Source organism: Cronobacter muytjensii ATCC 51329, from assembly GCF_001277195.1.
Taxonomy (GTDB): domain Bacteria; phylum Pseudomonadota; class Gammaproteobacteria; order Enterobacterales; family Enterobacteriaceae; genus Cronobacter; species Cronobacter muytjensii.
In genome coordinates this window covers 508,808-970,180 of record NZ_CP012268.1, presented here as the reverse complement: position 1 = coordinate 970,180, position 461,373 = coordinate 508,808, and the positions used below count along the sequence as shown (strand labels likewise).

The window sequence follows — 461,373 nt, the reverse complement described above, 5'->3', positions numbered from 1 at the left end:
CTTCAACCTTGAAGTGCCGGCAGACGACCACGAGCGTATCGAAAAAGTGCAGGAATATGTGGCAAGTCACGTCAGCGCGGAGTGGATCGACTCACTGACCGCCACTTCCGAGCGCAGCCGTCGTCTCTCCCCGCCGGCGTTCCGCTACCAGCTGACCGAGCTTGCGCGCAAAGCAGGCAAACGCGTCGTGTTGCCGGAAGGCGACGAGCCGCGTACCGTCAAAGCGGCAGCAATCTGCGCCGAGCGCGGCATCGCGACCTGCGTACTGCTGGGCAACCCGGATGAGATTGCACGCGTTGCGGCAGCCCAGGGCGTAGAGCTGGGCGCAGGCATTGAAATCGTCGACCCGGAAGTGGTGCGTGAGAGCTACGTAGCGCGTCTGGTTGAGCTGCGTAAAAACAAAGGCATGACCGAAGCGGTCGCCCGCGAGCAGCTGGAAGACAACGTGGTGCTCGGCACGCTGATGCTGGAGCAGGACGAAGTCGACGGTCTGGTTTCCGGCGCGGTTCACACCACCGCCAACACCATTCGTCCGCCGCTGCAAATCATCAAAACCGCGCCGAACAGCTCGCTGGTGTCCTCCGTGTTCTTCATGCTGCTGCCTGAACAGGTTTACGTTTACGGCGACTGCGCGATCAACCCGGATCCGACCGCTGAACAGCTGGCCGAAATCGCGATTCAGTCCGCCGATTCCGCAGCCGCTTTCGGTATTGAGCCGCGCGTAGCGATGCTCTCCTACTCCACCGGCAACTCCGGTGCGGGCAGCGACGTGGAAAAAGTGCGTGAAGCGACCAAACTGGCGCAGGAAAAACGCCCGGATCTGGTGATCGACGGCCCGCTGCAGTACGACGCTGCGGTCATGGCTGACGTCGCGAAATCCAAAGCGCCGAACTCCCCGGTTGCTGGCCGCGCCACCGTGTTCATCTTCCCGGATCTGAACACCGGCAACACCACGTACAAAGCGGTACAGCGCTCTGCCGACCTGATCTCCATCGGGCCGATGCTGCAGGGTATGCGCAAACCGGTTAACGACCTGTCCCGTGGCGCGCTGGTTGACGATATCGTCTACACCATCGCCCTGACCGCGATTCAGGCGACCCAGCAGTAATTCACCGCTGATAAGCAAAAGGCCGCGCGATGCGGCCTTTTTTATGGTTTAAACGCCCCGCTTCTTAGCGCTCCAGCGAAAACCAGCGCCGCCACACAAAGCGAATCACGTAATACCCCACCGTGCCGAGCAGTAAAAACCAGATGCAGAAAATAATGGTATAAAGCTGGTTAAGATCCACCAGATGAAATCTCGTCATCAGGCTCTGGGCCAGGGTCAGCGTAAGTCTCGGGGCCGGCAGCAGCAGGCAGGAGAGAAACGCCAGCAGCAGGATGCCGCCAGCGGTGATTAGCGTTTCAAGAGGATGCTTCATGAGAGGCTTTCGGTCTGTTCAAAAGCGCATTGTCGGGGAATTTCTTGCGCTATGCAAACCGCGGCTCAGCAATGGTTTACTGGCGTCCCGCCCTGTTTGCGCCAGGTGCCCGGCGACATCTGAAACTTACGGGTAAAAAGCCGGGTAAAGGTTTGCTGCGAGTCGAAACCGTATTTCATGGAAATATCCAGTACGCGGTCGTTGGTGGCACGCAAGTCCTGCGCCGCCAGCCGCAGCTTTTTCTCGCGAATATAGCGCCCGATACTCTCCCCTTTATGGTGATGGAACAGCCGTTGCAGATGCCATTTGGAATAGCCCGCGTGACGCGCGATATCGTCTATGCGCAATGGCTTGTGAAGGTTGTCATCAATCCAGTCAGTCAGCGTTTCAATAACCTGAGCGGGAAGTTCCATAGAATCCCTCCAGTCGTGGTGATAGCAATGATATTTCAGGCGTTCGCCTGCCCTGAAGCCCGGTTCGCGTAAGCGCCCCGCTCATTTTCCCGGCGCAAGAGACCGGCATGCGGCGCAGTGAAAAACTGGCCGGCGAAACTTGATAATGAGTGAGTAAACACTCATTATAGGAATGCGCGTTGATTCGTCAACCCCGTTTTTGCCGTGTGATCCGGGGCCTTGCAGCGGATCGGCGAGTCGTGATTCAATCTGCCCTTTTGACAGGAGAGAAAAGCCCGTGGCGCGTCCCCGCAGTGAAGATAAAAAAATGGCGATTCTGGAAGCCGCCACCGACGCTATCGCCGAGGCCGGCCTTGGCGCGTCCACCGCGCTAATAGCCCGCAAGGCAGGCGTGGCTGAAGGCACACTGTTTCGCTATTTCGCCTCGAAGGACGAACTGTACAACGCGCTCTATGTGCACCTGAAACAGGACTTCTGTCGTTCGATGATAGGCAAGCTGGATATCAATGGCGATCACAAAGAAAACACCCGTCACGTCTGGAACAGCTTTATCGACTGGGGCCTGACCAGGCCTGCGGCCAATCTGGCGGTGCGCAAGCTGGAAGTCAGCAGCCGCATTACCGAGGAGAGCGAAAAACGCGTGACGGATATCTACCCGGAGCTGCACGAACTCTGCGAGAAGTGTATTTCGCCGGTATTTCGCTCACCAGAGTTCCGCGCCTTCGGCGATGAGATCTTCTTCGCGCTGGCGCAGACGACGATGGATTTCGCCACACGCGAACCGGCGCGTTCCGCTGAATTTAAAGCTGTAGGGTTTGATACATTATGGCGGGCGCTTTGCGACAGCGGCTGCTGCGCCTGAAAAGCTGAATGAACCAGGCCGCCCCGCGCACGTGACTGAACGTCGCGGGGCTACGCCGTTAGCTGAGCGTGGTGTTTTTCTCTTCCTGCTCTCTCTCTTTGCTGCTCTCCTGGCCTGCGTTACGGCTCAGCCACAGCGACAGCGCTTTTAACGTATCCGGAGTGAACTCATCGCAGCGCGCGGTGATCTCCTCAGGCTCCATCCAGCACACTTCGCTGATTTCGCTCTCCTGTAGCGCGAATGGACCGTGAGAGACGCAGCTGAACAGCCCGCCCCAGACGCGGCAGTGTTCATCCTCGAAATAAAACTGGCCGTGCTCGGCGAAAGGTACGCCCGCGATGCCAAGCTCCTCTTCCGCCTCGCGACGCGCGCTCTCCAGCAGCGCTTCGCCCGCCTGCACCACGCCGCCTGCGGTGGCGTCGAGCATACCCGGCATAAAGTCTTTGATATCGGTACGGCGCTGCACCAGAATTTTGCCCATGCCATCATGCACCACGATGTAGGTCGCGCGATGACGCAGGCGCTCGGCGCGCATCTGCGCCCGACTGGACTGCGCAATCACTTCATTGTCTTCGCTGACAATGTCCACCCACTCCATGCCTGCCAAATGATTTTGCTCCACCATCAGGAAACCTTCTTCAATAAGCGCTCTTACGGCGCGTTCTGGTTGTTCGGTAAATTAAGGGGAAATCGTTGTCTGTGCAATAACCTGCGAGGTCTCGAGGGTTATTACGCTCAGCGTGTCGCCGCCAAGGAACCCATAGCTCGCCGGATAGCCGCCTTTTGGCATGCTGACGGAGCCGGGATTAAAGTGAATGTGCTCGCCTTTGCGCGCCGCGACGGGAATATGCGTATGACCATAGACCAGCACGTCGCCTGCGGCCAGCGGCGGTAGATTTTCCGGGCTGTAAAGATGACCGTGCGTCAAAAAGAGCCGCTGTTTCGCCAGCAAGACCTGCTGCCAGGGGGCGGTTATTGGGAATTCCAGCAGCATCTGATCGACTTCGCTGTCGCAGTTGCCGCGCACCGCGATAATGCGGTCAGCCACCGTATTGAGCCGTTTCGCCACTTCGCCAGGGTTATAGCCCTCTGGCAGCGGGTTGCGCGGCCCGTGATTTAAGAAATCACCCAGCAAAACCAGCCAGCGGGCGTCGCTGTCCGCAAAGCGCGCCAGCAGAAGCTCTGTGGCGGGCAGCGAGCCGTGAATATCCGAAGCGAACATCAGCTTCATTACTCACCTTCCGAATGAAAATTGTGGTGCACGCATGATAACGGATCGCGCAAGGCTTATCAGCCCGAACGCCTGGCAGAAAGTGCGATATAACGCTGCACCGAGGCGCGCTGCCACTGGAACGTCGCATACTCCGCCAGCGTCTCCGGCACCGGGTCGCCATGCATCACCAGGCGGTTAATCATAAGAGCCAGATCGGTATCCGCAAGCGACCATTCACCAAACAGATTTTGCTGTCCGTGCGTCAGCAGCGCCTGCGCGCAGTCGATAAGCTTATCCGCCGCCGCCTGACCATCAGCGCTCAGCGGCGCATAGCGAGCCCCGCCGAAAATCACATCGGTCGGACGTTCGGCCCTGAGCGCGCCCAGATCGCTTCGCAGCCACGCCTGCACCTGGCGGGCGCGGGCGCGTTTTTCGATGTCATGCGGATAGAGCCGCTCCCAGACCGGCGGCGCGAAACGCTCTTCCAGATACTCCGTAATCGCTGAGGATTCGCTTAGCACGACATCGTCAATCACCAGCACCGGTACCCGGCGCGTTAAGGCGAACCCCTGCCAGTCTGCCTGATGGTGTTCGCCGCGTGATAAATCACGGGTTTGCAACTGAAACTGTAACCCTTTTTCCTGCAACGCCACCCAGACGGACATGACGTAAGGGCTAAAAAACTGGGCATCTGACCAAAGCGTAATAGCGGGCTGGGACATCGTCATTCTCATCTCTGATGGAGGATAGCTAAAACTATACCGAAATCCCTTTTCTGTCATGCTGCCGAAAATCGGGGCTCGCCGCATTCTGCAGCAAACCGCCTATACTTTGAGCACGCCGACCCCCTCATAAAGGACGCTGTCATGCTGGATCTCTACTACGCCCCGACGCCTAACGGCCATAAAGTCACGCTGTTTCTTGAAGAGGCCGGACTGGAGTATCGCCTCCACCGCGTTGACATCAGCAAGGGCGAGCAGTTTAAGCCAGAGTTTCTCGCCATCTCCCCGAACAATAAAATCCCGGCCATTATTGACCATGCCCCCGTCGACGGGGGCGCGCCGCTGAGCCTGTTTGAGTCGGGCGCGATTCTGCTCTACCTCGCGGAAAAGAGCGGCAAGCTCCTGAGCGGCGAACTGCGCGAGCGTCAGATTACATTGCAGTGGCTCTTCTGGCAGGTTGCCGGTTTCGGGCCGATGCTCGGCCAGAATCATCACTTCAACCACTTTGCGCCGCAGGCGGTGCCGTACGCTATTGAGCGCTATCAGGTGGAAACCCAGCGCCTCTACGGCGTACTCAATAAGCGTCTGGAAAAATGTCCGTGGCTGGGTGGCGAGCGCTACAGCATCGCGGATATCGCCACCTATCCCTGGGTGGTCTCCCATGAGCGCCAGCGTATCGATCTTGATAACTTCCCGGCGGTCAGTAACTGGTATGAGCGCATCAAAAACCGTCCGGCGACCGAACGCGCTTATCAGCTTGCCAGCACGCTCTGAGCTGATGCGCTGCTACCCTGCGCGTGGGAAATAAGCGCTTCTCTTTACAGGAAAAATAAAGTAAGGATGCGCCCAGCGTCCCGGGCGTTCGCCGCCGGGTCGCCTATGCTGAAGGAGAAACCGACAAACTTCACGCGCTGCGCTTGCCGGTTCGGTAGTCATCCCCTTAAGCTGGCGGCGCTCAACGCACGCAGGAGGCACTTATGCAAATACTGGTAACCGGCGGCACCGGTCTGATTGGCCGCACGTTAACGTCGCGCCTGCTGGCGCTGGGCCATCATGTCACGGTCGTCACCCGCAATCCGGACCACGCCCGCGCGCGCCTCGACGCTGGCGTGGTGCTTGCACCGGGGCTGGATATCTTCAGCAACCTTGACGCTTTCGACGCGGTCATCAACCTGGCGGGCGAGCCCATCGCCGACAAACGCTGGACGGCAACGCAGAAAGAGCGTCTGTGCCAGAGCCGCTGGCAGATAACCCAACAGCTGGTGGCGCTGATGGCGGCGGGCAGTAAACCGCCCGCGGTGTTTCTTTCCGGCTCCGCCGTGGGTTATTACGGCGATCTCGGCGAGGTGGTGGTGAACGAAGATGAGCCGCCGCACAGCGAATTTACCCATAAACTGTGCGCCCGCTGGGAGCAGATAGCCGAAGGCGCGCAAAGCGAGCGCACGCGCGTGTGCCTGCTGCGTACCGGCGCGGTGCTGGCGCCCGATGGCGGCATGATGGGCAAACTGCTGCCGCTGTTTCGCTTCGGGCTGGGCGGGCCTGTAGGCAATGGCCGCCAGTATCTCGCCTGGATCCATATTGACGACATGGTGAATGCCATTATCTGGCTGCTGGATAACGACCTGCGCGGGCCGTTTAATATGGTGTCGCCCTACCCGGCGCGCAACGAGCGTTTCGCCCACACGCTGGGCCACGCGCTGCGGCGTCCGGCTTTTATGCGCGCGCCCGCGACCGCCGTGCGTCTGCTGATGGGCGAATCCGCCGTGCTGGTGCTGGGAGGCCAGCGCGCGCTACCCAAACGCCTTGAAGAATCTGGCTTCGGCTTTCGCTGGTTCGATTTAGAAGAGGCGTTAAAGGACATCGTCAGCCGGGCGCGTTAAGCGCCTTTTGCGGGCAGGCAGGCTGCCCGCAGAATGTTTCCTCACGCCGCGCCACTCCCCACTGGCATTTCCCTTTCTGGTCACGTTATAATCAATATCACGAATATCATTTATATCACGAGGGCGCTATGGTTTCCCGTACACGCCACGCCAGGCTAAAAGAGTACCCGCCGGAGGTCAGCGTCGAGTTTGTCGATGTCGGGCATCTGGTGACATCCCTTCAGGAATCACCCGCGCCGTGGGGGCGCATTCAGCTTTCCGATATTCCGGGCGAAGACGCCGGGCGCTATCTGATGCTGAAATTGCCGGACGAGGTTGACGAAGAGACGCTGGATAATGATATCCGGCTGGCTATCGTCAGCGCCGTCACGGCGGTGTCGCAGATGAAGCGCGCCGGTCAGGGCGCGGCTGAGATAGCGCCGCTACAGGCCCGTAACCGCGAGCGGCTCGACGCATTGCGACAGACCGTGCTTGAAGAAGGCCGCTGGCTCTCCGCAGGCGAAGTCAGCATGGCCGCGGGCGCCGCGCTGAAGAACCCGAGCGCGACGGCGAACCGCTGGAAGCAGGCGGGCAAAGTTTTCGCCCTGCCAGTAAACGGCAAGGACCGCTACCCCGCCTGGGCGTTTGATGAAGGCGGCCAGCCGCTGCCGTCGCTAAAACCTATTCTGGCGCGGTTTCGTGAGAAGACGCCCTGGGCCATCGCGCTCTGGTTCCACTCGCCCAACGCCTGGCTTGGAGGCGACAAGCCCAAAGACCGGCTGAAGATCGATCCGCAGGCGGTGCTGGACGCCGCCGACGTGGAGGCGCAGGGGCCGGTGCATGGTTGATATCACGGAAGAACGCCTGCCTGCGCCGCCTGCCGATATGCAGGTGCCGCGCGTCACGGTATGGCCCGCAGGGAAGCGGATAATTCGCGTCCACAGTGACCAGTTCGCGGGCGATGCCTTTAACCCTGGCATTGGCAATGCGCGCTTCAGCCCGCTGCGACGCGCCGACGGCAGCGCTATTCCCACGCTCTATGGCGGCGTGGGGGCGGAGGTCGCGATTATGGAGTCGCTGTTTCACGACGTGCCGACGGGCTCGCTTGGCGTCAGCTTCGATCTCCGCAAGGCTGCGGGGCTCTGCATCAGCACGTTAACGCCGCGCGGCACGCTGTCGCTGGTAAGCCTTACCCCGACGCTTCTGCGCCGCTGGGGCGTTACCCAGGCGGCGCTCACTGCCAGTTCGCCGCTGCGCTACCCGCAGACCCGCCAGTGGGCTGCCGCTATCTATAACGCGAATCCGCATCTGCATGGCATCAGCTGGCCGTCGCGCCAGCACGGCGGCAAAGCGCTGATGCTGTTTGGCGATCGCCTCTCCGCTGTGCCGCTCACACTCAATGAGAGCTTGCCGCTGCTGGAGGGCGCTCTGATTGAGATTTACCGGCTGGCGGATGAGATGGGGCTGGTGTTAACAGAGGCGTGAGCGTAAACCGGCCTCCCTGCCGGTGTGTGAAGGACTGTCGCGGTTACTTCAGCGATCCTTTCAGAAACTGTTGCAGGCGCGGGCTTTGCGGATTGTTGAAGAGCGCGTCCGGCGGCCCTTCTTCTTCGATTTTGCCCTGATGCAGGAAAATCACGTGTGACGAGACGTGACGGGCAAATTCCATTTCGTGCGTCACCACCACCATCGTTTTGCCCTCTTCCGCGAGCTTTTGCATGATACGCAGCACTTCGCCCACCAGCTCCGGGTCGAGCGCGGAGGTTGGCTCGTCAAACAGCAGCACATCCGGCTCCATCGCCAGCGCGCGGGCAATGGAAACACGCTGCTGCTGGCCGCCGGAGAGATGCACCGGATATTTCCCCTGCGCGCGCTCATCGATGCCGACTTTGGCGAGGTATTTCACCGCCCGTTCACGCGCATCCTGTTTGCTTAAGCCCAGCACCTGAACCGGCGCTTCCATGACGTTTTCCAGGACCGTCATATGGCTCCACAGGTTGAAATGCTGGAACACCATCGTCAGGCGCGTGCGCAACAGGCGCAGCTGGTTTTTATCCGCCACCTTGAGCTGGCCGTCTTTGTCGCGCACCAGCGTGATGTTCTGGTTATTCACCACGATAGTGCCTTCGCTCGGCTTTTCCAGAAAGTTAATGCAGCGCAGGAAAGTGCTTTTACCGGAGCCGGAGGAGCCGATAATGCTAATCACATCCCCGGCGTTCGCCTTCAGCGAGACGCCCTTGAGCACTTCATGTTCGCCGTAGCGCTTGTGCAGATCGGTAACGTTTAATTTATTTTCAGACATGCGTAGCCACTCAGTGCGTTGAAGCCGGTTTCAGGTGCCGTAGCCAGCGTTTTTCCGCCTTGCGGAACAGGCTTATGAGCACGTAAGAGATAATCAGGTAGAGCACCGCCGCGATGCCGAACGCCGTAAACGGCTGATAGGTGGCGGAGTTGATGTCGCGGGCGATTTTCAGCAGATCGGGCACGGTGGCGGTAAACGCCAGCGCCGTGGAGTGCAGCATCAGGATCACTTCGTTGCTGTACGCGGGCAGCGCGATACGCAGCGCCGACGGCAGAATGATGCAGCGATACATTTTAAAGCGCGAAAAGCCGTACGCGCGCGCCGCCTCAATCTCGCCATGCGGCACCGCGCGAATGGCGCCCGCGAAAATCTCGGTGGTGTAGGCGCAGGTGTTGAGCGTCAGCGCCAGCACGGTGCAGTTCAGCCCGCTGCGGAAAAACTCATTCAGCAGTTGTGTGCCTTTCACCACTTCCAGCGTGTACATGCCGGAATAAAACACCAGCAGCTGCACGTAAAGCGGCGTGCCGCGAAACACGTACGTAAAGAGCCAGATGGGGAACCAGACCACTTTATTTTCCGACACGCGGCCAATCGCCAGGAACAGCGCCAGCACGCCGCCCATCACCACCGAGGCGATAAGCAGCCAGAGCGTAATCGCCACGCCCGTAAAGCGATAGCCGTCGGTCCAGAGCAGGGATTTCCAGTACTCCTGAATAATCTCAATCACAGGTCAGCCCTCTTCACACCGACGGAATAGCGGCGCTCAAGCAGCAACAGAACGCCGTTAGAGAGCGTGGTAAACACCAGATAAATCAGCCCGCAGACGATCGCGAAGTAAAACGGCTGCCAGGTGCTTTTGCCGGCAAGCTGCGTCGCCTTGACAACATCTTCCAGCCCAAGCAGCGACACCAGCGCGGTGGCTTTTAAAATCACCTGCCAGTTATTGCCGATGCCCGGCAACGCGAAGCGCATCATTGACGGGAACAGAATACGGCGGAAGGTTTGCGCGCCGGTAAAGCCAAACGCGGTCGCCGCCTCGATATGGCCTCGCGGCACGGCGAGAAACGCCCCACGGAAGGTTTCAGTAAAATAAGCGCCATAGATAAAACCGAGCGTGATAATGCCTGCGACCATCGGGTCGATATCAAACTGGCTGAACCCCAGCGCGTCGGTCACGCTGTTGAGCGCGATCTGCAGGCCGTAGAAAATCAGCAGCATCAGCACCAGATCGGGCACGCCTCGAATCAGCGTGGTGTACGCTTCGAAAATCAGCGCCAGCGGACGGTTGCGTGAGAGCTTGGCCCCTGCGCCGACCAGACCAATCGCCACCGAGAGGACAACAGCGCTGAGCGCCAGCTCAAGGGTGACGAGCGCCCCCTGGAGTATTACCTGTGAAAACCCATACAGCATGGTGCCTTATCCTGTACTCAGCGTGCGCACGACCGACCGGCGCCCCGCAGGGCGCCGCGCTGACCCGTGCGGGTTAGCCGCCGTAAACGTTGAAATCAAAATACTTTTTGGCGAGTTTTTCGTAGGTGCCGTCGGCGCGCATCTCTGCAAACGCCTTGTTCAGCGCCAGGCGCAACTCGTTATCATCTTTGCGGATGCCCATGCCGGTGCCGACGCCAAAGAGTTTTTCATCTTTAACCGACGGGCCGCCAAACTGGTAACCCTTGCCCACCGGCTGTTTCAGGAAGCCTTCGCTGGCGGCCACTTCATCCTGAAACGCGGCGTCGATGCGCCCGGCGGTCAGGTCAGAGTAAATATTGTCCTGTCCCTGGTAGGAGACAATCTCGACGCCCTTCGGCGCCCAGTGGACGTTGCCGTACGTTTCCTGCGTCGTACCCTGCAACACGCCTACGCGTTTGCCTTTTAACGCCTCAAGCGTCGGCTGAATAGCCGAGCCTTTAGCGACCACCAGGCGGGAGTCGGCAGCGTAAAGTTTGTCGGTGAACGCTATCTCCTGCTGGCGCTTTTCGGTAATCGACAGCGAGGACATGATCGCATCGATTTTCTTCGCTTTGAGAGACGGGATCAGCGCGTCGAGCGGCTGTTCAACGAAGGAACATTGCGTCTGGATACGTTTGCACAGCTCTTTGGCCAGATCGATATCAAAACCGACCAGTTCGCCCTGCGCGTTTTTCGATTCAAAGGGCGCGTAGGTCGGATCGGTGCCGATACGTAAATGCTGCGGAATTGCTGCGAAAGCGCCAGAAATGCTGGAGAGAGCCAGCCCCAGAGAAAATGCTAACAGCCGTTTTTTCATAACTATCCTCATCAGACGCGCATAATAAAGTGTCAGGCGGAAAAACTGCACTTATCGTGCCATTACTGCCGCCTCGTAATCAAAACTTTATGCGTGCTGAGATAGATTTATTTTCATTATTCGTGCGTAGAAATGCGCCTTTGCCCTTTTATGGTGCATAAGTTGCACCATTTTGCGTCACGTCCGCTGACCGCGCACCACAATGGCCGCCAGCGGACGAACGCCTGACGGGCAATCAGTCGCCGTAAACGTTAAAGTCGAAATACTTCTTCGCCATCTTGTCGTAAGTGCCGTCTTTGCGGATCTCGTTGAAGGCTTTATCAAACGCGGCTTTCAGCTCGGCGTCATCTTTGCGCAGGCCCACGCCCGTGCCGTCGCCAAAATAATTTTTATCTTTAACTGACGGCCCCGCGAACGCGTACTCTTTGCCGGCAGGCTGTTTCAGAAACCCTTCACTTGCGGCCACTTCATCCTGCAAGGCGGCGTCAAGACGGCCCGCCGCCAGATCGGAGTAGATCAGATCCTGGTTCTGGTACGCCACCACATCCACGCCCTTCGCACGCCACTTCTCATTAGCGTAGGCTTCCTGCGTGGAGCCTTGCAGCACGCCCACATGTTTGCCTTTCAGCGAGTCGATGGTCGGCTGAATGGTCGCGCCTTTGGCGGCGATCAGGCGGGAATCCGCCGCGTAGAGTTTCTCGGAAAACGCAATTTCTTTCTGGCGCTTATCGGTGATAGAGAGCGAAGAGATAATCGCGTCGATTTTTTTCGCTTTCAGCGATGGGATCAGCGAGTCGAAATCGCTGCCGACCCAGGTGCATTTCACCTGCATGCGTTTACACATCTCGTTGCCGAGATCGATATCAAACCCGACAAACTCGCCTTTAGCGTCTTTTGAGGAGAACGGCGCGTAGGTGGCGTCAGTGCCAATGCGAACGGTCTGGGGAAGCGCGGCGAATACGCTGGCGCTGGTGGAAAGGCCAAGCAGCAAGGAGAACGCGAGCACCTTCTTCTTCATACATTACCCTCAAGTTTTCTGATTTTATTATCTGTTGCGTTGTGTGTTGCAATCAGGCTTTGCACTTCCCATGCCAGTTTTAGGCGCTGCCGGAACCGGCATGAATTGTTAAAAAATGGTTGCAATCAGGTTGTGTGAATGAAAGATAGCACTCCGCGCAGCAGACGCTGAGCGTGAAATCGTAAAAGGCGGGATTAAATGTCGAGGATATGATCGCGCTTGCAGAATTGCCCCATAATGAGGCGCAGCGCTCCGCTTTGCCTCATCGTGGCGCGCGTTACGCGCCAGGCCAGCGGGTAAAGAGATCGGCGGGCAGCGTGATATCAAGCTGATCGAGCGCGCGATTGACCGTCTGGTTAATCACCTCATCCAGCGTCTGCGGGCGATGATAAAACGCGGGCATCGGCGGCATGATCACAGCACCCAGTTCCGCCGCCTGGGTCATCAGGCGTAAGTGACCGAGATGCAGCGGCGTTTCGCGCACGCACAGCACCAGCCTGCGGCGCTCTTTCAGCACAACATCCGCCGCGCGCGTCAGCAGGCCGTCGGTGTAGCTGTTCACAATGCCAGAAAGCGTTTTGATGGAGCACGGCAGGATAATCATCCCGTCGGTTTTGAACGAGCCGGAAGAGACGCTGGCGGCGATATCGCGCGCGTCGTGGTTCACATCGGCCAGCGCCTGGACATCGCGTACGGTCATGTCCGTCTCCAGCGCCAGCGTCTGACGCGCGGCCTGGCTCATGATGAGGTGGGTTTCCACCTCCGGCACCGTCTGCAGCGTTTGCAACAGCCGAATGCCATAAATCGCGCCGCTGGCGCCGGAAATGCCGACAATGATTTTTTTCATGGAGTTATCTGGACAAGAAGCACTGAGCGAGACTTTGCCGCAAGACGCGGCGAGATGCAAACGGGGATTTCGCCCCTCCCGCTACGGAAGGGGCGACGGCACGCGGGAAGAGTTAGCCTTCGTTGTGCATCTCTAAATTTTCGACTTCGTTCTGACGCATCACCGCTTTGGCGTCGTCGTTACGCAGGGATTCGAGATATTCCAGATACTGGTGGTCGACATCTTTAGTCACGTAAACGCCGTTAAAGACCGAGCACTCGAACTGTTGAATATCCGGGTTTTCCGCGCGCACCGCTTCGATGAGATCGTCGAGATCCTGGAAAATTAAACCGTCGGCGCCGATTATCTGGCGGATCTCATCCACTTCGCGCCCGTGAGCGATAAGCTCGTTGGCGCTCGGCATATCGATGCCGTAGACGTTCGGGAAGCGAATTTCCGGCGCGGCGGAGGCCAGATACACCTTCTTCGCACCTGCTTCGCGAGCCATCTCGATAATCTGCTCGGACGTGGTGCCGCGCACGATAGAGTCATCCACCAGCAGCACGTTTTTATCGCGGAACTCAGCGCGGTTGGCGTTAAGCTTGCGGCGCACCGACTTACGGCGCAGGTGCTGGCCTGGCATGATAAAGGTACGGCCGACGTAGCGGTTCTTCACAAAGCCCTGACGGTAGGGTTTGTTAAGAATACGCGCGATTTCCAGCGCGATATCGCAGGAGGTTTCCGGAATCGGGATCACTACATCGATATCCAGATCTTCCCATTCGCGCGCGATTTTCTCGCCGAGCTTTTTGCCCATCTCAACGCGGGCGCTGTAGACAGAAATCTTGTCGATAAAGGAATCCGGGCGCGCGAAGTAGACATATTCGAACAGACACGGGTTGCTGACCGGGTTATCCGCGCACTGGCGGGTAAACAGCTGGCCTTTCTCGCTGATGTAAACCGCTTCGCCCGGCGCCACGTCGCGCAGGAATTCAAAGCCCAAAGTATCGAGCGCCACGCTCTCGGACGCCACCATGTACTCGGCGCGGCCGTTGCCGGCGTCACGTTTGCCAAGCACCAGCGGGCGGATACCGTTAGGGTCGCGAAACGCCACCATACCGTGACCGATAATCATCGCCACACAGGCGTAGGCACCACGGATCAGGCGATTCATCGCCGCGATGGCCGCGAAAATGTTGTCCGCTTCCAGCGGGTAGTGGCGGAAGTTATCGAGCTCGCTCGCGAAGATGTTGAGCAGGATTTCAGAATCTGAGGTGGTATTGATATGACGGCGCTTCTCTTCAAAGAGCATTTTGCGCAGTTCATGGGCGTTCGTCAGGTTGCCGTTGTGGGCAAGCGTAATGCCGTAGGGCGAGTTAACATAGAACGGCTGGGCTTCAGAGGCGCTGGAGCTGCCCGCTGTCGGGTAGCGCACATGACCAATTCCCATGTTGCCCTGCAAACGCTGCATGTGGCGGGCTTCGAACACATCATTCACCAGGCCGTTCGCTTTACGCAGACGGAAGCAATTATTCGCATCGATGGTGATGATGCCTGCGGCATCCTGCCCGCGGTGCTGAAGCACCGTTAACGCGTCATAAATCGACTGGTTTACCGGCATAACACCGGCGATCCCGACAATACCGCACATGTTGTCTTTTCCTCAATTCAAAGACCGCCCCCGGCACGATTACCGGGGCAGGAAACTTGACGAGCTTTGCAGATAGTCAAAGAACCATCTGATGATGAAACTGAACTGCGGGATAAGCTGCGACTTTTGCCAGTCCTCGCTTTTGGACAGGCCCGTGAAGGTATCAAGAAAGAACAGAATGGCGGCGACAATCAGCACACCTCGCAAGGCGCCGAAACAGATCCCCAACACCCTGTCTGTACCCGACAGGCCGGTTTTCTCCACCAGCGCGCCAATCACATAGTTGACTATCGCACCGACGATAAGCGTCGCGATAAACAGCACCGCGATAGCAATCCCATTACGTACCAGTTCATCTTCAAAGCCGGTGAACCAGACTGCCAGGTAAGTGTAGTAATGACTGGCGACAAAGAAAGCGCAGCCCCAGGTGACAAGCGACAGCGCCTCTCTCACGAACCCGCGGATCAGGCTGACCAGGCACGAGAAACCCACTACTGCAATGATGGCGTAATCTATCCAGACCATGAATGTGTCCCACGATAAAACGCCCTGACATCCGGTTCGGGGCGCATTCTAACAGAAAAAGAAAACGTTTGCGTAGGGATTTCCTTTCCACGCGTTAATAAAAAATGGCGTTGAAAAAATCTTCAACGCCATCCGTCCGTTATGCCTGCAACCAGCCAAATTGCGCCGGTTGCGGGCCGTCTCTGGCGCGATGCGGTTTCTGGCGGCGCCTGTCAGTCAGGCGCCGGACCGCTTAATTCACGCTGTAATTCATTATCACGCCGTTCAACCCTGACAGGCTGTTCAGCTCGCCAAGCGACGATTTAAGCTTATCTTTCGAGGCTTCCGGCCCCACCAGAATACGGGTGATTTTCCCCTGTACCGGCGTGGAGGGCGACGTATACGCCCGGTAGCCCGCCGAGCGCAGCTTCCCGACGATCTCATTGACTTTGTCGGCGTTTTTCAGCGCGCCGAGCTGTACTACATACGCTTTGCCCGCAGGCGGCGTTTGCGGTTTTTCCGGCGGCGTGGGTTTCGCAGGCGCAGGCGCTTCGGCCTCGCTCACCATCGCCAGCTGCTCGTCGGTTTTATCGCGCTGCGGTTTGTTCTGCGGCTTGTCCGTAGCGCGCGTTCTGGCAGGCTCCGTTGTTTTCGGCTTCGCAGGCGTCACCGGCACTTCATCAAGCTCCGCGCCGGTATCGGCAGGCAGCCGCGTGGTGTCTATCGATGACGTCGCCGCGTTACCCGCCCTCACCTCTTCCGCCGCGCCTTCCGGCGGCTGAGACGGCAGCGCCTGCGTCGCGGCAGGCAGCATATCCGGCTCGTCGCGATCGCCAGGCTTCGGCACCAGCGGGATCGCGGCGAACTCATCCTGATAATGTTTTTTCTGGCCGTCCAGCAGCCCTGGCAGCACGATAACCCCCAGCGCCACCAGCACAATCGTGCCGACTAATCGGTTCTGAAACTTACTCGCCACCTCGTCTCCCCGCGTCCATCTCTTCCATTACCTGCGCGACGGTATGAAACGACCCGCACACCAGTACCGTATCGGCAGGCTGCGCGTCGGCCAGCGCCGCATGCCAGGCCTGCGCCACGCTGGTAAAGACCGCGCTTGCCTGCAGATGCTCCGCAAGCTCTTCAGCGCGGGCGCCGCGCGGCCCGTCCAGAGGGGCACAATACCAGCTATCCACGACCCTCTCCAGACAGGCGAGCGTGCCGGCGATATCTTTATCGTGCAACATGCCGATGACGCCCAGCACGCGCCCGGCCGACGGCGACTGCGCCAGCCGCTGCGCCAGATACCCTGCCGCGTGCGGGTTATGCGCAACATCGAGAATCACGCGCGGGGCGTTGCTCACTATCTGGAAACGCCCGGGCAGCGTGGCGCGGGCGATACCGTCGCGGATCGCCTGCTCGCTCACCTCAAGGCCGCTCGCGCGCAGCGCGGCAAGCGCCGTGGCGGCGTTAGGCTGCGGCACCTGGGGCAGCGGAAGGTCATTCAGTTCGCCGTGCTCGTCGCTAAAGCTCCAGCCAGTGCCGGTGACCGTATAGCGCCAGGCGTCGTTAACGCGCAGCAGCCGCGCGCCTTTCTCCTGCGCGACCTGCGCGATGGTCTGCGGCATATCGGTCTCGCCCACCACCGCCGGTTTACCCTGACGGAAGATCCCGGCTTTCTCACGCCCGATGCTTTCGCGATCTGGCCCCAGCCAGTCGGTGTGATCGAGCGCGATGCTGGTAACAACCGCCACATCGCAGTCCACCAGGTTGGTGGCGTCGAGGCGCCCGCCGAGGCCCACTTCAAGAATAACGACATCCAGTTGCGCCTGCTTAAACAGCCACAGCGCGGAAAGCGTGCCGTATTCGAAATAGGTCAGCGACGTCTCGCCGCGCGCGGCCTCGATCTCTGCGAACGCGGCGGTGTGCTGGCTTTCGGCAAGCTCCTCGCCCTGCACGCGCACGCGTTCGGTGTAGCGCACGAGGTGCGGCGAGCTATAGACGCCCACGCGGTAGCCTGCGGCAATCAGCACCGCTTCGAGCGTCCGGCACGTGGTGCCTTTACCGTTGGTGCCTGCGACGGTAAACACAAAGGGCGCGGGCTTCACGACGTCCAGCGCCGCCGCCACGCGCGATACGCGCAGAAGGCCCATGTCGATGGTCTTGCCGTGCAGGTTTTCCAGATAAGAAAGCCACGTGGCCAGAGGCGACGTGGCTTGGGGAAGATGTTGCTTTTCCATGATACCCGTATCCTGGTTACGGTTCATAAACAAGAAGGGCAGCGCCTGGTGGCCCTGCCCTTCATGACTATCAGGCCTCTTGATCCTGTTCCGGGACCGGCGGCACGACGACCGCTTCACGCGGCGCGTCCGGGCTCGGAGCCGGGAGGTTCATCAGCTTCGCCAGAATGCTGGCGAGCTTGAGACGCAGCTCCGGACGACGCACGATCATATCGATAGCGCCTTTTTCAATCAGGAATTCGCTGCGCTGGAAGCCAGCCGGCAGTTTTTCACGCACGGTCTGCTCGATAACGCGCGGGCCGGCGAAGCCGATCAGCGCTTTCGGCTCAGCGATGTTGAGATCGCCAAGCATAGCGAAGCTTGCAGAAACGCCGCCCATGGTCGGGTCGGTCAGCACGGAGATGTACGGCAGACCGCGCTCCTGCATTTTCGCCAGCGCCGCAGAGGTTTTCGCCATCTGCATCAGCGACATCAGCGCTTCCTGCATACGCGCGCCGCCGGAGGCGGAGAAGCAGATCAACGGACAGTTGTCTTCAAGCGCCTGCTCGACCGCACGTACGAAGCGCGCGCCGACCACGGAGCCCATAGAGCCGCCCATAAAGGCGAATTCAAACGCCGCCGCAACGACCGGCATCCCGTGCAGAGTGCCTTTCATCACTACCAGCGCGTCTTTTTCGCCGGTTTCTTTCTGGGCGCTCGCCAGACGATCCTTGTACTTTTTGGAATCTCTGAACTTCAGCACATCTTTCGGCTCAAGCTCACTGCCCAGTTCCACCAGCGAGCCTTCGTCTAACAGGCTGTGCAGACGGTCGCGGGCCGCCATACGCATGTGGTGATCGCACTTCGGGCAAACCTCAAGGTTACGCTCCAGTTCGGCGCGGTAGAGTACCTGTCCGCAGCTGTCGCACTTGGTCCACACCCCTTCCGGGATGTTCGCTCGGCGAGTGGGAGTAATATTGCTTTTATTGAGAATTCGTTCAATCCAGCTCATTGATAACCTTTCTGCCTGAACCTGGTCGATGCCAGTTTTTCTGTGGGGGCGCATAATGCCATTATTGCCTTCCACAGACCATAAATGGTGCTCATTAAACCATAACGGCCCGCGACTTTGGATAAAAAAGTGGTCGAACCGCCAGAGGGCTTATTTTGCCTGGCGCGCCGCGGCGCGTTTGTGACGCACCACTTCAAAAATGCCCGGCAATACTGAGACGATAATAATCAAAACGATAAACAGCTTCAGATTGTCCTGAATGAACGGCATCGCCCCGAAGAAGTAGCCCGCGTAGGTAAACAGCAGGACCCACAACAGCGCGCCAATGACGTTAAACAGAGCAAAATGGCGGTAAGACATATGCCCCATCCCGGCGACGAACGGCGCGAAGGTGCGCACTATCGGCACGAAACGGGCGAGAATAATCGTTTTGCCGCCGTGGCGTTCATAAAACGCATGCGTTTTATCAAGATAGCTCTGCCGGAAGATTTTGGAATCCGGATTGCTGAAAAGTTTTGCGCCAAACAGCCGCCCGATGGTGTAGTTCACCGCATCGCCAAGGATAGCGGCAATGACCATCAGCGTGACCATCAGGTGCACGTTAAGATCGTTAGACGGCAGCGCGGAGAGCGCACCGGCCACGAACAACAGCGAATCGCCCGGCAAAAACGGCGTCACCACCAGACCCGTTTCGCAAAACAGGATCAGGAACAGAATCGCGTAAACCCAGATGCCGTACTGTGCCACCAGCTCCGCCAGATGCACGTCAATATGTAAAATAAAATCAATCAGAAAGCGAATAATGTCCATACAGGTTCATCTTCCCCGACTGCATTCAGTCAGCTAAAAAAAGTGGGCCCATCGGCGGCTTCGGGAGGTCAAACTGCGCCGGATAATCCACCGACACCAGATAAAGCCCTTCCGCTTTCGCCGTCGCTGCCGCAAGCGTTCTGTCCTTAGCCGCCAGCAGTTCTGCCATCCAGCTCTCCGGCTGGTTACCGCAGCCAATTTCCATCAGGCTGCCAACGATATTGCGCACCATATGGTGTACAAACGCGTTTGCCTTGATATCCACCACAATATAAGCCCCGAAGCGCTCAACGTTGATGTGCATCAGGTTGCGCCACGGGGTGCGGGACTGGCACTGCACCGCGCGAAACGAGGTAAAGTCGTTTTCGCCGATCAGGCACTGCGCCGCCCGGTGCATTCGCTGTGCGTCCAGCGGCAGGTGGTAATGTGTGACCCCCTGCGAGAGCACCGCCGGCCGCAGACGATGATTATAGATAACGTAGCGGTAACGGCGGGCCGTGGCGCTGAACCGGGCATGGAATTCCGCGGGCACATCTTTGACCCAGCGCACCGCGATGTCACCAGGTAAATTCGCATTTACGCCGAGCGTCCATGCCGCGTCCTTGCGGATGGCCGTGGTTTCGAAATGCACGACCTGGCCGGTAGCGTGCACGCCTGCGTCGGTACGACCGGCGCAGAAAACGTTAATCGGCTCATTAGCGACCTGCGAGAGCGCCTTTTCAAGCTTCTCCTGGACGCTGCGTACTTCCTGCTGACGCTGCCAGCCATAATATTTGCTGCCGTCATACTCAATGCCGAGCGCGATTTTGACTGTCGGCTTTTCCAGACTCTCCGACATCAGTAGAGATACTCCTGCAGCAGCTTCTCAGCGGTTTTCACCGCCATCAGCGCGCCGCCGAAGCGCACGTTGTCGGCGACCGACCAGAACTGGATTTGCTCCGGCATGCCGTAGTCGTTACGCACGCAGCCAATGGAAAGATGCACGCTGCCGGAGGCATCGCCCACCTGCGTCGGATAATCGTTCTCTTCGGACAGCGCGATATCCGGATCGCGCTCCAGCGCGTCACGCGCCTCTTCCGCTGCAAGCGGGCGCAGCGCTTCGAAATTCACCATCTGCGCATGGCCGTAGAAAACTGGCGCCTGCACGCTGGTGACCGAAATCATCAGGCCTTCATCCTGGAGGATTTTGCGCGCTTCATCTACCAGACGACGGTCCTGACGCACGCTGCCTTCACGGTCCGGGAGCAATGGCAGCATGTTGAACGCTAACTGACGGCCAAAATGGTCGTCTTCATCAACCGGCATGCCGTTCAGCAGGCGCGCGCTCTGCCCTGCCAGCGCATCTACCGCCGTTTTGCCTTGTGCGGACACGGACAATAAATTTGTCACCTGAATGCGAGACAAGCCGCCAGCTTCCATCAGCGGGCGCAGCGCCGTCAGCAGCTGGCTGGTGAGACTGTCAGCCACCGCCACGACATTGCGGTTGCGGTAATCGGCAAGCACATACGGGTTTACATCCGGCACCACCAGCGGCACGTCCGGCTCCAGTGCGAACAGACCGCTGGAGTCGATAACCAGACAGCCGGCGTTGGTGGCGTCGTCTGTGTAGCGCGCGCTGGCCTCCTGGCCTGCGACGAAAAAGGCGAGCTGCGCCTGCGTCCAGTCAAACGCATCGGCATCCTGCACCTGCACGCTTTTGCCCGCGAAACGCAGCGTTTCGCCCGCGCTTTCGCTGCGCGCCAGCGCATAAAGTTCACCCACCGGGAACTGACGCTCGGCGAGTTGCTCAAGCAGGGCTTCTCCCACGGCGCCCGTCGCGCCCAGTATGGCGATATTCCAGCCTTCAGACATGGTGGTATTTACTCCAGAAAATAAAAATGCATCCCCCGCCCGGCGGGCGGGGAATAAGAGAACCTGTGATTAACGGATCGGATGATGGGTCGCGTTAAAACCCAGCTTTTGCAGCAGCTCGGCGGCGGCGGCGTCATCGCACTGCACGTACAGTGACGACCATTCGCGGCGCTCCTGATAATTTTTGCGCAGCTTGTCGAACTCACCCGGCACGCCCGCCACGCGTCGGAGCGGGGCGTCATCGCGGCGCACATCATACACCAGATGCACCAGCCGTTTCAGCGTGGCCTGATCGAGCGGCCCCTGAAACGTTACGCGGCCAAATTCTGGCGGCGGCAATAGCGTGGAGAGCGCGACCTGTTGCGGCTGGCCGAGGAACTGGCTGTAGGCTTCAAATACCTGCGTGGTGCCGCGCGCTTTGCCTTCCAGCGTATAGCCCGCGATGTGCGCGGTGCCGATATCCACGCGTTTTAACAGTTCCGTGTTGAGTTCCGGCTCTGGCTCCCAGACGTCCAGCACCACGCTCAGCGCCTGGCCCGCTTCAAGACGCGCCAGCAGCGCGGCGTTATCCACGACCGGGCCGCGGCAGGCGTTTATCAGAATAGCGCCGGGCTTGAGCCGCGCGATCAGCGCCTCGTCGGCAAGGTGCAGGGTTTTGTACGGGCCGTCTTTAAACAGCGGCGTGTGGAACGTCAGGATATCCGCCTCGCGCACCAGTTCATCCAGCGAGCGGAAATCGCCGCCCTCGCCACGATCGGCGCGCGGCGGATCGCACAGCAGCGTGCGCACGCCCAGCGCCTCAAGGCGAGCCTGTAACCGGGAGCCGACGTTGCCCACGCCGACGATCCCGACGGTGCGGTCAGTGAGCGCAAAACCGTCGCGCTCGGCAAGCATCAGCAGCGCGGAGAACACATACTCCACCACGGCGATGGCGTTGCAGCCAGGGGCGGCGGAGAACGCGACGCCCGCCGCGCGTAAATCGTCTTCATTAACGTGGTCGGTGCCCGCCGTAGCGGTGCCGACAAACCTGACGTTTTTGCCTTCCAGCAGCGCGCGATTGACCGGCGTGACCGAGCGCACCATCAGCGCGTCGGCATCGTCCAGTTCCGCCTGCGGGATCGGGCGGCCCGGCACGGCTTTCACCTCGCCCAGACGGCTGAACAGCTCGCGTGCGTAAGGCATATTTTCATCAACGAGGATTTTCACGTTTCTCTACCTGTTTATGTGCGGGAGATAGCCGTTAAGTGTGCCATAATCTCGCCGCCAGGCATACTTAACAGCGTGGTTAGTTTCGCGGCACCGTCCGGTCAGGTTAAGGATTATTGATGATGCAACCCATTCATGGCGCCACGCCCCGCCCGGCGGGCGAGCCTCCCACCTCGCCCCACTCTGCGGGCGAGCAGCCGCTTTCCACCCAGCAGCGTACCGTGCTGGAGCGGCTTATTACCCGGCTGGTGGCGCTAACCCAGCAGCAAAGCGCCGAAGTCTGGGCCGGCATGAAGCACGATCTGGGCTTAAAAAGTGACGCGCCGCTGCTCTCGCGCCATTTCCCTGCCGCTGAGCAGAATCTCAATCAGCGGCTTGGCCAGGCGCAGCAGACCCACACTCAGCGTCAGGTGCTCTCGCAACTGACCGAGCTGTTAAGCGTGGGCAATAACCGCCAGGCGGTGAGCGACTATATTCGCCAGCAGTTCGGCCATACCGCGCTGAACCAGCTCTCCGGCGAGCAGTTAAAAAGCGTGCTGACGCTGCTGCAAAACGCGCAGCTCAATATTCCGCAGCCGCAGCAGCGCCCGGCCACCGACCGCCCGCTGCTGCCTGCGGAGCATAATACGCTTAACCAGCAGGTGACGAAGCTTGCCGCCGCGACCGGCGAATCGCCAAAGCTTATCTGGCAGTCAATGCTGGAACTCTCCGGCGTGAAAACCGGTGAGCTTATTCCGGCGAAGCATTTCGCGGCGCTCTCCACCTGGCTTGCCGCGCGCCAGACCCTTGCCGATCAACCCGCGCCGACGCTGCATACCATTCAGGCCGCGTTGCGCCAGCCGCTCGAATCGCGCGAATGGCAGGAGCTCAGCGACTACGCGCAGCAGCGCTTCCAGGCGACGCCACAAACGGTGCTGACCACAGCCCAGGTGCAGGATCTGCTGAATCAGGTGTTCGTGCGCCGTGCGGAGCGCTCGCCGGAAACGCTGGAAGTGCGTCATATCCAGCCGATTTACAGCCCGCTGATCGCGTTTTTCACCCAGCCGGTGAAGACCATTTCCGCCCGCCCCGGCCTTGCGATGTTTCTTCTGGTGCTGGTTATCCTTCTGCTCTGGCTGGTTATCTGACAGACAGCAAAAAGGCGTCTTTCGACGCCTTTTCTTTTAACTCCCCGACACGTATCAGAAGCTTAACGACACGCCCGCAAACACGCTGCGGTTGCTGTCGCGTCCATCGCTGGTCTCCTGCTCGCCCGTGAGGTTGAGATTCAGCGCCGGGTTAACCTGCCAGCCCAGCGATACCGCGCTGGTCAGCGTTTTCGCAGGCGCCGTCACGCCGCTTAGCGGTACCGGCTGGTTCACGCCGGTAAAGCTCGCCTGATAATGCCCTTCGTCCTGGCTTAACGCGCGTTGCAGATGCGTCTGGAAACTCAGGTTGAGGCTGCCGCGCGCTTTCAGGTCGATATCATAACTCGCCCGCAGCCCTGCGCCCGCCTGCCAGCGCGTGGTGGTCTGGTTGTCGGCGCGCAGGCCAAAGCCGGAGCCGCTCTTCTCGGTGAAGGCGTCCTGCTTCAGCGTGATGTATTGCGTGTCGATAAACGGCGTCACCTGCAAGCCCTCCCTGCTGAAGCGATAGCCGGTTTCGCTGCCAAGCGACATCCAGCTGCCGCTCTGGCGGCTGCTGACGCGCTCGGTGCTACTGCCAAGCCACAGCATGCGATGCTGGCGACCGTCGTAGTAGCCGGAAGCCAGACGACCGGTCAGGTAGTAACTGCCGAAGATTTTACCGCCGTACAGCGCGGCTTCGCTCAGGGTGCCGGTATTACGCTCGCCGCCGCTGCTCAGGGCGCTGAACGTTTCGGTGCGCGACAGCGAAGTGCCGATGAACGTATGTTCGTCGATAAACCGATCCTGACCCGTCACCCACCCTTTCATTGAGTAGCTCACCGGCGAAAAGCCGGTGCGGCCAAGGCTGCCGTTCCACGAGAGCGTATCGCTCCAGCTTCGACTTTGCGGCGCGTCCAGCAGAGCGTCGATGCGCTTCGCGCTGCTACGCTGGTTAACGTTGATCGCCTGCCAGGTGAGCGCCGCTGTCGCCGCCGGCAACTGACCGGAGAGGCTTTCCAGCGCCGCGCGAGCGGACTCGTTATTCGAGACGCGTTGCAGAGTGCCCGCCGCCGAGGCAAACGAACTCGCCCGCACCGTCACACCGCTCGCCACTTGTTTATCGAGCTGCGTGAACGCCTGCTCCAGACGCGCAGCGCCGGAGAGCGTGGCCGCCGAGGTGGTGGCGACTTTGGTCTGCGTCACCTGCAATCGTTTAATATTGAGCCACACCTGTTTGGTGCTGTAGCCCAGCGAGCCTGTCAGGAACACGCCTGCCGACTGCGTAAAACGGCTGAACTTACCGGATACCGCGCCTGCGTTAACGACTGGCTGGCGCGTCTGCGTCACGTAGCCTGCCGGCACGCCCAGCAGATGCAGGTTGCCCGCAAGCGTCGCCCGCCCGGTCACATCCAGCGTCGAGCCGAGCATAAACGCCAGAGTGCCGGTGGTGCGCTGCGTGTAGGCGCGCATGAACCGCGTTTTGCCGTCGCGCAGCAGTACATAGCCGCTGTTATCGACGTTCCCTTTCACGGTGCGCACATCAAGCGTTCCCGCGCGACCGATGGTAACGGCGGAGGCGAGGCTCTTCGCCGACGACAGACTGCCGCCCAGCACCTGCGTGGTGCCGGTGTAGCTGGCGTCCTGGGTCAGTACCAGCTTGCCGGTGCCGCTTTTGATAAGCCCGCCGCTGCCGCTGATGGCATTGCTCCAGGTGGAGGTGTAGCTGTTAAACGCGACGCTTACGGTGCCCCAGTTAAACTTCGCCGGGCCGTTGATCGCCTTCCCGGCGTTCAGCATGCCGTAGCCGAAAACGGCGTCCACGCCTGGCGCGCCGATGTCAGTCGCAGTCCCAAGCACCGTCTGGCGTACCAGGTCATTGGTGAAATAAGGGTATTTCTGCCAGACCATCGCCGCCACGCCGGAAACCTGCGGCGCGGCGAACGATGTGCCGCTGACCATACGCAGAACGGCTTTGCCGGTGCTGTCGGTGCTCTGGATATAGACGCTGCCTGGTGCCGCCAGACAGTTATTTTTCATAACGCCGCAGCGGTTGGCATAGCTTGCGATATAACCCGGGTTAAAGGTATCCGTCGCCGTGACAACCAGCCAGCCTTTATCCAGCCCCGCTTTGGGCGCAAGCGACGGCAGTTTCGCCACGCCCACCGGGTTCGCTGCGCCGTTGTTGCCGCTCGCAAAAACGATAAGCCCGTTGTAAGACGAGACATACGGCTTCCAGGCGTTCACGTAATAGTTCGTGGTCGCGGTGCTGGCCGGGTTCCAGTCCGCAATGCCCCAGGAGTTATTGATAATTTTCGCGCCCGCACGCGCCAGATCGTAGTTAATCTGACCGAAGTTAAGGCTCTGGCGGGTATTGGCGACGTCAGGAATGATACGCGCGCTGATAAGCGTCGCGCCCGGCGCGGTGCCGCCGCTAAACAGGCTGGTGGCGCGCCCGGCAAGCGTCTGGGCGACCATCGTGCCGTGGCCGCGTACATCGCCAACGCTCAGGTTGTTCGTTTTCGGATCGACATAGTTCAGCGACCCCTTAACCGCCCCCTGCAACGCCGGATGCGTCGTAAGAATGCCGGTATCCGCTACGCCGACTTTCACGCCCGCGCCGTTGACGCCGGCCGCACGCGCGGTCGCCGCGCTGGTAATAAACAGCGGACGGTTCCAGTTGGTGCGCGTCACGACATTTGTCGCCGCAACAGAGGGCGCATCCGTGAATGACTCATCCGCATCCGGTTTTTCGCTGGCGAAAGCGGCGCCTGAGCATGACAAAATAACGAGTGGGATCACTCTCCCTTTGGTTAATAAAATCCCTTTACCCAGAGATGACTCGATGGGCATGGTTGGTTTCCCCGGCTGGCAACGCCTTGTGAAAGGCAAAAAACGTTTCCCTGAATTCCGCAAACGGGTTTCGGATTTCTTTTCTGCGGCGTCCTTCATTCTTATCTTTTTGAAAAGATTAGGAATGGCAGTATCAGATTTGAATTTCCGGTACGAATGACTGTCTCAATAAAGACGTCGTCGCCCGGATATATTCTGATATATCGGCAAAAATGGACTTAACTTTAACCAAATGGATAGTAAAGATGGTTTTATAAAATAAATCATATTTTTCAGTAGGTTGTTTTTAAGGTAAATTTATTTTTATTGACTTAAGTGAAATTAAATAACTTAAGAAATGGTTTAAGCATTGCTAAAATAACGTTTGCGGAAACAGCGCGGCATACCGCACCAATACAAGAATTTATTTATAAACAATAAATTAGGTTTAAAAGAAACGCGCGCGAATTGAAATGCGGCAGGGAGAATATCTTCTTACGAGGTGCAAATAAGGAAGCAGAGAAACGAAGGTGGGATAATAAACATAAAAAAAGGAGCCTTGCGGCTCCATTTCTTTTAAAGAGACGTTATGCCTGATATTTACGCATAACCAGCGTGGCGTTAGTACCGCCAAAACCGAAGCTGTTAGACATCACAGTCGTCAGCTCACGCTCGACAGGCGCGGTGATGATATTCATACCGTTCGCCTGCTCGTCCAGCTCTTCAATATTGATGCTCGGCGCGATAAAGCCGTGTTCCAGCATCAGCAGCGAGTAGATAGCTTCCTGCACGCCTGCCGCGCCCAGCGAGTGGCCAGTCATCGCTTTAGTTGCGGAGATAGCCGGCGTGTTGTCGCCGAACACTTCACGGATAGCGCCAAGCTCTTTCACGTCGCCCACCGGGGTGGAAGTGCCGTGGGAGTTCAGGTAATCAATGGGAGTATCCACGCCGTGCATCGCCATCTTCATGCAGCGCACCGCGCCTTCGCCAGACGGTGCGACCATGTCAGCGCCATCGGAGGTTGCACCGTAGCCGACGATTTCCGCATAGATGTGCGCGCCGCGCGCCAGCGCGTGCTCAAGCTCTTCCACCACAACCATACCGCCGCCGCCTGCGATAACGAAGCCGTCGCGGCTCGCGTCATAGGTACGGGAGGCTTTTTCTGGCGTCTCGTTATATTTGGTGGAGAGCGCGCCCATCGCATCGAACTCACACGCCATTTCCCAGCCCAGCTCTTCGCCGCCGCCCGCAAACACGATGTCCTGTTTGCCAAGCTGGATCTGCTCAACCGCGTTGCCGATGCAGTGCGCGGAAGTGGCGCAGGCGGAGCTGATGGAGTAGTTAACGCCGTGGATTTTAAACGGGGTGGCAAGGCATGCGGAAACCGCAGACGCCATCGCTTTGGTGACGACGTACGGGCCGACCGCTTTCAGGCCGCGCGGGCTGCGCATCGCGTCAGCGCCAAAAACCTGTGCTTTGGACGAACCGCCGGAGCCGGCAACAATACCGACGCGCGGGTTGTTCTGATACACCTCGTCGCTCAGGCCGGCATCTTTAATCGCTTCCTGCATGGAGAGGTAAGCATAAACAGAGGCATCGTTCATGAAACGCACCACTTTACGGTCGATAAGACCGGTGGTGTCCAGCTTCACGTTGCCCCAGACGTGGCTACGCATACCCGCGTCGAGAAATTCTTGAGAGAAAGTGATCCCCGAGCGTCCTTCACGCAGGGATGCCAGGACTTCCTGCTGGTTATTACCGATGCTGGAAACGATGCCCAGGCCAGTAATTACTGCACGTTTCATTCAATACCTCTTCGAGTACGCTAAGTAAGTGTCGTGTCGCAAGATAGCGTACAGTTGTACGCCGAACAAGTCCGATCAGCCAGATTGGCAAGAAATTTGCGATGTCCGACCGGGCTCGCTAAGATCGTGCGACTGCCTGTCATTCGAGCAATTTACGTGAAACCTATCGCCATACAGCCTGCCAGCCTGACGTTTAATAATGAGGGTACACCTGTTTCCCGAGATTTTGATGACGTTTATTTTTCCAATGACGACGGTCTGGAAGAGACCCGCTATGTCTTTCTGAACGGCAATCAGCTCCCGGAACGTTTTATGACACACCCGCGTGACAGCTTTATTGTCGCCGAGAGCGGCTTTGGCACCGGACTCAATTTCCTGACGCTCTGGCAGGCGTTTGCGGCGTTTCGCGCGGCGCATCCGGACGCTGCGCTACAGCGCCTGCATTTCATCAGTTTTGAGAAATTTCCGCTGACGCTCGCCGATTTACAAAGCGCGCACGCTCACTGGCCGGAGCTCGCCCCGTGGGCGGAGCCGCTACAGGCCCAGTGGCCGCTGGCGCTGCCGGGCTGTCAGCGGCTGGTGCTGGATGGCGGACGCGTCACGCTTGATTTATGGCTTGGCGATATTAACGAACTGGTCGATACGCTCGATGACTCCCATAACCGTCAGGTGGACGCCTGGTTCCTGGATGGCTTCGCGCCGTCGAAAAACCCGGATATGTGGACGCCCGGCCTGTTTGCCGCGATGGCGCGCCTTGCCCGTCCCGGCGGTACGCTCGCCACTTTTACCTCAGCGGGTTTTGTGCGCCGCGGGCTGATTGAAGCCGGTTTTCAGGTAGTGAAGCGCAAAGGGTTCGGGCGCAAGCGGGAAATGCTGGTTGGCACGCTTAGTCATGATGCCGCGCCCCCTGCCCGCGCGCCCTGGTATGCGCGCCGCCCGGCGAGCGGGGATAAAGACGCGGCGATTGTCGGCGGCGGTATCGCAAGCGCCCTGCTGGCCCTCGCGTTGCAGACGCGCGGCTGGCAGGTGACGCTCTACTGTCAGGACGACGCGCCCGCAAAGGGGGCCTCCGGCAACCGCCAGGGCGCGCTCTATCCTTTATTAAGCCATCACGACGCCGCGCTGGCCGTCTTTTTCCCGGCGGCGTTTACCTTTGCGCGCAGGCTGTACGACGCGTTGCCGGTGGATTTTGATAAAGACTGGTGCGGCGTGACGCAACTGGGCTGGGATGAAAAGAGCCAGACGAAAATCAGCCAGATGCTCGAACCCGGCCTGCCAGAAGCGCTGGCGCGCGCCGTTGACCGCGACGAAGTCGCCGCGCGCTGCGGCGTGGAGACCGGCTGCGGCGGCATTGAATACCCGCAGGGCGGCTGGCTCTGCCCGGCGCAGCTCACCGCCGGCGTGCTGGCGCTCGCGCAGGCGCGCGGCCTGCGGGTGCATTACGGGCATACGGTCAGCGCGCTACGCCAGGACAACGGCGGCTGGCAGCTCACTTTCGCCCACGGCGCGCAGGCGCGTCACGCCACGCTCGCGCTGGCAAGCGGTCATCAGCTCAGCGCGTTTTCGCAAACCGAAAAATTGCCGGTCTACTCCGTCGGCGGCCAGGTGAGCCATATCCCGACCACGCCGGGCCTCGGCGCGCTGCGCCAGGTATTGTGCTACGACGGCTACCTGACGCCGCAAAACCCGGCTTACGGCATGCATTGCATCGGCGCGAGTTATCACCGCGGCGTGAGCGAGATGCGCTATCAGGAGGAAGACCAGCAGCACAACCGCCAGCGGCTTCTCGACTGCCTGCCGCAGGCGCAGTGGGCGCATGAAGTGGACGTGAGCGCAGGTGATGCGCGTTGCGCAGTGCGCTGCGCCACACGCGACCACCTGCCAATGGTCGGCAACGCGCCCGACTATGCCGCCACGCTCAGCGTATACGCCGACCTCTCCCGGCACGCTGACGCGCCAGACGCCGTCCCCCTCGCCCCGGCACTGGAAAATCTGTTTGTGCTTGGCGCGCTCGGCTCGCGTGGGCTGTGCAGCGCGCCGCTGGCGGCGGAAATTTTAGCCTCGCAAATGAGCGGCGAACCGCTGCCGCTGGATGGCGCGACGCTTGCGGCGCTCAACCCTAACCGGCTGTGGATACGTAAACTGCTGAAAGGCCGCGCCGCTGGCTAAACGCGCTGCGTACGCTTATGGCTGCGCTCCGCCATTCGGTGGAAACAGGGCGTGAAACCGCCGAAGCGCTCTGCGCGTAGCGAACAGCAGTCAGCCGCGCTAATCAAGACTACAGCCAGCACAGAGCAGCAGCGCGACATTGAGCAGATAAGTCTGGCGATTGCGGAGCTTGTAAAGTGGCGCAGAGCAACGCGTCGATGACGCAGACGGGGCCGGTGGATGTGATGTCGGAACAGGTCACCCGGCTGAACGCGGGTGTTTCACCCGCAGGCGCAGGCGCCATAAGTTTACAGCCTGCGCGCCGTCACGACGCGCAGGCCATCAGGCTCAGTTGAGCTTCGCCTGCTGGAACAGATTGTCCCACATTCCCAGCACCAGCGCCTGATCGCGCGGCGAGAGTTCGCCCGCGTGGATGGCGGTTTCCAGGCTGTTTGTTACCTTCGTATACACGGCCTGCGGCGAGTGATCGTCGCCGTGCTCCAGCGCCGCGACGGCAAGGGTCAGGTGTCCGCGCAGATAGCCGCTGGCGAACAGTTCGTCATCGCTCGCGTGCTCTACCATCTCATCAATCAGCGCCAGAATACGTGCTTCAAATTCGGCAATCATCGTTTTTCCTCTGTTAATAACATGGCGATTAGCACAAGTCTTCCGGCCATGGGAACTGTTGCGCCGCAAGCGGCGGCGTCTGGTAATAATCCTGTAACGCGGCGATAAAGCGCGCCGGACGCTCGGGAATACCGTCTTTCAGATACTGCATTACCTGCGCATGCACACGGCGCTGAAACGCGATGCGATCCGGGTCGACGTCGCCGTTGAGGTTGTCGCAGCTGACGTTAAACGGAAAGCCCGCCGCCACGCAGAACAGCCACTCCAGCGCCTGGGGTTTGACTTCCACATCCTCGAACTTGCTCTGCGTCTGTGCATCGCGGCCGTCCGGGCAGTACCAATAGCCAAAGTCCACCAACTCGCGCCGCGCTTTACCAGCGATGCACCAGTGCGAAATCTCGTGCAGGGCGCTGGCGTAAAAGCCGTGGGCGAAGACCACGCGGTGGTACGGCGCCTCGTCATCGGCAGGAAGATAGATCGGTTCGTCATCGCCTTTAATCAGACGGGTATTAAAATCGCCGGCGAAGCAGCCGTCGAAAAGCGTTATTAATTCCTGATAGTGGTGTTCACGCATTACGCCATCCCCAGCCAGCGGAGGATCTCCTGACCGTGGCTGTCAAATAACAATTTGGCGCTCATGACCGCCGAGACGATAACAATCATCGGGCGGATCAGGCGCTGTCCTTTACTTAATACCAGGCGCGAGCCCAGGCGCGCGCCGAGAAACTGCCCGGCCAGCATTACGAAACCGGTGCCCCAGATAACCTTGCCGCCGATGATAAACAGCAGCAGCCCGCCGACGTTGGAGGTGGCGTTGAGCACCTTGGCGTGGGCGGTGGATTTGGCAAGGTTAAAGCCCGCGAGCGTGACGAACGCCAGCGCGTAAAACGAGCCCGCGCCGGGGCCGAAAAAGCCGTCATAAAAGCCGACGCAGCCGCCTGCCACCAGCGCAAACGGCAGGCCGTAGAGCCTGCGCTGGCGATCCTCTTCGCCAAGACGCGGCATCAGCAGGAAATAGAGCCCGATGGCGATCACCAGCACCGGCAGGATCTGGCGCAGAATATCGGACTGCACATGCTGCACCAGCAGCGCGCCGCTGGTGGAGCCGATAAACGTCATCAGGATATTGAGTTTCTGGTCGCGAAGGCTGACCACGCCGCGACGGATAAAATAGAGCGAGGCGGAGAGCGAACCGCCGCATGCCTGGAGTTTATTGGTCGCCAGCGCCTGGGCGGGCGACATGCCTGCCGCCAGTAGCGCCGGCACCGTTAAAAGCCCGCCGCCGCCCGCCAGGGCGTCGATAAACCCCGCGAGCATCGCGACAAAAAAGAGCGCTGTCAGCAACAGCGGCGAAACCATAAACCAGTCCATCACGGCCATCCTTAGTTGTTAAAGCGCGTGTTCGTCCAGCAACGCCTGACATGACGGCGGCGGTGGCGGCGGCGTTTTCTTCTCTGCCTTGCCGCTGCCCGGCGCCGCAGGTTTAAACCAGCTTTGCAGCTCTTCGCCGCAACCGTCGCCCGGCGGCGGCGGCTCCTGCTCCACGCACTCCAGGCTGTCCGGCGGACAGCGCAGGCGCACATGCATATGGGCGCGATGCTGGAACCACGGGCGCACTTTACGCAGCCAGTCGCGATCCGGCCCGGCGTCCAGGCAGAGCTGCTGCTTGATAGCCGGGTTCACGAAAATACGCGTGACCTGATCATCGAGCGCGGCAAGCTTAATCAACCCGCCAATTTCCGGCTTCCAGAGCGACGGCACGACCGATTTCCCGTCGCGCGACACTAAATCGAGCGCCTGCGGGCGACGCAGTTGCGCCGCGCTCCAGCGCTGTTTCGGCAGTTGCAGGAAGATATCGACATCAAGGCCCGTCTGATGGCTGGCATGACCGCCGTTAAAACGACCGCCCGCCGGCATGCCCATATCGCCTATCAGCACCGTGCCGAGTTGCAACTCGTTCACCTGGTTACTGAGACGCTCAATAAAGCGCACCAGATCCGGGTGGCCAAAGTAGCGGCGCTGGTCAGTGCGCATTATCTGGTAATGCTCCGACTCCATCGGCAGCGGCTGGGCGCCGATGATGCAGCCATTGGAAAATGTGCCGATCGACTGAGCCGCGCCCGGGATCGGCTGGGTGATTTTCTGCCACGGCGTGGCGGCGCTTGCCGCGCTGCAAGCGAGCAGCGCCAGCAAGGCTAAGCAGAGTTTTTTCATGAGATTACCAGCGAGGAAGCGTAGTGGTAACGTCCGCGTTCTGACCGCGGTGGCGCAGCAGATGATCCATCAGCACGATCGCCAGCATCGCTTCGGCGATCGGCACCGCGCGGATGCCGACGCACGGATCGTGGCGGCCACGGGTGATCATCTCGACTTCATCGCCCGCACGGTTAACGGTACGCCCCGGCACCGTGATGCTGGAGGTCGGCTTCAGCGCGATATTGGCGACGATCTGCTGGCCGCTGCTGATGCCGCCGAGAATACCGCCCGCATGGTTGCTCTGAAATCCGTCTTTAGTGATTTCGTCGCGGTTTTCGCTGCCTTTGAGCGCGATAACGCCAAAACCTTCACCGATCTCAACGCCTTTGACGGCATTAATGCTCATCAGCGCATGGGCGATATCGGCATCCAGCCTGTCGAACACCGGTTCGCCGAGGCCCGGCGGCACATTATCGGCGACAACCGTTACTTTCGCGCCAATGGAGTCGCCCTCTTTTTTCAGCGCGCGCATCAGCTCGTCGAGCGCGTCATGTTTGTCCACGTCCGGCGAGAAGAACGGGTTCTGCTCCACCTGCGCCCAGTCTTTGATTTCCAGTGGAATATCGCCCATCTGGGTCAGGCAGGCGCGGATGACGATACCGAATTTCTGCGCCAGGTATTTTTTGGCGATCGCGCCTGCGGCGACGCGCATGGCGGTTTCGCGGGCGGAAGAGCGTCCGCCGCCGCGATAGTCGCGAACGCCATATTTCTGCTCGTAGGTGTAATCGGCGTGTCCCGGACGAAACACATCTTTAATAGCGCCGTAATCCTGGGAGCGTTGATCGGTGTTTTCAATCAGCAGGCCGATGCTGGTGCCGGTGGTCACGCCCTCAAATACGCCGGAGAGAATTTTCACCTGGTCCGGCTCGCGGCGCTGCGTGGTGTAACGGGAGGTGCCTGGGCGGCGGCGGTCAAGATCGTGCTGGAGGTCGGCTTCGCTTAACGCGATGCCCGGCGGTACGCCGTCAATAATGCAGCCGAGCGCCAGACCATGGGACTCGCCGAAAGTGGTGACGCGAAAGAGTTGTCCAAGAGTGTTGCCTGCCATCACGGCTCCGTTATCGTGTCGTTGTGGTGTTTTGCGTTATTCAGCGGGCCTGCGCCCGCCTGTTTTAATCTTTGTAGATGCTGAAGTGTTCGCGTGCGCTGATGAGCTGCGCTTTGGTCAGCATAAAGACGCCGTCGCCGCCGTTGTCGAATTCAAGCCAGGTGAACGGCACGTCCGGGTACTGCTCCATCAGATGTACCATGCTGTTACCGACTTCACAAATCAGAATACCGTTGTCGGTCAGGTAGTCCGGCGAGCAGGCGAGAATGCGGCGCGCGAGCTTCAGCCCGTCGCTGCCAGCCGCAAGGCCGAGTTCCGGCTCGTGGCGATATTCGTTCGGCAGGTCGGACATATCCTCTTCATCCACATACGGCGGATTGGTGACGATAATGTCGTACTGCACTTTCGGCAGATCACGGAAGAGATCCGAGCGGATCGGCGTGACGTGATGGATAAGCCCGTGCTCTTCGATATTGTGCTCGGTAACGGCCAGCGCGTCGCCGGAGATATCTACCGCGTCGACTTCCGCATTCGGGAAGGCGTACGCGCAGGCAATGGCGATACAGCCGCTGCCGGTACACATATCAAGGATATGCTGCGGTTCGTGGTCGATAAGCCCTGCGAAACGGTTATTGATAAGCTCGCCGATGGGCGAGCGCGGCACCAGCACGCGTTCGTCGACGTAAAATTCGTGACCGCAGAACCAGGCTTTATTGGTGAGATACGCCACCGGAATACGCTCGTTGACGCGGCGGATCACCCGTTCGACGATACGATGACGCTCGCTGGAGGTCAGACGCGCGGTGCGCATATCTTCCGGAATATCCAGCGGCAGGTAGAGCGACGGCAGTACCAGTTGCACCGCTTCATCCCAGGGGTTGTCCGTGCCGTGACCATACCAGATGCCCGCCGCGCTGAAACGGCTCACCGCCCAACGCAACATATCCTGAATGGTATGCAGTTCACTGACTGCCTCATCGACGAAAATTTTATCCACACTGCCCTCCGCATGACGCTCCGCGTTAAATTCGGCGGCTAGTTTGCCATGAAGGCGGCGATAAATCAGCAACCGGCGCGTCATCCCTGAAAAATGGCTTTTGTTTGGCGACGCGCCAATCTCGGGTAAACTGCCTGCGCAACGATAAAGAAGAGAAGAAGATGAAAAAGAAGCCATCGCTGAGTGAGGAAGAAAAGTCGCTGTTTCGCGCGCTGATGAGCGGAACGCGCGAGCTGAAACAGGACACCATCGTCCATCGCCCGGCGCGTAAAAAGCTGAGCGAGGTGCCGCCTAAGCGCCTGTTGCAGGAGCAGGTGGACGCCAGCCACTACTTTTCCGATGAGTTCCAGCCGCTTCTGAACAGCGACGGACCGATGCGCTACGTCCGCCCCGGCGTGGATCATTTCGAGCTGAAAAAACTGCGCCGCGGCGACTATTCGCCCGAGCTGTTTCTCGATCTCCACGGCTTAACCCAGATGCAGGCCAAGCAGGAACTGGGGGCGCTCATCGCCGCCTGTCGCCGCGAGCATGTCTTCTGCGCCTGCGTGATGCACGGCCACGGTAAACATATTCTGAAACAGCAGACGCCGCTGTGGCTGGCGCAGCATCCACATGTGATGGCCTTCCATCAGGCGCCGAAAGAGTATGGCGGCGACGCCGCGCTGCTGGTGCTGATTGAAGTTGAAGAGTGGCAGCCGCCCCAGTTGCCTTAAGCGCTGGCGCATTGCTCGCGTAAAAATGAAGACCGCAGAAACAGAAAGAGCCGCATTAGCGGCTCTTTTTCTTCTTACGGCTCTGTGGCAGGCGTTAAATCGCTTTCGCCATTTTGAGATTGCAGGGGCTCATCTGCCAGTTAAAAACGCCCTTGTCGTTATCGCCTTCAACCGTCACGCAGGCGATAGCGGAGGTCGAAAACATCGGCGGCGTTTCGCCAGGGCAAAGCTCCGCGACCAGATAACCGACCAGCGGCAGGTGAGAGATAACCATTACCGCGCGAACGCCGTCACGGGCCAGAACGTGGAGGTAGTCGCTCACCAGGCCGACATCCCCGCAAGGCGTAAGCTCCGGCAGGACTTCGGTTTTGACAGGCAGGCTCATGGCCTCTTTCACGACGTCCAGTGTCTGTTCGGCTCGCAGGAATGGGCTCACCAGAACACGTTCGATATCCACCTTTTGACCTTTTAACCAGGTCGCCATTTGACGGGATTCATCACAACCGCACGCGGTCAGAGGACGAACCGAATCACTGGCGGCATCGAGTGCTGCGTCGCCGTGACGCATGATAAAAACTTGCATATTGCACCGCTTTTGTTGACCAGAAGCGCCAGCGCAACCCCGAAAAAGCAACGCGCTTTTTACGGGTATCGACTGGCGGTCGGGCATTGTGCCTGATCCATACTTCGAATGAAACGCTGTTTTTTACCCTATTGACGTAAGTATAGTCAATCACTGTTTACAAATTAGCCAGCGCTACGTTTTCGAAGCCAGGAACTACGCTTTATCAGACCACGATGTCGGCCTGCGGGTTCCCCTCAGGCCAGAAAGTTTGCGCGGTCTGCGCCATGCGCAACAGCCTGTCGCACGGGGTAAAACGGTCGCCATAACGGGTGGAGAGACGGGTAAGCGTCGCTACCACCTGCGCTGCGCCGAGCGTGTCCATATAACGGAACGGGCCGCCCAGAAACGGCGGGAAACCGATGCCGAAAACGGCGCCGATATCGCCGTCACGCGCTGAGCGCACCACACCTTCATCCAGACACCGCACCGCCTCGTTCAGCATCATCATGACGCACCGCTCGGCAATCTCATCGCCGCTCAGTTTACCGCCCGGTTTAACGCCAATAAGCCCGTAAACCGCAGGGTCAACCTGTTTTTTGCTTTTACGCCCTTTTGCCGGATAAAGATAGAAACCGCGGCCATTTTTTCTGCCTTTGCGATCGTCGTTCAACATTGCTGCAACGGCTTCACCAGGCGCGCTGAAACGTGGCCCGTAAGCGCGCTCCAGCACTGGCATAATTTTGGTGCCGACATCAATCCCTACTTCATCCAGCAGTTGGATCGGGCCGACCGGAAAACCTTTCTTCACCAGCGCGTCGTCGATTTTCTCAATGCTCTCCCCTTCCATCAGGCAGCGCATCGCCTCATTTATGTAAGGCGCCAGGATGCGGTTGACGTAAAACCCGGCGCAGTCAGCCACCACGATCGGCGTTTTGCCCTGCTTTTTCGCAAGCTGCACGGTCGTGGCAATGGTTTCCGGGCTGGTGCCGGCATGGGGAATCACTTCCACCAGCGGCATTTTGTCGACCGGGCTGAAATAATGCAGACCGATGATTTGTGCCGGGCGGGCGGCCCCGGCCGCGATATCGCCGATTGGCAGCGACGAGGTATTAGAAGCGAAAATCGTGTGCGGCGCGGTGTTCGCCTCGATCTCCGCCACCATGTTCTGCTTCAGGGTTAACTCTTCGAAAACGGCTTCCACGACGATATCGCGCTGGTGGAACCCGCGATAATCGGTTCCGCCGGAGATCAGCGCCATCTGAGCGTCGCGCTCGCCGGCGCGCAGGTGACGGCGGCGCACTTTTTTCTCCAGCAGATCCCTGCTGTATTTCAGCGCGTGATTAATGCCCTTTTCGCTGATGTCTTTAATACGCACCGGCAAACGGGCTTTGGTAGCGGTCACATACGCAATCCCGCCGCCCATCAGCCCGCCGCCCAGCACGCCGACCGAATGCAGCGCGCGCGGCGCCACGCCGCTGCCGGTCTCTTTTTTAAGCTCAGTGGTGGCGAAAAAGAGGCCGCGCAGCGCCGCTGATTCCGGCGTCATCGCCAGTTCGCCAAAGGCGCGGGCTTCGGCCTGATAGCCGCTGGCGCTCCCCTGTTCAAGCCCGGTGCGCACCACATCGATAATGCGCTGCGCCGCCGGGTAGTTGCCCTGGGTTTTCTGATGCGTTTTCTGGCTGACCATACGAAACAGCAGCGCACGGCCAAGCGGGCCTGCGAGCACACGCTCGCGTACCGGCAAACGACGCGGCGCAGGGCGACTCTTTTTCGCCAGCGCCGCGGCGGCCTCCAGCAAAATGGTCTGCGGCACCACATCATCCACCAGCCCGGCTTTCTGCGCCTGACGCGGACGCAACTGTTTGCCCACGAGGATCATCTCAAGCGCGGCGCTGACGCCCACAAGGCGCGGCAGCCGCTGCGTGCCGCCGGAGCCCGGCAGCAGCCCTAACTGCACTTCCGGTAGCCCAAGCAGGGTTTTCGGGTCGTCGGTACAAATGCGGCTGTGGCAGGCGAGCGCCAGCTCAAGCCCGCCGCCGAGGCATGCGCCGTGAATAGCCGCGACCACATGCACCGGCAGCGCGCGGATCTCCGCCATGATCTGCTGGCCCTGACTCGCCAGCGCCTCGGCCTCCTGCGCGCTTTGGCAGTCGGCTATCATGTTGATATCCGCGCCCGCGATAAAGTTATCGGGCTTGGCGGAAATAAACACCACGCCCGCAAGATCGCGGTTTTCACGTAGCTGTTTTACGATGGCGCGCACGTCGCGGGCGAATGCCGCCTTGAGCGTGTTCATTTTTTCGCCCGGCACATCGATAGTGACTACCGCCACGTTGTCCGGGCGGATCTGTAAAGTAAATGCGGATGTCGATTCCATTATTCGGCCTCCAGTACCATTGCCGCGCCGAGTCCGCCTGCCGCGCAGGCGGTCACCAGCCCGAAACCGCCGCCGCGGCGACGCAGTTCATTGAGCGTCTGGGTTATCATCCGCGCGCCGGTGGCGGCGAACGGGTGCCCGTAAGCGATAGAGCCGCCGAGCACGTTAAATTTGCTGTCATCCACCTCGCCGGTCGCCTGGCTGCGGCCCAGCACTTCACGCGCGAAGCGGTCGCTTGCCAGCAGTTTGAGGTTGGTGAGCGTCTGCGAGGCGAACGCTTCATGCATGTCGAACAGCGTCAGATCGGCCATTGAAAGCCCGGCACGCTCCAGCGCCAGCGGCGTCGACCAGGCCGGGCCCAGCAGCATATCCTGCCAGACGTCAATGGCGGTAAAGGCGTAACTGCGCAGGTAGCCGAGCGGCGTAAGACCCAGCTCGCGGGCGCGAGATTCGGTCATCAGAATCACCGCCGCCGCGCCGTCAGTGAGTGGCGTGCTGTTGGCGGCCGTCACGGTGCCGTGCTTACGGTCAAACGCCGGGCGCAATTTAGCGTAATCGGCAAGCGACGACGTTTTACGGATATTGTTATCTTCACTGAGCGGCTCGCGGTACGGCGGCGTGTACGCCGTCATGACTTCATCACGCAGCTTGCCTTCGGCCCACGCCTGCGCCGCCAGCTGGTGTGAGCGGTGCGCCAGCGCGTCCTGCTGTTCGCGCGTGATGCCGTGCGTTTTCGCCATCTGCTCCGCGGTGTCGCCCATGCGCAGCCCGGTGGAGTATTCCGCTACAGCAGGCGGCACCGGCAGCAGGTCGCGCAGCCGCAGGCGCGAAAAGAGCTTCAGGCGCTGCCCGGCGGTGCGGGCTTTATTGGCATCCACCAGCGTGCGCGCGAGTTTTTTGCTCACGCCGATGGGCAACACGGAAGAGGAGTCGGCGCCGCCGGCGATCCCGGCGCGAATGGTGCCCGCCATCATGCTTTCGGCAACATTCGCCACCGCCTGGAAGCTGGTGGCGCAGGCGCGGCTGACGCTGTAGGCGTCGGTGCGCACGCTCATGCCAGTGCCAAGCACGATTTCACGCGCGATGTTAGGCGCCTCCGGCATTTGTACCACCTGGCCGAACACCAGTTGTTCAATGACTTCAGGCGGAATTTCGCTGCGGGCCAGCAGTTCGCCGACCACCATTTTACCGAGATCGACCGCCGGAACGCCGTGGTACGCCGTCGCCTGACGGGCGAAAGGGGTGCGCAACCCACTGACAATGGCAATACGATCCCCCTGCCGGGTGACCAGCGGTAGTGCCTGACTCATAACTTTCCCCTGTAAAAGGCTAACTATGTATTAAGTGGTCTGACCTGATAACAGTTTTAACCAGAATTTTACATTCAGCCAATCACATAAAGGAAAAAGTGCGAAGCAAAACACGAATTACGTAACAAGAAATACGCCCCGGCGGCACCGGGGCGTGAGAGGCGGGATTAACGCAGACTTAACTGGAAAATAACGGTTTCTGCCTGGCAGGCGAAAACAAAATCGATATCAAGGCGTACGCCGTCGGCCTCTTGCGTAAAACGCGGGTTGATTTGGCACGGTTCGGACTCGACTTCACGCGCTCTGGCCGTTAATGCCGCGAGGGTTTCTTCGGCCTCGGCGCGGCTCGTAAAGACGCGGCTATAGGACGCGACGCAGTAGGTATTATCAATAATGGTGCCGACATCAATACAGCAGCAAACCGGGGTTTCATCAGCACTGCATTTGGACATAGTGATTTCCTCTGTATTTCCTGAAAAGGGATACGCCTATTTTACGCCCGCCCCGCCCCCCTCTCTACCTGTTCTTCCGGATTGCGTCCATAAGTGACCGAAATCACACTTAAAAATGATCTAACGCAATAATCACCAGATTTACGAATACTCTCATCGCAGAATTTTGCTAAACGGATCGCGTTTCTAAGATCACAATTGAAAAAACTTATAAACATACTTGCAACATATCTGCTGGTCGGACCTATACTCTCGCCACTGGTCTGATTTCCCTGCCGTACCTCAGACCCTACACTTCGCGCTCCTGTTACGTCACGTAACATTATTTAAATAAAAATAAATGGATGAGGTTATGGTCATGAGCCAGAAAACCCTGTTTACCAAATCTGCTTTGGCAGTCGCAGTGGCAATCGTCTCTTCTCAGGCCTGGTCTGCAGGTTTCCAGTTAAACGAATTCTCTTCCTCTGGTCTGGGCCGCGCCTACTCCGGGGAAGGCGCTATTGCGGATGACGCGGGCAACGTCAGCCGTAACCCGGCGCTGATTACCATGTTTGACCGTCCGACCTTCTCCGGCGGGGCGATTTTCGTCGACCCGGATGTGAATGTGTCTGGCCGCTCCCTTACTGGCCGCAGCCTGGACGCGGATAACATCGCGCCGACCGCCTGGGTGCCGAACCTGCACTTTGTGGCGCCGATTAACGAGCAGTTTGGCTGGGGCGCATCCGTAACCTCCAACTACGGCCTCGCGACCGAATATAACGACAGTTATGCGGCAGGCTCTGTGGGCGGTAAAACTGACCTCGAAACGCTGAACCTGAACCTGAGCGGCGCGTATCGTCTCGATAATCACTGGAGCTTCGGCCTGGGCTTCGACGCCGTCTATGCGCGCGCGAAAATCGAACGTAACGCGGGCGATCTTGGTCAACTGGTTGCCGGGCAACTGAGTCAGTCACCAGGCTTTACCAGCCCAGGCCCACAAGGTGACGCGCTGCGCCAGATTGCGGGTTACGCTAACTCACTGAGCAGCGACACTCAGATTGCGCACCTGAAAGGCGACGAATGGGGCTTTGGCTGGAACGCGGGTATCCTGTATGAACTGGACAAAGATAACCGCTACTCACTGACCTACCGCTCTGAAGTAAAAATCGACTTTGACGGCGACTATAAAAGCAGTCTGAATCCGGCATTTAACGCCTTCCTGGCAAGCCAGCAGCTCCCGCTTGGCACAGGCGGCCGCACCACGGGCGGCTCTCTGACCCTGAATCTGCCTGAAATGTGGGAAATCTCCGGTTATAACCGCGTTGCGCCGCAGTGGGCCGTGCACTATAGCCTGACCTACACCAGCTGGAGCCAGTTCCAGGAGCTGAAAGCCACCAACAGCAACGGCGACACCCTGTTCAAGAAAGAAGAGAAGTTTAAAGACGCGTACCGCATCGCGCTCGGCACCACCTATTATATGGACGACAACTGGACCTTCCGTACCGGTATCGCCTTTGATGACAGCCCGGTGCCCGCGCAGCAACGCTCCATCTCTATTCCGGACCAGGACCGTCTCTGGCTGAGCGCCGGTACGACCTACGCCTTCAATGAAGACGCCTCTGTGGATGCCGGTGTGTCTTATATGCACGGTCAGCACGTGGAATTCACCGAAGGCCCGTACACTTTCAAATCTGAAGGTAAAGCCTGGCTGTACGGTGTGAACTTCAACTATAAGTTCTGATAACCCTGTATATTGAAAAGGCGGGCTGCGGCTCGCCTTTTTTATTGCCGGTTTTAATGCCGCGATAAATAAAGAAGGCGAGCCTGAATGCCCGCCTTCTTTATTTATTTGCCTTCAGGATTAACGCATCCGGCTATTTATTCCGAATCGATATCTTTCAGGTCACCCTCGATCGCCTGCGCGTTGGGGTTTTCATTCGGCTTGAGCTTGCCGCCATTGGCGATGAAATCGTGGCGCTGGAAATACGCCTCACGCACCATGATGTAAGGATCGGACGACTGGCGTAGCAGCCCGTCGGAATCCAGCAGTTGCGCACGGGTTTCCACACCTTCCACCGCCCATTTGCCGAGCGACAGCGGCCAGGTCAGCCAGGACAGCACCGGATAAGTGGTATCTGCCATATCGCCGACATCTTCACGCAGCGTGAAGCTGCCGTAGAACGGCAGTTGCAGATACGGGCCGTAACCCACGCCGTAACTGCCAAGCGTGCTGCCGAAACGGTGCGGCTCTTCGCGCTGCAATTTCGGGTTCGCCATCCCGGCCACATCGATAAAACCGCCCATCCCCAGCAGGGTATTCAGGAAGAAACGGGTGAAATGCACCATCCCCTGGTAGGGGTCGCCCTGCAGGAATTTATTGAGCATGGAGGCGGGTTCTTCAAGGTTGCTGGTGAAATTGCCCAGCCCGTTGCGCGCCGGTTGCGGCACATAGTCGCGCCAGGCGACAGCCACCGGGCGCAGCACATAAGGGTCCACGACTTCAAAGTTGAAGGTATACATGGTGCGGTTGAACCCTTCGAAGGGGTCGGAGCGCCCTTGCTGCGGGTCTGACGAGCTGGCGCAGCCCACCAGAAGCGTGGCCGCCAGCGCAAGCCCGGTAAGGCGAAAGTTCATAGCAGTCTCCCTGTAAATGATAACTAACCCGCTCCTGATGGCGAAGGCGCAACTAGGACGTCCACCGGCGAAGCCGGGTTGAGCGAGGTGAAGCGGCGCTCTCCTGTCCAGTCTCCGGGCTGCACAGCGGCGTTGCCGTCCCGGGAAATATGTACCTTCACGATGCCTTGCGACACCTGCCCAAGCCCCCGTTCCGGCAGCATGGCGTCAGCGTCATCCAGAGTTATTGTCAGCGGAAAATGGCCCAGCGGCAATTTTTTTACCACCACCGGCACGTTTGATACGCCATCCGTCACGCTGATAAAGAGTATCCCTTTATTCGGCAAGGCTTTTTTTGTTGCGGGTGAGAGCGTGATTTTAACAGCCAGTTTCGCGTTGTCCATGCCGCTGTCCACCCGCGCCTGCTGAATGCCGCGCGCGACTGCCGCCCGACGCGGATCGCCCGTTGGCAGTTGTAAAAGCAGCGCCTGCCAGTACGCGATTGCCTCCGGATAGCGCTGCTGGCGAAATGCGCTTAAGGCCAGCAGCTCAGACGCGCGCAGATTGCCGGGCGCCTGCGCCGCAACCTCTTTGAGCATCTGCTCGCCCGTCGCGTTATCCTCCGGCTGCGTCGAGCGCACCAGCACTTCAGCATAGTCGAGCCGCGCCTTTATGCTTTGCGAATCGAGCTGCCAGGCGCGTTTAAACGCGTCTGTCGCCGTATCGGCGTTATTCAGCACCATGCCGATACGCCCGAGCATCGCCCAGCCCGCGCGGTTGTGCGGCTCGTCCTGTAAACGCGTACGCAGCCCAAGCCCGAGGCGCGTCAGTTCGTCAACGCTCAGCGGCGCGGCGTGCGGGTCCATCACACGCGCCACCAGCGCGGGCGTCTCACGCGTCGCGGCCTGCCACTCGCCGACCGCCTTCAGGCTGTTGGTAGCGAGGAAAAGCCCGACGCTGACCGCGGCTACCAGCAGCGCGCCCGTCAGCAGCGTGCCGCGGCCGACGGCGGCGGGCGCCTGCGCGGGCCGCGCCGGGATATCCGCCAGCAGGCTGCGCTGCAGCTCAAGCGCCAGCGCCTGACGCGCTTCGGGCGGTTCGTCGTCAAGTTCGCGCAGACGTGAATGGTAAAGCGTCTGGTTGAGCGCGTCGCGGTCGGCAGCGCGCTGGTCGCGCCACGGCCAGAACACCAGCGCCGCGACGCTCAGCAGCAGGACGACGATGAGCAAGATTATCGCGGTCACGGACGTTTTCCTCTTTCATCGAGCAACGCGCGCAGCCGCTGCCGTTCGTCGTCATCAAGCGGCGCCGGTTCGCGCTGTTTACGTCGCGCACGGCTGATAATGACGCCCACTCCGCCTGCCGCAAACAGCGCGGGCAGCAGCCAGAGAATCAGCGTGCCAGGCGTCACGGGCGGCTCATAGGTGACGAAATTGCCGTAGCGCGCCACCATATACGCCACAATCTGCTCGCGGCTCTGCCCCTGCTGCATGAGCTCATAGACCTTCTGACGCATATCGGCGGCAATCATCGAGCCGGAATCGGCGATGCTGTTATTCTGGCATTTCGGGCAGCGCAGCTCGCTTATCAGCTCGCGGAACTGCTGCTCCTGCGCCTCGCTCTGAAAAGGATAAACGTCGCTGGCCGCCAGCGCCTGACACGCCAGCAGCAGGCCGGCAAGCAGAGTCAAAAAGGGTTTCACGATCCGCCCTCCCGGTTCAGCGCGTCCCACCGCGGCGCTATCTCCTCGCGCCAGACCTTATCGTTCAGTTCTCCCGCGTGGCGATAGCGGATAACGCCGCGCGCATCAATAACAAACGTCTCCGGCGCGCCATAAACGCCGAGATCCAGCCCCAGCATGCCGCTGCCGTCAAACAGGCTCAGCGCGTAAGGATTGCCAAGGTGATTGAGCCACGCCACGGCTTTAGCGCGATCGTCTTTATAATTGAGCCCCACCACCCGCACGCCACCGGCGGCGAGCCCGTTGAGAAACTGATGTTCAGCGCGGCAGGTCGGGCACCAGGTCGCCCAGACATTCAGCAGCAGCGGCTTGCCGTTTAAGAGCGCCGCGCGATCGTAGGTGACGTTCGGATCGTCCAGCGCCGCGAGCCGGAAGGCGGGCAGCGGTTTGCCGATCAGCGCAGACTCCAGCTGCGACGGGTCATCGCCTGCGGCGTTGCGCGTCAGTTGCCAGAACAGCGCCGCCGCCAGCAGCAGAAACAGCGCCAGCGGGATCAGTAACAGACGGCGTTTCATGCGGCCTCCTGCCATTTTTTCAGGCGATAGCGCGGGTCGAGCATACACAGCAGCCCGCCAAGCGCCATCAGCAGCCCGCCGTACCAGATCCAGCGGACAAACGGTTTGTAATAGAGCCGTACCGCCCAGCTGCCGTCGCCGAGGGGTTCACCGAGCGCCGCGTAGAGATCGCGCGTCAGCCCGCCGTCAATGGCGGCTTCGGTCATTACCATCCGGTTGCTGTTATAGGCGCGCTTTTCGGCACGTAGCGTCGTCTCGGGTTTGCCGTCGCGCAGCACATCGATAATGCCCACTGTGCCGCGCCAGTTCGGCCCCTGCGTCTCACGCACCTCACGGAATATAAACCGGTAGTGATGGATATCGACGCGCTCGCCCGCCGTCATGCGCACGTCGCGCTCCACGCTGTAGTTCTGGCTGAAGGCGATGCCGATAGCAGTGACCGCCAGCCCCACATGCCCGAGCGTCATACCCCAGTGGCTACGGCCAAGTTTCAGCACTCCGCGCCAGAGGCTATGCCGGTGCGTGGCGCGCTCGTGCAGCTCCATCAGCGTTAATACCAGCACCCAGGCCGCCATCATTACCCCGGCCACCGCCATCCCTTTGACGCTGTCCTGTAACAGCCACGGCAGCAGCAGCGAGGCCGCCAGCGTCACCGCCAGCGCCGCCAGCAGGCGACGGCGAAGTTTCTGCGGCTCGTCGCGACGCCAGCGCACCAGCGGCCCGACGCCGAGCAGCAGCGCGAACGGCGCCATCAGCGCGCTAAAAAGCAGGTTAAAAAACGGCGCGCCGACGGAGACCGACCCCAGCCCAAGCGCTTTATGCACCAGCGGCAGCAGCGGCAGCAGCGTGCCGAGCAGCACTACCAGCATGGCGGTAATCAACAGGATATTGTTGCCGAGCAGGAAGCTTTCGCGTGACCAGAGCGCATTGCCGATCCGCGCCCGGACGCTGCCGCCTTTAATGGCATAAAGCAGCAGCGAACCGCCGATGACGACAACCAGCAGCGCCAGAATAAACATGCCGCGCGCCGGGTCGGAGGCGAACGCGTGTACCGACACCAGCACGCCGGATCGCACCAGAAACGTGCCGAGCAGACAGAGCGAAAACGCGGTAATGGCAAGCAGCACGGTCCAGGCGCGGAAGCTGCCGCGCTTTTCGGTCACCGCCAGCGAATGCATCAGCGCAGTGCCCGCAAGCCACGGCATCAGCGACGCGTTTTCGACAGGGTCCCAGAACCACCAGCCGCCCCAGCCCAGCTCGTAATAGGCCCAGGCGGAGCCGAGCACAATACCGACAGTCAGAAACGCCCATGCCGCCTGCGTCCAGGGCCGCGACCAGCGCGCCCAGGCGGTATCGAGCCGCCCACTGAGCAGCGATGCCACAGCAAAGGCAAACGCGACCGAAAACCCGACATATCCCATATAAAGCAGCGGCGGATGGAAAATCAGCCCGATATCCTGGAGCAGCGGGTTAAGATCGCGCCCTTCAATCGGGTAATCCGGCAGCGTGCGGGCAAACGGATTTGAGGTCAGCAGAATAAACAGCAGAAAACCGACGTTAATACCGCCCATCACCGAGAGCACGCGCGCAATCGCCTCCTGCGGCATGTTGCGGCTAAAGAGCGCCACTGCAAACGTCCAGCCGCCCATCAGCAGTACCCACAGCAGCAAAGAGCCCTCATGCGCGCCCCAGGTCGCGGCCACGCGATACCAGACCGGCAGCTCGCTGTTGGAATTACTCGCCACATAGAGCACCGTGAAATCATTGACCACAAAGGCGTGAACCAGGATGAGAAACGCGCCGAGCAGGCAGGCAAAAAGCGCGCAGGCGAGCGGTCGGGCCAGCGCCATCAGCCGCGGCGCCTGACGTATCGCGCCCCACTGCGGCCAGAGCGTGAGCAGCAACGCCAGCCCCGCGGCGAGACAGAGCAGAAAGTTACCGATTTCCGGCATCATGGGCGAGTATCCTTATACGCCTGCGGCGAACGCGAGTGATTCGTCTCCATCGCCGCTTTCACCTCCGGCGGCGTGTAGTTTTCGTCGTGCTTCGCCAGCACTTCGCGGGCGTGAATGCGCCGGTCGTCGCCAAGCACGCCCTGCGCCACCACCCCCTGCCCCTCACGGAACAGATCGGGCAGAATGCCGTCGTAATCGACATCCACCACGCCGCGCGCGTCATAGAGCCGGAAGCTCACCTTCAGGCTGTGGCTGTCGCGCTTCACGCTGCCTGGCATCACCATACCGCCGACGCGCAGCCGCTGCCCCGGCTCGGGCTTCGCCTGCGTTTCACCTTTGCCGTAGAGGATTTCGCCCGGCGTGTAGAAGAGATCGATATTGGCGCGCAGCGCGTAGAGCACCAGCGCGAGCGTCAGTCCCAGGCCCGCCAGTACGGCGAGCGCCAGCCAGAGCCGGGTTTTACGGCGCGGCGTCATGGCGGCGTCTCCATATCCGCCTGCGCGTGCTGGCGTCTGCGCTCACGCGCCTCCCGTTTTGCTATCTCCCGGCGCAGCGCGCGGCGCGCAAGGAGGGTATGCGCCACCAGCAGCGCCAGCGGCAAAATGGTCATCGCCACCGCCAGCCAGACGTAAAAGGCGTAGCCGCCCATCAGAAAAAATGCGGTTAACGCGGCGGACATGAGGGGCTCCCGGAGCGATTCAACACGGCGGCGACCCACGGACGGCGGCGCTCCTGGAACAGCACCAGATTGCCGAGACGCATCAGCGTGAGAGTAATAAAGAGGCACAGAAAACCGGCGATATTCCAGCGCAGCGGCGCGCGCATGCTCGGGTCGATGCTCTGCTGCATATTGGTGGAGCCCTGATGCAGCGTGTTCCACCACTCCACCGAATAGTGAATGATGGGCAGGTTTACCACCCCCACCAGCACCAGCACGCCTGCGGCGCGTCCCGCCAGACGGCGATCATCGAACGCGTGCCAGAGCGCGATCGCGCCTGCGTACAGAAACAGCAACACCAGTTCGGAGGTGAGCCGCGCGTCCCAAATCCACCAGGTGCCCCACATCGGTTTGCCCCAGGCCGAGCCGGTGACCAGCGCGATAAAGGTATAGACCGCGCCCACGGGCGCCATCGCCATCACGGCAAGATCGGCGGCTTTATGCTGCCACACCAACCCGATAAACGCCGCCACCGCCATCGACGCGTAAATGCCCATCGACCCCATCGCCGCCGGCACATGCAGATACATGATGCGGTAGCTGTCGCCCTGCTGATAATCAGGCGGCGCGAAGACAAATCCCCAGACGCAGCCGGTCGCAAGCGTCACGGCGCTCAGCCACGCGAAGCCGGGCGTCAGCCGTCGGCAAAGCCCGTAGAGCCGTTCAGGCCGGGTCCAGGGATGTAAGAATTTCCACATGTTGTCGCTCACATAAACGTTAACGCCCGCGCAGGCGGGCTTACTGAGTCGATATTCGTAGCGCCGCCGCGGTCGCGAACGGCGTCAGCGTGACGCTTCCCGTCAAAAACGCGCCGGACAGCGCGAAAAACCCGCCCACCGGCAGCCGCATCACGGCGGCGTCCACCGCGGCGGTAGAGAAAATCAGCAGCGGCACCGCCAGCGGCAGAATAATCAGGCTCAGTAGCATCCCGCCGCGGCGCAGCCCGACCGTCAGCGCCGCGCCGAGCGCGCCGAGTAAGCTTAGCGTCGGCGTGCCAAGAAGCAGCGTCAGCATCAGCGTCAGCGCCGCATGGCCGTTGAGCCCGAGCAGCAGCGCCGCCAGCGGCGACAGCGCCACCAGCGGCAGCCCGGTAACCACCCAGTGCGCGGTCACTTTCGCGAGAACCACCTGCGGCAGCGGTATCGGCAGCAGCATCAGTTGCTCAAGCGCGCCGTCGCGCCAGTCGTCGCGAAACAGCCGGTCCATCGCCATCAGCGCGGCGAGCAGCGCGGCCACCCACACCACGCCCGGCGCAATGCGCGCAAGCAGTTGCGGCTCAGGGCCGATGCCGAGCGCGAACAGCACAATCACGACCAGAAAAAACCACAGCGGGTTAAGCAGTTCGGCGACGTGACGCGCGGCCAGGCGCAGCTCGCGCCGGATAATACGCCCCATCATGCCGCGCGCTCCGCCGTCAGGCTCAGCGTGCGCAGCGGGCAATGTAACGCGCGCAGCGGCTGATGGGTGGTGAGGATTATCGCGCCGCCGCGCGCGGCGTGTTGTTCAAGACAGCGCGTAAAGGCTTCAACCCCTGCGACATCAAGCGCCGTCAGCGGTTCATCAAGCACCCAGAGCGTCGCGTCGCTAAGCCACAAACGCGCCAGCGCGACCCGGCGCTGCTGGCCTGCGGAGAGCTGCCCGACCGGCAAATCCTCATACCCGCCAAGCCCGATGGCCGCCAGCGCCTGCCAGCGCGCGTCGCGCGGCGCGGCGGGGTGATAAAACGCGAGATTTTCATCGGCGGTCAGCGCCGCGTTGATGCCCGGCAGGTGGCCGAGCCACAGGAGATCGCGGTGAAAGGCCTTGCGATTGTGTGCAAGCGGCTCACCGCGCCAGTACACCTCGCCCTGCTCAGGACGCGCCAGCCCTGTCAGCAGCCGCAGAAGCGACGTCTTCCCCGCTCCGTTCGCCCCGACAAGGTGCACCACCTCGCCTGACGGCACGCGAAACGACAGCGCGCGAAACAGCAGGCGCTCGTCACGCAGGCAGGCAAGATTGCGGGCTTCTAACATGGGCAGCTCCTTTCAGGCGAGTCGGGAATAGTAACACAGGGGGATGACGCGGCCACCTTACGCGCCGCGCAGGCGGCGAAACCCTGTGCAATAGCGCGCGAATTCGTCACCATGCAGGCCGAATTGTCTGTTTTTGCGGATAACCGCCGCCGACGCGCTACGCTTAACGCAGCCCCCCCTATATCTGACAGGAGCCCCATATGGACAAGATTGGCGAGGAAAAGATCGACGCCTCGGATGAACTGGAAGTCGAGAGCGAAGAGAAAAAAAGTGGTAAAGAGATAGAAGTGGATGAAGAAGCCCTGCCGTCGCGCGCGATGGCCATTCATGAGCATATCCGTCAGGATGGCGAAAAAGAGATGGAGCGCGACGCGATGGCACTGTTCTGGTCGGCTATCGCCGCCGGGCTGTCGATGGGCGCCTCGCTGCTCGCGAAAGGGATTTTCCATGTGCATCTGGAAGGCATTCCGGGCGGCTTTTTGCTGGAAAACCTCGGCTATACCTTCGGCTTTATTATCGTCATCATGGCGCGCCAGCAGCTCTTTACCGAAAACACCGTGACCGCGGTCTTACCGGTGATGCATAACCCTACCGCCACTAACGTGATGCTGCTGTTGCGGCTCTGGGGCGTGGTGCTGCTCGGCAACATCGTTGGTACCGGCCTTGCGGCGCTGGCGTTTGAGTTTATGCCTATTTTTGATGAAGCCACGCGTGACGCTTTTGTGAAAATCGGCATGGAAGTGATGCACAACACGCCGGGCGAGATGTTCGCCAACGCGATTATCTCCGGGTGGATCATCGCGACAATGGTCTGGATGTTCCCTTCCGCGGGCGCGGCCAAAATCGTGGTGATTATCCTGATGACCTGGCTTATCGCGCTTGGCAACACCACGCATATCGTGGTCGGCACCGTCGAAATTCTCTATCTGGTGTTTAACGGCACGATCCACTGGAGTGAATTTTTCTGGCCGTTCGCCCTCCCGACGCTTGCGGGCAATATCATCGGCGGGACGTTTATCTTCGCGCTGCTGAGCCACGCGCAGATCCGTAACGATATGGCTGCGCAGAAAAAGGAACAGGCCACCGCGCAGGCGAAAAGCGAGAAAGTGATTGCGCAAAAAGAGGAAGAAGCACGACGCGCCGCGCGCTAAGTATGGCGAGGAATTGAACAAACAGGCGGTTAAGCCCTTAACGGCGGTGTAAAAATCGGTATACTGACGCCGCCTCGTCCCCTTAGTTAAATGGATATAACGAGCCCCTCCTAAGGGCTAGTTGCAGGTTCGATTCCTGCAGGGGACGCCATTTCTTAGTTCGCCCGCCGTTGAAACCGTTCGCAAAACTCATTAAAACCCAGTCTATAAACCGTTCCAGCGTTCGCGCTTGTTCACGTCAGTTCTTTGCAACCCTCATTTTTTCCTGGGTAAATTTTGGGTAATGATTTTTGCCCATCGAATTTACCCAATGGGATTTTACTTACGGCGTACCATTTATCAGACAGACGCCGCCAGACCAGCGAAAACCGCTACCGCCTCGGCGGGAAAATGAATGGTTGATACCTGTCAGTGCGCGGAAAACGGTGCGATGGATTCGTTACCGGTCTGGCGTTCCGTACTTCAAAAAGCCTCCGGGCGCAGTCTGCCAGCTTCAGGAGCAGGAGGTTTGAACTGAACGCGAGCGTGCGCCGGAGATGCGTTCTGTGGCCTCACGGCGTTGTGCTGACAACTTTTATTTCAGAAAGTGGTCATGATCAACAGCAATGATGAAGCCATCAGGTAGCGCTATGCTGAAGATTCATTGTTAACTGAAACGAAAGACGTTAAAGGAGCCGCACAGCAAGATGTTTGAAGATAACCAGAAAAAGCTCTATATCATCGTTAACCGCAACATGGATGCTTCTGTGTTAATGAATGCGACAGGGCATCTGGCAGCCGGAATAATGCAAAAAGCCCAGGAGGGTATATTTCATGATTACCCTAATGACGCGACTGGCCTGAAGGCATATCTTAGCCACTACCCGGTTGTCATTCTGCAGGCTAAAAACAGTAATCAACTCAACTCAGCGATCCTCAAATGTAGGGATGCGGGTCTGGTATATAACTTTTTTACTTCAACCATGCTCGGGCAGTCGACGGAACAGCAAATTGAAGCAACCAAAAACGCTGCGCCGGAAGCGCTCGAATTTATTGCCATCGCCATCTTCGGTGATACTGAAGTTATGCAGCCGATCACCAAAAAATTTTCGGTTTACAAATAAATTAAATACTGTATTGAAGCCCTCGCAGAAGGGCTTCTTTCATACAGAACTGCCGTTGATCTGCACAGCGCATTCTTAATGTTTAAGCATGGGATACGTAAAAAATAACAGATGCACGCAGTTCAGGCCAAAATGAAATAACGTTGCAACCCATAACCTGCCGCTCCACATCCATGCCAGGCCATAAATAATACCGGACAGGCATGCAAAATAAATTAAAAGAGGCCCACCCGCGTAGTGCATAAGACCAAAGGCGACAGCGGTGATCAGCAATGCTGCAAAGGGGTGAAGAAACCGGGTTAAACGCTGTTGCAAATAGCCTCTGAAAAACGCTTCCTCCGCTAAAGAAACAAAAAAAAGGTTTGCGAGAGCAAACTGAGTAAACCAGCCAGGTGCATGCAGTTCGACTTTCAGCCCACCCAGAATAACGGCCAGCATCAGTAAAGCCGGAATAGCCATAATCAGACCACACCACGCCAGCGCGCCGACTTTTACAACAGGCTGTGTGACGAACAGCGTTGAAATACCGATCAAAAGAACAAACGGTACTAATGCCTTATCGAAGTTAAAATACATACTGAATGGCACGCTTTGAGGCCCCACCGTGACCGCGTTCAGCATTTTCGGGTTATTGAAGCCGGGAATCAGGTGCAAAATCAGGGCGATCGCAATCAGTACACAAAATCCCTCAAGCCAGTACGCATATCTGGTACTCCTGTTACGAAACCGCTCAATGAATAGTCCCGCAGCGACAAGAGCCCCGATAAGTATTAACGCCGGTATCTGGAGATGTTGCGCTTCCCAGCCCATAAAGGCCGTAATGACAAGAAAAAAATAAGCCAGATATCTGTTTACGGAAAGTGCCGCAAGCGAGGCTGCAAGGAGATACCACATAAATATCCTTAATTACAGGTATGCAATTCAGTTAAAAGATGCGGGGTTAAGTCCCTCCTCCCCGGGCCGTTATCGCGCGGCGCGTATAACACATGGATACGGCTTGCATCCGTCTCACAGCGCTGCTTAAAGATCCCGCCCGGGAGGTTTAACCCCACGTAGGATTTTACCTAAGCTAAATTAGCCATTCAAATTGTAAGTGTTTAATTCTATGCGATTATTTCGCCGGGTATTATTTGTTGCTTAATCGGTTTGAGGCCAGCGCCCTTTCTGTCATTTCTGCATGCCGCTTTATGCCAGGCGCGGAGTGATATTAATCAATAACAGACTTATCCGGCTTGAGAGGACGTTTAGCCAGTTTTCGTTGCAGTATTATGATCATTACCGGATATCCAGATGCGGTTAATGCGCTTATTAACAGCAGTCGGTTTACGTTTTCCGTCGTTACCCCCTGTTCAGGTAGTAATAAAGAAGACAAAAAGAATGCGAGAGTGGTTATCAGGTACATTATTGCGGTTTGCAATGAAGTAAAACTGGCCCGTTGCTCATCCTCTGGATAATGAATAGCCACCGACGAAGCGGAAACAAGCCGGCTATATGAGGCACCAAGAAATAACGTGATAAGTCGGTTTTGCCATTCTGTCGAAACACGCCTGCCAGCCGTACATTAACGATGGACGATTAATTGAGATTCAATCAGAACACCCGGCAGCCCCGTTGCAGTTGTTCGCCGTTTATTCAGACAGACGTTACTTGCTCGCCAAAACAAGGGCGCTTATTGATTTCATGCATCTGAGGTTGAGCAATCTCTCCTTAGCAACCTGAGGCAGCAAGGTAGCCCTGGCGCGCTGAGCAGGCGCAACGCATCTCAGCTTCGCTGAGAACGTCAGCGATTCGCGGGACGCGTCCCTTAAAGCTCTGCATTGTTCGCCCGCAACTCGCGCCCCCTGCCCTTCACTTAACCTTACTTACAGTGTGGTTAAACTTTTTTACAAATCCACGGCTACGCTTAAGGCGGCTTTAGTTCTACCCAATCCTTTTGTAACGATTATTGCTTCATCCCGGCAGAGTATCGCCGGGTTTTTTTATGCCTGCGCCACCGCGACCGGATAATGTTGACGAACAAAAATCAGCCCTCTTTTTTGTAAGGTCGTTTGTAAGAATCCGCATTGCCTCCTACACTTTTTTTACGTCACGAATTTTCAAAGACGGCCGGGCGCCCCACCTCTGGCGCGCTTTTCGCATAACTTAATAACAAGAAACATGATTTATGGATTGGAAAATAGTAGATACGTTAGCAAGCCCCGACACAGGCACCACATTCACGCTCGTAGAGACCCCTTACGGGCTGCGTTACATCCTCTGGTTTAAAGGCGATTATTTCCTGCGGCGAGGCGAGATCCTCTCAACATGTAACGAGGGTTTACGGGTAGATGGCCGACTGCGGGCGATCTCCATTATCCACGCCGCGCCTTACAGTGGGCGGCTTTGGCAAAACCTGGCCGAGAAAAAAAACTGCCCCGGTAACGCTGGCGAAACCACCGGAGCATGCCCTGGCGGCAAACGCTGTCTGTTTAAGCTCTGCCCTTATGGATTAAGAGAATATCCGCAAGAGAGTTATTATATGGAAAAAAATAACTACCCCCAAAGCGGTGGGTTTGAGCGGTTACAGGCAGGCGACTGTGGGCCCGGTTACCAGCGTTAGGGGCGCAGGCAGGCCGATATCGTCAGTAAAGTAAACGCCGCGCCGGGCAAGCCCGTCGTCAGGCAAACAGGCCGCTATCCACTTTCAACCACCAAAAAGCCCACCCGGAAGCGGTGGGCTTTTCAGTTTACTTATGCATGAGCCGTTACAGGCGCGACTTGATTTTTTGTACCATCATGGCGGTCGAAATGCCGTAGCGATCATGCAGCGTCGGCAGCGCGCCAGCCAGAAGAAACTCATCGGGCAGGCCAACAGTATCGAGCTGAGCGCGCACGCCGCGACGCATCAGTAATGCGGCGACCGCCTCGCCAAGCCCGCCGACGGCGCTATGGTTTTCCGCCGTGATCACCAGCCGTCCAGGCTTTGACGCCTGCGCGACAATCGTCTCTTCATCGAGCGGTTTGATGGTCGGCACATGGAGCACCGCGACGCCGATATTGTCCTTGCGCAGCTGCGCCGCAGCCTCCAGCGCGCGCATGGTCATGATGCCGGAGGAGATAATCAACACCTCGTTGCCCTCCTCCAGCAGCTTCGCCTTGCCCACCTCAAACTGGTAATCATATTTATCCAGCACCACCGGCACTTTGCCGCGCAGCAGGCGCATATAGACTGGCCCCTGATGGTCAGCGATGGCGGTTACCGCCTGCGCGGTATCCAGCGCGTCGCAGGGGTCGATAATAGTCATGCCCGGGATGCCGCGCATAATCGCGAGATCTTCCGTCGCCTGGTGGCTCGGGCCATAGCCGGTCGTCAAACCCGGTAGCGCCGCGCAGATTTTCACATTCAGATTCTCTTCAGCAATGACCTGATGGATAAAATCATAGGCGCGCCGGGTAGCGAAGACGGCGTAAGTGGTCACAAACGGCGTAAAGCCCTCTTTCGCCATCCCGCCCGCCGCCCCCATCAGCAACTGCTCCGCCATACCCATCTGGAAAAAGCGTTGCGGAAACGCGTTAGCGAAAATATGCAGATCGGTGTATTTCGCCAGATCGGCGGTCATACCGACAATTTTCGGGCGCTGCTGCGCCAGGTCGACAAGCGCATGGCCGAACGGCGCGGCACGCGTCTCCTGGCCCTCGTCAGCGATGGAGGCGATCATGGCGGACGTCGTCAGACGCGGTTTGGATGTCAACGTATTGCTCATGGCATATTCCTCAGGGTTGGCTGGCGTCTAACACGGCGAGCGCTTTCTGCCATTCATCGGCATCCACGCGGATAAAATGGTTTTTGTCGCGCGCTTCAAGGAACGGCACACCTTTGCCCATCAGGGTGTCGCACAGGATAACGCGCGGCCGATCGCCCGGATGCTGCGTGGCGTTGTCAAACGCGGCGATGACCGCCGCCAGATCGTTGCCGTTCACCCGCTGCACATACCAGCCGAATGATGCCCACTTATCCTGCAACGGCTCGAAGCCGAGAATTTTCAACGAATTACCGTCCGCCTGCTGACGGTTGATATCCACGAGATTAATCAGGTTGCCGAGCCCATGGTGGGCTGCCGACATCGCGGCTTCCCAGGTGGAACCCTCGTCCAGCTCGCCATCAGACATTGAGTTAATGACCCATGCCGGGTTGTTTTTCTGCCGCAGGCCGAGCGCCATCCCAACGGCGATACTGAGCCCCTGCCCGAGCGACCCACCGGAGATCTCCATACCTGGCGTATAGGTCGCCATACCGGACATCGGCAGGCGGCTCTCATCCGCACCGTAGGCTTCAAGCTCCTCCTGAGGAATAATTCCCGCCTCGATCAGCGCCGCGTAATATGCGATAGCATAATGCCCGTGCGAGAGCAGAAAACGGTCACGCCCTTCCCACTCCGGCTCCTGCGGGCGAAACGACATGGTATGCGCGAAGGCGACCGCCAGCACATCGGCATAACCCAGCGCCTGGCCGATATAACCCTGGCCCTGAACTTCGCCCATTTGCAGGGCGTAGCGGCGAATGCGCCACGCCGCCTGGGCCACTTTTTGTAATTCTGTCTGTGACATCGTAAGGCTCCGCGCTTAATGAATTAACATGCCGCCGTTCACGTCGAGCGTGATGCCGGTGCAGTAAGAAGAGAGATCGCAGCCGAGGAACAGCGCGGCGCGGGCGATATCCTGCGCGTCGCCGAGGCGGTTAAGCGGAATACCCGAGAGGATATTCTGGCGCATCTCGTCGGTAAGCTTGCCGGCGGTGATATCGGTCTGGATGAGGCCCGGCGTGATGGCGTTGACGCGCACATTATCCGGCCCCAGTTCACGCGCCATGGCACGTGAGAGCCCCAGCACGCCGGCTTTAGCGGCGCTGTAGTGCGGGCCGCCGAAAATCCCGCCGCCGCGCTGGGCGGAAACGGACGAAATACAGACGATGCTGCCGCTTTTTTGCCGACGCATGGTGGGGATCACCGCCTGAGACATTAATAATGTGCCGCGCAGGCTGACATCCAATACCGCGTCATAATTCTCGCGTTTAATATCCATCAGCCTGAGCGGCTGGGTAATACCCGCGTTATTCACCAGCACGTCCACGCGGCCATATTTCCCAAGGATCTGCTCAATGGCGGCATTGACCTGTAATTCGTCCGCCACGTCGGCGGCAAGGCCCAGATGCCGTTCGCCAAGCGAAGCGGCCGCATTCTGACTACGGGTAATATCGAGATCGATAATCACCACCGTGGCGCCCTGGTCGGCAAATAATTTTGCCGTGGCAAAACCCAGACCACGTGGGGAGGCCGCGCCGGTAATGACGGCGACTTTATCTGTTAACAGCATGTGTGACTCCTGGTTTTCTATGTCCGAGCCGGAATAAGACGTCGGGATTAATTAACGGGGTTCATCAAGCAGCGCGATAACTACTAATCCCACCGCCGCGCAGGCGCCGAAATAAGTAAATACCGCATTGAAATTGCCGGTTGTGTCGAGCAGAAATCCGGCCACCATCGGGGAAACAAAACCACCCAGATTTCCGCCGGTATTGATTATCGAGGCGGCAATGGGGTAGGTTTTGGCGTCCGCCACAGCCATACCGTAAGCGGTAAAGGCAGGCCAGCCAATATTCAGACAGAGCCCAACCATAAATAAGCCAACACAGACCGCAGTGGTGCTCTGCGCAATATTAAGCATCACCAGCATCATTAACAGGGTCGCGATCGCAGTAAACATCATGGTCGGTTTACGGCGGCGGCCTAATAGCTTATCGGAAATATAACCACCGCCGATGGCGCCAATAAATCCACCGATGCAGGGCATACTGGCCACCAGCCCCATGCTTAAAAAGTTAAAACCTTTCTCTTTAACCAGGTAGAGCGGGACCCAGGTTAATAAACCATATAACACACTGACCATCATAAAATAGGCCAGGCAGTCGCCGAGAATATTACGCGAGGTAAACAGGCCTTTTACCGTTTTTATCGGCTCGCATGGCCGTACGCGGATAATTTTATCCAGCAGCGCGAATTTAGGATGTAAATCGATATTCTCGCGCGCCGTGTTATTTTCCTGACGGTCAGATTCGATAAATTCGCGCTCGTTTTGCGAGACAAAGCGGCTCTCCCCCGGTGATGAGCGCACCAGCAGATACCAGGCGATAGCGATAACAATCCCCGGGATCGCGAAGGAATAAAACACCCAGCGCCAGCCCCAGGTCACGGCAATCCACACGGCGAGCGGGGGTACGATAATTGGCGCGAACATGGTGGCGGCGATATAGACTCCGGTGGCGGTCGCTTTTTCTTTTGCCGGGAACCATTTATTAATGGTAGAAGCGAGCCCCACCGGGCACGGCCCCTCCGCCACGCCAAGCCCGAGGCGAATAATCTTCAGGCCAAACACTGAACTGGCGGTGCCCATCAGCCAGGTAAAAAACGAAAAGCCGAATACCGACAGCGCCACCATCCCCCGAATACCGCGTTTCGCAATAAAAAAACCGGCGGGGATTTGCGTCAGGGCATAGCCAAGAAAAAACATGCTGGCAATCGCGCCGGCTTCGAAATTATTAATATGGAATTCATCAATAATAAAAGGCAGCACCGCGCCAATATTGGTGCGATCCGCATAATTAATGGCATAGACAACGAATATTAACGCCAGTACGACGAAGCGATAATTTGTCGACTTCCTCTTTACGTAACTTGCAGATTGTATTTGGCTCATATTTCGTCTCGTAATCGGTTAAACGGACATGTCGGCTTCTGTTTTTATTCTGTCTGGGGACTATAGCGGACACCAAAACAATGAGAATGCAATTCTCCTCAATAGCTGTTGAGAAAAATTTGCTTTGTGATATACCTGTCGAAATCCGCCGAGTGAAAATTTAAAAGGCGGGAAAAAAGGCTGCGCGGGATCACACTTTTGTTTTTTTGCGTCGCATGACGTTTTAACAGGAGGCCCTATGGCACCGGAAAGCAAAAAAATATTACCCGTCCCGTCGCTCAGGAATATCCAGACATTTCTTGAGGTGGCAAACGCAGGCAGCATCAGCCAGGCAGCGGCGTTGCTGAACGTCACGCCGTCGGCGGTAAGCCACCAGCTCACCAGTCTTGAGCAATTTATCGGTAAGAAACTACTGATTCGCAACGGCAACGGCATTGTGCTCACGGCGGTGGGCAAAACCTATTATCAGGAGATCTCTGGCGCGATTAATACGATTGGCCGCGCGACAGATCTGGCGATTAACGATATTCACCACGATATTCTCCGGCTGCACTCATCACCGAGCCTTGGACTGCTGTGGCTGATGCGTCGCCTGAATAAATTCAACGCTGCCCATCCTGAGATTCACCTTAATCTCACCTGCTCTTATGAAAATCTTCAGTTCACGCGTGACAATATTGATATCGATATTCGTCACGGCTATCCCGACTGGCCGACGTTGCAGGTCCATTCGGTAAAAAATGAAAAAATGGTGGCGCTGGCGACGCCGGAATATCTGTCGCGCCACCCGGTGAGCACACCGGACGATCTGCTCAACCATACGTTAATCCACTCCTCCAGCACGCTGATTAACTGGAACGCGTGGTTCTCGTGGTTCAACATTCCCGCCAGAGAGAAGAACTATATGTTCAGCTTTGATCGCTCTTATATGAGCTTCGAGGCGGCGCGCATGGGCATCGGGGTGATTCTTGAGAGCAACCTGCTGGCAAAGCACTACCTTAACGAAGGGATTCTGGTACCGGTATTCGGCGAAGCGTGGGCGCTGCCGCTTAGCGCGCACCATATCGTGCTGCCGCATGCCAGCCAGCGTAAGCAGAAAGTGAGCCTGTTTCTCGACTGGTTCAGCCGCGAACTGCAACAGGAAGGGTTCGCGCTCTGAGCGCAGCAAAAACGGTCTCTCCCGCAGCGGGAGAGTCGCAAAGGTTAACTAAACACCATACCGCTGTCGATGAGCAGCGAAACATCGCCGTGTATTCATCACCAGGGAGCTGGTTACGCCTTGCAGACAAGTAACAACTTTATCCGTACGTTCCTGTTGGCAGAAAAAGTCGCAACCGTTTTAAGTACTCCCGGAGAACCTTCTTCCAGGCAGCGTGACGCTACATAGCCCGGCCTGTTTTCATCGACCATAAAACTAGTTGCGTATTAATCGTCCCCTATAAAGGCCAGGAAATGATAAAATTGTCTTCTGACGGATTAGATGAAGGGATTGATACATGCGCAAGAAAAAAATCAAAGTCGGTGAGGGAACGTGTAAACTCACTTTGATGACAAGCCGTTTTGTTGACTCGCATATTTTACCGCGGGCATTGACATTCATAGGTAAGAAAGGGGAAAAAGCGTTACAAGTCCAGAAGGATGCACCTGTATTAAAAAGGTTTCAGGGCTGGTACGATAATATGCTTTGTACCAGTAAGGGTGAGGAAATACTTTCGCAAATCGATAATTAAGCAATTAAATTGCTTCGTAAGAATTACCTCGTCTGGAGCGGCTGGCCTACGATCGCTGATGGTATTCCATGTGATCCGTCACAACTTAGTGGTGATCCGGGTAAAACGCAAGTCCGAACTATAGAGGGTGTTAACTTTCTTCCTTTAAAGGTGTTCTTCATGAGTATTTTATGGCGTGCAGCGGCTTCAACCAGGGAAGATATGCAAGAAATTATGTTATCAGATAATTTATTAGAAAAATTGCGTCTGGCAACATTAAAGCAAGATCCACTGGCGAAGGTTGATTTTCCTGTTTTCATTTACCAACATAATACTCGCGGTCACCTTCACAACCTTACTCCCATAATGGAAAGTATGGTATTTGACTTTCCGCCTCCTTATGAAAACAGAGAATACCAGTTCTGTAGAATCTATATGGATGGTTTAGTCGCCTATATAGCGTTAGATGCAGATGAAGCGCTTATAAAAAATATGGGCCCTTTGATTTTAGACTCTCATGATACATTGCTTCTGATAGCGATACCTTTCGACGAATCACGCTCACTACGTAATTTGAAAGCGCTGTTATCAAGCGTAAAACGTCAGAACAGGTAATGGGAGTTAATTATGCAGAAAAATCTTCAGCAATTAAAAAACAAACTCAGCGAGGGGCTTAACCTCTACCTTAAACAAGGTTACATAGACCCTTATTATATCAACTGTGACTGTATTGATGAAGGCGCAGAAGAGGCCGCTCATTACCTGAGTGAGCTTGATGCGATCGATGAAGCGTCCTCTGCATTTTTCAGGAAGAAAATAGTGGAATCGGCCTTTATGCAAAATGGATTATTCAAAGCGCATTGCCTGGGCGATCTGCTTTTATCGGATAAACACAGAGCCTGGGCGGTGGACTATTTAATTAAAAATCATCACAATTTACTGTCAGAGCCCCTGAAAGCGGCAATGTTCTATTTCTTCTGCGCTAAAAACGATCCTTGCGATCATGATGTTGTTCCTGCGCAGTTAATCACAGGGTTGAAAAATCGTTACCAAAAGATTATGGAAGAGAACCCGGCATCTCGTTATAAGGGTTTGTCTGCATATGAGCTCTTAACCGATGGTGAGCTGTCTGCATTAACTGAAGAATATAATGCTTTCTGTAAAGCTTACCCTTAATAGACATTATTGAAAAAAGAGATTAATAACGAGTATAGACTCACCTCATCTACATTCAACGCTTCCCCAACAACGCCCCAACAGAAAATTCATTTTTCTCACGCAATTTAATCATATGCATACAGAATATAACATTCTCGTCCTTTTTAAGAACAGTGCCCGGTTTATTTATTACGTTCAGAAGATATGATGTCCCGCCGTTATATAACCACGTAATAATGATAGTGCATACAAGGAAGATAAAAATGTTGAGAAAAAATGCGGCTGAGTTTTTCGGCACATTCTGGCTGGTATTCGGTGGCTGCGGGAGCGCTGTACTGGCCGCCGCTTTCCCTGAACTGGGCATTGGTTTTACAGGGGTTTCGCTTGCGTTTGGTCTGACCGTCGTGACGATGGCTTATGCCGTAGGGCATATTTCCGGCGGGCATTTTAACCCTGCCGTCACGCTGGGCTTATGGGCCGGTGGACGCATTACCTTTAAGGACGTCATTCCTTACATCGTTTCGCAGGTGATCGGCGGTATTGCCGCGGCAGGCGTGCTCTATGTCATCGCGAGCGGCAAAGCAGGCTTTGACGCTGTCGCCAGCGGTTTCGCCGCAAACGGCTACGGCGACCACTCACCGGATGGTTACAGCCTTACGGCAGCCATCCTGACTGAACTGGTGCTGACGGCCTTCTTCCTGCTGATTATCCACGGTGCCACTGATAAAAACGCGCCGGCGATATTTGCGCCGCTGGCGATTGGTCTGGCCCTGACGCTGATTCATCTGATCAGCATTCCCGTCACTAATACGTCGGTAAACCCCGCGAGAAGCACGGCAGTCGCTATTTTCCAGGGCGGCTGGGCTTTAGAGCAATTGTGGGTGTTCTGGATAGTCCCGATGGTGGGTGGCGTAGTGGGCGGTCTTATTTATCGTTATCTGTTGCAGAGTAAAGACTGATTCATATTCTCTGCTGCGGGTATGTCCGCGTTAGCGACCAGCCCCGAAGAAACACTACACGTTTTTATTTTAAAGCCCCGAAAGGGGCTTTTATTGTTGGGGTTTTCTTCTGTGCGAATTCATGGCAGCGAAAAGTTCACTTCAACAATACGCTCGCGTTCCTGGTGCGGATTATCCAGGCTGTAATACACCACATATTTTCTGCCGCTTTCGAAATGATAACCCAACGTCGGCAGGCATTTGCCAGTCTGCGGGTAAATGGCAGGCGCTTGTACGATTTTATGAAAATTTCCACCCCCTGCGGCGTTATCCGCAATCTGGATGGACGACAGGCGATCCCCGGCCGCCACGCGGTAAGTTATGCATGGCGTGTGGCGGGTCAGGGTCACCTGCCCCACCTGCACATCCGGTAACCGATCGCCGCAGCCAGCGCAGCCGGACAAAAACACCATCGCACACCCCAGAAAACCCTTTTTCATTTTTGCCTCTTCCGATAACGATGCTCAAATACTGGCATACCCGCGCCATAAAAAAACCCACCGCATTAACGGTGGGTTTTCGGACATGCCGAAAAAGGTAGATGATAAGGATTAACTAAATACCATGCCGCCGTCGATAAGCAGCGACTGGCCGGTCATGTAGTCGGAATCGGGGCCGGCCAGGAACGAGACGCACGCGGCGACATCTTCCGGCTCGGAGAGGCGGCCCAGCGTAATGCGTTTGGCGAATTCCTCCGTGCCGTAACCGAGCGGTTTGCCTGCAGCTTCGGAGATCTGGCGATCGATTTCCGCCCACATCGGCGTTTTCACAATGCCGGGGCAGAAGCCGTTGACGGTGATGCCGAGCGGGGCTAAATCGCGCGCGGCGGTCTGGGTCAGGCCGCGCACCGCGAATTTACTGGAGCTGTAGACCGCAAGTTCCGGGTTGCCGACGTGGCCCGCCTGCGAACAGGCGTTGATGATTTTCCCGCCGTGACCTTCCGCTTTGAAAGCCTCAATGGCCGCCTGCATACCCCAGATAACGCCTTTAACATTGATGTTATAGACCTTGTCGATAACCTCTTCGGTTATCGTCTCAATCGGCGTGGACGGCGCAATGCCCGCGTTGTTGACGATAACGTCAAAGCCGCCGAGCGCCTTACGGGTCTGTTCCACCGCCGCGAAAACCTGATCGCGTCGGGAGACATCCACCGTCACCGCTACCGCGCTGCCGCCCTGCTCGTTGATTTCCTGCGCCACGGCATTGGCGGTTTCGGCGTTGTAATCGGCAATCGCGACCGCAAAACCATCTTTCACCAGGCGCAGCGCGATGGCTTTGCCTATGCCCTGCCCTGCGCCAGTCACCAGTGCAACTTTTTTCATAATCCGTTCCTTTTGGTAAGTCAGAGAATCTGGCTGAGATGGAGCTGTCCCATCAGCAGCGGGTTATCGCTGTAGTCGACCGGAACGGCGACCACCGCCGGCCCGTCGACATCCATCGCGGCGCGCAGCGTCGGCTCCAGCGCCTCGGCGCTTTCCACCGCGAACCCGGCGGCGCCGAAAGCCTCTGCATAGGCTTTGAAATCCACTGGCCCGAAGTTAACGCCGGAGAGCCGCTGATATTTTTTCTCTTCCTGGATAGCCACCATGTTGTAGGCGTTGTCCACCCAGATGATGTGCAGCACGTTGGCTTTGAGACGCACGGCGGTTTCAAGCTCCATGCTCGATTGCAGGAACCCGCCGTCGCCGGACACCGACACCACTTTACGGCCCGGCTCCACCAGCCAGGCGCCGATGGCCCAGGGCAGCGCCACGCCCATCGTCTGCTGACCGTTGGAGATCATCACCTGACGCGCGCGGAAGCTGTAGAGATAGCGCGCAATCCAGATATGGAAACTGCCCATATCGACCGTCAGCGTCACGTCGCTGTTGATGATGTCCTGCATGACGCGCACGATCCGCAGCGGATGCAGCGCGAACTGGTTAAGCTGCGCCCCCCGGCGCGCCAGCAGCTCGCGCTGGTTCTGGCGATCGATGAGAATTTCTGACGCCCGGTCGCTCAATACCAGCGGCTGCGCGATGCGCCCGGCAAGTTTTTCCAGCGTGCCGGCGATATCGCCCACCAGTTCGATTTCCGGCGAATAGTGGCTCTCTTCATAGGCAGGCAGCACATCGATATGCACCAGCGTCGCCTTGCCGCTGTTCCACATCGCGGGCTCATATTCCACCGGGCTGTAGCCGATACAGATAATAAGATCCGCCAGATGCAGCAGCCGGTCGCCCGCCTGGTTATTAAACAGCCCGACGCGGCCCGCAAAGCGGGTGAAGTGCTCCTGATTCACCGCGCCCGCCGCCTGGTAGGTGCTGGTGACGGGAATATGGCTTTTCTCCAGCAGACGGTGCAGCGCGCGGCTGTTCTCCGGCTGGCTCGCCATCAACCCCAGCAGGATCACCGGGTTTTTGGCGTTACGAATAAGCCCGGCGACATGGTCTATCGCCGCGTCCGGCGCCGGGCCGAACTGCGGCGCTTTGCCCGCGGGCAGAATGTTGCCTGTCGCAGGCAAGTCGACGATATCCTGCGGCAGGCTGACAAAAGCGCTGCCCGGACGGCCATGCTCCGCCACGCGAAAAGCGTTGGAAACCACTTCCGCGATGGCGTCGGAGGAGGAAACTTCGACCGCGTATTTGGTTACCGGGCTGAACATTGCCACGGTATCCATGCTCTGATGCACCTGGCGCGCTTTATCGGCGCGGCGCACGGCCCCGCCGAGCGCGACCACCGGGTCGCCTTCACTGTTGGCGGTCGCCATGCCGGTAATGAGATTACTGCATCCTGGCCCCGAGGTGACCAGCGCCACGCCCGCTTTGCCCGTGATGCGCCCGACGGCAGCGGCCATAAACGCCGCATTGGCCTCGTGGCGCACCGGGATAATCTGGATAGTGGAATCCAGCAGGGAGTCGAAGACCTTATCGATTTTCGCGCCGGGAATGCCGAAGACCTGTTTTACGCCCTGGGCTTCAAGCTGGCCGACCACCATGTCGGCGCCGTGCGCCCACTGGCGCACCCGGTTTTCGTTGTCCATGATTTTTCCCCTTTCAGACTGTTAGTTTTCAACCGAACGGATGGCGGCATCGAGATTGTCGGGATGCAGATTGGCGTTAAGAAACGCCGGGTCTGACGGCAGGTCGATCATCAGCTTGTGGATCTCGCCAAAGGTGAGCACGCCGTGCTCAAGCTGGTAATCGAGCAGATGCCCGCCGCCCTGGCGGTCGTCCGTAATGAAGTGTTCGTGGTAACCCGCAACGTTGATGCCCTGCATATGCTGCGGCGTGCGAAAGCCCACCAGCACGCCGTCGCGACCGTCGAAGCGGAACACTGGCTGGTCATCGAGCACATCGGTCATGGCGCGATACGGCGGCGTCTGGCGCGGCACAGTACGGGTGTGAGCATGGCGGAAATGCCCATCGATGCGCAGCGCGCAGAAGACGTTGTCGGACGGCACCTGCCGGTCAATGACGTCATGAATTTGCTGGCGGCTCATCGGCCGGTCGAAACGCTGGCGATAGTGCGGCTTAAACCATGTCATGACGGCGAACGGCGTTTTCTGATCGGGCTGCGCCTCGCGGGCGCTGCCGTCGGCGCGCAGCTGATGCACTTCATGGCTGAAGGCGATCAGTTCGCCGTCGAGTTCGTTAAAGGTGCCGAGGCCAAAATCGCCTTTAGTCAGAAGATCCGCGATGGTGGTGTTTCCTTCATAAACGCCGCTCAGTAAGGCGCTCATCATGGATGTTTGATATATCACACATTCTGTATCTTTATCCCGCAGCGCCCGCACGGTTTCCAGCAAGATTTCCTCGCAAGAACAATCGGTTGCATGGCTCATTGCACTAATCCTCACTCATATTCCGTAAGAAAGATTAATCAAATGTTGACCCGATTCAGCGTGCGGTTCCAATATAGAAAGCATCCCGGTTTGAGACGTTTTTGATATGGAACTTCGTTATTTGCGTTATTTCGTGGCGGTAGCCCAGACGCGGCACTTTACGCGGGCCGCTGAATTACTGGGGATTTCCCAGCCACCGCTCAGCCAGCAGATCCAGCGACTCGAACGTGAAGTGGGCACGCCGCTGCTGCGTCGCCTGACGCGCGGCGTGGAGCTGACCGAAGCGGGGGAAGCCTTTTATCAGGACGCCTGTCAAATTCTGGCGCTAAGCGATGCGGCGCTGGAGAAAACGCGCGGCATCGCCCGCGGCGTTAATGGCTCGCTCTCCGTCGGCATCAGTAGCTCCAATGCCTTTCACTCGCGCGTGTTCTCGCTGCTGCGCGAGTTTCAGCAGCGCTATCCGGCTATTACGCTGCTGCAACAGGAGGCCAATATGGCCGCGCTGATGCATGACTTACAGGAGGGATTGCTGGATGCCGCGTTTGTCCGCCTGCCCTGCGAGAGCAGCAAAGCGTTTAACCTGCGCCTCATTGACGAAGAACCGATGGTGGCGGCGTTGCACCAAAACCATCCGCTGAGCGCGCGTGATGAGCTGGCGCTCAGTGAACTGGCCGGCACGCCGCTGGTGCTGTTTCCGCGCGAAGTGGCGCCGGGGCTGTATGAACTGGTATTTAACGCCTGCCTGCGCGCAGGCCTCGCGCCCGCCGACAGCCAGCAGGCATCGCAGCTCTCGTCGTCGCTTAGTATGGTCGCGGCAGGTTTCGGCTTTGCGCTGGTGCCGGTGTCGATGCAGTGCATCGCGCATCCGCAAGTGACGTTTCACCGCCTGAGCGACCAGACGCTGAAAACCGATATCGCGCTGGCGTGGCGTAAATTTGAACGTTCGCCCTCGGTACGTCGTCTGGTTGAGATGTTTTAGCGCGCCAGAATTGCCTGAATTCCCGCGAAAAAGAGGAAGCCTGCGCCCACGCTGTTTATAGTTACCCGATAAGCGATACCGCAGGGATGAGAAAAATGATTGTTAACAGCATGGTCTACCGCCGCGATAAGGCGCCGGAAGTGATTAACCTCGAAGATATCAGCGAGGCTATCGAAGATCCTGACGCGTTTATCTGGCTTGGGCTGTGGCAGCCCGACGCGCCGTTCATGCACATTATTCAGCAGGAGTTCGGGCTGCACGAACTCGCCATCGAAGACGCCCTCACCGCGCATCAGCGCCCGAAAATCGAGCAGTACGGCGAGTCATTATTTATGGTGGTGAAAACCGCCTGGATGAACCCGCAAGAGCAGATTGAATTTGGTGAAACGCACCTGTTTATCGGTAAAAATTTCCTGATAACGGTACGTCACGGCGCCTCAGAAAGTTACGCGCCCATTCGCGCCCGAGCCGAAGAAAAGCCGGAAATGCTGGCGCTCGGGCCGGGTTATGCGCTCTACTGCCTGCTCGATTTTATCGTCGATAACTATCTGGAAATCACCTCTTCGCTCACCAGCCGCATCGGCGAGATGGAAAACACGATGTTCCGCACCGAGTTTGATAAGCAGGCGGTGCAACAGGTCTATACGCTGCGCCGCCAGTTGCTGGCTATCCGCAACGCCGCGCTGCCGGTGGATGAAATTTGCAACCAGCTCATCCGCCTGCATGAGGATATTGTGCCGAAGGCGCTGCGCCCGTACCTGCGCGACGTGCAGGATCACGCTCACCATGTGGTGATGGACGCCGAAGATATGCGCGAGATGCTCACCAGCGCCATGCACGTTAATCTTGCGCTGGTGACAGTGCAGCAGAACGAAGTGGTGAAAAAGCTCGCGGGATGGGGGGCAATTCTGGTGGTGCCGACGGTGATTTTCAGTATGTACGGCATGAACTTCGAAAATATGCCGGAGATCCGCTCGGCGTTCGGCTATCCCGCGACGATAGGCGGCACCCTCGCGGTCTGTTATCTGCTCTACTGGAAACTTAAGCGCTCGGGCTGGTTGTAAGATTGACCCGGTCGCCCCGCGTGGTCGGCTGGGAGATAACCAGAAACTCCACCTCGTGCTGCGCGTCGTTGCGCGCCTGATGCGGCGCCAGCGGCGCAATCTCTATCGCTTCGCCAGGTAAAAGCGTTATGCGTTCGCCGTTCAGCTCCATCGTGAGTTCCCCGCGCAGCACGAAAAAACACTGTCGCGACTGCTCGTGATAGTGCCGCTGCTCGGCGCGCCCGCCGGGCATACGCTCGTGGATCACGCTAAGTCCCGGGCTTTTCACCAGATGCCAGCCGTCACAGTCGCCGCCCCACAGATAATGTTCCGCATTCGCCTTGCTGATTTTCATACGCGCTCCCGTTGTGATGAACCCTAAGCTTCCCGGTAAACGGCACGGCGGGCAACCACCTGGAATCTGGAATTAGTTACCGTCATTTATTTATTTTTAATTGTTTTTTAAGGAAAATTTCACCCTGAAAAAAATTCTTCCCGGGCTTTGGCGCGTCGCTTGTCACGCCTGAGAGAAAGGTTTACATTAGCGCCCGCTGGCGTGATTTACGCCACACGACTCCTGAGGAGCGGCAGCCAGAACGGGGAATAGTCCCAAAGTGCTCAGGCTGCGGCTTCATCTCTCTATACTGTGACCTTGCGTATTGATTCAGGCGTGCTTTCAGGCATGCGGAGCGATGTAACGTGAAATATTTCTTTATGGGCGTATCGGTGATTTTACTGTTGTGGGCCGGCACGTTTGCCCTGATGATTTAGTAAAACACCTGAGTAAAAAAACAGGAGCCAGCGGCTCCTGTTTTTTATTCGGCGTCCTGCGCCGTGGCGTGTTTTGTACCCGCCGGCAACAGTCCATCCGCCCTGAACATCGCTTTAATACCGCGAACCGCCTGGCGGATGCGATCGCGGTTTTCAATCAGGGCAAAACGCACATGGGTGTCGCCGTAGTCGCCGAACCCGATGCCTGGCGACACGCAGACTTTCGCGTCCTGCAGCAGCTTTTTCGCAAATTCCAGCGAGCCCATCGCGGCATACGGCTGCGGGATCTTCGCCCAGACATACATCGAGGCCTTGGGGCACTCCACCATCCATCCCGCCTCGTGCAACCCTTTTACCAGCACATCACGACGGCGTTTGTACTGCTCTGCGATATCGCGCACGCACTGCTGATCCCCTTCCAGCGCGGCGATCGCCGCCACCTGTAACGGCGTGAACGTGCCGTAGTCGTGGTAGCTTTTGATCCGCGCCAGCGCGCTGACCAGCTCCTGATTACCCACCATAAAACCGATGCGCCAGCCCGCCATATTGTAACTTTTGGAGAGCGTGAAGAACTCCACCGCCACGTCGCGCGCGCCCGGCACCTGCATGATCGACGGCGCTTTCCAGCCGTCGTAGACGATATCGGCGTAGGCGAGATCGTGTACCACCAGCACGTCATAACGCTTCGCCAGCGCCACGACTTTCTCAAAAAACTCAAGCTCCACACACTGCGACGTCGGGTTAGACGGGAAACCGAGGATCATCATTTTCGGCTTCGGGTAGCTTTCGCGGATAGCGCGCTCCAGTTCATTGAAGAAATCGACGCCCTCAACCAGCGGCACTGAGCGCACCTGCGCGCCTGCAATGACCGCGCCGTAAATGTGAATCGGGTAACTCGGGTTTGGCACCAGCACCGTGTCGCCGTGATCGAGCGTGGCGAGCATCAGGTGCGCCAGCCCTTCTTTGGAGCCAATGGTGACGATGGCTTCAGTTTCCGGGTCGATATCCACCTCGTAGCGCTCCTGATACCAGCGCGAAATGGCGCGGCGCAGACGCGGAATGCCGCGGGAGGTGGAGTAGCCGTGCGTGTCCGGGCGCTGGGCCACGGTGCAGAGTTTTTCAACGATATGCGGCGGCGTCGGGCCGTCGGGGTTGCCCATACTGAAGTCGATAATATCTTCGCCGCGCCGACGCGCAGCCATCTTCAGTTCAGCAGTGATATTGAAAACGTAAGGGGGAAGACGTTCGATACGCGAAAAACGGCGTTTGGGACTGAAATCAGCCATAGGTTCCTCGAAGTGACGTAAGCGCCCGGACCGTCCGAGCGACGCTGCCGCTGTTGCGGCTCTAAGAACATAGCCTGGAAAATTTTCTGCTGTCGAGGGGCCAGGTGAAAAAAAGTGTACGGAATAAAAAACGGGAACTTTCATTTGAAAGACAACCCTGTTTTATTTGATGAAGCATGGTTATATTAACTTTGATGCAACAAAACAATAACCCCTGTTCCCGACAGCTGGAGTAAGCGAAATGACCCTGCAAATTACCGATATTCCCGCCGCTATCCGTGAAATGAAGCAGCAGTTGCGCCAGGCGCTGCCGAACTATCAGGCTGTGTTCGCTGAGCTTGAAGCGGATATTCAGCGCCAAATTGCAACCATCCAGAGCGAAACCGCGCGCGGCGAAAACCCGGTGCCGCAGATCCAGGCCGACGATATCCTGAATGGCCGCGTCAGCGAGGCACAAAAATTGCGCATCCGGGAGCGCGGCTGCTGCGTGATTAAAGGCGTATTCCCGGAATCGCAGGCGCGCGCCTGGAACCAGGAAGTGGGCGATTACCTGGAGCGCAACGATTTCGTTGAAAAACTCAAAAATGCGGCAGAAGACAACTATTTCGGCACGCTTGCCGACAGTAAGCCGCAAATTTACGGCATTTACTGGTCGAAGCCGCAGGTAGAGGCGCGCCAGGATGCGCGTATGAAAGCCGCCCAGGTGTTTCTTAACAATCTCTGGCAAACCGAAAGCCACGGCAAACAGCACTTCGACCCGGACCGCGTGGTGACCTACGCTGACCGCACTCGCCGTCGCCCGCCGCGCTCGTCGTCACTCGGGCTGTCGCCCCACGTCGATGGCGGCTCGGTGGAGCGCTGGCTTGATGAAAACTTCCGTCACGTCTACCGTCACGTGTTCAGCGGCGAGTGGCAGCGCTACAACCCCTTTGACGCCGAAGGGCGCGTCGAGGCGCGCGAAATTCCCTCGCCCGCCGTCTGCTCCATGTTCCGCACGTTTCAGGGCTGGACCGCGCTTTCCGAACAGCGCAAACACGGCGGCACGCTGACGCTGCTGCCGGTCGCCAATGCGATGGCCTATATTCTGCTGCGCGCCCTGCAGGATGATGTGCCGGAAGATTCGCTGTGCGACGCAAAGCCAGGCCGCGCGCTCTCCATTAACGAACGCTGGCATCCCCTTTTACTGACTGGGATTTCCTCAATTCCGGACATGGCCCCGGGCGACACCGTCTTCTGGCACTGCGATGTTATCCATGCGGTAGAAAATGAACATCAGGGCGAGTTCGACAGCAATGTAATGTATATCGCTGCCGCTCCGTGGTGTGAGAAGAACGACGCCTATCTGAAGCGCCAGTGGCCCGCGTTTGTGGAGGGCCGCTCCCCGCCAGACTTCGCCCCGGATGACTTTGAGGTGGATTTCAGCGGTCGCGCCACCGAGGCTGCGCTGACGCCTGCCGGGCGCGAACAACTAAAAGGCGCGTAACCGGCAAATCCTGGCGGCTGGTCAAGGGCCGCCAGGTTTTCTATCATGTTCTCTTTCCTGCCAGACATCCGGATTTTCCTTGCACGAGATTTTCGACATGCTGCTGGCGGTCTTCGACCGCGCGGCGCTAATGCTGATTTGCCTCTTTTTCCTGATTCGCCTGCGTCTGTTCCGGGAGCTGCTGCACAAAAGCGCGCACACGCCCAAAGAGCTGCTGGCGGTGACCGCGATCTTTTCACTGTTCGCGCTGTTCAGCACCTGGTCCGGCGTGCCGGTAGAGGGATCGCTGGTCAACGTACGCATTATCGCCGTGATGTCCGGCGGTATTCTCTTCGGCCCGTGGGTGGGGCTTATCACGGGGGTTATCGCCGGGCTGCACCGCTACCTGATTGATATTGGCGGCATTACCGCGATCCCTTGTTTTATCACCAGCATCGTCGCCGGCGGGCTGTCGGGCCTCATCAGCCGTCGCGTGCCGAAAGCGCAGCACTGGCGGGCCGGGATCATCGGCGGGATGCTGTGTGAAACGCTGACCATGATTCTGGTCGTCGTCTGGGCGCCGACCACGACGCTGGGGCTGGATATCGTATCGAAAATCGGCGTGCCGATGATTTTAGGCACCGTTTCTATCGGGCTTATCGTGCTGCTGGTGCGCAGCGTCGAGGGGGAAAAAGAGGCCAGCGCCGCGCGTCAGGCCAAGCTGGCGCTGGATATCGCCAACAAGACGCTGCCGCTGTTTCGCCATGTAAACAGCGAGTCGCTGCGCCAGGTGTGCGACATTATCCGCCGGGATATCAATGCCGACGCGGTCGCCATTACCAACACCGAGAGCGTGCAGGCCTATGTCGGCGTGGGCGAGCATAACTATCAGGACAATAACGACGCTCTGAGCCCGACCACCCAGCAGGCGATCCACTACGGCAAGATAATCATCAAAAACAACGACGAGGCGCACCGCACGCCGGAGATCCATTCGATGCTCGTGATCCCCCTGTGGGAGAAAGGCGTCGTCACCGGAACGCTGAAAATCTACTACTGCCACGCGCACCAGATAACATCGTCATTGCAGGAGATGGCCATTGGCCTGTCGCAGATTATCTCTACCCAGCTTGAAGTGTCGCGCGCCGAGCAGCTGCGCGAGATGGCGAACAAAGCCGAGCTGCGCGCCCTGCAGAGCAAAATCAACCCGCACTTCCTGTTTAACGCGCTGAATGCGATTTCCTCTTCCATTCGCCTTAATCCGGACACCGCTCGCCAGCTGATTTTTAATCTCTCGCGCTATCTGCGCTACAACATTGAACTGAAAGATGACGAGCAGATCGATATCAAGAAAGAGCTGTATCAGATTAAAGATTACATCGCGATTGAACAGGCGCGTTTCGGCGACAAGCTGACGGTGATTTATGATATTGACGAAGAGGTGAACTGCCGCGTCGCCAGCCTGCTTATCCAGCCGCTGGTGGAGAACGCCATCGTGCACGGTATTCAGCCGTGCCGCGGCAAAGGTGTGGTGACGATAAGTATCGCCCAGAGCGGCAGCCGGGTGCGGATAGCGGTGCGTGACACCGGCCACGGCATCGACCCGCAGATTGTCGATCAGCTGGATACTAACGACATGCCGGTTAATAAAATCGGGCTTATCAACGTCCATCACCGCGTGAAGCTGCTGTATGGCGAAGGGTTGCATATTCGTCGCCTTGAGCCCGGCACGGAGATAGCCTTTTACGTGCCTAACCAGCCGCCGCGCCCCAACGCCGCCGTACTGTTGTAGAGAGAAATTACGATGAAAGTCATTATCGTTGAGGATGAAATCCTCGCGCAGCAGGAGCTGAGCTGGCTGATTAAAACCCACAGCCAGATGGAGGTGGTCGCCACCTTTGAAGACGGACTGGATGTGCTGAAATATCTCCAGCAGCACGATGTGGACGCCATTTTTCTGGATATCAATATTCCGTCACTGGACGGCGTGCTACTGGCGCAGAACATCAGTAAATTCGCCCGTAAACCGTTTATCGTGTTTATCACCGCCTGGAAAGAACATGCGGTGGAGGCGTTTGAACTGGAAGCCTTTGACTATATTCTGAAACCGTATCAGGAATCGCGCATTATCGGCATGCTGCAAAAGCTGGAGGCCGCCTTTGCGCAGCAGAGCGCGCCGCATGCTGCCGCGCCGGCGGGTCGCGAAAACGCGACGATTAATCTCATCAAGGATGAGCGGATTATCGTGACCGATATCAACGATATCTATTATGCCGAAGCGCACGAGAAGATGACGTTTGTCTACACGCGCAAAGAAGCGTATGTGATGCCGATGAATATCACCGAGTTTTGCAGCCGTCTGCCGGAGGCGCATTTCTTTCGCTGCCACCGCTCGTACTGCGTTAACCTGAATAAAATTCGCGAAATCGAGCCGTGGTTTAATAACACCTACATTTTGCGCCTGCGCGATCTCGATTTTCAGGTGCCGGTGAGCCGCAGCCGGGTCAAAGAATTCCGCCAGCTGATGCGGTTGTGAGAGATAACAAAAAGGCGCCTTGCGGCGCCTTTTTCGTCAGAGGATCTGCCCCAGCGTCTGGCGCAGATGCGCGCCGGCGCCCAGCAGCCCTGGCTGGTCGTGAACGATAAGATAAACCGGGATATCCTGAACGTAAGCTTTAAAGCGGCCTTTGTCTTCAAACCCGCCGCGAAAACCGCTGGCCGTGAAGAAATCCAGGAAGCGCGGCACGATGCCGCCTGCGATATAGACGCCGCCAAAGGTGCCGAGCGTCAGCGCGAGGTTGCCGCCAAAGCGCCCCATGATGACGCAGAAGAGCGACAGCGCGCGACGGCAGTCGGTGCAGCTGTCATCAAGCGCGCGTTCGGTGATGTCTTTCGGGCGCAGGTTGTCCGGCAGACGGCCGTCGGCTTTGACAATCGCGCGGTAGAGATTCACAAGCCCCGGGCCGGAAAGCACGCGCTCGGCGGAGACATGGCCGACTTCAGCGCGCAACTGCTCAAGGATAATCGCTTCTTCTTCGCTGTTGGGCGCGAAATCGACGTGGCCCCCCTCGCCCGGCAGGCTCACCCAGCGCTTATCAACGTGCACGAGATGCGCGACGCCAAGGCCGGTTCCTGCGCCGTAGACGGCGATCGGTTTATTCGGCTGCGCCTCGCCGCCGCCGAACTGGATGAGGTGTTCGGTTTTGAGCATCGGGATAGCCATCGAAACGGCGGTAAAATCGTTAATAATTTCCAGATGATCGAAGCCGAGGTTCTTTTTCATTTCGGCGATAGAAAACGCCCAGACGTGGTTGGTCATCGCCACCCAGTCGCCGGTGATCGGGCAGGCAATGGCGATACAGCCATCCGTGACCGTGGCGTTATGTTCATCCAGATACACCCGCACCACCGCCTCCAGGCTCGGATAATCAAGGCCGGAATAGGTTTTGGCCTTGAGTATCTCGCCGCTGTCGACGTCGCACAGCGCTAAGCGTGCGTTGGTGCCGCCCACGTCTCCCACCAAAGCATATTTGGTCATTCTGTTGCTGCTCCGCTTAATTCAAAATAATCTCGGCACACTCTAAATTCCCGGCGCCAGAACAACAATGACCATAGCATAAGTGCCCCGGGTTTAGAGACTTACATCACAGATTACCTTGCACGTTTCAGCATCTTCTGTACCCGAAGGCGGTTATTCCTCCTTCGCGCCGTTACGCGCCTCCAGCGCCCGGCTGACCGCGCCGAGCAGCGGCGGCACATCGTCGCGCGGCAGCATGACCTCAATCAGCGACAACCTTTCGGGCCGCGCGAGACGCGCGAGCACGTCCCGCAGTTGCGCGGTGTCGCTCACCCGCCAGCTTTGCGCCTGGCTGTCGGCGTGCAGCGCGTGCGGCAGTTGCGTCCACTGCCACGGGGCGATGTCGTTATAGCGCTGCGTCGCGCCGTGAATGGCGCGCTCTACCGTATAGCCGTCGTTATTGAGCACGATAACGACCGGCGCCTGACCATCGCGCAGCATCGATCCGAGTTCCTGAATCGACAGCTGCGCCGCGCCGTCGCCCGTAATAAGCACCACGCGGCGGTTTGGGCAGGCGGTCTGCGCGCCGAACGCGGCGGGTAAGGCGTAGCCTATCGAACCCCAGAGTGGCTGTACCAGGAAATCACACCCGGCAGGCAGACGCAGCGCGGCGGCGCCGAACGCCGCGGTTCCCTGATCGACCACGAGGATATCGCCAGGTTGCAGAAACGCCTCAATCAGCGGCCAGAAGTTATTCTGATTGAGCATGCCGGAGACCGGCGGCGTGGCGGCAGATGGCCTGGCCTGCGGAAGCGGCAGGCGCGCGCTGCGGCGTTTTGCAATGTCATGCAGAATAGCGACCGCCTGGTCCATCGCGATACCGCTGAACCAGCGATCGCCGACTCTCGTCGCCCAGGGCTGTACGTCGATAGTCTGATCGCGCGTCAGACGCTGGGTAAAACCGGCGGTAATGGTGTCGGAAAACTGCACGCCAACGCAGATAACCAAATCAGCGTCTTCAATCGCCCGGCAGACCGCCGGAGAGCTTGCCGCGCCGCTGTAGGTGCCGGTAAAGCCGGGTTTGGTTTCATCCAGCACGCCCTTGCCCATCAGCAGCGAACTGTGCGGCATCGGCGTGTCATCCAGCCACTGGTGTAGCGCCTTTTGCACACCAAAGCGCTGCGCCAGAAAATCCGCCAACAGCGCCACGCGGTCGCTTCTCGCGAACCGCGCCTGCGCCGCCTCGCGAAACGCGGCGAGCTGGGCGTCGTCGGCCTGCGGCCGGGGCACAGTGAGAGCGTTTACAGGCGGGGTGGCAGGGGCGCTTGCCACATCGGTCGGTAAGACGAGATAACCCGGGCGGCGGGTGCGCAACATTTCCGCGATAACGCGGTCGATTTCGCAACAGGCGTTGGCGGGCGTGAGCCAGCCCTGGGCGGCGGTCACCTCTTTTGCGATACGCATAAAGTGGTGAAAATCGCCGTCGCCGAGCGTGTGATGCAACACTTCGCCTTTACGCTGCGCCGACTGACAGGGCGCGCCAACCACATGGAGCACTGGCACCGCTTCGGCGTAACTGCCCGCGATGGCGTTGATCGCGCTGAGCTCGCCGACGCCGTAGGTGGTAAGCAGCGCACCGATGCCGTTACAGCGCGCGTAGCCATCGGCAGCATAGGCGCCGTTAAGTTCATTGGCGCAGCCCACCCAGGTGATATGCGGGTGGGCGATAACGTTATCGAGAAACAGCAGATTATAGTCGCCTGGCACGCCAAACAGGTGTTTAACGCCACACCCGGCGAGACGATCCAACAGATAGTCGGCAATACAGTATTGGTCTGGCATTTTCGCCATCCTTTTCAGGGAGCCTGTAGTGAGTATTAGGGAAGTGTGATCGCTGTCCAGGATGCGGCAGCAAAAAACGGTGGCAAAGAAGATTTACGCACGCCGGGCGTGTAGGCTGTCTGCTTTCACAATTTGTGTAACCGTATACACTGGCGATATCGCTTTCTGGCCCGACCCGATATCTCAAAGTGCAACAACCACGTACAGAGGTGAATAAGCATGGTTTATCAGGCAGATACTGCGCGCTACACCACGATGGAATATCGCCGCTGCGGACGCAGCGGCCTGAAGCTCCCGGCCATTTCGCTGGGCCTGTGGCATAACTTTGGCGACGCGACGCTGGTGGATACCAGCCGTCAGCTGCTGCGCCGGTCATTCGATCTCGGCATTACCCATTTCGATCTCGCCAATAACTACGGGCCGCCGCCAGGCTCGGCTGAAAGCCATTTTGGCCGCATCCTGAAAGAAGATTTTCTGCCGTATCGTGACGAGTTGATTATCTCGACTAAAGCGGGCTACACCATGTGGGACGGCCCTTACGGCGACTGGGGCTCGCGCAAGTACCTGATTTCGAGCCTCGACCAGAGCCTGAAACGTATGGGCCTTGAGTATGTCGATATTTTCTATCACCACCGCCCAGACCCGGACACGCCGCTTGAAGAGACTATGCGCGCGCTGGACCATATTGTGCGTCAGGGCAAAGCGCTGTACGTCGGTATTTCCAACTACCCGGCGGACCGCGCGCGCGAGGCGATTGACCTGCTGGCAGAACTCGGCACGCCGTGCGTTATCCACCAACCCAAATATTCGATGTTCGAGCGCTGGGTAGAAGACGGCCTGCTGGATCTTCTTCAGGAGAAAGGCGTGGGCAGCATCGCGTTTTCGCCGCTGGCAGGCGGGCAGCTGACCGACCGCTATCTGAACGGCATTCCGGCCGATTCCCGCGCCGCCAGCGGCAGCCGCTTCCTGAATCCGGATCAAATAACCGATGCGAAACTTGAAAAGGTTCGCAGGCTCAACGACCTGGCGGTACAGCGCGGGCAGAAGCTGTCGCAGATGGCGCTCGCCTGGGTGCTGCGCGATGAGAAGGTGACATCGGTGCTCATCGGCGCCAGCAAAACCAGCCAGATTGACGACGCGGTGGGCATGCTGGCGAAACGGGAATTTTCAGCAGAAGAACGTCAGGCGATCGAGGCGATTCTGTCATAGTGCATGAGGTCAGGCTGCTTTAGCAAAAAGTGCGGTCATACCTGTTTTCAGAGTCGGAGCGATGCTGCAGGGATTTACAGGTCCGTAATATTACTGCAACAGGCCACCAACGGCCCCGATCGTGAAGGAGATAAGTATGTTCAGGTCACTGATTCTTGCAGCAGCGTTACTCGTGGGTACCGCCCCGCTTGTCGCCAGCGCTGGCGAAATCACCCTGTTGCCATCCATCAAATTACAAATTGGCGATCGCGACAATTACGGTAACTACTGGGACGGCGGCCGCTGGCGCGACCGCGATTACTGGCACAACCATTACCAGTGGCGCGGCGACCGCTGGTGGCGTCATGACAATGGCCGCCATCGCGGCTGGGATAAGCATCGCGGCTGGGATAATCGCCGGGCGTATGAGCGCGGCTATCGCGAAGGCTGGCGAGATCGCGATGACCGTCGCGGCTGGGGTAAACATGGTCGCGGCCACGGCCACGGTCATCACCACTGATAATGTTCTGAGCGAACAAAAAAGGCAGGCTTCGCGCCTGCCTTTTTTACGTCGGTTATAATCCGAGCGCGGTGCCTACCAGCAGCCAGATGTTGAGTGCCACTACCAGCGCCACAATCGCCCATCCGGTTCGCTTGACCCACGGCGTGTTGACCAGTTCGCCCATCAGATTTTTATCGCTGGTAAAGAACAGTAGCGGCACCAGCGCCAGCGCGATACCAAAGCTCAGCAGCACCTGACTCATCACCAGAATGCGCGTAGGATCGAGGCCCATCAGGATGACGATAAACGACGGCGCCATCGTGACCGAGCGTCGCACCCAGAGCGGAATGCTGAAGCGCACGAATCCCTGCATCACCACCTGCCCCGCCAGCGTGCCGACGACCGTCGAGGAGAGTCCCGCCGCAACCAGACTCAAACCGAAAATTGTCGCCGCCGCATGGCTTAACAGCGGTTCGAGCGTCAGGTAAGCCTGATCGAGTTCGGCCACTTTGGTGTGTCCGCTGAAGTGAAACGCCGCCGCCGCCGTCGCCATCATGGCCAGATTGACAAAGCCCGCAATGGTCATGGCGATCGCCACATCCCATTTGGTCGCGGAGTAGCGCTCTTTGCGCGAGCCGTCATGCAGGTTTTGCGTCAGCGACGAGTGGAGATAGATAACATGCGGCATGATGGTAGCGCCGAGTACGCCCGCGGCCAGGAACACGGCTTCCGAGGTCGGCAGGCTTGGGATCAGCATTCCTTTGCCAAGCGCCGCGAGCTTAGGCTGCGAGAAGAAAAGCTCCACGATATATGCCGCCGCCACAAACAGCAGCAGCCCGCCGATCACTTTTTCGAGCGGCTTTTGTCCATGCTTTTGCAGCATCAGGATCAGGAATGTGGCGATGCCGGTCAGCACCGCGCCCTGCAACAGCGACACGCCGAGGATAAGCTTAAACCCTATCGCCGCACCGATAAATTCCGCGAGATCGGTCGCCATAGCGATGATCTCCGCCTGCACCCAGTAAAACCAGACAACCGGACGCGGATAGTGATCGCGGATCTGCTCCGCGAGGTTTTTACCGGTCGCGATCCCAAGCTTGGCGGAGAGCACCTGAATCAACATTGCCATCAGGTTGGCCCATACCACCACCCACAGTAGCTGGTAGCCGAAACTGGCTCCGGCCTGAATATTCGTAGCGAAGTTACCCGGATCGATGTAGCCAATGGCAGCGATGAAAGCAGGCCCCATGAGTGCCAGCCTTAACTTCCGCGCTGTACGGCCACGACGTTGCTCAACGCGACTGTGATTCATGTCTGCCCCTGAAATATAGCCTTTGCTATGTTTCATGCTACCAAAATGAGAATGATTATCAAGTTCATTAGGCTGGATAATCTCTGATGGTTCTGATAGCTGAAATCAATGAAAGGCGGGTTAAGGTCGAGGTACGCGAGCAAAACACACTAAAATGCGCCCACGTGTGTTAAAAGTGTAGCAGCAAAAGATAACCTTTCACTGCTTTACGCAACATAACATTTTTGTATGTTCGATCACTCTTTTAGCGTTTCGTCACATGACGTAACTATAGTGTGTTGCAGATCTCGTTTTCTAAATGGTTGTTGCATAGAATGTGCACGGAAATTAAACCTGCCTCATATTTGGAGCAAATATGTCCCGCGTTCTTCATTTCGTTTTGGCGCTCGCCGTTGTAGCGCTGCTTGCTTTGCTGGTAAGTCACGACCGCAAAAAAATTCGTCTGCCTTATATTGGCCTGCTGCTGGTTATTGAAGTGCTGCTGGCCTGGTTCTTCCTTAATTCCAATATCGGTCTGGGCTTTGTTAAAGGCTTTGCCGATATGTTTGAAAAACTGCTCGGCTTTGCTAATGAAGGGACAAACTTCGTCTTTGGCAAAATGAATGATGAAGGCCTGGCATTTTTCTTCCTGAAAGTGCTTTGCCCTATCGTCTTTATCTCTGCGTTAATCGGTATTCTGCAGCACATTCGCGTACTGCCGATTGTTATCCGGGCTATCGGTACGGTTCTCTCGAAAGTGAACGGTATGGGTAAACTGGAATCCTTCAACGCGGTAAGCTCGCTGATTCTGGGACAGTCAGAAAACTTTATCGCCTATAAGGATATTCTCGGCAAAATGTCGCGTAACCGCATGTACACCATGGCCGCGACAGCGATGTCTACCGTGTCCATGTCGATTGTCGGCGCGTACATGACCATGCTGAAACCGCAGTACGTGGTAGCCGCGCTGATCCTGAACATGTTCAGCACCTTTATCGTCCTCTCCATCATCAACCCATATCGCGTTGAAAATGAAGAAGATTTGCAGATGTCTAACCTGCACGAAGGGCAAAGCTTCTTCGAAATGCTGGGCGAGTACATTCTGGCAGGCTTCAAAGTGGCGATTATCGTGGCCGCGATGCTGATTGGCTTTATCGCGCTGATTTCCGGTCTGAACGCACTGTTCGCCGCCGTACTTGGCATCTCCTTCCAGGGCATTCTGGGTTACATCTTCTACCCGGTGGCCTGGGTGATGGGCGTGCCGGCAAACGAAGCGTTGCAGGTGGGCAGTATTATGGCGACCAAACTGGTGTCCAACGAATTCGTGGCGATGATGGATCTGCAGAAACTGGCAGGCACTATCTCTCCGCGCGCGGAAGGCATCCTGTCTGTGTTCCTGGTTTCCTTTGCTAACTTCTCATCTATCGGCATTATTGCTGGCGCTATCAAAGGCCTGAATGAAGAACAGGGCAACGTGGTATCCCGCTTCGGCCTGAAGCTGGTCTATGGCTCAACGCTTGTGAGCGTGCTCTCAGCCTCTATTGCCGCACTCGTGCTGTAATCGCCACCATCATCATGCGAAAACCGGAGCCAGGCTCCGGTTTTTTTATGCCTTGCGCTCCAGCGGTTCTGGCCTTCCCGGCAGGTAGCCCTGGATATACTCCACGCCCAGCGAAAACAGCAGATCCCGCTGCGCCGGGGTTTCGACAAATTCCGCCACGACGGTCAGCGAGCGGGCCTTCGCCAGATCGCAAATGGATTTCACCACCAGCGCGTCAAAGGGATTACTCACCACATTACGCACAAAGCAGCCATCGATTTTGATGATATCGGCCTGTAAATTTTTAAGCCGCTCAAAATTGGCATAGCCGGTGCCGAAATCGTCAATCGCGATGCAAAACCCGCGCTCCTGCAGCAGCGCGATATTTTGTATGGTGTTTTCCGAGCCGGAGAGCGCCTGCTCTTCCGTCACCTCCAGAATAACCGCGCTGACTGGCACCCCATAACGTTCAAACAGTGCGATAGCCTGCTGCGCGATCCCCTGCTGTTGCAGCGTCAGCGGCATCAGGTTGACAGAGAAGCGCGCGCCGGGGCGCGTCTGTGGGTGCGCGTGAAGGTAACGGAGAAGTTTTTCCAGTACCTGCATATCAAAGCGCGCGCTGAGGTTAAAGCGGGCGATTAACGGAATGAATTTATCGGGTAAGATGAGCTCACCGTCGCAATTCAGACGCGCCAGGATCTCGGCATAGCCCTCTCCCTGCGCGTTGCGTATCGGCTGCGCGAACAGCGTGACGCCGCCGCCGGCCAGCGCGCGCTTCACCTTTTGCAGCATCAGCACCGGCTCGCTGGTTTGCCCGGAAATCCCTTCGCCGCGGCTCTCCAGCGCCACTACAGGCTCACTGAGGCTGGCAAACTCCGCCAGATAGCTCAGTTGCCCGATAGTACGGTAAAGTTCCTCCGGGGCCTGATGCAGCGGCGCCCAGGCAGCGCTGTAGTCGAGCTCAAGCTGCGCGCCGTTCCACTGAATACGTTTGCTGTTAAGCAGATCCACCATGTGCCGCAGCCGGTCCTGCGGCTCCGGGCCGGTCAGATAGATCAGTAAATCGCTCTCCGGTAGCTGGAAAATCTTCTCGCCAGGGTTCAGCCAGGGCTGAAGCTGCGCCGTCACCTCTTTTTTGCACTGAATGCGCATCATCAGGCCGTAGTGGCGGCTGAGAAATTCAAGGTTCGCGACCCGCAGGCAGCATAACGCCCCGGCTGACGCGTTTTGCAGGTGCCGCTCCAGCGCGCGCAGGTTTGGCAGCCGGGTGAGCGGATCGGTAAAAGCGAGCATGCGGTACTGGCGTTTCATCCACTCATTCTTGTTAAAAATGACCGTCATGAAGCGCATGGAAACCGTAAAGGAAATAAAAATAGAGAGCATGAACGCCAGCAGAAAACCGGTTTTATCCGGGGGCAAAAAACTGTGATTGCTGGCGAGCAACAATAATAACGACACTGACCATAGCAATGTAATGAGGACCGGTCCGATAAGGAAAATCCCAGCGGTAAATAAAACGAAAATTACCGGGAGCGTGTAGACCGAAATTAAGAATAACTTAAACGGCAGGGTGAATAAGGTCAGCAGCACGATAACCGTCGCGAACCAGCACATCACCAGCAGTTTCTTTTCAGGCGCCATGAGCGGAATAACGCAGCGGCGCCATAAGGCGCGGGCGAACGCCGGGCTTAACGCCATACGAAGCGGATAATAAAAGATATCAACGAAAATCGCCGAGGCCGCCATAAGCCCCTGCACCGTGACGATGCTGTAAAAAGAGGAGCTTTCGCCAAAATAAGACGCGATAGCTTCTGGATAATCAAGGTAATAGCCTGAAAAAATCATCAGCAGCTTAATCAGGCACGGCACGATGAGGCCGACCAGAAACAAGCGCAACCCGGTGCCTTTGCGGGCGACCGCAAAACGCCAGCGCGGCCCCTGCAACGCGCGGCCTATGCCGCAGACCAGAATTAACGGCCCGAGAAAACTAAATACAAACGCCAGCAGCTGGAGACTATTTAATGGAAAAAACCAGCCGTAGAAAAGTAATAAAGAGATCGCCTGCGGGATAAGCGCGTAGCGGCCGAAAAGATAAATCATCGCCAGCATCAGGCTGAGCGGTAAATACGTTAAATAGATGCCTTCGCCATCGACGATGGCTTTCGGCGATAACCCTCGCGCTAGCGGCAACAACAGGACGCACAGCAATAACGCGATGCCTGACTTACGCAAACCGTGGCGATAATTCATAAGGAGCTTCTTACAGGCATGGCGGCGTTTCTACAGGCTTTTATCATAAAAACCTTTCGCCAGGCTGGCAAGGAAATGCCCGGGCATGGCAAATAAAGCAGAGGATGCTGATAGCGCGGCGGCAATCAATTTCCCGGCAACCGGAAAGCAAAAACCCCCGCCATAAGGCGAGGGTTTTAATTTTGGTGGAGCTAAGCGGGATCGAACCGCTGACCTCTTGCATGCCATGCAAGCGCTCTCCCAGCTGAGCTATAGCCCCACGAGATTCTGGTGTTACTGACCAAACCTGATGGGATAAAGGTTTGGTGGAGCTAAGCGGGATCGAACCGCTGACCTCTTGCATGCCATGCAAGCGCTCTCCCAGCTGAGCTATAGCCCCGTCGGAACACCTTGTCGTGTTGACGGGCGGGATAATAAGAATTCCACCGGACAGTGTCAACGCCAAATTCATTTTCGCCTTTCAAGTGCCGAAAAAGCCAGCAAAAAGGCTCTCAAAGATCTGTTCTCCCAATACGCTAGTTATTCTCGTCACAGTTTCCCGTAATATGATCTCGTAAGATGAACCCCTAACAGGCTTACATTTTGAAAAGGATTAGCCATGGTCAAGGACCGGATGACCCCGGACGAACTGGCGCATTACACCGGCTATAGTCGTCAGACGATCAATAAATGGGTACGTAAAGAAGGCTGGCACACCTCACCGAAACCCGGCGTACAGGGCGGCAAAGCGCGTGTCATTCATGTTGACGAGCAGGTGTTGACGTTTATCCGCAGCGCTCGTCGCGCCTCAGAAAATGCGGCGAGTTATACGGCGACCGTTGAAGCGCCGCTGGAGAATCTGCTGCTGAACTCCCTGCGAGAAATGAGCCAGTCTGAGCAGAAACAACTGACCTCACTCCTGCTGCGCGAAGGCATTGCCGGCATGTTGCAGCGTCTGGATATTCGCCATACGGATTAAGCCATGAATCGATTTACACGCTGGATGACGGCAGGCGAACTGGGCGAACTGAGCGGCTATACCGCACAGACCATTAGCGGCTGGGCGCGCAAATATGGCTGGAAGCGCATTCCGCTTAAAGGTCGTAAAGGCGGCGCCTTGTTAATTCTTATTACGCAGCAGGTGTATGACTATTTTCTCGCCACCGATAAACTGCGCTATTCAGCGCATCTCTATAGCCGCGTCGAAGAGAGCGAGACCCCTTACGTGACATGGGATAACGAAATGATGGCCCAGTTTATCCGTACGCTGGAGATGATGTCGCCGCAAGAGCAGGCGCGCTTAAGCGAACTGATTAATCAGGAAGGCAAGACCGGGCTGGTGAAACGGCTGGGACTTAACGACGAGAAGTAAAAGCCGGCTTGCGCCGGCTTTTTTTATTACTGCTGATTTTCGCGCTCGGCGATAAAGGCCAGCGCTTTGTTGATACGTTCCACACTTCGGGATTTACCGATCGCATGGACGGTCACGTCCAGGCCCGGCGACTGCCCTGCCCCAGTGACCGCGACGCGCAGCGGCATACCCACTTTCCCCATGCCCACTTCCAGCTCATCGGCGGTCGCCTGAATGGCGTGATGCACGTTTTCGGCGGTCCAGTCGGTCAGAGCGGCAAGCTTATCGCGCACCACTTCCAGCGGCTGACGCGCCACCGGGCGCAGATGTTTTTTCGCCGCGTCGGCATCAAACTCGCTGAAGTCTTCATAGAAATAGCGGCAGGTCTGCGCCATCTCTTTAAGCGTTTTGCAGCGCTCGCCCAGCAGTTTCACCAAATCCGCCAGCTGCGGGCCGTTGCGGGTGTCGATATTTTCCTGCTCGATATGCCACTGCAGGTGCGTGGCCACATATTCCGGCGCCAGCGTATTGATGTAGTGATGGTTTAGCCACTGCAGTTTATCGGTATTGAACGCGCTCGCCGACTTGCTGACCGCTCCCAGGGAGAAGAGTTTGATCATTTCTTCACGGGTGAAGATCTCCTGATCGCCATGGGACCAGCCCAGACGCACCAGATAGTTCAGCAGCGCCTCCGGCAGATAGCCGTCATCGCGATACTGCATTACGCTGACCGCGCCGTGACGTTTGGAGAGTTTTTTACCGTCATCGCCGTTGATCATAGAAACGTGCGCATACAGCGGCACCGGCGCGCCCAGCGCTTTCAGAATGTTGATCTGACGCGGCGTGTTGTTGATATGGTCTTCGCCGCGAATGACGTGCGTAATTTCCATATCCCAGTCGTCGACCACCACACAGAAGTTGTAGGTCGGAGAACCATCAGTACGGCGAATGATCAGATCGTCAAGCTCAAGGTTGCTGAACTCAATCGGGCCGCGGATCTGATCGTCAAATACCACAGAACCGTCCTGCGGGTTGGCAAAACGCACCACGCAAGGCTCATCGTCCGCGTGATGTTCATGACTGTGGCGGCAACGGCCGTCGTAGCGCGGCTTCTCGCCCTTCGCCATCTGCTCTTCGCGCAGCGCTTCAAGACGCTCTTTTGAGCAGTAACATTTATAGGCGGTACCCGCCGCCAGCATTTCATCAATAACCGCGTTATAGCGATCGAAACGTTTGGTCTGGAAATACGGACCCTCATCCCACTCCAGGCTCAGCCAGTTCATTCCATCCATAATGGCTTCAATAGCTTCCGGCGTGGAGCGCTCAAGATCGGTATCTTCAATACGCAACACGAATTCGCCGCCCTCATGGCGGGCGAAAAGCCAGGAATAAAGCGCGGTACGGGCGCCGCCGACATGCAGATAGCCTGTCGGGCTGGGCGCGAAGCGGGTTTTGATTTTCATTGATTGGCCTTAGTGTTTAACAATGCCATTAAGCGGCACATGCCAGGAAGTAACAAAGAGGGCAATATTCTACCACCGTGGGCTGATTCCTCAATCTTGATACCTTCCGTCCCCGCTATTCAGGCGTTATCTGTTGAGAAATCATACCTTAACGAGCATAAAACCAGCGCACTGTCTAATTTTACGACGAACAAACAAAAACTTTGGAAAAGGCGTTGACTCATTTTCAACTCTCCCTATAATGCGACTCCACACAGCGGGGGTGATTAGCTCAGCTGGGAGAGCACCTCCCTTACAAGGAGGGGGTCGGCGGTTCGATCCCGTCATCACCCACCACTCTAAACAAGTGGTTCCCGCAGTGTAGACAAGAAATGAAAAGTGGGTGATTAGCTCAGCTGGGAGAGCACCTCCCTTACAAGGAGGGGGTCGGCGGTTCGATCCCGTCATCACCCACCACTTTCTCGCCAGCGAATTTCTTGTCATGCAGTAAAAGAAGTACCGAAGTGGGTGATTAGCTCAGCTGGGAGAGCACCTCCCTTACAAGGAGGGGGTCGGCGGTTCGATCCCGTCATCACCCACCACTTCGGGTCGTTAGCTCAGTTGGTAGAGCAGTTGACTTTTAATCAATTGGTCGCAGGTTCGAATCCTGCACGACCCACCAATGTAAAAAGGCGCCCTAAAGGCGCCTTTTTGCTTTCTGTACGTCAGGAAGATTCGCACCTGCAGCAGGTTCGGGTCGAGCCATTGATGGCGAGACACCGGAGCCGCGTGCGGCGACGGCCCGAAGGGCGAGCGAAGCGAGTCATCCTGCACGACCCACCAGTGTAAAAAGGCGCCCTAAAGGCGCCTTTTTGCTTTCTGCGTTTTACGTTATTCCACTTTTCGTCTTTCATCGTATCGCCCTCACCTGTTACCGCTTTTCATATCGCAATTTCTTCTGCGCGCTCTCAGTTTTCCCGTCGCGCTGCCGATACCTTTTGCGGACCTATAACAAAGGAGGACATGATGTCGACTACCATTACCGCTTCCACCCCGTCTGTCCAGACAAGCAGCAGCAGTGCGTCAAGCGGCAACGATCTGGCTTCACAGATTGCTCGCCTGACACAGCAAATCAATAAGCTCACGACCAAGCTTAAAGATCTTGCCGCCAGCGAGGGCAGTGCGGAAGAAAAGCAAAAACAGCAGCAACTTATTCAAAATCAGATCAAAATGCTTCAGGCGCAGCTGGCACAGTTACAGCGCGAGCAGGCTGAAAAAGCGCAACAAAAGCAAGAAAGCAAACAGGTGGAATCCGTAAAACAGGCTTCCGGCAACCACCAGATTGATATTTACGTATAAGAAATGTCTCGCCTGCCCCGACGGGGCCAGGTGACCTGGCAGGAAGAGAAAAACCACGGCGCGAGTTTTCGCGCCGTTTTTTTACGGTTTTTTTAGCGGCTGAACGAGATGTGCCAGCCCTTCGGTTTTGATTAAAAGCGTCACCGCCATCAGTTCGCCCAGCTTACCGGCAGGAAATTCATCTTTGCGGGCAAACCACAGCAGATACTCTTCCGGCAAATCGATAAGCCGGCGGCCTTTGTATTTGCCAAACGGCATGTCCGTGTTGGCGATAGCGACGAGCTGCTCTTTTTCCATTTTATTCACCCAGCAGGCGCAGCATTTCCGCCTCGTCGATGACCTCAATGCCCAGCTCCTGCGCCTTCGCAAGCTTGGAGCCTGCCGCTTCACCGGCGATAAGCAGATCGGTTTTCTTCGACACGCTGCCGCTTACCTTCGCGCCAAGCGCGGCGAGACGCGCTTTGGCGTCATCGCGCGACATCTGGCTCAGCGTTCCGGTCAGCACCACCGTTTTACCGGCGAAAGGACTGTCTATCTCTTCGGCTTTCACCACCTGCGGCGCAGGCCAGTGAATGCCTACCTCTTCCGTAAGATCGCGAATAACCGCGCGGTTGCTCTCTTCTTCAAAAAAGTTAAAGACGTGTGTCGCCACCACGATGCCGACATCCGGCACTTTCTGCAGATCGTCAATCGTAGCGTTGATCAGCGCCTCCAGCGTGCCGAAATGCGCGGCAAGCCCGGCAGCGGTCGCCTCGCCGACTTCACGAATCCCGAGCGCGTAGAGGAAGCGCGCAAAGGTCGTCTCTTTGGCTTTCTCCAGCGCATTTACCAGATTTTGCGCTGATTTCGGTCCCATACGTTCGAGCCCGGTCAATTTACCGGCGGTCAGGCGGAACAGATCGGCAGGCGTATGCACATACTCTTTTTCCACCAACTGATCGATGATTTTATCGCCCATGCCGTCGACATCCATCGCGCGGCGCGAGACAAAATGCTTGAGCGCCTCTTTACGCTGCGCGCCGCAGATAAGCCCGCCGGTACAGCGCGTCACCGCCTCGCCCTCGACGCGCTCGACATCCGAACCACATACCGGGCACTGCGCCGGGAACACCACAGGCCGCGTCTCATCCGGGCGTTCAGAAAGCACGACGTTGACTACTTGCGGAATAACGTCGCCCGCACGGCGAATAACCACTTTATCGCCAATACGCAGCCCGAGGCGCGCGATCTCATCGGCGTTATGCAGCGTCGCGTTGCTGACCAGCACGCCCGCCACCTGGACCGGCTCCAGGCGAGCAACCGGTGTAATCGCGCCGGTGCGCCCGACCTGGAACTCCACCTCGCGCACCGTCGTCATCTGCTCCTGCGCCGGGAACTTAAACGCCACAGCCCAGCGTGGCGCGCGCGCCACGAAGCCCAGCTGTTCCTGCAATTCCAGCGAGTCGACTTTGATAACGACGCCGTCGATATCGAACCCGAGCGTCGGCCTGTCTGCCTCGACCTGATGGTAAAATGCCAGCACCTCTTCCGGCGTTTCCACCAGACGAATGCGGTCGCTCACCGGCAGGCCCCAGGCTTTAAATTGCTGGAGACGACCCATGTGGCTGCGCGGCAGCTCGCCGCCTTCCAGAAGCCCAACGCCGTAGCAGAAAAAAGTCAGCGGACGCTTTGCAGTAACGCGCGGATCAAGCTGACGCAGCGAGCCCGCCGCCGCATTGCGCGGATTCGCGAACACTTTCCCGCCAGTACGTCTGGCCTCTTCGTTAATTTTTTCAAAGCCCGCCTGCGGCAGAAACACTTCGCCGCGCACTTCCAGACGTGCCGGAATATTGTCGCCGCGAAGCTTCAGCGGGATGGCGCGAATGGTGCGCACGTTAAGCGTGATATCTTCCCCGGTCGTGCCGTCGCCACGGGTGGCGGCGCGTACCAGCAAACCGTTTTCATACAGCAGGCTGACCGCCAGACCGTCCAGCTTCAGTTCGCAACAGTAGACCAGCGCATCGGTGCTTTTCAGCCTGTCCTGGACGCGCTTGTTGAACGCCAGAAAACTCGCCTCGTCAAAAACGTTATCCAGCGAGAGCATCGGCACCTCATGGCGCACCTGGCTGAATTCCGTCAGCGGCGCGGCGCCGACGCGTTGCGTCGGGGAATCCGGCGTCACCAGTTCCGGGTGCGCCTCTTCCAGCGCGCGCAGTTCGCGCATCAGGCGGTCATACTCCGCGTCCGGCACTTCCGGCGCATCCATAACGTGGTAGAGAAATTCATGATGGCGAAGCGTGGTTCGCAGTTGAGTCAGTTTTTCTTCGATTGAGTCCATAACGCACCATCAATGATAAAAAACCCCCGACAGGCGGGGGTTAGGGAGAGGAATTTTTGCGGCGGGCGGTTAGCCGTTCGCCTCTTTCACATCGCGAATTCTGTCCTGATATTCACGCAGCTTTTGTGGCGTCATCATACGACGCTGGTCGTCCAGCACCACGCCGCCGACTTCATCGGCGATATGCTGCGCCGACTGAAGCATCAGCTTGAAATTCTGCAGCTCGTCGCCAAACCCCGGCACCTGCATGAAGATGGTGATACCAGGCGTTGTGAAATCAGTCATGATTTCCGGGTCAAACGAACCGGGTTTTACCATATTCGCAAGACTGAACAACACAGGGCCACTGCCGTCCGGGCTCAGGTGGCGATGGAAAATATTCATATCGCCGAACTTAAAGCCTGCCTGCTGAATACTGTTGAACAGCACGTCGCCGTTAAGCTGGCTACCCGCATGGGCCGCGACGTTCATAATAATCACAGTTTCTTTCGGCTGCGGTTTTTCCGGCGCGCTTACTTGCGCAGGCTCAGAAACCGGCTCTGGCTGCGGCGCAGGCTCAGCGATCGGCTGCGGCGCAGGCTGATGCATGGCGGGTTGCGCCGGTGCAGGTTGCTGCGGCGCGGTCTGGCGCACCGGCTGCGGCTGTTGCGGCTGATGTACCGGCGTCTCAGGCGCTTCGCCGTACGGGGCCACAGGCTCCTGCTCCACAGGCTCGCGAACAGGCTGACGCGTCTGCGACGGTGCGTAAGGCGGCTGATAGTTATGCTGAGGCTGACGGGCAGGCGCGCTTTCCGGCGCCGGCGCGCTGCGACGCACGCGAACTTCGCCCACGCCTTCGTCATCCAGCTCATCGACGTCGTCTTCGTCTTCATCCTCATCGCGCTTCGACTTCATGCGCTTCATCGGACGATCGCGGAACATAGAAGAACGTTCCTTACGGCTGGTCCATAAACCATGCACCAGTAAGGCGATTATGGCGATCGCGCCAACAATGATTAATATCAGACGCAAATCCTGCATCATTATATTCTCTGTTGTTCTAACACCTTGCCATGACGGCAAACATTTACTCACTAAGAGTATTTGCCCATTACGGCAAGTGCAAGTGCGCGCTCAGTTTTCCGGGCAGAAAGATGAAAGAAATCGTGCTTTTTGCTGTTTTTTCGACCATTTCTCGGGTGGCGCAATTTTCCCTCTCGGTTAAGATAACCTGGCCCCGGTCCGGGCGGGTCTACAAGGAGCTTTGCAGGAATATGGTTTCGAACACAGGCGCGGGTTCGCGCAGCGGTCTGTACTACCTTTCTCAGGGATTCAAACTGATAAGCCAGCCGGGTATCCGGCGCTTCGTGATCCTCCCTCTGTTGGTCAATTTTCTGTTGATGGGCGGCGCATTCTGGTGGCTCTTTACCCGTCTGGATAACTGGATCCCGCAACTGATGACCCATGTGCCGGACTGGCTGCAATGGCTCAACTACCTGCTCTGGCCGCTGGCGGTCATCTCTGTCGTGCTTATCTTCGGCTACTTTTTCTCCACGCTCGCCAACTGGATTGCCGCGCCGTTCAACGGCCTGCTGGCGGAGCAGTTAGAAGCGCGCCTGACCGGCGCGACGCCGCCAGATACGGGCATTTTCGGCATCATGAAAGACGTGCCCCGCATCATGAAACGTGAATGGCAAAAGCTCGCCTGGTATCTGCCGCGCGCGCTGGTGCTGTTGTTGCTCTACTTTATTCCCGGCATCGGGCAGACCGTTGCGCCAGTGCTATGGTTCCTGTTCAGCGCCTGGATGCTCTCCATACAATATTGCGACTATCCGTTCGACAACCATAAAGTGCCGTTTAAAACCATGCGCGCGGCGCTGCGCGAACATAAAGGGTTGAACATGCAGTTCGGCGCGCTGGTGAGTCTCTTTACCCTTGTGCCGGTGCTGAATCTGGCGATTATGCCAGTCGCGGTCTGCGGCGCGACGGCCATGTGGGTTGACTGCTATCGCGGCAAACACGCCAGCTGGCGCTAGTCTTGGTGGCATATACTGATGCTTATTCCATACTCATAAGCATTATTTCGCACAGGCATAACGATATACGAAATCCTTACTTCCTCAGAGGCGGTGAGCGGGTATGCTGGTGCGGTTCCCAAATTTCATACAGTTAAGGACGGGCTATGAGCAAGATTTTTGAAGACAACTCGTTGACTATTGGCCATACGCCGCTGGTTCGACTGAACCGTATCGGTAACGGACGCATTCTGGCAAAGGTAGAGTCACGTAACCCAAGCTTCAGCGTTAAGTGCCGTATCGGTGCCAATATGATTTGGGATGCAGAAAAGCGCGGCGTTCTGAAGCCGGGCGTGGAGCTGGTCGAGCCGACCAGCGGCAACACCGGTATCGCGCTGGCCTATGTGGCCGCTGCGCGCGGCTATAAGCTGACGCTGACCATGCCTGAAACCATGAGCGTTGAGCGTCGCAAACTGCTGAAAGCGCTGGGCGCCAATCTGGTGCTGACCGAAGGCGCGAAAGGCATGAAAGGCGCGATTCAGAAAGCCGAAGAAATTGTGGCCAGCGACCCGTCTAAGTATCTGTTGCTCCAGCAGTTCAGCAACCCGGCGAACCCGGAAATTCATGAAAAGACCACCGGCCCGGAAATCTGGGAAGATACCGACGGTCAGGTTGATGTTTTCATCGCGGGCGTTGGTACCGGTGGTACGCTGACCGGCGTGAGCCGTTACATCAAGAACACCAAAGGGAAAACCGATCTTATTACGGTTGCGGTCGAGCCTACCGACTCTCCGGTGATCGCGCAGGCGATCGCAGGTCAGGAGCTGAAGCCTGGCCCGCACAAAATTCAGGGTATTGGCGCGGGCTTTATCCCGGGCAACCTCGATCTTAAGCTGGTTGATAAAGTTATCGGCATCACCAATGAAGAGGCGATCTCTACTGCGCGCCGCCTGATGGAAGAAGAAGGTATTCTGGCGGGTATCTCTTCCGGCGCAGCCGTCGCCGCGGCACTGAAGCTTCAGGAAGATGAAACCTTTACCAATAAGAACATTGTGGTTATCCTGCCTTCTTCGGGTGAGCGTTATTTAAGCACCGCGCTGTTCGCCGATCTGTTCACTGAGAAAGAATTGCAACAGTGATGCCAGATTGTTAAATATGCGCAAAAAAGCACCCAAAGGGGTGCTTTTTTGTGGCATGCATCAAACTTTTGCCTTGTTTGGCATTGCCTGGATTGGTTGGGTCTGGTATTTAACCAGCAATTATTTCGATGCGTGAAATTAATCCTGAGGCGAATTGATGTGTGCTGAATCGATTTAACGATTTGGTCATGATACTTCGTTCGCGTCATAATGATTAATGACGAGCGAAACGCGAGCCGCATGGAACAATGATGCCATGCGCTTTTCGTGATTCTGGCATCCGTGCTGCGTTCCGTTACGCCGACGCTAACTATACAGGCTAAAGTCTCGCCGCCAGGCTAGACTTTAGTTCCACAACACTAAACCTATAAGTTGGGGAAATACAATGTTCCAGCAAGAAGTTACTATTACCGCTCCGAACGGTCTGCATACCCGCCCTGCTGCTCAGTTTGTGAAAGAAGCGAAAGGCTTCACTTCCGAGATCACTGTGACTTCCAACGGCAAAAGCGCCAGCGCAAAAAGCCTGTTCAAACTGCAGACTCTGGGCCTGACTCAGGGCACCGTTGTGACCATCTCCGCAGAAGGCGAAGATGAGCAGAAAGCAGTAGAACATCTGGTAAAACTGATGGCTGAACTCGAGTAAGTTCCGGGTTCTTATTAAAATCAGTCACAAGTAAGGTAGGGTTATGATTTCAGGCATTTTAGCGTCTCCGGGTATCGCTTTCGGCAAAGCACTGTTGCTGAAAGAAGATGAGATTGTCATCGACCGGAAAAAAATTTCTGCCGATAAGGTTGATCAGGAAGTTGAACGTTTCCTGAGTGGTCGCGCCAAAGCCTCCGCTCAGCTCGAAGCTATCAAGATCAAAGCCGGCGAAACTTTCGGTGAAGAAAAGGAAGCTATCTTCGAAGGCCACATCATGTTGCTGGAAGATGAAGAGCTGGAGCAGGAAATCATAGCCCTGATTAAAGATAAGCACATCACTGCCGACGCGGCAGCGCATGAAGTTATCGAAGGTCAGGCGACCGCCCTGGAAGAGCTCGACGACGAATACCTGAAAGAGCGCGCTGCTGACGTGCGCGACATCGGTAAACGTCTGCTGCGCAACATTCTGGGCCTGGCCATTATCGACCTGAGCTCCATTCAGGATGAAGTCATTCTGGTAGCAGCCGATCTCACCCCGTCGGAAACCGCACAGCTGAACCTGAAAAAGGTGCTGGGCTTTATCACCGATCTGGGCGGCCGCACCTCCCACACCTCTATCATGGCGCGCTCTCTTGAGCTGCCAGCGATTGTGGGCACCGGCAGCGTCACCACGCAGGTGAAAAACGACGACTATCTGATTCTCGATGCGGTTAATAACAAAGTTTACGTTAACCCGACCAACGAAGAGATCGAATCCCTGCGCGCGATTCAGACCCAGGTCGCTGAAGAAAAAGCGGAACTGGCGAAGCTCAAAGATCTGCCGGCTATCACGCTTGACGGCCATCAGGTTGAAGTCTGCGCGAACATCGGCACCGTGCGCGATGTCGCGGGTGCAGAGCGTAACGGCGCTGAAGGCGTAGGCCTCTATCGTACCGAATTCCTGTTCATGGATCGCGACTCCCTGCCGACCGAAGAAGAGCAATTCCAGGCGTATAAAGCCGTGGCTGAAGCGTGTGGCTCGCAGGCGGTTATCGTACGTACCATGGACATCGGCGGCGACAAAGAGCTGCCGTACATGAACTTCCCGAAAGAAGAAAACCCGTTCCTCGGCTGGCGCGCGATTCGTATCGCCATGGATCGTAAAGAGATCCTGCGCGATCAGCTGCGTGCTATCCTGCGCGCCTCCGCGTTCGGCAAGCTGCGTATCATGTTCCCGATGATTATCTCGGTTGAAGAAGTACGCGCGCTGAAAAAAGAGATCGAGGCTTTCAAACAAGAACTGCGTGACGAAGGCAAAGCTTTCGACGAATCGATTGAAATCGGCGTGATGGTGGAAACGCCGGCGGCCGCGACTATCGCGCGTCACCTCGCCAAAGAAGTTGATTTCTTTAGTATTGGTACCAACGATCTGACGCAGTACACCCTGGCGGTTGACCGCGGTAATGATATGATATCGCATCTTTACCAGCCGATGTCACCGTCTGTCCTGAACCTGATCAAGCAAGTTATTGATGCATCTCATGCTGAAGGTAAGTGGACTGGCATGTGTGGTGAGCTTGCTGGCGACGAACGTGCTACACTTCTGTTGCTGGGGATGGGTCTGGATGAATTCAGTATGAGTGCCATTTCTATCCCGCGCATTAAGAAGATTATCCGTAACACGAACTTCGAAGATGCGAAGGTTTTAGCAGAGCAGGCTCTTGCTCAACCGACAACGGACGAGTTAATGACGCTGGTTAACAAGTTCATTGAAGAAAAAACAATCTGCTAATCCACGAGATGCGGCCCAAATTACTGCTTAGGAGAGAAGGCTAATGGGGTTATTTAGTAAACTGTTCGGTGATAAAGGCAATAGCGACACCGGAACCATTGAGATCGTTGCTCCACTGTCTGGTGAAATCGTTAATATCGAAGACGTGCCGGATGTAGTGTTCGCAGAGAAAATCGTTGGTGATGGCATCGCTATCAAACCGACCGGTAACAAAATGGTTGCGCCGGTTGATGGCACCATCGGTAAAATTTTCGAAACTAACCACGCTTTCTCTATCGAATCGGACAGCGGCATCGAACTGTTCGTCCACTTCGGTATTGATACCGTTGAGCTGAAAGGCGAAGGCTTCAAACGCATCGCTGAAGAAGGCCAGCGCGTGAAGAAAGGCGACCCGGTTATCGAATTCGATCTGCCGCTGCTGGAAGAAAAAGCAAAATCCACGCTGACGCCGGTTGTCATTTCCAATATGGACGAAATCAAAGAGCTGACCAAGCTTTCTGGTAGCGTGACCGTCGGTGAAACGCCGGTTATCCGTATCAAGAAATAAGACTGACTCGTGTACAAAAATGGCGCCTTACGGCGCCATTTTTTTATCTGAACCTGAAATACCGGACACACACCATGCGCCGCTGGCGTTCACTCTGTCTCTTCTTCGCACTTCTGCTGCCTACCGCGCCGCTCTACGCGGGCTCACCCGGCCCATACGTGCTGGCGTTTATCGATATTTCCGCCTCGCCGCTCAACGACGGGCAAGCCCTCACCGCCGCTCTTCGCAACGCGCCCACCGTGCCTGGACGTGAACCGTGTTTTTTATGCGATGAAAGCGATCAGGTAGAAATGCTTTATCTTTATCGCCTGCCGCCCGGGCTGTCGGTCGACACGCTACGTCTTGCCGTTAACGGCGATAAAACCGCACGTAATCGGATGCAGCAAAAGCTCGCGACGTTTGAAGATAAAGACGGCTATAAGATTGATGGCTTGCTTATCTATGAGCACAAGCCTGGCAACGTCAGCCTCTATGCGATGCCCGCTACACCCGGTAAAGCGCTGCACAAGGTGAGTAAACCGGTTAAGCGTTACCTGTCGCCGTCGAGCCTGGATAAATTGATGGAAGATGCGGCGGCTGAAATCCCCCGCGACATCTGAACGGCGGGCGAACGCCCGCCGCTCGCGTGCTAAATCCCCGCGCCCTGGCTGTAGATCTCTTCGCTAAACACGCCCGTTGAGAGATAGCGGTCGCCCCTGTCGCAGATAATCGCCACCACCACCGCGCCCGGATTCGCCTGCGCCACGCGCAGCGCGCCACAGACCGCCCCACCGGAGCTCACGCCGCAGAAAATGCCTTCTTTACGCGCAAGTTCCCGCATCGTGTTTTCCGCATCGCGATGGTGAATATCAAGCACCTCGTCCACCAGCGACGCGTCAAAAATTCCCGGCAGATATGCCGCGGGCCAGCGACGGATGCCCGGAATGCTGCTGCCCTCTTCCGGCTGTAGTCCGACCACGGTTACCGGTTTTTCCTGCTCGCGTAAAAAGCGGCTGACGCCGGTAATGGTGCCCGTCGTTCCCATGCTGGAGACGAAATGGGTAATGCGCCCGTCGGTCTGACGCCAGATCTCCGGCCCCGTCGTGGTGTAGTGCGCCCACGGGTTATCGGGGTTATTAAACTGGTCGAGGATAATGCCCTCGCCGCGCTGCGCCATCTGTGCGGCCAGATCGCGCGCGCCTTCCATACCCTGCTCGCGGCTCACCAGCACGAGCTTCGCGCCGTAAGCCTGCATCGCCGCCTTGCGCTCCATGCTCATGTTATCCGGCATCAGGAGCGTCATCTTATAGCCCTTCACGGCGGCGATCATCGCCAGCGCGATACCGGTATTGCCGCTGGTGGCTTCAATCAGCGTATCGCCAGGCTTAATCTCGCCGCGCGCCTCGGCCCGGGAGATCATCGCCAGCGCCGCTCTGTCTTTGACCGAGCCTGCCGGGTTATTACCTTCGAGTTTGACCCAGATTTCGCTGCCGTTATCCGGCCCCAGGCGCTGGAGTTTGACCAGCGGCGTATTGCCGATGGTATGTTCGAGTGTAGTCACGATATTTACTCAATAAAAAAGCCGGGTACGCTTCGCTTACCCGGCCTGAAAGACGCAGTGATGATGACAGGCCCGGCAGGCATCGCGCCACCGGGCGATAAACTACGCAATAAGCTATCAGGCGGACTTCGCCAGAGCAATATCTCCGCGCGTCTCGATGCGCTCGTTGCCGTGGTAAATGCGCGCATGCTGAAGGCCAACGAACAGCCGCTCGCCGCGGTGCGGCACGTAATCTTCGCGTAGCACCACCGTCAGCGGCTCGTCATACCAGCCCTGCGGCTGCACCACGAGCTGCATATAGTGGCCTTTCGGGCTCACTTCCAGCACGTGTACCGGCAGCGGCGAATCAAGGCTGGTGCGACGGCTCACGTCCACTTCCCACGGGCGCAGGAACAGATCAACCGGCCCCTGGTACGCAGGCGTAAAGCCGAGTGGCCAGCGATGCGCGCCGACGTGGAACTGCCCGCCGCGTACGGTGCCCTTGAGGCGGTTTACTTCGCCTAAAAACTCCAGCACGAAGCGGGTCGCCGGTTCGCGCCATACCTGTTCCGGCGCGTCGGCCTGTTCGATATCGCCCTGACTCATCACCACCACGCGGTCGGCCACTTCCATCGCCTCTTCCTGGTCGTGCGTGACAAAAACGCTGGTGAATTTCAGCTCTTCATGCAGCTGACGCAGCCAGCGACGAAGCTCTTTACGCACCTGGGCGTCAAGCGCGCCGAACGGCTCATCCAGCAGCAGAATTTGCGGCTCCACCGCCAGCGCGCGGGCCAGCGCCACGCGCTGTTTCTGCCCGCCGGAAAGCTGCGCCGGGTAGCGGTCGGCGAGATGCGCCAGTTGCACCATCTCCAGCAGCTTCGTCACTTTTTGTTTAATCGCCGCCGCGTTCGGACGTTCGCGCTTCGGCAGCACGGTCAGGCCAAACGCGATATTGTCGAACACCGTCATATGGCGGAAAAGCGCGTAATGCTGGAACACAAAGCCCACTTTTCGCTCGCGGGCGTGCAGGCGGCTTACATCGGTGCCGTGAAAGCGGATGTGGCCGCTGGTCTGGTGTTCGAGCCCGGCGATAATGCGCAGCAGCGTGGTTTTTCCGGAGCCGGATGGGCCCAGCAGCGCCACCATCTGGCCGGAAGGGATATCCAGAGAGATATCATTCAGCACCTGGGTGCGACCAAAAGATTTCTTAATATTGGCAATCTCAATGCTCATGATTTCCCTCCTGTTGCACGCGTTTTTCCTGATTATTCAGGCGCCATTGCAACGCACTCTTTAAAAACAGGGTCAGAATCGCCATCAGCGTCAGCAGCGCGGCGGCGGTAAACGCGCCGACGGTGTTGTAGTCCTGCTCCAGCAGCTCAATCTGCAACGGCAGCGAAAGCGTCTCGCCGCGAATCGAGCCGGAAACCACCGACACCGCGCCAAACTCGCCGATAGCGCGGGCGTTGGTCAGCACCACGCCATACAGCAGCGCCCAGCGAATATTCGGCAGCGTCACGCGACGGAACATCTGCCAGCCGGATGCGCCAAGCAGAATCGCCGCCTCGTCCTCATGGCTGCCCTGGCTAAGCATTACTGGCACCAGTTCACGCACCACGAACGGACAGGTTACAAATACCGTCACCAGCACCATGCCCGGCCAGGCGAACATAATCTGCAGATCGTTCGCGTCCAGCCAGCCGCCAAGGGGACCGTTCGAGCCGTAAAACAGCAGATACACCAGCCCCGCCACCACTGGCGACACGGCGAAAGGAATATCCAGCAGCGTCAGCAGCAGCTGACGGCCAGGAAAATCAAAGCGCGTTACCAGCCAGGCAAGCAGCGTGCCGAACACCAGGTTCACCGGAACGGTGATCAGCGCAATCAGCACCGTCAGCCAGATAGCGTGCAGCATGTCGGGGTTGGCGATATTTTCCAGCACCGGCATCAGACCATCGGAAAAGGCTTTGGCGAAGATGTAAACCATCGGCACCACGAGAATAAACGCCGACAGCAGCATCCCGATGGCGATAAGCGCCCATTTGCCCCAGTTTATGCGCGCGCCAGGGCGCGCCTGCGTCATCATCGTCATCAGTGTCCCACCACCCGGCGTCCAAAACGGCTTTGCAGCGTGTTAATGGCAAACAGCAGCAGCAGCGACGCGGCCAGAATCACGGAGGCTATCGCGCTCGCGGCCGGGTAATCGAACTCCTGCAAACGAACAAAAATCATCAGCGAGGCCACTTCGGTTTTCCAGGCAATATTGCCCGCGATAAAAATCACCGCGCCGAACTCGCCGAGGCTGCGGGTAAACGACAGCGCCACGCCCGCCATCAGCGCTGGCGACAGCTCCGGCAGCACCACTTTGCGAAAACTTTGCAGACGCGTGGCCCCTAACGTTTCCGCCGCTTCCTCATATTCCGGGCCAAGCTCTTCAAGCACCGGCTGTACGGTACGGACCACAAAAGGAATGCTGGTAAATGCCATCGCCACCGCGATGCCAAGCCAGGTGTAAGTCACTTTGATATCAAACTTCGCCAGCCACTCGCCGTAAAACCCGTTCACTGAGAACAGCGAGGCGAGCGTGAGGCCCGCAACAGCGGTCGGCAGCGCGAAGGGTAAATCCATCAGCGCGTCCAGCAGCGTACGGCCCGGAAAGCGGTAGCGGGTTAAAATCCAGGCCATCAGCAGGCCGAACGCGCCGTTAAACAGCGAGGCGACCGCCGCCGACAGCAGCGTCACTTTGTATGCCGCCACCACCTGCGGGTTGGAAATTACCTCCCAGTACTGCGCCCAGCTCATCTGGGAAAGCTGCATCACCAGCGCGCTCAGCGGCAGCAGCAGGATCAGGCAAACAAACAGCAAACTCGTGCCGAGGCTCAGGGTAAATCCCGGCAGTACGCGTTTAGAGACTGCAAACATCACTTACGCCCCGCCGCCACCAGCTTGTCGAACTCACCGCCGCTGGCAAAATGGGTTTTCATCACGTCCGGCCATTTGCCGAAGGCGTCTTCCACGCGGAACAGTTCAGTCTGCGGAAACTTATCTTTCAGCGAATCCATAACTTTCGGGTTATTCACGCGGTAATAGTAGCTGGTGATGATCTGCTGCGCCTGCGGGCTGTAGAGCCAGTTCAGGTAAGCGTTGGCCGCTTTTTCCGTGCCGTTAGCCTTCACGTTTTTGTCCACCCACGCCACCGGAAACTCCGCCAGGATGTTCACCTTCGGCACCACAACTTCATACCCTTCTTTGGCGTACTGATTACGGATGTTATTCACTTCCGACTCAAAACTAATCAGCACATCGCCGAGGCCGCGCTCGACAAAGGTCGTGGTCGCGCCGCGACCGCCGGTGTCGAACACTTCAACGTTTTTCAGGAACTGAGTCATAAACTGCTGGGTTTTGGCTTTATCGCCGCCGTCAGCTTTATCCGCCGCGCCCCAGGCCGCCAGATAGGTATAACGCGCGTTGCCGGAAGTTTTCGGGTTCGGGAAAATCAGCTTCACGTCCGGGCGCACCAGATCATTCCAGTCGTGAATGTTTTTCGGGTTCCCTTTACGCACCAGGAACGCCATCGTGGAGTAAAACGGAGAGCTATTGTTCGGCAGACGCGCCTGCCAGTCAGCCGCGATAAGCTTACCTTTGTCATGCAGGATCTGAACGTCGGTCACCTGGTTATAAGTTACAACGTCTGCTTTTAAGCCCTGCAAAATCGCGAGCGCCTGCTTTGAGGAGCCCGCGTGAGACTGTTTGATCGTCAGCGTATCGCCGGGGTTATCCTTCGCCCACTGCTGTTCGAACGGCGGGTTCAGGGCAGCGAACAGCTCGCGCGAAACATCATAAGAGCTGTTAAGCAGTTCAGTCGCCTGCGCGGACCCCGCTATCAGCAGAGAAACCGCCAGCGCGCCCCATGCTTTTTTCACTGATTTCACGGCCATTTTGCACCTTATAAATGTGATAACGATCGAGCCATCAGTGTATTTATACAGGTGAGAAAGCTATACCGCTTTTATATACCGTTTAGTGATTTGCAAGCGCAAAAGGATATAAGACGAGAGGCGTGACAACGCGGCCCGCAAGGCCGCGCGCGTAGGGGATCAGAGGTTTAACAGGCGGGTCAGCGACGGCGCGAAATAGTAGCCGCCCGTCACCGGGCGCGTGAAGCGCAGCATCGCGTCACGCTTGCCATCGGCGTCGCCAAACATGCTCAGCAGTTGCTGTTCGATGTTATAGAGGCGCGCGCAGTAGGCGCAGAAGTACAGGCCGTGCACGCCGCTCGCGGTGCCGTAAGGCAGGCTCTGGCGCACAATCTTCAGCCCTTTGCCGTCTTCTTTGAGATCAACGCGCGAGAGATGCGACGTCACCGGGCGCGCATCGCCGTCAATCTCTTCGTTGGCGACTTTCGTGCGGCCCATCATCATCTCCTGGTCCGGCACGCTCAGGCGATTAAGCTGTTTCAGGTTGTGCTCCCAGCGCTGCACGAAAACGTAGCTGCCGCCGGCGTCGATACCGTCCTGAATCACCGCCACGTCGCGACGTTTTTCTTCGCCCGCCGGGTTCTCAGTGCCGTCCACGAAGCCACTCAGATCGCGGTCTTCCACCCAGCGAAAACCGTGGGTCTCTTCCTCGATTTTCAGCGCGTCGCCGAAGGCTTCCAGCGCCGCCTGGGCCACAGAGAAGTTAACGTCGTGACGCAGCGACAGAATATGGATCAGCACATCGCGCTGCGTGGCGGGCGCGAGCCCTTTGCCGAGCGGCGCAAAATCTTTCAGTTCCGCCGCGCTGTCATCATGGCTGAGCGCGCGCCAGAGCGTGTGGCCGAACGCCACCACCACACCGAGATTCGCCTCGGGAAACTGCGCCTGAAAGGTCGCTACTTTATCGGCGAAAATTTTGCTCGCCGCGCGCAGCGCCTCGCGCTGGCTTTCATCAACGCTCGCTTCCAGCCAGATAGCCGCGCGACAATGCTCCGGCAGAATGCCGCTTTGAACCACAGACATCACTCCTCCTGATAAACCGCTGCCAACAGGTGGCAAAACCGGGCGTATTGTACCCGATTTATCGGCTCAGGCGTTGCGTTTACGCAAGGCTCAGCGGTGCCAGATTATCTTTTTCAGCGTCCAGCCTTTGAGCGTGTCATCCGGCGGCAACAGCTCCTGCGGGCCGCGCCAGTCGCCGCTAAAGACGTAGCTGATGTGTTCGCTGCCGGGCGCCTTACACTCCACCGCCGCGTCATCCGGCGCGCTGGCCTTCTGACACGCGCCCTGGGCCTGTTTAAAGAGATCGCCAAACGGGGTGCCGATAGCCACACCGCTATCGGTGGGAATCGCCTTATCCAGCACGTCGATGCGGCTCACCTGGCCGTTTTCGCCGTCAATGACCAGCGCCAGCTGGTTCTCTTTCATCGCTTCGAAATAGCGCACAATGGTGCCGCCATTCGCGCGCATCCCGCTGCGCAGGCGGTAATCGTCGCCCAGCGCCTCGTGAATCGCATCTTCCTGAAGCGGCGTAGCGGCGGTGATATCGCCGACGCCTTTGTCCGTCACTTCCAGCGACGAGCCCCACCAGTCAAACCAGTGCCACGGGGCTGCCGCCGACCAGTTCACGCTGGAGAGCGTCGAGCACCCGCCAAGCAATAGCGAGGTTCCACACAGCAGCAGAGGCAATTTCTTCATTACGGTTCCTTAATCAGTCGACAATGTCTCGTTGGAGCGCAAAGACGGCAAAAAGTGCCATTCAGGGCGTCGGCGTTTCAAAACAGGCGCGCAGGCGACGATGCGAAGCCAGCAGCCACAGCGCCCAGGCGTCCAGCGCCAGCAAGGCCAGCGCAATGCCGCCCGGCGCGTCGCGCCACAGCAGGAGCGCCTGCGAGATCAGCATCAGCGCCTGCGTCAGCATCAATACATAACGGGCGTAGCGCCACAGGCGCGGATAATCGTGCCGCCGTCCGCTTAATAAAAACGTCAGCATCGCGGGCATTCCCGCTGCGAGGCCCATCCAGAAGCTTTGGCGGTCGGGGTAAAACAGCGCCAGCAGCGCCTCGCCCTGCCCGCGCGACGCGCCCGCCAGCACGAACAGCGCCCAGGTGCGCGCCTGCAGTAACAGCACGGCCCAGAACAGCGCCGGGAGCTTCAGCCAGCCCCGGTTATCATAATCAGAAGGTAAAAACATGTATAAATCCTGGACTACGCCCGCATCGGATCCAGAATTATGTCACTGTATAACAAGACGAAGAAAGGTCTTCGTCGTGCACAACCCAAGGAGATGGAAATGAAAAAACAGCTTATCGCTCTGTGTATCGCCGCGTCCGCGCTGTCCGCTATGCCCGTCATGGCGCAGGAAGGCGGCTTCTCAGGCCCGGATAACAGCGCCAGCGCTAATGCCGCCAAAGGCGGTTTTCAGGGGCCGGACGCCGCCAGCACGACCGTTAACGACGCGAAAAATCTGCGCGACGACGCGTGGGTGGTGCTGGAAGGCAATATTGTTCGCAAACTCGGCAAAGAGCTGTATGAGTTCCGCGACGCCAGCGGCAGCGTGAATGTCGATATCGACGATCACGTCTGGAACGGCGCCACCGTCACGCCGAAAGATAAAGTGCGCCTTGAAGGCGAAGTGGATAAAGACTGGAATTCCGTCGAAATCGACGTGAAGAAAATCACCAAAGGCTGACGCCTGGCTCACCCGGCTTTGGCCGGGTGACACGCTGTTTAGTATTCCTGATCCTCGATGAGCCGTTTGCCAAGGCTAATCACATCCTGATGTTCATAGCCAAGCCGCTCGTACATGCCGAGCACGACGTCATTCTCCTCGCGGATCTGGATATTGATTTTCGGGCAACCGCGTGCGATGAGCTTCTTCTCCAGCCGGTTAAGCAGCGCATTCGCAATGCCGCGCCCGCGAAATTCCGGGTGAACGCCCAGGTAATACGCCGAACCGCGATGGCCGTCATAGCCGCCCATGACGGAGCCGACGATTTCGCCGCTTACTTCCGCCACCAGGAAGAGATCCGGGTCATGGTTGAGTTTACGTTCGATATCCATTTCAGGATCGTTCCACGAACGCAGCAGATCGCAACGCTCCCACAGGGTGATGACTTCTTCAAAGTCGGCCTGACGAAAAACGCGTATCTCCATGGTATTCCCCGTGTTTTAAGGCGTAAAAAACGAGATTATGGCGCTATCGGCTTCAATAGCCAATATCTCCGGCAAAAGTTCGTTGAAAATGGCATACTGATGAATCATCACGCCCTGAAATGAATCGTAAAACTTTTGTTGCAACAGGGTGTCGTTCCACGCCATTACGCCAGGTTATAACACTCCAGGACAGTAAAATCAGAAGTCAGGACGCATGAGCACTTTCAAACCCCTAAAAAAACTCACCTCGCGCCGTCAGTTACTGCGCACCGGCCTTGCCGCGCTGGCACTCACGGGTCTTAATCAGGCGCTGGCGAAGGAAGAAAGCCCGGCGCTGAAAACCCGCAACAGCCACAGTAAGCCGAAGGCGAAAAAAGCGGGCGCGCGTCGTCTCGTGATGCTCGATCCGGGCCACGGCGGCATCGACACCGGTGCTATTGGCCACAACGGCTCGAAAGAAAAGCATGTGGTGCTCGCCATCGCGAAAAACGTACGCGCCATCCTGCGTAAAAACGGTATCGATGCCAAACTGACCCGCAGCAACGACACTTTTATTCCGCTCTACGATCGCGTCGAAATCGCGCATCAGCACGGCGCGGATCTTTTTATGTCGATTCACGCCGACGGCTTTACCAGCCCCAGCGCCGCCGGTGCGTCGGTCTTCGCGCTCTCGAATCGCGGCGCCAGTAGCGCCATGGCGAAGTACCTCTCCGAGCGCGAAAACGCCGCCGATGACGTGGCGGGCAGCAAAGTGAAGAATAAAGATCACTATCTGCAACAGGTGCTGTTCGACCTGGTGCAGACCGACACTATTAAAAACAGCCTGACGCTCGGCTCGCATATTTTGCGCCAGATAAAACCGGTGCACCGCCTGCACAGCCGCAACACCGAGCAGGCGGCGTTCGTGGTGCTGAAATCGCCGTCGATCCCGTCCGTGCTGGTGGAAACCTCCTTTATCACCAACCCGCAGGAAGAGAAACTGCTCGGCACCGCGGCCTTTCGCCAGAAGATAGCGACGGCCATCGCCAACGGGGTGATAAGCTATTTCAACTGGTTTGATAACCATAAAGCCCACTCGAAACGAGGCTAACGATGGCACCGGATATTCAGCGCGTAAAAGCGTTTTTACTCGATTTACAGGACCGCATCTGCCAGCAACTGGCCGCCGTTGACGGCGACAGCTTCGTTGAGGACGCCTGGCAGCGTGAAGGCGGCGGCGGCGGACGCAGCCGTGTCCTGCGCGACGGCGCGGTGTTTGAACAGGCGGGCGTTAACTTCTCTCACGTGCATGGCGACGCGATGCCTGCCTCCGCCACGGCGCATCGCCCGGAGCTTGCAGGCCGCAGCTTTGAAGCGATGGGCGTCTCGCTGGTCGTGCATCCACGCAACCCCTATGTGCCGACAAGCCACGCCAACGTGCGCTTTTTTATCGCCGAAAAACCGGGCGCCGATCCGGTCTGGTGGTTTGGCGGCGGCTTTGACCTGACGCCGTTTTACGGCTTCGAAGAGGACGCCACCCACTGGCACCGCACCGCACGAGATCTCTGCGCGCCGTTCGGCGACGACGTCTATCCGCGCTATAAAAAGTGGTGCGACGATTACTTCTACCTGAAGCATCGCCAGGAGGCGCGCGGCATAGGCGGGCTGTTTTTTGACGATCTCAACACGCCCGATTTCGACACCTGCTTCGCGTTTATGCAGGCGGTAGGCGACGGCTATCTCAATGCCTATTTGCCCATCGTTGAGCGTCGTAAAGCCCTGCCCTGGGGCGAGCGCGAGCGCGAATTCCAGCTCTACCGCCGCGGGCGCTATGTGGAATTCAACCTGGTGTGGGATCGCGGCACGCTGTTCGGGCTGCAAACCGGCGGGCGTACCGAGTCGATTCTGATGTCGATGCCGCCGCTGGTGCGCTGGGAATATGGCTACCAGCCAGAGGAGAACAGCCCGGAAGCGGCCCTCTACAGCCATTTCCTGCCGGTACGCGACTGGGTGTAACGCACGGGCGTCCGCCTTGCGCGGACGCCGCTTTTACCCGGCGAAACGGCCGTTCGCCACCTCATCCGGCGTGACCACGCCGCCGTCCAGCACCCAGCCGCTAATCAGCGAGGCTGGCGTGACGTCAAACGCCGGGTTATAGACCCGCGCGTTTTCCGGCGCCCACTGCACCGCGCCGAAACTGCCCGCCACGCCGGTCACTTCCGCCGCCGCGCGCTGCTCAATCGGAATGGCCGCACCGTTCGGGCAGGCCGGGTCGAGCGTGGTTTGCGGGGCCGCCACGTAAAACGGCACGTTATGATATTTCGCCAGCACGGCGAGCGAATAGGTGCCGATTTTGTTCGCCACATCGCCGTTCGCCGCAATTCTGTCCGCGCCGACCCAGACAGCGTCCACCTGCCCCTGGGCCATTAGGCTGGCGGCCATCGAATCGGTAATCAGCTGATACGGTACGCCGAGCTCGCCAAGCTCCCAGGCGGTTAAGCGCCCGCCCTGCAACAGGGGCCGGGTTTCATCCACCCAGACATTTGCCACTTTGCCCTCTTCATGCGCGCGCGCAATCACGCCGAGCGCCGTACCGACGCCCGCCGTCGCCAGCCCGCCGGTATTACAGTGGGTCAGCAGGCGACTGCCGGGCGTCACCCGCGCGCTTCCGGCCCGCGCGATACGTTCGCACAGCTCGCGATCTTCCTGCACCAGCCGTAACGCCTCCGCGCCGAGCGCCGCCGCAAAATCCGCCTGCGCGAGCGCCTGTTTCATGCGGTCGAGATTATTCATCAGGTTTACCGCCGTGGGCCGCGCCGCGCGCAGCACGTCCAGCGCCTGGCCGAGCGCATCGCGCGTCATGCCCTTTTCCGCCAGCAGCGCCAGCAGCAGGCTTGCCGACAGGCCAATCAGCGGCGCGCCGCGCACCCTTAAGGCGTGAATATGACCGACCAGCGCGTCGACAGTATCGGCGGGCAGCCAGTTTTTCTGCTGCGGCAGCGCCTGCTGGTCGAGGATCCAGAGCTTGTTATCCACCACCCGCAGGCTGGTCGTCTGAAGTGTCTGCATGCGTTAAATCCTTGTTGCGTTATTGTGTTCTATTGTGTCAGGATGAAATCCAGATGTATAGACGTCTGTACGGCTTTATAACCAGATTGAATGAGGATATCAGCAATGTCGCAATACCGAACCTTTACGGCCAGCGATGCGGTGGCTTATGCGCAACAATTTGGCGGCCTCAGCGCGCCCGACGAACTGGTGAGCGCGCAGGAGGTCGGCGACGGCAATCTCAATCTGGTGTTTAAAATCTTTGATAATCAGGGCGTCAGCCGGGTTATCGTCAAACAGGCGCTGCCCTATGTGCGCTGCGTGGGCGAATCCTGGCCGCTGACGCCCGACCGCGCGCGCCTTGAGGCCCAGACGCTGGTGGCGCACTATCAGCACTGCCCGCAACATACCGTCAAAATTCACCACTACGATCCGGCGCTTGCCGTGATGGTGATGGAGGATCTCTCCGATCATCGCATCTGGCGCGGCGAGCTTATCAACGGCGCGCACTATCCGCAGGCGGCGCAGCAGCTTGGCGAATATCTGGCGCAGACGCTGTTCCATACCAGCGATTTTTACCTGCATCCGCATGAGAAAAAGGCTCAGGTGGCGCGCTTTATCAACCCGGCCATGTGCGAAATCACCGAAGATCTCTTCTTCAACGATCCGTATCAGATTCACGAGCGCAATAACTACCCGGCGGCGATTGAGGCTGACGCCGCTGCGCTGCGCGATGACGCGGCGCTGAAAACCGCCGTGGCGGCGCTCAAGCACCGCTTTTTCTCCCACGCCGAGGCGCTGCTGCACGGCGATATTCACAGCGGTTCGATTTTTGTCGCCGACGGTAGCCTGAAGGCGATTGACGCAGAGTTCGGCTATGTTGGCCCGGTGGGCTTCGATGTCGGTACGGCCATCGGCAACCTGCTGCTGAACTACTGCGGCGCGCCTGGCCATCTCGGCATCCGCGAAGCCGCTGACGCACGCGAGCAGCGTCTTACCGATATCGCCACGCTATGGCACACCTTCGCCGAACGTTTCCAGACGCTGGCGCGCGAGAAAACCCGCGACGCGGCGCTGGCACAGCCCGGTTACGCCAGCGAGTTTTTGAAGAAAGTCTGGGCCGACGCCATCGGTTTTGCTGGGACGGAGTTGATTCGCCGAAGCGTCGGGCTGTCCCACGTGGCGGATATCGACACCATTCGTGATGAAGAGATGAAGCATTCGTGCCTGCGCCACGCGATTGGGCTCGGCAAAGCGCTGATCCTGCTGGCCCCGCGTATTGAGAGCGCTGACGAGCTCATTGCCCGCGTGCGACAGTACGGTTAACGCATTGCCAGTGGTGGGTGCGCTTCGCTTACCCACCCTACGAAACGTTTCCTCTGCCTGCACGGTAGGTGCGCTTCGCTTGCCCACCCTACGAAAATAACACCGTCCCCCCAACCTTCAGCGCCGACGCGGATGCGAGGGGGAAATTGCGGCTGCCCTTTGGCCGCGAGCCGGGATTGTTAAGGGGGCGGCGGCGAGCCCCCTTAACACGTTCGCGTGAGGGAAGGCGACAGCGTCAGCGCGCGCCCTGGCGAACGTAACCGTTCAGCGCGCTTACCTGTTCGCCCCTCACGCAAGCCGTCTCCCGGCGGGGAGAGAGAGACCGGGCGCGGATGCCTGGCTTGCCGATGGCGGGTGCGGCTTCGCTTACCCGCCCTACGAAACTAAAACCGTCATCTCCCCGACCTTCAGCGCCGAACGCGGATGCGAGGGGGTTATTGCGGCTGCCCTTTGGCCGCGAGCCGGGATGGTTAAGGGGGCGGCGGCGAGCCCCCTTAACACGTTCGCGTGAGGGAAGACGACAGCGTCAGCGCGCGTCCTGGCGAACGTAACCGTTCAGCGCGCTTACCTGTTCGCCCCTCACGCAAGCCGTCTCCCGGCAGAGAGAGGCCGGGCGCGGATGCCTGGCTTGCCGATGGCGGGCAAAACGTTTCCCCTGCCGGTACGGTGGATGCCCTGCGCTTTACCCACCCTGGATGTTTCATCAGGCTGTAAGGCAGGTAAGCGAAGCCGCACCCGCCATCCCACCCCTACCCCAGATACTCAATGACCGACAATCCGGCGTTGTAATCGGTGCTGTAAATTATCCCCTGCGCATCCACGAACACATCGCACGACTGGATAACCCGCGGACGACCGGGGCGCGTATCCATCATCTTCGCAGGCGCGGCAGGCACCAGCGCGCCGGTCTCAACCGGACGATACGGGTTCGAAATGTCATAAGCCCTTACGCCCGCGTTCTGGTACGTCGCGAATATCAGCGTCGAACTCACAAAACTGCCGGGGCGGTTCTCATGAAGGTTATGCGGGCCGAAATGCGCGCCTTTCGCCACGTAGTCCGTTTCATCCGGCTGCGGGAATGTCGAGATGCTCACCGGGTTAGACGGCTCGCGAATGTCAAACAGCCAGATAAGCTTCTCGCCATCTTCCTGGTTATCCAGCACCGCTTCATCAAGCACCACCAGCAGGGAGCGCTCCGGCAGCGGCAGCGCAGTATGCGTGCCGCCGCCAAACGGCGGGCTCCAGTTGCGGTGCGCGATAAGCTTTGGTTCGCGGCGGTCTTTCACATCCAGAATCGTCAGCCCGCCGTCACGCCAGCTGCCATACGCCGTATCGCCCGCGATAATCGCATGGTGCAACGCATAGCGTTTGCCTTCCGGCCACGTGGGCTGCTCGCCCGCCGCCTCGTTCATGCCGGGCAACCACCAGCGCCCCGCCACTTCAGGGTTGCGCGGGTCGGCAAGATCGATGGTCAGGAAAATGTAATCGCTAAAGCCGTCGATAAGCGCTGAAACATACGCCCAGCGGCCGCCCACATACCAGATGCGGTGAATGCCAATGCCGTCGAGCGGCAGAAAACCGATTTCGCGCGGCTTATCGGGCGTTGCGATATCAAACACCCTAAGCCCCGCGCTCCAGCCTTTGTCCGCCACATCGCGCACCGTCTCGCCCACTGCGCGAGTGTAGTAAACCTTTTCATCGGCGAAGCGCGCGTCGGCGAACAGGTCGCGGGCGTTGATGACCAGCAGCAGATCGTCATGCGCCTGCAAATGGACATTCCAGGTGCCGGGCGGCGCGGGCACAAAACCCGCCGCTTTCGGACGCGTCGGGTCGCGTACATCCACGACAGAAAAGCCCTGCGACACCATATGGCCAATGTACGCAAAGCCGCGATGCACCATTAGCTGTACGCCGTCCGGACGACCGCCCTGATCGCTGTGACCAATCAGCCGCATATTGCGGCTGTAATCCGGGCGCGGTAAATCAGCCGCCATTATTTCTGCTTCGCTTCAAGCGTCGCAAACCACGGCGCGATAAAATCTTCCGTCTGGCCCCAGCCCGGAATAATTTTGCCAAGCGCCGCCACGTTGACTGGCCCGGTCTGGCTTGCCAGCACGGCCTGCGGAATGGCCGCCGCTTTAAAGTCATAGGTGGCAGGCGTCGGCTCGCCCGCGAGCTTATTGGCGATAAGCCGCACGTTGGTCGCGCCAATCAGTTTCGGATCCACCGCCACGCTCACCTTCCACGGGCTGCCTGCCTCGCGCATCAGTTGTAAATCCTGGTTGGAGATATCGATGCTGTAGAGTTTTATCTCGGTGCGGCCATTCTCTTTCAGCGCCTTGTACGCGCCCTGGCTGAAGGCGTCCCAGGTGCCCCAGATGGCGTCAATCTTGCCTTTCGGGTATTTCGCCAGCACCGCGCCCACTTTATTGGCGGTGTCGCCCTGCACGTCGGAGGAGACCGCGCCGATAGACTCCAGCTCTTTAATGCCGGGGTTCTGCTTAAGGATCTCCTGGAACGCCGCCTGACGACGCTCCATCGGCGGGAAGCCTGCCACCCACAGCTTGATGATGTTCGCCTTGCCGTTGAAATCTTTTACCAGCTGGCCTGCGGAAAGCTGCGTGAGCGACGCGTCATCCTGCTGGGTTACCGTCACGCCCGGGATCTCGCCCTTCACGGCGGTATCGAAGACCGAGACTTTGATCCCGGCCTCAACGATGCGTTTTACCAGCGCCGTGGAATACGGATCGCGGCCCTGGGAGAGAATAATGCCGTCATATTTCTGGCTGATGGCCTGGTTAACGAAATCCTGGAATTTCGCGTCGTCGCCGTTGCTTAAAAACGTGCTGACCTTAAAGCCGAGCTTTTTGCCTTCCTGGATTGCGCCCGCCACAAACTGCGTGGTGTTATCGTCCGAGCCGAGGTTGCGGATAACGGCGATGCGCACCGGCCCGTTGTGGTTCGCGATGGCGTCCGGCACCGGCGCAGGCGTAGCGGCCTGGCCCGGCAGCGCGCAGAGTAAGCCCAGCGTCAGTAAAGAGAGCGTCAGTTTTTTCATTTTGTTATTTCCCTGTCTGTGATTAACGTCGCTGGATATAGGTGATGGCAAGCGCCCCAGCGAGCACCAGCCCTTTAATAATGTCCATCGCGTAGTACGGCACCGAGAGCATCACCAGCCCGTTGGAGAGCACGCCGAGGATAACTGCCCCTACCAGCGTGCCGAGCGCGTTCGGCTTGCCGGAGCCCGCCAGCGAAAAGCCGATCCAGGCCGCCGCGACGGCGTCCATCAGGTAGCCGCTGCCCGCATTCACCTGCGACGAGCCGATGCGCGAGGCAAGCAGAATGCCGCCGAGGCCCGCCAGCAGCGAGGCAATCACATACGCCGCCACCTTATAACGCGTGATGCGAATACCGGAGAGGCGCGCCGCCTCCGGGTTGCCGCCGATGGCGTACATACGCCGCCCGTGGGTGGTGAGCGACAGCGCGAGCTGCGCCACTACCGTCACCACCAGCATCACAATGACAATAACCGGCACCTGGCCCAGCAGGCTAAACGCATCAGGGATCACGCCCTCCGCCATCTCGCCGCTCGGCAGCACCATGTTTTGCGTAATCGACCCGCCGTAGCTGTAGGTCATCGCCACGCCCTGGATGACAAACAGGCTGGCGAGCGTGGCGAGCATATCCGGGATTTTCAGCACCACGATAAGAAACGCGTTAAACAGCCCGACCAGCGTACAGAGAAGCAGCGTGACAATAATCGCCCCGGTCGTACCGAAGCCGTGCCAGACAAACAGCGAAATCACCAGCGCGTTGGCGAGCGACGCCGTCGAGCCCACGGAGAGATCGAACCCGCCGATAGTCAGCGACACCGATACGCCAATGGCTATCACCGTGACGATAGCGATAGAGCGCAGAATATTGATGATGTTGAACGGATCGAGAAAGTTGTCCGACGCGACGCCAAACAGCGCGACCAGCGCCACGACGGTCAGCAACATCCCCCATTTATAGAAAAACTCAAACAGCTGGTGGCGCGCCGACGGCGTGCTCTTCAGGGTTGCGGCCTTGCTCACGCGGGGGTTCCTCCGGTGGAATAGAGTAATAAAGTTTCTTCGCTGGCCTCGCGGCCATCCAGCTCCGCGACGATACGCCCGTCCCACAGCACGCAGATGCGGTCGCACAGGCCCACCAGCTCGGCGAATTCGCCGGAGGCGTAAATAATGCCTTTGCCCTCGCGAGCGAGGCCGTCAATGAGGTTGAACAGATCGGTTTTGGCTTTCACGTCCACGCCTTTGGTCGGCTCATCGAAAATCAGCACGTTGTTATCGCCGCGTAACCATTTGCCGATGGCGACCTTTTGCTGATTGCCGCCGGAGAGCCTTCGAAGCGTCTGCCCCGGCCCGCTGGCGCGAATGCCCAGACGCTGAATCACCTCCTGCGCCCAGCGCCATGCGTCGCGCCGTCCAAACAGCCCCCAGCGGGTAAAACTGCCGTCGGCGCTGGCGGCGAGATTCATGGCTATCGGCTCATCGATGAAAATGCCCTCTTTGCGCCGCTCTTCCGGCACCAGCGCCACGCCACGCGCTACGGAATCGGCAGGATGGGTGGGCCGCCACGGACGGCCCGCCAGCTCCCCCTGGCGCAGCATGCTTTTGCTCGCGCCAAACAGCGCCTTGCAGAGCTCGGTTTTACCGGCCCCCGCCAGCCCGGCGATGCCGAGAATTTCGCCGCGCTTAAGCCGCAGCGAGATATCCTGCAGCAGCGTCTCGTCATGCAGCCCCTCCACTGCCAGTAACACCGCGTCGCCAGGCGTCGGGCGGCGCGGCGGATAGAGCGTTTCCAGCGCGTGGCCCAGCATTTTCTCTACGATCTGCTCGCCGGAGAGCGCCGCCATCGGCCCGCTCTCAATGAGCCTGCCATCGCGCAGTACCGTCAGGGTGTCGCAGATGGCTTTCAGCTCATGGATGCGGTGCGAGATAAACACCACGCCCATGCCCTGCGCCTGCAGGCGTCGCACAACCGCGAACAGACGCTCGCTCTCGTGCTGGTCGAGCGGCGCGGTGGGTTCGTCGAGAATCAGATAACGGCAGTGGTGAGAGAGCGCCCGCGCCAGCAGCACATGCTGTTTTTCGGCAAGCGTGCAGCTGTCGATACGGCGGTTGACGTCCATCACGACATCGAGCTGCGCCAGCGCCGCGCGGGCGCGGCGGCGGGTTTCGCCCCAGCGGTAGCGCAGGCCGCCTTCGCGCAGTCTGTCGAGCATAATGTTTTCCGCGATGCTCAGCCCCGGCACCAGCGCCGCGTCCACCTCCTGCTGCACCAGATGAATGCCGAGCGCTTTGGCATCACGCGGCGAGCGAAGGCTGACAAGCTCGCCGTCGAGCAGGATCTGGCCCTGGTAGTGATCCCAGGCGCCGGAGAGCACCGCCATCAGCGTCGATTTCCCGGCGCCGTTCGCGCCGGTCAGCGCATGCACGGAGCCCGCGCGCAGGGTGAAATCCACCTGCGTCAGCGCCGGAAAGCCGCTGAAGGCCAGGGATATCGCGCGCATTTCAAGGCGCTGGTTCAGGGACATAGCGGAACGTCTCCACAGGAATGAATAATCATTAAACGCAATCATTCACGCGGATATATTCGCTGGCAATGAATGAATCGGCATAAGATAAAGCAAAAAATTATTAGCCGTCCAGATGTCTGGACGTAACATTAATATTTTTCAGGTTGCCGTTGCGCTGACGGCCAACATGAAAAAATTGCATGCGTCGCCGCGCCGACAATCAGACGTCCGGACGGCTTTCTGTGGCAGGATGAGAAAAAACACAAGAAGGACAACACTCATGAGCGATACGCCTATCCGCGTGGTTCCAGGACCTGCAAATTACTACTCCCATCCGGGCGCGCTCGCGCGTCTGGGCGAACTTTACACCCCGGCGCAGCTCTCCCGCGCGGTGTGGGTCTACGGCGAGCGGGCCATCGCCGCCGCGCGGCCTTTCCTGCCGGAGGTCTTCGATGCGCCCGGCGCGGTGCGCATTCTGTTCCGCGGGCATTGCAGCGAGCGCGACGTCAGCACGCTGGCGGCACAGGCAGGCGACGATCGCGCCGTGGTGATTGGCGTGGGCGGCGGCGCGCTGCTTGATACCGCCAAGGCGCTGGCGCGCCGTCTCGGCCTGCCGGTGGTCGCCATTCCGACTATCGCCGCCACCTGCGCGGCCTGGACGCCGCTCTCCGTCTGGTATAACGACGCCGGGCAGGCGTTGCATTTTGAGATCTTCGACGACGCCAACCATCTGGTGCTGGTGGAGCCGGAAATACTCCTGCGCGCGCCGGCGGAATACCTGCTGGCGGGCATCGGCGATACGCTCGCCAAATGGTATGAGGCGGTCGTGCTGGCCCCGCAGCCGCAGACGCTGCCGCTCACCGTGCGGCTCGGACTCAACGCCGCGCTCGCCATACGCGACGTTTTGCTTACGCAGAGCGAAGCGGCGCTGGCCGACCAGCAGCGCGGCGCGCTGACGCAGGATTTTCGCGACGTTATCGACGCCATTATCGCGGGCGGCGGTATGGTCGGCGGCCTGGGCGAGCGTTATACGCGCGTCGCGGCGGCGCACGCGGTGCATAACGGCCTGACGGTGCTGCCGCAGACCGAAAAATTTCTGCATGGCACCAAAGTGGCTTACGGCATCCTGGTACAGAGCGCCCTGCTCGGCCAGGACGACGTGCTGGGGGAGCTGGTGAACGCTTACCAGCGCTTTAACCTGCCCACCACGCTTGCTGAACTGGACGTGGATATTCATAACGCCGACGAGCTCGACCGGGTTATCGCCCATACGCTGCGCCCGGTGGAATCCATTCATTATCTGCCGGTGACGTTGACGCCAGCTACCCTGCGCGCGGCATTTGAAAAGGTAGAAACCTTCGCCCGCTAAGCAAAACGCACAGGGTGCGATGCCACTTTTTACGAAATGGCTGTAGGCTTACCTCTCTCTGACGCGGCGATAACAACACTTCCACGCCGCGTTTTTTACATTCGGGATGGTTTATGGCTTCTGTACACTCTGACGGCGATGCGTCTCTGCTGGCGCACCGCTCGTTCGTCGCGTTCTGGCTGGCGCGCACCTGCTCCGGCTTCGGTTTCCAGATGTTGTCTATCGTGGTGGGCTGGCAGATTTACGCCCTCACCCACAGCGCGTTTTACTTAGGGCTGATAGGCCTGGTGCAGTTTCTTCCTTCGGTCACGCTGGCGCTCTGGGCCGGGCATATCGCCGACCAGCGCGACCGCCGCCGGGTGGTGCTTATCGGACAACTGGTGGAGTGGCTCGCTATCGGCGCGCTGGCCGCCGCGACCGTCGCGCATCTCGCCGACGTGAAAATTATTCTCGGGCTGATCTTTATTATCTCTGTCGCCAAAGTGATGGAGGCGCCGTCGCTGCAGTCGATGCTGCCAGCGCTGGTGCCGCCCGCGCTGCTGGCCCGCGCGACGGCAGCAAGCGCCGTATCAAGCCAGGCGGCGATGATCATGGGCCCGGCGCTCGGCGGCCTGCTGTATGTTTTCGGCGCGCAGGTGGTGTACGCGCTCACCGCCGTGCTGTACCTGATTTCGGTGGTGATGGTCAGCCGCCTGCGCTACGAGCAGGCGCCGCCGGCGCGCCAGCCCGCGAGCCTTGCTACGCTGTTTGCGGGTGTGAAGTTTATCCGCGAGCGCCCGGACGTGCTGGGCGTGATTTCGCTCGATCTCTTCGCGGTGCTGCTGGGCGGGGCCACCGCGCTGCTGCCGATTTACGCGCACGATATTCTGCACACCGGGCCGTGGGGGCTGGGGCTGCTGCGCGCCGCGCCCGCCGTGGGCGCGCTGCTGGTCGGGTTCTGGTTAAGCCGCCGGTCGCTTGAGAAAAACGTCGGGATGATTATGTTTCTCTCGGTGGCAGGGTTTGGCGTGGCGACGCTGGTGTTCGCGCTTTCCAGCAACCTCTGGCTGTCGCTTATCGCGCTCTTCGCGACAGGCGGGTTTGATATGGTGAGTATGGTTATCCGCGGCGCGCTGGTGCAGCTCGACACCCCCAACGAGATGCTGGGTCGTGTGAACGCCGTGAACTCGATTTTTATCAATACCTCGAATCAGCTCGGCGAATTTGAGTCTGGCATGCTGGCGGCGCTGCTCGGCACCGTGCCTGCGGCGGCCATCGGCGGCATCGGCACGCTGGTGGTGGTCGGGCTCTGGATGCGCCTGTTTCCGTCGCTGCGTAAACGTCAGCGGCTCGAAGAGCCAAAAACGCAGACTGCCTGAATACGCAACGCCTTCCGCCCGGAAGGCGTTTTTGCGAGACGTCACGAGAAACCTTTCGCTGCCGCTTTTCTCCCACCCGTTCCCCGTTTAGCGTGCTGCCCATAAGCAAATCATTTTCAGATAAAAGCTTATAGTCTTATAATTTACTTATATCATGGAAACGGATAAAGTGAGGGAACTGAATGGACATCAGATGGACGAAGCGGGCGTACAAGCAACTGAGCGCTGTACCGGAAGGCGACAGGCTCATGCTCTGTAAAAAGGTCTCCGCGCTCGCCGCCGAAGACGCCAGGCTGGATATCGTAAAGCTGGCGGGGCTGAAGCCACGCTACCGGCTGCGGGTGGGGAATTATCGGGTTATTTACGAGCGTGTGGCGGGCGTTCCGGTTATCTGCCTGATTCTGGAAGTCAAACGCAGAACTACAACCACTTACCTTAATTAACGGGGGTATCGATATGCTCAATGCACAAATTATTCATGATAAACAGGGCAAACCCGAGTATGCGGTCATCCCCTATGAACTTTACCTCTCAATGCTGGCACAACTGGAAGATGACGAGGCGCTGGCGTCATTGCCGTATGAATCCGATAGCGACGACGACGTCACACTGCCGCATGAGGTGGTGGGTATTAGCGTTGAGCAGAACGTGAGTTTACAGGCCGCCTGGCGAATCTGGCGGGGCCTCTCTCAACAGGACGTGGCGGAAAAACTCGGCATCAGTCAGTCGGCGGTTTCACAACTCGAATCGCCTGATTCACGTCCGCAAAAGCGCACCCGCGAAAAGCTGGCGGCGCTCTATGGCTGTCAGCCGGAACAGCTTTTGCCGTACCGCTGACAGGCGATTAACAGCACTTCGCGCCGCCTTTCGCGCCGTAACGAGCGTCCTGGCGTTCACGGAAAAACGCTTCGTAAGTCATCGGCGTCTGGTCCGGGTGGTTGACGCGCATGTGTTCAACGTAATTGTCGTAATCCGGCACGCCGATCATCATTTTCGCGGCCTGGCCGAGGTATTTCCCGGCTTTAGCAAGGGTATCGAACATTTTTCGTCCTTATTCGCTGTCACGGCGGGTGCCGCTGCGCTGACCCGCCCTACCTTTTATGTTTGCTTTGGAGGGAGGGTAAGCGAAGCGCACCCCACCTCTTTCGCCACGTCGAAGGCGCACCCGCCTCTTTAACCCGGCGGGTGCCCTTTCCCACTTAATGCGCGCTTTTCGCCTGCGTCACTATCTGCTCCGCGTCGGCGGGCATCGGCTCGTAAGGCGTCTCACTGGCGGTCGGTGTATCGTGCTTCAGCGCCGCCAGCGCGGTTTTAATGGAAAACAGCGCAATCACTACCACCACAACCATAAAGAAAATGGTCAGGCCCGCGTCGAGACGGTTATTAAACACCAGCTGGCTTAGCTGCGCCTCGGTGTACTGCGCCGGGATAGTGCCGCTGTCCAGAATCGCCTGGAATTTATTGGCGATAGCGAGGAAGCCTACTTTGTTATCCGGGCTGAACGCTTTTTGCCAGCCCGCGGTTAATGTGCAAACCAGTAACCACGCGGTCGGCACCAGCGCCACCCACGCATAACGCTGGCGTTTCATCTTAAACAACACCACCGCGCAGAGCATCAGCGCCATGCCCGCCAGCATCTGGTTAGCGATACCGAACAGCGGCCACAGCGTATTGATGCCGCCGAGCGGATCCACCACGCCCTGATGCAGGAAATACCCCCACGCCAGTACGCACAGCGCCGTCGCCAGCAGGTTCGCGGGCAGCGAATCGGTGCGCTTCAGGCCGGGCGAGATAACGCCCAGCAAATCCTGAAGCATAAAGCGCGCGGCACGGGTTCCGGCGTCAACCGCCGTCAGGATAAACAGCGCTTCGAACAGGATAGCGAAGTGATACCAGAACGACACATCCATCAGGCCGCCAAGCGCGCCGTGAAGAATATACGCCATCCCCACCGCCAGGGTCGGCGCGCCGCCCGCGCGCGAGATAATCGTCTGCTCGCCCACTTCGTTCGCTATCTGGTTGAGCGTCTCCGGCGTTATCTGGAAGCCCCAACCACTCACCACCTGCGCGGCGGAAGCGACCACATCCGCCGTGCCGGCAGGGGCCAGGACCGCCATCGGGCTGTTCATCGCGAAGTAAACGCCGGGGTCAATCACGCACGCTGAGACCAGCGCCATGATCGCCACGAACGACTCCATGAGCATCCCGCCGTAGCCGATAAAGCAGGCCTGGTTTTCATTCGCGAGCATTTTCGGCGTGGTGCCGGAAGCAATCAGCGCGTGGAAGCCCGATACCGCGCCGCACGCGATGGTGATAAAGAGGAACGGGAATAGGTCGCCGGTCCAGACCGGGCCGGTGCCGTCGATAAACCGGGTCATCGCGGGCATGGTCAGCGTCGGGCGCATAATCAGAATGCCAATCGCGAGGCCCACGATGGTGCCGATTTTCAGGAAGGTAGAGAGGTAGTCACGCGGCGCCAGCAGCAGCCAGACCGGCAGCACCGCCGCCACAAAGCCGTAGCCCACCAGCATCCAGGTCAGCTGCACGCCCGTGAAGTCAAACCACGGCGCCCAGGTTTCGCTTTCCGCCACCCAGCCGCCGGAAATAATCGCAAACACCAGCATCACCAGGCCAATCACCGAGACCTCGCCGATGCGCCCTGGCCGCAGATAACGGATATAGATGCCCATGAAAATGGCGAGCGGAATGGTAAAGGCAACGGTGTAGGTGCCCCACGGGCTGTGGGTCAGCGCTTTCACAACGATCATCGCCAGCACCGCCAGGATGATGATCATTATCATAAAGCAGGCGACAAGCGCGATGACGCCCGCGGTATTGCCCATCTCCTCTTTCACCAGCTCGCCGAGCGAGCGTCCGTCGCGACGGGTGGAGACAAACAGCACCATAAAATCCTGCACCGCGCCGGCCAGCACCACACCCGCGAGGATCCAGATCATGCCAGGCAGATATCCCATCTGCGCCGCCAGCACTGGCCCTACCAGCGGCCCGGCGCCCGCGATCGCCGCGAAATGGTGACCGAACAGCACTTTTTTATCGGTAGGTACGTAGTCGAGCCCGTCGTTATGGCGCACCGCCGGCGTCATGCGCGTCGGGTCGACGGCGAGCACCTTTTTCGCGATAAACAGGCCATAAAACCGGTAAGCGATGAGATAAATACAGACGGCGGCGACAACGATCCACAACGCGTTGATCTGTTCGCCGCGGTTAAGGGCGATGTAGCCCAGCGCGAAAGCGCCCATCACGGAGAGCACCGCCCAGATAAGGTATTTCCCTGAGTTCGTCATAATTGTTATCCATTCAGTGAAACGATGAGTGAAACAGAGGTGTTACATTTTGTTTCTATATCACTAAAAAGAATTTAACAACGCAAGGCACAGAGAAACGTACGCCAGTGGTCAGGATTTACGTCAGTCTGTTAGCGGGATCACGGGATAATGATGCACGGGGTGTAACGCAGCGGTGGCGGTTAAGCGGAGCACCCGCCTTATAAAACCCGCATAACCGTAGGGCGGGTAAGCGAAGCCGCACCCGCCATCGGCAAGCCAGGCATCAGCCCCCGGTCTCTCTCCGCCGGGAGACGGCGTGCGTGAGGGGCGAACGGGTAAGCGCGGTGAACGGTTACGTTCGCCAGGGCGCACGCTGACTCTGTCGCCTTCCCTCACGCGAACGTGTTAAGGGGGCTCGCCGCCGCCCCCTTAACAATCCCGGCTCGCGGCCAAAGGGCAGCCGCAATAACCCCCACGCATCCGCGTTCGGCGCTGAAGGTTGGGGGGAAGGTGTTATTTTCGTAGGGTGGGTGCGCTTACGCTTACCCACTCCACAACTACAGCATCGACTGAACCACAATGACCGCTATCCCAGAATTGCCGTGCTCAGGCGGCTGGTGCAGCAGCGTCGTCCTTGTTCGTCATAGATGACAATTTCCCAGCACTGGCTTTGTCGCCCCAGATGCAGCGGCTGGCAGACGCCGCGTACCTGACCTTGCGATACCGCGCGGTGATGCGACGCGCTGATTTCGGTGCCCACCACGCACTGCCCGTCGCGCGTGGTCAGGTAACCCGCCATCGAGCCGAGCGTTTCGGCGAGCGCCGCTGAGGCCCCGCCGTGTAAAAGCCCGAATGGCTGATGGGTGCGGGCATCCACCGGCATGGTCGCCTCCAGTAAATCGTCGCCGATGCGGGTATAGACAATGCCGAGATGCTCCACCAGCGTGCCGACGCTGGTCGCATTAAGCGCTTCAAGCGTCATGTGACGTTTCCAGATCATCTATGCCCCCAGGGTGGAACCGCCATCAATAACGATATCCTGCAGCGTAATATGGCTGGCGAGATCGGACGCCAGGAACAAAATCGTGTTCGCCACTTCCTGCGGCTGGGCAATTTTCCCAAGCGGAATACCGAGCTTAAACTGCTCCGCGAACCCGCGAATGCGTTGCTGTTCGGCATCGTCGCTTTTCCACAGGGTGCGTTGCATGTCCGTGTCGGTGGAACCCGGCGATACCAGATTACAGCGCACGCCGCAGGCCGCCAGCTCAAGCCCCACGGTCAACGCCAGGCTCTTTAGCGCCGCCTTTGACGCGCCATAAGCTGACATTCCGATGCGTGGCGTGTGCGCGGCGTCCGAGGCGACCGTCACCACCGCCCCGCTCCGCTGCGCACGGAATGTTGCCATCGTCTGCTGGAAAAAGTTAAACGCGCCGCCGACGTTAACCGCGAATGTCTGCTGCCAGTCGTCCAGCGCAAGCGCGTCCGTGGCACCCATGCGCAGAATGCCCGCCGCGTTCACCAGCACATCGAGACGCGTGTTGTCACGCAGCCGACGCTGACAAACCTTTGCCACCGCGGCGGCGTCCGCCACGTCGAGCGTCTCGCAGGCGAACGGATAGTCGGCATGCGGGAACGCGAGGTCGAAGCCGGTCACCGTCGCGCCCGCCTGCGCAAACGCCAGCGCAGTGGCGTAACCGATGCCCTTGCCCGCCCCGGTCACCCAGACTGTCTGGCCGCTGAAATCAAGCGTCATGCCTGCGGCTCCCGTGAAAGCAGCGTCCACCAGGCGTCGATGGTCGGGTTTTTCGCCAGCATAACAAAGTCGATATCGCCATGCGCTTTGCGCCAGCGCGCGGCGAGCGCCATCATGCGCACAGAATCGAGCCCGTAGTCGATGAGGTTCTCGTCATCTTCCGGCTCGTCGGATTCATCCAGCAGCGGCAACACCAGCGCGCGCAGCGCCGCTTTGCTGCCCGGCACGTCAGGCCCGGCGGCAGGCAGCAGATCGGCGGTCATCACCACGCGACCGGCGCGGCCCGCGACATAATTCAGCGCCATCAGATGTTCTTCACGGCTGAAGTCCGCCAGCGCGTCGGCCACCATAAACGGCTTAATGTCACGCATAAACGCGTCGGTTGCGGTAATCATGCAGCCAATATGCGCGTAAACGCCGCAAATAATTAGCTGGTCGCGCCCCGTCTCTTTCAGCGCCTGCTCCAGCGGCGAGCGGTGAAACGCGCTGTAGCGCCATTTCACCAGCACCGTGTCGTCGGCGTCCGGCGCAAGCGCCGCCGCCACGTTTTGTTTGTCAGGGTGATGATTAAGACCCGGCCCCCACATGTCGTTTAACAGCGCGCGGTCGGCGTCGCTCTGGTTATTCGGCTGCGCGGTGTAGTACACCGGGATACCCTGCGCTTTACAGAACTGGCGCAGCGCCGCGATATTCGCCACCACCTGCTCGATCATCGGGCAGTTCTCGCCCCAGAAATTAAGGAAATACTCCTGCATATCATGGATCAGCAGCGCCGCGCGCTGCGGCTCAAAGGCCCAGTTGACCTTATTTTGCGGGAGATCCGCCGCGGTCGGCAGCGCATAGGCGTTCAGTTTAGGGATAGCCATTTTCTTTCCTTACTCAGTTGCAGACTGGCGCGCCGCCAGCCAGAGACGCAGTTGTTTTTTATCTACTTTGCCGACCGGTGTGAGCGGCAGTTCATCGACGCACTCCACGCGATCCGGCAGTTTGAAATCGGCGACGCCCAGCTCACGCAGATAACGACGGATCTCCACCGCTTTGACCGGGCGCTGCGTGACGATATACGCGCAGCTTTTCTCGCCCATCAGGCTGTCTTCCATCGAGACCAGGCCCGCGTGAATGATAGCCTCGTGACCGAGCAGCAGGTTTTCGATCTCTTCAGCGGCGATCTTCTCGCCGCCACGGTTGATTTGATCTTTCTCGCGGCCCTGAACGGTGATGTAGCCGTGTTCGTCAATCGCTATCAGATCGCCGGAGCTGTAAAAACCGTCCGCGTCAAAGGCGCTGGCGTTGTGCTCCGGGCTGTTGTAGTAGCCGCGGAAGGTGTACGGGCCACGCGTCATCAGGCGCCCCACCTGGCCGCGCGGCAGCGGATTGCCGTTTTCATCGGCCACCCAGACTTCGTCGTCCGGGCTCATCGGACGGCCCTGGGTTGTGAAAATACGCGCGTCCGGATCGGACAGACGGGTGTAGTTCACAAGCCCCTCGGCCATGCCGAACACCTGCTGAAGCTGGCAGCCGATCTCCGCCGGAATGCGCGCCGCGAGCGTGTCGGACAACCGCGCGCCGCCGACCTGCAGCAGCTTCAGCGAGGCCAGCTGGCGGTTATCGCCCCACTCGTTAATCGCCTGCAGCCAGAGGCTGACGGCGGGCGGCACCAGCGCGGTGACGTTGATCTGATGCTGTTCAATCAGCGGGAAGCAGAGCGTCGCGCTCGGATCGCGCGCCAGCACCACGCAGCCTTCGGTGAAAAACACGCCAAGCGCGCCGGGCGAGCTTAACGGGTAGTTATGCGCCGCGGGCAGCGCGCAGAGATAGCGCGTTTCACGGCTGAAGGCACAGATCTCTGCGCTACGGCGGATGCTGTAGTAGTAATCGTTATGGGTGCGCGGGATAAGCTTCGGCGTGCCGGTGCTGCCGCCGGAGAGCTGAAAAAACGCCACTTCATCGGCGGCGGAAGGCGCGGGTGAGAAACCGGCCTGCGGCTCTGCGATAAGCGGCTCCAGAGTATCACCGCGCAGCAGCGTCATGCGAAGCGATGGGGTTTTCGCGGCCAGCGCCTGCGCGTAAGCGTTATCTGCAAACAGCGCGTGCTCGCGGTCGGCAATCAGCAACGCAGGCGCAATCTGGCGTGCGTAGGCGTCAAGCTCGGTGCGCTGGTGGCTGAAGAGCGCATTGACCGGCGCGACGCCGATTTTCAGCAGCGCGAAGAAGACGATGTAAAACTCCGCCACGTTACCAAGCTGCACCAGCGCGGTGTCGCCGGTTTTCAGACCGCGACGCGACAGCGCGCCCGCAAGCCGCGTGGCGGCCGCGTCCAGATCGCGGTAGCTGAAGCGGCGCTCGCCGTCGATAACCGCGATGGCGGCGCTCTGCGCGTGGCGGCTGACGATATCGGTCAGCGGCAGATCGAGCCAGTAGCCTTTGGCGCGGTAGCGCGCGGCGAAATCATCCGGCCAGCGGGTGTAAGGGATAGTCATGCGCAGAACCTCAGTGAAGACCTAAAACGTGAAGCATGGTGGAAAGTTTGGTGCCGGTTTCGCGCCATTCAGAGAGCGGATCGGAGGCAGGCACAATTCCGGCGCCCGCGAACAGACGTACCTGATTGCCGCGCAGCCGCGCGCAGCGGATGGTCACTACCCACTCGCCATTGCCTTCGGCGTCGCACCAGCCGACGATGCCGCCGAAGAGTTCGCGTTCGAACGGCTCCAGCTCGGCGATATACGCTTTCGCCGCCTCGTGCGGGAAGCCGCTTAATGCGGGCGTCGGGTGCAGCAGGCAGGCAAGCGACAGCGCGTTATCGTCCGCAAAGCGCGTCTCGCCCTCGACCGGCGTGGCGAGATGCCACAGCGTCGGCGTTGTAATGAGCTCCGGCGCGCCCGGCATCGCCAGATGCTGGCTGCGCGGCGCCAGCACGTCGCGCATCGCCTGAGTCACCAGTTCATGCTCATGCCGGTCTTTGGCGGAGCACAGCAGCGTCTGCCCGGCTGCTTTATCCTGCGCCGCATCAGCGTGGCGACGCGCGGAGCCGGCGAGCGGCAACGAGCTGAACGTATTGCCATCTTTGCGCAGCAGCAGTTCGGGGCTTGCGCCAAGCAGCGTGCCGCCATCGGGCAGCGGAACGTGGAAGTTAAAGCTCGCCGGGTTTTGCGCCACCAGACGCGCCAGCAGCGCCAGGCTGTCCGGCGTCTCTTCGGTAGTGATATCGATAAGCCGGGAGAGCACGATTTTGCGTACCGCCGGCGTGTCGGTCAGCGCAGCGGCGCGCGCCACCATCGCCATAAAGGCGTCCTGTTCCGGTATCGCCTCGCGGCTTTTCACGCGCGGCGCGGCAGCGGCGCGCTCAGGCAGCGTATAACCTGCGGGCGTAAAATCGCTGCGGCTTTCGGGGATAAACAGCGCGGAGGGCTGGCGCGTGTCGAACGGGATAGCGCCAACCACTATCGGGCGCGCGATGCCGCTGCGGCGGGCGCGGTCAAAGGCGTCGCGCAGCGCGGTCTGAAACGCGCCGTGGCGCGCTTCGCCATCGGCTGCCGGCGTGTCCAGCCGCGCGAAACAGCCGCGGGTGGTAAAACTGTGATAAGGCGACATGAAGAAAAAGCTGTCAGATGAAAGGGATGCGGTTGCCTTGCGGCTCTCCTCGACCAGTGACGTGTCCATGCGCTCCTCCTGTACCAAAAAAGAGAACTGATAATTGTTATCATTTGTATTTGGTGGCGTAACCTAAGGCGAAATGGCGGGCATGTCAACCGCAGAGGCAAATTCACGGCGTCGTCACCGCTTGCATCCTGTCGGCAAATCGTGAAAATGAGAAGCATTATTAACTCTTCTGACAGGATACGTTGCCGTGACGTTCATTTCCGCCCTGCGCTCCACGCTCGCCGCCAGCCTGCTGGTTTTAGGAATTTCCTCAGTTTCACAGGCGGCAGACTGGCCGCGCCAGATAACCGACAGCCGCGGCGTGCAGACGCTCGAAAAAGCGCCGCAGCGCATCGTCTCCACCAGCGTCACCCTGACCGGCTCGCTGCTGGCGATTGACGCGCCGGTCGTGGCGAGTGGCGCCACCTCGCCGGGCAACCGCGTCGCTGACGATCAGGGTTTCCTGCGCCAGTGGGGCGAGGTGGCGAAAGCGCGTCACGTCGGGAGGCTGTACATCGGCGAGCCGAACGCCGAAGCCGTGGCCGCGCAGATGCCGGATCTCATTCTGGTCAGCGCCACCGGCGGCGATTCCGCGCTGGCGCTGTACGAGCAATTGTCCGCCATCGCGCCGACGCTGGTGATTAATTACGACGACAAAAGCTGGCAGCAACTCCTGACCCAGCTCGGTGAAATCACCGGTCACGAGAAACAGGCGGCCGCGCGCATCGCGCAGTTTGATAAGCAGCTCGCGCAGGCGAAAACGCACATGGCGCTGCCGCCGCAGCCGGTAAGCGCGCTGGTTTATAACCCGGCGGCGCACGGCGCGAATCTCTGGACCGCCGACTCCGCGCAGGGGAAACTGCTCGGCCAGCTCGGCTTTACGCTCGCGCCGCCGCCCGCCACGCATGGCCTGACCAGCATGGGCAAACGCCACGATATTATTCAGCTCGGCGGAGAAACGCTGGCCGGGGGGCTTAACGGCGAGACGCTGCTGCTGTTCGCTGGCGATGAAAAAGACGCCGCCGCGCTGATGCGCGATCCGCTGCTGGCCCACCTTCCTGCGGTGCAACATAAACGGGTATACGCGCTTGGCACCGAAACGTTCCGTCTCGATTATTACAGCGCCAGCCTGCTGCTCAAGAGGCTGGAAATTCTGTTTAAAGCGTAAAAAAGGGGCCGCCGGGCCCCTTTTTATTATGCCTGCGCCGGTTGCGGCGGCGTCTGGCGCAGACGTCGCAGCTCGCCGAAGAGCATCGTCAGGACGATAGCAATCACCGCGAGCCCCAGGCCCCCCGCGCTCGCGGCACTGACTGGCGAGAGCAGCGCGCCAACGCTGCCCAGCAGCGCCGCGCCGATGGCGTCGCCCGTGACGTTTTGCGCCGTCCACAGCCCGTTAATACGCCCGAGCATGTGATCCGGCGTCTGGGTCTGGATAAGCTGGTACTGGATCAGCGAGCTGATGCCGCTCAGGTAGCCGAACAGCGTCAGGCAGAAGAACGCCAGCGGCCACCAGGGCATCAGGCTGAACACGCCGACCGCCGCCAGCGCCAGCACCGAGGCGATAAGCATCGTGCGGCCGGGGTGCGGCGAATGCGCAAGCCCGCCGCTGGTAAGCGCGCCCAGCGCCGCGCCGAGCGGTACAGCAGCGTAAAGCACGCCGATTTCGCCGCTCGCCATCTGCCAGTGGTTCGCAAGCGCGGGATAAAGCACGCGCACCGCGCTCGCCATCGTCAACAGCGCGCCAGTAAGCGCGACGCCGCCGACAATCGGGCTTGCAATAAGAAAACGCAGGCCGTCCGCCAGCGCGCGCAACGGGTGCTGGCGCTGCATCTGCGGCGCGGGCAGCGCCGGGAGCGTAAGCAGCGGCAGCAGTGTAAGAAATGTGCCGAGCGCGGCCAGCGCATAGTTCCACGCCACCCCGCCCCAGGCGAGCAGCATCCCGCCGAGCAGCGGCGAAATCACCGACCCGAGCCGCACTGTGAGCATCGTGATGGCCCCCGCCTGCATCAGGTTTTCACGTCCGACGATGGCGGGCGTCGCCGCCAGCAACGCCGTCACGCCGATAGCCCCAAAAAAGCCGTCCCACACCCCGAGCAGATAGATGGCAGTGACCGAGGGCGCGGGCAGCATGGCGTTTACCCACAACCCGATAAACCCGACCCCGCAGGTGGAGCGCGCCAGCAGAATGAGTTTTTTACGCTCGTGGCGGTCGGCCAGCACGCCGCCGGTCATCAGTCCGATAAACATCGCCGCCCCCGTGAGCGTCACTGCGAGACCAACCTGAAACGTCGAGCCGGTGAGCGTCTGGATCTGTACCGGTACCGCCACGCCGAGCAGGCCGAGACCGAGAATGGAGATAAAACGCGCCAGAAAAACGGCGCGATAAGCAGGATGCGTTTTCAATAACGAGAGATTAAGCAGCAGCGAATGTCGGTTCATTACAGGGCCTTAACGCGAATTTTCCTTACCGGATAACGGGGCGCTCATGCTAACATAGCCAGATAAGAGTGATAATAACTATCATTATCGGTTTCAGGATGTGCGTTATGTCGGCCTCGCGCTTTTCCACCAGGATAGCTGTCCTGTTGTGTCTCTTTTTGCTGCTGCTGATGATGGTCGCCCTCAGTCTTCTGGCGGGCGCCAAATCCCTGCCCTTCTCTCTCGTGATGAACGCGCTCACCGGCCCCTGCCGCGACGCGGACTGCACCATCGTGCTTGACGCGCGTCTGCCGCGCACCCTCGCGGGCCTGGTCGCCGGGCTGTCGCTCGGGCTCGCTGGCGCGCTGATGCAAACCCTGACCCGCAATCCGCTGGCTGACCCCGGCCTGCTCGGCGTGAATTCCGGCGCCAGTTTCGCCATTGTTCTCGGCGCGGCGTTGTGGGGGGTGAGCGATCCGCTGGAGATCCTGATGCTGGCGCTGTGCGGCGCGCTGCTGGCGACGCTGGTGGTGGCCTTTACCGGCAGCGCAGGCGGCGGCCAGCTAAGCCCGGTACGCCTGACGCTTGCGGGCGTGGCGCTGGCGGCGGTGCTGGAAGGGCTGTCAAACGGCATTGCGCTGTTAAACCCGGTCGTTTATGACCAGCTACGCTTCTGGCAGGCGGGCTCGCTCGATATCCGTACGCTGGTCACCCTGAAGGCCATCGCACCGGTTGTTGTGCTGGGGGCGATTATCGCGCTGCTGCTAAGCCGCGGCCTCAACAGCCTGAGCATGGGCAGCGACACCGCCACGGCGCTCGGCAGCCGGGTGGCGCGCACGCAGGTACTCGGGCTTATCGCCATTACGCTGCTGTGCGCCAGCGCCACCGCCGTGGTCGGCCCCATCGCCTTTATCGGTCTGATGATGCCGCATCTGGCGCGCTGGCTGGTGGGCGCGGATCACCGCTGGTCGCTGCCGGTGACGCTGCTCGCCACCCCCTCGCTACTGCTGCTGGCGGATATTATTGGCCGCCTGATTGTGCCGGGCGAACTGCGGGTGTCGGTGATGAGCGCGTTTATCGGCGCGCCGGCGCTGATTTATCTGGTGCGCCAGCGGCGCGGCGGAGTGTCGCTATGAGACCCGTTTCGCCCCGCTTATGGCTGTGTTGTCTGCTCGCGCTGAGCCTGTGCGCCGGGCTTGGCGTCTGGGCGCTGACGCAGGGCGCGGTGACGCTTACCGCTTCGCAGGTCGTCGGGGCGCTGACCGGCCATGCGCCGCGCAACGTCTCGCTTATTGTGACCGAATGGCGCCTGCCGCGCGTGACAATGGCGCTGCTGCTGGGCGCGGCGCTCGGCGTGAGCGGCGCGATTTTTCAGTCGCTGATGCGCAACCCCTTAGGCAGCCCCGACGTGATGGGCTTCAATACCGGCGCCTGGAGCGGCGTGCTGGTGGCGATGGTGCTGGCGGGCCAGCATCAGACGGCCATCGCGTTTTCCGCCGTCGCGGGCGGCATGGCAACCGCGTTTATCGTCTGGCTGCTCGCCTGGCGTAACGGCATTGATACCTTCCGCCTGATTATTATCGGCATCGGCGTGCGCGCGATGCTGGTGGCGTTTAATACCTGGCTTTTGTTGCAGGCGTCGCTTGAGACGGCGCTCTCGGCGGGCCTGTGGAACGCCGGTTCTCTGAATGGCATCACCTGGGGAAAAACCGTCCCCGCCGCCCCGCTGCTGCTGCTCACGCTGTTCGCGAGCGCGCTGCTGGTGCGCCGGATGCGGCTTTTAGAGATGGGTGATGACAGCGCCTGCGCGCTCGGGGTGTCGGTGGAGCGCTCGCGCCTGCTGCTGATGCTGACCGGCGTGATACTGACGGCAGGCGCGACGGCGATGGCCGGGCCGATCTCATTTATCGCGCTGGTGGCGCCGCATATCGCCCGCCGCGTCAGCGGCACCGCGCGTTTCGGACTCACCCAGGCGGCGCTGTGCGGCGCGCTGCTGCTGCTGGGCGCCGATCTCTGCGCGCAGTATCTGTTTAAACCGTACCAGTTGCCGGTGGGAACCGTCACCGTCTGTCTGGGCGGGATTTACCTCATCGCCTTGTTGATACAGGAGTCACGCAAGAGATGACCACGACGTCGCGCTTAACCGGTGAAGCGCTCACCCTCGGATATGGCGATTTCCGCGTGGCGGAAGGGCTGAACGTGGCCATTCCCGACGGAAAATTCACCGCGATTATTGGCCCGAACGGCTGCGGCAAATCAACGCTGCTGCGTACGCTGAGCCGTCTGATGAAGCCTGTCGCCGGGCAGGTGCGCCTTGACGGCGACGCTATCCAGCGTTTCGCCACCAAAGAGGTGGCAAGACGTATCGGCCTGCTGTCGCAGAACGCCAGCGCGCCGGGGGATATCACCGTTCAGGAGCTGGTGGCGCGCGGTCGCTATCCGCATCAGCCGCTGTTTACCCGCTGGCGCGAAGAGGACGAGCGCGCGGTGCAACGCGCAATGGCCGCAACCGGCGTAACCGCGCTTGCCGACCAGAGCGTCGATACGCTCTCCGGCGGGCAGCGCCAGCGCGCGTGGATTGCGATGGTGCTGGCGCAGGAGACATCGATTCTGCTGCTAGACGAGCCGACCACCTGGCTTGATATCAGCCATCAGATAGAGTTGCTGGAGCTGCTGAGCGCGCTGAACCGCGAGCAAGGGTATACGCTTGCCGCAGTGCTGCATGACCTGAACCAGGCGTGCCGTTACGCAAACCACCTGATTGCGCTGCGGGACGGAAAAATCGTGGCGGAAGGCGCGCCGAAGGAGATAGTGACGCCAACGCTTATCGAAGCGATTTACGGGCTGCGCTGCATGATTATTGACGATCCGGTGGCCGGAACGCCGCTGGTGGTGCCGCTCGGGCGGCGGTGAGGCGGGGATAGTGGGTGTGCCCAGGTAAACGGTGGGCGCGACGCTTACCTACCCCCACAAAAACCGTCGCGCCTTGTCGCTCCAGAGCGGGTAAGCGAAACGCCACCCGCCCTTCATCACCCGCGCAAACGGCTAAACGGTGGGCGCGCGGCGCTTACCCACCCTGCCAAACTCCTGATGCCTCGTCGTTACAACGGGTTGGTTTGCGCCTCGACCACCGCGAGCGCGACCATATTCACGATACGGCGCACGGAGGCGATAGGCGTTAACACATGCACCGGCTTCGCCACGCCCATCAACACCGGCCCGACGGTCACGCCTTCTGAGCTGGAAACGCGCAGCAGGTTGTAACTGATACGCGCCGCTTCGACGTTCGGCATAATCAGGATATTCGCGGATCCTTTCAGCGGGCTGTCCGGCATACGGTCGTTACGAATGCTCTCCACCAGCGCGGCGTCGCCATGCATCTCGCCGTCTATCATCAGCTCCGGCGCGCGCTCGCGCACAAGCTGTAGCGTCTCGCGCATTTTGCTGGCGGCGGGCGAATCCGATGAACCAAAGTTCGAGTGCGACAGCAGCGCCACTTTCGGCTCGATCCCGAAACGACGCACGGTTTCCGCCGCCATCACGGTGATTTCGGCAAGCTGTTCAGGCGTCGGATCATCGTTGACATAGGTGTCGGCAATAAAGGTGTTGCCGCTCGGCAGCAGCAGCGCATTCATCGCGCCAGCGGCCTTCACGCCGTCACGGTAGCCGAAAATCTGCTGAACCACGCTGAAATGCTCATGATAATCACCGATTGTGCCGCAGATCATCGCATCCACTTCACCGCGATGCACCATGATGGCCCCGATCACCGTACTGTTGCCGATGACCGCGCGCTGGGCCTGCTCCTGCGTAACGCCGCGACGCTTCATGATGGCGTAGTACTCATTCCAGTACTCCTTGTAGCGCGGGTCCGATTCGTTATTCACAATCTCGAAATCTTTTCCGGCTTCCATTTGCAGACCAAGTTTTTTCAGGCGCATTTCAATAACGCCTGGTCGGCCAATCAGCACCGGCTTCGCGAGACCCAGCGTGATCAGCTCCTGGGTGGCGTGCAGCACACGCGGCTCTTCGCCTTCGGTCAGCACCACGCGTTTCGGATCCTTACGCGCCTGGTTAAAGACCGGCTTCATAAACAGGTTGGTTTTGTAGACAAATTCCGTGAGTTTGTCTTTATACGCGTCGAAATCCGTAATCGGGCGGGTGGCCACGCCGGATTCCATCGCGGCTTTTGCCACTGCCGGCGCGATGGTGACGATAAGACGCGGGTCGAACGGTTTTGGAATGATGTAATCCGGGCCGAACGACAGCTCCTGGTCCTCATACGCCGAGGCGACCACCTCGCTCTGCTCGGCATGCGCCAGCTCGGCGATGGCGTGTACTGCCGCGAGCTTCATCTCTTCGTTAATGGCAGTCGCGCCCACGTCCAGCGCGCCGCGGAAGATGAACGGGAAGCAGAGCACGTTGTTGACCTGGTTCGGGAAATCCGAGCGGCCGGTACAGATGATCGCGTCCGGGCGCACTTCTTTGGCGAGCGGCGGCATAATTTCCGGCTCCGGATTGGCGAGCGCCAGAATCAGCGGCGACGCGGCCATCTGTTTGACCATCTCCTGCGTCAGCACTTTCGGGCCCGAGCAGCCGAGGAAAATATCCGCCCCTTCGATAACCTCGCCAAGCGTGCGCTTGCCATTGTCATCAATGGCATAGGCGGCTTTGGTTTCCGCCATATTCTCTTCGCGCCCTTTGTAGATAACGCCTTTCGAGTCGCACACCACAATGTTGTGCTTCTGCATGCCGAGCGCCACCAGCAGGTTCATACAGGCGATGGCGGACGCGCCCGCGCCGGAGACCACCAGCCGCACGTCAGAGATATTTTTCTGCACCACGCGCAGGCCGTTTAACACCGCGGCGGTACAGATAATGGCGGTGCCGTGCTGATCGTCATGGAACACCGGAATATTCATGCGCTCGCGCAGTTTCTGCTCGATGTAAAAGCATTCCGGCGCTTTGATATCTTCAAGGTTAATGCCGCCGAACGTTGGCTCCAGCGCCGCCACCACGTCGATCACTTTATCCGGATCGTGCTCGTCGATTTCGATATCAAACACATCGATACCCGCGAATTTCTTAAACAGCACGCCCTTGCCTTCCATCACCGGCTTACCGGCCAGCGCGCCGATATTGCCAAGCCCCAGCACCGCGGTGCCGTTGGAGATCACCGCCACCAGGTTGCCGCGCGCGGTGTATTTATGGGCAGCCAGCGGGTCGGCGGCGATTTCAAGACACGGCGCGGCGACGCCCGGCGAATAAGCGAGCGCCAGATCGCGCTGGGTCGCCAGCGGTTTGGTCGGGGAAACCTGAATTTTGCCTGGAACCGGAAACTCGTGAAAATCGAGGGCGCTTTGTTTTAGTTGTTCATCCATTGTGCTGATCCTTTTTCTTTGTGCAGGGTACGAAGCGGCAGGTCGCACGCTCGTTTAACCAGGCCGACAGTATCGCCCTTAACAGGCGGGCAAACTTTGAAGACCGTTAAACTCTGCGTCATGCAACCCCTTGATGTTATCAATTTATAGCAGCGATGTTGCCGGTTCGGGAAAGCATTGCTATGTGCGTCTGCTATGCTTTTTTGTTATGTCCCTGATGAGATCCCGGCGGGCGACACTGACAGCGCCCCATAAAATCTTTGCTTTTCAAGGAGTAGCAAAATGAACCAACTCGAAGGCATTAAGCAGTTCACCACCGTAGTCGCCGACAGCGGCGATATTGAATCGATTCGTAGCTATCAGCCGGAAGACGCCACCACGAACCCCTCGCTGTTGCTGAAGGCCGCAAGCCTTGAGCACTACCAGCATCTGTTCGCCGACGCGCTGGAATACGGCAAAAAGCGCGGCAGCACTCAGAAAGAGAAAGTGGCGGAAGCCAGCGACAAACTGGCGGTCAATGTGGGTGCGGAAATTCTGAAAAGCATTCCGGGACGCGTCTCCACCGAAGTTGACGCCCGTCTCTCTTTCGATAAAGAAAAAAGCATCGCCAAAGCCCGCCGTCTGGTGGAGCTCTATCAGGACCAGGGCATCGATAAATCGCGCATTCTGATTAAGCTCGCCTCCACCTGGGAAGGCATCCGCGCGGCGGAAGAACTGGAAAAAGAAGGCATCCACTGCAACCTGACGCTCCTCTTCTCCTTTGCCCAGGCGCGCGCCTGCGCCGAAGCGGGCGTTTATCTCATCTCCCCGTTCGTCGGGCGTATCTACGACTGGTACAACACCCGCAAACCGATGGACCCGTATGTGGTGGATGAAGACCCGGGCGTGAAGTCGGTGCGTAACATTTACGACTACTACAAACAGCACAACTACCAGACCATCGTGATGGGCGCGAGCTTCCGCCGTACCGAGCAGATCCTGGCGCTCGCGGGCTGCGACCGTCTGACCATCTCCCCGAACCTGCTGAAAGAGCTTCAGGAGAGCGACGCGCCGGTCGCCCGCAAGCTGATCCCGGCGTCGCAGGGCTTCAACCGCCCGGCACCGATGACCGAAGCCGAATTCCGCTGGGAGCATAACCAGGACGCGATGGCGGTCGAGAAACTGGCGGAAGGCATTCGCCAGTTCGCCGTCGACCAGCGTTCACTTGAAGATCTGCTTGCCGCCAAACTTTAACTTTTGTCATGGAGAGAAACATGTCTCGTCAGCTTTTAGCCAACGCCATCCGCGCGCTCAGCATGGACGCGGTACAGAAAGCCAAATCCGGCCACCCCGGCGCCCCGATGGGCATGGCGGATATCGCCGAAGTGCTGTGGAACGATTTCCTCAAGCACAACCCGACTAACCCGACCTGGTATGACCGCGACCGCTTTATTCTTTCTAACGGCCACGCCTCGATGCTGCTCTACAGCCTGCTGCACCTCTCGGGCTACGACCTGCCGATGGAAGAGCTGAAAAACTTCCGCCAGTTGCACTCCAAAACGCCGGGGCATCCGGAAATCGGCTATACGCCGGGCGTGGAAACCACGACCGGGCCGCTAGGCCAGGGGCTGGCGAATGCGGTCGGCCTTGCCATCGCCGAGAAAACCCTGGCGGCGCAGTTTAACCGTCCGGGACATGAGATTGTCGACCACAACACCTATGTCTTTATGGGCGATGGCTGTCTGATGGAAGGCATTTCCCATGAAGTATGCTCGCTCGCGGGTACGCTGGGGCTGGGTAAGCTTATCGGGTTCTACGATCACAACGGCATCTCCATTGATGGCGAAACCGAAGGATGGTTTACCGACGACACCGCCAAACGCTTCGAAGCCTACCACTGGCACGTGGTGCATGAAATCGACGGCCACGATCCAGAAGCCATCAAGCGCGCCATCGAAGAGGCGAAGCAGGTCGCCGATAAACCATCGCTGATTATCTGTCGCACCGTTATCGGTTTCGGCTCGCCGAACAAAGCGGGCAAAGAGGAGTCGCACGGCGCGGCGCTCGGCGAAGAAGAAGTGGCGCTGACCCGCAAACAGCTCGGCTGGAACTATCCGCCGTTTGAAATTCCGGATGAGGTTTACAAAGGCTGGGATGCGAAAGAAAAAGGCCGCCAGGTTGAAGCAAGCTGGAACGAGAAGTTCGCGGCTTATCAGCAAGCCCACCCGGAGCTGGCGGCAGAGTTTAACCGCCGTATGGGCGGTGAAATGCCGGAAAACTGGCAGCAGGTGACGCAGGAGTACATCGAAAAACTCCAGGCAGAACCGGCGAAAATCGCCTCCCGTAAGGCATCCCAGAACGCGCTGAACGTCTATGGCCCGGTACTGCCGGAGTTGCTCGGCGGCTCGGCGGATCTGGCACCCAGCAACCTGACTATCTGGTCGGGCTCCACCTCGCTGAAAGAAGATCCGGCGGGCAACTACATTCACTACGGCGTGCGTGAGTTCGGCATGACGGCGATTGCGAACGGTATCGCCCACCACGGCGGGTTTGTGCCGTACACCGCGACCTTCCTGATGTTCGTCGAATACGCCCGCAACGCGGCGCGTATGGCGGCGCTAATGAAGGCGCGCCAGATTATGGTTTACACCCATGACTCTATCGGCCTCGGCGAAGACGGCCCGACCCACCAGGCGGTGGAACAGCTCGCAAGCCTGCGCCTGACGCCGAATTTCAGCACCTGGCGTCCGTGTGACCAGGTGGAAACCGCAGTGGCATGGAAAGCCGCTATTGAGCGCCATAACGGCCCGACGGCGCTGATCCTCTCCCGTCAGAACCTGGCGCAGATTGAACGCTCGCCGCAGCAACTGAAAGATGTGGCGCGCGGCGGCTACATTCTGAAAGACGCGGGCGGCAAACCGGATCTGATCCTGATTGCCACCGGGTCGGAAGTAGAGATTGCCGTACAGGCAGCCGAAAAACTGCGCGGCGACGGCGTGGCGGTGCGTGTGGTGTCGCTGCCGTCAACCGATGTGTTTGACGCGCAGGATGAAGCCTACCGTGAATCGGTGCTGCCGTCTGACGTCAGCGCGCGCGTGGCGGTGGAAGCGGGCATCGCCGACTACTGGTACAAATATGTTGGCCTGAAAGGCGCTATCGTCGGCATGACCGGTTATGGCGAATCCGCGCCTGCGGAGAAACTCTTCCCGTACTTCGGTTTTACCGTCGAAAACGTGGTGGAAAAAGCCCGCAAAGTGCTTGGCAAATAAACCAACCTTAACGGGCTGACGCCGATCGTTTAAGCGTACCTGAACGAGCCTGCCAGTAAGAAACCAGCCAGAGTCAGATCCCTGATTCTGGCTTTTTTATGTCTGAACACAATATGGATTTCGTTAACCGTTCAGCTTTAAATCACATAAAGCTTAAGTGAGCGGCATTACGGCAGATGCCAGGGGTGATTCTTTACAGGCCGCTTTCAGCAGCAGACTTCGCGCGAGTGATGGCTCCGGCGTTAAATATTGGATGCTCATAGTTATCGGTGACATCACGGACTCGGTATATCTTCCAGATGTCTGACTCCCGACGAACAAAAACTTCCAGCTCTACTTTTTTCCCGCCCTCCCTGCCAATCCATACTGGCATTACCTCGCCCCCATTAACGGTCTGGCGGCACCGACAGTTAGCGCCGATACCCATGATGGATCATAGTCCTGTGCATAAGCGTAGTAATGCAGGCCGTAATCTTTTGCGTTTAGCGTTCTCTCCAGCCGTATGCCGCCAGCAGCTATAGCCTCCCTTGTAAAGGTCGCACATTCGTTATGTGAATGACCGAGCGCGCGGGACCGGAGATGCGAAATAGCAACGTCTTTATTCCAGTTCATTCTTAGTTCTTTTAAGCATGAAAATAGAATTATTGCGTTAACCATAAATATTTTGTGGGATAAAAAAGCGGAAATTATCCCACGTAAAATTATTATTTCCGGATTCGGCCCGGCAAAACTCGCCTGCAAGCAAACAGGATCGAACGGGTGCCACTCGTCCCTCGGCGCAGGGCTTTAAATTAGCCTTAACGGGCTGGCTTTTTTATTTCCGGCGCGGTGTTATTTCAGTACTTTCAGCGTCTCGGCGCTTTTGTTTATCACAATATCTTCCGTTTTCTCATCCCATTTCGCCTCAGCGACAATAACCTGCCCCGGATGCTGCGGATCGCGCGCCACCAGCGTTTTGCCCTCGGCATCTTCCTGCACGTTGAGATTCATCGAAAACGAAGGGATGGCCTCCACCCACTGCTGTTGCTGCACGTCATAGAGATAGGTCGCCCGCCAGGCGCTGCTCCACCACTGCGGATAAATAAGCACGCGGTCGCGCCCGCTGTCGTCAAGGTTTGAGAGCGCCTCCACGCCGCCGCCGATGCACGAAGCAATGGACGCTGGTTTCACCGTCGGATCGCTGTTCCAGAGCTGGCACTCGCAGTCGCCGCTCTCATCGCACACGCCGTTGGTTTTCGGATCGTGCGCCGTCAGCCAGGCGTAGCTTTTCGCCGTGCCGTTAAAGCGCCCGCCCGCCAGACGGTAATCGCGCGTTTTCTGCCGGTTCGCTTCGGTTATCCAGTCGGTTTCTTCGCTGATGCGCCAGCCGGCGGCCTGCTTCGTTAAGGTGAGCTGTGCCGGGTAATTGCGCGGCGTCTGCGGCTCCAGCCCCGCCTGCTTAACAAACGTGGCCTGCACGGCGAGCGGCTGCCCGTCCTGTTCGGTTAGCGTAATGTTGCTGACGACAGTCTGAGTGTAGTGCGGATGTTTTTGCAGGAAAGCGATATTTTCCCCAATGACCGCCTTCGGCGTGAGCGCTTTGCCGTACCAGCGGATCTGTTCGCCATAAAGCGACGCGCCGGCCTCGGCGGAGGGGTGATTTTTAAAGTCGTTCCAGCGGGCTATCAGCGCGCTGACGTCACGTTCGTCCTGCGACGACATCGCGGCGCTGGCGGAGAGCGTCAGCCCTGCCAGCGCAAGCGTGAATACCGCGCGCAGCCCCTGTGTGAATGCCATAAATTCCCTGCCGTGTTATTTGGTTATGATAAGCCACAGGAATATACGCAAAAACGCAGGCGGCCAGAAGCGGGATTATTGGGTTACCCAGAGCGTCGGCCAGGCGTCGGGCCCGTGCCAGCCGTCGCAGCTCGGCTCTTCGGCGTAACGCACCAGGCGAAACCGCTGGCCGTCAAAGCGCCAGCGCGTCGCCACGCCGCAGTCACCAAGGCCGCGCCCTTTGGAAAGCGTGGTGAGTTCTTTGGTTTTTTCGTCAAAGCTGGCGTTCATCAGCTCCAGCTCCTGCTCTTTATCGGCAGGCAGAAACGGCAGACGCAGACGCACCATGCGCGAGGCGAACGGCTTCTGGCGCGAGACCAGCCAGGCGAGATCGACCGTGTTATACGCGCCTGCTTCGCAGCTGATTATCATCAGCGCGGTGTCGTCGGTAAGCGCGGAGATGCGCACTTCGCGGCGCATCGGGTCGAGCGAGCACTGGCTGTTGGTCATGCGCCAGGTGCCGTAATCAAGAAGCGCGTTGAGTTCATCATGGGAGAGCGGCGTTGGCGTCGGGTTGGTTATCTTAATGCCTTTTATCGCGGGCGCGGGCGGCACGCTGAGCGGCGGATTGCTGCCTTTTTTAATCCAGGCGGTTTCGCTGCCGACGCGCTTTTGCTGGGCATCGATAAACAGCAGCGCGGCTTTCAGCCCGTCAAGCGACAGGCGGCCCGGCCCGTCTTTGAGCGTGATAACCGATGACTCTTTGATCTGATCGAGGAAATCGATGATGGTTGCCGGGTCGTCGGACAGCAGACGACGCGGGGCGTCACGCCATTTGTGCCCGGCGGGAATGAGCGTTTTGCCATCCAGCAGCAGGCGCGGCGCGAGCGGCGGCGCTTTACTGACGGCGGCTTCCGGCCTGCCCGCCTCGATACGCAGCGTGGCGTCGGTTTTCGCGCCCGCGCTGCGTGAGACCGTCATCACGAGATCCTGATGGTCGCCCACGTTGCGGGCAGAGCAGAAGTTCTGGTTATTGCAGGTCACCTGCCAGTCACTGAAGATCTTCTGCGCCGGCGCGGCCCACAGCGGCGAGGCGAACAGCAGATAACAGCTAAGCAGTGACAGCAGACGAAAAAGCATGGACGGCGCGTATCCCGGGCGTTAACAGCGGTGAGAAGAAACGCGCCTATCTTCGTTGCCCTTCACGGGCGGCTCAATCGGATTTATCGGATAGATTTATCTGAAATACCACTTCTGATTATTCAGCTAAATCAATCCATTATTCCGCGCAGCTGGAGATGCTGAAGCAGCAGCACGGTTTTCGCGTCGCGAATAACGCCCTGCTTCACCTGCTCAAGCGCCGCCTGAAACGGCATCTCCAGCACCTCAATCTCTTCATCTTCCACGCCGCCGCCCGCATTCGCCCGCGCGGCGTCGTCATACTCGGCGATAAAAAGATGAATGAGCTCGGTAACGCCGCCAGGCGAGGTATAAAGCTCAAACACTTTTTCCGCCGTGCCGACGCGATAGCCGGTCTCTTCGATCGCCTCTTTGCGAATGCAGACTTCCGGCTCATCGTCGTCCAGCAGTCCGGCGCAGGCTTCAATCAGCATGCCGTCCGGGTTGCCGTTCACCCAGGTCGCGACGCGAAACTGGCGAATCAGCACGACGCTCTTTTTCTCGCGGTTGTACAGCAGCACAGCCGCGCCGTTGCCGCGATCGTAGACTTCCCGCTTGTGGCGGACAACGTCGCCATTTTTACGCGTCAGATCGTAGGTGATGTTGCGCAGGACAAAATAGTTTTCCGAGAGAATTTTATCTTTAATCAGTTCGACATTTAACGACATAGCGACTCCATAAACGCCTGGTGTTGGGTGAATAGTACGACCCGAAACGCCGTTTGTCGCCCCCGACGGCGGCGAGCATGCAGGAACAGACGCGCAATGGACGATATTCCGCGGATTGCGCGCGGGCTGCAGGCGATACGCTTGTACAAAGCGCGGCTGCGCCGTGCGCATGGCGAAAAAGCCGACGCGCAGGCTATGGTTTATGCAGGCGCAGGCACTAACAATAACGAGACCGGAGTGAGCATGTCGCAACCTGACCCCTGGCACGTATTGATCGTTGACGATCACCCATTGATGCGCCGCGGTATTCGCCAGCTTCTTGAGACCGACGCGCAGTTTCGGGTGGTGGGCGAAGCGAGCAACGGCGTCGAGGCTGTCGCGCTGGCGAACCAGTTAACGCCGGACGTCATCCTGCTGGATCTCAATATGCGTGGCCTGAGCGGCCTTGATACGCTCAGGCTGCTGCGCCGCGACAGCGTGAGCGCGCGGATTATCGTGCTGACGGTCTCAGACGCGCGCAGCGACGTGTATGCGGTGATGGACGCGGGCGCTGATGGCTATCTGTTAAAAGACAGCGAGCCGGAAATATTGCTTGCGGCGATGCGCGACGGCGCGGCGGGCGGCGGCGTGTTCAGCGCGCAGGTGCAGACGTATCTGAACCAGCGCCTGCCGGGCGAAAAGCCCACCGCGCCGTTCGCGCAGCTGACCGAGCGGGAGCTTGACGTATTACAGGAAGTGGCGCGCGGTCTGTCGAATAAACAGATAGCATCTGTCCTGCACATTTCTGAAGAGACAGTAAAAGTGCATATTCGCAATATACTGCGCAAACTTAACGTGCGCTCGCGCGTCGCGGCGACGGTTCTGTTTTTCGAATCCCGTGACGCGTAAGGTCTGCCGGGCGCGGTTTTGGCGAGATAATTTACATTATCTCCTTTTTTTCTCCACGTTTGCCCCGTCGCCTGGGGCTACAGTGATTGCGGCTACCAATAATAACGACGCGAAGCATTTAAGAGGTCCTGACTCGCATGGCGAATTTTTTTATCGATCGCCCGATTTTTGCGTGGGTGCTGGCGATTCTCATCTGCCTGACCGGCACGATGGCGATTTTTTCACTGCCCGTTGAGCAATATCCCGAACTCGCGCCGCCTAATGTGCGCATAACCGCAAACTACCCTGGCGCCTCGGCCCAGACGCTGGAAAACACCGTCACTCAGGTTATCGAACAGAACATGACCGGCCTCGATAACCTGATGTATATGACCTCGCAGAGCAGCGCTACCGGCCAGGCGTCGGTCACGCTGAACTTTAAAGCCGGCACCGATCCGGATGAAGCGGTGCAGCAGGTGCAAAACCAGCTGCAATCCGCGCTGCGTAAACTGCCGCAGGCCGTACAGACGCAGGGCGTGACGGTACGCAAAACCGGCGACACCAATATCCTGACCATCGCGTTCGTCTCCACCGACGGTAGCATGGATAAACAGGACATCGCCGACTACGTAGCAAGTAACATTCAGGAGCCGCTAAGCCGCATCAATGGCGTGGGGGATATCGACGCCTACGGCTCGCAGTACGCGATGCGTATCTGGCTCAATCCCGACCGACTCACCAGCTATCAGCTCACCACCGCCGACGTGGTGGCGGCTATCAAATCCCAGAACAGCCAGATAGCGGTCGGCCAGCTTGGCGGCACGCCGTCGGTGGATGACCAGGCGCTGAACGCCACCATTAATGCGCAGTCGCTATTGCAGACGCCGGAACAGTTTCGCGCTATTACGCTTCGCGTGAATCAGGACGGCTCGACGGTAACGCTTGGCGATGTCGCGACCGTCGAGATGGGCGCAGAAAAGTATGACAATCTGAGCCGCTATAACGGCAAGACGGCCTCGGGGCTCGGCGTAAAGCTCGCCTCCGGCGCCAACGAGATGGCGACCGCGCAGCTGGTGCTTAACCGGCTTGATGAGCTGTCGCACTATTTCCCGCACGGACTGGAATATAAGGTGGCGTATGAAACCACCTCGTTTGTGAAAGCCTCGATTACCGACGTCGTCAAAACCCTGCTCGAAGCGATCGCGCTGGTGTTTCTGGTGATGTATCTCTTTTTGCAGAACTTCCGCGCGACGCTTATCCCGACTATCGCGGTACCGGTCGTGCTGCTCGGCACGTTCGCGGTGCTTTACAGCTTCGGTTACAGCATTAACACGCTCACGATGTTCGCGATGGTGCTGGCGATAGGCCTGCTGGTGGATGACGCCATCGTGGTGGTGGAGAACGTCGAGCGCATCATGAGCGAAGAAGGGCTCTCGCCGCGCGCCGCCACGCGTAAATCGATGGGACAGATCCAGGGCGCGCTGGTGGGGATCGCGATGGTGCTGTCAGCGGTGTTTATCCCGATGGCGTTTTTCGGCGGCACCACCGGCGCGATTTACCGCCAGTTCTCTGTCACGATTGTTTCATCGATGGTGCTGTCAGTGCTGGTGGCGATGATCCTCACCCCTGCCCTGTGCGCCACGCTGCTTAAGCCGCTTAAAAAAGGCGAGCATCACGGTACACGCGGTTTTTTCGGCTGGTTTAACCGCACCTTCGAGCGCAGCGCGCTGCGCTATGAATCAGCCGTCGGAAAAATAGTGCATCGCAGTCTGCGCTGGATTTTGGTCTATGCGCTGCTGCTGGGCGGTATGGTGTTTCTGTTTCTGCGCCTGCCGACGTCATTTCTGCCGCAGGAAGACCGCGGTATGTTTATTACCTCCGTACAACTGCCGCCCGGCGCGACCCAGCAACAGACGCTGAAAGTGGTGCAAAAGGTGGAGCGTTATTTCTTCGAGAAAGAAAAAGCCAATGTCGCCTCGGTGTTCGCAACGGTCGGCTCCGGCCCCGGAGGCAATGGTCAGAACGTGGCGCGGATGTTTGTGCGCCTGAAACCGTGGGAGGATCGCGACGCAGACCGCGGCAGCGCGGACGCGATTATCGAGCGCGCCACTCGCGCCTTCCGCCACATTAACGAGGCGCGCGTGTTCGCCAGCAGCCCACCCGCCATTAGCGGCCTCGGCAGCTCCGCCGGTTTTGATATGGAATTGCAGGATCACGCCGGGCTCGGACATGACGCGCTGATGCAGGCGCGCGACCGTCTGCTTGATATGGCGAGCAAAGACCCGGCGCTGACCCGCGTGCGCCACAACGGCCTTGATGACAGCCCGCAGTTGCAGATTGATATCGACCAGCGCAAGGCCCAGGCGCTCGGCGTTTCTGTCGATGATATTAACGACACGCTGCAAACCGCATGGGGCTCAAGCTATGTGAATGACTTTATGGATCGCGGCCGCGTGAAAAAGGTTTATGTGCAGGCTTCCGCGAAATACCGGATGCTGCCGGAGGATATTAATCGCTGGTATGTGCGCAATCAGGCAGGCGAAATGGTGCCGTTCTCCGCCTTCGCCACCTCGCGCTGGGAGACCGGTTCGCCACGCCTTGAGCGCTACAACGGCTATTCGGCGCTGGAGATTGTCGGCGAGGCGGCGCCGGGCGTCAGTACCGGCACCGCGATGGACGTGATGGAAAAACTGGTGAGCCAGCTGCCGACAGGCTTTGGCCTTGAGTGGACCGCGATGTCGTATCAGGAACGGCTCTCCGGCTCGCAGGCGCCTGCGCTCTACGCGCTGTCGCTGCTGGTGGTGTTCCTGTGTCTCGCGGCGCTGTATGAGAGCTGGACGGTACCGTTCTCGGTAATGCTGGTGGTGCCGCTTGGTGTAATCGGGGCGCTGCTCGCGACCTGGCTGCGCGGGCTGGAGAACGACGTCTATTTCCAGGTGGGGTTGCTCACCGTCATCGGGCTGTCGGCCAAGAACGCGATACTGATTGTTGAATTCGCTAATGAGATGAACAGCAAAGGCCACGAGCTGGTTGCCGCCACGCTCGACGCGTGCCGCCAGCGTCTGCGTCCGATTCTGATGACCTCGCTCGCGTTTATCTTTGGCGTCCTGCCGATGGCGACCAGTAGCGGCGCGGGCTCCGCCAGCCAACACGCGGTGGGCACCGGCGTCATGGGCGGTATGATCTCGGCGACGCTGCTGGCGATTTTCTTCGTGCCGTTGTTCTTTGTATTGATCCGCAGACGATTTCCGCTGCGACCGGCGCCTGAAGAGTGAGAGTCATAAAGAAAAAGGCGACCTGTGAAGGCCGCCTTTTGATTGTTTTAGTGAGTGAAATCACTGCTGTGTGTCTATAAAAGCGATGTGCTCTTGCTTATTGCTGGATTTATTTACGAAGCATCGCTTCAATAAAGTCTTTCCAGTTCCCCAGTTCATGTTCAATCATAACGACCTCTCTTTATTATTGTTTGCATGATACAAAAATAACGGCCCGGAGTGAAGATACTTTAACCAATCGAATTGATAAGCTCCCTTCATGTATTTGTTATCGGCACTGAGTTCAATATGACGAGGATAAGTTGTCGGTAATGTGACGCCTGGCAATATTCGATAAATTTTTATAACAAGAGGAATAACTAAGCATGCTTATTATGACCCGGCAAGATATTGAAAATCCCGACTGGCAGGCACTCGCTACGCTCATTGAGCGCGCGGGACTTGGCGCACGCGCAGCACGGGATATCGAGCGTTGTTACACCCATAGTACGTTTTGCTGGTACGGGTTTTACGACGGAAAACTGGTGGCGACGGCGCATGCGATTAGCGATTTGACCTGGTCGAGTTATGTCGCGGATATTGTTGTCGATCCCGATTATCAGGGACGGGGTTTTGGCAATCAGTTAATGGACCACATTCTCGAAACACTTTTACCTTTTGGTAAAGTTTTTATCTACGCAGTTTTAGATAAAGTCGCTTTTTATAAAAAATATCAATTCCGGGAATTGACCAGCGGAATGGTCTGCGCCAGTGATGAAAAATTATTCAAAATGTATCAACAGGGTTATATACGTTAAGCATAATTGTGAATGATAGGTTATATTAGCAGGCTACTGTTTCTCCTGTTATCTATTCTAATAATTTGTTTAAGCCACCGGATTTCAGACAAAAGGATTCAAATATGGTCGTGATGTACGGCATAAAAAACTGCGACACCATCAAAAAAGCGCGCCGCTGGTTAGAAAGCCAGCAGATAGCGTATCAGTTTCACGACTACCGCGCCGACGGCCTTGATGCACAACTGCTGCATAAATTCATCGCAGAGCTGGGATGGGAGGCGCTGCTGAACACACGCGGCACCACCTGGCGTAAGCTCGACGAAGCGCGTCGCGCGGCAATCACTGACGCTGACCGCGCAGCGGCGCTGATGCTGGAAATGCCGGCCATCATTAAACGACCATTGCTCTGCGCGCCGGGTAAGCCTATGCTGCTTGGTTTTAGCGAATCCACTTACCAGCACTATTTTAACGAGGTCTAGTGTTATGTCTTGCCCGGTTATTGAGCTGACGCAGCAGCTTATTCGTCGCCCTTCTCTTAGCCCCGATGATGCGGGCTGCCAGGCGCTGTTGATTGAGCGGCTACGCGCGGCAGGGTTCACGGTAGAGCCGATGAATATTGGCGACACGCAGAACTTCTGGGCATGGCGCGGCAATGGCGAAACGCTGGCGTTCGCGGGGCATACCGATGTGGTGCCCGCAGGCGATGCCGAGCGCTGGATCAACCCGCCATTTGAACCGACCATCCGCGACGGCATGCTGTTTGGCCGCGGCGCGGCGGACATGAAAGGCTCACTGGCGGCAATGGTCGTGGCGGCGGAACGCTTTGTCGCGCAACATCCGCACCATCGCGGACGCCTGGCGTTTCTTATCACCTCTGATGAAGAGGCCAGCGCCGTGAACGGCACCGTCAAAGTCGTGGAAGCGCTGATGGCGCGCGGCGAACGCCTTGATTACTGCCTGGTGGGCGAGCCGTCCAGCAGCGAAGTGGTGGGCGACGTGGTGAAAAACGGCCGTCGCGGCTCGCTGACGTGCAATCTGACCGTGCATGGCGTGCAGGGGCACGTGGCGTATCCGCATCTCGCGGATAATCCGGTGCACCGCGCCGCGCCGATGCTCAACGAGCTGGTAGCTATCGAATGGGATCGCGGCAACGAGTTTTTCCCGCCGACCAGCATGCAGATAGCCAATATTCAGGCGGGCACCGGCAGTAACAACGTGATCCCAGGCGATCTCCACGTGCAGTTTAACTTCCGCTTTAGCACCGAGCTGACGGATGAAATGATCAAACAGCGCGTCGTGGCGCTGCTGGACAAATACCAGTTGCGCTACACGCTGGACTGGTGGCTCTCCGGCCAGCCGTTTTTAACCGCGCGCGGCAAACTGGTGGATGCGGTCGTCAACGCCGTTCACCACTATAATGAAATTAAACCGCAGCTGCTGACGACCGGCGGCACGTCCGACGGGCGCTTTATCGCGCGCATGGGCGCGCAGGTGGTCGAGCTGGGTCCGGTCAACGCGACGATTCACAAAATCAACGAATGCGTGAAAGCGTCCGACCTGCAGCTGCTGGCCCGTATGTATCAACGCATTATGGAGCAGCTCGTCGCCTGATGAGCGCTCTGCAGACGAGGATAACGTCATGGAATGGCTTGGAAAATATTGGTGGGTGCTGGTGCTGGTGTTTCTGCTCGGCGTCCTGCTGAACGTAATTAAAGATTTAAAACGGGTGGATCATAAGAAATTTATGGCTAACCGCCCGGAACTGCCGCCCCACCGCGATTTTAACGATAAGTGGGACGACGAAGACGACTGGCCGAAGAAGAAGTAAGCGCCTGCTTACTTTCCTCTTCTCCTCCGTCAGGCGCGACGCCTGACGGAGCGCCGGTCGCGTTCTCCCGCCCTACATCATCTGGATAACATCGTCATCGCCCGGTTTCCCGCCGCTTAACGCCTCATCGAAATAGTGCTTTGGCACGGTATAACGCAGGTGATCGAGCGCCAGCTGCATGCTGCGGTTATCGATCGCATGGCCCAGATCCTCAACGATATCCAGCGTCACGTCGCCGCCCGCGCGCAGCAGCGCATCCGCCGCCGCCTGAGCGTAACGGGCGTCGATCACCTCATCATCTTCGCCGTGGATCAGGTGTACGGTAGTGGCAGTGGTGGCGGCCACAGGCAGCTCGGCAAATCGCCCGTTAAAGGCGATAACGCGCGAGGCAAGGCCCGGCTCGGCTTTCACGCCTTCCAGCACCATAATCGCGCCCTGCGAAAACCCGATCAGCGCCGTGGCCGCCGGGCTGACGCCGCTTTCGCGCTGCCACTGGCGTACGGTGTCGATAAACGTGGGCATGATGTCATCCACACGCTGCTGGCGGTTCGCCTCTGTCAACCCCTGCACGGAAAACCACTCGCGGCCAGGCGCCGGGCCGCTCGGCGCTGGCCCGCCAACACTCACCACCAGCGCATCCGGAAACAGCGGCGCGAAATAGCTGCCTATCTCGCCCATCGCCACCGGGTTATCCCCGACGCCGTGGAACAGCAGCAGCAGTTGTCTGGCAGGCAGTTCAGGGCTCTGAACCACAAAATGATCATGTCTCATGGCACTCTCCTTCATGGGTTACAGCCAGTTTACGCCGGCCTGAACGGATGACCATCGCAATCTATTGATGGACTTAGTGGAAAAATTGCCATTGCAATATTTGCGCGTTAAGCGCTGCGGCGCGCGCGTCGTCCAGCGACTGCAACGCCAGAGCCGTTTCTTGCCGCTGCGCCGCCAGTAGCGCTTTGCGCCCCGTAAGGCCGAGCTGGCGGCACAGCGCGTCCACCGGCATTTGCAGCTCAAGCCGCCCGCGCAGCGCCTGTAACGCCTGCGGGCTTGCCTCCAGCAGCCGGTACAGCGGGCCGAGGGAGGTTTCCAGCGGCCGATGGGCGAAGGCGAACCCCGCAAGCGCTAACCAGTCATCCTCATTAAGGGTAGCCTGGTGCGCGGGTGTCAGCGGCAGCGGCTCATCCATCCAGCGCTGGAGCGCGTCTGCGTCACGTGTGAGGCGCTGATGTTCGGCGCGGGCGAGCCTGACGCCTGCGTCTGTCAGCGGCAGCAGCGCCATTGCGTTATAACAGCCGCTGCTGGCCTCGCGATGGCTGCCCATGCGCACCAGCATAAAACCGCAGCGCTGCCAGAAGCGCCACAGCGCGGGCGTGTACCCGAAGCTGACAGAAAGATAATCCGCGCGGCCTGCGGCCTGTTCACGCGCCTGCGCGATGAGCCGCTGCCCGATGCCTTCGCGCTGACGGCCTGGGTGAACCGCCACGCGGCTGATGCGCTGTCCACGCAGGGTGGCGGCGAGCGGGTCGCCGCCGTGCGCCGCGAGCGACTGCGCCACCAGGTTGCCGCGCGGACGGCGGTAACCGGCCCACACCGCCTGGCTCAGCGCCGCGTCAAGCCCGCCTTCGTCCACCAGCCACAGCGCGCCGACCGTGTCGGCGCCCGCGCCCGCCGCAAGAAACGACTGGCCAGGCGCATCCATCATACGGCGCAAATCAAGTGGCGATGTACGGTAGTGCGCGCCCGCGAGCAGCCGGTAAAGCGCCGCCGCGCGCCCGGGCGCAGCCTCCCAGTCGGCTTGCTGAACGCGATAAAAGCTGACCGGCCCGGCGGGCGTCACGGAGAAATCATCATCCTCAAACAGCAGCGCTTCGCCCACCAGCCGTTCCAGCGGATCGTCCTGCGCCCAGCGCACCGGCGCGTTCAGGCTGCGGTAACGCAGGCCGTTAAGACCGGCGCAGAATTTCAGCAAAAAGCCGCGCCCGGTGCCTTCGTAACCCTGAACAGTGCTGGTCATAAGCGTTGCGGGAAAGGCGCGAATGAGCCTTTGCAACAGCGGCCCGGGCAACGCGGCGGCTTCGTCAATCACCAGCCAGTCGGCGGGCGCGAGCGTAGCCGCTTCCTGCGCCGCCAGCAGCGCGTCCGGAGCCATAAACTGGAATTTCTCGCCCGCGTGGGCGGCTATCACATCCGCTGACGCCCGGGTGGGCGCGGTGACGAGCGCCCTGCCCGGCAGCGCGCGAATAAACATACCGGCCAGCGCAGATTTTCCGCGCCCGCGCGCGGCGGTAATCACCGTCACGCCGTCACGCGTGGCTAACAGTTCTTCCAGCAGCTGCGCCTGCTCCTGCTGCGGTTCGCCGCTGGCGGGACGCCATAACGGGCGCGCGCCCGGCGCAGTGATTGCTAACGGCTGTTCCTGCCGCCAGCAGACCACGTCCGGGTCGCGCGCGAAAAGACGCTGGAGATGATGAATAAAATGGGGGGTAGCGATGGGTTCCCGGCTGTCGCTCCAGCGACAGGCGTCGTTATCCACGCGCATAGACCAGGCCTGCCACGGCGGCGTCAGCAACACCAGCCAACTGCCCGCTTTTAGCGTGCCTGCAAGCGCGGCGAAGGCAGCGGCGTCAAAACCGCTGCGGGCGTCGAATACCGCATGCAGATATTCTCGCCCCAGTAAGGTGTTGATGGCGCCCGGCGCGCCGTTGAGCGCCATTTCCGGCGCGCTCCCCACCCAGAGCCAGTCGCCCGGCAGGCTGCCCGCCAGCAGCTGTGCCTGCTGCGAGCTCCACGCCTCATCGCCGCTTAACACCAGCAGGCGGCGAATACCCGCCGCATCCATCTGCGCCGTCAGCGTGGCGATACTCTCTTTCACAAAAACCGCCTCGCGTTACAGCGCGTTACCGAAGGTGTTGCACTGGGCAGGGTCGCCGCTGTCAAAACCGCGTTTAAACCAGCTATAGCGCTGATCGGACGTGCCGTGCGTGAAGCTGTCCGGCACCACGTGGCCCTGGCTCTGTTGCTGAAGACGATCGTCGCCGATGGCCTGGGCAGCGTTGAGCGCCTCCTGCAGGTCGCCGGTGTCCAGCACGCCCTCTTTCTGCATGGCGTTGCCCCAGACCCCAGCGAAGCAATCTGCCTGCAATTCCAGACGCACCGACAGGCGGTTCACTTCGGTCTGCGACGCGTTTTGCTGAAGCTGGCGCACTTTTGGCTCAATGCCGAGCAGTTTCTGAACGTGATGCCCTACTTCATGGGCGATGACGTAGCCCTGGGCGAAATCGCCATCCGCGCCGAGTTTCTCTTTCATTTCGTCATAGAATGAGAGATCGATATAGACCGTGCTGTCGGCCGGGCAGTAGAACGGCCCCATGACCGACTGGCCGGTGCCACACCCGGTGCGGGTCGCGCCGCGATACATCACCAGTTTCGGATCCTGATAGGTGCGGCCCATTTTCTGAAACTGCTGAGCCCAGGTCTCTTCGGTGGTGGCGAGAATGACCGAGGTGAATTTCGCCGCCTCGTCCTCGTTCGGGCTGATGGATCGCGACGCCTGCTGGCTCACCGGCGCGCCGCCGGAGATAAGCCCGGTGAGATCGACGCCGTAATAACTGGCGACCACCACAATGACCAACAACACCAGCCCGCCTTTACCGGCTGGCAGCCGCAAGCCGCGTCCGCCCGTCATTGGCGAACTGCTGTTTCGTCTGTCTTCTACGTTGTCGCTTTCGCGACGTCCTTGCCAACGCATACTCTGACCTCATCATTATCAATCGCTATGATATTGATCGTAGGTGGTTCAGGCGCGCTTTACCATAAGAAAACCGGGAAGGCGCAGGGTATGAGAGCCACACCCTGCGAAAGAGACAAGCAAAACGGGGATCAGTCGAGATTTACGCCAAGACGGCGCGCGACTTCTTCATAAGCTTCGATAAGGCCGCCGAGGCTCTGGCGGAAACGGTCTTTGTCCATTTTATCCATGGTCTGCTTGTCCCACAGACGGGCGCCGTCCGGCGAGAATTCATCGCCCAGCGTCACTTCGCCTTTAAACAGACCGAACTCCAGCTTAAAGTCGACCAGGATGAGACCCGCGTCGTCAAAGAGTTTTTTCAGCACGTCGTTGGCTTTGTAGGTCAGTTCTTTCATACGCGCGAGGTTTTCCTGGCTTACCCAGCCAAAGGTGTCGCAGTAGGATTCGTTAACCATCGGATCGTGCATGGCGTCGTTTTTCAGGAACAGATCGAACAGCGGCGGGTTGAGTTCAATGCCCTCTTCAATACCGAGACGTTTCACCAGCGAGCCTGCGGCGCGGTTGCGGATAACGCACTCCACCGGCACCATGTCGAGCTTTTTCACCAGCGCTTCGGTATCGGAAAGCAGCTGTTCCATTTGCGTCGGAATGCCCGCTTCGGCCAGTTTGCTCATGATGAAATAGTTAAACTTGTTGTTCACCATTCCCTTGCGGTCAAACTGCTCAATGCGGGCGCCGTCGCCTGCTGATGTATCATTGCGGAATTCGAGTACCAACAGATCCGGATTTTCGGTGCTGTAGACGGTTTTCGCTTTGCCACGATACAACTCAGCTTGCTTTTGCATCTTTATTACTCCAGGTATGGTGACCGCTCGCGCGGCCTGATGATTTATCACAAAATTTGTCAGTTTCCGGCGACGCACACGTTTGCGTCAACATCAGAAAAAAAGGCCGGAGCGATCCGGCCTTGGGTATTACTTGCTGAATGCGGCCTGGAAGGCGGCGACCAGCGCGTCGTTTTGCGACTGGGTCAGCGTATGGCCTTTCGGGTCGATAAACTGCAGGCTGGTGCGGTTGTCTAAATCGCCGACCTGGAGTTTGTAATCGCCGTTGGAGAGACCAGGATCGCGTGCGCCCAGCGCCTGCCAGTCACTGTCAGACAGCGCTTTGTAGGTCACGGCGACGCTGCCGGTAGAGCGCGTGGAGTCGGTCACTTTCATACCGACTTTTGCGAGCGTATCCGGCAGGCGGTTCCATACGGCGTTAAACGGCGCGCGAACCACCAGCACCGGCAGGCCGACATCGTCGGCGCCGCTGGTCACGTCGATTTGCGACGCGGAGCGGTTATCGGCAGCGTTCTGACGCGCGGCATCGTTTTTATCCAGCCCGGACGCAATGGCGTTGAGCATTTCAGCGCTGTAGCGTTGCAGCGACGCGGTATCGGCGACCGGTTTGCCATCCTGCTCCAGATTCACCAGCTTCACGACCAGCGCCTGCTGATAACCCTGCGGCTTCACGCTGACCTGATAACGACCGCGATACTGCTGGTCTTCATCGGCGCGGTTCCACTGTACCCAGTCGGTGCTAAGCGTTTGGGAGGCGTCGTCGCGTTTCTCGATAGTGTAATTCAGCGACTGCACGACGCTCACGACCTGTGGCCAGAGCGAACCGTTGCGACCGCTTTCCAGCAGCAGCGTGGCGGTATCGCCAGTAAACTGAGTGCGCGCGCCGCTCACCAGCGCCAGCGGCTGCGTCGGCGGGCGAATATCCAGCTGTTTGCCAACCGGGCCGTTGGTACGGGTGGCCGGAATGTTGTAGTCGCCGTTCTGCACCGGCAGGATCATCCCGGCAGGTGCATGCAGTTCTGCCAGCGGAGCCGCGTCCAGATAGGACTCGTCGCCGCTCACCTGACGCTTGTAGCGCGAATCGGAACTACAGGCGGCGAGCAGCATCACCAGTGATACGGTTGCTACTTTCGCCACACGCGACTTCTGTACTGAGTAAGCCATCAAATCTCCCTAAACTTTACAGCAGGCCGGCATGCTTAAGCGCGGAACCAACGGCGTCACGCCCTATATCGGTGATCGGCGTCATTGGCAGGCGCAGCGTATCGGTCGCCACAAGTCCCAACTCCTTACAGGCCCATTTCACCGGGATCGGATTGGGTTCGACAAATAATTTATGGTGCAAAGGCATCAGACGACGGTTGATGATGCGCGCATCGTCAAACTTCCCTTCTGCCGCGAGACGGCACATATCGGCCATGTCGCGCGCCGCAACGTTGGTAGTGACCGAAATCACCCCGTGACCGCCAAGCTGCATGAAATCCATCGCCGTGGCGTCATCGCCGCTTAACAGCGCGAAATCATCAGCGACCAGCTCTTTGATCAGGTGAACGCGACTTAAGTTCCCGGTCGCCTCTTTGATACCGACAATATTTTTAATCTTCGCCAGACGGCCAACGGTCTCCGGCAGCATATCGCAACCGGTACGGGACGGCACATTATAGAGGATCTGCGGCAGGTCGGTATGCTCCGCGATAGCTTTAAAATGCTGGAACAGCCCTTCCTGAGTCGGACGGTTGTAATACGGCGTCACGGTCAGGCAGCCTGCGATGCCGCTATCGTTAAAGCGCTGGGTGAGGCTGATGGCCTCGGAAGTGGCGTTCGCGCCCGTGCCTGCGATAACCGGAATACGCCCATCAGCGAGCTCCAGCGTCATCATCACCACATCAGCGTGTTCGTCATGGCTCAGCGTGGCGGATTCTCCGGTAGTCCCTACCGATACAATCGCCGACGTTCCGTTAGCGACATGGTAATCAATCAGTTTTTTCAGGCTCGACCGGCAGACATTACCTTTTTCATCCATCGGCGTGATAAGCGCGACAATACTTCCCGTGAACATTGGCCATCCTCAGTGCAAACTTGTGGCTCAATGGTACGTTTGGTGCCGTAATAAAAGCAAGCGGCCCGGGCGTGCTATGCGGTTGTATGGCGGATTTTTTTATGGTTTCCTAAGGATTAATTCACCGTTTCAACAGGAAGCACAGGTTTGACATCCTCATCCCCCCATTATCTGGTTATTACCGCGCTGGGAGCCGACCGCTCGGGTATCGTTAACACTATCACCCGCCATGTCAGCAGTTGCGGCTGCAATATCGAAGATAGCCGTCTGGCGATGCTGGGGGAGGAGTTCACATTCATCATGCTGCTGTCCGGCAGCTGGAACGCCATTACCCTGATTGAATCCACGCTGCCGCTCAAGGGCGCTGAGCTGGATTTGCTGATTGTGATGAAACGCACCACAGCCCGTCCGCGCCAGGCGATGCCGGCGTCCGTCTGGGTACAGGTGGAGGTTGAAGACTCGCCGCATCTGATTGAGCGCTTCACTGAACTGTTCCACTCTCACGACATGAATATCGCCGAGCTTATCTCGCGCACGCAGCCCGCGCAGGAAAATAAATCCGCGCAGCTCTATATTCAAATAACGGCGCACAGTCCGGCTTCTCAGGATGCGACGATTATCGAACAGCCCTTCCGTCAACTCTGTACAGACCTGGGCGCACAAGGCACTATTAGCGTGGTGAATTATCCACAGCAAGATGAACAGGATGGAGTGTAGTGATGAATCCACTGAAAGCCGGTGATATCGCACCGAAATTTAGCTTGCCCGATCAGGACGGTGAACAAGTAAATTTAACCGACTTCCAGGGACAGCGTATTCTGGTTTATTTCTATCCCAAAGCCATGACGCCGGGCTGCACCGTCCAGGCGTGTGGGCTGCGCGATAACATGGATGACCTGAAAAAAGCGGGCGTTGAAGTGCTGGGCATCAGCACCGATAAACCCGAAAAGCTCTCGCGTTTCGCTGAAAAAGAGCTGCTTAACTTCACGCTGCTCTCGGATGAAGATCATCAGGTGAGCGACCAGTTTGGCGTCTGGGGCGAAAAAACCTTTATGGGGAAAACCTACGACGGCATTCATCGCATCAGTTTTCTTATCGACGCCGAGGGCAAAGTCGAACATGTGTTCAACGACTTCAAAACCAGCAACCACCACGATGTTGTGCTGGCCTGGCTGAAAGAGAACGCCTGAGCGATTAATCACGTTCGCAGACTTCAGACCGGGTAAGCACAAGTTGTAAGCCGGGTAAGCGCAGCGCCACCCGGCATTTTACCCCTGTCGCGCTGTTACTCTTCCACTGCTGGCGATGTCTCAGGCCAGGCGTGTACCACCGCTTTAACGAGCGTCGCAAGCGGGATCGCGAAGAAAACGCCCCAGAATCCCCACAGCCCGCCGAAAATCACCACTGACAGAATAATCACCAGCGGATGCAGATTTACCGCTTCGGAAAACAGCACCGGCACCAGCACATTCCCGTCGAGCCCCTGAATAATCAGATAGACCGCAAAACAGCTCCAGAACTCCGTTCCCATGCCGAACTGAAACAGCGCCACGCACACCACCGGAATGGTCGCCACAAAGGCGCCGATATACGGGATCAGTACCGAAATGCCCACCAGCACCGCCAGCAACAGCGAATAGTTAAGCCCGAAAATCAAAAACCCAATCCAGGTCGCGACGCCGACCACAATCATTTCCAGCACTTTGCCGCGAATATAGTTAGTTATCTGCTGGTTCATCTCAACCCACACCTGGCCTGCGAGACCACGGTTGCGCGGCAGCACGCGGCGCACCGCGTTCAGCAGTTGCTCTTTGTCTTTCACGAGGAAAAACACCATCAGCGGCACCAGGATCAAATAGATGGCAAGCGTCAGCAGCCCTACCAGCGACGCGAGCGAATATTTCACGACGGAATCGCCCAGCGTGATGATACGGGTGCGCATGTTTTCGGCGATGGCGTCGATAATGCCGGCATCCATCAGCGCGGGAAAACGCTTCGGCAACGTCGCCGCGAAATCAGAAAGCTTGTTAAGCATGCCGGGAATATCACGGATCAGGTAAATCCCCTGCTGCCAGGCCACCGGCACGACCACAAACGCCATCACCAGTACAATGCCGATAAACAGCACCAGCACCAGCGTCGCGGCGAGCCCGCGCGAGCAGCCGATGCGCTGTAACCGCGAAGTGGGCCACTCCAGCAGATAGGCGAGTACGATGGCGACCAGCAACGGCGCCAGCAAACCGTGCAGGAAAAAGAGAATACAAAAACTGGCGACCAGAATCGCCAGCAGCGCTATCGCCTCGGGGTCGCTGAAGCGACGGCGATACCACTGCGCAAACATTTCAAGCATAAAATACCTTCCCTGACGGGTGACGACGGAGGCGCGAGGGCGAATTGTATCGAAATGTCACAAAAAAGACCGTGATTTTTACGCCCCCTGCAAGACAACCTGTCGGTGGATGCATATGATTTCCCGACGTATTGGTAAAATGGACTTCCGATCCGGGCGCACGTAATGAACAAAGCGGTGCCGGGCGGGTCAAAAAAGACTCTATACAGACGGGAAAGAGGCTATGTTCAGGCAGTTGAAAACGACACTGGTTGCGACGCTTATCGGCGTCACGCTGGCAGGCCAGCTTGCGCCCGCCTTTGCAGCCGACCCGGCGGACGGTTTGCCGGATATGGGCACCTCTGCAGGCAGCACGCTCTCTATCGGTCAGGAACTCCAGATGGGCGACTATTACGTGCGGCAGCTGCGCGGCAGCGCGCCCCTGATTAACGACCCGCTGCTGGTGCAATATATCAACGGGCTGGGCATGCGTCTGGTCTCGCACGCCGATTCGGTAAAAACCCCTTTCCACTTCTATCTCATCAATAATGACGAGATTAACGCCTTCGCCTTTTTCGGCGGCAATGTCGTGCTGCACTCGGCGCTGTTCCGCTACGCCGACAACGAAAGCCAGCTCGCCTCAGTCATGGCGCACGAAATCTCCCACGTGACCCAGCGCCATCTGGCGCGCGCGATGGAAGATCAGAAGCGCAGCGCCCCGCTCACCTGGGTGGGCGCGCTCGGCTCGATTCTGCTGGCGATGGCAAGCCCGCAGGCGGGAATGGCGGCGCTGACCGGCACGCTCGCCGGAACTCAACAGGGCGTTATCAGCTTTACCCAGCAGAATGAACAGGAAGCCGACCGCATCGGCATTCAGGTACTGCAACGCTCCGGTTTTGATCCGCAGGCGATGCCGACATTTCTTGAAAAACTGCTGGACCAGGCGCGCTACTCCACGCGTCCGCCGGAAATCCTGCTCACCCACCCGCTGCCGGAAAGCCGTTTATCGGATGCGCGTAACCGCGCGAACCAGATGCGCCCGGTTGTGTCGCAATCATCTGAAGCGTTTTATATGGCGAAAGTGCGCGCGCTCGGCATGTATAACTCGGGACGTAATCAGCTCACCAGCGATATTCTGGATTCGCTCGCCAAAGGCAATCAGCGCGAACAGCATGCCGCGCAGTATGGTCGGGCGTTGCAGGCCATGCAGGATAAACGCTTCGCCGAGGCGCGCCAGCAGTTGGAGCCGCTGTTGCGGGCGCAGCCGGGCAACGCCTGGTACCTTGACCTCGCCACCGATATTTCGCTGGGCGAGCACAAAGCGCAGGAGGCGATCAACCGTCTGAAAAGCGCGCCGGAGCTGAAAACCAATCCGGTGTTGCAGCTCAACCTTGCCAACGCGTATCTGGAGGGGGGCCAGCCGGCGCAGGCAGTGACCATCCTCAACCGTTATACCTTCAGCTGGCCTGACGACACTAACGGCTGGGATCTGCTCGCCCAGGCGCAGGCGGCGCTTGGCAACCGCGATCAGGAGCTGGCGGCGCGCGCCGAAGTGATGGCGCTTTTGGGCAAGCTGGATCAGGCCATTACGCTGCTCAGCAGCGCCAGCTCGCAGGTCAAGCTCGGCAGCCTGCAACAGGCGCGCTATGACGCGCGTATTGATCAGATCCGCCAGTTGCAGCAACGCTTCCGCCCTTACGAAAAAATGTAACAGGAGAAACCATGTCCCGGGACGTGACGATTTACCATAACCCGCGTTGCTCAAAAAGCCGCGAAACGCTGAACCTGCTCACCGAACGCGGTATCGAGCCTGAAGTCGTGCTCTATCTGGAGACGCCGCCGGACGCGGCAACGATCAAAATGCTGTTGCAGCAATTGGGGTTCAGCCATCCGCGCGAGCTGATGCGCACCAAAGACGATCTCTACAAAACACTCAATCTGGGCGACGGGTCGCTTCGCGAAGAAGCGCTGATTCAGGCGATGGTCGACAATCCGAAGCTGATCGAGCGTCCGATCGTGGTCAGCCACGGCAAAGCCCGCCTGGGCCGTCCGCCGGAGCAGGTCTTAGACATCCTTCCATAAAAAAACGCCGCGGGTTGCTCCTGCGGCGTTTTTTCTGAAGCGGCGATTACAGCCCGAGCGTATCTTTTACAAACGGGATCGTTAGCTTGCGCTGCGCGCTTATCGACGCGCGATCGAGCTGATCGAGCGTCAGGAACAGCGTGCGCATTTCGCGATCGAGGCGTTTTAACAGAAAGCGCCCCACATCTTCCGGCAGCTCAAACCCGCGTAACCGCGCGCGCAGCTGCAACGCCTGGAGTTTATCGTCGTCGGAGAGCGGCTGCAGCCGGTAGATTTGTCCCCAGTCGAGACGCGAGGCGAGATCGGGCAGCCTGAGGTTCAGCTGACGCGGCGGCCGGTCGCCGGTTATCAGCAGCCGGGTATTGCCCGACTCCAGAATGCGGTTGTAGAGGTTAAAAATCGCCATTTCCCAGAGCTCATCGCCTGCAATGCACTCAATATTATCGATGCATACCAGCGAAAGTTGCTCCATGCCTTCCAGCACTTCCGGCACAAACCAGGTGCGTTTATCCAGCGGTACGTAGCCGACCGCGTCTCCGCGTTGCGACAGCTCGGCGCAGGCGGCATGCAGCAGATGGCTGCGCCCGCCCCCCTCCCGGGACCAGAAATAGATGTAGCCGCTGCGGTCGTGACGCAGCATCGTCTGTAGTGCGGCTAATAAAGAGGGGTTGTCGCCCGGCCAGAAGCTGGCAAACGTTTCGTCATCGGGCAGCCAGAGCGGCAAGGAGAGCTGTGCCGGTGTGTTCAGAAGGACCTCTTCAAGGACTTACGAAAAAACGCATTGAGTCTATCACACAATCGCTTCGCTGTTGAACCGGGCGGACACCGCCGCCCGGCAGGAGGATCAGTGGGCAGATTTTTCTTGCTCATCCGCGTCCAGCACGGTTTCTTCCGGGCGCAACACGCTGATAAGTTTGAAAATAAGGCTTAACGCCACGCCGACGATCGTTGCCAGCGCCATGCCTTTTAGCTCGGCTGCGCCGATGTGCACTTTCGCGCCGCTGACGCCGATTATCAGGATAACCGAGGTCAGGATCAGGTTTTGCGCTTTGCTGTAATCCACTTTGGATTCAATCAGCACGCGGATACCTGAAGCGCCAATGACGCCGTAAAGCAGCAGCGACACGCCGCCCATGACCGGTACCGGGATAATCTGGATCGCCGCCGCCAGCTTGCCGACGCAGGAGAGCAGGATCGCGATAATCGCCGCGCCGCCGATAACCCAGGTGCTGTAAACGCGGGTGATCGCCATAACGCCGATGTTTTCGCCGTAGGTGGTGTTCGGCGTGGAGCCGAAGAAACCGGAGATGATGGTCGAAAAACCGTTGGCGAACATGGAACGGTGCAGGCCTGGATCGCGGATCAGATCTTTTTTCACGATATTCGCCGTCACCACCAGGTGGCCGACGTGCTCGGCAATCACTACCAGCGCCGCGGGCAGAATGGTAAAGATGGCGAACCACTCAAAACGCGGCGTGTAGAACGTCGGCAGCGCGAACCAGTGGGCGTTGGCGATAGCCGTGGTGTCCACGACGCCCATCGCAAATGACAGCGCATAGCCCGCCAGTACGCCGATAAGAATCGGGATAATCGCCAGAAAACCGCGAAACAGTACCGACCCGAACACCGTGACCGCGAGCGTCACCAGCGAGATGGTAATCGTCGTGCCGTCCGCCTTCTGCCCATCGGCTGGCAGCAGACCCGCCATGTTGGCCGCAACACCCGCGAGCTCAAGCCCGATGACCGCGACGATAGCGCCCATCGCGGCGGGCGGAAACATCACGTCCAGCCAGCCGGTGCCGGCTTTTTTCACAATCAGCGCCACGACGCAAAACAGCGCGCCGCAGACGATAAACCCGCCGAGCGCCATCTCATAGCCGAGCGGCAGCAGCAACAATACCGGGGAGATAAACGCAAAACTTGAGCCCAGATAAGCCGGGATTTTGCCTTTACAGATAAAGAGATAGAGCAGCGTTCCGATGCCGTTAAACAGCAGCACGGTGGCCGGATTGATATGAAACAGGATGGGCACCAGCACGGTTGCGCCAAACATGGCGAACAGGTGCTGCAAACTAAGCGGGATAGTCTGTAAGAGCGGCGGTCGTTCACTTACCCCGATAGCACGGCGCGTCATAGCGTTTTCCTCAAGAGTGATGATGTGTGATGTTTAAGTGTGGAACCAAAAAAAAGCCGACTATAAAGTCGGCTTAATGTTTATTTCGTACCAAATATCTTGTCGCCCGCATCGCCGAGGCCCGGGATGATGTACCCGTGCTCGTTGAGCCCCTTATCAATAGACGCGGTGTAAAGCTCGATATCGGGATGCGCGTTTTCCAGCGCTTTGATGCCTTCCGGCGCAGCGACCAGCACCAGAACTTTAATGCTCGTGCAGCCCGCTTTTTTCAGCAGGTCGATGGTGGCGATCATGGAGCCGCCCGTTGCCAGCATCGGGTCGACAACCAGCGCCATACGCTCGTCGATATTGGAAACCAGCTTCTGGAAATAGGGCACCGGCTCCAGCGTTTCTTCATCGCGGTAAACGCCGACAACACTGATGCGCGCGCTCGGCACATTTTCCAGCACGCCTTCCATCATGCCAAGACCGGCGCGCAGGATAGGCACTACGGTAATTTTCTTGCCTTTAATCTGCTCGATTTCCACCGGGCCGTTCCAGCCTTCGATGGTCACTTTTTCCGTCAGCAGATCGGCCGTGGCTTCATAGGTCAGCAGGCTGCCGACTTCGGAGGCGAGTTCACGAAAACGCTTGGTGCTGATGTCATGCTCACGCATCAGGCCCAGCTTGTGTTTAACCAGCGGGTGTTTCACTTCGACGATCTTCATTCTCTTTCTCCCCAGCGAGGTGGCAGCCACAAAAAAAATCGCCGGATTATACCGCTTTTTGCCTGTCGCGCCATATGTAATGGCCTTGATCGCGATCAACCGAACAGAAGACCGTCATCGGGCGACCGTCTGTTTTTCACCGCAACAAGCGCTCGCAAACGTTTGCCTGGACTGTTAGAATTGCCGCGATTTCTCTACTACCACCAACCGCAACCGCGTGGGGACTTTAGCAGTGACCGACAAAACCTCTCTCAGCTATAAAGATGCCGGTGTTGATATTGATGCTGGTAACGCTCTGGTCGACCGCATCAAAGGCGTCGTGAAAAAAACCCGTCGTCCGGAAGTGATGGGCGGCCTGGGCGGCTTCGGCGCCCTCTGCGCACTGCCGCAGAAATACCGCGAGCCGGTGCTGGTCTCCGGTACCGACGGCGTCGGCACCAAGCTGCGTCTGGCGATGGATCTGAAGCGTCACGACACGATCGGCATCGACCTGGTGGCCATGTGCGTCAACGATCTGGTCGTACAGGGCGCGGAGCCGCTGTTCTTTCTCGACTACTACGCGACCGGCAAACTGGACGTTGATACCGCGTCAAGCGTGATCAGCGGGATTGCGGAAGGCTGTTTACAGTCCGGCTGCGCGCTGGTTGGCGGTGAAACGGCGGAAATGCCGGGCATGTATCACGGCGAGGATTACGACGTGGCCGGTTTCTGCGTCGGCGTGGTGGAAAAATCAGAGATTATCGACGGCACGAAAGTCGCTGACGGCGATGTGCTGGTGGCGCTGGCGTCCAGCGGCCCGCACTCCAACGGCTACTCGCTGGTGCGTAAAATTCTGGAAGTGAGCGGCGCAGACCCGCAGGCCACCGAGCTTGACGGCAAACCGCTCGCCGATCACCTGCTGGCGCCGACCCGCATCTATGTGAAGCCGGTGCTGGAACTGATTGAAAAAGTTGATGTTCACGCTATCGCCCACCTGACCGGCGGCGGTTTCTGGGAAAACATTCCGCGCGTGCTGCCGGACAACACCCAGGCCGTGATTGATGAAGCCTCGTGGCAGTGGCCTGCCGTCTTCAACTGGCTGCAACAGGCCGGCAACGTCAGCCGTCATGAAATGTACCGCACCTTCAACTGTGGCGTCGGCATGGTCATCGCCCTGCCTGCCGCTGAAGCCGACAACGCCGTGGAGCTGCTTAACAGCCTTGGCGAAACCGCGTGGAAAATCGGCGCTATCAAAGCATCGGATTCCCAGGAACGCGTGGTTATTGCGTAATGAAGCGCATCGTAGTGCTGATTTCCGGCAGCGGCAGTAACCTGCAGGCCATCATCGATGCCTGCGCGCAGAAGAAAATCAATGGCGTCATCAGCGCCGTCTTCAGCAATAAGGCCGACGCGTTCGGCCTTGAGCGCGCGCGCGAGGCGAATATTCCCGCCCATGCGTTAAGCGCGGGCGCGTTCGCCAGCCGCGACGCCTTTGACCGCGAGCTGATGCAGGAGATAGATGCTTACGCGCCGGATCTGGTCGTGCTGGCGGGCTATATGCGCATTCTTAGCCCGGCGTTCGTGGCGCACTATGAAGGACGGCTGCTGAATATCCACCCTTCCCTGCTGCCAAAATATCCGGGGCTGCATACGCACCGCCAGGCGCTGGCCAACGGCGACGACGAACACGGCACGTCGGTGCACTTTGTGACGGACGAGCTGGACGGCGGCCCGGTGATTTTGCAGGCTCGCGTTCCGGTATTCGCGGGCGACACGGAAGAAGACATTACCGCACGCGTTCAGGCGCAGGAGCATGCCATCTATCCGCTGGTCGTCAGCTGGTTTGTCGATGGCCGCCTCGCGATGCGCGAGGGTCGCGCCTGGCTGGACGGACAGCCGCTCCCGCCGCAGGGTTACGCTTCTGATGACTAAAGGGCCGCATGGCCCTTTATTTTTTTCTGTCCTGTGCCGCTAAAGCGTAAAACCAGGCCAGAATCTGTCCGGCAACCTCCCGGTTTTACAGGCTTTTTTACGACATTCTCGAAAGCTCGCGGATAACTGTCATACTTTTCTGGCACAGTTGGACAGAGCATGACAAAGCTCGCCATAATAACCCCGAGACGGATTTGCCACGTCCCGAGTTAATCAACCGGAGTGTGAGTAGTAATGGGTCAGGATAAGCTTTATATCGAAAAAGAACTGAGCTGGTTATCGTTCAACGAACGCGTCTTGCAGGAGGCGGCGGATAAAACCAATCCGCTGATCGAGCGCATGCGCTTTCTGGGCATCTACTCCAATAACCTTGATGAATTTTATAAGGTCCGGTTCGCCGAGCTTAAGCGGCGCATTATCATCAGCGAAGAACAGGGTTCGAACTCTCATTCGCGGCATCTGCTGGGCAAGATACAGTCGCGGGTGCTGAAGGCGGATCAGGAGTTCGACGGCCTGTACAACGATCTTCTGCTGGAGATGGCGCGCAACCAGATCTTCCTTATCAACGAGCGCCAGCTCTCTGAAAATCAGCAGGTGTGGCTGCGCCACTACTTTAAACATTACCTGCGCCAGCACGTCACCCCGACGCTGATAAATCGTGATACCGATCTGGTGCAGTTCCTGAAAGACGATTACACCTATCTGGCAGTCGAGATCATCCGCGGCGAATCGATTCGTTATGCGCTGCTGGAGATCCCGGCCGATAAAGTGCCGCGCTTCGTCAACCTGCCGCCGGAAACCCCGCGCCGCCGCAAGCCGATGATTCTGCTGGATAACATTCTGCGCTTCTGCCTTGATGATATTTTTAAAGGCTTTTTCGATTACGACGCGCTGAACGCCTACTCGATGAAGATGACGCGCGACGCGGAATACGACCTTGTGCACGAAATGGAATCGAGCCTGCTAGAGTTGATGTCCTCCAGCCTCAAACAGCGCCTTACCGCCGAGCCCGTGCGCTTTGTCTATCAGCGCGATATGCCGGATGCGATGGTCCAGATGCTGCGCGAAAAGCTCTCGATTTCGCGCTACGACTCCATCGTGCCGGGCGGTCGTTACCATAATTTCAAAGATTTCATCAGCTTTCCGAATGTTGGCAAAGCGAATTTAATCAACAAACCGCTGCCGCGCCTGCGCCATATCTGGTTTGATAAATTCCGCAACGGCTTTGACGCTATCCGTGAACGCGATGTGCTGCTCTACTACCCGTATCACACGTTCGAACATGTGCTGGAGTTGCTGCGTCAGGCGTCGTTCGACCCGAGCGTGCTGGCGATTAAAATTAACATCTACCGCGTGGCGAAAGACTCGCGCATCATCGATTCGATGATCCATGCCGCTCACAACGGCAAAAAAGTCACCGTAGTGGTGGAGTTACAGGCGCGCTTTGATGAAGAAGCGAACATCCACTGGGCGAAGCGCCTGACCGAAGCTGGCGTGCATGTGATTTTCTCCGCGCCCGGCCTTAAGATCCACGCCAAGCTGTTTCTTATCTCGCGCAAAGAAGGTGACGATGTGGTGCGCTACGCGCATATTGGCACCGGTAACTTTAACGAGAAAACCGCGCGGCTTTACACCGATTACTCGCTGCTGACTGCCGATGCGCGCATCACCAACGAAGTGCGCCGGGTGTTTAACTTTATCGAAAACCCTTACCGGCCGGTGAGCTTCGACTATCTGCTGGTGTCGCCGCAAAACTCGCGTCGTCTGATGTATGAGATGATCGACCAGGAGATCGCCAACGCACAGCAGGGGCTGCCGTCGGGGATCACGCTTAAGCTCAATAACCTCGTCGATAAAGGTCTGGTGGACCGGCTCTATGCGGCTTCCGGCTCCGGCGTGCAGGTCAATCTGCTGATCCGCGGCATGTGCTCGCTTATCCCGCAACTTGAGGGGATCAGTGAAAATATCCAGGTCATCAGCATCGTCGATCGCTATCTTGAACATGACAGGGTCTATATTTTCGAAAACGGCGGCGATAAACGGGTTTATCTGTCGTCTGCCGACTGGATGACGCGTAATATCGACTACCGCATTGAAGTTGCCGCGCCGTTGCTGGATCCGCGCCTTAAACAGCGCATTCTGGATATTATTGATATCCTGTTCAGTGATACGGTTAAGGCCCGTTATGTGGATAAAGAACTGAGCAATCGCTATGTGCCGCGTGGCAATCGCCGTAAAGTTCGCGCACAATTGGCGATTTACGATTACATCAAATCTCTTGAACAGCCTGAATAATCTATGCCGATAACTTCTGATGCTCCACGACCGGAGGAATTTGCTGCGGTCGATCTCGGCTCTAACAGCTTCCATATGGTGATAGCCCGTGTGGTGGATGGCGCCATGCAAATCATTGGCCGCCTGAAACAGCGCGTCCATCTGGCCGATGGGCTGGATGAAAATAATATGCTGAGTGAAGAGGCCATGGAGCGCGGCCTCGCTTGCCTCTCCCTGTTCGCCGAGCGCCTGCAGGGCTTTTCCGCAGCCAACGTTTGCATCGTTGGCACGCATACGCTGCGCCAGGCGTCTAACTCCACGGATTTCCTGCGTCGCGCGGAAAAGGTCATCCCCTACCCGATTGAAATTATCTCCGGCAATGAAGAAGCGCGCCTGATTTTTATGGGCGTGGAACACACTCAGCCGGAGCGCGGGCGCAAGCTGGTGATCGATATCGGCGGCGGCTCGACGGAACTTGTAATTGGCGAAGATTTCGAGCCGCAACTGGTGGAAAGCCGCCGTATGGGCTGCGTCAGCTTCGGGCAGCATTTCTTCCCGAATGGCGAAATCACGCCGGATAATTTCCGTCGCGCGCGTCTCGCCGCGGTGCAAAAGCTCGAAAGCCTCGCCTGGCAATATCGCCTGAAGGGCTGGACCGTGGCGCTTGGCGCCTCGGGCACGATCAAAGCCGCCCATGAAGTGCTGGTTGAGATGGGCGAAAAGGACGGCTTTATCACGCCGGATCGCCTGGATATGCTGCGCGACGAAGTGCTGAAATTCGGCCAGTTCTCCGCGCTGACCCTGCCGGGGCTGTCAGACGAGCGCAAAGCGGTGTTCGTGCCAGGGCTCGCGATTCTCTGCGGCGTCTTTGACGCGCTGGCTATTCGCGAGCTGCGGCTCTCCGACGGCGCGCTGCGCGAAGGCGTGCTGTATGAGATGGAAGGCCGTTTCCGTCATCAGGATATTCGCATTCGCACCGCGCAGAGCCTCGCCAATCAGTACCATATCGACAGAGAACAGGCGCACCGGGTGCTGGACACTACCATGCTGATGTATCAGCAGTGGGAACAGCAGAATGCGAAGCTCGCCAACCCGTCGCTGGCGGCGTTGCTGAAGTGGGCGGCGATGCTGCATGAGGTCGGGCTTGGCATCAACCACAGCGGCCTGCACCGCCACTCAGCGTATATTCTTCAGCACAGCGATCTACCGGGCTTTAACCAGGAACAGCAGATGATGATGGCCACGCTGGTGCGCTATCATCGCAAGGCGATTAAACTCGACGAGCTGCCGCGCTTTACGCTGTACAAGAAAAAACAGTTTCTGCCGCTTATCCAGCTGCTGCGCCTCGGCGTGCTGCTGAATAATCAGCGTCAGGCGACCACTACGCCGCCGACGCTGGTGCTGCATACCGACGAGAACCACTGGACGCTGCGCTTCCCGCACGACTGGTTCAGCCAGAATGCGCTGGTACTGCTGGATCTCGAACGCGAACAGCAGTACTGGGAAGGCGTCACGGGCTGGAAGCTGAATATCGAAGAAGAAGCGAGCCCGGAAGTGGCCGCCTGAAACGCAAAACGGTGAGCCAGGCTCACCGTTTTTCTTTACTCAACCGGCCTGTTGCGTCGTCGTGTCGGTTTTCTCAGCCACCAGCGATTCCAGCGGCTGCGGCTTGCCAATCACATACCCCTGCAGATAGTCGATGCCGAGCGAACAGGCGACGTTCTTGATCTCTTCGCTTTCGACATATTCCGCCACCACCTGCATATTTTTCATGCGCGCCAGACGGCACATCGATTCGACAATCTGATAATCCAGACTGCTGATGACGATATTGCGAATAAAGCTGCCGTCGATTTTGAGGATATCGGCGTTAATGCTTTTCAGGCGCGCATAGCTGGCGTAGCCGGTGCCGAAATCGTCAATGGCAATGCGACACCCCATGGCGCGCAGGCGCGAGAGGGTTATCTGGGTCTGCTCCACATTGGTAAACGACTGGCTTTCAGTGATTTCGAAAATCAGTTGCCAGGGCTCGACATGGTAACGCTCCAGCAGCCGCTGCACTTCGCCGGGAAACGGCACGCGGCAGACAGTGGCGGGTGTCAGGTTGATGGAGAACCGGCTGGCGGGCAGCGCGTCACGGGCGGCGTCCATAAATTTCAGCGTGCTTTCCAGCACCATCAGGTCGATACGCGACGACAGGCCAAATTCGTGCGCCACCGGCAGAAAAATTTCCGGCGCGATAAGCTCACCGTCCTCGCCGCGCATACGCAGCAGGATTTCGTAATAGCTGTCGCCGCGCATGCCTTCGATACGCTGCGCCATCAGCCGGAAGTGATGGTTATCCAACGCCTGCTGCAGACGGTTCAGCATATCCACTTTGAGCTTCACGCCTTTCTGAACATGGTTCGCGCCGCGACACTGCAAGCTTTCAGGCTGGTTAGTGGCGAGCGACAGATCCGCCATCGTGCTCATTTCGCCCAGCAGCAGATGCAGATGCGTGACCGGCGATCGCACAAAACTGTAGCTGATGCCGACCTGCGGCTGTAACGGCATGCCATCCCACATAAAGCGGAACTGGCGCACGCGTTTATCCAGCGCGTCGATGCGCTCCAGATAAGATTCTGTGTGAATGCGCAGCACTAAATCGTGCCCGGAGAGCTGATATGCCAGCTCGTCCGGCAGCAGACTCTGACGCAGCCACGCCGCCAGTTGCTGCTTATAAAGAATGCGCAACATCACGCCGTAGTTACGCCCGAGCAGCTCAAGCTCCGGAATACGCATAAAACAGAGCACCGACCACGGCGCTTTGCCAAGATCGCGATTCAGCGCCCGCAAATTCGGCATATGGCTGAGAGGGTCGATAAGCGCCAGGCGTCTGCCGCGCAAATGCATCGCCCGCTGGCGAGTGGCGGTGAGCGCCATAAAGACGATCACCAGCGAAAACACCCCATAGCTGGACGTGTTAATCACCATCTGGGTTTCGTAGCCAGGCACCGAGGGAAAATAGAGATAGTAGTAGTGGCACAGTAGCGCCAGTACTGGCGTCCAGGCCGTGGTAATAAAGAAATACCCGAAGCGCATCGCGCCCCACAGCATCACTGGCAGTAACAGCGAGAGCGTATAGGTGGTGCTGAACAGCGAGCTGCTGTCGCCCGTCGGCTGCATCAGGCAGCCGAGCAGAAACAGAATAATGGCCGTCCAGACCACCACCTCCGTTTTGCTGACCTTTTTATCGCGCTGCGCCCGCGCCTGGGAGAGAAAGCTTTTCAGATAGCGAGGATGACGCAGCACGCGAATAACGAGGTAAAAAAAAGGCGTGCCCGTCAGGCACCCGACCAGTACCGCCTGATAGCTGATAAGCGTCAGTACGGTAAACGGGTTATCGCCAGTGAGCGAGGTAGGCCGTTCATACAGGCCGAGAAAAGCGGCTATCTGATAAAAGAGAATAAAGACGGTGGCGTTGAAAAACACCAGCCAGAACATGCGCTGCGCGCCGCTTCGCGTGTGCCACCAGGAGACCGCATGATGACCGGGCGCGAAAATGCGGTAACCCGCCCAACTAAGCGCCGTCGCCACGAAAAAATTCACCAGCGTCACGCTTAAATCCAGCAGGCCCACGTTGCGGTGATAATAGACGAGGACGCCCAACACAATACCGGGCAGCGCGCTGCGCCCATACATCATCACTAAGGCGCTGAATAACGACAGCGGCAAGTAATAAAGCACGACGAGGCCGCCATCAATATGCGCATAGGTATTTCCGGCGCGGGCAAGGGGTAATAACAGCAGCGGTAAAACCAGCGGCAGCGCCCACCATTTGTCTTTATTTTTCTTGAGTGTTTCAACCAATAACATAGATGCTCGATACCAGGCCCCACATTCCCGGGCAAGAATTTCAGGCAGGCATCCGACCTGGCTGTTGAAGACCGCGGCAGACCTGGGCCGGACGCGGCGCGGTTAGCCAATTTTAGTCAGAGGAAACCGCTTTCAATTGATATACATCAAGTGACGCGGTCGTACCAGATGAGACCGCGCACTTAAGGAAAAAGACTTATATCGCTTTATTAATCAAATTGTTAAATCTATTAATAAAAAGTATGTTTTGCGGTTCTGTACGCAATTTTACATGATGAATAATTGACCTCTTCGCCTCGCTATGCCTTAATATTTACGTCGCCCGCAGATGACGGGTAAATTTAAAGGGTAAAGGCGTGTCACAGGCCACCAGCATACGAAGACGGCATCGATTCAACAGTCGAATGACCCGCATTGTACTGCTTATCAGTTTTCTTTTCTTCTTTGGTCGCTTTATCTACTCCGCCGTCGGCGCGTGGTATCACCACCAGGATAAAGTCCAGGCCCAGCAAATCAGCATGACTCTCGACTCCTCTTCGCAGCAACAGCCGCGCTAGTGTCTTAAAGCCCCCTTGCGATGCCATAAAAACGCCCGCAATCCACGAGTTACGGGCGTTTTTGTTAGATAACCGCCATTCACTGTCTGGTCTGTGCGCGCTGAAGGTATTCAATTGTGCCTGCCTGAACAGAGAACATGGCATTGCACTAACGGTTTCTGGCAATACCGCCCCAGAGAAAAACCGGGCCAGAAGATAAAAGAAAACCCTCTGTAAAACAGAGGGTTTGGCTATTTACTGGACAATAATCAGAGGATTACCGCTCTGCTTATTCCCACTCAATTATAAACAAACCAATTAATTTTTTATAAAACATACAGTTAAAAAATGACGAAATCGAAAAGCCATGGGAAGTACCATGTAGCGTAAAAATGTTAAAGGAGTTGGATTATCTTTATCATCCAAAATGGCCAACTCATCCGTGTTACTATAATGAACAACCTCTACCAGCAACTCCATCGCATAAGACGAATCAGCCTGGAAAAGCTCTGCCATCGCCTCATAATCACCACGGTCTTTCAACAATCGAACCCTAGTTCGAAGATACCCTCCAGCCGCAAGAAAGAACAGCCTACTCAGGCCACTACAAATCCGTCCGCTTCTGGCCGGTACTGCTTGTTACAACTGACAGAAATCGGCCAGAAGTAGCTATTCGCCCAGCTTCTATAAGCATCATGGTCAGCGAGTATGATCGTTAGGTCTACTTTTAATGGCAACTCTCATTACTTTGAAATCTTTTCTAAAAGAATATAATCTGTCAGTTGGGAAACACTATCAGATTTGTTCCAAATACCTATAAAAATCAAGAGAAGCTAAGGATCAACTGCAATGTCGCTAATGAGGATTAACCATGTACGAAATGAGATTACAAAACTTGAAGCAGTTATTAGTAATCTAACAAAAAACTACCACGTCAACTTTAAGGAATACGATTCACAGCTTCAAGGTGTTGAAGGATTTTTTAATGAAAAAATGAAAGAGGCACAAAACTCTCAAAACTGGGACACATTATATGATATCAACACAAAAAAAAGCATATATACCCAGCCTCTCAAGCACCTAGAATCACTAGCAAAATTCCAAAACGAATTGATGCTGGTAAAACATACTGCACTGATTGAAAATATGATAGTTAAGATTTTTTGGTGCTTGACCTGCCTGTTAAAAAAAGAAGAGTACAAAAATAAATATTTCATTGAGATTAATAATTTCTCTGATAGCTTTGAAGCAGCCAGTAAGATTTCAGAATTAACAGACGGAACGATAAATCTAAAAAAAACAAAATTCTGGTACTTGTATGAAACACTAAAAACAATAAGAAACAGTATTGCCCATGGAGATCCACTTTTTGAGATGAGCTACAGAAGAGCCATGAAATTCAACGCTGAAATAGACATTATTTATCTTTCGTCCGAGAAGAACAGATGCGAGCATACTAAAGATATATACCCAAGCTTATTACACCCGACTAAAGAAAAAAAATCAATTTGGTTTTGCTGCCTAAAAAGTGACCTAAGCGGTTTAAATAAACTAAACAGTAGATGCTTGATTTTTGTAGAGGAAGTGAGAAATATCTATCTGGAATATGGGGCCCAAAATGGATTTTCAACACATCAACTTTATGGTTGCCGACCATAGATTTTTATTTTACCGAATTTAAAATGGATGGAACTAATATTAGTATACTAATAAAGGAGGCTAGTTCAGGATGGAAAATAACCATCCTGAACTATTGTTACGCTATATTTCGAGCTTAGGTAGATTATTAATAATTTTTTGCGTTTCAAGACTGACAGTTATGATCCGCAAGAACAGCTCTAACGGGTATCGAGGGTTGTCCATTGTTTCAATTGCCCAATCATTAGCATCATTAACAATCCCGCTGTCCTTGTGTTTCGAAACGCTTTGGCGCTCCATAACCCACTCAAGAGCAGGTTTACCATTCACAATGTAGTCATAGGCTTCAACGGGAATGTTTTTTATGCGAATCTTATTATTATAGATAACAGTGCTTTTTTCATCCTTTTTTGCAAATTTCATTTTTTCAACATAAAAATCATCTTTACCTAATTGAGAGTAAAGTAAAGAACCAGTATCAATAGTCGCCTTATATGGCTCAACTGTTTCGTAATTTAAATGTAGTTTAGCCAAGTCACGTCCTGCTTTAGATAAAATCCAAAAATCTTTAGCTGTCTTTACACATGGAATCCGCGGTAATTCCTTGCTCAGATTGGCTGCATATCTAGACCTGTAATCGTCAGAGTGAAGCAATCCGTATATATAATAGAAAATATCTTCCTTACCGATATTACTTACTGAATAGAATGAGTTAAATTTATCCAAACTTAGATCGCTGATGGCATCCTTCCGGACCATTTTACCTTCTGAAAGCTCATAGATATACAATGGAAAACACTGGACATCACCTAATAAGTGGAAGTCAGGAATAACATTGGTTATTAGCAAACAAAAACCTTTTTTTGGATTTACATTTACTGAGATTACCGTGTTTTCAGCATTTGGAAATGGAAATATTTGTGGCATTTGATAAACCATTTCATTCAATCGTCTATTGAAATACATCCAAGACTTAATAAATGGTCTATACATACATTTATATACTGATGATGTTTCAAATTCTAATTTTTTTTCTTTTTTAAGGTCATTTTTCAGCGCTCGACTCCAACTGATTTTGGTTGGATTATTGTCAACCAAGTCTCCGACATTACTTACATTATTTACCCCCCCTCTCTCCGACAGCTTAGCTAATTCAATATTGTAAAAATGGATCATGCCTGAAATATTATTTTCCAGCTTAATCTTGGAGTATTGATAAACCCAAGCATCTCTTGCTGTAACAACTCCATTCGAATAATTATAAAAAACACTTAATTCTTCTTTGTCTTTTTTATTACCTATCGCCATAAAATCATTAAAACTATTGTCGCGCTGATTCAGCCAGTCGTTATGATCATCCGGTGTAATTGACCGCCAGCCATGTATTTTTTCAATACCATCGATACTTGCGAACTCAGAAATCTTCTGCAGTTTTTCCTCACGATTCAGGTAGTCACCAATATCATGAAAATAAATCTGACCATATTTTTCCGAAGCTGGGTTCTTCACCAAAATAGCAATTACAATAGGAGCACGACTTCCACTACCAAAAATTTTACCACCCTCCTGTCGTGATTTTTCTCCAGTGGTTCTCTGATCTCCCCTTAAATGGAAAAAATACAGACTGCTGAACTCGTCGACCAAACACTTACGCATCCCGTCTGCGGAGTTAGAATCTATATAAGCCCCATTTGTCACAAAACCGATAACACCGTGCTCTCCGATACGGTCACTTGCCCAGCGAATAGCACGAATATAAGAGTCATATAAGTTTTTTTGCAGTATTGCGGCCGAATGCGCTGCATATGTATCGGATATCCTTCTATCTAAATAAGGGTAACTAATATTCTGATTATTATCATTCTCCGATTTCTGCCCTGCTGAATAAGGTGGATTCCCGATGATAACTCGAATATCTAAAGCCTTTTGCCGCTTACGGCGCTCACTGTTATCAACCAGCACCTCACTGACCAGATCATCCTTTTCATACATTTCAAATGTATCAGTAAGGCAAATGCCTTCAAACGGCGTGTAATCCGCTTCTTCCGTAATGCCGTGATACACCGCTTCAATATTAATCGCAGCAATATAATAGGCTAACAGAACAATTTCGTTGGCATGGATTTCATTTTTAAACTTGTAAGCTAGTTTATCTGAAGGAATAAGACCACTTTGCAGAAGGCGGGTAATGAACGTACCGGTTCCGGTGAACGGATCAAGAATATGGACACCTTTGTCTGACAGTGTTTGACCGAACTCCTTTTTCAGCACGTCATTTACACTATGAATAATAAAATCGACCACCTCGACAGGAGTATAGACAATCCCCAGACGCTCTGTCATTCGCGGGAATGCGTTCCTGAAAAACTTATCGTACAACTGCACGATAATTTGCTGTTTACCTTCTGCTGTTGTGATGCCGTCGGCACGCATTTTGACAGATTCATAGAAGCTGTTCAGTGTACTGGCTTCTTTTTCGAGATGATGCTCCTGTAACGTATTCAAAACGTTTTGCATCGCCATACTCATCGGGTTATGGTCTGTAAAATTATAATCCGCAAACAGCGCGTCAAAGACAGGCTTAGTAATGAGATGCTGTGCCAGCATTTCAATTATTTCATGGTCAGAAATACTGTTATTCAGATCATCACGCAGTTCATCTGCAAATGCCCTGAATGCCGTTATTTCAGCCGTATTGGCAGGATTTTCCAAAATACCGTGAATACGGTCGATATGAGTACGAGCAATTTTGGCAATATCGTTCGCCCAGTCTTCCCAGTGATGCCGGTTACCGCATTTTTTAACGATTTTCGCGTACAGAGCACGCTCAATTTCACCGACAGAAAACTCAATATCAAATTGTTCAGGAGTGGGACTCACGGCAGAACCAATACCACTGCTTTTACGTGCCTTTCCTGCTAACTCGGATTTTTTTGTCTGCCGTTTGGTTCTCTTCACCACTTTATCGGCAACCGCGATAACTTCCATTCTTCCGGTGTCTTTCCCGTTAAACTCTAGCTTGTTAATCATGGCATCAAAGCGGTCATCATGCGCCCTGAGAGCATTAAGAACTTGCCAGACAACTCGGTATGCCTGATTATTGTTCAAGGCATTTTCTGGCTCTTCACCGGCGGGGATCACAACAGGAAGAATGACGTAGCCCAGCTCTTTACCTTCGGCACGACGCATGACACGCCCTACAGACTGCACCACATCTACCTGAGAACTTCTCGGCGTTAAAAACAACACCGCATCAAGTGAAGGCACATCCACACCTTCCGATAGGCAACGCACGTTGGACAATATCCGGCAAACATTATCCTCAGTTTCAGCTTTCAGCCATTCGATTTTTGATTTTTTCTCTGTGGCATTCATGCTGCCGTCAACATGCTTAACCTGACACTGAAGCATTAACGACGGATCAATTTCCTTATCAGGTGAAGTTTCCCTGATGTGTTCAATTTCAGATTTCTGATATTCGGCTACTACCGCCCCGAACATATCCGTGATAAGTTTGGAGCTGACTTTGTGTGTCTTTCCGCGAAAGTCTTTTTCTATAACCTGACAAAACGCAACCGCCCGTTTCATCGCATCAGAATGCACACCGTCCGTACCCGCTAATCCCTGCTTTGCCAGTGCTTTCCAGCAACCGACAATTTTTGCTGCATCGTCCACTTTGAGTTGATTGTTTTCATCCCTAAGAAGAGACTGAATACGGCGGCTGATATGGCTTTCTTCAACAGCAAGTACAATGACTTTGTAGTCACACAAAATACCAAGCTGCACGGCTTTTGAGAACGTAATGACATACAAGTCCTCACCGTAGAGGTTCTTGTCGTCCATCGAACATAAGGTGACCCCTTCAGTCTCTTTCGCGTCCTCCCCAAAAATACGTGGGGTTGCCGTCATATACAGCCTTTTTTTACCGGCTACATAGGCATTATCGTGAATACGGACAAAGGCAGATTCATCATCACCGTCAAAGGTTGCACCTGTTGTACGGTGGGCTTCATCACAAATGATGAAATCAAACTCAGGGAAGCCTAGTTTTTGCGCCTGATGGATGACCTCAACAGAGTGATAGGTTGAGAACACCACATTCATGTAAGGCGGTTTTTCGCTGCCGAAAATATCCGGCTGATTAAAGGCTTTTACAAGGCTGTTCGCATTCGTAGTTGCCGGATATTTCAGGTCACTGATGCCGACGACAACATTGTCATCATGGTTTTTCTTACCGACATCACTATCAGAGCAGACCGCAAAACAGCGCAGATCAATGAGCGTATCCTGTGTCCATTCATCTAGGGTCTGACTCAGCAATGCCAGACTCGGCACAAGGAACAGGACAGTTTTACCCCGTCCGGCGACGGCTTCAGCGATACGTAGAGAAGTGAACGTTTTTCCTGTGCCGCAGGCCATGATAAGTTTTCCGCGATCGGCGGTAGTAAGCCCTCTTTTAACAGCTTCCAGCGCGGGTGTCTGGTGAGGACGGAGCTGTTTTTTCGCTTTCATCACCGGTTGGTATGCCGGATCAAAATCAAACTGTGACCAGTCTAGAGCGCTTTGTTCAAGGTCAGTCAGGCTTAATGCGGTAACAGGAACAGCCTTGTCCCGCAGCATATCTTTCGCTTCTTCCGTCCAGTTGTCCGTAGAAGCAACGATATAACGGAGCGTAAAGTACGTTTTATCAGAAGCAGCCAGAAAGCTATCAATGTCTTTTTTAGCGATTTTAGTTTGGTTATAATTTTTACACTGAATGGCATGAAATTCACCGGTTTTAGTTACTGCCACCAAATCAATACCGGCATCTTTCTTCGTCTTAATGCCCACAGCATCACCGTACTGGGCAATCCATCCTGCATAACTCAGCACTTCACTGTACAGCTCGGCATATTTAGGTTCGTGAAGGAAATACTGAACACAAAGGTTTTCAAAGGAGGTACCTTTGTCACGCTGTATCGGTGAGGCGTGTTCAATTTTCGTGAGTAATTCAGATAACGCATTCATTATTCATATCCTTGTCATGCTTTATTTAACTGGTTTGATCAGGTAAAGACAGTCATTTTTTATTGGGGTACAATCCGCCGATGACTTGCACACATGGCTTACCATCACAAGTACTGTAATTAGAGAAGCGAAGCATACCGAGCAGATTTAGACGTTGGTGTCTAAGGGGAAGGAGAAAAAAACAAGCCGTACCAAGAGGTTGCTCATGTTACGACGACACTGCTCAGAGCCCCGTTTCAGCAGTTCGACGTACAGAAGATTTAAATCTCTAGTAACACGGGTATCGAAAGCGTTCTCGCTTATCTGACGAACAGCGGTAACACCTACCAGCGTAAGAAAGAAGCCGAAGCGAACTGAAAACTTTTTAAATACGCAAGCGACATTCTGACCGCTGGTAAGGTATTCAGCTGCGAAGTCTTTGCAGTAAGTGGCGAGGATGTATCTTGCCTTACCCTCGTCTGTTACCGGGTTGGACTTGAGTACAGCCAGCATTTGCGTCACCTCGCCTTGGCCCGCTTCACAAGCCAAAATGTAGATATTGATGGTCGAAGAACACCAACCAGTTTGAATCTGTTTGATGCCTCGCAAAGCATGCATTTGATAGTAGTTATCTCGTTGCCAAAAGCTTCAAGAAAAACATAATAAAAATTAGCAAGATCAAACGGTTGATCAACGATCTCTGTGATGTCTTGTTCAATTTCTACGCCGTTCATTTGCGTAAAGCTCTCCATAAGCGTGCAGCCGCCTTGCTGCTATGCTTCTGCAGTGAAGTCATGTTTTGCCCTGCGTTATCTTGGAAATTTTTGGGAGCAAGTTTAACAGATTAGACCCAGGCGCTATAGCAGATTCAGGCTCCTACTCAGCGTTTCACAAAGCACTGTTGTCTATTCATGGCGAGAATTGTAACTTCGAGAAAAGACTTCGAAAAGATTTTCTAACTTTCATGACACTTGAGGGGCGGCTGTATCATGACATATGAGGTAGTAGTAGATTGATAATTTCCTTCGTTGTTACTGAAAATCTTGCAACGCCACAAGATTGCTCCAGAAATTATCGTCTGTATCAAATATGACAGCAAGAATACGAGCCTCATCATCCGTAAGACGACGCAAACCGCATATGATATCCCCAACATCCTGCAGAGAAACCCTCATAGCTTCCGCCAGTTCATCATTAGACATGTTCAGCGGTTTCAAAAATTCTTCTGTCAGAATTTCTCCCACTGTCACAGGCCCGGCGGTATCTGCTTTTGTGTAGTATGCAAGAATCTCTGAACGCCCCTGCTCATACGTAAGCTCACCTGAAATAATACGTGCCTTAATGGACTCGTACAGTGGCGTACCACTGGGGTCCATTCCTTCAAGTCTCAGGGAAGCCTCTGCTCTGCGGAAGCCCTCATTGCGTAACCGTGTATAGGGAGTCCTGGACATGTTTTTCCTTTGAATTGCAGGAGTAAAGTTCGCACAGTGAAAGCGTCAGCTCACGCTACCTCGTTAACTGACGCACGTGATTCAAGATTTATTATTACCCGATAAGCTATCACCGGCAAAATCATCATGTTCGCGGTTATCCCGACGAGTAGCTGTTTGTTTACGTATCTGAGTCGCCAACTCCCCTCCAATAGTTTGTTGGGCACGAGAAGAACTGCTACTTCGCTTCATTCTCTGGTACTCAGCAGCTCCGTTAGCCATGCTGCTTCCCATATGGCTTGCCATGCGGCCAGCACGCGAGAATGAAGCAAACCCCTGACTTCCTCCGCTGGCGCTACCTGAACTGCTCCCTGCAGACGAACCACTGTAACCGCCTGAGGTTTGGCCTCCAGAAGTATCTACAGAACCGGTATCTTCCCCGCCGCCAAATCCTCCACCGGAACCGCCTCCGCCGCCTGAACCAGATTCTTCGGCCATGGCAGCTTGCGCAGACTCGAATGCTGCCTTTAATGCTGAGGCTCCGCCGCTGACTTGAGCTGATGCCCCCATTGCCATTGCTCCAGCACCGCTGATGGCAGTAGCGGCTGCGCCGGTAATCATACCCGCCCCAAATCCACCAATCCCTTGTAAAGAAGCCCCTCCTACAACACCTGATAACAACAGTGGTAGCTTATTAGTTAATACTAACAGGATAATTGACGCCAGAAGCAAAACTATAAGACTATTAAGATCAGGAACATCATCTTTAATAAGAGAAAAATATTGATCTATAAATGATTGTCCAATCCCAATAATTAATGTCATCGTGAATAATTGAATGCCAATCGATAAAACAGTTCGTAAGTAATTAATTGCTATATCAGAGGTCCATTTCGAACCACCAAACCCAAGCAATATAACTCCTGCATAACATAACACCCATGCAGAAACCAACATGATTAGCATATTTATCGCTATAAGGGACATCACTACCAAAACGATTATCGCGACTGTTATCATAATGGTGGATATCATTGGCGACCAAATTGATGCGGCTGAACTGACCTTTGTTAATATCGCAAACGCCATATCAACTATGCCTGAGGGAGAAATACCAGTACTTATTCCTAAAGCGTTTGCTGCAAGTTGTCTCATTGAATTAATTATGGATTGCGATATGGATGGACCGTTGATTAAAAGATAATAAAAAAAACCAATGACCGCAAAAAAGCGAACTATTTCAGCAAGTACGCCTGTCAACCCTTCCCCTTGCATCGCCATCATACCAAATGTCCAAACCATACTTATTAATACCAGCCCCCAGAAGAGCCAATTTGCATAGTCAGCAATTACTGCTGTCCATGTACTGGCTACTTGTTGAAACTTATCTAATAAAGTATCAAGTAGCCCGCTACTATCTAATTGACCAGCATAGGCATTTATAGAAAAGAAAAGTATGATACCTAAAAAGGTGAGTTTACTTACTATTTTCATGATTACCATTCTCGTTTAGGGCTTGGTTTATTATTACTCCGTAGAGCACATTTATCGTATTTATGTTCATCAAATTTATTATCTGGCATCGATAAACAATCTTTATCATTTTTATCGCAAGAACATATGGCCAATAAACTGATCAGAATAAATACAATCAAAAGATTATCTTTCATTCTGCGTTTCCTCACCAAATTCGCTTCGGGCTTGGTGTATTCTCTCCAGCTAACGCTTTTTCATCAGCGGCTATCTGTTGTGATTCTTTATCTGCCTGAGCCTGTGCCAGTGTTGCTGCAGCGTTTTGCTGGGCTACCAGAAGTGAGCGGATTTGCAGTAACTGATTTGTCTGTGCACTGGCAAGCTGGTTTGCCGCCTGAATAGCTTCCATTTGCCCTTGTGCGCCGCTTGCCTGAGTTTGTAATTCGGCAAGATTATCAGCATCGCTCTGCAGGGTGTTCTGCTGCTCGTCAATTACCTTAAATACTGCGTCATTGGCCTTTTTACGCGCCCCTGAGCTATTCTGTTCAGCTTCACGCAGTGCACTAATTTCAGACGCGGTACATTCAACATTGCTGTTAAAGCAAGGCGATGTCCTGTAGTAGTTAACATCCTGATAGCGTTTCAGGTACGCATCGAGACTCCCGGCCTGATTCTTGTAGTAATTAAGGGTATCCTGCACCTGCAACAATTTATTAATTGTTGAATTTGCCTGGTCCCAGATATAGGCCGCAGGAGCTACGGTGTTCTGCAGCATGTTTTCATACTGCTGCAGCTGCGTCTGGTACTGCTGGATTTGTTTAGTCACAGCCTGAACGTTGTTAACTGCACTGATTGTGGTCTGAACCACATTAGTGCCATCAATAACGGGAATTCCGGCCTTCACCGGTAATGCCATGACGGACGCCACGAAAGGAACTATTAAAGCTTTTTTAGCGGCTAAAATCCCTCTTTGTGATGAAACCACTCGGAACTTTAAATTCATTTGCTCACCTCTTTTTCAACAGATTAGTAATATTTAACACTCTGTCTGTTAACAGACGCAGGTATATAGGAAACCACACATTATTTATCCAAGATTTTATCCATAATGTTCCTTAGTTCTTGCCGAGTTGATTCTATTTTCACAAGCAAGGTTCTTATCAGTGTGGGTGAAAAATCAACGGTTCGAGGATCATTTGCGAGCCATAATTTAAGTAATCCGCCAAGTCTTCCAAGATCAGCATTTACTCGGCTAAGTTCATTAACCTGTTTTATATCTACGATAGAATCAACCTGATAACCCATTGCAACTCTACGAACAAAACAGGCAACACTTAATCCAGATGCTTCTGCATTTTCTTGGATGAGAATTTTTTCTTCAGGTAAACAATAAACTTTTATTGGCGTACTATTTTTTCTAGTCTGAGTAACTTTCATATAGCTCTCCATACAGGCGGTAGCCTGGCAGCCTCGCAGAGCAGGACGCCCTTGAGCCGCGATGCGGCGAATAGGGAGTGGTAAAGTTGGAACACCGTAGCGGTGGGCCTACTTTACATGTCCTGCCCTGCAGTTGCCGTTGTATATCTGTGCACGACAATGTGTATTTCAGTGTACAGGATGTGTTTTCTTAGCGTATTAATATAGGATTACTCGAGTAAATTTCTGCAGCAAATGTGTTTTTTGCAAGGAAACTATATTTCTCCCTTTTGAAAAATGACCTTTAGCAGTTATAAATAGGCGTCCACCAACTGTATTTATGTTTCGATATATTGTAAGAAGTCTTTTATTTTCTCATGCACTTTTTTACTTACCTTGTCAGAGCATGTGCATTGCAGATTTTAGCGGCTAAAATCTGCCTCCCTATGCCTAAAGCTAGGGGCGTACCTCATATGTCATAAAATCTACCTCAAGTTTCAATATACCAAACGTGTAAGTAATCTCTTCTTCTGGCGTACAACCATCGGCCTTTGGCCGATTCTAGATTTGAAAGCGCCTGCTCAGGCAGGTGATTTCAAAGACTGTAGATCCTGAACGATCCTGTAAATACTGCTGAATAGTAAAAAATCGGGCCGCTGTAGCACGCTACCGGGCCGCTATAACACGCTACCGGGCCGCTATAACACGCTATCGGGCCGTTGTGACACGTTTTATCCTAGAACCGTTCAAATCAATTCCAATTTCCAGCAATTGCACGGAATCTTCTTTCAATCTCCGACGATAGTTACGTAAAGTCATATTACTCGTTCCTTCACCGCACACTGCTAATATCAACGTATCCATATACCACCCTCCTAAAGGATTATTCCTATGGGTTAAGACATGACGAGCGACTGCCTGGCTAATACCATGTTGTAGCCGAGCTATGGGGCCAGGATGATAATAAAATGGCAAATCTTTTTTGAGTAACATCGCTAATGCAACACCCAGACGGACACGCCATAAACGGCGTTCTCCCCCAGTCAAAGGATCTGGACGCGTCATAGGTGATGGCACTACATGATCGATCAGTCCCCCTATTATACAGTCGCCGCTTTTCTCCAGCTCTGGCGTTATAATTTCAACTGTTGCGACGCGCAGATCTAAAAGCAATTTCTGTATACGACCATAACTGTATTGTGCATCGGATAGCGTTCGGCGTACTTTCGCTGGATCTACTAATAATTCGATTCCACCATCAGAAATTTCACGACGTTGCTCGGCAACATATAATATTGTCTCTACGATATCGGCATGACGCTGTCCGAGCCGTCCGGTAACACGACAACGTCCGAAACTTGTCTCCATCCATTGTCCCTTCACCTCCTTAGGACGCTGGCTTGGCTGGTACAGAATTACTCGGGCTTGCCAAGCTGTACTTGTGGGTGCCACTTTATTACCAGTTGTCATTGTCAGCGCCACTCCAGGTAGATGTTCTTTCTTTAGTAAGCTTTTTATTATTCTTCGAGCTGAGCGCCGTTATTTTTAATACTCCTCCCTCATGTCTCTGTAACCAACGATCTGGCGCACATTCTCCATAATTTGCTTTATTTATTCCAAATCTAACAAATTGACTTCGAACATCATCAGAAATACCATACGTCTTCGCTTCTAAGGCGGTCATGCCCGCCAGATAAGATTGCCACCGTATATTATCAACCAGGACGCTACTACCCCTGCTTGCCTGCTGTATATTACCAACTCCCATCGTGGCAGAGCCTTTGTTTGAATGGTGTAGAAATATAATCGAACACCCAGTATCAGCAGCAATACCTTCTAGCTTTCCAATGACTTTGGACATTGCTCCGCTATTATTTTCATCTTCCTGGTGGAAACGGCGAAGAGTATCCAAAATTATTAACCTTCTACTTTTTGAAATCTCATTAATCAAGTTGCTCCAACCTGGCGAGAAAATATTTGGACACTTCCCTACTAAAGGTTCGACAAGTAGCTTATCAGCTACAATCTGCTGCTGACGTGCTGTTAGATATTTTCCCAAAGCATATAGACGATGGTGAACGATGGTTTCAGAGTCCTCCACAGGTAAATATGCCACCAACCCAGTCGGATATTCACCAAAGTTTAAAAGATCTACACCACAAGTAATCTGCACAGCCAATTGTAATGCCAGCATTGACTTTCCAACGCCTCCCGGAGAAACAATCGCTCCGATAGTACCAATAGCCAAATTAGGCAAGACGTAATCAATTGGTTGCGGCTTAGCTTCAAATGCTTCCATTATGTTCAATGACATTGCTGTTACCTACCTAAAACAATACCGGGTCTGGCCGCTTTAAACATTGCTGATTTACGATCCGCAATCCACTGTTCTACTTCGGATAACTGCCATGCAACATTTCGGCTAGTAAGTGCTATACGGCGAGGAAACTCGCCTCGCTGTTCAAGGTTATAAATAGTGCGGGCTGACAATGGGATCATTTCCAGAAGTGTTTTTCTGTTAATGAGCGTGCTATGTGCCTTTGTTTGCATTTGCCTTCCTCCTGTTTCCAATCAGGCCTATACAATGCCAAGCATTACCACTTGCTAAAACCTATTCATTGGCTAAAATGGTTGACATGAAAATTACTATCTGGGAAGGCTGTGACCTCACGGTTGCAGCTGCAATTAAATTATTTGTAGAGCGTAGTTCTCCGTACTCCATATTTTCACGGAGGTATCCAATACTGCGTCTCATACAGGAAGTTATTGATCCAGCAGTAGCTGCTTATGTAAATTCCCTGCCACCAAGTCATAAAAACTACATTTCTGGAGCAAATTTAGAATTTAGTGAACTACTTAAAAAAGCGGGTTTAAAAGTCGTAGCACAGGCACAAAGACTTCTTTTACGTAATTTCGTCATAACTTTAGATCGTCAAACCTCTCTTGATAAATGCTTTATTGCTACGATTGAATCACTTATTGAGTTAGTCAGTGAATGTGCTTCCAAGCGCCCAAAAAAGTCTTCACCTGCAAAAGGGGTAACTATAAATTCACAGCGTAAGCTCGGTTTTTGCGAGTTCTGCGGTAACCACACTGAATTTTCTGGCTTGCTCAGTGAGATCAATGAATATTATGCTAGCGATAATGAATTCCCTGATCATGGGAAACTTGTTCTTAGTGATCGATATTGTTCTGACCATCGGCCCAGACTGACCAATGGTCTATGGAATCCAAAGTATAGGCAAGGGAAGCGTTCTTTCGAACAGTTTAATACAGAACTAATAAGACTGAGGCGGCAATGCGCGAAACCAAGAACAGCTAACGCGAACTCAGGGGATAAATTAATTGATGCCTATTTTTATGAGTGGATGCTGCGTCAAAAAATAACCCCCGCAGATTTAGGTGAACTTAGAAATATTGCGAGAAGAATGGTTGACTCTAAAATCTCTGACGCTAAGAAAAAAATAATTCTATTAATATATCAGGGATTTAATCAATCAGAGGTTTCACAGATTTTAACAAAAAAATACCACTACCCTATAACTCGTCAAGCTGTGTCTAAAGCGTTAGCATCAGTAAGAAAAGAATTTTATATTAATAATAACTTCTAGCAGAATTGAACAAACCAACCGAAAAATTTAATCACATATATACGATTATCATTTTGTGAGTATTACTCTTTGGAGGCCCCCCAAAAAACCAGATAATTCATTCTGAATATATGGCAACAAAGGATAGTTTAAACCATGGTCTGTTCACTGTTAAACTTCTCCAGATAGACTTCCATTTCGCGAGTCCACCTAGGGGTAGGTACCGAGGTGACCATTAGCCACGGAAACCACCATACAAGCATGAAGAGTAACATAAGCGGTGCGATCATTTCGGCCGAAGAATGAGAAGCTATATACATAATGAATAATATTAATAGAACTGTGTTTGCAATCTGACCTGCCTGAAAAAGACGCCAGCGAAAACTATGCCATTTACTGTTGAACACAATCCGTCCATCCCGTTCTTCGAGCCAGTTACGCCACGGCTTGAGGTAACCAGCCCGCAACCCATAACGATCACACATTATTACAGCCAAATCCTGCAGCCGATAATTATACAAGCCTGTGAGCCGATAAAGGCTGCGCTGACGAAGCTCACGCTTTGCCAGACGGACCGCATTTTTATTCAAATATGGCTGTGTCAGCATTTGCTCTAGCCGGCGCTTCCTAAGATTGAGTAATCCACGAAATACACTTCCAGATTCAGCATTAATTACTCTGTGACGAACTACACCGAGTGCAATATAGATACACAGCAATAGCCAGCCGGTCTTAGGGTATTGATTCATCCATTGTATAATTACAGACAACTCAGGCACTCTTATTTTTCCTTTTTATGCAATCCAGATAAAACCAGTAAAGATTCAGTAAATTTTAGCGGCTAAAATTGCTCTCCTAGCGTAGATAAAAGAAGCATACCCACTTAACTTACTGATTTTTAACTACTTAATAGTCCATTCATCAATCATATTCGCCCAATCTTGTAGCATCTCAGCCCTCTGCTCACGATATTCAGCCTTGTTATAAACAGCTCGTACCCCTTTTTGTTCATGGGCAAGGCTCTTCTCAATCCAGTCAGTATTGTACCCGGCCTCATGTAGCAAGGTGCTGGCTGTACGCCGTAAGTCATGGGGACCAAACTTAGGCAACAACTCCCCTTCTTTCTGAGCCAGGCGATACGTCAGTGTCAAAACCCGGTTTAAAGTAGCGCTACTCATTGGCGCATCGGAATCGTACCGCGAAGGAAGGATAAAATCAGAGCTACCGGCAAAGGTTTTGAGAGCAATCATAATATCCATTGCCTGTCTGGAAAGAAAAACCAAATGTGGATTACGTCGTTTCATCCTCTCCTTTGGTATCGTCCATAATGCCTCACTAAAATTGATCTCGTTCCAGGTTGCGTTAGTAAGCTCACTTTTACGTACCATAGTTAACAGCAAAAGTTTAACTGCTGCTCTGATTGATGGCGTCGTTCCTACCCGTTCCATGTACCGATACATCAGACCAATTTCAACTGGCGTCAATGCCCTGTCACGCGGCTCAAATTTCGCTATGCTTGCAGGCCGTACCAGATCAGCGGGATTCTCAACCTTCTGACCGCGCTCAATAGCCCAGCGATAGACTTGCAATACAATCTCTCTGGCGTGTACAGCTGTCGCCGGTGCCCCTCTCTCGACAATGTTATCGGTTAATGCGCGTAAGTCTTCATGTGTAATCTCACTAAGTTTCTGCTGGGCAAATTTTGACTTCAACTCCCTTTGATATACCGAACGCCGCATATCACGCGTCGATTCAGCCATTAGATAGCCGCGTAACCATTTCTCAGCCCATGCGCCAAAAGTCTCCGCATCTTTGATACGCGCTTTATCTCTAGCTTTTTCCCTCGCTGGCGATCTTCCACCGGCAACCATTTTTTTAGCTTCATTGAGCCGTTCACGCGCTTCTGCAAGCGTGATCCCTCCCACACCATAGCGGCCAAAAGTAACGGTCTCCTGTCTTCCGTTTATTGAGTAGTTATAACGAAATGAAATAGTTCCAGCCGGAGTGACCGCAACATACAGACCATCACGGTCATTAACTTTATAGAGTTTCTCCTTCGGCTTAAGGTGACGCAGCCTAGTGTCAGTCAACATGGTTTATTGTTTTCCTTTATCAAAAAATACCATGTTGTAAAAAATTCAGAAACGTCATTTAACTATCTGTTTTTAATCGATTTATAAAAAACAAATACCATAACTCAACCGAAATTTATCACATGGTACTTTTTCAAACCTGAATTCAAAACAAGAGAGTACCATCAAAAATTCCATTGAAAAAACCGTGCTTCCCGTTGCTAACAGGTGCCAGAAAGTGCCAGACATAAAAACAAAAAAGCCCGCAGTTACGCGGGCTTAGAGGTACTTTACTGCTTTTACGTGCAGGCTGTTGCCAGACGCGAAATCATTCCCACTCAATCGTTGCAGGCGGCTTACCGCTGATGTCATACACCACGCGGGAAATGCCGTTCACTTCGTTGATGATGCGGTTAGAGACGCGTCCCAGAAAATCGTACGGCAGATGCGCCCAGTGGGCGGTCATGAAGTCGATAGTTTCTACGGCGCGCAGAGAGACGACCCAGTCATATTTACGGCCATCGCCCATCACGCCGACGGAGCGCACCGGCAGGAACACGGCGAACGCCTGGCTTACTTTGTCGTAGAGATCGGCGCGACGCAGTTCTTCGATAAAGATAGCGTCAGCGCGACGCAGCAGGTCGCAATACTCTTTCTTCACTTCGCCCAGCACGCGAACGCCGAGACCCGGCCCAGGGAACGGATGACGGTACAGCATGTCGTACGGCAGGCCCAGTTCCAGACCAATCTTGCGCACTTCGTCTTTAAACAGCTCTTTGAGCGGTTCGACGAGGCCCATTTTCATCTCTTTCGGCAGGCCGCCTACATTGTGGTGCGATTTGATGACATGCGCTTTGCCGGTGGCGGACGCCGCAGATTCAATCACATCCGGATAGATAGTGCCCTGCGCCAGCCATTTTACGTCTTCGAGCTTCAGCGCTTCTTCATCGAACACTTCCACGAACACGCGCCCAATCGTTTTACGCTTGGCTTCCGGCTCGTCGATGCCCGCCAGCGCGTCAAGGAAGCGCGCTTCCGCCGGAACATGGACGATATTAAGACCGAAATGGTCGCCGAACATATCCATCACCTGCTCGGCTTCGTTCAGGCGCAGCAGGCCGTTATCCACGAAAACACAGGTTAAACGGTCGCCAATCGCGCGATGCAGCAGCATCGCGGTGACGGAAGAATCCACGCCGCCGGAAAGACCGAGGATCACGCGATCATTGCCCACCTGCTGACGAATGCGCTCAACGGCATCGTCGATGATTTTCGCGGGCGTCCACAGCGCCTCACACTGGCAGATGTCGCGCACAAAGCGCTCCAGCATACGCAGGCCCTGACGGGTATGGGTCACTTCCGGGTGGAACTGCACGCCGTAAAAGCGTTTTTCTTCGTTCGCCATAATCGCGAACGGGCAGGTTTCGGTGCTGGCGACGGTGACGAAATCAGACGGAATGGCGGTCACTTTATCGCCGTGGCTCATCCAGACATCCAGCAGCGGATTGCCGTCGGCGCTCAGCGCATCTTCAATGCCGCGCACCAGCGCGCTGTCGGTTTTCACTTCTACCTGCGCATAGCCGAATTCACGCTCGTTAGAGCCTTCAACGTGGCCGCCGAGCTGCATCGCCATAGTCTGCATGCCGTAGCAGACGCCCAGCACAGGCACACCGGCATTAAAGACATATTCCGGCGCGCGCGGGCTGTTTTCTTCGGTGGTGCTTTCCGGGCCGCCAGAGAGAATAATCCCGTTAGGGTTAAAGCCGCGGATCTGCTCTTCTGTCACGTCCCAGGCCCACAGTTCGCAGTAAACGCCCAGCTCGCGCACGCGGCGGGCCACCAGTTGGGTGTACTGAGAACCGAAGTCGAGGATAAGGATACGATGCTTATGAATGTTGTCCGTCATTGACGCTTTTTCCAGAAAGTAGCTGACAAAAAGTAAACGCCCGACGCGAACGCCGGGCGAGGAAAATTAAGAACCCATACGGTAGTTCGGAGACTCTTTGGTAATGGTCACATCGTGAACGTGGCTTTCCTGAATGCCCGCGCCGCTGATACGCACAAATTCCGCTTTGGTGCGCAGCTCGTCAATCGTGGCGCAACCGGTCAGTCCCATGCAGGAGCGCAGGCCGCCCATCTGCTGGTGAATAATCTCTTTAAGACGGCCTTTATACGCCACACGGCCTTCGATGCCTTCCGGCACCAGCTTGTCTGCGGCGTTATCGGTCTGGAAGTAGCGGTCGGAAGAGCCTTTGGACATCGCGCCAAGCGAGCCCATACCGCGATAGGATTTATAAGCGCGGCCCTGATAGAGTTCGATTTCACCCGGGGATTCATCGGTGCCTGCCAGCATAGAGCCCACCATCACGACGCTTGCGCCTGCCGCGATCGCTTTGGCGATATCGCCGGAGAAACGGATGCCGCCATCGGCGATAACCGGAATGCCGGTGCCTTCCAGCGCTTCAACCGCGTCTGCCACCGCAGTGATCTGCGGTACGCCGACGCCGGTGACGATACGAGTGGTGCAGATGGAGCCTGGGCCGATGCCCACTTTTACCGCGCTGACGCCGGCGTCCGCCAGGGCTTTCGCGCCAGCGGCGGTGGCGACGTTGCCGCCGATGATTTGCAGATCCGGGTATTTGGCGCGGGTTTCACGAATGCGCTGCAGCACGCCTTCGGAATGGCCATGAGAGGAGTCAATCAGCAGCACGTCAACGCCTGCGGCAACCAGCGCGTCGACGCGCTCTTCGTTACCGGCGCCCGCGCCCACCGCAGCGCCTACGCGCAGACGGCCCTGCTCGTCTTTACAGGCGTTCGGCTTACGTTCGGCTTTCTGAAAATCTTTTACGGTGATCATGCCGCGCAGATGGAAGCTGTCGTCCACGACCAGCGCTTTCTCAACGCGTTTTTCGTGCATCTTCGCCAGCACGACATCGCGGGACTCGCCTTCGCGCACCGTCACCAGACGCGCTTTAGGTGTCATGTAGACGCTGACCGGCTGGTTCAGATCGGTCACAAAACGCACGTCACGCCCGGTGATAATGCCCACCAGTTCGTTATCTTCGGTCACTACCGGGTAGCCGGCGAAACCGTTGCGTTCGGTCAGCTCTTTCACTTCGCGAAGCGTCGTGGTCGGCAGCACGGTTTGCGGGTCGGTCACCACACCGGACTCATGTTTTTTCACGCGCTTGACTTCTTCCGCCTGGCGCTCGATGGACATGTTTTTGTGGATAAAGCCGATGCCGCCTTCCTGCGCCAGGGCAATCGCCAGACGCGCTTCCGTTACGGTGTCCATCGCCGCTGAAAGCATCGGGATGTTCAGGCGGATAGTTTTGGTCAGCTGCGTGCTGAGATCCGCAGTATTCGGCAGAACGGTAGAGTGAGCGGGAACGAGGAGGACGTCGTCAAACGTCAGTGCTTCTTTAGCGATACGTAGCATGGGCAATATCTCAACCTGGGGTGAATGAGAACAGATAAAATATTGCCGCGGCATTATACAGAGCGTAACCGATTGCTTCTACATTTTTTTGCGAAAAATGGTTGCGATACTCAGCGCGCGGGTTACTATCGATTGAATAACCCGCTGATTTAAAATTTGATCCAGCTCACATGCCGCTTACTCAGACCCCCTCAATTTTTACCGTCAGTCGCCTTAACCAGAGCGTTCGTCTGCTGCTTGAGCAGGAGATGGGCCAGGTCTGGATCAGCGGCGAAATCTCTAATTTCAGCCAGCCCGCGTCCGGGCACTGGTACTTCACGCTTAAAGACGACACCGCCCAGGTGCGTTGCGCGATGTTTCGCAACAGCAACCGCCGCGTCACCTTCCGGCCCCAGCACGGTCAACAGGTGCTGGTGCGCGCGAATATCACGCTCTACGAGCCGCGCGGCGATTATCAAATCATCGTTGAAAGCATGCAGCCCGCAGGTGAAGGTCTGTTGCAACAGCGCTATGAACAGCTCAAGCAGCAGCTCGCCGCCGAAGGGTTGTTCGATCCGGCGCTGAAAAAACCGCTGCCCTCTCCGGCGCGCCAGGTCGGGGTTATCACCTCGAAAACCGGCGCGGCGCTGCATGATGTGCTAAACGTGCTGCGCCGCCGCGATCCGTCGCTGCCGGTCATTATCTACCCCACCGCCGTGCAGGGCGACGATGCGCCCGCGCAGATTGTGCGCGCCATTGAGCTTGCCAACCGCCGCGACGAGTGCGATGTGTTAATTGTCGGGCGCGGCGGTGGCTCGCTGGAAGATTTATGGAGTTTTAACGACGAGCGCGTGGCGCGCGCGATTTTTGCAAGCCGCATTCCGGTGGTGAGCGCGGTCGGGCATGAAACCGACGTCACTATCGCCGACTTCGTCGCGGATTTGCGCGCGCCGACGCCGTCTGCCGCTGCGGAAATCGTCAGCCGCAATCAGCTTGAGCTGCTGCGTCAGGTGCAGGGGCTGCAACAGCGCCTTGAAATGGCGATGGATTATTCGCTGGCCAACCGCCAGCAGCGCTTTACGCGCCTGCATCACCGGCTGGAGCAACAGCATCCGCAACTGCGTCTCGCCCGTCAGCAGACTCTGCTGATGCGCCTGCGCCAGAGAATGGACAATGCGCTCGACAGCCGGTTGCGTCAGGCGACACAACGTCAGAGTCGTCTGACGCAACGCCTTAACCAGCAGCAGCCGTTGCCGCGTCTGCACCGCGCCTCGGCTCGTATTCAGCAACTGGAGTATCGGCTCGCCCAGACGGTCTCAGCGCGCCTCAGCCACACGCGGGAGCGCTTTGGCAACGCCATCACGCACCTGGAGGCCGTCAGCCCGCTGGCGACGCTGGCGCGCGGCTACAGCGTCACCACGGCTGGCGATGGCAACGTGCTGAAAGCGACGAAACAGGTGCAGCCCGGCGATACCCTGACCACGCGGCTGGCGGACGGCTGGGTGGAAAGCGAGGTGCGCCAGATTACGCCCGCCAAAAAAACGCGCAAAAAGAAAACCGGATAAGCCTCAGGGGCAATCAGCGGGTCACGAACTATACTGCAAGTGTTGGTTTTTTCAACGGCACTTGCCGAGTAAGGAGACCCCATGAACGATTCACGTTATCCGACCGTTATTCCCCCCTACCTTCTGCGCCGTATTATCGATAACGGCTCAGCGCCCCAGCAGCAGAAAGCGCGCCAGACCCTCACCCATGTCCAGACGCTGATGGCGCATCAGCATGCGAAGCCCGCCGCGCCGCACGTCTCCGCTAAGGGCGAGCTGGAGCGCGATATCTACGATGCTCAGAACCGTGAAGAGCTGCCCGGGAAGCCAGTACGCCGCGAGGGCGAACCGTCGGCAGGCGATGTGGCGGTAGATGAAGCTTACGACTATCTGGGCGTTACCCACGATTTCTTCTGGAAAGCGTATAAGCGCGATTCGCTGGACAATAAAGGGCTTATCCTCAGCGGCACGGTGCACTATGGGCGCGAATACCAGAACGCCTTCTGGAACGGCCAGCAGATGGTGTTCGGCGATGGAGACGGTGAAATCTTCAACCGCTTTACCATCGCTATTGACGTCGTGGCGCACGAGCTGAGTCACGGCGTGACGGAAACTGAAGCCGGGCTTATCTACTTCGAGCAGGCGGGCGCGCTCAATGAATCGCTTTCCGATGTCTTCGGCGCGCTTGTGAAGCAATACCATCGGCAGCAGACGGCGGATCAGGCGGACTGGATAATCGGCGAAGGGTTGCTGGCGGAAGGCATTAATGGCACCGGCCTGCGTTCGATGTCAGCGCCTGGCACAGCGTACGATGACCCGCTACTGGGTAAAGATCCGCAGCCCGGTCATATGGATGACTTCGTTAAAACCCGCGAGGATAACGGCGGCGTGCATATCAACTCCGGCATTCCCAACCGCGCGTTTTACCTGGCGGCGACGGCGATTGGCGGCTATGCGTGGGAAAAAGCGGGTTATGCCTGGTACGACACCGTGTGTGACCGCTCACTTTCGCAGAATGCCGATTTCGCGAGTTTCGCGAAACTGACGATTGAGCATGGCCGTAAACGCTCCGGCGACAGCGTGGCGCAGGCTATCGAACAGGCGTGGAAAACCACAGGAGTATTGTAATGGACTTGCCAGATCTGACGGATGACGCCGTCGTAGAGCTGGCGCGTGAAGGCGGCGTGGCGTATATGCCACGCCTTGCCGGTCAGCGGCGCATCGCCGTCGCCGAGCTGAACGCCGAACAGCGCCAGCGGCTTATTGATATTCTGCACCAGGCGCTGCCGCAGGCGTTTGCGCCAGGGCAGCCCGATTCGCCGGGGCGCGGCGATCAGCGCTATTTCCGCATCCAGATCCTCTGGACGCAGCATAACCAGGCCGGTTATGCCGATATCGTACTTCTGGTGCCGGAAAACGCCGCGCCGGAAGGGCTGCGCGAGCTCTGGAAGCGTGGCGAGGGCTGTATCTGCGATTAGTGCGCCTGAAGCGTGAACTCGACGCGTTTTTTCGAAATCAGCCCGTGGCCGTTACGGCAGAAATAGTCTACCGCGCCGCACGCTTTCAGCACTTCCAGCGGCTGCTGGCAGTCGGGACAGCGCGCTTCAACCTGATAATCCTGATGGCAGGTGGAGCAATGCGCGCCGCGCTCGCTCGGCTCTAGCGGGTTTTGACAGTTCGGACAACGTAATTCCACGCGATACCTCCTTAAAAACACAGCGGGAGTCATAATGACTCCCGCTCCGGTTATTTACTTTTCTTGATGTGCTTAATCAGGCGTTTACGCTTACGCAGCTGGTTTGGCGTCAGCGTGTTTCGCTTGTTGGCAAACGGGTTCGCCCCTTCCTTGAACTGAATGCGAATCGGCGTGCCCATCACGTCCAGCGATTTGCGGAAGTAGTTCATCAGATAACGCTTGTAGGAATCCGGCAGGTCTTTTACCTGAGTACCATGGATAACCACAATTGGCGGGTTATAACCGCCCGCGTGCGCATATTTCAGCTTCACGCGGCGACCGCGCACCATTGGCGGCTGATGATCTTCTTCCGCCATTTTCATGATTCGGGTCAGCAGCGCGGTGCTGACGCGGCGCGTGGAGCTGTCATACGCTTCGCGTACCGATTCAAACAGGTTGCCGACGCCGCTGCCGTGCAGAGCAGAGATAAAGTGAACGCGGGCGAAATCGATAAAGCCGAGGCGGTAATCCAGCGTCTCTTTGACTTCGTCCTTCACTTCCTGGCTCAGGCCATCCCACTTGTTGACAACAATCACCAGCGAGCGACCGCTGTTGAGAATAAAGCCCAGCAGCGAGAGGTCCTGATCGGAAATCCCTTCACGCGCGTCAATCACCAACAGCACCACGTTGGCGTCTTCAATCGCCTGGAGCGTTTTGATGACCGAGAATTTCTCTACCACGTCAGTGATTTTGCCGCGTTTACGCACACCCGCCGTATCGATAAGCACGAACTCGCGCCCGTCGCGTTCCATCGGAATGTAGATGCTGTCACGCGTAGTGCCAGGCATGTCGAAAACCACAACACGGTCTTCGCCGAGAATGCGGTTGGTAAGCGTTGACTTACCTACGTTCGGACGCCCGACGATAGCCAGTTTGATCGGCAGATCCTGCGGGTTGAAGTCGTCCTCTTCTTCTTCCACAACTTCGCCATTTTGCTCGGCCTCAAATTGCGCCCAGTATTCGGCTTCTTCGTCCACTTCTTCCGGCGGATCGACATCGTCCATCCACGGCACCAGTACATGTTCCAGCAGCGAGGTGACGCCACGGCCATGAGACGCCGCAATCGGGTGAATTTCACCGAGACCGAGCGAGTAGAAATCCGCGACCGCCTGATCCGGGTCGAGACCGTCGGTCTTGTTGGCGACCAGGAACGTCGGTTTCTGGCGGCTGCGCAGATGCTGGGCGATAGCCTCATCCGCCGGCATCAGACCTGAGCGGGCATCAACCATGAAAAGCACCACGTCGGCTTCTTCAATCGCCAGCAGCGACTGTTCCGCCATGCGGGTTTCCACCCCTTCTTCCGAACCATCGATACCGCCGGTATCGATGCAGATAAATTCACGTCCTTCCACTTCGGCACGACCATATTTGCGGTCACGCGTCAGCCCCGGGAAATCCGCTACCAGCGCATCCCGGGTGCGGGTTAAACGGTTGAACAACGTGGATTTTCCGACGTTAGGGCGCCCGACCAGCGCGACCACAGGTATCATTCTTAAAGCCTCATTACTGATAAATCATTGTTAAACCCGCATCAAAGCGCGGGCTTCAGAAAACAGGAAACGGCCCCTGCAGTGATCAGGAGCCGTTTTAGCTGTGCTACGCCTGTCTGTTAACGCGAAATCGCGTAGAGCGTGCCGTCTTTAGCCTGGATAAGGATCTTGTTATCCGCTACGACAGGCTCGGTCTGGAAGCCGGAGCTGTCCACTTTTTGCTGTGCCACGAAGCGGCCATTATCGGTATCCATCCAGTGCAGGTAGCCTTCGCTGTCGCCCACCACCAGCGATCCATTATAGAGCACCGGCGTGGTGAGGTTACGGTGCAGCAGCTGCGTCTGGGTCCAGAGCGTGACGCCGCCTTCCACATTCAGCGCCAGCACGTTATCGCTCTGGTCTACCAGGTAGATACGTCCGCCGTCAACGATGAAATCATTCACCGAGCCCAGCTCGCGTTTCCACATAATCTGACCGGAGCGCAGATCCAGCGCGGTCAGGTTACCGTTATACGCCAGCGCGTAAACCACGCCGTTAACGATAACCGGCGTCGTATCGACGTCGCTCAGACGATCGATTTCGGTTGCGCCCGTCGCCTGCGAAATGCGCTGCTGCCAGATCATCTGGCCGCGCTGCATCAGCACTGCGCTGACGCGGCCGTTATCGCCGCCGACAATCGCGGCGCCAAAGGCGGACGCCGGTGCGGATTCACCACGCAACGAGAGTGACGGCATATCCAGATTCACGGTCCATTTGATAGCGCCGTCGCTTTCGTTCAGCGCCTGCAACATGCCGTTGCTGGTATGAATCAGCACCATGCCGTCACTGACGACCGGGCGGGAGAGCGCTTCGCCCGCCACTTTGGTCTGCCAGGCGACAGAGCCGTCAGAGGTATTGAGCGCATAAACCTGCGCCTTTTCGCTGCCGACATACACATGCGCGCCAACGGCGGTCACACCGCCGGAGAGCAGCGCCGGACGGTTACGGGAGAAAAAGCCGGTTTTATCTGAGAGATCGACGCTCCAGATTTCTTTGCCATCCTGCGAATTCACTGCTTTTACGGTGCCACGACGGTCCGCCGCGTAGACGTTGCCATCAAGAAACGCCGGGTGCAGGTTAGAGTAAAAATCGCCAATCCCGCTCCCTACGGAGGTGTCCCAGGCGACTTCCGGTGCAAACTGGTTTTCAACGGTCGGCAGCGGCGACATTTTCACCACATCTTCTTCACCGCTAAACAGTGAGCAACCGCTTAACAGCGTGACGGAAAGCATCGCTGGCAGAACTAATTTACGCAATTGCATCGGGTCCCTCTCAGATGGACAAGTTATTAATTTTCATCTGCATCATATCGCCAAGCGCCGGGGAATTTTTATCATTCGCTCCTTTGCTCCAGGCATCACGCGCGCCCTGTTTATCGCCTTTACTCAGCAGCGCGTCGCCGCGCAAATCGGCTACCATCGCCGACCAGTTTTCGCCTTTCACGCTATCCAGGGTTTTCAGCGCGGCATCTGCCTGTTTCTGCTGGATCTGAATGCGCGCTAAGCGCAGGTTCATCAGCGAGCGCAGATTCTCGTCCTTCGCGTTCTCAATGCCCTGCTGCAACTGCTGCGCGGCTTTGTTGAGATCGTTTTTATCGACATAGCGCTGCGCCAGTTCTAGCGAGGCCAGCGCGCCGTAGCTGTTTTTGTTCTGGGCGACGAACTGCTCCGCCGCGCTCAGGGTTTTCGGATCGTCCGCGCGGACGTCAGTCATGACATTCTGATAGTGCAGCGACGCTTCGCGAGCGGTATCGACCTGCGAGCCGTTCCAGAAACGCCAGCCAACCAGCGCGCCAATCCCTAATACCACACCCACCGCCAGCGCTTTGCCATTTTCGGCAAAAAAACGCTTTACCGCGTCGAGCTGCTCGTTTTCGTTCTCGTAAATTTCCACGCAGTCCTTCTCCTTAACGATATGTCGCCGGGAAATCAGCCCAGCAGCGTCTGCAGATGCGCGGCCAGTTCGCTTTGCGCGAGCGCCTGTTGCTCACCTGAACGCAAATCTTTCACCACAACCTGACGATTGGCGACTTCGTCCTCGCCCAGAACCAGCGCGATGCGCGCGCCCCATTTGTCTGCGCGGGCGAACTGCTTCTTAAAGTTGCCACCGCCGTAGTTGGTCATCAGCTTGCAGCCCGGCAGCGCGTCACGAACCCGCTCGGCCAGCTGCATTGCTGCCGACTGCGCGCCGTTACCGGACGCAATCAGGTATATATCGACAACAGGATCCGCCGTAAATTCCGGATTTACCGCCTGAACCAGTAAAACGAGGCGTTCAAGGCCCATCGCGAAACCCACTGCCGGGGTCGCGCGGCCGCCTAACTGCTCGACCAGGCCGTCGTAACGGCCGCCCGCACAGACGGTGCCCTGCGAGCCGAGGCTCGTGGTGACCCACTCAAAGACGGTGCGGTTGTAATAGTCGAGGCCGCGTACGAGGCGCTGGTTGACGGTGTAAGTGATACCCGCGTCGTCGAGGAAAGCGCACAGGCCGGCGAAGTGCTCACGGGACGCTTCATCGAGATAATCGCCGAGCATCGGCGCGTCGTTTAACAGCGCCTGCACGTCCGGATTTTTGGAATCCAGCACGCGCAGCGGGTTTGAATACATGCGGCGTTTGCAGTCTTCATCGAGTTTATCGATGTGCTTCTCAAGAAACGCGATTAACGCATCGCGGTAATTCGCACGCGCTTCCAGCGAGCCGATAGAGTTCAGCTCCAGCGAAACGTGTTCGGCGATACCCAGCGTGCGCCACCAGCGCGCGGTCAGCATAATCAGTTCCGCGTCGATATCCGGGCCCTGCAGGCCAAACACTTCGGCGCCGAGCTGATGGAACTGGCGGTAGCGTCCTTTCTGTGGACGCTCATGACGGAACATCGGGCCGATGTACCACAAGCGTTGTTCCTGATTGTACAGCAGACCATGTTCGATGCCGGCGCGCACGCAGCCCGCGGTGCCTTCGGGGCGCAGAGTCAGGCTGTCGCCGTTGCGGTCCTCAAAGGTATACATCTCTTTTTCAACCACGTCGGTCACTTCACCAATAGCGCGTTTGAACAACGGGGTCTGCTCTACAATCGGCAAACGGATTTCGCTGTAACCGTAGCTGCCGAGCACCTGCTTGAGTGTGCCTTCAATGCGCTGCCAGATGGCGGTATCGCCCGGCAGGTAATCGTTCATGCCGCGGATGGCTTGAATGTTTTTTGCCACGTTTATTCTCTTTTTCTATACAAAAAATGAACCCGAAACAGACCGCTCCGGTGTGGCTGGGGCGGTTTGCGGGTTCAATCATACACGGGAAGCACGCCGCTTCCCACGTTTGCGTTATTTTTCCAGCTGCTGCACGCTGATGCGGCGGTTCTCATCCAGCATCGATGCCTTGGCGCGAATGCGGGCTTCCAGCTGTGCGATCATATCGTCGTTATCCAGACGATCTTTGCGCACGCCTTCTTCGTAAAAGCCGCTTTTCTTGTTGCCGCCAGTGACGCCAAGTGTTGATACCAGCGCTTCGCCAGGGCCATTCACCACGCAGCCGATAATCGAAACATCCATCGGCGTAATGATATCTTCCAGACGCTGCTCCAGCGCATTCACCGTACCTATAACGTCGAACTCCTGACGGGAACAGGTCGGGCAGGCGATGAAGTTAATGCCGCGGGAGCGAATACGCAGTGATTTCAGAATATCGAAACCGACTTTGATCTCCTCGACAGGATCGGCCGCGAGCGAAATACGCAGCGTGTCGCCGATCCCTTCGGAAAGCAGTAGCCCAAGGCCGATCGCGGATTTTACCGCGCCCGCGCGAGCGCCGCCCGCTTCGGTGATCCCGAGATGCAGCGGCTGATCGATCTGCTTCGCCAGCAGACGATAGGACTCTACCGCCAGGAATACGTCAGAGGCTTTCACGCTCACTTTAAATTGATCGAAGTTGAGGCGATCTAAATGATCGACGTGACGCATGGCGGATTCCAGCAACGCCTGCGGCGTCGGCTCGCCATATTTTTCCTGGAGATCTTTTTCAAGGGATCCGGCGTTAACGCCGATGCGGATCGGAATGTTTTTATCGCGCGCGCAGTCTACTACCGAGCGAATACGCTCTTCGTTACCGATATTGCCGGGATTAATGCGCAGGCAGTCGACGCCATATTCGGCGACTTTCAACGCGATGCGGTAGTCGAAGTGAATATCCGCGACCAGCGGAACGTTGACCTGCTGCTTGATGAGACGAAACGCCTCAGCGGCATCCATCGTCGGCACCGAGACGCGAACGATATCCGCGCCCACGCGCTCCAGTGCTTTAATTTGATTGACCGTCGCCTCGACATCCGTCGTGCGCGTATTGGTCATCGACTGTACGGCGATGGGCGCGCCATCGCCGATGGGGACGTTACCGACGAATATCCGTTTAGATTTTCTACGCTGAATGGGCGCTTCATTATGCATGACAAATCTCCCTCATTGCCCGTCTGTTACTGCGTTACTGATTGTTCGGCATTGAGGGTCAGACGTGCAACCTGGTTAGTTCTGATAAAACGGCTCAAATCCACCGGTTTGCCCTGGTACTGAATCTGCACTGCCGACGGCGCGCCGATTTTGAGACGGTACGGCGCCTCACCGGTCAGATTCAGATTAGTATCTTTACGTTGCAGACCGCTGAACAATTTCTTACCGGTCGCGTCTGTCACTTCAAGCCAGCAATCGGCGGTGAAATTCATCACCAGCGCGTTGGCGTCTGCGGCAGGTGCGGTAGAGGCCTGGCCGACAGGCAGCTGGCTTTGCGCGGCGTTTTGCTGCGCGGCGGTGTCGGTGGTCGCCTGACTCGGCGGTACCACGACCGGCTGCTGGCTTGCCGTATTCGGCGAAGGCATCGGCGTCGGCTGCGGGCTCGCAGAAGCGGTATTCTGAGTATCACCGGCTGGCAGATCCGCTGGCGGCGTCGCCTGATCCTGCGACGCGTCAGCGGTGGTATCGGTATTCAACGGAACGGACTGCGGGCTATTGGCCGCGTTCTGGCTCAGCTCTGCGCTGGACTGGTCAGCCATCGTGCTGATCTCTTCCTGCTGCGCTTTGTGGTTTTGCCACCACCAGGCGCCCGTCAGGCCGACCACAACAAAAAGCACAAGCCAGGTAAAGCTCATCAGCCAGCCGTCGCGTTTTTTACGGCTTTTGCCGAGCGCGTAGGTTTGCATCGGCGCGACCTGCGCGGTTCTCACCGGCGCCTGTTTGGCAAGCATCGGCAGCAGTTCTTCTTCCGGAACGTGCACCAGGCGCGCGTAGGAGCGGATATAGCCGCGCAGGAACGTGGAGGCCAGGTCCGCAGGCGCGTTGTCCTCTTCAATGTCACGGACAGTCGAAACCTTCAGGCATAAACGTTCCGCCACAACCTGTTGGCTGAGTCCCAGTTGTTCACGGGCAAGGCGCAGACGCTCACCCGTGGTGTGTGGTGCATTTTCTTCGTGAGTGGCTTCAGTATTCATTAGCTACAACTGCTGGTACTGTTTTCATTGAGGAACCTGGCACCGGCAGGAATAAGACAACGTTTCGCTGTCCTGTCTGCCCATACCGCGAAATCATTCTCATCGGACACACGCACTGCGCGTCATCCGTTACCCGTTCCCGTATTTTAACGCCTCAGACGGCGCGCTGCCGCAGGCGATAATCAGAAACGTTAGTTAACCATAGCCAGCTTTTTATCCGGTGTCTGTTAAGTCGCGCCAGATAAGCCAGAAAGCCCCAGCTAACATGTTGTTGCGACGCTACATACTGCCTTAAAGCGCAGAGAAACGCACCGTAATTATTCACCACGGGCGCTTCTTTACGCAGCAATCGCTGCGCCTGCGCCAGAACTGGTCACGCGATAGCCTGCCCGCGTGACCTTACAGGCTTTGTATTGCCTGTCAGACTGCTTTGACAGCGATAGGTTCACCCTGCATGCGCTTGCGCAGGGTGCGTTTGGTACGGTCGATAACATCGCCCGCCAGCTGCCCGCAGGCCGCGTCGATATCATCGCCGCGCGTTTTACGCACGATAGTCGTAAAGCCGTAGCTCATCAGCACCTTAGAGAAGCGATCGATACGGCTGTTGGAGCTGCGGCCATACGGCGCGCCCGGGAACGGGTTCCACGGGATCAGGTTGATTTTGCACGGCGTATCTTTCAGCAGTTCAGCCAGCTGATGCGCGTGTTCGGTACCGTCGTTCACGTGATCCAGCATCACATACTCGATGGTCACGCGGCCCTGGTTGGCGTTAGATTTTCCAATATAACGACGTACGGCGGCGAGGAACGTTTCGATGTTGTACTTCTTGTTGATAGGTACGATTTCATCGCGGATTTCATCGTTCGGAGCGTGCAGCGAAATAGCCAGCGCCACGTCTATCATATCGCCAAGTTTGTCTAACGCAGGCACCACGCCCGAGGTGGAGAGCGTCACGCGGCGTTTGGAAAGTCCAAAGCCAAAATCGTCGAGCATGATTTCCATCGCCGGCACCACGTTGGTGAGGTTCAGCAGCGGTTCGCCCATCCCCATCATCACCACGTTGGTGATAGGACGCTGGCCAGTCACTTTGGCCGCGCCGATAATTTTCGCCGCGCGCCACACCTGACCGATAATTTCCGACACGCGCAGGTTGCGGTTAAAGCCCTGCTGCGCAGTCGAGCAGAATTTGCACTCCAGCGCGCAGCCCACCTGCGAAGAAACGCACAGCGTGGCGCGATCGTCTTCAGGGATATAGACCGTCTCAACGCGCTGATCGCCGACCGCAATCGCCCATTTGATGGTGCCATCGGAAGAGCGCTGCTCTTCGACCACTTCCGGCGCCCGGATTTCCGCCACTTCCTTGAGCTTTCCGCGCAGCACTTTGTTGATGTCGGTCATCTCATCGAAATCATCGCTGCAATAGTGATACATCCATTTCATCACCTGATCGGCGCGAAACGGCTTTTCACCCAGAGTTTTGAAGAACTCGCGCATTTCCTGGCGGTTCAGATCGAGGAGGTTAATTTTTTCAGATTTAATAGCAGGCGCTGCTGAGTCAGTCTCAGGCGTGACAATGTGTTCAGACATATTCGATCCTGGCCTCGTTGTTACACGTTACGGCCTCTGGAGGGTTGATAAAAAAAGACGCCCCGGTAAGAGCAGGCTCATCCGGGGCGCAGCATTGTACAAATTCTATGGCAGTGACGCCACGGCTTAAAGCGACATCATGAAAATAAAATGTAAATGTCGCTTTGCCGTTTCGCTACATTAGCGAGTGCGCGGGCAGATTTCGCCTTCGCCGAAGAAATAAGCGATTTCGCGGTTAGCGGACTCAACGGAATCGGAACCGTGGGTGCCGTTTTCGGTAAAGCTGTCCGCGTAATCAGCGCGCAGGGTGCCTGCCAGCGCGTTAGCCGGGTTAGTCGCGCCCAGCAGATCGCGATGACGCTGTACCGCGTTTTCGCTTTCCAGAACGGAAACCACGATAGGGCCAGAGGTCATGAATTCCACCAGGCCGTCGAAGAACGGTTTGCCTTCGTGCTCAGCGTAGAAGCCACGCGCCTGCTCAACGGACAGGTGCAGCATTTTGGTGCCGATGATTTTGAAGCCAGCGGATTCAAAACGCGCGAAAATGCTGCCGATAACGTTTTTAGCGACTGCGTTCGGCTTGATGATGGAAAAAGTGCGCTCAATTGCCATGATTACCTCTGTAAGTTGTTCTGTTTGCCCGACAGGCCAGTTTAGAATTGGCGCCGATTATAATGAGCAACGTTATCCTTGCCTACAGTTAGGGGTAACATTTTTTTAAAATAATATTACCTTCGGCAACACTTAATGTCGAAAGCGCAGTTTTTACCCCTCTTCGGTTATTCCACGCGGAACTGCGCGGCGGCAATCTGTCCGGCCTCATCCATCAGCAACACCTGATAGTCGCCGCTCCCGGTAAATGTCAGCGTCACGCTGTCGCCCTCTTTTTCCAGCGGTTCGCCGTTCAAAAACCACCAGTGACGCCCGCCGCCGCCCTGACTGCGTAGCGGTAAGGAGAGCGAGGCTTGCCCTGGCAGTCGCTTCAGAACGGCGCCTTCGCGCACGCCGGTCAGCAGCAGCGGCGCCAAATCCTGCTGATGTACAGGCGGACACTGCGCGGAGACCGGCGGCAGGCGCGCGGCCCGCCGTTCGCCCGGCGGCAGCCACGGTTCAAGCGGCAGCGGCCAGAGCAGCAGCCGGCTTTCAGCGACGTGTGGACAATCCGCCGCCACCCGCTCGCCTTTCTCGTTCAGCCACAGCGGGAACTGAATGCCGCGGCTGCCCTCCTGCCCGTCGGCAAGCAGCGTCGGTGGCTCGCTGTTATCCAGCAGCCACGTCGATAACCGGCGGCGACAGTTAGTGTCGCCTGGGGGCAGATGCTGCCCGCCCGGCCAGCAGATAGTTCCTGAAGACACCGATGCCGGGCGCGGATCGACCGGCTCCCGGGCCTGCTGCACCGCCGAGGCGGCGCCCGCCTGCAGCAAATTATTGACCTGGTTAAGCACCGGTACGGCGCTGGCAAAGCCGAACTGCCCGGCGACAGGCGTCGCATCCGGGCGTCCCGTCCAGACGCCAATCAGGTAGCGCGACGTGACGCCCACCGCCCAGGCGTCGCGGTAGCCGTAGCTGGTGCCGGTTTTCCAGGCAAGCGGCACCACCTGCGGCAGCGAGCCGTCCGGCAGCGGTTGCGCCTCGTTAGCAAGAATACGGCGGATAATCCATGCAGCGCCCGGCGACATTAGCGGTCGCTCCAGCAGCGGATCCCCCTTCACCACGCGCAGGCGCGCCGCCTGACCGTGACGGGCGAATGCGCTGTACGCCGCCACAATTTCATCAAGACGAGCACCCGCGCCGCCCAGAATGACCGCCAGGCTCGGCTGCGCCGTCGGCGGGAAGCGCAGCGCCAGCCCGACGTTACGCAACCGGGCCGTAAAGCGCTTCGGCCCGTAGGCTTCCAGCACCTGCACCGCCGGCAGATTAAGCGATCGCACCAGCGCCTCGCTCATGCTGACCGGGCCGTTAAAGCCGCTGTCAAAGTTGCCGGGACGATAGTCGCCGAAACGGCGCGGCACATCCTGCAACAGCGACGCTGGATGGATCAGCCCTTCATCGAGCGCGAGCCCGTAAACGAACGGCTTTAACACCGAGCCCGGCGAGCGGATGGCCGTCACCATATCGACATGCCCGAAGCGCGCGTCGTCGTTGATATCCGCCGAGCCGACCCAGCCGCGTACTTCCATTGTGGTGTGGTCGACCACGAGAATGGCAAGTGAGGTACGGGCCGGGAGACGGCCCTTCCAGTTGAGCGCGAGATCTTCCAGCTGGCGCTGTAGCCCTGCGTCGAGCGTGGTGGTGATTTTGGTTTCACGCCGCTGGGTGACAAGGCGGCGTGAGAGCAATGGCGCAAGCTGCGGCATCTGTCGTGGCGCAAGCCACACGGGCTCCTCCAGCGACTCCCGCACCTGTTTCTCGCTCCAGACGCCTTGCGTCGCCATACGGCGCAGGACTTTATCGCGTGCCGCCTGGGCGCGATCCGGCCAGCGGTCCGGACGCAGACGGCTCGGCGCCTGCGGCAGCACCGCCAGCAGCGCGGCGTCGGAATAGCTCAGCCGCGAAGGCGGCTTGCCGAGATAGACCCAGCTCGCGGCACCGATGCCCTGCAGCGTGCCGCCAAACGGCGCGCGATTCAGATACAGCGTGAGAATGTCCGCTTTCGAGAGATGCCATTCAAGCTGCATCGCCCGCCACACCTGGCGCAGCTTGCCGCCGAAGGTGCGCGGATGCGGATCCAGGAGGCGCGCAACCTGCATCGTCAGCGTGCTGCCGCCGGAGACGACCGAGCCGGAGCGGAGATCCTGCCAGGCCGCGCGGGCGATGGCGAGCGGGTTGATGCCGGGGTGACGCCAGAACCAGCGGTCTTCATAGTTCAGCAGCGCCTCAAGATAGCGCGGCGACACATCCTCAATGGTGACGGGGTAGCGCCAGATACCGTTTTTATCGGCGAAGCGCCACAGCGGCGTACCGTCCTGCGCCACCACCACGCGTGCGGGCTGCACCTCATACAGCGGCAGCGGCCAGAGTTTATCGGCAAGCCACAGCGCGGCGCACAATAAAAGCGGCGCCGCCGCCAGAATCATCCAGCGGCGGCGCCTTTTCAACAGGCTTTTAATCACAGCTCACCTGTCAGGGGTAGATAGTCAGCGCAGGGATAGTCGCACCAGTCGCGCGCCATTGCGGCACGTACATCGACTCCACCTGTGGTGCCGGCACTTTATAAGTGCCCGGCGTGACCGCGCGCGCCATATAAACCAGCGTGGCGTTCATGCCCTCATTCACAGGCAGTGCGGCGACGAAGCGATCATCGCGGAACTCCATATGTTGAATATCCATCTGCTGCATGCGGCTGATAAGTTCACCCGCCTCGCCACTGGCGCTGCTCAGGCTGGCGCTGGCGTTAGCGAGGTTCTGGTTTTCCAGTTCAAGCCCGGCAGGCAGCAGATCAACTACCAGCGCGTCAGGCACCGTTTTTTCCGCCCAGACGTTCAGCCACACCATCACCAGTTCACCGCTCTTCAGGCTCGATAGCGACACCGACTCGCCCTTGCTGTTGAGGTAATGGCGCTCAATATGCAGTACGTTGCCGGCAGGCTGTGGCGCGGCGTCCGGATACCCCTGGCTGTCGAGACGCAACCAGAGCGGAGTCTGGGCCGTGTTGGTCACCTGCAATGCACTGAGCTTGTCGGCGTCCAGCGCCACGCTCTGCGCTTTGTCTCCGCTCATGAACTGTCCGGCAAGCGTGGTTTGCGCCTGCCAGTCGCCCGGCTGGTTCACCAGGTTGCGGCCCGCCAGGAACAGCGCGTTGCTTTCCTGCGTAGAGAGCCAGCGCTCGCCGTACGCCTCATCAGAGAGCGCAGACAGCAGCGTGCTCTGCTGGTCGGGCTGCAGGTTATATTCCTGCAGCAGGCTCAGCTTCAGCGCGTCGTCACGCAGGTCGCTGCCGTAGTCGCCAAGCCAGCCGAGGTTGCGTGGACGCTCGGTTTTCACACCCAGATCCAGCGCGGCTTTGCTGCGCGGCGCATCGCCCATCAGTTTCAGGGCGACGCCAAGCTGCAGCAGCGGCAGACCGCCGCCCGCTTGTGCGCGATGCTCCCAGGCGTCACGCAACGCGCCGAGCGGCGCTTTCTGCTGACGCGCCAGCACCAGTCCGGCATAAGCCTGCACCGCAAAGCGCGAAGCCGCGTTATTTTCGCTGTAGCGCAGCGCGATGGTGCCCGGATCCTGCAGGTAACGCAGCAGGCGCGCATTGGCTTTATTCAGCGCATCTGCAGGTACGCTGTACCCCTGCTCGCCCGCGCGCACAAGGAAATCGGTCACGTAGGCGGTCGCCCAGAACTCTTCCGGACTTTCTTTATCCCACAAACCGAAGCCGCCCTCCTCGCGCTGCATCTCCAGCAGGCGGGCGATGCCGATATCCACCGCCGCGCGGCGCTGCTCGTCGGTATCGCCTTTGATACCGAGCGCTTTCAACTGCGCGGCGCTGGTATAAAGCGACGGGAACAGACCGCTGGTAGTCTGCTCAAGGCAGCCGTAAGGATAGGCGCGCAACTCTTCAATATAACGCGCGATATTGAGCGGCGGGCGACCGCTTAACAGCAACCGCCCCTCAAGCGTCGAGGCGTTCAGCCCTTGCAGGTGCGAAGCCGGAACGGTCCAGATTTCACCCGGGCGCAGCATCGCTCCGCTGTTAATAGTTTGCGCCGGATACGCCGGACGTACGCCGATTTTCCATTCCCGCTTGAGCGGCGCGAAACGCTCGCCCGGCAGCGACAGGCCCGTGATCTGCGCCTCTATCGCCCCGTCGCCGAAGCCTTCACTGGCAGCGACCGGTACAAACAGGGTTGTGCGCCCGCCCGCTTTCAGGCTCACCTGCTGAGAAGTCTGCGCGTCAAGACGCACCAGCCCGCTGGCGCTGAAGTTGACGTTAAGCTGCTGCGGCTGCTCCGTCAGGTTGGTGACGTCCAGCGCCAGGCGCGAGATGTCGCCGCCCGCGAGGAAGCGCGGCGTGCTCATCTCAGCGATCACCGGCGCGGCCACAATCACTTTGCTTTCACCGCTGCCGAAGCGATCGTCGCTCCAGGCCTGCGCCATGACGCGCAGTTCGCCATTAAAGTCGCCAACCGGCAGCGTAATTGTGCCTTCGCCCTGCGCGTTTAACTGCACCGGCACCGCCTGTTCGGCGATGATGGTGACATGGTTAACCGGCGGTTTACCGCCACGGTTCAGCTCATCGCCGTCGCCGCCGAAGCGCAGCGCCGCCAGACGTCCCTGGCCTTCAATCACCTGGCCGTAGATATCATAAATATCCGCGCCATAGCGTTTCTTGCCAAAGAAGCCGCGCCACGGGTCTGGCGTGACGTAATCGGTAATGTTCAGTACGCCGCTGTCTACTGCCGAGACCAGTACGTTGATCTGCTTCGGCAGCTCGCCGTTTTTCACGCTGGCTTTCACTTTCACCGACAGCGTGCTGTCCGGGCGCATTTTGGCAGGCGTGTCCAGCGTCAGGTTCAGGCGGCGGTTTTCATCGCCCATCGGCAGATGCAGCAGGCCGACCGCGCGTTTTTGCGTCGCGGAACGGGATTTGTCGCCGGGGCGCACGACCAGCGTGCTGAGGTAAAGATCGTGACGCTTCCAGACTTTATCGACCGGAATGTCCAGATCAAGCCCTTTCTCCGGCACGTCTATCTCCTGCCACCACAGCGGGCCTTCAGAGGATTCCACCATCGCATAGCCTTTGCCTGCGGCTGGCGCGGCAATGTGCAGCTTGATGGTGTCGCCCGGCTGGTAGAACGGTTTGTCGATTTTCAGCGTGACGCGATCCGGTCGCGGCGCGCTGGCGCCATCGCTGTTGTCCTGCCAGCTGTAACCGGCCCAGAAGCGCATGCTGCTGACCAGTTCGTCAGGCGATACCACTTCAAGGCGATAAGAGCCCCACTCCACCGGGAAAGACACTTTGCCGGTTTCGCCCGCCGCCAGATCGATAGTCTGCTCGGCTTCCACCAGATCTTTTTGATCGAACTGCGACAGCCAGCCTTCAGAATCTGACCAATTCCAGTAGTAGTCGCGGCGCTCGCGCACCAGACGCACTTTCAGCCCTTTCACGGCGATTTTTTCGCCCTGCGCGTTGGCATAGACGATATCGAAACCGGCGCTGCCGTTTTCATCGACCATCGGCTGGTTAACGGTGTCGTCGGTACGGTAGTCATAAACCGCTTTTTCGCCAAACTGCGGACGAATGCCCACCAGCGCGTCGGCGGGCCAGATGGCCTGTTCGGCGCGGCGAGTCACCGGGCGACCGCCCGATTCCAGCAGGCTCGCCTGCACAATAAAGCGCAGCGGAGAACGCGCGTCCTGCCACTGACTTTCGGTGGAGACCTGCGCCACACCGGCGTCATCAAGATTTAGCTGGACTTCATCCAGGCTGCGGGAGAGGTTCTCCTCCGCAATGTTGCCGAACTGGAAACCCGGCAGCTGCGGCACCGCGTCACGTAGCGGACGCAGATAGAGTTGCCCCTGCACGCTGTTGCCTGCCGCAGGCGCACCGTAGAGGTAGTGTCCTTCAATGCCGATATTTACGGTATCGGCAGGCGCCAGCGGCGCTTTCTGCACATTAAGATTGAGCGCCATGCGCTCCGGCATGAAGTCTTCAACCTGGAACAGCCAGTTGCGGTTCTGGTTGTCGCCCGTGTTGGCGCGAATGACCCACTGACCGGTCGCGGCCCGATCGTCCAGCGTCCAGGTGAGCTGATAAAGCCCGTTGTTCGGCTCGACTACCTGCGTGCGCGCCACCTGGCCGTCCGGGCGAACCACTTCGAATTTCACCGGCTGCGCCGAAAGCGGTTTGCCGTCGCTGTCGCGCAGCAGACCGTTAACGATCACCGTTTCGCCAGGGCGATAGAGATCGCGTGGGCCAAACATAAAGAACTGTTTGCTGAAGCCGCGCTCGCCGCCGGTATCGAACTCCGCCAGATCGAGCGCAGGGAGGTTGAGATCGAGCATCGTCGTCTGCTCGCCCATCCGGGCCAGCACCAGCGCCGCCTCTTTCGGGTTGTCGAGACGCGCGTGGCCGGTATTGTCGCTGGTTGCCTCCGCCAGCGTCTGCCCTTTGTCGTTTAAGAGACGCACCTCCACACCGCTTTGCGCCGCGCCGTTCTCCAGGCTCTGGGTGAAAATATCCATGCGATCATGATAGCGGTGCAGCGAAAGACCGACGTCGCTCAGCGTAAAGAGCGTCGCGGCGTTACTGTAATTGTAATGCCCCGCCTGATTCATCACCGCCAGATAGACGCCCGGCTGTTGCAGCGGCTTGATATCGCTTAACGGCAGCAGCAGTTTTTCGCGCGTGTTGCGCGCCGGGTTGAGGTCAAACCGCCCGGTATAGACCAGATCCGCCATTTTCAGCAGCTGGTCAGATTCCCAGTTGCTGAGCGAATTACGGTACTCCCACTGGCTGACCATCGCCGCCAGAGATTCCGGCTTCACCCGATAAAAGTTAACGTCAACGCTTGAGATATTGAGCGCCATGACCGGCAGCCCCTGCACGACTTTGGTCGGCAGCAGCGAGCCGCGGCTGGCGAAACCGACGCTCGGCGCGATATCGCGCGTGGTCAGGGTTTTCTCATAAGCCATGCCGAACGACGCTTTATTGAGCGCCAGCAGTTCGCGATCGACGCTCAGCACCAGTTCGCGGTTAGGCTCAAGGTGGCGCAGACGCAGCTCTTTTAAATTCGGGGCAAGCTCCCAGGCGCCGTCCACCTTGCCATCTTTTTTATCGACAAGATGCACCACGCGGCCAAAATCCTGGTTGGGATCGAGCGGCACGGAGAAGGTCAGCACCAGCGTGCTGGCGCCGTCGAGCTGGATCTCGGAAGCATCCTGGAGTTTGAGAGGCTTACCGGCGCTTTGCTGCGCCAGTTTTTGCAGGTCGGCTGCCTGGGGCTTAGCCGCAGGCGCGGCGCTGCTTTGGGCAGCCGGCGAGGATGCATCGGCGGAAGCACTTTCCTTGTCGTCGCACCCGCCGAGAGTGAAAGACGCCAGTAACGCTGTCGCGATGACAGCCAGACGCAGTGATTTCATAGTTTTCCCTGGCCATCGCGGCCGTCGGTTCCGGTAACGGCGGCTATTATGCTTAAAAGTGATGACAACAAAAACCACCAAAAATGAATAGCGGACGATGCTTTGCAAATTCTCTGCAACGGCCTGCAAAACGCTGTTCGCTCCCGTCCTTCTCTTCAGCTGTTACCGCGATCACAACGCGTAACGTTACATGTTACCTTTTGAGTTATTTGTTTTTAAAACAATCAGATAACTGGATTACCCACGCGGCGGATTGCTACCTTTGAGCGGTGCCTCTGCGCAACAGGTGATGTAGCCAGACGCGTTTAGCCAGACGATAAAAAAGAGAGAGCTAAATGAAATACGCCGTGAACGCCTTACAAAATTTTGGAAAGTCCCTTTACGGACCCGTATTGATATTACCGATAGTCGGCCTGTTTATCGCGTTCGGCAACGTGCTGGGCAACGGCAGTCTTGCAGAGTATCTGCCTTTTCTCGGTCATCCGGCGCTGCAGCAGACCGGGCAGCTTATCGCCAAATCGGCGGTATCGGTGCTGGCGAACCTGGCGCTGGTATTCGCGGTCGGCATTCCCATTGGCCTTGCGTCACGTGACAAAGGCTATGCGGCGCTGACAGGCCTTGTGACTTTTATTGTTTTTATCAACGCCATGAGCGTGACGCTACAGATCCAGGGCGAACTCGCGCCCGCCGACCAGATGCGCGCGGCCGGGCAAAGTATGGTGCTTGGCGTACAGGTGCTGGAGATGGGCGTGTTCGCGGGCATTCTTACCGGCGCGCTCTCCGGCTGGCTCTATAACCGCTACTCCGGCGTGCAGTTTTCCGGCGCGATGGCGATTTACTCCGGCCACTGTTTTGTCGCCATCATTATGCTGCCGGTGTCAATGGTGCTGGGCGTGGTGATGAGCGAACTGTGGCCCTTCGCCCAGCACGGCATCAGCACGATGGCGCTGGCTATTAAAGGCGCGGGCCCGTTTGGCGTGGCGGTGTATGGCTTCCTTGAACGCATCCTGGTGCCAACCGGCCTGCATCATCTGGTCTACACGCCGTTCCTTTATACCGAGCTTGGCGGCACGCAGGAGGTGTGCGGCACGGTCTATCAGGGCGCGCGCAACATTTATTTTGCCGAAATGGCCTGTCCTTCCGTCACGCAGCTAAGTTCGACGGTTGTGTGGGACGCGCGCGGCATCAGCAAAATGTTCGGTCTGCCCGCCGCCGCGCTCGCGATGTATATGACGGCGAAGCCGGAGCGTAAAGCCGCCGCCAAAGCCATTCTCATCCCGGCGGCGCTGACGTCGCTGCTGGTCGGCGTCACCGAGCCTATCGAATTTTCATTCCTGTTTATCGCGCCGCTGCTGTTTGTGGTGCACGCGGTGCTGACCGGGATCGGCATGATGCTCTTTTATCTGCTCGACGTTCACGCCATCGGCGCTAACGGCATTATCGATTTCATTCTCTACAACCTGCCGCTTGGCACGGAAAAATCGAACTGGCCGATGTACCTGCTGGTGGGGCTCATCATGGCGGCGCTCTATTTCACGGTGTTCCGCTTCCTGATCCTGCGTTTCAACATGAAAACACCCGGGCGCGAAGAGGAGAACGAAGAGACGCGGCTCTACAGCAAGCAGGAGTACCTGGCGAAAGGCGCTAATGACGGCCTCAGCGAAGCGATTATCGAAGGTCTGGGCGGCCGGACCAATATCGAAGTGGTGGATAACTGTTATACGCGGCTGCGCGTCACGGTGCGCGACGTCGCCGCTATCGATGAACCCCGACTAAAAGCCACGGGCGCGAAAGGGGTGATTAAACAAGGTAATAACGTTCAGGTGGTCTACGGGCTACATGTGAAAAAGATGCGTGAAGCAGTCGAAATGTTTCTCTGACAGGAGCTGATGATGTTGAAACCTCCCTTTATTTTATCTATCGCCGGTGGCGGCAGTACTTACACGCCAGGCATCGTGAAAAGCCTGATGGTGCGCTTAAGCGATTTCCCACTGGCCGAGATCCGTCTTTACGATATCGACAGCGCGCGCCAGGAGACGATCGCGCCGGTCGTGGAGAAAGTGATCCGCGATCACAGCGAGACCATCAAATTCACCACCACCAGCGACCCGGAAGTGGCGTTCAGCGGCGCACATTTTGTCTTCGCCCAGATGCGCGTTGGCCAGTACAAAATGCGCGAACAAGATGAAAAAATTCCGTTGCGCCACGGCGTGGTGGGCCAGGAGACCTGCGGCCCCGGCGGTCTGGCGTATGGCCTGCGCACCATTTTGCCAATGGTAGAGCTTATCGATATGGTGGAGCGTTACGCCGATGCGAAAGCCTGGATTGTGAACTATTCCAACCCGGCGGCGATTGTGGCCGAAGGCGTTCGTCGCCTGCGTCCGACCGCGCGCGTGCTTAATATCTGCGATATGCCGGTGGCGGCGATGCGGAATATGGGCGCGATCCTCGGCGTGGACCGCCATAAGCTGGAAGTGGATTACTTCGGGCTGAACCACTTCGGCTGGTTTACCCGCGTGCTGGTGGATGGCGAGGATCAACTTCCCGCGCTGCGCCGTCATATCGCTAAGTTCGGCCTGCTGACGGAAGACGCGGCGCAAACAGACCCGCAACATTCCGATCCATCCTGGGTGAAAACCTGGCGCAACATCAAGCCGATTATGGATCACTTCCCGGATTACCTGCCGAACCCCTATTTACAGTATTACCTGATGCCAAACGATATCGTTGAGCATCAGGATCCGAACTACACGCGCGCTAACGAAGTGATGGACGGGCGCGAGAAAAAACTGTTCGCGGCGGCGGAAGAGTACAAACGTACCGGCATTCTCCCGGATGCGTTCCATGTGGGCGTACACGGCGCGTTTATTGTGGATGTCGCCTGCTCGCTGGCGTTCGATTTACGCCAGCGGCATCTGGTGATTGTCGAGAATAAAGGCGCTATCGCCAATCTGCCTTATGACGCGATGGTCGAAGTGCCCGCTTACATTACCGCCGCAGGCCCGGAGCCGGTGCGTATGGGCGCGGTGCCGCTCTTTCACCAGACGCTGCTCATGCAGCAGCTCGCCTCCGAGCAGCTGCTGGTCGAGGCGACGCTTGAGGGAAGTTACGAAAAAGCGCTGCAGGCGTTTACACTTAACCGTACGGTACCCACGATGCAGCACGCCAAAGCGATCCTCGATGATATGATCGAAGCGAACCGCGACTACTGGCCGGCGCTGCAAAAAGCCTGGGTGAACGGAGAAGCGGCGTTATAACCGGAGCTCGCTCGCGGCATCAATAATGATGGCTTGTGGTGAGGTGAAAAAGCGCTGACAATCCGTTTCTCAGCGATGACACGGAGAACGCCATGTCCACATCCTTTTTTGTCGCGAGCCACTGGCTTGCAGAGCATATCGACGACCCGGAAATTCAGATCCTCGACGCCCGCATGGCCCCTGCCGGACAGGAACATCTGCGCGATATGGCGCAAGAGTACCGGGCGGGCCATTTGCCCGGCGCGCTTTTTTTTGATATCGAAGCGCTGTCCGATCACGCCACTCCCCTGCCTCATATGATGCCGCGCCCGGAAACTTTCGCGGTCGCCATGCGCGAGCTCGGCGTCAGCGATGACAAGCACCTGATTGTGTACGACGAAGGCAACCTCTTCTCTGCGCCGCGCGCCTGGTGGATGCTGCGCGCGTTCGGCGTGCAGAACGTCTCGATTCTGGCAGGCGGCCTCGCCGAATGGCAGCGCGACGGTTTTCCCTTACAGGAAGGCGCGGTCGAGGCGCAGGAAGGCGAATTCGAGGCGAAACTGGATGAGCGGCAGATTAAACGTCTGACCGACGTGCTGCTGGCGAGCCATGAGAATACCGCGCAGATTGTCGATGCCCGCCCGGCGGCGCGCTTTAACGCCGAAGCCGATGAACCACGTCCAGGCCTCAGACGCGGCCATATGCCCGGCGCGCTGAACGTGCCGTGGACCGATCTGGTGGTCAAAGGCCAGCTCAAAACCACTGACGAACTGCTTGGCATTTTTGCGCGTCAGGGGGTGAGTCTGCATCGCCCGATTATCACCAGCTGCGGCTCAGGCGTAACGGCGGCAGTCGTCACGCTCGCCCTCGCCACGCTTGGCGCAAGTGATGTGACGCTCTATGACGGCTCCTGGAGCGAATGGGGAGGCCGTCAGGATCTGCCTGTCGAGCCCGCGTAAGCGATGGACAGCCGCCTCGCGCCGCTGTTAACCCGCGGAGAATCGCTGACCCGCGCCGAATACCGCGTGCTCTCCCACCTGACGGCGCATCCGCTGCGGGTGGGGAATATCACGGTGCGCGAACTGGCGCAGGAGACGTTTGTTTCTACCGCCACTATTATGCGGCTGTGCCATAAGCTGGGTTTCAGCGGCTACAGCGAACTCATCTGGCACTGTAAGCAATTGCTTACTGACACGCCCCATATCGCCATCGAACCCGACGCTGAACCCGAGGCGCTGCCCGCGCTGTTTGAACGCTTTATCGATAACTATCAGCAGAGCTTTCGCTGGGTAACGCCCGAGAAAATCGCGGCCTTCAGCCAGCTGCTACGCCAAAAAGAGCGGTTCTTTCTCTACGGTGCCGGGTTTTCTTATCTTTTCGCCGAGTACCTGACCAAAAAATTACAGGTGCTGGGCAAAACGGCGTTTATCTCCGGCCCCGGCGACAGCCGTAATATTTTTCTCAGCAACGCGGCGCGCTATGAAGTGTTTATCGCGGTCTCGCGTAGCGGCGAAACGGAACAGGTGCTCGATAAAGCGCGTATTGCGCGTAATGTCGGCATGGAAGTGGTGGCGTTTACCCGCGCATCGGCCAACCCACTGGCGGCGCTGTCCGGGCTGCATTTCCCGCTTTATGACGAGGCCATCCATTACGCCGCCGAGGCTGCCGGGATCACCTCATTTGAATCTAATCTGGTCATGCTTATCGATCTGCTGCTGTTGCAGGCGCTGGAATAAAAAAACCACCTCTGGAGGTGGCTCAGGGCCGACCGTAAAGCGCGCGGCCCACGACCGCGCGCTTTACGCCTCAGAAACGCGACAGCGCGTCGCGTGCATGGATGGCGTTAAGATTACGCGCCAGCAGCTCCGCCAGCATTTCCGCGGAATATGCCGTGCGGCTCTCGCCTTCGCGAAGCCCGCCGATAAACACGAACGCCAGCTTGCGCTTGCCGCGCTTCACCCGGGTATAGTTTTTCCAGCGGCCGCCGACGGCGCGCGGCGGTTCAAACCCTTCGCGGTAAATCAGCGTTACGGTGGTGGTGTCGTTGGCGGTTTGCACTGAGAAATCGTCAATCGCGCTGAGTGGGATGCCGGCGGTGAACTGACGGCAGTGCAGCGCATCCGGCGTCATGGTCAGGAACGGCATCTCACGCTTCTGCCACTGCTGCCAGAGCACGAAGCAGGTCAGCAAGCCCAGTAAGCCTGTTCCCAGCGCGATAGCGGCGATTTTTCCGTCTTCAAAGCCCTGAATAGCAAACGGATTAACGATTTGCAGCATGGCGAACGTCGCGACAAACAGAACTACCGCCAGAATACCGCCGACGAAAAACACTTTTTTGCCAGAATAGAGGGTGACGGCCTCGCCGGACTGTTGAACCACCTCTTCCAGCTCGCGGCGGAACTCTTCGCGATGCACCGCGACTTTCCCGGCCAGCTCGCCAGTCATCTGGCTGGAGAGCGCTTCAGGCTGTGCGAACCACAGACGCAGATTTTCCCACGGATCCTGCGGCGCCGGTCGTGTGGCGTGGCTAATCAGCGTGTCGTCAATAGCGCAGCCGAGCGCCTCAATACGCGAACGTGACGGCGGATGGCTGTCAGTCGGGTGCGCGGCTTTGTGCTCCAGGTAACGCTGCGGATCGCCAAAACCGTCTTCACGCAGGCGAGTCAGCAGCGCGGCCACCAGATCGTCAAAGCCCGGTTTGCCGTTGAAGAAATCCTCCAGCGTATTGTTCAGCGGCTCGCTGACGGCGGAAATACGCACCAGCGATGAAGCCAGCGCCTGCGGCGAGCTGGCGCGCGCGCCCATTTCGTCAGCGGCGTGCTCGCGAATGCGGCTCCAGTGGCTCACCGTTTCATGCAACTGCTCAATAAAATAGACGCCCATATAGAGCGACGGATAGAGCACCACATGATCGATAAACGGCGCGTTTTGCTGGTTTTGCGCCATCGTGTGAATACTGTTGGTGATACCTGCGTAAAGCGGCGCGAAGCGCAGGCTGTATTGGGTATCCTGACCCGCGAAGTGACCAAGCTCATGACCGATAACCGCGCTGGTTTCGTCTTTATCGAGCATAGCCGCCCAGGTGAGCGGGAAGTACAGCGTCTGCCCGGTCAACAGCGGGCCATCTTCGAGTTGCACGTCGTTTGCGGTGACGTAAAAGCCTTCCAGCATCCCGACGACGATGTTATCCGGCATTATCGCCCCGGTTTTCTGTGACAGCGACGCCACCAGACTCCAGAGCGCGGGTGCCTGCTCGCGCGTCAGGTTATGGCCCACGACGTGGTTCGGCTCCGGCTCGAACAGCGCAAAGCAGCGGCGGATGCTGCCGAGGCTTTTATAAAGCACCCACAGGATACCGAACAGCACCAGCAGCGCCAGGAACATTACTTTGATGCCGCCCGCGTTCATTTTGAAGTGTGTGGCGAACCAGAGCGTCTCGTACCCGACAACCGCGAACAGCGCCAGACCGCAGCAGACGATCTGCGTCACCATCAGCCACGGCAGCAGCTTGCGGCACTTATCAAACGCCTGCACCAGCGCGTCCTGCGACTGTTTCGCTATCGTCACGCTACGACGACACAGCGCGATGGCGCCAGCGTTAAGCACGATACAGAGCAGCGCAAGGCCGATGGCGAATGACGCCAGCCCGCTCTGGGTGCGCGCCAGCATAATCTGCCCGGCATATTCGTTTTGCATGCTCCGTTCGCTTTCAATCACTTCAGCCGCCGGAACACGGTAGTTTTTCCCGTCGCTCTCAAATTCAATGATCGCTTTCGGATCCTCTTTCATCGCGTCGCTCGCCACCTGAATCAGGTGGGTTGAGCTGTCAATGCTCTCGTTGATATCGCTAACCCGCCAGTGCTGCCAGACGGCATAGCAGGCCACCAGCAGCGGCACCAGAAAAAGATAAGCGAGATGCTTCCTGTTCATCGTTACGTCGTTTCCTTGTTCATCCATAGACTGCGGGGGCGTTCCCACGCGGTGAAACGCGCCTGTTCACCGACAGGCGCCTTAACCACAGCCCTCTGACGGGGCCGGTGGGTTATTGCATCGTATGGAGTTCCGCCTGGGCGGCGGGCGCATGGAAGTACAATTCCACCAGCTCCATCAGTTGTTCTTGCGAAACCGGTTTATTGTCGGCATCACGCAGTTTGCCGCTCACATCCAGCAGCATCTGGCGCGCTTTTTTATCCACATGGCGATACGCCCGAAAGCGCGAGCCAGCCAGCGGCGGAGGCTGGTAGCCTTCTTTGTATTCAAGTTCTATCAGCATATCGTTCTTCGTGAGGAAGAACTGATAGCCGGTCAGCGCGGAAAGCGGCACCGGCTCGGTAAGCTCGCTGAAAATCAGGCTTTGCGGCGTCAGGATCATGATGGGCTCCTTGCTGGCGCGCCAGTAACGCAGCACGCTGCGAACGCCAAGCCAGCAGAAATAGACGAACACCAGCGTGAGGATAAGCCCGGTAAACTCACGCTTGCCGGGCGGGTAATCCCACTCGCGATCGCTGTGGAAGGCGATAAGCAGCGACAGAAACGTGACGATGGTCAGCACGCCGCCGCGCGAAATCCGGCTGCGGCTGTAGATGGCTTTTTCGTCTGAAGCGGCCTGCACCACAGTATTGAGCTCTTCGCGCCAGACATTGCGCTGTTCGGCGACTTCGCCTGCGAGGTGTGCGGTAAGCGCGCGCGCCAGCCCGTCGACATCAGCAAACAGCGTCTGCAGGTGCGCGTAACTTTGCATGGTGACCGGACGTGAAGCCTGGATCGCCGACAGCTCGACGGAGCAGCCCAACGCCTCAATACGCGAACGGCACGACGGGTGAGAGTCATAAGGGTGCGAAATCTCTTGTTCGAGATAATCGCGCGGGTCCGGCAGCGGATGGCCGCAGAGGTGCGCGAGCAGCGAGGTCACGACGTTATCAGTCTGGACTTTCGCCTGGTAAACCTCGTTCAGATACGCCTCCACCGGGCCGCTCAGCGCCACAATACGCAGCAGCGCCGATGAGAGCGCCTGCGGCGAACTGGCCTGCGCGCCTGCTTCATCGGCCGCGTGTTCGCGGCGCTGGCGCCACATCATCACCATACCGTGGAACTGTTCGAGGAAATAGTGCGCGCTGTACAGCGCGGTGCGTAATTCAACCACCCCCACGTAGGGCTTTTTGCCTTCTTTAGGATCCAATACATCAAGGCTGCGACTGAAACCATCATAGAGCGGCAAAAAGCGCTGGCTGAATTCGGTGTCTTTACCCGAGAAGTGCCCCAGCTCGTGGCCAACGACCGCCGTCATCTCCTCCGGGCTCAGCAGCGCGGCCCAGGTGAGCGGGAAGTACAGCGTCTGCCCGGTGACCGTTTCGCCGGTATTCAGCAGCAGCGGGCTGGCGGTGACGTAGAAGTTATCGGTGAGCCCCACCACGATATTCTCCGGCACGACAGCGCCGGGGCCGCGTGCCAGCGCATCCACCGCCTGCCAGAGCGCAGGCGCTTCGCGGCGACTCACGCGATGGCCCATCACCGGCTTCGGCACCGGGCGGAACAGCGCGAAGCATTTCGCAGTGGCCATCAATATGTGCCAGAACACCCAGAGCACAACGGCTGCGATAATCAGAAGATAGAGGCCAATCATAACGGGGCTGATTTTCGGCTTAAAGGTAACCGCAGCCCAGACGATTTCGTAAAAAAGAATACTGAACTGATAAACCGCACCAACCAACAGCTGCGCGGCCATAATAAAAGGCAGTAGCAGACGGCACAGCCAGAACGCCCTCAATAACGCGCTTTGGGAACGCTGCCCCTGCATGACGCAAAAGCGGCACAACCCTACCGCGCCAGCGTTAATCAGCAGGCTGATGAGCGTAAACAGCATGCCGCCGCGCGCCAGAAACTTTTCAATATCCGCCGCGCTAATCCAGTCACGGTTCTCTTTGAGATATTGCTGCGCCAGCTCGCGCGCTTGCGTGGCAGGCATTTCCGTCGCCTGCCTGTCATGGCGGTACATGAGCGTCGCCTGCGGCGATTGGTTCGCGGTCGCGACGATATGCGACTCATAGTCCGCGCGATCCACGACGGTACTGACGCGCCAGTTCTGCCAGACGGCATAGAAAAACAGAATAAGCGGTATTAAAAAGAGGTAGGTCACGCTCTTTTTATTCATGGTTTGGCCCCGGGTCGATAAAACAGGAACGGCGCCCGCCCACATTCAGGCAGCGTAACAGCAAAGAAACGTAACGGGGGCGCAGAAGGCGGCAAGCTTAGCAAAGCGCGTGCGCAGGCGGGCCTACCAGATTTTGACTTGCTACAGAAAACAACGGGTTAACGAGGAAGTAAAACGCGGCGTTGGGCGCCGCGTGGGAAGGCATAACGTTAAATAATGCGGTTTTGTTTAAAGTCGCGCAGGAAGCTGCCCCAGCGGCGCTCATAGAACGGCGTCAGGTGCGCCATCATAAAGTGGCTGATGCCCTTGTCGCCTTCCACGACCTGACAGAGATCGACAGGTTCATCGCCCGGCAGCGTATCGGTCGCCACACTGCCGGCAGCGTTGATGACGGCCTCAATATCGCCGTCAGCCTCAATGCCAATAAGAAAGTTTGCTGGCTGATCGGCCTGCTCTTTCAGCAAGCACAGCCAGGCGCGCCTGACCGTTTTCATCTCTTTAAACAGCAGCGTCAGCGATTCAATCATCTGCGCGGGCGGTTCAGCCACTTCGGACAGCAGCAGCGAGGCGCCGCCTTCCAGCACTTCCTGCTGGCTGAGCGCCGAGCCTTCCGGGCTTAGCAGATGGCGAATCTCATTTGGCGTGAACTCTTTGCCGGTCGGCAGTTTGGCGTTAAGGAATAGCGTTTCGCCGAGCGTCATTTCAAACAGCGTGCGCACCGGCATCGCCACGAAGGCCTGTTCGCCTTCCACCGCCTGCTCAAGGGCCGCAGGAGAGCTGAAAAAAGGAATCACCGAGGTGCCGTCATCTTTTTCCCAGTGCTGGAGATCCACCGCGCTTTCGGCGACGACCGCTTCGCCATCTGCCGCCTCGCCCGGCACCCACACCGTAGAGTCCAGCAGCGTGCGGAAAAAGGCCGGACGGAACGCCGGCTCCGCGGCCGCTTTTTCAAGCAGGATTTCGAGTTCGTTTTTTTCTGCGTTGTTATCGTTTTTCGTTTCGGACATAGCTTTTTTATTTGTCAGTAATGGGTGAGAGAAATCCCCTCACCCCGGCCCTCTCCCCTGAGGGAGAAGATAAAACCCTCGGCGTAACGTTGGCGTTGGTCAGGCGGGTAAGCACAGCGCCCCCGCCACACGCGTCTTAACCCACCGCCATCAACGCCGCTAATGTTATTTGCCGGTCAACAGGTTCGCCAGGGTGCGCACGCCGATGCCGGTCGCGCCCGCCGCCCACTGCTCGACCGCCGCTTTGCGGTAGGTCGCGGAGCAGTCGATATGCAGCCAGCCCTGCTGATAGTTTTCCACAAAGTGCGACAGGAAACCCGCCGCGGTGCTGGCGCCCGCCGGGTATGCGCCGCCCGCGGTGTTATTCAGCTCGGCAAAGTTAGACGGCAACTGGTTACGGTGGAACTCCGCCAGCGGCAGACGCCAGAAGGCTTCGTTTTCCGCCTGCGCGCTTTGCAGCAGACGGTTCGCGAGCGCGTCGTCAAAGCTGAACAGCGCGTGGTAATCGTTGCCAAGCGCGGTTTTGGCCGCGCCGGTCAGCGTCGCGGCGTCGATAATCAGCTCCGGCTTGTGGGCGCTGGCGTCAATCAGCCCGTCCGCCAGCACCAGGCGGCCTTCGGCGTCGGTGTTCATCACCTCGACGGTTTTGCCGTTGCGGTAACGAATGATATCGCCCAGACGGAAAGCGTTGCCGCTAATCATGTTATCCGCGCAGCAAAGAATGAGCTTCACGCGCTTGTTCAGGCCGCGGGTAATGGCGAAGGCCAGCGAGCCGGTTACCAGCGCCGCGCCGCCCATGTCGGATTTCATCGAATCCATAAACGCGGTCTGTTTGATGCTGTAGCCGCCGGAGTCGAACGTAATGCCTTTTCCGACGAGGCAGGCATAGACCGGCGCGTTCGCGTCGCCCGTCGGGTTGAAATCGAGCGCCAGCAGCACCGGCGGGCGTTCTGAGCCGCGACCGACGGTGTGCAGTCCCAGATAGTTCTGCTCGCGCAGATCTTCACCTTTAGTGATGCGATAACTTACGCGCTCGCCGCCCACATCCGCCAGCAGATCCACCGCGCGCTGCGCGAGGTGCTCCGGGCCCATCTCTTCCGCCGGGGCGTTAATCACATCGCGCACCCAGTCGATGACTTTCAGGCGGCTGTTAAGCTCTTTCTGCTGGGCGTCGTCGAGCGGCGCCCAGGTGACGGTGCGTTTGCCTTTGGGGCCGCGATAGCCCATCCAGAATGCCCAGCTTTTTTCGACATCCCAGCCTTCGCCCGCAAGCTCAACGTGTTTAAGCCCTTGCCCGTCGATTTTGCGCCCGGCGCGCTGGATGAGATGTAAATCGTCTTTGCCCGTCAGGTGCAGAGCGATACCGTCTTGCGTAAAACTGTACAGGGCTTTTTCACCCCAGCGAGCGTCGGCAGGCTCGTGGGAAAGCGTAATCTTCATGGCTTCGGTCATGTTATTTTCCTTATATCGCCTTATGCGCAACGAAAACGGGCCGCCTTCTGGCAGCCCGTTGCGTTATTCTGCTTCGTCTAACCAGACCAGCAGTATAGCCTCTAAAACCTTTTCGTTAGAGGCCTGTGGATCGTCATCGAAATCCTCGAGATCGCAGATCCACTGGTGCATATCGGTAAAGCGCACGGTTTTCGGGTCTACGTCCGGGCGGCTGTCATACAGCGCCTCGCCGATTTCGCGGCTGTCGGTCCATTTCAGTCCCATATTAATGCTCCCTGGCGTGGTTGATGGTGTAACGCGGCATCTCCACCACCAGATCTTCGTCAGTGACGCGCGCCTGACAGCTCAGACGGCTTTCCGGCTCAAGCCCCCAGGCTTTATCCAGCATATCGTCTTCATCTTCGGTGCTTTCCGGCAGCGAATCGAAGCCTTCACGCACGATGCAGTGACAGGTCGTGCAGGCGCACGATTTTTCACAGGCGTGTTCAATTTCAATGCCGTTGCGCAGCGCAACGTCAAGAATAGTTTCACCGCTTTGCGCTTCCAGTACTGCGCCATCAGGGCAAAGATCCTGATGAGGCAAAAAAACAATCTTAGGCATATTAAACCTCGTCGACGGAGTGGCCTTTCAGCGCCTGACGGATGGACTCATCCATGCGGCGAGCGGCGAACTCCTGGGTCTGTTTATCTGTATTTTTTATCGCATCTTCAATGGCGCGGGCGTCGTCGCCGTCGGCGGCGGCGCGCAGTTGCGTCATCGCGTCGTCAATAGCGGCGCGCTCGGTCGCGCTAAGCAGCGCGCCGTCGCTCCTGAGCGCGCCTTCAAGGCTTTCCAGCACGCGGGCGGCCTCCACTTTCTGCTCGGCCAGCATGCGCGCTTTCACGTCATGCTCGGCAAAGCTCATGGAATCCTGAATCATGCTCGCGATTTCGCCATCGGTCAGACCGTAGGACGGTTTTACCTGGATGGAGGCTTCCACGCCGGTGGATTTCTCCATAGCGGTGACGCTCAGCAGGCCGTCGGCATCCACCTGAAAGGTAACGCGAATATGCGCGCCACCCGCCGGCATCGCCGGAATGCCGCGCAGCGTAAAGCGCGCAAGCGATCGGCAATCCTGCACCAGTTCGCGCTCGCCCTGCATCACGTGAATTGCCATTGCGGTCTGGCCATCTTTGAAGGTGGTGAATTCCTGCGCGCGAGCCACCGGAATAGTGGTGTTGCGCGGGATCACTTTCTCCACCAGGCCGCCCATGGTTTCAAGGCCAAGCGAGAGCGGAATGACATCCAGTAGCAGCATTTCGCTGTCCGGCTTGTTGCCGACCAGAATATCGGCCTGGATCGCGGCGCCGATGGCGACCACGCGGTCCGGGTCGATGGAGGTGAGCGGCGTACGGCCAAAGAATTCGCCAACGCGCTCGCGTACCAGCGGCACGCGGGTCGAGCCGCCGACCATGACCACTTCCAGCACGTCATTCGGCTCAACGCCCGCGTCTTTTAACGCGCGACGACAAGAAAGCAGCGTACGTTTGACGAGCGGCGCGATGAGTTCATTAAACTGTTCGCGGGTCACGCTGCCCTGCCAGCCCGCCACGTTGACCTGCGCGATATCGGCGTCGCTGAGCGCAATTTTAGCCTGGGTTGCGGCGTCAAGCAGCTGGCGCTGAATGCGGTTGTCGCTGCGATCGGCAATACCTGCCTGCTCGCGAATATAGTCCGCCAGCAGATGGTCGAAGTCGTCGCCGCCGAGCGCGGAGTCGCCCCCGGTTGCCAGCACTTCAAATACGCCGCGGCTTAAGCGCAGCACGGAGATATCAAAGGTACCGCCGCCCAAATCGTACACGGCGATAACGCCTTCCTGACCGGAATCAAGGCCGTAGGCGATCGCCGCTGCGGTCGGCTCGTTCAGCAGGCGCAGCACGTGCAGCCCGGCGAGACGCGCCGCGTCTTTGGTGCCCTGACGCTGCGCGTCGTCAAAGTAGGCGGGAACGGTGATCACCACGCCGTCGAGATCGCCCGCCAGCGCTTCGCGCGCGCGTTCAGCGAGCGTTTTAAGAATGTCGGCGGAGACGCGCACCGGGTTGAGCAGTCCTGCCGGGGTGTCGATCATCGGCAGGCCGTTTTCGCTCGCGTGCAGCTGATACGGCAGGTGCGGATAGCGCGACTGAATGTCGGCGAGAGATCGGCCCATCAGGCGCTTTACGGAGCTGATGGTATTGACCGGATCGGCGGCGGCTTGCGCACGCGCGTCCCAGCCCACGGTGTAACCCTGCTGCTGATAATGAACCACGGACGGCAGCAGATGGCGACCCTGATGATCCGCCAGCGTTTCGGTTTGCCCACTGCGAACCGTCGCCACCAGCGAGTTGGTGGTGCCGAGATCGATGCCCGCCGCCAGCCTGCGCTGGTGCGGCGCGCTACTCATGCCGGGCTCACTGATTTGTAATAAGGCCATGTTGAGCTTCCAGAATTAAAAATCGAGCAACTTTTCTTCGAGTTGTTCTGACTGGCTTAAAAGCTTATCGAGAAAACGCAGCTTGCGTACCGTGTCGGCCGCCTGCGCCCATGCTTCGCCGTCCAGCTCCGTCACCATTTGCTGATGGCGATCGTTATACATTGCTTTGACGTTACGGACGAACGCCTCCAGGCGGTCGCTGTCTTTAGCCTGCTCAATCTCGTCCAGCGCTTCGCGCAGCTCCAGTTGTTCCATCAGAAACGCGGCGTCGCGCACGGTGTGCTGTTCATTCGCCAGATCGAAACCGTGCAACGAGAGCAGATATTCGGCGCGCGTTAGCGGGTGGCGCAGCGTTTGCCATGCCTGGTTGATGGTCGCGGATTGGGAGAGCGCCGCCAGTTGTTCGGCCTGAGGGTGGCTTGCGAATTTATCGGGATGATACTTACGTTGCAGATCCTGGTAACGCGTCGCCAGTTGGGCACTGTCCAGCGCATAACGGGCCTGCAGCCCAAAGAGGGTGAAGTAATCCATAACAGTCTCGGGGGTCAGTCAACGTGATAAAGCGAATACCCCGCCTGCGGCTGGCGCAGACGGGGAGAGGCGGGAAAGATTATCAGACGTTAAAGCTTTCGCCGCAGCCGCACTCATCTTTTACGTTCGGGTTAGTGAACTTAAACCCTTCGTTCAGGCCTTCTTTGACGAAGTCCAGCTGAGTGCCATCAAGGAATTGCAGGCTTTTACCATCGACCACCACCTTCACGCCCTTGTCTTCGAACACCGTGTCTTCTGGCTGCGGTGCGTCAACAAATTCCAGCACATAGGCCATGCCGGAACAGCCGGACGTGCGAACGCCAAGACGCAGGCCAAAACCTTTACCCCGGTTGGCCAGGAAAGCGTTGACGCGCGCGGCGGCGGTGTCGCTAAGGGTAATCGACATACTACAACCTCAACTCATCAATGATTATTTTGCTTCACGTTTGCTTTTATAGTCCGCAATGGCGGCTTTGATGGCGTCTTCCGCCAGGATAGAGCAGTGAATTTTCACCGGCGGCAGTTCGAGTTCGTCTGCGATATCGGTATTTTTAATCGCCTGCGCTTCATCCAGGGATTTGCCTTTCACCCACTCGGTGACCAGCGAGCTGGACGCAATTGCGGAGCCGCAGCCGTAGGTTTTAAAACGTGCGTCTTCAATGATACCTTCATTGTTGACTTTGATCTGCAACTTCATCACGTCGCCGCAGGCCGGCGCGCCGACCATGCCGCTGCCGACGTTGTCGTCGTTGTTGTCAAAAGAGCCGACGTTGCGCGGGTTTTCGTAATGATCGATGACTTTTTCGCTGTATGCCATGTGTTATTTCTCCTGAATCCGATACCGATTAATGATGAGCCCATTCGATGGTGGTTAAATCCACGCCCTGCTTAAACATCTCCCACAGCGGAGAGAGGTCGCGCAGACGGCCGATGGATTTGCGTACCAGTTCGATGGTGTAGTCGATCTCTTCTTCAGTCGTGAAACGGCCCAGAGAGAAACGGATAGAGCTGTGCGCCAGCTCGTCATTCATACCCAGCGCGCGCAGTACGTAAGACGGCTCAAGGCTCGCTGACGTACAGGCGGAACCCGAAGAAACAGCCAGGTCTTTCAGCGCCATGATCAGCGACTCGCCTTCGACGTAGTTGAAGCTCACGTTCAGGATGGTCGGAACGCCCTGCTCCAGGTCGCCGTTCAGGTAAACTTCTTCGATATCTTTGATGCCGTTCCACAGGCGGTTGCGCAGGCCGCGCAGGCGCTCCATCTCGGTCGCCATCTCTTCTTTAGCGATACGATAGGCTTCGCCCATGCCGACAATCTGGTGAACAGGCAGGGTGCCGGAACGCATGCCGCGCTCGTGACCGCCGCCGTGCATCTGCGCTTCAATGCGAATACGCGGTTTACGACGCACGTAGAGCGCGCCGATGCCTTTCGGACCATAGATTTTGTGGCCGGTGAAGGACATCAGATCCACTTTCAACTGGGACAGATCGATAGGCAGCTTGCCCACGCTCTGGGTGGCGTCAACGTGGTAGATGATGCCACGCGCGCGGCACATTTCGCCGATGGTAGCGATATCCTGCACCACGCCGATTTCGTTGTTCACGTGCATGATGGAGACCAGAATGGTGTCGTCACGCATCGCGGCTTCGAGTGCTTTAAGATCGATAATGCCGTTGCTCTGCGGGGCGAGGTAGGTCACCTCAAAGCCTTCGCGCTCCAGCTGACGGCAGGTATCCAGAACCGCTTTATGCTCGGTTTTGCAGGTGATGATGTGCTTGCCTTTTTTCTGATAGAAATTGGCCGCACCTTTGATAGCCAGGTTGTCGGATTCGGTCGCGCCAGAGGTAAAGACGATTTCACGCGGGTCCGCGCCGATAAGATCGGCGACCTGGTTACGGGCGATATCTACCGCCTCTTCCGCCTGCCAGCCAAAGCGGTGGGAGCGGGAGGCCGGGTTACCGAAGGTTCCGTCCATCGTTAAAAACTGCATCATTTTCTCGGCGACGCGCGGGTCCACCGGCGTGGTCGCGGAGTAATCGAGGTAAATCGGTAATTTCATTGCTCTTAAGCTCCGTACATCTCAAAGCGGTGAATCAGGCAGCCGGCTGGATGTACGCCGCAGTCTACAGGATGCCGAAGCATCCTGGCCTGATTCGGGAAAAGCGTATTATTTTTTTATGCGCGCAGTTTAACGTCGATAGCGTCCTGAGCGCGGGTCGGGCGATGTGCTTCATTGTGCTGACGGTCAGAAACGTCCAGCACTTCCTGGTTGTTCACCAGTTCACCTAAGGTGATGTTGTTCAGAAAACCGGTCAGGCGATCGCTTAAATCGCGCCACAGCGCGTGGGTCAGGCATTTATCGCCGCCCTGGCAGCCGCCTTTGCCCTGACAACGCGTCGCGTCGACAGACTCATCAACGGCGCTAATCACTGCACCAACCGCAATCTGACCCGCGTCTTTACCCAGCAGATAACCGCCGCCCGGGCCGCGTACGCTGGCCACCAGGCCATTTTTACGCAGACGAGAGAACAACTGCTCCAGATAAGAAAGGGAGATACCCTGACGTTCAGAAATATCTGCCAACGGCACCGGACCTGCTTCGGAGTTGAGCGCAACGTCCAGCATTGCGGTCACGGCATAGCGCCCTTTAGATGTCAGTCTCATGTCTTACTTAACCTCAAGCTCGCCCCTCGACGCGGGGGTTTTTATGAAAATGGGGGTATTGCATAGCAGGCGCAAGTCTGACATTCCCGAGTAATTTGGTCAACTATTTACCCGAGTATTTTACTCAAGTATTAGGCTCGTCTTTACGGGGGCTCTCTATCGACGCCAGCATACCGCGCAGAATGTTAAGTTCCTGACTTTCCGGGCGTGCGCGGGTAAACAGGCGGCGTAATTTGTTCATCACCTGGCCGGGATGATTCGGGCGGATAAAGCCGGTGCTGAGCAAAACTTGCTCAAGATGGCCGTAGAAACGCTCCAGATCGTCCACCAGGGGATATGGCGTTTCTTCTTCATGATGCGCTGCGGTGTCGGACTCCTGCGTAGCAAGCCAGGCCATGCGCACTTCATAAGCGATGACCTGTACCGCCATCGCGAGATTCAGCGAGCTGTACTCCGGGTTCGCGGCAATGGCGACGTGATAGTGGCACTTTTGCAACTCGTCGTTGGTCAGCCCCACACGCTCGCGGCCAAACACAATGGCCACCGGCGCGTGCGCGCCTTCGGCGACGCTCTTCAGACCGCATTCGCGTGGGTCAAGCATCGGCCAGGGCAGCGTGCGCGAACGCGCGCTGGTGCCGACCACCAGGCTACAGCCCGCCAGCGCTTCATCAAGCGTATCGACGATGTGAGCATTGCCGATCACATCGCTGGCGCCGGCGGCGAGCGCGATAGCCTGCGAATCCGGTTTCACCAGCGGGTTCACCAGCCACAGGTTAGTGAGGCCCATGGTTTTCATGGCGCGGGCGACAGAGCCCATGTTGCCGGTGTGAGAGGTTTCTACCAGCACGATACGAATGTTTTGCAGCATAGCGACTCAGTATGAATAAAGAATATCGGGACATCCTAACATAAACCTGAGACATATTCCGAACCCTCTGCTATACTCCGCGCCGTTTTCCCGTTCTTTAACATCCAGTGAGAGAAACCTGATGCATCCGATGCTCAACATCGCCGTGCGTGCTGCGCGCAAGGCCGGAAATTTTATCGCCAAAAACTACGAAACCCCGGACGCCGTTGAGACCAGCCAGAAAGGCAGCAACGATTTTGTGACTAACGTGGATAAAGGCGCAGAGCGCATTATTATCGACACCATTCGTCAGTCCTACCCGCAACACACCATCATCACCGAAGAAAGCGGTGAACACGCCGGCACCGAGCAAGATATTCAATGGGTTATCGATCCGCTGGATGGCACCACCAACTTCGTTAAACGTCTCCCGCACTTCGCGGTTTCTATCGCTGTACGTATCAAAGGCCGTGCGGAAGTCGCCGTGGTTTACGATCCGATGCGTAACGAACTCTTCACCGCCGTTCGCGGCCAGGGCGCACAGCTGAACGGCTACCGCCTGCGCGGCAGCACCGCTCGCGATCTGGACGGCACCATTCTGGCGACCGGCTTCCCGTTTAAAGCCAAACAGCACGCCACGCCGTACATGAACATTGTGACCAAACTGTTTACCCAGTGCGCCGATTTCCGCCGTACCGGCTCTGCCGCGCTCGATTTGGCCTACGTGGCCGCGGGCCGCGTGGACGGTTACTTTGAAATTGGCCTGAAACCGTGGGATTTCGCCGCAGGCGAGCTGCTGGTGCGTGAAGCCGGCGGCCTGGTGTGCGATTTCGTGGGCGGTCACAATTACATGATGACCGGCAACATCGTCGCCGGTAACCCGCGCGTCGTGAAAGCGATGCTCGGCAACATGCGTGATGAGCTGAGCGAAGCGCTGAAGCGTTAATCCGCTCTTAAGTACGAGAAAGGCAGGCCGCGAAAGCGCTCTGCCTTTTTTATTGTTTATTTGGGATGGCGGATGGATTTGATTGGTGGGATGGCGGGTGCGCTTTGCTTACCCGCCCTACTCCTGATACCTGCCCGCAAAACAGGTAGGGTGGGTAAGCGCAGCGCGCTCACCAGCGCCCAAAAGCCTCGCCCCCACCTTTAAAACGGCCGTAACCCCTGCGCGACGGGCGCGGCGCTTAGCCACATCACCAGCGCTGCGACGACCAACACCACGCCGCCTGCGAGCGCGAGCGTCGCCCCGCCGGTCCGGCGCCACAGCGGCGGTGTTTTCTGCCCGCCCAGTCGGGCGGCCAGGCGGCGGAAGCTGTGCACAAACAGCGCGATCGCCGAGATAGTCAGCGATGTTCCTGTCGCCATGGCCAGCGCAGACGCCACGCCCCAGCCAAACACGCCGATCACCTTGCTGAACAGCAGCACCATCAGCGCGCCGGAGCACGGCCGCATCCCCATTGAAAGTACGACCATCAACCGCGCGCGCCAGTCATCGCCGCGCTCAAGCTGGGCCGGCGTCGGCAGATGCTGATGCCCGCAGCCGCAGGTCGCGCTGTGCGTATGGTGCGGCGTAAACGCGGTAAACACGGGCCGACGCAGCAGCCCACGCAGCGTTTTGCCCGCCCGCCAGCAGAGTAGCAACCCCAGCGCGCCCACCAGCAGATAACTGCCTTTTTCGAGCCAGTAACCGCTCAGATGCAGTTGCCTTGCTGGCAGCGCCAGCAACGACAGCACCACCGTCACCAGCGCAATCGCCACCAGCCCCTGCAACAGCGACGAAGCGAAGGTCAGTTGCAGGCTCGTTTTCAGGCGCGACGGGTGCGTGGCAAGCCAGGTGGCGATCACGACTTTGCCATGACCCGGCCCGAGCGCGTGCAGCACGCCATAGACAAAGCTGAACAGCAGCAGCGAGCCCCCGGCGCGCGTCGGGTTTTGCGCCACCTGCTGTAGCAGCGCGCTCATCTCGCGGTTTATCTCGCGCTGCCAGACGGTGCTTTTCATGAGCACCTGCGGCCACTCCAGCCACAGCCAGAGGCCACCGACCAGCGCCAGCACCACAAACAGCGCCAGCGGCCAGAAGTGTGTCCAGCGGCGTGCGGCAAGCGGGGTTGAAATTACTGACATTGCAACGTCACCTGTTGAGCGAATTGTTTCCCTAAATCCATATCTTCCGGCGGCGCGTCGGCTTTATCGAGCGACAACGCGAAGTTCTGCACCGATTCATCCGGCTGCGGCGTTTTCACCGCCACTTTGCAGCGCTCGCGCAGCCCCTGCCCCAGCGTCACGTCGCCCGGCGCATCGTAACTCATCGCTACATAATACGTCGGGTCGAAGGTCGCGAACGTATAGCGCTCCCCTTCCACGTTTTGCGCATGGGCGAGCGGCAGCGTAAAGGTCAGCACCGCCTGATGCCCTTCGCGCGCCAGCGCATACGCCTGCGGCGTGGCGGCGAACTTCACCTTCTGCCCGTTATGCCAGAACTCGGTGAAATAGTGCTGCCCGATAACATTCGCCATCACTTCCGCCGCCAGTTTTTTCCATACCGGCGATCCGGGCGCGGCGTCCCCGGCGTCATACAGTAGATCTGCTGAAGTGATTTCATCCATTTTCCAGCGCATTTTAAGCGCAGTTATCTGCCCCGCTTCGCTGACAATCTCGGTTTTCAACGAGATAAAGCTGTGCGGATGCGCCGCGACCTGTCGCGCGGGAACCAGCGTTACTAAAGCCGCAGCCACCATTACCGGGTAAAGACGTGCGCTCATTATCTTCCTCTGGCGAAAAATTCTGTGAGCCAGCCAGAATTCCGCGATCAAACTGCGCACCCTGAACGGCATTCAACGATCCTTTAGCTATTCTTAGCATTAACCTCACTCACTGGACAAAACGGATGATGACTCTGCTCTGCCCTCCACCATCTGTGCTTTCCAGTCCGCAGCGCCGCTGCCAGGTACTTTTAATGCTCTATCTGCCGGGCCAGACCATCACGCCGGAAAGCGTAGGTCGCCTTAATGGCGTCGACGGCGCCATCGCCCGACAGGACATTGCCGAAACCGGCGACGAGATCCAGCGATATCACCGGTTGAGTATTATCACCCAGCAGGACGGCAGCTACCGGATTGAAGGCACGGCGTTAGACCGCCGCCTCTGCCTGCTGCACTGGCTGCGCCGGGCGCTGCGCCTGTGCCCGCAGTTTATCCAGCAGCATTTCACACCTGCGCTGAAAAGCGAACTGCGCCAGCACGGCATTGCGACGGCGCTGTATGACGATACGAATTTACACGCGCTGGTCAACCTCTGCGCGCGGCGACTAAACCGCCAGTTCGAAGCGCGCGACGTGCAGTTCCTGCGCCTCTACCTGCAATATTGCCTGATTCAGCACCATTACGGCCAGACGCCGGAGTTCAGCGAGCCGCAGCAGCTCTGGATGCGCGCCCGCGCGGAGTTTCTGGCGGCTCAGGAGATCGTGCGTCACTGGCAGCGCCGCGTCGCCCAGTCGCCGCACGTCAATGAACACTGTTTCCTGGCGCTGCTGTTTATGATGCTGCGCACGCCCGACCCGCTGCGCGACGCGCATCCGGAAGATCATCGCCTGCGCCACGCGGTCGGTTCGCTCATCGCGCGCTTTCGCGAACTCTCCGGCATGGCGTTCAGCGATGAACAGGGGCTTGCGGATCAGCTCTATATCCACCTGTGTCAGGCGCTCGATCGCAGCCTGTTTGGCATTGGCATCGACAACAGTCTGCCGGAAGAGATTAACCGCCTTTATCCCCGGCTGATGCGTACCACCCGCAAAGCGTTTGACCGCTTTGAAGAGGAGTATCGGGTGACGTTCTCCGATGAAGAAGTGGGGCTGGTGGCGGTGATTTTCGGCGCGTGGCTGATGCAGGAGACGGATCTGCATGAAAAACAGGTGCTGCTGCTGACCGGCAACGACGCGACGCTTGAGGCGGAAATCGAGCAGCAGCTACGGGAACTGACCCTGCTGCCGCTTAATATTAAGCATCTGACGCTGCATACCTTTCAGCAGGAAGGCGCGCCGAAAGAGGTGGCGCTGATTGTGACGCCTTACACCACCTCGCTGCCGCTCTTCTCGCCGCCGCTTATTCACGCCACGCTGCCGCTTGGCGAACATCAGCAGCAGCGGATACGGGAGATTCTGGAGGCCTAAGCGCGGGCCGCCACTTTCGGGCGCAGGAAGAGCGCGGGTAGCGCGACCAGCGCCATCACCCAGAAAACACCGCCCGCCAGGTGCTGGTAGAGGAACCCTGCGAAGACGGTCATCACCGCGATGCCGCCGCCCATCGCCACAGCGGAGTAGACCGACTGCAGCCGGATCACTTCCGAGCCCTCGCGCGCGGCGATATAACGCATCGCCGCCAGGTGGCAGATGGAGAAGCTGCCGCAGTGCAGGATCTGCGCCACGATGAGCCACGGCAGCGCGGTCGTCCAGCCCATCAGGCCCCAGCGGATAATCCCCAGCACGCCGGAGAGCAGCAGCAGTTCGCGCGCGCCAAAGCGGCCAAAAAGTTTTTTACTCAGTGCGAAGATGACAATTTCCGCCACCACGCCGAGTGACCACAGATACCCCACCACTGACGCGGAATAGCCCTGCCCCTGCCAGTAAATCGCGCTAAAGCCATAATAGGCGGCATGCGCGCCCTGCAACAGGCTGACGCAGGCGAGAAAGCGCCAGTTTTCGCTTATCAGCTTGCGCCAGACCGGCCAGCCCGCCGCCTCATTGTGGCGCGCTTCACCCTGCGGCATTACGGAAGGCTTCAGCAGCATCCCGATAAGCATGGACGCCACGCCAAGCGACAGCAGCGCCAGAATCGCCCGGTAGTCATAGGCGCTGACCAGTTTACCAGTGAGCGCTGAGCCAATCACAAACGCGAGCGAGCCCCACAGCCGCACGCGGCCGTAATCCATCGTTATCTGACGCTGCCAGGTGGCGGCCAGCGCGTCGGTGAGCGGCACCAGCGGCGAGAAAAAGAGGTTAAAGCCAACCAGGATGACAAACAGCCAGGCAGTCTGATGCCCGAACCAGAAGCCGAGCGCGAACACCAGCGTCAGCGTCGCCAGCAGGCGCAGCGCGAAGACTAAGCGGGAGGGATCTTTCACACGCGGAGCCAGCAGCAGGCTGCCGAGAAAGCGCGCAATGAGGCCCGAGCCTAGCAGCAGGCCGATGGTTTCCGGCGCGACGCCGACGCCCGCGAGCCAGACGCTCCAGAAGGGCAGAAAAATACCGTAGCTAAAGAAGTAGGTGAAATAGCTGAGCGCCAGCCAGCGCGTGGAATGCAAAACCATGATTCCCTCCCGTTTTGGAGGCGTTAGTCTGGCGGGAAAGGCAGGGGGTTGCAAGTGATGCATAACAAAGCCATAACATTACGCATCGGGTGATAAATCAGGCCGCCGCAGCGGCCTGGCGTGCGTTAAACGCCTGCTTCAGCAAACACCGCTTTGGCGGTAAACATGGCGTTGAGCGCCGCCGGGAAACCGGCATACAGCGACATCTGGATAATCACTTCGATTAGCTCCTCGCGCGTGCAGCCGACGTTCAGCGCCGCATGCAGATGCACCGCCAGTTGTGGTTGCGCATGGCCGAGCGCGGTGAGCGCGGCGACGGTCGCAAGCTCCCGGCTTTTCAGCGACAGCCCAGGCCTGCTGTAGATATCCCCGAAGCCGAACTCGATAACGTAGCGCCCAAGATCGGGGGCGATATCGGCCAGCGCTTTAATAACATTCTGCCCTGCCGCGCCGTCGATTTCCGCAAGTCGCGCAAGCCCTGTGTCATAACGTGATGAAGTCATACCGTTCTCCTTTTGTGTGATACGGATAACGGTAAAGCTTCGAGTTAACTCCAGGTCAAGCGCTGTTTTTTAACAGCGTCTGGTCGTAATACGCCATTTTCTCTTTCAGGCGCGCCAGATGATCGGCCTGCTGCGCCAGCCGCGCCTCCAGCCGCAGGGCGTGTTCCGCCAGGAGTTCTCGCCGCTCAGCGGCGGTCGTCTCTCCCTGCGCGCGCAGCCGCGCGTAACGCTGGATAGCCGCAAGCGGCATATCGGTTTCCTTGAGGCGTGTGATAAACGCCGCCCAGTCGAGATCGCCACGGCGATAGTCGCGATGCCCGCTGGCGTTGCGCGCCGGTATCAGCAGCCCGAGCTTTTCGTAATAGCGCAGCGTATGAACGCCAAGCCCGGTCAGCGTCGAGAATTCCTGTATGCGCATGGCGGTATCCTGTGTGATGAGCCCATAAAAAAAGGCCGCGCGAGGCGGCCTTTATGCGGCAGTGAACGCTTACGCGTAAACCGGGAAGCGTGCGCAGATATCCAGCACTTTACCTTTAACGCGCTCAATCACCGCGTCGTCATGGATGTTATCCAGAATGTCGCACATCCAGCCTGCCAGCTCTTTGACTTCCGCTTCTTTAAAGCCGCGGCGGGTCACAGACGGCGAACCGATACGGATACCGGAAGTGACGAACGGGCTCTTCGGATCGTTCGGCACGCTGTTTTTGTTCACAGTAATGTTGGCGCGGCCGAGGGCTGCGTCAGCGTCTTTACCGGTCAGGTTTTTATCCACCAGATCCAGCAGGAACAGGTGGTTTTCAGTACCGCCGGACACCACTTTGTAGCCACGATTCAGGAACACTTCCACCATCGCTTTGGCGTTTTTCGCAACCTGCTGCTGGTAGGTTTTGAACTCCGGCTCCATCGCCTCTTTCAGCGCGACCGCTTTCGCCGCGATAACGTGCATCAGCGGGCCCCCCTGCGCGCTCGGGAATACGGCAGAGTTCAGTTTTTTGTACAGCTCTTCGCTGCCGCCTTTGGCAAGGATCAGACCGCCGCGCGGGCCCGCCAGGGTTTTATGGGTCGTCGTGGTAACCACATGCGCGTGCGGAACCGGGTTCGGATAAACGCCAGCGGCAATCAGACCCGCCACGTGGGCCATGTCAACGAACAGGTATGCGCCGATGCTGTCAGCGATTTCACGCATTTTTGCCCAGTCAACGATGCCGGAGTACGCAGAGAAGCCGCCGATGATCATCTTCGGTTTATGGGTCTGCGCCTGCTTCGCCATATCTTCGTAGTCAATTTTACCGGTTTCATCGATACCGTAAGGGATGATGTTGTAGAGCTTACCGGAGAAGTTGACCGGGGAGCCGTGCGTCAGGTGGCCGCCCTGCGCCAGGTTCATCCCCAGCACGGTATCACCCGGTTGCAGCAGCGCGGTGTAAACCGCAAAGTTCGCCTGAGAACCAGAGTGCGGCTGGACGTTGGCGTAATCCGCGCCAAACAGTGCTTTCGCGCGGTCGATAGCCAGCTGTTCGACGATATCCACATATTCGCAACCGCCGTAGTAGCGCTTGCCCGGATAGCCTTCGGCATATTTGTTGGTCAGCTGAGAGCCCTGAGCCTGCATGACGCGCGGGCTGGTGTAGTTTTCGGAGGCGATCAGTTCGATGTGCTCTTCCTGACGTACTTTCTCCTGCTCCATAGCCTGCCACAGTTCGGCATCATAATCGGCAATGTTCATTTCACGCTTTAACATCCGCATCTCCTGACTCAGCTGACAATAAAAAGGTACTGCAAGTAAGGTGCCCTTTTGGGCGACGGGCAACAGTGTAAACCGATTGGCAACGTGAAGATAGGTCTTGACACAGCTTTTTACGCAAACGTTTGGCATGGCGTGGCGCAAGGGTTTGAACGATTAAGCACAAGGGCGGTACGCACGATATATTTTCATCATCAACCTGTCCTTTTTTCATCCAGTGTGAGCCGCGTCGAAGGCACGGCTAAAACCCTTTGCAACGTGCAGTTATTTTTCATAAGATGCATTTAAAATACACTTTATAAAAATCTGGAAGGAAGCAACCATGCTGGATAGTCAAACCATCGCCGTCGTGAAATCCACCATTCCGCTGCTGGCGCAGACCGGCCCGAAACTGACCGCGCATTTTTATGACCGCATGTTCACCCATAACCCGGAGCTGAAAGAGATTTTCAATATGAGCAACCAGCGCAACGGCGATCAGCGTGAAGCGCTGTTTAACGCCATTTGCGCCTATGCGACCAATATTGAAAACCTCGCCGCCCTGCTGCCTGCGGTGGAGAAAATCGCCCAAAAGCACACCAGCTTTCATATTAAACCCGAGCAGTACAACATCGTCGGCGAGCATCTGCTGGCGACGCTTGATGAGATGTTCAGCCCGGGCCAGGAAGTGCTGGACGCGTGGGGCAAAGCGTATGGCGTGTTAGCGGGCGTGTTTATCAACCGCGAAGCGGAGATTTACCAGAGCAACGCGCAGAAAACCGGCGGCTGGGAAGGCACCCGCCCGTTCCGTATTGTCAGCAAAACGCCGCAGAGCGCGATTGTGACGAGCTTTGAGCTGGAGCCGGTTGATGGCGGCCCGGTGGCCGATTATCTGCCAGGTCAATACACTGCCGTGTGGATCAAACCTGCAGGGTTCGCGCATCAGGAAATTCGTCAATATTCGCTTACCCGCAAGCCGAACGGCAAAAGCTATCGCATCGCGGTGAAACGCGAAGGCGAAGGCCAGGTGTCGAACTGGCTGCACCAGCATGCGCAGCCGGGCGACGTGATTGCGCTTGCCGCGCCCGCCGGCGATTTCTTTATGCAGGTCGACCCGCAAACGCCGGTGACGCTAATCTCCGCTGGCGTCGGTCAGACGCCGCTGCTGGCGATGCTGGATACGCTTGCCAGTGCGCAGCATCCGGCGCAGGTGAACTGGTATCACGCGGCGGAAAGCGGCGATGTGCATGCGTTTACCGATGAAGTGGCGCAACGAGGAGCCGCGCTCCCCCGCTTTACCAGTCACGTCTGGTATCGTGTGCCGAGCGACGCCGATCGCAGCGCGGGCCGTTATAACAGCGAAGGGTTGATGGCGCTGCACGATCGTAAAGCAGACGTGACCGCGCCCGGCATGCAGTTTTACGTCTGCGGCCCGGTGAAATTTATGCAGTTCGCCGCTGAACAGCTGGTGAGCCTCGGCGTGAATAAAGAGAATATCCATTACGAATGTTTCGGCCCGCATAAGGTGCTGTAAGCGGCAGGTGGAGTGGTGATGGCGGGTAGGCTTGCGACCGCGGGTAGATTTATCAAAGCGGGTGCGCTTTGCTTACCCGCCTGCGCCCCCTGCAAGGGGTTCGCTTTTAGAGTGGCTAAGCGCCCCCTCTTTATCACTCAACCGGCACAAAAAAAGCAGGTCATCGCGACCTGCTTTTTGTTTATCACGCGCAACCCAGCGGTTAAATCGCGGCGTCGTCTTCTTCACCGGTACGGATACGCACCACGCGCGCCACGTCGAAAACGAAAATCTTACCGTCGCCGATTTTACCGGTCTGGGCGGTGCGGATAATCGTATCCACGCAGGTATCGACGATATCGTCGGTCACCACGATTTCAATTTTCACTTTCGGCAGGAAATCCACCATATATTCCGCGCCGCGATAGAGCTCAGTATGGCCTTTCTGACGACCAAACCCCTTGACCTCAGTCACCGTCATCCCGGTGATCCCGACTTCCGCCAGCGCTTCACGCACATCATCGAGTTTGAAGGGTTTAATAATCGCATCAATCTTTTTCATGGTGGATCCTTAATTCCTGCCAGCGCCTGCACGGCGATTCAATTCGCGTAATCGGTTGCTCAAATTACCATACCTTGCGGCGGTTTGGGCATCAAAAACTACTCTTTAAAATCATTCGCCTCAAGCTCATGACGGGCCAGCAGCTTATAGAATTCGGTGCGGTTGCGCCCCGCCATACGCGCGGCGTGGGTGACGTTGCCTTTGGTGATTTGCAGCAGCTTGCGCAGATAGTTGAGTTCAAACTGATTGCGCGCCTCGACGAACGTCGGCAGCACCGTGTTTTCGCCTTCCAGCGCCTGCTCAACCAGCGCGTCGCTGATAACCGGCGCGGAGGTCAGCGCCACGCACTGCTCAATCACGTTGACCAGCTGGCGTACATTGCCCGGCCAGCTTGCCGTCATCAGGCGCTTCATCGCGTCGGTGGAGAAACTGCGCACAAACGGTTTATGCCGGTCCGCCGCCTGACGCAGCAGGTGTGTCGCCAGTAGCGGAATATCCTCCGCGCGCTCCTGCAACGCCGGAATTTTCAGGTTCACGACGTTAAGACGATAAAAGAGATCTTCGCGGAATTCGCCGCGCGCCATCGCCTTCGGCAGGTCGCGGTGGGTGGCGGAGATAATCCGCACGTTGATATCGATATCGCGGTTACTGCCGAGCGGGCGTACCTTGCGCTCCTGAAGAACGCGCAGCAGCTTCACCTGCAACGGCACGGGCATATCGCCAATCTCATCAAGAAACAGCGTACCGCCCTCCGCCGCCTGGAACAGCCCTTCACGGCTGCTTACCGCGCCGGTGAAGGCGCCGCGTGCATGGCCGAACAGCTCTGATTCCAGCAGTTGTTCCGGCAGCGCGCCGCAGTTGATGGCGATAAACGCATTTTTGGCGCGCGGGCTGGCGTTATGGATAGCCTGCGCCAGGATCTCCTTGCCGGTGCCGCTCTGGCCGTTGATAAGCACGCTGACATCCGACTGCGCCACCATGTGCGCCTGCTCCAGCAGACGCAGCATCGCCGGGCTGCGGGTAACGATGCTCTCGCGCCACTTCTCGTCGCCCGCGGGCGCAGCGTGCGCCAGCGCGTCGTCGATGGCTTTATAGAGAGCGTCTTTATCCACCGGCTTGGTGAGGAAACTGAATACGCCCTGCTGGGTCGCGGCCACCGCATCGGGGATGGAGCCGTGAGCGGTGAGAATGATCACCGGCATTCCCGGCTGGAGCTTTTGGATCTCGGCGAAAAGCTGCATGCCGTCCATTTCATCCATACGCAGATCGCTGATGACCAGATCGATTTTCTCGCGCCCTAAAATACGCAGCCCCTCATGGCCGCTCTCAGCGGTCTCGACCGTAAATCCTTCACTGGTCAGGCGCAGCCCCAACAGTTTCAGCAAGCCCGGATCGTCATCGACCAGTAACAGGCGCGCGGGTTTATGCTGTGTCATGGCCTGGTCTCCTCCTGCGCGGGCGCGGTATCTTTTCCGGTCGGTGCCGCATTTTCTTTTTCGGTGCCGTCCGGGTTGTGGCTGCTGTCCTGAATATAGCCGCCTGCGCTTTTGCGCGTGGAGAGCTGGCGTTCAATATCCGTCAGGTTTTCAAGCTTACGGGTCGTGAGTTCAAGCTGGCTGCGCAGGTGGCGCTGCTGCTCGCGCAGGGCGTCAAGTTCGCTGTCGGCGCTTTGCTGAAGCTTGCTGTAGCGCCCGCGCTCTTCCGACAACGCCAGCTGCGCCGCCTGGCCGTCGCGCCAAGCTTCATACAGCGGACGCACATGCGCCGGAATTTCGCCGGCGGTAGCGCTAAGCGTGGTGAGATAATTGCGACGCTCGGCGGGTGTAATACGCGCATTCGCCAGTAAAATGCCGCGCCGGAAGGCGTGCTGCCAGGTTTCATCGGGGAAGCGGCGCGCCTGGGCGCGCGCCTCGGCGGGCGCCAGCCGCTCGGCGCAGTCCATGCCGCGCAGCCAGAACAGCGGGTTGCTTTCGACACTCTGACCAGAGAGCTGCCAGATACCTGAACAGTCGGTGAACAGGAAATCCGCCAGCTGCTGTTCCGGCAGTTTGGGGTCGCGGTGTTGTTTGATGTTACTGGAGACCGGGCTCTGTACGCAGCCTGCTAACAGGCAGGGCAACAGCGCCGAGCATGCCAGCCTGCGAAGAGAGAAAGAGGTTGTGCCGCGCGCGCGCAGGCTGCGCCATGCGCTTACCAGACGTGAATTCATTTTTTTAGTCGTTCCGGGTCAAAGAGCGGTAATTCAATGCGAAAACAGACGTCGGTCGTTTCATCCTCGACCAGCCGCAGTTCGCCGTGCATACGTCGGATGCAATCCTGAGCAATACTTAAGCCCAGGCCGCTGCCTTTCACCGCCCCTTTACGTTGATGGCTTCCCTGATAAAAGGGCTCGAAAATCATTTCCCGCTCCGCCTCAGGAATGGGCGTACCGGTATTCGCCACCTCAATACATAGCGTATTGCCCTGACGGCGGCTTCGCAGATAAATGGTACCGGATTCGCGCCCGTAGTGCACCGCATTGGAATAGAGATTATCCAGCACGCTCATCAGTAGCATCGGCTCCGCCAGACAGTCAGCGTCAGCGAGCGACACCTCGGTATGCATCATTTTAGCCCGCGCCGGGAGACTGTGTGAGGCCATTACGATATCCACCAGCGGTTTGAGCTCGACCTTCTCCAGCTCTACCGCCCCGCCCGCGAGTTTACGGTTGTAATCAAGAAGTTGCTCTATGAGCGTTTGCAGATTGCGGCTGCTGGTATCAAGAATTTCCACCACTTCGCGCTGCTCCGCGGTGAGCGGCCCGACGACCTCATCGGCCAGCAGTTCAGTGCCCTCGCGCATGCTGGCGAGCGGTGTTTTTAATTCATGAGAGATATGGCGCAGAAACTGGTGCCGCTGGGACTCCAGCCACGCGAGGCGTTCGCTTAACCAGATAATCCGCTGCCCCACCGAGCGCAGCTCGCGCGGGCCTTTGAACATTATCGTGGCGCCAGGCGATTTGCCCTCCCCCAGCCGGTTGATCATCCGTTCAATGCCCTTCACCGGGCCGATAATCATGCGGGTAAAGAGCAGTACCAGCGCGAGGCTCGCCAGAAACAGCGCCAGCGCCTGCCAGCCAAAAAGCTGACCGCGCGCGGCGATTTCCTGCTGGAGCTGCTGGCCGCGGGCGTAAATCACGGCGCGGGTGGCCTGCACCAGCCGGGTGTTGGTATCGGCAAAGGCTTCAAGGCCCGCCGCGGCGTCCGGCTTCGGGCCGCTGTTCTGGCATTGCAACTGCGCCAGCTCCACCAGGCTCTGGCGCAGGGCTTTATAGAGGCGGGCGTCCGGCAACACGCTTGCCTGCGCTTCCAGCATTCGGGAGTAGCGCTGGCGCTGACTTTCATACACTTTCGCGAGCGTGAGATCGTCCAGCACGCAGTACTGGCGATAGCTGCGCTCCATTTCGAGCGCGATATTGGTCATCGCCTCGCTGCGCCGGGCGTCCATCTGGGTGAGCGTGTTGGTTTGCGCCGCCTGGGCGCTTAACGTGTTAAGGCTCTGCCACGCCTGCCAGGCGAGAAACAGCAGCGGCACCATCACCAGTAAAAAGGCCATCATGACCAGTTGGCGAAGCGAGCGGGGAAAAGCGGGCCAGCGTTTCACAGCGTTATCCCGGAGTGGTTACAAAAGTCCGATGCTAACCGAGAGCCGCGCTTGTGCAAAGCCAAACGCAAAAAACAACAAAGGCAGGGGGTTAACCCTGCCTTTGTGATGGAATCAGGCGGTGCCTTACTCAACGTGTCGCCCGGGTTCTGAAATAGCAGCGCTATGATCAGCAGTTGGACGGCAGGCACCTTTGAGTGCGTCATTCGAGGTTTATGTAGCGCTCGCTATGGGGCTGACATAAGAAGGTGAATGAGCCACTGAGTGATATTATGCAGTAACCGTGCCAGCTTTACCACATAAATCATAAGTCAATGTAATATAACAACTTTAAATATATGAAGCGCGTCATAAATTTGCGCTATTTTTCGCCTGAGTGTCGCTAAAAACCAACACTTACCGGGAAGATTTTTAGCCCCCATAAAAATCAAAGAGTTAAATGTCGCAAACTGGCGACACCCCTGTTCTGCGGCTGTCGCAATTTACCGACACCTGTCGGAATCAAACGCTGTTGCCGGAGAGCCCAAAGAAAAAGGCCTCTTGCGAGGCCTTGGTAAAGGTTAACCGAGCTGCTTGCGCGCGTTGCGGAAAATACGCATCCACGGGCTGTCCTCGCCCCAGTTCGCCGGGTGCCAGGAGTTCGCCACGGTGCGGAATACGCGTTCCGGGTGCGGCATCATGATAGTGACGCGCCCGCTTTCGGTCGTAACGGCAGTAATACCATTCGGCGAGCCGTTCGGGTTGGCCGGGTAGGTTTCCGTCACCGCGCCGAAATTGTCAATGTAGCGCAGCGCCACCAGACCTTTGCTCTCCAGCGCCGCCAGATGCGCGGCGTCGCGTACTTCCACGCGGCCTTCGCCGTGAGAAACCGCAATCGGCATATGGGAGCCGGTCATGCCGTCCAGCAGCAGCGACGGACTGGCGGTCACTTCCACCAGGCTAAAGCGCGCCTCAAAGCGGTCAGACTGGTTACGCACGAAGCGCGGCCACAGCTCGCTGCCGGGAATAAGCTCACGCAGGTTAGACATCATCTGGCAACCGTTACAGACGCCGAGCGCCAGCGTCTGCGGACGGTGGAAGAACTCGGTGAACTCGTCGCGCACGCGGTCGTTAAAGAGAATGGATTTCGCCCAGCCCTCGCCCGCGCCCAGCACGTCGCCGTAAGAGAAGCCGCCGCACGCCACCAGCGTATGGAAATCGCCGAGGCCGCGACGACCGGCGAGCAGATCGCTCATATGCACGTCGATGGCTTCGAAGCCCGCACGGTGAAATGCCGCCGCCATCTCCACGTGGGAGTTCACGCCCTGCTCGCGCAGCACCGCCACTTTCGGGCGCGCGCCGGTCGCGATAAACGGCGCCGCGATATCTTCTTTAATGTCGAAAGTCAGTTTGACGTTCAGGCCCGGATCGCTGTCATTGGCTTTCGCCTGATGCTCCTGATCGGCGCACTCCGGGTTATCGCGCAGGCGCTGCATCTGCCAGGTGGTTTCCGCCCACCACATGCGAAGCTGGGTGCGGCTTTCGCTGTACACCAGGTTATCACCCGCAGTCAGGGTGAAACGATCCCCCGCCACCGCCTTGCCGAGGTAGTGCGTACACTCGCCCAGACCGTGATCTTTCAGCACGCGCTCTACCTGCTCGCGCTCGGCGGCGGCAATCTGGATAACCGCGCCGAGCTCTTCGTTAAAGAGGGCTGCCAGCGCGTCGTCGCCCAGCGCCGCGATATCCGCTTCAATGCCGCAGTGGCCCGCGAACGCCATCTCAGCGAGCGTCACCAGCAGGCCGCCGTCGGAGCGGTCGTGGTAGGCCAGCAGTTTACGCTGCGCCACCAGCGCCTGAATGGCGTCATAGAAGCATTTCAGCTGACCGGCGTCGCGCACGTCGGCTGGCGTATCGCCAAGCTGACGATAAACCTGCGCGAGCGCCGTCGCGCCCAGCGCGTGGTGGCCGTTGCCAAGATCGATAAACAGCAGCGCGTTATCTTCGGTGGTCAGTTCCGGCGTCACGGTGCGGCGCACGTCTTCCACGCGGGCGAACGCCGAGATGACCAGCGACAGCGGCGAGGTCATCTCGCGCTGCTCGCCATTCTGCTGCCAGCGGGTTTTCATCGACATCGAATCTTTGCCGACCGGAATGGTCAGGCCCAGCTGCGGACAAAGCTCTTCGCCGACCGCTTTCACCGCCTCGTAGAGACCGGCGTCTTCGCCCGGGTGCCCTGCCGCCGCCATCCAGTTAGCGGAAAGTTTCAGGCGTTTGATATCACCGATCTGCGTCGCCGCGATGTTAGTGAGCGCTTCACCCACCGCCAGGCGAGCGGAGGCGGCGAAGTCCAGCAGCGCCACCGGCGCACGTTCGCCCATTGCCATCGCTTCACCGTAGTAGCTGTCGAGGCTTGCGGTGGTCACCGCGCAGTTGGCCACCGGCACCTGCCACGGGCCGACCATCTGATCGCGCGCCACCATGCCGGTCACGGTGCGATCGCCAATCGTCACAAGGAAGGTTTTTTCGGCAACGGTCGGCAGGTGCAATACACGTTTAACCGCGTCGGCAAGCGTAATGCCGGTGCGGTCAAACGGCTGACCCGCCGCCTGCAGGCGGGTGACATCGCGCGTCATTTTCGGCGTTTTGCCGAGCAGTACGTCGAGCGGCATATCCACCGGCTGGTTGTCGAAGTGGCTGTCGTTGAGCGTCAGATGCAGCTCTTCGGTCGCCTCGCCAATGACGGCGTAAGGCGCGCGCTCGCGGCGGCAAAGTTCGTCGAACAGCGCCAGTTGCTCCGGAGCCACAGCCAGGACGTAACGCTCCTGGGACTCGTTACACCAGACTTCCAGCGGGCTCATGCCCGGCTCGTCGCTTAAAATATCGCGCAGTTCAAAGCGCCCGCCGCGGCCGCCGTCACTCACCAGCTCCGGCATGGCGTTAGAAAGACCGCCCGCGCCGACGTCATGAATAAAGAGGATCGGGTTGGCCTCGCCCAGCTGCCAGCAGCGGTCGATGACCTCCTGACAGCGGCGCTCCATTTCCGGGTTATCGCGCTGTACCGAGGCGAAATCGAGATCGGCGTCGGACTGGCCGGACGCCATAGAGGACGCCGCGCCGCCGCCGAGGCCGATATTCATTGCCGGGCCGCCAAGCACAATCAGCTTAGCCCCTGGCGGAATGTCACCTTTCTGCACGTGGTCGGCGCGGATGTTGCCGATGCCGCCCGCGAGCATAATCGGCTTGTGATAGCCGCGCAGCTCTTCGCCGTTGTGGCTCGCCACTTTCTCTTCATAAGTACGGAAATAGCCGTTCAGCGCCGGGCGGCCAAATTCGTTGTTGAACGCCGCGCCGCCAAGCGGGCCGTCGGTCATAATGTCGAGCGCGGTGACGATGCGATCCGGCTTGCCGAAATCCTCTTCCCACGGCTGTTCAAAGCCCGGGATACGCAGGTTCGAGACGGAAAAACCCACCAGGCCCGCTTTCGGCTTCGCGCCGCGCCCCGTCGCGCCTTCGTCGCGGATTTCGCCGCCGGAGCCCGTCGCGGCGCCCGGCCACGGCGAAATGGCGGTGGGGTGGTTATGCGTTTCCACTTTCATCAGGATGTGCGCCGGCTCCTGATGGAAGGCGTAGCGGCCCGCCTCATGGTCGGCGTAGAAACGCCCCACCGAGGAGCCTTCCATGACCGCCGCATTGTCTTTATAGGCGGAGAGCACGAAGTTCGGCGTCTTCTCGAACGTGTTTTTGATCATCTTAAACAGCGATTTCGGCTGTTTTTCGCCGTCGATAACCCAGTCGGCGTTGAAAATTTTGTGGCGGCAGTGTTCGGAGTTGGCCTGCGCGAACATATAGAGCTCGATGTCATTCGGGTTGCGCCCCAGGCGGGTGAACGCGTCGTGCAGGTAGTCGATTTCATCTTCCGCCAGCGCCAGCCCCAGACGTACGTTGGCGTCGGCCAGCGCATGACGGCCCTGTCCCAGCAGATCCACGCTCTGCACCGGCGCGGGCTCATGATGCGAAAACAGTTGCGCCGCCTCTTCCAGCGCGCCGAAGACGCTCTCCATCATGCGGTCGTGCAGCACCGCCGCTATCTGCTGCCAGGCGTCATCGCCCGCCGTCGCGTCGGCGTCAATGTAGTACGCCACGCCGCGCTCCAGGCGTTTAATCTGACTGAGCCCGCAGTTGTGGGCGATATCTGTCGCTTTAGAGGACCAGGGAGAGATGGTGCCGGGACGCGGCGTGACCAGCAGCAGGCGTCCGGACGGAGCATGGCCCGCAAGGCTCGGCCCATATTTCAGCAGGCGCTCAAGGCGCGCGTGCTCTTCGGCATTCAGCGGTGCGGCGAGGTCAGCAAAATGAACATACTCGGCATAAATGGTTTTCACCGGGAGGTGAGCGTCTTTGAAACGAGCCAGCAGTTTGTTAATACGAAATGCCGACAGAGCGGGCGAACCACGCAGAATTTCCATCATCAAGTCTCTCGTCTTCGAAGCGCCGGAGGGCACCTCAGTGGGCGCAAGGGGGAAAACGGGCGTCATTATAGAGAATCCGGCGCGCTGACGAAACCGTTTGCGTAGAAATAAAATCCCACCGTCGCGTTAACGTTTGGTGTGACCAATTCCTCTAATTAGTTGCCAAGTGTCGCTTTGTTGCGCAAAATGCCGCTCCATGCCATTCAAACGAAACGGTTTATTAACGATTGTTCGCTGAGCCTCACGGCAACGCAGAGAATTAACTAATTGAAAAAATTAAAGCTTAATTATCTGCTCATCGGCGTCGTTACCCTGCTGCTGGCAGTGGCCTTATGGCCGGCCATTCCCTGGTCCGGCAAAGCCGATAACCGTATCGCCGCTATTCAGGCGCGGGGGGTTTTGCGCGTCAGCACTATCGCCACGCCGCTGACCATGTATCGCGTCAATGAGACGATCTCCGGGCTCGATTATGAGCTCAGCCAGGCGTTTGCCGACTATCTGGGCGTCAAGCTCGAAGTCACCGTGCGCCAGAATATCAACCAGCTGTTTGATGACCTCGACAATAACACGGCCGATCTGCTCGCCGCAGGCCTGGTCTATAACGAAGAGCGCAGCCAGCACTATCAGGCTGGCCCCATTTATTACTCGGTGTCGCAGCAGATGGTTTACCGCGTCGGCAGCCTGCGCCCGCGCAGCCTCGCCAGTATCAAAGACGATCAGCTAACCATCGCGCCCGGTCATGTCGCGCTAAGCGAGCTGCAACACCTGAAGGAGACTCGCTACCCGGATTTAAGCTGGCGGGTCGATCCTAAGCTCAGCAGTAACGAGCTGATGTTGCAGGTGGCGCAGGGGCAACTGGATTACACCATTGCCGACTCGGTGGCTATCGGCCTGTTTCAGCGCGTCCACCCGCAACTGGCGGTGGCGCTGGATCTGAGCGACGAACAGCCGGTGACCTGGTTTAGCCGCCGCAGCGGCGATAACTCGCTTTCCGCCGCCCTGCTCGACTTTTTTAACCAGATTAACGAAGACGGTACGCTGGCGCGCCTTGAAGAAAAATACCTCGGCCACGGCAATGATTTCGATTATGTCGATACCCGCAGCTTCCTGCGCGCCGTCGATAATGTGCTGCCGGAGCTCCAGCCGCTGTTTGAAAAATACGCCACTGACATCGACTGGCGCTTGCTGGCGGCGATTTCGTATCAGGAATCCCACTGGGACAGCCAGGCCACCTCGCCGACCGGCGTGCGCGGGCTGATGATGCTGACCCGCAATACGGCGCAAAGCCTGGGCCTGACCGACAGGCTCGACGCCGAACAGAGCATCAGCGGCGGCGCGCGTTATCTGAAAGATATGATGAGCAAAGTACCGGAAAGCGTGCCGGAAGAGGAGCGGATCTGGTTTGCGCTGGCGGCGTACAATATGGGCTACGCGCATATGCTGGACGCCCGCGTGTTAACGGCGAAGCAGAAAGGCAACCCGGACAGCTGGGCGGATGTGAAGCAGCGGCTGCCGCTCCTGAGCCAGCGGCCTTATTACAGCAAACTGACCTATGGCTACGCGCGCGGCCATGAAGCTTACGCGTATGTGGAAAATATCCGGAAATACCAGATAAGCCTGGTGGGGTATTTGCTGGAGAAAGAAAAACAGGCGGTGGCCTCGGCTCAGCCTAAGCTTGTGCAGCGCTACCCGACGGGCATCACGCCGCAGGGTCTGTTCCCGTCGCCCTTTTCGTCGCTTCCTTTAGGGCCTTTTTCTCAAGCCGGCGCTGTCGGAAAAACGCACTCAGCATCGCCGAACACTCTGGCGCCATTATCCCCTCGATAACCTGCACCTGATGGTTCATGCCGGGGTGGCCTGTGATATCCATCAGCGAGCCGACCGCGCCGGTTTTGGCGTCGCGCGCGCCGAACACCAGCGTGCCGATGCGCCCGTGCACCATCGCGCCTGCGCACATCACGCAGGGTTCAAGCGTGACATAGAGCGTGGTTTCCAGCAGGCGATAGTTTTGCAGCACCAGCCCGCCCTGGCGCAGCGCCATGATCTCCGCATGGGCAGTGGGATCGTGACGGCCAATCGGACGGTTCCAGCCTTCGCCTATCACCTGATTATTGTGCACCAGCACCGCCCCTACCGGCACCTCGCCCTCATCCCAGGCGCGCTGCGCCAGCGTCAGCGCGTGGCGCATCCAGTATTCATGGGTGAGTTCAGTCTGTGACACGGTGTTCTCCGGGAGTATAAGGCGGGCGGCATTATACACACCGTTTATGGGTTGCGAAACGCGCGCCTTATTCGAGCTGTTGAAGCTGCCCCTGGGGCGTCACGCGCCAGCGGTGCTGGCAGAAGTAAAGCAGCGGGTTGTCCTGCTTGCTGTCGCTGTAGCCGCTGTAGAGGCGCAGCGGCGTGCCTATCTGTCGCTCCAGTTGCGCCACTTTTTCATGGCCGAGGCAGCGCAGGGTCAACACCCAGCCGCCGAAGCGGCGTTCCATCTGGCTTGCGATGACGTTTACGCGCGGCAACCACGGGGTGTCGTAATAGACCTGCTCCACCAGCGACTGCGGAGAGCCAGTGATAAGCCAGACATCGGCGTCGGTGCTGGTGAGATAGCCGGTCAGGCGCTCATGCACGACCGGAAACGCGGTCACATGCTGGCGAAACCAGCCGGAGAAATCGTTTTCGAGCGCTTTAAGACGCGCCTCGCTATGGCCAAATGTGCAGCCCCAGAGCAGCAGGCTCATCGGCCAGCGGGCAGCGCGCCCTTTAATTAACAGCCCGCCGACCACGACGGGCAGCAGAGGAATAACCAGCAGCAGGTTGAGCGGCTGACGCCGCAGCAGATAGCGCATAAAGGTGCCGAACATATCCTGTTGATGCAGCGTGCCATCCAGATCAAAAAACACTACCCGACGCTCGTTATTGGCCAAACCTTACTCCTCTGGATCGTTAAAGCCCAGGAACCACGTAAACAGAAAACCGGCGATCACCGCTACCAGATAGCCTAACAGATAGAGCATCACTTTTCCGGTCACGATGGTTAACGCCAGCGGCAAACCGGAGATGCCGAAAGTGATAACCGTCGCCACTTTAAAGTAGCTGATAATCGCGCCGCCTGCCGCCCCGCCGAGGCAGGCACCGATAAACGGTTTGCCAAGCGGCAGCGTCACGCCGAAGATAAGCGGCTCGCCGATGCCGAGCAGCCCGACCGGCAGCGCGCCTTTAATGACCTTTTTCAGCCGCGCGTTGCGGGTTTTCATCAGTACCGCGAGCGACGCGCCAATCTGGCCGACGCCCGCCATCGCGAGGATAGGAAACAGCGCGTTATAACCGTGCGCCTGCACCAGTTCGACATGAATGGGCACCAGCCCCTGATGCAACCCCGTCAGCACCAGCGGTAAGAACGTGCCCGCCAGCACCGCGCCCACCAGCAGCCCGCCTTTATCGATAGCGAGCGACGCGCCGTGGGCGATGCCCTCTGAGATTAAGCCACCCAGCGGTTGCAGCGCCACGATGGCGATGGCGCCGGTAATGAGCGTCGTCAGCAGCGGGTTAAGGATAAGCTCCACGGAAACCGGCAGCAGGCGGCGCAGCGTTTTCTCAAGCCAGCACATCAGCATCACCACCAGCAGCACGGCGATCACGCCGCCACGGCCGGGCTGCAGCGGCTCGCCGAAGAGCGTGATTTGCGCGAGCTGCGGGCTGGAGAGAATGCCCGCCATCACGCCGCCCATCGCCACCGAGCCGCCAAATACCCGCGCGGCGTTAACGCCCACGAGGATATTCATGATCGCGAACACGGCGCTGCCGAAAATGCCGAGCAGGCCAAGCAAATTGGGATAACTGGTGGCGAAATTACCGACGATATCCGGGCGCTTAAGGATATTGATAATGCCGGTAATCAGCCCGGAGGCGATAAAGGCCGGAATAAGCGGAATAAACACATTGGCGAGCTGGCGCAGCGCATCGCTCATCGGGGCTTTATAGCGGGCTTTCGCCTGCGCTTTGACGCGCGCGGCGTCGTCAGGCGTGGGTTCAGCCGGTGAGCCGCCCTGCATCTGCGCGCGCATCGCATCGACGATCTGGCCTGCGCGTCCTGGGCCTGCGATCAGCTGATGCTGTTCGCCCTGCTTCACATAGCCGCTGATGCCGGGCAGCGCTTTCAGCGCCGGGAGATCCAGCAGGCTTTCGTCACGCAACTCTACGCGCACCCGCGTCATGCAGTTTTCCAGCCGCAGGATATTGCCTTCGCCGCCCATGCCCTTGAGGATTTGTGTGGCGAGTGTCACCGATTTTTCCATACGCTCTGCCCTCTTACGGCTGCAACGCCGCTCTTAAAAAACCGTGATGCGCGGCAAGGCGCGCGTGGGCGGCATCCGCATCCAGCCCGGTCAGCACCATTAAAATGGCGGGTTTCACTTCATAATCCGTTTGCGAAAGCACCGCTTCGGCCTCGTCGCGCGTCACGCCGGTCGCCTCCATCACCATGCGGCAGGCGCGGTCCACCAGTTTGACGTTAGTTGCTTTCATATCCACCATCAGGTTCTGGTACACCTTGCCGCATTTAACCATCGCGCCGGTGGAGATCATGTTGAGCACCAGCTTTTGCGCCGTGCCCGATTTCAGCCGGGTGGAGCCGGTGAGCGCCTCCGGGCCGACCACCGGCGAAATGGCGATGTCCGCCGCCTCGGCGATGGGCGAGCCAGGGTTACAGGAGATGGCCGCCGTCGCGCAGCCCAGCGCCCGGGCGTACTTCAGGCCGCCGATGACATAGGGCGTGCGTCCGGATGCCGCGAGACCGACCACCATATCGCGCGGCTCAAGCCCGATGGCTTTAAGAGCGTCTTCGCCGAGCTGCGCGTTATCTTCCGCGCCCTCAACGGCTTTCAGCAACGCGCCGGGGCCGCCCGCGATAAGCCCTACCACCATGCCGTGCGGCACGCCAAAGGTCGGCGGGCATTCCGAGGCGTCCAGCACGCCGAGGCGTCCGCTGGTGCCCGCCCCCATATAGATGAGCCTGCCGCCGCGTTGCAGCGCTTGCGCGGCCGCCTCTACCGCTTTCGCTACTTCCGGCAGCGTTTCGCGCACCGCGAGCGGCACGCGCTTGTCTTCTTCGTTAAAACGCATCAGCATCTCAAGCGTGGGGAGCGCGTCGAGATCCAGCGTGTCAGGATTACGGGTTTCGGAGACCAGCGAGCCAAGATCCATATTGCACCTCTGAATTTTTAATTCATAATGATGGCGCTATAATGGAATATAAAATTCAAAGTGGCGAGCAAATTTCCCGGCATTCAAAAGCCGATCACACTTAATCGAGCCGGAGACGTTGATGAATACCTTGATCCTTATCCGCCAGCGATACCCGACGCTGGCGCAAAGCGACCGAAAGCTTGCCGATTTTCTGCTGCAGTTTCCTGATTACGCCCGCCATCTCAGCTCACAGCAATTGGCGACGGAAGCCGGCGTGAGCCAGTCGAGCGTAGTGAAGTTTTCCCAGAAGCTCGGTTATAAAGGGTTTCCGGCACTCAAGCTCGCCATCAGCGAAGCGCTGGCCAGCCAGAGCAACATCCACTCCATTGCGGTGCATAACGAGATCCTGGGCGACGATCCGCTGCGACTGGTGGGAGAGAAGCTCATCAAAGAAAATCTCGCAGCGATGCACGCGTCGCTGGATATCAACCCGGAAGAAAAACTGCTGGCGAGCGTCGGGTTGCTGCGTAACGCGCGCCGCATCGTGCTGACCGGCATCGGCGCCTCGGGGCTGGTGGCGAAAAACTTCTCCTGGAAGCTAATGAAAATTGGCCTCAATGCGGTGGCCGAGCAGGATATGCACGCGCTGCTGGCGACTGTGCAGGCGCTGGAGCCGGAAGATTTACTGGTCGCGCTCTCTTACTCCGGCGAACGCCGCGAGATCAATCTGGCCGCCGACGAGGCGCTGCGCGTGGGCGCGCGGATCCTTGCGATCACCGGTTTTACGCCGAACGCGCTACAGCAGCGCGCCACGCAGTGTCTCTACACCATCGCTGAAGAGCAGGCGACGCGCAGCGCGGCGATCTCGTCCACGTCTGCCCAGATGATGCTGGCGGATCTGCTGTTTATGGCGCTGGTGCAGCAGGATCTGGAGAAAGCGCCGGAGCGCATTCGCCACAGCGAGGCGCTGGTAAAAAAACTGGTCTGAACAACGAATGGGCGTATAATGCCCGCCCTGTTTGTGTTGTTTCTGAGATTTTCCTGATGGCGCTGCTTATCACTAAAAAATGTATCAACTGTGACATGTGCGAGCCGGAGTGCCCGAACGAGGCTATCTCAATGGGAGACAACATCTATCAGATCGATACCGGCCGCTGCACCGAATGCGTGGGGCACTACGAGACGCCGACCTGCCAGAAAGTGTGCCCGATCCCAAACACGATTATTAAGGATCCGGCGCATGTCGAAAATGAAGAGCAGCTTTGGGATAAGTTCGTGCTGCTCCACCATGCTGATAAAATCTAACTTTCGATAATCACCGTCGCGCAGGCGTAGTGCCGCTCGTCAGCGAGCGTCACGTGCACCGCCGTCACGCCCATACGCGCCGCCAGCCGCTCTGCCTCATCCCACAGCCGCAGCTTCGGTTTACCCAGCTCGTCGTTAAACACTTCAAACTGATTAAACGCCAGTCCGTTGCGGATGCCGGTGCCGAAGGCTTTCGCCGCCGCTTCTTTAACCGCGAAGCGCTTTGCCAGAAAACGTACCGGCTGCTGGTGCGTCTGGTATTGCGCCCACTCACTGGCGCTCAAAACCCGCTTTGCCAGCCGGTCGCCGGAGCGGGAGATGACCGCCTCGATGCGGTCAATCTCCACGATATCAGTGCCAAGGCCCAGAATCGCCATTAGCGACGCGCTTCCAGCATCAGGCGTTTCATCTCGGATACGGCTTCTTTCAGGCCGCTCATCACAGCGCGCCCGATAATCGCGTGGCCGATATTGAGTTCATGCATCTCCGGCAGCGCGGCGATCGCCTGCACGTTATGGTAAGTAAGCCCGTGCCCGGCGTTCACCTTCAGCCCTTTGCCGGCGGCGTAAGTCGCGGCCTTCGCGATGCGCGCCAGTTCGCGGGCGCGGGTGGCGTCATCTTCAGCATCAGCGTAGCAGCCGGTATGGATTTCAATGTACGGCGCGCCGACGGCGACGGCGGCGTCAATCTGCGCGTGGTCGGCGTCGATAAACAGCGACACCAGAATGCCCGCGTCCGCCAGGCGCTGGCAGGCGTCGCGCATTTTATCGAGCTGGCCTGCAACATCGAGCCCGCCTTCGGTCGTCACTTCCTGACGCTTTTCCGGCACCAGGCAGCAGAAATGCGGCTTTGTCTCGCAGGCAATGGTCAGCATCTCATCAGTGACGGCCATTTCAAGATTCATACGGGTGTGGAGTGTCTGGCGCAGAATACGCACGTCGCGGTCAGTGATATGACGGCGGTCTTCACGCAGGTGAACCGTGATGCCGTCAGCGCCAGCCTGCTCGGCGATAAAAGCCGCCTGTACCGGGTCCGGATAAGCGGTGCCGCGAGCGTTACGCAGCGTGGCGATGTGGTCGATGTTGACCCCTAACAGCAATTCAGCCATGACAATCCTCGTAAATCGACAAAAAGTACAGGCAGTTTACACCTGGTCGGGAAAGGCTGGCTATGGCTGCGCGGTCAGGCGGTTTCGTCTTGCGGCGGAAGCGGACGTTTTTTCGGCACAAACTGGCGAAACAGCTCACGGCTTTTTAACGGTTTGCCGCCGAGATAAGGTTTAAGCGCCATACGGGTGAAACGCTTGGCGGCGCGCAGGGTATCGGCGTCAGGGAAGTCGCGAGTGGCGAGCGCTTTCAGCTGGCGGCCGGTAAAAGAGGTGTTGTCGATAACCAGGCTTGCGATAAAGCCCTTTTCTTCGCGATAGCGATAGGTCATCGCGTCATCCACTTCGTCGCCGGTGCCCGCGCAGTGAAGGAAATCGACGCCGTAACCGAGGTGTCCAAGAAGCGCGAGTTCAAAGCGTCGCAGCGCAGGCTCCGGCGAGCCGGTTGCGCCCGCCAGCGCCTGAATGCAGTGCAGATAATCGAAGAAAAGCTCGGAGAAGCGGGTTTCTGGCTCCAGCACGCGCGCGACCAGTTCGTTGACATACAGGCCGCTGTATAGCGTGATGCCGGAAAGGGGAAGCGCAAGCGAGACGGCCTCAGCGCTGGTGAGGTTTTTCACCTCGCCGCGCCCGCTCCAGCGCACCAGCAATGGCGTAAACGGCTGAAGCGCGCCTTTAAGATTCGAGCGTTTGCGGCGCGCGCCCTTGGCGACGACGCGCACGCGGCCGGACTCTTCGCTGAACAGATCGATAATCAGGCTGGTTTCGCTCCACGGACGCGCGTGGAGCACAAAGGCGCGCTGCCAGCCTTCCATCAGGGTGCCTTAGAGATCGTCTACATAACCGAGACTGCGCAGCGCGCGCTCGTCATCGGCCCAGCCCGATTTCACTTTGACCCACAGCTCAAGATGCACCGGCGCCTCAAACATGTCCTGCATGTCTTTACGCGCTTCGATGCCGATGGTTTTGATTTTGGCGCCTTTGTTGCCAATCACCATTTTCTTCTGCCCCTCGCGCTCAACGAGGATCAGACCGTTAATGTCGTAACCGCCGCGCTCGTTAGTGATGAAACGCTCGATTTCCACCGTTACGGAGTACGGCAGTTCAGCCCCCAGGAAACGCATCAGTTTTTCACGGATGATTTCAGACGCCATAAAGCGCTGGGAACGATCGGTAATGTAATCTTCCGGGAAGTGATGTGTCGCCTCTGGCAGATGCTTGCGCACAATCGCTGCGATAGTATCAACATTCATGCCGGTTTCGGCAGAGATCGGCACGATATCGAGAAAGTTCATCTGGCTGCCCAGGAACTGCAGGTGCGGAAGCAGATCCGCTTTTTCCTGTACGTTATCCACCTTATTGATAGCCAGGATAACCGGCGCTTTGCCTTCGCGCAGTTTGTTCAGCACCATTTCGTCGTCCGGCGTCCAGCGGGTGCCTTCGACCACGAAAATCACCAGCTCCACGTCGCCGATAGAGCTGCTGGCCGCTTTGTTCATCAGACGGTTGATGGCGCGTTTTTCTTCCATATGCAGGCCGGGGGTATCGACGTAAATCGCCTGATATTCACCCTCAGTATGAATGCCCACGATACGGTGGCGCGTGGTTTGCGCCTTACGAGAAGTAATAGAAATTTTCTGCCCGAGCAGTTTATTCAGCAGCGTGGATTTCCCGACGTTCGGGCGACCCACGATGGCGATAAATCCGCAGTAAGTTTTGGCTTCGCTCATTCCAGCTCCAGTTTTTTCAGCGCCTGCTCAGCGGCTGCCTGCTCCGCTTTACGGCGGCTGGAACCCGTGCCGACCACCGGTTCACTCAGGCCACTTACCTGGCAATGGATAGTAAATTCCTGATCGTGAGCTTCCCCACGCACCTGCACCACCAGGTAAGACGGCAGCGGCAGATGGCGCCCCTGCAGATACTCCTGCAGACGCGTTTTCGGATCTTTTTGTTTATCGCCCGGACTAATTTCATCCAGACGGGTTTGATACCAGGTGAGAATTAAGCGCTCGACAGTCTGAATATCGCTGTCAAGGAACACGCCGCCAATTAAGGCCTCAACGGTATCGGCAAGAATCGATTCGCGACGAAAGCCGCCGCTTTTCAACTCGCCCGGCCCGAGGCGCAGGCACTCGCCGAGCTCAAATTCACGGGCGATTTCCGCAAGCGTGTTGCCGCGTACCAGCGTCGCGCGCATACGGCTCATGTCGCCTTCGTCCACGCGTGGAAAACGGTGATACAGGGCGTTCGCAATCACGAAACTTAAAATGGAGTCACCCAGAAACTCCAGACGCTCATTATGTTTGCTGCTGGCACTGCGATGCGTTAATGCCTGCTGCAACAGCTCCTGATGATGAAAAGTGTAGCCCAGCTTTCGCTGAAGCCGATTAATTACGATGGGGTTCATGCGATACCAATTAATGAATGCGTCAAAAATTCAGCACACGGAACAGGGCTGAAGGGGTTCAAAGCTGTTTCGTGTGCCGTGGCTCCCTTACGGGAGCCAGCCGGAAATCGTCGGGGGAATATTCTATACACAACGACAGGGGATGTCGTTAGTTCCAACAGATTTAATTCGTTAATGAATGCCGCCGATTCGATTCAGGCGCACGCCTGTCGGCCATTCACCTTCCTGCTTCTCGAAGCTCATCCAGATAGCGGTCGCTTTACCGACCAGATTCGCTTCCGGGACGAAGCCCCAGTAGCGGCTGTCGGCGCTGTTATCGCGGTTGTCGCCCATCATGAAGTAGTGGCCCGGCGGAACGATCCAGGTGCCGGTCTGCTGGCCCTGCTGACGGTAGTAAATGCCTACCTGATCCTGCGCGACCGGCACGGTCAGAATGCGGTGCGTGACATCGCCTAAGGTTTCCTTACGCTCGGTCAGGCGAATGCCGCCCTCTTTGCTTTCGTTTTTCGGCACCTGGAAAAAGCCGCTGCTCGCCTCGCCGCGGTTTCGACGGCCAAAGGTCTGCACGAAATCGCTCGGTTCCACGTTCGAATAGGTGATCGGCAGCGCACTGGCGCAGGCCTGGCCAGAGCTGCAGCCCGGCTGAACGGTCACTTCTTTCGCGACCGGATCGTAACTGACTTTATCGCCCGGCAGACCAACGACACGCTTGATGTAGTCCAGACGCGGATCGTCTGGGTATTTAAACACGGCGATATCGCCGCGCTTCGGATGCCCGGTTTCGATAAGCGTTTTCTGGTAAATCGGATCTTTAATTCCGTAGGCGAATTTCTCCACCAGAATAAAATCGCCGATAAGCAGCGTCGGCATCATCGAACCTGAGGGGATCTGGAAGGGTTCGTAGATAAACGAACGCACCACCAGCACCACGGCCAGTACCGGGAATACCGATGCGCCGGTTTCCAGCCAGCCCGGTTTCGGGCCCGCTTTTTTCGACGCGACCGTCTCCTGCGCATCGGCGGCGGCAAGCGCCGCACGCTCGCGGCGCTTCGGCGCGAAGATAAATTTATCCACGCACCACAAGATGCCCGTCACCAGCGTTGCGATGACCAGGATCAGGGCAAACATATTCGCCATGCCAACTCCTTAGGTTATTTACCGTCTTTCCCAACGTGCAGAATGGCGAGGAACGCTTCTTGCGGCAGTTCGACGTTACCGACCTGCTTCATGCGTTTTTTACCCTCTTTCTGTTTCTGCAACAGCTTTTTCTTACGGCTGACGTCGCCGCCATAGCATTTTGCCAGCACGTTTTTACGCAGCTGTTTCACTGTGGAGCGGGCAATAATGTGGTTGCCGATAGCCGCCTGAATGGCGATATCGAACTGCTGGCGCGGGATCAGATCTTTCATCTTCTCCACCAGCTCGCGACCGCGGTACGGCGCGTTATCGTTGTGGGTGATCAGCGCCAGCGCATCGACGCGTTCGCCGTTGATCAGCACATCGACACGAACCATGTTAGAGGCCTGGAAGCGCTTGAAGTTGTAATCCAGCGACGCGTAGCCGCGCGAGGTCGACTTCAGGCGATCGAAGAAGTCGAGCACCACTTCCGCCATCGGAATTTCATAAGTCAGCGCGACCTGGTTGCCGTGATAGACCATGTTGGTCTGCACGCCGCGTTTTTCCACGCACAGCGTGATCACGTTGCCCAGATATTCCTGCGGCAGCAGCATGTGGCACTCGGCGATAGGCTCGCGCAGCTCCTGAATATTGTTCAGCGGCGGCAGCTTGGACGGGCTGTCGACATACACCACCTCATCATTGGTCATCTGCACTTCATAGACTACGGTCGGCGCCGTGGTGATGAGGTCAAGGTCGTATTCGCGCTCCAGACGCTCCTGGATGATTTCCATGTGCAGCAGGCCGAGGAAGCCGCAGCGGAAGCCGAAGCCCAGCGCCGTTGAGCTTTCCGGCTCATAGAACAGGGAGGCATCATTGAGACTCAGTTTGCCGAGCGCGTCGCGGAAGGACTCGTAATCGTCAGAGCTGACCGGGAAGAGGCCCGCATAAACCTGCGGCTTCACTTTCTTAAAGCCTGGCAGCGCTTTGTCTGCCGGGTTACGCGCGAGTGTCAGGGTATCGCCCACCGGCGCGCCGAGAATGTCTTTAATGGCGCAGACCAGCCAGCCCACCTCGCCGCATTTGAGCTCGGTACGGTCGATTTGCTTCGGCGTGAAAATCCCGAGACGGTCAGCATTGTAGGTCTGGCCGGTGCTCATGACTTTTACTTTATCGCCCTTGCGCAGGGTGCCGTTTTTCACACGGATAAGTGAGACCACCCCCAGGTAATTATCAAACCAGGAGTCGATGATCAGCGCCTGCAGCGGGGCGTCAGGATCGCCTTCCGGCGCCGGAATGTCGCGCACCAGGCGCTCCAGTACATCCTGCACGCCGACGCCGGTTTTCGCCGAGCAACGCACCGCATCGGTGGCGTCGATGCCGACGATGTCTTCGATCTCTTCCGCCACGCGCTCAGGGTCGGCGGCGGGCAGGTCGATTTTGTTCAGTACCGGCACCACTTCGAGATCCATTTCGATCGCCGTGTAACAGTTCGCAAGGGTCTGCGCTTCTACGCCCTGCCCTGCGTCCACCACCAGCAGCGCGCCTTCGCACGCGGCAAGGGAGCGGGAAACTTCATAGGAGAAGTCGACGTGGCCAGGAGTGTCGATAAAGTTAAGCTGGTAGGTTTCGCCGTCGGAGGCTTTATAGTCCAGCGTTACGCTCTGGGCTTTAATGGTAATGCCGCGCTCGCGCTCCAGATCCATGGAGTCCAGCACCTGCGCTTCCATTTCGCGATCGGAAAGGCCGCCGCAAATCTGGATAATACGGTCAGACAGCGTCGATTTGCCGTGGTCGATGTGTGCGATGATCGAAAAGTTGCGTATGTTCTTCATATAGCGAGATTTTTATGCCTTATAAATCCTGAGAGGCTCGGCGCAACGCGCGGTACTGAGCATGATGTCTCTGGCTGTCTTATGCCTGAAACGCTGCATTCTACACTACAACCAGAAAGCGGGGAAACTGCGTCTCAGGTAAGCATAGACGGCGAATGAAAATCACAAAGAAAGGAAGCGTAAAACCACGCAGCCGGTGATTACCGGCTGTCTGAAGAAGGAGAAGTTTCGACACGTAGCGCATCCGGCGGCAGGCCGACGCTGAGAATAACCGGCTGCCAGCTTTCGCGTGCCGCAAACCTGGGCGACAGGCCGCGCGCCAGCAGAAAACCGCCCACACCGCCAAGCGCCGCGCCGCACAGCGCGGCGATGTCGGAGCCAAACAGCGCCTGGAACAAGCCAGCCATGATAAACAGCCCTACCAGCGGCGACATATACACCAGCATGGCGGAACCCAGCAGGCTGCCTTCTGCGATGCCCAATTCCACTTTCTGCCCGGCCACCAGCGGCTGTTCGCTCGGCACGTTAATAAAATGCGTGTTCTGCGGCCCAAGTTTATTAAGCACGCGTGTGCCACAGCCCGCACGTGACGCGCAACTGCTGCAAGAGGCTTTTACGTCACAGCTGAGTACGGCTTCGCCGTTTTGCCACGACACGACCGTGGCCCACTCTTTAATCATTGAGATGCCCTGAATTTAATGCTGCTCGCGATCCGCTTCGCGGTCGGGGGCGGCAATTCGCCGACTACCGTTATCTCGGCGTTATCGCGAACTTCGGTACTGACGGTGCGCCGACCGGTGCGCAGCATCTGTTCGCTACTGTTGGCGCTGGCGCGACTCACGTTAATGGAGAAGCTAAACAGCCCGTCGGAGTAAAGCCGCGATTCGACCGGCGAGTCGATGCCCGGCAACGGTCGGCGACTGCTGGAAATTTCGGTAAAGCCCTGCGGCAACCACGAGGCTGACCAGCCAAACTGCGCGTTATCGCCAGCCGGTACGGACAACAGCGGCGGCAGCGACGCTTTCGCGAGGTTCTGCATCATCGTGCCGGGCTTGTCGTTAACCGTAAACGAGACCACGCGGAACTGCTCCAGCGTTTCGCCATCGCGGTCCAGCAGATCAACGCGCATCGGCAGGCGGGTGTCGCTGTCGAGCCAGGCGATATAACCGTAACGGGTACCGTCGCGCGCCACCACGCGAATTACTTCGCAGAGGCGATCGGCGATGCGGGTACGCCCGACAGAGATAAAGTCGTAGTAAGGCGCAAGGCGGCGGAAATCGGTGTAAACCAGCGACGGCAGCGAATCGACGATGTAATCACCGTTCAGCGTAAATGGCTCAAGACCCGGCTCGAAGTAGCTGATTTCGGTGCCGCGCTGCACAACTTCACGACGCGGGCCGTCCAGCTGCAATAACTGTGCGAGGGGTTTATTGTCGAGCCTGGCATGGCGATAGCGCAACGACTCCACACCCTGCTTGTTAATGCTGACAAATGAGAGCTCATAATTGAGTGACTGGCTCGCCAGGTTCATCTGCTGCAACAACGCCTCGGACGAGGCATCCGCCGAGGCGTTGAAGGAAACGAACAGGCTGCCCGCCATAAGAGAGACGGCGCACCAAAGTTGCTTCATTACTGCGATTGAGTTCCTAAAGTCTGGTTACCAGGCACTTGTACGGCGGCCTGCTGCGTCTGGGACTGCTCCAGTTGAAGCTGTTCAGCATGCAGGCGGCGCTGCAGTTCGTAATCCTGCAACATCGCGTTGATGCGGCGGCGCTGTTCCTGGACCTGCGGCTGACCGCCGGTCGCGTTGGCGTCAGCCGTCGGCACGCCGAGGCTAACCGGGCTGGCTTTACCCATCATCGGCAGCGTGTTGAAAACCGGTGTTTCCGGCTGTGCGGCCGCGTCCGGCTGACCGTTATAATGCTGAACGCCGACGATTACCGCCAGCGACACGCACGCGGCCATACCGACTTGCGTCAGCTGGCTCGCCCAGGGACGAACTTTATGCCAGAACGGCATTTTCTCCCACTGTTGCGGCGCGGGCTGCGATTCAGGAATGAGCGGCGCGGCCTGACGGGCGGGTTCGTTTTCGATAGCCGCCATAACGCGCGCGGAGATATCGAAATGAAGCGTTTCGCCGGTATCACCGCGCAGGGTATCACGAATGAGGTGATAGCTTTCCCAGGTTTGCTGGAGCGCTTTATCGTTTTCGACCGCGCTCAGCAATTCACTGTCCAGTGCTTCCCCATCCATTAAAGCGGAAAGTTTTTCTTTCTGCATGCTTAATACCTTTTCCAGTATCCCGCTATCGTCAACGCCTGATAAGCGGTTGAACTTTATTATCAATGGCTTCCCGCGCACGGAAAATGCGGGAGCGAACCGTACCGACCGGGCAATCCATAATAGCCGCTATCTCTTCATAGCTCAGGCCATCCAGCTCCCGCAACGTAATTGCCATGCGTAAATCTTCCGGGAGTGACTCAATGGTACGGAATACGATCTGTCTCAGTTCCTCAGACAACATTAAGTTCTCTGGGTTCGAAATTTCTTTCAGCGCGCCGCCGCTTTCGAAGTTTTCCGCCTCGTTGGCGTCAACATCGCTGGAAGGCGGGCGACGGCCCTGAGCGACTAAATAGTTTTTTGCCGTATTAACGGCGATACGGTAGAGCCAGGTATAAAACGCGCTGTCGCCGCGAAAAGAATCAAACGCGCGCCAGGCTTTAACAAAAGATTCCTGAACAACATCAGAGACGTCGCCTGAGGGGACATAGCGGGATACCAGGTTCGCAACCTTATGCTGGTAACGAATGACCAGTAGATTAAAGGCTTTCTGATCTCCCTTCTGGACCCGTTCGACAAGGACCTGATCCGTTAACTGCTCGCTCATCCGAGGTAATGTCTCCCCAAACCTGAATTTCCACGCGTAATCGAAATGCCACCCGAACTCTGCATTGTGAGCAAGCAGAAGGTTAGAGCGCCGTTTATCCGGAAAGTTCCGTTACGCCTTTGTTTTTGTGCAGCAATTGCGAACGCCAGTTCTACTCATTATATGTTCACAACCTGAATGACGACCTGCGAGGACGGTATTTTGTTGCACAGGCCGCTTGCAGGGTAACGCAACCCCACCATTTTTTCATCTTTAAATCTCTGGGATGCGCGGCGTTACGCAGCGTTTCCGTGGTGCACTGAGAAGATAAAGCGGAATTCCCTTCTTGTGTTTAGTCATTACAACGACGATTAAAAAAATCGTGTTTGAATTCGCATTCTGGTGCTATGCTGGCCGAACCTTGTTTAGTAAATTAAACACCCGCGATGAAAACGACAACTGAACTTCACTGTGATGTGCTTATTGTAGGGAGCGGTGCCGCAGGTCTTTCTCTGGCGCTGCGTCTGGCGGAACACAGCCAGGTGATGGTATTGAGTAAAGGCCCGCTGAGCGAAGGCTCGACCTTTTATGCGCAGGGCGGCATCGCCGCGGTTTTCGACGAAACCGACAGCATCGCCTCGCATGTTGAAGACACGCTTATCGCGGGTGCCGGGATCTGCGATCGCGACGCCGTCGAGTTTGTCGCGGGTAACGCGCGCCACTGCGTACAATGGCTTATTGACCAGGGCGTGCTGTTTGACACCGAAGTGCAGTCTAACGGCGAAGAGAGCTACCATCTCACCCGCGAAGGCGGCCATAGCCATCGGCGTATACTTCATGCCGCGGACGCGACAGGCAAAGCCGTTGCCACCACGCTGATGGATAAAGCGCTGAGCCACCCAAACATCCGTATTCTTGAGCGTCACAACGCTGTCGATTTAATTATCTCTGACAAAATCGGCCTGCCGGGCACCCGTCGCGTGGTGGGCGCGTGGGTCTGGAACCGTAATAAAGAAGCCGTGGAAACCTGCCGCGCGAAAGCCGTGGTACTGGCGACTGGCGGCGCATCGAAGGTGTATCAGTACACCACTAACCCGGATATCGCCTCGGGTGACGGCATTGCAATGGCCTGGCGCGCCGGGTGTCGCGTCGCCAATCTCGAATTTAATCAGTTCCACCCGACGGCCCTGTTCCATCCGCAGGCGCGAAATTTTCTTCTGACCGAAGCGCTGCGCGGCGAAGGCGCGTATTTAAAGCGCCCCGACGGCAGCCGCTTTATGCCGGAGTTTGATGAGCGCGCCGAGCTTGCACCGCGCGATATCGTGGCGCGCGCTATCGACCATGAAATGAAACGCCTCGGCGCCGACTGCATGTATCTGGACATCAGCCATAAGCCGGAGGCATTCGTCCGTCAGCATTTTCCGACTATTTATGAAAAGCTGCTGGGCCTGGGTATCGATCTCACCAAAGAGCCGGTGCCAATTGTGCCCGCCGCGCACTATACCTGCGGCGGCGTTATGGTTGACGAGCACGGGCGCACCGATGTGGACGGGCTCTACGCCATTGGCGAGGTGACCTATACCGGGCTGCATGGCGCGAACCGCATGGCCTCGAATTCGCTGCTGGAGTGTCTGGTTTACGGCTGGTCGGCGGCGGAAGATATCCGGCTGCGCCTGCCCTACGCGCGCGATGTGAAAACGCTGCCTGACTGGGACGAAAGCCGGGTCGAACACCCGGACGAACTGGTGGTGTTGCAGCATAACTGGCACGAGCTGCGGCTCTTTATGTGGGATTACGTAGGTATCGTGCGCACTACCAAGCGGCTGGAACGGGCGTTACGACGCATCACGATGTTGCAACAGGAGATTGAAGAGTATTACGCCAACTTCCGCGTCTCCAATAATCTGCTGGAGCTGCGCAATCTGGTGCAGGTGGCGGAGCTTATCGTGCGCTGCGCCATGATGCGTAAAGAGAGCCGGGGGTTGCATTACACCCTTGATTATCCGCAAGCGCTGCCGGAGTCCGGCCCTTCCGTGCTCTCGCCGCTGGTTCACATAAACAGATAGAAGGCTTCGGTCAGCGCGCAGTAGGCCTGTGAATAGTGCTGATCCGGCCCACGGATCAGCACATCGTCACGAAAGCATTCACCGGGCGCGGGCGAAAACGCCAGCAGTACCCGGTGCGGCAATTTTCCTTCGTTCTCCGCGACATCCGTGCGTAAACGCAAATGCCACCCCTGCTCGCCTGCCTGATGGCTGAACGCTTCGCCGCTGCTTTCCGGTAACACTACGCAGAAAAACCCTTCTTCGGTAATAAGCTGCGCCGCGCAGGCGAGCAGCGCGCCATGATCAAGCGTCGTGGTGTAGCGCGCCTGTTCACGGGCGGGGGTCGAACAGGCGACGCCTTTGTCATAATACGGCGGATTGCTGACAATAAGGTCGTACCGCTGCGTCTGCTGCTGCGTCCAGACCTGAATATCCGCGCAGTGCACCACAATACGCGCCGCCCACGGCGAGGCATCGGCGTTTTCGCGCGCCTGCCCGGCAGCCTGCGGGTCAAGTTCGACCGCGTCCAGCGTTACCGCATGGGGCGCGCGCTGCGCCAGCATCAGCGTCAGTAAACCGCTGCCCGCGCCGATATCCAGCACCCGTTGCGCTTTTGCCACCGGCGCCCACGCGCCCAGCAGAATGCCGTCGGTGCCGACTTTCATGGCGCAGCGATCGTGCGCGACAAAAAATTGTTTGAAGGTAAAGCCGTTGCGGCGTAACGGGGTTTTTGGCTGAGACATCATGAGGACCTGGTAACAAAACCGCTGTAGCATAGGCGAAAGCGCCGCCGGGGAAAAGGAGAAGCCGGGAAAGGGATGAACATTGGGCGCTGAACGTCTATAATCTGCGCCCCACACTGAGGTAGAAAATGACTGTAACCACTTTTTCCGAACTTGAACTTGATGAAAGCCTGCTGGACGCGCTCCAGGATAAAGGCTTCACCCGCCCGACCGCTATCCAGGCGGCCGCCATTCCGCCTGCGCTCGACGGGCGTGATGTGCTCGGTTCTGCGCCGACAGGCACCGGTAAAACGGCAGCTTATCTGTTGCCGGCGTTGCAGCATCTGCTCGACTTTCCTCGCAAAAAATCGGGGCCGCCACGTATTCTCATCCTGACGCCGACCCGCGAACTTGCGATGCAGGTCGCCGAGCAGGCGCGTGAACTGGCAAAACACACGCATCTGGATATCGCCACGATTACCGGCGGTGTGGCTTATATGAACCACGCGGAAGTCTTCAGCGAAAACCAGGATATCGTGGTCGCGACCACCGGCCGTCTGCTGCAGTACATCAAAGAAGAAAACTTTGACTGCCGCGCCGTGGAAACGCTGATCCTCGACGAAGCCGACCGCATGCTGGATATGGGTTTTGCGCAGGACATCGAGCATATCGCCGGCGAAACCCGCTGGCGCAAACAGACCATGCTGTTCTCCGCCACGCTGGAAGGCGATGCGATTAAAGATTTTGCCGAACGCCTGCTGGAAGAACCGGTGGAGGTATCCGCCACGCCGTCCACCCGCGAGCGTAAAAAAATCCACCAGTGGTATTACCGCGCCGATAACATCGAACATAAAACCGCGCTGCTGGTGCATCTGCTTAAACAGCCGGACGCCACCCGCTCCATCGTCTTTGTGCGTAAGCGCGACCGCGTGCATGAACTGGCGAACTGGCTGCGCGAAGCGGGCATCAACAACTGCTACCTTGAAGGCGAAATGGTGCAGGTCAAGCGCAACGAAGCGATCAAACGTCTGACTGACGGCCGCGTTAATGTGTTGATTGCCACCGACGTCGCCGCGCGCGGTATTGATATTCCGGATGTGAGCCACGTCTTTAACTTCGATATGCCGCGCACCGCCGATACCTATCTGCACCGCATTGGCCGTACCGCCCGCGCCGGGCGTAAAGGTACCGCGATTTCGCTGGTCGAAGCGCACGATCACCTGCTGCTGGGCAAAGTGGGCCGTTACCTGAACGAGCCGTTGAAAGCCCGCGTCATTGACGAGCTGCGCCCGACCACGCGCGCGCCGAGTGAAAAACTCACCGGCAAGCCATCCAAAAAAGCGCTCGCCAAACGCGAAGAGAAGAAGAAAGAGAAAGAAAAAGAGAAGCCGCGCGTGAAAAAACGTCACCGCGATACAAAAAACATCGGCAAGCGCCGCAAGCCGAGTGGCAACGCGGCACCGTCTTCCGACAACGCCGAGTCATAAAAAAACCGCCAGCAGATGCTGGCGGTTTTTTGTCTGGGCCGACGGCGCGCCGCCGGTTGCCCTGTGCCTGAGATTACAGGCTTTCGGTAAAGGTACGGGCGATAACGTCGCGCTGCTGTTCAGGCGTCAGCGAGTTAAAACGGACCGCATAGCCGGAAACACGAATGGTGAGCTGCGGATATTTTTCCGGATGCTTAACGGCATCTTCCAGCGTTTCACGACGCAGCACGTTAACGTTCAGGTGCTGACCGCCTTCCACACGCACTTCCGGTTTAATTTCCATCGGAATTTCACGGTATTCAAACTGGCCGAGCTGGCTCACCGGCACGATGTCGTCTTCATTAAAACCCGCTTTGGCGCATACGCAGCGCGCTTCGCCTTTTTCATTATCGAGCAGCCAGAAAGAATTCAGCAGTTCGTCATTGGCAGCTTTAGTAATCTGGATACCGGTGATCATATTTTGCCTCCCTGTGGGCTTGTTTGATGCGTTCAGCCAGCGGGTGATTCATCAAGCGGCTGGCTAATTGGTAAAACCATTGTTGTCTTATTGTTTTATATACCACCAAAGGGCGTTGATTCTTTGATTTAAATCAAAATAAACCACTCACCAAGTAAGGGTATAGCACAAAGGAATTGTTTTACATCAACTTACGTGCCCCGCCGCACCAGGGAAATTTTGTAAATCCACGTGCGGCACCGCGCGGTTTTGTTCTTCGGAAATAAGGCGTTAAGCTTAGGGAACAGAAAATCGCAGGAGAGCGAGATGACAGATAAACTCACCTGGCACGACGTGCTGGCCGATGAAAAAGAAAAGCCGTACTTCCAGAAGATCCTGACCACCGTCGCCGCCGAGCGCGACGCGGGCGTCACTATTTATCCGCCGCAGAAGGATGTGTTTAACGCCTTCCGCTTTACCGAGCTTGGCGATGTAAAAGTGGTGATCCTCGGACAAGACCCCTATCACGGGCCAGGCCAGGCGCACGGTCTCGCGTTTTCGGTGCGCCCGGGCGTCGCGCCACCGCCCTCGCTGGTCAATATGTATAAAGAGCTGGAGCAGTCGATTCCGGGCTTTACCCGGCCTGGCCACGGCTATCTGGAGAGCTGGGCGCGCCAGGGCGTCATGCTGCTGAACACCGTTTTGACCGTGCAGGCTGGCAAAGCGCACTCGCACGCGAATCTCGGCTGGGAGACGTTTACCGATAAAGTCATTTCGCTGATTAACGAGCATCGTGAAGGCGTGGTGTTTCTGCTGTGGGGCTCTCACGCGCAGAAAAAAGGCGCGATTATCGACCGCGACCGACACCATGTGTTGCAGGCGCCGCACCCGTCGCCGCTGTCAGCGCACCGCGGTTTTTTCGGCTGCGGCCATTTCGTAAAAACCAACCAGTATCTGGAAAGCCGCGGCGAAGCGCCCATCGACTGGACGCCGGTCGTGCCGGAAAACGCCCAATAAAAAACCTCCCGCAGGAGGTTTCGCCATTCATCACGCCAGCCTCACGCTGGCGTTTTTTATTGCGCTTTATTCTGACGCCACCACTCGGCGAGCAGAACGCCGGTCGCCACGGAGACGTTCAGGCTTTCCACATTGCCTGTGCCGTCGATAGACAGGCTTAGATCCGCGTTCGCAAGCGTCGCTTCAGAAATCCCTTCGCGCTCCTGGCCCAGCACCAGCACCATTTTCTTCGGCAGCGTCGCTTTAAAGAGCGGCGTACCTTTATGGCTGGAGGTGGTCACGATGGCGTAACCGGCCGCGCGGAACTGCGCCAGCGCGTCGCCAAAGCTGTCGCCGGTAATCGGCTCAACGTGCTCCGCGCCGCCTTCGGCGGTACGTACCGCCGCACCAGATTCCAGCAGCGAGGCATCCTGCACCACCACGCCTTTCACGCCGAAGTGCGCGCAGCTGCGCACGATGGCGCCGAGGTTATGCGGGTTGCCCACGTCTTCCAGCGCCAGCACGCAATCTTCTTCGCCGGCTTTACTCAGCCACTGCTCAACGCTCGCGCCGTTGCGTTTTTTGATAAGGAAGCAAACGCCGCCGTGATGCTCAGTGCCGGAGGCTTTGGTCAGCTCCGCGTCGTCCACGACGTGATACGCTTTGCGGTTGGCCGCCATCCAGCGCAGCGCTTCTTTAAAGCGCGGGGTCACGCTCTGGATAAACCAGGCGCGAACAATAGACTCCGGGCGGCTCTGGAACAGCGCCTGACAGGCGTTTTCGCCATAGACGCGGGTCTCTTCGGCGCGCTGACGGCGCAGCACTTCCGGGTCGATAAAGCTTTTACCGCTGATGCCGCCGTGATCCGGCTTCGCAGGCGCTTCGGCACCCGGCGCGCGGGATACGGTGCGCCACGGCGAGGCGTCACGGTCGCGATCGCGGTCACGGCTGCGTTCACGGTCGGCCGGTCGGTCATTACGCGCAGCACGACGACCGCCTTCCGGTTTACCGGCACCAGCGGGACGACCGCCGCCTTTACCAGTTCGTGGGTTTGAGCTGCGTTTGTCCGTATTATCATCACTGCGGACATACATCACTTTGACCTTGCCGCTCTTGCCTTTAAATTCGTCGTTGTCGTTCATGCTTTTCTCCACCTGCGCTGCGCGAAGCGCGCAGATTACCCGATGTATCCGCGCTTAGCCATTCTTTCGCGCAAAAGCTAATAACTATTGTACTCATTGGATAAAACGGTTTGAGCTACGAAACATTGTTGCAGATACTATGTAACATTATCGAAACATAGCCGACGTTTGCGCGTCGGTTTCTGTCACCTGCAACCCAGAGGTTAGCTATGAATACCGTTTGTGCCGCCTGCCAGACTGTCAATCGCGTGGATGAAGAGCGTATTGAAGACGGCGCGAAGTGCGGCCGCTGTGGCCACGCGCTGTTTGACGGCGATGTGATTAATGCCACCAGCGAAACGCTGGATCAGCTGCTTAAAGATGACCTGCCGGTCGTTATCGATTTCTGGGCCCCGTGGTGCGGCCCGTGCCGTAGCTTTGCGCCGATCTTCGAAGATGTCGCCGAAGAGCGCAGCGGCAAAATCCGCTTTGTGAAAGTGAACACCGAAGCGGAGCCGGAACTGAGCGCGCGTTTTCGCATTCGCAGCATTCCGACCATTATGATGTTCAAAAAAGGTCAGATGGTGGACATGCTCAACGGCGCCGTGCCGAAAGCGCCATTCGACAGCTGGCTTAATGAGGCCGTCAACGAGACCGTGTAACCCCTGCGGGGCGCATCTTGTGCCCCGTCTCTCCCTCTGCGACAATGGCATTTTTGTCGACGCTAATGACTGAAAACGCCGTTCTTCGCCTGCGCGCTCTGCGCCTCGCGCGCGCCACCCGCCCTTTTCTCGCCCGCGGCAATCGCATAAAGCGCTGCCAGCGTTGCCTGTTGCCCTTACGCCACTGCCTGTGCGACACGCTGCAACCGCAGCCGGCCCGCAGCCGTTTCTGTCTGGTGATGTTTGACACCGAGCCTATGAAGCCCAGCAATACCGGCAGGCTTATCGCCGATATTCTTCCGGATACCCAGGCGTTTCAATGGTCGCGCACCGATCCGCCCGCAGCGCTTCTTGAGCTGGTCACCAATCCCGATTATCAGCCGATGGTGGTGTTCCCGGCTTCTTATGCCGATCCGGGCCGTGAAGTGCTGAGCGCCCCGCCGCGCACCGGCAAACCACCACTGTTTATTATGCTCGACGGCACCTGGACCGAAGCACGCAAAATGTTTCGCAAAAGCCCCTACCTTGACGCGCTGCCGTTGATCTCCGTGGATTTAACGCGGGTATCCGCGTATCAACTACGCGAGGCGCACGCCGATGGCCAGTACTGCACAGCCGAAGTGGCGATAGCGCTGCTGGATGGCGCGGGCGACGCCGCTGCGGCGAAGGGGCTGAGCGATCATTTCGCGCTATTTCGCGAACGCTATCTCGCCGGTAAACCTCATCATCAGGGCAGCATCACAGCAACGCAGACAGAAAGCGTTTAAAATCATCTGTTCACTTCGATGCCGGAGGAAATGATGAGCCAACGTGGCCTGGAAGCGCTGTTACGCCCCAAATCTATCGCCGTGGTCGGCGCCTCGATGAAACCCGACCGAGCCGGTTTTCTGATGATGCGTAATCTGCTGGCGGGCGGTTTCAGCGGGCCGATTCTGCCAGTGACGCCTGCCTGGAAGGCGGTCTGCGGCGTGCTGGCCTGGCCGGATATCGCAAGCCTGCCGTTTACGCCCGATCTGGCCGTGCTCTGCACCCATGCAAAGCGCAACCTGGCGCTGCTGGAGGCGCTCGGCGAAAAGGGCTGCAAAACCTGCCTGGTGCTCTCATCGCCGCCGGAACAACATGCCGGGCTGCTGGCCTGCGCGGCGCGCTTTCAGATGCGGCTGCTCGGCCCGAACAGCTTAGGCCTGCTGGCGCCGTGGCAGGGTCTTAACGCAAGCTTTTCACCCGTGCCTATCCGTAAAGGCAAGCTCGCGTTTATTTCGCAATCCGCCGCCGTCTCCAATACCATTCTCGACTGGGCGCAGCAGCGCCAGCTCGGTTTTTCGTGGTTTATCGCGCTTGGCGACAGCCTGGATATCGACGTCGACGAACTGCTGGATTATCTGGCGCGTGACAGCAAAACCAGCGCCATTCTCCTCTACCTTGAACACCTGAGCGACGCCCGGCGCTTTGTCTCCGCCGCGCGCAGCGCCTCGCGCAACAAGCCCATTCTGGTGATTAAGAGCGGCCGCAGTCCGAGCGCGCGCCGTCTGCTGAATACCCACGCCGGGCTCGACGCCGCCTGGGACGCGGCTATCCAGCGCGCCGGTCTGCTGCGCGTGCAGGACACGCACGAACTCTTCTCGGCCGTGGAAACGCTAAGCCATATGCGCCCGTTGCGCGGCGAGCGGCTGATGATTGTCAGTAACGGCGCAGCGCCTGCCGCGCTGGCGCTGGATGAACTCTGGTTACGCCAGGGCAAACTCGCCGCTCTGGACGACGCCCTGCTGGCCCGCCTGCAACAGGCGCTGCCGGAGGGCATTCAGGCCGATAACCCGCTCGATCTGCGCGACGACGCGACGCCCGCCCGTTATCTGAAAGCCATCGAAGCGCTGCTGGAGAGTCACGATTTCGACGCGCTGATGGTGATCCACTCCCCCAGCGCCGCCGCGCCCGGCAGCGAAAGCGCCCGCGCGTTAATCGAGCTTTTCAACCGTCACCCGCGCGGAAAATATGTCACGCTCATCACTAACTGGGGTGGCGAGTTTTCGTCTCAGGAGGCGCGACATCTCTTTAGCGAGGCCGGCATTCCGACCTATCGCACGCCGGAAGGCGCGGTCACCGCGTTTATGCATATGGTCGAGTACCGCCGTAACCAGAAACAGCTGCGTGAAACCCCGGCGCTGCCGGCGACGCTGACGGTGGATACTGCCCAGGCGCACCGGCTGTTGCAGCAGGCATGTTCCGAGGGCGTAACGCAACTCGATACCCATGAAGTGCGCCCGATCCTTGAAGCCTACGGCCTGCAAACGCTGCCGACCTGGATTGCCGGCGACAGCGCGGAGGCGGTGCATATCGCCGGGCAGATCGGTTATCCGGTGGCGCTGAAGCTGCGCTCGCCAGATATTGCGCATAAATCCGAGGTGCAGGGGGTGATGCTCTACCTGCGCACTGCCCATGAGGTCCAGCGCGCGGCGGACGCGATGCTGGATCGGGTGAAAATGGCATGGCCGCAGGCGCGTATTCACGGCCTGCTGGTGCAGAGTATGGCGAACCGCGCTGGCGCCCAGGAATTGCGGGTGGTAGTGGAGCATGACCCGGTCTTCGGCCCGCTGATTATGCTGGGCGAAGGCGGCGTGGAGTGGCGCCCCGAAGAGCAAGCCGCGGTGGCGCTGCCGCCGCTGAATATGAATCTGGCGCGCTATCTGGTGATTCAGGCGATCAAGAGCGGCAAAATCCGCGGACGCAGCGCGCTGCGCCCGCTGGATATTCCGGGCTTAAGCCAGCTACTGGTGCGGGTTTCCAATCTGGTGGTGGATTGCCCGGAGATTGCGCGGCTGGATATTCATCCGCTGCTGGCCGCAGGCGGCGATTTCACCGCGCTCGACGTCACCCTGCAACTGGCGCCCTTTAGCGGAGACGCGGACGCGCGCCTGGCGGTGCGCCCCTATCCTCACCATCTGGAAGAGTGGGTGGCGCTGAAAAACGGCGAGCGCTGTCTGTTCCGCCCGATCCTTCCTGAAGATGAGCCGCAGCTGCAACGCTTTATCTCGCAGGTGACGAAAGAGGATCTTTATTACCGTTACTTTAGCGAGATCAATGAATTTACCCATGATGATTTAGCCAATATGACCCAGATCGACTACGATCGAGAAATGGCCTTTGTGGCGGTCCGTCAGCAGGCGGACGGCGAGGAGATCATCGGCGTGACTCGCGCGATTTCCGATCCGGATAATATCGATGCGGAGTTCGCAGTGCTGGTGCGCTCCGATTTAAAAGGGCTCGGGCTGGGGCGTCGGCTGCTGGAAAAACTGATCGCCTATACCCGCGATCACGGGCTTTCGCGACTCAACGGCATTACGATGCCGCATAATCAGGGGATGGTGGCGCTGGCCCGCAAGCTTGGGTTTAGCGTCGATATTCAGCTGGATGAAGGCATCGTCGGGCTGAGTCTGGCGCTGACAAAACCCGCGGGTTCATGAGTAAGGTACTGGAAATGTTGACCACATTTTTGGACAGTAATGGTATTATCGTCCGCTTCCGTCGTCTGCATTGCACAGAAGACCATCTACTTCAGAGAAGATATGCACTGTGATGTTGTCAAAATTTAAACGCAACAAACATCAACAACACCTTGCCCAACTACCGAAGCTTTCTCAGTCAGTTGATGATGTCGCGTTCTATTTCTCCCCTGCCGATTTCCGCAAAACACTGCTGGAAAAGATAGCCACGGCGACCACGCGTATCTGCATTATCGCGCTCTACCTTGAGCAGGACGATGGCGGTAAAGGCGTGATGTCGGCGCTGTATGAAGCCAAACGCCAGCGCCCTGAGCTGGACATCAGCGTGCTGGTGGACTGGCATCGCGCGCAGCGTGGACGTATCGGCGTTGAGGCCTCGAACACCAATGCCGACTGGTACTGCCGCATGGCGCAGGAAAACCCAGGCGTCAGCGTGCCGGTTTACGGCGTGCCGGTAAATACCCGTGAAGCGCTGGGCGTGCTGCATTACAAAGGCTTTATTATCGATGACAGCGTGTTTTACAGCGGCGCCAGCCTGAACGACGTTTATCTGCACCAGCACGATAAATACCGCTATGACCGCTACCACTTTATCCGTAACGCAAAGCTTGCCGACGTGATGCATGACTGGGTGCGCCACCAGCTGGTAAACGGCCACGCGGTGAACCGCCTGGATAATCCGGATCGCCCGAAAAGCCCGGAAATCAAAAACGATATTCGCCAGTTCCGTCAGACGCTCCGCGACGCCGCTTACCACTTCCAGGGCGATGCCGATAACGAACAGCTTGCCGTCACGCCGCTGGTGGGCCTCGGCAAATCGAGCCCGTTGAATAAAGCGATATTTCATCTGATGCCCTGCGCCGAAGAGAAGCTGGTCATCTGCACGCCGTACTTTAATCTGCCTGCGGTGCTGGTACGCAATATCATTGCGCTGCTGCGCGACGGCAAGAAAGTAGAAATTATCGTCGGCGATAAAACCGCGAACGACTTTTACATCCCCGAAGATCAGCCGTTTAAGATAATTGGCGCGCTGCCGTATCTTTATGAGATTAACCTGCGCCGCTTCTTAAGCCGCCTGCAATATTACGTTAATACCGATCAGCTGGTGGTGCGCCTGTGGAAAGATGGCGATAACAGTTACCACCTGAAAGGCATGTGGGTGGATAACGAGTGGATGCTGCTGACCGGCAACAACCTGAACCCGCGCGCCTGGCGTCTCGATCTGGAAAACGCGATCCTTATCCACGATCCGAAGCAAGAGCTGGCCGCGAAGCGCGACCACGAGCTGGAGACCATCCGCACGCACACGACGGTGGTAAAACACTATCGCGATCTGCAAAGCATTGCCGATTATCCGGTGAAAGTGCGCAAGCTTATCCGTCGCCTGCGCCGTATCCGTATCGATCGCCTTATTAGCCGTATTCTCTGACGTTTGTCGCTTAACGAAGCCCTGCCATGCAGGGCTTTTTTATGGAGAACGCTATGCGCGCCCTGCTATTCCCCCTCCTGTTAATGCTGTGCGGCTGTAGCCATATGGCGCAGGACAGCTGGTCCGGTCAGGACAAAGCTCAGCATTTTTTAGGTTCAGCGCTGCTTTCAGCCGCGGGTAATGAGTATGCGCAGCGCCAGGGCTATTCGCCGGACAGAGCCGCTGCGTTCGGGCTGATGTTTTCTGTCTCGCTCGGCGTGGGTAAAGAAGGGTGGGACAGCCGCCCGGCAGGGAGCGGCTGGAGCTGGAAAGATCTGGCGTGGGATGTGGCGGGCGCGAGCGCGGGATACGCCGTCTGGCAGATGGCGGCACATTAAAGCCGCATGCCTTTTCCTTTCCGATGGAGCTTCAGCGACACCATGAACGCAACGGCGCCCATTGCCGAGACGTACCAGAAAAAGGCGGTCTCAGAACCGAGAGCTTTAAGCGACAGCGCCACATATTCCGCCGAGCCGCCAAACAGTGCGTTGGCGACAGCGTAAGAGAGCCCGACGCCGAGCGCACGAACCTGCGCCGGGAACATTTCTGCCTTAACGATGCCGCTGATGGACGTATAAAAACTCACGATCAGCAGCGCCAGCATTACCAGTCCAAACGCGGCCAGTGGCGAACTGACATTTTGCAGCGCCATCAGAATCGGTACGGTGCAGAGCGTGGCAAGCGCGCTGAAGCAGAGCATCGAGCTGCGCCGGCCAATGCGGTCAGAAAGCGCGCCAAAGAGCGGCTGTAACAGCATGAACGCAAAAAGCGCGCCGGTCATCACCATACTCGCCGTGTTTGCATGCATTCCCGCCGTATTGACGAGATACTTCTGCATATAAGTGGTAAACGTGTAGAAACTCAGCGAGCCCGCAGCGGTAAACCCGAGCACCATGATAAAAGCCCGACGGTTGCGCCAGAGCCCTTTCATCGAGCCCGCTTCTTTCAGCGCGCGCGTTTCCTGCTGTGAGGTTTCATCCAGCGAGCGGCGCAGCCACAGCGCCACAATCGCCAGCACCGCACCAAGCGCGAACGGAATACGCCAGCCCCAGGCGCGCAGATCGGCATCCGGCAGGATCTGTTGCAGTACCACGACAACCAGCAGCGCCATTAACTGCCCGCCAATCAGTGTGACGTACTGAAAAGACGCGTAGAACCCTTTGCGCCCTTCGATAGCCACTTCACTCATATAGGTCGCACTGGTGCCATACTCCCCGCCGACCGACAATCCCTGGAACAAACGCGCCAGTAACAGCAGCAGCGGCGCCCAGGTGCCGATTACCGCATAGCCTGGCAGACAGGCAATCACCAGCGAGCCAAAGCACATCATACAGACCGAGATCAGCATTGAGGTTTTACGGCCATGCTTATCGGCGATATAGCCAAATAACCAGCCGCCGATGGGCCGCATCAGAAACCCTGCCGCGAAGATGCCCGCAGTTTGCAGCAACTGCGTTGTGCTGTTGTCCGAGGGAAAGAAAATATGCGCAAAATAGAGTGAACAGAAGGAATAGACATAGAAATCGAACCACTCCACCAGATTCCCTGATGAGGCGCCGACAATTGCCCAGACCCGACGCCGGGTATCGCTGGAGGTCAAAGACGGCTTGTCCGTCCGGGCCGTGGTTTCAGTCATGTCTTTCTCCTTGTTCTGCCCCAGCGCACGAAGGGAGCCAGGGCAAGCTGCGGGCATTAAAGAATTATAATGTTAATCGCATGTTAACAAAATTTAGATAAGGGAGCGGCGATTTTGTGGCGCTTACCCCCATTTTTCCTGATGCGCCTTTTTGCGCCGCAGGTAATCTTCATCTGCCCGAATGCGATCCCACCAGCCTTTAAAAACGGTCGCCGCGGCCGCTTTTACCGGATCATTGCCACGAGGGTTGAGATTGCGGTCTTCATCGTACTTTTTACCCCCTTTGTAGTTGGCGTAGCGCCGGGCGCGGGTGTAACCCATCTGAATAAATTTGCGTGCCATATCCATCCCGACAAAATCGTCTTTCTCCCGGTAGGCTTCAAACAGCTCATAGATTTTCTCTGCCGAGACTCTGGCGCTCTCCTCATCTTTGTAACGCCAGTAGGGAAGGATTTCACTTTTATAGGGTTCAACCAGCAGCACACCCTGTTCGCCGCGCCCGACCTGGTAACGTTCAGGGTGCGCGCGAAAGTCGATACTGGCGAAGTCCTGTTCGTAATCAAACGATTTGGTGGTCACGTAAACCTCCTTCTTTTGCGACTCGTATAACCATAGCAGGCTTCAGAGAACTCCCGCTTTTCGCGGACCGCCGGGAAGTGGACTACCCTTCAACAGGTTACCTTTCGAGCGCAGCTCAGGCTTATGCGCACACTCACCTGACGCGAGGCACGATAATGACCAAAAAGACGAGCGACTTTTTTGTAGAACGACTCAAAGCGTGGGGCGTCATCCGCATTTATGGCTATCCGGGCGACGGGATTAACGGCGTGCTTGGCGCTTTGCAGCGCGCCGATAAAGCTGGCGATGGTATCGAATTTATCCAGGTACGCCATGAAGAAATGGCGGCATTCATGGCCTGCGCCCATGCAAAGTTCACCGGCGAGCCGGGTGTCTGCCTGTCTACCGGCGGACCGGGCGCCACACATTTACTGACCGGCCTGTATGACGCGCGCATGGATCATATGCCGGTCATTGCCATCGCAGGCCAGGCGGAAGTGACGGCGCGCGGCGCGACCTATCAGCAGGAGCTGAATCTCGATCGCGTGTTCAGCGACGTAGCAAGCTTCGTTCAGGAGGCCGCAACCCCTGCACAGTTGCGCCACCTGGTGGATCGCGGTGTGCGGATCGCCAAAGCGAATAATGGCGTGACGGTGCTGATCCTGCCAAAAGATGTGCAGGATGAGCCGTGGCAGGAGCCGGAGCACGCGCACGGCTTTACGCATTCCGGGCCAGGCTATCAGCGTCCGCATATTATTCCTCATCAGTACGATCTCCAGCGCGCCGCAGATATTCTTAACGACGGCAAAAAAGTCGCGATCCTGATTGGCGCCGGGGCGCGTGAAGCGGCCGTGGAGGTGGTTCAGGCGGCGAATCTGCTCGGCGCAGGGGTAGCCAAAGCCCTGCTCGGCAAGGATGTGCTGCCGGATGACGCGCCCTTCGTGACCGGGTGTATTGGACTGCTCGGCACCGAGCCGTCGTGGGATCTGATGCAGGGCTGCGATACGCTTCTGATGATAGGCACTGGGTTCCCGTGGGCGGAATTTCTGCCGAAAGAAGGCCAGGCGCGGGCGGTGCAAATCGATGTCGATGCCTCAATGCTTGGCCTGCGTTACCCCACGGAAGTCAATCTGCACGGTGACGCCGCCAGTACGTTACAGGCGCTACTGCCGCTGCTGAAGCGCAAAGAAGACCGCAGCTGGCAGGAGAAGATCGCCGTCTCGGTACAGGCGTGGTGGGAGAAAATGGAAGAACGCGCAATGGCAAAAGCGAGCCCGGTCAATCCACAGCGTGTGGTGTGGGAAATGTCGCCGCTGCTGCCGGATAACGCGATTGTGTCGTCAGACTCCGGCTCCTGCGCTAACTGGTTCGCGCGGGATTTTCGCATTAAACAAGGGCAGAGGGCGTCCCTTTCCGGCGGCCTCGCCTGTATGGGCGCCGCCGTGCCGTATGCCATCGCCGCGAAATTCGCTTTCCCGGAAAAACCCGTCGTGGCGCTGGTTGGCGATGGCGCGATGCAGATGAATAACATGGCGGAGCTGATCACTATCCAGAAATACTGGCAGCGCTGGTCCGATCCCCGTTTGATTGTCTGCGTGTTCAATAATCAGGATCTGAACCAGGTGACGTGGGAGCAGCGTATCATGGAAGGCAACCCGCGCTTCGCCGCAACGCAGGATGTTCCGGACGTGCCTTACGCAAAGTTTGCGCAGTCGCTCGGGCTGAAAGGCATTTATGTCGATGATCCGGAGCAGTTACAGGCCGCATGGCAGGAAGCGCTGACCGCTGACCGTCCGGTCGTGCTGGAAGTGAAAACCGACCCGGAAGTGGCGCCGCTACCGCCGCACATCAGTTTCGCTCAGGCTAAAGGATTTATGTCATCCATGGCGAAAGGCGACCGCGGTACCGGTAAAGTACTCGCCGATACGGCGCACCAGGTACTGAGTACCGTCCTGCCGGGTAAAAAATCGTAACGGGATGGCTCCTCAGGCGGCTGGGGAGCCTTTTATGTTTACTTGCTCGGCAATGTTTGTAGCCTTCGTTGCTGCCAGTGCACGATCCTATGCAACAAGAACAAACGAAGCCCTTCAACAGTAATAACCCACGCCAGAGAGCGAGCAGTGGCTTTCCGGCGCCATATAGCCATTAAGCAGGAAAAGCGCGCCGCAGACGCTAAGTGAGGCTCCGGTAAAAATGAGGCTCTTCGTCGAGCCGCTGGCGGCAAGCGTTAACGTACATTCAGCGGGCCCGCGGCGCTGAGCGGCTCGTTGGTTAGTGCTTCAACGCGGATTTCAAAGACGGTGGCCAGTGCGCTTGAGGTTCCAGCGATGGCGGCTCGCCTTTCTCGCTGCGTTGAAGGGGGCGCACGCTAACCGAAACGAGTTCTGCCAGTTGTTCCTGCGACCAGGCGCGAGCGAGCCGAAGCGCGCGAACAACTGCATGTCTTTGGGCTTTGATATGAGACTGTAATGGACAGTATTACGCCCTGAGTGCTCTGCCCGCCACGACATAACCCCGACAGCGTGGCGACAGATGGCTGACGCGGCATTCAGGGCTAAATAACCACAGGCCGTTGTAGTGAGGGGGGCAGCTTTACTGATTATGAGGTGACCGGGGAGATGCGGCATGGTCCGGCTGTGCGTGACGCACGAAATGGGGTTTGCGCGAACGGTTGCCGACCGGGTTATCTTTATGGATCGCGGTGAGATTGTGGAAGCGGCGCCGCCACAGGAGTTCTTTTCCAGCCCGCGTTCAGAACGTACCCGTGCGTTTCTCTCTCAGGTTATTCACTGAGATAACCCTTTCACTGATTCACCCCGCTCGTCTGAGCGGGGTTTTTTAATAATCAGCTAAGTACGAAAAGCAGGGCGCGGCAGCATGAAAGAAAGCGCCGGTGAGGGAAGTGATGCGGAGTGCTGGCGGGAGAAAACAAAAAAGCCCCATGCTTTCGCATGAGGCTTTTCCGTTTGTTTGATGCCTGGCAGTTCCCTACTCTCGCATGGGGAGGCCCCACACTACCATCGGCGCTACGGCGTTTCACTTCTGAGTTCGGCATGGGGTCAGGTGGGACCACCGCGCTACAGCCGCCAGGCAAATTCTGTCCGTCCACCGCGTACCGCCATGAACGTTTATCCGTCACAAGCTGAATATCTCTCTCAACACGCCAGACTTCTTTGGCGTTGTAAGGTTAAGCCTCACGGTTCATTAGTACCGGTTAGCTCAACGCATCGCTGCGCTTACACACCCGGCCTATCAACGTCGTCGTCTTCAACGTTCCTTCAGGAGACTTAAAGTCTCAGGGAGAACTCATCTCGGGGCAAGTTTCGTGCTTAGATGCTTTCAGCACTTATCTCTTCCGCATTTAGCTACCGGGCAGTGCCATTGGCATGACAACCCGAACACCAGTGATGCGTCCACTCCGGTCCTCTCGTACTGGGAGCAGCCCCCCTCAATTCTCCAGCGCCCACGGCAGATAGGGACCGAACTGTCTCACGACGTTCTAAACCCAGCTCGCGTACCACTTTAAATGGCGAACAGCCATACCCTTGGGACCTACTTCAGCCCCAGGATGTGATGAGCCGACATCGAGGTGCCAAACACCGCCGTCGATATGAACTCTTGGGCGGTATCAGCCTGTTATCCCCGGAGTACCTTTTATCCGTTGAGCGATGGCCCTTCCATACAGAACCACCGGATCACTATGACCTGCTTTCGCACCTGCTCGAGCCGTCACTCTCGCAGTCAAGCCAGCTTATGCCATTGCACTAACCTCCTGATGTCCGACCAGGATTAGCTGACCTTCGTGCTCCTCCGTTACACTTTGGGAGGAGACCGCCCCAGTCAAACTACCCACCAGACACTGTCCCCACGCCAGATTATGGCGCCAGGTTAGAACATCAAACATTAAAGGGTGGTATTTCAAGGTTGGCTCCACGCAGACTGGCGTCCACGCTTCAAAGCCTCCCACCTATCCTACACATCAAGGCTCAATGTTCAGTGTCAAGCTGTAGTAAAGGTTCACGGGGTCTTTCCGTCTTGCCGCGGGTACACTGCATCTTCACAGCGAGTTCAATTTCACTGAGTCTCGGGTGGAGACAGCCTGGCCATCATTACGCCATTCGTGCAGGTCGGAACTTACCCGACAAGGAATTTCGCTACCTTAGGACCGTTATAGTTACGGCCGCCGTTTACCGGGGCTTCGATCAGGAGCTTCTCTTGCGATAACCCCATCAATTAACCTTCCGGCACCGGGCAGGCGTCACACCGTATACGTCCACTTTCGTGTTTGCACAGTGCTGTGTTTTTAATAAACAGTTGCAGCCAGCTGGTATCTTCGACTGACTTCAGCTCCGCCCGCAGGGGCTTCACCTACATGTCAGCGTGCCTTCTCCCGAAGTTACGGCACCATTTTGCCTAGTTCCTTCACCCGAGTTCTCTCAAGCGCCTTGGTATTCTCTACCTGACCACCTGTGTCGGTTTGGGGTACGATTTCGTGTTACCTGATGCTTAGAGGCTTTTCCTGGAAGCAGGGCATTTATTGCTTCAGCACCGTAGTGCCTCGTCATCACGCCTCAGTGTTAAAGACAACCGGATTTGCCTGGTCATCACACCTACACGCTTAAACCGGGACAACCGTCGCCCGGCCAACATAGCCTTCTCCGTCCCCCCTTCGCAGTAACACCAAGTACAGGAATATTAACCTGTTTCCCATCGACTACGCCTTTCGGCCTCGCCTTAGGGGTCGACTCACCCTGCCCCGATTAACGTTGGACAGGAACCCTTGGTCTTCCGGCGAGCGGGCTTTTCACCCGCTTTATCGTTACTTATGTCAGCATTCGCACTTCTGATACCTCCAGCATGCCTCACAGCACACCTTCGCAGGCTTACAGAACGCTCCCCTACCCAACAACACATAAGTGTCGCTGCCGCAGCTTCGGTGCATGGTTTAGCCCCGTTACATCTTCCGCGCAGGCCGACTCGACCAGTGAGCTATTACGCTTTCTTTAAATGATGGCTGCTTCTAAGCCAACATCCTGGCTGTCTGGGCCTTCCCACATCGTTTCCCACTTAACCATGACTTTGGGACCTTAGCTGGCGGTCTGGGTTGTTTCCCTCTTCACGACGGACGTTAGCACCCGCCGTGTGTCTCCCGTGATAACATTCTTCGGTATTCGCAGTTTGCATCGGGTTGGTAAGCCGGGATGGCCCCCTAGCCGAAACAGTGCTCTACCCCCGAAGATGAGTTCACGAGGCGCTACCTAAATAGCTTTCGGGGAGAACCAGCTATCTCCCGGTTTGATTGGCCTTTCACCCCCAGCCACAGGTCATCCGCTAATTTTTCAACATTAGTCGGTTCGGTCCTCCAGTTAGTGTTACCCAACCTTCAACCTGCCCATGGCTAGATCACCGGGTTTCGGGTCTATACCCTGCAACTTAACGCCCGGTTAAGACTCGGTTTCCCTTCGGCTCCCCTATACGGTTAACCTTGCTACAGAATATAAGTCGCTGACCCATTATACAAAAGGTACGCAGTCACCCTCTTACGAAGGCTCCCACTGCTTGTACGTACACGGTTTCAGGTTCTGTTTCACTCCCCTCGCCGGGGTTCTTTTCGCCTTTCCCTCACGGTACTGGTTCACTATCGGTCAGTCAGGAGTATTTAGCCTTGGAGGATGGTCCCCCCATCTTCAGACAGGATATCACGTGTCCCGCCCTACTCATCGAGCTCACAACCTGTGTGCCTTCGTGTACGGGGCTGTCACCCTGTATCGCCGGCCTTTCCAGACCGTTCCACTGACACACAAGCTGATTCAGGCTCTGGGCTGTTCCCCGTTCGCTCGCCGCTACTGGGGGAATCTCGGTTGATTTCTTTTCCTCGGGGTACTTAGATGTTTCAGTTCCCCCGGTTCGCCTCACAGCACTATGTATTCATGCTGAGATAGTGTGACGAGTCACACTGGGTTTCCCCATTCGGACATCGCCGGTTATAACGGTTCATATCACCTTACCGGCGCTTTTCGCAGATTAGCACGTCCTTCATCGCCTCTGACTGCCAGGGCATCCACCGTGTACGCTTGTTCGCTTAACCTCACAACCCGAAGAAGTCTTCGCGCTGCGAGTTTGAGAGACTCTGACACACCGCGCATTCCCTGTTTACGGAAGAATGCAGCAGCATGTCTGTTTCAATTTTCAGCTTGTTCCGGATTGTTAAAGAGCAAATATCTCAAACGTGACTTAACAGTCAGTTTTGAGATATTAATCGGTAACGCCTTTCACTCATTACCAGCAGGTGGCGTCCCTTAGGGGATTCGAACCCCTGTTACCGCCGTGAAAGGGCGGTGTCCTGGGCCTCTAGACGAAAGGGACTTCGCTTTCGCAGACAACCCTGCTTCTTTACTTTCTATCAGACAATCTGTGTGAGCACGCGAGGTTGTATCTTGCAGGTAAGGAGGTGATCCAACCGCAGGTTCCCCTACGGTTACCTTGTTACGACTTCACCCCAGTCATGAATCACAAAGTGGTAAGCGCCCTCCCGAAGGTTAAGCTACCTACTTCTTTTGCAACCCACTCCCATGGTGTGACGGGCGGTGTGTACAAGGCCCGGGAACGTATTCACCGTGGCATTCTGATCCACGATTACTAGCGATTCCGACTTCATGGAGTCGAGTTGCAGACTCCAATCCGGACTACGACGCACTTTATGAGGTCCGCTTGCTCTCGCGAGGTCGCTTCTCTTTGTATGCGCCATTGTAGCACGTGTGTAGCCCTGGTCGTAAGGGCCATGATGACTTGACGTCATCCCCACCTTCCTCCGGTTTATCACCGGCAGTCTCCTTTGAGTTCCCACCATGATGTGCTGGCAACAAAGGATAAGGGTTGCGCTCGTTGCGGGACTTAACCCAACATTTCACAACACGAGCTGACGACAGCCATGCAGCACCTGTCTCAGAGTTCCCGAAGGCACTCCCGCATCTCTGCAGGATTCTCTGGATGTCAAGACCAGGTAAGGTTCTTCGCGTTGCATCGAATTAAACCACATGCTCCACCGCTTGTGCGGGCCCCCGTCAATTCATTTGAGTTTTAACCTTGCGGCCGTACTCCCCAGGCGGTCGACTTAACGCGTTAGCTCCGGAAGCCACGCCTCAAGGGCACAACCTCCAAGTCGACATCGTTTACGGCGTGGACTACCAGGGTATCTAATCCTGTTTGCTCCCCACGCTTTCGCACCTGAGCGTCAGTCTTCGTCCAGGGGGCCGCCTTCGCCACCGGTATTCCTCCAGATCTCTACGCATTTCACCGCTACACCTGGAATTCTACCCCCCTCTACGAGACTCAAGCCTGCCAGTTTCGGATGCAGTTCCCAGGTTGAGCCCGGGGATTTCACATCCGACTTGACAGACCGCCTGCGTGCGCTTTACGCCCAGTAATTCCGATTAACGCTTGCACCCTCCGTATTACCGCGGCTGCTGGCACGGAGTTAGCCGGTGCTTCTTCTGCGAGTAACGTCAATGGCCAAGGTTATTAACCTTAACCCCTTCCTCCTCGCTGAAAGTACTTTACAACCCGAAGGCCTTCTTCATACACGCGGCATGGCTGCATCAGGCTTGCGCCCATTGTGCAATATTCCCCACTGCTGCCTCCCGTAGGAGTCTGGACCGTGTCTCAGTTCCAGTGTGGCTGGTCATCCTCTCAGACCAGCTAGGGATCGTCGCCTAGGTGAGCCGTTACCCCACCTACTAGCTAATCCCATCTGGGCACATCTGATGGCATGAGGCCCGAAGGTCCCCCACTTTGGTCTTGCGACGTTATGCGGTATTAGCTACCGTTTCCAGTAGTTATCCCCCTCCATCAGGCAGTTTCCCAGACATTACTCACCCGTCCGCCACTCGTCAGCAAAGCAGCAAGCTGCTTCCTGTTACCGTTCGACTTGCATGTGTTAGGCCTGCCGCCAGCGTTCAATCTGAGCCATGATCAAACTCTTCAATTAAAGTTTGATGCTCAAAGAATTAAACTGTTAGTTCGTAATGAATTAACTGTTGTTCACTTGAGACTTGATATTCGTTTATCGTCCGAAGACGTTAAGATATCAGTGCCCCGAGTGCCCACACAGATTGTCTGATAAATTGTTAAAGAGCGGTGCGACGCGGCCTTCAGCCTGCTGTCGCGAGGTGGCGTATATTACGCTTTCCTCTTTCAGAGTCAAGCGTTTATTTTCGCTTTCGTCTGCCTGACGGGCCGGCTCGCTTGCCGTTGTGCCGTGTCAGTGGAGGCGCATTATAGGGAGTAATCAGAATCTGACAAGAGGTAATTTGAAAAAAGTTTCTGACCGTTCACTTTCCAGGCAATGCGTATAAAGAACGACCATAATCGCCTGGTTTATGAACAAAAACGAGCCCCGCAGGGCCCGTTTTTTAGTTTTTGCGACTTACTGCACAGCAACGATACGGTTATCACGCACCAGCAGCTCGATAGTTTTACCGGGCACCAGCTCTCCGGAGAGGATTTGCTGGGCCAGCGGGTTTTCTATCTGCTGCTGGATAGCGCGTTTTAAAGGACGCGCCCCGTATACCGGGTCGTAGCCGTTCTCGCCAAGCAGCTGGAGTGCTTCATCCGAGATATTCACCGCATAGCCGCGGTCTTCCAGACGCTGATAGAGCCGTTGCAGCTGGATCTGCGCAATAGAAGCAATATGCTGCTGACCAAGCGGATGGAATACCACGACTTCATCAATACGGTTAATGAATTCCGGACGGAAATTTTGCCCCACGACTCCCATCACCAGCTCTTTCATACTGGCGTAATCCAGCGCGCCGAAACGCTCCTGAATCAGGTCAGAGCCAAGGTTAGAGGTCATGATAACCACCGTATTGCGGAAATCGACGGTTCTCCCCTGCCCATCCGTCAGGCGCCCGTCATCCAGCACCTGCAACAGAATGTTGAACACATCCGGATGCGCTTTCTCAACTTCATCCAGCAGGATCACAGAATAGGGACGACGGCGAACCGCTTCCGTCAGATAGCCGCCCTCTTCATAACCGACATAGCCCGGAGGCGCGCCCACCAGACGAGACACCGAGTGTTTTTCCATAAACTCGGACATATCGATACGCACCATCGCATCGTCGCTGTCGAACATAAAGTTAGCCAGCGCTTTGCACAGCTCTGTTTTCCCCACCCCCGTTGGTCCGAGGAACAGGAACGAGCCAATCGGACGGTTCGGATCGGAAAGCCCGGCGCGGCTGCGTCGAATCGCATTCGAGACGGCTTCAACCGCCTCATCCTGGCCGATGACGCGCTGATGCAAATCCTGCTCCATACGCAAAAGCTTATCGCGTTCGCTTTCCATCATGCGGGAGACCGGAATACCGGTCCAGCGTGCCAGCACTTCGGCGATTTCCGCATCGGTGACTTTATTACGCAGCAGACGCATAGTTTTGCCTTCCGACTGCGTGGCGGCGGCAAGCTGTTTCTCAAGCTCAGGAATTTTCCCGTACTGAAGTTCGGACATCCGGGCCAGGTCGCCCACGCGCCGCGCCTGTTCAATAGCGATTTTCGCCTGCTCAAGCTCCGCTTTAATGGTCTGCGTTCCGGAGAGCGAAGCTTTTTCCGCTTTCCACTCTTCTTCAAGCTCTGAATATTGACGCTCTTTATCCGCCAGTTCGTCATTCAGCATATCGAGGCGCTTTTTACTGGCCTCGTCAGACTCTTTCATCAGCGCCTGCTGTTCCAGTTTGAGCTGGATGATGCGGCGATCGAGCCGGTCAAGCTCTTCCGGTTTTGAGTCGATTTGCATACGAATGCTCGACGCGGCTTCGTCAATCAGGTCAATGGCTTTATCCGGCAGTTGACGGTCGGCAATATAACGGTGCGAGAGCGTGGCCGCCGCGACAATCGCCGGGTCGGTGATCTGTACATGGTGATGCAGTTCGTAACGCTCCTTCAGACCGCGAAGAATGGCGATGGTATCTTCCACCGACGGCTGAGCCACGAACACTTTCTGGAAACGACGCTCCAGCGCGGCGTCTTTTTCAATGTACTGACGATATTCATCCAGCGTCGTAGCCCCCACGCAGTGCAGCTCACCGCGCGCCAGCGCAGGTTTAAGCATGTTGCCCGCGTCCATCGCGCCATCTGCTTTACCGGCGCCGACCATCGTGTGCAGCTCGTCGATAAACAGAATGACGTTGCCTTCCTGTTTCGAGAGATCGTTAAGCACACCTTTCAGACGTTCTTCAAACTCACCGCGGTATTTCGCGCCGGCGACCAGCGCCCCCATATCCAGCGCCAGTACGCGACGCCCTTTCAAACCTTCCGGCACTTCGCCGTTAACGATGCGCTGGGCAAGTCCTTCCACAATGGCGGTTTTACCGACGCCAGGCTCGCCAATCAGCACCGGGTTGTTTTTGGTACGACGCTGCAGCACCTGAATAGTGCGGCGGATCTCTTCATCACGTCCGATGACCGGATCCAGCTTGCCCTGTTCGGCACGCTCGGTCAGATCGACGGTATATTTTTTCAGTGCCTGGCGCTGATCTTCAGCACCCTGATCGTTCACGCTTTCGCCTCCGCGCATATTTTCAATCGCTTGTGTGACATTTACTGCTGTGGCCCCTGCGGCTTTGAGGAGATCCGCAAGCGTACCGCGTGACTCCAGCGCCGCGAGTACAAACAGCTCTGAGGAAATAAAGTTGTCGCCCCGTTTCTGCGCCAGCTTGTCGCAGAGATTGAGCGCGCGCACCAGATCCTGCGACGGTTGAACATCGCCGCCGGTGCCTTCCACCTGCGGCAGGCGGCTCAGAGCCTGATCGAGATCGGTGCGTAACTTCCCGGCATTAACGCCAGCGGATGTCAGTAACGGGCGAACGGAACCGCCTTCCTGATTCAGCAGGGCGCTCATAAGGTGCAGGGGTTCGATAAACTGATTGTCGTGTCCCAGTGCGAGAGACTGGGCATCGGCGAGAGCAAGCTGGAATTTATTGGTAAGACGATCCAGACGCATAACTCCTCCCATAACAGGTCAAAATTGCTACTGGAGATTAAATGAGGTCATCCCTCAATTATTCAAGGTGAATGACCTGAATAATGTGGAGCGTCAGTTATCCGTACCGGATCGTCTTGATTCAATAGGTTATATCAGCCAAATGAAACTTGCCATACGACCTGTCGTTCTGTCGCGGCGATAGGAGAAGAAATCGTGGCGTTCGCTCAGCGTGCAGTGCTCGCCGCCATAGACAGCGGTGACGCCGGCGTTCGCCAGACGCTGGCGGGCCAGGCGGTAAATATCGGCGAAATATTTCTCACCATGCGGACGAAACGCGTCAGCGGCCGCGACGTCTCTGGCGATAAAGGCCTCGCGCACTTCCGGCCCCACTTCAAAGGCCGCCGGGCCGATGGCCGGGCCAAGCCAGGCCTGAATCGTCGCAGGCTCTGCCTGAAAACAGGCGACCGTCTCTTCAAGCACGCCTTCGCACAGGCCGCGCCAGCCCGCGTGCGCTGCCGCCACTTCACGGCCAGACGCATCGCAAAACAGTACCGGCAGGCAGTCGGCGGTCATGACGGCGCATACTGTCCCGCGCTCGCGAGTATAGGAGGCATCCGCCCGCTTAGAAGCATAAGGGCCGCCAGTAAGATGCAGCACCTCTTTGCCGTGTACCTGCTCAAGCCAGACGGGCGCTCCAGGAAAATTCGCCGCCTCGTAAAAACGACGGCGGTTTTCTTCAACATGTTCCGGATTATCCCCGCAGTGCGCGCCCAGATTTAAGGCATCGTAAGGCGGCAGGCTGACACCGCCGTGGCGGGTAGAGCTACAGGCCGCGACGCCCGGAGGCAACGGCCACTGCGGAGTAATCAGTTTCATAACCAGTCCACGTCGTCTTTATGGGCTTCGAAATCGGCGCGCAGCGCGTCAATTAAATCGATCATATCCTGCGGGATCGGCGCATGCCATTCCATCATCACGCCGCTGATGGGGTGATAGAGGCGCAGCATCGTTGCGTGCAGCGCTTGGCGATCGAACTGACGCAGCGCCTGAATAAATTCCTCGCTTGCGCCTTTCGGCGGGCGCGGACGTCCGCCATAAAGCTGATCGCCCACCAGCGGATGCGTGATGTGCGCCATGTGTACGCGGATCTGGTGGGTACGCCCGGTTTCCAGCCGCAGACGCAGGCGGGTGTGAATCCGAAAATGCTCCATGATGCGGTAGTGAGTGACCGCCGGTTTACCCATCGGATGCACAGACATATGGGTGCGTTTGGTCGGGTGGCGGCTGATAGGCTCGCTGACCGTTCCGCCCGCCGTCATATGACCGATAGCGACGGCTTCATATTCGCGCGTGATTTCCCGCAGTTGCAGCGCCTCTACCAGACGCGTTTGCGCCGGAACGGTTTTCGCCACCACCATCAGGCCGGTGGTGTCTTTATCAAGACGATGCACGATACCCGCGCGCGGCACGTCGGCAATCGGCGGGTAATAGTGCAACAGCGCGTTAAGCACGGTGCCATCCGGGTTGCCCGCGCCCGGGTGAACCACCAGATCGCGCGGCTTATTAATGACAAGAATATCGTCATCTTCGTATACGATATCCAGCGGGATATCCTGCGGTTCAAAGCGCGCTTCTTCTTCAATTTCAGCATTGATGGCGACACGCTCTCCACCCAACACTTTCACTTTCGGCGTATCACACATCTGCCCGTTAACCAGCACGCGCTGGTCGAGAATCCATTCTTTTATGCGTGAACGTGAATAATCCGGGAACAATTCGGCCAAAGCCTGATCTAAGCGTTGACCGAGCTGTGACTCGGACACCGTTGCGGTGAGTTGTACTCGTTGTGCCATATACAGCTTCTTCGTTAACGTTGGGTTTTACGGCTTTGCCGTTTAATATAGTGTGCTATTGTAGCTGGTCTTAATCGGGAGCTGGAACTGTGAAACTCCCGCATAACATCTGAGGAAAGTCAAAACGTCATGACGCGCATGAAATATCTGGTGGCAGCCGCCACGTTGAGCCTGGCTTTGGCGGGCTGCTCCGGTTCTAAGGAAGAGGTGCCCGATAATCCGCCTTCAGAGATCTACGCGACTGCGCAGCAAAAGCTGCAGGACGGTAACTGGAAAGCGGCAATAACGCAACTGGAAGCGTTAGATAACCGTTATCCGTTTGGCCCTTATTCTCAGCAGGTGCAGCTGGATCTGATCTACGCCTATTATAAAAATGCCGATCTGCCGCTGGCCCAGGCCGCTATTGACCGTTTCCTTCGCCTCAACCCGACGCATCCGAATATCGACTACGTCATTTACATGCGTGGCCTGACCAATATGGCGCTTGACGACAGCGCGCTGCAGGGCTTCTTCGGCGTCGATCGTAGCGACCGCGATCCGCAGCATGCGCGCGACGCGTTCCGCGACTTCTCAAAACTGGTACGCGGCTATCCGCAGAGCCAGTATGCGACTGACGCGACTAAACGTCTGGTCTATCTGAAAGACCGCCTGTCCAAATATGAGCTTTCCGTTGCGCAATATTACACCAAACGCGGCGCGTGGGTGGCGGTTGTTAACCGTGTGGAAGGGATGCTGCGTGATTACCCGGATACTCAGGCGACCCGCGAAGGGCTGGGCCTGATGGAAAACGCCTATCGCGAGCTGCAGCTCAACGCGCAGGCTGATAAAGTAGCGAAAATCATCGCGGCCAATAACACCGGCTCCTGATTGTCGTTTCAGCATAAAAAGCCAGCCCGTGGGGCTGGCTTTTTTTATACCGTTTACTCGCCTGTCCAGCCGGAGCCGTCAATAAAAATCACCCGGTCATCAAGCCACTGACCCACAATGTTGTCGGCGCCTTTGCGGGCATTATCAGCCGTCCAGCCGCGATCGTTTTGCAGCCACGCTTGCGTCGCTTTACGCGCGGGCTCCAGCGCCGCCAGCGCTTTCTCACGCTGCGCTTTCGGCCATGCGGCTTCATCTTTCCACTCGCGGATCTCTTGTTCGGAATCTCGCGTTTTTTTAACCTGAGCCGCAGCGTTGAGATAGTCTTCCGGCTTCACCGTCACATGTAATTCAAACATCCGCCAGTCGGCATAGCTGGCGTGCTGGATAGTCCCCGCCCCTTCGCTGGCTTTCGCTAAAGGCTCGCTGAATGCCTCGTTTAGTGCAGTCCACGCCGGCGCGTCGAAAATCACATCCTGCGGTTTACAAATCGGCGCGGCGCTGTCGCGCGTTGAACCATAAAGCGAACCGAACGCCTCATAGGCCGCCTCTCCCTGCGCTGCAAAAATAAAACAGTGCACATAAGGCCGGTCATCGTCGTCAGCCCACTGATAATCCATTCTTTCGATATTCATGCGCAGCAGCGTCAGTACCGCCTTGTCTTTACTCTCTTTCGGATCCTTTTCGATATCCTTCATTATCGAGTAAGCGAAATCATCGTCCTTCAGGCCATCCAGCGCCATCTGGTGGCGTTTGCTGGCTTCCTGCGCCGTGACGCCGCTGGCTGGCATGAAATGGTTCAGGTAGACCAGCCACGCCGACGCGAGCGGCGTCTGGTACGCGCGTAGCTTGTCGGCTGCGTTAACCGGTGAATCCGGAATTAAGCTGACCGCTGCGTCAAAGCCATGCGCGGCATGGCGCGCGATATCGTTTAGGGCATCCGCGCGCGTTTTCATTGTGGCCGTCAGGCAGGCCCGTATCTCATTCGCGCTGCCCGCGCAGGCGTTGCGGTTTTTCAGCCAGGCGCGCTGTTCAGTACGCAACGCCGTGGCGTCCTGCGCCGGCAGGCTGCCCATCGCGCGCAGATAATCATCGTTAATTTTACTGTCGAGTTCGCCGAGCGTCTGCTGCTGGCAGATGGCGTGTTCGACAGGCGTGCCTGCTTTATCGCAGTCAAAAGACGCGGCGAGGGCCGGGCTCGCGCCGCAGGCGAGCGTAACGCATAAAGCGAGCCGACGAAGCGTCGTCAGCCGGAAGGTGGCTTTCATAACAATCCTTTTTAAGTGAAGACCTGCGAGTTCGGGCAGAATTAACGCGCATTATTGCTTAACGCAACAATTTCGAGGAGCTCTTAAAAAAGGTACGTTCGGAAAATTGCTAAAAAATGATCAGAAAGGCGGTATTGCTGAAGGTTTGTGCGAAGGCCACAGGCGAGTTAACTCATCAACTATGACCGCTTTTCACAAGGGCGACAAGGGAAATCTGCCCTCTTCCTGTCCTGCCTCACAAAAGCGTTTCATTGACAAAATGTGACAAATTTAAGTGATCTCAATCACACAAATTGACGCTGGGGCGGTTATGCTAAAATTACCAAGACGGGAAAGACAAGAGGTAACATTTATGACAATGAACATTACCAGCAAACAGATGGAAATCACCCCCGCTATCCGCCAGCACGTCGCCGACCGTCTCGCCAAACTTGAAAAATGGCAAACTCATCTGATCAACCCGCATATCATTTTATCTAAAGAACCCCAGGGGTTCGTCGCTGATGCCACCATCAATACGCCTAATGGCCACCTGGTCGCCAGCGCCAAACATGAAGATATGTACACGGCCATTAATGAATTAATTAACAAGCTGGAAAGGCAACTGAACAAAGTCCAGCACAAAGGTGAAGCCCGCCGTACCACCGGCTCGGTGAAAGACGCCAACTTCGCTGAAGTCGAAGAAGAAGAGTAAATACCCCCAGCGTCATCCTTTACCACGCGCCTTCGGGCGCGTTTTTTATTGACAGAACAAAAAGGGAGCGGGTACTTTACCGGTAGGCTTTTTAAGGAAACACTCATGAAACAACACCCGTTTTTCTTCGCTTTCTTTTTTACCTTCCCCTGAACGGGAGGCGTGTCGTCGTATCAGAAAGCAAGCGAAGACGAACTAACAGGCCTCCCACTCCGGGGGGCCTTTTTTATGGCTATACACAAGGTGGCGTTATGACTGCGGAAAACCCGTTGCTGGCCCTGCGCGATAAAATCAGCGCGCTGGATGAACAATTACTCGCCCTGCTGGCGCAACGCCGGGCGCTGGCGGTTGAGGTGGGGAAAGCGAAGCTCGCCACCCATCGTCCGGTCAGGGATATCGACCGTGAACGCGATCTGCTGGAGCGGCTGATTAATCTCGGGAAAACCCATCATCTTGACGCGCATTACATCACCCGGCTGTTTCAGCTCATCATCGAAGATTCCGTTCTCACCCAGCAGGCGCTCCTCCAGCAACATCTGAACCAGACGAACCCGCACTCTGCCCGCGTCGCGTTCCTCGGCCCGAAAGGCTCTTACTCGCACCTTGCCGCCCGTCAGTACGCCGCCCGCCATTTCGATCAATTTATCGAAAGCGGATGCGCCAAATTCCACGATATTTTCAACCAGGTCGAAACTGGCCAGGCGGACTACGCCGTGGTGCCGATTGAGAACACAAGTTCTGGCGCCATTAACGACGTCTATGACTTGCTGCAACACACCAGCCTGTCGATTGTCGGCGAGCTGACGCTGCCTATCGACCACTGCGTGCTGGTCGCCACCTCCACCACGCTTGAGAAAATCGAAACCGTCTACAGTCACCCGCAGCCATTCCAGCAATGCAGCCAGTTCCTCAAGCGCTACCCGAACTGGAAAATCGAATATTGCGAAAGCACCGCCGCGGCGATGGAGAAAGTGGCGCATGCGAATTCGCCATATGTCGCCGCACTCGGCAGCGAGGCGGGCGGCGCGTTGTATGGTCTGCAGGTGCTGGAGCGCAATCTCGCGAACCAGACGCAAAACATCACCCGCTTTGTAGTGCTGGCCCGTAAGGCTATCAACGTTTCCGATCAGGTACCGGCGAAAACCACGCTGCTGATGGCGACCGGACAACAGGCTGGCGCGCTGGTCGAGGCGCTGCTGGTGCTGAGAAATCATAATCTGATTATGACGAAACTGGAGTCGCGCCCGATTAACGGCAACCCGTGGGAAGAGATGTTTTATCTGGATATCCAGGCGAATCTCCACGACGTGCCGATGCAGCTGGCGCTGAAGGAGCTTACGGAGATAACCCGGTCGATGAAAGTGCTGGGCTGCTACCCCAGCGAAAACGTGGTGCCGGTCGACCCGGCATAACGATACGCGGCCGGGCGCACCGGCCGCTTTTCTTACCCTTTAAATTTCGGCTTCGGCACGCCGGCGACATGCGTTTCCAGCGTGAAAATCGCGCCTGAGAGCGGACGTTGCGCCAGCTCCTCCTGCTCCATATTTTCACGCGTGGTGGTGATATAGAGCGTTTTCATCTCCGGGCCGCCAAAGCAGACCATTGTCGGGCAGCGCACCGGTAGCCGGTGCTCTTCAAGCTGTTCGCCCTGCGGGGAGAACCGCGCGATGCGATGGCCATCAAACAGCGCCGTCCAGTAACAGCCTTCGACGTCCAGCGCCGCGCCGTCCGGTATGCCTTCGCCTTCGCCGAAGGTTCTGAATACCTCGCGCTTGCATGGCTCGCCCTGCTCATCCAGCGGCGTGCGATAAATCACGCCTTTCGGCGTATCTGAGGTATACATCCAGCGCTTGTCCGGGCTGAACGCCAGACCATTCGCGCCGTGAATATCGCTCTGGATCACATGAGCACTCAGATCGCTATCAACGCGCACCAGCAGCGCGCCTTTATAATCGCCCGGCGCCCAGAAAGTGCCGGCGTAGAAGCGCCCGTCGTGATCGGTGCCGCCGTCGTTAAAACGCGCCAGCGCCGGGTTATTGGGATTATCGCAAATTTTCCTCCCCAGAATGCCGCGCTCGTCGGCAAGCCAGATGCCGCTGCGCAGCGCGACGATAAAGCCGCCCTTCTCGCGCAGCGCGAAACAGCCCACCTCTTCCGGAAACTGCCAGACCCGGTGTTCACCGCTGTGCGGATGATAGCGATGGATCTCCTGCTCCAGGATATCGGACCAGTAGAGCGCCTGCTCCTGGGCGTCCCAGGTCGGGCATTCCGGCAGGTGACCGGTATAATCAAACAACAGCTGCGGTTGCGCCATTTCGTTCATCCTTTTTCGCCATAAAAAAAGCCAGCGGACTGGCCCACTGGCTTTTGAGTATAAGCGGCTTTTGCGTTACTGGCGGCTGTCGTTCGCCTGGCGCAGCAGCGTGCGGCTCTCCTGCTGGAACCGCTTCGCATAATCGCCGAACCAGTGCTCGACTTTACGGAAGCTGTCAATGAACGCGCGTTTATCGCCCTGCTCCAGCAGGCCAATCGCCTCGCCGAAACGCTGATAGTACCGTTTAATCAGCGCCAGATTGCCCGGCGACGACATAATGATATCCGCGTATAGCTGCGGATCCTGCGCAAAGAGCCGGCCCACCATCGCAAGCTCCAGCCGGTAGATGGGCGAGGAGAGCGCCAGCAACTGCTCAAGCTGCACATTCTCTTCAGCCAGATGCAGGCCATAGGCAAACGTCGCGAAGTGGCGCAGCGCCTGGATAAACGCCATGTTCTGATCGTGCTCTACGGCGCTGATGCGGTGCAGTCGCGCGCCCCAGACCTGGATTTGCTCAAGGAACCACTGGTATGCCTCAGGCTTACGCCCGTCGCAGTAAACCACCACCTGTTTGGCGAGGCTACCGCTGTCCGGCCCGAACATCGGGTGCAGGCCGAGCACCGGGCCGGGGTGAACTTCCAGCATCGCCTGCAGCGGCACGTTTTTCACCGACGTTAAATCCACCAGCACGCAATCTTCCGGCAGCGGCGGCAGTTTATGGATAACGGCGTCCGTCAGGTGCACCGGCACGCTGACGATAACCATACCGGCGTCGGCGCACAGCGTCGCGGCCTGCGGCCAGTCTTGTTGTTCCAGAATCCGTACCTGATAGCCGGAGAGCGACAGCATTTTTTCAAACAGCTGGCCCATCTGCCCGCCGCCGCCGACAATCACTACCGGGCGCAGCGCCGGGTTAAGCGTTTTAAACCCTTTATCGTTCTCACTGGAGTACGACTCGCGCATCACGCGCCGCAACACATCTTCGATAAGATCCGGCGGTACGCCGAGCGCTTCGGCTTCTTCACGGCGCGATGCCAGCATGGAGGCTTCACGCTCCGGCACGTAAATCGGCAGGCCGTAACGGCTTTTTACTTCGCCAACTTCCGCCACCAGCTCCAGACGGCGCGCCAGCAGTCCCAGCAGCGCCTTATCCACTTCATCAATTTGATCGCGCAGTGCGGTCAGTTCAGCCACCATCGTTAACCCCTTACGCCAGGCGCGCGGAGAGCGCCCCTTGCAGATCCTGATGCAGCGCGCGCAGCAGCGTTTCTGTGGTTTCCCAACTGATGCAGGCATCGGTCACGGAAACGCCGTATTTCATGGCGCTGCGCGGCTGTTCGGACGACTGATTGCCTTCGTGAATATGGCTCTCAATCATCAGGCCGATGATAGACCGGTTGCCGTCTTTAATCTGCGCCACCGCAGATTCCGCGACGCCTGGCTGGCGGCGGTAATCTTTGTTCGAGTTGCCGTGGCTGCAGTCAATCATCAGCGCCGGGCGCAGCCCCGCCTGCTCCATCTCTTTTTCACACTGCGCGACATCCGCCGGGCTGTAGTTAGGCGCTTTACCGCCGCGCAGGATCACGTGGCCGTCCGGGTTGCCCTGGGTTTGCAGCAGGCAGACCTGGCCTGCCTGATTGATGCCGACGAAACGGTGCGGCATCGCGGCGGCGCGCATGGCGTTAATCGCGGTGGCGAGGCTGCCATCGGTGCCGTTTTTAAAGCCGACCGGCATTGAAAGACCAGACGCCATTTCGCGGTGCGTCTGCGATTCAGTGGTACGCGCGCCTATCGCGGACCAGCTAAAGAGATCGCCCAGGTATTGCGGGCTGTTCGGGTCGAGCGCTTCGGTCGCGAGCGGCAGCCCAAGGCTTACCAGTTCCACCAACAGGCTACGGGCGATTTTCAGGCCCGCTTCCACATCAAACGAGCCATCCATATGCGGATCGTTAATCAGCCCTTTCCAGCCCACTGTCGTACGGGGCTTTTCAAAATAGACGCGCATAACCAGATAGAGACTATCGCTGACCTGTTCAGACAGGGCTTTAAAACGACGAGCATAATCAATCGCGGCTTCAGGATCGTGGATCGAGCAAGGTCCACACACCACCAGCAAACGCGGATCGCGACCAGCGATGATATCGGAGATGGTCTGGCGAGAGCGCGCTACCTGCGCCTCCTGTTCAACGGTTAGCGGAAACTGGGCTTTGAGTTGATCCGGAGTGATTAATACCTGTTCATCGGCGATATGAACATTATTCAGCGCGTCTTTTTGCATGATGGCGATCCTGTAAGTTTGCTCGTTGCGATAGGGGTTCCTCAGCGAGGAGGATTTAACAATACCACAGGCGGTAAAGATTTCAATCCAGAATACGTACCGATAACTTTACATTAGCGAAATAAATGGCAGGAATTACGCCTTTAAGTGTAATAATTATTTTACAGAAACGAAAAGGCGGGTCTCCCCGCCTTGCGTTTATGGCGCGTTTTGCGCGAGAGGTTTGCAGCGCCCCTGCCGCCAGCGCCAGTAATCCATTATCAGCAGTATAGCGAGGCTTACGCCCATTACCGGTAGCGCCAGTCCCAGCAGTACGGCTACCATCAGAATGACGATACGCCAGACGCGCGACAGATTCAGCCAGCCCTGACTCAGCGTCGCAGCGGGGCTGACGAGCGGCCCCTGCGGACGGCGCAGCCACCAGAGGCGGTAACCGAGTACAATCGCAACGCATAGCGCGATGCCAAACGCGACTAGCAACAGCTGGTTTGGCAGGCCAAACAGCACCCCCATATGGAAATCGACGCCCCAGCGCGTCAGCTTCGCCATCAGCGGATAATCAGCGAAGCGGGTGGTATCGATGACGTCAAGCGAGGCGCCGTCGACTGCCACGGCATCCACCTGCGTGGGCCAGGCACGATCGATTTCTGTCACGGTCCAGGCGCGCCCCGCCTCGCGCGGCGGTCGGATCTCAAGCTTATCGGCATCAATACCAGCGCCTCTCGCCGCCGCCAGCACGCGGTCATACAGGCGCGCGTCGATGGACGGCGCAGGCATGTTCATGGCGCCGTGATGCATATGATGCTCCGCGTGCGGATCGTGCGGCTGGGCGCCCCCATGCAGTTGCGTGTTCACCTGAGGCGTGAGCCAGCCAAACGCGGCGCGCATTTTATCCACGTTCGCGCCCGCCCACTGTGACCAGGTAAGCCCGGTCGCAGAGAACAACAGCATGCCTGCAAGCAGCGCCCAGCCGAGACCGGTATGCAGGCGGCGTGTATTCTGGAAAGCGTTATTGAGGCGTCGCTTCGGACGGGTAAAAAACCAGAGCGCGATGCCGCCAAGCGCCGCCACCCACATCCATGACGCCGCCAGTTCGCTGTAGACACGGCCCGCGTTGCCCAGCAGCAGCGAGCGGTGCGCGTAGTCTATCCACTGACGCAGGGGCAAAATGCCGCTGGTGCCGTAAACGGTCATATCGCCCTTCACGGCGAGCGACACCGGGTCGATAAATACTGCCCGTGATTCTGACTCGCCAAGCGCCGGCTCGGCGAACATCACGCGCGTTGTCTCGCCAGGGGTTAACGCCGGACGCACCGCCGAAAGGCGCAGGTGCCCGCCGGTGCGTTGTTCCGCCGCCGCCACCTGTAGCGCCAGCGGCTGACGTTCGCCGGACGTAGTGCCAAACAGCACGTCGCGATAGGCCCAGTTTTCAAGTTGCGGCGTGGCGACATACAGCGTGCCGGTCAGCGCCGCCACAAAGATAAACGGCCCGATAAACAGACCAATATAGAAATGAAGGCGTCGCAGCAGGTTTATCCATGCCGCGCGCGGGGTGCAGGAAGCCATACTTTTCCTTTTTTAAAAGCAGAAGGTATCGCTGCGCCTGAGCGCAGGGGATTCTTAGCAGGAAAAAGCAGACGTGGGTGGCGGCGCGCGGGTATCAGGCCAGAGACGCGGATAAAAGCGCCAGTGTCTGGCCACCGGTCGGGCAACCGGAAGCCGGACGCGTTGCAGAATAAACGAGACCAGCAGCGTAAGGGCCAGCAAAAGGCCGGGCACATGCGCCAGCAAAACGCAGTAGCCGCACGCTTCGGCATGATCGACAGGCAGGGAGGCGGGCGCAGACGAAGACATCTCATGATGATGCTCTTCAGCATGCATTATCGCCGGCATCTCATCCATCACCATCTCGTGGTGCATGCCGGGCATCGCGCTCATGGGGTCTTTTTGCAGGCTGACAGAAATAAGCGGCGCCACCACAATCAGCAGGATCGCGAACAGCGCAAGCATAGCCGCGCGGTAGCGAAACCCTGACCGATAAAAGACGTTGCTGCCCACTGCACCTCCAGAAATGGAGGCTTATTGTAAATGATTCAGCGCTGAAAAGTTAACGTAAAGGGAAGGAAAAAGGTGGTCTTTACACTGTGCTGCGTAATCTCAGGACAAAAAAAGGGCCAGCCCGCAGGCCAGCCCTTTTTATATCGGATGTCGCTTAAGCGAATCTTAGTTAAGACGCTCTTTGATACGAGCAGACTTACCAGTGCGCTCACGCAGGTAGTACAGTTTAGCTTTACGTACAGCACCACGACGTTTAACAGAAATGCTGTCAATTACCGGAGAGTGAGTCTGGAAGACACGCTCAACGCCTTCGCCGTTGGAGATTTTGCGAACAGTGAATGCAGAGTGCAGACCGCGGTTACGGATAGCGATAACCACGCCCTCGAATGCCTGCAGACGTTTTTTGGAACCTTCAACAACCCATACTTTCACTTCCACGGTATCACCCGGACGGAAGGAAGGTACGTCCTGCTTCATCTGCTCTTGTTCAAGTTGCTTAATAATGTTGCTCATAATTTAATCTCTTATCCTGGGTAAACTGATGTTTCGGGTGGCGGCTTACGCGTCGCCAGTCCCATCATGTCTATGTTGCTGTTGCGCGTGTTCGGTTTTGAACTCCGCCAGCAACTTTGCTTGCTCTTCAGTCAGAGCCAGGTTTTCCAGAAGTTCAGGTCTTCTAAGCCAGGTACGGCCCAGCGACTGCTTCAGGCGCCAGCGTCTGATTTCGGCATGGTTGCCCGACAGTAATACTGACGGTACTTCCATCCCCTCTAACACTTCAGGCCGGGTATAGTGCGGACAATCCAGCAACCCATCGGCAAAGGAATCTTCCGTTGCCGACGCCTCGTGACCCAGTACGCCTGGAATAAACCGGGCAACCGAATCGATAAGCGTCATGGCGGGTAGCTCGCCACCGCTGAGAACGTAATCCCCGATTGACCATTCTTCGTCAATTTCGGTCTGGATAACGCGCTCGTCTATCCCTTCGTAGCGGCCACAAACCAGAATTAACTTCTCGTTCGTCGCCAGCTCGCTGACGCCCGCTTGATCAAGCTTGCGTCCCTGAGGTGAAAGGTAAATCACCTTTGCGCCCTCGCCTGCCGCGGCTTTCGCTGCGTGAATGGCGTCCCGCAAGGGTTGCACCATCATTAGCATCCCCGGTCCGCCGCCGTAGGGCCTGTCGTCCACGGTACGGTGCCGGTCGTGCGTGAAGTCGCGAGGACTCCAGCTGTCGATGCTCAGCAGGCCATTTTTTACTGCCCGGCCAGTTACCCCGTAATCGGTAATCGCGCGGAACATCTCAGGAAACAGGCTAATTATGCCAATCCACATAGCGCCGTTTATTACCGTTTGTCCGGAGGTTTAAAAACCAGGATCCCAATCTACTTCAATCATTTGAGTAGCGAGATCGACTTTCTTGATAACCTGCCCATCGAGGAACGGAAGTAACCGCTCCTTGATACCAAACGCATCTTTCAGGTTTGCCTTCACGACGAGAACGTCGTTCGACCCGGTTTCCATCATGTCGATGACTTTACCAAGGCTGTACCCTTCCGTGGTGACCACCTGGCAACCGATAAGGTCTTTCCAGTAGTAGTCGCCCTCTTCGAGGTCCGGCAACTGCGAAGAATCCACGACAATTTCGCAATTGGTCAGCAGATTCGCGGCATCACGATCGTCAACGCCTTTCAGCTTGATGATCATGTCCTGATTGTGGTGCTTCCAGCTTTCCAGCTGTACTTGCTGCCACTGACCCGCCTGCTGGATAAACCAGGGCTGATAGTCAAAAATGCTTTCGGCGTCTTCGGTGGAGGAAAACACTCTGAGCCAACCACGAATGCCGTAAGAAGAACCCATTTTCCCGAGAACAATCGGGTTAACGGGGGCTTTAGCGGCGTCTTGCTTGCTCATCATGACCACCGTGACAGATTAAGCTGCTTTTTTTGCTGCTTTGATCAGCGCGGAAACGCGATCGGAAACGGTAGCGCCCTGGCCAACCCAGTGTTCGATACGATCCAGATCCAGGCGGGTGCCTTCTTCTTTCTCGTTCGCGATCGGGTTGAAGAAACCAACGCGCTCGATGAAGCGACCGTTGCGTGCATTGCGGCTATCAGTAACGACAACCTGGTAGAACGGACGCTTTTTCGCGCCGTGACGTGCTAAACGAATAGTTACCATAACATCCTCTTGTGTGAATAAAACACCGGGCCCCATCGAGGAACGGAGCCCGGCGTCATATTAAAAGCCCGAAAATTTTACTGATTTCTGAGGAAAAAGCAATCTGCATATAGCAACAGAGGACAATCAGGCGTATATCGTTGCAGCTAGTTTCGTCACGGCGTGCGCGCAGGAAGCGGAGCGTACACGCAGTACGTGAGCATTCCGAGCACATCCCGGGGCGAAAATGGTAAATAAGATAGCCTGATTTTTCTCTGTTTAGCGGCCAGGGAAGCCCGGCGGCATCATGCCTTTCATCCCACGCATCATCTTCGCCATACCGCCTTTCTTCATCTTCTTCATCATGCGCTGCATATCGTCGAACTGTTTCAGGAGGCGGTTAACGTCCTGCACCTGCATCCCGCAGCCTGCCGCGATACGGCGCTTGCGGGAGCCTTTGATGATTTCCGGCTTCGCGCGCTCTTTCATTGTCATGGAGTTAATGATGGCCTCCATGCGCACCAGGATTTTGTCATCCATCTGCGATTTCACGTTGTCAGGCAGTTGCCCCATGCCCGGCAGCTTGCCCATCAGGCTCGCCATGCCGCCCATGTTTTTCATCTGCTTGAGCTGCTCAAGGAAATCGTTAAGGTCGAAGCCGTCGCCTTTTTTAAGCTTGGTGGCGAGTTTTTCCGCCTGGGCGCGATCGACTTTGCTTTCGATATCTTCGATAAGCGATAACACGTCGCCCATGCCGAGAATACGCGACGCGATGCGGTCCGGATGGAACGGCTCCAGCGCTTCGGTTTTTTCGCCGACGCCGAGAAATTTAATCGGTTTGCCGGTGATATGACGAATGGAGAGCGCCGCACCGCCGCGGGCGTCGCCGTCCACCTTGGTCAGCACCACACCGGTCAGCGGCAGCGCTTCGTTAAAGGCTTTCGCGGTATTGGCGGCGTCCTGGCCGGTCATGGCATCGACTACAAACAGCGTTTCCACCGGTTTGATAGACGCATGCACCTGCTTGATTTCGTCCATCATCGCTTCGTCGACGTGCAGACGACCGGCGGTATCCACCAGCAGCACGTCGTAGAATTTCAGCTTCGCTTCTTTCAGCGCCGCGTTCACGATGTCGACCGGCTTCTGCGCCACGTCGGATGGGAAGAAATCCACGCCCACTTGCTGCGCCAGCGTTTCGAGCTGTTTGATCGCCGCCGGGCGATAAACGTCCGCGGAAACCACCAGCACCTTTTTCTTGTGTTTTTCGCGCAGGAATTTACCGAGCTTACCGACGCTGGTCGTTTTACCTGCGCCCTGCAGGCCCGCCATCAGCACCACGGCGGGCGGCTGCGCGGCCAGGTTGAGGCTCTGGTTCTCTTCGCCCATCGCCGCCACCAGTTCGTTACGAACAATCTTTACGAACTCCTGGCCTGGCGTCAGGCTTTTATTAACTTCGTGCCCTACCGCTTTCTCTTTTACGCGGTTAATGAAATCGCGCACTACCGGCAGTGCGACGTCCGCCTCCAGCAGCGCCATGCGCACTTCGCGCAGGGTCTCTTTAATGTTGTCTTCAGTCAGGCGCCCACGGCCGCTGATATTGCGCAGCGTGCGCGACAAACGGTCAGTTAAATTATCAAACATGATCTCTTGCCCAAGGGTAACTTTAGGCCGCCGCAGCGACACCGAGTACGAATGAGGCGCAGTATAACATGAAGCCGCCCTGGTTGTGATGCAACGGTTGGAGCAGGCGGCGCGTAACGCTATACTGCTTCTCTTTCTCTTCTGGCTAAACCGACATCCTATATGCCTGTTTTTTCACTGCTGGCGCTTGTCGCCTACTCGGTAAGCCTGGCGCTTATCATTCCCGGCCTGCTTCGCAAGAACAGCGCGTGGCGCCGCCTTGCGATACTTTCGGCGGTGATAGCGCTCGTCTGTCACGCCGTCGCGCTGGAAAGCCGAATTTTCCCGAACGGCAGCGGCGGGCAGAATCTCAGCCTGCTGAACGTCGGCTCGCTGGTAAGCCTGATGATCTGCACTGTGATGACGATTGTCGCCTCGAAAAATCGCGGCTGGCTGCTATTGCCGATTGTCTATGCTTTCGCGCTGATCAATCTGGCGTTCGCGACCTTCGTGCCGAATGAATACATTACGCACCTTGAGACCACGCCTGGCATGATGGTGCACATCGGCCTGTCGCTCTTCTCTTACGCGACGCTCATCATCGCCGCGCTCTACGCGTTGCAACTGGCGTGGATAGACTATCTGCTGAAAAACAAAAAGCTGGTCTTCAGCGCCGAGATGCCGCCGCTGATGGGCATTGAGCGCAAAATGTTTCATATCACCCAGGTCGGCGTCGTGCTGCTGACCCTGACGCTCTGCACCGGCCTGTTCTATCTTCACAATATGTTCAGCATGGAGAATATCGACAAAGCGGTGCTGTCTATTGTCGCATGGTTTGTCTATATCATCCTGCTCTGGGGACACTATCATGAAGGCTGGCGCGGTCGCCGCGTGGTGTGGTTTAACGTCGCGGGCGCCGCATTGCTGACGCTGGCCTATTTCGGCAGCCGGGTCATTCAGCAGTTCGCCGGCTAACGAGTCACACATCTAAGGACAACGCGTTTGGAACATATCTCAACCACCACGCTCATCGTAACGCTTATCGTGATGGTGGTGGTCTCCGCTTATTTCTCCGGTTCCGAAACCGGCATGATGACCCTCAACCGCTACCGCCTTCGGCACCTGTCGAAGCAGGGGAATCGCGCGGCAAAACGCGTGGAGCGCCTGCTACGCAAGCCCGATCGCCTGATAAGCCTGGTGTTAATCGGCAATAACCTGGTCAATATCCTCGCCTCGTCGCTGGCGACCATCGTCGGTATGCGCCTCTATGGCGACGCCGGTGTTGCGATCGCCACAGGCGTGCTCACCTTTGTAGTGCTGATTTTCGCCGAAGTGCTGCCAAAAACCGTCGCGGCGCTCTACCCGGAAAAAGTCGCCTTCCCGAGCAGTTTCCTGCTGGGGCCGCTGCAAATCGTGATGATGCCGCTGGTCTGGCTGCTGAATACGATTACGCGCCTGCTGATGCGCATGGTCGGTATCAAGGCGGATAACGTCGTCAGCGCCGCGCTCAGCAAAGATGAACTGCGCACCATTGTGCATGAGTCGCGCTCGCAGATTTCGCGCCGCAATCAGGACATGCTGCTGTCGGTGTTGGATCTGGAAAAGGTCAGCGTCAGCGACATCATGGTGCCGCGCAACGATATCGTGGGCATCGATATCAACGACGACTGGAAATCCATTGTCCGCCAGCTCACCCACTCGCCCCACGGGCGCATCGTGCTCTATCGCGAGTCGCTCGACGACGCCATCGGCATGCTACGCATCCGCGAAGCCTGGCGGCAGATGAATGAGAAAAAAGAGTTCACCAAAGAGGTGATGCTGCGCGCCGCCGATGAAATCTATTACGTGCCGGAAGGCACGCCGCTCAGCGTCCAACTGGTGAAATTCCAGCGCAATAAAAAGAAAGTGGGCCTGGTGGTCAACGAATATGGCGATATTCAGGGGCTGGTGACGGTAGAAGATATTCTCGAAGAGATCGTCGGTGACTTCACCACGTCAATGTCGCCGACGCTTGCCGAAGAGGTCACGCCGCAAAACGACGGCTCGGTGATTATCGAAGGCGGCGCCAACGTGCGCGAGATCAACAAAGCCTTTAACTGGCGCCTGCCGGAGGACGAAGCCCGCACCATCAACGGCATGATCCTCGAAGCGCTGGAAGATATCCCTTCCGCCGGTATTCGCCTGCGTCTGCATCAGTACGACATCGATATTCTCGATGTGCAGGAGAATATGATTAAGCAGGTGCGGGTCACACCGGTGAAACCGCTGCGCGAGAGTGTGGAAGGCAGTTAACTGCTCCGCCCATAAAAAAGGCCAGTCGCGATGACTGGCCTTTTTTGTTACTGCGCGGCTTACGCCTTCGCTTTCGCGACGGTCACCATTGCAGCGCGGATAGTACGGCCATTCAGGGTATAGCCTTTTTGCATCACGGCCAGCACGTGGTTCGGAGAAACCTCTTCCGACTCCACCATGGCGATAGCCTGATGCACGTTCGGATCCAGCGGCACGTTGGTGTCGGCAATCACTTCCACGCCGAACTTGCGCACCACGTCCAGCATGGATTTCAGGGTCAGTTCGATCCCTTCCACCATGGCGGCCATATCCTGGTTTTCTTTGTTCGCCACTTCGAGCGCGCGATCGAGGCTGTCGATAACCGGCAGCAGCTCGTTGATGAATTTTTCCAGCGCGAACTTATGCGCCTTCTCGATATCCTGCTCGGTACGGCGGCGCAGGTTTTCCATCTCCGCTTTCATGCGCAGCACGTTGTCGCGCTCGCGGGTCTGGGCTTGCGCTAACTCCGACTGCAGCCGGGCAATCTCTTCATCGCGCGGATCCACCTGCTCAGCAGATTCGGCAGACTCCACAGCCTCAACCTCTTCATGCTGCTCCGTGACGATCTCTTCCGGGGCTTGCCCGTCAGGCGTTTTCTGTTCTTTACTACTCATGAAATTCTCCGCGTTTATGCATTCGTATCGCTAACCTGGATTATTATGGGGATCAGTTTGCGGGTTTCAAGGGAAGCAGACAGATTGTCCCCCTTTCCACGCCTATAAGGACGACCAGGAAAATGAATAACCATTTCAACTGCATCGGTATTGTCGGCCATCCACGCCACCCTACCGCGCTGACGACCCACGAAATGCTCTGGCGCTGGCTTTTAGATCGCGGCTATGAGGTCATTATCGAACAGCAGATTGCCGAAGAGTTAAAGTTAAGGGACGCCCGCACCGGCACACTGGCGGAAATTGGCCAGCAGGCGGATCTGGCGGTGGTGGTCGGTGGTGACGGCAACATGCTGGGCGCCGCGCGCGTACTGGCGCGCTACGATATTAGCGTCATCGGCATTAACCGCGGCAATCTTGGGTTTCTCACCGATCTCGACCCGGATAACGCGCAGCAGCAGTTGGCGGACGTGCTTGAAGGCCATTACATCCGCGAGCAACGCTTTTTGCTGGAGGCGCAGGTCTGCCAGAAAAATTGCCAGAAGCGCATCAGCACCGCCATTAACGAAGTGGTGCTACACCCGGGAAAAGTGGCGCATATGATTGAATTTGAAGTCTATATCGACGAAAAATTCGCGTTCTCCCAGCGCTCGGACGGGCTGATAATCTCCACGCCCACCGGCTCGACCGCCTATTCGCTCTCCGCCGGCGGCCCGATCCTGACGCCATCGCTCGACGCCATTACGCTCGTGCCCATGTTCCCTCACACGCTGTCAGCGCGCCCGCTCGTCATTAACAGCAGCAGCACCATCCGCCTGCGCTTTTCCAACATGCGCAGCGATCTGGAGATCAGCTGCGACAGCCAGATAGCGCTGCCTATTCAGGAAGGCGAAGATGTCTTTATCCGCCGCTGCGACTACCCGCTGAATCTTATTCACCCTAAAGACTACAGCTATTTCAATACATTAAGCTCGAAGCTCGGCTGGTCAAAAAAATTATTCTGAAACCAGCGCTAGCCACTTTACTGTATATAAAACCAGTTTATACTGTATGCAATTACAGCTCTGTGAGTTTATACAGGAAGGCGGCTATGCTGGCACAATTAACCATCAGTAACTTCGCTATCGTTCGTGAACTGGAAATCGACTTTAACGCCGGGATGACCGCCATCACCGGCGAAACCGGCGCCGGTAAATCCATCGCGATTGATGCGCTGGGTTTGTGCCTCGGCGGCCGCGCGGAAGGCGACATGGTACGCGCTGGCGCCAGCCGCGCCGATCTCTGCGCGCGTTTCTCCCTGAAAGACACCCCTGCCGCGCTGCGCTGGCTCGAAGAAAACCAGCTTGAAGACGGCAGCGAATGTCTGCTGCGCCGCGTCATCAGCAGCGATGGGCGCTCGCGCGGGTTTATCAACGGCACCGCCGTGCCGCTCTCGCAACTGCGCGAGCTCGGCCAGTTATTGATTCAAATCCACGGCCAGCACGCCCACCAGCTCCTGCTGAAACCTGAGCACCAGAAACGTCTGCTGGACGGCTATGCGGGCGAAAGCACACTCATGGCGCAAATGGCTCAGAGCTATCGTCAGTGGCATCAGAGCTGCCGCGATCTGGCCCTGCATCAGCAGCAGAGCCAGGAGCGCGCCGCCCGGGCCGAATTGCTGCATTACCAGTTAAAAGAGCTCAACGAATTCAACCCGCAGCCAGGGGAGTTCGAGCAAATCGATGAAGAGTACAAACGTTTAGCCAACAGCGGGCAGCTGCTTTCTACCAGCCAGCAGGCGTTAAACCTGCTGGCCGACGCGGAAGACGCTAACCTTCAAAGCCAGCTCTACAGCGCGCGCAACCTGTTGACCGAACTGGTCGGCATGGATGATAAACTCTCCGGCGTGCTGAATATGCTTGAAGAGGCCGCCATCCAGTTGAGTGAAGCCAGTGACGAGTTGCGTCACTACTGCGAGCGTCTGGATCTCGACCCGAACCGTCTTTATGAGCTGGAGCAGCGCATCTCCCGTCAGATTACGCTTGCGCGTAAGCACCATATCGCCCCGGAAGAGCTGCCCGCGTTCCACCAGAAGTTGCTTGATGAACAGCAGCAGCTGGATGACCAGGCCGATTGCCTGGAAACCCTGACCCTCGCGGTCAACAAGCATCACCAGCAGGCGCTGGCGGTGGCCCGCGAGCTGCACGAAAGCCGCGTGGGTTATGCGCGCGAACTGACGCAGCTCATCACTGACAGTATGCATTCGCTGTCAATGCCGCACGGTCAGTTTACGATTGACGTGCTGTTTGAAGAGCACCACCTGACAGCGGAAGGCGCGGATCGCATCGATTTCCGCGTCTCGACGAACCCAGGCCAGCCGCTGCAACCGCTCGCCAAAGTGGCTTCTGGCGGCGAGCTCTCCCGTATCGCGCTGGCGATTCAGGTGATTACCGCCCGTAAGATGGAAACCCCGGCGCTGATTTTCGATGAAGTGGATGTTGGCATCAGCGGCCCGACCGCGGCTGTGGTCGGTAAACTGCTGCGCCAGCTTGGCGAGTCAACGCAGGTCATGTGCGTCACCCACCTGCCGCAGGTGGCAGGTTGCGGGCACCATCACTTCTTTGTCAGCAAAGAAACGGACGGCGCGATGACAGAAACCCATATGCAGCCGCTCGATAAAAAAGCGCGCCTGCAGGAGCTGGCTCGTCTGCTCGGCGGCAGCGAGGTTACGCGCAACACGCTTGCGAACGCCAAAGAGCTGCTGGCGGCGTAAAGATGAGATCAGGCGGGGCCAGGTGCTCCGCCCTTTCGCTCATAAAACCAGCAACAAAAGCGTGATGCGTGTTTTAATCGCGTTTTGCGCTAACTTTTTTCATCCGCTACGGTCATAGTGAAGCGCCTTAAGGTTTTAAACTGACTGAAGGTTTATTATCATCGGCTAATTATGTATGAGCCGCGTGTTGCTCGGGCCCGAAAAGGAATCTAATCACTATGCGCTGTAAAACGCTGACTGCTGCCGCAGCGGTCCTTCTGATGTTGACCGCAGGCTGTTCTACTCTGGAACGAGTGGTTTACCGCCCCGACATTAATCAGGGTAACTACCTGACGCCTACCGACATTGCCAAAGTCCGCATCGGCATGACGCAACAGCAGGTTGCCTACGCGCTGGGCACGCCGATGATGTCGGATCCGTTCGGCAGCAATACGTGGTATTACATTTTCCGCCAGCAGCCGGGCCATGAGAATGTCACGCAGCAGACGCTGACGCTGACTTTCAACAGCAACGGCGTGTTAACCAATATGGACAACAAACCGAAGCTGGACGCTCAGCGCCCGTAACGCGAACGTTGCGCGATAAAACAAAAAAGGTGCCCAGGGCACCTTTTTTATTGCGCGTTACAACTTGCGCGTCGCAGCGGGCTGGATTGCCGTCTACAACATTCCCGCACTGCTCGTTTACTTTTTCGCCGCGCGTTCGGCACGCTGACGGCGCAGCTCTTTCGGGTCAGCAATCAGTGGCCGGTAAATCTCGACGCGGTCGCCGTCATTAAGCGTATCGGCAAGCTTTACCGGACGGCTGTAAATACCGACCTTATTCTTTTTGAGATCGATATCTTTACGTAGCTCAAGCAGCCCGGAGGCGATAATCGCCTCTTCCACCGATGCGCCTTCGGCAAGCTTTACCTTACGCAGGTACTGTTTTTCGGGGAGGGCATACGCCACCTCCACCTGAATTTCACCCGGCACTGTAAACCTCTTTGGCGCGCTGCGAGAACGCCTGAACCATGCTGGAGGCCAGCTCTTTAAAGACCCGGCCAAACGCGAGTTCAATTAGCTTGTTGGTGAATTCAAAATCGAGATTAAATTCAATCTGGCAGGCGTCTTCCGTCAGCGGCGTGAATTTCCATCCGCCCATCAGCGACTTGAAGGGGCCGTCGACCAGATGCATCAAAATGCTCTGATTGCTGATCAGCGTATTGCGGGTGGTGAACGTCTTGCTGATCCCGGCTTTCGATACTTCGACCGCCGCCGTCATCTGGCCCGGAGACGACTCCAGCACGCGGCTTCCTACGCAGCCTGGCAAGAACTCCGGATAGGATTTCACATCGTTCACTAACTGATACATCTGCTCAGCGCTGTAAGGCACCAGGGCAGTACGACTAATCTGGGGCATAGTATTTCCTGTGAGTCATACGACTTAGAAATAATAACATTTATCATCCATTAAACAAAAACTCGCCGGCAGACATGCTAAGATAACCCTTTTCCACCCCGGGGAAGGGGTGCGTTTTACGATCGGATTACCTATACTGAGCGGCACTATGACCAAGAAAAAAGCACACAAACCTGGCTCAGCCACCATTGCGCTCAACAAGCGCGCCCGCCACGAATACTTCATCGAAGATGAGTTTGAAGCAGGCCTGGCCCTTCAGGGCTGGGAAGTTAAATCCCTGCGCGCGGGCAAAGCCAATATCGGCGACAGCTATGTAATTCTCAAAGAAGGCGAAGCGTACCTGTTCGGGGCCAACTTCCAGCCGCTGAATGTGGCGTCAACGCACGTCGTCTGCGACCCGACCCGCACCCGTAAGCTGCTGCTAAACCAGCGCGAGCTGGATACGCTGTATGGCCGCGTAAACCGTGAAGGTTATACTGTGGTAGCGCTGTCGCTGTACTGGAAGAACGCGTGGTGCAAAGTCAAAATCGGCGTCGCGAAAGGTAAGAAGCAGCACGATAAGCGCTCCGACCTGAAAGAGCGCGAATGGCAGCTCGATAAAGCGCGCATTATGAAAAATGCAGGACGCTAAGCGCACCAATAAAAAACCGGCGAAAGCCGGTTTTTTATTGGGCGCAAAGGCGGGTTGGTGCTGAGTAGCAGGCGCGCTGCGTTTACCTGTTCAACATAACGACAACGGCAAGTATTTTAAGGTGGATGCGCTGCGCTACCCCACTCCACACGATCGCCATAAAGATAACTGTGCGCCGAGCGCCAGGGGCAGCGCCCCCGCCAAAGCAACGCCAGTCGCCCCCGCCAGAAACCTACCGCTCCCTTAACGCCTCTTTCACTTTGTTGAGCGGTTTTATCAAATAATCGAGCACCGTTTTCTGCCCGGTTTTGATTTCCACGTTCGCCACCATGCCGGGCAGGATCGGGAAGCGCTTGCCGTTGCGGTTTTTCAGCTCCGCGCTCTGGGTGCGCACATATACCCGGTAATAAAACTGATCGCGCTTCACTTCATCCTGCAACGTATCCGGCGACACCATCTCCACCTCCCCTTTCAGATCCCCGTAAATCGACGAATCGTAGGCGGTTATCTTCACTGTCGCAGGCAAGCCGGGGCGGATATAGGCGATATCGCGCGGGTTGATGCGCGTCTCCACCAGCAGTTGATCTTCCAGCGGTACGATCTCCATCAGCTTGCCGCCTGGCTGGAGCACGCCGCCGACGGTCGTCACCTGAATATCTTTCACCACCCCGCGCACCGGCGAGAAGAGCGTAGCGCGATCGAGCTGATCCGCTTTACCCGCCATCACCTGTAACTGGGCATCGAGATCGGCGTTATTTTTCACCTGCTCTTCGCGGGCGCGCACCGCAAACTGGTTACGCGCGTCGTCCATTTTGCCCTTCAGCTCTGCGGCCTGACGTTGCAGACGGATCACTTCCACTTCGCTCGCGGCCCCTTTCGCCACCAGCGGCTGAGTCATGCGCAGCTCCGCCATCACCAGATTGTAGGTTTTTTGCAGATTCTCTAAGGTCTCGTCCAGATTACGGCGACGCGACTCATACAGCTGGCGCTCGCGGGCGACCAGCGCCGGTTCGCGCAGCGACTCTTCACTAAACTTAAGCGGTTCGCCGGTCAGCTCCGAGCGCAGCCGTTCGCTGGAGGCGCGCAGCGCCCGGGCGCGCGCCGCCGCTTCGCCATAGTTTGACTGAAAGCGCGTCGGGTCGAGCCGCGCCAGCATCTGCCCGCGCTCCACCACGTCGCCTTCATGCACCATCAGGGCGTTGACTATCCCGCCGTCGAGACTCTCTATCACCTGCGCGCGGCTCGACGGCGTAATTTTTCCGGTGCCCACCGTCACCTCATCCAGCGTCGCGAACCACGCCCAGACGAAAAACAGCACCAGCGCCGCCAGCGTCAGCCAGATAACTGACGAGTAAAACCGCCCCTGGCGCGCCAGCTCTTCCTGCATTGTCAGTTGACTCATTGCCGCTCCTTACGCCACCGAGGCCACGTTGCTGTTGCGCTGCGCCTTTTGCAGAATGGCGTCGCGCGGGCCATCCGCCACCACTTTGCCGTTCTCCATCACCACCACGCGGTCGACCAGCGACAGCAGCGCCGGGCGGTGCGTCACCAGCACCAGCGTGCGGCCCGTGAGCCACTGGTGAAGCTGGCGAATCACGTGTGCTTCCAGCTGTTCATCCATCGAGGCGGTGGGTTCGTCCAGCAGGACAATCTGCGGATTACGCACCAGCAGACGGCTCAGCAGCACCATCTGGCGCTGGCCGCCGGAGAGCCCGCGCCCGCCTTCGTTAATCAGTCTGTCGAGGCTCGCCGCGTCATGCTGCACCATTGAGAGCGCGCCGCTGATGCGGAGCGCCTGTAACAGCTCGGCATCGGTGGCGTTAGGGTGGCCGAGCATCAGGTTCTGTCGCAGCGTGCCGAAGAAGAGCCGCGACTCCTGCGACAAATATCCCACCTGGCGGCGCACATCCATCGGATCGATATGCGCCAGATCGACGCCGTCGATAATCACCTTGCCCTTGCTCGCCTGCGCCTGGCCGGACAGCAGCTTCAACAGCGTCGATTTCCCGGCGCCCACTTTGCCGAGGATGGCCACCCGCTCGCCGGGTTTAATCTCAAGCGACGGCACCAGCAACGCCTGATCGCCCTTTTCTTTATCGTAGCTGTACTGCACATCCTGAAACTGATAGTGGCCCGCCAGCACCGGGCAGTGCGCCATCTTGCTGCCTGCCTCTTTATCGAGCGGCTTTTTCAGCAGTTCATTCAGCCCGCTCATGGCGGTTTTGGCGTGCTGCCAGCGAGAGAACACCATCGTCAGTTGCATCAGCGGCGCCAGCGTGCGCGAAGAAAGCAGGCTGCATGCCACCAGCGTACCGGTCGTTATCTGCCCGTCGAGCACCAGATAGCTGCCGAACACCAGCATCCCCGCGTAGGTTATCTGCTGCACCGTCGAGGCCCAGCCGCTTAAGCGCGCGCCCCAGACGCGCTGCTTCATGCCAATGCTCGCCCCCACGCTGTGAGTGTGCTCCCACTGGCGCTGAAAATAGGGCTCCGCCTGTAGCGCCTTAATATCCTCCACCCCTTCTATCGACTCCACCAGTACCGCGTTGCGAATGGCACTCTCGCGCATCCCTTCTTTGGCGAGCTTCGCCATCGGCCACTGGATCAGCAGGCCCGGGATCACAATCAGCGGGATCGCGATAAGCGGGATCGCCACCAGCTGTCCGCCCACCAGCGCCATGATCCCTAAAAAGAGCAGTACAAATGGAATATCCATCGCCGCGCCGACGGTGGTGGAGGTCAGCAGCTCGCGCACCTGATCGATTTCGCGCAGCTGCGAGATAAACGAGCCGGTGGATTTGGGCCGCTCGTCGTTTTTAATCGCCATTGCGCGGGCGTAAAACAGCGACGAGACGTTGAGATCGATATGCTTGCCCATAATGTCTGACACATGGGTGCGGGCGAGGCGTATGAAAAACTCAAACAGCGCCGCCAGCAGCACACCGAAAAACAGCACCCACAACGTCGGGTACGACTCCGCCGGGATGACGCGGTCATAAACCTGCATTGAAAACAGAATGCCCCCCAGCGCCAGCACGTTGCCGAGCACCGAGGCCAGCGAAATCTCGGCAAGCTTGCGTCCGGCGTGGCGGAAGTGCCGCCAGAACCAGTGCTGCTCATAAGGGCGGGTGAAATCGTCAATGCGCGCGTCGCGCCCGCGCGCGGCGATGCCGAGCAGCGCCACTTCCGGTTTCACACGCTCAAGCAGCGTCTCCAGCGGCTCTTCGCGCACCAGGTCGCCGCCTTCGCTCAGCCAGTAAGTCACCACCCCGTCGGCGTCGATGGCTTCCAGCAGCATCAGGCCCCCCTCTTCCAGCTGAACAATCACCGGCAGGGTCTGGCTGTTCCAGCGCATATTTTTCAGCGGCGTCAGCCGCACCTGTAAGCCCATCAGCGCCGCGAGCCGGTCGAGCCGCGGCGCCAGCGGCAGATTTTCAAACCAGCGCATCTGCTGGCGCACCGCCGGCGCGTCGGCGGGCAGTCCGAAACGCCCCGCCGCGCGGGTCATGGCGCGGATCCAGCTTTCGGTATCGGGAATCTGGGACATACGAACTCCTTAAAATGCCGCGCTTACAGCGACGGCAGGGTATCCCCGGTCATCCGGGCGCGTTCAATGCCAAGCATATCGAGCAGGTTATCCACCGCAGCGGCGTAGCGAACCGCCGCATCCCAGGCGTCGTAGCGGGCGGTAATCGCGAGCGTGTCGGCCTGAAAGACATCCTGTTCGATGCTCAGCAGATCGTTGAGGCTGCGCTTGCTGAGCCGGTACTCATCGCGGTAGACCTCGCGGGCGTGCCCGGCGCTGGCAATCTGCTGCTCACCCGCCCGCTGGCGCTGCTGCGCGCCGGTGAGATCGGCCCAGGCGGTGGCGGCTTTCTGGTTGATGTCGAGCTTACTCGCCTCGACATCCGCACGGGCGCTGGCGCGATCGCCTTCGGCGGCCTCGACACGGGCGCTCACCGCCCCGCCCTGATAAACCGGTGCATCCACCACCAGCTGCACCTGATCGTCCCAGTAGTTGGCGTTATCGTTCTGATAGCGCGTGCGTCCGGCCTGTACGGAGACCGTCGGCCAGTGCTGCGCCTGAGCCTGGCGGATGCGCTGTTCGGCGGCGAGCTGTTTGGCCTGCGCGGCGCGTACCGCGTTAGTCTGCTCATACGGCAGCGATTTGAGCGTGATTGGCTGGCGCAACAAATCTTCCGGCAGGTCGGGCAGCGTGTCGGCCACCACGCCGGTAAGCACGCTTAACGCCGCCTGCGCCGAGCGCGCCTGAGCGCGATATTGCTCCAGCGTCGCGTTCATCCCGGCGATGCGGCTCTGCGCCTGGAGTACATCCGACTGGGTGCTCAGCCCTGCTTCGGCGCGCAGATCCGCCATCCCCTGGACAGCGCGCAGCGACTCAAGGTTGCGCGCGGCGGCATCGGCAAGGCTCTGATAGCGGCGCACCTGCAAATAGGCCTGTAGCGTCTGCATCCCAACCTGATTGAGCGTGTCGTAAAGCTGGAAGCGGTAGGCTTCGGAGAGGTTTTCCTGCTCATCAATGCTGCCGCCGGTTTTGCCGAAGTCGTAAATCAACTGCCTGAGGTTCACGCCGCCTGCGGCGTTGCTGTTGAGGGAGCCTGAGGAGTCGGTGCGGTGGTTACGCCCGACATTGCCCTGTAAGGAGATTTGCGGAAACCAGGCGCTCTGCGCCTCTTCGAGATTGGCCTTGCCAACGCGGATCTGCGCCGCCGCCTGGGCGATTTTCGGGTTACGCGCGAAGGCGCGCAGAATGGCTTCTTTAATGGTGAGCTGCGCCTGAAGCTGCTCGCTCGGGGCCGTCTGCCAGGCGAACTCCTCCTGCGAAACGGCGGGAAAACTCATCAGGACCGTCGCCAGCATCAATGCCAGCCGCCTGTAGCGCATCGTGTTGTTATGCATCCTGTTTCCACCTTAATAATGCCGTCTTTGCGGCTGGTGATATTGTTAATGACGCTGGCGCCCCTTCCCTGAGGCGCCATGGCGTTGTCAGACCATATTGACGTGCAATCCGTGCTGGATCAGAACATCTCCCAGGGTGTTGGTTTGCGAACTGTTATGCCAGATGTCGAACTGCACGCCGTCCACTTCCCGTTGCCCGCTCACTTCCCAGATATCGCTGCCGCCTTTCACCAGGTTAACCTGATCCCCGTCGACGCCTTTAACGATCAGATCGTCTTCCGGCTTGTCGGTTAAGGTCAGGGCCTGATGGAGATCCAGCGTCAGGCTGTTGGTGCCGGACTTACCGAGATCGAAGATCTCAATGTGCTTGATCTGGCCATCGAGCGCCGTGAGGTCGAGCTTCATATTGACGCCGTCAATCACCAGCGTATCGGTGCCCGCGCCGCCATCCAGCGACGCGAAGCCGAGCGTCGCGAGGTGAATGGTGTCGCTGCCGCTGCTGCCCTGCACCGACTCGCCGCTCTGGCTGGTGCCGTCAGCGAGATCGATGCTGACGCCGCCGATGGTGTAACCGCCCGCAGCGCTTGCCGTATCATCCGCCGTGGCGCTGTTCTCCTCTGCCGTGGCCGCAACTGTCGCGATTTTTGCGGTCGCGGCGGTCTGCTGGGTGCCGCTGTGGGTGCCGGTCTGGCTGTTTTCGTCAGACAGCGCGAACAGCGAAGCTTCATGCTCGACGCTCGCGGCGGCAAACGTGGTGGCCGGCGGCGTGGTGGAGATAATCTGCCCGCCGAGGCCGACGTTCAGGTAGCCGGTATTGCCCGCCGCGTCGGTGGCAGAGATATTCAGCACGCTGGAGAGCGACAGCAGTTGCAGAATATTCAGCCCCAGACCGAGGTTGGCAGACCAGTTACCGTTGCTGTCGGTAATCGCCGTCGTTTTGACTGTCCCGTTCAGCAGCGAGAGGTTTACCACCGCGCCCGGCCCGAGGTTGGTCGAACCGCCGCGCAGCGTCAGCCCGGTAGAGAGCAGCGTCAGCGGGTTAAGGCTTGAGAGCGGGTTAAAAGTCAGCGTCGGGGTGGTGAGTTTGACCGTCACGTCGCTGCTGGTGCTGTTCACGTTGCCCACTTTATCCGTCACCGAGACGCCAACCTTCAGCGCGCCGTTGTTCAGGCCCTGCAGAATGGTATTGGTCACCGGCAGCGACCAGGTGCCGTCGCTGGCGACGGTGGCGTTATAGGTGTTGGTGCCCAGCGTCACTTTCACCGTCGCGCCATCGGCTGCGCCGCTGATCTTCCCGCTCAGCGTCTGGCCGGTGCCTGCTTCGCGTACGTTCAGATAGCCGTCGTTGCCGAACAGCGAGGTGAGCGATACGGTCGGCAGCGAATGGGTTACCACATTCAGCAAACCGCTGGTGCTGGTGCTGTTACCCGCCGGGTTGGTGACGCTGGCGTTAACCGTCAGCGAACCGTCCAGCAAACCGCTGAGATCGGTCTTCGGCACCGAAAGCTGCCAGGTGCCGTCGTTGCCGACGGTCGTGACATAGTTCTTACCGCCCAGCGATACCGTGACCTGCGAGCCCACGGCGTTGGTGCTGGTGCCGGTGATGGTCTGGGCGCTCAGGATATCGGTGGCGTTAAGGCCGTTATCGCCAAACAGCGAGGTGATAGCGAGCGTCGGCAGCGCGCCGATGCTGACATTCAGACCGCCGCTGGCGCTGGCGGTGTTGCCTGCCGGGTCGCGCGCCGTCACGGTGACATTAAGCGGGCCGTCGACCAGCCCTTGCAGCGACGTGGTCGGTACCGAGACCTGCCAGGTGCCGTCGGCGCGTACCGTGGTGTTAAACGTCAGCGCGCCGAGCGTGACGGTCAGTGCGCTACCCGCCGCCAGGTTAGTGGCGGTGCCGCTGATAAGCTGCGGGCTCAGCAGATCGCTTAAGCTCAGGCTGCCGTCGCCAAAGACAGGGTTCACCGCCACCTGCGGTAGCGCCTGAACGATAGCGCTCACCACCTGCGAGCCGGTGGCCACGTTGCCGACCGGGTCGGTGACGCTGGCGCTGACCGTCAGCGTGCCGTCCTGGATGCCTTTCAGCGTCGCCGCCGGTACGTTCACCGACCAGGCGCCGTTGTTAATGGTCGCCGTGAAGGTATTGCCGCCCACGTTGAGCGTGACGGTGCCGTTCGCGAGGTTACTGGTGCCGCTAATCAACTGCCCGGCGTTCGCTTCCGTCGCGTTCAGCCAGCCGTCGCCGCCAAACAGCGTATTGATGGCGACTGTCGGCAGCGAGGTGATGCCGACGACTATCGGCGCGCCGTTGACCGTGGTGGTGTTGCCGTCCGGCGTCGTAATAGTGACGCGCGGCGTCAGCGAGCCTTCGGCAAGCGACGCGAGATCGGTCGGGTTCAACTGAATGCTGAAGCGCCCGTCGCTGCCTACCGTGCCGTTAAACGTCCGTGCGCCGAGCGCCACGCTAACGGTGGAGCCCGCCGTCGCGTTGGCGACCACGCCGGAAATCGTCTGGCTCACCAGCGCCTCGGTGGCGTTCAGCAGGCCGTCGCCGAAGACCGACAGCGAACTCAGCGCCGGGGCCAGCAGATCGAGCGTCAGCGAGCCGTTAGCGGTCGCGGTGTTGCCGTTGGCGTCCGTGGCGGTGACGGTCACCGTCTGGTTACCGGTGGCGATCCCCGTCAGCGCGCTCTGTACCGCGCCCGGCAGGTTGACGCTCCAGACGCCGTTCGGGCCGACCGTCGCGGTAAACGCCGGCGTGCTGCCAATCTGAATCGTCAGCGTCTGCCCGGCAAGCCCCGTGGCGGTGCCGCTCAGGGCGCCCTGCAGCAGTTCCGGAATACTCAGCGTGCCGTCGCCGAACAGCGAGCCGATATTAATCGTCGGCAGATTGTTGATAGCGACATTAAAGTTCGCGCTGGTGGTGTTGACGTTGCCCGCGTTATCGGTGACCACAACCTGCAACGCCGCCTGACCGTCCGGCAGCGCGCCGAGTAGCGTGGACGGCAGCGTCGCGGTCCAGCGTCCGGCGTCGTCCACGACCGCCGTCAGGCGCTGACCGGCGAAATTCACGATGACCGACGAGACGTTTTCGGCATTGCTGACCACACCGCTGATGGTCTGGTTAACGGTGCTGTCCGCGAAGTTAATCAGGTTATCCGCGCCCACCAGCACCTGGCTGACGACCGGTACGTCGGTCAGCGCCAGGTTGATGTCGATAATTTCGTTACGCACGTTGCCGAAGGCGTCGGTGACGTTAAGCTCTACCGCAAGCGTGTTATCAACGATGCCCTGCCAGAGGCTCGGCGGGAAGTCGACGGAGAGGCGCCCGTCGCCGCCCACCAGCACATCCAGCGGCACGCTGATATCGGTGCCCACCAGCGTTGCAGTGACCGTCGCGCCGCGATAATCACCGCTTAGCTGACCGGTCAGCGTCTGGGTGACCAGCGACTCCGCCACGTTCAGGATACCGTCGCCGCCGAACAGATCGTCCACCAGCACGCCCAGGCCCTGGTTCAGCGCCACATTGAGCGCCACGTTATTGGTGGAGGTGTTGCCCTGCGCGTCGGTGGAGGTGATGTTGATCACCTGCGCGCCGTCGGTGAGGGTCGTGAGATCCACCTGCGGGAAGGTGTAATTCCAGTTGCCGTCCTGATCCACAACGGCGGTTTGCGTCAACGGCCCGATGCGCAGCGTGACCGTCTGGCCCGGCTCGCCGGTGCCCTGCAACAGCAGCCCGCCCGCCGCATTAACGGTGTTGAGCACCGCGGGCACGCCTGCGGCGTCAACGGTCAGCAGCGGCCCGTCGGCGTTCAGAGTGACCGTGCGGCTGTCGGTGTCCGCGTTGCCCGCCGCGTCGGTGAGCGTGGCGGTCACGGTATAGTCGCCGTCCGGCAACCCGGCGACCGCGCTTTGCGGCACGCTGACGCTCCACGCGCCGTCGGCGCCGACCACCGCGTAGTAGGTTTCGCCGTTAAAGGTGACCGTCACCTGACGGCCCGCCTCCGAGGTGCTGGCGGTGCCGTTCAGCACCAGCGGCTGGCTGGCTTCAGTGGCGTCGATGATGTTATCGCCTGCGATGGTGCCCACGGTCACGACCGGCGGCACCGTATCCAGCGCGACGGTCACGGTCGTGGTGGCAGGCGTACCGCCATCAGTGGTCGCCACCACGGTGTAGTTGCCCTGATCCGGGAACTGCGTGGCGGGCACATCCAGCGACCAGCTCCCGTCCGGCTGAACTGTCGCCGTGCCCACCGCCGCGCCGTTAATGGTCACGGTGACGGTGGTAACGTCGCCAAGCGTAGTGCCGTTCAGCGTCACCGTATCGCCCAGCTCGCCCGCGTTGATGATGTTATCGCCGGTGACCGGGTTAATGGCGACCGCAACCGCCGGCGGCGTGGTGTCGATGTTGACGCTGATACCCGGCGCGTTCGCCACGTTGCCCGCTTTGTCCGTGACCGTCGCGGTCAGCTCCACGGTGTCGTTCGGGATTGTGGCGAGCTGCGCCGGTGAGAGCTGCAGCGACCAGGTGTTGCCGCTCTGCACCGTGGTGGTAAAGGTTTGTCCGCCTAGCGTGACCGTAATGGTCTGCCCCGGCTCAACGTTGGTTACCGTACCGGTGATGGTCTGGGTCTGCTGACTTTCCGCACCGCTCAGTCCATCGCCGCCAAACGGCGTGTCGATGGTAAGCGTCGGCGCGGCGAGCGACACGTAGAGCGGCGCGGTGGTGGTCGCGGTGTTGCCCGCGCCATCCACCAGGCTCACGTTCACCGCCTGCAGACCGTTCGGCACGTTGGCCCAGTCCGCCGCCGTCAGGTTCAGGGTCCAGGTGTTGCCGGTGACGGTCACGCGGTCAGGCCCGAAGGTTTGGTTGCCGATAGTGACCGTAATCTCGCTGCCTGCCGGAATATCGCTGGTCAGCGTACCGCTGATAGCGCTCGCCGCGCCCGCTTCGGTGATATTCACATAGCCATCGCCGAACAGCGGCTGGGTGACCGCCACCGCAGGCGGCGTCAGCGCCGCCTGGAACGGCACCTCAATGCTCTGGCTGTTGCCGAAATTATCCTGCGCCACGATGGTGAGCGTATGGTCGCCAGGCGACAGGCCGGTCAGCGCGCCCGCCGGCAGATCCAGCGTCCAGTTGCCCGCGCCATCGACATCCGCCACATAAGTCGTGCCGTTCACGTCGATGGTAATCGACACATACTGGTTATCGCCGGTAATGCCGGTAGTGCCGGAGAGCGTCAGCGGCGCGTTGGCCTCGCTGATATTCAGAACCGCGTCATCGCCAAACAGCGTGGTGGCCACAGGTGCCGGTAGCTGCGTCTGCACATCGAACGAGCCAGGCTGGCTGTCGGTATTGCCGAAGGCGTCGCGCACGTTGACCGTGAAATCCTGCGTGCTGCCCGGCGTAAGATCGGTGAACGCGGCAGGCGGCAGCGACACCGACCAGTCGCCGTTTTCCAGCACCGTGCCGGCGTAGGTGTTGCCGTTAAGCACGATTTCCACCGTCTGGCCCGCCCCGCTTACGCCGGTAGAGCCGGTGATCGTCTGGGCGGCGCCCGCCTCGGCATTATTCAGCGCGCCGTCGATAAACGGCGTGTTGATGGTCGCGTCCGGAATATCATTGATGCGCGATTCAAAGCTGTCGGTCAGCGTGCTGGTGTTGCCCGCCGTATCGGTGACCACCACGGCCACCGGAATGGTGCCGTCCGGCAGCGCGCCAAGCTGCGCAGGCGTCAGCGGCAGCGACCAGTTGCCGCTGGCATCGACGGTCGCCTCGACCATCGTGCCGTTATTGAGGCTCACCATCACCGTGTCGATACGCCCGGCTGGCAGGCCGGTAGAGCCGCCGATCGTCGCGCCCGCGCTGGCTTCGGCGGCGTTCAGGATGCCATCGGTAAACGGCTCCGTCAGTGCTGGCGTCGGCAGCGGGTCGGCATATACCGTAAATGTCGCCTCCGGGCTGGTGGCGGTATTGCCCGCGCGATCAGAGACGGTGACCGAAATCGTGTGGCTGCCGTCCGCCAGCGCCCCCAGTTGCGCCGGGGTGAGCGCCACCGTCCAGTTGCCGTTGTTATCGACCGTGCCGACGATCGGCGCGCCGCCGTCGATGCTTATCTGCACCGTCTGGCCCGCGCCGTTCAGGCCGGTATTGCCCGTGACCTGCTGGCCAAGCGCCGCTTCGTTCTGGTTGATAATGCCATCGGTGAAGAGCAGATCCGGCACCGCCGCCGTCGGCGGAGTGCGCAGCACTTCAACCGACGCGCCCGCGCTTGCCGGGTTGCCGAACTGATCCTGCGCGCTGACAGAGAGCGTGTACTGGCCGTTTTGCAGCGCGGCCAGCTCGTTCGGGCCGACGTTAATCTGCCACGCGCCGCCTGCGCCGATGACGCCGTCCAGCGTTACGCCGCCAATCGTCACCACAATCGGCGTGTCGACCGCAAGCCCTGTCGAGGTGCCGCTGATAACGCCGCCATTCTGAATTTCGCTCAGGTTAATCAGGCCATCAGTGAAGATAGCGTCGAGCGCCACCGTCGGCGCGCTGTCGTTACCCACGGTAACCGGCAACGGCAGCGTGTCGGTGTTGCCGCGCGGATCGGTGACCGTCAGCGTCAGCTCCTGCGGGCCGTTATCCAGCGCCTGTAGCTGCGCCGCCGGAATGGTGATGCTCCAGGTGCCGTCGTTGCCCGCCACGGTTTCAAAACTCTGGCCGCCTACCACCAGTACGACGGTCGAGCCTGCGGTCGTGGTGCCGCCGAGCGTCTGCCCGGTGAGCGACTCGCTGACGTTGAGAATATTGTCATCAAGGAAGCTGCCGGGGTTGATGCCGGTCGGCGGCAGCGCGGTATCTACCGTCACCGTGCTGGTGTCGGTCGCCGTGTTCTGCGCGGCGTCGCTGGCGGTGACCGTGACGGTATAGCCGTCATCGGCAAGCCCGGCGAGCGCCGACGCCGGCACCGTCACGCTCCACAGGCCGTTGGCGTCGGTGGTGCCGGTATAGGTGACGTTGTTAAACACCACGCTGACGATGGTGCCTGGCGCGAGATTCGACGACGTGCCGGTGATGTCAAGCGGCTGGCCGCTCTCCTGGCTGTTGATGATGTCGTCGCCCGCGATCGGGTTCAGCGCCAGTTGCGGCTGCGAGCCCGGCTGGGCGGTGAACGTCACCGGGTACTCGACAAACGCCTGGTTGCCCGACTGGTCGGTGACGATCACAGTAACAATCTGCTGGCCGTCCGCGACCTGTGCCAGCGCGGTGGTGGGGACCGTCACGGCCCAGGTGCCGTTCGGCTGAACCTCGCCGGTATACGTCTGCCCGTTCAGGGTGACGGTCACGGTCTGGCCCGGCTCGACGCGGGTGGTGGTGCCGGTGATTTGCAGCGGCGACTGCGCCTCGGCGGCGTTGATGAAGTTATCCGTCGCCACGGTATTGACCGTGACCAGCGGCGCGTTAGCCGTGGAGGCGTCCAGCGTCAGCGAGACTTTTTCGCTGGCGGTGTTGCCCGCCGCGTCGCTCACCGTGGCGGTGACGCTCACCGGGCCGTCCGGCAGCGCCGCGAGCGCGCCCGCAGGCAGCGTCACGCTCCAGGTGCCGTCGCTCTGCACCAGCGCGCTATAGCTCTGGCCGCCAATCTGTACCAGCACCGTTTGCGGATTCTGCGGATCGTAAGGCGTCGCGCTGCCGCTGATGGTGAGCGGCTGCGCGGCCTCGGCGCCGTTAACGATGTTATCGGCGGTGATGTCATTGACGGTCAGCACCGGCGCTGTGAGATCGACCGTCACGGTGCTTTCAGACGTGTTCTGGTTGCCGGCGGCGTCGGTCACAGTGACCACCAGCGGCGTGTCGCCTTCCCCAAGCCCTTGCAGCGCGGCGGGCGGCAGCGTGACCGACCAGTTGCCGCTGCTGTCCACCACGGCGGTATAAGTGTTATCGCCAAGCTGTACGGTGACGGTTTGCCCCGCGCCGTTCACGCCGGTGGAGCCGCTCAGCGCGCCGCCGGCGTTCACTTCCGCGGCGCTAATGATACCGTCGGTGAACGGCGTGTTGAGCGTCACTTCCGGCAACGCGGTGGTGATGATGGTAAAACTCTGGTTGCCGGAGACGATCGCGCCGTTTTCATCGGTGCCGGAGACGGTCAGCGTCGCGGTGCCATCGCCAATCGCCAGCGCGTCGGCGCGCGGCACGGTAAGGCTCCAGCCGCCGTCGGCGTCGGTGGTCGCGGTGTACTGTTTGCCGTTGAGCGTAATAGTCAGCGTCGTTTGCGGCGCGAAATTCACGCTGGTGCCGCTCAGCACCAGACCATCGGCTATCTCATTGAGCGAGACGCGGTTATCGCCGGTAATCGGCGACACTACCAGCGCGCTGATGTCGGTATCAACGCTGAAACCGCGATCGAGGCTTGCGCTGTTACCCGCCGCGTCGCTCACGCCCACCGTCAGGGTGTAATCGCCGTTAGTGAGGCCCGTTAAGGCGCTGGCAGGCAGATCCACCTGCCAGCGCCCCGCCGAATCCACTACGCCGGTAAACGTGTCGTCGCCAAGCTGCACCGTGACGGTTTGCCCGGCGGTGACGTTGGTGGCGGTGCCGCTGAGCGTCACGCCAGTGGCGCGTTCGCCCGCATCAATCACGCCGTCGCCGCCGACCGGATCGATAGTCAGCAGCGGCGCGCGCGCCGGGTCGACCGCGACGGTAATCGGGCGCGTGGCGGTGGCGGTGTTGCCCGCCGCATCGGTGACCGTGACGCTAAACTGCGCCTGGCCGTTCGGCAGCGCCTGCAGATCCGCCGCCGGGATATCCACCGACCACTCACCGTTCGTGCCGGTCACCGTGGTGGTATAGGTTTTGCCGTTCAGCGTCACGACGATGCTGTCGCCCTGCGCCGCACCAGCGGCCACGCCCGAAAACGGCTGCGCCTGGCCCGCCTCGGTGATGTTCAGCGCGTCATCCTGAGCGAACGGGTTGAGCGTCAGCGTCGGGGCGTCGACATCGACAGTGAAATCGACCGTCGAAGTCTGGCTGTTACCTGCCGCATCACTCACGACAATCTGCAGCGGTACCGGCGAATCGTTGCCGGTGAGCGAGTCCAGCGCGCCGGACGGCAGCGTGACGGACCAGTTGCCGTCGGCGTCGACCGTGCCCTGATAAGCCTGACCGTTCAGCGTGACGGTCACCGTCTGGCCCGCGCCGGTGCTGCCGGTCGTGCCGGTCAGGATCTGATCAACACCCGCTTCGGCCTGGCTTAGCGTGCCGTCGTTAAACAGCGGGTCGACCGTCACATCCGGCAGGTTGTTGATGATAACGGTCAGCGTATGGCTGTCGCTGACGCCGCCTACCTGCGCCGTGGCAGTCACTTCATAGCTCCCATCCGGCAACTGTTGCAGATCCACCGCCGGAACGGTGGTTTCCCAGTTGCCGCTGGCGTCGACCGTCGCGGTATAGTTGATGCCGTTGAGCGTGAAGGTGATTTCGGTATTGGCCGGAAGCCCGGCGCTGGTGCCGCGGATGGTTAACGGCGAATCCGCTTCGGCGCGGTTAATAAAATCGTCGTCGGCGATGATGCTGATGGCGACGCCGGAGGCGGCGGTATCCACCGTGATCGGCGCCTGGATCGTCTGGGTCTGATTCCAGGTGTCGGTAACGCTCACCTGAATGGCGTTATCGCCATTTGCCAGCCCCTGCAACACGACGGCGGGCACATCGACGCGCCAGTTGCCAGCCGCATCCACCGTTGCCGTGGCGCTCCATGCGCCGATCGTGACCGCCACCAGGCTGCCCGGCTCGGCGTTGGTCACGCTGCCCTGCAACGGCTGCGCGGTTTTGATTTCCGCCGCGTCCAGCACGTTATCGCCGGTAAACGGCGTGACGGTGACAGACGGCTGCGCGGTTTTCACATCAATGGCATCGGTCACCGTCGTGGTGTTGCCGGCGGCGTCGGTGGTGGTCACGACAATCGGGTTCGCGCCCGGCGAGAGCGCGCCGAGATCGGCGGCGGGCAGCGTTATCTGCCAGTTGCCGTCGCTGCCGGTCGTCGTGGTGTAAGTCTGGCCGTTAAGCGTGACGGTGACGGTCTGCCCGGCCTCCGAGCTGTTGCCGGAGAGCACCTGATCGGTGGTCAGCTCCTGCGCGTTAAGCTTGCCGTCGTCGGTCAGCGTGTAGAGCGAAAGCGTCGGCGGCGTGGTGTCGACGGTCACCGTGGTGCTGCTGCTGGCGCTGTTGCCCGCGCCGTCCGTGACTGTGACCACAACCGGCGTCTGCCCTGTCGGCAGCGTTTGCAGCTGCGAGGCGGGCACAGTGACGCTCCAGCCGCCGTCGGTGCCCGCGGTCGTGGTGTACGTCTGGTTGCCTATCTGTACGGTAACCGTCTGGCCGCTGCCGCTGACGCCCGTATTGCCGGTGAGCGTCTGGTTCTGCTGCAGGTCTTCGGCATTCAGCGCGCCGTCGCCAAACGGCGTCGTGATGGTCGGCTCCGGCAGATCGTTAATCGCGACGTTTATCACTCGGTCCGCCGTGGCGGTGGTTTGCCCTGCGGTGACGGTCGCGGTAACGGTGCGCGGGCCATCCGGCAGCGAGGCCAGATCCGCCGCCGGAATGACCACGCTCCAGTTGCCTGCACTGTCGAGCACGGCGGTGTAGGTTTTATCATTGAACGTGACCGTGACCTGCGCGCCCGGCCCGGTCACGGTGGTGATGCCGCGGATCTCCAGCGGCTGCGTGGCGTCTGCCGCGTTGAGGTAGTCATCGGTGGAGAGAATGGCGATTGAGACCGACGGTACGGTGCGGTCCACCACGATAGTATCCGTTACGGTGAGCGGCGCGCCGGTGCCATTCGGCACACTCACGCTGAGCGTAGCGTTGCCGTTAGCGAGCGCCTCAAGATCGCCGCTTGGGATGGTCACCTGCCAGGTGCCGTCGCCGCCCACGGTGGCAAAATAGTTCACGCCATTTAGCGTCACCGTCACCACGGTACCCGCCGCGATATTCTGCGTGGAGCCGCTCAGTACCTGATCCAGCCCCAGCTCTGCGCCGTTCAGCGCGTTATCCGCCGTGAGCGGATCAACGGTCAGCGCGGGCTGGTCGAGGTTAACGGTAAAACGGGCTTCGCTGGTGGTGGTGTTGCCCGCGAGATCGGTAATGCTGACGGCCAGCACATACTGCTGGCCATCCTGCAACGCCTGCAGATCCGCCGCCGGGATGGCCGCCTCCCAGCTACCGTCCGCACCGACGATGGCGGTGTACGTTTTGCCGTTCAGCGTGATAGTGACGGTTTGCCCCTCTTCCGCCACGCCGGTGAAGCCGCGCAGGATCTGGTCAGTCGCCGTCTGTTCGCCGCCCAGCACGCCGTCGGTGAACGGGGTCAGCCGCAGCGTGGGCGCGACGGTATCGACGTTGATATCGACGGTCTGGTTCACCGTGTTGCCGTTGACGTCCACCAGCGACACGTTGATGGTGTTAAGCCCCTGGGGCAACGCCTGCAAAGCGCCTGCGGGCAGCGTCACGCTCCAGGTACCGTCAGCGCCAATCACGCCGGTGTAGGTCTGTCCGCCCAGCGTGACGGTGATAGTGCGGCCTGCATTGGCGACGTCCACTACACCGCTCAGCACCTGGTTTTGCAGCACTTCGCTGCTGTTAAGTACGTTATCGTCGGTGAGAGGATCAAGCGCGATTTCCGCCGGGTCCGGCGTTTCACCGCCGCCATTATCGCCCCCGCCGTTGTCACCGCCGCCGTTATCGCCTCCGCCGTTGTCACCGCCACCGTTGTTACCGCCACCATTGTTATTATCGCCGTCACCGCCGCCGCCGCTATTGCTGGCCGCGATCGCAACGCCCGCGATTGCCCCAACCGCCGCAATGCCGCCCAGGACCTCCAGCGTGGTCAGCCCTTCCGCGCCGGTCAGCGCGCCGAGCGTGGTCTCTGCCATTGTCGGGACAATCGCCTCGGCGACCGCAGGGCCAGCTTCAGAGGCGAACGGGAACAGCGCGTGGTGAACCCCCTGGTCGTCTTCGAAAATCAGTTCACTATGCTGGCCTTCGGCATCCAGCTGAAAGAAGTTCTGGTAGCGTACCGTTGTCCCGTCCCGCATATGGACAATCAGGTCATTCCCCTGCCGCTCATAAAAATTAACCGTTTCGGGAGAAGCATTTATTCGCACAATGCTTGTCTGGGATAAATTGACCACCCGGTCCGCATTTTGGGAATAATGAGTAATCACGTTGCCAGTGTTCTGGTTGAGAATATCCACGGTAGGCGAAAGACTATTTTGAACGGCCATTCTTGATTTCCTCTGACAGGGGAAGCACGCTGCGCGACATAAGCGTCTATTAATAGACACTTATGGTTCGCCCCTCACCGAACAGGGCGGCGCCTAGGGAGATGATTTCCCGAAATGTGTTGTAATGTTTGTTAAATCTATAAAAAACAATGAGTTGACATAAAGCGAAGCGGGTTATATGTACAAATACTTAACAAAATGTATAAGCAACCCGGTGCGGTTTGGCAAAAAAATGATAAAAAAAAGAGTGCTTGCAGAATATTAAAAATAGTCTAGCAACTCTTATTTATTTGCTAAGTATCAGAATTTCAAAATGTGCCTCACCCGTTATTAATGAGATATGAAATCATCAAAAATGCATTAATAAACTCATCTTTAAAGAATCGTAAAAATATATCCTATTTTTCCCCGACCTTTTATTTCTCATTTATGACCAGATTTTTCCTGCAAAATAAATATAGCGAGCGGGTAATTTCGTGAGCAAAATCTCATTTTTATGTAACATGATGAAGATTGATGAAAAGCGCAAAAAAGCAGCACTCAGCAGACGAAACGATATGGACTGGTCACGCGTGGGGAAAATCTGTTATACTTAGCGTTACACTTTTGGGGCTGATTCTGGATTCGACGGGATTCGCGAAACCCAAGGTGCATGCCGAGGGGCGGTTGGCCTCGTAAAAAGCCGCAAAAAAATAGTCGCAAACGACGAAAACTACGCTTTAGCAGCTTAATAACCTGCTTAGAGCCCTCTCTCCCTAGCCTCCGCTCTTAGGACGGGGATCAAGAGAGGTCAAACCCAAAAGAGATCGCGTGGATGCCCTGCCTGGGGTTGAAGCGTTAAAACTAATCAGGCTAGTCTGGTAGTGGCGTGTCCGTCCGCAGCTGCCAGGCGAATGTAAAGACTGGACTAAGCATGTAGTACCGAGGATGTAGGAATTTCGGACGCGGGTTCAACTCCCGCCAGCTCCACCAAAATTCTCCATCGGTGATTACCAGAGTCATCCGATGAAGTCCTGAGAGCCCGCACGGCGTAAGCCCTGCGGGCTTTTTTGTGTCTGTAGCGTATTCGATCATATTCTGGGCTGCTAACAGATACCCGTCTCTACAGCATCATGCACAAGAACAAGTTACACGCCGCGCTTCTTCTTGCGCCGTTTCAGCGCCTGTTATCCGCCGCACCTTGATCTTTTACGGCTTGCCCTCTCATCTTAAATCCCCCACCATACCTGGACGTCACTCATCACGCAGAAAAACCCTATGCACCTTACAGACGCTGAAATCGCCAGCCGGGTTCCTGTCTGGTATGCCCTGTCGGAGATTTTTACCGGGCGAGAATTACAGGACTACGATTATCGGTGGATGGCGCAGGTGCTAAAAGAAACCGGTAAAAGCCGTGAAGAGATTTTGACTATTCTCGATGAAGAGGTCGCGCCAACCTTGCAGGTTAACCTTCTGCATAGTCCAGCTCCTGTCATGCAAGGCTGGTCAGAGGAAAATGTAAAACTGATGGTGATGGAATATGTCGCGAGAAAGCCGACGTTAATTGAGCGAATGCTTCCTGCCCGTTTTCTGTTAAAGCGGCGTCGGAAATATATTCAGCATGATGTTGACAGGCTTTGCGCTGAGCTGGATGCGCTGAGAAACGGGGATTGCCTGTAACCGAAAACAGACGCCAGCGCAGAGGCTCTAAGCGATGTCCTGAAATCTTTCGTCAAGAAACGCCCCCGACGGGTCTGCCTGTATAAGACCATCAAAAAATGCCGGATAACACACACCAGTGCATGGCCGGGTTTGGCAACAGCAAAAATATTTATACGGGTTGTGAATAACGCAAAACATTTAACGCGCTCCCAGCACCAGCGGGCGGTCGTATAACACAACGCGCGCCGGGCGACTGGCGGCATATTTAATGGTCACGCCAGTGCCGGAGGCGAAGCGTTTATATTCTCTGACAGACATTATCTGAACCAGGCGCGACTGCACTTCCTGCCCGTCCTGAGTTTTGAATCTGACGACCATGACGCATTTTACGTTATGCCGGTGCAGGTGATTATCGCGGTGGATCGAAAGGATATCGGCATTGGCGGCGATACCGTTTTTCATAATATCCGCCTCGATAACGCACTGGCGGATCCATAAGGCCGCACGGCAGACCACAACCCCCACAGCAATGGCCGCAATAAGATATAACGCATCGAAAAAGAGATATTCCATCCGGGATCTCCTGACCGGGCCGCCGTACTGGCGTCGGGCGCAAATTCTTATGTGCCATAAGAATAACCCGCACGGCGGCGTAAATCTTCCGGCACCGGCGAATAAAAAAGGCGAGAGGACATACGCCCTTCTCGCCTTTAAATAAAAGCCCGCCCCTTTCAGGACGCACGACAGATTACTTCGCCAGCTCCTGCAACGTGCGCAGCTGAGCGACGGCCTCCTGCATCGCGTCCATCCCTTTCGCCACCACTTTCAGGCGGCCCAGGCTCTGGGCGACGTTTTCACGCTCTTCGCTGGTCTGCTCGCTCATCGAGGCGATACGGTCCGCGGCTTCGATACTGCGGTCTGCCATAGTCTGGGTCGCGTTGACCGTTTCTGTGGTGACCTGACGAATGCGCGCGATAGTCTCGACGGACTCATTGATGCTGTGCGCCGTCGCCTCCGCCTGTTCGCGCGAAAGATGCGCCAGCCGGCGCACTTCGCCCGCTACTACGGCGAAACCGCGTCCGGATTCCCCGGCGCGCGCCGCCTCCACCGCGGCGTTGAGCGCCAGCAGGTTGGTCTGATCGGCAATCGAGCGGATCCCGCTGGTGATTTTAGTGATGCCTTCGGAGATGGTCTCCAGATCGCTTAACCCCTGCTCCAGCCGGTCCTGCGCATCGCGCGTATCGCGCGCGGCGCTGCTCATGGAGCGAATATTGCCCTGCGCGATATCCAGCGTTTCGGTCTGCTGCGACGTGGCGTGCTCCAGCAGCGGCAGCGTTGAGAGCAGCGGCGACAGCTCCTGCTGATAGCTGATGACCTGCTCAATCACCTGCGACTGCATGCGGTGCATCGCCTCCCAGCGGCGCAGCGTGCGCTGAGCATAGTGCGCGGCATAGGCCGCATACTCCACCGGGAACTGGCTCATCGCCTGGTTGGGCTTATCGAAAAACACCAGCGCGGAGAGCGTCTGGTTGATAGGCACCCCGAGGATCTCGCCGAAGCTTGAGAACCCTGCCGCCGGGATCTGGCGGAAGAAATCCGCACGCGGCAATGTAGCGAGGTTGTTCATGCGACGCAGTACGCAGTCGTTGAGCAACATGCCCGCCGGTTTGCCATAGCGACGCGTAAACGCCTGCCAGTCATTCACCGTATGGGCGACAAAATCGGTCGCTTTCATCAGGTACAGCCGATCGCCAAACTCCAGATCGCAGAAGAAGCGGATCTGTGAGGATTCGATCTGCGCTACGGATCGAATAAAGAAATCGTCACCCACTTTTACCGCGAAGGTATAGCCTTCGAGCGCCTGCGCGAGCTGATCGGGTTTGCAGTTAAGCTGGCTTGCCAGATACGACACGATCGGCTGTTGCTGGCCTTTGGCGTCGAACAACGAGTTGACGGTGCGCGCAACCGGATCAGCCTGCGCCACCAGCCAGCTTTTGTCGGCAGGCTGGAAGTTCTGGCTTTTAAACGGCGCGAAGGATTTACCCGGCGCCATTTCGCACAGCACGACAATCGCGCGGCCTTCCATCATGCGCCCGTTGACGCTCATCCAGGTGCCGCTGAAATCGAGTTTGCCGCCCGCCGCGCCGCCCACGGCGAGACACGGAAAGCGCCCGGACTTATACCAGGCCTGCATCAGAAACCCTTCCGAGGCGGCGAGACCGTCGCAGTAGATCAGTGCGAAGGTACGTTCGGCGTTGAGCGACAGGCGCACATCAAGCGCGCTGAGATCGCGTGAAATCGCCTCCACGCGCTGCATGGCGCCTGGAAGACGGGTATGCAGATCAACAGAGTGCACTTCGTGGCGGCCAATGAGCGCTTTCGGCAGCAGCAGCCAGCTCCCCTCGTCGCCCTCCAAATCACAATAGACTGTCGCTTTTTCCTGCTGGCACAGCGTGCCGGTAGAGGAGAGCACCAGTACGGTGCGCTCCGGCGTGGCGAAGCGCTGCCAGACCTGACTGACAGCATGAAAATTCGCGTTGGGCGGTACAAATACCATCAAGATGCCCGGCTTATCCGGCACGCCCGCGTCACGTAACGATGTCGGTAATTTCTGACAGCGATACACACCGCTACGGGGGCTTGATGCCGAAAATGTCCGTCCTGGACCCGTTATTAATGTTGACAGGATCCCCATGGTGGCCTCTTTTTATCTCTGTAATTCAAATTATTCAGAGAAATACTCCTCTCTGCCCCTCTGTTATCGGCAAAAGTTTCTGATAAAACAGTTCATTTACTAAAATATTGTTAAGCGTGAGTAAAACCGCACGTTTTATAAGCAAAAAATGCAACGAAACGGCGAAAGAATGAACGGTTTCAAAAAGGGCAGCAGGCAGGAAAAAGCAGGATGACGAGACGCAAAAAACCCGCCGAAGCGGGTTTTTTTAATGAACGCGGAGGGTTAGTTTTTGGACTGTACCCAGAAGGCGTGGATGAGGCCCGGGATGTAACCCAGCAGCGTCAGAAGGATGTTGAGAATAAACGCCCAGCCGAAACCTTTACCCAGCAGTACGCCAAGCGGCGGCAGAATGATGGTAAAAACGATTCTCCAGAATCCCATAGTTACTCCTGTAGTGGTTTTGCAGCTCATTGTAAGTTGCTTATTTTATTAAGTTTAGTCGTTAAACTGTAAAACGCCACCCTTCATACAGGACTTTACCTGGCCTAACGTGGCTATACAGAGCGTATCGCGTTACTCCTTCTCCCACGAGGCATCTGCGCGCAGCTTGTGAAGGTGCGCGCAGGTGGGCTACTGTTAGTAAACGATGTGAATAATCAGGAGGTCATAATGTTTGAAGCTGGCGATATCGTACAACCGCGACTGGGCGGCCCGAAGCTGAAAGTCATTGAAGTGCATGGCGACCAGATTGTCGCGGTGCGCCCGGATGACGCACAGGGCGAGAAAATCACGCTTAAAGCAGCCGATGTAGCGTTATATAAAGAAGACGGTGACTTCGGCGTGTGTTGAGTGTTGTCGGTGTGTGAGAAGGCAGGTGGATAAGATAGCAGGCCGCTATGATGCAGGTATCCGCCCTGCAACCAGAATCTTATTATTCCCTTATGGGTGGTAAGCGAAGCGCCCCCACCGGGGCGCCTCATCGCCCATCAACGAACAAGAACGCGGCTTTCTGCGAACGCCTGTTCGCTAAGCCGGTGGTAAAACGCGAGGAGCTGCCTGAGCAATACCTGAAGGTCTTCCTCACACCAGTCTTGCAACGGGCGGGCGTGTGGGCCGCTGAAATGGTCACTAAGCACCTGCAGTTCAGGTCGTACCCCCTGCGCCAGCGCAGCGGGTGGAATATCCATCAGGCACTCAAACCAGAAGCGCAGAAGTTTTTTGCGAAGCCGCCCTTCGCAGGTGAGCATCAGCACGCCCCGCTCAAAGTGGTGTAAAACATCGATCGTTGTGTTCATGTTCCTTGCTAAAAGCCGTGAAAAACAGGCGTTCATTATCCGCCACCCGCACGCGCGTGGGCTGAATTCTGGTTAAAGCCGTTTTGCGACGGGCTAATCATATTCATCCCGCAGATAAATAGCGCTCGCCGGTCACTCTCGGGCAAGATGCTAACGCCTGCCGAAAACAGCATAAAACTCTGGCTTTTGGCGTAACGCGTTATCTGAAACTCCGCGTGCCAGTTAAAAGCGCGCCGCAAAACATTCCCTGCCGCCGCTGAAGCGACACGGCTTCTCTGATAAAATTAAGCCTATGAAAATTAACAAAAAATAAACGATCCCCGTTAAAAATAGCGAGGCGACGCACGTTTTTGAATTTACAGAGGATTTTATTGACAAAGCGGCGATAAATAAAAATTTATAGCTAATTGAAAGCAACAAACCAGCCATATACTCTACCATCAGCGCAAAATGCCAGGCATATCGCCAGCGCGACCTTACCTTTCCCGTTTTCCCTGTTGATGGTTCAGGAGCTTAATTTCATGTTTTCGCCGCATTCTCGCCTGCGTCACGCCGTAGCGGACACCTTTGCCATGGTAGTGTATTGCTCCGTCGTGGGGATGATGATTGAAATATTTGTCTCCGGAATGAGCTTCGAACAATCGCTCTCGTCACGCCTGGTTGCGATACCGGTCAATATGGTCATCGCCTGGCCTTACGGGCTTTATCGCGACGCGTTCATGCGCGCTGCGGCGCGTCTGGGTAAAAGCCGTCTCGTTAAAAACATCGCAGATGTGTTCGCCTACATTACATTCCAGTCGCCGGTCTACGCCGCTATTCTTCTTTTTGTTGGCGCGGATATCCCGCAGATTATCGCTGCGGTGAGTTCCAATATTGTGGTGTCGATGATGATGGGGGCGGCCTACGGGTATTTCCTCGATTACTGCCGCCGTCTGTTCCGGGTAAGTCCCGCCGCGCCGGTCAGCGCGCAGGCCTGAGAAGGGAAGGATTACTGCGGTTCGCCAAATAAGCCGTTCAGATAACGCTCCAGCGCCATGCGGGAGCTGAATCCCAGCGGGATGCCGTAATGTTCCTGCGCGTCGCCGCCAAGCCACAGCGGAAACTGCTGGTAGTGATCGCAGGTTTTCATTTCTGAAGCCGGGTCCGCCAGCGACTGGCTGCGCTCCCTGAGCGTCGGGTGAATGACCAGCGCCGTGCGCCCCATACGCGCTTCGCGATTCACATATACATAATTCTCGCCGCGACGATAACCATAAGTTTTTGGCGTCACCACATCCATGGTAAATCCTGCCTTTTCCAGTACGCGCGCCACCTCATCGGGTCGTAAATACATAAATTTTCCTCATCTGCTTCAGACTGCGGGGAAACCTTACATTAGGAGGAATAGCAGGGCTTTCGGAAAAGTCCAGAAAGGCCCTCTGACGGCCCGGCACGCCGAAGCGGCTCACATTTTGTTCTATACTTTGATTAAGTAAACACAGAGGGAGAACGTTATGTTTAATAGAAACACCCGTAACGATGTGAACGATGGCGTCAGCGAAATCAACCACGATATCAGCCGCCTTGCCGATACGCTGGAAGGCGTACTGAAGTCCTGGGGCAGCGATGCCAAAGGCGAAGCCGATGTCGCGCGTCGCAAAGCGGAATCGCTGCTGCGTGAAACCCGCGCCCGTATGCACGGCAGAAGCCAGGTCAACCAGGCCGCCCGCGACGCCGTGAGCTGCGCCAGCACATTTGTGCGTGAACGTCCGCTGAGCAGTCTGGGTATCGGCGCGGCCGTCGGGATTTTCCTCGGCGCACTGCTTATCTCTCGCCGCTAATCTGAAGCACGGTTCAATGCCTTTTCCCCGGCGCTGCCGGGGAACGGTTTTCTGCTCCCCCCTCGCCTTTCCGCCCTGCTTAATATTTTTCAGCCCCTTTTTGCGTCCAGGCGCTGCCATGCCTGCTTCTGCGCGTCGTTGTGGCTCCGCCTGTCAGAAACCCTATATATTGCGTAGTTGAAAGTTATCACAACTACATCTAGTATCTTTCTTATCAGCCCCCCCCAATCAACACTGCACCGCGGTGGGGATTTTAACATATTGATGAGAATACGAATCATGCGCATAACTATTTACACAAGAAATGATTGCGTCCAGTGTCACGCCACTAAACGCGCGCTGGAAAGCCGCGGGATCGCGTTTGACACCATCAATCTCGACGAACAGCCTGAGGCTATCGACACGCTGCGCGAGCAGGGTTTCCGCCAGTTGCCGGTGGTCATGGCCGACGACCTGAGCTGGAGCGGCTTTCGCCCGGACATGATTAACCGTCTGCGCGCGGACTCGCTTGCGGCAAACGCATGAGCACGTTGATTTACTTCTCCAGCCGCTCGGAAAACACCCATCGTTTTATCGCGCGGCTGGGCCTGCCGGCACAGCGTATTCCGCTTGAGGATGACGCGCGGCTACGGGCAGACGAGCCGTACATCCTGGTAGTACCGACCTACGGCGGGGGCGGAACGGCAGGCGCTGTGCCGCGCCAGGTTATCCGGTTTCTTAACGATGAACATAATCGTGCGCTGCTGCGCGGCGTTATCGCCGCAGGCAACCGTAACTTCGGCGAGGGGTTTTGCCGCGCCGGCGACGTCATCGCCCGCAAATGTCAGGTGCCTTTTCTCTATCGCTTTGAGCTGATGGGCACCGGGCAAGATATCGACAACGTGCGTAAGGGAGTCAACGAATTTTGGCAACGACATCACTAACCGGCGAAGCCGCAATGCAAACGCCGCCGGACTATCACGCGCTGAACGCGATGCTCAACCTTTACGACGCGTCTGGTCGCATCCAGTTTGCCAAAGACCGCGAAGCGGTGGAGGCTTTTATGGCCGCCCACGTGCAGCCGCGTACGGTGGCTTTCCCCGACGCCCACACGCGGCTTGCGTATCTGGTGAGCGAAGGCTATTACGATGACAACGTGCTTAAGCGCTACCACGCGGACTTCGTCGCCGGGCTGTTTGACGCGGCGCACCGGTACGGCTTCACCTTTAAAACGTTTCTTGGCGCGTGGAAGTTTTACACCAGCTACACGCTGAAAACCTTCGATGGCAAACATTACCTGGAGCACTTCCCGGACCGCGCCTGCATGGTGGCGCTGACGCTCGCCTGTGGCGATGAAGCCCTCGCGCGCCAGATCCTGGACGAGATCTTAAGCGGCCGCTTCCAGCCCGCGACGCCGACCTTCCTTAACTGCGGGAAAAAGCAGCGCGGCGAGCTGGTCTCCTGCTTCCTGCTGCGCATCGAGGATAATATGGAGTCCATCGGGCGTGCGGTGAACGCCGCGCTCCAGCTCTCCAAACGCGGCGGCGGCGTGGCGTTTTCGCTCTCGAATTTGCGCGAAGCGGGCGCGCCGATTAAGCGCATCGAAAATCAGTCTTCCGGCGTGATCCCGGTGATGAAAATGCTGGAAGACGCGTTTTCTTACGCTAACCAGCTCGGCGCCCGTCAGGGCGCAGGCGCGGTCTATCTTAACGCGCACCACCCCGATATCCTGCGGTTTCTCGATACCAAACGCGAAAACGCCGATGAGAAAATCCGCATCAAAACGCTGTCGCTCGGCGTGGTTATCCCGGATATCACCTTTGAACTCGCCAAAGCCAACGCGCAGATGGCGCTGTTCTCGCCTTACGACGTGGAGCGCCTTTATGGTAAACCGTTCGGCGATATCAGCGTCAGCGAAATGTATTCACAACTGGTGGAAGACGATCGCGTTCGCAAGCAGTACATCAGCGCCCGCGAGCTGTTCCAGCGGCTGGCGGAGATCCAGTTTGAATCCGGCTATCCGTACATCATGTTTGAGGATACGGTTAACCGCGCCAACCCGATTGCCGGGCGCATTAACATGAGCAACCTGTGCTCGGAGATTTTGCAGGTCAACAGCGCGTCCACGTTTGATGAAAACCTCGATTATGCAACGGTGGGCCAGGATATCTCCTGTAACCTCGGTTCGCTGAATATCGCCCATACGATGGACTCGCCAGACTTTGGCCGCACGGTGGAGGTTGCCGTACGCGCGCTGACTGCGGTTTCTGATATGAGCCATATCCGCAGCGTGCCGTCCATTGAAGCGGGCAACTCCGCCTCGCACGCCATCGGGCTCGGGCAGATGAACCTGCACGGCTATCTGGCGCGCGAAGGCATCGCGTACGGCTCGCCGGAAGGGCTCGATTTCACCAATCTCTATTTTTACACCATCACCTGGCACGCGCTGCACACCTCAATGATGCTGGCGCGCGAGCGCGGCGTGCGCTTCGAGGGTTTTGAACGCTCGCGTTACGCCAGCGGCGAGTACTTCGACAAATACCTCGCGCAGGCATGGACGCCCAAAACCGCTAAAGTGCAGGCGCTGTTTGAGAAGGCGGGCATCACGCTTCCAACCCAGCAGATGTGGCGTAAGCTTCGCGACGACGTTATGCGTCACGGGCTTTATAACCGTAACCTGCAGGCCGTGCCGCCGACCGGCTCTATCTCCTACATTAACCATGCGACGTCGAGCATTCATCCGATCGTCTCGAAAATCGAGATCCGCAAGGAAGGCAAAATTGGCCGCGTCTATTACCCCGCGCCGTTTATGACCAACGAAAACCTGGCGCTGTATCAGGATGCCTATGAAATCGGCCCGGAAAAAATCATCGACACCTATGCCGAGGCCACGCGTCATGTGGATCAGGGGCTGTCGCTGACGCTGTTCTTCCCGGATACCGCCACCACCCGCGATATCAACCGGGCGCAGATTTACGCCTGGAAGAAAGGCATCAAGACGCTTTATTACATTCGACTGCGCCAGCTGGCGCTGGAAGGCACCGAAATTGAGGGCTGCGTCTCCTGCGCCCTGTGAGGAATCACCATGACCCGTTTAAGCCGTATTAGCGCCATTAACTGGAACAAACTTCAGGACGAGAAAGATCTGGAGGTGTGGAACCGGCTCACCAGCAACTTCTGGCTGCCGGAAAAAGTGCCGCTGTCGAACGACATTCCGGCCTGGCAGACATTAACGCCAGGCGAACAGCAGCTTACCATTCGCGTGTTCACCGGGCTGACGCTGCTCGACACCATTCAGAACGTGGTCGGCGCGCCCGCGCTGATGGCGGACGCCATCACGCCGCATGAAGAAGCCGTGCTCTCGAACGTCAGCTTTATGGAGGCCGTACACGCCCGCTCGTACAGCTCCATTTTCTCGACGCTCTGCCAGACCAAAGATGTCGACGCCGCCTACGCCTGGAGCGAAGAGAACGCGCCGCTTCAGCGTAAAGCGCAGATAATTCTTGAGCACTATCGCGAAAACGATCCGCTGAAAAAGAAAATCGCGAGCGTGTTTCTGGAGTCGTTCCTGTTCTACTCCGGCTTTTATCTGCCGATGTACTGGTCGAGCCGCGGCAAGCTCACCAATACCGCCGATCTCATTCGTCTGATCATTCGTGACGAAGCGGTGCACGGGTATTACATCGGCTACAAATATCAGCAGGCACTGGCGAAGGTGGACGCGCTAAGGCGTGAATCGCTTAAAGCGTTCGCGCTGGATCTGATGATGGATCTTTATGATAACGAACTTGCCTACACCGCGGCGCTGTACCGCGAGGTTGGCTGGGTGGACGATGTCAGCGCATTTCTCTGTTACAACGCGAATAAGGCGCTGATGAACCTGGGTTATGAGGCCCTTTTCCCGGCGGAAATGGCGCAGGTGAATCCGTCGATTCTGGCGGCGCTCTCCCCTGGCGCAGACGAAAACCACGACTTTTTCTCCGGCTCCGGTTCGTCTTATGTCATGGGCAAAGCGGTGGAAACCGAAGACGAGGACTGGGATTTTTAATTCGCTTATACGCGTAAATAATGGCTGAATTGCCGTCAGAATTATTTGCTAAAAAATTGTAAAATTCACGAAAATATCTCTGCAACATTCCGGAACGCTATTTCCACTCTCTTCCGGGCGAATCACGCTGATTCGCCCGTGATTTCACTGTGTAAAACGAAAAATATCGTCTCCTGTCGCCTGCCGCTCAGCCCAGTAATACCGGGAAATAATGGCGTTTTGTCGCAGCATTTCGCCGTGCGCGCCGGAAATTGAGGGTTGTCTCAGAATCTGAGTATGTTAGGGTATGCCCCGGTAACTATTTCCTGCAGGAATCATCTTAACGGCAAAATATAACAGGACTCACGCTATTGCATGGCAATTAAATTAGAGATTAAGAATCTATACAAAATATTTGGAGAGCATCCGCAACGGGCCTTTAAATATATTGACCAAGGGCTTTCAAAAGCGGAAATACTTGAAAAAACCGGGCTATCTGTCGGCGTTAAAGACGCCACTCTGGCCATTGAAGAAGGCGAGATATTTGTCATCATGGGATTATCCGGATCGGGTAAATCCACTATGGTTCGCCTTCTCAATCGCCTGATTGAACCCACCCGCGGCCAGGTGCTGATTGACGGCGAAGATATCGCTAAAATATCAGACACCGCGCTGCGCGAGGTGCGCAAGAAAAAGATAGCGATGGTATTCCAGTCATTCGCGCTGATGCCGCATATGACGGTATTAAATAATACCGCTTTCGGCATGGAATTAGCCGGCGTACCGCTGAAAGAACGTCAGGAAAAAGCGCTCGACGCGCTGCGTCAGGTCGGGCTTGAAAATTACGCGCACGCCTATCCGGATGAACTTTCCGGCGGGATGCGTCAGCGCGTTGGGCTTGCGCGCGCACTGGCCATTAACCCGGATATTCTGTTAATGGATGAGGCGTTCTCGGCGCTCGACCCATTAATTCGCAGCGAAATGCAGGATGAATTAATTAAGCTGCAATCGCGTCATCAGCGCACCATTGTGTTTATTTCCCACGACCTCGACGAAGCCATGCGAATTGGCGATCGTATCGCGATTATGCAAAACGGTGAAGTGGTGCAGGTCGGCACGCCGGATGAAATTCTTAATAACCCGGCGAACGATTATGTGCGCACGTTTTTCCGCGGCGTCGATATCAGCCAGGTCTTCAGCGCGAAAGATATCGCCCGCCGAAGCCCCGGCGGTCTGCTGCGTAAAACGCCGGGGTTTGGCCCGCGTTCCGCAATCAAACTGTTGCAGGATGAAGATCGCGAGTTTGGTTACGTCGTCGAGCGCGGTAACCGCTTTGTCGGCACCGTCTCGGTGGACTCCCTGAAAGCGGCGCTGGCGGCAGGCCAGGGGCTGGACAGCGCGTTGCTGGACACGCCTGCTGCGGTGAGCGCCGACACGCCGCTCAGCGAACTGCTCTCACCGGTTGGGGTGGCGCCATGCGCCGTCCCGGTGGTGGGCGAAGAGCAACAGTATGTGGGCGTTATCTCGAAAGGGGTACTCCTGCAGGCATTAGATCGCGAGGGGGCAACCAATGACTGACCAGACGCAAAATCCATGGGATACCGGGACCGCTGACGCGGCGGCCAATAGCGCCAGCAGCGCCGACGCGTGGGCCAGCCCGACGCCCGCGCCGGAGAGCGGCACCGCCGACTGGCTCAACAGCGCGCCGGCGCCCGCGCCAGAACATTTCAACATCATGGACCCGTTCCATAAGACGCTGATCCCGCTTGATCGCTGGGTAACGGAAGGCATCGACTGGGTGGTGACGCATTTCCGCCCGCTGTTCCAGGGCATTCGCGTGCCGGTGGATTACATCCTGGGCGGCTTTCAGCAGTTGCTGCTGGGGATGCCTGCGCCAGTGGCGATCGTGATTTTCGCGCTGATCGCCTGGCAGATCTCAGGCGTCGGAATGGGCGTTGCGACGCTGGTGTCGCTGATCCTCATCGGCGCGATCGGCGCCTGGTCGCAGGCGATGGTGACGCTGGCGCTGGTGCTGACCGCCCTGCTGTTCTGCGTGCTGATTGGCCTGCCGCTTGGGATCTGGCTTGCCAGAAGCCCGCGCGCCGCGAAGATTATTCGTCCGCTGCTGGATGCGATGCAGACCACGCCGGCGTTTGTCTATCTGGTGCCGATTGTGATGCTGTTTGGCATCGGCAACGTGCCGGGCGTGGTCGTGACGATTATCTTCGCGCTGCCGCCGGTAGTGCGCCTGACGATCCTTGGGATCAACCAGGTACCGGAAGATCTCATCGAAGCGGCGCGCTCGTTCGGCTCAAGCCCGCGTCAGATGCTGTTTAAAGTCCAGCTTCCGCTGGCCATGCCGACCATTATGGCGGGGATTAACCAGACGCTGATGCTGGCGCTCTCGATGGTGGTCATCGCCTCGATGATAGCCGTAGGCGGGCTGGGACAGATGGTGCTGCGCGGCATTGGCCGCCTTGATATGGGCCTCGCCACGGTCGGCGGCGTCGGGATCGTTATCCTCGCCATTATTCTCGACAGGCTGACGCAGGCGGTCGGGCGCGACGCCCGCAGCCGCGGCAACCGTCGCTGGTACTTAAGCGGCCCGCTCGGCCTTATCACTCGTCCATTCATCAAATAACGCGCGGGCGGCGCAGGCCGCCCCGTTCCCTTCTTCTCATAAAAGGAATAACGATGCGACATTCTGTTCTTTTCGCCACGGCGTTTGCCTCACTCGTTACCACCAGCACCTTTGCCGCTGACCTTCCGGGCAAAGGCATTACCGTCCAGCCAGTGCAGAGCACTATCTCTGAAGAGAGTTTTCAGACGCTGCTGGTCAGCCGCGCGCTGGAAAAGCTCGGCTACACCGTGAATAAAACCAGCGAAGTGGATTACAACGTCGGCTACACCTCGATTGCCTCCGGCGACGCCACCTTTACCGCCGTGAACTGGCAGCCGCTGCATGACGATATGTACGCGGCGGCGGGCGGCGATAAAAAATTCTGGCGCCAGGGCACCTATGTGACCGGCGCGGCGCAAGGCTATCTGATTGATCGTAAAACCGCCGAGAAATATCACATTACCAATATCGCTCAGCTGAAAGATCCCAACATTGCGAAGCTGTTTGACAGCAACGGCGACGGCAAAGCAGACATGATGGGTTGTACGCCGGGCTGGGGCTGCGAAACGGTGATTAACCATCAGAACACGGCCTATCATCTGCAGGACACCGTGACCGTGAACCACGGCAATTACGCGGCGATGATGGCTGATACGATTGCGCGTTATAAAGAAGGCAAGCCGGTGCTCTATTACACCTGGACGCCGTACTGGGTGAGCGACGTGCTGAAGCCGGGTAAAGACGTGGTGTGGCTACAGGTGCCGTTCTCTTCCCTGCCGGGCGAGCAGAAAAACATCGACACGACGCTTGCGAATGGCAATAACTTTGGCTTCCCGGTCAATACGATGCATATCGTGGCCAACAAAGCCTGGGCGCAGAAAAACCCGGCGGCGGCGAAGCTGTTCTCGGTGATGAAACTGCCGATTACCGATATCAACGCCCAGAACGCGATGATGCACAGCGGCAGAGCCAGCGAGGCGGATATTCAGGGTCATGTTGATGGCTGGATCAAAGCCCACCAGCAGCAGTTTGACGGCTGGATCAACGAAGCGCTCGCCGCGCAGAAATAAGCGCGTTAACGATGTAAGACGACACCCGCCGCCCGGCGGGTGTTTTTTATGGAGCCGGGCATGGCCTGGGCATAACGGCGAGCAGATAAGCGCAGCCCCACCGTGACCTCACCCCCTTCCAAAACGCACAATCCGACACTTAACAATTCCTCAACAATCTGGCGCTACGGTGCGGTTCCGTTATCATAATGGCTTTCGGCAAGCGCTTTTACGCCCTTCTTATTGAGCAACATACAAAACCATGACCAAACACTCTCAAGGACTTAGCACACCGCTGACGGTATTGATGTCTGTCGCGACCGGTCTTGTGGTAGCGAGCAACTACTATGCCCAGCCGCTGCTCGACACTATCGCCAACGCCTTCGCCATTACCGCCAACCAGGCGGGCTTTATTGTGACCGCCGCCCAGCTCGGCTACGCCTTCGGGCTGCTGTTCCTGGTGCCGCTCGGCGACATGTTCGAACGCCGCAGCATGATTGTCATCATGACGCTGCTGGCCGCCGCCGGGATGCTGATTACCGCCAGCAGCCATACGCTGGCGATGATGATCCTCGGCACCGCGCTGACCGGCCTGTTCTCGGTGGTGGCGCAGGTACTGGTGCCGCTCGCCGCCACGCTTGCCGCGCCGGAAAAACGCGGCAAGGTGGTGGGCACGATTATGAGCGGCCTGCTGCTCGGTATTCTGCTGGCGCGTACCGTCTCCGGCGCGCTCGCAAGCCTCGGCGGCTGGCGCACCGTCTACTGGGTCGCGACGGTGCTGATGGCTATCATGGCGCTCGCGCTCTGGCGTGGGCTGCCAGCCGTGAAACAGACCAGCACGCTTAACTATCCGCAACTGCTCGGCTCTATTTTCAGCCTCTTTACCCGCGATAAGCTCCTGCGCACCCGCGCGCTGCTGGGCTGCCTGACTTTCGCCAACTTCAGCATTCTCTGGACGTCGATGGCGTTTTTACTGGCGGGCGCGCCGTTTCACTTCTCCGACGGCGTGATTGGCCTGTTCGGCCTTGCGGGCGCGGCCGGCGCGCTCGCCGCGCGACCGGCTGGCGGGTTTGTCGATAAGGGCAAAGCGCATCTCACCACGACCTGGGGGCTGGTGCTGCTGCTGCTGTCGTGGATTGCCGTCGCGTTCGGCCAGTTTTCAGTTATCGCGCTGATTATCGGCATTCTTATCCTCGACCTGACCGTACAGGGCGTGCATATCACCAACCAGAGCGTTATCTACCGCATTCACCCGGACGCGCGTAACCGCCTGACCGCCGGTTATATGACCAGCTATTTTATTGGCGGCGCGGCCGGATCGCTGATTTCCGCCTCCGCCTGGCAGCACGCCGGATGGAACGGCGTGTGCGCCGCGGGTGCGATTATCGCCCTACTAAATCTGGTAGTGTGGTGGCGGGGCTATCACCGCCACAGCGGCGCAGAGTGAGGTCTGCGTCGCACCTTTGCCGTCCTGAATGCCTGCGAAGGGTGTTAAGGGCGGTAACACTCTGTTAAGGTTATGCTGAGTTATTTATTCGAGTGATTTTAACTTCGGCAATATATCAAAAACGTATATGGATATACCCACACCCTTAAGCCCCTCCCTGCCCCTTCGCATCACCACGCTGGCAGGGAGAATAAGCGACATTTTGCCATCATTTATCAGCGGCTTGCCCGTGGATTTCATCTCGCGTTTCTGTACTGTATCGCCTGGTCTGACATCATCCGAATCGACTTCTTATATTTCCGTTACTTATATGAACGACGCCCGGCTTACCCCGTTTTCCGCCGATACGCGTAGTGTCAGCGCGTCGTTATTTTTCATGCCCGCCTGGCCGCAGCGCCTACTGGCAAGGCGGCGGGCGCTCCGGGTTATGGAGTAGTCCGGAAGCTCATGGCGGTAACGTAGCCATTAGTGATTCATCTGAATAATAGATTTACATGATTTGTTACCGTCGTTATTATATCGGCTGCAATTAATGAGGTTATACCCAAATGGATAGTTCGTTTACGCCCATTGAACAGATGCTTAAATTTCGCGCCAGTCGCTACGAGGATTTTCCGTATCAGGAAATTCTGCTGACTCGCCTGTGCATGCATATGCAGGGCAAGCTGCTGGAAAACCGCAATAAGATGCTGAAGGCTCAGGGGATTAACGAGACGTTGTTTATGGCGCTGTTGACCCTGGAGTCCCAGGAGAATCACAGTATTCAGCCGAGCGAGCTGAGCTGCGCACTGGGATCGTCGCGCACGAACGCCACCCGCATTGCCGATGAGCTGGAAAAACGCGGCTGGATCGAACGTCGCGAAAGCGATAACGATCGCCGTTGCCTGCACCTTCAGCTGACTGAAAAAGGTCAGGACTTCTTACGTCAGGTGCTGCCGCCGCAGCATAACTGTCTGCATCTGCTCTGGTCTTCCTTAAGCAGCCAGGAAAAGGAACAGCTGGAGCAGATAACGCGCAAATTACTCGACCGTCTCGACCAGATGGAAGAGGACAATACGATGCTTGAGGCCGTTCGCTAACGCGCCAATAAGCGCTCGTTTCGCAAACGTGCTGTTGCAAGGAAACCGCTACACTGACAGGCCAGCATCGTGCTGGCCTTTTTGACAACAGAGGTCGGCGTCCGCCGACGACAACAATAAGAACGTGGAGATAAACATGAGCGCAAATGCGGAGAACACCACCCCGCAGCAACCGGTGAATAAGAAGAAGGGCAAACGCAAAGGCGCCCTGCTTTTATTGACCTTGCTCTTTGTTGTTATTGCCGTGGCGTATGGCGTTTACTGGTTTTTAGTGGCGCGTCATTATGAGGAAACCGATGACGCTTACGTGGCAGGGAACCAGGTTCAAATCATGGCGCAGGTCTCCGGCAGCGTCACCAAAGTGTGGGTAGAGAACACCGACTTTGTGAAAAAAGGCGACGTGCTGGTCACACTTGACCCGACCGACGCCCAGCAGGCCTTTGAAAAAGCGCAGACGCAGCTCGCCTCAAGCGTCCGTCAGACCCGCCAGCTGATGATTAACAGCAAGCAGTACGCGGCAAATATCGATGTACAGAAAACCGCGCTGGCGCAGGCCCAGAGCGACTTAAACCGCCGCGTGCCGCTCGGCAGTGCCAACCTGATTGGCCGTGAAGAGCTCCAGCACGCCCGCGATGCGGTCGCGAGCGCCCAGGCGCAGCTTGATGTCGCCATCCAGCAGTACAATGCCAACCAGGCGATGATCCTCGGCACCACGCTTGAAGATCAGCCAGCCGTAAAACAGGCCGCCACCGAAGTGCGCAACGCCTGGCTTGCCTTGCAGCGTACGAAAATCGTCAGCCCGATGACCGGCTACGTATCGCGCCGCTCGGTGCAGGTGGGCGCGCAGATTAGTTCCAGCACGCCGCTGATGGCAATCGTGCCTGCGAGCGGTTTGTGGGTGGACGCTAACTTTAAAGAGACCCAGCTTGCTCATATGCGCATCGGCCAGCAGGCGACCATCGTCAGCGACATCTATGGCGATGACGTAGAGTACACAGGCAAAGTGGTCGGGCTGGATATGGGTACCGGCAGCGCCTTCTCGCTGCTGCCCGCGCAGAACGCCACCGGCAACTGGATTAAAGTCGTGCAGCGCCTGCCGGTGCGTATCGAACTTGATCCGAAACAGCTTGAACAGCATCCGCTGCGCATCGGTTTGTCCACGCTGGTTAAAGTGAACACCAGCAATCTTGACGGCGGCGTTCTGGCGACGCAGACCCGTTCGCAGCCCGCGTATGAAAGTAACGCGCGCGAAATCAGCCTGGAGCCGGTGAACAAGCTGATTAACGATATTGTGCAGGCGAACGCAGGTTAACCGGCGGAGGTTGTATGCAGCAGCAACGTAAACCGCTGGAAGGGGCGCAACTGGTCATTATGACCATCGCCCTGTCGCTTGCCACGTTCATGCAGGTGCTGGACTCCACCATCGCCAACGTGGCTATCCCGACGATTGCCGGTAACCTGGGCGCCTCGCTGAGTCAGGGCACTTGGGTTATCACCTCGTTCGGGGTGGCGAATGCCATCTCGATCCCGATTACCGGCTGGCTCGCCAGACGTGTCGGCGAGGTGCGTCTGTTCGTCTGGTCCACCATCGCTTTCGCCATCGCCTCCTGGGCATGCGGCGTCTCCAACAGCCTGAACATGCTGATTTTCTTCCGCGTGATTCAGGGGATTGTGGCCGGGCCGCTGATCCCGCTTTCCCAGAGTCTGCTGCTGAGCAACTACCCGCCGGCCAAGCGCTCCATCGCGCTGGCGCTGTGGTCGATGACGGTGATCGTCGCCCCCATCTGCGGCCCGATCCTCGGCGGCTGGATCAGCGATAACTACCACTGGGGCTGGATCTTCTTTATCAACGTGCCTATCGGCATCGCTGTGGTGCTGATGACGCTGCAGTCGCTGCGTGGCCGCGAAACCCGCACCGAGCAGCGGCGCATTGACGCCGTGGGGCTGGCGCTGCTGGTCATCGGCATCGGCAGTCTCCAGGTGATGCTCGACCAGGGCAAAGAACTCGACTGGTTTAACTCTACCGAAATCGTGGTGCTGACGGTCGTGGCCGTGGTCGCGCTCTGCTTCCTGATTGTCTGGGAGCTGACCGACGAGCACCCGATTGTCGACCTCGCGCTGTTTAAGTCGCGCAACTTCACCATTGGCTGTCTGAGCATCAGTCTTGCCTATATGCTCTACTTCGGCTCGATTGTGTTGCTGCCGCAGCTGCTGCAGGAGGTATACGGCTATACCGCCACCTGGGCGGGTCTTGCCTCGGCGCCGGTCGGGATCATTCCGGTTATCCTCTCGCCGATTATTGGGCGTTTCGCGCATAAGCTTGATATGCGCCGTCTGGTGACGTTCAGCTTTATTATGTACGCGGTGTGCTTTTACTGGCGCGCGTACACCTTCGAGCCGGGCATGGATTTCGGCGCCTCGGCGTGGCCGCAGTTTATCCAGGGTTTCGCGGTGGCCTGCTTCTTTATGCCGCTGACCACCATCACTCTTTCCGGCTTGCCGCCGGAGCGGCTGGCGGCGGCGTCGAGCCTGTCCAACTTCTTAAGAACGCTGGCGGGCTCTATCGGCACCTCGATAACGACGACGCTCTGGACTAACCGGGAATCGATGCACCATGCGCAGATGACCGAGTCGGTGACGCCGTTTAATCCCAATGCGCAGGAGATGTATAACCAGCTCCAGGGCATGGGGATGACGCAGCAACAGGCGTCGGGGTATATCGCACAACAGATTACCAACCAGGGGCTGATTATCTCAGCCAACGAGATTTTCTGGGCCTCGGCGGGCGTGTTCCTGATCCTGCTCGGGCTTATCTGGTTTGCGAGACCGCCCTTCGGAGCGGGGGGCGGCGGTGGCGGCGCTCACTGACGCTCGCGATAAAAAGGCCCGCACTCGCGGGCCTTTTTTATTCACGGCGTAAACGCGTTTATTCGTTGATCGATACGGCGCCCTGCTTGCGCAGCTGCGCTTTCAGACGCTCCAGCGGCAGAGGCCGACACATCAGATAGCCCTGGGTTTCATCGCACTGGTACATTTTCAGCTGCGCCAGCTGCTCCGGCGTCTCCACCCCTTCGGCGGTGATGCTGAGCGAAAACGCTTTGCCGAGCCCGATAATGTTTTCCACGATGCTGTTAGCGTTATCCGAGTGCGGCATCCCCGCTACAAACGATTTATCAAGCTTAATGCCGTCAAACGGGAACGTGCGCAGATAGCTTAACGAGGAGTAGCCGGTACCGAAATCGTCAATGAGCAGCCGCACGCCGAGCGCTTTCAGGTTGTTCATTATCTCAAGGCTTACCTCCGGGTTGGAGAGCGTGGCGTTCTCTGTCACCTCCAGCTCCAGCCGCTCCGGCGCAAGCCCGGTCGTTTCCAGCGTCTCTTTCACCCGCTCCACCAGCCCTGGCGTGCGGAACTCCACCGCCGAAATATTGACGGAAATCGCAAGGCCCGGCATTTCACGCTGCGCGTCGCGGCAGGCGGCGTTCAGCACCCAGTCGCTGATGGCGATAATCAGCCCGGTTTCTTCGGCAAGCGGGATAAACTGATCTGGCATCAGGATGCCATGCTCGGGGTGATGCCAGCGCAGCAGCGCTTCCACTGCCACTATCTTCTCCGCGCTGACGTCATAACGCGGCTGATAAACCAGCTGGAACTGCTGCTCGCGAAGCGCCTCGCGCAGGCTGTTTTCCATTTCGCGGCGCTGAACAATCTGCTCAGCCATATCGGCGTTATAAAACACCCAGTGGTTACGCCCGCTGCTTTTGGCTTTATAAAGCGCGATGTCGGAGAAACGCAGCAGATCGGTGGCGTTGACGGAATCCTGCGGGGCGAGCGCGATACCCATGCTGGCGCCGATTAAAATCTCATGCTCCTGCACGGTAAACGGGCGATTGATCTCAACAAGAATTCGCTCGCAGAGCTGTTCCAGCGCTTCTTTGCGCTCAATATCCGGGATTATCAGGATAAACTCATCGCCGCCCTGGCGCGCCACAAGGTCAACATCGCGCAGGCAGGCGCGCAGGCGCTCCGAGACCTGATGCAGCAGCTCGTCGCCGACGCCGTGGCCGAAGAGATCGTTGACCGGCTTAAACTTGTCGAGGTCGAGGCTTATCATCGCCAGCGGATGCTCGCGAGTCGGGCGTGACTGAAGTTTGCCTTCCAGAAACTCCTTCATGCGCACCCGGTTGGGCAGGCCGGTGAGCTCGTCATGCAGCGAGAGATACTGCACGCGCGCCTGGGCTTCGACTTCCAGCGTGACGTCGGTCGCGGTGCCGCGAAAGTTCAGGGTGCCTTCCGCTGTTGCGATAGGCTTCGCCACGAGGTTGCAGTAGCGCTGATGGCCCTGCGCCGAGAGATAGCGGCAGTGTGTCATATTGCGATGCCCGCTCTGCCCCGGCTGGTGAAACCACGCCTCCAGCGTGGCCCTGTCTTCCTGGATAAATTCCGTTACCCGGCGTCCCAGCCAGTCGGCGATGCGATACCCCGTGATGACCGGAAAGCGTTCAGAAAGCCAGGTGAAGCGCAGCTCATCGTCGGTTTCCCAGATCCAGTCGGTCGTCGCTTCCACAACATCGCGAAAACGCCGCTCGCTCGCCGCCAGCGCCAGCCGGTTCTGCTCCAGCAAAAAGGCGTTTTCATCGTTAAGCCGCGCTTTGTTGAGCGCGTTACGCATCAGCAGCCCCGCGACCAGCGCGGTAAAGAGCGTCAGGAAAATAAGCAGCGGCAGAATGACGACCATCAGAGCGTGCCCCGGATCTTCACTTCGCCAGGCCATGGTGACTTGTCCGTTACCGAGCGGCAGCGCCAGCGTCACCTGGCGATAATCGGGCCGCGCCTCGCCCGGTTTACGCACGTGCAGCTCATCAATGCCATATTCGCGCCCCATTCTTGCGAGTTCCGTTTCGGTGAGCACATCGATAAACACCATCAGCGACGGCGCGCCAGGCTCTGCCTCGACGACATTATCGCCGCCGCTACGTATCCACGCCGCGCCCACCAGCGCCGGTTTGCCGTTATACGCCATCGGCGTGACAATGGCCGCCCCGTCTGTGCCATCGAGCGCAATACGCAGGCTTTTCAGCATTGGCGCGCCTGTCCAGTGTTCAACGTTCTGGTTACGCAGCCTGCCGTTGACGACGCTGTAACGGGTAGTGTCGCCGCCATCGGTCACAAAAACGCCATCGTAGCCGAACATCTCATAAAGTGACTGCCCGAGGTTGCCGCGATCCCATGCCCAGCGCACGTCGGTAGTTTTATGCAGTTTGAGATACGCCTCGCCCCAGTCGGAGTAGTCGTTGAGATTGGTTTTAAGCGCGTCCTGACGATTTTGCAGGGCTTTTAAAAACAGATGGCGGCTGCGTGCATCTGTGCGGTCATTAATATCATTCGCAATATGCAGCAGAGAGAGAATCGCGAGCAGGAAAAATAGCCCTAACAAAGCCCCCATAAAAAGCAGCGTGCGCCGGATAAAACGCGTGGTATTACCCGTTTCGTTACCAGATAACTCAGAAGCGCCGCGTCTGAAAAAACCTCTCATTCTCGATCCCAGTCAGTTAGTGCCTTAATAATGATTATGACGCCCGTGAAAAGATCCTGCGCGTTACAGAGACCTTTCGTGGCAAAATATATTCTGGCTCAGGGGCTTGCGGCCCATGCGGCCTTAACACTGGCGATATACACAGACAGGACGCGGCCCGCCACTGTTCCGGGTCAATCGTTCAGGGTATAAATAGTATTGAAACGATATTTTATGGTGCGGGTTTATTCTGCGTCTGACCGTTTAATTTGTTTTAAGTCGACAAAGCGCGGGTCTGAAGAAAAATATAACCGCAACGGTAATCATATAATAAAAAAGGAGCCTGTCAGGCTCCTTTTTCGTTATTTAACGCAGCTTTTACAGGTGCAGTTCCTGTAATTTCTCTTTCGGCAGCGCCAGTTCGTCGTTGCTGTTCACACCCACGCCACGCTCGATAATATGACGCGCAATTTCCTGCGCCTCTTCCAGCGAGTGCATCTCGTAAGTGCCGCACTGGTAGACGTTCAGCTCAGGGATCTGGTTCTGCGCTTTGACCTTCAGCACATCCTGCATCGCCGCTTTCCAGGCGTCAGCGACGCGCTGTTCGTCAGGCTGGCCGATAAGGCTCATGTAGAAACCGGTGCGGCAGCCCATCGGGGAGATGTCGATGATCTCCACGCCGTTGCCGTTCAGGTGATCGCGCATGAAACCGGCAAACAGATGTTCCAGCGTGTGGATACCTTTTTCCGGCATCACTTCTTTGTTCGGCGCACAGAAGCGCAGGTCGAAGACAGTGATGGTGTCGCCGTGCGGCGTGTTCATGGTTTTCGCCACACGCACCGCAGGCGCTTCCATACGGGTATGGTCGACAGTGAAGCTATCAAGCAATGGCATCTGATCACCTCCGATAAGTGATTTTTTTAAAATTAAACTGAACTAATGATCGCGGGCCGGGTCTGAATCTATGAAAGACGCGCATTTGTTATCATCATCACTGAGTTCAGAGATGACAATTCGGCCACAGCGATGTGGCCTTTTTCTTTTGTGTCACGCCTGCTTCGCCAGCCATTCGTCAAACGGCTCGGTGTCCGCGGCTTCAATCTCACGCTGACGCGCCAGTGACGCCGCCTGCTCTTTACGGAAATCCTCTTCCTGCAGTGCCTGCAACGGCTCTTCACGCAGCATCGTGCGGTAGCGGTCTGCAAGTTCCCGTCCGGTTCCGCCGATCCCGTTTTCAATCATTGAGCGCAGAATCCGCGCAGAGTACGTAAGCTCCGGATCGTCAAAGCACGCCACCAGACGATCGCAGACCTGCTGGTACTCCTGGCCGCCGTTAATGCCGTCGAGCGTTTGCGCCACGCGACGTAAATCGCGGAACAGATCTTTGCCCACTTTCTCAAGCGGGAACTGCGCTGTTTCACAGCCGATACCGAGGGTCAGTCCCGGTTTGCGGCCTTCGAGGATAACCCGGTTCCAGTTGGCGCGGGTGCACAGCAGTTCATCGCTGCTCATCTCCGGCGCATCCGCCAGCGCACACCAGACCATAAAGAGATCGAGGAAGCGCACCTGATTTTCATCCACGCCAATCGGCGAGAACGGGTTGATGTCGAGCGAGCGCACTTCGATGTATTCGATACCGCCGCGCAGCAGCGCATCGGACGGCGATTCGCCGTCGCGCGTGACGCGCTTCGGACGGATTGGCGCGTAGAGCTCGTTTTCAATCTGCAGGATGTTGGTGTTGATTTGCAGATACTCGCCCTCTTTCTTCAGCCCCAGCGCCGCATATTCTTCCGACGGGGTTTTGATGGCGCGCTTCAATCCTGCCACATAACTGTGCAGATCGTTAAACGTAATCCCGAGATTGCTTTGCGATTTATTGGTATAGCCGAGATCGCTTAAGCGCAGCGAGGTGGCATAAGGCAGGTAATACATGCCGCAGTCGGTTTTCTCAAACGGCAGCGTAGTCGGCTTGCCTTGCAGGAAGGACGAACAGATAGCCGGCGATGCGCCAAACAGATACGGAATAACCCAGCCGAAACGGTAGTAGTTGCGAATCAGGCGGAAATAACCCGCAGAGATAGCCTCTTTGCCGCTCCCGGCATCCTCCACCTGACACTTCGCCTGCCAGAACGCGAGCGGCAGCGAGAAGTTGTAGTGAACGCCGGAGATAGTCTGCATCAGCGCGCCGTAGCGGTTTTTCAGCCCCGAGCGATACAGTGTTTTGAAGCGACCGATATTCGAGGTGCCGTACTGCGCAAGCTCGATATCCTGCCCTTCTTTAATATAGCAAGGCATACTGAGCGGCCACATGCGCTCGTCGCCAAGCATTCTGGCGGTATGGCGATGAATATCGCGCATAACCGTTAGCATGTGGTCGATATCGTCATCTACCGGCGTGATAAATTCCAGAAGGGCTTCGGCAAAGTCCGTCGTGATCCACTTATGGGTTAACGCGGCGCCCAGGCTTTCCGGATGCCCCGTGGTCGCCAGCTCGCCTTCCGGCGTGACGCGCAGCGTTTCGCGCTCCAGCCCACGGCGAATGCCTTTTAATGCCTCAGGATGCTCGGTTAACCAAGCCAGCGCCTGTGATACGTCCGGGATCAAATTGACCTCCCGCCTGTCGTGTCGAAAATATTTTTATTAAGCATAATTGTAATGGTAAAGGTTGACGATGAAAGGTCGCTCAAACAATCCAATTAGTGCCACCACGTCATACCCTGTAAAGTCGCCGCCGCGATAACGATATAGCGCAGCGCCTTGCCAAGGCACAGAAAAAAAATCACCCGCCCCCAGGGCAGCCGCAACCACCCCGCCAGCAGGCACAACAGATCGCCGACCAGAGGCAGCCAGCTTAACAGCAGCGCCGGCGCGCCGAACCGTTGCAGCCAGCCCTGCGCCCGCTCCTGCCAGCGCGACGACTCGCGCAGTGGAAACAGCCGCCCAAGAATAACGTTAGTTAACCCTCCAAGGCTATTACCTATTGTTGCGGTTAATACTAACAGCCAGGGGGTACTTTTCGCGCTTACCAGCAACGCCACCAGCACCGCTTCGGAACTGCCCGGCAGCAGCGTGGCGCTTAAAAAACTGCTGGTGAAGAGCGAAAAGAGTGACAGCGCGTCGCTCACAGCAGACGCACATCCACAGCGTCCATTCCCGCCAGACGCGCCGCTTCAAGCCCGAAATCCGCGTCTTCAAACACCACGCATTTTTCGGGCGCGACGCCCATTAGCGTCGCACAACGCAGAAACGTATCGGGAGCGGGTTTGTGATGCTGTACATGATCGGCGGCAACCACCGCGGTGAAATAATGACGCAGGCCGAGATGCGCCAGTAGCGCCTCTGCCATCGCGCTTTCGCTGCCGGTGCCAACAGCCATCGGACGACGGCCGTGCCACGCTTTGACGACGTCAATCAACGGCAACGGACGCACCGTATCAAGCAGCATCGCCTGCACCGCCGCGGTTTTTTCGCGCGCCAGCGCATGAGGGTCAAGGCTCGCCTGATTAAGCTCAATAACGGCCTGAGCGATTCGCCAGGTAGGCGAGCCATTCAGGGCGACCATTGCCTGCTCATCAAACTGCATGCCGTAGCGACCGAGAACGTCGCGCCAGGCTTGCCGGTGCGTGGGCTCGGTATCGAGGATAGTGCCGTCCATGTCAAAAATCAGCCCGTCGTAACGCTCGTACATCATGCCCTCATTACCTGACCGCAAGGATTGTTACTTTAGCTTAAACCATTAATTTTGTCGCTGTTAAGGGTGACGGCAGGTGCGTTTGAGGCAGGAAAAGTACCGTGCGAACTGGATTGCGGGAACAGATAATGCGTTATGCCAGATAAAGGCTTTAACAAGAGAAGGGGGAGACGCATGCGGGAGGATTATTCGGCTTCGCCTCACCCTGACGGGCCGCTGCTGAAGCAGCGTTATCCTCCCTGGATTTCGCGATATGTATCGCTCACCAGGTCACGGCATCATTACAGATAGCGTGGAGTAATATGGTGCATCCGGGAGGATTCGAACCTCCGACCGCTCGGTTCGTAGCCGAGTACTCTATCCAGCTGAGCTACGGATGCATCGGGGATACTGCTGTACTGCGGATTCACGGCATCATTGCTGATAGCGTGGAATAATATGGTGCATCCGGGAGGATTATTCGGCTTCGCCTCACCCTGACGGGCCGCTGCTGAAGCAGCGTTATCCTCTCTGGATTTCGCGATAAGTATCGCTCACCATGTCACGGCATCATTACAGATAGCGTGGAGTAATATGGTGCATCCGGGAGGATTCGAACCTCCGACCGCTCGGTTCGTAGCCGAGTACTCTATCCAGCTGAGCTACGGATGCATCGGGATTTACTGCTGTACTGCGGATTCACGGCATCATTGCTGACAACGTGGAGTAATATGGTGCATCCGGGAGGATTATTCGGCTTCGCCTCACCCTGACGGGCCACTGCTGAAGCAGCGTTATCCTCCCTGGATTTCGCGATATGTATCGCTCACCAGGTCACGGCATCATTGCTGACAACGTGGAGTAACATGGTGCATCCGGGAGGATTCGAACCTCCGACCGCTCGGTTCGTAGCCGAGTACTCTATCCAGCTGAGCTACGGATGCATCGGGATTTACTGCTGTACTGCTGATATTAGTATCGCTACGAAAGCCATACTAAGTAAGAGATGGTGCATCCGGGAGGATTCGAACCTCCGACCGCTCGGTTCGTAGCCGAGTACTCTATCCAGCTGAGCTACGGATGCAAAATGGCGGTGAGGGGGGGATTCGAACCCCCGATGCAGCTTTTGACCGCATACTCCCTTAGCAGGGGAGCGCCTTCAGCCTCTCGGCCACCTCACCACACGCCTCTTACGAGTGCTTCGAAGAGCTTGTTTCGTCTCATCGTCGCTGCGTGGCGCACATATTACTTTCTGGGACTTATAAGTCAAACAATTTTTCCCGACTCTGTATCGTTTGCACATTTACCGCCCAATCCGCCTGCTTTACCAACAAAAAGACTGTTTTATCAACGTAAATACACAGACACGACGAGGCACAGAGCGTAATAAAAAAGAGGGCGAGCGCGTTGGGAAAACCAGAAAAAGCGAGAGAAACAGGAGAAAGGAAGAAAACGAAAAGGGGGGATGCGCCTCGCCTGTGTGAGCGAGACGCGACAACTCAGTAACTGGACTGTTGCGATTTTTCAGCCTGGATACGCTGGTAGATCTCTTCACGGTGTACAGATACCTCTTTGGGGGCGTTCACGCCAATACGTACCTGGTTGCCTTTTACCCCAAGAACTGTCACGGTCACCTCATCCCCAATCATGAGGGTTTCACCAACTCGACGAGTCAGAATCAGCATTCTTTGCTCCTTGAAAGATTAAAAGAGTCGGGTCTCTCTGTATCCCGGCATTATCCATCATATAACGCCAAAAAGTAAGCGATGACAAACACCTGATGTGTAAGCAGTCACGGCATTACATTCTGTTAAACCTAAGTTTAGCCGATCCAGAAAAAATCAACCCGACTTTATCGTTATAGTTCCGGCACAGATAAAGACGCCATAACAACAAAGGGTTATGGCGTCTTTCCTACCGTTTCGTTTTTTAAAGCTTAGCGGCTACCCAGCTCTCAACGCCGCCAAGCGCTGCGGGCAGCACCGCGGCATCGGTGCCGCCAGCTTGCGCCATATCCGGACGTCCGCCGCCTTTTCCGCCGACCTGCTGAGCAATCATGCCCACCAGCTCACCCGCCTTGACGCGGTCCGTCACATCTTTTGACACACCCGCGATCAGAGAGACTTTGCCCTCCGCCACGGTAGCCAGCACGATCACTGCGGAGCCGAGCTGATTCTTCAGATCGTCAACCATAGTGCGCAGCATTTTCGGCTCCACGCCAGTAAGCTCGCTTACCAGCAGCTTAACGCCTTTGATCTCAACGGCTTTACTGCTGAGACTGGCGCTCTCCTGCGCCGCCTGCTGTTCTTTCAGCTGTTGCAGTTCTTTTTCCAGCTGACGGGTACGCTCAACCATCGCGCGAACTTTATCGTTCAGCGTCTGGCTGTCGCTCTTCAGCAACTGAGAGAGTTCGTTCAGGCGGTCATTCTGGGCATGAACCAGAGACAGCGCGCCTTCGCCAGTTACCGCTTCGATACGGCGCACGCCTGCGGCCGTGCCGGATTCAGAAACGATGCGGAACAGGCCGATATCGCCAGTGCGCGACGCGTGGATACCGCCGCATAGTTCGGTTGAGAAATCGCCCATGCTCAGTACGCGAACGCGGTCTTCATATTTCTCGCCGAACAGCGCCATCGCGCCTTTCGCTTTGGCTGCTTCCAGGTCCATCACGTTCGTTTCAATCGGCAGGTTGCGACGGATCTGAGCATTCACCAGATCTTCTACTTTACGGATCTCTTCCGGCTTCATCGCTTCGAAGTGGGAGAAGTCGAAACGCAGGCCTTTGTCGTTCACCAGCGAGCCTTTCTGCGCAACGTGGGTGCCGAGCACCTGGCGCAGCGCGGCATGCATCAGGTGCGTTGCCGAATGGTTGAGACGAATACGGTCGCGACGCGCGTGGTCCACTTCCGCTTTAACGCCCTCGCCCACTTTCAGCACGCCGCTCGCGAGCTCGCCGATATGTCCAATCGCCTGGCCATATTTCTGGGTATCGTTCACGGCGAACGTGAAACCGTTGCCCTTAAGCTCGCCTTTATCGCCAACCTGGCCGCCGGATTCCGCATAGAACGGGGTCTCGTCCAGCACCACCACCGCCTGCTGGCCCGCGGTGACCTGGTCAACGGATTTCCCGTCGATAAACAGTGCGGTGACTTTCGCGGTCAGTTCGGTCTGATCGTAGCCTTTAAATTCAGAGGCACCGTCAACGCGGATCATCGCGTTGTAATCCGCGCCGAAGCCGCTGGATTCGCGTGCGCGACGGCGCTGCTCTTCCATCGCCGCTTCAAAGCCCGCTTCGTCAACTTTGATATTGCGCTCGCGGCAGACGTCCGCGGTCAGGTCGACCGGGAAGCCGTAGGTGTCATACAGACGGAAAGCCGTTTCGCCATCAAGCGTATCGCCCTGAAGCTTCGCCAGCTCTTCATCAAGCAGCGCCAGGCCACGCTCCAGCGTGCGGGCGAACTGCTCTTCTTCGGTTTTCAGCACCTGCTCAACCTGCGCCTGCTGACGTTTCAGCTCATCGCCCGCAGAACCCATTACGTCCACCAGCGGCCCAACCAGCTTGTAGAAGAAGGTGTCTTTGGCGCCAAGCATATTGCCGTGACGGATAGCGCGACGAATGATGCGACGCAGCACATAGCCGCGGTTTTCATTAGACGGGATCACGCCATCGGCAATCAGGAAAGCGCAGGAGCGAATATGGTCTGCGATAACACGCAGAGATTTGTTGCTCAGATCGGTCGCGCCGGTCACGTTCGCGACCGCATGGATCAGTTTCTGGAACAGATCGATTTCGTAGTTAGAGTTAACGTGTTGCAGCACCGCAGCGATACGCTCAAGGCCCATGCCAGTGTCCACGGACGGCTTCGGCAGCGGTTCCATGGTGCCGTCAGCCTGACGGTTAAATTGCATAAACACGATATTCCAGATCTCAATATAGCGATCGCCGTCTTCTTCCGGGCTACCCGGAGGACCGCCCCAGATGTGGTCGCCATGATCGTAGAAAATTTCGGTGCACGGGCCGCACGGGCCGGTATCGCCCATCTGCCAGAAGTTATCAGACGCATAAGGCGCGCCTTTGTTATCGCCGATACGAATAATGCGTTCGCGCGGGATGCCGACCTCTTTTTCCCATATTTCGTAAGCTTCGTCATCGGTCTCGTAGACGGTCACCCACAGGCGCTCTTTCGGCAGGTTAAACCACTGCGCGCCGGTCAGAAGCTCCCAGGCATACTGGATAGCGTCGTGCTTGAAGTAGTCACCGAAGCTGAAGTTGCCCAGCATTTCGAAGAAGGTATGGTGGCGGGCGGTGTAACCGACGTTTTCCAGGTCGTTGTGTTTACCGCCGGCGCGCACGCAGCGCTGCGCAGTTGTCGCGCGGGAATAATTACGCTTGTCGAGACCAAGGAACACGTCCTTGAACTGGTTCATCCCGGCGTTAGTAAACAGCAAAGTCGGGTCGTTGTTCGGGACCAGAGAGCTACTGGCGACTACCTGATGTCCCTTGCTATGGAAAAAGTCGAGAAACGCCTGACGGATCTCAGCGGTGCTCTTGCTCATAATTATCCTGAAATCAAGCTAACGAAATGTATCGCCCGGGTGGCGCAGCGAGCTGCCGCCAGACAAGGCTTAACGGAAAAAAGTGGGAATAAGATAAGTTTTCTTTACAGGGAAGTAAAACCCCGCATGGGGTCATCACTCAAAATTTCGGTAGATCGCCTGGATATCTTCCATGTAATAGCCGCGATACAGCAAAAAGCGCTGCACTTTCGCTTTTTCCGGAAAGGTGCGCGGCAGCGGCGCGCCGAATTTACGCTCGGCCTGTTCACGGGCCTGGGTTTCCCAGTCAACTTCGCAAGCGGCAAAGGCGGCATCGCACGACGGGCGTGAAATGCCTTTTTGCTGTAGCTCCTGACGAATACGCTGCGGGCCGTAGCCTTTGTGGCCCCGGCTCGCAATATAGCGCTCGGCAAAATGCTCGTCATCAAGATAGCGCTGCTCATGGCACCAGGCGATGACTTTTTCGATATCTTCAGGCGTCGCCTGCGCCTGCTCATCCTCATTTTTCCCCGGTAGCACGGCGCCAAGCTTGCGGCGCAACTCCTGCTCGCTGTGGTCACGCATGGCGAGAATACGCATCGCGCGGTCAAGGAGACGGGAACAGGCGGAACGGCGGGGAGTAGCGTCAGTCATAGGCGTAAATAGTTGGGACAACAGAAAAAGTAAGGGCTGCATCAGCAGCCCTTGAGATTAAAACTCTTCGTTGTTTTCTGCAACGCCGTCATCGTTATCGTCGACGGTGAAGTCAGGCGTAGAGTCCTGGTTGTTAAGCAGCATTTCGCGCAGCTTCTTCTCAATTTCGTCAGCCATCGGCTTGTTCTCTTTGAGGAAGTTGGTCGCGTTAGCTTTACCCTGACCGATCTTCTCGCCATTGTAGCTGTACCAGGCGCCTGCTTTCTCAATCAGCTTGTGCTTCACGCCCAGGTCAACCAGTTCGCCGTAGAAGTTGATGCCTTCACCGTAGAGGATCTGGAATTCCGCTTGTTTAAACGGCGCAGCGACTTTGTTTTTCACCACTTTCACGCGGGTTTCGCTACCTACCACTTCTTCGCCCTCTTTCACCGCGCCAATACGGCGGATGTCGAGACGCACGGAAGCGTAGAATTTCAGCGCGTTACCACCGGTAGTGGTTTCCGGGTTACCAAACATCACGCCAATCTTCATACGGATCTGGTTGATGAAGATAAGCAGCGTGTTGGAGTTTTTCAGGTTACCGGCCAGCTTACGCATCGCCTGGCTCATCATACGCGCCGCGAGGCCCATGTGAGAGTCACCGATTTCACCTTCGATCTCCGCTTTCGGCGTCAGGGCCGCTACGGAGTCGACAACCAGCACGTCCACCGCGCCGGAGCGCGCCAGCGCGTCACAGATTTCCAGCGCCTGCTCGCCGGTATCCGGCTGAGAGCAGAGCAGGTTATCGATATCTACGCCAAGCTTACGGGCGTAAACCGGATCAAGCGCGTGCTCCGCGTCGATAAACGCACAGGTTTTACCGGCGCGCTGTGCCGCGGCAATAACTTGCAGCGTCAGCGTGGTTTTACCTGAAGATTCCGGGCCGTAGATTTCCACGATACGCCCCATCGGCAGACCGCCCGCTCCCAGCGCGATATCCAGGGAGAGAGAGCCGGTGGAGATCGTTTCCACATCCATGGTGCGATCTTCACCCAGACGCATGATGGAGCCTTTGCCGAATTGCTTTTCAATCTGGCCGAGTGCTGCCGCCAACGCCTTCTGCTTGTTTTCGTCGATAGCCATTTTTACTCCTGTCATGCAGGGTGAGCCCAATTGCGCCACGCTGCGAATGTGTTTCGTTGGTGCAATTATACTGTATGAGCATACAGTATCAAGTCTTTTGTATAAAATGTTGCCACAGGGTTTGCAGTGCGAATGCGGTCGCCTGGCGGCGCACGGAATCCCGATTGCCATCAAAGCGTTGCAGTTGCGCCTCTACCCTTCCCTGGTTGTCGGCGAAGCCAAACCAGACAGTGCCGACTGGCTTGTCTGCGCTGCCGCCGTCCGGCCCTGCGATACCGCTGACGGAAACCGCGTAAGACGCCGCTGCCGCGTTCAGCGCGCCCTGCGCCATTTGCCGCACAACCGGCTCGCTGACCGCCCCATGCGCCGCAAGCGTCGCGCCATCCACGCCGATAAGTTGTTCTTTGGCCTCATTACTGTAGGTCACGAAGCCGCGTTCAAACCAGGCGGAACTGCCGGCGATATCGGTAATGACTTTCGCCACCCACCCGCCGGTGCAGGACTCCGCCGTCGTCACGGTCGCGCCCTGCGCCTTCAGCGCAGCGCCAAGCTGCTGACTTAACTGCATTAATTCGTTATCTGTCATGACGGCTCCGATTGTAAACGTAACCCCAGGCATCCCACAGCGATTTTTAAGCGTTGCAGGCAGTTACATCGGGTTTTACGAGGCGAATTCAAGGTTTGCGGCACGGTTTATTTCCCCGCCCGTACAGGCGGGGAAACGGCTTACTGCACCCTGGCGAGCGCGACCGCCTGGCCGAGTTGCCAGACCGCCATCGCGTAATGCGTGCTGTGGTTATAGCGCGTGATGGCATAGAAGTTCGGCAGTCCGTACCAGTACTGGTAGCTGCTGCCGATATCGAGACGCAGAAGGCTCGCCTCGGTGTGGTTGCCAAGCGGCTGCTGCGGCGTTAAGCCCGCCGCCGCCAGCTGGCCGACGCTGTATTTGGTTTTAAAGCCGTTCTCCAGCTGCGGCGCCTGGCCGTTAGCCGGGACGGCCACCAGATCGCCCTTCACCCAGCCGTGCTGCTGGAAGTAGTGCGCGACGCTGCCGATGGCGTCTTCCGGGTCCCAGAGGTTGATATGCCCGTCGCCATTAAAGTCCACGGCATACTCTTTATAAGAGGACGGCATAAACTGACCGTAGCCCATCGCACCGGCAAAAGAGCCTTTCAGCGCGAGCGGGTCATCGCCTTCGTCGCGCGACATCAGCAGGAACGTCTCCAGCTCAGCGGCAAAGTAGTCGGCGCGGCGCGGATAGTTAAAGGCGAGCGTCGCCAGCGCGTCGATGATACGGGTTTTACCCATCACGCGGCCCCAGCGGGTCTCGACGCCGATAATCCCGACCACAATCTCCGGCGGTACGCCGTAGACCTGCCAGGCACGGTTCAGCGCGTCCTGATACTGATTCCAGAACGCCACGCCGTTTTGCACGTTATCCGGCGTGATGAATTTATTGCGATAGCGCAGCCAGGCGCCGTTCGGTCCCGGCGCAGGCTGAGTGGTCGGCGCCTGGCGATCCATCAGGCGCAGCACGTAATCAAGCCTTTTCGTCTGCGAGATGACTTCCTGCAACTGCTGGCGATTAAACCCGTGCTTGCTGACCATCATATTGATGAAATTTTCCGCCGCCGGGTTACCGGCGAAATCCCCGGCTGGCAGCAGCCGGTCGTGCTGAGGCTGGAGCAGGAAACCGCCCTGGCTTGCGCCTGCGGTCTGGGTGGCGGCGGGTTGAGACTTAGGCTTGCTGCTGCAGGCGGCGAGCGCCATCATCAGCGGCAACAGGGCGACATAGCGACGCTTTAACATGAGATATCCATATGGCTGTTCAGAACGAATGGCAGTAATGGTAGATCATCCTGTGCCAGGCGAGGAAGCGCGACGCAAAGGCGCAGGCGAGAAATCTCGTCGCCTGCGCGCGCTATCAGAGCACTTTGCTGAGAAAAGCCGCGGTGCGCGGGTTTTGCGGGGCGGTAAAAAGCTGCGCGGGCGGGCCTTCTTCCTGGATAACGCCGCCGTCGATAAAAATCACGCGATCGGCCACTTCGCGAGCGAAACCCATCTCATGCGTGACGATAACCATCGTCATGCCTTCTTCAGCGAGATTCTTCATCACCGCCAGCACTTCGCCAACCAGCTCCGGATCCAGCGCCGAAGTCGGTTCGTCAAACAGCATGACCGACGGGTTCATCGCCAGCGCGCGGGCGATGGCCACGCGCTGCTGCTGGCCGCCAGAGAGGCTGGCGGGCCACGCGTCGCGCTTATCACTAAGGCCCACTTTGGCGAGCAGCTCTTCGGCGAGCGTCACCGCCTGCGCGCGCGTCATCCCTTTCAGGCTCATGGGCGCCATAATGAGATTTTCCAGCACCGTCATATGCGGGAAGAGATTAAAGCGCTGGAACACCATGCCGACGCCTGCGCGCAGCAGATTTACGTTGGCGTTGCGGTCATGCACCGCGAAACCGTTGACGATAATCTCGCCCTGCTCTGCCGTCTCCAGCGCGTTAAGGCAGCGCAAAAACGTGCTTTTCCCGGAGCCGGATGGCCCAATCACACAGACCACTTCCTCTGGTTTTATGTCGCAACTGATGCCGCGCAGAACGTGGCTTGCCCCAAAATGCTTATGCAGATTATTAACGTGAATCACTTTTGCCGAACCTCTTTTCCAGCCGCGCCACCAGTTGCGATAGCAGGAACGTAATCACCCAGTAGACCAGCGAGATGGTCAGGTAGGGCTCCCAGTAAGTCGCGTACGCCCCCGAAACGGTGCGCGCCGCGTAGGCAAGATCCGCAAGCCCAATGGCGGACGCGAGCGACGAGTCCTTAACGATGGCGATGGCGTTATTGCCAAGCGGCGGCAGAATGCGGCGAAACGCCTGCGGCAGAATAACTTTGCGCATGGTTTTCCACCACGGCATGCCGAGCGCCCGTGAGGCTTCCATCTGCCCGCGGTCGATGGACTGAATGCCCGCGCGGAAAATCTCAGACACATACGCGCCGGCATTAAGCGTGATAGCCACGATGCACGAGAGAAACGCGCCGTAGTCGGAGCGCAGCATCCGGGCGAACTCGCTGGTCATCAGCCCGCTTTCCACCAGCCAGCCGTCACGCGGGTTGATAAACAGCGGCACCAGCGCGAAATGCACCACCATTATCTGTACGAACAGCGGCGTGCCGCGAAACGCGCTTACATAAAAGCGCACCGGGAACTGCACCAGATAGCGCAGCACAAATTTCCACGGCCCGTGTTCGGCGTGCGCCATTCGCCCCAGCCCGAGCGTCAGGCCCCACAGCGTGCCGAGTATCACGCAGATAATGGTGCATTTGATGGTCATCCAGGCGCCCTGCATAAAGAGCGGGCCATACTCCTGGATTATTTCCCAATGAAATCCTGCCATGTCCATTTCCGAAAAAGAGGCGGCTGACGCACTGGGTCAGCCGCTAAAAAAACAAACCGAAAGGCGTGATTACTGCGCAGGCAGCGTCGGCACGTTATCGTCAAACCAGGCCTTGTAGATTTTCGCATACGTACCGTCAGCAACGATTTTCGCAAGCCCGGCGTTGATTTTATCGCGCAGCTCGTCATTGCCTTTGGCGACCGCAATGCCGAAATACTGGCGTTCAAATTTCGCGTCCGGCACCAGCTTAAACTGCTTTTCCGGGTGCTGTTTGATGTAGTATTTCACGACGCCCACATCGCCCACGGCGGCGCTGACGCCATCTTCAAACAGTTCCTGTAACATCAGCGGCGTGTTGTCGAAGCGCTTGATAGCCGTGTTGTTCTTGCCAAGAGTATCTGACACTACGATATCGCCGGTGCTCGAATTCACCACGCCGACTTTTTCATCTTTCAGCGCGGCAAGCGAGGTCACTTTTGAATCCGCCGGCACGACGATGGACTGCTCCGCCGGGAAATACGGTTTTGAGAAATCGACCATCTGTTTACGTTTATCGGTGATGGTAATGCCGGAAATAATGATGTCGCGATCGCCAGAGCCGAGTGTGGCGAAAATCCCTTCCCACGGCGTATTCACCAGCTTCACGTTAAAATTTTCCGCTTTGGCGATGGCCTTAATGATGTCGATATCAAAGCCTTCCAGCTGCTTCTGGCTGTTTTCAAATTCAAAAGGACGATAGGTGCCGCCCGCGCCGACCACATAGGTCTCCTGCGCGGCGAAAGCGCTGCCCGCAAGGGCTGCCATTAATACACCGGCTTTAAGCAGAGATTTCATCATGTTCGCAACCCTCATTTTTATGCACTCAATATGAATAAAAATACATAGATTAGTCAGGGTGCGCAACAAGAATATATTCTCAGCATACCGCCTTGCCCTGCCAGTTCTGGTAGTCAAGCGCAGCGGTGGAGCCGCCGATAACGGCTCAATGGCTTTCAAAGCAAGGGGCTGAAATGAAAAGACATCCTGTGCAGTCGAGAACGTTTAAAAGCGCGGGTTACGATCCGACCTGTTCAATTATGGAAATTGAGTACGCCAATGGACGCGTAGAGCAGTTTCTCGGCGTGCCGGCGAAAACCTGGCAAACCTTTCTGATGAGCAACGAGAAAGAGAGCTGGTTTAACAGCAACATCAAGAGCAGCTTTTTTAAAGTCTCGATCAGTTGATGTGAAAATAAAGGCATAAAAAAAGCGTGGCGAGCCACGCTTTTTTATTGCCGTAAAAGGCCGTTAATCAGAAGGTTTCCCAGTTATCGCCGCCCGCAGGCGCGGCAAGCGCGGGTTTGGCTGTCTCAACGCGGGCAAGCGGCGCGGCGCCACTCGTCTTCGGCGCGCTGACCAGGCCGCGCGAGACCTTAAAGGCCGCCACCGCCTGACGCAACTGCTCCGCCTGATCTTCAAGCGCCGCCGCCGCCGCGGCTGATTCCTGCACCAGCGCGGCGTTCTGCTGCGTAACGCTGTCCATCTGCGACACCGCAAGACTCACCTGCTCAATGCCGCGGCTCTGTTCATCCGACGCCGAGGCGATTTCGCCCATGATATCGGTCACCCGCGTTACCGCCTGAACAATCTCTTTCATCGTATCGCCCGCTTCCTGCACCTGTCCGGAGCCAGTATCGACGCGGTTAACGGAGTTTTCGATAAGCGCTTTGATCTCTTTCGCCGCGTTGGCGCTGCGGCTGGCGAGCGTGCGGACTTCGCCTGCGACCACCGCGAAGCCGCGTCCCTGTTCACCGGCGCGCGCCGCTTCCACGGCGGCGTTCAGCGCGAGAATATTAGTCTGGAAGGCGATACTGTCGATAACGCTCGTAATATGCGCAATCTGCTGCGAGCTTTCGGCGATGGATTTCATGGTCTGCACCACATTCTCCACCACGCGGCCACCTTTATCGGCCGTTTCCGACGCGTTTTTCGCAAGCTGCGACGCCTGACGCGCGTTATCGCTGTTCTGTTTCACGGTTGCGGTCAGCTGCTCCATGCTGGCGGCAGTTTCTTCCAGCGACGCGGCCTGCTGTTCGGTGCGCGCGGAGAGATCGTTACTGCCTGCGGAGATTTCGCCCGCACCGGTATAGATCGATTCCGAGCTGTCGCGCACAGCCGTCACGGTGCCGGCTAACGCGTGCTGCATCTCCTGAAGCGATGCGGCAAGCTGGCCCATTTCGTTGCGTCCTTCCGCCACGATCGGGCGCGTTAAATCGCCGCCTGCGATGGCGCGGATGTGCTGCATCGCATCATGCAATGGCCCCAGCAGCAGATGGCGTAAGCCCTGCCAGATGGCAGCGATCGCCAGCACCACAATGAGCGCGATAACGCCGAGCGTCCAGAGCATTCCGGTATAACTCTGCTGGTTTTCCTGGGCCGCGGCCTGCAGCAGCGTGGTGTTCTGCGCGCGCCACGTGGTATAGACCTCTTCCATCTCGTCCTGCGCTTTCTGGGCATCAAGATTGCCGTAAGCCTCGTAATTATTCGCGCCGAGATAGCCGATGGACGCCTGAAGAATGTCATGCAGCGCCTGATATTTTTCCGCTATCTGGTTCGCCGTCGCGTCATCCTGTCCTGCCAGGCGCGGCGAGGCTTTATAGAGCGCAAAATGCTTTTCCGCTTTGCCAAGTGAGGTGGAAGCCGTCGCCAGCAATTTATTGATGGCGGCAAGAGACGCCGGATCGCGCTGGTTTTTCAGAAAGCGGATCGCCACGCGGTTTACGGTAACGCGCGTTTTTACCAGCGTCTGAAAACTGTCGCCAAGTTGTTCCTGCTGATAGTTAAGTAAATTCGCATTCTGGAAATTATTACGGTCATTATTGACCGCCGAATAAAAAAGGCTTCCGGTGACCATTTGCAGCAGCGTAAAGGTCAGCAGAATAATAATAATCCCGCTAACCACTTTTATATTTTTAATCATCATTAACCATCCCGTGAACGAAGCGCTATTGTGAAACTGTTATCGGAATGGAATGCGCAAACTTTATCCACTCCACTGAAATATGCGAGCGGCACCATGATTTAAAATTAAAAGAGTAAAGTTGCCGCGCTTTGGCCGATAGTAAAGGTAACCTTTTACCACGCGTTACGCTCCTGAATGTCCCCTGCCGGGTTCAAAGGAGGAAATATGAAAGAGCTGAACAGTTTCGGTCAGTATGTCGGCCAGCCTGTCGCGGACTGGAAACCGCGCGAACTGCCGCACAAGAAAATCTTCGCCGGGCATTTCTGCCATCTTGAGCCTGCCAGCGTGCGGCACGCGCTGGCGCTGTTTCACGCCTGGCACAGCATTGACGATACGCGCGACTGGACGTACCTGACGGACGATCGCCCGCCGACGCTAAAAGCGTGCGAAGACTATTTACGCCGTCAGGAATCCGCGACCGATGCCTGGTATTTCACGGTGCTGGAGAATATCAGCGGCCAGCCAACCGGCACGCTGTGTCTGATGAATGTGGATAAAACGCATGGCGTCATTGAGATCGGTAATGTTATCTGGTCTCCGTCCATGAAAAGAACCAATTACGGCACCGAGGCCATTTATTTATTACTGACGCATCTTTTCGATGAATTAAAATACCGGCGCTGCGAATGGAAAACCGACGAATTAAATACGCCCTCGATTCAGGCGGCACAGCGTCTCGGTTTTATTTATGAAGGCACGTTCCGGGAATGTCAGGTGCGTAAAGGGCGCAACAGTAATGTGAACTGGTATTCGATTGTCGAAGCCGAATGGCCGCATCACGCCAAAGCGCTGCGCGCCTGGCTGCGCCCGGAAAACTTCAATGACCGCGGGCGGCAAATTAAACATCTGGAGGAGTTTAAGGATAAATAACGTCAACCGATGAGACAGTAAATCCTCATGCGCCTGCGTTGCTGCTATAGGTAAAACGGCAGTGTTATTTTTATTGACTGATAACACTGCCTGTAAATCAGCGTTATTCGCAGGCCGCAATCACCTTGCTGTGCTTGTCATAAGCCACAGAGCATTTTTTGGCGGTTGGCGGAACAATCAGTTCAACGGTCTGCTTCGTGTTCTTATAGCGGCATATAAAATAGAGCGAGGTTTTATGCTCCCTGGCCTCATCCTGATAATCAGGCAATGTCCATACCGTCTCCCGGTCGTTGTCCGGCATCAGATCCACTAACTCTTTCGGCGGCCCGACGAACAGGCTGGCATCATTTAAGGCATGGGTTTTATCCTGCGCCGTCGGGTATGGCGGACACATCGTTGACGTTGCCTGAACGCCACTCACGGATAAAAACAGCCCTGCGCTCAGCAACAGCGTCTTACTCCACAACATAGTAGTTATCTCCGTTGTTTTCCGCGCGGGGCGCTTTGTGAAAACGGATGGTGCGTTTGCTGACCGTGTGCGGTGTCGCGACACGTTCACCCGTAGGCAATGTTTTGTGCGTCATCCACTGGTCCAGCACCTGTATTCCGGAGGCATCCTGGCCGAGATAAATCGCCGCGTGGGAACGTCCATCAGTATGGTTGCCATAGCGACCATCCGCATCAAAGGTCGCAATCGCCGTACCGGGCGCGATCTCCGTATTGCCTTTTACTAACGCGCCCCGTTTCCATGCAACGGTACGCGGCATATTCGCCGCTTTTTGCGTGAATGCCACACACTGACCACTACCTACAGACTTACCGACGTACGCTGACGGCGTACTTGCGATATATGCCATGAATTAACATCCATCCACAAAGTTAAGTGGGCCATTCTGCCGCTAATGTAAAGTTATGCAAACGGAGGATTAGCGCTGCGCTTAAATTAAGATAATTCCTAGCAACAGGCGTGTTTTTTATAAATCTATCAGCCGCTTACTGGGCATATGCGTAACGCCTGTTGCACTGCCCGCACGTATCCGGGCAGGCTTACGGCGGATGGCCCCGGCGTCATTTTTCCCACCCGTCTTATCCTTTGTGTCGCTTTAAACCACACTGGCCCTGCCTTTTGTTTTCCTGCCAAAAAGAGTCCGTTATCATGCTGCCTGCGTTTTCAAAAAACGAAATGACGTTTGCGCTGTAACTATCCCGGCTTACAGGCAACAGACTGACAAGTTACCCGTTATCTGCATTTAAACGCAGGGTAATCCGCCGCAATGAGACAACGTGACACTCGATAATAATAACTAACATCACTAACTCATTAAAATTTAAGCAAATGGACATCATAAAACGATGAGCACAAGCGAAACCTTTGACGCCCACACCCCCATGATGCAGCAGTATCTGAAGCTCAAGGCGCAACACCCTGACATTCTGCTGTTCTATCGCATGGGCGATTTTTACGAACTCTTTTATGACGATGCGAAACGCGCATCGCAGCTGCTGGATATTTCGCTGACCAAACGCGGCGCCTCGGCGGGCGAGCCTATTCCGATGGCGGGCGTGCCGCATCACGCCGTGGAAAACTATCTGGCGAAGCTGGTTAACCTTGGCGAATCGGTCGCGATTTGCGAACAGATTGGCGATCCGGCAACGTCAAAAGGCCCTGTCGAGCGCAAAGTGGTGCGCATCGTGACGCCCGGCACCATCAGCGATGAAGCGCTGTTGCAGGAGCGTCAGGATAACCTGCTGGCGGCCATCTGGCAGGATGCCAAAGGCTTTGGCTATGCGACGCTTGATATCAGTTCCGGGCGTTTTCGCTTAAGCGAGCCGCAGGACCGGGAAACGATGGCCGCGGAGTTGCAGCGCACCAACCCGGCGGAGCTGCTATATGCCGAAGATTTCGCTGAGATGGGGCTGATTGAAGGCCGTCGCGGCCTGCGCCGTCGCCCGCTCTGGGAATTCGAACTGGAAACCGCGCGCCAGCAGCTTAATTTACAGTTCGGCACGCGCGACCTGGTAGGCTTTGGCGTTGAAAACGCGCCGCGCGGGCTGTGTGCGGCGGGCTGTCTGTTGCAGTACGTGAAAGACACCCAGCGCACCAGCCTGCCGCATATCCGCTCGATTACGATGGAGCGCCAGCAGGACGGCATCATTATGGATGCCGCCACGCGCCGCAATCTGGAAATCACCCAGAATCTGGCAGGCGGCGTGGAAAATACGCTGGCCTCGGTGCTGGACTGTACCGTCACGCCGATGGGCAGCCGCATGCTCAAACGCTGGCTGCACATGCCGGTGCGCGACGTCAGCGTGCTGCGCAACCGCCAGCAGGCGATCGCGGCCCTGATGGAATACAGTGCCGACATCCAGCCGGTGCTGCGTCAGGTGGGCGATCTTGAGCGTATTCTGGCGCGTCTCGCGCTGCGTACCGCGCGCCCTCGCGATTTAGCGCGTATGCGCCACGCCTTCCAGCAACTGCCGACGCTCAGTACGCTGCTTGCTGATATCGACGCCGGGTATGTGCAAACCCTGCGCGGACAGATGGGCGAATTCGCGGAACTCCGCGACCTGCTGGAGCGCGCCATTATTGAAGCGCCGCCGGTGCTGGTGCGCGATGGCGGCGTGATAGCGCCCGGTTACCATGAAGAGCTCGACGAATGGCGAGCGCTTGCCGACGGCGCGACCGATTATCTCGACCGGCTGGAAATTCGCGAGCGTGAAAAGCTCGGCATCGACACGCTCAAAGTGGGCTTTAACGCGGTACACGGCTACTTTATCCAGGTCAGCCGTGGGCAGAGTCACATGGTGCCAATCCACTACGTGCGCCGCCAGACGCTGAAAAACGCCGAACGCTACATTATTCCTGAGCTGAAAGAGTACGAAGACAAGGTGCTGACCTCGAAAGGCAAAGCGCTGGCGCTGGAAAAACAGCTCTACGACGAACTGTTCGACCTGCTGCTGCCGCACCTGGCGGAGCTGCAAAAAAGCGCCGCAGCGCTGGCGGAGCTGGACGTGCTGGCGAACCTCGCCGAGCGCGCCGACACGCTGAACTACCACTGTCCGACGCTCACCGACAAACCGGGCATTCGTCTGGTGGAAGGCCGTCATCCTGTAGTGGAGCGCGTGCTGAACGAGCCCTTTATCGCTAACCCGCTCTCGTTAAGCCCGCAGCGCCGGATGTTGATTATCACCGGCCCGAATATGGGCGGTAAAAGCACCTATATGCGCCAGACAGCGCTGATTGTGCTGATGGCGTATATCGGCAGCTTCGTGCCCGCCGAACAGGCGGAAATAGGCCCTGTGGATCGCATCTTTACCCGCGTGGGCGCGGCGGACGATCTGGCATCCGGGCGCTCGACGTTTATGGTGGAGATGACCGAAACCGCCAATATTCTGCATAACGCCACCGAGCACAGCCTGGTGCTGATGGATGAAATCGGGCGCGGGACGTCAACCTATGACGGGCTTTCACTCGCCTGGGCGTGCGCCGAGAGCCTCGCCAACCGTATTAAGGCGCTGACGCTGTTCGCGACGCACTATTTCGAGCTGACGCAGTTGCCGGAAAAAATGGAAGGCGTGGCGAACGTGCATCTGGATGCCATCGAGCATGGCGATACGATTGCCTTTATGCACAGCGTGCAGGACGGCGCGGCGAGCAAAAGTTATGGCCTGGCGGTCGCCGCGCTGGCGGGCGTGCCGAAAGAGGTGATTAAGCGCGCGCGCCAGAAGCTGCGCGAGCTGGAGAGCCTGTCCGGCAATGCCGCGGCGACACAGGTAGATGGTACTCAGATGTCGTTGCTGGCTGCGGCGGAAGAGACCAGCCCGGCGGTTGAGGCGCTGGAAAATCTCGACCCGGATTCGCTGTCGCCGCGTCAGGCGCTGGAGTGGATTTATCGTCTGAAAAGCCTGGTGTAGCGTGTGGATGGCGTATTCGTGAATGGCGGGTGCGCTGCGTTTACCCGCCCTACGGTCAGAAAGTTACAGAAGTGTTGTAGGGTGGGTAAGCAACGCGAACCCACCTTTTTATGGCTATCGTTACCCCTTATCCTGCGCCAGCAGCGGCGGCACTGTCGGTACTTCCGGCGCGTTATCGATATCCTCCTGCGTAATCCGGAACGCTTCGGGATAATGCTCGCGGCAGGTGCGGCGCAGCGGCTCGGTGTCGCGCCAGGTGTAAAGGCAGTGCTGACACTGATACACCGTCCAGACGCCTTTGACCGGCGACGTCGCCATAGTTTCGATGGTTTCATCGGCACAACGTGGGCAAATCATCTCGTCTCCTTATTTTTTACGGTTAGCCAGCATGGCGGTCAGTTTTTCCACCCACTGCGGGGTTTCCGGCAGGTCTTTCACCGGCTGGCTGTAGTGGCCGCGGTTGTCGGGCGCGACAGGCGTGGTGGCATCAATAATCAGTTTATCGGTAATGCCTGCCGGGCTTGAGCCCGGATCCAGCTCCAGCACTGACATATTCGGCAACTGCACCAGATCCCCCGCCGGGTTGACCTTGGACGAGAGCGCCCACATCACCTGCGGCAGATCGAACGGATCGACATCTTCATCAACCATAATCACCATCTTCACGTAGCCAAGTCCGTGCGGCGTCGTCATCGCCCGCAGCCCGACCGCGCGGGCAAAGCCGCCGTAGCGTTTTTTGGTGGAGATAATCGCCAGCAGCCCGTGGGTGTACATCGCGTTGACCGCCTGCACCTCCGGGAATTCCGCTTTCAGTTGTTGGTAAAGCGGCACGCAGGTAGCCGGCCCGATCAGATAGTCGATTTCCGTCCATGGCATGCCAAGGTAGAGCGATTCGAAAATCGGTTTGGTGCGGTAAGAGACTTTATCGATACGCACTACCGTCATGTTGCGCCCGCCGGAATAGTGCCCGGTGAACTCGCCGAACGGCCCTTCAATCTCGCGTTTGCGCCCTTCAATCACCCCTTCCAGAATGACTTCGGAGCCCCACGGCACATCGAAGCCGGTCAGCGGCGCGGTGGCTATCGGGTACGGGCTTTCGCGCAGCGCGCCCGCCATTTCATACTCCGACTGATCGTATTTCAGAGGCGTCGCGCCCATCAGCGTGATGACAGGATCGTTGCCAAGCGTAATCGCGATCGGTAAATCCTCGCCGCGCTCTTCGGCTTTATGCAGATGCAGCGCGATATCGTGCATTGGCACCGGTTGCAGGCCGAGCTTACGCTTGCCTTTAACTTCCATACGATAAATGCCGACGTTCTGCTTGCCGAAGTGTTCCGGATCGAGCGGATCGCGCGACACCACGCAGGCTTTATCAAGATAAAAACCGCCGTCGCCGTCGTTTAAGCGAAACAGCGGCAGGATATCGAACAGGTTAATATCCTCGCCATCAACGCTGTTTTCCGCCCACGGCGGATTGTCGCGATGCTCGGGCGCGACCGGGAATTTATCCCAGCGGCGGATGAACTCTTCGATTTGCTGCTTCACCGGCGTGGTGGGCGGCAGGCCCAGCGAAATGGCGTGGTTTTGCCAGGAGCCGATGGTGTTCATCGCGACGCGCGCATCGGTAAAGCCGCGAATATTGTCAAACCAGAGCGCGGGCGCGCCTTCACCGATGCGTCCGGCCGCGTTGGCGGCAGCGGCGATATCCGGTTCCGCCTGCACTTCTTCGCTGATCCTCAGCAGTTGTCCCTGCTCTTCAAGCGCCTGTAAAAAACTGCGCAGATCGTCAAACGCCATGCGTTTCTCCTCCTCGTGATAAATGGGTGTCAGCGTCTTTCGCGGGGCCAAGCCCCTGCCAGCGGCGAGCGTTGCGGGCGTCGAGCCCAAACTGATCGAGCACGCGGGCGACAATATGGTTAATGATGTCGTCGAGCGACTGGGGATGGTTGTACCAGGCCGGCATGGGCGGCACGATGGCCACGCCCATGCGCGAGAGCGCCAGCAGGTTTTCCAGATGGATTGTGCTGAGCGGGGTTTCACGCGGCACCAGCACCAGCTTGCGGCCCTCTTTCAGCACCACATCGGCGGCGCGGCCCACCAGCCCCTCGGCATACCCGGCGCGGATGCCCGCCAGCGTTTTCATACTGCAGGGAATAATCACCATGCCATCGGTGCGAAACGAACCGGATGAGATGGTCGCCGCCTGATCCGCCGGGCTGTGCACCACGTCAGCCAGTCCCGCCACGTCCTGCCAGGAATAGGGCGTTTCAAGCTCAATCGTGGTTTTGGCCCACTTTGACATCACCAGATGGGTTTCCACCTCGGGCATCGCTTTCAGCGCCTGCAACAGCGCGACTCCAAGCGGCGCGCCGGTCGCGCCCGTCATTCCGACTATCAGTCTCATGCGTTACCTCAATTATTGTTCGTGTACGAACATATAAATTAAAAGTACGCCCGGTTAAGGAAGCTGGCAAGATCGTTCGTATGCAGTCACACTTTTTGTTAAAAACTGCCGCCTTAGCTTTCAGAGGCAGAGCGGTTATGATGGTGAGAAAATCCTGAGCCAGGAGAACGCATGGCCGTTAAACAACACGCGTTTCATTTATTACGTCAGCTTTTTCAGCGGCATACGGCGCAGTGGCAGCTGGCGCTGCCTGAGCTGACCAAGCCGCAATACGCCGTGCTGCGCTCTATCGCCGAAAACCCCGGCATTGAACAGGTGGCTTTGATGGAAGCCGCCGTCAGCACCAAAGCGACGCTCGCGGAGATGCTGAGCCGCATGGAGAGCCGCGGGCTGGTGCGCCGTGAAAGCGCGCCGGAAGATAAGCGCCGCCGGTTTATTTTCCTGACCCCGGAAGGCGAGGCGCTGCTGCGCGCCAGCATTCCGAAGGGCGACGCGGTGGATGAGGCATTTCTGGGCAAGCTGAGCGCAGAGGAGCGCGCGCAGTTCGCGGCGCTTATCGCAAGAATGATTGACGAGGCGTAACGCTATGGCTCGCCCGCGACGCGGGCGCGCAGGAAATCGATAAACCCCCGCACTTTGCCGGAAACATGCCGCGCATCGGGGTAGACCGCATAGACGCCCTGTGCCGGAAAACGGTACGCCGGTAGCAGGCGCATCAGATGCCCCCGCGCCAGCGCGTCGGCCACCAGCCATTCCGGCAGCAGCGCCACGCCGCAGCCCTCCAGCGCAAAAGTCATTAACGCGCCTGCGCTGTCGGCGGCAATGGCGGGCGGGCGCGTGATTTCAAACCGCGCCGGCGCGTTGTCCGGACCGGTGAGCTCCCAGCGCAGCGGGGACGCCAGCCGGGTATGCACCAGCCAGTCAGCCTCGCTGAGCGCTTCGAGTGACGACACCGGGTGGCGCTGTAACCACGCTGGCGAGGCGACAGGCATAATCGCAAAACGCGCGATCAGCGCCGCCCGGTAAGCGGAGTCCTGCAGCGTACCGAGCCGGATAGCGACATCGACGCGCTGCGAAATCAGATCGGCAGGCTGCGATGAGGAGAAATGGCGAACTCGCAGCGCCGGATGCGCGCGGCTGAACGCCGCCAGCGCCGGGCCGACCACATGGCTGGCGTATTCCGGCGTCGTGGTGACGCGCAGCTCGCCGCTAAACCCCTGATGGCTGGCCTGCACTTCTTCACGCAGCGCATCGGCGTCTTTCAAAAGCGCGAGGCTGCGCTGATAAAGCCGCTCGCCGGCGTCGGTCAGCGTCAGGCGACGCGTCGAGCGCAGCAGCAGCGTCACGCCAAGCTCAGCCTCAAGCTGGCGGATATTAACACTCACCACCGCTTTGGTCTGGCCGAGGGCGGCGGCGGCGGCGGTAAAGCTCCCCGCCTCCACGACGGCGACGAAGGTCGCAAGCCGCGTTAAGTTAAGCATCGTCATTAGGCCGATTGTCAAAAAAGTTTTGACAGTATATCAACCCGGACGCGGTTTTTCCTGACGCGCCGGGCGTTTACAGTGCCTCTCTTCCACAGAGGGCATACCATGAGCTACCGCAACCGAGTCACGCTGATTTATCTGCTGGGCTTTTTTCTCGATTTAATCAATATGTTTATCGCGGCAGTGGCTTTTCCGGCTATCGGCGAGGCGCTGAACGCGACCGTGACGCAGCTTGCCTGGATAAGCAACGGCTATATTGCCGGGCTGACGGTCGTTATACCGCTCAGCGCCTGGCTGACGCAGCGTCTGGGCGCGCGCCGCGTATTTTTACTCTCGCTGACGATCTTCAGCCTCGCTACCGCCGCCTGCGGCATGGCGACGTCGCTGGAGTCGCTTATCTTCTGGCGCGTGATTCAGGGCGCGGGCGGCGGTTTGCTGATCCCGACAGGCCAGGCGCTGGCGTGGCAACTTTTCGCGAAACATGAGCGTGCAAGGCTTGCGTCTGCCGTGATGCTGACGGGCTTGCTGGCGCCTGCGCTGTCGCCGGCGCTCGGCGGCGTGATGGTGCAGGCCGCCAGCTGGCATGGGGTCTTTTTAGCAAGCCTTCCGCTTTCGCTTACCGCACTCCTGATGGCCTGGTGCTGGCTGAAACCCGACGCGGCACCTGCCGTTCGCCGTCCGCTTGATATCCCGGGCGCGCTTTCTGGCGCAGGCGGGCTGTTGCTACTGTTGTACGGGCTGAGCGGACTTAGCGAGAACACGCAGCCGCTGCTGGCGGTAATTTGCCTCGCGGGCGGCGTGGCGCTTCTCGCGTGGATGCTGCGTCGCTGTCGAAATCACCCGGCGCCGCTGCTGAAGGTGCGTCTCATGGGCGAGCCGCTAATGCGCTTATCTATGCTGGTCTATCAGTGCGTTCCCGGCATGTTTATTGGCGTGAATGTGGTCGGCATGTTCTGGCTTCAGACGGTCGCCGGGCGCTCTCCGGCCGCCAGCGGCGCGCTGATGGTGCCGTGGTCGGTGGCATCGTTTATGGCTATCTCCGCGACCGCCCGGCTGTTTAACCGTCTCGGCCCGCGCCCGCTGCTTATCACCGGATGCCTGTTGCAGGCGGGCGGTATCGTGCTGCTGACGCAGGCCGGGCCAGATACCCCGTGGGCGCTGCTGGTCGCCGCCTTTGGTTTGATGGGTGCAGGCGGCAGCCTGTGCAGCAGTACGGCGCAAAGCAGCGCGTTTTTACATACCGCGCACGCAGATCTGCCTGACGCCAGCGCGCTGTGGAATATTAACCGCCAGCTCAGCTTCTGCTTTGGCGTTACGCTTATCAGCGTCGTGCTGAACGTGCTGATGCATCTGCTCGTGCCGCCCGCCGCCTGGCGCGCCACCTTTGCGCTTGCGGCGGCGATGACGCTGCTGCCGATCTTTTTCGCGTGGCGGCTGCCTTCTGCGGCGGTCGTCCTGTCATTTTTATCAGAGAAGGAGAAGTAATGAACCGCTGGTTTACGGAAGTCGTGGATGCCCATGTGGCGATTGAGCGCTGGCTCGGTCAGGGTGAAGGCGACGTTGAGGCGCTGCTGGCCCGCTTTCGCGCTGACTATTCGATGATCCCATTAAACGGCGCGCCGCTCGATGCCATAGCCTTACGCGCCTTTTTCAGCGCCGCGCGCGGCAGCCGACCGGGGCTCGCGATTGAGGTCGATAGTCTGTCCCTTATCGCCGAATGGCCTGCGGGCGCAGTCGTCGGGTATCGGGAAACGCAAAAAACGGGGCAGGAGATCACGGTGCGCTGGTCTACCGTGGTGTTTGAACTGCATGAAGGGAAGCCGTGCTGGCGTCATCTGCATGAAACGCGCCAGGTTTAAGCAGTTGATATAAAAGAAAAAGGCCAGTCAAAGACTGGCCTTTTTTGAGGGGACAGGTGGTTATTCGCGGAACAGCGCTTCGATGTTCAGCCCCTGACCCTGCAGGATTTCACGCAGACGGCGCAGGCCTTCAACCTGAATCTGGCGAACGCGTTCACGAGTCAGGCCGATTTCACGACCGACATCTTCAAGCGTTGCCGCTTCGTAACCGAGCAGGCCGAAACGACGAGCCAGGACTTCACGCTGTTTGGCGTTCAGTTCGAACAGCCATTTGACGATGCTCTGTTTCATATCATCGTCCTGCGTGGTGTCTTCCGGGCCGTTGTCTTTTTCATCGGCCAGGATATCGAGCAGCGCTTTCTCTGAATCGCCACCCAGCGGGGTGTCGACAGAGGTAATGCGCTCGTTCAGGCGCAGCATACGGCTAACGTCATCAACCGGTTTATCCAGCTGTTCAGCAATCTCTTCTGCGCTCGGCTCGTGGTCCAGTTTATGGGACAGTTCACGCGCGGTACGCAGATAGACGTTAAGCTCCTTCACGATGTGAATCGGCAGGCGAATCGTACGGGTTTGGTTCATGATTGCCCGTTCGATGGTCTGACGAATCCACCAGGTCGCATAGGTTGAGAAGCGGAACCCGCGTTCCGGGTCAAATTTCTCAACGGCGCGAATCAGCCCCAGGTTGCCCTCTTCAATCAGATCCAGCAGCGCCAGACCACGATTGCTGTAACGACGGGCAATCTTAACCACAAGACGCAGGTTACTTTCGATCATGCGACGGCGGGAGGCGACATCACCACGCAGAGCGCGGCGCGCAAAGTAAACTTCTTCTTCAGCCGTTAACAGCGGAGAATAACCAATCTCGCCCAGATACAGCTGAGTAGCATCTAATACACGCTGTGTTGAACCCTGCGACAGCAGCTCTTCTTCAGCCAGGTCGTTATCACTGGGTTCCTCTTCTACCAAGGCTTTTTCGTCAAAAGCCTCAACTCCGTTCTCATCAAATTCCGCGTCTTCATTTAAGTCATGAACTTTCAGCGTATTCTGATTCATAAGGTGGCTCCTACCCGTGATCCCTGAGCAAAGCGCCTGAAGAAGCGCACTCTGCCAATTTATCGCTGCGGCAAATAGCGCAGCGGGTTTACGGATTTCCCCTTGTAACGAATTTCAAAATGCAAGCGTGTTGAACTGGTTCCGGAGCTACCCATGGTAGCGATTTTTTGCCCCGCCTTAACTTCTTGTTGTTCCCGGACCAGCATAGTGTCGTTATGGGCGTAGGCACTCAGGTAATCATCGTTGTGTTTGATGATAATAAGATTACCGTAACCGCGAAGCGCATTACCGGCGTACACGACGCGACCCTCTGCGGTTGCGACGATAGCCTGTCCTTTGCTGCCTGCGATATCGATCCCTTTGTTCCCCCCTTCTGCGGCGGAGAAGTTCTCGATAACGTTGCCTTCAGTCGGCCAGCGCCAGGTAGCGACAGGTGCACTGTTGGTCGTGCTGCTTACGGTCGGTTCTGTCGTGCTAACAGCAGGTGCTGTGGAAGGAGCTACGACTGCCCCAGAGCTCACATTCCCAGGCAACATTTTGTTAGCACTCTGTTCACCTGAATCCTCAGAGTAAATAATTGTCGGTTTCGACGCAACCACCGTGCTGGTATTTTGCGCAGGTTTTGAGACTATTCCTTGTGCGCTTGCATCAGCTTGCGTAATTGCATTGCCACCTGTGATCGGCGTACCAGATGCGTTGCCCACCTGCAAGGTTTGCCCGACATTGAGGCCATACGGGGCTTCAATGTGGTTACGCTGGGCCAAATCACGGAAATCGTTCCCGGTTATCCAGGCGATATAAAACAGCGTATCGCCACGTTTCACGGTATAGGTGCTGCCGCCGGTATAGCTTCCTTTCGGAATATTCCCATACTTACGGTTGTAAACAATGCGGCCATTTTGGGTCTGAACCGGCTGTTCGGGGATGACCTGCGCCTGACGCGGCGAGCTGATTTGCGGCTGAACGGGTGCCGGCTGGCTCTGCGCCGGGCGGCTCTGCGTCGACATGTTCGAAGGCGGCATAATCATCCCTCCGCCGCCTGCGCTGGTGCCTGCGCTACTGCTGCTTGCGCTGCCGCCAACAGAGCTGACGGGCGCCGGTGCGGAGGAGTTATTTGAATTACATGCCGCCAGACAAAGCGAAATCAGTGACAGCGCCGCGACTCGGCGTGCTGTGAAGGTTGGGCTTCCCGCGCTCATTTATCCCCCTGGAATGGTTTACTTCTTAATAAATACGATGACGACCGCTCTTTTCAGCGTCTGGCCGACGCGATTTTCGCTCACCATACGCTGAAAGCGTGCTAAAAACACAGGAAAAATTCCTGGTTTACGCCAGTTCCCCTTTCACCAGAGGAACAAAGCGCACAGCTTCTACGGTGTCGATAATAAATTCGCTCCCCCGCCGACGAACACGCTTTAATACCTGCTGCTCATCGCCCACGGGAAGAACCAGAATGCCGCCCTCGTCCAGTTGCGACAGGAGCGCTGTCGGGATCTCAGGCGGCGCGGCCGTCACAATAATAGCGTCAAACGGGGCGCGCGCCTGCCACCCCTGCCAGCCATCCCCGTGACGGGTTGAAACGTTGTGAAGATCGAGCTGCTTTAAACGCCGTCTGGCGTGCCATTGCAGGCTTTTGATGCGCTCGACCGAGCAGACGTGATGCACCAGATGAGCCAGAATCGCCGTCTGGTAGCCAGAGCCGGTGCCGATTTCCAGCACCCTTGAGGCGGGCGTCAGCGCCAGCAGCTCCGTCATACGCGCCACCATATAAGGCTGAGAAATGGTCTGCCCCGAGCCAATCGGCAGCGCCACGTTTTCCCAGGCTTTGTGCTCAAACGCTTCATCGACAAACTTTTCACGCGGCACGCGCGAAATTGCCTCAAGTACGCGGTCATCTTTGATGCCCTGAGCACGCAGTTGATTGAGAAGGGTCTGAACACGATTGTTTACCATTGCCCGTTCACTCCGGCGCTGGTCAACCAACGGGCGACCACATCCTGCGCGTTGTACGCGGTTAAATCGACATGCAGCGGCGTTACGGAAACATAGCCTTCATCCACCGCAGCGAAATCGGTATCCGGGCCAGCGTCGAGTTTATCGCCCGGCGGCCCTATCCAGTAAAGCGTGTTGCCGCGCGGATCTTCCTGCGGAATGACCTTATCCGCCGGATGGCGACTGCCGCAGCGGGTGACGCGAATGCCTTTGATCTGCTCAAGCGGCAGGTCGGGCACATTCACGTTAAGAATGCGCCCGGTGCGCAGCGGCTCGCGCGCCAGCGCGCGTAATAGCGTACAGGTGACAGCGGCCGCGGTGTCGTAATGCTCATGACCATTCAGCGACACGGCCAGCGCAGGCAACCCAAGATGACGGCCTTCCATCGCCGCAGCCACGGTGCCGGAGTAAATCACGTCATCGCCCAGATTCGGCCCGGCGTTAATGCCGGAGACAACGACATCCGGGCGCGGGTGCATCAGCGCGTTGACGCCGAGGAACACACAGTCGGTGGGCGTGCCCATCTGCACCGCGATATCGCCGTTGGGGTAAGTAAACGTGCGAAGCGAGGATTCAAGCGTTAACGAATTAGACGCGCCGCTACGGTTGCGGTCGGGAGCCACCACCTGAACGTCGGCGAACTCACGCAGCGCCTTCGCCAGCGCCTGAATGCCCGGCGCGTGGATCCCGTCATCGTTACTTAACAATATCCGCATAAAGCGCGTAATCCTTTCCTGGTGTTAAACATTGAAGTGTTATCCCTTAAAACATGTCCTGGTTTTTCTGTTTTGCTTTCGCTGAACATTCTTCAGGCAGGTTGCCGGATAGCCGCTCGCAGGCATTCTAACGCGCGATGATGCTGTCCGGTAGGGTCGATTTCCGCAAGATCATGTCGTTACATTACAGGACGTTCGCCTGAAATGCGCTTTGCGCGCCCAGGGCCGTGCGTTATGTTTGCAATTGCGCCGTCACCTTTTAACGCCGTGTCCCGCGCTTCGCGTCATCAGTTATTAGTTCATTTTTGATGATAAAGCCACGTTGCGGCAGGCCGACTGCGCGAAAATATGGAGCTGCCTGGCGACTGGCCTCTGCTGTTGAAATAAAGGCGGGTGTTCGGCCGTAAAAAAACCGCCCTGAGGCGGTTTTTTCATGCATCACCATGGTGACTACGCAGGTGGAACGGCTACTCGCCGATATCCGCGTGCTCATCCACTGTCGTGAACAGCTCCCGGATAACGCTGGTGGCAAAGCTGCCGGCGGGCAGCCAGAAACTGACCTCAAGCGTCGCGTTATCCTGCCACTGCCAGCGCAGCTCGCGCGGGAACAGCAGCATCGCGCGACGCGCGGCCTCGACCTTTTCGCGGGTCATCAGCGTCAGCAGGTCGGTCTGGTCTGCAAGCGTTGCCTGCTCAAACGCCAGTGCCGCGCGCTGGGTGCCCCAGTCGCCGCTGCCCGGCAGCGCGGCGGTGATAAGCAGCTCGCCGCTGTCCACGCGCGCCTGTAAGTCTGGCAGCTCTTCCGGCGTGGCGACAAACCAGCTTCCGCGCCCGGCAAGCTGTAGCGCGTCGCCGTCAATCACCTGATTAAAATCGGGTTTTTCGAGCCTTGCGCTCACCAGCTGGTTAAACATCAGGCTACGCGCGGCGGAAAGCGCGAAGCCGCGCTTATTGCGCTCGCGCGGCGGCTGGCCGGTTTGCGCCCAGCGCTGCGCCTGGTGAATATTGCTACCGCCAATCCCGAAACGCTGCGGACCGAAATAGTTCGGTACGCCTTTTTCGGCGATGAGGTTCAGCCGCTGTTCGATTTCGTCGCGGTGGGTGATGTCGCGCAGCACCAGCGAGAAGCGGTTGCCCTTAAGCGCCCCTAAACGCAGTTTGCGGCGATGACGGGCGAACTCCAGCACCTCGCAGCCTTCCAGCGTGAACGCGCGCATCGCAGGCATCTCTTTACCGGGCAGACGCGCGCACAGCCACTGTTCGGTCACCGCATGCTTATCTTTCTGGCCTGCAAAGCTGACTTCGCGCGCCGCAATGCCAAGAAATTTCGCCAGCGCGTCGGCCACAAAGCGGGTATTGCAGCCGGTTTTACGAATGCGCACCAGCAGGTGTTCGCCCTCGCCGTCCGGCGCGAAGCCTAAATCCTCAACGACCTGAAAGTCTGTCGGGCTGGCTTTCAGTTTCCCCTGCCCTTGCGGCTGGCCGTGCAGCCAGCGCAGCGTGTTGAATTCGCTCATGCGTTGGCCTTCATCAGCAGCGCCACCGCCTCGCAGGCGATGCCTTCGCCACGGCCAGTGAAGCCGAGCCTTTCGGTCGTGGTGGCTTTGACGTTGACCTGATCCATATGGCAGCCGAGATCTTCGGCGATAAACACCCGCATCTGCGGAATGTGCGGCGCCATTTTCGGCGCCTGCGCGATGATGGTGACATCGACGTTGCCGAGCGTGTAGCCCTTCGCCTGAATCCGGCGCCAGGCCTCGCGCAGCAGTTCGCGGCTGTCGGCGCCTTTAAACGCCGGATCGGTGTCCGGGAAGAGTTTGCCGATATCGCCCAGCGCCGCAGCGCCGAGCAGCGCGTCGGTCAGCGCGTGCAGCGCGACATCGCCGTCGGAGTGCGCCAGCAGCCCCTGCTCATAAGGAATACGGACGCCGCCAATAATAATCGGGCCTGCGCCTCCAAAGGCGTGTACGTCAAAACCATGTCCGATACGCATTATGCCGTCTCCATTGAGGTTAACCGGGTAAGATAAAACGCCGCCAGAGCGAGATCCTCCGGGCGGGTAACTTTGATATTGTCCGAACGCCCCACGACCAGCTCCGGATGGAAGCCGCAATATTCGAGCGCGGAGGCTTCGTCGGTAATGGTCGCGCCGTCCGTGAGCGCGCGCGTCAGGCAGTCGCGCAGCAGTTCCAGCGGGAAGAGCTGCGGGGTGAGCGCATGCCAGAGGTTTTCGCGATCGACCGTGTGCGCGATGGCCGGCTTACCCGGCTCCGCGCGTTTCATGGTGTCGCAGGCAGGGGCGGCGAGAATGCCGCCCACCCGGCTGGTGTCTGTCAGCGCCAGCAGGCGCGCCAGATCCTGGGCGTCAAGGCAGGGACGCGCGGCGTCATGCACCAGCGCCCAGCGCGCGTCGCCTGCGGCCTGAAGGCCTGCCAGCACGGAATCGGCCCGCTGCGCGCCGCCGCGCACCACCTGAACGTCAGGATGAGACGCCAGCGGCAACCGGGCGAAGGCGGTGTCGGCGGGGCTGATGGCAATGATGACGCGGCTGATACGCGGATGCTGCAACAGCGGCGCGACCGCATGTTCGAGAATCGTTTTGTTCCCGATGGTGAGGTATTGTTTTGGACATTCCGTCTGCATACGGCTGCCGATTCCGGCCGCCGGCACCACGGCAATCACGTCCGCAAAGGAGGGCGCCATGTGTAAAATCCGCTTCTGGTTATCGATTATTTTGCGCAGACCCACCGGCGCGTTTGGCTGCGTCCGGCACCAGGCGATAGAAGGTTTCGCCAGGTTTAGTCATGCTTAATTCGTTGCGCGCGCGCTCTTCGATAGCTTCCTGACCGCCGTTGAGATCGTCTATCTCGGCGAACAGCTGATCGTTACGCGCTTTGAGTTTGGCGTTGGTGGCCTGCTGTACCGCCACGTCGTCGGCTACGCGGGAATAGTCGTGGATGCCGTTTTTTCCAAACCACAGCGAATACTGTAGCCAGACCAGCAAAGCCAGCAATAGCAGCGTTAGTTTACCCATTCTGCCCCCTGAAAAACGGCTTCATCATCCCATAACTTCCCGCCGGACTCTACCCGGCTTGCTACGACGTGCAGGTTAAGAAATTAAACAGCGGCAGAATGTACCACAGAAAGCGCGCCGATGCGCATGCGCCTGTTGAGAGAGCGTGAAAAACGCGAGGCGTCAGCTCACCAGCCAGAAAAAGAGCAGCCCGAACATCAGCCCGACGCTTATCAGCGTCGCGAGACTGCTGTAGACCAGCCTGCGCTCCAGCAGCGAGAAGACCGCGACCCCCACCACCACGGCCACCGGCATCAGCGCCAGGAAAAACGGCCAGGTGTAGAGCAGAAAAAAGAGCGTGTTGGAGCCATAAAGAAGAAAGGGAACGCCAAGAGCCAGCAGCCACGAGATAAACCCCACCACGGCGCCAGGCCAGGCCCAGGTGGTTTCTTCGACGGCAGGCGCGGTCTCCGCCTGGGTGACAATCATGTTCGTGGTATTACGCATAGCTTATCCTGTGACGTGACGGGCCGGGAAAAGCACTCCCGGCGCGGTCTCAGGATTTGATGATATCTTCGCGACGCAGCAGGTCTAACAATTGCGCAATCAAATTTGTTACCAATTGTTGGCCGTCGAGATGAATTTCGGGGTTTTGCGGCGCTTCATACACCGCGTCGATGCCGGTAAAATTGCGCAGTTCCCCGGCGCGCGCCTTTTTATAAAGCCCCTTCGGATCGCGCGCTTCGCAGACCTCAAGCGGCGTATCCACAAACACTTCGATAAAGCGCCCTTCCCCCAGTTGCTCGCGCACTAAATGACGCTCGGCGCGGTGCGGCGAAATAAACGCGGTCAGCACCACAAGCCCCGCATCCACCATCAGTTTCGCCACTTCGCCGACGCGACGGATGTTCTCTTTGCGATCCTCATCGCTAAAGCCCAGATCGCTGCACAGGCCATGGCGCACGTTGTCGCCGTCAAGCAGATACGTACTGACGCCAAGCTGGTGCAGCGCCTCTTCCAGCGCCCCGGCGACGGTAGATTTTCCGGAGCCCGAAAGCCCCGTAAACCACAGCACCGCGCCGCGGTGGCCGTGGAGCTGCTCGCGCTGCGCCGCGGTCACCGGATGGGCGTGCCAGACGACATTTTCGTCATGCTGCGCCATTATTTGCCTCCCAGCAGATCGCGCGCGCCCCAGTGCGGGAAGTGACGGCGAATCAGCTGATTCAGCTCCAGCTCAAAGGCGCTGTAAGCGGAAGGCTCCTGATACACATCCTGTTGCGGTTCGCGCACCATGCCCGCGCCCACCGTCACGTTTGAGAGACGGTCAATGAAAATCAGGCCGCCGGTGACCGGGTTCTCCTGATATTTATCGAGGTTCAGCGGCTCGTCGAAGGTGAGATCCACAAGGCCGATACCGTTGAGCGGCAGGTTTTCCACCACGCGCTGGGTCAGGTTGTTGATATCAACCTGATACTGGATATTGTCCACGCGCGCGCGGGTTTTCTTACCGGCGATTTTGATGTCGTAGCTCTGGCCCGGCACCAGCGGCTGCTCGGCCATCCAGACTACGTCCACCGCCGCGCTCTGCACGGCGGCCACGCTTTGCGAAGCGTCTACCAGCAGGTCGCCACGGCTAATGTCGATTTCATCTTTCAGCACCAGCGTGACGGCCTCGCCCGCGCCCGCCTCCTGCAAATCGCCGTCAAACGTCACGATACGCGCCACGCTCGATTCCACACCGGACGGCAGCGCTTTCACGCGCTGGCCCACTTTCACCACGCCGCCCGCGACGGTGCCCGCATAACCACGGAAATCGAGGTTCGGACGGTTGACGTACTGCACCGGGAAGCGCAGCGGCTGTTCGTCCACCACGCGCTGAATTTCAATGTTCTCCAGCACTTCCAGCAGCGTCGGGCCAGTGTACCAGCCCATGTTCAGGCTCTGCATCGCCACGTTGTCGCCTTCAAGCGCCGACAGCGGCACAAAGCGGATATCCAGCGAGCCAGGCAATTGTTCGGCGAAGCTCAGGTAATCCTGACGAATACGTTCAAACGTCTCTTCGCTGAAGTCCACCAAATCCATCTTGTTGACCGCCACAACCAGGTGTTTGATACCCAGCAGCGTCGAGATAAAGCTGTGGCGGCGGGTCTGGTCGAGCACGCCTTTACGGGCGTCCATCAGCAGGATCGCCAGATCGCAGGTTGATGCGCCGGTCGCCATATTGCGGGTGTACTGCTCGTGCCCCGGAGTGTCGGCGATGATGAATTTGCGTTTTTCCGTCGAAAAGTAGCGGTACGCCACGTCAATCGTGATGCCCTGTTCGCGCTCGGCCTGTAAACCATCCACCAGCAGCGCCAGATCGAGCTTTTCGCCCTGCGTGCCGTGACGTTTGCTGTCATTGTGCAGCGACGAGAGCTGATCTTCGTAAATCTGTCGGGTATCGTGCAGCAGGCGGCCAATCAGGGTGCTCTTCCCGTCATCCACGCTGCCGCAGGTCAGAAAACGCAGCAGGCTTTTATGCTGCTGGGCGTGCAGATAGGCTTCCACGCCGCCTTCTTTGGCGATCTGTTGTGCGATAGTGGTATTCATGGCGGCTCCTTAGAAATAACCCTGACGTTTTTTAAGCTCCATTGAGCCTGCCTGGTCGCGGTCAATAACGCGCCCCTGGCGCTCACTGGTGGTGGAGACCAGCATCTCTTCAATGATCTCCGGCAGCGTCTGCGCGCTGGATTCCACCGCGCCGGTCAGCGGCCAGCAGCCAAGGGTACGGAAGCGCACCATGCGCGGTTTGATCTCTTCGCCCGGCTGCAAATCGATGCGATCGTCATCGATCATCATCAGCATGCCGTCACGCTCCAGCACCGGACGTTCGGCGGCCAGATACAGCGGAACGATCTCGATATTTTCCAGGTAGATGTATTGCCAGATATCCAGCTCGGTCCAGTTAGAGAGCGGGAAGACGCGGATGCTTTCGCCTTTGTTGATCTGGCCGTTGTAGTTATGCCACAGCTCCGGGCGCTGGTTTTTCGGGTCCCAGCGGTGGAAGCGGTCGCGGAAGGAGTAGATGCGCTCTTTGGCGCGGGATTTCTCCTCATCGCGGCGCGCGCCGCCGAAGGCTGCGTCAAAACCGTATTTATTAAGCGCCTGCTTCAGCCCTTCGGTTTTCATGATGTCGGTGTGTTTGGCGCTGCCGTGCACGAACGGGTTAATGCCCATCGCCACGCCTTCCGGGTTTTTATGCACCAGCAGTTCGCAGCCGTAGGCTTTGGCGGTACGGTCGCGGAATTCGTACATTTCGCGAAACTTCCAGCCGGTATCCACATGCAGCAGCGGGAACGGCAGCGTGCCGGGATAAAACGCCTTGCGCGCCAGGTGCAGCATCACGCTGGAGTCTTTGCCGATGGAGTACATCATCACCGGGTTAGCGAATTCCGCAGCCACTTCACGAATGATATGGATGCTTTCCGCCTCCAGTTGCCGCAGGTGAGTGAGTCGTTTTTGATCCATAACCTTTCCTTAAGCCAGATTCACCACGGAAGAACGAATGGCTTCCGCGTCGGTTGAATGTTGAAACCAGGCGAGCTGCTGGTGGAGCCGCACCACTTCGCCGACCACCAGCAGGGCGGGCATCGGCGCGTCTTTCGCTAAAATACTGAGCGCATCAAGCGTGCCGGTCAGCACGCGCTGATCGTCTCGCGTGCCGCGGCTGATGACCGCAACCGGCGTCGCGGCGTCTCGTCCGTGGGCGATTAGCTGTTGGCTGATCTCCGCCGCTTTCATGGTGCCCATATAGATGGCGAGCGTCTGACGGCTCTTCGCGAGCAGCGCCCAGTCGAACGGCTCGCTGTCGGGTTTATAGTGGCCGGTGACGAAAACCGCGCTCTGGGCGTAATCGCGGTGGGTCAGCGGAATGCCCGCATAGGCGGTCGCACCGCTGGCGGCCGTCACGCCGGGCACCACCTGAAACGGCACGCCTGCGGCTTTGGCCGCCTCAAGTTCTTCACCGCCGCGCCCGAAAATAAACGGGTCGCCGCCTTTCAGACGCACCACGGTTTTGCCCTCGCGGGCAAGGTCAATCAGCATCTGGTTGGTTTCATGCTGCGCCACCGCGTGCGCGCCCGCACGTTTGCCCACACAGATGCGGTCGGCGTCGCGGCGCACCAGATCCAGCACGCCGTCGCTGACCAGATGGTCGTACAGCACGACATCCGCCTGCTGCATCACCTGTAACCCGCGCAGCGTCAGCAGCCCGGCGTCGCCCGGCCCCGCGCCAACCAGAATAATTTCGCCCTGCGCGGTTTGCGGCGCGTCGAGCTCCGCCTCCAGCGCCGCTTCGGCGGCGCGGGTATCGCCCGCCGCCATCAGGCTGGCGAAGCGGCCGCGAAAGGCTTTTTCCCAGAAGCGACGGCGTCCGTCGGTCGTGGGAATGCGCGCTTTAATACGATCGCGAAAGCTGCCCGCGACCTCGGCCATCCGCCCGAGGCTTGCCGGCAGCAGAGATTCGATTTTCTCACGCAGGAGTCGCGCGAGCACTGGCGCGTTGCCGCTGGAGGAGATAGCGACGATAAGCGGCGAGCGGTCGACTATCGACGGGAAAATAAAGGAGCACAGCGGCTGGTCGTCCACCACGTTAACCAGGCGCTGTCGGGCGTTCGCTTCGTCGAACACCCGGCGGTTAAGCGCCTCGTCGTTGGTCGCCGCAATGACCAGAAACACCGCGTCGAGCTGCGAAGGCTCAAAGGTCTGCGCCAGCCAGCGCAGCGCGCCTTCCTGCTCCAGCGCCGCGAGCTCAGGATGTAGCTTTTTCGCGACCACGCAGACGCAGGCGCCCGCGCGGCGCAGCAGCGCAATTTTACGCAGCGCCACTTCGCCGCCGCCGACGACCAGCACGGGGCGCTGTTTCAGTTGAGCAAATAACGGGAGATATTCCACGGCGATACAACTCGCTAACAACAGGGGACCAGAGGGGACTATAGGGGGAGGCAGATAACAGATGAAATTACGAATTGGCATTTATAGTTCCACAAAGGAATAAGGCGCCAGATAAGCAAATATCAAAAAGTGCTTAAGCCGTGAAATTTCGGGCGTTTAACCGCAAATCAAATTGTGTAACCGCCGTCACAGTTTCATACTAAGCGCCATTAACTGGTCGCGCTTTTTTGAGTAAGGACGTTCTATGTTTTCCGCAGTGCGCCGCTGCACCCTGAGCCTGGCGCTGAGCGTATGCTTCACCCTGCCCGCTTTTTCGCAACCCCTTCACCCAGGCGATATCGCCAGTGAGCAGACCCGCCACATCGCCACTTTATTTCCAGGCCGTATGACCGGATCGCCTGCCGAGATGCTGGCCGCGGATTATCTGCGCCAGCAGTTTGTACGCCTTGGGTATCAGAGCGATATCCGCGCATTTCACAGCCGTTATGTCTATACCGCCGGAAATCATCGCACTAACTGGCAGAACGTCACCGGCAGCACGGTTATCGCCGCCCATGAGGGCGCGGCGCCGCAGCAGATTATTGTGATGGCGCACCTTGATACCTACGCGCCGCTGACCGACGCGGATGTGGATAATAATCTCGGCGGGCTGACGCTACAGGGCGTGGATGATAACGCGGCGGGGGTCGGCGTAATGCTGGAGCTCGCGGAGCGCCTTAAAGATGTGCCGACGCGCTACGGCGTGCGTTTTATCGCCACCAGCGGCGAAGAAGAAGGCGGCATGGGCGCGGAAAACCTGCTGAAACGCATGAGCGCGCTTGAGAAAAAACAGACGCTGCTGGTGATTAATCTCAGCCATCTGGTGGCGGGCGATAAACTGGCGTTTACCAGCGGTAAAAGCACGCCCGCCGCGGTACGCGCCCTGACGCGCGACAGTGCGCTGAAGCTCGCGCGACGTTTCGGCATTCCGGTCGCCGCCAGCAGCGTGACGCCTGCGGATAATGACGCCGTCGCGTTTGATAAAGCGGGCATTCCGGTACTGTCGATTTCGGCGGTCAACGATCCCGCCCGCCATCGCGGCCGCCACGCCGTCGGGCCGGTGGCGCATAATGCGCGTCAGGATAATCTGCAATACCTGGATCAGGCGCTTCCTGGGCGCATTAATAAGCGCTGTCGCGACGTGATGCGCGTCCTGCTGCCGCTGGTAAAAACGCTGGCGAAGGCCGAGAAGTAAAAAGCGCGCCCCGGGGCGCGCTTTTCGTTAGCCTTCGTGCAGGCCGCATTCGCGTTTGAGACCGAAAAAGCGGGTCTCTTCTTCCGCCATGCCCGGCTCCCATTTGCGGGTCGTGTGCGTATCCCCTACCGAGAGATAACCTTCATCCCACAGCGGATGGTATTTCAGCCCATGCTTTTGCAGGTACTGATATACGGTGCGGTTATCCCAGTCGATGATTGGCAGGATCTTAAAGACGCCGCGCTGGACGCCCAGCACCGGCAGGTTCGCGCGGCTGCCGGACTGATCGCGGCGCAGGCCGGCAAACCAGGTTTGCGCGTTAAGGTCTTTCAGCGCGCGGTTCATCGGCTCTACTTTATTTATCTCGTTATATTTCTCGATACCTTCAACGCCCTGCTCCCACAGCTTGCCGTAGCGCGCTTCCTGCCAGGCCGGGCTCTGTTCGGCGCGGTAGATGTGCAGGTTCAGGTTGAGCTTTTCCGTCAGTTCGTCGATAAAGCGGTACGTTTCCGGGAAGAGATAGCCGGTATCGGTGAGGATAACCGGGATATCCGGACGCTGTTGCGTAACCAGATGCAGGCAGACCGCCGCCTGAATACCGAAGCTTGAAGAGAGCACAAACTCGCCCGGCAGGTTTTCCAGCGCCCAGCCGACGCGCGCTTCGGCGCTTAATGCCTCAAGCTGCGCGTTGGTGTCGGCGAGCGCATCAGCGCGGTCTTCTTTTTCCAGTGCATTTAACGCATGGAGATCGAGTACGGACATGTGAACCTCGCTTGCAAAAGTGTTATCTGGCCTGCGCCATGCGCCCGGCACGGGTGGCGGTTAAGAGATAGCGGGTGCGCTTTGCTGCCACGCTCTGCTAACCAGCACGCAGGGTGGATACGCGCCGCGCCTCCACCGCTACCGCACCGCGCGCGAAACGCTTATTCCCAGAAATCCCGCGCGGGATCGAGTACCGGGCGAATGATCCCGGCGCGCACGGTGAAATCGCCAAACCCTTCGCCGGGCTCGCGCTCTTTCGCCCAGCGACCGACGAGAACATCAAGCGTGTCGAGAATTTCCGACTCGGTGATGTTTTCGCGATACATGCGCGGAATACGCGTCCCGATGCGGTTACCGCCCAGGTGCAGGTTGTAACGTCCCGGCGCTTTGCCGACCAGCCCCAGCTCCGCCAGCATCGCACGGCCGCAGCCGTTCGGGCAGCCAGTGACGCGCAGCACGATGTGATCGTCCGCTACGCCATACTTCGCCATGATGCCGTCCACTTTATCGATAAACGACGGCAGGAAACGCTCCGCCTCCGCCATCGCCAGCGGGCAGGTCGGGAACGACACGCACGCCATAGAGTTTTCACGCTGCGGCGTCACGCTAGCCATCAGGCCGTGGTCGCGGGCGATCTGCTCTATCTTCGCCTTGTCGGCTTCCGGCACGCCCGCCACGATCAGGTTCTGGTTGGCGGTCAGGCGGAAATCCCCTTTATGGATCTTCGCTATCGCTTTCAGACCGGTTTTCAGCGGTTTGTCCGGGAAATCGAGAATACGGCCATTTTCAATAAACAGCGTCAGGTGCCATTTATCATCAATGCCCTTCACCCAGCCAATGCGATCGCCGCGACCGGTAAATTCGTAAGGGCGCACAGGCTCGAATTTAACGCCTGCCCGACGCTCAACCTCCGCTTTAAACACGTCCGGCCCGACGCGCTCCAGCGTATATTTGGTTTTCGCGTTTTTACGATCGGTACGGTTCCCCCAGTCGCGCTGGGTGGTCACCACCGCTTCGGCCACCGCCAGGGTATGCTCCAGCGGAATGTAGCCGAACTCGGTCGCGGTACGCGCGTAAGTTTTCTTGTTGCCGTGCTCGATGGACAGCCCGCCGCCCACCAGCAGATTAAAGCCCACCAGCTTGCCGTTTTCGGCAATCGCGATGAAGTTCATATCGTTGGCGTGCAGATCCACATCGTTTTGCGGCGGCACTACGACTGTGGTTTTAAACTTACGCGGCAGGTAGGTCGGGCCGAGGATCGGCTCTTCGTCCGTGGTCGCGACTTTCTCCTGATCGAGCCAGATTTCCGCATAGGCGCGGGTGCGCGGCAGCAGATGCTCGGAGAGTTTCTTCGCCCACTCCCAGGCTTCGGCATGTAATTGCGACTCGACCGGGTTAGACGTGCAGAGCACGTTACGGTTCATGTCGTTGGCGGTCGCCAGCGCGTCGAGGCCCACGGAGTGCAGCATCTGATGCGCCGGCTTCACGTTTTTCTTCAACAGGCCGTGGTACTGGAACGTCTGGCGGTTGGTCAGACGGATGCTGCCGTAAATGGTGTTTTCCTCGGCGAACTTGTCGATGGAAAGCCACTGCTGCGGCGTCATGATGCCGCCCGGCAGACGGCAGCGCAGCATCATGGCGTGACGCGGCTCCAGCTTCTGGGCGGCACGCTCGGCGCGGATATCGCGGTCATCCTGCTGATACATGCCGTGAAAACGGATCAGCAGGAAGTTATCACCATTAAACCCGCCGGTCAGCCCGTCATGTAAATCTTCAGCAATGGTGCCGCGCAGAAAGTTACTTTCCCGCTTCATGCGTTCCGCGTCGGAAAGTTTTCCTTCGACCACCAGAGGTCCTGGGTATTTTTCGCTCATTAATAGACGTCTCGCTGGTAACGGCGCTCAACGCGCAGCTCACTTAAATATTCATCCGCCGCCTCGGCATCCATCTCGCCGTAAGCCGCAATCACTTCCAGTAACGCCTGCTCGACATCCTTCGCCATGCGATTGGCGTCGCCGCAGACATAAATGTGCGCGCCTTCCTGAATCCAGCGCCACAGCTCCGCGCCCTGCTCGCGGATTTTGTCTTGTACGTAAATTTTATGTTCCTGATCGCGGGACCAGGCAAGGTCGATGCGGTTTAACAGCCCTTCTTTTACATAGCGCTGCCACTCAACCTGATACAGGAAATCTTCAGTAAAGTGCGGGTTGCCGAAGAAGAGCCAGTTTTTACCGGTAGCGCCGTCGGCTTCACGCTGTTGCATGAAAGCGCGGAACGGCGCGATACCGGTGCCAGGGCCAATCATAATGACCGGCGTTTCAGGCGTGGCTGGCAGGCGGAAGTTGTCGTTGTGCTCAATAAATACGCGCACTTCGCCCTCTTCTTCCAGACGATCGGCAAGGTAGCCTGAGGCGCCACCCGCGCGGGCGCGCCCTTCAATCTCGTAACGCACCACGCCCACGGTAATGTGGACTTCGTTTTCTACTTCCGCCTGCGACGAAGCGATGGAATAGAGGCGCGGCGTAAGCGGGCGTAGCAGCCCTGTCAACTGCTCAGCCTCAAGTTGCGCAGGCGCGAAGCGCACCATGTCGACGATGGGCGTCGCGGCGGCGTATTGCTGCAGCTTCGCTTTATCGCCCACCAGCGGCAGCAGGGCTTCGCTGCGGGTCAGCGTGGCGTAATTCTCAACGATAGCCGCGGTGTTGACCGTCAACTCAAAATGCCACTGGAGGGCTTCGCTGAGCGTCAGCGTTTTACCATCTACCGTCACCGTCTCATCGCCCTTCAGCCACAGTAGCTCAAGCAGCTCCTGCACCAGCGCCGGATCGTTCTGATACCAGACGCCGAGCGCGTCGCCCGGCTGATAGCGCAGCCCGGCATCGCCCAGATCGATTTCGATATGGCGCACATCTTTTTGCGAATGGCGGCCGGTGATTTTCTGGTTCACCGAGAGCGTCGCGGTGAGCGGCGCTTCTTTGGTATAAGGCGTGGAATCGACCAGATTCACCGCGCCGCTGGCGGTCAACGCCGCCTGTGACGGCGCTTCTTTCGGCACGCGCGCTTTCAGTACGTCAACCACCCGCTGGCGCCATTCCTGGGCAGCGGTCTGGTATTCAACATCGGCGTCGACGCGATCCAGCAGGCGCTCGCCGCCAAGCTCCGCAAGACGGGTATCAAAATCTTTCCCGGCCTGGCAGAAGCGTTCATACGAGGTATCACCAAGACCAAAGACGGCGAACGCCGCGCCTTCAAGCTTCGGCGCTTTTTTCGACAGCAGGAATTTATGCAACGCGACGGCTTCTTCCGGCGGGTCCCCTTCCCCCTGCGTGGAGGTGACGATGACCAGCAGTTTTTCCTGGGCGATTTGTTTGAATTTATAGTCGCCCGCGTTAACCAGATTCACATTGAGCTGCGCCGCCAGCAGATCGTCGCGCAGCGCTTCGGCGACGCGGCGCGCGTTGCCGGTCTGGGAGGCGGAAATAAGCGTAATGACCGACGCAGGCGCCGGGGGGGTTTGCACCACCGCCGCACCAGGCTGTTGGTTAACCATTCCCCAGAAGTAGCCTGAAAGCCAGGCGAGCTGCGTGGGGGTGAAATCATGAGTCGCCGTCTGAAGGCGAGCCAGCTGCTCCGGGCTGAGCGGGAGCAAAGCATTCGGTGGGGCCTGAGTCGTCATGCGTCGTTATGTTCCAGTAGCAAAGCTGTTTTTCATCGCAAAAACAGAAGAGAAAGTAAGGTTAACGGCGGCGATAATAACAATTAAAGAAGGGATGGAAATAATAAATAACCAAACGGACTAACCGCTTTTATCTATAAGCGTAAACGTAAAAACCGGTTATATAAGCCGTTGATAACCATATGGATTAAAAAGATGCGCGCCAGGTTTTACGCGGTTACCGCTTACGGCGGTTTTAGTTAATGCTAAAAACGGTCAATTCCGGTACTATGCGGCGGTTTTTTAGCAAGACTGAGACTGCGTTATGCCTACCACCCTGTTTAAAGATTTTATCTTCGAAGCCGCTCACCGACTGCCTCACGTTCCCGAAGGCCACAAATGCGGTCGCCTGCACGGACACTCCTTTATGGTGCGCCTGGAGATCACGGGCGAGGTAGACCCGCATACCGGCTGGATTATCGATTTCGCCGAACTGAAATCGGCGTTTAAACCGATTTATGACAGCCTGGATCACTATTATCTGAACGATATTCCCGGCCTCGAAAACCCGACCAGCGAAGTGCTGGCGCGCTGGATTTGGGATCAGATGAAGCCCCGTATGCCGCTTTTGAGCGCGGTAATGATTAAAGAAACCTGCACCGCCGGTTGCGTCTATCGCGGCGAATAAGGCTGTGTGGCGTTGGGATAGCGAACATCTCAACGAAAAAAGAGGGGCTTTAGCCCCTCTTTTTTTATGCGATGTTTTTATGCAATGTTCAGATACTTGTGCGTTTGCATCGACAATCGCCAGTTGCGGGCGATACAGACTTCGATGCACAGGCGCGTAGCGTCGTCTTTCTGGCTTATCGGCTGAAGCGCAATCACGCGCTGTCTTTCGTCATGCAGACGCGCCAGCAATTCATCCAGCGCCTCGATATCACGCATACGGCCTACGGGGTGTTTAATTTCATCAGCGCGCATCAACGCCTGGTCGAGCACATCGTACCCGCCGCGCATGTTCACCTTCGGCGACACGGTCACCCAGGTGCCGGTGGTGCAGCGCACTTCATGGGTGCCGCTGGTTTCAATCTGGCAGCTAAAGCCGTGCGCTTCGAGCAATTCGGTTAAGGGCAGCAGATCGTGAATACACGGCTCGCCCCCGGTAATAACCACATGGCGCGCGGTATACCCCTGGCGCTCAATGGCCGCCAGCAGCTCTTCCGGACTCGCCGCGCCCCATTTATCGCTCTCTTTGGTTTTCGCGATGATACTGAAAAGCGACACTTCCCGATCGGCGAGTTTCTCCCAGGTGTGTTTGGTGTCGCACCAGGCACAGCCTACCGGGCATCCCTGCAAACGAATAAAAATGGCGGGCACGCCGGTAAAGTAACCCTCGCCCTGCAGGGTCTGGAACATCTCATTAATCGGGTACTGCATGATTCACTCGGTTTATTACCAAAACGGTAATTATTACAGATAACCGCCGGACTATCATGTGCCATTTGCGCCTTCATGGCAGCGGCGGCGCGCCCTTATCAGCGATGGCCCCTTAATTCAGGTCGCTGGCAGGCCCACCGGGCGGCGGTTACCATGGCAATGGACGGCGCTGCGAAAACAAGGAAACGTGAGAACGATGGTACGCATACTGACGTTATTTATTCTGACGCTGACGATGGCTGGTTTTGCCGTTCAGGCGCAACCGCTCGCCGTGCCGCCGATGCGCGGTTTTGTTAACGACCCGGCAGATATCCTGGAGGGACCGGAAAAGCTCGCGTTAATCAACGATGTGTCTTCTCTTAATGCCCGCACCCACGCCCAGACCGCAGTGCTGATCGTGCCGACCTTACAGGGCGATAACCTGGAAAGCGCCGCTACGCGCGTGTTCAATACCTGGCGGCTCGGTAACGCACGCCGTAACGATGGCGTGCTGATTCTGGTGGCCTGGGAGGATCGCAACGTGCGCATCGAAGTGGGGCGCGGCCTGGAAGCCACGCTGACCAACGCGCTGGCGGGCCAAATCATTAAAGAGCGGATGCTCCCCTGGTTCCGCGCGGGCGAACTGGCCGAAGGCATCCGGCATGGCCTGACCGGTATCGACGCCGCGTTAAGCGGCAAACCGCTGCCGCCCGCGACCTCGCCATCGCGGTGGTGGTCATGGCTCAGGCCGTGGCTGGTGGGGTTTTCTTACTGGCAGGGGCTGCCGTTTCTTGCCATTACGCTGGCTGTCCTGTTGATGAAGCGCAAAAAGAAAACGCTCATCACGCTCTTTTTCGGCACCTCCTGCCTGCTAACGCCGGCGCTTGCCATTACCAGCGATTATGTCCCGTGGGTCGTACCGTTTTTATGGCTCAGTTTCTCATTGCCGATTCTGTTGTTAATCATGGTGATTATCATGGCGTTCGCTTTCCCCCGACGCCTGTTCAGCACTGGCAGCGGCGCGTTATCCGGCGATAACGGGTCAGCCTGGCTTGCGAATCAGAATCTTCATCATTTATCCGGCGGCGACAGTGGCAGCCATCACAGCAGCCACGACAGCGTGAGCTCCGGCGATGGCGGCTCAAGCGACGGCGGCGGCTCGTCAGATAACTGGTGAGCCCAGCGCGTCGGTAAAGCGGCGCGTGATCTGCTGCGGGCGCGTGATAGCGCCGCCCACCACCACGGCATGCGCGCCGAGCGCAAGGCAACGCGCCGCCCGTTCGGGCGTATCGACATTACCTTCGGCGATAACCGGAATAGTCACCGCCGCCAGGACGTCTTTTAGCCGCGCGAAATCCTTCTGGGGCAGCCGATGCCCCTGGGTTGTCGCAGTATAACCGTAGAGCGTGGTGCCGACGCAGTCAAAGCCCAGCGCCTCCGCCGTAACGGCTTCGTTAACCTCTGAAATATCCGCCATCAGCAGTACCTGAGGAAAAGCGAGGCGAATGCGCTTTACCAGTTGCTCCAGCGTCTCGCCAGCAGGGCGCGCTCGCGCGGTGGCATCAAGGGCAATCATTTCAGGCGCGGCGCGCATCAGTTCAGTGACTTCACGCATCGTCGCGGTAATAAACACCTCGCTGTCCGGATAATCTCGTTTAATGATGCCAATGACCGGCAGCGAGACCTGCTGTTTGATGGCCTCGATATCCGCCACGCTATTGGCGCGGATACCCGCGGCCCCGCCCTGCGCCGCCGCCAGCGCCATTTTCCCCATGATAAACGGACTGTGCAGCGGTTCGTTTTCCAGCGCCTGGCAGGAAACCACCAGCCTGCCTTTGATTTGCTCTAACATCGTTATCCTCAGCTTAATAACTCTTCGACTTCGTTTTTGATAATCGTGACGTGGGGGCCATAGATAACCTGCACGCCGTTACCGCGCAGGATCACGCCACGAGCGCCGGTAGCCCTGAGCGCCGCTTCGTTCACTTTGCGCCCGTCATTGACCGTCACGCGCAGCCGTGTGGCGCAACAGTCGACATCGTGCAGGTTATCCCGCCCGCCGAGCCCGGCGACAATGGCCTGCGCGCGTTCGCTGACATCAATCTGCACAGGCTCCTGCGCCTCTTTCTCGCGGCCCGGTGTTGCAAAATCAAAACGGGTTATCAGGAAGCGAAACGTGAAGTAATAAAGAAAAAACCAGGGCACGCCGACGAGCGGCACCAGCAACCAGTGGGTTTTCGCTTCGCCCTGCAAGACCCCAAAGAGAATAAAATCGATAAAACCGCCCGAGAATGTCTGCCCAATGGTTATCTGCAGCATATGCGCCAGCATAAAAGCCAGCCCGTCGAAAAACGCGTGGATGACATACAGCACAGGCGCGACAAACAGGAAGGAAAACTCAATCGGTTCGGTAATACCGGTCAGAAATGAGGTCAGCGCGGCGGATAACAGCAGCCCGGCGACGCGTTTTTTATTTTCCGGTTTCGCGGTGTGGTACATGGCAAGACAGGCGCCTGTCAGGCCAAACATCATGGTAATAAAGCGCCCGGACATAAAACGCGACGTGCCGATATAAAACTGCTGCGTGGCAGGATCCGCCAGCTGTGCGAAGAAAATACGCTGCGTGCCGTCCACCAGCTGGCCGTTGACGATTTCGCTGCCGCCGAGCGCCGTGGTCCAGAAAGGTAAATAGAAAATGTGGTGCAGGCCGAACGGGCCAAGCATACGCAGGATAAAACCGTATAACAGCGTGCCGACATAGCCGGTCGCCTCCACCAGCCCGCCAAGTCCGAAAATCACTTTCTGGAAATGCGGCCAGACGACGGTCATTAGCGCGCCGACAATGATCGCGGCCAGCGCGCTGATAATCGGCACAAAACGGGAACCGCCGAAAAAACCGAGAAACTGCGGCAGCGCGATTTTATTGAATCGCTGATGCAGCGCGCACGTTACCAGGCCAATAACCACGCCGCCGAATACGCCGGTTTCCAGCGTCTGGATGCCGAGAACCGTTCCCTGCCCGACCGCGCCCGGATTGCTTTGCGCGAGTTTTCCGGTCAGGGTCAACAGCGCATTGATGGTAGCGTTCATCACCAGAAAAGCGAGTAACGCGGCGAGGCCCGCCGTGCCTTTATCGGTGCGCGCCAGACCCACGGCCACGCCGACCGCAAACAGCACCGACAGGTTCGCGAAAACGATCGCGCCGGCGCTGCTCATGATGGTGAAAATCGCCTGTAACCAGCCCACATCGAGAAACGGATAAGCCGTCAGCGTGTTGGGGTTGGAGAGCGCGCCGCCGACGCCGAGCAACAGGCCCGCTGCGGGTAAGACGGCAATGGGCAACATAAACGATTTACCAAAATGCTGCGCCTTCTCAAACCAGCGCCCTGAAGATGTTCCGCTGAAAAATGCCATAGTGAAGCCCCCGCCGTTGTTATGATGAAAATATTTATCACTTTAATTATGTTTAGTGAAAATTATCATCATTAATAGCGAAGGCGATCATACTTTTTTAAAATGGCTGGCGTTGCGAGTGGGCTTTCACGCACACTCATCGCTGGTCGTCGGTGCTTCAGGATCCTTTATGTCTGACAATGAAAATCTACTGCTTAAGCTGCGTCAGGAGCTTTCTGGCTTTAGCCCAACGCAGCGCAAACTCGGCGAATATGTGCTGAGCGAGCCTGCGCGCGTGCTCTATCTCACTATTACGGAACTGGCCCGCGAGAGCGACACCAGCGAGGCCAGCGTCACCCGTCTGTGCCGCACGCTGGGTTGCAAAGGCTATAACGAGTTTAAAATGGCGCTCGCGCTGGATGTCCAGCGCACTCAGGCGCCCCGCGCGCAAAACGGCGACGCGCTGGACGCGCTGGTGGAGGAGTCGGTACAGGCGCTGCGTGACACCGCGCGACTGCTGGACCGCGCGAAGCTTGAAGCCGCAGCCCGGGCGCTGCATCATGCCCGTTCGGTGCAGATTTACGGCGTTGCCGCGAGCGCGATTGTGGGCGAGTATTTACATTACAAACTGCTGCGGCTCGGTAAACCGGCGCAGCGCTTTAGCGATATGCACCGGGCGTCGATGAACGCGGCAACGCTTCACGAAACAGACCTGGTGGTCGCCATTTCCAGCTCCGGCTCTACGCGCGATCTGCTGCATGCCGTGAAACTCGCCCGTCAGTCGGGCGCGCCTGTACTCACGCTCAGTAACACATCGCGCAGCCCGCTGGCGTCAATCAGCGATATGCTGCTGGTGGCGGCCAAACCGGAAGGCCCGCTGAATGCCGGCGCGCTGGATACGAAGGTAGGGGCGATGCTGCTGGTGGAGCTGTTAACCGCCTCGCTGATAGCCACAGACAGCGATTACGGTGAAACCAGCCAGCAAACCGCCAGCGCGACGCTGCCTCTGCTGCTGTAATGACAGGCGCGTAGCCCAAAGGGGAACGCGGCGCGAGATTTACTGTGACGCGGGCTCGTTGAGGTAAAAAAAATGCCAGTCATTCGACTGGCATTTTTCAGAGGTCAGGACGGGCGATTATGCCTGGCCTTTGATCTCTTTACGACCGTTGTACGGTGCTTTTTCGCCCAGCGCTTCTTCGATACGAATCAGCTGGTTGTATTTAGCCACGCGGTCAGAACGGCTCATGGAACCGGTTTTGATCTGGCCTGCAGCGGTACCTACTGCCAAGTCGGCAATGGTCGCGTCTTCAGTTTCGCCAGAACGGTGAGAGATAACAGCGGTATAGCCAGCGTCTTTCGCCATCTTGATTGCAGCCAGCGTTTCGGTCAGAGAACCGATCTGGTTGAATTTGATCAGGATGGAGTTAGCGATGCCTTTCTCGATGCCTTCTTTCAGGATTTTGGTGTTGGTTACGAACAGGTCGTCGCCCACCAGCTGGATTTTGTCGCCCAGCACTTTGGTCTGGTAAGCAAAACCGTCCCAGTCAGACTCGTCCAGACCGTCTTCGATAGACACGATCGGGTACTGTTTGGTCAGGTCTTCCAGGAAGTGAGTGAATTCTTCAGAGGTGAATGCTTTGTTGCCTTCGCCAGCCAGAACGTATTTGCCGTCTTTGTAGAATTCAGACGCTGCGCAGTCCATCGCCAGGGTGATGTCTTTGCCCAGCTCGTAGCCTGCTGCTTTTACCGCTTCAGCGATAACAGCCAGCGCTTCGGCGTTGGAGCCCAGGTTCGGCGCATAGCCGCCTTCGTCACCTACCGCGGTGTTCATGCCTTTGCCTTTCAGCACTTTCGCCAGGTGATGGAAAACTTCAGAACCCATACGGATAGCTTCTTTAACGCTGGAAGCGCCAACCGGCTGGATCATGAATTCCTGGATATCAACGTTGTTGTCAGCGTGCTCACCGCCGTTGATGATGTTCATCATCGGAACCGGCATGGAGAATTTGCCCGGGGTGCCGTTCAGTTCAGCGATGTGCTCGTACAGCGGCATGCCTTTGGAAGCAGCAGCAGCTTTAGCAGCAGCCAGGGAAACCGCCAGAATGGCGTTTGCACCGAAGTTAGATTTGTTTTCAGTACCGTCCAGATCGATCATGATCTTGTCGATACCAGCCTGATCTTTAGCATCTTTGCCAACGATAGCCTGAGCGATCGGGCCGTTAACCGCGCCAACCGCTTTGGTTACGCCTTTGCCCAGGAAACGGGATTTGTCGCCATCGCGCAGTTCCAGCGCTTCGCGGGAACCCGTAGAAGCACCTGACGGGGCAGCAGCCATACCTACGAAACCGCCTTCCAGGTGAACTTCGGCTTCAACAGTCGGGTTACCACGGGAGTCGATGATTTCACGACCGATGACTTTAACAATTTTGGACATATGGATTTTCCTCAAGTCACAACGTTAACTAAAACTCCAGACAAACAACGCGCGAAAAAGTCGCGCGTTGCCGTTCTAACTCTGCTTACTTCGCCTGGCGTTTCTGATACTCGCTGGCGGCTTTTACGAAGCCTGCAAACAGCGGGTGCCCGTCACGCGGCGTGGAAGTAAACTCCGGGTGGAACTGACAGGCGACGAACCACGGATGATTCGGCACCTCGATGATCTCGACCAACTGATCATCCCCGGAACGGCCCGCAACGCGCAGGCCAGCTGCTTCAATCTGCTTCAACAACATATTGTTGACTTCATAACGGTGGCGGTGGCGTTCAACAATCGTGGGTTCGCCGTAAAGCTTGCGCACCAGGCTGTCGTCAGACAGCTGGCACTGCTGCGCGCCCAGACGCATCGTTCCGCCGAGATCGCTCTTTTCAGTGCGCGTCTCGATATTACCGTTTTCATCACGCCATTCGGTGATTAACGCCACGACCGGGTACTTACAGTCTGGCACAAATTCGGTGGAGTTGGCGTTCTCCATACCGGCGACGTGACGTGCAAATTCAATCATCGCAACCTGCATACCGAGGCAAATGCCGAGGTAAGGAATGTTGTTTTCACGGGCGTAACGCGCGGTGGCGATTTTGCCCTCCACGCCGCGGTAGCCGAAGCCGCCAGGGATCAGGATAGCGTCCAGACCTTTCAGCAGTTCTTCGCCGCGCGTTTCTACGTCCTGTGAATCGATAAGCTTGATGTTAACGGTCACACGGTTCTTCAGGCCGCCGTGTTTCAGGGCCTCGATAACCGACTTATAGGCATCCGGCAGTTCAATGTACTTGCCGACCATACCGATAGTGACTTCGCCCGCCGGATTCGCTTCTTCATAAATAACCTGTTCCCATTCAGACAGGTTAGCTTCCGGACAGTTCAGGCTGAATCGTTTACAAATATAATCGTCCAGCCCCTGCGATTTCAACAGGCCCGGAATTTTATAGATAGAATCGACATCTTTCAGAGAAATAACCGCTTTTTCCGGAACGTTACAGAACAACGCAATCTTGGCGCGTTCGTTGGCCGGTACAGCGCGATCGGAGCGGCAAATCAGCACGTCCGGCTGAATACCGATAGAGAGCAGTTCCTTAACAGAGTGCTGGGTCGGCTTGGTTTTCACCTCACCTGCGGCCGCCATGTACGGCACCAGCGTCAGGTGCATAAACATGGTGTGCTCGCGGCCCACTTCAACCGCCATCTGGCGAATCGCCTCAAGGAACGGCAGGGATTCGATATCGCCCACGGTGCCGCCGATTTCGACGAGAACCACGTCATGGCCTTCGCCGCCCGCCAGGATGCGTTCTTTGATAGCGTTAGTGATGTGCGGAATAACCTGAACGGTGGCGCCCAGGTAGTCGCCGCGACGCTCTTTGCGCAGCACTTCAGAGTAGATACGACCTGTCGTGAAGTTGTTGCGGCGCGTCATGCGGGTGCGGATAAAACGCTCGTAATGGCCCAGGTCCAGATCGGTTTCGGCGCCGTCTTCAGTAACGAACACTTCCCCGTGTTGGATCGGGCTCATGGTGCCTGGATCGACGTTAATATACGGATCCAGTTTCATGATAGTCACGTTGAGGCCACGGGCTTCAAGAATAGCTGCGAGGGAGGCTGCGGCAATGCCTTTACCCAGAGAGGAAACGACCCCGCCGGTCACAAAAATATAGTTCGTTGTCATGCTGAACCTGAGAAGTTAGGTTTAAAGACGATGGAATAACCAGGACGGGAAAGTAGTATACCCGAACAGGACGGGGGTCACAAACTTTCATTCTGCACGTTCACCGGCTGGCCTCGCCAGACCCAAGCCGCAAGAAAATAGCCTTTTTCTCAGAAATGTTTTTGACGTAAATCAAGCGCTTGTTGGAAATAATTGTCCACAACAAGCGCTTGCTGCGAAAAAGCGTTAACTATCAATTTCCTGGCGTTTAACGGTTTGCCACGCCGATTCCATTTGATCGAGGCTCGCCTGCGTCATTTCCAGGCCCTGCGCGCGAATAATCGCCTCAACCTGGCGGAATCGCCGTTCAAATTTGCGGTTAGCTTTTTGCAGCGCCGTTTCGGCTTTCGCGCCCAGATGTCGGGAAAGATTAACGGTCGCGAACAGTAAATCGCCGATTTCCTCTTCGAGCTTCGCCTCGTCGATAACAGCCTGCTGCGCCTCATGCATCACTTCGTCGATCTCTTCGTGCACTTTATCGACGACCGGCCCCAGAGAGGTCCAGTCAAAGCCGACCGCAGAACAGCGTTTCTGGATTTTATGAGCGCGCATCAGCGCCGGGAGGCTTTCGGGAATGTCGTCCAGCGCCGAATGCTGCGCTTTTTCCGCGCGCTCGGCGCTTTTGGTTTTCTCCCAGTTAGCCAGCACTTCTGTACTGTCGCTGAAAGCGGCGTCGCCAAAGATATGCGGGTGGCGGCGCTCCAGTTTATCGCTGATGGCGGCGCAGATATCCTCGAAATTAAATCGCCCTTCCTCTTGCGCCATCTGGGCGTAAAACACGACCTGAAAGAGCAGATCGCCCAATTCGCCACGCAGATCGTCGAAGTCTTCACGCGCGATGGCGTCCAGCACTTCGTAGGTTTCTTCAAGGGTGTAAGGGGCGATGGTGGCGTAAGTTTGCTCTTTATCCCACGGACAGCCGGTTTGCGGATCGCGAAGGCGCTGCATAATGCCGAGCAGGCGGTCGATTTGAGTCATTGAAAATCCTTATAAAAACAGGCGTGGCGATGTCAAGCGCGTACGCCGCGCGCCTCACGCTGGAGGCATAATAAAAAAGACGGCGCGGCCTGTCGCGCCGCCTGACGCGTCAGCCGCCATGCAGACGGCGCGCGTCGATAACGTCTGATACCTGGTTAAGCTTGCCGAGCACGCGGCCGAGCACCTGGAGGTTATAGATTTCGATCTCCATATCGATGGTCGCCAGCTGCTGACGGGTATCGCTGCGGCTGGTCACGCCCAGTACGTTAACCTTTTCATTGGCAAGGATAGTAGTGATATCGCGCAGCAGACCGCTGCGGTCGTTCGCCGTTACGCGCACCACCAGCGAATACCCGGCGGAGTAGCTTTCGCCCCACACCGCGTCGACGATACGCTCCGGCGCGTGCGACTGCAGCTCCGCCAGTTGATCGCAGTCGGCGCGGTGGATGGAAATACCGCGCCCTTGGGTAATAAAGCCGACAATATCATCGCCCGGGATCGGCTGGCAGCAACGGGCGATGTGGTGCATCAGATTGCCGACGCCCTCCACCACGACGCGGCCATTATCGCGGCTGTTGCGCCCCTGCGGCGTATAGGTTTTTTGCTGCAACTGACGCAGCGCCGCGGCGTCCTGTTCTTCCGCGCTGGGCTTGTTGAACTGGGCCTGGAGGAAATTCACCATCTGGTTGAGGCGAATATCTCCACCGCCAATGGCCGCCAGCAGCTCATCGACTTCATTAAAGTTGTAGCGCGGCAGCAGATGCTTTTCCGCCTCTTTCAGGCTGATGCCGAGATGCGCCAGCTCGTCGTCGAGGATCTGACGCCCGGCGATAATATTTTTGTCGCGATCCTGTTTGCGAAACCAGGCGTGAATTTTCGCGCGCGCGCGGCTGGTGCCGACATAGCCGAGGTTCGGATTCAACCAGTCGCGGCTCGGGTTCGGCTGCTTCTGGGTGATGATTTCGAGCTGATCGCCCATCTGGAGCTGGTAAGTGAACGGCACAATTCTGCCACCGATTTTCGCGCCGATGCAGCGGTGCCCGACATCGCTGTGAATGTGGTACGCGAAATCGAGCGGCGTAGAGCCAGCAGGCAGGTCGACCACGTCACCTTTCGGCGTAAATACGTAGACGCGGTCGTCAAAGACCTGGCTACGCAATTCGTCGAGCATTTCGCCGGAATCCGCCATTTCTTCCTGCCAGGCGATGAGTTTACGCAGCCAGGCGATGCGGTCTTCGTGGCCGTTGCGCCCGCCGCTTGCCGCGCCCTCTTTATACTTCCAGTGCGCTGCCACGCCGAGCTCAGACTCTTCGTGCATCTGTTTGGTGCGGATCTGGATCTCAACCGTTTTACCGCCGGGGCCAAGCACCACGGTATGAATTGACTGGTAGCCGTTCGGCTTGGGGTTGGCGACATAATCGTCGAATTCATCCGGCAAATGACGGTAATGCGTATGTACAATGCCAAGCGCGGCGTAGCAATCCTGCAAACGCTCCGCGACGATGCGCACCGCGCGCACGTCGAACAACTCATCAAAAGCCAGATGCTTTTTCTGCATCTTGCGCCAGATGCTGTAGATATGTTTCGGACGCCCATAGACTTCGGCTTTAACGCCCTCTTCTTTCATGGCGGTGCGCAGATGCGTAACGAACTCTTCAATATAGTGCTCGCGATCGATGCGCCGCTCATGCAGCAGTTTGGCAATGCGTTTGTATTCATCCGGATGCAGATAACGGAAGCAAAAATCTTCGAGCTCCCACTTGAGCTGGCCGATACCGAGACGGTTCGCCAGCGGCGCATAGATGTTGGTGCACTCTTTCGCCGCCAGTACGCGTTCATCTTCCGGCGCGTCTTTCACTTCGCGCAGGTGCGCGATACGCTCCGCCAGTTTAATGACCACGCAGCGGAAATCATCGACCATCGCCAGCAGCATGCGGCGCACGTTATCCACCTGCTCGGAGGAGACGGAATCGTGATGCGTGGCTTTGAGCTGGCGAATAGCGGCCATATCGCGCACGCCGTGAATGAGGCCGACGACCGACTTGCCGACGCTCTCTTTCAGTACCTCTTCACTCACCACGCCGCCATCCACCAGCGGGAAAAGCAGCGCAGCGCGCAGCGTATCGATATCCATACTGAGCATGGTGAGGATTTCGACCATTTCCACGCCTCGCCAGAGCAGAAGATCTGCCTGCGGGTGGCCCTGAGTCTGCTGTTCGCAATAGCGCCAGGTTTCGGTTAAGCGTTCACACGACTGCTGACTGGCGATGCCAAGGCTCGCCACCCATTTTTCATGGTCAAATTCGCCAGCTTTATTAAGATGTGCACTTCTTACCGCAACCATCGTCCTCTCCTTTCGGGACCAGCCTGACCGCACCGCGCGGCGGCCTGACTACTTAATCTCTTTCAAACAGCGCCATTGATTCCAGATGGCCTGTGTGCGGGAACATATCGAGCATCGCCAGCCTTCCGGTGCGATAGCCCGCCGCGAGCAGCGCCTCACTGTCACGCGCAAGCGTAGAAGGGTTACAGGAGACATAGACCACCCGACGCGGTTTTAATTTCACAATATGCTGCATAACACCCGCAGCGCCCGCACGCGCCGGATCGAGCAACACTTTGTCGAAGCCCTGCAGCGCCCATGGCTGCGTCGTGACGTCTTCTTCCAGGTTATGCTGGAAGAAATTGACGTTTTTCAATGCGTTAAGTTCGGCATTATAGTCACCTTTCTCAACCAGCGCCGCAACCCCTTCGACGCCCACCACGCTCTCCGCGCGGCGCGCCAGCGGCAATGTAAAGTTGCCCATGCCGCAGAAGAGATCCAGGACGCGATCGCCGGGCTGAACATCCAGCCACGCCAGCGCACGGGCCACCATCTGCTGATTTACGGCGTCATTCACCTGAATAAAATCACGCGGGCTGAAGGTCAGCCGCAGGCCGTCCGATTCATACCAGGGCATGTCACCGTTTAGCTGTTCAAGGGTATCGCTCTCAGGCGCAAGGTACAGCGCCACGCCTTCGGAATGCGAAAAGCATTCCAGTTTTTCGCGATCGTCCGCGCTGAGCGGCTTCATATGCCGCAGCACCATCAGCGGACCGCTGGCGGCGTCGACCAGCTCAACATGGCCGAGATGGCGCGCGGCGTCGAGGCTGCCAAGACACGCGCGAAGGGCGGGCAGCAACGCCTCGAGACGGGGCACAAGTATAGGGCAGCGGTGCACATCCACCAGGTCATTCGAACCAGCCTTACGAAACCCCATCTGTAAGCCTGGTTTGCGCGGCGGGAAATTCAAGCTCAGGCGCGCCCGGCGGCGATATCCCCATGCCGGCCCGCTGATGACTTCATCAACCTCGCGCTTCATCATGCGCGCCAGCGCCTGGTTTTTACTGCGCTGCTGGAGGTCAACGCTCGCATGCTGTTGCTGGCAACCGCCGCATACGCCAAAATGCGGGCACAGCGGTGCTACGCGCTCCGGGCTTTGCGTGAGGCGCTTTTTTACTTCGCCGCGCGAGAACTGTTTTTTCTCCTCGGTAAGTACGACGTCTGCGCGTTCGCCTGGCAGCAAACCGGGAATAAACAGCGCTTTGCCGTGGTGGCGCGCCACCCCCTGCCCGAAGGCGTCCAGGCCGTCGGCCGTCACGGTTATCATTTCACGCGTCGTCACGCGTCGCTTTGCAGAGTAGAATTGCGCCATCGCCAGGAAATTTCTCACATAAACTGAATGTCGCTGATTGTCCCATAACGGAACCCCATGACCAACTACAGCCTGCGGGCGCGGATGATGATTCTCATCCTGGCGCCCACCTTTATCATCGGCCTGCTGCTCAGCGTTTTCTTCGTTGTGCACCGCTATCATGATTTGCAGCGCCAGCTGGAAGACGCCGGCGCGAGCATTATTGAGCCGCTGGCGGTCGCCAGCGAATATGGCATGAGCCTGCAAAATAAGGAGTCGGTACGCCAGTTGGTCAGCGTACTGCATCGTCGGCATTCGGAAATTGTACGCGCCATTTCAGTTTACGATCGCCACAATAAACTGTTTGTAACGTCTAATTATCAGCTTAAGCCTTCCGAACTGCAGCTTGCGAACGGCGCGGCCATGCCCACCGCCCTTAGCGTAACGCGCCGGGACGATATTTTGATTCTGCGCACGCCGGTGGTCTCCGAGCGCTACTCGCCTGATGAATCTGAAGTTTCTGAAGCCAAGCTCAACGCCAACACGCTGGGCTATGTGGCGCTGGAGCTGGATCTGAAATCAGTGCGGCTTCAGCAGTATCAGGAGATCGCTATCTCGCTATTAATGATGCTGATTTGTATGGTCTGCGCGGTGCTATTCGCCTGGCGTCTGATGCGCGACGTCACCGCGCCTATCCGCAATATGGTCAATACCGTCGACCGCATCCGCCGCGGCCAGCTCGACAGCCGGGTCGAAGGCTTTATGCTGGGCGAGCTGGATATGCTGAAAAACGGCATCAATTCGATGGCGATGTCGCTTGCCGCTTACCACGAAGAGATGCAGCACAATATCGATCAGGCGACGTCAGATTTGCGTGAAACCCTGGAACAGATGGAGATCCAGAACGTTGAACTGGATCTGGCGAAAAAGCGCGCGCAGGAGGCGGCGCGTATTAAGTCTGAATTCCTTGCCAATATGTCCCATGAGCTGCGCACGCCGCTAAACGGCGTGATAGGTTTTACCCGCCTGACGCTGAAAACCGACCTGACGCCGACTCAGCGCGATCACCTCAACACGATTGAGCGCTCGGCGAATAACCTGCTCAGCATCATTAACGACGTGCTTGATTTCTCGAAGCTGGAGGCCGGAAAACTGCTGCTGGAAAGCATTCCGTTCCCACTGCGCAACACGCTGGATGAAGTGGTGACGCTGCTGGCGCACTCTGCGCACGACAAAGGCCTGGAGCTGACCATCAGCGTGCGCCATGACGTGCCGGATAACGTGATTGGCGACCCGCTGCGTCTTCAGCAGGTCATCACCAATCTGGTGGGCAACGCGATTAAATTTACCGACCACGGCAATATCGACATCGTGGTGGAGAAACGCGCCATCAGTAACAACAAAGTGCAGATTGAAGTACAAATCCGCGATACCGGCATCGGTATTCCGGAGCGCGATCAGTCGCGCCTCTTCCAGGCGTTTCGCCAGGCCGACGCCAGCATTTCGCGCCGCCACGGCGGCACCGGGCTTGGGCTGGTTATTACCCAGAAACTGGTTAACGAAATGGGCGGCGATATCTCGTTCCACAGCCAGCCGCATCGCGGCTCGACGTTCTGGTTCCACATTAGCCTTGATCTGAACCCTAACGCGCTGGCGGATCGCCACGCCACCGATATGCTGGCGGGCATGCGTATTGCGTATGTCGAGAAGAACGAAGCCGCGGCGAAAAGCACGCGGGATCTGCTCGCCAATACGCCGCTGACGGTGATCTACAGCCCGGAGCTGGCGACGCTGCCGCAGGCGCATTACGACATCCTGCTCTATGCCGCCCCGGTGACGGATCGTGAACCGTTGACGATGCGCCATGACCAGCTGGCGCGCGCGGCCACGCTTACGGATTGTCTGATTCTGGCACTGCCATGCCACGCTCAAATTAACGCCGAGATGCTGAAAAAAGAGGGGGCCAGCGCCTGCCTGCTGAAACCAGTGACCGGCACCCGACTGTTGCCGCTGCTGCTGGAGCATTGCCGTCTTATCCACGCCCGGGAGTTGCCTGAGGGTAATCAGGGCAAACTGGCGATGACGGTCATGGCGGTGGATGACAACCCGGCCAACCTCAAACTTATCGGCGCATTGCTGGAGGATGTCGTTCAGTATGTGGTGCTGTGTGACAGCGGGCATCAGGCGGTAGAGCGCGCCACGCTTCAGCCATTCGATATTATTTTGATGGATATTCAAATGCCGGACATGGATGGCATCCATGCGTGCGAGCTGATCCGCAAACTGCCGCAGCAGCAGCACACACCGATTATCGCAGTTACGGCCCATGCGATGTCAGGGCAGAAAGAAAAACTGTTGAGCGCGGGCATGAATGATTATCTGGCGAAGCCTATCGAAGAAGAGAAGCTGCGCGCCTTGCTGCTGCGCTACCAGCCGGGCTACGCGGTGCCGCTGGTCGCCAGCACGCCTGCGAGCGCGCCGCCGACGGTTGACCTGAACGCGACGCTCGACTGGAGCCTGGCGCTGCGTCAGGCGGCGAACAAGCCCGATCTGGCGCGCGACATGCTGCAGATGCTACTGGCGTTTTTGCCGGAAGTGCGCAACCGCGTGGAAGAACAGCTGGTGGGCGAAAATCCGGAAGGCCTGACCGAGCTGATTCATAAATTGCATGGCAGTTGCGGCTACAGCGGCGTTCCGCGCCTGAAAAACCTCTGCCAGTTGATTGAGCATCAGTTGCGCAGCGGCGTCGCGGCGAGCGAGCTGGAGCCGGAACTGCTGGAATTACTGGATGAGATGGATAACGTAACGCGTGAAGCGCATCGCATTATCGGTCAATAACACACGCGTCGGCGTCATGTCGCGCAGGACGCCGACGCGCCGGCTATTTGAGTAGCGCGCCCCACTGTTCGACCCACGGACTGGAGAGCGTTTCCGGCTCCGGATAGTCTGCGGCGTCGATGTATAACACCTCGCCAACGCGCTGCGCTGCGTGTTCCTGCAGCAGCGCGTCGAATTTCTTGCCGCCGCCGCAAAAATGGCTGTAGCTACTGTCGCCGAGCGCAATCAGGCCGTAGCGCCGCGTCGGCTGGTGACCGTGCTGGTCTTTGACAGACTCATAAAGCGGAACGATGCTGTCCGGCAAGTCGCCCTGGCCGGTCGTGGACGTGACGATAAGCGCGTAACCGTCACTATAGCGCTCCCAGTCCGCCAGGGTGGCATCTTCATACACCGTAGCCTCATGGCCCTGTTTTTTGAGGATAGTCTGCGCTTCTTCCGCGACTAACAGTGAATTACCGTACATGGTGCCGACAAAAATCCCTACGCTTGCCATCGCTTAATCTCCTTGTGGATTCAGACTATTTTCATCCTGAGGGTTCGTACCGGGAAACTCAACCCCAACGGGATCGGGGAGATGCGCCTGCCAGCCAAAGTGCGCGAGCGCCTGATGCCAGACATCGTCAAGACCAGCGCGAATGACGAGCGGCTCGCCGGTCACGGGGTGCGTGAGCGCAAGCTCACTGGCGTGAAGCATCAGCCGGTTGCAGCCGAAATGCTCCGCTGCGGCGCGGTTCTGGCGCAGATCGCCATGTTTCGAGTCGCCGATGATAGGATGGCGCAGGTGCGCCATATGGCGGCGCAGCTGATGCTTGCGACCAGTCTGCGGAAGCATCTCGATTAAAGAGTAACGCACTGAATCATAACGCCCCACCGCCACCGGCTGCGTGGTGGTCGCGAGCCCCTGATAATGCGTTACCGCTGGCTGCGCCTCTTTATCCTGACGCGAGAATTTATCGGCAATTTTATCCAGCTCTTCCACGAGCGGGTAATCGAGTATCGCGCTGTCGGTGAGCCAGCCGCGCACGATAGCATGGTAGCGTTTTTGGATCTGATGATGCTCAAACTGCTGTGATAACAGCCGCCCGACCTCGCTCGACAGGCCCATCAGCAGAACGCCGGACGTGGGTCTGTCGAGACGGTGGGCGGTGAAAACGTGCTGGCCTATCTGGTCGCGCACGGTCTGCATAACGACCACTTTTTCGTCGCGATCGAGCCAGCTGCGGTGCACCAGCCAACCGGATGGCTTGTTGACCGCCACCAGCCATTCGTCCTGCCAGAGGATCTCCAGGCTCACAGGCTTTCCTCTGTAAAGAGCGCATCCAGCTCAAGCAGCACCTTCAGCACGGCGTCGCGCGCCGGATGGCTGGCCTCAAGCGCCACTTCATAATAAGGCGCGACCGCAAACGCCTGCGGCAGCGGCGAGCCGGCGTCCAGCAGCGCATGCAGACGCGGAATGAGCACCCATTGCAGCCATTCGTAAGGCTCAAGCGTATCCATGCAAAAAGGCTGCGTACTTTCAAATGCGGAGGAATGGGGGGCGGCGCTTTGCCACTGCTGATGGTGGCGTAACACGTGTTCGACGCGCTGCAGCTGCTGACGAACCCGTTGGTGGCGTTCCATAACAACCTCTGTGAATCAAAAAACCGGGCGCGCAGCATAGCATTTCCCGGCAGCAGAAAAAAAAGCATAAAAAAAGGAGCACTGTGATAACACAGTGCTCCCGGTTCGTTTCGCAGCAGTCCGGCTACTTTTCGGTGCTCCCTGCTCGTCCGTGACAACTTTTCCTGCGGTCTTGCGACCTTACATCCCTTTACGCATCCTGCTCACATCATCCTGATGTTACTGGTGCATCGTCCCGATGCGTGTCCTTAGTCTTCCTGACCCACCGGTAATCCTGTCCGGCTCACGTTCTCCTTCCTGGAGGTGTCCCTTAGCGCTCCTGCGCCGTCCTTTCGCCTCATCCTGAAGCCTTCCCTGAATCGCCCTCCGGCGTATCCTGTTTGAAGCGCCATCGTCCTGATGTTCGCTTCAGCGCCACTCCGTGTCGGCAGGAATAGAATCTCGCATTACGCGTGCACTTACAAGGCAGCTTACAGGATCAATTTAAGATAAGTTTCATACGAAAGCGCAGCTTTTTATCACATCCGATTGAATATAAAAGTAATTTATTACGAAGCGCGCTAAGAAAACCCTTACGCTGACGGCGATCTCTCACAGGGTTTGTGAGAGATCTCTTACAAGGGGGCGAGCAAAAAAGGATTACAACAGCGGGTCGAGTTGATGCAGAAAGGTGCTAAGCGCCGGTGCCAGCACGCGTCGCTGGCGGGTACCGAGGGTTTCCCGCACCACTTCGCCGGTAAGATTACACAGCGAGACCACATCCAGTTCACTGTCAAGCGTAGCGATAAAGATCGTGGGCGACAGCTTAAGGCGCTTTTGCGTGACCAGGTGGCCAATCAGGTTTTCCTGCACGCGGCGGAAATCGTCCCGGCTCCAGGCCTGTAACAGCGTTAACGTCAGCTCGCCGAACCGTGCGGGCATATCGCCTGCGTACTGACTGACGTAAAACGCGTGCGCGTCCGGCTGGAGCACAATATCAAGCGCTTTCTCAACCGCGCCGAGAGAATCCTCAGGCGTAAACGGCTGAGGTTGCCACTCTACCGCGTCAGGGTGGGTGGATACAATGCACGGGGACGAAATACCGATATATTCTTCACTGACGGGCAGGCTGCCCCGCTGTTGCCGCCACGCTTCGCAATAACGCGCGCTGAATGCCGCCAGCGCCTGTTGTACGTCGTTTTCCACCAGATTCTCTCTTCAGGTCAGGTAAGATACACTGAACCCTGTATTGTACCTGTATTATCACGGTGACACATGACTTCTTATGAAAATCATCAGGCGCTTGACGGCCTGACGCTTGGCAAATCTACCGATTATCGCGACATCTACGATGCCTCTCTGCTCCAGCCGGTGCCGCGCAGTCTGAACCGCGATCCGCTGGGCCTGCGCGCCGACGCCCTGCCCTTTCACGGGGCGGATATCTGGACGATGTACGAACTCTCCTGGCTTAATCAGAACGGTCTGCCGCAGGTAGCGATAGGCCAGGCGGAGATTAACGCCGCCAGCGTGAATCTTGTCGAATCTAAAAGTTTTAAGCTCTATCTCAACAGCTTTAATCAGACGCGCTTCGCCAGCATTGATGACGTGCGCGAGACGCTTGAGCGAGACTTACGCGCCTGCGCGCAGGGCGAGGTGTCCGTGACGCTCCGCCGCCTTGACGAGGTTGAAGGCGAGCTGGTTGCGCGCTTTGAGGGCGAATGCATCGATAATCAGGATCTGATTATCACCGATTACGAATTTGACGCCGCGCTGCTTACAGACGCCGCGGGCGAAGCGCGCGTTGAAGAGACGCTGGTCAGCCATCTGCTGAAATCCAATTGCCTCATCACGCACCAGCCGGACTGGGGCTCCGTGCAGATCCGCTATCGCGGGCCGAAAATCTGTCGCGAAAAGCTGCTGCGCTATCTGGTCTCTTTCCGCCATCACAACGAATTCCACGAGCAGTGCGTGGAGCGCATTTTTAACGACATTCAGCGTTTTTGTCAGCCCGAAGCGCTCAGCGTCTATGCGCGCTACACCCGCCGCGGCGGGCTGGATATTAATCCGTGGCGCAGCAACGACAGCTTTACACCGGCAACCGGGCGCCTGGCGCGTCAGTAATTGCTAAACACCCCGCAAATCCGTCACAAGGGCGGTGCGGGGTGGGTTGTTAAATGTCACATGGCGGGGCTATTGTAATCAGAGGGAGCGGCGTTTATCGCCCCGTAAGGAGCTTACTTGATTACACATATTAGCCCGCTGGGCTCGATGGATCTGCTGTCGCAGCTGGAAGTGGACATGCTCAAAAGCACAGCCAGCAGCGACCTGTATCAACTCTTTCGCAACTGTTCGCTTGCGGTGCTCAATTCCGGCAGCCAGACCGACAACAGCAAAACGCTGCTGTCGCGTTTTGAAAATTTCGATATCAACGTGCTGCGCCGCGAGCGCGGCGTAAAGCTTGAACTTATCAATCCGCCGGAAGAGGCGTTTGTCGACGGGCAGATTATCCGCTCGTTGCAGGCTAACCTGTTCGCCGTGCTGCGCGACATTTTGTTCGTGAACGGACAGATTCATAATGCCGGGCGCTTTCAGCATCTGAATCTTAGCGACTCCATTCATATCACCAACCTGGTATTTTCCATCCTGCGCAACGCGAAAGCGCTGCATGTCGGCGAAGCGCCGAATATGGTGGTCTGCTGGGGCGGTCACTCTATTAACGAAACCGAATATCTCTACGCCCGCCGCGTCGGTACCCAACTGGGGCTGCGCGAGCTGAATATCTGCACCGGGTGCGGGCCGGGCGCAATGGAAGCGCCGATGAAAGGCGCGGCGGTCGGTCACGCCCAGCAGCGCTACAAAGAAGGGCGTTTTATCGGCATGACCGAGCCGTCGATTATCGCCGCCGAGCCGCCGAATCCGCTGGTGAACGAGCTTGTCATCATGCCGGATATCGAAAAACGCCTTGAGGCGTTCGTGCGTATCGCCCACGGTATTATCATCTTCCCGGGCGGCGTCGGTACGGCGGAAGAGTTGCTGTACCTGCTCGGCATTTTGATGAACCCGCATAACGCGGAACAGGTGCTGCCGCTGATCCTGACCGGGCCGAAAGAGAGCGCCGACTATTTCCGCGTGCTGGACGACTTTATCGTCAACACCCTTGGCGAGAAGGCCCGTCGTCATTACCGCGTGATCATTGACGACCCGGCGGAAGTGGCGCGCGAAATGAAAAAAGCGATGCCGCTGGTGAAAGAGTGCCGTCGTGAAACCGGCGATGCCTACAGTTTCAACTGGTCTATCCGCATTTCGCCGGATCTTCAGGTGCCCTTCGAGCCAACCCATGAAAATATGGCGAACCTGAAGCTTTACCCCGATCAGCCGACGGAAATTCTGGCAGCCGATCTGCGTCGCGCCTTTTCAGGTATTGTGGCGGGTAATGTGAAAGAAGTAGGCATCAGGGCCATTGAGCAGTACGGACGCTATAAAATTCATGGTGATGCGCAAATGATGAAGCGCATGGACGATCTGCTGCAAGGCTTTGTCGCCCAGCATCGTATGAAGCTACCGGGCTCCGCTTATATTCCCTGTTACGAAATCTGCACGTGATATCAGGCGGCCTGCGGGCCGCCTTTTTTATAGACTCCATCCCCCGCGAAACGTTTGCGCTGTAAAATTCACCGCGCATAATCCTGGAAATTTCTCCAAAAGAATTTCAGCGTGCTGTTTTCGTCTGTTTTTACAGGAAATTATTAATCATTTTATCCTGGTCTATTTACCTCATCTGCCGTCAATGGCAGGCTCTGCGCGCATTAATGCCGGCCAGGCATCGAAAGCCAGTGTTATGATCTAAAAATCGCCTGCTAAAAAAGTGGATTATTGCAATTGGGATCGGGATCACTGAAGGATTCAGTGCATGAATGTATCTTTCGCCCCGCCACAGTTTCGGGAAAAAATTATAAAAAAAGCGCCCTAAACAGAATTTCGTTTTACAGTTCGTCGATATTTTATCGAATGTGACTATTAAGTTCGATTTTTTGCTTCCTCCAGGAGATACACAGATGGAAACGACTCAAACAGGCAACATCGCTACCGCAGCGAAAAGCGGCGCGTGGCGCAAAACCGATACCATGTGGATGCTTGGCCTGTACGGCACGGCGATTGGCGCAGGCGTGCTTTTCCTGCCTATCAACGCAGGCGTCGGCGGCCTTATCCCACTGATTATTATGGCCATCCTTGCCTTCCCGATGACCTTCTTCGCCCACCGCGCGCTCACTCGTTTTGTCCTTTCCGGTAAAAACCCGGGCGAAGACATTACCGAGGTCGTGGAAGAACATTTCGGCGTTGGCGCTGGTAAAGTCATCACCCTGCTCTACTTCTTCGCGATTTACCCGATCCTGCTGATGTACAGCGTGGCTATCACCAACACCGTTGACAGCTTTATTACTCACCAGCTGGGCCTGACGTCTCCGCCGCGCGCGATCCTTTCGCTGATCCTTATCATCGGTATGATGACTATCGTGCGCTTCGGCGAGCAGATGATCGTGAAAGCGATGAGCGTGCTGGTGTTCCCGTTCGTGGCCGTGCTGATGCTGATGGCCTGCTTCCTGATCCCGAACTGGAGCGGCGCCGCGCTGGAAACTCTCTCTTTCAGCCACGCTTCTACCGGTAACGGCCTGCTGATGACCCTGTGGCTCGCCATTCCGGTCATGGTGTTCTCATTCAACCATTCGCCGATCATCTCTGCTTTCGCCGTGGCGAAACGTGAAGAGTACGGTGTGGACGCCGAGAAAAAATGCTCCCGCATTCTGGCTTATGCGCACATCATGATGGTCGTAACCGTGATGTTCTTCGTATTCAGCTGCGTGCTGAGCCTGACCCCGGAAAACCTGGCGGAAGCAAAAGCGCAGAACATCACTATCCTTTCTTACCTCGCTAACCACTTCAACGTGCCGGTTATCGCCTGGGTAGGCCCGATCATCGCAATCATCGCCATTACGAAATCTTTCCTCGGCCATTACCTGGGCGCGCGTGAAGGCTTTAACGGCATGGTGATTAAGTCTCTGCGTAGCCGCGGCAAAACTATCGAAGTGAGCAAACTGAACCGCATCACCGCGCTGTTCATGCTGGTAACCACCTGGATTGTCGCTACCCTGAACCCGAGCATCCTTGGCATGATCGAAACGCTGGGCGGTCCGATTATCGCGATGATTCTGTTCCTGATGCCGATGTACGCGATTGCAAGAGTCCCAGCCATGCGTAAATACAGCGGCCACATCAGCAACGTGTTCGTGACTGTGATGGGTCTTATCGCTATCTCCGCTATCTTCTATTCGCTCTTCAGCTAATCCTCTGTCCGCGCCGCCGCCCGGCGGCGCGAGTCCTTCCCAGTTATTGATTCAACGGAATGCATCATGATCAGCGTTTTTGATATTTTCAAAATCGGTATTGGTCCATCCAGCTCTCATACCGTAGGGCCGATGAAAGCGGGCAAGCAGTTTACCGATGACCTTATCGCGCAACACCTGCTGCATAAGGTGACAAAAGTGGTGGTGGACGTGTATGGCTCCCTGTCACTGACCGGCAAAGGCCACCACACCGATATCGCTATTATTATGGGCCTGGCCGGCAATCTGCCGGACACGGTAGACATCGACGCCATCCCAGGCTTCATTCAGGACGTTAATACGCACAGCCGCCTGATGCTCGCCGGCGGCGCGCACGAAGTCGCGTTCCCGGTCGATCAGTGTATGAATTTCCATGCCGATAATCTGGCGCGGCACGAAAATGGTATGCGTATCACCGCGCTTGCGAATGACGACGTGCTCTACAGCCAGACGTATTACTCTATCGGCGGCGGTTTTATCGTCGATGAAGCACATTTTGGCCAGACGCAAACCGCCATAACGCCGGTACCGTACCCGTACCAAACGGCGGCGGATCTTCAGCGTCACTGCCGCGAAACCGGATTGTCGCTCTCCGGCCTGATGATGAAAAACGAGCTGGCGCTGCACAGCAAAGAAGAACTCGAAGCACATTTCGCGCAGGTCTGGGATGTGATGCGCGCCGGTATCGAGCGCGGCACCACAACCGAGGGCGTTCTGCCAGGCAGGCTTCGCGTTCCGCGTCGCGCCGCCGCGCTGCGCCGTATGCTGGTCAGCCATGATAAAACCGACGCCGACCCGATGAACGTGGTGGACTGGATCAACATGTTCGCGCTGGCGGTCAACGAAGAGAACGCTGCGGGCGGCCGTGTCGTTACCGCGCCGACCAACGGGGCGTGCGGAATCGTTCCGGCCGTGCTGGCGTACTACGATAAGTTTATCCGCGAAGTGAACGCTAACTCACTGGCGCGCTACCTGCTGGTAGCGAGCGCGATTGGCTCGCTCTATAAGATGAATGCGTCCATCTCTGGCGCAGAAGTGGGCTGTCAGGGCGAAGTGGGCGTCGCCTGCTCCATGGCGGCGGCGGGCCTTGCCGAACTGCTCGGCGGCAGCCCGGCCCAGGTGTGCATCGCGGCGGAAATCGGCATGGAACACAACCTCGGGCTTACCTGCGACCCGGTCGCGGGACAGGTTCAGGTGCCATGCATTGAGCGCAACGCGATTGCCTCTGTGAAAGCCGTCAATGCCGCGCGTATGGCGCTGCGTCGTACCAGCGAGCCGCGCGTCTGCCTCGATAAAGTTATCGAAACCATGTTCGAAACTGGCAAAGACATGAACGCCCGCTACCGCGAAACCTCCCGCGGCGGCCTGGCGGTCAAAGTGGTCGCCTGCGATTAATCCCTCCCTCGCCGCCCTGTGAACAGGGCGGTTTTTTGCGCGTTATCTTCCTGAATCCTCACCCCTTTCTGGTGAGCGTATGCCGAAAATGTTACGGTAACGGCTTCTTACGTTCGCAAGGTAAGCCGCCATGCCTGTTCATTTGCTGATTGTCGATGCGCTCAACCTGATCCGCCGGATACACGCGGTGCAGGGAACGCCGTGTGTCGATACCTGCCTGCATGCGCTGGAGCAACTGCTGGGCAACAGCCAGCCGACGCACGCCGTCGCGGTGTTTGATGATGAAGCCCGCGCGCAGGGCTGGCGTCATCAACTCCTGCCAGACTACAAAGCCGGGCGCCCCCCGATGCCTGAGGATCTCCATCAGGAGATGCCTGCATTGCGCGAGGCGTTTACCCGCCGTGGCGTCCCCTGCTGGCATGTCGAGGGTAACGAAGCCGACGATCTCGCCGCCACGCTCGCCGTGAAAGTCGCCGCCGCAGGCCATGAGGCGACGATTGTGTCGACCGATAAGGGCTACTGTCAGCTACTGCGTCCGGAAATTCGCATTCGCGACTATTTTCAGAAGCGCTGGCTGGATGCGCCGTTTATCGCCAGGGAATATGGTGTCGCGCCAGAAAGGCTGGCGGATTTCTGGGGGCTTGCCGGGATCAGCAGTTCGAAAATACCGGGTGTCGCGGGGATTGGGCCGAAAAGCGCCACGCAGTTAATTAATGATTTCGGCACGCTGGAAACCCTCTACCAACGGCTCGACGAGGTACCGGAGAAGTGGCGTAAAAAGCTCGAATCGCACCGTGAAAGCGCGTTTATCTGCCGTCAGGTCGCGACGCTGAAAACCGACTTGCAGCTCGACGGGAATTTGCAGCAGTTGCGGTTGCAGGGCTAATTCCGCGGCATTAAAAAGGCGGATAAGCTCTCGCTTAACCGCCTTATAATCCTCTATGCCGGGAAAACTGGCGCTTATCGCTCGTCGCGACGCCCGCCGACGGCAGCCCACCAGCGGCGCACGTGAACGGTTACTTCCTCGCGGTCGTGATAGAGCTGGCGCGCCTGGATCTGCGCGTTAATGCCATGCGCGTCCAGTTGTTCCTGAATCGAGGCGATATTCTGCGACACCTCTTCATAGCGCTTTTTCATCGGCAGCTTGAGGTTGAAAATAGTTTCGCGACACCAGCCGTTGACCAGCCACTGCGCCATCAGTGCCGCTACTTTAGCCGGTTTTTCCACCATGTCACACACCATCCATGTGATATTGCTGCGAGTCGGGCGGTATTTAAACCCGTCTTCACGCAGCCACGTCACCTGCCCGGTATCCATCAGGCTCTGCGCCATCGGGCCATTATCCACGGATGACACCCACATGTTGCGTTTCACCAGCTGATACGTCCAGCCGCCGGGGCACGCCCCCAGATCCACCGCATACATGCCGTTGGCAAGGCGCTCATCCCACTCATCCGCCGGAATAAACACATGGAACGCCTCTTCAAGCTTCAGCGTCGAGCGGCTCGGCGCGTCCGCCGGAAACTTCAGACGCGGGATGCCCATATAGAATGGCGAGTTATTGTTGGTATACGAATAGCCCGCGTAGCAGCAGCCAGGCGCGATGAAAAACACATGCACGACCGGGCGTTTGGGCGTTTCAAAATTCGCGAGGATCTTCGCCTCACGAAGCGCGGCGCGCAGCGGGACGGTAAATTTGCGGCAGAACTTCATCAGCTCTTTGCTTTCGTTGGTATCAGCCACTTCAACGCGCAGCTCACCGCCTTTTTCCACTACGCCTTGCAACATGCCGACAATCGGCGTGACGCGATCTTCCGGCGGCAGATTCTGCAAAAGCTCGCCTGCCACGAACATCTGGCGGGCAAAAATCAGCGAGCTAAACGGCAGGTCACGCGCGAGCTTATCGGCCTCTTCAGCCTGATAACATTCGAAAATCACATAGCCGCTGTTTTCTTTCACGCGGGCGAAACCAAAAACGCCTTGCTGCGCTGCTTTGTCGGTTATCTCTGCCGCGCACTCTTTCTCAAAACCCTGACGGCAGTACAAAATGACCTTATTCATGAACCGAACCTTTACGCTTCAGACGCACCGCGCCAATTAACATTAATACCCAACCGGCCAGAAAACTTACGCCGCCGACCGGCGTAACGAAGGCCCATAAATGCAGATGGGAAAGCGCCAGACAATAGAGGCTGCCGCTAAAAAGTACCGTACCGAGCGCCAGGAACACGCTGCTCCAGTAAAACCAGATGCTGATGCGCCGCTGCATCGCAACCGCCAGTCCCAAAATCGCCAGCGTATGAAACGCCTGATACTCAAGGCCGGTTTGTATCCAGCCCATCTCAGCAGCGCCGAGGGTTTGACGTAATACATGCGCGCCAAAGGCGCCCAGCGCAACGAAAACAAAGCCACTGATTGAGGCGAAAATCAGCATAAAACGGCTGGTCATGATGTAACCCTACAGTAAGGCGCGCCAGACGCGCGCGGATCATCGTTATTGTTCATAGCGAAAACGGAATTTTTCTTGCTCGCTCGCCGCTTTCGCCAGTATCCATTGTCGAAAAGCCGCTATTTTACCCAGTTCTGCTTGGCTGTCATGACAAACCAGATAAAAGGCATTTTTACTCACCAGCACATCATTGAACGGACAGACCAGTCGGCCTGCTTCAATTTCCGTCTGGGCCATGACATTATTGGCGAGCGCCACGCCCTGGCCGTGTATCGCTGCCTGCAACACCATCGCGCTGTGGCTGAAAATCGGCCCCTGCTGGACATTAATATGATTAAGACCGAGCTGGCGCGTATAAGTTTGCCAGTCGCGGCGCGACGCGTCATGCAGAAGCGTGTGGCGGGCCAAATCTTCCGGGGCCTTTAACGGCTTATCGCCCGTGAGCAGCAGGGGCGAACAGACCGGCAGCAGATATTCCGCATAAAGCTTTTCCACCCGCAGCCCCGGCCAGTTGCCGCGACCGTAGAAAATCGCCACATCCACGTCATCGGCAAGCTTATCTTCCTGTCTGTCGACCGCCTGAATACGCACGTCAATGCCCGGCCAGCTGCTGTTGAAACTCGAAAGGCGCGGCACCAGCCAGTGGATGGCGAAACTTGGCAGCAGGCTGACCGTGAGCGCGCCTTTTGCGCTGCGCGCTTGCAGTTTGCGCGTCGCTTCCGTCAACTGAGAGAAAATCTCTTTGATATCCTGGAAATAGCTCTGCCCTTCTTCGGTTAAAAGAAGAGAACGGTTGCGTCGGCGAAAGAGTTTCAGCCCCAGAAAATCTTCTAATGATTTAATTTGATGGCTGACGGCAGCCTGGGTGACAAAGAGCTCTTCGGCAGCTTTGGTAAAGCTCAAATGGCGCGCGGCGGCATCAAAAACACGTAATGCGTTTAACGGCGGTAATCGCTTGGACATGATGTTTGGCTTATGTGTAAATGCGTATTAACAAACGAGAAACAAGTTGTCACCCATTAGTTTTTTTTATCTGAGCCATTATAATTTGTCCGTTGAGGTTACACCAGCAAATACCTATAGTGGCGGCACTTCCTGAGCCGGAACGAAAAGTCTTTAGGAATGAGAGTTCTGGAGGGCTTTTGGCTTACGGTTGTGATGTTGTGTTGTTGTGTTTGCATTTGGTCTGCGATTCAGACCATCGTAGCTACGCTACTCTTTTCACTTCCTGTACATTTACCCTGTCTGTCCATAGTGATTAATGTAGCACCGCACTTTGCGGTGCTTTTTTTTGCCTGCGCGATTATTTCTCCAGCGCAACCATCTCTTTCACGTCGGTACGGTTGATCTGCTGCTGATTACCGTTGGCATCTTTATATTTAATCATGCCGGTATCATCGTCAGTTTTCGGTTTCCCGTCGGTCACAATGGAACGACCGTCGTTGGTGTGCATCACATAGTTAGGACCGGAACAGGCGCTCAGAGCAAAAGTCATCATGCATGCTGATACTACAGCGGCAAGTTTATTCATGGTTCTTCTCCTTTAGAGTTTAATGCTATGTAAACTTCGTCTGCTAACAGGCTGAAATATTCACCTAACACTATTCAGCATAACCTGCTTTCATCCGATTGCCAGAATAAACAGACTTATCCGATGGTTATCAATAGCCTTGTTTACGTGCGTTAAATGAGCCACGATCGGAGGATTGGAAAGAGGAGTATCATGAAAGCATTCAGTCCCGCTGTTTTTCGTGCGCAGTTTCCCTCGCTGAACGACGCCGTTTATCTCGACAGCGCCGCCACGGCCCTCAAACCGGTGGCGGTTATTGAAGCCAGCCAGCAGTTCTATTCGCTGAGCGCGGGAAATGTCCACCGTAGCCAGTTTGCCGAAGCGCAGCGCCTCACTGCGCGTTATGAAGCCGCCCGCGACAGCGTCGCACGCTTCATTAACGCGCCTGACAGCCGCGATATCGTCTGGACGCGCGGCACGACGGAATCCATCAATATTATCGCCCAGTGCTACGCCCGCCCGCGCCTTGCGCCCGGCGATGAGATTATCGTCAGCGAAGCGGAGCACCACGCGAACCTGGTGCCGTGGCTGATGGTCGCGGAGCAGACCGGCGCGAAGGTCGTCAAACTCCCGACAGGCGCCGATCGCCTGCCCGATCTGACGATGCTGCCTGCGCTGATAAACGCGCGTACTCGCCTGCTGGCACTGGGCCAGATGTCTAATGTCACCGGCGGTTGTCCGGATCTCGCCCGCGCTATCGCGCTCGCCCATGCCGCAGATGTGGTAGTGGTGGTCGACGGCGCGCAGGGTGTGGTTCACTGCCCGCCTGACGTCCAGGCGCTGGACATCGACTTCTACGCCTTCTCCGGCCACAAACTCTATGGCCCGACGGGCATCGGCGTGCTGTATGGCAAAACCGAACTGCTTGAGCAAATGTCGCCGTGGCTCGGCGGTGGAAAGATGGTCACCGAAGTGTCATTCGAGGGTTTTAAAACCCAGCCGGTGCCGTACCGTTTTGAGGCAGGCACGCCAAACGTCGCGGGCGTTATCGGGCTCAGCGCCGCGCTCGCCTGGCTTGAGGAGATAGATCTGGAACAAGCCGAGCGCTACAGCCGCGGGCTCGCAACGCTTGCCGAAGCGCAACTGTCAACGCGCCCGGGCTTTCGCTCATTCCGCTGCCAGGATTCCAGCCTGCTGGCGTTTGATTTCGCAGGCGTACACCACAGCGATCTGGTGACGCTGCTTGCGGAATCGGGCATCGCGCTGCGTGCGGGTCAGCACTGCGCGCAGCCGCTGCTGGCGGCGCTTGGCGTCAGCGGCACGCTACGCGCCTCGTTCGCGCCTTACAACACGCAACGCGACGTCGACGCGCTTATCGCCGCTATCGATCGTGCTCTCGACATACTGGTGGATTAAATGACAACTGCTTATCTGGCCGGGCATCCGTTCGGCATCACAATAATGCCCGACACGCTGCGTCAGACGTTTGGCCCGCTCACCCAGTGGGAAGATAAATATCGCCAGCTGATCCTGTTGGGCAAACAGCTTCCGGCGCTGCCGGAGTCGTTAAAGCAGCAGGCGATGGAGATCCCCGGCTGTGAAAACCGGGTCTGGCTCGGCCATGAAACGCAACCAGACGGCGGCCTGCACTTTTACGGCGACAGCGAGGGGCGCATCGTGAGGGGCCTGCTGGCGGTGTTGCTCACCGCCGTCGAGGGCAAAACGCCGCAGCAATTGCAGGCGGAAGATCCGCTGGCGTTATTTGATGAGTTAGGGCTGCGCGCCCAGCTCAGCGCCTCGCGCAGCCAGGGGCTGGCCGCGCTGGCGCAGGCCGTTCAGGACATCGCCCGCCGCGTGTGACTAACCGGCGCTGCGCGCCGCTTTCGCCATCATTTTCTTCAACGCATGCGACACCGCCACAAACCCAAACGTGGCGGTTACCATCGTCGCCGCGCCAAAGCCGGAGGCGCAATCCATGCGCTTCGGCCCTTCCGCCGTGCTTTTCATCGCGCATACCGAGCCGTCGGCCTGCGGGTAAACCAGCGCTTCGGTGGAGAAAACGCAATCCACCCCAAGCTTCCCTTTGCTGTTTTTCACTACGCCGAAGTCGCTTTTCAGCCGCTCGCGCAGTTTCGCCGCCAGCGGATCCTGAATAGTTTTGGCCAGATCCGCCACCTGGATCTGCGTCGGGTCTGTCTGCCCGCCCGCCCCACCGGTGGTCACCAGCGGAATTTTATTGCGACGGCACCAGGCGATCAGTGCCGCTTTGGGCCGCACGCTGTCAATGGCGTCAATGACATAGCTAAAACCGGCGCTCAGGTATTGCGCCACGTTATCGACGGTGACGAAATCATCGATAACGGTAACGCGGCACTCGGGGTTAATCTGGCGAATACGCTCGGCCATCACGTCTGATTTCGCCTGTCCCACTGTATCGCGCAGTGCATGAATTTGACGATTGGTATTGGTGACGCAGACGTCATCCATATCAATCAGCGTAATCGCGCCGATGCCGGTACGCGCCAGCGCTTCCGCCGCCCATGAGCCGACGCCGCCGATACCGACCACGCACACATGCGCGTCAGCAAAAAGCTGCAACGCCGCTTCGCCATATAAACGGGCCGTGCCGCCAAAGCGGCTGCGCCAGGCGTCTGTGATAACTACAGCCATAAATCCTCAGATGTAAAAAGGGTGAGAGTTCTCCCTCACCCTTGTTCAGTAATCCGCAGGCCCGGCCAGCGCAGCGCTGGCGGGCGACAAGATGTTCAGAATAGCCTGTTTAGCCGCTGAATACGTTGCCCGCGCCCGGCGCGGTTTTCAACACCCAGACGCGGCCATAATGATTATACCAGCCTGCACGGTGACCGGCGTCAGGCCCGATCCCCTGATAAATGTCGAAGTGCTGGCCTTTAATCGCGCCGCCGACATCCAGCGCCACCATAAGGCGCAACTCATATTGTCCGTTGAACTTGCCGTTATTGTCCAGCAGCGGCACTTCCGCAAGCAGCGTCGTGCCCGCCGGAATAATCGAGCGGTCGGAGGCGACCGACGCCCGGCCTATGAGCGGCACGCCACTCGCGCCTTTCACCGGCGCGTAATTCTGCGGTTTAAAGAAGACGAAAGACGGGTTCTCCTCCAGCAGCGCGCGAACCTCCTGCTCGCTGTGGGTTTCGCCCCAGTGACGGATCGCCTGCATCGACATATCTTCTCGCTTCACCTCGCCGCGATCGATAAGGACTTTGCCGATGCTGCGGTAAGGGTGGCCATTTTTACCGGCATACGCGAAGAAGTTCAGCGGCCGGCCGTCGCCGAAATCGATATAGCCGCTGCCCTGCACATCCATAATGAAGTTATCCATCAGCGAGTTGCTGTACGCCAGCACGTAGCTGTCGCTCAGCGCGCCAGCGTAAATCTGCGCGCGCGACGGCAGACGTCCGCGTTTGGGCGGCATGCGGTAAATGGGGTACTGGAACTCGCCCTGGCGCGTGTAGCGCGCCTGCACGACCGGCGTGTAGTAGCCGGTAAACTGAACGTTGCCGTAGTTATCTGCGCCTTCCATCTGCCAGGCGTCGATGCCGAACTGGCGCAACGAGCGGGTGTCGCCGCCGGCGCGCAGCCACTCCTGCACCGCGTTATAGACGCTACTCTGAGAGCCGAAAAGATGTGGCGAGGCGCTGCGGATAGCCGCTACCTGTTCGGAGAAGTCCCCGGCGTTAATCGGCGCGCCGACGGCGTCCGGCTGGTTTACCAGCGAAAACGGCTGCGTGAATTTGCCGTCTTTATATTGCTGACCGCGATCGGTCGGTTTGGAGGAACAGGCAGCCAGCAGCGTAATCATCGCCCCTGCCGCCAGATATTTTGCCCAACGTCCTTTCATGACTCTCTCCGCTATTGCGCTGTCCGCAGGCGAAGATAGCAAACCGACGGGCGCAAGGAAACGCATAAGCCCCTTCAGACGGACAACGGGGTCAAAGAATCATCAAGACGAATACTATTTCAGCAAGCTGACGCCGATTCAGCTTATTGTTTCAAAAAAAGGTTGCAACGAAAGTTCAGCGGAGTATAGTGCGCATCCACGGACGCGGGGTGGAGCAGCCTGGTAGCTCGTCGGGCTCATAACCCGAAGGTCGTCGGTTCAAATCCGGCCCCCGCAACCAATTAACGCGCACGGCGCGACAATGTGAAGAAGTAAGACGGACGCGGGGTGGAGCAGCCTGGTAGCTCGTCGGGCTCATAACCCGAAGGTCGTCGGTTCAAATCCGGCCCCCGCAACCAATAAAATGAACACCCTGACGGGTGTTTTTTTATGTCCGCAATTCAGCCAGCCACCTATTCCTGAAGCCTTCCGGCACGTTAAAAAGGCGCGTTATCCGCGCCTTGCCAGTGTGCCGCCATCGGCGAAATACGCTTTAATCCCCGCGAGAATCGACTCCGCCACTTCCTGCTGGAACGCGGCGGTACGCAGTTTGCGCTCTTCCTCTACGTTGCTGATAAACGCGGTTTCCACCAGAATGGACGGAATATCCGGTGCTTTCAGCACGGCAAAGCCCGCCTGATCGACTTTATTCTTATGCAGCTTGTTCACCCGCCCGAGACGGCCCAGCACTTCTTTGCCGAACTTCAGGCTGTCGGAGATAGTCAGCGATTGCACCATGTCGAACATGGTGTGATCGAGATAAACGTCGCCGCTTTTGCTCACGCCGCCCACAAGGTCCGCGGCATTCTGGGTTTGCGCCAGATATTTTGCCGCCGTACTGGTCGCGCCTTTAGTAGAGAGCGCAAACACCGATGAGCCCCGCGCAGCGCGGCTGGTGAAGGCGTCAGCGTGTATAGAGACAAACAGGTCGGCGCGCTGCTTCTGCGCTTTCGCCACGCGCACCTTCAGCGGAATGAAAATATCTTCATTGCGCGTCATAAACGCCTTCATGTTGGCTTCTTTTTCAATCAACGCGCGCAGGCGGCGGGCGATTTGTAACACCACGTCTTTCTCTCGGGTCTTATATTTGCCGATCGCGCCGGGGTCTTCCCCGCCGTGGCCGGGGTCAATCATGATAACTATCGGGCGGTCGCGCCCGGCTTTACCCGGCTGCGGCCCGCTCGTGGCAGGCGGCACCTGTTTGTCCAGCTCGCCCTTGTTGTAATCTTCAAGCAGCGCCAGCAGCGGATCCTGCTCGTTATCACCGTTGGCCGGGTAGAGATCGATAACCAGACGCTCGCGAAACTCCGCTACTGGCGCCAGCGCGAACAGATGCGGCGTGACGTTTTTCTTCAGCTCAAACACCATGCGCACGGTTTTCGGATCGAACTGACCGACGCGGGCGGACTTTATAAAAGGATCGTCGACGCGGATCTGATTGCCGACACCTTTCAGCACGGCGTTCAGGTTGACGCCCTCCAGATCCACCACAATGCGTTCCGGGTTGCTCAGCGCAAACTGGCGATACTTCAGCACACGGTTAGATTCCAGCGTCACGCGGGTATAGGCGGAAGCAGGCCAGACGCGCACCGCGATAACCTGGCCCGACGCGGCCAGGCCTGCCTGACTGACGCTTAATAACCACATCGCCCCCGCGCCCTGTAACAGCTGGCGACGACTAAAAAGATGACTGGAACCTGACATGCCACTCCCGAGCATTAATGCGAATAACTCAAATTACGACCAAAACGGCCAAAAACTTTAGCGAATGGTGTCGGAACTGTCATCTATAAAAGGGTAAACAATTGCTCCCGGCGCACGCTTTCGCGGCAATGACGCGCCGCCGCCATAAAATTGCCACTTGCGCATAGGATAATAAAAGAATAAAAATACATAAATTACGAATAAACATTCACTGAGAGGTTTTGCCGTGGTGAAGGAACGTCGAACCGAACTGGTCCAGGGATTCCGCCATTCCGTTCCCTATATTAATGCCCATCGGGGTAAAACGTTTGTCATTATGCTTGGCGGCGAAGCCATTGAGCACGAGAACTTTTCCAGTATCGTCAACGACATCGGGCTACTTCACAGTCTCGGCATTCGTCTGGTCGTGGTCTATGGCGCGCGTCCGCAGATAGACGCCAATCTCGCCGGGCATCATCATGAACCGGTCTATCACAAGCATACCCGCGTCACCGACGCGAAAACGCTGGAACTGGTGAAACAGGCAGCCGGACTGTTGCAGCTGGACATCACCGCTCGCCTGTCGATGAGCCTCGGCAACACGCCGCTTCAGGGCGCGCATATTAATGTGGTGAGCGGCAATTTTATTATCGCGCAGCCGCTCGGCGTGGACGACGGCGTCGATTACTGCCACAGTGGGCGCATTCGTCGCATTGATGAAGAAGCCATTCATCGTCAGCTCGACAGCGGCGCTATCGTACTGCTCGGCCCGGTGGCGGTCTCGGTGACCGGCGAGAGTTTCAACCTGACGTCAGAAGAAGTCGCCACTCAACTCGCCATCAAGCTTAAAGCCGAGAAAATGATCGGCTTCTGCTCGTCGCAGGGCGTGATGAACGACGAGGGCGATATTATCTCTGAGCTTTTCCCGAACGAGGCGCAGACGCGTCTCGACACGCTGGAAGCCGCGGGCGACTACCACTCTGGCACCGTGCGCTTCCTGCGCGGCGCGGTGAAAGCCTGCCGCAGCGGCGTGCGTCGTTGCCACCTGATAAGTTATCAGGAAGATGGCGCGCTCTTGCAGGAGCTGTTCTCCCGCGACGGCATCGGCACGCAGATTGTCATGGAGAGCGCCGAGCAGATCCGCCGCGCCACCATTAATGATATCGGCGGCATTCTGGAGCTTATCCGTCCACTGGAGCAACAGGGTATTCTGGTGCGCCGTTCGCGTGAGCAGCTGGAGATGGAAATCGACAAATTCACTATTATTCAGCGTGATAATCTGACCATCGCCTGCGCCGCGCTCTACCCGTTCCCGGAAGAAAAAATCGGTGAGATGGCCTGCGTGGCGGTACACCCTGACTACCGCAGCTCGGCGCGCGGCGAAGTGCTGTTGCAACGTATCGCGAGCCAGGCGAAACAGATGGGTTTATCGAAACTGTTTGTGCTGACGACCCGCAGCATCCACTGGTTCCAGGAGCGCGGTTTCGCGCCGGTAGATATCGACCTGCTGCCCGAAAGTAAAAAGCAGATGTACAACTACCAGCGCCGCTCAAAAGTGCTGATGGCGGACTTAACCTGACGATAACCGCGGCCCGGCCTCAGCCGGGCCGCATTCATCATTCAAAACAGGCCATCAGCCCACTACGCCGTTCCGTTCGGGTAGCGATGGCCATCTCCAGTACTCGCTCATCGGCATACAGCGACAAACGCCGCCGCGCGCGGGTAATCGCCGTGTAAACCAGCTCCCGTGTCACGACTGGCGCAAACTGCCCCGGCAGGATCAGCGCCGCATGGTCGAACTCCGATCCCTGCGATTTATGCACCGTCATCGCCCACGCGGTTTCGTTATCCGGCAGGCGGCTCGGCACGACAGGCTTCAGCTTGCCGCCCGGCATCGGAAACCAGACGCGCAGCCCGTCGCCACGATCCAGCGCCACGCCGATATCGCCGTTAAACAGCCCCAGCGCGCTGTCGTTGCGCGATATCATTACCGGTCGCCCTTCATACCAGCGCGACAGCGGCGTACGGCGAATAATACGCCGCTGCGCCAGCGCGTGCTCCACCCGTTCATTCAGCCCCGCGACGCCGAAAGGCCCTTCACGTAAGGCGCACAGCATCTGGAATTCACTGAATGCCGCGAGGATTTCTTGCGGTTCGGCCTGTTCGCGCAGCAGCGTTAAAAAGCGTTCATACCCCGCCAGCGTCTCGTCGATCATCTGCGCGTAGTCATCATTGCCTGCCAGGGTTTTACAGGCGATATCCTCAAAGCCGCGGCCAAACGTCTCTCTGGCGGCCCGATGATCGCTGCGGTTTACGGCAAAGGCGAGCTGCCCTATGCCGGAGTCGCTGCCAAAGCGATAACTTTTTTGCAGCAGGCACAGGCAGTCACGCAGCGCGCCCGCCGGATGGGGCTCGCCGCCGTCTATCTCGCAGCCGGTGATGCGCCCAAGCTCGGCGGCGCGTTCCGCAGTAAAGCCGTGATTGACGAAGTGGCAGATATCCCCCAGCACCGCACCCGCTTCTACGGAGGCGAGCTGGTCGCGATCGCCTAAAAAGATGACCCGCGCATGTTCCGGTAGCGCCGCAATAAGCCGCGCCATCATCGGCAGATCGATCATGGAGGCTTCGTCCACGACCAGCACGTCCAGATGCAGCGGATTGCCTTCATGGTAACGCAGCCGCTGGCTGCCCGGCTGCGCGCCTAAAAGCCGATGTAACGTGCTGGCTTCTTCCGGTAACGCGCGTTTTTGCTCGTCGTTCAACGGCAAACGACGCAGCGCCCCGCCGAGCGATTCCGTCAGGCGCGCCGCGGCTTTACCGGTCGGCGCTGCGAGACGAATACGTGGCAGCTTGTCGGTCGAGAGCTGCACCATCGCCGCCAGCAGTTTGGCGACCGTCGTGGTTTTGCCCGTTCCCGGCCCGCCGGAAATCACGGAGATGCGCCGGGTCAGCGCTACTGCTGCCGCCACTTTCTGCCAGTCCACCTCATGACCTGGCGCGCCAAAGAGTGCATCCAGCACCGTGCTCAGACGTGCTTCGTCTTGTTCAATGGTGTGGTTGCGTTCGCGGAAAAACGCCGCGACCGCCATCTCATGCCGCCACATGCGGTTCAGGTACAGGCGCTCGCCGATAAGCTTCAGCGGCGTCGGATTATCGCCCTCGCTCACCGCAGGCGACGCGAGCAACAGGGCGCGCCACGATGTCGGATTGCCCGCCGCCTCAAACAGTTGCTGCGCCATTTCATCATGACGCCCGGCAAAGCAGTGCGCCGCGCACAGTCGGGAGATGGGCAGGCAGACGTGCCCTTCTCCCGCGTCGCGGCTGACCAACGCGGCGGCGAGCATCACCGCCGGCTCGTCATCGCTTGCGACCATCATCGCAAACTGGGCGTCCAGCGGGCGCAGCAGCTTCTGCACGACGGCCTGCTGGATCAGTTGATGCATTTTCATGACGCATTCTCCTCCACACCGGCGAACAGGGCGTCCATCGCCGTCACCAGCGCCTGCGCAGGACGCGCGGTAAAGATGCCCTGGCTGGCGTCCTCCCCCGTTACGCCGCGCAAAAACAGGTAAATCACGCCACCGAAGTGGCGCTGATAATCGTAATCCGGCAGGCGGTGGCGTAAATAGCGGTGCAGCGCCAGCGTATAGAGCTGGTACTGCAGATCGTAGCGATGCGTCTGCATCGCCTGTGCCATCGCCTCGCGGGTGTAAGCTTGCGGGCTGTCGCCCAGCCAGTTGGATTTATAATCCAGCAGGTAATAACGCCCCTGCCAGCGGAAGACCAGATCGATAAAGCCTTTAAGCATGCCGCGCACCTGGCGGAAATCGAGCGGCGGGCACTGCGCGGAAAGCGGGTCGTGTTCGCGGATGAGCGCGTCCAGCGCTTCAGCGCGCAACGCGGCGTCAATCGGTACGTAAAACTCCAGCTCCACCTGCTTATCTTTCGCGCCCAGCTGATTGAGCGACACGCCGGTGTCGTTCAGCGGCGCGCGCAGTACCTCGTCAATCCAGCGGCACAATACCGGCTGCCAGGCCTCATCGAAACCGCCCAGCTGCAACTGCTGCGCCACCCACTCCGGCGCCACCGGCTGAGTAAAATCGAGCGCTTCAAACAGGCTGTGAAGAAAGGTGCCGGGGGACGCGCCGCGCGGGAACGTATGCGGCGACATTACCGGCTCGTCAGGCACGTCGCGGGCGCCCGCACCGTCGAGATCCAGCTTCGGCAGCAGATCCAGCGCGCGCGCCACGCCATGCTGTTGCAAACCCGAGTAACTGGTGACGCGCCATTCGTCAGCGATGCGCCGTTGCAGCTCACGCGCGGTAAGCGTCGGCGGCGCCGACTCTGGCGGCATCCAGGGCGTATTATCTGGCGCGCCGGGGATCTCCAGCACTAAATTTTCATCGCACAGTGCTTCGATGCAGCGCCGCAGGCCGCTTGCATCCCGTGCTTCGCCTTGCTGTATCAGCCTGCCGAGCGCGCTACGGTGGAGATCGGTTTCGCCCTCTTTTGCGCCGCGACGGCGAAAGAGCGGCGCCACGCCAAGGCTGCAATGCCAGATGGAGCGCGTCAGCGCTACGTATAGCAAGCGTAAATCTTCCGCCAGACGCTCCATCTCCGCGAGTTCCAGACTCTCTTCAGCATTGCTGAGATCAAGCATCGGCGCGAACGTGTCGCGATCGTGGTAAAACGCCTGCCGCTGCTCACGAAAGTCTGCGATAAACGGCAGCCAGACCAGTGGGTATTCCAGCCCCTTGGATTTGTGAATGGTCACCACCTGCACGAGGTGTTTATCGCTCTCCAGACGCAGCTGCTGGCTGGAGGCGTTGGCATCCGGCTCGGCGATATGCTGCGCCAGCCAGCGCACAAGCGCGTATTCGCTGTCTGCCTGCGCGGAAGCTTCCTGCAGTAATTCGCTCAGATGAAGGATATCCGTCAGCCGACGCTCTCCGCCCGGCGTGGCAAGCAAATTTTCCGCAACCTGACGATGCGTCATCAGGGCACGCAGCATCGGCATCACGCCGCGCCGCAGCCAGATTTGCCGGTAGCCGTCAAACTCCTCTACCAGCGCATCCCAGGCGTTCTCATCTTCATTCAGCGCCTCAATGGCGGGCGCATCCAGGCCCAACATGCTTGCCGCCAGCGCGCTGCGCAACCGCGTTTCCACCTCCGGGGCCAGCACCGCCTGTAACAGCCAGAGCATCTCCAGCGCTTCCTGAGTGGCGAATACGCTATCGCGATTGGAAAGATAGACAGAAGGAATATTGAGCGTGTTCAGGGCCTCACGTATCAGATTCGCCTCGATGCGGTTACGCACCAGCACCGTAATATCGGACGCCTGCACAGGCCGCGCCCGCTCTTCACGCCACAGCAGCGCCTCGCCCTTCATACCTGCGCTTAACCAGTCGCGGATCTGCTGCGCGCAGACGCGCGCCATAGTTTGTTGGTAATCACTTACTCCGGCCCCATCGCCTTCCATGAGCCAGAGCTTCATCGCCGGCTGCGGTTTTCCGGCAAACGTAAAGCGCAGCGACTGGTTACGCGCGGCAGGCTTTACCGCCAGAAACGGAATATCGCGAAACATAAACGCGTTATCCATCTGGCTGAAAATGCGGTTCACGCTCTCCACCATTCCCGGTGCCGAACGCCAGTTAGTATCAAGAGTGTAGTGAGCGTTTACTTCGCCGCGGGCGCGCATGTAGGTGAAAATGTCCGCGCCGCGAAACGCGTAAATCGCCTGCTTGGGATCGCCAATTAGCAGCAGCGTGGTTTCTTCCTGGCCAAGCCAGATTCGACGGAAAATACGGTACTGCTGCGGGTCAGTATCCTGAAATTCATCAATCATCGCGGCCGGGTAACGCGCGCGGATAGCCGCCGCCAGCGCCTCGCCGCCCGGCTGATGCAGCGCCTCGTCGAGACGGCTTAACATATCGTCAAATCCCAGTTCGCCCCGGCGACGTTTTTCCTGCGCAACGGTATAGCGGATCTCCGCCATCGCTCTGGCTATCAGTAAATCGCGGATGGTAAATGGCTCGGCCAGTAGCGCGTCGATAGCCTCAAACACCGCATGACGGGGCGCCTCGCCTTTTTTGGTCTTCTCAAGCAACGTTTTTTGAGCGAATTTTTCAAGCGCGCCCGGTAACTGCCAGGTGGTGGTTTCTTCCTGCGCCCAGGCAGAGACCTGATCGAGCCAGGCAGGCAGATAACGGCTGCTGTAGCTGCGCTTATCTACCCCCGAGTTCTGAATCAACTCGGCCAGCTCTGCGGCATTGTCGCGCCAGCGCGCTTTCACTTCATTAATACGTGCAATCGCCTTTTCATAGCGCGTTTCAATCGTTTCGTCATCCGGCGGCGGCACTTTGATCTGCGGCGCTTCGCCATGCAGAAAGCTATTTACATCCCGCAGCAGCGATTCAGGGCCGTCCCACTGTTCACTGACCACGCGCGCCAGCGGTTTGGCGAGCGGGTAACAATGGCGACGCCAGAAATCGGCGCAGGCCTGATAGCGCAGCAGCGATTCATCTTCAATCAGCTGCTGTTCAAACGGCATGCCGGATTCAAACGCGTTAAGACTCAGCATTCGCTGGCAAAAGCCGTGAATAGTAAAAATTGCCGCTTCGTCTATCTGCCGTTCCGCCAGCAACAGCGTACGGGCGGCAAGGGGTTTGTCAGGAATTTCATCCAGTATGCGTTGATAAAGCGGATCGTCGGTACGTTCGCGCAGGCAGGCTACGCGCAGTTCATGAATATTGCTGCGGATACGTCCGCGCAGCTCTTCCGTCGCGGCCTCGGTAAAGGTTACAACCAGTAATTCTTCCACCGTTAACGGGCGTGGGTAAGCGGCCTCGCCTCCCAGCCCTAACAGCAGACGCAGGTACAACGCTGCGATGGTATAGGTTTTCCCGGTGCCGGCAGAGGCTTCTATCAGCCGCTCGCCCGTTAAGGGCAAGCGGAGGGGATCAAGGGACGCTGCGGGCTCGTCGGTCATTGCGTGTCACTCAGAAGCGGTAAAGATTGTTGCAGGGCGCTGACGCTTTGGTAAACCGGCCATCCTTCAGGCGTCGCATAATGGGCCTGCGCGCTCTGGCTACCGGAAACTTGCGAGAGAATGGTCATGCCCTGTCGGGCGAGCACGGCCTGATGGAAAAAATCGGCCAGTTTTTGTGGCGTCAGCTGTTTTATTTCGGCGACAACTTTATCACGAGAATCAAATTTTAAATTATCCCGATCGAAGTCTTTACTGACGGCAGACGCCTCTTCGCCAAGCGTTTGCGGTGCGCGGAGCATGTCGTTGATAATACTTTGCTGAATATGCGCAAAATCCTGCGTGTTCAGCGAACGTAATCTTGATTCCGCTTCCGGGAAAAAGGCCTGATAACGCTTCCAGAGAAAATCGGGCTGTTTTTCACTGCTTTGCAGCAGGAAGCCAATTCCCCACTGACGCCCTACCGGCATCGGAAATGCAAAAACGGCGTATCCCAGCTGTTCCTGAGTACGTAACTGATTGTAGAACCATGGGGAAATAATCTGGCCCAGCATAGCGCTACAGGCCGTGCTGGTCGCCTCGTTATACCCGACCGGCACAAACAGCGCCGCCAGCGCGGAATCAGTACTGCTCCCGGCTTTGTTGAAAATGGCCTGCTGCGTTTTTTCTACGCTGACATCACGGGTGCGCGTCCAGCTTTTCCCTTCGAGCCCCAGCTGACGTTTGGCATCCTGCGCAAAATGCTTTACCTGTTCAGGGGACATATTCCCCACAATTAAAAACTCCGCGCGAGCATGGGCTTTCAGACTGTCTCGATAGGCAAGAATATCCTGAAGCGTGATTTCCGGCAGCTGCGCCCGACGCGCTTCACGCTGGAAATAAGGCACCTGTGAAACCATCTGCACCGGCATGATGGCCTGATCGTACGCTTTGCCTTTCTCGGCAGAATCCAGCATTTGCGTATACCAGGATTTAGCCTGCGCCAGTTGCTCTTGCGTCGGCTCATAGCTGAAATAGCCCTCCAGTAGCGTCAGGAACAGCTTACGAAGATGCTGCGTGTAGCCGTTTGCGCTAATCATCAGGCCGCTGTTGGCGCTGCTGGAAAAACCGATGCCGCCGACGGACGCCTGATTGCTCAGCTGATCGAGCGCAAGGCCAGCGAGGTAGTCATTAAGCGCAAATAACACCTGGTTTTTCGCGCTGTTCATCGCCTGTTCGTTACGCAACACCAGCGTAATATCCGCCCTCGGCTCGCTCGCGAAATAGCGGCTCGGCATATAGAGCGCACGCAGGGTAGGCTCCGAAACCAACAGTTGCGGATGCGCATAGGGCTTTTGCGGCTTAATCAGGCTGAAATCGCTCGGGATATAGGGATTAGGCTCAGGAAGCGTGAGCGCAATCTGCTGTCCCAACGTCTGCCACTGTTTCAGCGTCGCTACCGGGATTTTCTCTACCTGATAAGGTGCCTCGACAAAATACGCTTTTTTATTGTGCGGCTCGTCCGGGCTGATGTACCAGATGCGCGCATTTTCCGGCGTCATCATGGTGAGGCGCGATTTGACTGCCTCAGGATCAAACTGGTCGGCAATATTGACGACATCCAGCGTATGCTCAACCGGCACGCGCAGCATGCTGTCCGCCAGCCACTCGACATAATTCATATCGCGCGTAATGGAGGGATAGCGGAAATCCAGATCCAGCACGTGAGACAGCTCGGTGAAATAGCGCTTGTCGATGCCCTTTTCACGCAGTGTCTGGAGATAACGGAAAATGGCGGCAACGACTTTATCGCGCTGCGCGAGGCCTTTATCGGTGAGCGATACCGAGATGACCATGACGCCGCTGTTACCTGCTACCACCGGATCGGAGTCGGCTCTGACGCTTTCAGCGAGCCCCTCTTTTTGCAGCCAGTCGGACAGCGTTCCTGGACTGCGGTTGCCAATCATATAGCTAATAAGCTCATCGGTTTTGCTACGGAATTTATCGCTGTTATTTTCAATGCGAAACTCCACGCGCAGCGCTTTAAGAGGTTGTACCGGTACGTAATGAATAAAAATGCCCTGCTGCGCAGGCGTCACGACAGGCGCGGTGACCTGCGGCGGCGTCAGATTTTTATTCGGCACGCGTCCCCAGGTCGCCGCCGCCATCTGCGCCAGCGCGGGCAACGGTCGGTTGCTGTAGACCACCGCTTTCATGAGATTCGCGGAATAATATTTATCGCGAAACCCCACCAGCGCCTGATGCAGAGGACTGCCCGGTTTATCACGCAGCGTCTCCAGATTGCCGCCCGAAAAACGCGAACCCGGATGTGCCGGATTTAGCGTTTCGGCGCTCACCTGCGCCATACGCATGCCGTCGCGCGCGCGCGCCATGGTTAATTCCGCATTGACGGCGTTACGTTCACGGTCAGCATACGTTTTATCGAGTTTTGGTGCGGCGATGGCATCGGCGAGCCGGTCCATCGCCCCCTCAAGCGCGTCGTTATCAACTTCCAGATACCAGGCGGTGCGATAAGGCGCGGTGCTGGCGTTATGGCTTCCGCCATGCAGTTTCAGGTATTCCGCCAGGCTGTCGGGCTCAGGGTATTTCTGCGAGCCCATCAGCGTCATATGTTCAAGATAGTGCGCAAGGCCCAGGTGATCGTCGGGGTCTTCAAGCGACCCCACAGGCAACACTAACGCCGAAAGAGATTTTACGGCCTGCGGATCCGACACCAGTAATACCACCATGCCGTTGTCGAGCCGGATCGCCTGATATTCCCGGTTATCACGATCGCTTTTACGGATCGTGTCTTTCAGCGGTTGCCAGCCGGTATCGGCCTGCGACAACGGAGCCCAGAAGGCCAAACAGATCAACAGCGCTTTGTACCAGTTACGACTTCCAGGCATTTATAAACCTCTCATTTACTACTTTTGCTATTCATCATTAACAAGGCGACGTGCGGCTACTACGTTACTCTCGGGCGTCGAAACGATCGGCTACGCCTGATTTATCCGGGCTGGTGATGGCGAAACAGCGGCAAGAGATAACGCTGGGCTTCACGAATAATGGCCTCGTAATATTCAGGCTCAAGGTTGCGCCACAGGCGCTGATACCAGATATCCGTTCCCTCACCTTCCACCATCTGGTTGCCCGTCCAGGCCTGGATCAATTTGTTGCGCGCTTTTTGCTGGGTTTCTTCATCCCACAAAATGGCGTCATTTTTTACGTCGTAGCAGGCTTTTAACCACTCGCCACCGCTCTGAGGCAACAGGATCAACGGCTCGCGCATACCTTGCTGGTAGCCTTCAGTGAGTTCGCGCAGGTAATGTTCCGCCTGCTCTCGCGGCACCGGCGGAAAACGCCAGCAGCTGTCTTTTCGACCATAAAGCCGGCTGGTTCCTTCGCCGCCGCAGGCACAGTAGACCAGATGCTCAAGCCAAAGTTGCATTCCGTGTTCAACGCGCAGTACAGAAGGCCGCCAGCGTAACAGGCCATCCTGCTGCACATGTTGTAGCCAGCCGGTCATTTCTACGTTGCCAAGCTCAAGCGCTATCTCACGACTTTCGCCGCCGTCCCGCTCGGCAAGCACACGCTCCGCCAGCACCTGCATCTCCTGTAACTGGCTTTCCCAGAACAGTTCACCGAATGCGCCATAGGGAAGCTCCCCTGCCGCGCGATAACGCCGGTAGAGCGCTTCCGGGTCCTGCTGTTCCACCAGCGTATTCAGCAACTGCTGGTTCATGTGATAGCGACCCAGGCTATCAAGCGTAAAAGGCTCGGCATCCGGTAGTTCGCTTTCTTCCGTGCGGAAGTTGACCTTTAGCCGTAACTGGAAAAACGCCCGTACCGGGTGACGCCAGAAGCGTTGAAACTGCTCGAACGGCAGCTCTTCGAGCGTAATCGGCTCCAGCGGTTTGATGAATTCCGGATGCGCTTCCCCCTGCTCGCTGGCGGCAGGCAGCCACTCGCGGGCATAGCTCTGGATTTCTCTGGCAGGCTGAAAGTTTTCCGCGTCGAAAGGCGTACGGGGATAAAGCCGCATCAGGTGAGCTTTCACCCTCTGTGCGCTGTCATCACAATTGAGCGCCTCGTCCCCCGGCAGGTAATGGCTCTGGGCCAGATAATCCACCAGTTCCTGCACCAGCACTGACGGGTACTTCTCGCTGTTATCCTGTATCGAACGGCCAATGTAGCTGATATAGAGCTGCTGCTGAGCTGAGATCAGCGCCTCAAGAAAGAGATATCGATCGTCATCACGTCGGCTGCGATCCCCACGCTGCGGCTTCTGGCTCATCAGATCGAACCCCAGCGGCGCCAGCGTCCGTGGATAGACGCCGTCATTCATCCCAAGCAGGCACACCACTTTGAAAGGAATGGAGCGCATCGGCATCAATGTACAGAAGTTTACCGGCCCGGCGAGAAAGCGCTGGCTGATGCGTTCCTGGTCGAGCATTTTCGAAAGCTCATCACGCAATAAATTGAGCGGTACATCGTCTTCATAATGCGCGCCAATGCCCTGTTCAATAATGGCCTGCCACTGCTGCTCAATGAGCGCCAGCGCGGCTTCGGTCTCGGCATCCGGCGCGAAAAAACTGTCCAGCATATCCCGGCAGACCGGCAGCCACTCCGCCAGTGGCCGCGGCTGAGAAAGCCCCTTGCGCCAGAGATTCAGTTGCATCAGAAGTTCAGCGAGGTGGCCGACCAGCTCGGCAATCAGCCCGCTGGATTCATCGTAAGGCAGAACCGACTGCCATTCGCCAAGGTGACTTTCCATCGCGTAGCCCAGCAGCATGCGGGTAAGACCGAACTGCCAGGTGTGCTGACCCGTAGCAGGCAGCGCCAGCTCACGCACATTGTCATCATCCATGCCCCAACGCACGCCGGACTCATTTACCCACTGACGCAGGAAACGCAGCCCTTCTTCGCTGACGTTAAAGCGGGCAGAAAGCGACGGCACTTCCAGTAACGCCAGCACATCTTCTGAGACAAAGCGGCTGTCAGGCAAAGAGAGCAGCGTAATAAACGCCTGCAGCGCAGGATGCGCCTGACGGGCGCGCCGGTCTGAAATGGCGAATGGCAGATAGCGCTCCTGGCTTGCACTGCCGAAGACGGCCTGGATAAAAGGGCTATAGCTGTCGATATCTGCCACCATCACGATAATATCGCGCGGCGTCAGTTGCGGATCCGCCTCCAGCATCTGCAATAGTTGATCGTGCAGGATCTCAACTTCACGCTGCGGACTATGGCACACATGCACCGTAATGCTGCGATCGTCCGGATCGAGGCGGCGTTTTGCGTCACTGCGCTCAAATTCCTCAAGCGTCACGCCAGCCAGCGCCTGATTGCGCAGCTCAAGCAGATCGAATTGCAGGCTGTGCAACAGGTTATCGGGTTCGATATCGACAAACACATCCATCTCTTCAAACCGCTCAAGGCCGGAAAGCAGATAGGTATAGTCGCGGCCCAGCTTGCCCCAGGACGCTAACAGCGGATTTCCCACTTCCTGCTCGCCTTCCTCATTAAACAAGGCGGGGGCCGCTTCGCTGTCTTTAAAAAGCGGCGCGGTACCCTCTCGCGCATGCAGTTTCCGCTGGCGGCTTAACAGGCGCGCAAGGAATGCCGGGTCCTGAATGTCGCCCCAGTAATAACGGCAGGGGTTCGTAAAGAGCAGATGCACATCGATATGTTTACCCAGCGCCTGTAGCGCCTGCAGATAAACTGGCGGCAATGCCGAAATGCCGCAAATAAATACGCGCGCGGGCAAACCCTCCGGTCGCGTTTGCGCATTTTCAAGCGTATGAATAAAACGCTGATAGAGATTGGCACGATGCCACTGAGGCTGCCCCAGCTCTGCGGTATGCCGGACCAATGCCTGCCAGAGTGGCGCCTGCCAGCGTTGGGGTTCGCCGAGGCCATCAACGATATCGCCGGCCTCCCAGCGCGTCAGCCATTCCGGGCGATACACCAGATATTGATCGTAGAGATCCGCGACACGCGAGGCGAGCTGGAATAGCTTACGTTTGTCTTCGTCATCGTGAAGGTAGTGACGCAGCATGTCGAAATCAGGCGAAGCGAGCATACCCGGCAGAAGCTTCATCAGCTTCCAGCTCATGTTCTGCTTAGTGAATGCGCTCTCCTGCGGAATATCGCGCAGTACGCGCACAAACATGTCCCAGATAAAGCTTGCCGGAAGCGGAAATTCAATATTCGCGGCGATGCCGAATTTCTGTGCCAGGCTCATCTGCAACCACTGCGCCATACCGGTGCTCTGCACCAGGACGATTTCAGGCTCGAAAGGATCGGGAAGCGGCTGTTGTTCAACAATGAACTCCATAATCGCCTCCAGCACATCAAGCCGGTTGGAGTGATAAACCCGTAACATAGTGACTCCTGACTACTACTCTTCAGAGGGGCAATGTACACGTCTGAGTTGCCCTTGCCTGCCCCCAGGGCTCGACACAATAACCGAAATGCTGACACATCCCGCTACGGAAGTCTCCACCCGCGTCGCTTTCCAGCCCTCCGGTAAGGGTGGCGGGCTGATTTCTGCCTGCTGGCTCGCAAAACGCCAGAGCTGACGATAGTGCCACTGATGAAGAAATCCCTGCGTCAGCGTCTGGTAATACCCCGTTAAGGCGCCAATGATGATGATAAACAGAACCAGCGAAACGAGAACTTCTGGCAGACTAAACCCGGCCTGGCGAGAATGATTCATGGCAGCTGACATTGTTTTGCCTCTGTCAACGGACAAAAGTCGCTCCAGCCATGGGCTGTAAAATGCAGTATCTCTCCGTCAGCCTGCGCCCAACGCCAGAGCGTAATGGGCGCTGTGTTCTCCTGCGTACCCTGTGCCGCGACCAATACATGCGTTTCTGTTTGCCTGACGCAGGCTCGGCCATTTACTTCAGGCAACCGCTGACATTGCCACTGAGGGGTAAACTGCCAGTGCCGATGCTGTGAAAGCGCGAGAGCAGAGAGCGATTCATTAAATGCTCTTATCGCTGCGCTTTCGTTTGCCGCCCGGCCAAAACGGCTATCAAGCTGTTGCTGCAACCCGCTCAGCAACAGACTGCCCAATAGCAGAAAAGACAGAACCATAGAAATGGTGGACATGCTTTTCTCCCCACACTCAGAGATTAAACCCGCTTACGCTGTGCTCAACCGATACCGGCTCGCCGTGATAGCGGAGCACTGTCGCGCTGAGTTTTATTAAAAACAGTGATACGTAACCGGGTCGACGCTTCTCCTGTACCTCGAATCTGTCTATTCGCACCATCGCGGGATTGGTTATTTTTTCCCATCCTTTGCCTTCGCAAGAGATTGCCCCACGGTGCGTTTCAAGGCTGCCATCCCGCAGACGCCAGCCGGTCTGCTCTGCATCAGCAGACGGCGCACCTTCAAAGCGCCCATTACTGTTTGCGTCCCACTGCACTACTACACAGCTGCCATCCCCGTTAAGTTGCAGTGCTTTTCCCTGACAAATGCCGTTGCAATAACCGGCCCGCTGTATTTGCTTGCCTATCGTGAACGCCAGCTGCCAGAGTTCTTCCTGCAAAAGAGTTTGCTGCGCCTGGCGCAGCACGCCGAGCTGCAGCGCCGGTAATAATCTTGCGGCGCCGGTTAGCAAGATGCTGCTGATCCCAAGCGCAATAAGCACTTCAAGCAGAGAAAACCCTTTCTCTTTTAAACGCATGACGCTCCTTCCCCTGGTTCACATAACCGGATACGTCCCCAGACGGAAATAATGAGCCGCCATTCGCCTGCGGAATTACGCAAAATGAGATGTCCGGGCCAGGCCGTATTCCGCAAGCCAAAAAAGGCCAGTCCTGGTGTCATCTCACTTATTTCGATCTCCGGCCAGGGCGGAGAAAACTGATTCTTTGCGCCCTTACGGCACGTTTGCTCTTTGTCGTTCTGCGTGCCAAGGCACCAGCCTTGTGGGCCGCGCTGTAACCAGAGCTTGTGGTCAACGTTACGCCAGTTGGCCTCCTCCCTGAGCTGTTCAAGAAAATCGCGTGTTTGCTGTGCGGTCTGCCATAAGCGCTGTTGCTGTTGCCAGCGCTGCCAGCCGTAAACGCCTGCCGCGCTCATGCTGATGACGATGACCAGCACGACCATGACTTCAATAAGGCTATAGCCCTGCTGTTTTCTGTTCATGCCGCAAGTGTGCCACTTCGCTCAAGCGTGACCAGCGTTGATAAACAGAACCGGAAGACGTCTCGGAAGAAACTCGTCATTTTGCATAAAGTTGCAAAAACGGCGGAAGATGTGCAGAAAAACCGACAAAGGGGATAAAAAAACCGACGCGCGCTGGCGTCGGTTATGGCAGGGTAGCGTTAAATCGCGACGGGCGCTTTGATGGCGGGATGCGGATCGTAACCCTCGATTTCGAAATCCTCGAACCGGTAGTCAAAGAGCGAATCTGGCTTACGCTTGATAATCAGCTTAGGCAGCGGACGCGGCTCGCGGGTGAGCTGCAGACGCGCCTGCTCCAGATGGTTGCTGTAGAGGTGGGTGTCCCCCCCCGTCCAGACAAAATCGCCCACTTCAAGGTCGCACTGCTGCGCCATCATATGCACCAGAAGCGCGTAGCTGGCGATGTTGAAAGGCAGGCCAAGGAACACGTCGCAGGAGCGCTGATAGAGCTGACAGGAGAGCTTGCCGTTCGCCACATAAAACTGGAAAAACGCGTGGCACGGCGCCAACGCCATTTTATCAAGTTCACCCACATTCCAGGCGGAAACGATAATACGGCGCGAGTCCGGATCGTTTTTCAGCTGGTTAAGTACGGTTTCAAGCTGGTCGATGTGGCGACCGTCAGGCGCAGTCCATGAGCGCCACTGCTTACCGTAAACCGGGCCGAGATCGCCGTTTTCGTCTGCCCATTCGTCCCAAATGGTGACATTGTTTTCATGTAAATAAGCGATGTTGGTATCGCCTTTCAGAAACCAGAGCAGTTCATGGATGATGGAGCGTAAATGACAACGTTTAGTGGTGACCAGCGGGAAACCTTCCTGCAAGTTAAAACGCATCTGGTGGCCGAAAATAGAGAGCGTACCGGTGCCGGTACGGTCATCTTTTTGTGCTCCTTCATGGAGCACTTTGTTCATCAGTTCAAGGTACTGTTTCATGGCGTCTCACGAAAGTTGCTGCTGTGGGCGGCGGCGATAAGCCCAGACCATCATGGCTGCGCCTGCGACGATCATCGGAATGGAGAGGATCTGCCCCATGCTGATGTATTGCACCCACTCGCCGGTAAACTGCGCGTCCGGCTGGCGGAAAAATTCAACGATAATACGGAAGGCGCCATAACCTATCAGAAACAGGCCGGAAACAGCCCCCATTGGGCGCGGTTTGCGGATAAACAGGTTAAGGATGATAAACAACACGATGCCTTCCAGGAACAGCTCATAAAGCTGAGACGGGTGGCGCGGCAGCACGCCGTAAGTATTAAACAGCGATTGCCATTCCGGATGCGATGCCAGCAGACTGATATCTTCGCTGCGGGAGCCCGGGAAAAGCATGGCGTAAGGGAAGCCCGGATCGACACGGCCCCACAATTCACCGTTGATAAAGTTGCCCAGACGGCCAGCGCCAAGCCCAAACGGAATCAGCGGGGCGATAAAATCGGAAACCTGGAAGAAGTTGCGTTTAGTGCGCTTCGCAAACCAGATCATGACGCAGATAACGCCGATAAGCCCGCCGTGGAAAGACATCCCGCCATCCCAGACACGGAACAGATAGAGCGGGTTTTCAAGGAACAGCGGCAGATTATAAAACAGCACATAGCCGATACGGCCACCGAGGAACACGCCGAGGAAGCCCGCATACAGCAGGTTTTCAACTTCGTTTTTCGTCCAGCCGCTGCCGGGACGATTGGCACGACGAACGGCGAGCCACATGGCGAAGACAAAGCCCACAAGGTACATCAGTCCGTACCAGTGAAGCGAAACCGGCCCAAGCGAAAAGATTACCGGATCAAAATCGGGAAAATGCAGATAGCCACTATTCATCTGTCACCAAAACCTGTTGTTATCCCGCTGAAAGTGGACAGCGGGTGAGATGCTGCGCCCTTTTCCGGACGCTCCTGAGGCAGCGAATCATAGCATAAAGCCCAGCGTGGGCGAGGTCAGGAAGTTGTAAAAGATGTGTAAGAGCACGTGCTGTCGCGGCGTTACAGACCGCCGCGAATTAAGCCGCCCATGCCGCGACGCTCCATAAAGGCCGCTACCTGATGGCGCACTTCGGTGGCAGACTGGGATTCGAGGCTGCGGGCGCTAAGCGTCTCGGCTTCTTCCAGAGTGATATGGCGCAGGAGATACTTAACGCGCGCGACAGAGCGGCCGTTCATCGAAAGATGGTGATACCCCATGCCAACCAGCAGCGCGACGCACATCGGGTCGCCCGCCATCTCGCCACACAAGCAGAGATCGATGCCGAGGCGCTGCGCCTCAAGTGCAATCATCTTAAGCGCGCGAAGCATCGCCGGGTGCAGGCTGTCATAGAGGCTGGCGACACGCGTATTGTTGCGGTCTACCGCCAGCAGATACTGGGTGAGGTCATTGGTGCCGACCGAGATAAAGTCAATGCGGCTGGCCAGATGAGGCAGCATAAAGAGCATCGATGGGACTTCGACCATCACGCCCAACCGGGGTTTGGGGATCTCATAGCCGAGCATCTCTTCCATTTCCCGGCCGGCACGATCGATGAGCCGACGTGCTTCGTCTACTTCATCGATGCTGGTGATCATCGGCAGCAGAATGCTGAGGTTACCCGTCGCCGCGTTAGCGCGCAGCATGGCGCGCACCTGGATCAAAAAGATCTCAGGCTGGTCGAGCGTAATGCGGATGCCGCGCCAGCCGAGGCATGGGTTTTCTTCGCTGATCGGCATATATGGCAGTTGTTTATCGGCGCCGACGTCGAGCGTACGCAGCGTAACGGGCTTGTCGTTGAACATCTGCAACATGCCCTGATACTGCGCCACCTGCTCTTCTTCGGACGGGAAGCCGCTTTGCAGCATGAAGGGAATTTCAGTGCGGTAGAGGCCGATACCGTCAATACGGCTGCCAAGCTTCTCTTCGTGCTCCGGGCTCAGACCTGCATTCAGCATGACCTGCACGCGCTCGCCGCTTTTAAGACAAGCGGGCTGCTCGACGTAATCTTCCGCGAGGCGGCTGAGCTCGTTCTCTTCACTAATGAGCCGCTGGTATTCATGCAGCAGCACCGGGCTCGGGTCCACCAGCAATTCGCCGCGATAGCCATCCACCACCAGCATACGGTGATGCAGCACCGAAGGCTGGATATCCGCGCCCATTACGGTCGGAATGCCCATGGCGCGCACCATGATGGCGGCATGGGAGTTCGCCGCGCCGTCACGCACTACGACGCCCATTAATCTGTCCTGCGGCAGCTCGGCAAGGGTCGTCGCGGACAGCTCGTCCGCTACCAGCACGAAGCGCTCCGGCCAGGTGTTGGGGCTCTGGATGTTATCGTCAAGATGGAACAACAGACGCTGTCCAAGCGTGCGAAGATCGCCTGCGCGCTCTTTAAGATAGCCATCGGTCAGGGCGGCAAACTGCTCGGCAAATCTTTCAATGACCTTTTTAACTGCCCATTCGGCGACCGAGCCTTTATCCACCTCGTCGTAGAGTTCACGACGCAACCGCGCGTCAGACAACAGGTGAGAGTAGAGATCGAAAATCGCCGCCGTCTCTTTTTGCGCGCCGGCGGCAAAGCGTTTGCTGTAGCGACGAAATTCTCCCGCCGCCTCTTCCAGCGCGGTGGTCAGGCGCTCACGCTCAAGCCCGGTGTCGAGCGTGGAAGCTTCGTACACCTGTTCCATCAGCGGCAGCGTGGCGTCCATCCATCCCTGAGCTATCGCCACCCCCGGCGACGCCGGCAGCGCGCGGATGCGTGTCTGTCGGTACTGGCCAAACAGGGCGGTAAGCTGCGACTGCGACAGAATGGCCGCCATCTGGGTGGCGAGCGTCACCAGGAATGACTCTTCGCTCTCGTCGTACTGACGCAGCTCACGCTGCTGGACGACTAAAACGCCGAGCAACTGGCGACGCTGAATAATCGGCACGCCGAGAAAGGCGCGAAAACGCTCTTCGCGCACGGAAGGAATGTATTTAAAGCTGGGATGTTTTTGCGCGTCAGCGAGGTTAATCGGCTCGGCGAGGCGGCCGACCAGCCCGACGATGCCCTCGTCGAAAGCCAGCGTGACGGTACGCCCGCGCGGTTTTTTAAGCCCCCGGGTCGCCATCAGGTAATAGCAACGCCGGTCGTGGTCGGCGAGATAAACCGAACAGACTTCGGTATCCATCGCAAGACAAATATCCGTGACGAGAATGTCCAGCGCCTCGTTGAGGCGCGGGGCGCTGGCAACTTTCTCGACTATTTCTCGCAACCGGGTGAGCATAATTTGCGTGGCTTAACCTCTTTTACGTCGCCAGGCAGGCGAAGGATTACGCTGCGGTGGCGCGCTCTCCTGCAACGGCATCACAACGCTTGCGAACTCTTTCATGACCCGACGATAAACATCGCGCTTAAAAGAGACGACCTGGCGCACCGGATACCAGAAGCTCACCCACCGCCAGCCGTCAAATTCTGGCGTACTGCTGGTTTGCATGTTGATATCGGCATCGTTGCTCATTAACTGCAGAAGAAACCACTTTTGTTTCTGGCCGATACATACCGGCTTTGTGTCCCAACGCACCAAACGTTTTGGTAATTTGTAACGTAACCAGTTGCGGGTTGTGGCGAGGATACGCACATCTTTTCGTTGTAGACCGACTTCTTCGAAAAGCTCGCGGTACATCGCCTGCTCCGCCGACTCGCCAGGATTAATGCCGCCTTGCGGAAATTGCCAGGAGTGCTGACCAAAACGTCTGGCCCACATTACCTGCCCCTGACGATTACAGATCACGATACCAACATTCGGGCGGTAGCCATCATCATCGATCACCGGACTACCTCAAAATAAACCTGGATAGTAACGATTGTTTCATACTCCTCATTGACGGTAAACCACTCTGTTAGCGGGTATGGACAGGAATAACATTTGAATAACTCACAAAAATATGCAGGGTTATAAACAGGTAACAGAGCTTTAGCCCGCTTTTATTCACTTTTTCTGTGGATATCTTTGTGAAGAAGTGTCTTATTTCCCAGGGAAAACCCAAAACAACCCTGAACTAAGGATAATTCTTATGGATAAAATTGTATTGCTATTCAAACGATTAAATTTACAAAAGCGTGATATCCATCGCATAACGTGACGATCATCACACTGACGATCCTTAGCCTGACGAAAGATCGACCAGCGTCGTTTTTATCCACAGATTATGCCAATAACTTAGTCACAATTTGCTGAAAAAGCGGGTTTTCGCTGGCCGTCAAGGCTGTAAATCGAAACAGTAGTGAGGGATTTACACAGTTATCCCATTTTTCTGTGGATAAACTGGTGTAAGATCCTGTTTATTGTCGGTGACCAGATTTGAACAACCTCGATTTTAAGCACGATAAATTTCTTTTTTTATCATAAAAACCATTTTAAATCATGCAATTGCCTGGTTTGCTCACATGCAGGTAAACTCTTTCCACAACCCCGTTTTTTACTGTTCATTTTTTAAACAAAAGGTGTTTTTTATGGCTTCCCTTGCCCCCCTTACCCGGCCGCCTGAAGATGAAGCGCAGTTGTTAGGACAGGCGCAGCAGCTGGCCGGGCTGACGCTTGGCGAGCTGGCGACGCTGGCGGGACTCGAAACGCCGGCAGATTTGCGACGCGATAAGGGCTGGACAGGCGTGCTGCTGGAGCGCTGGCTCGGCGCCAGCGCGGGCAGCAAGCCAGAGCAGGATTTCGCCGCTATCGGCGTTGAGCTTAAAACGATCCCGATAGACCGCCAGGGACGCCCGCTTGAAACTACGTTCGTGTGTGTAGCGCCGCTCACCGGCAATACAGGCGTGACGTGGGAAACCAGCCATGTGCGCCATAAGCTTAAGCGCGTGCTTTGGGTGCCAGTGGAAGGTGAGCGCGCGATCCCGCTCGGCGAGCGTCGTGTTGGCGCACCGCTGCTCTGGAGTCCGTCGCCGCAGGAGGAAGAGCAACTGCGTCGCGACTGGGAAGAGTTAATGGATCTCATTGTTTTAGGTCAGGTTGAGCGCATTACTGCCCGCCACGGCGAAGTACTGCAGTTGCGTCCAAAAGCCGCTAACAGTAAAGCCCTGACGCCCGCGTTCGGTGTTCACGGCGAGCCAGTGCTGACCCTGCCGCGCGGCTTTTATCTGAAGAAGAACTTCACCGCCGCCCTGCTGGCGCGTCATTTTTTGTTATAAACACCTTAAATTTTTGTCAACAGCCTTCCACAGACGCATATAATTAGCGTTTTGTTTCTTTGAGCAGGGCTTTTTAAATGTTGTTTGCATGGATAACTGATCCCAACGCCTGGCTGGCGCTCGGTACGCTGACGCTGCTGGAGATCGTACTTGGGATCGACAATATCATTTTTCTCTCGCTTGTCGTGGCGAAGCTGCCGAAATCGCAACAGGCGCTGGCGCGCAAGCTGGGTCTCGGCGCAGCGATGGTGATGCGCCTGGCGCTGCTGGCGTCGATCGCCTGGGTGGTGAAACTGACCAACCCGCTCTTTACGGTGTTCAGTCATGATATCTCAACGCGAGATCTCATCCTGCTGCTGGGCGGCCTGTTCCTTATCTGGAAAGCCAGCAAGGAGATCCATGAATCGATTGAAGGCGAAGAAGAGGGGCTGAAAACCAATGTTCACTCCTTCTTCGGCGCTATTTTCCAGATCATGTTGCTGGATATCATTTTCAGTCTGGATTCGGTCATCACCGCGGTGGGCCTCTCCGATCATCTGTTCATTATGATGGCGGCGGTCGTGATTGCGGTGGGCGTGATGATGTTCGCCGCGCGCCCTATCGGCGAGTTTGTCGAACGTCATCCGTCCGTGAAGATGCTGGCGCTTTCTTTCCTGATCCTGGTGGGCTTCACCCTGATGCTGGAAAGTTTCGATATTCACGTGCCGAAAGGCTACATCTACTTCGCGATGTTTTTCTCGATTGCCGTGGAAAGCCTCAATCTGTTGCGCAACAAGAAAAAACCGCTGTAAACATTACGCTCCTTCGGGAGCGTTTTTGTTTATTCCCCTGTGCTTTTAAGAATTTGCCGCTTTTTCACGCCGCCTCGCTGTTTTTTACTAGACTCTACGTGGACCCCTTCCTGATGAGGCGAAAAACAATGAATAAATGGGCTGTAGCAATTTCTGCCGTCGGATTGGCCTTCGCGGTTTCTGGCTGTAGCAGCGATTACGTCATGGCGACAAAAGATGGTCGTATGATCCTGACCGAAGGCAAACCGCAGGTGGATGACGAAACCGGGCTGGTCAGCTATCGTGATCCCCAGGGCAATGAGATGCAAATTAACCGCGATCAGGTTTCGCAAATCATTGAGCGCTAAATAAAAGGTCAGCATCGCGCTGACCTTTTGGTTTTTTCTCCCTTCCCTCTTTTCCTTTTGTCTCCCCTCTGCCATGTTTATATTCCTTTGTCAGGAATGGCCTGACGCGGACTGAACAACAGAAGGTAGGCTGGCTATGCATTATCACCGTATCCCTCATAGCTCACTTGAAGTCAGCACGCTGGGGCTGGGAACCATGACGTTTGGTGAACAAAACAGCGAAGCCGACGCCCATGAACAGCTCGATTACGCCGTAAGCCAGGGCATAAACCTGATTGATGTCGCCGAAATGTACCCCGTCCCGCCGCGCCCGGAAACCCAGGGCCTGACGGAAACTTACGTCGGCAACTGGCTGAAAAAACGCGCCAATCGCGAAAAGTTGATTATCGCCTCGAAAGTCAGCGGCCCGAGCCGTAACAGCGACAGCGGCATCCGCCCCAATCAGGCGCTGGATCGCAAAAATATCCGCGACGCGCTCGACGCCAGCCTGAAACGTTTACAGACCGACTATCTCGATCTCTACCAGGTGCACTGGCCGCAGCGCCCAACTAACTGCTTTGGCAAACTCGGTTACACCTGGACTGACAGCACGCCAGTCATCACGCTGCTGGAAACGCTCGAAGCGCTGGCGGAATTCCAGCGCGCGGGGAAAATCCGTTATATCGGCGTCTCCAACGAAACCGCTTTTGGCGTAATGCGTTATCTGCATCTGGCGGATAAACACGATCTGCCGCGCATCGTCACCATTCAAAACCCGTACAGCCTGCTGAACCGCAGCTTTGAGGTGGGTCTTGCCGAAGTGAGTCAATATGAAGGCGTTGAGCTGCTGGCTTACTCCTCGCTGGCGTTCGGCACGCTTTCCGGCAAATACCTGAACGGCGCGAAACCTGCCGGCGCCCGCAATACGCTCTTCAGCCGCTTTACGCGCTACAGCAGCGAGCAGTCGCAGAAAGCGGTCGCCGCCTATGTGGACGTGGCGAAACGCCACGGGCTGGACCCGGCCCAGATGGCGCTGGCGTTCGTGCGCCAGCAACCGTTTGTCGCAAGCACGCTGCTTGGCGCGACGACGATGCAACAACTCAAAACCAACGTCGAAAGCCTGCATGTCGAATTAAACGAAGAGGTGTTAGCGGAACTGGAGGCGGTGCATCAGGTGTATACCTACCCGGCGCCGTAAGCATTCAACCGCTGCCTGTAAAAAGACCCGCCGAAGCGGGTCTTTTTTTACTGTTTGCGTCGCCACAGCCAGAGCCCGGCGATGGCCAGCGCGAAAATCGCGCCAAAGCCGACGCCAATCCCTACCACCGGCAGCGAGAGCTTCACCGCCAGCGAATAGAGCCCCAGCATCAGCAGCATCGCGGTATTCTCGCCGAGGTTTTGCACCGCAATGGCGTTGCCCGCGCCGACGGAGCGCTTACCGCGCTCCTGTAACAGCGCGTTGAGCGGCACCACGAAGAAACCGCCGAAAAAGCCTATCAGCAGCAGTAACAGATACGCCGGCAGCGCCGCCTGCTGGAGCGAGAAGAAGATAACCGCGATGCCAATCAGAATGCCCGCAGGCATACAGCGCGACACGCGCTCCAGCGTCACCAGCTTCGCCGCCGCGCCCGCGCCCACCACGATACCGACCGCCACCATCGCGTTCAGATACGTCGGCGTGGCGTTATCGGTAATGCCAAGCGCGACCGGCACCCACAGCACCAGTAAGAAACGCAGCGTCACGCCTGCGCCCCAGAACATGCTGGTGCCCACCAGCGAAAAGCGGGTTTCATCGTTATGCCACAGTTCGCGACAGGCGCTGAAGAAGCTGCGCGTCATCGGGCCGAAACGCCAGGACTGCCCCGGGCGCGCTGCGCCGAGTTTCGGGATAAGCAGGTTGGCCGCCACCGCGCCCGCGTAGGCAAGCGCGCAAACGCCGAGCGCCGCGCCAACGTGCCAGTCCGCCAGCACGCCGCCTGCCATCGACCCAATCAGGATCGCCGCGATGGTCGAAGACTCCATCAGCCCGTTAGCTTTCACCAGGCGATCGCCGGTAGTTATTTCGCCGAGTATGCCGTACTTGGCAGGCGAATACGCCGCCGCGCCGACGCCCACCAGCGTATAACCGACAAACGGGTTGCCGCCGAAGACAATAACCACCGCGCCGAGCAGCTTCAGGCCGTTGGCGACCATCATCACCCGCCCTTTGGAGAAGCTGTCCGCGACCTGTCCCACGAACGGCGCCAGCAGGATATAGGCGCAAACGAACACCATCTGCAACACCGGCTGGCTCCAGTCCGGGTAGAACTGTTGCTTGAGTAGCGCGAGAGTGGCAAACAGCAGCGCGTTATCGCCAAACGCCGAGAGAAACTGCGCGGCGATAACCGCCATCATCCCTCGCGAAAACAGCGAGCCGTTCTGGCTGAGCGAATCAGGCATGATGGGCCTCTTCCTGGTCGACGATTTTTTTCAGCGATACAAAATCGGGTTTGCCGCTGCCCAGTAACGGCAGCTGTTTGAGGAAGCGGATATCTCGCGGCACCGCCAGCTCCGGCACGCCGCTGCTGCGCGCCTGCTGCGCCAGTTTTTCGCGGCTCAGCTCCGGATCGGTCGTAAAGAGCACCAGCGCCTCGCCTTTGGCGGCATCATGTTTAATGGCCGTGGCGTGCATTTTCTCCGGCGAGACGGCCAGCGCCAGGCCTTCCACCATTTCAAGCGACACCATTTCGCCCGCGATTTTGGCAAAACGTTTGGCGCGCCCCTGGATCTGCACAAAGCCCTGCTCGTCGAACGCGACAATATCGCCGGTATCGTACCAGCCCGGCTCGCTGACGCCCTGCGGGTTTTCCGCTGCCGGCGCTTCCAGCACGCCCGGGTTTTCCACGCGCAGATAGCCTTTCATGATGTTCGGGCCTTTCAACTGCAAACGTCCGCCCTGCTCGATACCCGGCACCTCTACCAGACGCGCGTCCATTGACGGCAAAATTCGCCCGACAGTGCCCGGTTTCGCCGCCATCGGCACGTTGATGGAGACCACCGGCGCGCACTCGGTCACGCCGTAGCCTTCCAGAATGCGCAGGCCAAATTTGTCCTGCCAGATGCGTTTGGTGCTTTCCTGAAGTTTTTCCGCGCCGGCCACGACGTAGCGCACCATGTGGAAATCATAGGGATGCGCAAAGCGCGCGTAGTGGCCAAGGAACGTTGAGGTGCCGAAAATCACCGTACAGTTGCGGTCATACACCAGCTCCGGTACTACGCGATAATGAAGCGGGCTCGGATAGAGGAAAACTTCCGCGCCGGTCAGCAGCGGCGTGAACAGCCCCACCGTCAGGCCAAAGGAATGGAACAGCGGCAGCGCCGACATAAATTTGTCGTCGGCGGTGAAATCCGCGATGGTGCGGATCTGCTCGACGTTCGCCAGCAGGCTCTTGTGGCTGTGCACCACGCCTTTTGGATTGCCTTCTGAGCCGGAGGTAAAGAGGATCAGCGCCGCATCTTCCGGCTGTTGCTCCACCTGGGCCAGGCGCGGCATTAACAGATGCGCGAAGATCCACGCTTTGTCCTTCGCCGTCACCTCGCCTTTAAGATCTTCGAGAAAGACCCAGCGCACCGAGGTTATCTGCTCCGGCAGGTGCCAGAGCTTGCCTTTATCCAGGAACTGGCGCGAGGTGAAAATGGTTTTGATCTGCGCCGCCGTGATGGCGCTGGTCAGCCCTTGCACGCCCGCGGTGTAGTTCATCATCGCCGGGATCCGCCCGCGCATAACGGCGCCGAAAATCACCGCCGCGCTGATGCTCGCGTTCGGCAACATTAAACCGATGGCTTCGCGCGGCGCGCTGTATTTATCGAGAATGCGCCCGACAAATAGCGTCTTCATCATCAGGCTGCGGTAGGTGTCTGGCTTGAAGTTAATATCTTCCAGACAATTTTTGCCCTCGCCGTAGCGCTTTTGCGCGTTGATGAGCGCCTCAAACAGCGTTTCACGCGGGCGCGCCGCCATACGCGCTTCCATCATCACCTGATGGAGCATTTCGCCTGCCATTTTGCGACGATCGCGCGCTTTCGGCGCGTCGGGCATCGGAATGGACGTCGGCGGCAGGATGTGAATAGAAATGCGCGGGAAAAGGCGGCGTTTCACCAGGCCTTTCAGGCGGCTGAAAAAGGTCAGCTCCGCGCCTTCGATACGCACCGGGATCACTGTCGCCTGCGATTTCGCCGCCACAAAGCCTGCGCCGTCATAGATTTTCATCAGCGAGCCGCTGATGGAGATTCGGCCTTCCGGGAAAATCACCACCGGACGCCCCTGTCCCACCAGACGCACCAGCTGCTTCACCGACATTGGTTTGGTTGGGTCAAGCGGGACGAAGTCAATAATCGGCTTCAGCGCGCGCATATACCACTGCTCGCTGATAGAGGTATAGACCGCGAATACCGGACGTACAGGCAGGAAGAGCGCCATCAGCGCGCCGTCGAGAAACGAGACGTGGTTTGGCGTGATCAGCACGCGCTCCTGACTCAACGGCCCGGTATCTCCATATACCTGGATACGAAAGAGCAAACGGAACAGCCAACGAAAGAATTTTAAAACCATATCAACGCCCTTTGTTTTCCTTTAGCGGGGGGTAAGTATAGTTAGCGCAGATTACACGACTCGGCGGACAGGGGCGACAGGAGAAATTGGCAGGCCAGACGCGGTGTCTGAATGCGGCGGTGAGATGGGCAGCCTGAAGGGGGAGCGTGAGGCGGAAAAGAGGCAAAAAAAAACCTGCGCATCCGCGCAGGTTGGTGTAAGTGTTGTGATCAGCTAAGTCGCTGACTTCACCTATCAATACCTCTGGGATCTCAAATGTAGCAACCCGTCGACACCGCCCGCCAGCCACCAATCGCAACAGCCCTTCGCAAAGTGTAACTAAAGGTTTTAACTGAAATTATTTGCCTTTTTCTGGTTACATCCGCGCCTGTTGCCTCCTTAATTCAGAGACGGGCTTTTGTGAGCCAGGGCCCGCCCGACCAGCATGCGCCTTGAAGTGGCCGCGCTTTTCCGTAACACTTACCGCAGTGTAAACGCTTACCCTGAAGGTATTAAATGGCGACGATTAAGGATGTTGCGCGACTGGCAGGAGTCTCTGTCGCCACGGTCTCCCGCGTAATCAATGATTCTCCTAAAGCCAGCGACGCTTCGCGTCAGGCGGTGCTGAGCGCGATGGAACAGCTCAACTACCACCCCAACGCCAACGCCCGTGCGCTGGCGCAGCAGACCACGGAAACAATAGGTCTGGTGGTGGGCGACGTTTCCGACCCGTTCTTCGGGGCGATGGTCAAAGCGGTAGAGCAAGTGGCCTATCACACCGGGAATTTCCTGCTTATCGGCAACGGCTACCACAGCGAGCAAAAAGAGCGCCAGGCGATTGAACAGCTGATCCGCCACCGCTGCGCGGCGCTGGTGGTGCACGCCAAAATCATTCCCGATGCCGATCTTATTCCGCTGATGAAGCAGATCCCTGGTATGGTGCTGATTAACCGTATCCTGCCGGGGTTTGAAGCGCGCTGCGTGGCGCTCGACGACCGCTACGGCGCCTGGCTCGCCACCCGGCATCTGATCCAGCAGGGCCATACGCGCATCGGCTACCTGTGCTCGAATCATGCGATCTCAGACGCCGACGACCGCCTGCAAGGATATTACGACGCGCTGCGCGAGCACGATCTGCCCTGCAATGACCGGCTGGTGGCCTGGGCTGAACCCGATGAAAGCGGCGGCGAACAGGCGATGACTGAACTGCTGGGCCAGGGAAAACAGTTCACCGCTGTGGCCTGTTATAACGACTCGATGGCCGCGGGGGCGATGGGCGTGCTCAATGATAACGGTATCGCCGTGCCACAGGAGATTTCACTGATTGGGTTTGATGATGTGCTGGTGTCGCGTTATGTGCGTCCGCGTCTCACCACCGTCCGTTATCCGATTGTGACAATGGCGACGCAGGCGGCGGAGCTGGCGTTAGCGCTGGCCGATAACCGCCCGGCGCCGGAAATCACCAATATCTTCACCCCGACGCTGGTGCGCCGTCACTCAGTGGTGGCGCCGGCGGAATCTGATAAATCGTAACGATAGAGATGCACGGTCTGGTCCGGGTAGTCCAGACTGTCGCCGATATACGCCCAACCGAAACGCTCGTAATAGTCCCGGCAGGCGGAGTAGAGAAACAGCGCCGGGAAGCCGTTATCGCGCGCGTAGTCGATCACCGCGCGCTGTAACGCGCCGCCGAGCCCCTTGCCGCGCTGCGCCTCGTCGATATAGAGCGCCGCCAGCCACGGGAAAAGATCCTGACGACTGATTAAATCGCAGCGCCACAGCCCGACGGTGCCGAGCAGCTTTTCGCCGTCAAGCGCCACGAACGTAAGCGGTAACTGACCGGGCTGCTGGCTGTGCGTGACGATACTTGCGAAAAACGCGCGTGGCAGCGAGGCGCCGAACGCCTGCGACAGCCAGTCGGTCACCTGCTCCGCGTGCTGCGGCGCCTCATACAGCGGCACGATGTTAACGTTTTGCACCGCGCTCATTGCAGTTTCCCCTGGAAAATCGGCACCGACTCAAAGAGATAGCCGTCGAAATCCGGCGCATCGGCGTCGGAAAGCTCCATCAGGCTGTTTTTCACGTTCTCCAGATGCTGCCACATCGCCTGCCAGGCACCCATCACGTCGCGGCGGCGCAGCGCCGCCAGGATAGTCTGATAGTCGCCAAGCCATTTCAGGCGATGCGCACGGGTTTCGATATGGGCGCGTAGCTGCTGCCAGAGCGGGCTGCTGTCCATGTGATGCCAGATACTTTCTACGGTTGCCAGCAGCATCTGGTTCTGCGATGCGCCCGCCAGCACCAGATGAAACAGTTTGTTGTTGTCCTGCGTGGTGTCGTTCATGGCGATGGCGCGCTGCTCCTGCTCCAGAATGCGTCGCAGGTTGTCGATATCCGCTTTGGTCGCCATTTTGGCGGCGAACGCGGCGATATTGCTCTCCAGCAATTGCCGCGCCTGGAGCATTTCAAACGGGCCGATGTCGCTTGAGAAAAAGCGCTCCTCTTCGGCTTCATGCTCCGCCGGAATGCGCATCACATAAACGCCGGAGCCCTGGCGGATATCCACCGTCCCCTGTAGCTCCAGCATCAGCAGCGCCTCGCGCACGATGGTGCGGCTGACGCCATATTTCTCGGCAATGTTGCGCTCCGGTGGAAGACGAGAGCCGACCGGGTAATGGCCCTGGATAATTTGCGCGCGCAGATCCTCGCCAATCTCCTGATACTGCTTTTTCTCCGGCGGAACGACAGCCTTCTCCACGTGATCACCTGTGCTCTGAATAGACCCAATATAGCTTACCGCCTGGCGGCGGAAAGGCGCGTTAGATTACCAGAGATAACGCCTGATCGAGAACTTTCGCGCCGTTAAGCGTGCCATAGGCGACAGAATCAATGACTGCGATCGGGATCTGATGCGCGTCGGTGAGTTTTTTATTTTCCGCAAGCTTAAAGTGCACCTGAGGCCCCAGCAGCACCGCCTGGATGTCGCTGGCGTGATGTTGTAATTCATCACGCAGGTTCTGCTCGGGGATAGCGTAGATTTTCAGTTCCAGCCCGCGTTCGGCTGCGGTTTTTTTCATCTTCGTGACCACCAGCGATGTGGACATGCCGGCGGAACAGCACAGGACGATACGTTTCATCAGCGGTTCCTTATTTCCATTCATCATCAACAGTGAGCGTCAGGGTCCGCGACGCGCTTAAGCGGTGATACCAGTGCAGCGATTTCTTGGCGCGGCGCGCGCGCTGGCGCTGTAAATCGATCTCCACCAGCCCGTAGCGGTTTTTAAACGCGTTCATCGGCGAGACGTTGTCGGTAAAAGCCCAGAGCATATAGCCCTGACAGTTCGCGCCCGCCTCCCGCGCCAGCAGCGTCTGGTAAAGGTGCTCGCCGATAAACGCGATGCGGTAGTCATCCTCAATCACCCCGTCGGCGTTGCGAAACTGCGCTTCGTTTTCCACGCCCATCCCGCTCTCGGCCACAAACCACGGAATGTTGCCGTAGTCGTTTTTAATGCGCATCGCCATGTCGTAAATGATGCGCGGGTAGATTTCCCAGCCGCGCGATGTGTTCATTCGCCGCCCCGGCAGCTCAAAAGGCTCGTAGTAATACGCCGGATGAAACGGCGTCTCTGGATGCCAGGCGCGCGACGGCGCTTTGACGCGATGGGGGTAGTAGAGGTTAATGCCGAGCTCATCAACGGTATTGTCGCGGATAATGGCCAGCTCATCCTCGCGGTATTCCCACGCCACGCCATGTTTCTCAAGCAACTGCACCAGCTCGGGCGGGTAGTCGCCTTTGACCAGGGGGTCGAGGAAAACGCGGTTGTAGAAGAGATCGTAGATTTCCGCGGCGCGGACATCATGCGGCGCGCGCGAGCGCGGATAGGTTACTTCCGGGTTCAGGATAGCGCCCACGCTGCCCGCATAGCCTTTTTCGCGAAACAGCCGCACCACTTTCGCGGTAGCGAGCGTTTTATGGTGGTTCCACTGCATCCAGGTGGCGGTGTTCTGTTCATACGGCCAGCGCAGCGCGTCGAGATAAACGCGGGTCTGCACCACAATCGGCTCGTTGAAGGTAAACCAGCGCGACACTTTACGATGGTAGCGCTCAAACACTTTTTCGGCGTAGAGCACAAACAGCTCGACCACTTTTTTGGATGACCAGCCGCCGTAGGTTTCAAAGAGATAGCCCGGCAGCTCGTAATGCTCAAGGCAGATCATCGGCTCGACGCCCGCCGCGCGGATGGCGTCCAGGAAGCGGTCGTAATACGCCGCGTACTCTTCATCGACAATGCCTTTTTCATAATCGGTGAAAAAGCGCGACCAGTTGATCGACGTGCGGTAGTGGGTCAGCCCCGCCTGTTTCATCAGCGCCACGTCTTCTTCGTAGCGGTTGATAAGGTCGGTCGCGCCTGCCGGGCCGTAGCCG

The 461,373-nt window shown here is 57.7% G+C and carries 410 protein-coding genes, 15 tRNA genes, 3 rRNA genes, 1 other RNA gene, 5 pseudogenes and 1 other annotated feature (2 of these 435 only partly in view); of the genes and pseudogenes, 150 read left to right on the top strand and 284 right to left on the bottom strand.

The features are described 5' to 3' along the window. Positions 1-1,108 carry the 3' portion of a phosphate acetyltransferase gene (pta, locus tag AFK63_RS04555; RefSeq protein WP_038861563.1) on the top strand. 1,031 nt of this gene lie to the left of the window's left edge, so only the last 1,108 of its 2,139 coding nucleotides appear in the window; its start codon lies off the left edge, out of view; it ends in the stop codon at positions 1,106-1,108. A gap of 64 nt (positions 1,109-1,172) precedes the next feature. On the opposite strand, the gene AFK63_RS04550 is transcribed toward pta, so the two are convergent. Together AFK63_RS04550 and AFK63_RS04545 are read right to left on the bottom strand one after the other, a co-directional pair. Then, positions 1,173-1,421: a DUF1158 domain-containing protein gene (locus AFK63_RS04550; RefSeq protein WP_038861561.1), complete on the bottom strand. Its 249-nt coding sequence runs from the start codon at positions 1,419-1,421 to the stop codon at positions 1,173-1,175. A 65-nt stretch (positions 1,422-1,486) separates the two neighbouring features. Next, positions 1,487-1,834, bottom strand: a complete 348-nt coding sequence (locus AFK63_RS04545) for a RamA family antibiotic efflux transcriptional regulator (protein WP_038861555.1) — start codon at positions 1,832-1,834, stop codon at positions 1,487-1,489. Between the two features lie 277 nt (positions 1,835-2,111). Here AFK63_RS04545 and AFK63_RS04540 point away from each other — a divergent pair, with 277 nt between their 5' ends. Beyond that, a complete protein-coding gene (locus AFK63_RS04540; RefSeq protein WP_038861553.1) occupies positions 2,112-2,696 on the top strand; it encodes a TetR/AcrR family transcriptional regulator in 585 nt (194 codons plus the stop codon). A 58-nt stretch (positions 2,697-2,754) separates the two neighbouring features. Here AFK63_RS04540 and yfcD read toward each other — a convergent pair whose 3' ends face one another. From yfcD to yfcF, 3 genes are read right to left on the bottom strand one after another with little or no spacing between them, the layout of a single operon-like run. Beyond that, positions 2,755-3,321 (bottom strand): NUDIX hydrolase YfcD, encoded by a 567-nt coding sequence (gene yfcD / locus AFK63_RS04535; protein ID WP_038861552.1) that lies wholly within the window; start codon positions 3,319-3,321, stop codon positions 2,755-2,757. Positions 3,322-3,375: 54 nt separating this feature from the next. Continuing rightward, the gene (gene yfcE, locus AFK63_RS04530; protein WP_038861550.1) at positions 3,376-3,927 is read right to left on the bottom strand and encodes a phosphodiesterase; all 552 of its coding nucleotides are present in this window, start codon (positions 3,925-3,927) and stop codon (positions 3,376-3,378) included. A gap of 59 nt (positions 3,928-3,986) precedes the next feature. Next, a complete protein-coding gene (gene yfcF, locus AFK63_RS04525; protein WP_038861546.1) occupies positions 3,987-4,631 on the bottom strand; it encodes a glutathione transferase in 645 nt (214 codons plus the stop codon). 144 nt (positions 4,632-4,775) lie between these two features. Here yfcF and yfcG point away from each other — a divergent pair, with 144 nt between their 5' ends. From yfcG to AFK63_RS04505, 4 genes are all read left to right on the top strand, one after another. Further along, positions 4,776-5,405 (top strand): GSH-dependent disulfide bond oxidoreductase, encoded by a 630-nt coding sequence (gene yfcG / locus AFK63_RS04520; RefSeq protein WP_038861544.1) that lies wholly within the window; start codon positions 4,776-4,778, stop codon positions 5,403-5,405. A gap of 203 nt (positions 5,406-5,608) precedes the next feature. Further along, on the top strand, positions 5,609-6,511 hold the full coding sequence (locus AFK63_RS04515; protein ID WP_038861542.1) for a TIGR01777 family oxidoreductase: 903 nt from the start codon (positions 5,609-5,611) through the stop codon (positions 6,509-6,511). Between the two features lie 128 nt (positions 6,512-6,639). Further along, complete coding sequence (locus tag AFK63_RS04510; RefSeq protein ID WP_038861541.1) at positions 6,640-7,338, top strand: hypothetical protein; 699 nt, start codon at positions 6,640-6,642, stop codon at positions 7,336-7,338. After that, positions 7,331-7,975 (top strand): RES family NAD+ phosphorylase, encoded by a 645-nt coding sequence (locus tag AFK63_RS04505; protein ID WP_038861540.1) that lies wholly within the window; start codon positions 7,331-7,333, stop codon positions 7,973-7,975. Before AFK63_RS04510 ends, AFK63_RS04505 begins: the two co-directional genes overlap by 8 nt. Before the next feature lie 43 nt (positions 7,976-8,018). On the opposite strand, the gene hisP is transcribed toward AFK63_RS04505, so the two are convergent. From hisP to pdxB, 15 genes are all read right to left on the bottom strand, one after another. Next, a complete protein-coding gene (hisP, locus tag AFK63_RS04500; protein ID WP_004386652.1) occupies positions 8,019-8,792 on the bottom strand; it encodes a histidine ABC transporter ATP-binding protein HisP in 774 nt (257 codons plus the stop codon). 10 nt (positions 8,793-8,802) lie between these two features. Continuing rightward, a complete protein-coding gene (locus AFK63_RS04495; protein WP_038861539.1) occupies positions 8,803-9,519 on the bottom strand; it encodes an ABC transporter permease in 717 nt (238 codons plus the stop codon). Continuing rightward, on the bottom strand, positions 9,516-10,202 hold the full coding sequence (locus tag AFK63_RS04490; RefSeq protein WP_038861537.1) for a histidine ABC transporter permease HisQ: 687 nt from the start codon (positions 10,200-10,202) through the stop codon (positions 9,516-9,518). The genes AFK63_RS04495 and AFK63_RS04490 overlap by 4 nt, the downstream gene beginning before the upstream one ends. Positions 10,203-10,275: 73 nt before the next feature. Next, positions 10,276-11,058, bottom strand: coding sequence for a histidine ABC transporter substrate-binding protein HisJ (hisJ, locus tag AFK63_RS04485; RefSeq protein WP_038861536.1), 783 nt, complete (start codon positions 11,056-11,058; stop codon positions 10,276-10,278). A gap of 235 nt (positions 11,059-11,293) precedes the next feature. Next, positions 11,294-12,076 (bottom strand): lysine/arginine/ornithine ABC transporter substrate-binding protein ArgT, encoded by a 783-nt coding sequence (gene argT / locus AFK63_RS04480; RefSeq protein ID WP_038861535.1) that lies wholly within the window; start codon positions 12,074-12,076, stop codon positions 11,294-11,296. 277 nt (positions 12,077-12,353) lie between these two features. After that, positions 12,354-12,923, bottom strand: coding sequence for a UbiX family flavin prenyltransferase (locus AFK63_RS04475; protein WP_038861534.1), 570 nt, complete (start codon positions 12,921-12,923; stop codon positions 12,354-12,356). Between the two features lie 112 nt (positions 12,924-13,035). Beyond that, positions 13,036-14,553 (bottom strand): amidophosphoribosyltransferase, encoded by a 1,518-nt coding sequence (purF, locus tag AFK63_RS04470; RefSeq protein ID WP_004386646.1) that lies wholly within the window; start codon positions 14,551-14,553, stop codon positions 13,036-13,038. Between the two features lie 39 nt (positions 14,554-14,592). Further along, positions 14,593-15,078, bottom strand: a complete 486-nt coding sequence (gene cvpA, locus AFK63_RS04465) for a colicin V production protein (protein WP_004386645.1) — start codon at positions 15,076-15,078, stop codon at positions 14,593-14,595. 232 nt (positions 15,079-15,310) lie between these two features. Further along, complete coding sequence (dedD, locus tag AFK63_RS04460; RefSeq protein WP_038861532.1) at positions 15,311-16,033, bottom strand: cell division protein DedD; 723 nt, start codon at positions 16,031-16,033, stop codon at positions 15,311-15,313. Next, positions 16,023-17,291: a bifunctional tetrahydrofolate synthase/dihydrofolate synthase gene (folC, locus tag AFK63_RS04455; RefSeq protein ID WP_038861634.1), complete on the bottom strand. Its 1,269-nt coding sequence runs from the start codon at positions 17,289-17,291 to the stop codon at positions 16,023-16,025. Before folC ends, dedD begins: the two co-directional genes overlap by 11 nt. Positions 17,292-17,361: 70 nt before the next feature. Continuing rightward, positions 17,362-18,282 (bottom strand): acetyl-CoA carboxylase, carboxyltransferase subunit beta, encoded by a 921-nt coding sequence (gene accD, locus AFK63_RS04450; RefSeq protein ID WP_038861531.1) that lies wholly within the window; start codon positions 18,280-18,282, stop codon positions 17,362-17,364. A gap of 150 nt (positions 18,283-18,432) precedes the next feature. Beyond that, positions 18,433-19,092 (bottom strand): DedA family protein, encoded by a 660-nt coding sequence (locus AFK63_RS04445; protein WP_038861530.1) that lies wholly within the window; start codon positions 19,090-19,092, stop codon positions 18,433-18,435. A gap of 25 nt (positions 19,093-19,117) precedes the next feature. Continuing rightward, the gene (gene truA / locus AFK63_RS04440) at positions 19,118-19,930 is read right to left on the bottom strand and encodes a tRNA pseudouridine(38-40) synthase TruA (protein ID WP_038861528.1); all 813 of its coding nucleotides are present in this window, start codon (positions 19,928-19,930) and stop codon (positions 19,118-19,120) included. Further along, a complete protein-coding gene (locus AFK63_RS04435; protein ID WP_038861526.1) occupies positions 19,930-20,943 on the bottom strand; it encodes an aspartate-semialdehyde dehydrogenase in 1,014 nt (337 codons plus the stop codon). Before AFK63_RS04435 ends, truA begins: the two co-directional genes overlap by 1 nt. A 69-nt stretch (positions 20,944-21,012) precedes the next feature. Beyond that, positions 21,013-22,149 carry a 4-phosphoerythronate dehydrogenase PdxB gene (gene pdxB, locus AFK63_RS04430; RefSeq protein WP_038861525.1) on the bottom strand — a complete coding sequence of 379 codons (1,137 nt, stop codon included), beginning with the start codon at positions 22,147-22,149 and terminating at the stop codon, positions 21,013-21,015. A gap of 119 nt (positions 22,150-22,268) precedes the next feature. On the opposite strand from pdxB, the gene flk reads away from it, so the two are divergent. Beyond that, complete coding sequence (flk, locus tag AFK63_RS04425) at positions 22,269-23,276, top strand: flagella biosynthesis regulator Flk (protein WP_174514616.1); 1,008 nt, start codon at positions 22,269-22,271, stop codon at positions 23,274-23,276. Between the two features lie 54 nt (positions 23,277-23,330). On the opposite strand, the gene AFK63_RS04420 is transcribed toward flk, so the two are convergent. Further along, entirely contained in the window at positions 23,331-25,946 is a 2,616-nt protein-coding gene (locus tag AFK63_RS04420) for an autotransporter serine protease (protein ID WP_236689958.1), read from the bottom strand. A gap of 31 nt (positions 25,947-25,977) precedes the next feature. Between AFK63_RS04420 and AFK63_RS21600 the strand changes: the two genes are divergently transcribed. Beyond that, positions 25,978-26,265, top strand: coding sequence for a hypothetical protein (locus tag AFK63_RS21600; RefSeq protein WP_225318237.1), 288 nt, complete (start codon positions 25,978-25,980; stop codon positions 26,263-26,265). A gap of 406 nt (positions 26,266-26,671) precedes the next feature. Here the strand turns inward: AFK63_RS21600 and fabB are convergent, their stop codons facing one another. Further along, complete coding sequence (gene fabB / locus AFK63_RS04415; RefSeq protein WP_038861506.1) at positions 26,672-27,889, bottom strand: beta-ketoacyl-ACP synthase I; 1,218 nt, start codon at positions 27,887-27,889, stop codon at positions 26,672-26,674. 156 nt (positions 27,890-28,045) lie between these two features. Between fabB and mnmC the strand changes: the two genes are divergently transcribed. Together mnmC and AFK63_RS21595 are read left to right on the top strand one after the other, a co-directional pair. Beyond that, positions 28,046-30,058, top strand: a complete 2,013-nt coding sequence (gene mnmC / locus AFK63_RS04410) for a bifunctional tRNA (5-methylaminomethyl-2-thiouridine)(34)-methyltransferase MnmD/FAD-dependent 5-carboxymethylaminomethyl-2-thiouridine(34) oxidoreductase MnmC (RefSeq protein WP_038861503.1) — start codon at positions 28,046-28,048, stop codon at positions 30,056-30,058. Between the two features lie 176 nt (positions 30,059-30,234). Next, complete coding sequence (locus AFK63_RS21595) at positions 30,235-30,393, top strand: hypothetical protein (RefSeq protein ID WP_236613095.1); 159 nt, start codon at positions 30,235-30,237, stop codon at positions 30,391-30,393. On the opposite strand, the gene AFK63_RS04405 is transcribed toward AFK63_RS21595, so the two are convergent. The 6 genes from AFK63_RS04405 to prmB all read right to left on the bottom strand — a co-directional run bounded on the left by AFK63_RS04405 (position 30,386) and on the right by prmB (position 34,965). Continuing rightward, positions 30,386-30,664 carry a YfcL family protein gene (locus AFK63_RS04405; protein WP_007715625.1) on the bottom strand — a complete coding sequence of 93 codons (279 nt, stop codon included), beginning with the start codon at positions 30,662-30,664 and terminating at the stop codon, positions 30,386-30,388. The genes AFK63_RS21595 and AFK63_RS04405 overlap by 8 nt on opposite strands. Positions 30,665-30,692: 28 nt before the next feature. Then, positions 30,693-31,238 carry an elongation factor P hydroxylase gene (locus tag AFK63_RS04400; protein ID WP_038861500.1) on the bottom strand — a complete coding sequence of 182 codons (546 nt, stop codon included), beginning with the start codon at positions 31,236-31,238 and terminating at the stop codon, positions 30,693-30,695. Further along, on the bottom strand, positions 31,238-32,035 hold the full coding sequence (locus tag AFK63_RS04395) for a sulfite exporter TauE/SafE family protein (RefSeq protein WP_038861498.1): 798 nt from the start codon (positions 32,033-32,035) through the stop codon (positions 31,238-31,240). Before AFK63_RS04395 ends, AFK63_RS04400 begins: the two co-directional genes overlap by 1 nt. An 18-nt stretch (positions 32,036-32,053) precedes the next feature. Further along, a complete protein-coding gene (mepA, locus tag AFK63_RS04390; protein WP_038861492.1) occupies positions 32,054-32,878 on the bottom strand; it encodes a penicillin-insensitive murein endopeptidase in 825 nt (274 codons plus the stop codon). 4 nt (positions 32,879-32,882) lie between these two features. Further along, positions 32,883-33,968: a chorismate synthase gene (aroC, locus tag AFK63_RS04385; RefSeq protein ID WP_038861490.1), complete on the bottom strand. Its 1,086-nt coding sequence runs from the start codon at positions 33,966-33,968 to the stop codon at positions 32,883-32,885. A gap of 64 nt (positions 33,969-34,032) precedes the next feature. Beyond that, positions 34,033-34,965, bottom strand: coding sequence for a 50S ribosomal protein L3 N(5)-glutamine methyltransferase (prmB, locus tag AFK63_RS04380; RefSeq protein ID WP_007750650.1), 933 nt, complete (start codon positions 34,963-34,965; stop codon positions 34,033-34,035). 161 nt (positions 34,966-35,126) lie between these two features. On the opposite strand from prmB, the gene smrB reads away from it, so the two are divergent. After that, the gene (gene smrB, locus AFK63_RS04375; RefSeq protein ID WP_038861484.1) at positions 35,127-35,678 is read left to right on the top strand and encodes an endonuclease SmrB; all 552 of its coding nucleotides are present in this window, start codon (positions 35,127-35,129) and stop codon (positions 35,676-35,678) included. Between the two features lie 94 nt (positions 35,679-35,772). On the opposite strand, the gene sixA is transcribed toward smrB, so the two are convergent. The 4 genes from sixA to AFK63_RS04355 form a co-directional block, all read right to left on the bottom strand. Then, on the bottom strand, positions 35,773-36,261 hold the full coding sequence (gene sixA, locus AFK63_RS04370) for a phosphohistidine phosphatase SixA (protein ID WP_038861482.1): 489 nt from the start codon (positions 36,259-36,261) through the stop codon (positions 35,773-35,775). 205 nt (positions 36,262-36,466) lie between these two features. After that, entirely contained in the window at positions 36,467-38,620 is a 2,154-nt protein-coding gene (gene fadJ / locus AFK63_RS04365) for a fatty acid oxidation complex subunit alpha FadJ (protein WP_038861481.1), read from the bottom strand. Then, entirely contained in the window at positions 38,620-39,930 is a 1,311-nt protein-coding gene (fadI, locus tag AFK63_RS04360; protein ID WP_038861480.1) for an acetyl-CoA C-acyltransferase FadI, read from the bottom strand. Before fadI ends, fadJ begins: the two co-directional genes overlap by 1 nt. 167 nt (positions 39,931-40,097) lie before the next feature. Further along, positions 40,098-40,382: a YfcZ/YiiS family protein gene (locus AFK63_RS04355; RefSeq protein ID WP_038861472.1), complete on the bottom strand. Its 285-nt coding sequence runs from the start codon at positions 40,380-40,382 to the stop codon at positions 40,098-40,100. Positions 40,383-40,740: 358 nt separating this feature from the next. Here AFK63_RS04355 and fadL point away from each other — a divergent pair, with 358 nt between their 5' ends. After that, on the top strand, positions 40,741-42,102 hold the full coding sequence (gene fadL / locus AFK63_RS04350; RefSeq protein ID WP_038861513.1) for a long-chain fatty acid transporter FadL: 1,362 nt from the start codon (positions 40,741-40,743) through the stop codon (positions 42,100-42,102). Between the two features lie 137 nt (positions 42,103-42,239). Here the strand turns inward: fadL and mlaA are convergent, their stop codons facing one another. Genes mlaA through ccmA form a run of 10 tightly spaced genes read right to left on the bottom strand, consistent with a single transcriptional unit; the run spans position 42,240 to position 49,915 of the window. Next, entirely contained in the window at positions 42,240-42,995 is a 756-nt protein-coding gene (gene mlaA / locus AFK63_RS04345; RefSeq protein WP_038861470.1) for a phospholipid-binding lipoprotein MlaA, read from the bottom strand. A gap of 23 nt (positions 42,996-43,018) precedes the next feature. Continuing rightward, the gene (gene ccmI / locus AFK63_RS04340; protein ID WP_038861468.1) at positions 43,019-44,218 is read right to left on the bottom strand and encodes a c-type cytochrome biogenesis protein CcmI; all 1,200 of its coding nucleotides are present in this window, start codon (positions 44,216-44,218) and stop codon (positions 43,019-43,021) included. Next, positions 44,215-44,676 carry a cytochrome c-type biogenesis protein gene (locus AFK63_RS04335; RefSeq protein ID WP_038861464.1) on the bottom strand — a complete coding sequence of 154 codons (462 nt, stop codon included), beginning with the start codon at positions 44,674-44,676 and terminating at the stop codon, positions 44,215-44,217. Before AFK63_RS04335 ends, ccmI begins: the two co-directional genes overlap by 4 nt. Further along, the gene (locus tag AFK63_RS04330) at positions 44,673-45,230 is read right to left on the bottom strand and encodes a DsbE family thiol:disulfide interchange protein (RefSeq protein ID WP_038861462.1); all 558 of its coding nucleotides are present in this window, start codon (positions 45,228-45,230) and stop codon (positions 44,673-44,675) included. Before AFK63_RS04330 ends, AFK63_RS04335 begins: the two co-directional genes overlap by 4 nt. Continuing rightward, a complete protein-coding gene (locus tag AFK63_RS04325) occupies positions 45,227-47,185 on the bottom strand; it encodes a heme lyase CcmF/NrfE family subunit (RefSeq protein WP_038861461.1) in 1,959 nt (652 codons plus the stop codon). The genes AFK63_RS04330 and AFK63_RS04325 overlap by 4 nt, the downstream gene beginning before the upstream one ends. Then, entirely contained in the window at positions 47,182-47,661 is a 480-nt protein-coding gene (gene ccmE / locus AFK63_RS04320; RefSeq protein WP_038861459.1) for a cytochrome c maturation protein CcmE, read from the bottom strand. The genes AFK63_RS04325 and ccmE overlap by 4 nt, the downstream gene beginning before the upstream one ends. After that, positions 47,658-47,864 (bottom strand): heme exporter protein CcmD, encoded by a 207-nt coding sequence (gene ccmD, locus AFK63_RS04315; RefSeq protein WP_038861458.1) that lies wholly within the window; start codon positions 47,862-47,864, stop codon positions 47,658-47,660. Before ccmD ends, ccmE begins: the two co-directional genes overlap by 4 nt. Then, positions 47,849-48,601: a heme ABC transporter permease gene (locus AFK63_RS04310; protein ID WP_038861457.1), complete on the bottom strand. Its 753-nt coding sequence runs from the start codon at positions 48,599-48,601 to the stop codon at positions 47,849-47,851. The genes ccmD and AFK63_RS04310 overlap by 16 nt, the downstream gene beginning before the upstream one ends. Positions 48,602-48,641: 40 nt before the next feature. After that, positions 48,642-49,301 carry a heme exporter protein CcmB gene (gene ccmB, locus AFK63_RS04305; protein ID WP_038861456.1) on the bottom strand — a complete coding sequence of 220 codons (660 nt, stop codon included), beginning with the start codon at positions 49,299-49,301 and terminating at the stop codon, positions 48,642-48,644. Then, positions 49,298-49,915: a cytochrome c biogenesis heme-transporting ATPase CcmA gene (ccmA, locus tag AFK63_RS04300; RefSeq protein WP_038861455.1), complete on the bottom strand. Its 618-nt coding sequence runs from the start codon at positions 49,913-49,915 to the stop codon at positions 49,298-49,300. The genes ccmB and ccmA overlap by 4 nt, the downstream gene beginning before the upstream one ends. 200 nt (positions 49,916-50,115) lie before the next feature. Here ccmA and AFK63_RS04295 point away from each other — a divergent pair, with 200 nt between their 5' ends. From AFK63_RS04295 to AFK63_RS04285, 3 genes are all read left to right on the top strand, one after another. Next, on the top strand, positions 50,116-51,066 hold the full coding sequence (locus tag AFK63_RS04295; protein ID WP_038861454.1) for a formate/nitrite transporter family protein: 951 nt from the start codon (positions 50,116-50,118) through the stop codon (positions 51,064-51,066). Between the two features lie 76 nt (positions 51,067-51,142). After that, positions 51,143-51,217, top strand: a tRNA-Arg gene (locus AFK63_RS04290). A 535-nt stretch (positions 51,218-51,752) separates the two neighbouring features. Continuing rightward, positions 51,753-52,169: a DUF2000 domain-containing protein gene (locus AFK63_RS04285; protein WP_038861452.1), complete on the top strand. Its 417-nt coding sequence runs from the start codon at positions 51,753-51,755 to the stop codon at positions 52,167-52,169. 75 nt (positions 52,170-52,244) lie between these two features. Here AFK63_RS04285 and AFK63_RS04280 read toward each other — a convergent pair whose 3' ends face one another. Next, entirely contained in the window at positions 52,245-53,063 is an 819-nt protein-coding gene (locus tag AFK63_RS04280; protein ID WP_038861450.1) for a CPBP family intramembrane glutamic endopeptidase, read from the bottom strand. A gap of 313 nt (positions 53,064-53,376) precedes the next feature. Next, a pseudogene (locus AFK63_RS21590) lies at positions 53,377-53,685 on the bottom strand (MFS transporter); the annotation flags it as partial. Between the two features lie 2 nt (positions 53,686-53,687). Here AFK63_RS21590 and AFK63_RS20160 point away from each other — a divergent pair. Next, a pseudogene (locus AFK63_RS20160) lies at positions 53,688-53,888 on the top strand (LysR substrate-binding domain-containing protein); the annotation flags it as partial. A gap of 1,025 nt (positions 53,889-54,913) precedes the next feature. Here the strand turns inward: AFK63_RS20160 and AFK63_RS04270 are convergent. The 4 genes from AFK63_RS04270 to AFK63_RS04255 are packed head-to-tail and all read right to left on the bottom strand — an operon-like array spanning position 54,914 to position 58,901. Then, positions 54,914-55,912, bottom strand: coding sequence for a transketolase family protein (locus AFK63_RS04270; protein ID WP_038861445.1), 999 nt, complete (start codon positions 55,910-55,912; stop codon positions 54,914-54,916). Positions 55,913-55,922: 10 nt separating this feature from the next. Further along, complete coding sequence (locus tag AFK63_RS04265; protein ID WP_038861443.1) at positions 55,923-56,756, bottom strand: transketolase; 834 nt, start codon at positions 56,754-56,756, stop codon at positions 55,923-55,925. Between the two features lie 15 nt (positions 56,757-56,771). After that, complete coding sequence (locus AFK63_RS04260) at positions 56,772-57,521, bottom strand: SDR family NAD(P)-dependent oxidoreductase (RefSeq protein ID WP_038861441.1); 750 nt, start codon at positions 57,519-57,521, stop codon at positions 56,772-56,774. 51 nt (positions 57,522-57,572) lie between these two features. Beyond that, positions 57,573-58,901: an MFS transporter gene (locus AFK63_RS04255; RefSeq protein ID WP_038861439.1), complete on the bottom strand. Its 1,329-nt coding sequence runs from the start codon at positions 58,899-58,901 to the stop codon at positions 57,573-57,575. A 238-nt stretch (positions 58,902-59,139) separates the two neighbouring features. Between AFK63_RS04255 and AFK63_RS04250 the strand changes: the two genes are divergently transcribed. The 5 genes from AFK63_RS04250 to aqpZ all read left to right on the top strand — a co-directional run bounded on the left by AFK63_RS04250 (position 59,140) and on the right by aqpZ (position 62,727). After that, on the top strand, positions 59,140-60,060 hold the full coding sequence (locus tag AFK63_RS04250; RefSeq protein WP_038861436.1) for a LysR substrate-binding domain-containing protein: 921 nt from the start codon (positions 59,140-59,142) through the stop codon (positions 60,058-60,060). A gap of 337 nt (positions 60,061-60,397) precedes the next feature. Further along, the gene (locus tag AFK63_RS04245; protein ID WP_038861434.1) at positions 60,398-60,631 is read left to right on the top strand and encodes a hypothetical protein; all 234 of its coding nucleotides are present in this window, start codon (positions 60,398-60,400) and stop codon (positions 60,629-60,631) included. 159 nt (positions 60,632-60,790) lie between these two features. Continuing rightward, positions 60,791-61,225 (top strand): hypothetical protein, encoded by a 435-nt coding sequence (locus tag AFK63_RS04240; RefSeq protein WP_038861431.1) that lies wholly within the window; start codon positions 60,791-60,793, stop codon positions 61,223-61,225. Positions 61,226-61,237: 12 nt separating this feature from the next. Then, complete coding sequence (locus AFK63_RS04235) at positions 61,238-61,786, top strand: hypothetical protein (protein ID WP_236613094.1); 549 nt, start codon at positions 61,238-61,240, stop codon at positions 61,784-61,786. A 245-nt stretch (positions 61,787-62,031) separates the two neighbouring features. After that, complete coding sequence (gene aqpZ, locus AFK63_RS04230) at positions 62,032-62,727, top strand: aquaporin Z (protein ID WP_038861427.1); 696 nt, start codon at positions 62,032-62,034, stop codon at positions 62,725-62,727. A 119-nt stretch (positions 62,728-62,846) separates the two neighbouring features. On the opposite strand, the gene AFK63_RS04225 is transcribed toward aqpZ, so the two are convergent. From AFK63_RS04225 to budA, 4 genes are all read right to left on the bottom strand, one after another. Beyond that, a complete protein-coding gene (locus AFK63_RS04225) occupies positions 62,847-63,206 on the bottom strand; it encodes a putative T6SS immunity periplasmic lipoprotein (RefSeq protein ID WP_038861425.1) in 360 nt (119 codons plus the stop codon). A gap of 111 nt (positions 63,207-63,317) precedes the next feature. Further along, positions 63,318-64,088 carry a (S)-acetoin forming diacetyl reductase gene (locus AFK63_RS04220; RefSeq protein ID WP_038861423.1) on the bottom strand — a complete coding sequence of 257 codons (771 nt, stop codon included), beginning with the start codon at positions 64,086-64,088 and terminating at the stop codon, positions 63,318-63,320. A gap of 20 nt (positions 64,089-64,108) precedes the next feature. Continuing rightward, entirely contained in the window at positions 64,109-65,788 is a 1,680-nt protein-coding gene (gene alsS / locus AFK63_RS04215; RefSeq protein ID WP_038861422.1) for an acetolactate synthase AlsS, read from the bottom strand. Positions 65,789-65,809: 21 nt separating this feature from the next. After that, the gene (budA, locus tag AFK63_RS04210; protein WP_038861420.1) at positions 65,810-66,589 is read right to left on the bottom strand and encodes an acetolactate decarboxylase; all 780 of its coding nucleotides are present in this window, start codon (positions 66,587-66,589) and stop codon (positions 65,810-65,812) included. Between the two features lie 106 nt (positions 66,590-66,695). On the opposite strand from budA, the gene AFK63_RS04205 reads away from it, so the two are divergent. Both AFK63_RS04205 and AFK63_RS04200 read left to right on the top strand, forming a co-directional pair. Continuing rightward, entirely contained in the window at positions 66,696-67,568 is an 873-nt protein-coding gene (locus AFK63_RS04205) for a LysR family transcriptional regulator (RefSeq protein ID WP_038861418.1), read from the top strand. A gap of 95 nt (positions 67,569-67,663) precedes the next feature. Then, positions 67,664-68,632, top strand: coding sequence for a magnesium and cobalt transport protein CorA (locus tag AFK63_RS04200; protein ID WP_038861415.1), 969 nt, complete (start codon positions 67,664-67,666; stop codon positions 68,630-68,632). On the opposite strand, the gene AFK63_RS04195 is transcribed toward AFK63_RS04200, so the two are convergent. Then, entirely contained in the window at positions 68,610-68,966 is a 357-nt protein-coding gene (locus AFK63_RS04195; protein WP_038861413.1) for a cupin domain-containing protein, read from the bottom strand. The genes AFK63_RS04200 and AFK63_RS04195 overlap by 23 nt on opposite strands. Before the next feature lie 359 nt (positions 68,967-69,325). Between AFK63_RS04195 and ypdK the strand changes: the two genes are divergently transcribed. Next, positions 69,326-69,382, top strand: a complete 57-nt coding sequence (gene ypdK / locus AFK63_RS21770; protein WP_097566156.1) for a membrane protein YpdK — start codon at positions 69,326-69,328, stop codon at positions 69,380-69,382. Between the two features lie 44 nt (positions 69,383-69,426). On the opposite strand, the gene alaC is transcribed toward ypdK, so the two are convergent. Beyond that, entirely contained in the window at positions 69,427-70,668 is a 1,242-nt protein-coding gene (alaC, locus tag AFK63_RS04190; RefSeq protein WP_038861411.1) for an alanine transaminase, read from the bottom strand. Positions 70,669-70,909: 241 nt separating this feature from the next. Here alaC and AFK63_RS04185 point away from each other — a divergent pair, with 241 nt between their 5' ends. The 3 genes from AFK63_RS04185 (at position 70,910) to AFK63_RS04175 (ending at position 74,666) form a co-directional block, all read left to right on the top strand. After that, positions 70,910-72,151 (top strand): DUF1479 domain-containing protein, encoded by a 1,242-nt coding sequence (locus AFK63_RS04185; protein WP_038861409.1) that lies wholly within the window; start codon positions 70,910-70,912, stop codon positions 72,149-72,151. Between the two features lie 79 nt (positions 72,152-72,230). Continuing rightward, positions 72,231-73,922 (top strand): sensor histidine kinase, encoded by a 1,692-nt coding sequence (locus AFK63_RS04180; RefSeq protein ID WP_038861406.1) that lies wholly within the window; start codon positions 72,231-72,233, stop codon positions 73,920-73,922. 12 nt (positions 73,923-73,934) lie between these two features. Beyond that, positions 73,935-74,666 carry a LytR/AlgR family response regulator transcription factor gene (locus AFK63_RS04175; RefSeq protein WP_038861405.1) on the top strand — a complete coding sequence of 244 codons (732 nt, stop codon included), beginning with the start codon at positions 73,935-73,937 and terminating at the stop codon, positions 74,664-74,666. A 36-nt stretch (positions 74,667-74,702) separates the two neighbouring features. Here the strand turns inward: AFK63_RS04175 and glk are convergent, their stop codons facing one another. Together glk and AFK63_RS04165 are read right to left on the bottom strand one after the other, a co-directional pair. Next, positions 74,703-75,668 (bottom strand): glucokinase, encoded by a 966-nt coding sequence (gene glk / locus AFK63_RS04170; RefSeq protein WP_007715738.1) that lies wholly within the window; start codon positions 75,666-75,668, stop codon positions 74,703-74,705. A 153-nt stretch (positions 75,669-75,821) separates the two neighbouring features. Continuing rightward, entirely contained in the window at positions 75,822-77,489 is a 1,668-nt protein-coding gene (locus AFK63_RS04165) for an alpha-keto acid decarboxylase family protein (protein ID WP_038861402.1), read from the bottom strand. A gap of 219 nt (positions 77,490-77,708) precedes the next feature. On the opposite strand from AFK63_RS04165, the gene mgrA reads away from it, so the two are divergent. Next, positions 77,709-78,698, top strand: coding sequence for an L-glyceraldehyde 3-phosphate reductase (mgrA, locus tag AFK63_RS04160; protein ID WP_038861401.1), 990 nt, complete (start codon positions 77,709-77,711; stop codon positions 78,696-78,698). A 136-nt stretch (positions 78,699-78,834) separates the two neighbouring features. Next, positions 78,835-79,197, top strand: a complete 363-nt coding sequence (locus AFK63_RS04155; RefSeq protein ID WP_038861399.1) for a DUF2502 domain-containing protein — start codon at positions 78,835-78,837, stop codon at positions 79,195-79,197. A 55-nt stretch (positions 79,198-79,252) separates the two neighbouring features. Here AFK63_RS04155 and AFK63_RS04150 read toward each other — a convergent pair whose 3' ends face one another. After that, positions 79,253-80,491 (bottom strand): Nramp family divalent metal transporter, encoded by a 1,239-nt coding sequence (locus AFK63_RS04150; RefSeq protein WP_038861397.1) that lies wholly within the window; start codon positions 80,489-80,491, stop codon positions 79,253-79,255. 355 nt (positions 80,492-80,846) lie between these two features. Between AFK63_RS04150 and AFK63_RS04145 the strand changes: the two genes are divergently transcribed. Then, complete coding sequence (locus tag AFK63_RS04145; protein WP_012124105.1) at positions 80,847-82,031, top strand: NupC/NupG family nucleoside CNT transporter; 1,185 nt, start codon at positions 80,847-80,849, stop codon at positions 82,029-82,031. Between the two features lie 45 nt (positions 82,032-82,076). Here the strand turns inward: AFK63_RS04145 and AFK63_RS04140 are convergent, their stop codons facing one another. From AFK63_RS04140 to AFK63_RS04130, 3 genes are all read right to left on the bottom strand, one after another. After that, the gene (locus tag AFK63_RS04140) at positions 82,077-84,260 is read right to left on the bottom strand and encodes an EAL domain-containing protein (protein WP_038861395.1); all 2,184 of its coding nucleotides are present in this window, start codon (positions 84,258-84,260) and stop codon (positions 82,077-82,079) included. A 183-nt stretch (positions 84,261-84,443) separates the two neighbouring features. After that, positions 84,444-84,519, bottom strand: a tRNA-Ala gene (locus tag AFK63_RS04135). Between the two features lie 44 nt (positions 84,520-84,563). After that, a tRNA-Ala gene (locus AFK63_RS04130) sits at positions 84,564-84,639 on the bottom strand. Between the two features lie 219 nt (positions 84,640-84,858). Here AFK63_RS04130 and AFK63_RS04125 point away from each other — a divergent pair. Together AFK63_RS04125 and AFK63_RS04120 are read left to right on the top strand one after the other, a co-directional pair. Further along, a complete protein-coding gene (locus tag AFK63_RS04125) occupies positions 84,859-85,218 on the top strand; it encodes a YfeC-like transcriptional regulator (protein WP_038861391.1) in 360 nt (119 codons plus the stop codon). Positions 85,219-85,221: 3 nt separating this feature from the next. After that, positions 85,222-85,611 (top strand): YfeC-like transcriptional regulator, encoded by a 390-nt coding sequence (locus tag AFK63_RS04120; RefSeq protein ID WP_038861389.1) that lies wholly within the window; start codon positions 85,222-85,224, stop codon positions 85,609-85,611. Positions 85,612-85,637: 26 nt separating this feature from the next. Here AFK63_RS04120 and gltX read toward each other — a convergent pair whose 3' ends face one another. Continuing rightward, on the bottom strand, positions 85,638-87,053 hold the full coding sequence (gene gltX, locus AFK63_RS04115; RefSeq protein WP_038861386.1) for a glutamate--tRNA ligase: 1,416 nt from the start codon (positions 87,051-87,053) through the stop codon (positions 85,638-85,640). Positions 87,054-87,313: 260 nt separating this feature from the next. On the opposite strand from gltX, the gene AFK63_RS04110 reads away from it, so the two are divergent. The 5 genes from AFK63_RS04110 (at position 87,314) to AFK63_RS04090 (ending at position 88,391) form a co-directional block, all read left to right on the top strand. Then, positions 87,314-87,389: transfer RNA gene (locus AFK63_RS04110), tRNA-Val, on the top strand. 44 nt (positions 87,390-87,433) lie between these two features. Continuing rightward, positions 87,434-87,509, top strand: a tRNA-Val gene (locus AFK63_RS04105). Between the two features lie 49 nt (positions 87,510-87,558). Continuing rightward, positions 87,559-87,634: transfer RNA gene (locus tag AFK63_RS04100), tRNA-Val, on the top strand. A 4-nt stretch (positions 87,635-87,638) separates the two neighbouring features. After that, positions 87,639-87,714, top strand: a tRNA-Lys gene (locus AFK63_RS04095). Between the two features lie 344 nt (positions 87,715-88,058). Continuing rightward, positions 88,059-88,391, top strand: coding sequence for a FlxA-like family protein (locus tag AFK63_RS04090; protein WP_038861384.1), 333 nt, complete (start codon positions 88,059-88,061; stop codon positions 88,389-88,391). Positions 88,392-88,472: 81 nt separating this feature from the next. On the opposite strand, the gene AFK63_RS04085 is transcribed toward AFK63_RS04090, so the two are convergent. From AFK63_RS04085 to zipA, 3 genes are all read right to left on the bottom strand, one after another. After that, a complete protein-coding gene (locus AFK63_RS04085) occupies positions 88,473-88,688 on the bottom strand; it encodes a DUF3820 family protein (protein ID WP_038861381.1) in 216 nt (71 codons plus the stop codon). A 1-nt stretch (position 88,689) separates the two neighbouring features. Further along, positions 88,690-90,708, bottom strand: coding sequence for an NAD-dependent DNA ligase LigA (gene ligA / locus AFK63_RS04080; protein ID WP_038861379.1), 2,019 nt, complete (start codon positions 90,706-90,708; stop codon positions 88,690-88,692). Positions 90,709-90,777: 69 nt separating this feature from the next. Further along, on the bottom strand, positions 90,778-91,731 hold the full coding sequence (gene zipA / locus AFK63_RS04075; RefSeq protein ID WP_038861377.1) for a cell division protein ZipA: 954 nt from the start codon (positions 91,729-91,731) through the stop codon (positions 90,778-90,780). 230 nt (positions 91,732-91,961) lie between these two features. On the opposite strand from zipA, the gene cysZ reads away from it, so the two are divergent. The 6 genes from cysZ to AFK63_RS04045 all read left to right on the top strand — a co-directional run bounded on the left by cysZ (position 91,962) and on the right by AFK63_RS04045 (position 97,401). Then, on the top strand, positions 91,962-92,723 hold the full coding sequence (cysZ, locus tag AFK63_RS04070) for a sulfate transporter CysZ (protein WP_038861375.1): 762 nt from the start codon (positions 91,962-91,964) through the stop codon (positions 92,721-92,723). A 146-nt stretch (positions 92,724-92,869) separates the two neighbouring features. Further along, positions 92,870-93,841, top strand: coding sequence for a cysteine synthase A (cysK, locus tag AFK63_RS04065; RefSeq protein WP_038861373.1), 972 nt, complete (start codon positions 92,870-92,872; stop codon positions 93,839-93,841). A 385-nt stretch (positions 93,842-94,226) separates the two neighbouring features. Next, the gene (ptsH, locus tag AFK63_RS04060) at positions 94,227-94,484 is read left to right on the top strand and encodes a phosphocarrier protein Hpr (protein WP_000487600.1); all 258 of its coding nucleotides are present in this window, start codon (positions 94,227-94,229) and stop codon (positions 94,482-94,484) included. 43 nt (positions 94,485-94,527) lie between these two features. Then, entirely contained in the window at positions 94,528-96,255 is a 1,728-nt protein-coding gene (gene ptsI / locus AFK63_RS04055; protein ID WP_038861371.1) for a phosphoenolpyruvate-protein phosphotransferase PtsI, read from the top strand. Positions 96,256-96,298: 43 nt separating this feature from the next. Then, entirely contained in the window at positions 96,299-96,802 is a 504-nt protein-coding gene (gene crr, locus AFK63_RS04050; protein WP_004385842.1) for a PTS glucose transporter subunit IIA, read from the top strand. 74 nt (positions 96,803-96,876) lie between these two features. Next, entirely contained in the window at positions 96,877-97,401 is a 525-nt protein-coding gene (locus AFK63_RS04045) for a hypothetical protein (protein WP_038861370.1), read from the top strand. Between the two features lie 29 nt (positions 97,402-97,430). Here the strand turns inward: AFK63_RS04045 and cysM are convergent, their stop codons facing one another. From cysM to AFK63_RS04005, 8 genes are all read right to left on the bottom strand, one after another. Then, on the bottom strand, positions 97,431-98,342 hold the full coding sequence (gene cysM / locus AFK63_RS04040; protein ID WP_038861368.1) for a cysteine synthase CysM: 912 nt from the start codon (positions 98,340-98,342) through the stop codon (positions 97,431-97,433). A 117-nt stretch (positions 98,343-98,459) separates the two neighbouring features. After that, positions 98,460-99,554, bottom strand: a complete 1,095-nt coding sequence (gene cysA / locus AFK63_RS04035; RefSeq protein WP_038861367.1) for a sulfate/thiosulfate ABC transporter ATP-binding protein CysA — start codon at positions 99,552-99,554, stop codon at positions 98,460-98,462. After that, the gene (cysW, locus tag AFK63_RS04030) at positions 99,544-100,413 is read right to left on the bottom strand and encodes a sulfate/thiosulfate ABC transporter permease CysW (RefSeq protein ID WP_038861366.1); all 870 of its coding nucleotides are present in this window, start codon (positions 100,411-100,413) and stop codon (positions 99,544-99,546) included. Before cysW ends, cysA begins: the two co-directional genes overlap by 11 nt. Beyond that, positions 100,413-101,243 (bottom strand): sulfate/thiosulfate ABC transporter permease CysT, encoded by an 831-nt coding sequence (gene cysT, locus AFK63_RS04025; protein WP_038861365.1) that lies wholly within the window; start codon positions 101,241-101,243, stop codon positions 100,413-100,415. Before cysT ends, cysW begins: the two co-directional genes overlap by 1 nt. Continuing rightward, positions 101,243-102,259: a sulfate ABC transporter substrate-binding protein gene (locus AFK63_RS04020; RefSeq protein WP_038861364.1), complete on the bottom strand. Its 1,017-nt coding sequence runs from the start codon at positions 102,257-102,259 to the stop codon at positions 101,243-101,245. The genes cysT and AFK63_RS04020 overlap by 1 nt, the downstream gene beginning before the upstream one ends. Positions 102,260-102,418: 159 nt before the next feature. Next, positions 102,419-103,321 (bottom strand): Dyp-type peroxidase, encoded by a 903-nt coding sequence (locus AFK63_RS04015; protein WP_038861363.1) that lies wholly within the window; start codon positions 103,319-103,321, stop codon positions 102,419-102,421. A gap of 90 nt (positions 103,322-103,411) precedes the next feature. After that, a complete protein-coding gene (locus AFK63_RS04010) occupies positions 103,412-103,996 on the bottom strand; it encodes an RpoE-regulated lipoprotein (RefSeq protein WP_038861362.1) in 585 nt (194 codons plus the stop codon). A gap of 61 nt (positions 103,997-104,057) precedes the next feature. Further along, the gene (locus tag AFK63_RS04005) at positions 104,058-104,492 is read right to left on the bottom strand and encodes a DUF2919 domain-containing protein (RefSeq protein WP_038861361.1); all 435 of its coding nucleotides are present in this window, start codon (positions 104,490-104,492) and stop codon (positions 104,058-104,060) included. A 99-nt stretch (positions 104,493-104,591) separates the two neighbouring features. Here AFK63_RS04005 and AFK63_RS04000 point away from each other — a divergent pair, with 99 nt between their 5' ends. Then, positions 104,592-104,990, top strand: a complete 399-nt coding sequence (locus AFK63_RS04000; protein ID WP_038861360.1) for a YgiW/YdeI family stress tolerance OB fold protein — start codon at positions 104,592-104,594, stop codon at positions 104,988-104,990. A gap of 38 nt (positions 104,991-105,028) precedes the next feature. Here AFK63_RS04000 and AFK63_RS03995 read toward each other — a convergent pair whose 3' ends face one another. Further along, the gene (locus AFK63_RS03995) at positions 105,029-105,454 is read right to left on the bottom strand and encodes a GNAT family acetyltransferase (RefSeq protein ID WP_032984393.1); all 426 of its coding nucleotides are present in this window, start codon (positions 105,452-105,454) and stop codon (positions 105,029-105,031) included. Positions 105,455-105,668: 214 nt separating this feature from the next. Here AFK63_RS03995 and amiA point away from each other — a divergent pair, with 214 nt between their 5' ends. Next, positions 105,669-106,544: an N-acetylmuramoyl-L-alanine amidase AmiA gene (gene amiA / locus AFK63_RS03990; protein WP_038861359.1), complete on the top strand. Its 876-nt coding sequence runs from the start codon at positions 105,669-105,671 to the stop codon at positions 106,542-106,544. A 2-nt stretch (positions 106,545-106,546) separates the two neighbouring features. Next, positions 106,547-107,449, top strand: coding sequence for an oxygen-dependent coproporphyrinogen oxidase (gene hemF, locus AFK63_RS03985; protein ID WP_038861358.1), 903 nt, complete (start codon positions 106,547-106,549; stop codon positions 107,447-107,449). Between the two features lie 33 nt (positions 107,450-107,482). Here the strand turns inward: hemF and mtnA are convergent, their stop codons facing one another. Continuing rightward, positions 107,483-108,502: an S-methyl-5-thioribose-1-phosphate isomerase gene (gene mtnA, locus AFK63_RS03980; RefSeq protein WP_038861357.1), complete on the bottom strand. Its 1,020-nt coding sequence runs from the start codon at positions 108,500-108,502 to the stop codon at positions 107,483-107,485. 105 nt (positions 108,503-108,607) lie between these two features. On the opposite strand from mtnA, the gene mtnK reads away from it, so the two are divergent. Further along, positions 108,608-109,807, top strand: coding sequence for an S-methyl-5-thioribose kinase (gene mtnK, locus AFK63_RS03975; RefSeq protein WP_038861356.1), 1,200 nt, complete (start codon positions 108,608-108,610; stop codon positions 109,805-109,807). A gap of 749 nt (positions 109,808-110,556) precedes the next feature. On the opposite strand, the gene AFK63_RS03970 is transcribed toward mtnK, so the two are convergent. The 4 genes from AFK63_RS03970 to AFK63_RS03955 are packed head-to-tail and all read right to left on the bottom strand — an operon-like array spanning position 110,557 to position 115,385. After that, complete coding sequence (locus tag AFK63_RS03970) at positions 110,557-111,801, bottom strand: LVIVD repeat-containing protein (RefSeq protein WP_038861353.1); 1,245 nt, start codon at positions 111,799-111,801, stop codon at positions 110,557-110,559. Beyond that, a complete protein-coding gene (locus AFK63_RS03965) occupies positions 111,801-112,865 on the bottom strand; it encodes a sugar ABC transporter substrate-binding protein (RefSeq protein ID WP_038861352.1) in 1,065 nt (354 codons plus the stop codon). The genes AFK63_RS03970 and AFK63_RS03965 overlap by 1 nt, the downstream gene beginning before the upstream one ends. 22 nt (positions 112,866-112,887) lie before the next feature. After that, positions 112,888-113,883: an ABC transporter permease gene (locus AFK63_RS03960; RefSeq protein WP_038861351.1), complete on the bottom strand. Its 996-nt coding sequence runs from the start codon at positions 113,881-113,883 to the stop codon at positions 112,888-112,890. Next, the gene (locus AFK63_RS03955; protein ID WP_038861350.1) at positions 113,880-115,385 is read right to left on the bottom strand and encodes a sugar ABC transporter ATP-binding protein; all 1,506 of its coding nucleotides are present in this window, start codon (positions 115,383-115,385) and stop codon (positions 113,880-113,882) included. Before AFK63_RS03955 ends, AFK63_RS03960 begins: the two co-directional genes overlap by 4 nt. A 262-nt stretch (positions 115,386-115,647) precedes the next feature. On the opposite strand from AFK63_RS03955, the gene AFK63_RS03950 reads away from it, so the two are divergent. The 4 genes from AFK63_RS03950 (at position 115,648) to AFK63_RS03935 (ending at position 118,931) form a co-directional block, all read left to right on the top strand. Then, positions 115,648-116,736 (top strand): oxidoreductase, encoded by a 1,089-nt coding sequence (locus AFK63_RS03950; protein ID WP_038861349.1) that lies wholly within the window; start codon positions 115,648-115,650, stop codon positions 116,734-116,736. 113 nt (positions 116,737-116,849) lie between these two features. Continuing rightward, a complete protein-coding gene (locus AFK63_RS03945) occupies positions 116,850-118,094 on the top strand; it encodes an MFS transporter (protein ID WP_038861348.1) in 1,245 nt (414 codons plus the stop codon). 182 nt (positions 118,095-118,276) lie between these two features. Continuing rightward, entirely contained in the window at positions 118,277-118,537 is a 261-nt protein-coding gene (locus tag AFK63_RS03940) for a type II toxin-antitoxin system RelE family toxin (protein ID WP_038861347.1), read from the top strand. A gap of 13 nt (positions 118,538-118,550) precedes the next feature. Next, the gene (locus tag AFK63_RS03935; protein ID WP_038861346.1) at positions 118,551-118,931 is read left to right on the top strand and encodes a helix-turn-helix domain-containing protein; all 381 of its coding nucleotides are present in this window, start codon (positions 118,551-118,553) and stop codon (positions 118,929-118,931) included. A 7-nt stretch (positions 118,932-118,938) separates the two neighbouring features. Here the strand turns inward: AFK63_RS03935 and AFK63_RS03930 are convergent, their stop codons facing one another. The 7 genes from AFK63_RS03930 to entC form a co-directional block, all read right to left on the bottom strand. Continuing rightward, the gene (locus tag AFK63_RS03930; RefSeq protein WP_038861345.1) at positions 118,939-119,136 is read right to left on the bottom strand and encodes a YbdD/YjiX family protein; all 198 of its coding nucleotides are present in this window, start codon (positions 119,134-119,136) and stop codon (positions 118,939-118,941) included. Between the two features lie 157 nt (positions 119,137-119,293). Further along, positions 119,294-121,399: a pyruvate/proton symporter CstA gene (cstA, locus tag AFK63_RS03925; protein ID WP_038861344.1), complete on the bottom strand. Its 2,106-nt coding sequence runs from the start codon at positions 121,397-121,399 to the stop codon at positions 119,294-119,296. Between the two features lie 568 nt (positions 121,400-121,967). Next, positions 121,968-122,381 carry a proofreading thioesterase EntH gene (gene entH, locus AFK63_RS03920; RefSeq protein ID WP_038861343.1) on the bottom strand — a complete coding sequence of 138 codons (414 nt, stop codon included), beginning with the start codon at positions 122,379-122,381 and terminating at the stop codon, positions 121,968-121,970. Next, positions 122,382-123,134, bottom strand: coding sequence for a 2,3-dihydro-2,3-dihydroxybenzoate dehydrogenase EntA (entA, locus tag AFK63_RS03915; protein ID WP_038861342.1), 753 nt, complete (start codon positions 123,132-123,134; stop codon positions 122,382-122,384). Continuing rightward, positions 123,131-124,000 (bottom strand): isochorismatase, encoded by an 870-nt coding sequence (locus AFK63_RS03910; RefSeq protein WP_038861341.1) that lies wholly within the window; start codon positions 123,998-124,000, stop codon positions 123,131-123,133. The genes entA and AFK63_RS03910 overlap by 4 nt, the downstream gene beginning before the upstream one ends. Positions 124,001-124,009: 9 nt before the next feature. Then, positions 124,010-125,614: a (2,3-dihydroxybenzoyl)adenylate synthase gene (locus AFK63_RS03905; RefSeq protein WP_038861340.1), complete on the bottom strand. Its 1,605-nt coding sequence runs from the start codon at positions 125,612-125,614 to the stop codon at positions 124,010-124,012. A gap of 10 nt (positions 125,615-125,624) precedes the next feature. Beyond that, on the bottom strand, positions 125,625-126,794 hold the full coding sequence (gene entC, locus AFK63_RS03900) for an isochorismate synthase EntC (protein WP_038861339.1): 1,170 nt from the start codon (positions 126,792-126,794) through the stop codon (positions 125,625-125,627). A gap of 205 nt (positions 126,795-126,999) precedes the next feature. Between entC and fepB the strand changes: the two genes are divergently transcribed. Continuing rightward, a complete protein-coding gene (gene fepB / locus AFK63_RS03895) occupies positions 127,000-127,941 on the top strand; it encodes a Fe2+-enterobactin ABC transporter substrate-binding protein (RefSeq protein WP_174514623.1) in 942 nt (313 codons plus the stop codon). A 26-nt stretch (positions 127,942-127,967) separates the two neighbouring features. On the opposite strand, the gene entS is transcribed toward fepB, so the two are convergent. Continuing rightward, on the bottom strand, positions 127,968-129,212 hold the full coding sequence (gene entS, locus AFK63_RS03890; RefSeq protein ID WP_038861337.1) for an enterobactin transporter EntS: 1,245 nt from the start codon (positions 129,210-129,212) through the stop codon (positions 127,968-127,970). Between the two features lie 107 nt (positions 129,213-129,319). Here entS and fepD point away from each other — a divergent pair, with 107 nt between their 5' ends. From fepD to fepC, 3 genes are read left to right on the top strand one after another with little or no spacing between them, the layout of a single operon-like run. Beyond that, complete coding sequence (gene fepD, locus AFK63_RS03885) at positions 129,320-130,327, top strand: Fe(3+)-siderophore ABC transporter permease (protein WP_038861336.1); 1,008 nt, start codon at positions 129,320-129,322, stop codon at positions 130,325-130,327. Further along, positions 130,324-131,316, top strand: a complete 993-nt coding sequence (gene fepG / locus AFK63_RS03880; protein WP_038861335.1) for an iron-enterobactin ABC transporter permease — start codon at positions 130,324-130,326, stop codon at positions 131,314-131,316. The genes fepD and fepG overlap by 4 nt, the downstream gene beginning before the upstream one ends. Continuing rightward, complete coding sequence (gene fepC, locus AFK63_RS03875) at positions 131,313-132,104, top strand: iron-enterobactin ABC transporter ATP-binding protein (protein ID WP_038861334.1); 792 nt, start codon at positions 131,313-131,315, stop codon at positions 132,102-132,104. The genes fepG and fepC overlap by 4 nt, the downstream gene beginning before the upstream one ends. Positions 132,105-132,292: 188 nt before the next feature. Here fepC and maeB read toward each other — a convergent pair whose 3' ends face one another. After that, a complete protein-coding gene (gene maeB, locus AFK63_RS03870) occupies positions 132,293-134,572 on the bottom strand; it encodes an NADP-dependent oxaloacetate-decarboxylating malate dehydrogenase (protein WP_038861333.1) in 2,280 nt (759 codons plus the stop codon). 282 nt (positions 134,573-134,854) lie between these two features. Between maeB and tal the strand changes: the two genes are divergently transcribed. Beyond that, positions 134,855-135,805 carry a transaldolase gene (gene tal, locus AFK63_RS03865; protein WP_038861332.1) on the top strand — a complete coding sequence of 317 codons (951 nt, stop codon included), beginning with the start codon at positions 134,855-134,857 and terminating at the stop codon, positions 135,803-135,805. Between the two features lie 20 nt (positions 135,806-135,825). Further along, positions 135,826-137,820: a transketolase gene (gene tkt, locus AFK63_RS03860; protein ID WP_038861331.1), complete on the top strand. Its 1,995-nt coding sequence runs from the start codon at positions 135,826-135,828 to the stop codon at positions 137,818-137,820. Between the two features lie 193 nt (positions 137,821-138,013). Here tkt and AFK63_RS21585 read toward each other — a convergent pair whose 3' ends face one another. The 4 genes from AFK63_RS21585 to nudK all read right to left on the bottom strand — a co-directional run bounded on the left by AFK63_RS21585 (position 138,014) and on the right by nudK (position 141,422). Beyond that, entirely contained in the window at positions 138,014-138,193 is a 180-nt protein-coding gene (locus AFK63_RS21585) for a DUF3828 domain-containing protein (protein WP_038861355.1), read from the bottom strand. Positions 138,194-138,651: 458 nt separating this feature from the next. Beyond that, positions 138,652-139,596 carry a hypothetical protein gene (locus AFK63_RS03850; protein ID WP_038861330.1) on the bottom strand — a complete coding sequence of 315 codons (945 nt, stop codon included), beginning with the start codon at positions 139,594-139,596 and terminating at the stop codon, positions 138,652-138,654. Between the two features lie 75 nt (positions 139,597-139,671). Beyond that, positions 139,672-140,715, bottom strand: coding sequence for a DUF1176 domain-containing protein (locus AFK63_RS03845; RefSeq protein ID WP_038861329.1), 1,044 nt, complete (start codon positions 140,713-140,715; stop codon positions 139,672-139,674). 131 nt (positions 140,716-140,846) lie between these two features. Then, positions 140,847-141,422: a GDP-mannose pyrophosphatase NudK gene (gene nudK, locus AFK63_RS03840; protein ID WP_038861328.1), complete on the bottom strand. Its 576-nt coding sequence runs from the start codon at positions 141,420-141,422 to the stop codon at positions 140,847-140,849. Between the two features lie 243 nt (positions 141,423-141,665). Here nudK and narP point away from each other — a divergent pair, with 243 nt between their 5' ends. After that, on the top strand, positions 141,666-142,310 hold the full coding sequence (gene narP / locus AFK63_RS03835; protein WP_038861354.1) for a nitrate/nitrite response regulator protein NarP: 645 nt from the start codon (positions 141,666-141,668) through the stop codon (positions 142,308-142,310). Between the two features lie 137 nt (positions 142,311-142,447). After that, a complete protein-coding gene (gene acrD / locus AFK63_RS03830) occupies positions 142,448-145,564 on the top strand; it encodes a multidrug efflux RND transporter permease AcrD (RefSeq protein WP_038861327.1) in 3,117 nt (1,038 codons plus the stop codon). 109 nt (positions 145,565-145,673) lie between these two features. On the opposite strand, the gene ypfM is transcribed toward acrD, so the two are convergent. Then, positions 145,674-145,733, bottom strand: coding sequence for a protein YpfM (gene ypfM / locus AFK63_RS21115; RefSeq protein WP_100207200.1), 60 nt, complete (start codon positions 145,731-145,733; stop codon positions 145,674-145,676). Positions 145,734-145,929: 196 nt separating this feature from the next. Between ypfM and AFK63_RS03825 the strand changes: the two genes are divergently transcribed. From AFK63_RS03825 to AFK63_RS03810, 4 genes are all read left to right on the top strand, one after another. After that, positions 145,930-146,361, top strand: coding sequence for a GNAT family N-acetyltransferase (locus AFK63_RS03825; protein WP_038861326.1), 432 nt, complete (start codon positions 145,930-145,932; stop codon positions 146,359-146,361). A gap of 104 nt (positions 146,362-146,465) precedes the next feature. After that, a complete protein-coding gene (locus tag AFK63_RS03820; protein ID WP_038861325.1) occupies positions 146,466-146,822 on the top strand; it encodes an ArsC family reductase in 357 nt (118 codons plus the stop codon). Positions 146,823-146,826: 4 nt separating this feature from the next. After that, positions 146,827-147,954: a succinyl-diaminopimelate desuccinylase gene (gene dapE, locus AFK63_RS03815; protein ID WP_038861324.1), complete on the top strand. Its 1,128-nt coding sequence runs from the start codon at positions 146,827-146,829 to the stop codon at positions 147,952-147,954. Positions 147,955-147,982: 28 nt separating this feature from the next. Further along, complete coding sequence (locus tag AFK63_RS03810) at positions 147,983-148,171, top strand: YpfN family protein (RefSeq protein ID WP_038861323.1); 189 nt, start codon at positions 147,983-147,985, stop codon at positions 148,169-148,171. Positions 148,172-148,243: 72 nt separating this feature from the next. Here AFK63_RS03810 and ypfH read toward each other — a convergent pair whose 3' ends face one another. From ypfH to dapA, 6 genes are all read right to left on the bottom strand, one after another. Further along, positions 148,244-148,942, bottom strand: coding sequence for an esterase (ypfH, locus tag AFK63_RS03805; protein WP_038861322.1), 699 nt, complete (start codon positions 148,940-148,942; stop codon positions 148,244-148,246). Positions 148,943-149,015: 73 nt separating this feature from the next. Next, positions 149,016-151,010, bottom strand: a complete 1,995-nt coding sequence (locus AFK63_RS03800; RefSeq protein WP_050568125.1) for a tRNA(Met) cytidine acetyltransferase TmcA — start codon at positions 151,008-151,010, stop codon at positions 149,016-149,018. 48 nt (positions 151,011-151,058) lie between these two features. Continuing rightward, positions 151,059-151,919 carry a KPN_02809 family neutral zinc metallopeptidase gene (gene ypfJ, locus AFK63_RS03795; RefSeq protein ID WP_038861320.1) on the bottom strand — a complete coding sequence of 287 codons (861 nt, stop codon included), beginning with the start codon at positions 151,917-151,919 and terminating at the stop codon, positions 151,059-151,061. Between the two features lie 131 nt (positions 151,920-152,050). Beyond that, positions 152,051-152,764, bottom strand: coding sequence for a phosphoribosylaminoimidazolesuccinocarboxamide synthase (gene purC, locus AFK63_RS03790; protein WP_038861319.1), 714 nt, complete (start codon positions 152,762-152,764; stop codon positions 152,051-152,053). Positions 152,765-152,893: 129 nt separating this feature from the next. Next, positions 152,894-153,928 carry an outer membrane protein assembly factor BamC gene (bamC, locus tag AFK63_RS03785; RefSeq protein WP_038861318.1) on the bottom strand — a complete coding sequence of 345 codons (1,035 nt, stop codon included), beginning with the start codon at positions 153,926-153,928 and terminating at the stop codon, positions 152,894-152,896. Between the two features lie 16 nt (positions 153,929-153,944). Beyond that, positions 153,945-154,823: a 4-hydroxy-tetrahydrodipicolinate synthase gene (gene dapA / locus AFK63_RS03780; RefSeq protein WP_038861317.1), complete on the bottom strand. Its 879-nt coding sequence runs from the start codon at positions 154,821-154,823 to the stop codon at positions 153,945-153,947. A 147-nt stretch (positions 154,824-154,970) separates the two neighbouring features. Here dapA and AFK63_RS03775 point away from each other — a divergent pair, with 147 nt between their 5' ends. Both AFK63_RS03775 and bcp read left to right on the top strand, forming a co-directional pair. Beyond that, positions 154,971-155,540 carry a glycine cleavage system transcriptional repressor gene (locus AFK63_RS03775; RefSeq protein ID WP_007721234.1) on the top strand — a complete coding sequence of 190 codons (570 nt, stop codon included), beginning with the start codon at positions 154,971-154,973 and terminating at the stop codon, positions 155,538-155,540. 2 nt (positions 155,541-155,542) lie between these two features. Then, positions 155,543-156,013 carry a thioredoxin-dependent thiol peroxidase gene (gene bcp, locus AFK63_RS03770; protein ID WP_038861316.1) on the top strand — a complete coding sequence of 157 codons (471 nt, stop codon included), beginning with the start codon at positions 155,543-155,545 and terminating at the stop codon, positions 156,011-156,013. Positions 156,014-156,108: 95 nt separating this feature from the next. Here bcp and AFK63_RS03765 read toward each other — a convergent pair whose 3' ends face one another. Beyond that, on the bottom strand, positions 156,109-157,173 hold the full coding sequence (locus AFK63_RS03765; RefSeq protein ID WP_038861315.1) for an AI-2E family transporter: 1,065 nt from the start codon (positions 157,171-157,173) through the stop codon (positions 156,109-156,111). 223 nt (positions 157,174-157,396) lie between these two features. Here AFK63_RS03765 and bepA point away from each other — a divergent pair, with 223 nt between their 5' ends. Beyond that, a complete protein-coding gene (gene bepA, locus AFK63_RS03760) occupies positions 157,397-158,863 on the top strand; it encodes a beta-barrel assembly-enhancing protease (protein ID WP_038861314.1) in 1,467 nt (488 codons plus the stop codon). A gap of 11 nt (positions 158,864-158,874) precedes the next feature. Continuing rightward, positions 158,875-159,234: an arsenate reductase (glutaredoxin) gene (gene arsC, locus AFK63_RS03755; RefSeq protein ID WP_038861313.1), complete on the top strand. Its 360-nt coding sequence runs from the start codon at positions 158,875-158,877 to the stop codon at positions 159,232-159,234. 46 nt (positions 159,235-159,280) lie between these two features. Here arsC and AFK63_RS03750 read toward each other — a convergent pair whose 3' ends face one another. The 3 genes from AFK63_RS03750 to upp all read right to left on the bottom strand — a co-directional run bounded on the left by AFK63_RS03750 (position 159,281) and on the right by upp (position 162,075). Beyond that, the gene (locus AFK63_RS03750; RefSeq protein ID WP_038861312.1) at positions 159,281-159,982 is read right to left on the bottom strand and encodes a DnaA inactivator Hda; all 702 of its coding nucleotides are present in this window, start codon (positions 159,980-159,982) and stop codon (positions 159,281-159,283) included. Between the two features lie 96 nt (positions 159,983-160,078). Further along, entirely contained in the window at positions 160,079-161,368 is a 1,290-nt protein-coding gene (gene uraA / locus AFK63_RS03745; RefSeq protein ID WP_038861311.1) for a uracil permease, read from the bottom strand. Between the two features lie 80 nt (positions 161,369-161,448). Then, complete coding sequence (gene upp / locus AFK63_RS03740; RefSeq protein WP_015742074.1) at positions 161,449-162,075, bottom strand: uracil phosphoribosyltransferase; 627 nt, start codon at positions 162,073-162,075, stop codon at positions 161,449-161,451. A 232-nt stretch (positions 162,076-162,307) separates the two neighbouring features. Between upp and purM the strand changes: the two genes are divergently transcribed. The 4 genes from purM to ppx all read left to right on the top strand — a co-directional run bounded on the left by purM (position 162,308) and on the right by ppx (position 167,826). Continuing rightward, positions 162,308-163,345 carry a phosphoribosylformylglycinamidine cyclo-ligase gene (gene purM / locus AFK63_RS03735; protein WP_038861310.1) on the top strand — a complete coding sequence of 346 codons (1,038 nt, stop codon included), beginning with the start codon at positions 162,308-162,310 and terminating at the stop codon, positions 163,343-163,345. After that, on the top strand, positions 163,345-163,986 hold the full coding sequence (purN, locus tag AFK63_RS03730) for a phosphoribosylglycinamide formyltransferase (protein WP_038861309.1): 642 nt from the start codon (positions 163,345-163,347) through the stop codon (positions 163,984-163,986). The genes purM and purN overlap by 1 nt, the downstream gene beginning before the upstream one ends. A 234-nt stretch (positions 163,987-164,220) precedes the next feature. Further along, the gene (gene ppk1 / locus AFK63_RS03725) at positions 164,221-166,281 is read left to right on the top strand and encodes a polyphosphate kinase 1 (RefSeq protein WP_038861308.1); all 2,061 of its coding nucleotides are present in this window, start codon (positions 164,221-164,223) and stop codon (positions 166,279-166,281) included. Between the two features lie 3 nt (positions 166,282-166,284). After that, complete coding sequence (gene ppx, locus AFK63_RS03720) at positions 166,285-167,826, top strand: exopolyphosphatase (RefSeq protein WP_038861307.1); 1,542 nt, start codon at positions 166,285-166,287, stop codon at positions 167,824-167,826. 39 nt (positions 167,827-167,865) lie between these two features. Here the strand turns inward: ppx and AFK63_RS03715 are convergent, their stop codons facing one another. Next, a complete protein-coding gene (locus tag AFK63_RS03715; protein ID WP_038861306.1) occupies positions 167,866-170,115 on the bottom strand; it encodes a sensor domain-containing phosphodiesterase in 2,250 nt (749 codons plus the stop codon). Positions 170,116-170,471: 356 nt separating this feature from the next. On the opposite strand from AFK63_RS03715, the gene AFK63_RS20140 reads away from it, so the two are divergent. After that, the gene (locus AFK63_RS20140; protein WP_071603644.1) at positions 170,472-170,672 is read left to right on the top strand and encodes a YfgG family protein; all 201 of its coding nucleotides are present in this window, start codon (positions 170,472-170,474) and stop codon (positions 170,670-170,672) included. A gap of 297 nt (positions 170,673-170,969) precedes the next feature. Here AFK63_RS20140 and AFK63_RS20135 read toward each other — a convergent pair whose 3' ends face one another. Next, positions 170,970-171,194 carry a hypothetical protein gene (locus AFK63_RS20135; protein ID WP_144420885.1) on the bottom strand — a complete coding sequence of 75 codons (225 nt, stop codon included), beginning with the start codon at positions 171,192-171,194 and terminating at the stop codon, positions 170,970-170,972. Positions 171,195-171,500: 306 nt separating this feature from the next. Here AFK63_RS20135 and AFK63_RS03710 point away from each other — a divergent pair, with 306 nt between their 5' ends. Beyond that, a complete protein-coding gene (locus AFK63_RS03710; RefSeq protein WP_038861305.1) occupies positions 171,501-172,310 on the top strand; it encodes a hypothetical protein in 810 nt (269 codons plus the stop codon). Positions 172,311-172,412: 102 nt separating this feature from the next. On the opposite strand, the gene AFK63_RS03705 is transcribed toward AFK63_RS03710, so the two are convergent. The 11 genes from AFK63_RS03705 to AFK63_RS20110 form a co-directional block, all read right to left on the bottom strand. Beyond that, the gene (locus tag AFK63_RS03705) at positions 172,413-177,296 is read right to left on the bottom strand and encodes a DEAD/DEAH box helicase (protein WP_038861304.1); all 4,884 of its coding nucleotides are present in this window, start codon (positions 177,294-177,296) and stop codon (positions 172,413-172,415) included. A gap of 147 nt (positions 177,297-177,443) precedes the next feature. Continuing rightward, positions 177,444-177,788: a type IIL restriction-modification enzyme MmeI gene (locus tag AFK63_RS03700; RefSeq protein WP_038861303.1), complete on the bottom strand. Its 345-nt coding sequence runs from the start codon at positions 177,786-177,788 to the stop codon at positions 177,444-177,446. 5 nt (positions 177,789-177,793) lie between these two features. Beyond that, complete coding sequence (locus AFK63_RS03695; protein WP_038861302.1) at positions 177,794-178,027, bottom strand: hypothetical protein; 234 nt, start codon at positions 178,025-178,027, stop codon at positions 177,794-177,796. A 279-nt stretch (positions 178,028-178,306) separates the two neighbouring features. Next, positions 178,307-178,726 carry a HigA family addiction module antitoxin gene (locus AFK63_RS03690; RefSeq protein WP_038861301.1) on the bottom strand — a complete coding sequence of 140 codons (420 nt, stop codon included), beginning with the start codon at positions 178,724-178,726 and terminating at the stop codon, positions 178,307-178,309. An 81-nt stretch (positions 178,727-178,807) separates the two neighbouring features. Further along, on the bottom strand, positions 178,808-180,199 hold the full coding sequence (trbL, locus tag AFK63_RS20130; RefSeq protein WP_071603647.1) for a P-type conjugative transfer protein TrbL: 1,392 nt from the start codon (positions 180,197-180,199) through the stop codon (positions 178,808-178,810). A 2-nt stretch (positions 180,200-180,201) separates the two neighbouring features. Further along, a complete protein-coding gene (locus AFK63_RS21470; protein WP_001588174.1) occupies positions 180,202-180,375 on the bottom strand; it encodes a hypothetical protein in 174 nt (57 codons plus the stop codon). 11 nt (positions 180,376-180,386) lie between these two features. Then, positions 180,387-181,181 (bottom strand): P-type conjugative transfer protein TrbJ, encoded by a 795-nt coding sequence (trbJ, locus tag AFK63_RS03680; protein ID WP_038861299.1) that lies wholly within the window; start codon positions 181,179-181,181, stop codon positions 180,387-180,389. Between the two features lie 80 nt (positions 181,182-181,261). Further along, positions 181,262-181,615, bottom strand: coding sequence for a conjugal transfer transcriptional regulator TraJ (gene traJ / locus AFK63_RS20125; RefSeq protein WP_071603642.1), 354 nt, complete (start codon positions 181,613-181,615; stop codon positions 181,262-181,264). A gap of 687 nt (positions 181,616-182,302) precedes the next feature. After that, a complete protein-coding gene (locus tag AFK63_RS20120; RefSeq protein ID WP_071603641.1) occupies positions 182,303-183,064 on the bottom strand; it encodes an ABC transporter ATPase in 762 nt (253 codons plus the stop codon). Continuing rightward, positions 183,051-183,893 carry a helicase RepA family protein gene (locus AFK63_RS20115; RefSeq protein ID WP_448353507.1) on the bottom strand — a complete coding sequence of 281 codons (843 nt, stop codon included), beginning with the start codon at positions 183,891-183,893 and terminating at the stop codon, positions 183,051-183,053. Before AFK63_RS20115 ends, AFK63_RS20120 begins: the two co-directional genes overlap by 14 nt. Before the next feature lie 20 nt (positions 183,894-183,913). Continuing rightward, positions 183,914-184,144, bottom strand: a complete 231-nt coding sequence (locus AFK63_RS20110) for a helix-turn-helix transcriptional regulator (RefSeq protein WP_001193557.1) — start codon at positions 184,142-184,144, stop codon at positions 183,914-183,916. Positions 184,145-184,230: 86 nt separating this feature from the next. Between AFK63_RS20110 and AFK63_RS20105 the strand changes: the two genes are divergently transcribed. Next, positions 184,231-185,205 (top strand): LuxR family transcriptional regulator, encoded by a 975-nt coding sequence (locus AFK63_RS20105; protein ID WP_236613091.1) that lies wholly within the window; start codon positions 184,231-184,233, stop codon positions 185,203-185,205. Between the two features lie 128 nt (positions 185,206-185,333). Here the strand turns inward: AFK63_RS20105 and AFK63_RS03675 are convergent, their stop codons facing one another. The 4 genes from AFK63_RS03675 to guaB all read right to left on the bottom strand — a co-directional run bounded on the left by AFK63_RS03675 (position 185,334) and on the right by guaB (position 190,695). Then, positions 185,334-185,963, bottom strand: coding sequence for a hypothetical protein (locus AFK63_RS03675; RefSeq protein WP_038861298.1), 630 nt, complete (start codon positions 185,961-185,963; stop codon positions 185,334-185,336). A 123-nt stretch (positions 185,964-186,086) separates the two neighbouring features. After that, complete coding sequence (locus AFK63_RS03670; RefSeq protein WP_038861297.1) at positions 186,087-187,277, bottom strand: tyrosine-type recombinase/integrase; 1,191 nt, start codon at positions 187,275-187,277, stop codon at positions 186,087-186,089. Between the two features lie 307 nt (positions 187,278-187,584). Next, positions 187,585-189,162 (bottom strand): glutamine-hydrolyzing GMP synthase, encoded by a 1,578-nt coding sequence (gene guaA, locus AFK63_RS03665; protein ID WP_038861296.1) that lies wholly within the window; start codon positions 189,160-189,162, stop codon positions 187,585-187,587. A 66-nt stretch (positions 189,163-189,228) separates the two neighbouring features. Beyond that, a complete protein-coding gene (guaB, locus tag AFK63_RS03660; RefSeq protein ID WP_038861295.1) occupies positions 189,229-190,695 on the bottom strand; it encodes an IMP dehydrogenase in 1,467 nt (488 codons plus the stop codon). A 170-nt stretch (positions 190,696-190,865) separates the two neighbouring features. Between guaB and xseA the strand changes: the two genes are divergently transcribed. The 3 genes from xseA (at position 190,866) to AFK63_RS03645 (ending at position 193,696) form a co-directional block, all read left to right on the top strand. Beyond that, entirely contained in the window at positions 190,866-192,239 is a 1,374-nt protein-coding gene (gene xseA, locus AFK63_RS03655) for an exodeoxyribonuclease VII large subunit (protein WP_038861294.1), read from the top strand. Between the two features lie 81 nt (positions 192,240-192,320). Then, positions 192,321-193,346 carry a M4 family metallopeptidase gene (locus tag AFK63_RS03650; RefSeq protein WP_038861293.1) on the top strand — a complete coding sequence of 342 codons (1,026 nt, stop codon included), beginning with the start codon at positions 192,321-192,323 and terminating at the stop codon, positions 193,344-193,346. Continuing rightward, positions 193,346-193,696, top strand: a complete 351-nt coding sequence (locus AFK63_RS03645) for a protealysin inhibitor emfourin (RefSeq protein WP_038861292.1) — start codon at positions 193,346-193,348, stop codon at positions 193,694-193,696. Before AFK63_RS03650 ends, AFK63_RS03645 begins: the two co-directional genes overlap by 1 nt. Here the strand turns inward: AFK63_RS03645 and AFK63_RS03640 are convergent. The 11 genes from AFK63_RS03640 to AFK63_RS03590 form a co-directional block, all read right to left on the bottom strand. Next, on the bottom strand, positions 193,693-193,914 hold the full coding sequence (locus tag AFK63_RS03640) for a zinc ribbon domain-containing protein (RefSeq protein ID WP_038861291.1): 222 nt from the start codon (positions 193,912-193,914) through the stop codon (positions 193,693-193,695). The genes AFK63_RS03645 and AFK63_RS03640 overlap by 4 nt on opposite strands. Before the next feature lie 50 nt (positions 193,915-193,964). Then, on the bottom strand, positions 193,965-195,443 hold the full coding sequence (gene der, locus AFK63_RS03635) for a ribosome biogenesis GTPase Der (protein ID WP_038861290.1): 1,479 nt from the start codon (positions 195,441-195,443) through the stop codon (positions 193,965-193,967). A gap of 119 nt (positions 195,444-195,562) precedes the next feature. Next, the gene (gene bamB, locus AFK63_RS03630) at positions 195,563-196,744 is read right to left on the bottom strand and encodes an outer membrane protein assembly factor BamB (protein ID WP_038861289.1); all 1,182 of its coding nucleotides are present in this window, start codon (positions 196,742-196,744) and stop codon (positions 195,563-195,565) included. 10 nt (positions 196,745-196,754) lie between these two features. After that, entirely contained in the window at positions 196,755-197,375 is a 621-nt protein-coding gene (locus AFK63_RS03625) for a YfgM family protein (protein WP_038861288.1), read from the bottom strand. Positions 197,376-197,410: 35 nt separating this feature from the next. After that, positions 197,411-198,685, bottom strand: coding sequence for a histidine--tRNA ligase (gene hisS, locus AFK63_RS03620; protein ID WP_038861287.1), 1,275 nt, complete (start codon positions 198,683-198,685; stop codon positions 197,411-197,413). 114 nt (positions 198,686-198,799) lie between these two features. Further along, positions 198,800-199,918, bottom strand: coding sequence for a flavodoxin-dependent (E)-4-hydroxy-3-methylbut-2-enyl-diphosphate synthase (ispG, locus tag AFK63_RS03615; protein WP_038861286.1), 1,119 nt, complete (start codon positions 199,916-199,918; stop codon positions 198,800-198,802). A gap of 26 nt (positions 199,919-199,944) precedes the next feature. After that, positions 199,945-200,952 (bottom strand): cytoskeleton protein RodZ, encoded by a 1,008-nt coding sequence (gene rodZ, locus AFK63_RS03610; protein ID WP_038861285.1) that lies wholly within the window; start codon positions 200,950-200,952, stop codon positions 199,945-199,947. A 420-nt stretch (positions 200,953-201,372) separates the two neighbouring features. Further along, positions 201,373-202,539, bottom strand: coding sequence for a bifunctional tRNA (adenosine(37)-C2)-methyltransferase TrmG/ribosomal RNA large subunit methyltransferase RlmN (locus AFK63_RS03605; RefSeq protein WP_038861284.1), 1,167 nt, complete (start codon positions 202,537-202,539; stop codon positions 201,373-201,375). A gap of 180 nt (positions 202,540-202,719) precedes the next feature. Continuing rightward, the gene (ndk, locus tag AFK63_RS03600) at positions 202,720-203,151 is read right to left on the bottom strand and encodes a nucleoside-diphosphate kinase (protein ID WP_007712751.1); all 432 of its coding nucleotides are present in this window, start codon (positions 203,149-203,151) and stop codon (positions 202,720-202,722) included. Positions 203,152-203,318: 167 nt separating this feature from the next. After that, a complete protein-coding gene (gene pbpC, locus AFK63_RS03595; protein WP_237584620.1) occupies positions 203,319-205,616 on the bottom strand; it encodes a peptidoglycan glycosyltransferase PbpC in 2,298 nt (765 codons plus the stop codon). Between the two features lie 46 nt (positions 205,617-205,662). Beyond that, positions 205,663-210,612: an alpha-2-macroglobulin family protein gene (locus AFK63_RS03590; RefSeq protein WP_038861280.1), complete on the bottom strand. Its 4,950-nt coding sequence runs from the start codon at positions 210,610-210,612 to the stop codon at positions 205,663-205,665. Positions 210,613-210,947: 335 nt separating this feature from the next. Here AFK63_RS03590 and AFK63_RS03585 point away from each other — a divergent pair, with 335 nt between their 5' ends. The 4 genes from AFK63_RS03585 to AFK63_RS03570 all read left to right on the top strand — a co-directional run bounded on the left by AFK63_RS03585 (position 210,948) and on the right by AFK63_RS03570 (position 215,584). Beyond that, positions 210,948-212,492, top strand: coding sequence for a PTS transporter subunit EIIC (locus AFK63_RS03585; RefSeq protein WP_038861279.1), 1,545 nt, complete (start codon positions 210,948-210,950; stop codon positions 212,490-212,492). A 12-nt stretch (positions 212,493-212,504) separates the two neighbouring features. Beyond that, on the top strand, positions 212,505-213,869 hold the full coding sequence (locus AFK63_RS03580; protein WP_038861278.1) for a 6-phospho-alpha-glucosidase: 1,365 nt from the start codon (positions 212,505-212,507) through the stop codon (positions 213,867-213,869). 92 nt (positions 213,870-213,961) lie between these two features. After that, positions 213,962-214,807 carry a 3-mercaptopyruvate sulfurtransferase gene (gene sseA / locus AFK63_RS03575; protein ID WP_038861277.1) on the top strand — a complete coding sequence of 282 codons (846 nt, stop codon included), beginning with the start codon at positions 213,962-213,964 and terminating at the stop codon, positions 214,805-214,807. 3 nt (positions 214,808-214,810) lie between these two features. After that, a complete protein-coding gene (locus tag AFK63_RS03570; RefSeq protein ID WP_038861276.1) occupies positions 214,811-215,584 on the top strand; it encodes a MurR/RpiR family transcriptional regulator in 774 nt (257 codons plus the stop codon). A 70-nt stretch (positions 215,585-215,654) separates the two neighbouring features. Here AFK63_RS03570 and AFK63_RS03565 read toward each other — a convergent pair whose 3' ends face one another. The 13 genes from AFK63_RS03565 to trmJ all read right to left on the bottom strand — a co-directional run bounded on the left by AFK63_RS03565 (position 215,655) and on the right by trmJ (position 228,975). Further along, the gene (locus AFK63_RS03565; RefSeq protein WP_038861275.1) at positions 215,655-217,778 is read right to left on the bottom strand and encodes a M48 family metallopeptidase; all 2,124 of its coding nucleotides are present in this window, start codon (positions 217,776-217,778) and stop codon (positions 215,655-215,657) included. A gap of 112 nt (positions 217,779-217,890) precedes the next feature. Beyond that, positions 217,891-219,999: a M48 family metallopeptidase gene (locus AFK63_RS03560; protein ID WP_038861274.1), complete on the bottom strand. Its 2,109-nt coding sequence runs from the start codon at positions 219,997-219,999 to the stop codon at positions 217,891-217,893. 209 nt (positions 220,000-220,208) lie between these two features. Then, the gene (gene sseB, locus AFK63_RS03555; RefSeq protein WP_038861273.1) at positions 220,209-221,006 is read right to left on the bottom strand and encodes an enhanced serine sensitivity protein SseB; all 798 of its coding nucleotides are present in this window, start codon (positions 221,004-221,006) and stop codon (positions 220,209-220,211) included. Positions 221,007-221,171: 165 nt separating this feature from the next. After that, positions 221,172-222,458: an aminopeptidase PepB gene (gene pepB / locus AFK63_RS03550; RefSeq protein WP_038861272.1), complete on the bottom strand. Its 1,287-nt coding sequence runs from the start codon at positions 222,456-222,458 to the stop codon at positions 221,172-221,174. 63 nt (positions 222,459-222,521) lie between these two features. Beyond that, complete coding sequence (iscX, locus tag AFK63_RS03545) at positions 222,522-222,722, bottom strand: Fe-S cluster assembly protein IscX (protein WP_007664159.1); 201 nt, start codon at positions 222,720-222,722, stop codon at positions 222,522-222,524. A gap of 1 nt (position 222,723) precedes the next feature. After that, positions 222,724-223,059 carry an ISC system 2Fe-2S type ferredoxin gene (fdx, locus tag AFK63_RS03540; RefSeq protein WP_004385928.1) on the bottom strand — a complete coding sequence of 112 codons (336 nt, stop codon included), beginning with the start codon at positions 223,057-223,059 and terminating at the stop codon, positions 222,724-222,726. A 1-nt stretch (position 223,060) separates the two neighbouring features. Next, positions 223,061-224,911, bottom strand: a complete 1,851-nt coding sequence (gene hscA / locus AFK63_RS03535) for a Fe-S protein assembly chaperone HscA (RefSeq protein ID WP_038861271.1) — start codon at positions 224,909-224,911, stop codon at positions 223,061-223,063. A 15-nt stretch (positions 224,912-224,926) separates the two neighbouring features. Further along, positions 224,927-225,442: a co-chaperone HscB gene (gene hscB / locus AFK63_RS03530; protein ID WP_038861270.1), complete on the bottom strand. Its 516-nt coding sequence runs from the start codon at positions 225,440-225,442 to the stop codon at positions 224,927-224,929. 82 nt (positions 225,443-225,524) lie between these two features. Continuing rightward, positions 225,525-225,848 (bottom strand): iron-sulfur cluster assembly protein IscA, encoded by a 324-nt coding sequence (iscA, locus tag AFK63_RS03525; protein ID WP_007712703.1) that lies wholly within the window; start codon positions 225,846-225,848, stop codon positions 225,525-225,527. A 24-nt stretch (positions 225,849-225,872) separates the two neighbouring features. Beyond that, on the bottom strand, positions 225,873-226,259 hold the full coding sequence (iscU, locus tag AFK63_RS03520; RefSeq protein WP_004385925.1) for a Fe-S cluster assembly scaffold IscU: 387 nt from the start codon (positions 226,257-226,259) through the stop codon (positions 225,873-225,875). A gap of 28 nt (positions 226,260-226,287) precedes the next feature. Further along, positions 226,288-227,502, bottom strand: coding sequence for a cysteine desulfurase (gene iscS / locus AFK63_RS03515; RefSeq protein WP_038861269.1), 1,215 nt, complete (start codon positions 227,500-227,502; stop codon positions 226,288-226,290). A 116-nt stretch (positions 227,503-227,618) separates the two neighbouring features. After that, a complete protein-coding gene (gene iscR / locus AFK63_RS03510; protein WP_038861268.1) occupies positions 227,619-228,107 on the bottom strand; it encodes a Fe-S cluster assembly transcriptional regulator IscR in 489 nt (162 codons plus the stop codon). 124 nt (positions 228,108-228,231) lie between these two features. Next, positions 228,232-228,975 (bottom strand): tRNA (cytosine(32)/uridine(32)-2'-O)-methyltransferase TrmJ, encoded by a 744-nt coding sequence (trmJ, locus tag AFK63_RS03505; protein WP_038861267.1) that lies wholly within the window; start codon positions 228,973-228,975, stop codon positions 228,232-228,234. A 121-nt stretch (positions 228,976-229,096) separates the two neighbouring features. Between trmJ and suhB the strand changes: the two genes are divergently transcribed. After that, entirely contained in the window at positions 229,097-229,900 is an 804-nt protein-coding gene (gene suhB, locus AFK63_RS03500) for an inositol-1-monophosphatase (protein WP_007751384.1), read from the top strand. Positions 229,901-230,100: 200 nt separating this feature from the next. On the opposite strand, the gene AFK63_RS03495 is transcribed toward suhB, so the two are convergent. Next, on the bottom strand, positions 230,101-231,078 hold the full coding sequence (locus AFK63_RS03495; protein WP_038861263.1) for a nickel/cobalt transporter: 978 nt from the start codon (positions 231,076-231,078) through the stop codon (positions 230,101-230,103). After that, the gene (locus tag AFK63_RS03490; protein ID WP_038861256.1) at positions 231,069-231,716 is read right to left on the bottom strand and encodes a DUF1007 family protein; all 648 of its coding nucleotides are present in this window, start codon (positions 231,714-231,716) and stop codon (positions 231,069-231,071) included. The genes AFK63_RS03495 and AFK63_RS03490 overlap by 10 nt, the downstream gene beginning before the upstream one ends. Before the next feature lie 125 nt (positions 231,717-231,841). Here AFK63_RS03490 and csiE point away from each other — a divergent pair, with 125 nt between their 5' ends. Continuing rightward, a complete protein-coding gene (csiE, locus tag AFK63_RS03485) occupies positions 231,842-233,122 on the top strand; it encodes a stationary phase inducible protein CsiE (protein ID WP_038861254.1) in 1,281 nt (426 codons plus the stop codon). Here the strand turns inward: csiE and AFK63_RS03480 are convergent. The 4 genes from AFK63_RS03480 to glyA all read right to left on the bottom strand — a co-directional run bounded on the left by AFK63_RS03480 (position 233,119) and on the right by glyA (position 236,502). Further along, entirely contained in the window at positions 233,119-234,258 is a 1,140-nt protein-coding gene (locus AFK63_RS03480; protein ID WP_038861253.1) for a 3-phenylpropionate MFS transporter, read from the bottom strand. The two genes, csiE and AFK63_RS03480, sit on opposite strands and share 4 nt — an antisense overlap. Before the next feature lie 125 nt (positions 234,259-234,383). Continuing rightward, positions 234,384-234,761: a carboxymuconolactone decarboxylase family protein gene (locus AFK63_RS03475; protein WP_038861252.1), complete on the bottom strand. Its 378-nt coding sequence runs from the start codon at positions 234,759-234,761 to the stop codon at positions 234,384-234,386. 55 nt (positions 234,762-234,816) lie between these two features. Then, entirely contained in the window at positions 234,817-235,179 is a 363-nt protein-coding gene (locus AFK63_RS03470) for a MerR family transcriptional regulator (RefSeq protein WP_038861251.1), read from the bottom strand. Positions 235,180-235,248: 69 nt separating this feature from the next. After that, a complete protein-coding gene (gene glyA / locus AFK63_RS03465) occupies positions 235,249-236,502 on the bottom strand; it encodes a serine hydroxymethyltransferase (RefSeq protein WP_038861249.1) in 1,254 nt (417 codons plus the stop codon). Positions 236,503-236,827: 325 nt separating this feature from the next. Here glyA and hmpA point away from each other — a divergent pair, with 325 nt between their 5' ends. Continuing rightward, positions 236,828-238,018 carry an NO-inducible flavohemoprotein gene (hmpA, locus tag AFK63_RS03460; RefSeq protein WP_038861246.1) on the top strand — a complete coding sequence of 397 codons (1,191 nt, stop codon included), beginning with the start codon at positions 236,828-236,830 and terminating at the stop codon, positions 238,016-238,018. Between the two features lie 202 nt (positions 238,019-238,220). On the opposite strand, the gene glnB is transcribed toward hmpA, so the two are convergent. The 5 genes from glnB to purL form a co-directional block, all read right to left on the bottom strand. After that, on the bottom strand, positions 238,221-238,559 hold the full coding sequence (gene glnB / locus AFK63_RS03455; RefSeq protein WP_002438074.1) for a nitrogen regulatory protein P-II: 339 nt from the start codon (positions 238,557-238,559) through the stop codon (positions 238,221-238,223). A gap of 98 nt (positions 238,560-238,657) precedes the next feature. After that, on the bottom strand, positions 238,658-239,995 hold the full coding sequence (gene glrR, locus AFK63_RS03450; RefSeq protein WP_038861242.1) for a two-component system response regulator GlrR: 1,338 nt from the start codon (positions 239,993-239,995) through the stop codon (positions 238,658-238,660). Next, positions 239,992-240,768: a two-component system QseEF-associated lipoprotein QseG gene (gene qseG, locus AFK63_RS03445; RefSeq protein WP_038861239.1), complete on the bottom strand. Its 777-nt coding sequence runs from the start codon at positions 240,766-240,768 to the stop codon at positions 239,992-239,994. Before qseG ends, glrR begins: the two co-directional genes overlap by 4 nt. Next, positions 240,765-242,201: a sensor histidine kinase gene (locus tag AFK63_RS03440; RefSeq protein ID WP_038861237.1), complete on the bottom strand. Its 1,437-nt coding sequence runs from the start codon at positions 242,199-242,201 to the stop codon at positions 240,765-240,767. The genes qseG and AFK63_RS03440 overlap by 4 nt, the downstream gene beginning before the upstream one ends. A gap of 560 nt (positions 242,202-242,761) precedes the next feature. Continuing rightward, positions 242,762-246,652: a phosphoribosylformylglycinamidine synthase gene (gene purL, locus AFK63_RS03435; RefSeq protein WP_038861233.1), complete on the bottom strand. Its 3,891-nt coding sequence runs from the start codon at positions 246,650-246,652 to the stop codon at positions 242,762-242,764. Positions 246,653-246,919: 267 nt separating this feature from the next. On the opposite strand from purL, the gene mltF reads away from it, so the two are divergent. Continuing rightward, positions 246,920-248,479, top strand: a complete 1,560-nt coding sequence (mltF, locus tag AFK63_RS03430; RefSeq protein ID WP_038861231.1) for a membrane-bound lytic murein transglycosylase MltF — start codon at positions 246,920-246,922, stop codon at positions 248,477-248,479. Here mltF and tadA read toward each other — a convergent pair. From tadA to murQ, 4 genes and pseudogenes are all read right to left on the bottom strand, one after another. After that, positions 248,439-248,840: pseudogene (gene tadA / locus AFK63_RS20090) on the bottom strand (tRNA adenosine(34) deaminase TadA); the annotation flags it as partial. The gene mltF and the pseudogene tadA sit on opposite strands and share 41 nt — an antisense overlap. A gap of 100 nt (positions 248,841-248,940) precedes the next feature. Further along, on the bottom strand, positions 248,941-249,576 hold the full coding sequence (gene yfhb / locus AFK63_RS03425) for a phosphatidylglycerophosphatase C (protein WP_038861229.1): 636 nt from the start codon (positions 249,574-249,576) through the stop codon (positions 248,941-248,943). A 3-nt stretch (positions 249,577-249,579) separates the two neighbouring features. Then, a complete protein-coding gene (locus AFK63_RS03420) occupies positions 249,580-250,947 on the bottom strand; it encodes a PTS transporter subunit EIIC (RefSeq protein WP_038861226.1) in 1,368 nt (455 codons plus the stop codon). 13 nt (positions 250,948-250,960) lie between these two features. Beyond that, positions 250,961-251,854, bottom strand: a complete 894-nt coding sequence (murQ, locus tag AFK63_RS03415) for an N-acetylmuramic acid 6-phosphate etherase (RefSeq protein ID WP_038861225.1) — start codon at positions 251,852-251,854, stop codon at positions 250,961-250,963. 121 nt (positions 251,855-251,975) lie between these two features. Here murQ and AFK63_RS03410 point away from each other — a divergent pair, with 121 nt between their 5' ends. After that, on the top strand, positions 251,976-252,824 hold the full coding sequence (locus AFK63_RS03410; protein WP_038861222.1) for a MurR/RpiR family transcriptional regulator: 849 nt from the start codon (positions 251,976-251,978) through the stop codon (positions 252,822-252,824). Between the two features lie 56 nt (positions 252,825-252,880). Next, positions 252,881-253,141, top strand: coding sequence for a YfhL family 4Fe-4S dicluster ferredoxin (locus AFK63_RS03405; RefSeq protein ID WP_038861220.1), 261 nt, complete (start codon positions 252,881-252,883; stop codon positions 253,139-253,141). On the opposite strand, the gene acpS is transcribed toward AFK63_RS03405, so the two are convergent. The 11 genes from acpS to rpoE form a co-directional block, all read right to left on the bottom strand. Next, complete coding sequence (gene acpS, locus AFK63_RS03400; RefSeq protein ID WP_038861218.1) at positions 253,138-253,518, bottom strand: holo-ACP synthase; 381 nt, start codon at positions 253,516-253,518, stop codon at positions 253,138-253,140. The two genes, AFK63_RS03405 and acpS, sit on opposite strands and share 4 nt — an antisense overlap. Continuing rightward, a complete protein-coding gene (gene pdxJ / locus AFK63_RS03395) occupies positions 253,518-254,249 on the bottom strand; it encodes a pyridoxine 5'-phosphate synthase (protein WP_038861216.1) in 732 nt (243 codons plus the stop codon). Before pdxJ ends, acpS begins: the two co-directional genes overlap by 1 nt. 74 nt (positions 254,250-254,323) lie before the next feature. Then, the gene (gene recO, locus AFK63_RS03390) at positions 254,324-255,061 is read right to left on the bottom strand and encodes a DNA repair protein RecO (RefSeq protein WP_038861214.1); all 738 of its coding nucleotides are present in this window, start codon (positions 255,059-255,061) and stop codon (positions 254,324-254,326) included. A gap of 9 nt (positions 255,062-255,070) precedes the next feature. Then, entirely contained in the window at positions 255,071-255,976 is a 906-nt protein-coding gene (era, locus tag AFK63_RS03385; RefSeq protein WP_007712633.1) for a GTPase Era, read from the bottom strand. Continuing rightward, the gene (rnc, locus tag AFK63_RS03380; RefSeq protein ID WP_007664232.1) at positions 255,973-256,653 is read right to left on the bottom strand and encodes a ribonuclease III; all 681 of its coding nucleotides are present in this window, start codon (positions 256,651-256,653) and stop codon (positions 255,973-255,975) included. The genes era and rnc overlap by 4 nt, the downstream gene beginning before the upstream one ends. A gap of 171 nt (positions 256,654-256,824) precedes the next feature. Beyond that, a complete protein-coding gene (gene lepB, locus AFK63_RS03375; RefSeq protein ID WP_038861212.1) occupies positions 256,825-257,790 on the bottom strand; it encodes a signal peptidase I in 966 nt (321 codons plus the stop codon). Positions 257,791-257,804: 14 nt separating this feature from the next. Further along, positions 257,805-259,604 (bottom strand): translation elongation factor 4, encoded by a 1,800-nt coding sequence (lepA, locus tag AFK63_RS03370; protein WP_038861210.1) that lies wholly within the window; start codon positions 259,602-259,604, stop codon positions 257,805-257,807. A gap of 200 nt (positions 259,605-259,804) precedes the next feature. Continuing rightward, on the bottom strand, positions 259,805-260,284 hold the full coding sequence (rseC, locus tag AFK63_RS03365; protein WP_038861208.1) for a SoxR-reducing system protein RseC: 480 nt from the start codon (positions 260,282-260,284) through the stop codon (positions 259,805-259,807). Then, the gene (gene rseB / locus AFK63_RS03360) at positions 260,281-261,234 is read right to left on the bottom strand and encodes a sigma-E factor regulatory protein RseB (protein ID WP_038861206.1); all 954 of its coding nucleotides are present in this window, start codon (positions 261,232-261,234) and stop codon (positions 260,281-260,283) included. The genes rseC and rseB overlap by 4 nt, the downstream gene beginning before the upstream one ends. After that, positions 261,234-261,884, bottom strand: a complete 651-nt coding sequence (gene rseA, locus AFK63_RS03355) for an anti-sigma-E factor RseA (RefSeq protein ID WP_038861204.1) — start codon at positions 261,882-261,884, stop codon at positions 261,234-261,236. Before rseA ends, rseB begins: the two co-directional genes overlap by 1 nt. Positions 261,885-261,915: 31 nt before the next feature. Beyond that, entirely contained in the window at positions 261,916-262,491 is a 576-nt protein-coding gene (gene rpoE, locus AFK63_RS03350) for an RNA polymerase sigma factor RpoE (RefSeq protein ID WP_004387373.1), read from the bottom strand. A 425-nt stretch (positions 262,492-262,916) separates the two neighbouring features. Here rpoE and nadB point away from each other — a divergent pair, with 425 nt between their 5' ends. Next, positions 262,917-264,536, top strand: coding sequence for an L-aspartate oxidase (gene nadB / locus AFK63_RS03345; protein WP_038861202.1), 1,620 nt, complete (start codon positions 262,917-262,919; stop codon positions 264,534-264,536). Here the strand turns inward: nadB and trmN are convergent. Next, entirely contained in the window at positions 264,521-265,258 is a 738-nt protein-coding gene (gene trmN, locus AFK63_RS03340) for a tRNA(1)(Val) (adenine(37)-N(6))-methyltransferase TrmN (RefSeq protein ID WP_038861200.1), read from the bottom strand. The genes nadB and trmN overlap by 16 nt on opposite strands. Before the next feature lie 128 nt (positions 265,259-265,386). On the opposite strand from trmN, the gene srmB reads away from it, so the two are divergent. Beyond that, the gene (gene srmB, locus AFK63_RS03335; RefSeq protein ID WP_038861198.1) at positions 265,387-266,724 is read left to right on the top strand and encodes an ATP-dependent RNA helicase SrmB; all 1,338 of its coding nucleotides are present in this window, start codon (positions 265,387-265,389) and stop codon (positions 266,722-266,724) included. Between the two features lie 73 nt (positions 266,725-266,797). Here the strand turns inward: srmB and grcA are convergent, their stop codons facing one another. Further along, positions 266,798-267,181 (bottom strand): autonomous glycyl radical cofactor GrcA, encoded by a 384-nt coding sequence (grcA, locus tag AFK63_RS03330; RefSeq protein WP_007728348.1) that lies wholly within the window; start codon positions 267,179-267,181, stop codon positions 266,798-266,800. Between the two features lie 306 nt (positions 267,182-267,487). Here grcA and ung point away from each other — a divergent pair, with 306 nt between their 5' ends. After that, on the top strand, positions 267,488-268,177 hold the full coding sequence (gene ung, locus AFK63_RS03325; RefSeq protein ID WP_038861194.1) for a uracil-DNA glycosylase: 690 nt from the start codon (positions 267,488-267,490) through the stop codon (positions 268,175-268,177). Positions 268,178-268,233: 56 nt separating this feature from the next. On the opposite strand, the gene AFK63_RS03320 is transcribed toward ung, so the two are convergent. Next, positions 268,234-269,298, bottom strand: coding sequence for a tRNA/rRNA methyltransferase (locus tag AFK63_RS03320; RefSeq protein WP_038861191.1), 1,065 nt, complete (start codon positions 269,296-269,298; stop codon positions 268,234-268,236). A 209-nt stretch (positions 269,299-269,507) separates the two neighbouring features. Here AFK63_RS03320 and trxC point away from each other — a divergent pair, with 209 nt between their 5' ends. The 5 genes from trxC (at position 269,508) to AFK63_RS03295 (ending at position 275,245) form a co-directional block, all read left to right on the top strand. After that, positions 269,508-269,939 (top strand): thioredoxin TrxC, encoded by a 432-nt coding sequence (gene trxC, locus AFK63_RS03315; protein WP_038861188.1) that lies wholly within the window; start codon positions 269,508-269,510, stop codon positions 269,937-269,939. Positions 269,940-270,004: 65 nt separating this feature from the next. Continuing rightward, positions 270,005-270,706, top strand: a complete 702-nt coding sequence (locus AFK63_RS03310; RefSeq protein ID WP_038861184.1) for a tRNA-uridine aminocarboxypropyltransferase — start codon at positions 270,005-270,007, stop codon at positions 270,704-270,706. Positions 270,707-270,739: 33 nt separating this feature from the next. Next, positions 270,740-273,400 carry a bifunctional acetate--CoA ligase family protein/GNAT family N-acetyltransferase gene (locus AFK63_RS03305; RefSeq protein WP_038861180.1) on the top strand — a complete coding sequence of 887 codons (2,661 nt, stop codon included), beginning with the start codon at positions 270,740-270,742 and terminating at the stop codon, positions 273,398-273,400. Positions 273,401-273,512: 112 nt separating this feature from the next. After that, positions 273,513-274,868, top strand: coding sequence for a CDP-diacylglycerol--serine O-phosphatidyltransferase (gene pssA / locus AFK63_RS03300; protein WP_038861177.1), 1,356 nt, complete (start codon positions 273,513-273,515; stop codon positions 274,866-274,868). Between the two features lie 53 nt (positions 274,869-274,921). After that, on the top strand, positions 274,922-275,245 hold the full coding sequence (locus AFK63_RS03295) for a YfiM family lipoprotein (protein WP_038861281.1): 324 nt from the start codon (positions 274,922-274,924) through the stop codon (positions 275,243-275,245). Here AFK63_RS03295 and AFK63_RS03290 read toward each other — a convergent pair. After that, entirely contained in the window at positions 275,242-276,543 is a 1,302-nt protein-coding gene (locus tag AFK63_RS03290; protein ID WP_038861174.1) for an MFS transporter, read from the bottom strand. The genes AFK63_RS03295 and AFK63_RS03290 overlap by 4 nt on opposite strands. Positions 276,544-276,666: 123 nt before the next feature. Then, positions 276,667-277,122 (bottom strand): DUF4385 domain-containing protein, encoded by a 456-nt coding sequence (locus AFK63_RS03285; protein WP_038861171.1) that lies wholly within the window; start codon positions 277,120-277,122, stop codon positions 276,667-276,669. Positions 277,123-277,277: 155 nt separating this feature from the next. Between AFK63_RS03285 and AFK63_RS03280 the strand changes: the two genes are divergently transcribed. After that, entirely contained in the window at positions 277,278-279,074 is a 1,797-nt protein-coding gene (locus tag AFK63_RS03280) for a thiamine pyrophosphate-requiring protein (RefSeq protein ID WP_038861168.1), read from the top strand. Positions 279,075-279,112: 38 nt separating this feature from the next. Here AFK63_RS03280 and AFK63_RS21580 read toward each other — a convergent pair. Further along, positions 279,113-279,558, bottom strand: a pseudogene (locus AFK63_RS21580) (helix-turn-helix transcriptional regulator). A gap of 165 nt (positions 279,559-279,723) precedes the next feature. On the opposite strand from AFK63_RS21580, the pseudogene AFK63_RS20065 reads away from it, so the two are divergent. After that, positions 279,724-279,894, top strand: a pseudogene (locus AFK63_RS20065) (amino acid ABC transporter ATP-binding protein); the annotation flags it as partial. Positions 279,895-280,076: 182 nt separating this feature from the next. On the opposite strand, the gene rrf reads toward AFK63_RS20065, so the two are convergent. The 7 genes from rrf to rluD form a co-directional block, all read right to left on the bottom strand. After that, a 5S ribosomal RNA gene (rrf, locus tag AFK63_RS03275) occupies positions 280,077-280,192 on the bottom strand. 92 nt (positions 280,193-280,284) lie between these two features. Next, positions 280,285-283,189, bottom strand: a 23S ribosomal RNA gene (locus tag AFK63_RS03270). Positions 283,190-283,391: 202 nt separating this feature from the next. After that, positions 283,392-283,467: transfer RNA gene (locus tag AFK63_RS03265), tRNA-Glu, on the bottom strand. Positions 283,468-283,545: 78 nt separating this feature from the next. Next, positions 283,546-285,088, bottom strand: a 16S ribosomal RNA gene (locus AFK63_RS03260). Together the 16S, 23S and 5S rRNA genes with 1 tRNA gene alongside form the textbook arrangement of a ribosomal RNA operon. Positions 285,089-285,526: 438 nt before the next feature. Continuing rightward, positions 285,527-288,100 carry an ATP-dependent chaperone ClpB gene (gene clpB / locus AFK63_RS03255; RefSeq protein ID WP_038868343.1) on the bottom strand — a complete coding sequence of 858 codons (2,574 nt, stop codon included), beginning with the start codon at positions 288,098-288,100 and terminating at the stop codon, positions 285,527-285,529. Between the two features lie 129 nt (positions 288,101-288,229). Next, a complete protein-coding gene (gene yfiH / locus AFK63_RS03250) occupies positions 288,230-288,958 on the bottom strand; it encodes a purine nucleoside phosphorylase YfiH (RefSeq protein ID WP_038868341.1) in 729 nt (242 codons plus the stop codon). After that, entirely contained in the window at positions 288,955-289,935 is a 981-nt protein-coding gene (gene rluD / locus AFK63_RS03245) for a 23S rRNA pseudouridine(1911/1915/1917) synthase RluD (RefSeq protein ID WP_038868339.1), read from the bottom strand. Before rluD ends, yfiH begins: the two co-directional genes overlap by 4 nt. Positions 289,936-290,064: 129 nt before the next feature. Here rluD and bamD point away from each other — a divergent pair, with 129 nt between their 5' ends. Further along, positions 290,065-290,802, top strand: coding sequence for an outer membrane protein assembly factor BamD (bamD, locus tag AFK63_RS03240; RefSeq protein ID WP_038868337.1), 738 nt, complete (start codon positions 290,065-290,067; stop codon positions 290,800-290,802). A gap of 53 nt (positions 290,803-290,855) precedes the next feature. Here bamD and AFK63_RS03235 read toward each other — a convergent pair whose 3' ends face one another. Beyond that, on the bottom strand, positions 290,856-292,067 hold the full coding sequence (locus AFK63_RS03235) for a lysozyme inhibitor LprI family protein (protein ID WP_038868335.1): 1,212 nt from the start codon (positions 292,065-292,067) through the stop codon (positions 290,856-290,858). Between the two features lie 352 nt (positions 292,068-292,419). Between AFK63_RS03235 and raiA the strand changes: the two genes are divergently transcribed. From raiA to pheA, 3 genes are all read left to right on the top strand, one after another. Beyond that, positions 292,420-292,761 (top strand): ribosome-associated translation inhibitor RaiA, encoded by a 342-nt coding sequence (raiA, locus tag AFK63_RS03230; RefSeq protein WP_004385565.1) that lies wholly within the window; start codon positions 292,420-292,422, stop codon positions 292,759-292,761. A 104-nt stretch (positions 292,762-292,865) separates the two neighbouring features. Further along, positions 292,866-292,991 (top strand) — a sequence feature (Phe leader region). Next, a complete protein-coding gene (pheL, locus tag AFK63_RS21560; protein WP_171999258.1) occupies positions 292,867-292,914 on the top strand; it encodes a pheA operon leader peptide PheL in 48 nt (15 codons plus the stop codon). It overlaps the preceding feature by 48 nt. A gap of 21 nt (positions 292,992-293,012) precedes the next feature. After that, complete coding sequence (gene pheA / locus AFK63_RS03225) at positions 293,013-294,173, top strand: bifunctional chorismate mutase/prephenate dehydratase (RefSeq protein WP_038868333.1); 1,161 nt, start codon at positions 293,013-293,015, stop codon at positions 294,171-294,173. 32 nt (positions 294,174-294,205) lie between these two features. Here pheA and AFK63_RS03220 read toward each other — a convergent pair whose 3' ends face one another. From AFK63_RS03220 to ffh, 10 genes are all read right to left on the bottom strand, one after another. Next, positions 294,206-295,075, bottom strand: a complete 870-nt coding sequence (locus AFK63_RS03220; protein WP_038868331.1) for an SMP-30/gluconolactonase/LRE family protein — start codon at positions 295,073-295,075, stop codon at positions 294,206-294,208. Positions 295,076-295,150: 75 nt separating this feature from the next. After that, positions 295,151-296,272 (bottom strand): bifunctional chorismate mutase/prephenate dehydrogenase, encoded by a 1,122-nt coding sequence (tyrA, locus tag AFK63_RS03215; protein WP_038868328.1) that lies wholly within the window; start codon positions 296,270-296,272, stop codon positions 295,151-295,153. 10 nt (positions 296,273-296,282) lie between these two features. Then, on the bottom strand, positions 296,283-297,353 hold the full coding sequence (gene aroF / locus AFK63_RS03210; RefSeq protein WP_038868326.1) for a 3-deoxy-7-phosphoheptulonate synthase AroF: 1,071 nt from the start codon (positions 297,351-297,353) through the stop codon (positions 296,283-296,285). 198 nt (positions 297,354-297,551) lie between these two features. Continuing rightward, positions 297,552-298,919, bottom strand: coding sequence for a PepSY-associated TM helix domain-containing protein (locus AFK63_RS03205; RefSeq protein ID WP_038868324.1), 1,368 nt, complete (start codon positions 298,917-298,919; stop codon positions 297,552-297,554). A 54-nt stretch (positions 298,920-298,973) separates the two neighbouring features. Beyond that, positions 298,974-299,411, bottom strand: a complete 438-nt coding sequence (locus AFK63_RS03200) for a DUF2946 domain-containing protein (protein WP_038868322.1) — start codon at positions 299,409-299,411, stop codon at positions 298,974-298,976. A 165-nt stretch (positions 299,412-299,576) separates the two neighbouring features. Continuing rightward, positions 299,577-299,924 (bottom strand): 50S ribosomal protein L19, encoded by a 348-nt coding sequence (rplS, locus tag AFK63_RS03195; RefSeq protein WP_038868320.1) that lies wholly within the window; start codon positions 299,922-299,924, stop codon positions 299,577-299,579. A 45-nt stretch (positions 299,925-299,969) separates the two neighbouring features. After that, entirely contained in the window at positions 299,970-300,743 is a 774-nt protein-coding gene (gene trmD / locus AFK63_RS03190; RefSeq protein ID WP_038868310.1) for a tRNA (guanosine(37)-N1)-methyltransferase TrmD, read from the bottom strand. Between the two features lie 30 nt (positions 300,744-300,773). Further along, positions 300,774-301,322, bottom strand: a complete 549-nt coding sequence (rimM, locus tag AFK63_RS03185) for a ribosome maturation factor RimM (protein WP_038868306.1) — start codon at positions 301,320-301,322, stop codon at positions 300,774-300,776. A gap of 18 nt (positions 301,323-301,340) precedes the next feature. Continuing rightward, complete coding sequence (gene rpsP, locus AFK63_RS03180) at positions 301,341-301,589, bottom strand: 30S ribosomal protein S16 (RefSeq protein WP_004385557.1); 249 nt, start codon at positions 301,587-301,589, stop codon at positions 301,341-301,343. Positions 301,590-301,847: 258 nt separating this feature from the next. After that, positions 301,848-303,209, bottom strand: coding sequence for a signal recognition particle protein (gene ffh, locus AFK63_RS03175; RefSeq protein ID WP_007681558.1), 1,362 nt, complete (start codon positions 303,207-303,209; stop codon positions 301,848-301,850). Positions 303,210-303,371: 162 nt separating this feature from the next. On the opposite strand from ffh, the gene AFK63_RS03170 reads away from it, so the two are divergent. Then, complete coding sequence (locus tag AFK63_RS03170) at positions 303,372-304,163, top strand: cytochrome C assembly family protein (RefSeq protein WP_038868304.1); 792 nt, start codon at positions 303,372-303,374, stop codon at positions 304,161-304,163. A 27-nt stretch (positions 304,164-304,190) separates the two neighbouring features. Continuing rightward, a complete protein-coding gene (locus AFK63_RS03165) occupies positions 304,191-305,480 on the top strand; it encodes an HlyC/CorC family transporter (protein ID WP_038868302.1) in 1,290 nt (429 codons plus the stop codon). 59 nt (positions 305,481-305,539) lie between these two features. Here AFK63_RS03165 and grpE read toward each other — a convergent pair whose 3' ends face one another. Then, positions 305,540-306,133, bottom strand: a complete 594-nt coding sequence (gene grpE / locus AFK63_RS03160) for a nucleotide exchange factor GrpE (RefSeq protein WP_038868299.1) — start codon at positions 306,131-306,133, stop codon at positions 305,540-305,542. 122 nt (positions 306,134-306,255) lie between these two features. Between grpE and nadK the strand changes: the two genes are divergently transcribed. From nadK to bamE, 3 genes are all read left to right on the top strand, one after another. Then, positions 306,256-307,134: an NAD(+) kinase gene (gene nadK, locus AFK63_RS03155; protein WP_038868296.1), complete on the top strand. Its 879-nt coding sequence runs from the start codon at positions 306,256-306,258 to the stop codon at positions 307,132-307,134. 86 nt (positions 307,135-307,220) lie between these two features. Further along, the gene (gene recN / locus AFK63_RS03150) at positions 307,221-308,882 is read left to right on the top strand and encodes a DNA repair protein RecN (protein WP_038868293.1); all 1,662 of its coding nucleotides are present in this window, start codon (positions 307,221-307,223) and stop codon (positions 308,880-308,882) included. Positions 308,883-309,100: 218 nt separating this feature from the next. Next, positions 309,101-309,448, top strand: a complete 348-nt coding sequence (gene bamE / locus AFK63_RS03145; RefSeq protein ID WP_038868289.1) for an outer membrane protein assembly factor BamE — start codon at positions 309,101-309,103, stop codon at positions 309,446-309,448. Positions 309,449-309,565: 117 nt separating this feature from the next. On the opposite strand, the gene AFK63_RS03140 is transcribed toward bamE, so the two are convergent. Both AFK63_RS03140 and AFK63_RS03135 read right to left on the bottom strand, forming a co-directional pair. Continuing rightward, positions 309,566-309,856 (bottom strand): RnfH family protein, encoded by a 291-nt coding sequence (locus AFK63_RS03140; RefSeq protein ID WP_038868287.1) that lies wholly within the window; start codon positions 309,854-309,856, stop codon positions 309,566-309,568. Next, positions 309,846-310,283, bottom strand: a complete 438-nt coding sequence (locus AFK63_RS03135; protein WP_007681574.1) for a type II toxin-antitoxin system RatA family toxin — start codon at positions 310,281-310,283, stop codon at positions 309,846-309,848. Before AFK63_RS03135 ends, AFK63_RS03140 begins: the two co-directional genes overlap by 11 nt. 148 nt (positions 310,284-310,431) lie before the next feature. Here AFK63_RS03135 and smpB point away from each other — a divergent pair, with 148 nt between their 5' ends. Then, positions 310,432-310,914, top strand: coding sequence for an SsrA-binding protein SmpB (gene smpB, locus AFK63_RS03130; protein WP_038868285.1), 483 nt, complete (start codon positions 310,432-310,434; stop codon positions 310,912-310,914). 232 nt (positions 310,915-311,146) lie between these two features. On the opposite strand, the gene AFK63_RS03125 is transcribed toward smpB, so the two are convergent. From AFK63_RS03125 to AFK63_RS03110, 4 genes are all read right to left on the bottom strand, one after another. Continuing rightward, a complete protein-coding gene (locus tag AFK63_RS03125) occupies positions 311,147-312,316 on the bottom strand; it encodes an HlyD family efflux transporter periplasmic adaptor subunit (protein WP_038868283.1) in 1,170 nt (389 codons plus the stop codon). 9 nt (positions 312,317-312,325) lie between these two features. Next, positions 312,326-314,461 (bottom strand): type I secretion system permease/ATPase, encoded by a 2,136-nt coding sequence (locus AFK63_RS03120; protein ID WP_038868280.1) that lies wholly within the window; start codon positions 314,459-314,461, stop codon positions 312,326-312,328. Between the two features lie 23 nt (positions 314,462-314,484). Continuing rightward, entirely contained in the window at positions 314,485-315,834 is a 1,350-nt protein-coding gene (locus tag AFK63_RS03115) for a TolC family outer membrane protein (protein WP_050568206.1), read from the bottom strand. A gap of 87 nt (positions 315,835-315,921) precedes the next feature. Further along, complete coding sequence (locus AFK63_RS03110; RefSeq protein ID WP_038868278.1) at positions 315,922-328,110, bottom strand: Ig-like domain-containing protein; 12,189 nt, start codon at positions 328,108-328,110, stop codon at positions 315,922-315,924. A 608-nt stretch (positions 328,111-328,718) separates the two neighbouring features. On the opposite strand from AFK63_RS03110, the gene ssrA reads away from it, so the two are divergent. After that, positions 328,719-329,082, top strand: a transfer-messenger RNA (tmRNA) gene (gene ssrA / locus AFK63_RS20050). A 285-nt stretch (positions 329,083-329,367) separates the two neighbouring features. Further along, positions 329,368-329,769 carry a DUF7079 family protein gene (locus tag AFK63_RS03105; RefSeq protein WP_038868277.1) on the top strand — a complete coding sequence of 134 codons (402 nt, stop codon included), beginning with the start codon at positions 329,368-329,370 and terminating at the stop codon, positions 329,767-329,769. Between the two features lie 180 nt (positions 329,770-329,949). On the opposite strand, the gene AFK63_RS03100 is transcribed toward AFK63_RS03105, so the two are convergent. The 3 genes from AFK63_RS03100 to AFK63_RS20045 form a co-directional block, all read right to left on the bottom strand. Next, positions 329,950-330,324, bottom strand: a complete 375-nt coding sequence (locus tag AFK63_RS03100; protein WP_038868274.1) for a DUF3592 domain-containing protein — start codon at positions 330,322-330,324, stop codon at positions 329,950-329,952. A 175-nt stretch (positions 330,325-330,499) separates the two neighbouring features. Further along, positions 330,500-332,377: a methyl-accepting chemotaxis protein gene (locus tag AFK63_RS03095; protein ID WP_038868271.1), complete on the bottom strand. Its 1,878-nt coding sequence runs from the start codon at positions 332,375-332,377 to the stop codon at positions 330,500-330,502. Between the two features lie 333 nt (positions 332,378-332,710). Next, on the bottom strand, positions 332,711-332,869 hold the full coding sequence (locus AFK63_RS20045) for a YqaE/Pmp3 family membrane protein (RefSeq protein WP_007730328.1): 159 nt from the start codon (positions 332,867-332,869) through the stop codon (positions 332,711-332,713). Between the two features lie 228 nt (positions 332,870-333,097). Here AFK63_RS20045 and AFK63_RS03090 point away from each other — a divergent pair, with 228 nt between their 5' ends. Then, on the top strand, positions 333,098-333,277 hold the full coding sequence (locus AFK63_RS03090) for a hypothetical protein (protein WP_038868269.1): 180 nt from the start codon (positions 333,098-333,100) through the stop codon (positions 333,275-333,277). A gap of 137 nt (positions 333,278-333,414) precedes the next feature. Here AFK63_RS03090 and AFK63_RS20040 read toward each other — a convergent pair whose 3' ends face one another. Continuing rightward, positions 333,415-333,723 carry a hypothetical protein gene (locus AFK63_RS20040; protein WP_071603793.1) on the bottom strand — a complete coding sequence of 103 codons (309 nt, stop codon included), beginning with the start codon at positions 333,721-333,723 and terminating at the stop codon, positions 333,415-333,417. A 521-nt stretch (positions 333,724-334,244) separates the two neighbouring features. On the opposite strand from AFK63_RS20040, the gene AFK63_RS03075 reads away from it, so the two are divergent. Further along, positions 334,245-334,700: an L-alanine exporter AlaE gene (locus AFK63_RS03075; protein WP_038868265.1), complete on the top strand. Its 456-nt coding sequence runs from the start codon at positions 334,245-334,247 to the stop codon at positions 334,698-334,700. An 11-nt stretch (positions 334,701-334,711) separates the two neighbouring features. On the opposite strand, the gene AFK63_RS03070 is transcribed toward AFK63_RS03075, so the two are convergent. Continuing rightward, a complete protein-coding gene (locus tag AFK63_RS03070; RefSeq protein WP_004386457.1) occupies positions 334,712-335,056 on the bottom strand; it encodes a DUF2002 family protein in 345 nt (114 codons plus the stop codon). Between the two features lie 160 nt (positions 335,057-335,216). On the opposite strand from AFK63_RS03070, the gene AFK63_RS03065 reads away from it, so the two are divergent. From AFK63_RS03065 to emrB, 12 genes are all read left to right on the top strand, one after another. Continuing rightward, the gene (locus AFK63_RS03065) at positions 335,217-335,543 is read left to right on the top strand and encodes a DUF883 domain-containing protein (RefSeq protein ID WP_038868263.1); all 327 of its coding nucleotides are present in this window, start codon (positions 335,217-335,219) and stop codon (positions 335,541-335,543) included. A gap of 279 nt (positions 335,544-335,822) precedes the next feature. Further along, on the top strand, positions 335,823-336,068 hold the full coding sequence (gene nrdH, locus AFK63_RS03060) for a glutaredoxin-like protein NrdH (RefSeq protein ID WP_007751765.1): 246 nt from the start codon (positions 335,823-335,825) through the stop codon (positions 336,066-336,068). Continuing rightward, positions 336,065-336,466, top strand: coding sequence for a class Ib ribonucleoside-diphosphate reductase assembly flavoprotein NrdI (gene nrdI, locus AFK63_RS03055; RefSeq protein WP_038868259.1), 402 nt, complete (start codon positions 336,065-336,067; stop codon positions 336,464-336,466). The genes nrdH and nrdI overlap by 4 nt, the downstream gene beginning before the upstream one ends. Next, a complete protein-coding gene (gene nrdE, locus AFK63_RS03050; RefSeq protein WP_038868256.1) occupies positions 336,448-338,598 on the top strand; it encodes a class 1b ribonucleoside-diphosphate reductase subunit alpha in 2,151 nt (716 codons plus the stop codon). Before nrdI ends, nrdE begins: the two co-directional genes overlap by 19 nt. A 9-nt stretch (positions 338,599-338,607) precedes the next feature. Continuing rightward, a complete protein-coding gene (nrdF, locus tag AFK63_RS03045; RefSeq protein ID WP_038868254.1) occupies positions 338,608-339,570 on the top strand; it encodes a class 1b ribonucleoside-diphosphate reductase subunit beta in 963 nt (320 codons plus the stop codon). Positions 339,571-339,924: 354 nt separating this feature from the next. After that, positions 339,925-341,127 (top strand): glycine betaine/L-proline ABC transporter ATP-binding protein ProV, encoded by a 1,203-nt coding sequence (gene proV, locus AFK63_RS03040; RefSeq protein ID WP_038868252.1) that lies wholly within the window; start codon positions 339,925-339,927, stop codon positions 341,125-341,127. Beyond that, positions 341,120-342,190, top strand: a complete 1,071-nt coding sequence (gene proW, locus AFK63_RS03035; RefSeq protein ID WP_038868250.1) for a glycine betaine/L-proline ABC transporter permease ProW — start codon at positions 341,120-341,122, stop codon at positions 342,188-342,190. The genes proV and proW overlap by 8 nt, the downstream gene beginning before the upstream one ends. A gap of 53 nt (positions 342,191-342,243) precedes the next feature. Continuing rightward, positions 342,244-343,239 (top strand): glycine betaine/L-proline ABC transporter substrate-binding protein ProX, encoded by a 996-nt coding sequence (gene proX, locus AFK63_RS03030; protein ID WP_038868248.1) that lies wholly within the window; start codon positions 342,244-342,246, stop codon positions 343,237-343,239. 241 nt (positions 343,240-343,480) lie between these two features. Continuing rightward, complete coding sequence (locus AFK63_RS03025; protein ID WP_038868246.1) at positions 343,481-344,665, top strand: MFS transporter; 1,185 nt, start codon at positions 343,481-343,483, stop codon at positions 344,663-344,665. 548 nt (positions 344,666-345,213) lie between these two features. Beyond that, positions 345,214-345,744: a transcriptional repressor MprA gene (gene mprA, locus AFK63_RS03020; RefSeq protein ID WP_038868245.1), complete on the top strand. Its 531-nt coding sequence runs from the start codon at positions 345,214-345,216 to the stop codon at positions 345,742-345,744. Positions 345,745-345,880: 136 nt separating this feature from the next. Continuing rightward, positions 345,881-347,056, top strand: a complete 1,176-nt coding sequence (gene emrA / locus AFK63_RS03015) for a multidrug efflux MFS transporter periplasmic adaptor subunit EmrA (RefSeq protein WP_038868242.1) — start codon at positions 345,881-345,883, stop codon at positions 347,054-347,056. A gap of 14 nt (positions 347,057-347,070) precedes the next feature. Beyond that, complete coding sequence (emrB, locus tag AFK63_RS03010; RefSeq protein WP_038868240.1) at positions 347,071-348,612, top strand: multidrug efflux MFS transporter permease subunit EmrB; 1,542 nt, start codon at positions 347,071-347,073, stop codon at positions 348,610-348,612. Between the two features lie 58 nt (positions 348,613-348,670). Here emrB and AFK63_RS03005 read toward each other — a convergent pair whose 3' ends face one another. The 19 genes from AFK63_RS03005 to AFK63_RS02915 all read right to left on the bottom strand — a co-directional run bounded on the left by AFK63_RS03005 (position 348,671) and on the right by AFK63_RS02915 (position 365,476). Further along, entirely contained in the window at positions 348,671-351,280 is a 2,610-nt protein-coding gene (locus AFK63_RS03005) for a bifunctional diguanylate cyclase/phosphodiesterase (protein WP_407638537.1), read from the bottom strand. A gap of 357 nt (positions 351,281-351,637) precedes the next feature. Continuing rightward, positions 351,638-352,153 carry an S-ribosylhomocysteine lyase gene (gene luxS / locus AFK63_RS03000; protein WP_038868238.1) on the bottom strand — a complete coding sequence of 172 codons (516 nt, stop codon included), beginning with the start codon at positions 352,151-352,153 and terminating at the stop codon, positions 351,638-351,640. 153 nt (positions 352,154-352,306) lie between these two features. Next, positions 352,307-353,863, bottom strand: a complete 1,557-nt coding sequence (gene gshA, locus AFK63_RS02995) for a glutamate--cysteine ligase (protein WP_038868234.1) — start codon at positions 353,861-353,863, stop codon at positions 352,307-352,309. A 92-nt stretch (positions 353,864-353,955) separates the two neighbouring features. Continuing rightward, positions 353,956-354,384 carry a YqaA family protein gene (locus AFK63_RS02990; RefSeq protein ID WP_053531554.1) on the bottom strand — a complete coding sequence of 143 codons (429 nt, stop codon included), beginning with the start codon at positions 354,382-354,384 and terminating at the stop codon, positions 353,956-353,958. Continuing rightward, positions 354,381-354,947 (bottom strand): fructose-1-phosphate/6-phosphogluconate phosphatase, encoded by a 567-nt coding sequence (gene yqaB / locus AFK63_RS02985; RefSeq protein ID WP_038868230.1) that lies wholly within the window; start codon positions 354,945-354,947, stop codon positions 354,381-354,383. The genes AFK63_RS02990 and yqaB overlap by 4 nt, the downstream gene beginning before the upstream one ends. Positions 354,948-355,253: 306 nt before the next feature. Beyond that, positions 355,254-355,330: transfer RNA gene (locus AFK63_RS02980), tRNA-Arg, on the bottom strand. A 194-nt stretch (positions 355,331-355,524) separates the two neighbouring features. After that, positions 355,525-355,601 (bottom strand) — tRNA-Arg (locus AFK63_RS02975). A gap of 195 nt (positions 355,602-355,796) precedes the next feature. Next, positions 355,797-355,873 (bottom strand) — tRNA-Arg (locus tag AFK63_RS02970). A 63-nt stretch (positions 355,874-355,936) separates the two neighbouring features. Then, positions 355,937-356,013: transfer RNA gene (locus AFK63_RS02965), tRNA-Arg, on the bottom strand. 4 nt (positions 356,014-356,017) lie between these two features. Beyond that, positions 356,018-356,110: transfer RNA gene (locus tag AFK63_RS02960), tRNA-Ser, on the bottom strand. 318 nt (positions 356,111-356,428) lie between these two features. Beyond that, positions 356,429-356,614, bottom strand: coding sequence for a carbon storage regulator CsrA (csrA, locus tag AFK63_RS02955; protein ID WP_000906486.1), 186 nt, complete (start codon positions 356,612-356,614; stop codon positions 356,429-356,431). Positions 356,615-356,858: 244 nt separating this feature from the next. Further along, a complete protein-coding gene (alaS, locus tag AFK63_RS02950) occupies positions 356,859-359,486 on the bottom strand; it encodes an alanine--tRNA ligase (RefSeq protein ID WP_038868228.1) in 2,628 nt (875 codons plus the stop codon). A gap of 135 nt (positions 359,487-359,621) precedes the next feature. Further along, complete coding sequence (gene recX / locus AFK63_RS02945) at positions 359,622-360,119, bottom strand: recombination regulator RecX (RefSeq protein WP_038868376.1); 498 nt, start codon at positions 360,117-360,119, stop codon at positions 359,622-359,624. Positions 360,120-360,176: 57 nt separating this feature from the next. Beyond that, entirely contained in the window at positions 360,177-361,241 is a 1,065-nt protein-coding gene (gene recA / locus AFK63_RS02940; RefSeq protein ID WP_007730397.1) for a recombinase RecA, read from the bottom strand. Positions 361,242-361,329: 88 nt separating this feature from the next. Next, on the bottom strand, positions 361,330-361,827 hold the full coding sequence (gene pncC / locus AFK63_RS02935; protein WP_038868226.1) for a nicotinamide-nucleotide amidase: 498 nt from the start codon (positions 361,825-361,827) through the stop codon (positions 361,330-361,332). 140 nt (positions 361,828-361,967) lie between these two features. After that, entirely contained in the window at positions 361,968-363,050 is a 1,083-nt protein-coding gene (gene mltB, locus AFK63_RS02930) for a lytic murein transglycosylase B (protein WP_038868225.1), read from the bottom strand. Positions 363,051-363,165: 115 nt separating this feature from the next. Further along, the gene (locus AFK63_RS02925; RefSeq protein ID WP_038868224.1) at positions 363,166-363,888 is read right to left on the bottom strand and encodes an amino acid ABC transporter ATP-binding protein; all 723 of its coding nucleotides are present in this window, start codon (positions 363,886-363,888) and stop codon (positions 363,166-363,168) included. Next, complete coding sequence (locus tag AFK63_RS02920; RefSeq protein ID WP_038868223.1) at positions 363,875-364,639, bottom strand: amino acid ABC transporter permease; 765 nt, start codon at positions 364,637-364,639, stop codon at positions 363,875-363,877. Before AFK63_RS02920 ends, AFK63_RS02925 begins: the two co-directional genes overlap by 14 nt. A gap of 69 nt (positions 364,640-364,708) precedes the next feature. Next, positions 364,709-365,476 carry a basic amino acid ABC transporter substrate-binding protein gene (locus AFK63_RS02915; RefSeq protein ID WP_038868222.1) on the bottom strand — a complete coding sequence of 256 codons (768 nt, stop codon included), beginning with the start codon at positions 365,474-365,476 and terminating at the stop codon, positions 364,709-364,711. A gap of 173 nt (positions 365,477-365,649) precedes the next feature. Between AFK63_RS02915 and AFK63_RS02910 the strand changes: the two genes are divergently transcribed. Further along, positions 365,650-365,862: a KTSC domain-containing protein gene (locus AFK63_RS02910; protein ID WP_038868220.1), complete on the top strand. Its 213-nt coding sequence runs from the start codon at positions 365,650-365,652 to the stop codon at positions 365,860-365,862. Between the two features lie 67 nt (positions 365,863-365,929). Here AFK63_RS02910 and tcp read toward each other — a convergent pair whose 3' ends face one another. Further along, positions 365,930-367,597: a methyl-accepting chemotaxis citrate transducer gene (gene tcp, locus AFK63_RS02905; RefSeq protein ID WP_038868374.1), complete on the bottom strand. Its 1,668-nt coding sequence runs from the start codon at positions 367,595-367,597 to the stop codon at positions 365,930-365,932. 207 nt (positions 367,598-367,804) lie between these two features. Here tcp and AFK63_RS02900 point away from each other — a divergent pair, with 207 nt between their 5' ends. After that, positions 367,805-368,509, top strand: coding sequence for a GNAT family N-acetyltransferase (locus tag AFK63_RS02900; protein WP_038868218.1), 705 nt, complete (start codon positions 367,805-367,807; stop codon positions 368,507-368,509). A gap of 103 nt (positions 368,510-368,612) precedes the next feature. On the opposite strand, the gene AFK63_RS02895 is transcribed toward AFK63_RS02900, so the two are convergent. Next, positions 368,613-368,978 carry an STY0301 family protein gene (locus tag AFK63_RS02895; protein ID WP_038868216.1) on the bottom strand — a complete coding sequence of 122 codons (366 nt, stop codon included), beginning with the start codon at positions 368,976-368,978 and terminating at the stop codon, positions 368,613-368,615. Then, on the bottom strand, positions 368,965-369,366 hold the full coding sequence (locus tag AFK63_RS02890) for a BPSL0067 family protein (protein WP_038868215.1): 402 nt from the start codon (positions 369,364-369,366) through the stop codon (positions 368,965-368,967). Before AFK63_RS02890 ends, AFK63_RS02895 begins: the two co-directional genes overlap by 14 nt. A gap of 496 nt (positions 369,367-369,862) precedes the next feature. On the opposite strand from AFK63_RS02890, the gene mutS reads away from it, so the two are divergent. Continuing rightward, positions 369,863-372,424, top strand: a complete 2,562-nt coding sequence (mutS, locus tag AFK63_RS02885) for a DNA mismatch repair protein MutS (RefSeq protein WP_038868213.1) — start codon at positions 369,863-369,865, stop codon at positions 372,422-372,424. A gap of 120 nt (positions 372,425-372,544) precedes the next feature. Here the strand turns inward: mutS and AFK63_RS02880 are convergent, their stop codons facing one another. The 3 genes from AFK63_RS02880 to AFK63_RS02870 are packed head-to-tail and all read right to left on the bottom strand — an operon-like array spanning position 372,545 to position 374,828. Continuing rightward, complete coding sequence (locus tag AFK63_RS02880; RefSeq protein WP_038868211.1) at positions 372,545-372,781, bottom strand: non-oxidative hydroxyarylic acid decarboxylases subunit D; 237 nt, start codon at positions 372,779-372,781, stop codon at positions 372,545-372,547. Between the two features lie 9 nt (positions 372,782-372,790). Then, positions 372,791-374,221, bottom strand: coding sequence for a non-oxidative hydroxyarylic acid decarboxylases subunit C (locus AFK63_RS02875; RefSeq protein WP_038868209.1), 1,431 nt, complete (start codon positions 374,219-374,221; stop codon positions 372,791-372,793). Next, complete coding sequence (locus AFK63_RS02870) at positions 374,211-374,828, bottom strand: non-oxidative hydroxyarylic acid decarboxylases subunit B (RefSeq protein ID WP_071603791.1); 618 nt, start codon at positions 374,826-374,828, stop codon at positions 374,211-374,213. Before AFK63_RS02870 ends, AFK63_RS02875 begins: the two co-directional genes overlap by 11 nt. 171 nt (positions 374,829-374,999) lie before the next feature. Between AFK63_RS02870 and AFK63_RS02865 the strand changes: the two genes are divergently transcribed. Beyond that, positions 375,000-375,410, top strand: coding sequence for a MarR family winged helix-turn-helix transcriptional regulator (locus AFK63_RS02865; protein WP_038868205.1), 411 nt, complete (start codon positions 375,000-375,002; stop codon positions 375,408-375,410). Positions 375,411-375,412: 2 nt separating this feature from the next. Here the strand turns inward: AFK63_RS02865 and AFK63_RS02860 are convergent, their stop codons facing one another. Next, positions 375,413-376,309, bottom strand: coding sequence for a LysR family transcriptional regulator (locus AFK63_RS02860; RefSeq protein WP_038868372.1), 897 nt, complete (start codon positions 376,307-376,309; stop codon positions 375,413-375,415). Between the two features lie 108 nt (positions 376,310-376,417). Here AFK63_RS02860 and AFK63_RS02855 point away from each other — a divergent pair, with 108 nt between their 5' ends. Together AFK63_RS02855 and AFK63_RS02850 are read left to right on the top strand one after the other, a co-directional pair. Further along, positions 376,418-377,797, top strand: coding sequence for an MFS transporter (locus tag AFK63_RS02855; protein WP_038868202.1), 1,380 nt, complete (start codon positions 376,418-376,420; stop codon positions 377,795-377,797). Beyond that, on the top strand, positions 377,797-378,171 hold the full coding sequence (locus tag AFK63_RS02850) for a hypothetical protein (RefSeq protein ID WP_038868200.1): 375 nt from the start codon (positions 377,797-377,799) through the stop codon (positions 378,169-378,171). Before AFK63_RS02855 ends, AFK63_RS02850 begins: the two co-directional genes overlap by 1 nt. 60 nt (positions 378,172-378,231) lie before the next feature. On the opposite strand, the gene rpoS is transcribed toward AFK63_RS02850, so the two are convergent. The 13 genes from rpoS to cysG all read right to left on the bottom strand — a co-directional run bounded on the left by rpoS (position 378,232) and on the right by cysG (position 389,877). Further along, complete coding sequence (gene rpoS, locus AFK63_RS02845) at positions 378,232-379,224, bottom strand: RNA polymerase sigma factor RpoS (protein ID WP_007663544.1); 993 nt, start codon at positions 379,222-379,224, stop codon at positions 378,232-378,234. Between the two features lie 59 nt (positions 379,225-379,283). Then, complete coding sequence (nlpD, locus tag AFK63_RS02840; protein ID WP_038868198.1) at positions 379,284-380,423, bottom strand: murein hydrolase activator NlpD; 1,140 nt, start codon at positions 380,421-380,423, stop codon at positions 379,284-379,286. Between the two features lie 127 nt (positions 380,424-380,550). Then, on the bottom strand, positions 380,551-381,177 hold the full coding sequence (locus AFK63_RS02835; protein ID WP_038868195.1) for a protein-L-isoaspartate(D-aspartate) O-methyltransferase: 627 nt from the start codon (positions 381,175-381,177) through the stop codon (positions 380,551-380,553). Continuing rightward, entirely contained in the window at positions 381,171-381,932 is a 762-nt protein-coding gene (surE, locus tag AFK63_RS02830; protein ID WP_038868190.1) for a 5'/3'-nucleotidase SurE, read from the bottom strand. The genes AFK63_RS02835 and surE overlap by 7 nt, the downstream gene beginning before the upstream one ends. Before the next feature lie 467 nt (positions 381,933-382,399). Then, a complete protein-coding gene (gene truD / locus AFK63_RS02825; protein WP_038868186.1) occupies positions 382,400-383,449 on the bottom strand; it encodes a tRNA pseudouridine(13) synthase TruD in 1,050 nt (349 codons plus the stop codon). Further along, on the bottom strand, positions 383,446-383,925 hold the full coding sequence (ispF, locus tag AFK63_RS02820; protein ID WP_038868183.1) for a 2-C-methyl-D-erythritol 2,4-cyclodiphosphate synthase: 480 nt from the start codon (positions 383,923-383,925) through the stop codon (positions 383,446-383,448). The genes truD and ispF overlap by 4 nt, the downstream gene beginning before the upstream one ends. After that, on the bottom strand, positions 383,925-384,635 hold the full coding sequence (gene ispD / locus AFK63_RS02815; RefSeq protein WP_038868180.1) for a 2-C-methyl-D-erythritol 4-phosphate cytidylyltransferase: 711 nt from the start codon (positions 384,633-384,635) through the stop codon (positions 383,925-383,927). The genes ispF and ispD overlap by 1 nt, the downstream gene beginning before the upstream one ends. A gap of 19 nt (positions 384,636-384,654) precedes the next feature. Continuing rightward, entirely contained in the window at positions 384,655-384,966 is a 312-nt protein-coding gene (gene ftsB / locus AFK63_RS02810) for a cell division protein FtsB (RefSeq protein ID WP_007730488.1), read from the bottom strand. A gap of 162 nt (positions 384,967-385,128) precedes the next feature. Beyond that, entirely contained in the window at positions 385,129-385,452 is a 324-nt protein-coding gene (locus AFK63_RS02805; RefSeq protein WP_038868176.1) for a DUF3561 family protein, read from the bottom strand. A gap of 49 nt (positions 385,453-385,501) precedes the next feature. Beyond that, positions 385,502-386,107 (bottom strand): adenylyl-sulfate kinase, encoded by a 606-nt coding sequence (gene cysC / locus AFK63_RS02800; protein WP_038868174.1) that lies wholly within the window; start codon positions 386,105-386,107, stop codon positions 385,502-385,504. Continuing rightward, a complete protein-coding gene (gene cysN, locus AFK63_RS02795) occupies positions 386,107-387,534 on the bottom strand; it encodes a sulfate adenylyltransferase subunit CysN (protein ID WP_038868172.1) in 1,428 nt (475 codons plus the stop codon). Before cysN ends, cysC begins: the two co-directional genes overlap by 1 nt. A 9-nt stretch (positions 387,535-387,543) precedes the next feature. Then, positions 387,544-388,452 carry a sulfate adenylyltransferase subunit CysD gene (gene cysD, locus AFK63_RS02790; RefSeq protein ID WP_038868170.1) on the bottom strand — a complete coding sequence of 303 codons (909 nt, stop codon included), beginning with the start codon at positions 388,450-388,452 and terminating at the stop codon, positions 387,544-387,546. 9 nt (positions 388,453-388,461) lie between these two features. Continuing rightward, positions 388,462-389,877 carry a siroheme synthase CysG gene (cysG, locus tag AFK63_RS02785; RefSeq protein ID WP_038868168.1) on the bottom strand — a complete coding sequence of 472 codons (1,416 nt, stop codon included), beginning with the start codon at positions 389,875-389,877 and terminating at the stop codon, positions 388,462-388,464. Between the two features lie 244 nt (positions 389,878-390,121). Here cysG and AFK63_RS02780 point away from each other — a divergent pair, with 244 nt between their 5' ends. Next, positions 390,122-391,111, top strand: a complete 990-nt coding sequence (locus tag AFK63_RS02780; RefSeq protein ID WP_038868165.1) for an aminopeptidase — start codon at positions 390,122-390,124, stop codon at positions 391,109-391,111. 27 nt (positions 391,112-391,138) lie between these two features. On the opposite strand, the gene cysH is transcribed toward AFK63_RS02780, so the two are convergent. The 3 genes from cysH to cysJ all read right to left on the bottom strand — a co-directional run bounded on the left by cysH (position 391,139) and on the right by cysJ (position 395,549). Next, complete coding sequence (cysH, locus tag AFK63_RS02775; RefSeq protein WP_038868163.1) at positions 391,139-391,873, bottom strand: phosphoadenosine phosphosulfate reductase; 735 nt, start codon at positions 391,871-391,873, stop codon at positions 391,139-391,141. A gap of 161 nt (positions 391,874-392,034) precedes the next feature. Further along, a complete protein-coding gene (gene cysI / locus AFK63_RS02770) occupies positions 392,035-393,747 on the bottom strand; it encodes an assimilatory sulfite reductase (NADPH) hemoprotein subunit (RefSeq protein WP_038868161.1) in 1,713 nt (570 codons plus the stop codon). Further along, positions 393,747-395,549: an NADPH-dependent assimilatory sulfite reductase flavoprotein subunit gene (gene cysJ, locus AFK63_RS02765; protein WP_038868160.1), complete on the bottom strand. Its 1,803-nt coding sequence runs from the start codon at positions 395,547-395,549 to the stop codon at positions 393,747-393,749. Before cysJ ends, cysI begins: the two co-directional genes overlap by 1 nt. Here cysJ and AFK63_RS21715 point away from each other — a divergent pair. Then, positions 395,548-395,673, top strand: a complete 126-nt coding sequence (locus AFK63_RS21715; RefSeq protein WP_007663594.1) for a hypothetical protein — start codon at positions 395,548-395,550, stop codon at positions 395,671-395,673. The genes cysJ and AFK63_RS21715 overlap by 2 nt on opposite strands. Positions 395,674-395,853: 180 nt before the next feature. Beyond that, positions 395,854-396,216, top strand: coding sequence for a 6-carboxytetrahydropterin synthase QueD (gene queD / locus AFK63_RS02760; RefSeq protein ID WP_038868157.1), 363 nt, complete (start codon positions 395,854-395,856; stop codon positions 396,214-396,216). A gap of 77 nt (positions 396,217-396,293) precedes the next feature. Here queD and queE read toward each other — a convergent pair whose 3' ends face one another. Continuing rightward, complete coding sequence (queE, locus tag AFK63_RS02755; protein ID WP_038868155.1) at positions 396,294-396,965, bottom strand: 7-carboxy-7-deazaguanine synthase QueE; 672 nt, start codon at positions 396,963-396,965, stop codon at positions 396,294-396,296. A 196-nt stretch (positions 396,966-397,161) separates the two neighbouring features. On the opposite strand from queE, the gene AFK63_RS02750 reads away from it, so the two are divergent. Next, the gene (locus AFK63_RS02750) at positions 397,162-398,121 is read left to right on the top strand and encodes a TPM domain-containing protein (RefSeq protein WP_038868153.1); all 960 of its coding nucleotides are present in this window, start codon (positions 397,162-397,164) and stop codon (positions 398,119-398,121) included. Here the strand turns inward: AFK63_RS02750 and AFK63_RS02745 are convergent. Further along, positions 398,107-398,796 (bottom strand): N-acetylmannosamine-6-phosphate 2-epimerase, encoded by a 690-nt coding sequence (locus AFK63_RS02745; RefSeq protein WP_038868150.1) that lies wholly within the window; start codon positions 398,794-398,796, stop codon positions 398,107-398,109. The two genes, AFK63_RS02750 and AFK63_RS02745, sit on opposite strands and share 15 nt — an antisense overlap. A gap of 8 nt (positions 398,797-398,804) precedes the next feature. After that, entirely contained in the window at positions 398,805-400,358 is a 1,554-nt protein-coding gene (locus AFK63_RS02740; RefSeq protein ID WP_038868148.1) for a maltose/glucose-specific PTS transporter subunit IIC, read from the bottom strand. A gap of 169 nt (positions 400,359-400,527) precedes the next feature. On the opposite strand from AFK63_RS02740, the gene AFK63_RS02735 reads away from it, so the two are divergent. Continuing rightward, on the top strand, positions 400,528-401,355 hold the full coding sequence (locus AFK63_RS02735; protein WP_038868146.1) for a MurR/RpiR family transcriptional regulator: 828 nt from the start codon (positions 400,528-400,530) through the stop codon (positions 401,353-401,355). Between the two features lie 117 nt (positions 401,356-401,472). Here the strand turns inward: AFK63_RS02735 and eno are convergent, their stop codons facing one another. The 5 genes from eno to rlmD form a co-directional block, all read right to left on the bottom strand. Continuing rightward, entirely contained in the window at positions 401,473-402,771 is a 1,299-nt protein-coding gene (gene eno, locus AFK63_RS02730; RefSeq protein WP_007777765.1) for a phosphopyruvate hydratase, read from the bottom strand. 85 nt (positions 402,772-402,856) lie between these two features. Then, positions 402,857-404,494: a glutamine hydrolyzing CTP synthase gene (gene pyrG, locus AFK63_RS02725; protein WP_038868144.1), complete on the bottom strand. Its 1,638-nt coding sequence runs from the start codon at positions 404,492-404,494 to the stop codon at positions 402,857-402,859. A gap of 225 nt (positions 404,495-404,719) precedes the next feature. Then, positions 404,720-405,511, bottom strand: coding sequence for a nucleoside triphosphate pyrophosphohydrolase (gene mazG, locus AFK63_RS02720; RefSeq protein WP_038868142.1), 792 nt, complete (start codon positions 405,509-405,511; stop codon positions 404,720-404,722). Between the two features lie 109 nt (positions 405,512-405,620). Continuing rightward, positions 405,621-407,855 carry a GTP diphosphokinase gene (gene relA / locus AFK63_RS02715; protein WP_038868140.1) on the bottom strand — a complete coding sequence of 745 codons (2,235 nt, stop codon included), beginning with the start codon at positions 407,853-407,855 and terminating at the stop codon, positions 405,621-405,623. 52 nt (positions 407,856-407,907) lie between these two features. Further along, a complete protein-coding gene (rlmD, locus tag AFK63_RS02710) occupies positions 407,908-409,206 on the bottom strand; it encodes a 23S rRNA (uracil(1939)-C(5))-methyltransferase RlmD (protein WP_038868138.1) in 1,299 nt (432 codons plus the stop codon). A 57-nt stretch (positions 409,207-409,263) separates the two neighbouring features. Here rlmD and barA point away from each other — a divergent pair, with 57 nt between their 5' ends. Then, positions 409,264-412,023: a two-component sensor histidine kinase BarA gene (barA, locus tag AFK63_RS02705; RefSeq protein WP_038868135.1), complete on the top strand. Its 2,760-nt coding sequence runs from the start codon at positions 409,264-409,266 to the stop codon at positions 412,021-412,023. Positions 412,024-412,066: 43 nt separating this feature from the next. Here barA and AFK63_RS02700 read toward each other — a convergent pair whose 3' ends face one another. The 4 genes from AFK63_RS02700 to syd all read right to left on the bottom strand — a co-directional run bounded on the left by AFK63_RS02700 (position 412,067) and on the right by syd (position 414,828). Beyond that, entirely contained in the window at positions 412,067-412,516 is a 450-nt protein-coding gene (locus AFK63_RS02700) for a flavodoxin (protein WP_038868133.1), read from the bottom strand. A gap of 3 nt (positions 412,517-412,519) precedes the next feature. Further along, the gene (gene truC, locus AFK63_RS02695) at positions 412,520-413,317 is read right to left on the bottom strand and encodes a tRNA pseudouridine(65) synthase TruC (RefSeq protein ID WP_038868130.1); all 798 of its coding nucleotides are present in this window, start codon (positions 413,315-413,317) and stop codon (positions 412,520-412,522) included. Further along, the gene (locus AFK63_RS02690) at positions 413,314-413,643 is read right to left on the bottom strand and encodes a YqcC family protein (RefSeq protein ID WP_038868126.1); all 330 of its coding nucleotides are present in this window, start codon (positions 413,641-413,643) and stop codon (positions 413,314-413,316) included. Before AFK63_RS02690 ends, truC begins: the two co-directional genes overlap by 4 nt. 639 nt (positions 413,644-414,282) lie before the next feature. Then, positions 414,283-414,828 (bottom strand): SecY-interacting protein, encoded by a 546-nt coding sequence (syd, locus tag AFK63_RS02685; protein WP_038868125.1) that lies wholly within the window; start codon positions 414,826-414,828, stop codon positions 414,283-414,285. A 69-nt stretch (positions 414,829-414,897) separates the two neighbouring features. On the opposite strand from syd, the gene queF reads away from it, so the two are divergent. From queF to xni, 5 genes are all read left to right on the top strand, one after another. Beyond that, positions 414,898-415,743 (top strand): NADPH-dependent 7-cyano-7-deazaguanine reductase QueF, encoded by an 846-nt coding sequence (gene queF, locus AFK63_RS02680; protein ID WP_038868124.1) that lies wholly within the window; start codon positions 414,898-414,900, stop codon positions 415,741-415,743. A 117-nt stretch (positions 415,744-415,860) separates the two neighbouring features. Then, positions 415,861-417,225 (top strand): nucleotide 5'-monophosphate nucleosidase PpnN, encoded by a 1,365-nt coding sequence (gene ppnN / locus AFK63_RS02675; RefSeq protein WP_038868123.1) that lies wholly within the window; start codon positions 415,861-415,863, stop codon positions 417,223-417,225. A gap of 452 nt (positions 417,226-417,677) precedes the next feature. After that, a complete protein-coding gene (locus AFK63_RS02670; protein WP_038868122.1) occupies positions 417,678-418,964 on the top strand; it encodes an HAAAP family serine/threonine permease in 1,287 nt (428 codons plus the stop codon). 66 nt (positions 418,965-419,030) lie between these two features. Beyond that, the gene (locus AFK63_RS02665) at positions 419,031-420,398 is read left to right on the top strand and encodes an L-serine ammonia-lyase (protein ID WP_038868121.1); all 1,368 of its coding nucleotides are present in this window, start codon (positions 419,031-419,033) and stop codon (positions 420,396-420,398) included. A 130-nt stretch (positions 420,399-420,528) separates the two neighbouring features. Then, complete coding sequence (xni, locus tag AFK63_RS02660; RefSeq protein WP_038868119.1) at positions 420,529-421,284, top strand: flap endonuclease Xni; 756 nt, start codon at positions 420,529-420,531, stop codon at positions 421,282-421,284. 74 nt (positions 421,285-421,358) lie between these two features. Here xni and rlmM read toward each other — a convergent pair whose 3' ends face one another. The 4 genes from rlmM to AFK63_RS02640 all read right to left on the bottom strand — a co-directional run bounded on the left by rlmM (position 421,359) and on the right by AFK63_RS02640 (position 424,378). Next, entirely contained in the window at positions 421,359-422,459 is a 1,101-nt protein-coding gene (gene rlmM, locus AFK63_RS02655) for a 23S rRNA (cytidine(2498)-2'-O)-methyltransferase RlmM (protein WP_038868115.1), read from the bottom strand. Further along, positions 422,452-422,847: a DUF423 domain-containing protein gene (locus AFK63_RS02650; RefSeq protein WP_038868112.1), complete on the bottom strand. Its 396-nt coding sequence runs from the start codon at positions 422,845-422,847 to the stop codon at positions 422,452-422,454. Before AFK63_RS02650 ends, rlmM begins: the two co-directional genes overlap by 8 nt. A 45-nt stretch (positions 422,848-422,892) precedes the next feature. Beyond that, complete coding sequence (gene gcvA / locus AFK63_RS02645; RefSeq protein WP_007734978.1) at positions 422,893-423,810, bottom strand: glycine cleavage system transcriptional regulator GcvA; 918 nt, start codon at positions 423,808-423,810, stop codon at positions 422,893-422,895. Between the two features lie 340 nt (positions 423,811-424,150). Continuing rightward, positions 424,151-424,378, bottom strand: coding sequence for a YgdI/YgdR family lipoprotein (locus AFK63_RS02640; protein WP_004385389.1), 228 nt, complete (start codon positions 424,376-424,378; stop codon positions 424,151-424,153). 192 nt (positions 424,379-424,570) lie between these two features. Between AFK63_RS02640 and csdA the strand changes: the two genes are divergently transcribed. Beyond that, entirely contained in the window at positions 424,571-425,773 is a 1,203-nt protein-coding gene (csdA, locus tag AFK63_RS02635; protein ID WP_038868110.1) for a cysteine desulfurase CsdA, read from the top strand. Continuing rightward, positions 425,774-426,217 carry a cysteine desulfurase sulfur acceptor subunit CsdE gene (gene csdE / locus AFK63_RS02630; protein WP_038868108.1) on the top strand — a complete coding sequence of 148 codons (444 nt, stop codon included), beginning with the start codon at positions 425,774-425,776 and terminating at the stop codon, positions 426,215-426,217. Here the strand turns inward: csdE and tcdA are convergent, their stop codons facing one another. Together tcdA and mltA are read right to left on the bottom strand one after the other, a co-directional pair. Continuing rightward, a complete protein-coding gene (gene tcdA / locus AFK63_RS02625; protein ID WP_038868107.1) occupies positions 426,218-427,027 on the bottom strand; it encodes a tRNA cyclic N6-threonylcarbamoyladenosine(37) synthase TcdA in 810 nt (269 codons plus the stop codon). 109 nt (positions 427,028-427,136) lie between these two features. Further along, positions 427,137-428,234, bottom strand: coding sequence for a murein transglycosylase A (gene mltA, locus AFK63_RS02620; protein WP_038868105.1), 1,098 nt, complete (start codon positions 428,232-428,234; stop codon positions 427,137-427,139). A 203-nt stretch (positions 428,235-428,437) separates the two neighbouring features. Between mltA and AFK63_RS02615 the strand changes: the two genes are divergently transcribed. Together AFK63_RS02615 and AFK63_RS02610 are read left to right on the top strand one after the other, a co-directional pair. Next, positions 428,438-428,514, top strand: a tRNA-Met gene (locus AFK63_RS02615). A 41-nt stretch (positions 428,515-428,555) separates the two neighbouring features. Continuing rightward, positions 428,556-428,632 (top strand) — tRNA-Met (locus tag AFK63_RS02610). A gap of 91 nt (positions 428,633-428,723) precedes the next feature. On the opposite strand, the gene amiC is transcribed toward AFK63_RS02610, so the two are convergent. After that, complete coding sequence (gene amiC / locus AFK63_RS02605) at positions 428,724-429,977, bottom strand: N-acetylmuramoyl-L-alanine amidase AmiC (RefSeq protein ID WP_038868103.1); 1,254 nt, start codon at positions 429,975-429,977, stop codon at positions 428,724-428,726. A 226-nt stretch (positions 429,978-430,203) separates the two neighbouring features. Here amiC and argA point away from each other — a divergent pair, with 226 nt between their 5' ends. Further along, a complete protein-coding gene (argA, locus tag AFK63_RS02600) occupies positions 430,204-431,535 on the top strand; it encodes an amino-acid N-acetyltransferase (RefSeq protein WP_038868101.1) in 1,332 nt (443 codons plus the stop codon). Between the two features lie 37 nt (positions 431,536-431,572). Here argA and recD read toward each other — a convergent pair whose 3' ends face one another. The 12 genes from recD to rppH all read right to left on the bottom strand — a co-directional run bounded on the left by recD (position 431,573) and on the right by rppH (position 449,890). Then, on the bottom strand, positions 431,573-433,405 hold the full coding sequence (gene recD / locus AFK63_RS02595) for an exodeoxyribonuclease V subunit alpha (RefSeq protein ID WP_038868099.1): 1,833 nt from the start codon (positions 433,403-433,405) through the stop codon (positions 431,573-431,575). After that, positions 433,402-436,944 carry an exodeoxyribonuclease V subunit beta gene (recB, locus tag AFK63_RS02590; protein WP_038868097.1) on the bottom strand — a complete coding sequence of 1,181 codons (3,543 nt, stop codon included), beginning with the start codon at positions 436,942-436,944 and terminating at the stop codon, positions 433,402-433,404. Before recB ends, recD begins: the two co-directional genes overlap by 4 nt. Further along, on the bottom strand, positions 436,941-439,829 hold the full coding sequence (gene ptrA / locus AFK63_RS02585) for a pitrilysin (RefSeq protein WP_038868095.1): 2,889 nt from the start codon (positions 439,827-439,829) through the stop codon (positions 436,941-436,943). The genes recB and ptrA overlap by 4 nt, the downstream gene beginning before the upstream one ends. A gap of 101 nt (positions 439,830-439,930) precedes the next feature. Further along, positions 439,931-443,305 carry an exodeoxyribonuclease V subunit gamma gene (gene recC / locus AFK63_RS02580; protein WP_038868093.1) on the bottom strand — a complete coding sequence of 1,125 codons (3,375 nt, stop codon included), beginning with the start codon at positions 443,303-443,305 and terminating at the stop codon, positions 439,931-439,933. 15 nt (positions 443,306-443,320) lie between these two features. Next, positions 443,321-443,650, bottom strand: a complete 330-nt coding sequence (locus AFK63_RS02575; RefSeq protein ID WP_038868091.1) for a prepilin-type N-terminal cleavage/methylation domain-containing protein — start codon at positions 443,648-443,650, stop codon at positions 443,321-443,323. Further along, positions 443,635-444,036, bottom strand: coding sequence for a DUF2509 family protein (locus AFK63_RS20025; RefSeq protein WP_071603790.1), 402 nt, complete (start codon positions 444,034-444,036; stop codon positions 443,635-443,637). Before AFK63_RS20025 ends, AFK63_RS02575 begins: the two co-directional genes overlap by 16 nt. Positions 444,037-444,052: 16 nt before the next feature. After that, positions 444,053-444,616 (bottom strand): prepilin peptidase-dependent protein, encoded by a 564-nt coding sequence (locus AFK63_RS02570; protein ID WP_038868082.1) that lies wholly within the window; start codon positions 444,614-444,616, stop codon positions 444,053-444,055. Further along, on the bottom strand, positions 444,607-445,080 hold the full coding sequence (locus AFK63_RS02565; RefSeq protein ID WP_038868080.1) for a prepilin peptidase-dependent protein: 474 nt from the start codon (positions 445,078-445,080) through the stop codon (positions 444,607-444,609). The genes AFK63_RS02570 and AFK63_RS02565 overlap by 10 nt, the downstream gene beginning before the upstream one ends. A 179-nt stretch (positions 445,081-445,259) precedes the next feature. Further along, positions 445,260-446,054 (bottom strand): thymidylate synthase, encoded by a 795-nt coding sequence (gene thyA / locus AFK63_RS02560; protein WP_038868078.1) that lies wholly within the window; start codon positions 446,052-446,054, stop codon positions 445,260-445,262. Positions 446,055-446,060: 6 nt separating this feature from the next. Continuing rightward, a complete protein-coding gene (gene lgt / locus AFK63_RS02555; RefSeq protein WP_038868075.1) occupies positions 446,061-446,936 on the bottom strand; it encodes a prolipoprotein diacylglyceryl transferase in 876 nt (291 codons plus the stop codon). 161 nt (positions 446,937-447,097) lie between these two features. Then, a complete protein-coding gene (gene ptsP, locus AFK63_RS02550) occupies positions 447,098-449,344 on the bottom strand; it encodes a phosphoenolpyruvate--protein phosphotransferase (RefSeq protein WP_038868072.1) in 2,247 nt (748 codons plus the stop codon). 12 nt (positions 449,345-449,356) lie between these two features. After that, the gene (gene rppH / locus AFK63_RS02545) at positions 449,357-449,890 is read right to left on the bottom strand and encodes an RNA pyrophosphohydrolase (RefSeq protein ID WP_004385951.1); all 534 of its coding nucleotides are present in this window, start codon (positions 449,888-449,890) and stop codon (positions 449,357-449,359) included. A gap of 683 nt (positions 449,891-450,573) precedes the next feature. Between rppH and mutH the strand changes: the two genes are divergently transcribed. The 4 genes from mutH (at position 450,574) to AFK63_RS02525 (ending at position 453,575) form a co-directional block, all read left to right on the top strand. Further along, positions 450,574-451,260 (top strand): DNA mismatch repair endonuclease MutH, encoded by a 687-nt coding sequence (gene mutH, locus AFK63_RS02540; RefSeq protein ID WP_038868369.1) that lies wholly within the window; start codon positions 450,574-450,576, stop codon positions 451,258-451,260. A 77-nt stretch (positions 451,261-451,337) separates the two neighbouring features. Beyond that, on the top strand, positions 451,338-452,051 hold the full coding sequence (locus AFK63_RS02535; RefSeq protein ID WP_038868071.1) for a TerC family protein: 714 nt from the start codon (positions 451,338-451,340) through the stop codon (positions 452,049-452,051). Between the two features lie 128 nt (positions 452,052-452,179). Next, positions 452,180-452,398: a YgdI/YgdR family lipoprotein gene (locus tag AFK63_RS02530; RefSeq protein ID WP_004385948.1), complete on the top strand. Its 219-nt coding sequence runs from the start codon at positions 452,180-452,182 to the stop codon at positions 452,396-452,398. Positions 452,399-452,534: 136 nt separating this feature from the next. Then, positions 452,535-453,575: an NADP(H)-dependent aldo-keto reductase gene (locus tag AFK63_RS02525; RefSeq protein WP_038868069.1), complete on the top strand. Its 1,041-nt coding sequence runs from the start codon at positions 452,535-452,537 to the stop codon at positions 453,573-453,575. Positions 453,576-453,622: 47 nt separating this feature from the next. Here the strand turns inward: AFK63_RS02525 and lplT are convergent, their stop codons facing one another. Further along, a complete protein-coding gene (gene lplT / locus AFK63_RS02520; protein WP_038868067.1) occupies positions 453,623-454,816 on the bottom strand; it encodes a lysophospholipid transporter LplT in 1,194 nt (397 codons plus the stop codon). Then, a complete protein-coding gene (aas, locus tag AFK63_RS02515; RefSeq protein ID WP_038868065.1) occupies positions 454,809-456,968 on the bottom strand; it encodes a bifunctional acyl-ACP--phospholipid O-acyltransferase/long-chain-fatty-acid--ACP ligase in 2,160 nt (719 codons plus the stop codon). The genes lplT and aas overlap by 8 nt, the downstream gene beginning before the upstream one ends. Before the next feature lie 495 nt (positions 456,969-457,463). On the opposite strand from aas, the gene galR reads away from it, so the two are divergent. Then, entirely contained in the window at positions 457,464-458,480 is a 1,017-nt protein-coding gene (gene galR / locus AFK63_RS02510) for an HTH-type transcriptional regulator GalR (protein WP_038868063.1), read from the top strand. Here the strand turns inward: galR and AFK63_RS02505 are convergent. From AFK63_RS02505 to AFK63_RS02490, 4 genes are all read right to left on the bottom strand, one after another. Next, positions 458,441-458,935 carry a GNAT family N-acetyltransferase gene (locus AFK63_RS02505; protein ID WP_038868060.1) on the bottom strand — a complete coding sequence of 165 codons (495 nt, stop codon included), beginning with the start codon at positions 458,933-458,935 and terminating at the stop codon, positions 458,441-458,443. The two genes, galR and AFK63_RS02505, sit on opposite strands and share 40 nt — an antisense overlap. After that, positions 458,932-459,705, bottom strand: a complete 774-nt coding sequence (locus AFK63_RS02500; protein ID WP_004385941.1) for an FCD domain-containing protein — start codon at positions 459,703-459,705, stop codon at positions 458,932-458,934. Before AFK63_RS02500 ends, AFK63_RS02505 begins: the two co-directional genes overlap by 4 nt. Before the next feature lie 61 nt (positions 459,706-459,766). Beyond that, on the bottom strand, positions 459,767-460,084 hold the full coding sequence (locus tag AFK63_RS02495) for a PTS sugar transporter subunit IIB (RefSeq protein ID WP_038868058.1): 318 nt from the start codon (positions 460,082-460,084) through the stop codon (positions 459,767-459,769). A 10-nt stretch (positions 460,085-460,094) separates the two neighbouring features. Further along, positions 460,095-461,373, bottom strand: partial view of a glycoside hydrolase family 1 protein gene (locus AFK63_RS02490; protein WP_038868057.1) — the 3' portion only. The gene runs 149 nt beyond the window's last position; the window shows 1,279 of its 1,428 coding nt (coding positions 150-1,428); its start codon lies off the right edge, out of view; it ends in the stop codon at positions 460,095-460,097.

Coding starts and splice junctions, on each gene's coding strand:
- AFK63_RS03405 (WP_038861220.1), top strand. CDS start 252,881: ATGGCGCTGCTTATCACTAAAAAATGTATCAACTGTGACATGTGCGAG.
- rlmD (WP_038868138.1), bottom strand. CDS start 409,206: ATGGCGCAATTCTACTCTGCAAAGCGACGCGTGACGACGCGTGAAATG.
- AFK63_RS04240 (WP_038861431.1), top strand. CDS start 60,791: ATGAGTATTTTATGGCGTGCAGCGGCTTCAACCAGGGAAGATATGCAA.
- AFK63_RS03135 (WP_007681574.1), bottom strand. CDS start 310,283: ATGCCCCAGATTAGTCGTACTGCCCTGGTGCCTTACAGCGCTGAGCAG.
- AFK63_RS04355 (WP_038861472.1), bottom strand. CDS start 40,382: ATGTCCAAATGCAGTGCTGATGAAACCCCGGTTTGCTGCTGTATTGAT.
- yqaB (WP_038868230.1), bottom strand. CDS start 354,947: ATGTACGAGCGTTACGACGGGCTGATTTTTGACATGGACGGCACTATC.
- AFK63_RS03995 (WP_032984393.1), bottom strand. CDS start 105,454: ATGGAGATACGCGTTTTTCGTCAGGCCGACTTTGAAGAAGTCATCACC.
- entS (WP_038861337.1), bottom strand. CDS start 129,212: ATGAACCGACATTCGCTGCTGCTTAATCTCTCGTTATTGAAAACGCAT.
- AFK63_RS20045 (WP_007730328.1), bottom strand. CDS start 332,869: ATGGGATTCTGGAGAATCGTTTTTACCATCATTCTGCCGCCGCTTGGC.
- rplS (WP_038868320.1), bottom strand. CDS start 299,924: ATGAGCAACATTATTAAGCAACTTGAACAAGAGCAGATGAAGCAGGAC.
- zipA (WP_038861377.1), bottom strand. CDS start 91,731: ATGATGCAGGATTTGCGTCTGATATTAATCATTGTTGGCGCGATCGCC.
- AFK63_RS03120 (WP_038868280.1), bottom strand. CDS start 314,461: ATGTCCCAGATTCCCGATACCGAAAGCTGGATCCGCGCCATGACCCGC.
- AFK63_RS02640 (WP_004385389.1), bottom strand. CDS start 424,378: ATGAATAAACTTGCCGCTGTAGTATCAGCATGCATGATGACTTTTGCT.
- recN (WP_038868293.1), top strand. CDS start 307,221: ATGCTGGCACAATTAACCATCAGTAACTTCGCTATCGTTCGTGAACTG.
- AFK63_RS21715 (WP_007663594.1), top strand. CDS start 395,548: ATGCGTCGTTATGTTCCAGTAGCAAAGCTGTTTTTCATCGCAAAAACA.
- trxC (WP_038861188.1), top strand. CDS start 269,508: ATGAATACCGTTTGTGCCGCCTGCCAGACTGTCAATCGCGTGGATGAA.
- AFK63_RS04010 (WP_038861362.1), bottom strand. CDS start 103,996: ATGAAGAAATTGCCTCTGCTGCTGTGTGGAACCTCGCTATTGCTTGGC.
- trmJ (WP_038861267.1), bottom strand. CDS start 228,975: ATGCTGCAAAACATTCGTATCGTGCTGGTAGAAACCTCTCACACCGGC.
- csiE (WP_038861254.1), top strand. CDS start 231,842: ATGATGACTCTGCTCTGCCCTCCACCATCTGTGCTTTCCAGTCCGCAG.
- argT (WP_038861535.1), bottom strand. CDS start 12,076: ATGAAGAAGAAGGTGCTCGCGTTCTCCTTGCTGCTTGGCCTTTCCACC.
- AFK63_RS04270 (WP_038861445.1), bottom strand. CDS start 55,912: ATGAGCAATACGTTGACATCCAAACCGCGTCTGACGACGTCCGCCATG.
- AFK63_RS02835 (WP_038868195.1), bottom strand. CDS start 381,177: ATGGTAAACAATCGTGTTCAGACCCTTCTCAATCAACTGCGTGCTCAG.
- AFK63_RS03100 (WP_038868274.1), bottom strand. CDS start 330,324: ATGGAATATCTCTTTTTCGATGCGTTATATCTTATTGCGGCCATTGCT.
- rpsP (WP_004385557.1), bottom strand. CDS start 301,589: ATGGTAACTATTCGTTTAGCACGTCACGGCGCGAAAAAGCGTCCGTTC.
- cysZ (WP_038861375.1), top strand. CDS start 91,962: ATGGTTTCGAACACAGGCGCGGGTTCGCGCAGCGGTCTGTACTACCTT.
- recO (WP_038861214.1), bottom strand. CDS start 255,061: ATGGAAGGCTGGCAGCGCGCCTTTGTGCTCCACGCGCGTCCGTGGAGC.
- ptrA (WP_038868095.1), bottom strand. CDS start 439,829: ATGCCTGGAAGTCGTAACTGGTACAAAGCGCTGTTGATCTGTTTGGCC.
- AFK63_RS04000 (WP_038861360.1), top strand. CDS start 104,592: ATGAAAAAACAGCTTATCGCTCTGTGTATCGCCGCGTCCGCGCTGTCC.
- AFK63_RS03125 (WP_038868283.1), bottom strand. CDS start 312,316: ATGAGTCAACTGACAATGCAGGAAGAGCTGGCGCGCCAGGGGCGGTTT.
- fepD (WP_038861336.1), top strand. CDS start 129,320: ATGTCGGCCTCGCGCTTTTCCACCAGGATAGCTGTCCTGTTGTGTCTC.
- yfcE (WP_038861550.1), bottom strand. CDS start 3,927: ATGAAGCTGATGTTCGCTTCGGATATTCACGGCTCGCTGCCCGCCACA.
- ptsP (WP_038868072.1), bottom strand. CDS start 449,344: ATGCTCACCCGGTTGCGAGAAATAGTCGAGAAAGTTGCCAGCGCCCCG.
- tal (WP_038861332.1), top strand. CDS start 134,855: ATGAACCAACTCGAAGGCATTAAGCAGTTCACCACCGTAGTCGCCGAC.
- cysW (WP_038861366.1), bottom strand. CDS start 100,413: ATGACGATGATGACGCAGGCGCGCCCTGGCGCGCGCATAAACTGGGGC.
- purL (WP_038861233.1), bottom strand. CDS start 246,652: ATGATGGAAATTCTGCGTGGTTCGCCCGCTCTGTCGGCATTTCGTATT.
- budA (WP_038861420.1), bottom strand. CDS start 66,589: ATGAGCCATGCAACCGATTGTTCTTGCGAGGAAATCTTGCTGGAAACC.
- truD (WP_038868186.1), bottom strand. CDS start 383,449: ATGAGCGAATTCAACACGCTGCGCTGGCTGCACGGCCAGCCGCAAGGG.
- AFK63_RS03845 (WP_038861329.1), bottom strand. CDS start 140,715: ATGCTTTTTCGTCTGCTGTCACTGCTTAGCTGTTATCTGCTGTTCGCC.
- ppk1 (WP_038861308.1), top strand. CDS start 164,221: ATGGGTCAGGATAAGCTTTATATCGAAAAAGAACTGAGCTGGTTATCG.
- AFK63_RS04020 (WP_038861364.1), bottom strand. CDS start 102,259: ATGGCCGTGAAATCAGTGAAAAAAGCATGGGGCGCGCTGGCGGTTTCT.
- AFK63_RS03605 (WP_038861284.1), bottom strand. CDS start 202,539: ATGTCTGAACACATTGTCACGCCTGAGACTGACTCAGCAGCGCCTGCT.
- AFK63_RS03690 (WP_038861301.1), bottom strand. CDS start 178,726: ATGTCCAGGACTCCCTATACACGGTTACGCAATGAGGGCTTCCGCAGA.
- AFK63_RS02805 (WP_038868176.1), bottom strand. CDS start 385,452: ATGCGTAATACCACGAACATGATTGTCACCCAGGCGGAGACCGCGCCT.
- AFK63_RS03955 (WP_038861350.1), bottom strand. CDS start 115,385: ATGTCCCTGAACCAGCGCCTTGAAATGCGCGCGATATCCCTGGCCTTC.
- AFK63_RS03115 (WP_050568206.1), bottom strand. CDS start 315,834: ATGCATAACAACACGATGCGCTACAGGCGGCTGGCATTGATGCTGGCG.
- AFK63_RS03410 (WP_038861222.1), top strand. CDS start 251,976: ATGAATACCTTGATCCTTATCCGCCAGCGATACCCGACGCTGGCGCAA.
- AFK63_RS03705 (WP_038861304.1), bottom strand. CDS start 177,296: ATGAATGCGTTATCTGAATTACTCACGAAAATTGAACACGCCTCACCG.
- AFK63_RS03710 (WP_038861305.1), top strand. CDS start 171,501: ATGTCGCTAATGAGGATTAACCATGTACGAAATGAGATTACAAAACTT.
- rseC (WP_038861208.1), bottom strand. CDS start 260,284: ATGATTAAAGAGTGGGCCACGGTCGTGTCGTGGCAAAACGGCGAAGCC.
- AFK63_RS04550 (WP_038861561.1), bottom strand. CDS start 1,421: ATGAAGCATCCTCTTGAAACGCTAATCACCGCTGGCGGCATCCTGCTG.
- mtnA (WP_038861357.1), bottom strand. CDS start 108,502: ATGCAGACACTTCAGACGACCAGCCTGCGGGTGGTGGATAACAAGCTC.
- folC (WP_038861634.1), bottom strand. CDS start 17,291: ATGGAAAAGCAACATCTTCCCCAAGCCACGTCGCCTCTGGCCACGTGG.
- fdx (WP_004385928.1), bottom strand. CDS start 223,059: ATGCCTAAGATTGTTTTTTTGCCTCATCAGGATCTTTGCCCTGATGGC.
- qseG (WP_038861239.1), bottom strand. CDS start 240,768: ATGAATTCACGTCTGGTAAGCGCATGGCGCAGCCTGCGCGCGCGCGGC.
- mutS (WP_038868213.1), top strand. CDS start 369,863: ATGAGCACAAGCGAAACCTTTGACGCCCACACCCCCATGATGCAGCAG.
- ypfJ (WP_038861320.1), bottom strand. CDS start 151,919: ATGCGTTGGCAAGGACGTCGCGAAAGCGACAACGTAGAAGACAGACGA.
- AFK63_RS04280 (WP_038861450.1), bottom strand. CDS start 53,063: ATGTGGTATCTCCTTGCAGCCTCGCTTGCGGCACTTTCCGTAAACAGA.
- hisJ (WP_038861536.1), bottom strand. CDS start 11,058: ATGAAAAAACGGCTGTTAGCATTTTCTCTGGGGCTGGCTCTCTCCAGC.
- ftsB (WP_007730488.1), bottom strand. CDS start 384,966: ATGGGTAAACTAACGCTGCTATTGCTGGCTTTGCTGGTCTGGCTACAG.
- AFK63_RS04310 (WP_038861457.1), bottom strand. CDS start 48,601: ATGTGGAAATTCTTACATCCCTGGACCCGGCCTGAACGGCTCTACGGG.
- gcvA (WP_007734978.1), bottom strand. CDS start 423,810: ATGTCCAAGCGATTACCGCCGTTAAACGCATTACGTGTTTTTGATGCC.
- ptsI (WP_038861371.1), top strand. CDS start 94,528: ATGATTTCAGGCATTTTAGCGTCTCCGGGTATCGCTTTCGGCAAAGCA.
- AFK63_RS20115 (WP_448353507.1), bottom strand. CDS start 183,893: ATGGAAGCATTTGAAGCTAAGCCGCAACCAATTGATTACGTCTTGCCT.
- AFK63_RS02495 (WP_038868058.1), bottom strand. CDS start 460,084: ATGAAACGTATCGTCCTGTGCTGTTCCGCCGGCATGTCCACATCGCTG.
- queD (WP_038868157.1), top strand. CDS start 395,854: ATGCCTACCACCCTGTTTAAAGATTTTATCTTCGAAGCCGCTCACCGA.
- AFK63_RS03765 (WP_038861315.1), bottom strand. CDS start 157,173: ATGCTTGAAATGTTTGCGCAGTGGTATCGCCGTCGCTTCAGCGACCCC.
- yfcG (WP_038861544.1), top strand. CDS start 4,776: ATGCTGGATCTCTACTACGCCCCGACGCCTAACGGCCATAAAGTCACG.
- cysK (WP_038861373.1), top strand. CDS start 92,870: ATGAGCAAGATTTTTGAAGACAACTCGTTGACTATTGGCCATACGCCG.
- AFK63_RS04235 (WP_236613094.1), top strand. CDS start 61,238: ATGCAGAAAAATCTTCAGCAATTAAAAAACAAACTCAGCGAGGGGCTT.
- pbpC (WP_237584620.1), bottom strand. CDS start 205,616: ATGATTCTGGCGGCGGCGCCGCTTTTATTGTGCGCCGCGCTGTGGCTT.
- AFK63_RS04140 (WP_038861395.1), bottom strand. CDS start 84,260: ATGAATTATCGCCACGGTTTGCGTAAGTCAGGCATCGCGTTATTGCTG.
- AFK63_RS04515 (WP_038861542.1), top strand. CDS start 5,609: ATGCAAATACTGGTAACCGGCGGCACCGGTCTGATTGGCCGCACGTTA.
- alsS (WP_038861422.1), bottom strand. CDS start 65,788: ATGGACAACGAAAACCGGGTGCGCCAGTGGGCGCACGGCGCCGACATG.
- AFK63_RS02650 (WP_038868112.1), bottom strand. CDS start 422,847: ATGACCAGCCGTTTTATGCTGATTTTCGCCTCAATCAGTGGCTTTGTT.
- lepA (WP_038861210.1), bottom strand. CDS start 259,604: ATGAAGAACATACGCAACTTTTCGATCATCGCACACATCGACCACGGC.
- AFK63_RS03970 (WP_038861353.1), bottom strand. CDS start 111,801: ATGGCGGCTGATTTACCGCGCCCGGATTACAGCCGCAATATGCGGCTG.
- AFK63_RS04510 (WP_038861541.1), top strand. CDS start 6,640: ATGGTTTCCCGTACACGCCACGCCAGGCTAAAAGAGTACCCGCCGGAG.
- AFK63_RS20105 (WP_236613091.1), top strand. CDS start 184,231: ATGAAAATTACTATCTGGGAAGGCTGTGACCTCACGGTTGCAGCTGCA.
- ispD (WP_038868180.1), bottom strand. CDS start 384,635: ATGGCGCCCTCCTTTGCGGACGTGATTGCCGTGGTGCCGGCGGCCGGA.
- AFK63_RS02700 (WP_038868133.1), bottom strand. CDS start 412,516: ATGGCAAGCGTAGGGATTTTTGTCGGCACCATGTACGGTAATTCACTG.
- pdxJ (WP_038861216.1), bottom strand. CDS start 254,249: ATGGCTGAATTGCTGTTAGGGGTCAACATCGACCACATCGCCACGCTG.
- emrA (WP_038868242.1), top strand. CDS start 345,881: ATGAGCGCAAATGCGGAGAACACCACCCCGCAGCAACCGGTGAATAAG.
- nrdF (WP_038868254.1), top strand. CDS start 338,608: ATGACCCGTTTAAGCCGTATTAGCGCCATTAACTGGAACAAACTTCAG.
- fepG (WP_038861335.1), top strand. CDS start 130,324: ATGAGACCCGTTTCGCCCCGCTTATGGCTGTGTTGTCTGCTCGCGCTG.
- AFK63_RS03910 (WP_038861341.1), bottom strand. CDS start 124,000: ATGGCTATCCCTAAACTGAACGCCTATGCGCTGCCGACCGCGGCGGAT.
- pyrG (WP_038868144.1), bottom strand. CDS start 404,494: ATGACAACGAACTATATTTTTGTGACCGGCGGGGTCGTTTCCTCTCTG.
- acrD (WP_038861327.1), top strand. CDS start 142,448: ATGGCGAATTTTTTTATCGATCGCCCGATTTTTGCGTGGGTGCTGGCG.
- cysC (WP_038868174.1), bottom strand. CDS start 386,107: ATGGCGCAGCATGACGAAAATGTCGTCTGGCACGCCCATCCGGTGACC.
- guaA (WP_038861296.1), bottom strand. CDS start 189,162: ATGACGGACAACATTCATAAGCATCGTATCCTTATCCTCGACTTCGGT.
- ccmE (WP_038861459.1), bottom strand. CDS start 47,661: ATGACGCCGCGCCGTAAAACCCGGCTCTGGCTGGCGCTCGCCGTACTG.
- AFK63_RS04015 (WP_038861363.1), bottom strand. CDS start 103,321: ATGTCTGTGGTTCAAAGCGGCATTCTGCCGGAGCATTGTCGCGCGGCT.
- AFK63_RS02890 (WP_038868215.1), bottom strand. CDS start 369,366: ATGGCATATATCGCAAGTACGCCGTCAGCGTACGTCGGTAAGTCTGTA.
- iscU (WP_004385925.1), bottom strand. CDS start 226,259: ATGGCATACAGCGAAAAAGTCATCGATCATTACGAAAACCCGCGCAAC.
- AFK63_RS02895 (WP_038868216.1), bottom strand. CDS start 368,978: ATGTTGTGGAGTAAGACGCTGTTGCTGAGCGCAGGGCTGTTTTTATCC.
- truA (WP_038861528.1), bottom strand. CDS start 19,930: ATGTCGGAGAGTCTGGAAAAGCCGACAGTCAAAATCGCGCTCGGCATT.
- AFK63_RS03585 (WP_038861279.1), top strand. CDS start 210,948: ATGAAATACGCCGTGAACGCCTTACAAAATTTTGGAAAGTCCCTTTAC.
- ispF (WP_038868183.1), bottom strand. CDS start 383,925: ATGCGTATCGGACATGGTTTTGACGTACACGCCTTTGGAGGCGCAGGC.
- mtnK (WP_038861356.1), top strand. CDS start 108,608: ATGTCGCAATACCGAACCTTTACGGCCAGCGATGCGGTGGCTTATGCG.
- AFK63_RS02915 (WP_038868222.1), bottom strand. CDS start 365,476: ATGATGAAATCTCTGCTTAAAGCCGGTGTATTAATGGCAGCCCTTGCG.
- cysT (WP_038861365.1), bottom strand. CDS start 101,243: ATGTTTGCAGTCTCTAAACGCGTACTGCCGGGATTTACCCTGAGCCTC.
- AFK63_RS03295 (WP_038861281.1), top strand. CDS start 274,922: ATGCGCGCCCTGCTATTCCCCCTCCTGTTAATGCTGTGCGGCTGTAGC.
- AFK63_RS02565 (WP_038868080.1), bottom strand. CDS start 445,080: ATGAACAGAAAACAGCAGGGCTATAGCCTTATTGAAGTCATGGTCGTG.
- AFK63_RS04220 (WP_038861423.1), bottom strand. CDS start 64,088: ATGAAAAAAGTTGCACTGGTGACTGGCGCAGGGCAGGGCATAGGCAAA.
- rlmM (WP_038868115.1), bottom strand. CDS start 422,459: ATGAATAAGGTCATTTTGTACTGCCGTCAGGGTTTTGAGAAAGAGTGC.
- AFK63_RS04120 (WP_038861389.1), top strand. CDS start 85,222: ATGAATCGATTTACACGCTGGATGACGGCAGGCGAACTGGGCGAACTG.
- flk (WP_174514616.1), top strand. CDS start 22,269: ATGATGCAACCCATTCATGGCGCCACGCCCCGCCCGGCGGGCGAGCCT.
- AFK63_RS04090 (WP_038861384.1), top strand. CDS start 88,059: ATGTCGACTACCATTACCGCTTCCACCCCGTCTGTCCAGACAAGCAGC.
- cysH (WP_038868163.1), bottom strand. CDS start 391,873: ATGTCCGTACTCGATCTCCATGCGTTAAATGCACTGGAAAAAGAAGAC.
- AFK63_RS03235 (WP_038868335.1), bottom strand. CDS start 292,067: ATGAAAGCCACCTTCCGGCTGACGACGCTTCGTCGGCTCGCTTTATGC.
- aroC (WP_038861490.1), bottom strand. CDS start 33,968: ATGGCAGGCAACACTCTTGGACAACTCTTTCGCGTCACCACTTTCGGC.
- mepA (WP_038861492.1), bottom strand. CDS start 32,878: ATGAAAAAACTCTGCTTAGCCTTGCTGGCGCTGCTCGCTTGCAGCGCG.
- AFK63_RS03810 (WP_038861323.1), top strand. CDS start 147,983: ATGGAATGGCTTGGAAAATATTGGTGGGTGCTGGTGCTGGTGTTTCTG.
- AFK63_RS20025 (WP_071603790.1), bottom strand. CDS start 444,036: ATGTCCACCATTTCTATGGTTCTGTCTTTTCTGCTATTGGGCAGTCTG.
- AFK63_RS03825 (WP_038861326.1), top strand. CDS start 145,930: ATGCTTATTATGACCCGGCAAGATATTGAAAATCCCGACTGGCAGGCA.
- iscX (WP_007664159.1), bottom strand. CDS start 222,722: ATGGGACTGAAATGGACCGACAGCCGCGAAATCGGCGAGGCGCTGTAT.
- pssA (WP_038861177.1), top strand. CDS start 273,513: ATGTTGTCAAAATTTAAACGCAACAAACATCAACAACACCTTGCCCAA.
- hscA (WP_038861271.1), bottom strand. CDS start 224,911: ATGGCCTTATTACAAATCAGTGAGCCCGGCATGAGTAGCGCGCCGCAC.
- ccmD (WP_038861458.1), bottom strand. CDS start 47,864: ATGTCCGCCGCGTTAACCGCATTTTTTCTGATGGGCGGCTACGCCTTT.
- eno (WP_007777765.1), bottom strand. CDS start 402,771: ATGTCCAAAATTGTTAAAGTCATCGGTCGTGAAATCATCGACTCCCGT.
- traJ (WP_071603642.1), bottom strand. CDS start 181,615: ATGAAAGTTACTCAGACTAGAAAAAATAGTACGCCAATAAAAGTTTAT.
- proV (WP_038868252.1), top strand. CDS start 339,925: ATGGCAATTAAATTAGAGATTAAGAATCTATACAAAATATTTGGAGAG.
- AFK63_RS03580 (WP_038861278.1), top strand. CDS start 212,505: ATGTTGAAACCTCCCTTTATTTTATCTATCGCCGGTGGCGGCAGTACT.
- murQ (WP_038861225.1), bottom strand. CDS start 251,854: ATGGATCTTGGCTCGCTGGTCTCCGAAACCCGTAATCCTGACACGCTG.
- AFK63_RS03470 (WP_038861251.1), bottom strand. CDS start 235,179: ATGCGCATACAGGAATTCTCGACGCTGACCGGGCTTGGCGTTCATACG.
- AFK63_RS03695 (WP_038861302.1), bottom strand. CDS start 178,027: ATGGAGAGCTTTACGCAAATGAACGGCGTAGAAATTGAACAAGACATC.
- galR (WP_038868063.1), top strand. CDS start 457,464: ATGGCGACGATTAAGGATGTTGCGCGACTGGCAGGAGTCTCTGTCGCC.
- AFK63_RS02910 (WP_038868220.1), top strand. CDS start 365,650: ATGAAAAGACATCCTGTGCAGTCGAGAACGTTTAAAAGCGCGGGTTAC.
- AFK63_RS02750 (WP_038868153.1), top strand. CDS start 397,162: ATGGTACGCATACTGACGTTATTTATTCTGACGCTGACGATGGCTGGT.
- smpB (WP_038868285.1), top strand. CDS start 310,432: ATGACCAAGAAAAAAGCACACAAACCTGGCTCAGCCACCATTGCGCTC.
- gltX (WP_038861386.1), bottom strand. CDS start 87,053: ATGAAAATCAAAACCCGCTTCGCGCCCAGCCCGACAGGCTATCTGCAT.
- AFK63_RS02570 (WP_038868082.1), bottom strand. CDS start 444,616: ATGCGTTTAAAAGAGAAAGGGTTTTCTCTGCTTGAAGTGCTTATTGCG.
- nadB (WP_038861202.1), top strand. CDS start 262,917: ATGAAAACGACAACTGAACTTCACTGTGATGTGCTTATTGTAGGGAGC.
- yfcF (WP_038861546.1), bottom strand. CDS start 4,631: ATGTCCCAGCCCGCTATTACGCTTTGGTCAGATGCCCAGTTTTTTAGC.
- recD (WP_038868099.1), bottom strand. CDS start 433,405: ATGAAAATGCATCAACTGATCCAGCAGGCCGTCGTGCAGAAGCTGCTG.
- AFK63_RS03905 (WP_038861340.1), bottom strand. CDS start 125,614: ATGACTATCCCTTACACCCGCTGGCCGGATGATTTCGCCGCGCGCTAC.
- AFK63_RS02900 (WP_038868218.1), top strand. CDS start 367,805: ATGAAAGAGCTGAACAGTTTCGGTCAGTATGTCGGCCAGCCTGTCGCG.
- AFK63_RS04250 (WP_038861436.1), top strand. CDS start 59,140: ATGGCACCGGAAAGCAAAAAAATATTACCCGTCCCGTCGCTCAGGAAT.
- AFK63_RS02860 (WP_038868372.1), bottom strand. CDS start 376,309: ATGCTTAACTTAACGCGGCTTGCGACCTTCGTCGCCGTCGTGGAGGCG.
- AFK63_RS02855 (WP_038868202.1), top strand. CDS start 376,418: ATGAGCTACCGCAACCGAGTCACGCTGATTTATCTGCTGGGCTTTTTT.
- AFK63_RS04435 (WP_038861526.1), bottom strand. CDS start 20,943: ATGTCTGAAGGCTGGAATATCGCCATACTGGGCGCGACGGGCGCCGTG.
- alaS (WP_038868228.1), bottom strand. CDS start 359,486: ATGAGCAAGAGCACCGCTGAGATCCGTCAGGCGTTTCTCGACTTTTTC.
- uraA (WP_038861311.1), bottom strand. CDS start 161,368: ATGACGCGCCGTGCTATCGGGGTAAGTGAACGACCGCCGCTCTTACAG.
- sixA (WP_038861482.1), bottom strand. CDS start 36,261: ATGCAAGTTTTTATCATGCGTCACGGCGACGCAGCACTCGATGCCGCC.
- aas (WP_038868065.1), bottom strand. CDS start 456,968: ATGGTTTTAAAATTCTTTCGTTGGCTGTTCCGTTTGCTCTTTCGTATC.
- AFK63_RS04195 (WP_038861413.1), bottom strand. CDS start 68,966: ATGAAAATCAGCAAGGCGAATGCGGAACATTATCTGTGGGGCGGCGAC.
- bamD (WP_038868337.1), top strand. CDS start 290,065: ATGACGCGCATGAAATATCTGGTGGCAGCCGCCACGTTGAGCCTGGCT.
- entC (WP_038861339.1), bottom strand. CDS start 126,794: ATGGACACGTCACTGGTCGAGGAGAGCCGCAAGGCAACCGCATCCCTT.
- AFK63_RS04285 (WP_038861452.1), top strand. CDS start 51,753: ATGTTTGAAGATAACCAGAAAAAGCTCTATATCATCGTTAACCGCAAC.
- AFK63_RS04545 (WP_038861555.1), bottom strand. CDS start 1,834: ATGGAACTTCCCGCTCAGGTTATTGAAACGCTGACTGACTGGATTGAT.
- mprA (WP_038868245.1), top strand. CDS start 345,214: ATGGATAGTTCGTTTACGCCCATTGAACAGATGCTTAAATTTCGCGCC.
- AFK63_RS03070 (WP_004386457.1), bottom strand. CDS start 335,056: ATGTATTTACGACCCGATGAGGTGGCGCGCGTACTGGAAAAGGCAGGA.
- AFK63_RS04005 (WP_038861361.1), bottom strand. CDS start 104,492: ATGTTTTTACCTTCTGATTATGATAACCGGGGCTGGCTGAAGCTCCCG.
- AFK63_RS04200 (WP_038861415.1), top strand. CDS start 67,664: ATGATTGTTAACAGCATGGTCTACCGCCGCGATAAGGCGCCGGAAGTG.
- AFK63_RS02535 (WP_038868071.1), top strand. CDS start 451,338: ATGTTGTTTGCATGGATAACTGATCCCAACGCCTGGCTGGCGCTCGGT.
- AFK63_RS03075 (WP_038868265.1), top strand. CDS start 334,245: ATGTTTTCGCCGCATTCTCGCCTGCGTCACGCCGTAGCGGACACCTTT.
- fabB (WP_038861506.1), bottom strand. CDS start 27,889: ATGAAACGTGCAGTAATTACTGGCCTGGGCATCGTTTCCAGCATCGGT.
- AFK63_RS03065 (WP_038868263.1), top strand. CDS start 335,217: ATGTTTAATAGAAACACCCGTAACGATGTGAACGATGGCGTCAGCGAA.
- recC (WP_038868093.1), bottom strand. CDS start 443,305: ATGTTACGGGTTTATCACTCCAACCGGCTTGATGTGCTGGAGGCGATT.
- AFK63_RS03090 (WP_038868269.1), top strand. CDS start 333,098: ATGTTTGAAGCTGGCGATATCGTACAACCGCGACTGGGCGGCCCGAAG.
- yfiH (WP_038868341.1), bottom strand. CDS start 288,958: ATGAAACTGATTACTCCGCAGTGGCCGTTGCCTCCGGGCGTCGCGGCC.
- rnc (WP_007664232.1), bottom strand. CDS start 256,653: ATGAACCCCATCGTAATTAATCGGCTTCAGCGAAAGCTGGGCTACACT.
- csdA (WP_038868110.1), top strand. CDS start 424,571: ATGAAAGCATTCAGTCCCGCTGTTTTTCGTGCGCAGTTTCCCTCGCTG.
- AFK63_RS03965 (WP_038861352.1), bottom strand. CDS start 112,865: ATGAAAAAACTGACGCTCTCTTTACTGACGCTGGGCTTACTCTGCGCG.
- purN (WP_038861309.1), top strand. CDS start 163,345: ATGAAGCGCATCGTAGTGCTGATTTCCGGCAGCGGCAGTAACCTGCAG.
- recB (WP_038868097.1), bottom strand. CDS start 436,944: ATGACCGACGAGCCCGCAGCGTCCCTTGATCCCCTCCGCTTGCCCTTA.
- ffh (WP_007681558.1), bottom strand. CDS start 303,209: ATGTTTGATAATTTAACTGACCGTTTGTCGCGCACGCTGCGCAATATC.
- AFK63_RS03820 (WP_038861325.1), top strand. CDS start 146,466: ATGGTCGTGATGTACGGCATAAAAAACTGCGACACCATCAAAAAAGCG.
- ptsH (WP_000487600.1), top strand. CDS start 94,227: ATGTTCCAGCAAGAAGTTACTATTACCGCTCCGAACGGTCTGCATACC.
- AFK63_RS03670 (WP_038861297.1), bottom strand. CDS start 187,277: ATGTTGACTGACACTAGGCTGCGTCACCTTAAGCCGAAGGAGAAACTC.
- AFK63_RS03480 (WP_038861253.1), bottom strand. CDS start 234,258: ATGGTTTTGCATTCCACGCGCTGGCTGGCGCTCAGCTATTTCACCTAC.
- fadJ (WP_038861481.1), bottom strand. CDS start 38,620: ATGGAATCGACATCCGCATTTACTTTACAGATCCGCCCGGACAACGTG.
- srmB (WP_038861198.1), top strand. CDS start 265,387: ATGACTGTAACCACTTTTTCCGAACTTGAACTTGATGAAAGCCTGCTG.
- AFK63_RS03945 (WP_038861348.1), top strand. CDS start 116,850: ATGGCTTCTGTACACTCTGACGGCGATGCGTCTCTGCTGGCGCACCGC.
- AFK63_RS04125 (WP_038861391.1), top strand. CDS start 84,859: ATGGTCAAGGACCGGATGACCCCGGACGAACTGGCGCATTACACCGGC.
- AFK63_RS03590 (WP_038861280.1), bottom strand. CDS start 210,612: ATGAAATCACTGCGTCTGGCTGTCATCGCGACAGCGTTACTGGCGTCT.
- tyrA (WP_038868328.1), bottom strand. CDS start 296,272: ATGGTGGCTGAACTGACCGCACTGCGCGATCAAATTGATGAAGTGGAT.
- AFK63_RS03940 (WP_038861347.1), top strand. CDS start 118,277: ATGGACATCAGATGGACGAAGCGGGCGTACAAGCAACTGAGCGCTGTA.
- AFK63_RS03565 (WP_038861275.1), bottom strand. CDS start 217,778: ATGAACAGGAAGCATCTCGCTTATCTTTTTCTGGTGCCGCTGCTGGTG.
- nlpD (WP_038868198.1), bottom strand. CDS start 380,423: ATGAGCGCGGGAAGCCCAACCTTCACAGCACGCCGAGTCGCGGCGCTG.
- bamE (WP_038868289.1), top strand. CDS start 309,101: ATGCGCTGTAAAACGCTGACTGCTGCCGCAGCGGTCCTTCTGATGTTG.
- AFK63_RS04185 (WP_038861409.1), top strand. CDS start 70,910: ATGACCCTGCAAATTACCGATATTCCCGCCGCTATCCGTGAAATGAAG.
- AFK63_RS20110 (WP_001193557.1), bottom strand. CDS start 184,144: ATGCAAACAAAGGCACATAGCACGCTCATTAACAGAAAAACACTTCTG.
- ung (WP_038861194.1), top strand. CDS start 267,488: ATGACAGATAAACTCACCTGGCACGACGTGCTGGCCGATGAAAAAGAA.
- alaC (WP_038861411.1), bottom strand. CDS start 70,668: ATGGCTGATTTCAGTCCCAAACGCCGTTTTTCGCGTATCGAACGTCTT.
- iscS (WP_038861269.1), bottom strand. CDS start 227,502: ATGAAATTACCGATTTACCTCGATTACTCCGCGACCACGCCGGTGGAC.
- upp (WP_015742074.1), bottom strand. CDS start 162,075: ATGAAGATCGTCGAAGTGAAACACCCGCTGGTTAAACACAAGCTGGGC.
- pncC (WP_038868226.1), bottom strand. CDS start 361,827: ATGACAGATAACGAATTAATGCAGTTAAGTCAGCAGCTTGGCGCTGCG.
- cysA (WP_038861367.1), bottom strand. CDS start 99,554: ATGAGCATTGAGATTGCCAATATTAAGAAATCTTTTGGTCGCACCCAG.
- cstA (WP_038861344.1), bottom strand. CDS start 121,399: ATGACGAACTCAGGGAAATACCTTATCTGGGCGGTGCTCTCCGTGATG.
- rodZ (WP_038861285.1), bottom strand. CDS start 200,952: ATGAATACTGAAGCCACTCACGAAGAAAATGCACCACACACCACGGGT.
- ispG (WP_038861286.1), bottom strand. CDS start 199,918: ATGCATAATGAAGCGCCCATTCAGCGTAGAAAATCTAAACGGATATTC.
- purC (WP_038861319.1), bottom strand. CDS start 152,764: ATGCAAAAGCAAGCTGAGTTGTATCGTGGCAAAGCGAAAACCGTCTAC.
- AFK63_RS04045 (WP_038861370.1), top strand. CDS start 96,877: ATGCGCCGCTGGCGTTCACTCTGTCTCTTCTTCGCACTTCTGCTGCCT.
- hemF (WP_038861358.1), top strand. CDS start 106,547: ATGGCACCGGATATTCAGCGCGTAAAAGCGTTTTTACTCGATTTACAG.
- AFK63_RS03570 (WP_038861276.1), top strand. CDS start 214,811: ATGGACAGCCGCCTCGCGCCGCTGTTAACCCGCGGAGAATCGCTGACC.
- cysI (WP_038868161.1), bottom strand. CDS start 393,747: ATGAGCGAAAAATACCCAGGACCTCTGGTGGTCGAAGGAAAACTTTCC.
- maeB (WP_038861333.1), bottom strand. CDS start 134,572: ATGGATGAACAACTAAAACAAAGCGCCCTCGATTTTCACGAGTTTCCG.
- hmpA (WP_038861246.1), top strand. CDS start 236,828: ATGCTGGATAGTCAAACCATCGCCGTCGTGAAATCCACCATTCCGCTG.
- AFK63_RS03715 (WP_038861306.1), bottom strand. CDS start 170,115: ATGTTATTGGTTGAAACACTCAAGAAAAATAAAGACAAATGGTGGGCG.
- AFK63_RS04400 (WP_038861500.1), bottom strand. CDS start 31,238: ATGCGTGAACACCACTATCAGGAATTAATAACGCTTTTCGACGGCTGC.
- AFK63_RS03280 (WP_038861168.1), top strand. CDS start 277,278: ATGACCAAAAAGACGAGCGACTTTTTTGTAGAACGACTCAAAGCGTGG.
- mazG (WP_038868142.1), bottom strand. CDS start 405,511: ATGACTCAAATCGACCGCCTGCTCGGCATTATGCAGCGCCTTCGCGAT.
- smrB (WP_038861484.1), top strand. CDS start 35,127: ATGAAAAAGAAGCCATCGCTGAGTGAGGAAGAAAAGTCGCTGTTTCGC.
- AFK63_RS04505 (WP_038861540.1), top strand. CDS start 7,331: ATGGTTGATATCACGGAAGAACGCCTGCCTGCGCCGCCTGCCGATATG.
- relA (WP_038868140.1), bottom strand. CDS start 407,855: ATGGTTGCGGTAAGAAGTGCACATCTTAATAAAGCTGGCGAATTTGAC.
- cysJ (WP_038868160.1), bottom strand. CDS start 395,549: ATGACGACTCAGGCCCCACCGAATGCTTTGCTCCCGCTCAGCCCGGAG.
- tcdA (WP_038868107.1), bottom strand. CDS start 427,027: ATGGCTGTAGTTATCACAGACGCCTGGCGCAGCCGCTTTGGCGGCACG.
- guaB (WP_038861295.1), bottom strand. CDS start 190,695: ATGCTACGTATCGCTAAAGAAGCACTGACGTTTGACGACGTCCTCCTC.
- AFK63_RS04150 (WP_038861397.1), bottom strand. CDS start 80,491: ATGAATCACAGTCGCGTTGAGCAACGTCGTGGCCGTACAGCGCGGAAG.
- AFK63_RS03320 (WP_038861191.1), bottom strand. CDS start 269,298: ATGAACGACAACGACGAATTTAAAGGCAAGAGCGGCAAGGTCAAAGTG.
- AFK63_RS03005 (WP_407638537.1), bottom strand. CDS start 351,280: ATGAGAGGTTTTTTCAGACGCGGCGCTTCTGAGTTATCTGGTAACGAA.
- pheA (WP_038868333.1), top strand. CDS start 293,013: ATGACTGCGGAAAACCCGTTGCTGGCCCTGCGCGATAAAATCAGCGCG.
- hisP (WP_004386652.1), bottom strand. CDS start 8,792: ATGTCTGAAAATAAATTAAACGTTACCGATCTGCACAAGCGCTACGGC.
- lplT (WP_038868067.1), bottom strand. CDS start 454,816: ATGCCTGATTCGCTCAGCCAGAACGGCTCGCTGTTTTCGCGAGGGATG.
- narP (WP_038861354.1), top strand. CDS start 141,666: ATGTCGCAACCTGACCCCTGGCACGTATTGATCGTTGACGATCACCCA.
- sseA (WP_038861277.1), top strand. CDS start 213,962: ATGTCCACATCCTTTTTTGTCGCGAGCCACTGGCTTGCAGAGCATATC.
- bamC (WP_038861318.1), bottom strand. CDS start 153,928: ATGGCTTACTCAGTACAGAAGTCGCGTGTGGCGAAAGTAGCAACCGTA.
- mutH (WP_038868369.1), top strand. CDS start 450,574: ATGGCTTCCCTTGCCCCCCTTACCCGGCCGCCTGAAGATGAAGCGCAG.
- entA (WP_038861342.1), bottom strand. CDS start 123,134: ATGACGCTTGATTTCAGCGGCCAGACAGTCTGGGTGACCGGGGCGGGC.
- proX (WP_038868248.1), top strand. CDS start 342,244: ATGCGACATTCTGTTCTTTTCGCCACGGCGTTTGCCTCACTCGTTACC.
- AFK63_RS04405 (WP_007715625.1), bottom strand. CDS start 30,664: ATGATTGCCGAATTTGAAGCACGTATTCTGGCGCTGATTGATGAGATG.
- hscB (WP_038861270.1), bottom strand. CDS start 225,442: ATGGATTACTTCACCCTCTTTGGGCTGCAGGCCCGTTATGCGCTGGAC.
- AFK63_RS21585 (WP_038861355.1), bottom strand. CDS start 138,193: ATGCCAGTATGGATTGGCAGGGAGGGCGGGAAAAAAGTAGAGCTGGAA.
- AFK63_RS20120 (WP_071603641.1), bottom strand. CDS start 183,064: ATGACAACTGGTAATAAAGTGGCACCCACAAGTACAGCTTGGCAAGCC.
- AFK63_RS03025 (WP_038868246.1), top strand. CDS start 343,481: ATGACCAAACACTCTCAAGGACTTAGCACACCGCTGACGGTATTGATG.
- trbL (WP_071603647.1), bottom strand. CDS start 180,199: ATGAAAATAGTAAGTAAACTCACCTTTTTAGGTATCATACTTTTCTTT.
- AFK63_RS04260 (WP_038861441.1), bottom strand. CDS start 57,521: ATGCTGTTAACAGATAAAGTCGCCGTCATTACCGGCGCGGCCTCCCCA.
- AFK63_RS03850 (WP_038861330.1), bottom strand. CDS start 139,596: ATGGCATTCACACAGGGGCTGCGCGCGGTATTCACGCTTGCGCTGGCA.
- AFK63_RS02850 (WP_038868200.1), top strand. CDS start 377,797: ATGAACCGCTGGTTTACGGAAGTCGTGGATGCCCATGTGGCGATTGAG.
- tkt (WP_038861331.1), top strand. CDS start 135,826: ATGTCTCGTCAGCTTTTAGCCAACGCCATCCGCGCGCTCAGCATGGAC.
- accD (WP_038861531.1), bottom strand. CDS start 18,282: ATGAGCTGGATTGAACGAATTCTCAATAAAAGCAATATTACTCCCACT.
- purF (WP_004386646.1), bottom strand. CDS start 14,553: ATGTGCGGTATTGTCGGGATCGCCGGTGTTATGCCGGTAAACCAGTCG.
- queE (WP_038868155.1), bottom strand. CDS start 396,965: ATGCAGTACCCGATTAATGAGATGTTCCAGACCCTGCAGGGCGAGGGT.
- AFK63_RS04490 (WP_038861537.1), bottom strand. CDS start 10,202: ATGCTGTATGGGTTTTCACAGGTAATACTCCAGGGGGCGCTCGTCACC.
- AFK63_RS04175 (WP_038861405.1), top strand. CDS start 73,935: ATGAAAGTCATTATCGTTGAGGATGAAATCCTCGCGCAGCAGGAGCTG.
- AFK63_RS02670 (WP_038868122.1), top strand. CDS start 417,678: ATGGAAACGACTCAAACAGGCAACATCGCTACCGCAGCGAAAAGCGGC.
- tcp (WP_038868374.1), bottom strand. CDS start 367,597: ATGATTAAAAATATAAAAGTGGTTAGCGGGATTATTATTATTCTGCTG.
- AFK63_RS02525 (WP_038868069.1), top strand. CDS start 452,535: ATGCATTATCACCGTATCCCTCATAGCTCACTTGAAGTCAGCACGCTG.
- AFK63_RS03700 (WP_038861303.1), bottom strand. CDS start 177,788: ATGCTGGCTGTACTCAAGTCCAACCCGGTAACAGACGAGGGTAAGGCA.
- AFK63_RS20040 (WP_071603793.1), bottom strand. CDS start 333,723: ATGAACACAACGATCGATGTTTTACACCACTTTGAGCGGGGCGTGCTG.
- csdE (WP_038868108.1), top strand. CDS start 425,774: ATGACAACTGCTTATCTGGCCGGGCATCCGTTCGGCATCACAATAATG.
- AFK63_RS04225 (WP_038861425.1), bottom strand. CDS start 63,206: ATGAAAAAGGGTTTTCTGGGGTGTGCGATGGTGTTTTTGTCCGGCTGC.
- AFK63_RS03220 (WP_038868331.1), bottom strand. CDS start 295,075: ATGGCGCAACCGCAGCTGTTGTTTGATTATACCGGTCACCTGCCGGAA.
- ligA (WP_038861379.1), bottom strand. CDS start 90,708: ATGGACTCAATCGAAGAAAAACTGACTCAACTGCGAACCACGCTTCGC.
- AFK63_RS03650 (WP_038861293.1), top strand. CDS start 192,321: ATGAACGATTCACGTTATCCGACCGTTATTCCCCCCTACCTTCTGCGC.
- trbJ (WP_038861299.1), bottom strand. CDS start 181,181: ATGAATTTAAAGTTCCGAGTGGTTTCATCACAAAGAGGGATTTTAGCC.
- AFK63_RS03930 (WP_038861345.1), bottom strand. CDS start 119,136: ATGTTCGATACCCTTGCTAAAGCCGGGAAATACCTCGGCCAGGCCGCG.
- csrA (WP_000906486.1), bottom strand. CDS start 356,614: ATGCTGATTCTGACTCGTCGAGTTGGTGAAACCCTCATGATTGGGGAT.
- AFK63_RS02735 (WP_038868146.1), top strand. CDS start 400,528: ATGTCTGACAATGAAAATCTACTGCTTAAGCTGCGTCAGGAGCTTTCT.
- AFK63_RS03935 (WP_038861346.1), top strand. CDS start 118,551: ATGCTCAATGCACAAATTATTCATGATAAACAGGGCAAACCCGAGTAT.
- AFK63_RS04245 (WP_038861434.1), top strand. CDS start 60,398: ATGCGCAAGAAAAAAATCAAAGTCGGTGAGGGAACGTGTAAACTCACT.
- AFK63_RS04325 (WP_038861461.1), bottom strand. CDS start 47,185: ATGATGCCGGAAATCGGTAACTTTCTGCTCTGTCTCGCCGCGGGGCTG.
- AFK63_RS02875 (WP_038868209.1), bottom strand. CDS start 374,221: ATGGCGTTTGACGATCTGCGCAGTTTTTTACAGGCGCTTGAAGAGCAG.
- AFK63_RS03205 (WP_038868324.1), bottom strand. CDS start 298,919: ATGGCTTCCTGCACCCCGCGCGCGGCATGGATAAACCTGCTGCGACGC.
- ypfH (WP_038861322.1), bottom strand. CDS start 148,942: ATGAGACATGATCATTTTGTGGTTCAGAGCCCTGAACTGCCTGCCAGA.
- AFK63_RS03420 (WP_038861226.1), bottom strand. CDS start 250,947: ATGGAAAAATCGGTGACACTCGCCACACAAATCCTCAAGGGCATGGGC.
- AFK63_RS03290 (WP_038861174.1), bottom strand. CDS start 276,543: ATGACTGAAACCACGGCCCGGACGGACAAGCCGTCTTTGACCTCCAGC.
- cysD (WP_038868170.1), bottom strand. CDS start 388,452: ATGGATCAAAAACGACTCACTCACCTGCGGCAACTGGAGGCGGAAAGC.
- rluD (WP_038868339.1), bottom strand. CDS start 289,935: ATGGCACAACGAGTACAACTCACCGCAACGGTGTCCGAGTCACAGCTC.
- AFK63_RS02665 (WP_038868121.1), top strand. CDS start 419,031: ATGATCAGCGTTTTTGATATTTTCAAAATCGGTATTGGTCCATCCAGC.
- der (WP_038861290.1), bottom strand. CDS start 195,443: ATGATACCTGTGGTCGCGCTGGTCGGGCGCCCTAACGTCGGAAAATCC.
- emrB (WP_038868240.1), top strand. CDS start 347,071: ATGCAGCAGCAACGTAAACCGCTGGAAGGGGCGCAACTGGTCATTATG.
- queF (WP_038868124.1), top strand. CDS start 414,898: ATGACTTCTTATGAAAATCATCAGGCGCTTGACGGCCTGACGCTTGGC.
- AFK63_RS03560 (WP_038861274.1), bottom strand. CDS start 219,999: ATGAATAAAAAGAGCGTGACCTACCTCTTTTTAATACCGCTTATTCTG.
- ccmA (WP_038861455.1), bottom strand. CDS start 49,915: ATGTTAGAAGCCCGCAATCTTGCCTGCCTGCGTGACGAGCGCCTGCTG.
- AFK63_RS03170 (WP_038868304.1), top strand. CDS start 303,372: ATGCCTGTTTTTTCACTGCTGGCGCTTGTCGCCTACTCGGTAAGCCTG.
- ndk (WP_007712751.1), bottom strand. CDS start 203,151: ATGGCAATTGAGCGCACTTTTTCCATCATCAAGCCGAACGCAGTCGCT.
- AFK63_RS04475 (WP_038861534.1), bottom strand. CDS start 12,923: ATGAAAAAAATCATTGTCGGCATTTCCGGCGCCAGCGGCGCGATTTAT.
- AFK63_RS02740 (WP_038868148.1), bottom strand. CDS start 400,358: ATGGCATTTTTCAGCGGAACATCTTCAGGGCGCTGGTTTGAGAAGGCG.
- AFK63_RS02780 (WP_038868165.1), top strand. CDS start 390,122: ATGTTTTCCGCAGTGCGCCGCTGCACCCTGAGCCTGGCGCTGAGCGTA.
- cysN (WP_038868172.1), bottom strand. CDS start 387,534: ATGAATACCACTATCGCACAACAGATCGCCAAAGAAGGCGGCGTGGAA.
- aqpZ (WP_038861427.1), top strand. CDS start 62,032: ATGTTGAGAAAAAATGCGGCTGAGTTTTTCGGCACATTCTGGCTGGTA.
- iscR (WP_038861268.1), bottom strand. CDS start 228,107: ATGAGACTGACATCTAAAGGGCGCTATGCCGTGACCGCAATGCTGGAC.
- sseB (WP_038861273.1), bottom strand. CDS start 221,006: ATGTCCGAAACGAAAAACGATAACAACGCAGAAAAAAACGAACTCGAA.
- ppx (WP_038861307.1), top strand. CDS start 166,285: ATGCCGATAACTTCTGATGCTCCACGACCGGAGGAATTTGCTGCGGTC.
- dapE (WP_038861324.1), top strand. CDS start 146,827: ATGTCTTGCCCGGTTATTGAGCTGACGCAGCAGCTTATTCGTCGCCCT.
- amiA (WP_038861359.1), top strand. CDS start 105,669: ATGAGCACTTTCAAACCCCTAAAAAAACTCACCTCGCGCCGTCAGTTA.
- AFK63_RS03800 (WP_050568125.1), bottom strand. CDS start 151,010: ATGGATGCGGCGGGTATTCGCCGCCTGCTGGTGTTAAGCGGCGATGAG.
- surE (WP_038868190.1), bottom strand. CDS start 381,932: ATGCGGATATTGTTAAGTAACGATGACGGGATCCACGCGCCGGGCATT.
- lepB (WP_038861212.1), bottom strand. CDS start 257,790: ATGGCGAATATGTTTGCCCTGATCCTGGTCATCGCAACGCTGGTGACG.
- AFK63_RS21470 (WP_001588174.1), bottom strand. CDS start 180,375: ATGAAAGATAATCTTTTGATTGTATTTATTCTGATCAGTTTATTGGCC.
- AFK63_RS02505 (WP_038868060.1), bottom strand. CDS start 458,935: ATGAGCGCGGTGCAAAACGTTAACATCGTGCCGCTGTATGAGGCGCCG.
- AFK63_RS04395 (WP_038861498.1), bottom strand. CDS start 32,035: ATGGACTGGTTTATGGTTTCGCCGCTGTTGCTGACAGCGCTCTTTTTT.
- recA (WP_007730397.1), bottom strand. CDS start 361,241: ATGGCTATCGACGAAAACAAGCAGAAGGCGTTGGCGGCAGCACTCGGC.
- AFK63_RS02530 (WP_004385948.1), top strand. CDS start 452,180: ATGAATAAATGGGCTGTAGCAATTTCTGCCGTCGGATTGGCCTTCGCG.
- AFK63_RS03475 (WP_038861252.1), bottom strand. CDS start 234,761: ATGACTTCATCACGTTATGACACAGGGCTTGCGCGACTTGCGGAAATC.
- dapA (WP_038861317.1), bottom strand. CDS start 154,823: ATGTTCACGGGAAGTATTGTCGCGCTTATCACGCCGATGGATGAAAAA.
- aroF (WP_038868326.1), bottom strand. CDS start 297,353: ATGCAAAAAGACGCGCTGAATAATGTTCATATCGCCGATGAACAGGTA.
- amiC (WP_038868103.1), bottom strand. CDS start 429,977: ATGTCAGGTTCCAGTCATCTTTTTAGTCGTCGCCAGCTGTTACAGGGC.
- AFK63_RS04155 (WP_038861399.1), top strand. CDS start 78,835: ATGTTCAGGTCACTGATTCTTGCAGCAGCGTTACTCGTGGGTACCGCC.
- bamB (WP_038861289.1), bottom strand. CDS start 196,744: ATGCAATTGCGTAAATTAGTTCTGCCAGCGATGCTTTCCGTCACGCTG.
- glrR (WP_038861242.1), bottom strand. CDS start 239,995: ATGACACAGCATAAACCCGCGCGCCTGTTACTGGTCGATGACGATCCG.
- iscA (WP_007712703.1), bottom strand. CDS start 225,848: ATGTCGATTACCCTTAGCGACACCGCCGCCGCGCGCGTCAACGCTTTC.
- trmD (WP_038868310.1), bottom strand. CDS start 300,743: ATGTGGATTGGCATAATTAGCCTGTTTCCTGAGATGTTCCGCGCGATT.
- proW (WP_038868250.1), top strand. CDS start 341,120: ATGACTGACCAGACGCAAAATCCATGGGATACCGGGACCGCTGACGCG.
- arsC (WP_038861313.1), top strand. CDS start 158,875: ATGTCCCGGGACGTGACGATTTACCATAACCCGCGTTGCTCAAAAAGC.
- AFK63_RS04265 (WP_038861443.1), bottom strand. CDS start 56,756: ATGTCACAGACAGAATTACAAAAAGTGGCCCAGGCGGCGTGGCGCATT.
- AFK63_RS03310 (WP_038861184.1), top strand. CDS start 270,005: ATGACTGAAAACGCCGTTCTTCGCCTGCGCGCTCTGCGCCTCGCGCGC.
- AFK63_RS04165 (WP_038861402.1), bottom strand. CDS start 77,489: ATGCCAGACCAATACTGTATTGCCGACTATCTGTTGGATCGTCTCGCC.
- grpE (WP_038868299.1), bottom strand. CDS start 306,133: ATGAGTAGTAAAGAACAGAAAACGCCTGACGGGCAAGCCCCGGAAGAG.
- bcp (WP_038861316.1), top strand. CDS start 155,543: ATGAATCCACTGAAAGCCGGTGATATCGCACCGAAATTTAGCTTGCCC.
- AFK63_RS02575 (WP_038868091.1), bottom strand. CDS start 443,650: ATGTCAGCTGCCATGAATCATTCTCGCCAGGCCGGGTTTAGTCTGCCA.
- AFK63_RS02920 (WP_038868223.1), bottom strand. CDS start 364,639: ATGGCAGGATTTCATTGGGAAATAATCCAGGAGTATGGCCCGCTCTTT.
- AFK63_RS04085 (WP_038861381.1), bottom strand. CDS start 88,688: ATGGAAAAAGAGCAGCTCGTCGCTATCGCCAACACGGACATGCCGTTT.
- AFK63_RS03490 (WP_038861256.1), bottom strand. CDS start 231,716: ATGAGCGCACGTCTTTACCCGGTAATGGTGGCTGCGGCTTTAGTAACG.
- entH (WP_038861343.1), bottom strand. CDS start 122,381: ATGATCTGGAAACGTCACATGACGCTTGAAGCGCTTAATGCGACCAGC.
- AFK63_RS04330 (WP_038861462.1), bottom strand. CDS start 45,230: ATGAAACGCCGTCTGTTACTGATCCCGCTGGCGCTGTTTCTGCTGCTG.
- fadI (WP_038861480.1), bottom strand. CDS start 39,930: ATGAGTCAGGCACTACCGCTGGTCACCCGGCAGGGGGATCGTATTGCC.
- mlaA (WP_038861470.1), bottom strand. CDS start 42,995: ATGAACTTTCGCCTTACCGGGCTTGCGCTGGCGGCCACGCTTCTGGTG.
- AFK63_RS04445 (WP_038861530.1), bottom strand. CDS start 19,092: ATGGACATTATTCGCTTTCTGATTGATTTTATTTTACATATTGACGTG.
- xni (WP_038868119.1), top strand. CDS start 420,529: ATGCCTGTTCATTTGCTGATTGTCGATGCGCTCAACCTGATCCGCCGG.
- mltB (WP_038868225.1), bottom strand. CDS start 363,050: ATGTTAAAGCGTCGCTATGTCGCCCTGTTGCCGCTGATGATGGCGCTC.
- nrdH (WP_007751765.1), top strand. CDS start 335,823: ATGCGCATAACTATTTACACAAGAAATGATTGCGTCCAGTGTCACGCC.
- barA (WP_038868135.1), top strand. CDS start 409,264: ATGACCAACTACAGCCTGCGGGCGCGGATGATGATTCTCATCCTGGCG.
- trmN (WP_038861200.1), bottom strand. CDS start 265,258: ATGTCTCAGCCAAAAACCCCGTTACGCCGCAACGGCTTTACCTTCAAA.
- luxS (WP_038868238.1), bottom strand. CDS start 352,153: ATGCCATTGCTTGATAGCTTCACTGTCGACCATACCCGTATGGAAGCG.
- AFK63_RS04255 (WP_038861439.1), bottom strand. CDS start 58,901: ATGAGCCAAATACAATCTGCAAGTTACGTAAAGAGGAAGTCGACAAAT.
- cvpA (WP_004386645.1), bottom strand. CDS start 15,078: ATGGTCTGGATAGATTACGCCATCATTGCAGTAGTGGGTTTCTCGTGC.
- fepC (WP_038861334.1), top strand. CDS start 131,313: ATGACCACGACGTCGCGCTTAACCGGTGAAGCGCTCACCCTCGGATAT.
- AFK63_RS02870 (WP_071603791.1), bottom strand. CDS start 374,828: ATGAGACTGATAGTCGGAATGACGGGCGCGACCGGCGCGCCGCTTGGA.
- era (WP_007712633.1), bottom strand. CDS start 255,976: ATGAGCGAAGCCAAAACTTACTGCGGATTTATCGCCATCGTGGGTCGC.
- AFK63_RS03305 (WP_038861180.1), top strand. CDS start 270,740: ATGAGCCAACGTGGCCTGGAAGCGCTGTTACGCCCCAAATCTATCGCC.
- rimM (WP_038868306.1), bottom strand. CDS start 301,322: ATGAGCAAGCAAGACGCCGCTAAAGCCCCCGTTAACCCGATTGTTCTC.
- AFK63_RS03110 (WP_038868278.1), bottom strand. CDS start 328,110: ATGGCCGTTCAAAATAGTCTTTCGCCTACCGTGGATATTCTCAACCAG.
- acpS (WP_038861218.1), bottom strand. CDS start 253,518: ATGGCGATTCTGGGCCTTGGCACTGATATCGTGGAGATTGACCGCATC.
- raiA (WP_004385565.1), top strand. CDS start 292,420: ATGACAATGAACATTACCAGCAAACAGATGGAAATCACCCCCGCTATC.
- AFK63_RS03645 (WP_038861292.1), top strand. CDS start 193,346: ATGGACTTGCCAGATCTGACGGATGACGCCGTCGTAGAGCTGGCGCGT.
- AFK63_RS04145 (WP_012124105.1), top strand. CDS start 80,847: ATGTCCCGCGTTCTTCATTTCGTTTTGGCGCTCGCCGTTGTAGCGCTG.
- recX (WP_038868376.1), bottom strand. CDS start 360,119: ATGACTGACGCTACTCCCCGCCGTTCCGCCTGTTCCCGTCTCCTTGAC.
- nudK (WP_038861328.1), bottom strand. CDS start 141,422: ATGTCGTTAAATGTCGAACTGATTAAAGATAAAATTCTCTCGGAAAAC.
- xseA (WP_038861294.1), top strand. CDS start 190,866: ATGCCGCTTACTCAGACCCCCTCAATTTTTACCGTCAGTCGCCTTAAC.
- AFK63_RS03495 (WP_038861263.1), bottom strand. CDS start 231,078: ATGTCAGTAATTTCAACCCCGCTTGCCGCACGCCGCTGGACACACTTC.
- AFK63_RS04205 (WP_038861418.1), top strand. CDS start 66,696: ATGGAACTTCGTTATTTGCGTTATTTCGTGGCGGTAGCCCAGACGCGG.
- nrdI (WP_038868259.1), top strand. CDS start 336,065: ATGAGCACGTTGATTTACTTCTCCAGCCGCTCGGAAAACACCCATCGT.
- rseA (WP_038861204.1), bottom strand. CDS start 261,884: ATGCAGAAAGAAAAACTTTCCGCTTTAATGGATGGGGAAGCACTGGAC.
- suhB (WP_007751384.1), top strand. CDS start 229,097: ATGCATCCGATGCTCAACATCGCCGTGCGTGCTGCGCGCAAGGCCGGA.
- bepA (WP_038861314.1), top strand. CDS start 157,397: ATGTTCAGGCAGTTGAAAACGACACTGGTTGCGACGCTTATCGGCGTC.
- rpoE (WP_004387373.1), bottom strand. CDS start 262,491: ATGAGCGAGCAGTTAACGGATCAGGTCCTTGTCGAACGGGTCCAGAAG.
- pepB (WP_038861272.1), bottom strand. CDS start 222,458: ATGACCGAAGCCATGAAGATTACGCTTTCCCACGAGCCTGCCGACGCT.
- AFK63_RS02745 (WP_038868150.1), bottom strand. CDS start 398,796: ATGTTAGAGCAAATCAAAGGCAGGCTGGTGGTTTCCTGCCAGGCGCTG.
- crr (WP_004385842.1), top strand. CDS start 96,299: ATGGGGTTATTTAGTAAACTGTTCGGTGATAAAGGCAATAGCGACACC.
- yfcD (WP_038861552.1), bottom strand. CDS start 3,321: ATGGTGGAGCAAAATCATTTGGCAGGCATGGAGTGGGTGGACATTGTC.
- grcA (WP_007728348.1), bottom strand. CDS start 267,181: ATGATCACCGGTATCCAGATTACTAAAGCTGCCAATGACGAACTGCTG.
- rpoS (WP_007663544.1), bottom strand. CDS start 379,224: ATGAATCAGAATACGCTGAAAGTTCATGACTTAAATGAAGACGCGGAA.
- glk (WP_007715738.1), bottom strand. CDS start 75,668: ATGACCAAATATGCTTTGGTGGGAGACGTGGGCGGCACCAACGCACGC.
- AFK63_RS02865 (WP_038868205.1), top strand. CDS start 375,000: ATGGCCGTTAAACAACACGCGTTTCATTTATTACGTCAGCTTTTTCAG.
- mltA (WP_038868105.1), bottom strand. CDS start 428,234: ATGAAAGGACGTTGGGCAAAATATCTGGCGGCAGGGGCGATGATTACG.
- thyA (WP_038868078.1), bottom strand. CDS start 446,054: ATGAAACAGTACCTTGAACTGATGAACAAAGTGCTCCATGAAGGAGCA.
- nadK (WP_038868296.1), top strand. CDS start 306,256: ATGAATAACCATTTCAACTGCATCGGTATTGTCGGCCATCCACGCCAC.
- AFK63_RS02690 (WP_038868126.1), bottom strand. CDS start 413,643: ATGGAACGCCACCAACGGGTTCGTCAGCAGCTGCAGCGCGTCGAACAC.
- AFK63_RS02880 (WP_038868211.1), bottom strand. CDS start 372,781: ATGATTTGCCCACGTTGTGCCGATGAAACCATCGAAACTATGGCGACG.
- clpB (WP_038868343.1), bottom strand. CDS start 288,100: ATGCGTCTGGATCGTCTTACCAATAAATTCCAGCTTGCTCTCGCCGAT.
- fadL (WP_038861513.1), top strand. CDS start 40,741: ATGAGCCAGAAAACCCTGTTTACCAAATCTGCTTTGGCAGTCGCAGTG.
- glnB (WP_002438074.1), bottom strand. CDS start 238,559: ATGAAAAAGATTGATGCGATTATTAAACCCTTCAAACTCGATGATGTG.
- AFK63_RS03950 (WP_038861349.1), top strand. CDS start 115,648: ATGAGCGATACGCCTATCCGCGTGGTTCCAGGACCTGCAAATTACTAC.
- rseB (WP_038861206.1), bottom strand. CDS start 261,234: ATGAAGCAACTTTGGTGCGCCGTCTCTCTTATGGCGGGCAGCCTGTTC.
- glyA (WP_038861249.1), bottom strand. CDS start 236,502: ATGTTAAAGCGTGAAATGAACATTGCCGATTATGATGCCGAACTGTGG.
- ccmB (WP_038861456.1), bottom strand. CDS start 49,301: ATGATGGGGCGTATTATCCGGCGCGAGCTGCGCCTGGCCGCGCGTCAC.
- lgt (WP_038868075.1), bottom strand. CDS start 446,936: ATGAATAGTGGCTATCTGCATTTTCCCGATTTTGATCCGGTAATCTTT.
- mgrA (WP_038861401.1), top strand. CDS start 77,709: ATGGTTTATCAGGCAGATACTGCGCGCTACACCACGATGGAATATCGC.
- AFK63_RS03105 (WP_038868277.1), top strand. CDS start 329,368: ATGCACCTTACAGACGCTGAAATCGCCAGCCGGGTTCCTGTCTGGTAT.
- AFK63_RS04295 (WP_038861454.1), top strand. CDS start 50,116: ATGGACAAGATTGGCGAGGAAAAGATCGACGCCTCGGATGAACTGGAA.